The 392,943-nt window shown below is 41.2% G+C and carries 336 protein-coding genes, 4 tRNA genes and 1 pseudogene (1 of these 341 cut by a window edge); 116 read left to right on the top strand and 225 right to left on the bottom strand.

All coding sequences use genetic code 11. From position 1 onward, the window contains the following. Nucleotides 1-202, top strand: a 202-nt coding sequence (locus BUC20_RS34200) for a hypothetical protein (protein ID WP_234994545.1), incomplete at its 5' end; no start/stop codon positions are given. Nucleotides 203-310: 108 nt separating this feature from the next. Here BUC20_RS34200 and BUC20_RS18150 read toward each other — a convergent pair. From BUC20_RS18150 to BUC20_RS34305, 6 genes are all read right to left on the bottom strand, one after another. Then, nucleotides 311-2,368, bottom strand: a complete 2,058-nt coding sequence (locus BUC20_RS18150; RefSeq protein WP_073232456.1) for a glycoside hydrolase family 2 protein — start codon at nt 2,366-2,368, stop codon at nt 311-313. Nucleotides 2,369-2,372: 4 nt separating this feature from the next. After that, nucleotides 2,373-3,959 (bottom strand): discoidin domain-containing protein, encoded by a 1,587-nt coding sequence (locus BUC20_RS18145; RefSeq protein WP_084529019.1) that lies wholly within the window; start codon nt 3,957-3,959, stop codon nt 2,373-2,375. A 32-nt stretch (nt 3,960-3,991) separates the two neighbouring features. Then, the gene (locus tag BUC20_RS18140) at nt 3,992-5,443 is read right to left on the bottom strand and encodes a right-handed parallel beta-helix repeat-containing protein (RefSeq protein WP_143166837.1); all 1,452 of its coding nucleotides are present in this window, start codon (nt 5,441-5,443) and stop codon (nt 3,992-3,994) included. A gap of 134 nt (nt 5,444-5,577) precedes the next feature. After that, a complete protein-coding gene (locus tag BUC20_RS18135) occupies nt 5,578-7,323 on the bottom strand; it encodes a RagB/SusD family nutrient uptake outer membrane protein (RefSeq protein ID WP_200800973.1) in 1,746 nt (581 codons plus the stop codon). 11 nt (nt 7,324-7,334) lie between these two features. Continuing rightward, nucleotides 7,335-10,595 (bottom strand): SusC/RagA family TonB-linked outer membrane protein, encoded by a 3,261-nt coding sequence (locus BUC20_RS18130; protein ID WP_084529017.1) that lies wholly within the window; start codon nt 10,593-10,595, stop codon nt 7,335-7,337. Between the two features lie 29 nt (nt 10,596-10,624). After that, on the bottom strand, nt 10,625-10,756 hold the full coding sequence (locus BUC20_RS34305; RefSeq protein WP_262497427.1) for a hypothetical protein: 132 nt from the start codon (nt 10,754-10,756) through the stop codon (nt 10,625-10,627). A gap of 229 nt (nt 10,757-10,985) precedes the next feature. Here BUC20_RS34305 and BUC20_RS18125 point away from each other — a divergent pair, with 229 nt between their 5' ends. The 3 genes from BUC20_RS18125 to BUC20_RS18115 all read left to right on the top strand — a co-directional run bounded on the left by BUC20_RS18125 (nt 10,986) and on the right by BUC20_RS18115 (nt 17,693). Further along, nucleotides 10,986-15,026, top strand: coding sequence for a hybrid sensor histidine kinase/response regulator transcription factor (locus BUC20_RS18125; RefSeq protein WP_073232451.1), 4,041 nt, complete (start codon nt 10,986-10,988; stop codon nt 15,024-15,026). 128 nt (nt 15,027-15,154) lie between these two features. Continuing rightward, nucleotides 15,155-16,624 (top strand): alginate lyase family protein, encoded by a 1,470-nt coding sequence (locus BUC20_RS18120; protein ID WP_084529015.1) that lies wholly within the window; start codon nt 15,155-15,157, stop codon nt 16,622-16,624. 220 nt (nt 16,625-16,844) lie between these two features. Next, nucleotides 16,845-17,693, top strand: coding sequence for a DUF6266 family protein (locus BUC20_RS18115; RefSeq protein ID WP_073232449.1), 849 nt, complete (start codon nt 16,845-16,847; stop codon nt 17,691-17,693). 425 nt (nt 17,694-18,118) lie between these two features. Here the strand turns inward: BUC20_RS18115 and BUC20_RS18110 are convergent, their stop codons facing one another. The 23 genes from BUC20_RS18110 to BUC20_RS18000 form a co-directional block, all read right to left on the bottom strand. After that, nucleotides 18,119-18,646, bottom strand: a complete 528-nt coding sequence (locus BUC20_RS18110) for a ferritin (protein ID WP_073232448.1) — start codon at nt 18,644-18,646, stop codon at nt 18,119-18,121. A gap of 101 nt (nt 18,647-18,747) precedes the next feature. Then, complete coding sequence (locus tag BUC20_RS18105; RefSeq protein WP_073232447.1) at nt 18,748-19,113, bottom strand: hypothetical protein; 366 nt, start codon at nt 19,111-19,113, stop codon at nt 18,748-18,750. 92 nt (nt 19,114-19,205) lie between these two features. Then, nucleotides 19,206-21,368 (bottom strand): c-type cytochrome domain-containing protein, encoded by a 2,163-nt coding sequence (locus BUC20_RS18100; protein ID WP_073232446.1) that lies wholly within the window; start codon nt 21,366-21,368, stop codon nt 19,206-19,208. Between the two features lie 9 nt (nt 21,369-21,377). Then, nucleotides 21,378-22,403: an NHL repeat-containing protein gene (locus BUC20_RS18095; RefSeq protein WP_073232445.1), complete on the bottom strand. Its 1,026-nt coding sequence runs from the start codon at nt 22,401-22,403 to the stop codon at nt 21,378-21,380. An 8-nt stretch (nt 22,404-22,411) separates the two neighbouring features. Continuing rightward, a complete protein-coding gene (locus tag BUC20_RS18090) occupies nt 22,412-23,863 on the bottom strand; it encodes a DUF1501 domain-containing protein (protein WP_073232444.1) in 1,452 nt (483 codons plus the stop codon). A gap of 3 nt (nt 23,864-23,866) precedes the next feature. Further along, nucleotides 23,867-26,185 (bottom strand): PSD1 and planctomycete cytochrome C domain-containing protein, encoded by a 2,319-nt coding sequence (locus BUC20_RS18085; protein WP_073232443.1) that lies wholly within the window; start codon nt 26,183-26,185, stop codon nt 23,867-23,869. A 250-nt stretch (nt 26,186-26,435) separates the two neighbouring features. Further along, the gene (locus BUC20_RS18080; protein WP_073232442.1) at nt 26,436-27,335 is read right to left on the bottom strand and encodes a DUF1338 domain-containing protein; all 900 of its coding nucleotides are present in this window, start codon (nt 27,333-27,335) and stop codon (nt 26,436-26,438) included. A 3-nt stretch (nt 27,336-27,338) separates the two neighbouring features. Further along, a complete protein-coding gene (locus BUC20_RS18075) occupies nt 27,339-29,639 on the bottom strand; it encodes an aminotransferase class III-fold pyridoxal phosphate-dependent enzyme (protein WP_073232441.1) in 2,301 nt (766 codons plus the stop codon). After that, the gene (locus tag BUC20_RS18070; RefSeq protein WP_143166835.1) at nt 29,626-31,620 is read right to left on the bottom strand and encodes an MGH1-like glycoside hydrolase domain-containing protein; all 1,995 of its coding nucleotides are present in this window, start codon (nt 31,618-31,620) and stop codon (nt 29,626-29,628) included. Before BUC20_RS18070 ends, BUC20_RS18075 begins: the two co-directional genes overlap by 14 nt. Then, nucleotides 31,617-34,850 carry a glycoside hydrolase family 2 TIM barrel-domain containing protein gene (locus BUC20_RS18065; RefSeq protein WP_234994544.1) on the bottom strand — a complete coding sequence of 1,078 codons (3,234 nt, stop codon included), beginning with the start codon at nt 34,848-34,850 and terminating at the stop codon, nt 31,617-31,619. The genes BUC20_RS18070 and BUC20_RS18065 overlap by 4 nt, the downstream gene beginning before the upstream one ends. An 81-nt stretch (nt 34,851-34,931) precedes the next feature. Continuing rightward, nucleotides 34,932-36,452 carry a RagB/SusD family nutrient uptake outer membrane protein gene (locus BUC20_RS18060; RefSeq protein WP_073232440.1) on the bottom strand — a complete coding sequence of 507 codons (1,521 nt, stop codon included), beginning with the start codon at nt 36,450-36,452 and terminating at the stop codon, nt 34,932-34,934. Between the two features lie 20 nt (nt 36,453-36,472). Continuing rightward, a complete protein-coding gene (locus BUC20_RS18055) occupies nt 36,473-39,613 on the bottom strand; it encodes a SusC/RagA family TonB-linked outer membrane protein (RefSeq protein WP_084529011.1) in 3,141 nt (1,046 codons plus the stop codon). Between the two features lie 139 nt (nt 39,614-39,752). Next, on the bottom strand, nt 39,753-41,432 hold the full coding sequence (locus tag BUC20_RS18050; protein WP_073232439.1) for a tetratricopeptide repeat protein: 1,680 nt from the start codon (nt 41,430-41,432) through the stop codon (nt 39,753-39,755). 78 nt (nt 41,433-41,510) lie between these two features. Next, complete coding sequence (locus tag BUC20_RS18045) at nt 41,511-42,890, bottom strand: alpha-L-fucosidase (protein ID WP_073232438.1); 1,380 nt, start codon at nt 42,888-42,890, stop codon at nt 41,511-41,513. A gap of 459 nt (nt 42,891-43,349) precedes the next feature. Continuing rightward, nucleotides 43,350-44,960, bottom strand: coding sequence for a SusD/RagB family nutrient-binding outer membrane lipoprotein (locus BUC20_RS18040; protein WP_073232731.1), 1,611 nt, complete (start codon nt 44,958-44,960; stop codon nt 43,350-43,352). A gap of 54 nt (nt 44,961-45,014) precedes the next feature. Continuing rightward, a complete protein-coding gene (locus BUC20_RS18035) occupies nt 45,015-48,359 on the bottom strand; it encodes a SusC/RagA family TonB-linked outer membrane protein (protein ID WP_084529008.1) in 3,345 nt (1,114 codons plus the stop codon). A gap of 131 nt (nt 48,360-48,490) precedes the next feature. Beyond that, nucleotides 48,491-49,474, bottom strand: coding sequence for a FecR family protein (locus tag BUC20_RS18030; protein ID WP_073232437.1), 984 nt, complete (start codon nt 49,472-49,474; stop codon nt 48,491-48,493). A gap of 239 nt (nt 49,475-49,713) precedes the next feature. Further along, entirely contained in the window at nt 49,714-50,289 is a 576-nt protein-coding gene (locus BUC20_RS18025; RefSeq protein WP_073232436.1) for an RNA polymerase sigma factor, read from the bottom strand. A 150-nt stretch (nt 50,290-50,439) separates the two neighbouring features. Next, nucleotides 50,440-51,561 carry an efflux RND transporter periplasmic adaptor subunit gene (locus BUC20_RS18020; RefSeq protein ID WP_073232435.1) on the bottom strand — a complete coding sequence of 374 codons (1,122 nt, stop codon included), beginning with the start codon at nt 51,559-51,561 and terminating at the stop codon, nt 50,440-50,442. A gap of 50 nt (nt 51,562-51,611) precedes the next feature. Continuing rightward, nucleotides 51,612-54,785, bottom strand: a complete 3,174-nt coding sequence (locus BUC20_RS18015) for an efflux RND transporter permease subunit (protein ID WP_073232434.1) — start codon at nt 54,783-54,785, stop codon at nt 51,612-51,614. A gap of 6 nt (nt 54,786-54,791) precedes the next feature. Beyond that, nucleotides 54,792-56,180, bottom strand: coding sequence for a TolC family protein (locus BUC20_RS18010; protein WP_084529004.1), 1,389 nt, complete (start codon nt 56,178-56,180; stop codon nt 54,792-54,794). Between the two features lie 98 nt (nt 56,181-56,278). Beyond that, nucleotides 56,279-56,674 (bottom strand): hypothetical protein, encoded by a 396-nt coding sequence (locus tag BUC20_RS18005; RefSeq protein ID WP_073232432.1) that lies wholly within the window; start codon nt 56,672-56,674, stop codon nt 56,279-56,281. Nucleotides 56,675-56,714: 40 nt separating this feature from the next. Further along, nucleotides 56,715-57,167: a DsrE family protein gene (locus BUC20_RS18000; protein ID WP_073232431.1), complete on the bottom strand. Its 453-nt coding sequence runs from the start codon at nt 57,165-57,167 to the stop codon at nt 56,715-56,717. Nucleotides 57,168-57,287: 120 nt separating this feature from the next. Here BUC20_RS18000 and BUC20_RS17995 point away from each other — a divergent pair, with 120 nt between their 5' ends. After that, on the top strand, nt 57,288-57,875 hold the full coding sequence (locus tag BUC20_RS17995; RefSeq protein ID WP_073232430.1) for an NADPH-dependent FMN reductase: 588 nt from the start codon (nt 57,288-57,290) through the stop codon (nt 57,873-57,875). A gap of 71 nt (nt 57,876-57,946) precedes the next feature. On the opposite strand, the gene BUC20_RS17990 is transcribed toward BUC20_RS17995, so the two are convergent. Next, nucleotides 57,947-58,582, bottom strand: coding sequence for a hypothetical protein (locus tag BUC20_RS17990; RefSeq protein WP_143166834.1), 636 nt, complete (start codon nt 58,580-58,582; stop codon nt 57,947-57,949). A gap of 118 nt (nt 58,583-58,700) precedes the next feature. Here BUC20_RS17990 and BUC20_RS17985 point away from each other — a divergent pair, with 118 nt between their 5' ends. Next, nucleotides 58,701-59,576 (top strand): hypothetical protein, encoded by an 876-nt coding sequence (locus BUC20_RS17985; protein ID WP_159441125.1) that lies wholly within the window; start codon nt 58,701-58,703, stop codon nt 59,574-59,576. 65 nt (nt 59,577-59,641) lie between these two features. On the opposite strand, the gene BUC20_RS17980 is transcribed toward BUC20_RS17985, so the two are convergent. Next, nucleotides 59,642-60,166, bottom strand: coding sequence for a DinB family protein (locus tag BUC20_RS17980; RefSeq protein ID WP_073232729.1), 525 nt, complete (start codon nt 60,164-60,166; stop codon nt 59,642-59,644). A 94-nt stretch (nt 60,167-60,260) separates the two neighbouring features. Then, nucleotides 60,261-62,627: a TonB-dependent receptor gene (locus tag BUC20_RS17975; RefSeq protein WP_084529001.1), complete on the bottom strand. Its 2,367-nt coding sequence runs from the start codon at nt 62,625-62,627 to the stop codon at nt 60,261-60,263. Between the two features lie 185 nt (nt 62,628-62,812). Between BUC20_RS17975 and BUC20_RS17970 the strand changes: the two genes are divergently transcribed. The 3 genes from BUC20_RS17970 to BUC20_RS17960 all read left to right on the top strand — a co-directional run bounded on the left by BUC20_RS17970 (nt 62,813) and on the right by BUC20_RS17960 (nt 65,458). Beyond that, on the top strand, nt 62,813-63,925 hold the full coding sequence (locus BUC20_RS17970) for a sensor histidine kinase (RefSeq protein WP_200800972.1): 1,113 nt from the start codon (nt 62,813-62,815) through the stop codon (nt 63,923-63,925). A 4-nt stretch (nt 63,926-63,929) separates the two neighbouring features. Further along, nucleotides 63,930-64,631, top strand: coding sequence for a LytR/AlgR family response regulator transcription factor (locus tag BUC20_RS17965; RefSeq protein WP_073232427.1), 702 nt, complete (start codon nt 63,930-63,932; stop codon nt 64,629-64,631). Nucleotides 64,632-64,744: 113 nt separating this feature from the next. Continuing rightward, nucleotides 64,745-65,458 carry a hypothetical protein gene (locus tag BUC20_RS17960; RefSeq protein ID WP_073232426.1) on the top strand — a complete coding sequence of 238 codons (714 nt, stop codon included), beginning with the start codon at nt 64,745-64,747 and terminating at the stop codon, nt 65,456-65,458. Nucleotides 65,459-65,561: 103 nt separating this feature from the next. On the opposite strand, the gene BUC20_RS17955 is transcribed toward BUC20_RS17960, so the two are convergent. The 3 genes from BUC20_RS17955 to BUC20_RS17945 all read right to left on the bottom strand — a co-directional run bounded on the left by BUC20_RS17955 (nt 65,562) and on the right by BUC20_RS17945 (nt 71,542). Then, a complete protein-coding gene (locus BUC20_RS17955; protein ID WP_073232425.1) occupies nt 65,562-66,398 on the bottom strand; it encodes a hypothetical protein in 837 nt (278 codons plus the stop codon). 177 nt (nt 66,399-66,575) lie between these two features. Next, nucleotides 66,576-68,456, bottom strand: coding sequence for a RagB/SusD family nutrient uptake outer membrane protein (locus BUC20_RS17950; protein ID WP_073232424.1), 1,881 nt, complete (start codon nt 68,454-68,456; stop codon nt 66,576-66,578). Between the two features lie 17 nt (nt 68,457-68,473). Further along, entirely contained in the window at nt 68,474-71,542 is a 3,069-nt protein-coding gene (locus tag BUC20_RS17945; protein WP_073232726.1) for a SusC/RagA family TonB-linked outer membrane protein, read from the bottom strand. A 354-nt stretch (nt 71,543-71,896) separates the two neighbouring features. On the opposite strand from BUC20_RS17945, the gene BUC20_RS17940 reads away from it, so the two are divergent. After that, a complete protein-coding gene (locus BUC20_RS17940) occupies nt 71,897-72,745 on the top strand; it encodes a ThuA domain-containing protein (protein ID WP_073232423.1) in 849 nt (282 codons plus the stop codon). On the opposite strand, the gene BUC20_RS17935 is transcribed toward BUC20_RS17940, so the two are convergent. Both BUC20_RS17935 and BUC20_RS17930 read right to left on the bottom strand, forming a co-directional pair. Next, nucleotides 72,728-74,608 carry a 7TM diverse intracellular signaling domain-containing protein gene (locus BUC20_RS17935; protein ID WP_073232422.1) on the bottom strand — a complete coding sequence of 627 codons (1,881 nt, stop codon included), beginning with the start codon at nt 74,606-74,608 and terminating at the stop codon, nt 72,728-72,730. The two genes, BUC20_RS17940 and BUC20_RS17935, sit on opposite strands and share 18 nt — an antisense overlap. Nucleotides 74,609-74,854: 246 nt before the next feature. Continuing rightward, nucleotides 74,855-75,862, bottom strand: a complete 1,008-nt coding sequence (locus BUC20_RS17930; RefSeq protein WP_073232421.1) for an LLM class flavin-dependent oxidoreductase — start codon at nt 75,860-75,862, stop codon at nt 74,855-74,857. A gap of 382 nt (nt 75,863-76,244) precedes the next feature. On the opposite strand from BUC20_RS17930, the gene BUC20_RS17925 reads away from it, so the two are divergent. Then, complete coding sequence (locus tag BUC20_RS17925) at nt 76,245-79,304, top strand: SusC/RagA family TonB-linked outer membrane protein (RefSeq protein WP_234994543.1); 3,060 nt, start codon at nt 76,245-76,247, stop codon at nt 79,302-79,304. Between the two features lie 12 nt (nt 79,305-79,316). Beyond that, nucleotides 79,317-80,957, top strand: coding sequence for a RagB/SusD family nutrient uptake outer membrane protein (locus BUC20_RS17920; RefSeq protein WP_073232420.1), 1,641 nt, complete (start codon nt 79,317-79,319; stop codon nt 80,955-80,957). A gap of 73 nt (nt 80,958-81,030) precedes the next feature. Here the strand turns inward: BUC20_RS17920 and BUC20_RS17915 are convergent, their stop codons facing one another. The 7 genes from BUC20_RS17915 to BUC20_RS17885 all read right to left on the bottom strand — a co-directional run bounded on the left by BUC20_RS17915 (nt 81,031) and on the right by BUC20_RS17885 (nt 90,570). Then, entirely contained in the window at nt 81,031-82,068 is a 1,038-nt protein-coding gene (locus tag BUC20_RS17915; protein WP_073232419.1) for a LacI family DNA-binding transcriptional regulator, read from the bottom strand. 65 nt (nt 82,069-82,133) lie between these two features. After that, nucleotides 82,134-82,808 carry a phosphatase PAP2-related protein gene (locus tag BUC20_RS17910; RefSeq protein ID WP_073232418.1) on the bottom strand — a complete coding sequence of 225 codons (675 nt, stop codon included), beginning with the start codon at nt 82,806-82,808 and terminating at the stop codon, nt 82,134-82,136. 4 nt (nt 82,809-82,812) lie between these two features. Next, nucleotides 82,813-85,338 carry a DUF5686 family protein gene (locus BUC20_RS17905; protein ID WP_073232417.1) on the bottom strand — a complete coding sequence of 842 codons (2,526 nt, stop codon included), beginning with the start codon at nt 85,336-85,338 and terminating at the stop codon, nt 82,813-82,815. A gap of 108 nt (nt 85,339-85,446) precedes the next feature. Beyond that, a complete protein-coding gene (locus BUC20_RS17900) occupies nt 85,447-86,286 on the bottom strand; it encodes a DUF4249 domain-containing protein (RefSeq protein WP_073232416.1) in 840 nt (279 codons plus the stop codon). Between the two features lie 3 nt (nt 86,287-86,289). Continuing rightward, the gene (locus BUC20_RS17895) at nt 86,290-88,824 is read right to left on the bottom strand and encodes a TonB-dependent receptor (RefSeq protein ID WP_159441124.1); all 2,535 of its coding nucleotides are present in this window, start codon (nt 88,822-88,824) and stop codon (nt 86,290-86,292) included. 133 nt (nt 88,825-88,957) lie between these two features. Beyond that, nucleotides 88,958-89,953: a FecR family protein gene (locus tag BUC20_RS17890; protein WP_073232414.1), complete on the bottom strand. Its 996-nt coding sequence runs from the start codon at nt 89,951-89,953 to the stop codon at nt 88,958-88,960. A gap of 5 nt (nt 89,954-89,958) precedes the next feature. Then, nucleotides 89,959-90,570, bottom strand: coding sequence for an RNA polymerase sigma factor (locus tag BUC20_RS17885; RefSeq protein WP_073232413.1), 612 nt, complete (start codon nt 90,568-90,570; stop codon nt 89,959-89,961). 149 nt (nt 90,571-90,719) lie between these two features. Between BUC20_RS17885 and BUC20_RS17880 the strand changes: the two genes are divergently transcribed. From BUC20_RS17880 to BUC20_RS17870, 3 genes are read left to right on the top strand one after another with little or no spacing between them, the layout of a single operon-like run. Beyond that, nucleotides 90,720-91,214, top strand: coding sequence for a CHRD domain-containing protein (locus BUC20_RS17880; RefSeq protein ID WP_073232412.1), 495 nt, complete (start codon nt 90,720-90,722; stop codon nt 91,212-91,214). Between the two features lie 3 nt (nt 91,215-91,217). After that, nucleotides 91,218-91,649 (top strand): hypothetical protein, encoded by a 432-nt coding sequence (locus BUC20_RS17875; RefSeq protein ID WP_073232411.1) that lies wholly within the window; start codon nt 91,218-91,220, stop codon nt 91,647-91,649. 59 nt (nt 91,650-91,708) lie between these two features. Beyond that, nucleotides 91,709-91,948, top strand: a complete 240-nt coding sequence (locus BUC20_RS17870) for a hypothetical protein (protein ID WP_073232410.1) — start codon at nt 91,709-91,711, stop codon at nt 91,946-91,948. A gap of 73 nt (nt 91,949-92,021) precedes the next feature. On the opposite strand, the gene BUC20_RS17865 is transcribed toward BUC20_RS17870, so the two are convergent. Continuing rightward, on the bottom strand, nt 92,022-92,264 hold the full coding sequence (locus BUC20_RS17865) for a hypothetical protein (protein ID WP_073232409.1): 243 nt from the start codon (nt 92,262-92,264) through the stop codon (nt 92,022-92,024). A gap of 299 nt (nt 92,265-92,563) precedes the next feature. On the opposite strand from BUC20_RS17865, the gene BUC20_RS17860 reads away from it, so the two are divergent. From BUC20_RS17860 to BUC20_RS17850, 3 genes are all read left to right on the top strand, one after another. Beyond that, nucleotides 92,564-94,903, top strand: a complete 2,340-nt coding sequence (locus BUC20_RS17860) for a TonB-dependent receptor (RefSeq protein ID WP_234994542.1) — start codon at nt 92,564-92,566, stop codon at nt 94,901-94,903. A 15-nt stretch (nt 94,904-94,918) separates the two neighbouring features. Continuing rightward, nucleotides 94,919-96,148 carry a hypothetical protein gene (locus BUC20_RS17855; protein ID WP_073232408.1) on the top strand — a complete coding sequence of 410 codons (1,230 nt, stop codon included), beginning with the start codon at nt 94,919-94,921 and terminating at the stop codon, nt 96,146-96,148. A 61-nt stretch (nt 96,149-96,209) separates the two neighbouring features. Then, nucleotides 96,210-97,355 (top strand): PepSY-associated TM helix domain-containing protein, encoded by a 1,146-nt coding sequence (locus BUC20_RS17850; protein WP_073232407.1) that lies wholly within the window; start codon nt 96,210-96,212, stop codon nt 97,353-97,355. Between the two features lie 77 nt (nt 97,356-97,432). Here the strand turns inward: BUC20_RS17850 and BUC20_RS17845 are convergent, their stop codons facing one another. The 10 genes from BUC20_RS17845 to BUC20_RS17800 all read right to left on the bottom strand — a co-directional run bounded on the left by BUC20_RS17845 (nt 97,433) and on the right by BUC20_RS17800 (nt 104,394). Further along, nucleotides 97,433-98,344 carry a LysR family transcriptional regulator gene (locus BUC20_RS17845; RefSeq protein ID WP_073232406.1) on the bottom strand — a complete coding sequence of 304 codons (912 nt, stop codon included), beginning with the start codon at nt 98,342-98,344 and terminating at the stop codon, nt 97,433-97,435. A 57-nt stretch (nt 98,345-98,401) separates the two neighbouring features. Then, entirely contained in the window at nt 98,402-99,319 is a 918-nt protein-coding gene (locus tag BUC20_RS17840; RefSeq protein ID WP_073232405.1) for a molybdate ABC transporter substrate-binding protein, read from the bottom strand. 19 nt (nt 99,320-99,338) lie between these two features. Continuing rightward, the gene (locus tag BUC20_RS17835) at nt 99,339-99,812 is read right to left on the bottom strand and encodes a DsrE family protein (RefSeq protein WP_234994541.1); all 474 of its coding nucleotides are present in this window, start codon (nt 99,810-99,812) and stop codon (nt 99,339-99,341) included. Beyond that, complete coding sequence (locus BUC20_RS17830) at nt 99,802-100,851, bottom strand: c-type cytochrome (RefSeq protein WP_073232723.1); 1,050 nt, start codon at nt 100,849-100,851, stop codon at nt 99,802-99,804. The genes BUC20_RS17835 and BUC20_RS17830 overlap by 11 nt, the downstream gene beginning before the upstream one ends. Before the next feature lie 338 nt (nt 100,852-101,189). Then, a tRNA-Phe gene (locus tag BUC20_RS17825) sits at nt 101,190-101,262 on the bottom strand. 102 nt (nt 101,263-101,364) lie between these two features. Further along, a complete protein-coding gene (locus BUC20_RS17820) occupies nt 101,365-101,760 on the bottom strand; it encodes a YybH family protein (protein WP_073232403.1) in 396 nt (131 codons plus the stop codon). Between the two features lie 115 nt (nt 101,761-101,875). Further along, on the bottom strand, nt 101,876-102,454 hold the full coding sequence (locus tag BUC20_RS17815; RefSeq protein ID WP_073232402.1) for a Crp/Fnr family transcriptional regulator: 579 nt from the start codon (nt 102,452-102,454) through the stop codon (nt 101,876-101,878). Between the two features lie 19 nt (nt 102,455-102,473). After that, nucleotides 102,474-104,015, bottom strand: a complete 1,542-nt coding sequence (locus BUC20_RS17810) for a sulfatase (protein ID WP_200800971.1) — start codon at nt 104,013-104,015, stop codon at nt 102,474-102,476. A 167-nt stretch (nt 104,016-104,182) separates the two neighbouring features. After that, nucleotides 104,183-104,268 (bottom strand) — tRNA-Tyr (locus tag BUC20_RS17805). Nucleotides 104,269-104,321: 53 nt separating this feature from the next. Continuing rightward, a tRNA-Phe gene (locus BUC20_RS17800) sits at nt 104,322-104,394 on the bottom strand. A 175-nt stretch (nt 104,395-104,569) separates the two neighbouring features. Here BUC20_RS17800 and BUC20_RS17795 point away from each other — a divergent pair. From BUC20_RS17795 to BUC20_RS17785, 3 genes are read left to right on the top strand one after another with little or no spacing between them, the layout of a single operon-like run. Beyond that, nucleotides 104,570-105,865: a 4Fe-4S dicluster domain-containing protein gene (locus BUC20_RS17795; RefSeq protein ID WP_073232400.1), complete on the top strand. Its 1,296-nt coding sequence runs from the start codon at nt 104,570-104,572 to the stop codon at nt 105,863-105,865. 31 nt (nt 105,866-105,896) lie between these two features. Next, the gene (locus BUC20_RS17790) at nt 105,897-106,697 is read left to right on the top strand and encodes a (Fe-S)-binding protein (RefSeq protein WP_073232399.1); all 801 of its coding nucleotides are present in this window, start codon (nt 105,897-105,899) and stop codon (nt 106,695-106,697) included. Next, nucleotides 106,687-107,484 carry an MBL fold metallo-hydrolase gene (locus BUC20_RS17785; protein ID WP_073232398.1) on the top strand — a complete coding sequence of 266 codons (798 nt, stop codon included), beginning with the start codon at nt 106,687-106,689 and terminating at the stop codon, nt 107,482-107,484. The genes BUC20_RS17790 and BUC20_RS17785 overlap by 11 nt, the downstream gene beginning before the upstream one ends. Here BUC20_RS17785 and BUC20_RS17780 read toward each other — a convergent pair. Continuing rightward, nucleotides 107,450-107,932 carry a hypothetical protein gene (locus tag BUC20_RS17780; protein ID WP_073232397.1) on the bottom strand — a complete coding sequence of 161 codons (483 nt, stop codon included), beginning with the start codon at nt 107,930-107,932 and terminating at the stop codon, nt 107,450-107,452. The genes BUC20_RS17785 and BUC20_RS17780 overlap by 35 nt on opposite strands. A 51-nt stretch (nt 107,933-107,983) precedes the next feature. On the opposite strand from BUC20_RS17780, the gene BUC20_RS17775 reads away from it, so the two are divergent. Further along, nucleotides 107,984-108,463, top strand: coding sequence for an ABC transporter ATPase (locus tag BUC20_RS17775; RefSeq protein WP_073232396.1), 480 nt, complete (start codon nt 107,984-107,986; stop codon nt 108,461-108,463). A 17-nt stretch (nt 108,464-108,480) separates the two neighbouring features. Here the strand turns inward: BUC20_RS17775 and BUC20_RS17770 are convergent, their stop codons facing one another. From BUC20_RS17770 to BUC20_RS17715, 12 genes are all read right to left on the bottom strand, one after another. Next, a complete protein-coding gene (locus BUC20_RS17770; protein WP_073232395.1) occupies nt 108,481-109,338 on the bottom strand; it encodes a cyanophycinase in 858 nt (285 codons plus the stop codon). Between the two features lie 2 nt (nt 109,339-109,340). Beyond that, a complete protein-coding gene (locus BUC20_RS17765) occupies nt 109,341-110,366 on the bottom strand; it encodes an isoaspartyl peptidase/L-asparaginase family protein (RefSeq protein WP_084528993.1) in 1,026 nt (341 codons plus the stop codon). A gap of 21 nt (nt 110,367-110,387) precedes the next feature. Beyond that, on the bottom strand, nt 110,388-111,791 hold the full coding sequence (locus BUC20_RS17760; RefSeq protein ID WP_084529062.1) for a RagB/SusD family nutrient uptake outer membrane protein: 1,404 nt from the start codon (nt 111,789-111,791) through the stop codon (nt 110,388-110,390). Nucleotides 111,792-111,801: 10 nt separating this feature from the next. Continuing rightward, nucleotides 111,802-115,110 (bottom strand): SusC/RagA family TonB-linked outer membrane protein, encoded by a 3,309-nt coding sequence (locus tag BUC20_RS17755; protein WP_234994540.1) that lies wholly within the window; start codon nt 115,108-115,110, stop codon nt 111,802-111,804. Between the two features lie 48 nt (nt 115,111-115,158). Further along, a complete protein-coding gene (locus tag BUC20_RS17750) occupies nt 115,159-116,250 on the bottom strand; it encodes a FecR family protein (RefSeq protein WP_084528989.1) in 1,092 nt (363 codons plus the stop codon). A gap of 73 nt (nt 116,251-116,323) precedes the next feature. Then, complete coding sequence (locus BUC20_RS17745; RefSeq protein WP_073232392.1) at nt 116,324-116,875, bottom strand: RNA polymerase sigma factor; 552 nt, start codon at nt 116,873-116,875, stop codon at nt 116,324-116,326. Between the two features lie 40 nt (nt 116,876-116,915). Next, entirely contained in the window at nt 116,916-117,638 is a 723-nt protein-coding gene (mtgA, locus tag BUC20_RS17740) for a monofunctional biosynthetic peptidoglycan transglycosylase (protein ID WP_073232391.1), read from the bottom strand. Between the two features lie 113 nt (nt 117,639-117,751). Further along, nucleotides 117,752-118,195 carry a 50S ribosomal protein L9 gene (rplI, locus tag BUC20_RS17735; RefSeq protein WP_062550347.1) on the bottom strand — a complete coding sequence of 148 codons (444 nt, stop codon included), beginning with the start codon at nt 118,193-118,195 and terminating at the stop codon, nt 117,752-117,754. Between the two features lie 10 nt (nt 118,196-118,205). Further along, a complete protein-coding gene (gene rpsR, locus BUC20_RS17730; protein WP_008244392.1) occupies nt 118,206-118,469 on the bottom strand; it encodes a 30S ribosomal protein S18 in 264 nt (87 codons plus the stop codon). Beyond that, nucleotides 118,469-118,831: a 30S ribosomal protein S6 gene (gene rpsF / locus BUC20_RS17725; protein ID WP_062550348.1), complete on the bottom strand. Its 363-nt coding sequence runs from the start codon at nt 118,829-118,831 to the stop codon at nt 118,469-118,471. Before rpsF ends, rpsR begins: the two co-directional genes overlap by 1 nt. An 81-nt stretch (nt 118,832-118,912) precedes the next feature. After that, nucleotides 118,913-120,145, bottom strand: a complete 1,233-nt coding sequence (locus BUC20_RS17720) for an outer membrane beta-barrel protein (RefSeq protein WP_073232390.1) — start codon at nt 120,143-120,145, stop codon at nt 118,913-118,915. Nucleotides 120,146-120,179: 34 nt separating this feature from the next. Further along, nucleotides 120,180-121,427, bottom strand: a complete 1,248-nt coding sequence (locus BUC20_RS17715) for an outer membrane beta-barrel protein (RefSeq protein ID WP_073232389.1) — start codon at nt 121,425-121,427, stop codon at nt 120,180-120,182. Between the two features lie 141 nt (nt 121,428-121,568). Between BUC20_RS17715 and BUC20_RS17710 the strand changes: the two genes are divergently transcribed. Beyond that, nucleotides 121,569-123,389 (top strand): DNA polymerase III subunit gamma/tau, encoded by a 1,821-nt coding sequence (locus tag BUC20_RS17710; protein WP_073232388.1) that lies wholly within the window; start codon nt 121,569-121,571, stop codon nt 123,387-123,389. On the opposite strand, the gene BUC20_RS17705 is transcribed toward BUC20_RS17710, so the two are convergent. After that, a complete protein-coding gene (locus BUC20_RS17705) occupies nt 123,386-123,790 on the bottom strand; it encodes a hypothetical protein (protein WP_073232387.1) in 405 nt (134 codons plus the stop codon). The two genes, BUC20_RS17710 and BUC20_RS17705, sit on opposite strands and share 4 nt — an antisense overlap. Nucleotides 123,791-123,918: 128 nt before the next feature. Here BUC20_RS17705 and BUC20_RS17700 point away from each other — a divergent pair, with 128 nt between their 5' ends. Continuing rightward, a complete protein-coding gene (locus BUC20_RS17700; protein ID WP_073232386.1) occupies nt 123,919-125,154 on the top strand; it encodes an isocitrate dehydrogenase (NADP(+)) in 1,236 nt (411 codons plus the stop codon). Between the two features lie 47 nt (nt 125,155-125,201). On the opposite strand, the gene BUC20_RS17695 is transcribed toward BUC20_RS17700, so the two are convergent. After that, entirely contained in the window at nt 125,202-127,664 is a 2,463-nt protein-coding gene (locus BUC20_RS17695) for a DUF5686 and carboxypeptidase regulatory-like domain-containing protein (RefSeq protein WP_073232385.1), read from the bottom strand. Between the two features lie 952 nt (nt 127,665-128,616). Between BUC20_RS17695 and BUC20_RS17690 the strand changes: the two genes are divergently transcribed. Continuing rightward, on the top strand, nt 128,617-129,492 hold the full coding sequence (locus BUC20_RS17690) for a thiopeptide-type bacteriocin biosynthesis protein (RefSeq protein WP_073232384.1): 876 nt from the start codon (nt 128,617-128,619) through the stop codon (nt 129,490-129,492). After that, nucleotides 129,473-130,618, top strand: coding sequence for a lanthionine synthetase LanC family protein (locus tag BUC20_RS17685; protein ID WP_073232383.1), 1,146 nt, complete (start codon nt 129,473-129,475; stop codon nt 130,616-130,618). The genes BUC20_RS17690 and BUC20_RS17685 overlap by 20 nt, the downstream gene beginning before the upstream one ends. A 20-nt stretch (nt 130,619-130,638) precedes the next feature. Here BUC20_RS17685 and BUC20_RS17680 read toward each other — a convergent pair whose 3' ends face one another. Continuing rightward, on the bottom strand, nt 130,639-131,436 hold the full coding sequence (locus BUC20_RS17680) for a protein kinase domain-containing protein (RefSeq protein ID WP_159441123.1): 798 nt from the start codon (nt 131,434-131,436) through the stop codon (nt 130,639-130,641). 195 nt (nt 131,437-131,631) lie between these two features. On the opposite strand from BUC20_RS17680, the gene BUC20_RS17675 reads away from it, so the two are divergent. After that, nucleotides 131,632-133,809 (top strand): lantibiotic dehydratase family protein, encoded by a 2,178-nt coding sequence (locus BUC20_RS17675; RefSeq protein WP_073232381.1) that lies wholly within the window; start codon nt 131,632-131,634, stop codon nt 133,807-133,809. A gap of 60 nt (nt 133,810-133,869) precedes the next feature. On the opposite strand, the gene BUC20_RS33930 is transcribed toward BUC20_RS17675, so the two are convergent. After that, a complete protein-coding gene (locus BUC20_RS33930) occupies nt 133,870-134,043 on the bottom strand; it encodes a hypothetical protein (RefSeq protein ID WP_159441122.1) in 174 nt (57 codons plus the stop codon). A 296-nt stretch (nt 134,044-134,339) separates the two neighbouring features. Here BUC20_RS33930 and BUC20_RS17670 point away from each other — a divergent pair, with 296 nt between their 5' ends. The 5 genes and pseudogenes from BUC20_RS17670 to BUC20_RS17645 all read left to right on the top strand — a co-directional run bounded on the left by BUC20_RS17670 (nt 134,340) and on the right by BUC20_RS17645 (nt 142,719). Further along, nucleotides 134,340-135,872, top strand: a complete 1,533-nt coding sequence (locus tag BUC20_RS17670) for a hypothetical protein (protein ID WP_073232380.1) — start codon at nt 134,340-134,342, stop codon at nt 135,870-135,872. Continuing rightward, on the top strand, nt 135,872-136,816 hold the full coding sequence (locus BUC20_RS17665; protein ID WP_073232379.1) for a glycoside hydrolase family protein: 945 nt from the start codon (nt 135,872-135,874) through the stop codon (nt 136,814-136,816). The genes BUC20_RS17670 and BUC20_RS17665 overlap by 1 nt, the downstream gene beginning before the upstream one ends. A gap of 3 nt (nt 136,817-136,819) precedes the next feature. Next, nucleotides 136,820-139,108 (top strand): M60 family metallopeptidase, encoded by a 2,289-nt coding sequence (locus BUC20_RS17660; protein WP_073232378.1) that lies wholly within the window; start codon nt 136,820-136,822, stop codon nt 139,106-139,108. A gap of 348 nt (nt 139,109-139,456) precedes the next feature. Then, nucleotides 139,457-140,359: pseudogene (locus tag BUC20_RS33580) on the top strand (IS66 family transposase). Between the two features lie 281 nt (nt 140,360-140,640). Continuing rightward, nucleotides 140,641-142,719 carry a TonB-dependent receptor gene (locus BUC20_RS17645; RefSeq protein WP_073232375.1) on the top strand — a complete coding sequence of 693 codons (2,079 nt, stop codon included), beginning with the start codon at nt 140,641-140,643 and terminating at the stop codon, nt 142,717-142,719. A 38-nt stretch (nt 142,720-142,757) separates the two neighbouring features. On the opposite strand, the gene BUC20_RS17640 is transcribed toward BUC20_RS17645, so the two are convergent. Then, nucleotides 142,758-143,099, bottom strand: coding sequence for a single-stranded DNA-binding protein (locus BUC20_RS17640; RefSeq protein ID WP_073232374.1), 342 nt, complete (start codon nt 143,097-143,099; stop codon nt 142,758-142,760). 562 nt (nt 143,100-143,661) lie between these two features. Between BUC20_RS17640 and BUC20_RS17630 the strand changes: the two genes are divergently transcribed. Further along, on the top strand, nt 143,662-144,399 hold the full coding sequence (locus tag BUC20_RS17630) for a ThuA domain-containing protein (protein ID WP_073232372.1): 738 nt from the start codon (nt 143,662-143,664) through the stop codon (nt 144,397-144,399). Here BUC20_RS17630 and BUC20_RS17625 read toward each other — a convergent pair. The 3 genes from BUC20_RS17625 to BUC20_RS17615 all read right to left on the bottom strand — a co-directional run bounded on the left by BUC20_RS17625 (nt 144,394) and on the right by BUC20_RS17615 (nt 146,222). Beyond that, nucleotides 144,394-144,975 (bottom strand): HPP family protein, encoded by a 582-nt coding sequence (locus tag BUC20_RS17625; protein ID WP_073232371.1) that lies wholly within the window; start codon nt 144,973-144,975, stop codon nt 144,394-144,396. The genes BUC20_RS17630 and BUC20_RS17625 overlap by 6 nt on opposite strands. A 124-nt stretch (nt 144,976-145,099) precedes the next feature. After that, the gene (locus BUC20_RS17620; protein ID WP_073232370.1) at nt 145,100-145,750 is read right to left on the bottom strand and encodes an NAD(P)-dependent oxidoreductase; all 651 of its coding nucleotides are present in this window, start codon (nt 145,748-145,750) and stop codon (nt 145,100-145,102) included. Nucleotides 145,751-145,811: 61 nt separating this feature from the next. Continuing rightward, entirely contained in the window at nt 145,812-146,222 is a 411-nt protein-coding gene (locus BUC20_RS17615; protein WP_073232720.1) for an Rrf2 family transcriptional regulator, read from the bottom strand. Between the two features lie 112 nt (nt 146,223-146,334). On the opposite strand from BUC20_RS17615, the gene BUC20_RS17610 reads away from it, so the two are divergent. The 4 genes from BUC20_RS17610 to BUC20_RS17595 all read left to right on the top strand — a co-directional run bounded on the left by BUC20_RS17610 (nt 146,335) and on the right by BUC20_RS17595 (nt 151,188). Continuing rightward, the gene (locus tag BUC20_RS17610; protein WP_234994539.1) at nt 146,335-147,378 is read left to right on the top strand and encodes a hypothetical protein; all 1,044 of its coding nucleotides are present in this window, start codon (nt 146,335-146,337) and stop codon (nt 147,376-147,378) included. Continuing rightward, complete coding sequence (locus tag BUC20_RS17605) at nt 147,308-149,623, top strand: hypothetical protein (RefSeq protein ID WP_073232369.1); 2,316 nt, start codon at nt 147,308-147,310, stop codon at nt 149,621-149,623. Before BUC20_RS17610 ends, BUC20_RS17605 begins: the two co-directional genes overlap by 71 nt. Before the next feature lie 21 nt (nt 149,624-149,644). Further along, complete coding sequence (locus BUC20_RS17600; protein ID WP_073232368.1) at nt 149,645-150,277, top strand: MarR family winged helix-turn-helix transcriptional regulator; 633 nt, start codon at nt 149,645-149,647, stop codon at nt 150,275-150,277. 62 nt (nt 150,278-150,339) lie between these two features. Further along, a complete protein-coding gene (locus tag BUC20_RS17595) occupies nt 150,340-151,188 on the top strand; it encodes a bifunctional helix-turn-helix domain-containing protein/methylated-DNA--[protein]-cysteine S-methyltransferase (protein ID WP_073232367.1) in 849 nt (282 codons plus the stop codon). Here BUC20_RS17595 and BUC20_RS17590 read toward each other — a convergent pair. Further along, complete coding sequence (locus tag BUC20_RS17590; RefSeq protein WP_073232366.1) at nt 151,177-152,085, bottom strand: DNA-3-methyladenine glycosylase family protein; 909 nt, start codon at nt 152,083-152,085, stop codon at nt 151,177-151,179. The genes BUC20_RS17595 and BUC20_RS17590 overlap by 12 nt on opposite strands. 205 nt (nt 152,086-152,290) lie before the next feature. Here BUC20_RS17590 and BUC20_RS17585 point away from each other — a divergent pair, with 205 nt between their 5' ends. The 6 genes from BUC20_RS17585 to BUC20_RS17560 all read left to right on the top strand — a co-directional run bounded on the left by BUC20_RS17585 (nt 152,291) and on the right by BUC20_RS17560 (nt 163,286). After that, nucleotides 152,291-154,192, top strand: a complete 1,902-nt coding sequence (locus BUC20_RS17585; protein WP_073232365.1) for a 7TM diverse intracellular signaling domain-containing protein — start codon at nt 152,291-152,293, stop codon at nt 154,190-154,192. 314 nt (nt 154,193-154,506) lie between these two features. Beyond that, nucleotides 154,507-157,416, top strand: a complete 2,910-nt coding sequence (locus BUC20_RS17580; RefSeq protein WP_073232364.1) for a SusC/RagA family TonB-linked outer membrane protein — start codon at nt 154,507-154,509, stop codon at nt 157,414-157,416. Between the two features lie 12 nt (nt 157,417-157,428). Further along, the gene (locus BUC20_RS17575) at nt 157,429-158,850 is read left to right on the top strand and encodes a RagB/SusD family nutrient uptake outer membrane protein (RefSeq protein ID WP_073232363.1); all 1,422 of its coding nucleotides are present in this window, start codon (nt 157,429-157,431) and stop codon (nt 158,848-158,850) included. A gap of 52 nt (nt 158,851-158,902) precedes the next feature. After that, entirely contained in the window at nt 158,903-161,203 is a 2,301-nt protein-coding gene (locus BUC20_RS17570; RefSeq protein ID WP_143166833.1) for a glycoside hydrolase family 3 N-terminal domain-containing protein, read from the top strand. A gap of 20 nt (nt 161,204-161,223) precedes the next feature. Continuing rightward, nucleotides 161,224-162,684, top strand: coding sequence for a glycoside hydrolase family 30 protein (locus tag BUC20_RS17565; RefSeq protein WP_073232362.1), 1,461 nt, complete (start codon nt 161,224-161,226; stop codon nt 162,682-162,684). A 107-nt stretch (nt 162,685-162,791) separates the two neighbouring features. Next, a complete protein-coding gene (locus BUC20_RS17560) occupies nt 162,792-163,286 on the top strand; it encodes a transposase (RefSeq protein WP_234994538.1) in 495 nt (164 codons plus the stop codon). Between the two features lie 40 nt (nt 163,287-163,326). Here the strand turns inward: BUC20_RS17560 and BUC20_RS17555 are convergent, their stop codons facing one another. Further along, nucleotides 163,327-164,046 (bottom strand): polysaccharide lyase family 7 protein, encoded by a 720-nt coding sequence (locus BUC20_RS17555; protein ID WP_073232361.1) that lies wholly within the window; start codon nt 164,044-164,046, stop codon nt 163,327-163,329. A 378-nt stretch (nt 164,047-164,424) separates the two neighbouring features. On the opposite strand from BUC20_RS17555, the gene BUC20_RS17545 reads away from it, so the two are divergent. Further along, nucleotides 164,425-165,186 carry a M57 family metalloprotease gene (locus BUC20_RS17545; RefSeq protein WP_073232359.1) on the top strand — a complete coding sequence of 254 codons (762 nt, stop codon included), beginning with the start codon at nt 164,425-164,427 and terminating at the stop codon, nt 165,184-165,186. 102 nt (nt 165,187-165,288) lie between these two features. On the opposite strand, the gene BUC20_RS17540 is transcribed toward BUC20_RS17545, so the two are convergent. Both BUC20_RS17540 and panB read right to left on the bottom strand, forming a co-directional pair. Beyond that, nucleotides 165,289-165,975 (bottom strand): RluA family pseudouridine synthase, encoded by a 687-nt coding sequence (locus BUC20_RS17540; protein WP_073232358.1) that lies wholly within the window; start codon nt 165,973-165,975, stop codon nt 165,289-165,291. 28 nt (nt 165,976-166,003) lie between these two features. Then, a complete protein-coding gene (gene panB / locus BUC20_RS17535) occupies nt 166,004-166,819 on the bottom strand; it encodes a 3-methyl-2-oxobutanoate hydroxymethyltransferase (protein WP_073232357.1) in 816 nt (271 codons plus the stop codon). Nucleotides 166,820-167,116: 297 nt separating this feature from the next. On the opposite strand from panB, the gene carA reads away from it, so the two are divergent. From carA to BUC20_RS17515, 3 genes are all read left to right on the top strand, one after another. Further along, the gene (gene carA, locus BUC20_RS17525) at nt 167,117-168,229 is read left to right on the top strand and encodes a glutamine-hydrolyzing carbamoyl-phosphate synthase small subunit (protein WP_073232355.1); all 1,113 of its coding nucleotides are present in this window, start codon (nt 167,117-167,119) and stop codon (nt 168,227-168,229) included. Between the two features lie 99 nt (nt 168,230-168,328). Further along, nucleotides 168,329-169,099 (top strand): ABC transporter ATP-binding protein, encoded by a 771-nt coding sequence (locus tag BUC20_RS17520; RefSeq protein ID WP_073232354.1) that lies wholly within the window; start codon nt 168,329-168,331, stop codon nt 169,097-169,099. Between the two features lie 9 nt (nt 169,100-169,108). After that, the gene (locus BUC20_RS17515; RefSeq protein ID WP_073232353.1) at nt 169,109-170,200 is read left to right on the top strand and encodes an ABC transporter permease; all 1,092 of its coding nucleotides are present in this window, start codon (nt 169,109-169,111) and stop codon (nt 170,198-170,200) included. 138 nt (nt 170,201-170,338) lie between these two features. On the opposite strand, the gene BUC20_RS17510 is transcribed toward BUC20_RS17515, so the two are convergent. Next, complete coding sequence (locus tag BUC20_RS17510; RefSeq protein WP_073232352.1) at nt 170,339-171,670, bottom strand: trypsin-like serine protease; 1,332 nt, start codon at nt 171,668-171,670, stop codon at nt 170,339-170,341. A gap of 219 nt (nt 171,671-171,889) precedes the next feature. On the opposite strand from BUC20_RS17510, the gene aqpZ reads away from it, so the two are divergent. From aqpZ to BUC20_RS17495, 3 genes are all read left to right on the top strand, one after another. Then, on the top strand, nt 171,890-172,582 hold the full coding sequence (aqpZ, locus tag BUC20_RS17505) for an aquaporin Z (RefSeq protein ID WP_073232351.1): 693 nt from the start codon (nt 171,890-171,892) through the stop codon (nt 172,580-172,582). Nucleotides 172,583-172,734: 152 nt separating this feature from the next. Next, entirely contained in the window at nt 172,735-174,033 is a 1,299-nt protein-coding gene (eno, locus tag BUC20_RS17500) for a phosphopyruvate hydratase (protein ID WP_073232350.1), read from the top strand. 242 nt (nt 174,034-174,275) lie between these two features. Further along, on the top strand, nt 174,276-174,575 hold the full coding sequence (locus tag BUC20_RS17495; protein ID WP_073232349.1) for an FtsB family cell division protein: 300 nt from the start codon (nt 174,276-174,278) through the stop codon (nt 174,573-174,575). Here the strand turns inward: BUC20_RS17495 and BUC20_RS17490 are convergent. Both BUC20_RS17490 and BUC20_RS17485 read right to left on the bottom strand, forming a co-directional pair. Then, entirely contained in the window at nt 174,572-175,183 is a 612-nt protein-coding gene (locus tag BUC20_RS17490) for a trimeric intracellular cation channel family protein (protein ID WP_073232348.1), read from the bottom strand. The two genes, BUC20_RS17495 and BUC20_RS17490, sit on opposite strands and share 4 nt — an antisense overlap. A gap of 12 nt (nt 175,184-175,195) precedes the next feature. Continuing rightward, nucleotides 175,196-177,280 carry a hypothetical protein gene (locus tag BUC20_RS17485; RefSeq protein ID WP_073232347.1) on the bottom strand — a complete coding sequence of 695 codons (2,085 nt, stop codon included), beginning with the start codon at nt 177,278-177,280 and terminating at the stop codon, nt 175,196-175,198. 139 nt (nt 177,281-177,419) lie between these two features. On the opposite strand from BUC20_RS17485, the gene BUC20_RS17480 reads away from it, so the two are divergent. Beyond that, a complete protein-coding gene (locus BUC20_RS17480; protein WP_234994537.1) occupies nt 177,420-178,118 on the top strand; it encodes a L,D-transpeptidase family protein in 699 nt (232 codons plus the stop codon). Nucleotides 178,119-178,202: 84 nt separating this feature from the next. On the opposite strand, the gene fabG is transcribed toward BUC20_RS17480, so the two are convergent. The 9 genes from fabG to sucD all read right to left on the bottom strand — a co-directional run bounded on the left by fabG (nt 178,203) and on the right by sucD (nt 187,793). Next, the gene (fabG, locus tag BUC20_RS17475) at nt 178,203-178,946 is read right to left on the bottom strand and encodes a 3-oxoacyl-[acyl-carrier-protein] reductase (protein WP_073232345.1); all 744 of its coding nucleotides are present in this window, start codon (nt 178,944-178,946) and stop codon (nt 178,203-178,205) included. 55 nt (nt 178,947-179,001) lie between these two features. Then, nucleotides 179,002-180,054 (bottom strand): agmatine deiminase family protein, encoded by a 1,053-nt coding sequence (locus BUC20_RS17470; protein WP_073232344.1) that lies wholly within the window; start codon nt 180,052-180,054, stop codon nt 179,002-179,004. After that, complete coding sequence (locus BUC20_RS17465; RefSeq protein ID WP_073232343.1) at nt 180,038-180,913, bottom strand: carbon-nitrogen hydrolase; 876 nt, start codon at nt 180,911-180,913, stop codon at nt 180,038-180,040. Before BUC20_RS17465 ends, BUC20_RS17470 begins: the two co-directional genes overlap by 17 nt. Nucleotides 180,914-180,958: 45 nt before the next feature. Next, complete coding sequence (locus BUC20_RS17460) at nt 180,959-181,162, bottom strand: cysteine-rich CWC family protein (RefSeq protein ID WP_073232342.1); 204 nt, start codon at nt 181,160-181,162, stop codon at nt 180,959-180,961. A gap of 815 nt (nt 181,163-181,977) precedes the next feature. Beyond that, nucleotides 181,978-184,356 (bottom strand): ribonucleoside-diphosphate reductase subunit alpha, encoded by a 2,379-nt coding sequence (locus tag BUC20_RS17455; protein ID WP_073232341.1) that lies wholly within the window; start codon nt 184,354-184,356, stop codon nt 181,978-181,980. A 73-nt stretch (nt 184,357-184,429) separates the two neighbouring features. Further along, on the bottom strand, nt 184,430-185,404 hold the full coding sequence (locus tag BUC20_RS17450) for a ribonucleoside-diphosphate reductase small subunit (RefSeq protein ID WP_069382420.1): 975 nt from the start codon (nt 185,402-185,404) through the stop codon (nt 184,430-184,432). A gap of 385 nt (nt 185,405-185,789) precedes the next feature. After that, the gene (locus tag BUC20_RS17445; protein ID WP_073232340.1) at nt 185,790-186,188 is read right to left on the bottom strand and encodes a septal ring lytic transglycosylase RlpA family protein; all 399 of its coding nucleotides are present in this window, start codon (nt 186,186-186,188) and stop codon (nt 185,790-185,792) included. A 109-nt stretch (nt 186,189-186,297) separates the two neighbouring features. Beyond that, complete coding sequence (locus BUC20_RS17440; protein WP_200800977.1) at nt 186,298-186,777, bottom strand: methionine-R-sulfoxide reductase; 480 nt, start codon at nt 186,775-186,777, stop codon at nt 186,298-186,300. Between the two features lie 143 nt (nt 186,778-186,920). After that, entirely contained in the window at nt 186,921-187,793 is an 873-nt protein-coding gene (sucD, locus tag BUC20_RS17435) for a succinate--CoA ligase subunit alpha (protein WP_073232338.1), read from the bottom strand. Between the two features lie 198 nt (nt 187,794-187,991). Between sucD and BUC20_RS17430 the strand changes: the two genes are divergently transcribed. Further along, nucleotides 187,992-188,423: a hypothetical protein gene (locus tag BUC20_RS17430; RefSeq protein ID WP_073232337.1), complete on the top strand. Its 432-nt coding sequence runs from the start codon at nt 187,992-187,994 to the stop codon at nt 188,421-188,423. On the opposite strand, the gene BUC20_RS17425 is transcribed toward BUC20_RS17430, so the two are convergent. Further along, nucleotides 188,420-191,587 carry a lantibiotic dehydratase gene (locus BUC20_RS17425; RefSeq protein ID WP_073232336.1) on the bottom strand — a complete coding sequence of 1,056 codons (3,168 nt, stop codon included), beginning with the start codon at nt 191,585-191,587 and terminating at the stop codon, nt 188,420-188,422. The genes BUC20_RS17430 and BUC20_RS17425 overlap by 4 nt on opposite strands. 518 nt (nt 191,588-192,105) lie before the next feature. Here BUC20_RS17425 and BUC20_RS17420 point away from each other — a divergent pair. The 10 genes from BUC20_RS17420 to BUC20_RS17380 all read left to right on the top strand — a co-directional run bounded on the left by BUC20_RS17420 (nt 192,106) and on the right by BUC20_RS17380 (nt 204,424). Continuing rightward, nucleotides 192,106-193,212: a sensor histidine kinase gene (locus BUC20_RS17420; protein ID WP_073232335.1), complete on the top strand. Its 1,107-nt coding sequence runs from the start codon at nt 192,106-192,108 to the stop codon at nt 193,210-193,212. A gap of 2 nt (nt 193,213-193,214) precedes the next feature. Continuing rightward, nucleotides 193,215-193,988 (top strand): LytR/AlgR family response regulator transcription factor, encoded by a 774-nt coding sequence (locus BUC20_RS17415; RefSeq protein WP_073232334.1) that lies wholly within the window; start codon nt 193,215-193,217, stop codon nt 193,986-193,988. 99 nt (nt 193,989-194,087) lie between these two features. Continuing rightward, a complete protein-coding gene (locus tag BUC20_RS33925; RefSeq protein WP_159441121.1) occupies nt 194,088-194,240 on the top strand; it encodes a hypothetical protein in 153 nt (50 codons plus the stop codon). A gap of 51 nt (nt 194,241-194,291) precedes the next feature. Continuing rightward, nucleotides 194,292-194,681 carry a hypothetical protein gene (locus BUC20_RS17410; protein WP_073232333.1) on the top strand — a complete coding sequence of 130 codons (390 nt, stop codon included), beginning with the start codon at nt 194,292-194,294 and terminating at the stop codon, nt 194,679-194,681. A gap of 77 nt (nt 194,682-194,758) precedes the next feature. After that, nucleotides 194,759-195,352, top strand: coding sequence for an RNA polymerase sigma factor (locus BUC20_RS17405; protein WP_073232332.1), 594 nt, complete (start codon nt 194,759-194,761; stop codon nt 195,350-195,352). A gap of 51 nt (nt 195,353-195,403) precedes the next feature. Next, complete coding sequence (locus tag BUC20_RS17400) at nt 195,404-196,591, top strand: FecR family protein (RefSeq protein ID WP_073232331.1); 1,188 nt, start codon at nt 195,404-195,406, stop codon at nt 196,589-196,591. Nucleotides 196,592-196,850: 259 nt separating this feature from the next. After that, complete coding sequence (locus BUC20_RS17395) at nt 196,851-200,489, top strand: SusC/RagA family TonB-linked outer membrane protein (RefSeq protein WP_159441120.1); 3,639 nt, start codon at nt 196,851-196,853, stop codon at nt 200,487-200,489. Nucleotides 200,490-200,509: 20 nt separating this feature from the next. Further along, nucleotides 200,510-201,961, top strand: a complete 1,452-nt coding sequence (locus BUC20_RS17390; protein ID WP_073232329.1) for a RagB/SusD family nutrient uptake outer membrane protein — start codon at nt 200,510-200,512, stop codon at nt 201,959-201,961. A 154-nt stretch (nt 201,962-202,115) separates the two neighbouring features. Then, nucleotides 202,116-203,255, top strand: a complete 1,140-nt coding sequence (locus BUC20_RS17385) for a TlpA disulfide reductase family protein (protein WP_073232328.1) — start codon at nt 202,116-202,118, stop codon at nt 203,253-203,255. Nucleotides 203,256-203,269: 14 nt separating this feature from the next. Continuing rightward, nucleotides 203,270-204,424: a TlpA disulfide reductase family protein gene (locus BUC20_RS17380; protein ID WP_073232716.1), complete on the top strand. Its 1,155-nt coding sequence runs from the start codon at nt 203,270-203,272 to the stop codon at nt 204,422-204,424. 48 nt (nt 204,425-204,472) lie between these two features. On the opposite strand, the gene BUC20_RS17375 is transcribed toward BUC20_RS17380, so the two are convergent. From BUC20_RS17375 to truA, 12 genes are all read right to left on the bottom strand, one after another. Continuing rightward, nucleotides 204,473-207,208, bottom strand: a complete 2,736-nt coding sequence (locus tag BUC20_RS17375) for a DEAD/DEAH box helicase family protein (protein WP_084528983.1) — start codon at nt 207,206-207,208, stop codon at nt 204,473-204,475. 56 nt (nt 207,209-207,264) lie between these two features. Continuing rightward, the gene (locus BUC20_RS17370) at nt 207,265-207,855 is read right to left on the bottom strand and encodes a hypothetical protein (RefSeq protein WP_143166832.1); all 591 of its coding nucleotides are present in this window, start codon (nt 207,853-207,855) and stop codon (nt 207,265-207,267) included. An 18-nt stretch (nt 207,856-207,873) separates the two neighbouring features. After that, nucleotides 207,874-208,350, bottom strand: a complete 477-nt coding sequence (locus BUC20_RS17365) for a group II truncated hemoglobin (protein ID WP_073232326.1) — start codon at nt 208,348-208,350, stop codon at nt 207,874-207,876. A gap of 91 nt (nt 208,351-208,441) precedes the next feature. Next, nucleotides 208,442-208,912: a macro domain-containing protein gene (locus BUC20_RS17360; RefSeq protein ID WP_073232325.1), complete on the bottom strand. Its 471-nt coding sequence runs from the start codon at nt 208,910-208,912 to the stop codon at nt 208,442-208,444. Between the two features lie 3 nt (nt 208,913-208,915). Next, nucleotides 208,916-209,461 (bottom strand): RNA 2'-phosphotransferase, encoded by a 546-nt coding sequence (locus BUC20_RS17355; protein ID WP_073232324.1) that lies wholly within the window; start codon nt 209,459-209,461, stop codon nt 208,916-208,918. 28 nt (nt 209,462-209,489) lie between these two features. Beyond that, on the bottom strand, nt 209,490-210,434 hold the full coding sequence (locus BUC20_RS17350; RefSeq protein ID WP_073232323.1) for a hypothetical protein: 945 nt from the start codon (nt 210,432-210,434) through the stop codon (nt 209,490-209,492). A gap of 40 nt (nt 210,435-210,474) precedes the next feature. Then, nucleotides 210,475-211,155 carry a YiiX family permuted papain-like enzyme gene (locus tag BUC20_RS17345; RefSeq protein ID WP_073232322.1) on the bottom strand — a complete coding sequence of 227 codons (681 nt, stop codon included), beginning with the start codon at nt 211,153-211,155 and terminating at the stop codon, nt 210,475-210,477. 220 nt (nt 211,156-211,375) lie between these two features. Further along, complete coding sequence (locus BUC20_RS17340; protein ID WP_143166831.1) at nt 211,376-211,645, bottom strand: hypothetical protein; 270 nt, start codon at nt 211,643-211,645, stop codon at nt 211,376-211,378. Nucleotides 211,646-211,757: 112 nt separating this feature from the next. Next, entirely contained in the window at nt 211,758-212,180 is a 423-nt protein-coding gene (locus BUC20_RS17335; protein ID WP_200800970.1) for a GNAT family N-acetyltransferase, read from the bottom strand. A gap of 135 nt (nt 212,181-212,315) precedes the next feature. After that, nucleotides 212,316-213,458 (bottom strand): TlpA disulfide reductase family protein, encoded by a 1,143-nt coding sequence (locus tag BUC20_RS17330; protein ID WP_159441119.1) that lies wholly within the window; start codon nt 213,456-213,458, stop codon nt 212,316-212,318. A 123-nt stretch (nt 213,459-213,581) separates the two neighbouring features. Further along, nucleotides 213,582-215,354: an ABC transporter ATP-binding protein gene (locus tag BUC20_RS17325; protein ID WP_073232318.1), complete on the bottom strand. Its 1,773-nt coding sequence runs from the start codon at nt 215,352-215,354 to the stop codon at nt 213,582-213,584. A gap of 1 nt (nt 215,355) precedes the next feature. Then, on the bottom strand, nt 215,356-216,123 hold the full coding sequence (truA, locus tag BUC20_RS17320) for a tRNA pseudouridine(38-40) synthase TruA (RefSeq protein ID WP_234994536.1): 768 nt from the start codon (nt 216,121-216,123) through the stop codon (nt 215,356-215,358). An 84-nt stretch (nt 216,124-216,207) separates the two neighbouring features. On the opposite strand from truA, the gene BUC20_RS17315 reads away from it, so the two are divergent. Both BUC20_RS17315 and BUC20_RS17310 read left to right on the top strand, forming a co-directional pair. After that, nucleotides 216,208-216,666, top strand: coding sequence for a DUF4293 domain-containing protein (locus BUC20_RS17315; RefSeq protein ID WP_073232317.1), 459 nt, complete (start codon nt 216,208-216,210; stop codon nt 216,664-216,666). Between the two features lie 84 nt (nt 216,667-216,750). Next, nucleotides 216,751-218,631, top strand: a complete 1,881-nt coding sequence (locus tag BUC20_RS17310; protein ID WP_200800969.1) for a DEAD/DEAH box helicase — start codon at nt 216,751-216,753, stop codon at nt 218,629-218,631. Nucleotides 218,632-218,720: 89 nt separating this feature from the next. Here BUC20_RS17310 and BUC20_RS17305 read toward each other — a convergent pair whose 3' ends face one another. From BUC20_RS17305 to BUC20_RS17290, 4 genes are all read right to left on the bottom strand, one after another. Continuing rightward, the gene (locus BUC20_RS17305) at nt 218,721-219,044 is read right to left on the bottom strand and encodes a hypothetical protein (RefSeq protein WP_073232316.1); all 324 of its coding nucleotides are present in this window, start codon (nt 219,042-219,044) and stop codon (nt 218,721-218,723) included. Nucleotides 219,045-219,095: 51 nt separating this feature from the next. Continuing rightward, nucleotides 219,096-220,094 carry an NAD(P)H-dependent glycerol-3-phosphate dehydrogenase gene (locus BUC20_RS17300; RefSeq protein WP_073232315.1) on the bottom strand — a complete coding sequence of 333 codons (999 nt, stop codon included), beginning with the start codon at nt 220,092-220,094 and terminating at the stop codon, nt 219,096-219,098. Between the two features lie 73 nt (nt 220,095-220,167). Further along, nucleotides 220,168-221,514, bottom strand: coding sequence for an efflux RND transporter periplasmic adaptor subunit (locus BUC20_RS17295; RefSeq protein WP_073232314.1), 1,347 nt, complete (start codon nt 221,512-221,514; stop codon nt 220,168-220,170). A gap of 50 nt (nt 221,515-221,564) precedes the next feature. After that, nucleotides 221,565-223,013: a TolC family protein gene (locus BUC20_RS17290; protein ID WP_084528979.1), complete on the bottom strand. Its 1,449-nt coding sequence runs from the start codon at nt 223,011-223,013 to the stop codon at nt 221,565-221,567. A gap of 85 nt (nt 223,014-223,098) precedes the next feature. Between BUC20_RS17290 and BUC20_RS17285 the strand changes: the two genes are divergently transcribed. Then, nucleotides 223,099-223,716 carry a polysaccharide deacetylase family protein gene (locus tag BUC20_RS17285; protein WP_073232312.1) on the top strand — a complete coding sequence of 206 codons (618 nt, stop codon included), beginning with the start codon at nt 223,099-223,101 and terminating at the stop codon, nt 223,714-223,716. Nucleotides 223,717-224,008: 292 nt separating this feature from the next. After that, the gene (locus BUC20_RS17280) at nt 224,009-226,285 is read left to right on the top strand and encodes an aconitate hydratase (RefSeq protein WP_073232311.1); all 2,277 of its coding nucleotides are present in this window, start codon (nt 224,009-224,011) and stop codon (nt 226,283-226,285) included. A 90-nt stretch (nt 226,286-226,375) separates the two neighbouring features. On the opposite strand, the gene BUC20_RS17275 is transcribed toward BUC20_RS17280, so the two are convergent. Beyond that, the gene (locus BUC20_RS17275; protein WP_073232310.1) at nt 226,376-227,713 is read right to left on the bottom strand and encodes a GH1 family beta-glucosidase; all 1,338 of its coding nucleotides are present in this window, start codon (nt 227,711-227,713) and stop codon (nt 226,376-226,378) included. A gap of 37 nt (nt 227,714-227,750) precedes the next feature. After that, a complete protein-coding gene (locus BUC20_RS17270; protein WP_073232309.1) occupies nt 227,751-229,565 on the bottom strand; it encodes a MutS-related protein in 1,815 nt (604 codons plus the stop codon). A gap of 59 nt (nt 229,566-229,624) precedes the next feature. On the opposite strand from BUC20_RS17270, the gene rlmH reads away from it, so the two are divergent. Next, entirely contained in the window at nt 229,625-230,098 is a 474-nt protein-coding gene (gene rlmH, locus BUC20_RS17265; RefSeq protein ID WP_073232308.1) for a 23S rRNA (pseudouridine(1915)-N(3))-methyltransferase RlmH, read from the top strand. Nucleotides 230,099-230,158: 60 nt separating this feature from the next. Further along, nucleotides 230,159-230,287: a hypothetical protein gene (locus tag BUC20_RS34300; protein ID WP_262497426.1), complete on the top strand. Its 129-nt coding sequence runs from the start codon at nt 230,159-230,161 to the stop codon at nt 230,285-230,287. Nucleotides 230,288-230,343: 56 nt separating this feature from the next. Here BUC20_RS34300 and BUC20_RS17255 read toward each other — a convergent pair whose 3' ends face one another. Both BUC20_RS17255 and BUC20_RS17250 read right to left on the bottom strand, forming a co-directional pair. After that, complete coding sequence (locus tag BUC20_RS17255; RefSeq protein WP_073232306.1) at nt 230,344-230,883, bottom strand: DUF5606 family protein; 540 nt, start codon at nt 230,881-230,883, stop codon at nt 230,344-230,346. A 30-nt stretch (nt 230,884-230,913) separates the two neighbouring features. Continuing rightward, nucleotides 230,914-231,375: a peptidylprolyl isomerase gene (locus BUC20_RS17250; RefSeq protein ID WP_073232305.1), complete on the bottom strand. Its 462-nt coding sequence runs from the start codon at nt 231,373-231,375 to the stop codon at nt 230,914-230,916. A gap of 164 nt (nt 231,376-231,539) precedes the next feature. Here BUC20_RS17250 and BUC20_RS17245 point away from each other — a divergent pair, with 164 nt between their 5' ends. Further along, nucleotides 231,540-232,802: an asparagine synthetase B gene (locus BUC20_RS17245; protein ID WP_073232304.1), complete on the top strand. Its 1,263-nt coding sequence runs from the start codon at nt 231,540-231,542 to the stop codon at nt 232,800-232,802. On the opposite strand, the gene BUC20_RS17240 is transcribed toward BUC20_RS17245, so the two are convergent. From BUC20_RS17240 to lpxK, 3 genes are read right to left on the bottom strand one after another with little or no spacing between them, the layout of a single operon-like run. After that, nucleotides 232,799-234,841 (bottom strand): putative porin, encoded by a 2,043-nt coding sequence (locus tag BUC20_RS17240; RefSeq protein ID WP_073232303.1) that lies wholly within the window; start codon nt 234,839-234,841, stop codon nt 232,799-232,801. The two genes, BUC20_RS17245 and BUC20_RS17240, sit on opposite strands and share 4 nt — an antisense overlap. Then, a complete protein-coding gene (locus BUC20_RS17235) occupies nt 234,841-235,656 on the bottom strand; it encodes a purine-nucleoside phosphorylase (protein ID WP_073232302.1) in 816 nt (271 codons plus the stop codon). The genes BUC20_RS17240 and BUC20_RS17235 overlap by 1 nt, the downstream gene beginning before the upstream one ends. Continuing rightward, the gene (lpxK, locus tag BUC20_RS17230) at nt 235,628-236,689 is read right to left on the bottom strand and encodes a tetraacyldisaccharide 4'-kinase (RefSeq protein ID WP_073232301.1); all 1,062 of its coding nucleotides are present in this window, start codon (nt 236,687-236,689) and stop codon (nt 235,628-235,630) included. The genes BUC20_RS17235 and lpxK overlap by 29 nt, the downstream gene beginning before the upstream one ends. Before the next feature lie 112 nt (nt 236,690-236,801). On the opposite strand from lpxK, the gene pruA reads away from it, so the two are divergent. Beyond that, a complete protein-coding gene (pruA, locus tag BUC20_RS17225) occupies nt 236,802-238,436 on the top strand; it encodes an L-glutamate gamma-semialdehyde dehydrogenase (RefSeq protein WP_073232300.1) in 1,635 nt (544 codons plus the stop codon). Between the two features lie 118 nt (nt 238,437-238,554). Here the strand turns inward: pruA and can are convergent, their stop codons facing one another. The 3 genes from can to BUC20_RS17210 all read right to left on the bottom strand — a co-directional run bounded on the left by can (nt 238,555) and on the right by BUC20_RS17210 (nt 241,268). Further along, nucleotides 238,555-239,235 carry a carbonate dehydratase gene (gene can / locus BUC20_RS17220; protein WP_073232299.1) on the bottom strand — a complete coding sequence of 227 codons (681 nt, stop codon included), beginning with the start codon at nt 239,233-239,235 and terminating at the stop codon, nt 238,555-238,557. A 7-nt stretch (nt 239,236-239,242) separates the two neighbouring features. Continuing rightward, nucleotides 239,243-240,847, bottom strand: a complete 1,605-nt coding sequence (locus BUC20_RS17215; RefSeq protein WP_073232298.1) for a SulP family inorganic anion transporter — start codon at nt 240,845-240,847, stop codon at nt 239,243-239,245. A gap of 79 nt (nt 240,848-240,926) precedes the next feature. Continuing rightward, nucleotides 240,927-241,268, bottom strand: a complete 342-nt coding sequence (locus tag BUC20_RS17210; protein WP_073232297.1) for a hypothetical protein — start codon at nt 241,266-241,268, stop codon at nt 240,927-240,929. Between the two features lie 199 nt (nt 241,269-241,467). On the opposite strand from BUC20_RS17210, the gene BUC20_RS17200 reads away from it, so the two are divergent. From BUC20_RS17200 to BUC20_RS17170, 7 genes are all read left to right on the top strand, one after another. Continuing rightward, complete coding sequence (locus BUC20_RS17200; protein ID WP_073232295.1) at nt 241,468-242,706, top strand: porin; 1,239 nt, start codon at nt 241,468-241,470, stop codon at nt 242,704-242,706. A 283-nt stretch (nt 242,707-242,989) separates the two neighbouring features. Continuing rightward, nucleotides 242,990-244,531: an acyl-CoA carboxylase subunit beta gene (locus tag BUC20_RS17195; RefSeq protein ID WP_073232294.1), complete on the top strand. Its 1,542-nt coding sequence runs from the start codon at nt 242,990-242,992 to the stop codon at nt 244,529-244,531. Between the two features lie 5 nt (nt 244,532-244,536). Beyond that, nucleotides 244,537-245,700, top strand: coding sequence for an MFS transporter (locus tag BUC20_RS17190; RefSeq protein WP_084528977.1), 1,164 nt, complete (start codon nt 244,537-244,539; stop codon nt 245,698-245,700). 12 nt (nt 245,701-245,712) lie between these two features. Continuing rightward, nucleotides 245,713-246,132 (top strand): GNAT family N-acetyltransferase, encoded by a 420-nt coding sequence (locus tag BUC20_RS17185; RefSeq protein ID WP_073232293.1) that lies wholly within the window; start codon nt 245,713-245,715, stop codon nt 246,130-246,132. 82 nt (nt 246,133-246,214) lie between these two features. Next, the gene (locus tag BUC20_RS17180; protein WP_073232292.1) at nt 246,215-247,327 is read left to right on the top strand and encodes a M42 family metallopeptidase; all 1,113 of its coding nucleotides are present in this window, start codon (nt 246,215-246,217) and stop codon (nt 247,325-247,327) included. Nucleotides 247,328-247,447: 120 nt separating this feature from the next. Next, complete coding sequence (locus BUC20_RS17175; RefSeq protein WP_394334165.1) at nt 247,448-249,010, top strand: helicase HerA-like domain-containing protein; 1,563 nt, start codon at nt 247,448-247,450, stop codon at nt 249,008-249,010. Between the two features lie 89 nt (nt 249,011-249,099). Then, nucleotides 249,100-249,999 carry a nucleotidyltransferase family protein gene (locus BUC20_RS17170; protein WP_073232291.1) on the top strand — a complete coding sequence of 300 codons (900 nt, stop codon included), beginning with the start codon at nt 249,100-249,102 and terminating at the stop codon, nt 249,997-249,999. A gap of 151 nt (nt 250,000-250,150) precedes the next feature. On the opposite strand, the gene dnaK is transcribed toward BUC20_RS17170, so the two are convergent. Continuing rightward, the gene (gene dnaK / locus BUC20_RS17165; RefSeq protein WP_073232290.1) at nt 250,151-252,064 is read right to left on the bottom strand and encodes a molecular chaperone DnaK; all 1,914 of its coding nucleotides are present in this window, start codon (nt 252,062-252,064) and stop codon (nt 250,151-250,153) included. Between the two features lie 162 nt (nt 252,065-252,226). Next, entirely contained in the window at nt 252,227-253,444 is a 1,218-nt protein-coding gene (locus BUC20_RS17160) for a class I SAM-dependent methyltransferase (RefSeq protein WP_073232289.1), read from the bottom strand. A 112-nt stretch (nt 253,445-253,556) separates the two neighbouring features. Between BUC20_RS17160 and BUC20_RS17155 the strand changes: the two genes are divergently transcribed. Continuing rightward, nucleotides 253,557-254,108 carry a 2'-5' RNA ligase family protein gene (locus BUC20_RS17155; RefSeq protein WP_073232288.1) on the top strand — a complete coding sequence of 184 codons (552 nt, stop codon included), beginning with the start codon at nt 253,557-253,559 and terminating at the stop codon, nt 254,106-254,108. Between the two features lie 92 nt (nt 254,109-254,200). On the opposite strand, the gene rplQ is transcribed toward BUC20_RS17155, so the two are convergent. The 31 genes from rplQ to BUC20_RS17000 all read right to left on the bottom strand — a co-directional run bounded on the left by rplQ (nt 254,201) and on the right by BUC20_RS17000 (nt 270,567). Then, entirely contained in the window at nt 254,201-254,746 is a 546-nt protein-coding gene (gene rplQ / locus BUC20_RS17150) for a 50S ribosomal protein L17 (RefSeq protein WP_073232287.1), read from the bottom strand. Nucleotides 254,747-254,837: 91 nt separating this feature from the next. After that, nucleotides 254,838-255,830, bottom strand: a complete 993-nt coding sequence (locus BUC20_RS17145; RefSeq protein WP_062550419.1) for a DNA-directed RNA polymerase subunit alpha — start codon at nt 255,828-255,830, stop codon at nt 254,838-254,840. A 78-nt stretch (nt 255,831-255,908) separates the two neighbouring features. Further along, nucleotides 255,909-256,517 carry a 30S ribosomal protein S4 gene (rpsD, locus tag BUC20_RS17140; RefSeq protein ID WP_069379645.1) on the bottom strand — a complete coding sequence of 203 codons (609 nt, stop codon included), beginning with the start codon at nt 256,515-256,517 and terminating at the stop codon, nt 255,909-255,911. A 64-nt stretch (nt 256,518-256,581) separates the two neighbouring features. Beyond that, entirely contained in the window at nt 256,582-256,971 is a 390-nt protein-coding gene (gene rpsK / locus BUC20_RS17135; protein WP_041878538.1) for a 30S ribosomal protein S11, read from the bottom strand. A 21-nt stretch (nt 256,972-256,992) separates the two neighbouring features. Beyond that, nucleotides 256,993-257,370, bottom strand: coding sequence for a 30S ribosomal protein S13 (gene rpsM / locus BUC20_RS17130; RefSeq protein ID WP_062550421.1), 378 nt, complete (start codon nt 257,368-257,370; stop codon nt 256,993-256,995). 80 nt (nt 257,371-257,450) lie between these two features. Further along, complete coding sequence (gene rpmJ / locus BUC20_RS17125; protein WP_073232286.1) at nt 257,451-257,567, bottom strand: 50S ribosomal protein L36; 117 nt, start codon at nt 257,565-257,567, stop codon at nt 257,451-257,453. 1 nt (nt 257,568) lies between these two features. After that, nucleotides 257,569-257,787: a translation initiation factor IF-1 gene (gene infA, locus BUC20_RS17120; RefSeq protein WP_008244555.1), complete on the bottom strand. Its 219-nt coding sequence runs from the start codon at nt 257,785-257,787 to the stop codon at nt 257,569-257,571. A gap of 71 nt (nt 257,788-257,858) precedes the next feature. After that, on the bottom strand, nt 257,859-258,644 hold the full coding sequence (map, locus tag BUC20_RS17115; RefSeq protein ID WP_073232285.1) for a type I methionyl aminopeptidase: 786 nt from the start codon (nt 258,642-258,644) through the stop codon (nt 257,859-257,861). 8 nt (nt 258,645-258,652) lie between these two features. After that, nucleotides 258,653-259,987, bottom strand: coding sequence for a preprotein translocase subunit SecY (secY, locus tag BUC20_RS17110; protein WP_073232284.1), 1,335 nt, complete (start codon nt 259,985-259,987; stop codon nt 258,653-258,655). Nucleotides 259,988-259,990: 3 nt separating this feature from the next. Further along, nucleotides 259,991-260,437: a 50S ribosomal protein L15 gene (rplO, locus tag BUC20_RS17105; RefSeq protein WP_073232283.1), complete on the bottom strand. Its 447-nt coding sequence runs from the start codon at nt 260,435-260,437 to the stop codon at nt 259,991-259,993. Nucleotides 260,438-260,545: 108 nt separating this feature from the next. Further along, nucleotides 260,546-260,725, bottom strand: coding sequence for a 50S ribosomal protein L30 (gene rpmD / locus BUC20_RS17100; RefSeq protein WP_008244564.1), 180 nt, complete (start codon nt 260,723-260,725; stop codon nt 260,546-260,548). 4 nt (nt 260,726-260,729) lie between these two features. Then, nucleotides 260,730-261,248: a 30S ribosomal protein S5 gene (gene rpsE / locus BUC20_RS17095; RefSeq protein ID WP_008244566.1), complete on the bottom strand. Its 519-nt coding sequence runs from the start codon at nt 261,246-261,248 to the stop codon at nt 260,730-260,732. Nucleotides 261,249-261,266: 18 nt separating this feature from the next. Continuing rightward, nucleotides 261,267-261,620: a 50S ribosomal protein L18 gene (gene rplR / locus BUC20_RS17090; protein WP_073232282.1), complete on the bottom strand. Its 354-nt coding sequence runs from the start codon at nt 261,618-261,620 to the stop codon at nt 261,267-261,269. Nucleotides 261,621-261,625: 5 nt separating this feature from the next. After that, on the bottom strand, nt 261,626-262,183 hold the full coding sequence (gene rplF, locus BUC20_RS17085; protein WP_073232281.1) for a 50S ribosomal protein L6: 558 nt from the start codon (nt 262,181-262,183) through the stop codon (nt 261,626-261,628). A gap of 18 nt (nt 262,184-262,201) precedes the next feature. Next, a complete protein-coding gene (gene rpsH, locus BUC20_RS17080; RefSeq protein ID WP_069379639.1) occupies nt 262,202-262,600 on the bottom strand; it encodes a 30S ribosomal protein S8 in 399 nt (132 codons plus the stop codon). Nucleotides 262,601-262,713: 113 nt separating this feature from the next. Next, nucleotides 262,714-262,983, bottom strand: a complete 270-nt coding sequence (gene rpsN / locus BUC20_RS17075; RefSeq protein ID WP_055130472.1) for a 30S ribosomal protein S14 — start codon at nt 262,981-262,983, stop codon at nt 262,714-262,716. Further along, complete coding sequence (gene rplE / locus BUC20_RS17070) at nt 262,983-263,552, bottom strand: 50S ribosomal protein L5 (RefSeq protein ID WP_073232280.1); 570 nt, start codon at nt 263,550-263,552, stop codon at nt 262,983-262,985. Before rplE ends, rpsN begins: the two co-directional genes overlap by 1 nt. Next, nucleotides 263,552-263,890, bottom strand: a complete 339-nt coding sequence (rplX, locus tag BUC20_RS17065) for a 50S ribosomal protein L24 (RefSeq protein ID WP_069379637.1) — start codon at nt 263,888-263,890, stop codon at nt 263,552-263,554. Before rplX ends, rplE begins: the two co-directional genes overlap by 1 nt. Before the next feature lies 1 nt (nt 263,891). Next, a complete protein-coding gene (rplN, locus tag BUC20_RS17060; protein ID WP_062550431.1) occupies nt 263,892-264,260 on the bottom strand; it encodes a 50S ribosomal protein L14 in 369 nt (122 codons plus the stop codon). A 1-nt stretch (nt 264,261) separates the two neighbouring features. Continuing rightward, nucleotides 264,262-264,516: a 30S ribosomal protein S17 gene (rpsQ, locus tag BUC20_RS17055; RefSeq protein WP_037442595.1), complete on the bottom strand. Its 255-nt coding sequence runs from the start codon at nt 264,514-264,516 to the stop codon at nt 264,262-264,264. Between the two features lie 13 nt (nt 264,517-264,529). Further along, nucleotides 264,530-264,739, bottom strand: a complete 210-nt coding sequence (gene rpmC / locus BUC20_RS17050; protein ID WP_069379636.1) for a 50S ribosomal protein L29 — start codon at nt 264,737-264,739, stop codon at nt 264,530-264,532. A 75-nt stretch (nt 264,740-264,814) separates the two neighbouring features. Continuing rightward, entirely contained in the window at nt 264,815-265,237 is a 423-nt protein-coding gene (rplP, locus tag BUC20_RS17045) for a 50S ribosomal protein L16 (protein ID WP_048907441.1), read from the bottom strand. A gap of 38 nt (nt 265,238-265,275) precedes the next feature. Beyond that, nucleotides 265,276-266,124 (bottom strand): 30S ribosomal protein S3, encoded by an 849-nt coding sequence (rpsC, locus tag BUC20_RS17040; RefSeq protein ID WP_069379635.1) that lies wholly within the window; start codon nt 266,122-266,124, stop codon nt 265,276-265,278. 5 nt (nt 266,125-266,129) lie between these two features. Next, complete coding sequence (gene rplV, locus BUC20_RS17035; protein WP_055130479.1) at nt 266,130-266,492, bottom strand: 50S ribosomal protein L22; 363 nt, start codon at nt 266,490-266,492, stop codon at nt 266,130-266,132. Between the two features lie 7 nt (nt 266,493-266,499). After that, nucleotides 266,500-266,766 (bottom strand): 30S ribosomal protein S19, encoded by a 267-nt coding sequence (gene rpsS, locus BUC20_RS17030; RefSeq protein ID WP_069379634.1) that lies wholly within the window; start codon nt 266,764-266,766, stop codon nt 266,500-266,502. After that, nucleotides 266,766-267,590, bottom strand: a complete 825-nt coding sequence (gene rplB / locus BUC20_RS17025) for a 50S ribosomal protein L2 (protein ID WP_073232279.1) — start codon at nt 267,588-267,590, stop codon at nt 266,766-266,768. The genes rpsS and rplB overlap by 1 nt, the downstream gene beginning before the upstream one ends. Before the next feature lie 23 nt (nt 267,591-267,613). Beyond that, nucleotides 267,614-267,904: a 50S ribosomal protein L23 gene (rplW, locus tag BUC20_RS17020; protein ID WP_073232278.1), complete on the bottom strand. Its 291-nt coding sequence runs from the start codon at nt 267,902-267,904 to the stop codon at nt 267,614-267,616. 1 nt (nt 267,905) lies between these two features. Then, nucleotides 267,906-268,535, bottom strand: a complete 630-nt coding sequence (gene rplD / locus BUC20_RS17015) for a 50S ribosomal protein L4 (protein WP_073232277.1) — start codon at nt 268,533-268,535, stop codon at nt 267,906-267,908. Nucleotides 268,536-268,539: 4 nt separating this feature from the next. Next, nucleotides 268,540-269,157 (bottom strand): 50S ribosomal protein L3, encoded by a 618-nt coding sequence (gene rplC / locus BUC20_RS17010; RefSeq protein WP_073232276.1) that lies wholly within the window; start codon nt 269,155-269,157, stop codon nt 268,540-268,542. Nucleotides 269,158-269,338: 181 nt separating this feature from the next. Next, nucleotides 269,339-269,734 carry a DUF1634 domain-containing protein gene (locus BUC20_RS17005; RefSeq protein ID WP_073232275.1) on the bottom strand — a complete coding sequence of 132 codons (396 nt, stop codon included), beginning with the start codon at nt 269,732-269,734 and terminating at the stop codon, nt 269,339-269,341. Beyond that, nucleotides 269,731-270,567 (bottom strand): sulfite exporter TauE/SafE family protein, encoded by an 837-nt coding sequence (locus tag BUC20_RS17000; protein WP_073232274.1) that lies wholly within the window; start codon nt 270,565-270,567, stop codon nt 269,731-269,733. The genes BUC20_RS17005 and BUC20_RS17000 overlap by 4 nt, the downstream gene beginning before the upstream one ends. 154 nt (nt 270,568-270,721) lie before the next feature. On the opposite strand from BUC20_RS17000, the gene BUC20_RS16995 reads away from it, so the two are divergent. After that, nucleotides 270,722-271,330, top strand: coding sequence for a hypothetical protein (locus BUC20_RS16995; RefSeq protein ID WP_073232273.1), 609 nt, complete (start codon nt 270,722-270,724; stop codon nt 271,328-271,330). A gap of 74 nt (nt 271,331-271,404) precedes the next feature. On the opposite strand, the gene rpsJ is transcribed toward BUC20_RS16995, so the two are convergent. The 6 genes from rpsJ to BUC20_RS16965 all read right to left on the bottom strand — a co-directional run bounded on the left by rpsJ (nt 271,405) and on the right by BUC20_RS16965 (nt 276,710). After that, a complete protein-coding gene (gene rpsJ / locus BUC20_RS16990; protein ID WP_008244591.1) occupies nt 271,405-271,710 on the bottom strand; it encodes a 30S ribosomal protein S10 in 306 nt (101 codons plus the stop codon). Nucleotides 271,711-271,769: 59 nt separating this feature from the next. Then, complete coding sequence (gene fusA / locus BUC20_RS16985) at nt 271,770-273,884, bottom strand: elongation factor G (protein ID WP_073232272.1); 2,115 nt, start codon at nt 273,882-273,884, stop codon at nt 271,770-271,772. Nucleotides 273,885-273,901: 17 nt separating this feature from the next. Then, on the bottom strand, nt 273,902-274,369 hold the full coding sequence (gene rpsG / locus BUC20_RS16980) for a 30S ribosomal protein S7 (protein WP_008244596.1): 468 nt from the start codon (nt 274,367-274,369) through the stop codon (nt 273,902-273,904). Between the two features lie 16 nt (nt 274,370-274,385). Further along, nucleotides 274,386-274,799: a 30S ribosomal protein S12 gene (rpsL, locus tag BUC20_RS16975; protein WP_008244597.1), complete on the bottom strand. Its 414-nt coding sequence runs from the start codon at nt 274,797-274,799 to the stop codon at nt 274,386-274,388. 519 nt (nt 274,800-275,318) lie between these two features. Then, entirely contained in the window at nt 275,319-276,458 is a 1,140-nt protein-coding gene (locus BUC20_RS16970) for an acyloxyacyl hydrolase (RefSeq protein ID WP_084528973.1), read from the bottom strand. Nucleotides 276,459-276,488: 30 nt separating this feature from the next. Continuing rightward, nucleotides 276,489-276,710 (bottom strand): VF530 family protein, encoded by a 222-nt coding sequence (locus BUC20_RS16965; protein ID WP_073232270.1) that lies wholly within the window; start codon nt 276,708-276,710, stop codon nt 276,489-276,491. A 74-nt stretch (nt 276,711-276,784) separates the two neighbouring features. Between BUC20_RS16965 and BUC20_RS16960 the strand changes: the two genes are divergently transcribed. From BUC20_RS16960 to BUC20_RS16950, 3 genes are all read left to right on the top strand, one after another. Continuing rightward, a complete protein-coding gene (locus tag BUC20_RS16960) occupies nt 276,785-277,426 on the top strand; it encodes a hypothetical protein (RefSeq protein ID WP_073232269.1) in 642 nt (213 codons plus the stop codon). A gap of 85 nt (nt 277,427-277,511) precedes the next feature. Further along, the gene (locus tag BUC20_RS16955) at nt 277,512-278,642 is read left to right on the top strand and encodes a PQQ-dependent sugar dehydrogenase (protein WP_073232268.1); all 1,131 of its coding nucleotides are present in this window, start codon (nt 277,512-277,514) and stop codon (nt 278,640-278,642) included. Nucleotides 278,643-278,716: 74 nt separating this feature from the next. Then, nucleotides 278,717-279,985 (top strand): mechanosensitive ion channel family protein, encoded by a 1,269-nt coding sequence (locus tag BUC20_RS16950; protein ID WP_073232267.1) that lies wholly within the window; start codon nt 278,717-278,719, stop codon nt 279,983-279,985. A 57-nt stretch (nt 279,986-280,042) separates the two neighbouring features. Here BUC20_RS16950 and BUC20_RS16945 read toward each other — a convergent pair whose 3' ends face one another. The 3 genes from BUC20_RS16945 to BUC20_RS16935 form a co-directional block, all read right to left on the bottom strand. Then, entirely contained in the window at nt 280,043-281,998 is a 1,956-nt protein-coding gene (locus BUC20_RS16945) for a M1 family metallopeptidase (RefSeq protein WP_234994535.1), read from the bottom strand. A gap of 75 nt (nt 281,999-282,073) precedes the next feature. Beyond that, nucleotides 282,074-282,829, bottom strand: coding sequence for a hypothetical protein (locus tag BUC20_RS16940; RefSeq protein WP_143166829.1), 756 nt, complete (start codon nt 282,827-282,829; stop codon nt 282,074-282,076). Nucleotides 282,830-282,895: 66 nt separating this feature from the next. Beyond that, nucleotides 282,896-283,243 (bottom strand): arsenate reductase, encoded by a 348-nt coding sequence (locus BUC20_RS16935; protein ID WP_073232265.1) that lies wholly within the window; start codon nt 283,241-283,243, stop codon nt 282,896-282,898. Nucleotides 283,244-283,450: 207 nt separating this feature from the next. On the opposite strand from BUC20_RS16935, the gene BUC20_RS16930 reads away from it, so the two are divergent. The 3 genes from BUC20_RS16930 to BUC20_RS16920 are packed head-to-tail and all read left to right on the top strand — an operon-like array spanning nt 283,451 to nt 289,410. Further along, nucleotides 283,451-286,933, top strand: a complete 3,483-nt coding sequence (locus tag BUC20_RS16930; protein ID WP_073232264.1) for a response regulator — start codon at nt 283,451-283,453, stop codon at nt 286,931-286,933. A 1-nt stretch (nt 286,934) separates the two neighbouring features. Continuing rightward, complete coding sequence (locus BUC20_RS16925) at nt 286,935-287,759, top strand: CheR family methyltransferase (protein WP_073232263.1); 825 nt, start codon at nt 286,935-286,937, stop codon at nt 287,757-287,759. A gap of 49 nt (nt 287,760-287,808) precedes the next feature. Then, complete coding sequence (locus BUC20_RS16920; RefSeq protein WP_073232262.1) at nt 287,809-289,410, top strand: response regulator; 1,602 nt, start codon at nt 287,809-287,811, stop codon at nt 289,408-289,410. Here BUC20_RS16920 and pth read toward each other — a convergent pair. From pth to BUC20_RS34295, 6 genes are all read right to left on the bottom strand, one after another. Then, the gene (gene pth, locus BUC20_RS16915; protein WP_073232261.1) at nt 289,400-289,960 is read right to left on the bottom strand and encodes an aminoacyl-tRNA hydrolase; all 561 of its coding nucleotides are present in this window, start codon (nt 289,958-289,960) and stop codon (nt 289,400-289,402) included. The genes BUC20_RS16920 and pth overlap by 11 nt on opposite strands. A gap of 108 nt (nt 289,961-290,068) precedes the next feature. Further along, nucleotides 290,069-290,647, bottom strand: coding sequence for a 50S ribosomal protein L25/general stress protein Ctc (locus BUC20_RS16910; protein ID WP_073232260.1), 579 nt, complete (start codon nt 290,645-290,647; stop codon nt 290,069-290,071). A gap of 30 nt (nt 290,648-290,677) precedes the next feature. Beyond that, the gene (locus BUC20_RS16905; RefSeq protein WP_073232259.1) at nt 290,678-291,619 is read right to left on the bottom strand and encodes a ribose-phosphate pyrophosphokinase; all 942 of its coding nucleotides are present in this window, start codon (nt 291,617-291,619) and stop codon (nt 290,678-290,680) included. A 71-nt stretch (nt 291,620-291,690) separates the two neighbouring features. Continuing rightward, nucleotides 291,691-291,761 (bottom strand) — tRNA-Gln (locus BUC20_RS16900). A 305-nt stretch (nt 291,762-292,066) separates the two neighbouring features. Next, nucleotides 292,067-293,563 (bottom strand): serine hydrolase domain-containing protein, encoded by a 1,497-nt coding sequence (locus BUC20_RS16895; RefSeq protein ID WP_084528971.1) that lies wholly within the window; start codon nt 293,561-293,563, stop codon nt 292,067-292,069. Between the two features lie 3 nt (nt 293,564-293,566). Beyond that, nucleotides 293,567-293,689 carry a hypothetical protein gene (locus BUC20_RS34295; protein ID WP_262497422.1) on the bottom strand — a complete coding sequence of 41 codons (123 nt, stop codon included), beginning with the start codon at nt 293,687-293,689 and terminating at the stop codon, nt 293,567-293,569. A 243-nt stretch (nt 293,690-293,932) separates the two neighbouring features. Between BUC20_RS34295 and BUC20_RS16890 the strand changes: the two genes are divergently transcribed. Beyond that, the gene (locus BUC20_RS16890) at nt 293,933-296,962 is read left to right on the top strand and encodes a glycosyltransferase family 117 protein (protein WP_073232258.1); all 3,030 of its coding nucleotides are present in this window, start codon (nt 293,933-293,935) and stop codon (nt 296,960-296,962) included. Nucleotides 296,963-297,060: 98 nt separating this feature from the next. Here BUC20_RS16890 and BUC20_RS16885 read toward each other — a convergent pair whose 3' ends face one another. From BUC20_RS16885 to BUC20_RS16820, 14 genes are all read right to left on the bottom strand, one after another. Further along, nucleotides 297,061-298,251, bottom strand: coding sequence for a serine hydrolase domain-containing protein (locus BUC20_RS16885; protein ID WP_073232257.1), 1,191 nt, complete (start codon nt 298,249-298,251; stop codon nt 297,061-297,063). An 85-nt stretch (nt 298,252-298,336) separates the two neighbouring features. Further along, nucleotides 298,337-299,299, bottom strand: coding sequence for an acetyl-CoA carboxylase carboxyltransferase subunit alpha (locus tag BUC20_RS16880; protein ID WP_084528969.1), 963 nt, complete (start codon nt 299,297-299,299; stop codon nt 298,337-298,339). Nucleotides 299,300-299,327: 28 nt separating this feature from the next. After that, a complete protein-coding gene (locus tag BUC20_RS16875; protein ID WP_073232256.1) occupies nt 299,328-300,866 on the bottom strand; it encodes a S10 family peptidase in 1,539 nt (512 codons plus the stop codon). Between the two features lie 146 nt (nt 300,867-301,012). Then, entirely contained in the window at nt 301,013-302,356 is a 1,344-nt protein-coding gene (locus BUC20_RS16870) for an MFS transporter (protein ID WP_073232255.1), read from the bottom strand. 11 nt (nt 302,357-302,367) lie between these two features. Continuing rightward, on the bottom strand, nt 302,368-304,104 hold the full coding sequence (locus BUC20_RS16865) for an alpha-amylase family glycosyl hydrolase (RefSeq protein WP_073232254.1): 1,737 nt from the start codon (nt 304,102-304,104) through the stop codon (nt 302,368-302,370). Continuing rightward, nucleotides 304,101-306,416: a glycoside hydrolase family 65 protein gene (locus BUC20_RS16860; RefSeq protein ID WP_073232253.1), complete on the bottom strand. Its 2,316-nt coding sequence runs from the start codon at nt 306,414-306,416 to the stop codon at nt 304,101-304,103. Before BUC20_RS16860 ends, BUC20_RS16865 begins: the two co-directional genes overlap by 4 nt. Before the next feature lie 46 nt (nt 306,417-306,462). Then, nucleotides 306,463-307,146: a beta-phosphoglucomutase gene (gene pgmB / locus BUC20_RS16855; protein WP_073232252.1), complete on the bottom strand. Its 684-nt coding sequence runs from the start codon at nt 307,144-307,146 to the stop codon at nt 306,463-306,465. Continuing rightward, nucleotides 307,147-308,994, bottom strand: a complete 1,848-nt coding sequence (locus BUC20_RS16850) for a glycoside hydrolase family 13 protein (RefSeq protein WP_073232251.1) — start codon at nt 308,992-308,994, stop codon at nt 307,147-307,149. It lies immediately after the preceding gene. A 24-nt stretch (nt 308,995-309,018) separates the two neighbouring features. Continuing rightward, nucleotides 309,019-310,158, bottom strand: a complete 1,140-nt coding sequence (locus tag BUC20_RS16845) for a SusE domain-containing protein (protein WP_073232250.1) — start codon at nt 310,156-310,158, stop codon at nt 309,019-309,021. A 9-nt stretch (nt 310,159-310,167) separates the two neighbouring features. Further along, complete coding sequence (locus BUC20_RS16840) at nt 310,168-310,950, bottom strand: hypothetical protein (protein WP_073232249.1); 783 nt, start codon at nt 310,948-310,950, stop codon at nt 310,168-310,170. Between the two features lie 11 nt (nt 310,951-310,961). Then, nucleotides 310,962-311,477 (bottom strand): DUF5004 domain-containing protein, encoded by a 516-nt coding sequence (locus BUC20_RS16835; RefSeq protein ID WP_073232248.1) that lies wholly within the window; start codon nt 311,475-311,477, stop codon nt 310,962-310,964. Between the two features lie 12 nt (nt 311,478-311,489). Continuing rightward, nucleotides 311,490-312,905: a RagB/SusD family nutrient uptake outer membrane protein gene (locus BUC20_RS16830; RefSeq protein ID WP_073232247.1), complete on the bottom strand. Its 1,416-nt coding sequence runs from the start codon at nt 312,903-312,905 to the stop codon at nt 311,490-311,492. Between the two features lie 20 nt (nt 312,906-312,925). Continuing rightward, on the bottom strand, nt 312,926-316,042 hold the full coding sequence (locus BUC20_RS16825; protein WP_073232246.1) for a SusC/RagA family TonB-linked outer membrane protein: 3,117 nt from the start codon (nt 316,040-316,042) through the stop codon (nt 312,926-312,928). A 588-nt stretch (nt 316,043-316,630) separates the two neighbouring features. Continuing rightward, complete coding sequence (locus tag BUC20_RS16820) at nt 316,631-317,644, bottom strand: LacI family DNA-binding transcriptional regulator (RefSeq protein ID WP_073232245.1); 1,014 nt, start codon at nt 317,642-317,644, stop codon at nt 316,631-316,633. Nucleotides 317,645-317,828: 184 nt separating this feature from the next. On the opposite strand from BUC20_RS16820, the gene BUC20_RS16815 reads away from it, so the two are divergent. After that, on the top strand, nt 317,829-318,971 hold the full coding sequence (locus tag BUC20_RS16815; RefSeq protein WP_073232244.1) for a fatty acid desaturase family protein: 1,143 nt from the start codon (nt 317,829-317,831) through the stop codon (nt 318,969-318,971). Here the strand turns inward: BUC20_RS16815 and BUC20_RS16810 are convergent. From BUC20_RS16810 to BUC20_RS16800, 3 genes are all read right to left on the bottom strand, one after another. Further along, nucleotides 318,950-319,330 carry a hypothetical protein gene (locus BUC20_RS16810; protein WP_073232243.1) on the bottom strand — a complete coding sequence of 127 codons (381 nt, stop codon included), beginning with the start codon at nt 319,328-319,330 and terminating at the stop codon, nt 318,950-318,952. The genes BUC20_RS16815 and BUC20_RS16810 overlap by 22 nt on opposite strands. Before the next feature lie 57 nt (nt 319,331-319,387). Next, a complete protein-coding gene (locus BUC20_RS16805) occupies nt 319,388-320,074 on the bottom strand; it encodes a GDSL-type esterase/lipase family protein (RefSeq protein ID WP_073232242.1) in 687 nt (228 codons plus the stop codon). A gap of 73 nt (nt 320,075-320,147) precedes the next feature. Then, nucleotides 320,148-321,056: a glycerophosphodiester phosphodiesterase family protein gene (locus tag BUC20_RS16800; protein WP_073232241.1), complete on the bottom strand. Its 909-nt coding sequence runs from the start codon at nt 321,054-321,056 to the stop codon at nt 320,148-320,150. Between the two features lie 366 nt (nt 321,057-321,422). Between BUC20_RS16800 and BUC20_RS16795 the strand changes: the two genes are divergently transcribed. The 7 genes from BUC20_RS16795 (at nt 321,423) to xrtN (ending at nt 329,173) form a co-directional block, all read left to right on the top strand. After that, on the top strand, nt 321,423-322,187 hold the full coding sequence (locus tag BUC20_RS16795; protein WP_073232240.1) for a DeoR/GlpR family DNA-binding transcription regulator: 765 nt from the start codon (nt 321,423-321,425) through the stop codon (nt 322,185-322,187). A 74-nt stretch (nt 322,188-322,261) separates the two neighbouring features. Beyond that, nucleotides 322,262-322,903, top strand: coding sequence for a DUF47 domain-containing protein (locus tag BUC20_RS16790; protein WP_073232239.1), 642 nt, complete (start codon nt 322,262-322,264; stop codon nt 322,901-322,903). An 86-nt stretch (nt 322,904-322,989) separates the two neighbouring features. Then, nucleotides 322,990-323,610 (top strand): hypothetical protein, encoded by a 621-nt coding sequence (locus tag BUC20_RS16785; protein WP_073232238.1) that lies wholly within the window; start codon nt 322,990-322,992, stop codon nt 323,608-323,610. Next, nucleotides 323,607-323,909: a winged helix-turn-helix domain-containing protein gene (locus tag BUC20_RS16780; protein ID WP_143166828.1), complete on the top strand. Its 303-nt coding sequence runs from the start codon at nt 323,607-323,609 to the stop codon at nt 323,907-323,909. The genes BUC20_RS16785 and BUC20_RS16780 overlap by 4 nt, the downstream gene beginning before the upstream one ends. Before the next feature lie 51 nt (nt 323,910-323,960). Further along, on the top strand, nt 323,961-325,328 hold the full coding sequence (gene creD, locus BUC20_RS16775) for a cell envelope integrity protein CreD (protein WP_073232237.1): 1,368 nt from the start codon (nt 323,961-323,963) through the stop codon (nt 325,326-325,328). Between the two features lie 3 nt (nt 325,329-325,331). Next, nucleotides 325,332-327,848, top strand: a complete 2,517-nt coding sequence (locus tag BUC20_RS16770) for an XrtN system VIT domain-containing protein (RefSeq protein ID WP_073232236.1) — start codon at nt 325,332-325,334, stop codon at nt 327,846-327,848. Continuing rightward, on the top strand, nt 327,839-329,173 hold the full coding sequence (gene xrtN, locus BUC20_RS16765; protein ID WP_073232235.1) for an exosortase N: 1,335 nt from the start codon (nt 327,839-327,841) through the stop codon (nt 329,171-329,173). Before BUC20_RS16770 ends, xrtN begins: the two co-directional genes overlap by 10 nt. Here xrtN and BUC20_RS16760 read toward each other — a convergent pair. Both BUC20_RS16760 and BUC20_RS16755 read right to left on the bottom strand, forming a co-directional pair. Beyond that, nucleotides 329,144-330,589: a M28 family peptidase gene (locus BUC20_RS16760; protein ID WP_073232234.1), complete on the bottom strand. Its 1,446-nt coding sequence runs from the start codon at nt 330,587-330,589 to the stop codon at nt 329,144-329,146. The two genes, xrtN and BUC20_RS16760, sit on opposite strands and share 30 nt — an antisense overlap. A 153-nt stretch (nt 330,590-330,742) precedes the next feature. After that, nucleotides 330,743-331,714, bottom strand: coding sequence for a polyprenyl synthetase family protein (locus BUC20_RS16755; RefSeq protein ID WP_073232233.1), 972 nt, complete (start codon nt 331,712-331,714; stop codon nt 330,743-330,745). 72 nt (nt 331,715-331,786) lie between these two features. Here BUC20_RS16755 and BUC20_RS16750 point away from each other — a divergent pair, with 72 nt between their 5' ends. Further along, nucleotides 331,787-332,779: an alpha/beta hydrolase gene (locus tag BUC20_RS16750; RefSeq protein WP_073232232.1), complete on the top strand. Its 993-nt coding sequence runs from the start codon at nt 331,787-331,789 to the stop codon at nt 332,777-332,779. Here the strand turns inward: BUC20_RS16750 and BUC20_RS16745 are convergent. From BUC20_RS16745 to BUC20_RS16715, 7 genes are all read right to left on the bottom strand, one after another. Then, nucleotides 332,776-333,738 carry a YpdA family putative bacillithiol disulfide reductase gene (locus tag BUC20_RS16745; RefSeq protein WP_073232231.1) on the bottom strand — a complete coding sequence of 321 codons (963 nt, stop codon included), beginning with the start codon at nt 333,736-333,738 and terminating at the stop codon, nt 332,776-332,778. The genes BUC20_RS16750 and BUC20_RS16745 overlap by 4 nt on opposite strands. 16 nt (nt 333,739-333,754) lie before the next feature. Continuing rightward, nucleotides 333,755-335,170 carry an MBL fold metallo-hydrolase gene (locus BUC20_RS16740; protein ID WP_073232230.1) on the bottom strand — a complete coding sequence of 472 codons (1,416 nt, stop codon included), beginning with the start codon at nt 335,168-335,170 and terminating at the stop codon, nt 333,755-333,757. Between the two features lie 229 nt (nt 335,171-335,399). Continuing rightward, the gene (locus BUC20_RS16735) at nt 335,400-336,047 is read right to left on the bottom strand and encodes a formylglycine-generating enzyme family protein (protein ID WP_073232229.1); all 648 of its coding nucleotides are present in this window, start codon (nt 336,045-336,047) and stop codon (nt 335,400-335,402) included. Continuing rightward, a complete protein-coding gene (locus BUC20_RS16730; RefSeq protein ID WP_073232228.1) occupies nt 336,047-337,066 on the bottom strand; it encodes an asparaginase in 1,020 nt (339 codons plus the stop codon). Before BUC20_RS16730 ends, BUC20_RS16735 begins: the two co-directional genes overlap by 1 nt. A 3-nt stretch (nt 337,067-337,069) precedes the next feature. Further along, on the bottom strand, nt 337,070-337,837 hold the full coding sequence (locus BUC20_RS16725; RefSeq protein WP_073232227.1) for a TatD family hydrolase: 768 nt from the start codon (nt 337,835-337,837) through the stop codon (nt 337,070-337,072). A gap of 65 nt (nt 337,838-337,902) precedes the next feature. Next, the gene (locus tag BUC20_RS16720; RefSeq protein ID WP_073232226.1) at nt 337,903-338,937 is read right to left on the bottom strand and encodes an FKBP-type peptidyl-prolyl cis-trans isomerase; all 1,035 of its coding nucleotides are present in this window, start codon (nt 338,935-338,937) and stop codon (nt 337,903-337,905) included. A gap of 113 nt (nt 338,938-339,050) precedes the next feature. Further along, a complete protein-coding gene (locus BUC20_RS16715; protein ID WP_073232225.1) occupies nt 339,051-340,061 on the bottom strand; it encodes a DHH family phosphoesterase in 1,011 nt (336 codons plus the stop codon). A gap of 107 nt (nt 340,062-340,168) precedes the next feature. Here BUC20_RS16715 and BUC20_RS16710 point away from each other — a divergent pair, with 107 nt between their 5' ends. The 3 genes from BUC20_RS16710 to BUC20_RS16700 all read left to right on the top strand — a co-directional run bounded on the left by BUC20_RS16710 (nt 340,169) and on the right by BUC20_RS16700 (nt 341,665). Then, a complete protein-coding gene (locus BUC20_RS16710) occupies nt 340,169-340,588 on the top strand; it encodes a nucleoside-diphosphate kinase (protein ID WP_073232224.1) in 420 nt (139 codons plus the stop codon). Between the two features lie 119 nt (nt 340,589-340,707). Continuing rightward, entirely contained in the window at nt 340,708-341,433 is a 726-nt protein-coding gene (locus BUC20_RS16705) for a BamJ family beta-barrel-assembly machinery protein (protein WP_073232223.1), read from the top strand. A gap of 52 nt (nt 341,434-341,485) precedes the next feature. After that, nucleotides 341,486-341,665 (top strand): hypothetical protein, encoded by a 180-nt coding sequence (locus BUC20_RS16700; protein ID WP_073232222.1) that lies wholly within the window; start codon nt 341,486-341,488, stop codon nt 341,663-341,665. 4 nt (nt 341,666-341,669) lie between these two features. Here BUC20_RS16700 and BUC20_RS16695 read toward each other — a convergent pair whose 3' ends face one another. Then, the gene (locus tag BUC20_RS16695; RefSeq protein WP_073232221.1) at nt 341,670-341,960 is read right to left on the bottom strand and encodes a DciA family protein; all 291 of its coding nucleotides are present in this window, start codon (nt 341,958-341,960) and stop codon (nt 341,670-341,672) included. Further along, a complete protein-coding gene (gene recF / locus BUC20_RS16690) occupies nt 341,953-343,056 on the bottom strand; it encodes a DNA replication/repair protein RecF (RefSeq protein ID WP_073232220.1) in 1,104 nt (367 codons plus the stop codon). The genes BUC20_RS16695 and recF overlap by 8 nt, the downstream gene beginning before the upstream one ends. A gap of 204 nt (nt 343,057-343,260) precedes the next feature. On the opposite strand from recF, the gene BUC20_RS16685 reads away from it, so the two are divergent. From BUC20_RS16685 to ytxJ, 3 genes are all read left to right on the top strand, one after another. Continuing rightward, nucleotides 343,261-343,932: a tetratricopeptide repeat protein gene (locus tag BUC20_RS16685; RefSeq protein WP_073232219.1), complete on the top strand. Its 672-nt coding sequence runs from the start codon at nt 343,261-343,263 to the stop codon at nt 343,930-343,932. Nucleotides 343,933-344,008: 76 nt separating this feature from the next. Continuing rightward, nucleotides 344,009-344,500, top strand: coding sequence for a 6,7-dimethyl-8-ribityllumazine synthase (ribH, locus tag BUC20_RS16680; protein ID WP_073232218.1), 492 nt, complete (start codon nt 344,009-344,011; stop codon nt 344,498-344,500). 218 nt (nt 344,501-344,718) lie between these two features. Continuing rightward, nucleotides 344,719-345,051, top strand: coding sequence for a bacillithiol system redox-active protein YtxJ (gene ytxJ, locus BUC20_RS16675; RefSeq protein ID WP_073232217.1), 333 nt, complete (start codon nt 344,719-344,721; stop codon nt 345,049-345,051). On the opposite strand, the gene BUC20_RS16670 is transcribed toward ytxJ, so the two are convergent. Beyond that, nucleotides 345,041-345,445, bottom strand: coding sequence for an OsmC family protein (locus tag BUC20_RS16670; protein ID WP_073232706.1), 405 nt, complete (start codon nt 345,443-345,445; stop codon nt 345,041-345,043). The two genes, ytxJ and BUC20_RS16670, sit on opposite strands and share 11 nt — an antisense overlap. A gap of 123 nt (nt 345,446-345,568) precedes the next feature. On the opposite strand from BUC20_RS16670, the gene lipA reads away from it, so the two are divergent. From lipA to BUC20_RS16655, 3 genes are all read left to right on the top strand, one after another. Then, entirely contained in the window at nt 345,569-346,447 is an 879-nt protein-coding gene (gene lipA / locus BUC20_RS16665) for a lipoyl synthase (protein WP_069379571.1), read from the top strand. A 61-nt stretch (nt 346,448-346,508) separates the two neighbouring features. Further along, nucleotides 346,509-347,060 (top strand): RNA polymerase sigma factor, encoded by a 552-nt coding sequence (locus BUC20_RS16660; protein WP_073232216.1) that lies wholly within the window; start codon nt 346,509-346,511, stop codon nt 347,058-347,060. Between the two features lies 1 nt (nt 347,061). After that, nucleotides 347,062-347,943, top strand: coding sequence for an anti-sigma factor (locus BUC20_RS16655; RefSeq protein WP_073232215.1), 882 nt, complete (start codon nt 347,062-347,064; stop codon nt 347,941-347,943). Here the strand turns inward: BUC20_RS16655 and BUC20_RS16650 are convergent. The 4 genes from BUC20_RS16650 to BUC20_RS16635 all read right to left on the bottom strand — a co-directional run bounded on the left by BUC20_RS16650 (nt 347,940) and on the right by BUC20_RS16635 (nt 353,848). Next, nucleotides 347,940-348,887, bottom strand: a complete 948-nt coding sequence (locus BUC20_RS16650; protein ID WP_073232214.1) for an NAD(P)H-hydrate dehydratase — start codon at nt 348,885-348,887, stop codon at nt 347,940-347,942. The two genes, BUC20_RS16655 and BUC20_RS16650, sit on opposite strands and share 4 nt — an antisense overlap. A gap of 10 nt (nt 348,888-348,897) precedes the next feature. Further along, nucleotides 348,898-351,741 carry an excinuclease ABC subunit UvrA gene (gene uvrA, locus BUC20_RS16645; RefSeq protein WP_073232213.1) on the bottom strand — a complete coding sequence of 948 codons (2,844 nt, stop codon included), beginning with the start codon at nt 351,739-351,741 and terminating at the stop codon, nt 348,898-348,900. Between the two features lie 114 nt (nt 351,742-351,855). Then, on the bottom strand, nt 351,856-352,908 hold the full coding sequence (locus BUC20_RS16640; protein ID WP_073232212.1) for a 2Fe-2S iron-sulfur cluster-binding protein: 1,053 nt from the start codon (nt 352,906-352,908) through the stop codon (nt 351,856-351,858). An 85-nt stretch (nt 352,909-352,993) separates the two neighbouring features. Next, nucleotides 352,994-353,848 (bottom strand): lytic transglycosylase domain-containing protein, encoded by an 855-nt coding sequence (locus tag BUC20_RS16635; protein ID WP_073232211.1) that lies wholly within the window; start codon nt 353,846-353,848, stop codon nt 352,994-352,996. Between the two features lie 175 nt (nt 353,849-354,023). On the opposite strand from BUC20_RS16635, the gene BUC20_RS16630 reads away from it, so the two are divergent. Further along, nucleotides 354,024-355,577 carry a pseudouridine synthase gene (locus tag BUC20_RS16630; RefSeq protein WP_073232210.1) on the top strand — a complete coding sequence of 518 codons (1,554 nt, stop codon included), beginning with the start codon at nt 354,024-354,026 and terminating at the stop codon, nt 355,575-355,577. 318 nt (nt 355,578-355,895) lie between these two features. Next, nucleotides 355,896-356,966: a lactonase family protein gene (locus BUC20_RS16625; protein ID WP_234994534.1), complete on the top strand. Its 1,071-nt coding sequence runs from the start codon at nt 355,896-355,898 to the stop codon at nt 356,964-356,966. Between the two features lie 55 nt (nt 356,967-357,021). On the opposite strand, the gene bshA is transcribed toward BUC20_RS16625, so the two are convergent. From bshA to tilS, 3 genes are all read right to left on the bottom strand, one after another. Continuing rightward, nucleotides 357,022-358,167, bottom strand: coding sequence for an N-acetyl-alpha-D-glucosaminyl L-malate synthase BshA (bshA, locus tag BUC20_RS16620; protein WP_073232208.1), 1,146 nt, complete (start codon nt 358,165-358,167; stop codon nt 357,022-357,024). Nucleotides 358,168-358,239: 72 nt separating this feature from the next. After that, nucleotides 358,240-358,722: a hypothetical protein gene (locus BUC20_RS16615; protein WP_073232207.1), complete on the bottom strand. Its 483-nt coding sequence runs from the start codon at nt 358,720-358,722 to the stop codon at nt 358,240-358,242. A 66-nt stretch (nt 358,723-358,788) separates the two neighbouring features. Continuing rightward, nucleotides 358,789-360,162 carry a tRNA lysidine(34) synthetase TilS gene (tilS, locus tag BUC20_RS16610; RefSeq protein ID WP_073232206.1) on the bottom strand — a complete coding sequence of 458 codons (1,374 nt, stop codon included), beginning with the start codon at nt 360,160-360,162 and terminating at the stop codon, nt 358,789-358,791. Nucleotides 360,163-360,381: 219 nt separating this feature from the next. On the opposite strand from tilS, the gene BUC20_RS16605 reads away from it, so the two are divergent. Then, entirely contained in the window at nt 360,382-362,802 is a 2,421-nt protein-coding gene (locus BUC20_RS16605; RefSeq protein ID WP_234994533.1) for an OstA-like protein, read from the top strand. Here the strand turns inward: BUC20_RS16605 and BUC20_RS16600 are convergent. Beyond that, complete coding sequence (locus tag BUC20_RS16600; RefSeq protein WP_073232205.1) at nt 362,765-363,355, bottom strand: non-canonical purine NTP diphosphatase; 591 nt, start codon at nt 363,353-363,355, stop codon at nt 362,765-362,767. The genes BUC20_RS16605 and BUC20_RS16600 overlap by 38 nt on opposite strands. Continuing rightward, the gene (locus BUC20_RS16595) at nt 363,352-363,942 is read right to left on the bottom strand and encodes a hypothetical protein (RefSeq protein ID WP_073232204.1); all 591 of its coding nucleotides are present in this window, start codon (nt 363,940-363,942) and stop codon (nt 363,352-363,354) included. The genes BUC20_RS16600 and BUC20_RS16595 overlap by 4 nt, the downstream gene beginning before the upstream one ends. A 113-nt stretch (nt 363,943-364,055) precedes the next feature. Between BUC20_RS16595 and BUC20_RS16590 the strand changes: the two genes are divergently transcribed. The 3 genes from BUC20_RS16590 (at nt 364,056) to BUC20_RS16580 (ending at nt 367,041) form a co-directional block, all read left to right on the top strand. Then, complete coding sequence (locus BUC20_RS16590; RefSeq protein ID WP_073232203.1) at nt 364,056-364,646, top strand: hypothetical protein; 591 nt, start codon at nt 364,056-364,058, stop codon at nt 364,644-364,646. Nucleotides 364,647-364,709: 63 nt separating this feature from the next. Next, nucleotides 364,710-366,074 (top strand): peptidylprolyl isomerase, encoded by a 1,365-nt coding sequence (locus BUC20_RS16585; RefSeq protein WP_073232202.1) that lies wholly within the window; start codon nt 364,710-364,712, stop codon nt 366,072-366,074. 4 nt (nt 366,075-366,078) lie between these two features. Beyond that, on the top strand, nt 366,079-367,041 hold the full coding sequence (locus BUC20_RS16580; RefSeq protein ID WP_073232201.1) for an AAA family ATPase: 963 nt from the start codon (nt 366,079-366,081) through the stop codon (nt 367,039-367,041). Nucleotides 367,042-367,056: 15 nt separating this feature from the next. Here BUC20_RS16580 and BUC20_RS16575 read toward each other — a convergent pair whose 3' ends face one another. The 8 genes from BUC20_RS16575 to mutL form a co-directional block, all read right to left on the bottom strand. Beyond that, nucleotides 367,057-367,920, bottom strand: coding sequence for a hypothetical protein (locus BUC20_RS16575; protein WP_073232200.1), 864 nt, complete (start codon nt 367,918-367,920; stop codon nt 367,057-367,059). 253 nt (nt 367,921-368,173) lie between these two features. Beyond that, nucleotides 368,174-369,058: a glycerophosphodiester phosphodiesterase family protein gene (locus tag BUC20_RS16570; RefSeq protein WP_073232199.1), complete on the bottom strand. Its 885-nt coding sequence runs from the start codon at nt 369,056-369,058 to the stop codon at nt 368,174-368,176. Nucleotides 369,059-369,207: 149 nt separating this feature from the next. After that, on the bottom strand, nt 369,208-370,068 hold the full coding sequence (locus tag BUC20_RS16565; protein ID WP_073232198.1) for a nuclear transport factor 2 family protein: 861 nt from the start codon (nt 370,066-370,068) through the stop codon (nt 369,208-369,210). 115 nt (nt 370,069-370,183) lie between these two features. Further along, nucleotides 370,184-371,644: a cysteine--tRNA ligase gene (cysS, locus tag BUC20_RS16560; protein ID WP_073232197.1), complete on the bottom strand. Its 1,461-nt coding sequence runs from the start codon at nt 371,642-371,644 to the stop codon at nt 370,184-370,186. A gap of 18 nt (nt 371,645-371,662) precedes the next feature. Continuing rightward, nucleotides 371,663-372,775 carry an endonuclease/exonuclease/phosphatase family protein gene (locus BUC20_RS16555; protein WP_073232196.1) on the bottom strand — a complete coding sequence of 371 codons (1,113 nt, stop codon included), beginning with the start codon at nt 372,773-372,775 and terminating at the stop codon, nt 371,663-371,665. After that, nucleotides 372,775-373,635: a rhomboid family intramembrane serine protease gene (locus BUC20_RS16550; protein ID WP_073232195.1), complete on the bottom strand. Its 861-nt coding sequence runs from the start codon at nt 373,633-373,635 to the stop codon at nt 372,775-372,777. The genes BUC20_RS16555 and BUC20_RS16550 overlap by 1 nt, the downstream gene beginning before the upstream one ends. Then, nucleotides 373,628-374,368 (bottom strand): rhomboid family intramembrane serine protease, encoded by a 741-nt coding sequence (locus BUC20_RS16545; protein WP_073232194.1) that lies wholly within the window; start codon nt 374,366-374,368, stop codon nt 373,628-373,630. The genes BUC20_RS16550 and BUC20_RS16545 overlap by 8 nt, the downstream gene beginning before the upstream one ends. A 5-nt stretch (nt 374,369-374,373) precedes the next feature. Continuing rightward, complete coding sequence (gene mutL / locus BUC20_RS16540; RefSeq protein WP_073232193.1) at nt 374,374-376,245, bottom strand: DNA mismatch repair endonuclease MutL; 1,872 nt, start codon at nt 376,243-376,245, stop codon at nt 374,374-374,376. A gap of 376 nt (nt 376,246-376,621) precedes the next feature. Here mutL and BUC20_RS16530 point away from each other — a divergent pair, with 376 nt between their 5' ends. The 3 genes from BUC20_RS16530 to BUC20_RS16520 all read left to right on the top strand — a co-directional run bounded on the left by BUC20_RS16530 (nt 376,622) and on the right by BUC20_RS16520 (nt 380,763). Continuing rightward, entirely contained in the window at nt 376,622-378,256 is a 1,635-nt protein-coding gene (locus tag BUC20_RS16530) for an amidohydrolase (RefSeq protein ID WP_073232191.1), read from the top strand. Further along, nucleotides 378,243-380,060 (top strand): serine hydrolase domain-containing protein, encoded by a 1,818-nt coding sequence (locus BUC20_RS16525; protein WP_073232704.1) that lies wholly within the window; start codon nt 378,243-378,245, stop codon nt 380,058-380,060. Before BUC20_RS16530 ends, BUC20_RS16525 begins: the two co-directional genes overlap by 14 nt. Before the next feature lie 130 nt (nt 380,061-380,190). Further along, nucleotides 380,191-380,763 (top strand): DUF1579 domain-containing protein, encoded by a 573-nt coding sequence (locus BUC20_RS16520; protein ID WP_073232190.1) that lies wholly within the window; start codon nt 380,191-380,193, stop codon nt 380,761-380,763. Between the two features lie 80 nt (nt 380,764-380,843). Here the strand turns inward: BUC20_RS16520 and BUC20_RS16515 are convergent, their stop codons facing one another. Further along, a complete protein-coding gene (locus BUC20_RS16515; RefSeq protein WP_073232189.1) occupies nt 380,844-381,806 on the bottom strand; it encodes an isopenicillin N synthase family dioxygenase in 963 nt (320 codons plus the stop codon). A 248-nt stretch (nt 381,807-382,054) separates the two neighbouring features. On the opposite strand from BUC20_RS16515, the gene msrA reads away from it, so the two are divergent. Both msrA and BUC20_RS16505 read left to right on the top strand, forming a co-directional pair. Beyond that, complete coding sequence (msrA, locus tag BUC20_RS16510) at nt 382,055-382,663, top strand: peptide-methionine (S)-S-oxide reductase MsrA (protein ID WP_084528965.1); 609 nt, start codon at nt 382,055-382,057, stop codon at nt 382,661-382,663. Between the two features lie 158 nt (nt 382,664-382,821). After that, the gene (locus tag BUC20_RS16505) at nt 382,822-383,292 is read left to right on the top strand and encodes a copper resistance protein NlpE (protein WP_073232187.1); all 471 of its coding nucleotides are present in this window, start codon (nt 382,822-382,824) and stop codon (nt 383,290-383,292) included. Nucleotides 383,293-383,379: 87 nt separating this feature from the next. On the opposite strand, the gene BUC20_RS16500 is transcribed toward BUC20_RS16505, so the two are convergent. The 9 genes from BUC20_RS16500 to BUC20_RS16460 form a co-directional block, all read right to left on the bottom strand. Beyond that, nucleotides 383,380-384,081 carry an AIM24 family protein gene (locus BUC20_RS16500; RefSeq protein WP_073232186.1) on the bottom strand — a complete coding sequence of 234 codons (702 nt, stop codon included), beginning with the start codon at nt 384,079-384,081 and terminating at the stop codon, nt 383,380-383,382. A gap of 133 nt (nt 384,082-384,214) precedes the next feature. Then, nucleotides 384,215-384,697, bottom strand: a complete 483-nt coding sequence (locus BUC20_RS16495; RefSeq protein ID WP_073232185.1) for a hypothetical protein — start codon at nt 384,695-384,697, stop codon at nt 384,215-384,217. 6 nt (nt 384,698-384,703) lie between these two features. After that, complete coding sequence (locus BUC20_RS16490; protein WP_073232184.1) at nt 384,704-385,273, bottom strand: hypothetical protein; 570 nt, start codon at nt 385,271-385,273, stop codon at nt 384,704-384,706. An 11-nt stretch (nt 385,274-385,284) separates the two neighbouring features. After that, entirely contained in the window at nt 385,285-386,442 is a 1,158-nt protein-coding gene (locus BUC20_RS16485) for an immunity 26/phosphotriesterase HocA family protein (RefSeq protein ID WP_073232183.1), read from the bottom strand. 32 nt (nt 386,443-386,474) lie between these two features. After that, nucleotides 386,475-387,179 (bottom strand): hypothetical protein, encoded by a 705-nt coding sequence (locus tag BUC20_RS16480; protein ID WP_073232182.1) that lies wholly within the window; start codon nt 387,177-387,179, stop codon nt 386,475-386,477. Between the two features lie 39 nt (nt 387,180-387,218). Beyond that, entirely contained in the window at nt 387,219-387,824 is a 606-nt protein-coding gene (locus BUC20_RS16475) for a hypothetical protein (protein ID WP_073232181.1), read from the bottom strand. A gap of 24 nt (nt 387,825-387,848) precedes the next feature. Further along, entirely contained in the window at nt 387,849-388,097 is a 249-nt protein-coding gene (locus BUC20_RS16470; RefSeq protein WP_073232180.1) for a hypothetical protein, read from the bottom strand. 54 nt (nt 388,098-388,151) lie between these two features. Next, nucleotides 388,152-389,378: a S41 family peptidase gene (locus BUC20_RS16465; protein ID WP_073232179.1), complete on the bottom strand. Its 1,227-nt coding sequence runs from the start codon at nt 389,376-389,378 to the stop codon at nt 388,152-388,154. Between the two features lie 241 nt (nt 389,379-389,619). Continuing rightward, nucleotides 389,620-390,444, bottom strand: coding sequence for a DUF6266 family protein (locus BUC20_RS16460; RefSeq protein ID WP_073232178.1), 825 nt, complete (start codon nt 390,442-390,444; stop codon nt 389,620-389,622). Between the two features lie 191 nt (nt 390,445-390,635). On the opposite strand from BUC20_RS16460, the gene BUC20_RS16455 reads away from it, so the two are divergent. Continuing rightward, complete coding sequence (locus tag BUC20_RS16455) at nt 390,636-391,100, top strand: hypothetical protein (protein ID WP_073232177.1); 465 nt, start codon at nt 390,636-390,638, stop codon at nt 391,098-391,100. Between the two features lie 74 nt (nt 391,101-391,174). Here the strand turns inward: BUC20_RS16455 and BUC20_RS16450 are convergent, their stop codons facing one another. Both BUC20_RS16450 and BUC20_RS16445 read right to left on the bottom strand, forming a co-directional pair. Next, a complete protein-coding gene (locus tag BUC20_RS16450) occupies nt 391,175-392,464 on the bottom strand; it encodes an SGNH/GDSL hydrolase family protein (RefSeq protein ID WP_073232702.1) in 1,290 nt (429 codons plus the stop codon). A 23-nt stretch (nt 392,465-392,487) separates the two neighbouring features. Then, nucleotides 392,488-392,943: the 3' portion of an OmpP1/FadL family transporter gene (locus tag BUC20_RS16445; protein WP_073232703.1), read on the bottom strand. Its footprint extends 759 nt past the window's final position; only the last 456 of its 1,215 coding nucleotides appear in the window; its start codon lies off the right edge, out of view — the gene reads right to left on this strand; the stop codon is at nt 392,488-392,490.

The raw sequence follows: 392,943 nt of genomic DNA, 5'->3' as shown, positions 1-392,943 counted from the left end.
CGGAGTTTTTACTTCACTTGCGTTTACTGCTGAGATTCCTGCGAATGCTAAAAATGCTGCTGATAAAATGATCTTTTTCATATCTTATGTATTTCAGTTATTATTCTTGTTAATTACGATTAGGGTATGTTTAATAATGATGCCAAGGGGGCTAAACTTTGGCACACTACTGATAAACAGCATCTTACATAATCAGAGTTAATTTTAACTGTAGAGACATGCCACACTTTGCTGCTTAACGAAGCAGATAAAAAGAAAAGGCTGCATCATTTACACGATGCAGCCCTCTGAAAATTTTAAAATGATCTAACTATTGCAGGTTCCAGACACAGCTATCGCTGAGTTCTTTTCCTTTATGCTTCGTTTTAACTACGATGTTGTTGTTTCCTTTGCTCAATTGCACGTTTTCCCAAATCATGGTATTCACTTCGTTCTTCGTTTTTTTTCCAATCCGTTTTCCATTTACCCAAAGTTCCGCAGCAGGTACATTGCTAAAGACTTTCACTGAAGTCGCAGCTATAGTCCGGCTGGTATTTCTTCGCTCTGCGATATAGACCATCGGCTCCGGGTTCCAGTTGGCTTTATAAAAATAGAAGGCATCCTTTTTGACTTTCCTGTCGTAGGTTACCAATCCTTTATCATTGATCCCATTGGCATCTCCCTCTGTTCTGATGGCAGAGCCGAAATCAGCCAGCACCCAAATGAACTTGCCCCAGATGAAAGGACGTTTCTTCAATTCTTCCCAATGTTTCTCATGAAAGGCCGTTTGCCACTCTTCCGGATGAAAATCACTTCCTGCCTCAGCTTTGACCAATCCTTCTGTATGTTTGAATGGACTCCCTCCTGCTCCATATTCGCTGATAGAAATGGGTTTAGCAGGTAAGGCTTGATGGGTATCATCTGCCCATTTAGCCACCTGTTCAAATTTACCACCATACCAGCCAAAATATTGGTTCCAGCCCATCAGGTCAGTCAGGTCAATAAACGAGCTCGCTCCCAGGTTTGATGCTAAAGTGGTTAGACGGCTGGGATCTTCCTGTTTTGCCAGGGCATTTAGTTCCTTGATAAAGGGCTGCGGATCGTCAAAATTCAATTTCAACTCATTAAACAATCCCCAGAAACAGACCGAAGGATGGTTGTAATTCTGACGGATCAGCTCTTTCAGCAGCTGTTTGATATTTGTTTCCAGCTCCTGATCCTTCACATATCCTGTACCTGTATATCCACCCGGGCCCACAAAAGGAATCTCCGACCAAACTACAATTCCGTTTTGATCACAGAGCTCATAAAAAAGCTTGCTGTGAGGATAATGGGTTAATCGCGCTGCAGTTGCCCCCAGCTCTTTCATCAGTTCCATATCCCCCTTCTGATCCTCATCAGTTAAGGCTGATCCTTTTCCAGACACGTCCTCATGCCTGCCCGCACCATATAGATCCAGGTATTTCCCATTCAGAAAAAAGCCTTTATCCGGGTCCACACTAAAATAACGTAAACCCAGAGGCTGAGAGAGTTGGTCAACAACTTGTCCGTTTTGCAAAAGTTCTATCCGAACCTGATATAAATAAGGATCGGCTTTACCATTCCATAAATGTGGTTTCTGAACTTTTATCACCTGTTTTAATTCCTTGCTGTTTTCTGTGGCAACTGCATTGGCAATCGTGGAGATCACTTTTTTATCTCCATCCAGAAGAGTCGTTCTCAGGCTCAGGTTATTCGGGTCTGATAAGGATAATTTAGTCAGCACCTCTATTTCGGCCGAAGCTTCGGATACCTGTTTCTGCTTCAGGTAAACCCCTGGAGCCCCATAATCAAGTGGGCTGATACAGTTTTTATCCGTCAGGATCAGGGAAACAGGGCGATGAATGCCTCCATAAATATTAAAATCCCCATGTAAAGGCAGCACATCTAAACGGTAGGCATTGCTTACCTGAACCATCACCGTATTCTCTCCGGGTTTAACCGCATCGGTAATTTCTATGGCAAAGCCGGTGTACCCACCTTTATGTGAACCCACCGATTTGTTATTTACAAATACAGTGGCAACACTATTTGCTCCATCAAAATAGAGGAACAGCCGTTTCCCTGCCCATGCCGGGAGCACATTGAGTTTATTCTCATAAATCGCCGAGGTCCTGTTGTAATCGGGAACACCTTTCAGTACTTCCATTGCATTCCAGGTATGGGGCAGGTTAACGGTTTCTTTTTTTATGCCTTGTTCAAAGTTATAAGCAAAATAAAATTGCCAGTTCTTATTAAACGGAATGGTTTCCCTGCCGCCCGACGCATGATTAAAAGGTTTTGCTGTACTATCAGCCAGTTGAAATAAAAGGAAAAGAATGATGGCAATGATATTTTTTTGATAATGCATTATACTAATTTTTATAAAGTCCTATTTCGGCGAATTGCGCGAATTGCTCTCCATCCCAGCTTGATTTAGCCAGAATTTTGAAGTATCTGAATGTTAATGGGGCCGCAAAAGCAAAGTTTTGCGTGTACCCTAATTTTGGGATCACATAAGTAGCCTGTGGAACAAAAGTGATTCCATCTGTGCTATATAAAATATCCACATCTTTTATCGCCCGCCGGTCTGCATTAAGAATACTGAAACCATCAACTGTTTGCTGTTGCCCTAAATCTACCGTAATGAAATGCGGATAAGACGCTGCAGGCGCTACCGACCATTGGCTATGCCATCCGGTAGACCCGTTTTTATCGATCACATTGGCCGCAGGCGCAGTAGTCTGCTGAGAGCTGTAAGCGGCAATTGTCCATCCTGTTTTACTGATTTCATTTTTGGAACTGAAGTCCAGCACAGGCAGACCGTTCACAAACTTGTAAGCATAAATGGTTTCCTTAACCGTTCCATTTTCGGCCACCAGCTTTACTTTCATCTCATAAGGACTCGCATCTTTATACTTAAATTCTGATATCGGCATCTCGACATAAAAGCTGTCTGTGCCGATGGTTTTCGATTCCCAGGTGGTTGCGTTATAGTCTTTATTTGTACCTGTACCTTCATTGTTTACATTCGGGTCATTGTAATAAACTACGCTGTTAATTTTGGTATCACTCGTAAATTTACCAGAAACCACGATCGCGCTTTTGGCTTCAGAATAAGCCGCATAAATCTTGTTGATCGTAGAATTTACTGCAGCATAATAAGTTTTAGCATCATTATTAAAGATCTGATTTACGTTTAAGATCGCGCAATCTGTAGCGGTAAGGAAAGTTTTCGACTTGCCTAATGTTCCGTTTCCGGCCCACATCAATGCCATCCCCAGAGTCGCATTTTCGGATACCTTCTGACAATTATGCGGAAGGTTCAATCCATGTCCAAGCTCATGAACCATCCCCCCAAACCAAACACTGAAACGGTTTCCCTCAGTATCTGTTTTCCCAAGGTTCTTAATGTCCATACCTTCATAATCCAAAGCAAAGCACCATTTACCTAAACCATAGAATGGTCCGCCACTAGGCGTTCCATCGGGTTTAAAAGAATAACGGGGCAAAATAACCAGGGTATGGTCACTTGTTTTCTCCGTAGGATGTGCTGTGAAATAAGCATTGATCTCGGCCTGTACATTGCCTGCTCCACCGGAATATCCATAATCACTTTTTGGTTTTGTTCCCCTGATCGTAATGATCTTGACGCGGTTAATCCTGGCATCAGTAAAAAGTCCGAAAGTCTTTTCGCCATAACCATTGCGGTTCATCTCCTCTTTTACAAAATTTTGTGTCCAGAACATCAGTTCACTCAGACGCTTCTCGTAAGCAGGAAGAGTATCCAGATCATTGGGTACAAAATAAATTAAGTTCAGGTTACGGGCCTGCGGACTGGTATATACGGTGTCCGTGACCGGCTCTTCAACCGGAAGCGCTTCTCCCTCTACAGGGGATTTTTTACACGCAGCAAAGCAGGTTGCCACAAAAAGGCAAAAGATCAATAGTTTGGTTCTCATAGGGTTTTGTTTAGGTTTGATTGATTTATTTTTTATTCCTTAAGGTTCATTTTTTTCTCTGTTTCTTTTAAATAGTTCCATGGGAATTGATTCCCTTTTTTCTGAAGTATTGCTTTCCCTTCGGTTACATTCAACAACTTTTCCCTGCCCCGGATATTGCCTTTGAAAGTATTACCCATCCATTTTAAAGCCTGGTATTGTTGAGCGGATTTGTTAAAAATGCCAAGGGATTTTCCGGCATAATGAAAGGTGTTGTTTTCAAAAACCACGTTTTTAGGAACTCCGTGTTCTATATCTATTAATTCCATTTTCACAGAATCAGCAGAACGGTTGTAAAAATGATTGCCACTGATATAAGTAGAATCGGTAACGAGCGCAAAGTTGAAAAGACGCTTGCGATTATTGCCATCATTTACACTCAGGTTATTTCTGATGATGCTTCCGGTGGTCATTTTACTTTTATCATTGATCGCATCAGAGATTACGAGCATAAAGCCGCCTTCGTTATCATGACTGTAATTGTTTTGGATGATGGTATTGGTACAATTTCCATCGATATCGAAAGACTGACCATCATTGGACCAGTCCTGATTCTTTGTATAAGCCACCTCGTTATATTGAATCAGGGTATTGTCGCTACTATGTGGCCAGATGCCAACGGCATTGTCTTTGGCTCTTGTTCTGATGTAAAACAGCTTATTGTGTTCCACAAGCGAACCATCAAATGCTTTAACCACTATTCCGTCTCCACCGATATCTTCCAGTGTACAGCCCCTGATGATCAGGTTCCGGTTAGGAAACCAGTTTGTCCTGAAACCAAAAGTGCCATTACCCCGGATGCCGTTACGGTCTACCCGCAGCAGTTTACAGTTTTCAATCAGCAGGTTTTCAATATTGCTTGGTTTAGGACCCTGACAATCCCAAAAGATGCCATGCCCTTCATTACTTCCTTTTTTATTGTCTCCGTTAATGTCATGAATGTATAAATTGGATAGGCGGATATTGCTGATTGTTCCTATATCCTCTGCAAGAATGCGAACTCCTGTAGGTCCTGTTTTCTGTTGTTTCAGCAGGCTATCCTGATTTGATATATCGAAATATTCCAAAGCGATATTGCTGTTGTTTTTTAACAATACCGCATCTTTAAATTTCCCTTCTGCTGCAATTACCGGTAAAGCCCCTTTTCCATAAGCAGAAAAGAGGATTGACTGCGCTTTCGTTCCTGAACCCTGTGGAACCAATTGCCCTTTCCATACTCCTCCTCTTTTGAAAAAGATTCGGTCGCCCGGAACAAACTTTTGCCCATTGACTTTAGCCAGGGATTTCCAGGCCTGCTTTTCAGATTTACCTGAATAGGTGTCATTTCCATGTTCACTATCTATATAATATTTTACTACGGCTCCGGATATTTCTGCAGACAGCCTTAATGAACTGCCCAATACCATCAATAACAAGAAACAACCTATCAGATACTTCCTTTTCATATTTTCTTTTATTTGTTTATTCCTCCTAAACTTGTGCAGGCAGTAAAGAGATGAAACTGATTTCAAAAAGCACCTGCAAGGATCCTATAAATCCTGTTGCAGGTGCGTTTTAATAATTTGATCAACCCGCTAAATTAATTTGACCAACCTGGGTTCTGTACCAGGTTTGTATTCATCTGGATCTCCTTTTGCGGAATAGCCCAGTTATAAATCTGATCTCCCATATAAGAGTAATTGCTGGCATTAGATCCCCAGATCTGTTTCACTCCATTGCCACTTACAAAGACCTTATCTTTTAGTGATTTCCAACGCAACTCATCAAAATAATTGATTCCTTCATTAGGAAACTCTACCCTACGCTCATTTCTGATTCTTTCACGTAAAGAGGCCTGATCACCTACAAAAGCAGGAAGCGCCGCATTTACAGATTGAATTGGCGCAACGCCCCCTCTTGCTCTAACCAAATTTACCAGGTTTACTGCTTCCTGACTAAAGCCTTGTTCGTTAATCGCCTCTGCCCACATCAGCAGCACATCAGCATATCTGATAATCGGGAAGTCAATTGGCCCGTAACTACGGTCTATAATTTCCGAATTACCTTCATAAACAAATTTACGGTATAGATAGTAAAATAAACTTTGACTGTCAGAACGCAGGTCGGCCACAGTAGGACCGTCCGTTCTATAAGGCCAACGGGAAGTCACTGTTAAGTTGCTTGCTCCATTTACCCCATTATAAGTGGAGTACGGGGTGATTACATTGGCTGCCAGGCGTGGGTCTCTGTTTGCATAAGCAACCTTAATCCGCTCTTCATTACCCTTTGGCAGATACAAACTCATCTCGGCACCACGTTTTTGTGCAGCAGCGATCTCAATTTCAGTCAGGTTATTTCTAAGGAAAAAGACTTCCCTTTTTGCCGGGCTCATCGCAGAATAACCCGGAATAACAGCATCCCAGCTAAAGACCGATCCATCCGCATTGTCATAAAGGTCTACCAGATTTGGAGATACCAAATAGGTATTCCAGCAAGAACCAAAGGAAGAACGGGTTCCGCAATAGAACTGTGTGGTGGAACCAAGACCTGGCTGCCCCATATTCTGAATGGTAAAAATCATCTCATCACTCTGTTCATTTGCTTCTTTAAACAAGGTTCTGTAATCGCTGAACAAGCTGTAACCAGCTTCCTTTACTTTACTAAAATCAGCAATAGCCAATGCAAATTTCTTTTGATACAAGTAAGCCTTCCCTCTCAGCGCATAAGCCGCTCCTTTGGTCACATGCCCGTAATTAGCTGTCTTTTGTGCATTTTTCAATGGCAAAAGAGGTTCATTGATCGCATCGGTCAGATCGCTGATGACCTGTGCCCAGACTTCATCTTCTGTTGACCGTCCTTTAGTCGCTTCCTTATCCGTAATCGGCTCCAGGTAAATCGGAACACCTTTCCATAATTGATTCAGACGGGAATAAAAATAAGCACGTAAAAACTTACACTCTGCCATATACCTTGCTTTTTTATCAGCCGGAGTGGGTGAATTCGGAATGTTTAAGATGGCATCATTGGAGCGTTGTACCCCTTCATATAATCCCTTCCAGTTATCAGTGAACAATCCGTTCGAAGGCGTTAATGTCCCGCCCAACATGCCTTCCAGATCACGGGTCTGTCCGGTAAACCCGAACCGATCCATCTGATATAGATCCCTTCCTCCAACTACGGCGGCATTTAACGAGTGATATACCCCTACAACGCCCAGGTCTGTCAGATTTTCTGTTGTCCACATCGTTGATGAAGCCACTCCATCATAAGGTACTGTATCGAGCAAACCTTTCTTACACCCGGTAAATAGTACTGCTCCAAGTAAAATAATATATATCTTTTTCATGTGTATCTTGATTAAAACGTAAGGTTTAGACCCAGAGAATATTGTCTCATTGTTGGATAAGTGATGCCCGTGCCAATCTCAGGATCTAATCCCGGATAACTGGTGATGGTAAACAGGTTTTCACCCGACACATAGATCCTTGCTTTGCTAATGGCAACTTTTTTTGTCAGCTTCTCTGCAAAAGTATATCCCAGTTGAAAGGTCTTAAGTTTGACATAAGAGGCATTATACAGATAGAAATCACTTGCTACACTATTCTGAACATCTGCAGAATTTTTTAACCTCGGATATTTACCATTGATATTATTAGCCGGATCAGATGGATTTGCCGGGTTAAAATAGTAATGATCATCTGCAATCAGTGTACTCACCGCATTTCCTAAAGAAACAATGGAGCTGTTGTATCCTATCGCATTCCAGTAGTATTTCATACCGGCACTACCGGACCAAAGCATAAACATATCTATCCCTTTCCAGGAAGCACTGGCCTGAAGACCGAAATTGTATTTTGGAGTAGCTGTTGCTCCGGTAAATTGCCTGTCAAAGCTGTTACCGTAACTGCCATCACCATTATTATCTGCGTAAATAAGATCTCCGTAGTTAATCTTAGCAGGATCAACCGCATTACCAGGAAGGAATTTATATCCTGCCGCCAACATACTCTTTACCCAATCCAAATCTCCAGGTGTACGTATCATCCCATCTTTTGGTCCTCCATTAATATTCACAGATCCATCAGAATTGGTGTAACTGCCGGTACCTTTATATACGTTGTACAAATAATATTCTCTGATCGAATGGCCTTCAAGAATCATCTCGCGGTCACCAGAAGCAACTTGCCCGATGTTCGAACTGAAAACACGGTTTCCCTGAGCGTCTGTACCATATCCTTCATTCAGGGTTCCTCTGTATTTAGATACCCTGTTGTAGTTATACGAAAAATTAGCCGATGCAGAATATCTGAAATCCCCACTTGCACCGCGATACCCTAAAGTAAGCTCAATACCTCTGTTTAACATCGCTGCAATATTTCTCGTTGGGGGCGTTGCCTGACCTACTACCAGTGGGATTTCAGGAGCATAAAGGATATCAACGGTTTTTTTCTGATACCAGTCGAACTCAAAATTCACCGCACCTTTAAACAACGAGCCATCCAGGCCAAGATTCGCTATTGTGGTACTTTCCCATTGCAAATCAGCATTAGGCAACTTACTTCTCCACAAGCCTGAAGCCGGGGTCCCATTAAAAGAGCTGTTGACCTTACTATAGTTTGACATATAGTCATAATTCCCTTTGTCATCATCTTCATGCATTTTATTATTCCCGACTTTACCCCAGGAAGCACGTAATTTCAGGTTTTGAACTTTCTCAGAAATGTTCTTCATAAAACTTTCTTCAGAAATTCTCCATCCCGCAGAGAAAGAAGGAAACACGCCATATCTGTTTTCTTTTGCAAATTTAGAGGCGCCATCGTATCTCAATACTGCTTCTAATAAATAGCGTTGTTTATAAGCATAGTTAACACGCCCAAACCAGGAACGCATTGCACGATCATATTCCTTGCCCCCCATATTACTCATGGTGGTACCAGAACCAATTGTTGTAATATCCGGAGAAATCAAGCCCAATTTACTCGCTGATAAATCATAATAATTATAATAGTTCTGATTGTATCCAACTAAGGCCCCGAAGTCATGATCATCATTAATCACAGTACTGTATCTCAGGACATTATCGACGGTGAGTGTGTAATTTTTATCAAAGCCATAAGATGTACTCAGTTGTGCCGGAGCTGTTGCCGGAGATCTTAGTTCATTGGTTGCAAAATCCCACCTTTCAAGAGGAATGGAATGAGCGTTTCCTTCAAAAAAACGTGTTTGATAATTGAATTTTGTCTCCAGTTTTAACCCTTTAATGATGTCAAGAGTAGCATATAACGTAGTGTTGAACCTGGACTCTCTATCACTGCCACCTGTACTGTTCAAATAGCTGAGAATATTATTTGACGTTGATGATTCTTCTTTGGCAGATGGGAAGCCATATTTCCCGTCAAGGTATGGATATACCCCTGGAGTGGTCTGGCGCAAAAAGTTGAAGGCATTATCAGTATTTCCCATTCCCTTGGTTCTCATAGAAGCAAAGGTCTGAGTCCCAACCGTTAAAAACTTCGCTACTTTCGCTTCCACATTGGCCCTGAACTGATACCTGTTCACCTCCGTGTTTGCCATAGTACCAGGATTGCCCAGATAACCTGCCGACAATAAGAAACTGATGTTCTCTGCTCCTCCGTTTAAAGTAACATTATGATTTTGAAGCACCTTATTCTCGAAAATAACATCTGCCCAATCTGTATTCGGGAAGGCAATGCTATTCGGAACACCCAACGCGTTTACGCCGGAAGGATTCTGGTTTGCACTGGTCCATGCATCGATGGTACTCTGATTATATCCACCAGAATTTCCAAGGTTACGATATCCCTCATTAACCAGGTTCATATGTCTGACATAATCCGTTACAAAACCGGGCATATTACTAGGATTTGTTTTTGAAAAGATGCCACTATAGGTAACCACGGTTTTCTTTTTTGATCCTTTTTTGGTCGTAACCAGGATTACCCCATTGGCGGCAAGCGATCCGTAAATTGCAGCAGAAGCTGCATCTTTCAATACGGAAATACTTTCCACATCCTCCGGATTTACGGCATCCATCGTACCCTGAATACCGTCAACAATGACCAAAGCATCATTACTGTTCAGGGTTCCTGTACCGCGGATACGGATGGTTGCCCCATCAGATCCCGGTCTTCCTGACGACTGGCGTACAAATACACCTGGTGCCAGTCCGGCAAGGGCTGAAGATAAATTAGTGATCGGTCTGTTTTCCAGTGATTTTGAATCTATTGTCGCTACAGAACCAGTCAGGTTGACCTTCTTCTGTGTACCATAACCTACCACGACCACCTCTTCCAGGTGACTGGCATCTTCCTCCAGGGTCACTTCTACCTTCGGATTTCCGGCAACATTAACCTCCTGGGTCTTATATCCGATATTCTTAATGATCAGGATCTGGCTTGTTCCTTTTAAGGTTATTCTGAAACTTCCTTTGGCGTCAGTCATCGTGCCATTTCCGGTGACCCCCTTTTCAGTAATACCGGCGCCAGGGAGCGGTCCTCCTTTTTCTTTTACAGTGCCGCTTACTACGGTGCTTTGGGCACTCACAATATTTGGCAAAAGGCATATTACTATACCTATCATGGTTAATATTTTTTTCATAAAAACACGTTTATATTGGTTAGTACTGGTTATTTAGAATGTGCTGAAAGAGATAAGTTGTCTGGATTTCCATTCGCCTTAACTGATGGAGTCACATTCCGGGTGTGGTAACGCGTAGTCTTTCCGAAGTTCACTACTGCAGGGAAGTAAAGTTTAGTCATATGTTTTGGTTTAAGTTCGTTTTGCTTTGGGCGGCAAGAATTATTTGGCTAACCGTAAAGTTGAGTGCAATCCAAAAAATAAAGGGGTGAAAAACGATTGTAAATGGGGTGAAAATCCCTTCTTAAGTTGTAATTTTAGCAATCAAGGAAGGAATTTATTTACCCTTGGGGGGATATTTATTGTAGGGTTGTGATAAAGCGAGCGTTATTTTTAATTACAGGTATTCTGATGCAGCTGTGTGTCAGGGGACAAGAACTGAATTTCAATCACCTGAAGACTGAAAACGGGCTTTCCCAGAATTCTATATTTGCCATTGTACAGGATGGCCGCGGCTTTATGTGGTTTGGCTCCCGCTTTGGACTCAACCGATATGATGGCAGTCAGTTCAGGCTGTATAAAAGCAATGCCAATGAGCCCGGTAGTCTTTCTGATGATTACATTACCTCTTTATACAGCGATTCACGTAAGGTACTTTGGGTGGGAACCGCTAACGGGTTAAACAGGTTTAATCCTCAGAAGGATACTTTCGAAAGGATTTACCTTGATGGGAATAAATATAATAAACAATACGCTGCTGTCAATTCGATCTATGAAGACCGAAAAGGAAACCTCTGGGCTGCTGGCAGAACCGGTCTTTATTTACTGACCGATCTTCAGACCAATGCATTTACCTCTGCGGAAAAGCTTGGACTGAGTAAGGCCATTGCCCATACTGAAATCCTCAGCATTTATGAAGACCATCAGGGTTACTTATGGATTGGAACCAATAATGGCCTGACGCGTTTCCGGTTCAACCAGCGGGTTCAGGAGGTACAAACCTTCCGGCATATTGCTGCTCAGCCGGGGAGCCTGAGCGACAATTCCGTCACTGCCATTATCGAAGACCGGCAAAAGAACCTGTGGGTTGCCACTGAAAATGGGGGCATCAACCTTTTCCAGCCTTCCACAAATACCTTTTCCAGGTTTTCACATCAGGAAGGAATAGAAAATAGCCTTGCTCATAATGCCGTGCGTAAAATGATCATGAGCAAAAGTGGTGAACTGTATATTGGTACTCAGGAGGGTTTAAGTGTGTTTGATCCTTTAAAAAGGACCTTCCGCAACTATCAGCACCGGAAGGCAGACCAGCAAAGCTTAAATCAAAACTCTATTTACAGTCTTTATGAAGACCTCACTGGATCCATCTGGATCGGGACTTATTATGGTGGTGTTAATGTAACTTATGCGCACTCCACCAATTTTAAAACCCTACAATACAACGAAAAGCTGGCAGGAATCAGTCACAATGTAGTCAGTTCGATTATTGCAGATAAAACAGGAAACCTCTGGATAGGAACAGAAGGCGGTGGCCTGAATTATTATGATCAGCGGAAACGTAGCTTCAGGGCTTACAAACTCAAAGCTTCCGACCCCTCAAGTCTGGGTTCAGACCTGGTAAAAGTCGTTTACAAGGATAAAGCCGACCATATCTGGATAGGCACACATGGCGGAGGACTCAATGTTTTTGATCCCGTGACGCAAGGATTCAAACGTTTTCTGGCGACAGGAAATGATATTAAAACCACACGCTCGGAGATCGTGACCCTTCTGGAAGATGATCGCGGTGCCTTCTGGATCGGCAGTCAAAGCGGAATCCGCATCTTCTATAAAGATCAGCTCAACCTGAGTCCCTATCCTGAGATTCCTGCCATCCGCAGCATCAAAGACCGCAATATCAAAGTGCTGTTTGAAGATTCCAGAAAGAACATCTGGATCGCAGCGACTACTGGTCTGTACCTTTTACCTCCGGATCGCCTGAGTCTGAAGCTTTTCACCTTACCGAAAGGTAGCAACAGCGTAAATAACAACGCAAACTATATCAATTGTATAGAGGAAGATTCAGCAGGAAACATCTGGGTTGGCCTTTATTATGGCGGACTCAGTAAATACGATGTGAAGCGGAAAGCTTTCCATAAAATCTATACCACTAAAGATGGCCTGGCCAGTAACAATGTGGTAGGCATCCTGGAAGATCATAAAGCGCAGCTCTGGATCAGCACTTCCAATGGTTTGTCCAGATTTAATCCCAGAAACGAGGTTTTCCAAACTTATACTACCAGCGATGGCCTGGCCGGGGACGAATTCAACTACAATTCATTTTTTAAAGCCGCAAGCGGAGAAATGTTCTTTGGAGGATACAACGGACTGACCTATTTCTCTCCGCAAGACATAGAAAAGAATGATCAGCAGTCGAGAATCGCATTTACCGGATTAAAACTCTTTAACGACCAGATAAAGCTCAATGACGTTAACGGATTGTTGAAAAAAGACATCGGCTTCACAGAAAAGCTGGTTTTCCATTATGGACAGAACATTTTTAGCATTGAATTTGCCTTACTCAACTATATCAAATCAAACAAAAACAAATATGCCTATAAGCTGGAGGGATTGAACGGGGAATGGATTGAAAGCCGGACGCCCATGGCCAGCTATACCAATCTGCCTTCAGGATCGTATACCTTACTGGTAAAAGGGGCAAATAACGATGGCATCTGGAGTGAACCTATCCGGATGAAAATAGAAATCCTGCCTCCTTTCTGGAAAACATGGTGGGCCTATCTGCTTTATGCTGCATTACTGGGAGTCATTCTGTTTTTTGTCACCCGTTTTTTCTACCTCAGGGGATTGTTGTTAAAAGACGAAGAACTTCACCAGGTCAAACTGAACTTCTTCACCAATATCTCTCATGAAATCCGGACACACCTTACGCTGATCATGGCCCCCGTAGAAAAATTACTGGAAGGGCAACAACCAGGTTCTGTCGTCGGACAACAACTTAAAGGCGTAAAATCCAATGCCGACCGCCTGTTAAAACTGGTGAGTGAACTCATGGACTTCAGAAAGGCGGATACCAAGAACCTGAAGTTACGTGTATCAGCTCATGACCTCATCTCTTTTATACAGGAGATTTACATTTCTTTCGAAGCCCTATCACTTAAGAAACATATTCAGTTTTCTTTCGATTATGATCAGGAACCGCTGCAACTGTATTTTGATAGAGAACAACTGGAAAAAGTATTCTTCAACCTGCTTTCCAATGCCTTTAAATTTACCCCGGATCAGGGGCATATCGCGGTAACCGTTCAAACCAGGAAAGACCGGGTACTGATCAGCATCAGTGATACAGGAAGAGGGATTGCTCCTCAATATCTGGAGCAATTGTTTGTGAATTATTTCCAGGTAGAGGAACATAGCATTCAAAATACGGGTTATGGGATTGGATTGGCCCTTGCTAAAAATATTGTGGAGCTCCATAAAGGAGCGATTACGGTGAGCAGCCAGCCGAAAACGGCTCAGGAGGCAGGTTTTACCCGGTTTGAGCTCAGCTTGTTGCGCGGAAACGCTCATTTTTCTCCACGCCAATTATCAACACAGGCAGTGATACATCCTTCTAAAATCCAGCAGGAACTGCCTGAGCATACGGAAAACCCTGTAGTGATACCAGTCAGCCCGGCAGATGGGCTCCCGAAAAAACACAGCATCCTGATCGTAGAAGACAATGCAGAACTTCGCGGACTGATCCAGGGAATGCTGGAATCCGATTATGAGGTCCTGCTTTCTGAAAACGGACAACAGGGGTGGGATATCGCTACGATGGAAATCCCGGACCTCATCATCAGCGACGTTATGATGCCCGAAATGGATGGTTTTACGCTCTGTAATCAACTAAAAACCGATGAGCGGACCAATCACATCCCTGTAGTGCTTTTGACGGCCAAAAGCGACCAAATTGATCAGATCAGCGGATTGAGTCAGGGGGCAGATATTTACCTGACCAAACCTTTCAGTACAAAAATTCTGCAGCTTCAGGTACACAACCTGCTGGAAGCGCGGGAAAAGATGCGTAAGAAATACAGCAGATCGCTGGTCCTGGAACCCAACCAGGTCCTGGTGGATCCGGTAAATGAGCAATTTCTCTCCAGACTGATCGGGATCATCGAGAACCATATGGAGGATGAAAATCTTGGAGTAGATCTGCTGGCAGAAAAAATAGGAATGAGCCAATCGGTCCTGTATAAAAAGTTAAAAGCATTGACAGACCTTTCGGTAAATGATTTCTCTAAGTCTATCCGCTTAAAAAAAGCCGCTCAGCTGCTCCTGAAAAAGCAATATACAGTATACGAGATCGGTTATATGGTGGGCTTTTCCGATCGCAAATACTTCAGCAGGGAGTTTAAGAAGCAATTTGGAAAAACTCCTTCCGAGTATATTGAAGCAACTAATCCATAAATTTCAATCTTATTTTCAATACCATTTTACTGGATTTTACCCCTAAAATCATTGGGTTTTCACCCCTGTTATAATTTCTATCTTTTTAATTTTAAAGGAATTAATAACCAAAATATAAATCGTCTTCTATGAAAAGTACAACCCTTTGTCTCCTGGCACTAGGCATGTTAACCTATGCCTCCTGCAAAAAATCAGATCTTCAGCAAACCTCACAATTGAATACTGAGGAGGTCTCCCCTCCCGGGAATACGAATGACTATACCCCCAATTTAGTTATGAGTAAGCAAGGATTTCAGGATATTCTAAATGATATTGCGACAAATCCAACGGCTCAACAGCTGATCGCTAAAGAGATCACGATTCCGGCAAAAGAAGCATTAAATGCAACTCCACATCTGGTCACAAATGTATCGGCAGATAGCCAGGCTTCAAACAAAGTTAGTGGTGATGGTACCCGGATTTATAAAACTGCGATGCAATGGTTTTTATTTCGCAATACAGACAGTGCAATCGTGTATCGGGAAAAATCAAAAAATATCCTTTTGGTCTGGGCAAGTATAAATAAAGCAACAGATCATACGCCTAACGAGACGGCTTATATCGGGTTTTACGAGGGATACTCATTAATCAGAACATTTATTGATCAGGACAGCAGAGATAAAATAGACCAGTGGTTCAGAGACAGGTATAACTTTTTCAAAAAACTAACTCCCCGGTCAAACAACTGGGAAACGATCAGAGGCTGGCTGATGTTGAACAGTGCCTATGTATTGAATGATACAGACCTTATCACTAACAGTAAGAACGCAATTTATACCCACTTTGATAAAGACACTCGTGTAGATGGAGCAAGCGCAGATTTTCTGGGTAGGGATGCTTTTGCGTATCATGCTTACAACCTGCTGTTTGTAGGCAGAATTCTAAGAAATATCGATATTTATAGCGGTCGGGAGGAGGCCAAAAACATGATCTACAAAAGAGTAACAAACTGGAAAATGGATCCAAGAGGCAAGATCATAAGTGGCGCTAAAGCGATCGGTGGTACTATTGCAGATCAAATGAAGTTTTGGACACCATATATCATTGATCCGGCTAACAATGTACATCTTGAATTCGTTAATACAGAGTGGGCTCCGGACAAAACAAGAGCTGATTATAATAAACCTTACAACTCTGCAGGAAGTTACTATGTATTGGATCAAATGGCATATGTAATGAAAAATCAAATTAATGCGATCTATAACATCGTTAATCCAGGCAGAACAAAATACAACGGTGGTCTTACTTATTATCTAAATTCGTTTGGTTTTACAGCCGAAGGGCCTGAAAATACACAGACTTTCGTATATGAAGATTATGACTACCTGAAATTGGGGAAAGCGCTAAACGTTGGAAATTATACCATGCAGCAACTGTTGAGTCTGGGTATTCCGGACAATAGTATTTCGAGTATTGGTGTACCAGAAGGGCTTAAGATCACACTTTACGAAAATGACAATTACGGAGGAGCAAGCATTAGCCTTACCAGGCATACACCCGATCTCAGAGTTGCAAACTTCAATGACAAAACCTCTTCAATTAAAGTAGAAAAACTATAACCCTTTTAAATCCGTTCAGGATGCTGTCCATTTCTATTGACCATTATTTGGCTTTTGAAAGGAGGTTGATAGGTCCATGATTGGCCTGGTACCCCTTTCAACGATATTTCAGGAATCAAACGACCGTTTATTTCAGGAAAAAACATATGAACACGATCGGCAAAACATTTCGTAATGTAACTTGTTTTTAAATTTATTCAATCACTTAATTAAATTAAAAATGGGAACATTAATAAATGGGTTATTTGGCGGATTCCATGGCAGAGTCGGCAACCTGGTGGGTTATACTTTAAAAGGTAAATATGTCCTCCGCACAATTGGTAAAAGTAATAAACCACTTACCCCGGCAAGGAAAGCAAATTGCCAGGGGATGACGGTTGTAAATGAGATCCTGAAGCCTTCTTTACAGGCAATCAGAGTAGGATTCCGCCTGGCAGTGGCCGGAACGGACAAAAATGAATACAATGAGGCCGTTTCTTACAATAAGAAAAATGCCCTTCAGGGAGCATATCCGAACATCAGTCTGGACTATTCCAAAGTATTATTGAGTATGGGAAACCTTCCTGTGGCCCTGAATCCTTCGATCAGTCAGGCAGCGGAAAAGATCACCTTTAACTGGGAAGTAACGGACAGTTGGGCAAGCGAATACGCCAGTGATCGTGCGATGGTGGTGATTTATTTTCCAGATATACAAAAGGCCTTCCATCAGTTGATCGGGGCTAAAAGAATTGAAGGAAAAGATGTGGTTACCATCAGTTCAGAACATATAAATGAACGCATGGAAGCCTATATTTCCTTTGTTAAGGATGATGGAAGACGGATTTCGAACAGTGTACACGCAGGTTCTTTAAATGCTGTCAGCCCGGTGACCACGGAGGCAGAATCTGAAGGAGAAATTAAAAATCAAGAGGTGATCACTGTATTAGATTCCGTTTGCGAAACCGTTCAGAAAACTGAGACAAGGGATTCCAGTGGCTCCCTTTCCGGGCTTCACAAATACGAACATCCTGATGTGATAAATGACCCGAATAAGGATTCCAAAGAAAGGACTGCCAGGCCCGGATCATAAACTGCGGATATCTTTCCTGATTTAGAGGCGGAAAATATAAAACCGCCTTATGAAAATTTTCAAAACACTTATTGCAGGTGGTTTACTGGCATTGCTATGTTGTTTAATTTATGATCGGATGGTCCATCCGCCAGAGGAGCGGAAGACCCAATTAATCATGCATTACAATGCATGTATATCTATCCCTTATCAACACCATTCTTCGCAACTAGCCAAATGGACAATTCCGGCAACGTTTCCCTCTCAGAAACTTTTCACAACAGTTCTTTTTCTTCTTGTCCTTTTTCTCCTGCTTCGATTTTTTCTTTTCTTTTCCCTTCTTAGACATCGCACTACATTTTATCCGATACAAAAATAGCACATACTGATGGTTTTCCATCAATATGTGCTACAATAAAAAAGCTTTATCGGTTTAAATCAGCGGATTAACCCTCTGTGTAAACGATTTGGCCAACATTTTTATCGATCTGCCATCTTCCTGTTCCTTCTTCACCGATCACATCGAATAGTTCCAGCGCACGTCTGGCTTTGTATTCTTCCTCACGTTGTTCTTTGAAGAACCAGTTTAAGAACTCTAAGGTTACATAATCCTGTTCTTTATGGCAACGTGCAGCGATGTTTTTAATCGATTGGGTTACGCTGATCTCCTGGTCTAATGCTTCTTCAAACACCTCACGGAAAGAGTTATATTCAAGCTTGATATTGGTTACTTCAGGCGAAATAGCCATTCCCCCCATATCAAGAACATATTTATAAAATTTTAACTGATGAACTCGTTCTTCTTCAGCCTGCTTAAAGAAGTAATCAGCGGAGAAATCGTATCCATTGCGACCACACCATGATGCCATGGAAAGATAGATAGAGGAAGAAAGTGCTTCTTTTTTAATCTGTTGGTTTAAAAGAGTCTCAACATCTGTGGAGAGTAAACTTTTTACGCGAATGATATCTTTCATAATACTGTGATTTAATTCCTAATTACTAACACAAAAGTAAGGGCATAAATCAACAATATTGCATTTAAGTGCAATTCGGAAAGATTCTAAGTCTAATTAGATCAAACGACTAGGCGAAAAAGACGGTCTTGAATAATGTGGTTTAAGTCCAGCATCACAAAGGTTCCCTGAAGCAATTCTTTCAGCGCAATGATCTGGATTAAAGATAAAACATAACAATGATCACAAGCGCAAATGAAGATGATTTCCACATCAGCAGATTTATCGCTCGTCAACAGAATGTTTTCGATATCAATGTTGTAAACCGCTTTCTTTAATTTCAAAAGATTGCGGTAATCAAAACGGGCCAGCTTACCGGCAAAATCTATATACCAGCAGTTTTCACTGTCTGATTGATAAATTGAACCTTTTTTGGTACTAAATACCTCTTCAAAATGTATTGGAGATGCTATAGCTGTGTTCGTCATTGATTAAACCTGGTTGATATTGCAAAGGTTGTTATTATTTAGATTTATTCCAAATCAATTCCTAAAAAAGTTAAAAATCATTGGTTTTTATATTAATTTAAAAATATCTCATCTACAAACAACCATGCTGGTTCTCCTTTCCCGGGATGCCATTCCGGAAGTTTCTTCAGGTTTTTGGCAACAATCTTCAGGTAAGCAACAGGTTGTTTTTTAAACTTCGCTTCTATTTTCATCATTGCCCTTTCCGCTCCTTTTTTGGTGGCTTCCGGTTTTACCCTATCTAATAAACGAAGACTGTTTTTTTCCGAACCTCCCCAGACTTCTACTTCTACAGGAGGAAAAATATAGGTTGGTATCAGCCGCATCACATTTAAAACAACGGATTCCATCATTACCGGTTGTTTAAAAAACAGCAAAGCCTCCATGTTATTATTTCTAAAGCCTATCCATTTCCCGGAATTGATTTCGTTATCCCCCAACTGATCATCTGAAAGAATTTTTGAGGCCCCTGCACTATACTTTTGATCCGGAGGCAGTAGAAACAAGACGGTATCTGCATGGTAGCTATTTTTATAGAAATTAGCACTAAGCATTTCACTGCCATACCAACCTGCTTTGTATGCTTTTGCCTTTACCGTGGTATTTTCTTTAATCAGTAACTGTCCATCATACAACCGGGAGGCCAGACTATCTGGTTCCGTTCCATCTGTGGTATACCTGATTTGAACGTCCTTGATCGGGTGCTTCATTTGTAAAGCCAAGGAGGTTTTGAAAACAGAGGTCTCTGTTGTGATCCGGGGCTGATTTAATCTGATCGGGTGTTTGCCATCATCTTTAAAACCGGAAATGACAGTGATGCCGGGATTCGCTTTTTTCAATTGCTCCAGGTCAGTTCCGCTCAGTCCGGTATTCCATAAGGTCAGCTTTTTAAGACTCTTAATCTTATTCAGCTGCTTTACAAAGTCATAATTCAACCTTGTTCCGGACATAGACAGGGTATTCAGATATTTCAAAACCTGCAACTCTTTTAACCCCGAACCGGTGATACTGGTAAAATTAAGGTTCAGTTCTCTCAGATTTTCAAAGCGCGCAATTGTTTTCAATTCCTCATCACGTACCGGCAGTCCTTTCAGATCCAGGGAAACAATTTGTTTTTTTACTCCTTCCAGTTCTTTTACCGCCTCCGGCTTATATTCGTTTCTATTGTAAATGTTCACCGCCAAGGCCGGGGATTCCTTCGCCAATGCGTATACAATCCGGTAATTGTTATTCAGTTTTTTAACCGTGCTTTCATCAGCAGCACTGAATGCATACTTTTCTTCAGATGCTGCTGAAGGCGCAAGAAAGGTCGCAGCCAGCATCCTTAAAGAATCGCTCGGGGGTAAATCCACCACTTTTTTCTTCAACTCCGCATTCCCCTTGATCCACAAGCGCAAAAGCTCAATTTCGGCTTCGCTTAACTGGTCTTTTCCTTTAGGGGGCATGTGTTTCTTATCGTCCATGGGTAAATGAATCCGTTCCAGCAGCAAACTGATTTCAGGCTTTCCGGGCACAAACAACTTTCCGCTCTTCCCTCCTTTAAGCAAGGAGCTTACCTTATCCATCATCAGACTTCCTTTTGCCTTTTCCAGATTATGACAGCTCAGGCACTTTTGCGAAAAGACAGGTAAAATGACATCTTCAAACACCCGGGCTTCTGCAAGCGGAACTTTAGGCAAAACCTCCACTCCGGTAACAGATTCCAGCACAAAATTATCTCCATGTGTTAAGGATGCGCCATAATGACCCGCAAAAATGATACACAGCGTAGTTGTTATTGCTCCTATCCTCGCTATCCTGACCTTATACCAGGAAGTATTTCTACACCAATAAATGATTGAAGCTACAAACACAATGCTTACTCCTGTCCATTTATGCCATTGCAGCAGACTTCCCGAATATCCGGCCTCCTTCGATAGGAACAAGCCCATAATCACCGTCAGCGCCGAAAAAAGCGTTCCTGAAAGCAGCAGGCCGGAAGTAAAATTCTGATACAGCGGCTCCTTGATATAGGCTTCTTTAAACCGGAAAAACTCCAGTAGCATGGCCAGCATGAGGATAACAATCGGAAAATGCAAGACCATCGGATGCATCCTTCCAAAAGGCTGCAACCAATATGGAATCTCTAATTTATCCTCAAAAGCCAGTAAAAAGACAATGAAGACATTAGCTGCAAACAAAACATGCTCTGCAAAACCTTTAAAAGTGATCCTCATAAATAAAAATTAGACCCTTGTAAATTTATAAGGATAAACTTTACCCGAAGCCCATTGGGCAACATATAGGTTTTCATCATTGTCAACACAGACATCATGTGGGTTTAACAAAATCTTTTCTGCCTGTACCATGGGTTGCAATACCCCATCTTTATATACCGGTTCAGTTCCTCCCAGATTGGAAACCACCTTGTTATTTTTGTCTAAGATCGTCGTAAACCCACTGCCTTCTTTATTCAGGTCCGGTGAGCGCAACACCGCAGCGTAGAGGTAATCGTTTTTGATCACAGGTCTGCAAACGCAGGCTCCCGGCAACCGGATGATTTCCTGTAGGTTTCCCTGCATGTCAAAACGCTTAAAACAATTCCTTGTACGATCGGTAACCAACAAAGAAGGACTTTCCAGACGCTGGTCAATACATATTCCATGGGCATTGTCCAAATGTTTAGTTTCTGCTCCCCTGCCTCCAAAGTAGCTGAGCAGCTTACCATCAGCGCTGTAATGAAAAACGTACTGCAGGCCATAACCATCCGCAATAAAGAAGTCACCGTTATCAGCTATTGCCGTCTCCGTTGGCACAAACTCTTCCTTCTTTTTATACAGACCGGTCTCCATCGGACAATCAATCGTCATCAGGACCTTTCCGTCCAGCGTTGTTTTATAGACCTGATGCCTGTTTGTATCAGTGATGAAAAGATAGTCTTTACCGTTTTCTTTTGCAAGGCTCAGCCCATGTCCACCCGGAAATTCATGTCCCCAGGAGTTCAGCAGTTTACCCGACTTATTATAGATCAGAATATTATTCTTCGTCTCATTAGTGAGTAGAATAATCCTTCCTTTGGAGTCCTGAACCATCTCATGACAATCGTTTACAGGATTCTTTAAAGGATTTAACTGTCCCCATTTGACATCCAGTCTGTAACGCATATCGTTATGCCCATAAACAGGTCCCACTGGTTTTGCAAACAGGTCTTTTGCAATAAAAAAGCTCGCTGAAATCACAGCAGTATGTTTTATAAATGTTCTTCTTTCCATAAAGTATTTTAGATTAAGATGTCTTTAACCACCTTGCCGGCAACATCGGTTAGCCGATACCGGCGCCCGAGATGTTTAAAAGTCAGTTTCTCATGATTCAGCCCAAGCTGATGGAGAACCGTAGCCTGAAAATCATGTACATGTACCGGATTAGAAATCACGTTATAGCCAAACTCATCCGATTCCCCATAAACAATACCAGGCTTTACTCCTCCTCCGGCCATCCAGATACTGAAACAGCGGGGATGGTGGTCCCTTCCATAATTGTCTTTCGTCATCTTCCCCTGACTGTAATTGGTCCGGCCAAACTCACCGCCCCAGATCACCAGCGTTTCGTCCAGTAATCCCCTTTGTTTCAAATCGGTGATCAATGCAGCCGAAGCCTGATCCACATCCTTGGCCTGTCCGGCCATTTCCGAAGGAAGATTGCCGTGCTGGTCCCAGCCCTGATGGTACAACTGAACGAAGCGGACCCCATTTTCACTTAATTTCCTTGCCAGCAAACAATTGGCAGCAAAGGTGCCTGGCACCAGACAATCGGGACCATAAAGTTTAATGATATCATCGGGTTCTTTGCTCAGGTCAGTCACTTCAGGCACGGCAGTTTGCATCCGGTAAGCCATCTCATACTGCTGCACTTTTGCACTGATTTCCGGATCGCCGAATTCCTGAGAAGAAATGGCGTTTAGCTCAGACAATTTATCCAGCATCTTTCTTCTTTCAAATCTGTTGAGCCCTTCAGGATCTTTCAGGTAAAGGACCGGATCCTCACCACTGCTAAACTGCACCCCCTGATGCGTGGAATCCAAAAAGCCATTGGTCCAAAGTTTGGAATAGACCCCCTGCCCATTGCCTTTTCCCCTGGAAAGCAATACCGTGAAAGCAGGGAGGTTTTTATTTTCACTGCCCAGGCCATAACTCAGCCATGCGCCCATACTTGGCCTGTTGCCCTGCTGGGCACCGGTTTGAAAGAAGGTTAAGGCCGGATCATGGTTGATCGCCTCTGTATGCATCGATTTAATGATACAAATGTCGTCCACCACTTTTGCGGTGTAAGGAAACAGGTCGCTGACCCATGCTCTGGAATCGCCGTATTGTTTAAAATCATAGTAAGAGCCCACTAAGGGAAAGGAAGCCTGATTGGCCGTCATTCCGGTTAGTCGTTGTCCCGCACGGATAGAAGCAGGAAGTTCCTGCCCCATCATCTCCCTCAGCTTAGGCTTATAATCAAAAGATTCCAGCTGCGAAGGCGCCCCATTCTGAAAGAGGTAAATCACTCTTTTCGCTTTGGGCGCAAAATCAGGAATTCCCGGAGGAAGACTGCTTTCGTCCATACCACCCGTGAAAAGATCGGGAATAAGCAATGACCCTAAAGCCACACTGCCAAGGCCCAGACTCAGCTTCGATAAGAAACGGCGCCTGTTAAAGTTGAGACCATGTTCTAAAAAATCCTTTTCCATATATCAGGTTTTTGTAATCGTTTCTTCCAAATTGTAAATGGTGGTCATGACTGCCATCATTGCCGCCAGGCTACTTCTATTGATTTTATCCGGAATCGGGTACTCTCCTACAGCCAGTAGCTTTTCAGCCTTTGATTTTTGGGAAAAAACCTTTAGCTGGTCTGTATAATAGGAACTCAGGAGTTTGGTTTCTTTTTCATTCGGGTTCCTGCATACAATCAGGCGAAATGCTTTGACCACTTTCGCTTCCACAGCAGTATTTTCCTGTAATAATTTCGCCGCCAGTACGCGGGAGGCCTCCAGCACCGTCGGATCATTCAGCATCACCAATGCCTGTAGAGGTGTATTCGTGTTTAATCGCTTCACTTCGCACTGATCCCTGTTGCTGGCATCAAAAATGCTCATTGTTGGAGGAGGCACGGTACGTTTGATAAAAGTATACATACCCCTTCTGTATAGACTCTGACCATGATCCTGCTTGTAATTGGCCAGGATGCCGCGTCCGGAAGTGGCCGCCTCCCAAAGTCCTCCAGGTTGGTAAGGCTTTACACTCGGCCCTCCAATGGTTTTCACCAGCAAGCCGCTGCTTGCCAGTACCACATCTCTAACAGATTCTGCCGGAATGCGGTAACGCGGAGCTCTTGCGAGGAGAATATTTTCAGGATCTGTCCTTAATTTTTCTTCAGACACGACCGCCGACTGTCTATAGGTGGCAGAACTGACGATCTGCTTCACCAAACGCTTGATGTTCCAACCGTGGTTCATAAAATCTACCGCCAGCCAGTCCAGCAATTCCGGATGGGAAGGCAGCTCACCCTGCATCCCGAAATCTCCTGAGGTCTTTACAATCCCACGTCCAAAAAACTCCTGCCAAACCTGATTCACAAAAACCCTGGAAGTCAGTGGATTTTGTTTATCAAACAGCCATCTGGACAATCCAAGCCGGTTTTTGGCGTATTGACTTCCAAAAGGCAAAACCGATTTAGGTGTTCCAGCCTCTACTTCCGTACCATGGGCATCGTAGACTCCCCGGTTTAAGATATAGGTTTTCCTCAGGGTATCTCTGTCGCCCATTACCGAAACGATCAACCGGCTTGTGTCCTGTTTATTGACAAAGGACAATATCTTTTTAACATCTTCATTGCTGATTTCCATCAGCGGCTTCTTGGCATAAGTTTCCGGGCCGCCAACACTGGACTCCAGTCCGACTTCCTTTACGTTATTAAAAAAGGCAAACACCTGATAGTATTCTTTTTGAGAGAAAGGATCGTATTTATGATCATGGCAATGTGCACATTCTAAAGTAATGCCCAATAATGCCTTGCCAAAGGCATTCGTACGATCGGTCACATACTCTACCCGGTATTCTTCATCAATTACCCCGCCCTCTTCTGTGATTTTATGGTTGCGGTTAAAACCTGTTGCAAGTAGCTGCTCTTTAGTCGCATCCGGCATAAGATCTCCGGCAAGCTGCCAGGTAATGAACTGATCGTAAGGCATATTTTTATTGAAAGCATGAATCACCCAGTCTCTCCATGGCCATTGAGAACGATAATTATCATCCTGATAACCATGAGAATCCGCATAACGGGAAACATCCAGCCAGTGAAGTGCCATCTTTTCTCCATATGCAGGACTTTGCAACAGGGATTCCACAACTTTCGCATAAGCATTACTACTGCCATCAGCCAGGAATTTGTCCATGACAGCTATCTCTGGAGGTAAGCCGGTCAGGTCGAGGCTGAGTCTTTTCAACAGTCTTTCTTTATCCGCTTCGGGATTCGGCTTTACCCCTTTCTGTTCCAGCTTTGCCAGGATGAAATGATCGATTTCATTCTTTGCCCAGTCTTCGGTTTTAACTTTTGGAACAACCTGAGCTTTTGGTGGGTTAAAGGCCCAATGCCGTTCGTATTTCGCACCCTGTTTGATCCATTTCTCTATCATGGAAATTTCATAGGTGCTTAGTTTCAGATTGGAAGATTTAGGCGGCATCATCAGGGCAGAATCCGTTGAGGAAATGCGTAGGAAAAGCTCCGAGGCCTCCGGTTTAAATGGAACAAGTGCATGTGCAGAAGGATTCTCTTTCAATGCCTTATAAGCCTCTTCAGCAATATCCAGCCTTAGACCGGCTTCCCGTTTATTGGCATCCGGCCCATGACAGGCGAAACATTTATCCGACAGGATTGGTCTGACATGAAAATTATAACTGACCTGATCGGGTATCTGTTCTTCAGCAACCTGACTGCCCGACGAATTACAGGCCTGTATCGTATATACGATCACGCCGAACGCCAGCATTAAATAGAAAAGCCTGCGATACATACAAAGATTTATTTGGTTTCGTGTGTTGATCAATTTAATTCCCAACCCTATTCATAAAGTTAAAGGAAAGGAATAGCAGTTCAATAGACTATCCTACGAAAAGAATGGACTATCCTTTGTCAGGGCATTAAAATATCAAAAAAAGGAAGCAGCGTTTACGATTTGGAGACAGAACGTCTAAAGGTTCATAAACCTGAAGGTAGAAAAATTTGCACCCATTAAATCTATGATAGATTTAATGGGTGCAACACTATTTTTTACTCGTTTGAGAGATAAAAGTACTCTCAAATATTTTATCTGCATTTCCGGCTTCAAAGCCTTCTCTCCGGTGGGTATTGTTAATCTCCGAAGCGGGAAGACCTGCAAATTCCGTTAAGACTTTTCGCTCTGCAAACTCTACATAAGAACCGGCAATGACCTTCTTTTTGCCATCAGCAAAGCTGGCTTCTACCAATTCGGCTACGGTTGAGCTTTGTAACAATGCCCCATCGCTGCTTGTTTTGATTTCTCCACCGGCATCGTTCAGCTTGAACCCGTTTTTCAGTAAAAACTGATCAAATGACTCCAGGTTATTGTAGCCTTCTTTCAGGTTATGAATGCTGATCGTGAAATGGTTCAGGTAATAGCGGTTATAAATGGTCCATGCCGCATATTCACTTTCCGCCATCAGTTCTGTATAATCTTCTACTGTTGGTGTTTCCCAAAGCGGACTGTGCAGGAATTCGTCAACCGCAGCATCATCATTCAGGTCCAGTGCATCTACGGGATCGCTGGTAATGGCATCCGTATATTTATGAATCAAGGTCTGTGCCCGCTCAGAAAGCTGGCTTACGATCAGTTCACTAATGAAAATGCGGGGAAACTCAGGAGAAGGTGGCGCATACCACCAGGCATCCAGTTTCTTTTCTGAAAAATGATACGGACTTTTTTTCTCGTAACCATAGGCCAGGAACACTTTTTCCAAGGAGGCAATCCCCAAATGGGGAACACCTAAAGTCCGGAAGGCCACATGGTCGTTCTCTATTTCTTCAAAATTTTCGATAATTCCTTCAGCAATCATCGCATTGATGATTCCTGCAACATCAGGAACACGTTCTTTATATCGGGTTAAGAGTCCGTTCAGTACTCCGGTCAGCGTTTTATGCTTCATTATTTATTTAATTTTATACAATACCTCATCCAGATTAGCCACCAGATCATCCGCATTTTCTTTGGAGAATACCAAAGGCGGCTTGATTTTGATCACATTGTGTAAAGGGCCATCTGTGCTCAATAAAAACCCACGGTTCCTCATCTCTTCCACAATCAGGTCTATTTCAGGAACAGCAGGCTCCAGGGTCTTTTGATCCCTTACCAGCTCTACTCCAACAAAAAGACCATGCCCTCTCACTTCTCCGATCAGGGGATGATTTTCCATCAGTTTTGTAAGGCCTACCATCAGGTGATTCCCTGTTTCCAGGGCCTGTTGCTGCAGCTCTTCTTCCCTGATCACCTTCATCACCGCAATCCCCGTTTCCATAGAAACCGGGTTCCCCCCAAAAGTATTGAAATATTCCATTCCGTTGTTAAAAGAAGCAGCAATTTCTGCAGTAACCACCACCGCAGCCATAGGATGTCCGTTTCCGATAGGTTTACCCAGAACCACGATATCCGGCACTACATTTTGCAATTCAAATCCCCAGAAATGATCTCCGATCCTTCCAAAGCCAACCTGTACCTCATCGGCGATGCAAAGTCCGCCGGCAGCCCGTACATGCTGGTATACTTCTTTCAGATAGTCCGGTGGCAAAGGGATCTGGCCTCCTACGCCTAACAAGGTCTCACAGATGAAGGCAGCAACGCCTTTATCAGCCGTTTTAAGTGCCGCTATCAGACGTTCTACATCTGCGGCATACTTTGCCCCTGCCAGACCATCTCCGTAACGGTAGGTGCCACGATACAGATCCGGGTTCATCGCTTTATGGATATGCGCAGCCTGCCCGGCGCCACCTGGTCCGTCAAATTTATATGGGCTGAGCTCCATCGCCACTGTAGAAGTACCATGGTAAGCATGATCCAGTACAATCACATCTTTCTGACGGGTATAATGCCTGCTGATCCGGATCGCCAGGTCATTGGCTTCACTTCCTGAATTCGTGAAATAACATACGCTTAAAGGTGCCGGCAGGCTATCGGTAATCAGCTTTGCGTACTCCAGTAAACTATCATGCAGGTATCTCGTATTGGTGTTTAACTTTGCCGCCTGCTGCTGCATTGCCCGCACTACAGTAGGATGGCAATGTCCCACATGACTGACATTGTTGACACAGTCGATAAATGTATCTCCCTGATCATCGTACAGGTATTGAAATGCAGCTTTAACGATTTTCAGTGGTTTCTTATAGCTGATACTCAGGTTAGCTCCGATTCGCTCTTTTCGCAGTTTGAGCAGGATTTCCAGTGCTTCTTTTGCCGGACTTACTTTTGGAAAGCCACAGGCGAGGTTAAACTCATTCTGAGCATGTACCGGATTGATCTTCAACAACTGGAACAGCAATTTCCAGGCATCGTTTTCGGAAACAAAGTGATGTTCATTATCACCCTGTGCCCTCTTACTGGCCGACTGCGTGACGCTTAAACTTAACCTCGCCCCGATGAGGTAATAAAGAATGGACACTTCCTGTTCCGTAAGGTTGTATTCCTGGTGATAGGCTTTTAACACGGTTATTGCTGCCTGAAGGGGTTGTTCCTGACGGAACATCACATAAGTCAGGGTAATGGCAATGTTGTGTACCAGCTGTGTTTTGGCGATGTCCCCAAAGTCAATGAATCCGGTTATTTTATCCTGATCGGCCAGTACATTCAGGTCGTGGGCATCATTATGAACTACTGCCGTTCTCAGATGGTACATCAGTGGAACTACTTCCATTTCATATTGAAGGAGAAAGTAAGCCGCAATCCTTCTCTTTTCATGGTCCTGAATAAAGTGGAGGTTCTCTTTGGAAGCCAGTACATAGGCCAGGTCCCATTCGTTAAAACGGTATACTGCAGGATGATTAAAAGTTTTCAGTTCCTGGTCCATTTTTGCCAGGGTAATGCCAAGATCTGTTAACAACTCCGGAGTTAATACAGGAAGATCTGCAAGGAAAGTGCCTTTCAGAAAAGACAATATCCTGATGCAATACTGATGTCCGTTGATTTCAGTTTTAGTGATCAGCTGTCCTTCCAGGTTGGGTTTTAAGGTTTGTACTTTAGCTGCCAGCGGTGTAGCCGATAAAAACTGTAAAGCCTTTATCTGTGCATCCAGGTAATATTCATCATAAGGTGCAGGGTTTACTTTACAGATAAACTGTACTCCTTCTTTAGTATTCAGCAGGAAATTCTGTTCTTCATAACCAGCGATTTTCTTTACCTCAGCATCGAGCTTGTAAAACGTGTTCAGGGTGTCTTTAAGGTCTTTTTCAGAAAGTATCATGTGTATTCTCTTTTAGTATCATTAACAAGTGTGCTGCTGACCAGCTGAAATTTTTGGCATTTAACCCTTTGCCAGTCAGGGGATGGTAATTCTCACGGATGGCTCCCTGCCCCCGGAGGCCTTCTGCATTTTTCAATAGTTGATTAAAAAAGTAAGTTGCATCGTCCTTTTTGCCATACCGGAGCATACCGGAATACGCAAAATAGAACTGATCCAGCCATACCGGACCCCTCCAATAACCTTTTAGCGGATCAAAACGGGGATGATCAGCAGCCAGGGTGGCGAGGGGAACAGGCGTATCAAACTTATTTGTTTTTTTTATCATTTCCAGTACAGAATTCATTTGTTCCGGATCGGCCAGGCCACACCATAGTGGTAACCATCCTTCCGGTCCATCTACATCAACCCACTGCCCTTCTATGGTCTTATCATAATAAAACCCTTTCTCTTTTCTAAAGAAGGTCGTATTGATTTTTTGTTTTAAGGGGGCAAGCTGAATGTTCCATTCCTGGTTTGCCTGATGATTACCCATGGCCATGGCAATCTTTGCCAGATAGCCTTTTTCGGCATACAGGTAAGCATTCAGGTCTACAGATTCCTGGTTTAAAGACCATGCAGTTTCGTTGTTTTTCAATAACGCAGCTTTATCAAACCTGACCGCATTGTCCATTCCGCTTTCCCATGCTGCGGCAATCCGTGTCCCATCAGTTGCCCCAAACTCGCAAAGACCATTTTGATTGTGGTCCCTGTTTTTATACCACCAATGGTGGTACTTAACAAGCTTAGGGTACATGGTATTCAGAAAAGAAACATCTTTTGATTGCTCATAGATTTTCCATACCGCCCATGCCGCTAATGGTGGCTTGGTATCTCTCCAATTGTTTTCTTTTTTATCGGTATAAATGCAATCGGCTACCATGCCATGTTCATCCTGGTAATCAAACATGGCCAGCATGTTCTCTTTTGCCAAAGCCGGACTAAAATAACTCAGTCCTACGGCCTGTTTCCAGCTGTCCCAGCTCCAAAAGCCATAGAATCCCTGGTAATTCAGAGAAGGAAACAAGCCACCGTGTAAAAGATCTTTAGACTTACTTCTCCAATTGGTTAACAAGGTAACGATCGATTTCACCGCTAGTTTTTGCGCTTCGGGCTTGCTGACTGCTAAACCCGGAGCATTGAAATAATCGTTCAGGTATTGATCCCAGCGTCTTTGATTGGCGCGGAGTTCCTTATTGAAATTGAAAAGAACGGGTTTCTCCTGTTCTTTTTCTTCCAGAAAATAACTTTGGGTCTGACCAATAGTAAAATGGGCCTTTGGCTGGATGAGCACTTCTTCCAGCTTTGCCTGATAGCCATTTCCGGAAAGCTGAATATCCATTGTATGACTGCTGTGGAACTGCTGGATGAACCGATGGTCATTATCTTTAAACCCAATCCACACACCATTTGCTGTTTTTTGGAATTGAGCAGAGCTCAACAAGCTGCTTCCGGTCCAGGACAATTGGAATTTTCTTTTCTTTTTCCCCAGGTTATACACCCGGGTGTTGATCATTGCAGACCTGTTGGAAACAAAGATCAATTGCAAAGTTACCTTCAGGTCATTGATCAGCAATTCCTGCGTAAGCAGGCCAGGATAATAAGTGGAGCTGGCTTTAGCTTTGGAAAGCTCAATTTCTTTTCCGTTTTCCTTTAATTGAAGCCGGGAAATGGTATTCCCAAGCCATTCTCCTTTAAGATCCATCAGCAATGGGCCAATAAAAGCACCATTGTCCTTAGCCGAAGAAGGCAACGTATAGGCATGCCATGCACCCAGATCGGAGAATACATTGGTTTCAATTTTCTCCGGATCAAGCACTTCATAGCCCATACTCAGCGGATCCAGGAATTCTTCCCGTTTTGAACCGGCATGTTTAGTCTCATATATCGAGGCCAGGATTACAAAAACACATAAGCAGCAACTGCGTAAAAGAGAAATCATCATTTGAAAATATTGTTTCCATCGGCCGCATTAAAAACGGGACGGAAGGTAAAAGAATAAGTGTAATCGCGGTACGGCAGGCGGTATTGCGGATGTGCCTCGGCACCCCAGCTGTTATCGCCACCTACTCCTGTTTGTTTTGCATCAATATTCCACCAGATCAGGTCTTCGTTCGTCATGGAACCTCCATGCACATTGACCTTCGCATCTTTATCAAAATCCAGGTGCTTCATGTCAAAGTGTAATACTCCTGAACTGATTTCAGGGGCCCCTACCGCAGAAAGCCCGATCCCTGCCTTATTAGCTAAAGTCATCCACCTTACCCCGGTACGGTATCCACTTTCCTGTGCCCTTGGATAAGGATGAAAAAGTGCATCCGCAGGCATGCGGTAAAGGTCGATATGAGCCGCATAATTGCGGTCTGAGTAGTTGTCAAAAGGACCTCTTCCAAACCAGCTGACCTGATCATAGTCCGGATTTAAAATCAACCTCATCCCTATTCTTGGAATTTCAGGAAATTTCTGATCACTAGTTTTCAAATGATACCTGACATTGATGCTGCCATCTCCTTTAATCGTGTATTCGGTGAGGATGCTCAGTTTTAACTTTGGAAGCTCATGCACTGTTTTCAGCACATTTGTTTCTTTTGATAAGGATTTGTTTTCTATGCTGCGGAGTTCTACCCCATCAAAGGCCGTTTGCCAAACCTTGGCGCGGATCTGCATGCTGTTGCCAATATCATTATCTGTTGCTGCCCTCCAGAAATGAGGAACCAGTGCAGCTTTGATGAGCTCTTTCCCTAAGATCTGATAGCTTTCCAGCAGTCCTGTTTTCTTGTTAAAACCGATGTGAATGGTATCGGTATCAAACGTAATCACTGCTGTACTTTCTTTGGTTTTTAGTTTTGTTCTGTTGGCATACCACGCGGCTTGTGGAGTTTTTACAGGTAATAAAAACTGTTCTGTTGCGATTTTAAAACCAGCAGGAACTAAAGCAGCAGCCTTTTTAGTAAAGACCTCAAAGCTGACCAGGTATTCCCATCCTGCTTTTGGTTCGAACGAAGGTACGTTTAAACGGAATTCTTTTTCAGATTGCGGGTCAACAGAAAGACCATCTACTGTTCCTGAAGCAACCAGTGTCCCATTTCCTTTGATGAACCACTTGATCTGGTAACCCTCCAGCGTACTAAAATCAAACCTGTTTCTCAGCTTAAATACGTAATGCTGAAGATCTATGGCTTCGAAATTCACATTCTGATATACTTTCTGCAATTCGTAAGCCTGTGGATGCCAGGAACGGTCTGCTGCGACCAATCCATCCGCACAAAAACTGGTATCACTCGTTAGCCCTACGGTTCCCATATCCCGGCCATAGGCCCAGATGGCATTTCCTTTATCGTCCTTTTTGCTAAAGGTCTGATCAGAGAAATCCCAGATAAAACCACCCTGTAACTGGGGGTGTTTATAGATCAGGTCCCAGTCGTCCTTTAAGTTCCCTCCGCTATTGCCCATCATATGGGCATATTCACATTGGATGAGTGGACGCTTTCTCCATTCCTTCACATAGTTTTCCATCACTGTAATGGATTTATACATCGGACAGAAAATATCTGAATACCTTTCGTCTTTGGTGGCTTCATATTGTATCGGCCTTGAAGTATCTTTTGCCTTGAGCCAATCGTAACCCGCCATCAGATTTCCTCCGAAACCACTTTCATTTCCCAAAGACCAGGTGATGATACTGGTAAAATTCTTATCCCTTTCGTACATCCTGCTGATGCGGTCCAGATAAGCAGCTTTCCATTCCGGTTTATCAGACAGGGTTTTCAGGGGCGTGAAACTCATCCCATCACATTCTATATTGGCTTCATCCACCACATAAAGGCCATACTGATCACATAAAGAATACCACCTTTCGGTGTTGGGATAATGACTTGCCCTTACGGCATTGATGTTGAGCGCTTTCATCACTTTGATGTCTTCGATCATTCCTGCTTCTGTCACGATCTTTCCGTTTACAGGATCATGTTCATGGCGGTTCACCCCTTTGATCTTTATCGCTTTGCCATTGATCAGAAAAAGTCCGTTTTTAATTTCTACAGACCGAAAGCCGATATCGTGACGGATGATTTCTATAAGTTTCCCCTTCTGATCCAGATGGCTGATTTCCAGTATATACAAATTGGGGTGTTCCGCGTTCCAGGTTTTAACGCCTGGAAAATTGGCACTAAAGTTCAGAGTAGTGGCTATTCCTGAGCTAGTGGTTTGGCCGGAGACAGCACCAATATTTTTTTGTGCTTTATACAGATGTACATCAGGGGTTTCAGGATCAAAAACTTTCAGTTCTACCGTCCCTTTATCGGCTTTGCCCGCTGCTTTGTTAAAGGCAAGGTCCAGGTTAAGCTTTCCATTTTTATAAGATTCATCCAATGTTGCCTTCAAGGCAAAATCAGACAAGTGAAATTTTGGTCTGGCGATCAGAAACACACTTCTTTCGATTCCGCTGAGCTTCCACATGTCCTGCCCTTCGAGATAGGTGGCGTCACTAAAGCGGAATACCTGTAAAGAAATGGTGTTCTTCCCTTTTTTAAGCAATTGGGTAATGTCGAATTCGGTTGGTGTTTTGCTGTCCTTGCTAAAGCCGACATACTGTCCGTTGATCCAGAGGTAGTAGAAAGAGTTTACTGCGCCAAGATGAACAAAGACCTGCTTTCCATCCCAACCGGCATCGATCATAAACTCCCGCTGGTATTGCCCTACAGGATTATCTTGCTTAGGGACAAAGGGTGGGGTGGCCGGAATGGGATATTCGACATCGGTAAAGATAAATTTAGCATAACCCTGAGTTTGCCAGTGACCGGGAACTTTGATAGCACTCCAATCGCTTGTTTCTTCGGTATTTTTATAGAAAGAATCCGATCTTTCTGAAGGGTTATTGACGAGTTTAAACTTCCAGAGGCCATCCAAAGATTTCAGATAAGGACTGGATTGTTGGCTCATTGCCTGCTTGCCGGGATAAGGAATAAACCAGGCATGAGGCTTAACTGCATTTTGAGAAGGGATTAAGGGATTTTCCCAATCTACAGGAGACCGGGCAATCTTCGGGTCAGGATTTTTCAGGATTCCAACTTTAGAAACCTTCGCAGTTTTTACAGTAAGAGACTGTGCAGTCCCAGGACCGGCAAAGGCCATCATGAGCATCAGAGAAAAAAAACAGGGCTTGATCAGATTCATAGACATTAAGTAAAGAATCGTCATGCAGGAATAAACCCCGCATGACGAATGTGTTAGATAATCAGAGAGCGACCGATACCATTATTGTGCTGATGGGTTATTGGTACTTTCTTTAAAAGGAGTAGGATAAAAAGCCTGTTCAGGGCTGAACTTTCTGCCTGCGGCCTGCATTTTTTGACTGAGCATGCCCCACCTTCTGAGGTCATAAAAGCGGCTTCCCTCCAGGGTAAATTCCATAATACGCTCATGAACGATCTGGTCGAAGATCAAAGCTTTGCTGTTCAGGTTCACATCAGGCAAACCTGCCCTCCCCCTCACTTTATTGATCCAGGTTAGTGCATCTCCCGGTTTTTGCTGCTCATTTAAGACCTCAGCGTACATTAGCAACACATCAGCATACCTCATTAAAGGCACATTGATCGCATTTGCAAAACCAATACGGTCTGGTCCGGCAGGAATCCATTTTCTGAAAGCGATCGTTTTGGCATCCTTTCCAAAAACGGCATCATAGGTTTTTCCATAAACCCTCGGATTAGCTGTATCGTTAAAATAGGCATCGTTAAAATACATGGTTTGGTATACCCTGGCATCATAATTACCATTGGCTACTTCACCTTCTTTTAGCATTTCGGTCAACAGTCCGGGAGTACCATAGATCTCTCCATAGCCCCCCAGTTCTGAAGCCGCCACCCAATCACTTAAATAAGATTTGTATAAGGCACCACTGGTTTCATCTTCCGTTTGCTGTAATTCGAAAACAGATTCTGTACTGTTTTTTGTCGTTCCGTTAAACATGCCAAGGAAATTATCATCCAGTTTATACTCGTTAGACAGGATGACTTTGTTGAACCAGTTTCCAGCTTCAGCATAATAAGCTGTAGCATTACTCTGATCATCACCTACCCGATACAGGTTCACTTTCCCCAGGTATGCCTGTGCAGCGCCTCTGGTAATCCGTCCCAATTCTGTGGCCGGGCGTGCAGACCTTAACGGCAGATCAGGCTCTGCTTCCTGCAGGTCTTTAAGGATAAAACCATACACTTCTGCCCTTTCGGAAAAAGCTTTGGAAAGATCGGCATCAGAAGTTGGCACTTTGTCTCTTATAATGACCTTACTGAAGTTCGTTAACACTTTAAAGTGATAATATGCCCTCAGGAATTTTGCTTCCGCAAGGATCTGTTTTTTGCTGGCATCATCTATTGCAGCGGCACTCATTTTACTTACATTTTCCAACACCTGATTGGCGAAATTAATGCCCCGGTAATTCTCTCTCCAAAGAAGGTCGATGGCATAATTTCCGGAGGTAAAGTCAAAATTATAATGCTCTGTCCACCATGGATAATTATACGCATCGGCACCTGGAACCACATAATCTTCCCTATAAAACTCCCTTACGGAACGGGCTTCCACATAGTTGTCCCAGCTCACGAAACCTTCTACCTGGGAGTAAGCGGCAGACAATCCGGCTAACGCGCGGTCTTTATTGATCCAAAAGTTATCTACGGTAAGCTGATCCGGTACATTTTGTTCCAGTTCACTTTTCTTGCAACCCATTGCTGCCATTAACAGAAACAAGCCTATATATAGTTTATTCGTTTTCATTGTTCGTTTTGATAAGGTGATTAAAATGTCAACTGTAGTCCCATGAGCCATCTTTTGTTCTGAGGATACATCAATCGGTCTACCCCGTTGTTCAGGACATCAAAACTGCCCACTTCCGGATCCAGTCCGGAGTATTTACTGAAGGTGACCAGGTTTTGTCCGCTCACATATACCCTGAGTCTGGAAACTTTCAGTTTCCCGAGCACAGATTTAGGCAGGCTATATCCCAGCTGAACTAACTTCAAGCGCAGGTAAGATCCGCTTTCCAGGAAGCGTGTAGATTCACGTGTATTTTGGTTGGGATCTCCCAGGACTGCCCTTGGCATGTTTGTTCCTGTATTTTGAGGAGTCCATGCATTGAGGGTACTGGCCAGGAAGTTTCTTCCTGCTTCCATTCCTTCCAGTTCAAAACGGTCTCCGTTGTACAACTTGTTTCCTGCCACCCCCTGCCAGAATAAAGAAAGGTCGAAGTTTTTGTAGTTGGCAGCGAGATTCAGACTGTATTCGTATTTAGCAAATCCTGAGCCCTGGTAAGTCTTGTCTTTTTCATCGATCTTTCCATCACCATTGGTATCCCTGAACCTGATGTCCCCTGCTTTTGCTTTAGGCTGCAAGGCAGTACCCGCTGCATTTTTGTAATTGGAAGCTTCTGCATCGGATTGAAAAATACCATCCGCTTCATACAGGTAAAAAGCACCAATCTCTTTTCCTACCATTGTTTGTGTCGGAATATGGTCTGTTCCAAACCTTAAACCTGTACCGTATAAGATCTGGCCGTTATTGGCGAGCGATAAAACTTCGTTTTTCAGTAAGCTGAAAGCACCACCAATGTCAAACTGCCATTCGTTGTGATCGATGTGGTAGTTTGTTTCCAGTTCCAGCCCTTTATTGCTGATTTTCCCGACATTGACGATCGGATTGTTCACACCTGCTGATGGTGCGACCTCTTTAGTGATCAGAAGGCCATCTGTCGTATTGTTAAAATAGTTGATAGCACCCGTTAATTTGTTGTCAAACAAGCCAAAATCAAGTCCGATGTTTTTGGATTTGATGGTTTCCCATTGTAAATCCAGGTTTAAGAGGGTATAACTGGCAGAACCCGGCCATGGTGTTGCTCCGGAGCCCTGTACATAACCTCCCGACCAGCGGTTGCGGGTAGTGATGAGCGCCTGATGGTCATAATAGCCCAAAGCACCTTCATTTCCAAGCTCTCCATAACTGGCGCGAAGTTTTAAATTATTCAGCCATTTTACCTCATTAAGGAAAGATTCTTTATGGATGTTCCAGCCCAGTGATACGGAAGGAAAGACCCCATATCTGCGGTTTGCACCAAAAACAGAAGAACCGTCCCTTCTTACGGAAACCTGTAACATGTATTTGTTGTCGTAGGCATAGTTTAACCTTGCCAATGTGGACAGACGAACATATTTATTATTTGTGCCTTCGGCATTGAACGTACCTCCCAGACCAGCGGAAATGGTATTAAAGTCTGGGTTAGTGAATCCTCCGGGAACCACTGTTTCTTCGATCTCTCCGTTTACCACCGTTCTTACCGTCGTTTTTCCGTCTGCAGTAACGCTGATATACCGATTGGTTTTTTCCTGAGCGGTATATCCGGCAAGGAGCTTAATGCTGTGTTTATCGATATTCAGGTCGTAATTCAGCAAGTGTTCCATCAGGCGTTCCTTGTAAAGGGAATTTCTATTGTAGACCCTGGTATAGGAAACCAGAGGATCATTGGCATTGGCACGGTATGGAGGATTGAACGCATATTCATCCGTGCGTGCATTGATGTAATTCAGGTTGGCCGTATATTTTAAGCCTTTAATGATGTCCAGTCCGAAGCGGATGTTTCCGCCGAGGTAATTGGTTTTAGAATTGCCTTGCAGAAAATGATCTGCAGCGATCGGGTTTTGGAATTTCGGCAAGCCATTTTCTGTTAATCCGTAACCATACTTTTCTTTTTCATCCAGAACAGGAAGTAAAGGAGATTGGGAATAACTGTCTTTCTGATTGAACTTAGCTGCTTCTGATCTCGTTTCTGAATAAATGATATTACTTTCTACACTTAAGCGGCCTTTTTTAAAGTCATTTCTTGCCCTTAAGGATTTCTTATTGAATTCTGAACCGATGAAAGTACCACGATCGTCGGTCAGGTCACCACTTAAGGAATAGGTTAAATATTCGCCACCACCCTTCAGGCTGACATTGTAATTCTGCGAAATTCCTTTACGGTTGATCAGGTCCTGCCAATCGGTATTTGTGCCGGTATTTTTGGTCAGGTATGCAGGTAATGCCGGAGCTGTAGGCCCTGCATTGGTGTACATCATGGTATGCAGCTTTTTATAGCCTTCTGCATCCAGGAATTTATATTGTTCTGTTGGCCTTACGATGCTGTAGAAGGAAGAGAAATCAATTACCGGGGCACCTTGTTTTCCTTTTTTGGTCGTGATCAGGATTACCCCGTTGGCACTGTTAGAGCCATAGATTGATGCTGCGGCACCATCTTTAAGCACTTCTATCGAAGCGATATCTCCGTTACTCAGGTAATAAGGGTTTCCAGGCGTACCATCAATGATATATAAGGGCTGATGGGCACCGAAGGTTCCGATACCACGTAACCTGACATCCGAAGATTGTCCGGGGTTTCCTCCCGGGCTACTGATGGATAATCCGGCAACCCTACCCTGAAGGGCGTTGACCGGATTGCTGGCTGCCACCTGCTCCAGTTTTGTCCCGCTTACCGAACTTACGGCACTGGTCAGGTTGCTCCGTTGTGTGCTACCGTAACCGATCACCACGACTTCGTCGAGCCCTTTCATATCCATTAATAGTTTAACCTGGATGTCTTTGCCGGCAACTACCGTGATTTCCTGACTGATGTGGCCAACGGCCGAGAAAACCAGGATGTCTTTTTCTGATGCATTGATTCGGAATTTCCCTTCATGGTCTGAAGTCGTCCCTATAGTGCTTCCTTTAACTTTGATCGTGATCCCCGGAAGGGGCTGATCAATTTCGTTGAATACCTGCCCTTTTACGGTACTGGTCTGAGCAAAGGTACTGCTGCTGATCAGGGAGGAGAACACACAGACAGCGAACATGAGCCAGGCAAATTTATTGCTCCATAAATTGCTTATTGGCAATCGTAAATCTTTAATCATAATATTTGGTTTGAGTTGATTGATTCAATCAAACTTAATATCAGGATTGCCGGAAAAACGAATTAAAGACCCCTACTTCTGCTGAGGGGTTACCCCTACAAGACCTCTACATGAGCTCAAAAACCTTCTTTAAATCACACTAGAAGGACTTCAGGTAATCGTTGAGGTTATCATTGGGCTGCAGGCCAAAATGCTTTCTCAAACGGTACCTTGCCATTTCTGCAGACTTCACGGAGATGTTATTGAGGGTGGCGATCTCCTTAATGGAAAGGCTCAGCCTGATCTGGGCACAAAGCCTTCGCTCATTCTGACTGAGGTGAGGAAATTTCTGTTGCAGGTTGTAGAAAAAATCCTGGTACTGGGTTTCCACCTTAAGGTTGAAATCTTCCACATACTTCTCCAGGTTAATGTCGTACTTGAATTTATTGACCAGCTTATGTAACTGATGGGGGATTTCCGCAGCTGCGGTTTTATCCAGACCTCCAAGATCTTCAATGAATTTTACCACCAGGTCATTTCTGTGCGCAATGTATAAGGCATAGTTTTTCAGTTCAATATGGTTAAAATCCAGTCGTTCATGGAGGGCTTTTTTATCCAGAACAGTATGCTCAAGTACCTTTTCAATCTCTTGTTGCTTAAGGGCGGCCTGTTCGGCTTTTTTTCTTTGTCTGCTTCTGAGCTTACCATACAGCAGAAAACCGATCACAATCAGGAGTACCACAATGATGGCGAGGGCATTCCGTTGAAAAGATTTCAGGCTTTCTTTTACGGATAACGCTTCCATCTGTCTTTCTTTTTCCTGGGCTTCCCGTTTCAGGGTAAGCGTGAGCAAGGCATTTACTTTATTTTTAGACAGGAATTCTTCTCTGACTGCATTGTATTGGTTGATGTTCTCGTAGGCCTGTTTATAATCTCCGGTCCGTTGATAGAGCAGAGAGAAGACCTTATAATTGTCCAGCAGGTTTTCTTTTCTTGAATTGGAACTGCTTTGGTCAATAAAGGATCTTGCCTTTTTTAAGGCCGCCAATGCTTCTTCTTTTCTGCCGAGGTTGACGAGTGAGAAAGCCATCTGGTTGTTCAGCTCTGCCAGTGAAAGCAATTGTTTGGTAGAAAACTGAAGTGCCAGGTTAAAATAGACAATGGCCTGACTATAATTCTTATTGTTGTTGCTGGAAATGCCCAGGTTATTATAAGCTGCACTGATCAGGGCTCTTTTGTTGTGTTTCTGAGCCATCACCAGCGCCTGTTTGAAAAAGCCTTCTGCCTTTCCGAATTCGTTCTTGAGCTGGTAAATTAAGCCGATAGCATTGAGGGAGAGGCCGGTCTCATCAGGTTCCTGATGCGTTTTATAGTAATCATAGGCCATGGTATGGTATTTCAGGGAAAACTCCGCATTTTCCACATCATAATAGATCCATCCCAATAAAGTATAAGTAGCGGCCATTTTAGCCGGTTGGTTCAGGTTTTTATAGATTTCCAGGGCATCAAATGAATATTCAAGGGCAAGGTCATAGATGTCATTATAGAGATAACCTTCGGATAAGATTACCAGGGCATCAGCTTCCAACCCTTTATATTTGTTTTCATAAGCCAGAAGGTAGGCTTCATAAGCTGAAGCTATGGCCAGATTGGTAGAGTCCCTGTTCAGACTTTTTGCTCTTTTGTTGAGGGCAATGATCCTGGCTTTGATCCCGGTTTCGGTACTGCCTGGATTTAAGGATTGATCTGTCTGCTGCTTAGATTCGCAGCCAGTCAGAAACTGAATTATAAAGAAACAGAAGAATGCAAGAAGCCTTTTTTGGTTAGTATGGTTCATCATTGAGCTGGGAACAAACCAAATATAGCCTTTTCTACGGGTGTAAAAAAGGCTATATCTAAAGAATTTTGCCCTATTTGTTTATTCCAGAATCAATTCTATCACGGGGATTTCCACATTTGGTTTCTGTACAGGAAGGTTCAGGATTACATCCCCGTCTTTTGTAGTCTCGGTCGTATGGCTTCCCTCTTGTGTAGGAGAATAGAACTTAACCTCAGAACCATCGTTCAGGAGCTGAGCATATTTAAATTTACCTTTAAATCCTTCCAGGTGCAGCGATTTGAACGGCCATTGCATCAGGTGAATGTACAGTCTCTTTTTCTCTGCATTATAGGTAAGGAAGCAGTTCTGAGGCACTTTGAAAGTTTCCGGAGCTTGTGTACATCCGTAAATGGAACGGCTGTGTTGTTTCATCCATGCCCCCATGCCTTCCAGGCGCTGGTTAGCCCTTTCATCAAACTCCCCGCGTGCCGTAGGCCCAACGTTTAGCAAGAGGTTCCCCCCTTTGCTGACCGTTTCAATCAGCATGGCGATGAGCTGAGGTACACTTTTCCAGGAATTTTCATCCCTGTGGTATCCCCATGAGCCGGAAAAAGTCTGACAGGTTTCCCATGGCACTTTCTCTCCTTTAACGGTTAGCCATTCCCTTGGCATAAACTGTTCAGGGGTTTTGATGTCCCATCCCCAGTCTGTATCGTTCAGATCCAGACGGTCGTTGACAATGATATTGGGTTGTAATTTGCGGATCAGCTTTAACAGTCCTTCTGAATCCCATTCCTTATGCCCTTTTCCAGCGTATGAAAAATCGGTAAATAACATATCAATCGGTCCGTATTGGGTGAGCAATTCTGTGATCTGGTTTTTCATGTAAGCCTGGTATTTCTTCTGGTCTCTTCCTTTGTTGGCCGCATCGCGAGCCTCTTTACCCTGAGGGGTTGGGGGATGACTCGCATCGAGCTCAAAATCGGGATGGTGCCAGTCGATCAGCGAATAGTAAAATCCTACTTTAATGCCCTCTGCCCTGAAGGCCTCTACCATTGGTTTGATGAGGTCTCTTCCGGCTGGTGTTTTAGTTGCCTTATAATCTGAATATTTGGTATCCCACAAACTGAAACCTTCATGGTGTTTAGTCGTGATGACAAAATATTTCATTCCTGCTTCCTTTGCTTTTGCTGCCCATTGCTTTGGGTTGTACAAATCGGGATCAAACAGGTTGAAATATTTCTCATAATCTTTATCAGAAATGTGCTCATAGTATTTTACCCATTCATGACGGGCAGGGACAGCATACAGGCCCCAGTGGATAAACATCCCAAATCGGGCGTCTGTCCACCATTTCATTCGTTTTTCTTTCTGTTCTTTGGTTTCTTTTGCCCATGCCGGGCGCTCTTGTGCATTTACTTCTGCCAATTGGATCAGCAAGAGCAAAGCCAGTAACAGGCTAAGTCTTAAGGTTTTCATGTTCAGGTTTATTTGGTGGTTTAAACAAAGGACGCTGGATTTCCCTATAAAAGGTTTTATTTTTTTGTCAAAACGTTCAGCGTTTTTGACAATCAGGCAAAACACTGATTGTAAGAGGTTAAGTGCTGAAACAAGATTAAATCGGCAAAGACGATCTTATTTTAAAAATTCCAGAATCAGGCGGTAGAAAGCTTCATCATTTACAAAAACCGCCAAACCATAGTCAAAAACGAATATTTTATCATTTTACACGATCATTTGACCCTATCTGCCTCGTTTTCAAATTGTAATCTTAATTCAATAATTTAAAATCCCGTGTTCTAACATTAAATTTATTTTTACATTTGTCCTTGAGAGCGTTAATTTAAACGGGGGTAAGTCGGAGGACTTATTCCCGTTTTCCTTTTAACAAAAAAATCCCCGCCGAAGCAGGGATTTGAAATTGAGAGCGTACGGGAATTAGTTTTTATCCCACCATACACGGGAGGTTAAGACATCTCCGCCAGGAATAGAGGAGACTGCATCATTATAATTTTTGGTATTAGAGCCTGCTTCTAAAACAGGATAAGGGAAACGTCTTGGAATGGTTCCATTGGTTGCATTACCAGGATATACTACCGGAGTTAAAACCGGGAATCCCGTTCTTCTCCAGTTTGCCCATGATTCATAAAAATCGAGCTTAGAATTTGTCAGTGCCCAATACTGCGTATTGATCATCTCCAGTCCATTTGCGGCATTGTATGGATGTGCATCCACGTATGCATTAGCAACTGCCTCTGAAATGGCTGCTGCAGGATCATATTGTCCAAGATAAGTCATTGCTGCCTTTACCCCATTTCGGTAATGATCTGCGGCACTTCCGGCAATGCCAAAACGTTGTGCAGCATCTGCAAGCAACAATTCTGACTCGGCATAAGTCAATACAAAGGTTTTTCCATCTCTCCTTAGCAAAGCTGCACTTGGAGAAGAGTACTCGGGTAAACCGGTATAACCTGGTTCCAGCGTAATCCCTCTGTTTGGCACCTGGCTCAGGTCTTTACCATTAGGCATCCCTTTTTGAACTGCAGGATCGGCATTTGCTCCCGGATTCTGGTCTTTACTGCCTGCAGTCAGGTACAATTTAGTTACTGCAATCTTACCTAACCTTGGATCATCGGTACTTTTAAGAAAATTGATAAAAGTATTAGACCATTTCACATAATAATGTTCCTCTCCACCATCTCCCAATAACACCTGGCTGTTTCTGTTTGCCGTGATACGCCCACCAACAGGATCACCTGTTAAAAATGCATTGTCATCATTGCCCGTCATGGTATTGCCTATCACTTTCTCCACATAGCTTTTTGCCGTTGCCGGATCTACCTTAGACAAACGCATCGCCATTCTCAGCAACAAAGAATTTCCGAAACGTTTCCATTTCTGAATGTTCCCACCATAATACACGTCACCTGTAGCCACATCACCAGCAGGATCTAAAGCGGCAGTTGCTTCATATACTTCTTTCAATAAGCTCATATAAATGTCTTGCTGCTTATCATATTTCGGGTAATACTTTTGTTCATAATATCCCACACCGGCATCAGAGTAAGGAACATCACCATACAAGTCAGTAATCCGCTGAAAAATCATCGCTCTCATAATACGTGAGATCTGATGCAAATTCTTGTACTTAGGCTTATCCTTTGTGACCATCATCACATCTGTAATTGGTCTGACCTGTTCAGGATAAGCACCCACACCTCCCGTAGGCGTCCCATCGGGAAATCCCCAATAGGCGGCAGTATATCTGGCATCCAGTAAATACTTATCCCCAGCCCAGTAACCGATCACAGAGGAAAGACCCTGAATCATAGTAGCCGAATAGATTAAATTGGCTCTCCAGGTTTCATAACCTAAATCTACGCTTCCCGAATAACCCAATTGTGCACTGGTAAGGGTATAATTCGGATCAAAATTTTCGGGATTATAGGTAGACGGGTCAGTATTTATCTTTTCAAAGTTTTTTCTGCAGCCGGTCACTGTCAGCAGGCAGATTAAAACCAATATCGTTGATTTAATATTCTTTTTCATATCAATATTCTTTGCTTTGTAACTGTTAGGATGATTTAATAAATCACCATTCATTTAGAATTTCACACTCAGGTTAAGACCGAAAGTCCTCACAGGAGGAACGCCACCTAACTCTAATCCTTTTGCATTTATCGAATAGTCAGATTCCGGATCGATGTTATCTGTTTTCTTTTTCAGGTAAAAGAGGTTACGGCCAACGGCACTAAGTGTTGCTCCTTTAATGACGTTATTAAACAACTTGCCGGGAAAGGTATAGCCCAGCATTACCTGACGTAACTTGATGAAGTCTGAACTCTGAACAAGTGTACCAGATACATTAGATGTAGCTGTCTCATAGTACTTCGCTGCACCTTCTCCCAGTTCGTCCCGTCTTGCCAATGTTCCTTTATGTAAACCGAAGTTATAAGCGTATTGATCTGTTGCCGAGAAAATTTTACCACCAAACTTACTGTCAATCAGGAAGGATAGGTTTACTCCTTTATAGCTGAATTCGTTATTCCAACCTGCTACATATTTAGCATATGCTGAACCATACGCTTTCAGCAGCCCTCTTTGAGGGACACCGTCTTTAAGTACGACATTACCATTAGCATCATATTGATAATCAAAAGCCATCACCTGACCATATGGCAAGCCTACTATATTTTGAGTGAAGGCATCACCTGTACGTGAAGTTCCACCAGGAAGAATGGTTTGTCCCGGCGACAAAGAAACAACGGTATTGTTGTTCACAGACCCATTCAATGTAGTGGTCCAGCGGAAGTCTTTAGTCTGTACAGGAATACCTGAAATCAGGGCTTCTATACCTGTGTTTCTTAACTCCCCGATATTCAGAATTGCTCCTGCATATCCGGAAGCGATGGAAGCTGGTGCCTTTACAATTTCATCTTTAGATTTCTTGTTATACCAGGTCAGGTCCAGTGTTAAACGGTTGCTTAAGAAGCGAACTTCAGTACCGATTTCAAACTCAGAAGCAATCGAAGCTTTAAGTCCGGAGTTGGGAACATATCCATTGGCGATTACACCAAGTGGTTTTCCATTTAATGTTGCATTATTAAAATTATACGCAAGTTGTGTCTGGTAAGGATCTGTTGCCTGTCCTACCTGAGCAAAACCCGCACGAAGTTTACCAAAGCTTAGCCAGTCCTGTTTTAATACTTCAGAGAAGACAAATGAAGCATTTACCGATGGATACAACGCGTCCAGTTTGTTGTTTTTACCTGGTGTAGCTAAGGTAGAATACCAATCGTTACGAATGGAACTATTTAAATAGAGGAAATTTTTGTAGCTCAAATCTAAAGTAGCATAAAGGGAACTTACTACACTTTCCGAAGGAATATATTTAGGCGTTTCCTGTATTTTGGCATTTGAAATCACATATACATAAGGAACGGCGAAGTTATTCCCTGTCAGGGTAATGATTTCAGACTTCGTTCTTCTGTAACTTCCACCAATATTCGGGCTGATCGTAAAATCACTGACTTTAAAAGACTTGCCTAACAGCACATCGGTATTGATATCAGAAAATTTAGTAGAAGTTTCGATGATTGTTCCATTTGGACGGTAAGCTGTTCCTGAAGGAACCACACTGGTATATCGATCGTTATAAGCGTCTCGTCCGGCACGTCCCTGAATGAATGCTCCATTGTCGAAATTATAGCGCAGGCTTACAGAAGAAAGCAAGCGTTCTCTCTTGGTATTGTTAATGAATTTATTAGCTGCAAACCATGGATTGGTTGCAAATGAATTCCCTGAATAAGCAAACTCCTTTCCATCGTCGTCTACCGCTCTTTTTAGTACATTGACATCTAAACTAGTTGGTAATAAAGTGATATTATAGCTGGAATTCCCTGCTCCATCGCTTAAAAAAGGGCGGTTTTTTGCTTGTTCCAGAATGTAGTTTGCTCTGGCATCTACCGTAAAATTTTTACTGATATTGTAGTTTCCATTCAGGTTAAAAGATTGTCTGTTCAGGCCTGAATTAGGTGTAATTGCTTTATTTGTCAGGTTACTTGCAGAAAAGCGGACAGATCCTCCATCGAAGCTTTTATTTAAAGCCAGGGTATTGGTAGACGTGGAACCAGTACGGAAGAAATTCTCCATGTTATTTTTCTGGGCCACATAAGGGCGGGAAACCCCATCAAACTGAATCACATTGCTTCCGTCCAGTCTTTCTCCCCAGTTGCTCTGACCTGTTTGTCTGGCCTCCAACTGATTGGCTGGTTTTTTCCCATTAGCTCCCAGTCCGTAGGTATATTGCCAATCGGTCATATCCATTACTTTCTCCAGCACAAAATTGGAATTGAATTCGATCGAATTCCCTTTACCACTTTTGGTGGTGATTAGAATCACCCCTGCTTTACCACGGGAGCCATATAAGGCGGAAGCTGCTGCTCCTTTTAAAACGGAAACCGTTTCAATATCATCCGGGTTAAGGTTACCTATTGCATCTCCAAGATCCGGGGTATTGTCGTACTGACTTCCTGCCGGACTGGTGATCCTGTTTTCCATTGGGATTCCATTGACCACGTATAATGGCTGATTGGTTTGCGAAATACTGGAAACCCCCCGGATGATGACATTGGACGAAGCACCTACACCACCTGCAATAGAATTGACATTCAGACCAGCCACTTTACCTACCAGTGAGTTGATCACATTGTTTTCTCTGGCCTGCGTCAGTTCTTCTCCTTTTACTTCAGTAACGGAGTATCCCAGGGCTTTTTTCTCTTTTTTGATACCCAGTGCAGTAACGACAACTTCACTCAGGAGTTTTGAATCTTCATCCAATAATACACTTAATGCGGCAGGGCTGGTAATGGTCACTTGTTTAGTGATATACCCTAAATAGCTAACTTCCAGGACATCACCAATATTTGCATCAATCGAAAATTGTCCGCTGGAATTGGTACTTGCGCCAATCTGAGTTCCTTTGACCTTCACGCTGACTCCGATTAGCGGCTGTCCGGTTGCATCCCTTATGACCCCATTTATTTTTATGCGGTTGCTATTTGCAGCAGAAGACAGGCTAAGGTTAGGCATACTGGCTGCATTTTCTGCTACGCCGATATAGTTACCCACTAATTTGAATTCCAGCGAGGTTTTCTCGCGAAGGCTTTTTAAAACCTCCGAAAGTTGTTCGTTTTTAAAATTAAGGGTAAGATTAGGCAGGCGGCCCAATACCTGTTCGTCATATACAAAAGTAACGTTTGCCTGTTGTTCTATCTTTTTGAAGACTTGTTTGACGCTTGCTTTGACTACTTTAAAGCTCATTTCCTGAGCCTTGATGTGCTTAGCCATCAGGAGTGTCGAAAAACACACTTGTATGCCAATAATAATTGTAGAAATGCGCATGCATTTTCGGAATATAGGCAATGCTTTGCCGTAAAAATTCATCATATTTGTTTTGGTTTAATTTTTAAACTACAGCCTACTGTCTATGGGTCTCAAGCATGTATACAGTGGCTACCTTATTCCGGGGGCAGGTTCTGTTCCCGGTTTTTTCTTTCTTAGCTGCTAAGAAGGAAGATCTATCTGATGATTATGTTGTCATTGGCCATTTGGTATTTAAAATGTTTGGTAAAGCTTAGGATATCCATCGTCACAGCCAGGTTCTGATCTCCAAGGGTAATGGAGATTCTTTCGTCCAGCAATGCAGGGTTTTCAGTAATGATTTTCAGGTGATGCTTTTTCTCCAGGACAGAGAATACGTTTCTTAGTGTTTCCTGTTCAAATACCAGTTTGCTATTGCACCAGGCATTTACGGCAATTTCAGGGGCTACAGCTTTAATCAAATGATTTTTAATATTGCTAAGCACCACCTGTTCTTTGGGAAGCAACATCACGGCTGGCTTTTTCACCGCATCCTTCATGGTAATTCCCACTTTTCCGGTTACCACACTTACTTTTGTGGTCCCTTCTTTTTTGTAAGCTCTGACATCAAATGAAGTGCCCAGCACAACCACGTTCAGGCTATTGGTTTTTACGATAAAAGGGTGTTTATTTCTGTGTTTTACCTCGAAAAAGGCACGGCCTTCGATCAATTCTACCGTACGGTTTTTTTCGTCAAACTGCTTGGGATACTTAAATACAGATCCTGCATTGAGCCATACTTTTGAACTATCCGGTAAAGTGATTTCTATGATTTTATTGCCAGGAACGCTTACTAGTTTTTTTACAGCAGATTCAGACCGGGAGTTCATGAATTGCCAGCCAAAGAAAACAGCGGCCAAAACCGCAGCGGCAGCTGTTATTCTCATCAGCAGTCTTTTCATTGAAAAGCGGCGAACCGGATATTCGGCTTCTTCTTCTGTTTGAAGGAAACCTTTATCTTTCAGGTTATCAAAGATCCGTTGTTTAACCTGATCCTCTGTTTCCGGCCTTTTGGTAGGAACATTTTCTACCCAGCCATCCTCAATGGTATCGTACCATTGGTTCAGCAGTGCTTTTTCTTCATCACTGGCGTTTCCCTGAAGGTATTTCTGCGCCAATTTTTTGAGTTCGTTCCTATCCATCTGAATTTTTATAACCCTTTTTTCTCTTATAGAGTCAACTGGGAACAAAACACCCTTAGTCAAAATCAATAATTTTTTATTTTAATTCATCAATCCTGTTTTCAGGTTGATGAAGCCTAAACAGATGATGATCATGTTAAACGAAGATTCAAATGAAATACAGGGATATGGGTTGGAAAGATTTTCTGTTAGATCAGCAAACTTTTAAGGTGTCAGGCTGAGTAGAATCGGGTAATATTTTAACGGAATAAGTGGAACACGATCAGGAAGTTCAGTACATCACCAACGTTGGATCGGATGATGCGGAGTGCTTTGGTGAGGTGAGCTTCTGCCGTTTTCTGGGAGATGTTGAGTTGGGCAGCCACCTCGGCCAGCGACTGGTCCTGTAGCTTATTGTATTGAAATACAAGTCTGCATTTTTCAGGAAGTTTATTAGAGAGTTCTGTAATGATCTCCAGCAAAATTTTATGGTCAATTTCTATCTCCGAAGTCGCATTGGCTGTTAATAAGCCTACAATATTTTCCTGTTGACGGGAGCGTTTCTCTTTAGAGAGGTAGCGAAATACCGCATAACGCGTCATGGCTGCAAGGTAGGATGAAATGGATTGGATATTCAGGGTTTCCCTCTTTTTCCAAAGTACCAGAAATACGTCCTGAACAATTTCTTCGGCAGCATCCGTATCTTTTAAAAGTTTATGGGCGATGTAATAGAGTTTATCCCAATATTGGTTGTAGATTTCTGTAAAAGCTAATTCATCACCTTGCCTAAGCAGCAGGATGAGATCATCGTCCGGAGTTAAATGATTAGCGTTCACAAGTTTGGTTAGAAAGTTTGAAACGAAGCTAACATAAAAATAACAAAAAGTGTAATTTTAGATCTTATAAATAAAATTGCGGAAATGATCCTCAGAAATCTGAGGCATTCCCGCAATCTTTAATTCATTCGTAGCTGATCTTTAATCTGATTAGATCTTTTGACCGTCTTTCCACTCTTCAGTGCCCTTTTTCAGGATCTGATCTTCGATATGTAAGGCCCCGAACACCTCAATAAGTTCTCCTTTACGAATGCCGGGCATTACGGGGATCCTTTTAATGAGCTTCCCCTCCAGTTTCACAATGAACACTCCGGACTGTGCCTGTACCACACTAGTTGCAGGCAGCCAGAAAGTGGCTTCCGGACGGCGCATTTGCAGATTCACCTGTGCATATTCTCCTCCACCCAAAAGCAGGTCTTTATTGACCACATCAAATTCTGCAGTTACTGATCTTAGTTTCTGTTGCAGGAATTCTCCGTTTCTGGAAAGGAGCGCATGAAAGGTTTTGCCCGGCAATGCACTGACGGTAAAGGAAGCCTTTGTCTCTTTTGAGATCGACTGGCTGTGTTTTTCAGGGATGGCTATTGTTAACCTCAGGCGGTCGTTCTGTACAATGGAGAACATCGGCATGGTATTGTTCTCTCCGACAAGCGCCCCTACGGAGACATTTTTATCCATTACTGTTCCATCAAAAGGAGCCCTTATGCTCAGGTACTGTTGCAGTTGATCGGATACCAGGGTATTGGATTTTACTGCAGCATAAGCTGCGCTATCTCCTTTTAATTTACTCATTGCTTTATCCAGTTCTATTGCTGCAACCGCTCCGCTCTTCATTGCAGCCTTTTTTAGTCGCTCATAAGATTGTCTGCTGTAGCGGTAATCTTCATAAGATTTTTGCTCATCGGATCTTGCAGACTGGTAGCGCTGTGCCACTTCCGGAGCTTCCAGCAGCGCCAGTAATTGTCCTTTTTTCACTTTGCTTCCCCTGTCGACAAAGATCTTTTTTACAAAACCTTTGATCTTGGGATAAATCGTGACCTCTTCGTAGGGCCTCAGCTCTCCTGGCAGAGAAAGCTGATATACCGGTTGCTCCAGCATTGGTTTTACAAACTGTGGTTTTGGAAGCCCGGCCTTAACTTCTGTTTTCGTACCTGTTTGCTGATTTTGTTGTCCTGCTTCCTGCCTCGTCTTTGGCTGTTCTGAAGAACAGGCGACAAATGCCAGTGGGAGGAACATCAGCAAGGCATATTTATATTTTTCGATGCTTTTCATGAGTATATCGTTGTTTTTTTCTCGTGTTAACGGGGGTGATGCTTTCATTTTTATTTTATTGCCAGCAGGTTTTTATTCATTGGGTCATCAGGGTCCAGACTGAGGCTGTTCCTTGATTTATTCTTCATGATCAGCACGAAGAGTTGCGGTAAAACCAGGAGGGCAGTCAGCGTAGATAAGATCAATCCGCCAATTACCGCCTGCCCTAATGGGGCAATCTGTTCTCCCCCCTCTCCCATGCCTATGGCCATTGGAATCATTCCGGCAATCATCGCCATGGTGGTCATGATGATGGGGCGAAGACGGGAAGAGGCCGCAAGAATTGCCGCTTTTCTGACGGGAAATCCGTGTTTAAGGCGGTTTACTTCCGCCTGATTAATCATCAGTACCGCATTGGAAACGGATACACCCACCGACATAATGATTCCCATATAGGATTGCAGGTTCAGTGTGCTTCCCGAAATGATCAGCATGAGGAGACTTCCTCCGATCACTGCCGGAACAACAGAAAGGATGAGTCCGGACAACGCAAAAGACTGATAATAGGCAGTCAGCATCAGGAAGATCACAACAATCGCAACTGCAAGTCCGGTTTGTAAACCCGAAAGGGTTTCTTCCAGCAATTGCATCAGGCCTTCGGAGGAAACCACCATCCCTCTGGGAGGTTCACCAATTTCCTTCAATACTTTTTGAACTGCTGTGGAAGCGGCTCCCAGGTCTGCCTGATGAATATTGGCCAATACGGTCACGTATCGGTTTGGACCCTGGCGGTTTACCTGGGCGGGCAGCTTTACCATTTGAAGTGTCGCAACATCTTCCAGCACCGGTCTCGGCTGTCCGGACTTAAGCGGTAATGAACGGAGTTTATCCAGAGATTGCATGTCCGGTTCAGGAACCTGGACCTGGACCTGAAAAACAAGACCAGACTTTGGATCTACCCAAAGGTTTTTATTCGTAAAACGGGTAGAGGAGGTAGCCATGGTAAGCGCTTTGCTCACATCGCCCATCGTTAATCCGAACTGAGCGGCCTGTTCCCTATTCACATTGATTTGAACACTGGGATAGTTGAGCGGCTCTGCCAGGCGTACATCACGAAGAAAAGAGACCTTCTTTAATCCCGCCTCAATCTTCATTGCGAATTTCTCCGCACCTTTTAACTGTCCGGCAGCCACTTTGATCTGTACAGGATTCATTGCACCCTGACTCATAATTTTCTCCACCAGCTCCATCGGTTCAAAGCTGATCTTTAGCTCCGGCATCTGTTTCGCCACTTCTTTACGAACCTGATCTTTCAGGTTGGAGATGGGCTGATCAAACTTCTCCTGATCAATAGATAGCTGTAATACCGCTTCATGAGAAGCACTCGTAAAAAGGAAGATGGGATTTATCGCTGAAGCAGAGGGCTGCTGGCCGACATATGCAGAGCTGATTTTAACCGCTCCTTCCGGCATTTGTTTTTTAATGATATCGGTTAACTTTTCCAGGTAATCTTCCGTTTTTTCCAATCTGCTTCCTTCGGGTGCCAGCATCCGCATCTGAAGGTCTCCACTGTTGCTGGCCGGAAGGATATCTGTTCCAATCGTTAGCCCTGCTGCAAAGATCATCAGTAAGACCAGGATCGCATACAGGCCAATCACCCCCCCTATCTTTTGCTGACCCGCACGGATCAGGATCAGGTAACGTCTTTTGAATTTCTCAAACCTGGTCAGTTTCTTTCTGTGAAGGCTGATCTTATGGTGCCGGAAAAGTTCCGGTTTCATTAACCAGTTGGCCAGGATCGGCACAAAGGTTTGTGAGGCGATAAAAGAAGCGATCATGGCAAAAGCTACTGCCAGTGAGAGTGGCATAAACATATCCTTTGGAATTCCGGTCATCATAAAAGAAGGAATCAAGACAGCCAGGATACAGAACAAGATCAGAATTTTGGGGATAGAAATTTCCAATAATGCATCCAGAATTGCCCTTTGCTTCGGCTTTTCCATTTCAAAGTGCTGGTGGATATTTTCTATCGTTACTGTGGCCTCGTCTACAAGGATGCCTATGGCCAGGGCCAGTCCACTGAGGGTCATGACATTGATGGTCTGTCCAAACATATACAATAGAATTACCGCCGACAGAATCGCAATAGGGATAGTCAGCACCACAATCAATGCTCCCCTGGAATCTCCAAGAAAGAGAAATACCATCAGGCCAGTTAATACCGCTCCTAAAACACCTTCATGAATCAGGTTTTCCAATGATCTTTCTATGTATCCGGACTGGTCAAAAACGTATTTCACATCCACATCCTCAGGCAAGGCGGCCTTCAGCTTCGGAATCGAGGCTTTCAGGTTCTCTACTACTTTGAGTGTGGAAGCATCTGCTTTTTTGATCACCGGAAGGTAAACAGAGCGTTTTCCATTGATGATGGCATATCCGGTAGTGATATCTGCTGCATCTTCTACACTGGCGATGTCTTTCACAAAGACATTAGTCCCTGAGCCTCCTCTTATGGGAATGTTCAGGAACTCTTCCGGCCCATTGGCTATGGTGTTTACCGGACTCATCAGGTTCTCATCACCGATTCTGATGTTTCCTGCCGGAGCAGGGAAGTTATTTTTGACGATGGCCATGGTGACTTCTTCTGCAGATAAACCGTAGGAAAGCATCAGTTCCGGATTCACCTTTACCACTATTGTCCGTGCGTTTCCACCAAAGGGCCCCGGTGCAGTTACTCCTGGAATGGTCACAAACATCGGTCTGATTTTAGTCAGCGCCAGGGTTTGTAATTCCGTAATCGACCGCTGAGCGCTTTCAAATACCAGTTGCCCGATAGGAAGGGAACTCCCATCAAAACGAACTACCTGAGGAGGAACTGCGCCAGGAGGGAGAAAGCTCATTGCCCTGGACACCTGAGTGGCGACTTCACCAGAGGCCTGTGCCATATCGGTTCCTGGATAAAAAGTAAGCTTCATGAGGGTAAAGCCCTGCACGCTTTTAAAATCTATGCCCTTTACCCCACTCACAAAGATGAGGACTTTCTGAAACTCGTTCGCCATAAATCCATCCATATGGGCCGGGGTTAATCCGCCATAAGGCATGGCGATATAGATGACCGGCAACTCAACTTTCGGAAAGATATCTACATTGATGTTCCTGATCGCAGTAAACGAAAAGTAGGCAATTGCCAGTATGGCAACCATTATTGTTAAAGGTTTTTTTAATGCAAACCTGATCATATTCATAATTTCTTATTTTAAATTGTTGAACAGATAGCTGTAATCGCCGGAAAGCTCTGCCTTTGTATTCCATTGGCTCCACAGCTCCTGGTGAACTTCAATATTGCTTTTCTCTACCTGCTGCAGCAGTGCCTGAATCTGAAGCAGGTCTGTCAGATTGATCAGTCCGGCCTCATATCTCGACAAATAGAGGTCGTAGGCCTCTTCCGTCTTTCTCAGTGCTTCTTTTGTTTTCGCCACCTGCTTGAATTGCGCATTGATTCGGGAGGAAATGGATTGCAAAGCCGTATTCATCCGGAGTTTTTGGAGTTCATATTGAGACTGTGCCACATCAATCTGTTTCTGGGCGCGTTTCTTTTCCAGTGAACCCGTATACAGGCCGGTCAGGTTCCAGCTGATCCCCAGTCCGATGAGGTAATTGCGGGAAGAATTGTCAAAACCGGAAGCAAAGTTCCGGTGTACGCTACCATCCGGATTGATTCCTGTTCCGCGTGCAGAAATCCCGGCCAGCAAAGAGAGAGAGGGCAGTTGCTTTCTGGCCAATACCGTCTTTTGGGTCTGCTGATATCTGAATCTTTTATCCAGAACCTGCAGAAAGGGATGTGCGACAGAAACGGAATCAAGGCCTTCATCAGTTTGTCCAATCCCCATATAAGTCTGTAAAGGAAGTTTTAACGTTCCGCTCAGTGTGGGAATAAGTTCTCTCATATTGATCTGGCCCGCGGCATATTTACCCTGCCATTCTTCTTTCTGCGCCAGGGCCTGAAGGTAGGTGGAGGCGGCAAGGGCAGTATCCGCACCGGGTTTTAATCCGGCTTCGGCCAGGCTTGAGGAAAGCTCAAGGATTTCTTTTACGCGGAGCACATTTTTGTCTGCCCAGCTCAAGCCCGATTGGGTATAGAGGAGGTTCAGGTAGTTTCTCGTCATTTTAGTCCGGAGCGAAAGCAAGGTGGCCTCATAATTACTTTGGGCTTCCTGCACTTCATATCCCGCAGCTTCCTGCATTTTCTGTTGTTTACCAAACTGGCTGATCTTCCAGTCCAGCAGCACAGAGCCAAAAGTGTTCATCGTGCTGCTCGAAGCATCCGAATCTTTTGCAGCATTCCCGTTGACATTAAATACGCCGGGGATTGGAAAAAAAGCGCCATTGGTCCCCGCAAAGCTGCCATAGGAATTTTGCAACTGCAATTGAACCTGTGGAAGAGCGGCACTTTTCAGTTCCTTTTTCCGGTATTCAGACGCTTCAATTCTGGCCTGTTTTTCGGTTAATTCGGGATAGGATTTGGCCATTAATTCCCATAAGTGGGAAAGTGTATGTTCTTTATGCTCCTGCGGATAGGCACTGATGCTGTACAGCATGAGCAACATAGCCGTCAGATAAAGAGGTAATTTCTTCATCATCAAAAATTAAAATTGTGGAAATACGCAATTGGCATGTTGTTCTTCAGGAACGACATGAAATAGGGAAACAGCAGCGCTGTTTAATCAGAGAAGAGATGCTATATCAATAAAAGCCTGTTTTTGATAAACAGGGGAACCGGAGAGCCGGAAAGGTCCGGACCTGAGGGTACGGCTGAGTATTTATCTTTTTTAAAGAACAATACGGACAGCAGGAAATCCGGTAAAAGAAAAAACAGAACCAGGGCTGATGCCGACATCTGGGTCACATTCTGTTTAAAAAGAAGACTTTCGTCTGCGGAGCTGGATGCCACCGTGCAAATCTTACTTGCTTTGACACTGGTACTGGCAACGGGACTCACCTCCGCAAAAAAAGATTGAATTCCTTTTCTCACAGAACATGCAGAAAGAACAAAGCAGCCCATCAATACAAATAGCAGCAGGGAATTTAACCTGCCGGTATTTACGTTTCGTGTGGGATTTGATAATTTATACATGTCTTGCAAACATAGCCTTTTTTAAACGGACAAGAAAATTTTAAGGATGAACAACTGCCCAGCCTTGTTGCTGACGGATGATGATTTCTCCATTTCCACTAGGGACAAAGCTGATGAAGTCGACCAATTCAGATTTATCGATTTTTCTTTCTTTCAGGGTATTCTCGCATTGCGCCAGGAGCACTCCTTTGGACTGTAACAATTTTAAAGCAGCTTCGTAACTACTGTTCTTTTGGTACACGGCTACGCCATCACCAAAAACAATCAGCTCCAGTTCCAGTTTGCCTTTAAGGCGTGGATCTTCCAGAGCGTTTTTGATGTTGCGCAAACATCCATTGATCTTTTTCTCTTCTCCGCTGTTGAGCACATATAAGGCTTTATAGTGCTTCATTGTCGCTTTTGCGCCAGTAAAGACAGGCTTTTCCTGTGCCATTGCAGGGGTTAAATAGGCAGTCAGGCAGCAGATACAAAGGATAAACAATACATTTTTCATACAATCATATTAGGGTTAAATCAGTCATTGGCTGGCAATATATGTTTTTTAAGAGCGCTGATCAAAATCTAAAAAGAAAGAGATTTTATATCTTTGGCAGCATTAAAGGTCCATCAAAAAATGAAAACAGATCACATAAATATCCTTGCCATTTCCGGAAGCACCCGAAAAAGTTCTTCAAATATTAACCTGATCAAAGCCATAGGTTTGTTGACAACTGAAAGTTTTTCCATCCGTATTTTTGATGGCCTTACTGAACTGCCACACTTTAATCCGGACCTGGATTACGGTCAGGTTCCTGAAAATGAGAAAGTGGCAGACTTCAGAAAACAGCTCAGGGATGCGGATGCGATTTTAATCTGTAGCCCTGAATATGCCGTTGGAGTTCCCGGGACTTTAAAGAATGCCATTGACTGGACCGTTTCCACGATGGAGTTCTCTAAAAAACCTGTTGCTTTGATTACCGCATCTACGGCTGGCAGCAGGGCACATCAATCCTTACTAGGCACTTTACTGATTATTGAATCTAAAATCACTGAGCATACGCAGCTCTTGATTTCCGGGATTCAGGCAAAACTGAATTCGGATTTTCAAATTACAGATGGAGAGACTTTAAAACAGGTAAATCAATTGATTTCTTCCCTTAAGGCGATTGTTAAAGGAGAAATTCAGGAGTCTGAGCTCTTGCCTGCCCCTCTTCCAAACTAGTTTTTTATTTTACATTTTCTTGTATCGGGTATTTCTGGTCCTGTACTTTTTTTGGTTCTTCAGGGAGTTGATCAAGCTTTCAGCGGCCATTTACTATAATAGCTGAGGACTTTAAACTCGCCTTTTATTTTTCCGATTACAAGTCCAAACCAATAATCACCCCGCCCGTCTGGCCTTTCCCATTGCAGGTAATAATTGAATAGTGTAGTTCCGGGATCTGTTTCTGAAACCAGGGTTTTATAGTAATTACTGGCCTGGTCTGTCTGGAGGTTAATGGCAGAGACATCATCTCCCAGTTCGTAGCGCAATACCCGCCGTTGTTCTTTATCAAACAGTTCCTTTCCATTATATTTCAGAAACTCTTCTTTACTGATCAACCCATTTTTCCGATCAATTTCTTTGGTTCCCAATTCATCATTCATCCACATCAGTTGTGTTTGCATTGGAAAATGAATCCTATTCAGGAGCTCCTGTTTGTTGTTTTTTACGATTGCTGTTTTGAGTTTAATCAGGAAGATTTTGACTTCTTTGAGCTGGGCGGCTGTATCGGGTTGTTGTGCAATGGTATTTAGATTTTGAGCCTGAGTACCTGGATTTGGAGCAGTGGTATCCTGATGCTGAACCACATCAATAGAACCTCTCCCTCTGTTACAGGCCATGCCGAAACACAGGAGCAGCAGAATCAGGAAGAAATCAAATCTTTTCATTTTTACCAATTTACATAAAAGAGCGCAAATCATTTTGCTTAAAAGAACTCCGGCCAGAGAAGAATAGCGATATTCTAATAACTTTGGCACCATCATGATCAGTAAAACTATACCTTGTTTGTTTCTAATGTTAGTCCTGTTTACGGCCTGTAAAGATCGGCAAAAGGATAAACATCCGGATCTAAAATACTTTCCTGAGTTCAACGGCACATCAAAAAATGTTCATTTGGAGCAGCTTGGCACTGATGATGAAGACATTTGTCGGGTGTATCCTTCAAAAGATCAGAAAAGGCTCGTTGTGATCAGCAGACTGATCAATGAAGATCCGAAGAATTACCGTCTGCAGGTTTACGATACTTCATTAAAGCTCCTGAAAAAAATCGATGCCCCGGAACTGGATGGCTTATTCGGACAGGATGAGCTGGACAACATTTATGCAGGCAAGGGTTATTTTGAGCATGGCTCTTACCAATACCGTCCGATCATACAAATGAAGGTAACTGACCGACCTTCCAGGTCAGGAAACAATTCAGGGAATGAGTCAGGAAATGGGATAGAGATCGATAAAAAAACCTTTCTGGAAATGCCGGAAAGAGGAGATACCGTACTTAGTTTTCAGCGTAAAGACTATAGTGGGCTTTACTATTACATGAAGAAATCGGGGAAAGTATACCAGATTTTCTTTAAGGATTGTGCGTATTGTGAGAGTCAGTACAACAGGGATTTCTCTATCTCGGAATACAGGGCTGCAGACAATGGGACAGATCAGATCATCCGGCCTTATGATTTGCTGCCGAAAGGATGGTTTCAGGAGCATTCGATCTATTATTACCAAATCAAATTTGAGAAAGAAGAGCTCCGTTTTAAGATCAGCTATGCTGATGAAAGCCAGGCCAGTCTGCTGAAGAAGATTGATTTTGGAGGCAAGTCATTTCTTTTCTACAAAAAACCAGGACAGCAAAACAGAAAGTTGTACTTTTTTAAAACGGAGTAAACCCATAAGCATTCTTCATCAGATAGCTATGGGTTTATCTTGTTTATTTTGCGGTTTCTCGGGTGTTAGTCCCGCAGCCAAAAATAAGGCGGTTCGATTCCCAACGACCTCAGGTACACTGTTGCCTGTGCACGATGGTGAATCTCATTATCTATCCAGTATAAGATGAAGGAATAGATTGGCCCTTCATATTCACCGTAGGCCAGATCGATTTCGTGAAAACGGCTGGAAGGAATTTTAGGCCATCCGATCTCAATGGTTTCAGTGAGTTCGTCCCATAACAGTAGCATTTCGGCTTTCGTTGCAGGCTTCGCGCCATTGACATGATGAGGTAATGCGCCTACTTTATCCCAGTTGCCGGTCACGACACCTTTCATTCCTGCGGATGCCAATCCGATCATTTCCAGCACCATTTCTGAGAAAGGGCGCATGCCTCCAATGCTGTAATTAAAGAATTCTTTTTCCGGAAAAGCTTCAATTGCCCTTCGGGTGAGCCTACGGTGTCCCTGCCAGTGAACCAGCAGGTCTTCCGTGGCGATTACAAAGGGAGAGGAATAAATTTTCTGTACGTCTGCAATATGATTTTCCATGTTTTTAGGTTTTATAGGGTCTTGTATTTGTTTACCATACAAAGAAAACACGGAGCACTGACAACCCTATGGCAGCCCGTTTTAATAAAAAAAATTATTCATCAGGCAGGCGGTCTTTGTCGTCTTTTTTCCTGTTGAACCTATACACAATGGTTGCAGAAACCAATCGTCCAAACCTCCTGGATTCAGATTCAAGGTAATAAGTGTCGGTATTGGTCACCCTTTTATCGACCATTGAATCAAAAACATTGATCACTCCCAGGGTAAAAGACATCTTATCTTTGAAAAGGTCTTTGCTTACTGCAATATCGGCCCTGTATTGTGCCTTATTGATGGACTGAATATCCTGCTTCTTACCAATATAGTTTAAGCTGGATTCTATAGACAGGTTTTTGGGGAATTTCATCTTCGAACCAATTCTTGTAAACCAGGTTTGATCTTTAGCGCCATAATTTTTTCCATCATAAGCTCCTTGTTGCTTAAACTTATAGTAGTTAAAATCCCATGACAAGCGCCACCATCCAAATGGATTGTAACTACTGGAAAGCTCAAAACCATAACGGTCTTCAAAATCCAGGTTAACCGGAGTGCTCACAAAATACCCATCCGGTGTTTGTTCGATCACAAACTGGAAGTAATTGGTGGTATGTTTGTAATAGATGGAAGGATTGATGTTCAGTTTTCCCAGGCGTTTGATCATGGAGAATTCAAATGAATTGGTATAGGTAGGATCCAGATCCGGATTTCCGACAGTGAGGTTCCGGATATCAGAAAGCCCGGAGAAAGGGTTTAGTTGCCAGAACTGGGGTCTGTTGATCCTCCTGCTGTAGCTCAGCTGAAACTCCGCACTTTCGGGAAGTTTGTAAGTCAGGTGAACTGTTGGAAAAAGGTTCAGGTATTTCTTATCCTGATCAAAAGTCCCTGCGCGGTCTGATATTCCGATATGAGACAATTCGGCTCTTAATCCGAGGAGGTAACTAAACTTATTGATCTTGTTTCCGTATTGCATATAAGCGCTGTAGAGGTTTTCATCATACTTCAGCTTATTGTTATATTTTGCCAGTAAGACTTCATCTGCTTTTGCCCAGTAATCACTTCTGATGGCCCGCAGGTCTGTCCTGATTCCGGCTTCAAATCGGGAATCTTTAGAAAAAGCAGTTACAAAATCACTTTGGATATAGATGTCATCGCTGCTTTCAATATTTCTGGAAGTAAGCCGGGAGATCATTTTGGGAAGCGGAAAGTTCTTTGCCTGCGAGATGTCCTGGTTTTCATCGTCATTCCAAAAATCATATTGCAGGTTAGTGGTCCATTTCTGGTCTTTATTGTCAAAGGTTTTTACATAATTCAATTCCAGCTGATTGTATCGTTGTGGCTCCCTGTAGTTTTCGAAACGGGTAACCGCACTGTCGAGAGTATTGCCACCATTATAATAGGAGTATCCGAAATTGGTGGTATCTCTGTTGAATAAGGTGCTGTGGTAAAAACTACCAGTCAATGTGTTTTTAGGATTGATGTAATAATCCCCGCCAACGTAAATGTTATAGGTATCGTCGTTACGGCGTTGCTTGTTTTGCTGGTTTAAGATATTGGTCAGTCCGTTTTTTGTAGTCGTTTGAAAGCGCTTTTCTGAAGCATAAAAATCTCTGGACCGGCCACCAACGTTGGAAAACAGGTTGAATTTTTCCGTTTTATAGCTCAGATTCAGGTTACCATGGTAGTTGACAGGATCTCCAAGTCCGGCTTGTACCGAACCATTTAATCCACCTATTGTGTTTTTCTTAAGGATGATATTGATGATCCCTCCTCCTCCCTGCGCCTCATATCTGGCGGAAGGGTTGGTGATCACTTCGACCTTTTCAATATTACTTGCAGGGATCTGCTCCAAACCGTTATTGGCAGTAAGCATGGAAGGCTTCCCGTTAATGAGCACACGGACACTTCCGTTTCCTCTTAAGCTTACCCCACCATTGGCATCCACATTTACAGAAGGGACATTGTTTAAGATGTCATTTGCAGAACCTCCTTTGGAGATCAGGTCTTTTCCTACGTTAAACACTTTTTTATCCAGATTCAACTCTACGGTAGATTTTTCTCCAATCACGTTTACCGACTTTAACAGTTTAACATTTTCCTGTAAGCCGATGTTCCCGAGGTTGGTGTCTTCTTTGATTTGTTTGTTTTCCAGCAAGGTAGGTTTATAGGAGATGAATTCTATTTTCAGGTGATATTGTCCGGGGTTGGTGACTAAAGTAAATTCTCCTTTTTTGTCGGTCACTGTAGTTTTCAGAATCTTGTTGCCGGTAAGGGAGAGCAAGGTCACTCCTGCATACTCCAGGGGTTGTTGTGTGGTGTTGTCCAGGACCTTCCCGCTTACCTTTACTTCCGTTGCTTGTTGTCCAAGACTTGGTAAGCTGCAGAACATCAGAAAGATCAGGAATAATTTTTGGATAGTCTTCATCGTTTGATTGGATTTATTTTTTCGAAAGTGATCAATTAGGAGACACCAAAAACAGGTTAACGTTACACAGGACACAATAGGAGATCAACAAGTCAGATAGGACGACAAAGCGATTGTAGGGGTCAATTCTTCTTTTCCATCAGCATTTGTGACCCGTTCGTCGACAATAAGCCCGGATTTCTTTGATGAATACTATATTTGATATCAATATGTCACTATTTGAGAAAATTGTAAACTATAGTACGGTACATCGCGTACAAAGCCATATTCTTTTCTGGGTGATGGTTTTTTTGCTATCCCTTAGCAAGCCGGAAGGACATACCTCTGTTTCTGAAGAAATAAGGTACGAACTGATTACAGAGGCATTTGCGCTTTTTTTATCCATGATTTCTACTTATTTCGTTGCTTATCTGGTGATTCCAAAGCTGCTGAATGTAAAGAGTTATTATTTTCTGGTCTTTTATTTCCTGATCGGCAGCTACCTGATCTGTGTATTTTCAAGAACAGTAGTTATTTATGTCGTAGAGCCGCTGGTAAGAACGCCACCTTTTGCCCAGGAATCCTTTCTGGAAATACTCACAGATCTCCCCAAGCTTGCGGGTTCTTATTTTCTCCATGATTTCTCTACAGCATGGGTTTTTACCTTTCTAAAATTGCTCAAGGATCAATACCTGATTCAAAAGCGTGCACTTCAGCTGGAAAAAGAAAAGGCAGAAGCAGAGTTGAAAATTTTAAAGACGCAGCTGAATCCTCATTTTCTTTTTAATACCCTAAATAACATCTACTCCTTATCCCTCATGAATTCATCAGTGACCTCAAAGTCTATTGCGGGTTTATCTGAAATTCTGGATCATATACTTTATCGTTGCGATGGGACGTATGTTCCTTTATCAGCTGAGATTAGCCTTTTAAGAAACTACATTGAATTGGAAAAGCTAAGATACGACGACCGTCTGCAGGTAAACTTTCAGCAAACAACAGATGAAAATGCAGAAATAGCACCGCTGATTTTACTATCCCTGGTAGAGAATGCTTTTAAATATGGAGCGGGAGAAGATATTGGAAATCCAGTGATCAATATTGACCTGAAGCTTCAGAACAACCACTTTACATTTATGGTTTCCAATTCATTTATGCCAAGGGAGAACAAAAACAAACAAATTGGATTAAACAACATCAGGAAACAACTGGATCTAATCTATCCGGAAAATTATGAGCTGAATTTATCTCAACATGAAGAGACTTTTGTAGCTTTATTGATGATTAATCTGGGCCCTTCTTCAGTTATAAAAAATTAATTCCATGAAAGTAAAGTGTCTCCTGGTAGATGATGAACCTTTGGCCATACAACTGATCCAAAAACATATTGATCAGCTCGATTCTTTTGAGGTAGTAGGTACCTGCGGAAATGCAATTAAAGCGTTGGAAGTGTTAAGAGCAACACAGGTAGATTTGTTATTTCTGGACATTAAAATGCCCCAGATTTCGGGAATAGATTTCTTAAGGACTTTAAGAAACCCTCCTGCAGTGATCATTACCACAGCCTACCGGGAGTTTGCTATTGAGGGGTATGACCTGGACCTGATTGATTACCTCCTGAAACCCATTACTTTTGATCGGTTTTTTAAAGCAATTGAACGGTATTTAAGGTTGAATAACCAAAGCAGCCCTACCCTACTTCCCCCCACAGATCAGCAGTTTATGTACCTTAAATCGGGAGGCAAGTTTCATAAATTAAACATTGACGAAATCTTATATATTGAAAGCCTGAAAGACTATGTGGTTGCTCATTGTGTGGGCAATAAGGTGACTGCAAAGTACAAAATCAGCGACCTGGAAACCGAATTACAAGGAAAGGGATTTTTACGCATCCACCGGTCTTACCTGATCAATATGAAGAAAATGACTGCTTTTACAGCCTATGACATCGAAATCGGAAACACCGAAATTCCAATTGGGGCTAGTTATAAGGAGTATGTTTTTAAAGCTTTAAAGAATCCTTAACTTCAGGATAGGAAAATCAGACGCCTATGATATTGTTAAAAATTACACACAGAATAGAATTCCATGCCCCTTGCTAAGGCATTGTTTTTATTTTTGCGGTATAAATAATCAATATGTTCAGACAGGTTTTTACTTTCATAATTCTTTGCCTGGGTACTCCGATTTTTGCACAACATGCCCCTTACCCTGACAAACCCTCCACCCATGGAATGATGCTCATGGGTAATGAAACCATTTATGCTTCTCATTTACCTATGTTTCACAGTCCTCATGATTACCAGATCATATTGATACTGGACTTATCAGAAAAACACAAATTACAATATATAAATGATCGAAAAGCTCATCCGAAAGAGTCCGTATACACCCTGGAACCTGAAAATTTTGTCCTACCTGAAATGGTAAACCACACCAAACATTTCAAAGCCAGTATTTATAGGGGGCATTTTGAAAGAGGTGGAACAAAATTTATTGAACACATTCCGGTAAGGATTAAAAAGATCGTTTACTACCATCAGTTTCAAAGAGAAACGACTAAACCGAAGCAATTGCAATACCTGCTTTTCGGGAACAGAAAAGAGCAGTTTTTAGTTCATAAAATCAGTGCTAAACCAGATTTCGATGAAAACACCTCGGTAAAAGTTAAAGACCCCGCGATCCGCTCTCAATTACTCAAAAACAATTACATTTTGATTGAATTTTCTGAAAAAGATTTGCGAAAACCATACTCATGGAAGCAGGAAAGCGGAACATCAAAAGAAACAAAAAAGACAGTCAGGTTCCAAAACCACAAATTACTTTATCTGGAGTATAAGGATTTGGATTAAGTCTTCTGGGAAAGTTCTTTATAAAAATAGAAAGCTCCGGATCAACCGAAGCTTTCAGCCCCAAATGGGTCAAAGTATAACCTTAAAGAATTTTGAAAGCGTTTTAGTTTAAAGGCGCCGCTGTTGTGCTTAGTTTAACAACCGGCCATTTTCCGAGAACAGGGTAACTCACTCCCTTATTGTCGCCACGCTTGGTATCTTGTTCGAAATAATATAACGGCCAACCTTTGTAAGTCAGTTGCTTTTTGCCAAACACCATGATCTGCCCAACAAACTCTGCTTTAATAACTGAAGGAAGGCTTTTCACATCTGATTCATAAAGCGGCCAAAGGGCATTATTGCTAAAATCAGCTTTAGTATAGGTGTTTTTGTTGGCCTTGTCAGGAGTGAAAGCGTATAAAGTTCTTCCGTTTCCATCCGTAAAATATTGCGTGATTCCGGGTCCCTCCACAAGCGCTTCAGTGTACTGTTTCGTATTTGCACCAACTAGTTGGTTATTCACCAACATGATGGAATAATCAGTCTTTCCAACAAACCAGATTCCGCCAACTCCATCGCCATTGATGTCGCCGGTAGTGGCATCGTTTTTATAATAGTATAAAGGCCAGCCCTTATAAGTATTTTGAGGTTTTCCATCAGCGCGGGTGATGACACCCACATCAGCGGCATTGATACCGGCATTATCACTCAGCTCCGCAGAATAATAAACTGGCCACATTGCTTCGCAACCACCGGTACAACCAGAAGTTCCATTGGCATCCATGGCAAAGAAATAAAGTGTTTTTCCGGTATTATCGGTAAGGACAGCACCAAATTTAGCGCTCGTAGATAGCTGTAAACCTTTTTTATTAACGACTGGAGCATCGTCCTTTTTAGAGCAGGCAAAAAAAATGGTTAAAAGGCACAGGCCGATCAATAGTTTTGATTTTGAATGATTCATCGTAGGTAGGGTTTTAGGGGTTAATTAATAGTTCTATACTCCTATTACGAATGTTCCTTCTTAAACGTTGCCTGACCAAAAAATAAATATTTGCATGATGGTGATGGTTTCATCTATATCATTTCTAAAAAAAGAAAACGATCAGGCCTTAAAAAAGACCTGACCGTTTCTTGGTATTTACTCAATCTTGTCAAGTGCAGGAACATTGGATTCAAACCCACTGTATCCCTTATTCTGGTTCACACGACCATTGGCATTGAATCTTTGTACACTAGCCGGTACAGGCCAAAGCACATGATAAGGTGCAATTCTATACTTTACCCCCTGCAGGGTTGGCACCTCATTTTTATAAAAATCATTTTTCTCCATGATGCGGTCATAGAAAAAATTATTGTCGGAAAAGGTTGCCAGGGTATACGTTTTTCCATTGTAAGCAGGCTTTCCTGTTAAAGCAAAGATGTAAGCCATACGTGTCAGTTCTGTTTTTCTGGGCTCTTCCCAATACAATTCCCTCGCCCGTTCATCCAGAATTGTTCCTATGGTGATTTTGCTAATATCAGTGAGCAAGGTGGCGTTTGCACGTGCCCTTACCTTATTGATGTCGTCCATTGCAAGCCCAAGTTCTCCTTTCCAATAGTACGCTTCTGCCCTTAACAGATAGGTCTCCGCAACCCTGAAAACATACCAGTCTGTATTTGTACCACGAGGCGGGCTCCAATACGGATCATTGGCCAGAGCATTCGTAGAATTGATGAACACCTTATAATGTGGCCATCCAAACCAGTGACGAATCGTATCTAAAGCACCATTTTCAAAACGGGCAGCAACATTGCTGCTGTTATACTCCAATAAAGGTTTGCCATATAAATCCCTGTCGGCCTGAATCTTTGAAGTTTTTAATGCCGGATTATTATACACCAGGTCCGTCATGTTCATCCACATCCCTTTGGCATGCCTGTAATCGGTATTATCTGTCCAGATGTTTTTGGTGCTATATGGTGTTCCACGGTACCTGCCAATTCCACGTCCATACATTCTGGTTAACGGAATTTCTGCATTTGCCGCATCGGTCAGAGCAGTTGCTCCCGAAGGAGTTTTTACATTTGCAAAATGCCATGCCGGAACCGTATTCCGCATCAACTGAGAACCCAGGGCAACAAAACCTCCGGCTAAACTCTCTCTGTCGACCACCAGAAACAGGGTTTCTTTATTATTAGGCAAGGCTTTATTGTCCATCCGGTGTAAGTCCCATACTACATTTTTAGCCGCATCACTTGCAGTACTTCCAAATCGGCTGGTCATTAGGCCATATTTGCTTCCACTCAGGACATTACTTGCTGCTGCGATGGCATCGTCAAATTTCCCAAGGGCAAGGTTCACTTTGCTGAGCAAATGACTTACTGCGCCTTTGGTTACTTCACCTCTGTTGGCATTGTCTGACACATTAGCTTGCGCAAACTCCAGGTCTGCTTTCATTTTCTCGAGGATCACTTCTCTTTTGGTTGAGAAAAAGTCATCACGCGGCGCATCCAAATCCTTTAGCATCAGCGGAACATCTCCAAACTGATGTACAAGCCTGTAATAATGATAAGCGCGATAAAAATAAGCAGCACCTAAAATGCTGTTCTTCTCTGCCGGTGAACTGTACACAGGTCTGTCGATATTACTGATGATCGTATTTGCGTACCTGATCCCTTTGAACTCTTCTTCCCAGTACCAACCGATTTTATTGAAATCAGCACTATTCAGGTTGGCATCAGGTGTGATACGGGCAATCAGATCCTGTGCCGGAGTACTTTTGTCTGTGGTACCTTCTACTGCAACATCAGAGAAAATAGATTCGGTAAGCATGGGTGCTGAATCTCCGAAGTATTCCTGGCGGACATTTGCACCCAATGCATTCAATGCGCCCTTTAATGCGGCAACATTATTTAAAGAAGTTTCCGGAGAATATTGAGACAACTGCTCTGAATCCAGAAAGCTTTTCTTACACCCTCCAGCTGTAAGTAGTAAGACAGAGCTCACGAACAGGACGATTTTTGTATGTGTTGTTTTCATTTGATTTCTTGATTTTATTACAATGAAAGATTAAGACCGACTGTATAATATCTTGGTGTAGGACCATCATTTTCAGGATCCCAGTAATTCCAGTCGGGGCTATATACCGCAGCATTGTTCACGTTCATATATACTTTTGCTCCTTTAACCCTGATTTTTTCCAATATATTTTTTGGGATCGTATAAGCAAGTGCGATGGTATTCAGTCTGATAAAAGAGTTTTTTCTATACACGGCGAAACTCGTTCCGCTGAGGCCTGAGGCCAGTCTTGCATAATCATTAATTGGATTGGACGGGGTCCAATAAGGCGTTACATAAGAGTTCATACGGGAAAAACCTACGCTACCAGGTTGGTTTTTCGGCTGGTCATCTCTTTTATATTGCCCCCAATTAGCAACCAGCTGGAAGGAGAAATCAAAATTCTTATAAATGTTAAACTCATTTCTGATTGCCCAGTTAAAGCGTGGACTTTTATAGCCTAAAAACTGTTTATCCTTATCATCATAGCTATAATTTCCGTCCACATCCTGCAGTTTAAAATCACCGGGCTTAATTCCTTTATTGAACTTATTTGCTTCAGCAACTTCATTTTCCTGCCATACCCCCAGAATTTTATAATCCCAGATCACATCAATATCTTTTCCGATGAACCATCCGTTTCCGGGATCGTCTGCCGGGGTGGCCAGTTTGACAATCTTATTCCTGTTCATGAAAAAATTAAAGCTGGTATTCCAGGTAATGTTTCCCGTAGTAATATTTTTGGTATTCAGGTTCAGCTCTATTCCTTTGTTGTTTACCTGAGCCAGGTTGGAATACACATTCACATAACCACCAACAGAAGAAAGTGATGGCCTAACCAGCAAATCCGTTGTTTTCTTGCTGTAAACATCTACTGAACCGCTGATTCTTTCTTTGAGAACCGAGAAGTCCAGTCCGGCATTAAAAGAAGCGGTCTGTTCCCATTTCAGTTTTGGGTTAGACATTCTGCTGCCAATGACCACCGTATTGACCTCTGAAGCCGTTCCGCTTCCATCAACGTTCTGATATTTATCAATTACCAGCTGAGATAGCGCAGCATAAGGATCTACGGTATTGTTATCCGGATTGCGCAAATCTCTGTTACCGTTGATACCATAAGAGAAGCGTAATTTTCCATAGTTCAGCCAGGTCAGTGATTTGAGAAAAGACTCTTCGGTAAAGGTCCAGGCAAATGCTGCTGCAGGAAAAGTTGCTCTTTTGGATTGTACTCCAAAAACGGAGTATCCATCTCTACGGACCGATAAGGTCAGGTTGTAGCGCTGCATCAGGCTATAGCCTAATCTTGCCATCAAGGCATCCCCGGTATACACTTTATCTTCGCTATTTACTGAAGGCTTTACCCCACTCGCCACATTATGATATCCCAGAACATCTGCCGGGATCAGTCCCTGATTTCCTGCCTGTGTCCACCAGGTTTGGTATTTCTCCGCATTTGCCAGTAAGGTCACATCGAAGCTGTGGATATCTGCTACGGTTTTGTTCCACTTTAGCAAGTTATCCACCTGCCAGTTGTATCTGGTTTCCTGAGCGCGGGTAACGATGCCACCTGGAGTGGTCACATCTGGGTTTTTGGAGGAACTATGGTTAAAAAGACGAAAATTATCCAGTCCCGGGCTAAAGTTCAGCTGATAAGTAATTCCAAAAGGAAGTTTCACTTTGGCAAATAAACTCGCGAACAAGGTGGTTTGCTTATCCATCCTGCTGTTATAGGTCATGCTCAGGAATGGATTCCTTGCATTTGATCCATTATCATCCGTTGGGATTCTTCGCAAAGTACCATCAGCATTATATTGATCGCCATATGGAGAAAGGTTAACCAGTTGATTCCAGTTGGCTTCAATTGCACCTTCATCACGATCTGCAAACTGCAGGTTCATACCAACAGTCAGGAATTTAGCAGCCTGTCCTTCCAGATTTAAACGGGACCTGAATGTACTGAACTGTCCACCTTTGATCAGGTTTTCGTTCTTCTGGTAGCCAAGAGACATGTAATAACTAATTTCTTCTTTTTTTCCACCCATGCTCAAAGTATGATCCTGGCGTAATCCTTTTCTGAATACATCATTATACCAGTCGACCGTCTTATCGTTCAGGTAATTTGCTTTTTCATTGGCAAGAAGGCCAAGTCTGTTCAGCCAGAGATCCAAAGGATCTCCATTTTGACCGTTTAGCCATTGCGTTAGTGTTACTCCCTCAGGAAGTGCCCTTGGGTCATTGTATAAATAGTCAGGAGTTGCAGCTCCGCTACGTTTTGCATCACCACGCCAGTCCAGAAAAGCCTGACCTTCATAAATCTTCATATCCTGAGCCAGTTCTGCAATTCCGACATTGGTATTAAAGGTGATTGTTGGTTTCTCACTTCTTCCCTTTTTTGTGGTAATTGCCACCACACCTGTAGCGGCTTTTGCACCAAAGACTGCCAGAGAACTCGCATCTTTCAGCACATCAACGGCTTCGATATCATTGGGATTGATATCTGATAATTGCCCATTGTAAATGACCCCATCAAGAACAATTAATGGGGCTGTTCCCGCACTCAGTGTTGTTTTTCCCCTCACCAGAAGGTCACCGCCACCTTTCGCACTGCTGTTCAGCTTGACACTTAATCCTGCAATGTTTCCCCTTAAAATGTCAGAAACACTCTGAGGATTTTCGTTTTCCAGCTGTGTGGCTTTGATACTCGATATCGCTCCCGTCACATCTTTCTTATTCGCGGTTCCATAACCGACTACCACAATTTCTGAAAGTCCTTTTGATTCCTCAGCAAGCACTACGTTAAGCTGTGTACGGTTGTTGATGGGAACTTCCATACTGGTATAACCGATTGCAGAAAAAATCAATGTCCCATTTCCGGGAGCAGTAATGACATAGCCCCCATCCCCTCCTGAGGAAGTTCCACTTTTTGAATTTTTTAGCTTAATGGATACACCGGGAACCGGTACACCCTGTTTGTCCTGAATGACACCTTTTAGGGTACGGTCCTGAGCGAAGGACAGTACACAACTCATCAGTACAAAAACAATAAGAAGAGTAATTCTTTTTTTCATGTTTGTTTGGTTAGAATTTATAATTGGTTTGCTAAAACTATTTGAATTTAATTGCAATACCAAGAAAAACAAAACCATAAAACATTGATAAACAATTACTTACAATAAAAATAATACGGTTTAATTACAAGAGCAAATTGAGCTTTATCCCTGATTAAGATCAGATTAGCCACATTGGGATTTTCTCTCCGATACGGTTAAAAAGCATTGAAAATTTATTAAAAAAAAGAGAAGTTGAGACTAAAAAACCCATTTAAAATAGTCTAAAACATCGTTTTCAGAAAAAACGGGATGTACATTATATACCAAAAGATGATATATTTGGTTAAGAACTCCTAAAGACCAGATCAAACCATGAATTTATTCCTTAAAATGAACCATTGGCTATGGCTATGCCTGCTACTTTTTAGTCAGGGTGGACTGGCGCAAGGCTCAAAAATTAAAGTGATTGCTTTTTATACCGCGAAGAATGACCAGGCCCATATCAGCTATGTACGGGAAGCCAATGAATGGTTTCCCCTGATGGCGGCCGAACATCATTTCAGCTATGACACGACCTCCAACTGGGGCAATATGAACACCGCTTTTTTATCGAAGTATCAGGTGGTTCTGTTTCTGGATACCAGACCGGAAGATCCGCTTCAAAGAGCCGTTTTCCAGCAGTATATGGAGAACGGAGGGGCATGGATGGGTTTTCACTTCTCCGCATTTTCATTGACAGGCTCCAGCTTTCCTGACAATTGGAACTGGTACCACCATCAGTTCCTCGGTTCGGGTGCTTATGCCAGCAATACCTGGCGGCCAACATCAGCGGTATTAAAGGTGGAAAACCGGAAACATCCGGCAAGCCGGCAATTACCTGAACGCTTCAAATCTTCTCCTAACGAATGGTACCGTTGGGAAAATGACTTAAGAAAGAACCCTGATATCGACATTTTACTGGCAGTAGACAGCAGCAGTTTTCCCTTAGGGACCGGGCCTAAAGCTCATGAAATCTGGCATAGCGGTTATTATCCTGTTGCCTGGAGCAATAAAAAGTATAAGATGATCTATGTGAACATGGGGCATAATGATATTGATTATGAACACCATACGGATAAAGAACTGTCCTTTACTTTTGACAATCCCATTCAAAACAAATTCATCCTAAATGGGCTGTTATGGCTTGGAAGGCAAAAAAAGGAATCAGGATTCAAGCACTAGTTTACTCCATCCACCTTCGCCAGCATTCCGGAGTTCTTTTTTCCGTTCTTCCAGCATCTTTTGCATTTTGCTGTTGTAAGCCCAGCAGGTACTCTGTCGGATCAGCAGAATTTCTGACAATTTATGGGAAGAGATCTTTCCTTTAGTGGAATACACGAGGAAGAGCATATAAAAAGCTTTGTTAATCGGGATTCTGCTGTTCTGAAAAATGGTATTGGCAATAACAGACTCATCATATCCACATTTGGTACAGCGCCGGCTATAGGGAAGAAAACCTGAAAGGTGATGTACATTTGCACACTTCCGGCATTGATAACCATTTGCCCATTTCAGCTCCGATAAATACTTAAAGCAGGTTTCCCTATCCGGATAGATCTTGCTGAACTCCGCAAAATCCACTTCATCCGACATCACCCTTGCCCTGGTTACTTTTTCTATGTTCTGATGAAGTTCCTGATTGTCTTTTTCCAGCATGGCATTCATGATAGAAATCTCTTCATTTTGCTTTTCAATGATCGCTGCTTTATCCCTCACCTCTTTCGTCCTCATTTCTACCAGGGTACTCAATTCCTTGTTGAGGGTTTCCTGCAACCTTTCATTGATCTGAAGTTGTGTAATGATTCTTTTCTGGGCCTTATCCTTTTTCTTTCTTAGTGTGCGTATGCTCTCGCCAATGGCAAAAGAAACTAGGATCATTTCAATTACAAAACAAAAACTGAGACTATAATAGGTGATTGGCCCATAAGGAAGCCAGCTCACATTCAATAACAGCAGAATTTTTATGGCAAAACCGACCAGCAGGAAACTGTAGCCAATCACAAAGAACCTTGCCGGTTTATATTTATTTTTCAGGATATAAATCCCCGTCCCCCAGGCCACCAGCAAGGGAATCAGTTCAATCAGCTTATAGCTGAACAGGTGTTTATCAAAAAGACACCAGATGAAGAAAACTGTCCTTAAGACAATGACGCCTACAATCAAGGTATAAAGTCTCGGCGCTTTGGCTTTTACGTACAGAAAGTTAATCGTAAACATCAATCCGAAGATGCTGCTCAGAAACAGTGCAAAGCCAAAACCATATTCATTCCACCAGGGAGCATTGGGCCAGAGGTATTGAAATGCAATTCCATCGCTACTCATTTCATACAAGCCAATGCTAAGGTTGTACAACACATAATACAGGTATTGTTTTTGCCTTACCGCAAAGAACATCAGGAGATTGTAAAGGCTAAATACGATAACCATCCCATAGAACAATCCGAAAATAAGATACTCGTTGAGTGCATATTTGATAAACCAATGCACATCCCGGAGCACAATGATTGCACCTACGGATTGGGAAGATTTTAGCTTCACATAATAAGTCAGCGCTAAGTCTGAGCCATTATTCAGGTCGTAGGTAAAATTCTTATGTCCATATTCCCTTTTATCGAAGACATATTCTGTTCCAAAATAGCGGGCATGATACTGCCCCAATGTATCAGGGACAAATAAACTTACCTGATGAATAGACTGATCAAAGAATTCCAGAATCCAGTTCTTCGAAGAAGCTTTATGGTGTTTAATGCGGAAACGGTACCAGTAGGAAGAGCCGGTATGGTAATTTTTAGGGGTATAATTTTTATTCGGTTGAAACCTGGAACTGACCTCAGGTTTTAAAATGTCGGCAAATGTTAAGCGGTTGGTTTTATCCTCCAGGTATTGGATCTCTCCATAGGAGAAAATATGGTGTGGTACCTGGTCTTTAATCTCTACTACCTGCTGGGCTTTAGTCCCTGAGCTGAAGGAGCTCAGAAGGATCAGTGTAAACACAAGGCTTCTAGCCCAATGTTCAGGTAAAGGGGTATAATGCGGTTTAGTCATTTAAAGTTTCAGGCTTAAACGGGTATTTGGTTGCTGTAAATTTAAAGGAGTTTTTGAAACAAACAACAACAAAATCACTCAAAACACTGAATATCAAATTATTGATTCAAAAATAATACGCTTTAATCTCAAAACCAATACCTGTAAAAGCTGGGTTAAACACTGTTGAAAGGTGTAGCTTGAGGTAACCCGATACGCTTCAGCTACAACCAGCTTTAGTAGTTGATTGTAGCTGAATGTGCCATTTTACATGCCTTTAAATACTTCTGATAACAATTGATAAGAGCGTAAACGTGCCTGATGGTCAAAAATATGCGAAGTGGCCATCAATTCATCAACCTGAGTCTGATCGAGAAATTGCTGCAGGTCATTGCTCAGTGTTTCTTTATTTCCTGTAAAAGTACAGGCCAGCATTTGTCCCGCCTGCTCTTCTTCATAATCTGTCCAGATTCCATCCATTGTGTCTACTGGTGGTTGTAGCAGGGAGCGTTTTCCGGTTACAATCCCTCTGAATAGCTGATACAACGAAGTGGCCAGTTTATTGGCCTCTGCATCTGTATCTGCAGCAACCACATTTACACAAGCCAATACATAAGGCTCTTTTAAATGATCGGAAGGTTTAAAGTTTTGTCTGTAAATATTGATGGCCGTGAGAAACTGAGCCGGAGCAAAATGACTCGCAAAAGCATACGGAAGCCCCAATGCCGCTGCTAAACGCGCACTGTCTGTACTTGAGCCCAGGATCCAGATCGGAATGTCCAGTCCTTCGCCGGGAATTGCCCTGACACTGCTGTTCCTGTTCTCTTCAGAAAAATAGGCCTGTAGTTTAAGCACGTCCTGAGGGAAACTATTTGCAGCATTCATCCGCTCTCCCCTGATCGCCATGGCAGTGACCTGGTCTGTACCCGGCGCTCTTCCAAGTCCGAGGTCAATTCTTCCGGGGAACAAAGATTCCAATGTGCCAAACTGTTCAGCAATCACCAACGGGGAATGATTTGGGAGCATAATACCTCCCGAGCCTACCCGGATAGATTTAGTTCCGCCGGCAATATGTCCGATCACAACTGAAGTCGCAGAACTTGCTACACTGATCATGTTGTGGTGTTCTGCCAGCCAGTAACGGTGATATCCCCAGTCTTCGGCCTGTTGTGCCAGGTTCAGACTATTTCTAAAAGTATCAGCAGGAGTTTTTCCCTCGATCACAGTGGCGAGGTCTAGTACAGAAAAAGGAATCGCATTCAGTTGTTTCTTCATGTGAATAAAATAAAAATCAAAAGTACAATCAAAACCTGTTGCTTACTTAAGCCAAACAGCTGATATGACTTTCATTTTATATAGTTCTTACAAATTAGACATCAAACAAACAATTGAATATTTTGGTTATGATTTGGTTTTGTTAAAACGTTTTACTTAAATTTAAAAACCAAATATTGTCAAATAGTGAGGGCAACCAATATTAACCGCTAAAATCCAAACAAAAACAAGTTAAACTGCAGCATAAACTCCATCATCAGGATACATATTTATTCTTTAGTAAAACGTTTTATATCGCCACATATAAGCCTAAAAGCATAAATACCTACAGAACAACCATGCAATTAACCAAAATTCTCATAACCCAAAAAACCCAATGAAAATGAAAAAAAGAATCAAAGAATTAATTAAGCCAGGGCCTGCCTTTCTTGCAGGCAGTATCCTTCTGGGACTTGGATTAAATGTTTTTGAGCTGCAGGCCGCCACACTTGCCAAACAGTCCGTACCCTTACAGCTAAACCCAGGCGGGAAAGCAGAAATTCCCGTCAAAGGTACAGTCACTGATGAAAAGGGGCTGCCCTTACCCGGTGTCAGTGTAACAATCAAAGGCAGTAAAACAGTCGTTTCGACCAATAGTGCCGGACGCTTCGAGCTCAATGTCGCCACAGCTGATGCCGTTCTGGTATTTAGTTATATTGGTTATGTCAGTAAGGAAGTTACCGTAGCCAATCAAACCAACATCAGTATCCAGTTACAGCCCAGCAACAATACCCTGCAGGATGTAGAAATTGTGAGCATAGGTTATGGTACGATTTCTTCAAAAGAAGTGACTTCTGCTGTTGCCCATGTGGATGCTTCCCAGTTCAGGCAGGGTGGAGCGAGAAACCCTCTGGACCTCATTGTAGGTAAAGTAGCCGGTTTGCAGTTGTCCAGATCCGGTTCAAACCCCAACAGCGGGATTTCTGTACAGCTCAGGGGAGCCGGAACGATCAATGGCAGCTCAAGTCCGCTGTTTGTAATTGATGGAATCCCCGGAGGAAATCCAGATCTGCTTCAGCAGGATGACATTGCCTCCATCGACATTCTGAAAGATGGGTCCGGTGCCGCCATCTATGGAACCAGTGCCAATGCAGGTGTGATCATCATCACCACAAAAAAAGGGAAAGCAGGTCCTGCAACATTCAACTATGCCAGTTATTTCAGGAAAGACTACATGCAAAGAAGACCTGATTACCTTACCGCAGATGAATACAGGGAAAAAATCAGCTCCGGAGCACTCAAGCAAAAGGACTACGGATACAATACCGATTTTTATGATCAGCTGATCAATCATGATAACTTTTCCCAGAATCAAAACCTCAACCTTGCCGGAGGAACAGATAAAACCAGTTATAGGGCCAGTTTGAACTATAGAGATCTGGAAGGCATCAGCCGCGAAAATGGAAGGGAAGAATACTCACTTCGTCTGAACATTACACAAAAAGGGCTGAATGACAGGTTAACAGCACAGCTTAATCTGGCCACCAACTTCAATAAAGCCAATTTGCTGGGTGGCGGTGGCTGGGAAAGTGAATCTGCAAAAAATCCGACCCTTTCGAATTACAATCCGGATGGCAGCTATAGGTTTGACCTCACCAGTACCAATGAATTTGCGCGTCTGAAGCAGGAAACAAACATCCGGAAACAACAGACCAGTTCTGCGGATGGTAAAATAGACCTGGATATCATTGATGGGCTACAGGCTTCTATTTTTGGAGCCGTAACCAGAAACAGCTATAATGACAGTCAATACCGCTTAAAGGCCAGTGAAGAGTCAATGGAAAACAGTGATTTCCCGGGAGGCGGATATGGTTATAAATCCAGCTTTTTATCTCAGGATTTTGCCGTAGAACCCACCTTACAATACAAAAAGAAACTATTTGACCAGCATAACATTTCGGCTGTCGCCGGATATAGCTACCGTTATCATCTGGAAGAAGGTTTCTCCGCATCGAACAGAGGTTTTTTAAACGACCAGCAACACGAAGACAACCTGAATAGCGGCGCTCCGCTAAGCCCTAAAAATGCAAGCGTAGGCAGTTTTAAAAATGACAATACCTTAATTGCATTTTTTGGAAGGGTAAATTATGCCTTTAACAATAAATACCTTGCCCAGTTCATTCTTCGTCGCGAGGGTTCTTCAAAATTTGGTCAGAACAACAAATGGGCAACTTTCCCGGCTGTGTCTGTCGGATGGAATCTAACGGAAGAAAACTTCATGAAAAACCATCAGTTCATTAACTTTTTAAAACTGAGGGCCGGTTACGGGCTGACCGGAAATTCAGGAAGCCCCAATAACATCTCCAGGGTAACACTTGGAGGTGGAGGGAAATATCTTTTTCCTGATGGAAAGTATTATGAGACCTATGGACCCGACCGCAATCCAAACCCTAATTTAAAATGGGAAACCAAACGTGAGTTAAACATCGGAGTCGATTTCAAATTGTTTGGTGAACGCCTGACAGGCGCTATTGATGTATTCAAAAGAACAACAAAAGATCTGCTGGACACCTATACATCACCGCAACCACCATACATCCGCGACTTTTTATACACCAACGTAGGGACGATATCTTCCAAAGGAATTGAGATCGCACTGAGTTACAATGCCATTCGAAACAAAGACTTTACCTGGAACATCGATGTCACTGCAAGTACGTTAAGCAATAAACTGGACAGTTATTCAAATGATGTCTATAAAGTCAAATTTAAAACCTTCGGAACTATTGGTGGCGCAGGTGCCCTTGGCGATGCATATACCACTTACGAAGGGGGCAAAATCGGGGTCTTTTATGGAAAGCGGTTTGCTGGTTTTACTCCTGACGGAAAGTGGTTATTCTACAATAGAAATGGAGAGGCGGTTAGAAACGACCAGATCAATAACTCAAGAGATGACCTCAATGCTACTGACCTCGCTCCTATTGGAAATGCAGTGCCTAAATATTATGCCTCATGGAACAATAGCTTCACTTATAAAAACTTCGATCTGCGGATATTTCTAAGAGGAAAGTTCGATTTCGATATCCTGAATACCTCCGCCCTGAGTTATGGCAATAAAACCTGGTCAGGAAACCTGTTGAGAGATGCTTTCGGCAAATTCAATCAGATTGATGATACTTATATGTACACAGATTACTATATCGAAAAAGGGAGTTTCGTGAAGCTGGACGAAGTTACCCTGGGTTATACCTTCAAGTTTAAAACCAACTGGCTGCGTAAACTCAATGTATATGTTACCGGTCAGAACCTGGCCACCTTCACCAAATATTCAGGCAATGACCCTGACTACGTCTTAGACAATGGACTGGGAAATGAAATAAACGGACAACGTCTGGGGATTGACTCCAGGGGCCCTTACCCTAGTACAAGATCATTTCTGGTGGGATTAAATGTTGGATTTTAAAAATTTAAAAAGATGAAAAGTAAATCAATACTATACCTGGCACTCGTAGCCATGATGTTCTTTAGTGCTGCATGTACGAAGCTGGATGAGAATGCTTATGATCAAATACTGACCAATGATTTTTACAATAACAAAACAGAGGTCCTGTCTGCTGTACTTCGTCCCTATACCCATGCCAATGCCTGGATCACCCCTTCAGGACAAGATGGTTGGTGGAGGGCGTCAGAACTTTCCGCTGATCAGCTTGCCTGGCCAACCAAGGGGCGCCATGGAGAGGATAGCGGGAAATGGAAAAGACTGCATTACCACAGCTGGACGGTGGATGAATCCGGTCTGAACCGAGCCTGGGTACTCATGTACTGGGGAATGGGCTTATGTAATGACCCCATAGAAAATCTGGAAAAGAATGACATTTCAAAAATGGGCATTACTCAGGTAGAAAAAGATGCCTATATCGCAGAGCTTAAATTGCTCAGGGCCTTTCATTACCTTAAATTAATGGACCTTTTTGGTAATATTCCCATCGCGACAAAGGTAGGAGAACCAGCAAAACCACTCAGTACTCCAAGGGCAGAAGTCTTTAAATTTATCGAAAAGGAGATCCGGGAAAATGTAGACAAAGCGCCAAAGCTTTCCAAAGAAATGCTGGGCAGAATGAGTCAGGCCGGAGCCTATGCCATGTTAACAGAGCTTTACCTGAATGCAGAAGCCTGGACCGGAACCGCACGCTGGGATGATTGTATCGCTGCTGCAAACAAACTGATCAATGGAGAAGCGGGTGGTCAAAATGGAAAACTGGAACTTGATCCGAATATCTCCGACCAGTTCGGTACGGACAATGACAAATCCAAAGAGGTTATTTTCTCCATTGCCTACGACTATAATCAGGCCAGATTCGAAGCCTCATGGCCTTCAGAATTCTTCCATTTCAAACAAAGAGAGATTTATGGAGGGTCACGAAACGGTAACAATGGTGTGGTCGTAGTTCCTGGTGTTTATACCACATTCGAAAATTCCGATCTGCGGAAATCCAACTGGTTGCTTATCGGAAAGATGACCAAGTTTGTAGATGGGACGCCTGTGCTCGCCTCAGAGGAATACGATGGGCAACAACTGGAGTTTGTAGACAATATCCGTAAAAACAAAACCGGTTCAACCGTTTCCAATATGAGTGAAGGAGAGGAAAACAGCGGAGTCCGCTTCAATAAATATAAATTAGGGAATCAGTTTGCAGGACCTGGGGGGATTCCAGCCATTAATCCCAACTATAACAATACAGACTGGAATATTTACCGGCTGAGCTGGATCTATTTTGCAAAAGCAGAAGCCATTATGCGCAAAAACGGAGGATCAGCAAATGAAGAAGCTGTTCAGTTGATCAATGATTGCAAGAAAAGAGCCTATACTCCGGCAGAATGGACAACTCATGCCTATACGACCTCAACCCTTACATTGGAGGAGTTACTGGCAGAGCGCGGACGTGAGTTTATTTTCGAAGGTTTTAGAAGAGATGACCTCATCCGTTATAAAAAATTCAGTACCGCTTCCTGGTGGGATCATAATCCGTCATCAGCATCGCGGGAACTGTTTCCAATACCGCAGCAACAGCGCAACCTAAATACTAATTTATCGCAAAACCCAGGCTATAATTAATCCTGGCGAAGATAAAACCGGTTAAAGAACCATTAGAGGGCATACGAATACGTCCTTTAATGGTTCTTTAACTTTAATGGTTCATTACCTTTTTTAAAGTAGAACCACGTTCAATCAGATCTGAAGGGATCTGCAGTTTCATTTCCGCTATATCTGCATGATCATCATTACGGATTTGAGACAAGAGCATATCAATGGCCAGTTTGGCAATCTGATAGACAGGTTGTTGAATTGTGGTAATCCCAGGAGGATAAAGACTAAATATTTCACTCTCATCAAAACTGATCATGGCTAAATCTGAAGGGATATTCAGGCCCAGTTCTTTCACACTTCTCAATCCCATGATCCCCAGATAATTTGTGGTAAACAGGATGGCATCCATTTCCGGATGCGTTTCGATAAAGTTTTTGATTTCATTTATACCCTGTTCCTTATCCATCTGATAAGGAAGTTTCAGGATCAACTCCTTTTCTTCTTTCAGGCCATTCATTTTTAAAGCTGCTTTATAGCCCATCAGACGATCCTGTAATTGAATCAGGTCCAGATCTGAGGTCACAAAGCCAATCTTTTTATAACCGCCATCAATAAAGCAATTCACCGCTTTATTTACACTATTGTAATTGTCGACCAACACATGTGGGATATTTAATCCCGGGAAGTACCCATCCACGAGCACAACGGGTTTTCCCTGATCCATCAGCTTCTGAATGTCTTCTTCCAACCCTTTCAAAGGAGTGATGATATAACCATCCACCAATTGCTGTGTGAGCATCCTGATGACATCTTTTCCTTTACTGATGTTATTATCCGTACTGCAATAAAGAATCCGGTATCCCAGCTTCTCAGCTTCTTTTTCAATCACTTTGCTCATCTCACCGAAAAAAGGGCCCCCGATGTTCTCCACCACCAAACCAATCACCTTAGAAACCCCTGTTCGTAAACCGATAGCCATACGGTTCGGTTCGTATCCGATTTCCTTTGCCGTATCCAGGATTTTTTTAGTGATTTCTTTACTAATATGCCCTTTACCGTTCAGGACAAAGGAAACGGTGGTAATAGACGTATTGGTAAGTCTTGCGATATCTTTGATAGAGACTTTCTTATTTATCATCAGCGTGGATCATTTGTAGGGCTAAAAGTATAGACAATTTATTAAAAACATGGTTAAGCTACAATTTACTCAATGGAACGGGAGCCGGTTACCGTCTTAAAATTTGATAAGCTAAGCTGCATACCGGGAACTTTGATCAGGTACCAGAGGAGTGCTGTAAAGACAGGTGCGGCCAGGATATCTATGGTATAATGAACATGCTGAATCAGCAGCAAGATAGCCATTAGGAAAACCAGAACAAAACCCCTGAGTTTTCTTTGCGTATTGTGCTGACACAGTGCCAGCAGAAATAAAATAGAGGTATGGCCTGAAAAGAACAGGTCTTTGGTAATCATTTTGGTATGGTAAAAGAAAATAGACATCGGGTCCCACATCTCCACCAGTCCGGCCGGAGGATTCAAAGGAACAAGGCTGATCGTCACAATCCGGCAGACACATAGAAAAATATAGGCCCAAAGTACCATAAGAAAGGTCAATGGATTTTTGACCACATCCCTGATCAGCCATAAAATCCCACCGTAAAGTACGATAAAAATCACCAGTGAAACATCGTAGGAAGGGATCAGATTTAACAATTCATCATTTAGCATGAGGCCATCTCTCTGTTCGATCTCGGCAAAGAAAACCGGCAGAAAGAAAGCCAGAAGTCCCATCACACCAATCCCTAAAAGCAGCCTGCTTCTGAAGGCCACATTTGTCCAGGCCTCCCGCCAGCTCATTGCAGATATTTGATTTTTCATAAATTTAAAAGTCTACATTAATTTTTGCCCGAATCCCCCATTTGGTTACACCAGGGTTATTCAAATGCGTAAAACGCTTTACAAAATCTACCCTCAAAAATTTAAACACATTTGAAACACCGATACTTCCTTCTATATATGGTACTTTTCCTATTTCAAAAGACCGTGTATTAAGGTCTTTATCAACTGGAAAACGATAAAGTTGAGGATCATTTGCAGGATTATTTCCTGAGCTGATGCTCCCGGTCAACACCTTGAAAGAGATCACCTCTCTCCATTGCAGTTTTTTGATCAGGGGAACTTTGTTCAGAAAAAAACCATTGAAGGAATGCTGAAGGTTCAGGCTTGCATACCGGTCGCTCATGAACTCCATAAAATTCATCAGGTTGTAGGAAGTGAGCTGATAGGCATAGGTCTGGTTGGCCCGGTGGATGTTGAGCAAGGGATAAGGTACTTTTCCAAATACAGCGCCTGCTTCCAGTACCACATCAGAAAAACCAAACTGAGAGAGAAAGAAGCGCTTGGCCACATTGAAGGTCAGCGTTTGGTAGTTATAGTCTCCTCCTAAAAAGTCTTTGACACCGAGGCTTCCTCTTAAAGTAAAGACAGGATGCCCGTTATTGATCGGTCTTCTGAACCTTTTGCCCTGATAAAATTTTTCATTCGGTGCCCAGCGAAGCTCTGCAGAGAACTCTGAAGTTGTAAGTTCATGAATCGGCGCAGAAAGGATGGTCGTTTGGGGGAGAAACAACAATCCTCCTGCGGGATTCAAGACCTGATTTTTATACGTTAACCGAAATGAAATGCGCTGTTCTGTTTCATGCAGGTATTCTGCCAGCCACTTTCTGTTGTACAACCATTTATCATTTGCTCCTCTTTTAAAGGAAAGCAGGAAATTATCATCTTCCAGAAAGTTAAGTTCCTGACCGGGAATTTGCGTTTCAAAGCTATGCCTTAAGGTCAGTGATCTGACCGGAAACTGATAGATAGAACGGTCTGTCAAAGAGTAAATGGCACCCAGGCTATATTTCCATTTTTTATCTCTGGTACCATAAGCCGCATGTCCGTCAAAGAACCATTTTTTGCTAAACTCATCTGTGGTACGTGCTCCCACCCTAAACCTTGCCCCTTCTACCGGATTAAAGCTGAAAAAAGAATTAAATGGACCAACCTCTACCGGCCCTCTACCCACATAACCAGACAACAACAGTGATGCAATTGCCATTTTACGCTGGAAAGGTTTAGAACTTTTAAGGCTGTCGATATTGGTATAGGCCATCTGTTCAGTTGCTGACAGCTGCTCATATCTTGACTTTTTCCAAAAATCATCCGTCTGTTGTGTGATCTTCTTACCTGCAACTACTACATTGGTGCCTATTTTTTTCTGCAAGGCAGGCTCCCCAAACACGAAATCATTGATCATGATGGTCCTTTCTCCAAAGACGCTGGTTCCCTCTTTAAATATACCCAGATCCATACCCATGACACTTTTGGCCAAATGATAATGACCCGAAGCATCTTTCTTGTACTCCAGAGTAACCTGAAGGTCTTTCACCCAATTGAGGTTGATCTGATTATTTACAGATAAGGTAGCCTTTTGGACTGCATAATGTCCATCCAAACTGACATACAAATAGCCCATAAAGAGCACATCCTGTTTGTTTTTAGGGGAGATCATCACCTTCAGCTGCCATGGGGAAACGTCCTTAAGGGTATCCAGAATGAAATACTTATAAAACTGAGGTGCCATTTCGGCAATAGGACTTAGAAAACGTTGGTTTCCCATTCCAATATCATGGTCGTAGATATCTGCCCGTTGATAAACTTTCTCCAGGTATTCGTTAATCCCATCTTCGTCGATATACTGGTCTATCCTGGATTGCTTTTCTCCAAGGACTACTGTAGAATCTGCCGTCTGAGCTGAGTATTTGTACCGGCTTAATTTTTCCTGCATAAATACCGGGATGAGCCTTTTTCCAGGTCTGCTTAGAGAATCGGAGTTCTTCAGTAAGAAAGGAAGCTTTTTAAGCAATTTTGATTTTTTTGCTTTTTCACTACTGATGCTTAAAGACATATTCAGTTTTTCATACTGATCAAAGACCATTTCTTTATGAAACTTAGAACTGTTTTCCTCCTTGTGTTCCATTACTTTATGGATCAGGTCTACAGCAGGGTTATTTTTATTCCTGTATTTTGGTTGTTTTGTGGCCACCACGCTGACTTCGGATAATTCTTCCGATTGCGGGACCATACTGACATTGATTTCCTGTTCACCGGCAACAACCGACCGAACCTGCTTCTTATAGCCTACACCAGAGTAAATAACCTCCTTAACCCTGGAGTTTATACTGATCTGATACTTTCCTTCCGCATCACTCCGTGATTTTATGTGTGCATTTGGAAAGCCGATATTGATATGAGACAAGGGCAATCCGGTAGATTGATCAATGATCTTCCCTTTTATTTGAACAGATTGCGCGCGGACCCCGGAGATGATAAAAAAGAAAAATAGAGAAGTAAAATATTTCATATATGTGTTCGGTCTGCGGCAAAAAAAAGCGCACACGACCAGGTGTTTTCCTTTAAGACAACACGATGTTTAAAAAGTCTTAGAACAGAAATGAAATATTTTAAAATTTTAATGGTCCATCAGTTCTTTTACTGATTTTGTTTGCACTTCCACATCAATGGCATAAAAGAAACCATTCGCATTACCAGAGATATTGCCTTTGACATTTCCGGGAACAGAAGACAACAAGCCTTTCCAATCCGTTTCCTGAAACACGCTGTACAGGTAAACGCTATATGGCGGAGAAAGGGAAAACTTACAAATGACCAGCTTATCATTTATTCCCACATCTGTAATTCTCGCCTTTTGAATGAGCGGGTGCAGCGCATTTGGAGTTCCATAAACATGGGAATAACTATACTGGTAATTCTCTTTGAATTTTGCCGGATTCCAGGCTTTCCCTTGTGGCAAAATTAACCATTGCTGGGCATTTTGCGTTCCAAAGGTATGTTTTGGAATGGTCAGTCTGACCTGTCCTTCCTGCATCTTTTTCAAAGAGAGCGGAATATAATTTTCATCGATTGGAAATACCGGAAGCAGGCTATCCTGCGCAGTATATATTTTATTATTGTACTTGATGGTTAGCGTATAAGCGGAAAAGTACTTGTTATTATTCTCCATAACGGCAGTATAAACACCCGTTCCTTTAATCTCTTTAAAACTTACATCATGAGTACCATCATTTACACTCACTTCTGCATTACTGATTGGATTCAGGTTTACTGAGGCCGCTTCATCGTCAAATGATACCGGTTTGACCAGACGTATATATTGGTTTTTGCTAAAGGTATTGATTCCCCCCTCCACGATAAGGTCATATATTGGCGGTTGAAAGGGACTTTCCTTTTTTTTACATCCCATGAACAACAGGAGAATAACAGGTAACCATAAATTCGTTCTTAATTTCATTTGCTAAAATTTAAAGTTATAACTGAAGGCAAAGGTTCTCCCGGAAAAAATCTGTTCATCAAACTGTAAATCCTCAGGGTTATTCTGATTAATTCTATACACAAGCGGATTTTTCCTTCCATATACGTTATACAATCCGACATTAAAACTACTGATAAACTGTCTTTTTTTAATACTTCCGGTAGAGGGCTCCCATTTCAGGTTAAGGTCCAGTCGATGAAAATCAGGCATCCGCGCAGAATTACGTTCGCCATAGATGGGTACTTTCACATCCTTCTGCAAAAAATAGCCTATTGGAAAAGTGACCGGTCTTCCATTATTATAGGTAAAAAGGGAATGGACAGACAGCTGGTCGGAAATCCGGTAACCAAGGGCAAGCTTTGCCACATGGGGAATGTCATAATTTGCCGGATATCTTTTTCCCTGATTGATCTGGTCGATTGTCCGGAAAACTCTCGACCAGGTGTAGAAAAATGTTCCTTTAAAGCGACCAATGTCTTTCGAAAGCATAAACTCCAAACCATAGGCTTCCGAGGACCCCGGACGGAGCTGTGTTTCTACTGCAGGGTTTGAAATCAGTTGGGCATGATCAACCAACTCCAACTGATTGTTCATCTTTTTATAGTATCCACTCAAAGAGAGGATACCAAAAGGAAAACGGCCTTTGTATTCCATCGAAAACAAATCCGATTGCTGTGGTGCGAGATTGGGACTGGATGGAATCCAGCTCTCCAGCGATGAAAATGCCAGTTCATCATTCTGCAGGAGTTGCAGGTATTGATAATTTCTGTTGTAGTTGAGCTGCAGATAGCTGGATGGCCGCAACATATACTGGAAGGTAAAACGGGGTTCCAGTCTAAAAAACCTTTTATACCCTCCCCTTACATCTGTCTCAAAATCAACAGGTTCGTAGAATTCATCAATATTAAAGAGCCTGGGAGTAGAAATGTTCTGAAACATACTCATTCTCAACCCATAGGAAAGCCTTACTTTTTCGCCAATCAACCACCGGTGAGATGCATATATAGCCGATTCAGCGGCTCTGGCTCTGGGAATGCTGTTTTTTTCTTCTTTATTGATTTCTCCGGGTATAAAAAGATGAAGGATGCTGCTGAAACCAAATTGAAACTGACTTTGAGGTTTATGGTAAAAAATAAAATCACCCTTTACAGTCGCATCCTTAATTCCGGTGATCCACTTGTCCATCCCGGTCGGGGAATCCGCATTGATGTACAGTTCATTTTTATAATTGCTATATATCGCAGATAAGTTTAAGAATAACCTTGGCGTGAAGATGTGGTTCCAGCGTAAGGTAGCCGTTTGATTCCCCCAACGGTTAAAATATCCATTCTGTGACCTCACCTTGTCTCTTCCGATATAAGAAGAGAAAAAGAGCCGGTCCCGGGAATTGAACCGGTGATTGACCTTGAAGTTAAAATCATGATATGCAGGTTTCAAATCAAATAATTCCAGATCCCTGCGGAGCACATTGCTCAGACTCCTTCGGGCAGCAAAGAGGAATGATCCTTTTTCTTTCACCAAAGGTCCTTCCAATGAGACTCTGGCCGCCAATAAGCTGAGTCCTCCTTTGACATGGAAATTTTTATCGTCCCCATCAGCCATACGGGCATCAATTACAGAAGATAATCGTCCGCCGAAATTTGCAGGCATGGCATCTGTATAGGTCTGAACATTCTTTAACGCATCAGGATTAAAAACGGAGCTTAGTCCAAATAGATGTGATGGATTATACACAATAGCTTCATCCAGTAAGATCAGGTTCTGGTCTTTATTTCCTCCCCTGATAAACATCTGGCTACTTCCTTCTGTTAATGCAAGAATGCCGTTTTGCATTTGAAGTGCCTTAATCACATCTGCTTCTCCCCGATAATACGGCGCATTTCTCAACGTTTCCCAATCCAGCGCCTGTCCGGGATTTTTAGGCGCAATAGAATCCTTCGCTGACACTGCTTTTACGACAATCTCTTCAAGTTTATTGACCTGTTTCTGAAGCCGGATGATTTGAAGGTAGTTAGGGAATTGCAAAGAGAAATTCAGTCTTTGGGATACATACCCCACATGGCTAACCAGGATTTCATAATCACTCGTTGGAACAGTGAGGGAGTAAAATCCATAGTTATTGCTGTTTACCCCTTGTTTCAGGCTTTCAATATACATACTCGCCCCGATCAGATCTTCTCCGGTTTCGGCATCAACAATACGGCCGTTCAGCGTTGTTTTATTTTGCTCCATTGGCAGGATGATTACCTCTCTGAACAGAAATTTATAAGACAAACCTGTTTCAGCAAGCAGAAATTCAAGAATCAGAGAAAGGGGGGCATCAGAGAAAGAACGGTTGAACCTTTTCCCCTCCGGAATAATCGAAGGATCGAAAGACAAAGGCGTGGTATGGTCAGCATTCAGCAGGTTCAGTGCTTCTTCCAGTGTAACATTGGAGAAACGTACCGTCATTTTTTTTCTTAGAGGAATGTTCTGGGCTTTTACCATCCCCCCAGCCATTAAAACAAGAAAAACCATGGCCATCAATTTAATGACCATGGATCGCTGAATGCAAAATACCTTCATTCAGAAATGAGGGAAAAGAGAACTCATATTAATTATTCTTTAATACTAATGGTTAAAATGTATAGTCTAAAAATAGGCTCCGTATTTAATTAGATAAAACAAATGTACCATCTCTTTTCGTTACTTTCAACCTGAGTGTTTCCCCAATGGTATTCATGATCTCTTCCTCAGACTTATTTTTAAAGTAAGCGCTTAGTTTTCGTTCCTTTAAGGTAGAATCCTGAAAAACAATCTGCGTTCCAAACAATTCTTTCATGTCATCGGAAACTTCAGTCAGCAATGCTTGCTGATAATGTAAAGTTTTATCATGCCATGCCTTATAATTGAGGTCCTCATTTTTAACCGCGCTCATTTCCTTTGTCACCTTGTTAAAAGTCCCCCTGTCCTGGGCAGACAAAAGGATTTTTTTCGTTTCCTTGCCTTGTTCCAACGCAACTTTACCGGAATTAACCACTACGACTACCTGCTCAGGCTCCACTTTCAGGTTAAAACTTGTTCCAAGATCATTTACATAGAGTTCTCCCACCTTAATGGAAAAAGGACTTTTCTCATCATGAATCACGTTGAAATAGGCCTCTCCTTTTTCCAGTTCCACATTTCTGGAATTCAGAAACCCGCTCTTATGGTATGAAATCGTGGTATTTGCATTCATAAACACTTCAGTACCATCAGGCAACACTAATTTTTGATGCTCATTTCCGGTACGGACTGTCTCTTCTCCAATCCAGCCCCTCTGATTTGCCACAAACCATGCTCCTGAGATCAGGACCATTACGGCAGCAGCCCATTTCAGAAAGGGCAACCCCTTTTTCTTTTGAGGATGCAGGGAAACGATGCGGGTCTCTACAGGAATTGAAGGTTCAAATCGTTGCCATGCCTGTTCCGGATCGGTTTCCTTGTATACCATTAGCAGTTCGGAATGGTCAGCAATGTCAAGGATTTCCTGATAGCTGCGCAAATGATCAGGATTGGCTGCCTTCCAGCTTTCCAACTCCTGAAGATCGGTTGTTGAAATTTTCCCTTCCAACTCATCCATGATCAGATGGTAAGGGATGTGATTTGAGTTATTAATTTCTTCCATGATACTTATAAGACATTAATTAGGTGCAGAAGTCTTAATTCAACTGCGGATAAAAGAAAGAGAAAGAAAAACAAGACCTGTTCTTTCGATAATATTACCCGGATTTTTTCATATCCATTGGTCAGGTGACTTTTCACTGTTTTGACCGAAATATTCAGCGCATCGGCAATCTCCTGCTGTTTACACTTATCGAATTTGCTCATCATGATCACTTTCCTGCATTGTGGAGGCAGGCTCTCCAGGGCTTTTTCCAGCCTGATCAACTTATTTTCCAGTATTTGGGCAGCGTCGCTCTCCTCTTCATACTCCTCGTAACCAGACAGGAACCTCACCTCGTTTGCAGCCTTCCGGCTTTCCTTCTTGATGCTGTTTAAAGCCATATTGATGACGCACCTGGACAAATACGGTCCCAGCGACTGCTTGATGTTCAATTGTTCAGCGTCATTCCAAACCTTGAGAAAAACATCATTCACAATCTCTTCGGCCATTTCCTGCTGACGAACATACTGAAAGGCCAGAACGTATAATTTTTTATAATGCCCTTTGTAAAGTAGCTCAAAACACTGTTTATCCTTTCGGCAGATCCCTTCTATGAGCTCATTATCCTTATTGGTCATAAGTACTCCTTAAGTATATATATACATGATGACAACCTAAATCACTTTAAGTCCTACTCAAATTTCAATATTTTTTTAAAAAAATAAGCATTAAGACTTTTAAAAAGAAGGGATGTCTTACTAGAAAAACAAATCTAATTTTTATGTTAATGAAAACACGAATCAATCCAAAAGGAATTTCCTTCAGCAAACCAGTCATCCTGTTTAGTGCCATTTGCTGTATGCTGGTGATGTTCAGCTCCTGCAAGAAAAAATCACAGCGCCCTGGCGGGAAAACTACAGAAACACCCTATGACATCACATCTGTAGTGAATGCGGGTAGTACCGGGTCCGGTTCTGTGGCCACTGCCACCCTTTCAGCCACTTATTCCAAATCAAACAAAACGCTTAGATACAACCTTCGCTTTAGTGGCATCGAGCCAGGCAACATCAACCTTCATCTGGGTACGGCAACAGAGCTCGGTACTTTGCTGGCCAACCTGAAGAAAGAAGGTGAAAAATATACCAGCCCTCTGATCGGTACAGTTGTCTTAAATGAGATCGGAGAAAAGGCCGTGCTTGAAAACAAAGCATACATCAACATCATTTCCACAAGATTCCCTGCTGGTGAAATCCGTGGTCAACTCCTGATCAATAAAAAATAAACGATGAAAAGCACGTTTTTAACCTTCCTGACCATCGCGGTATTTCTCCTTAGTTCCTGCACCGAAAGGAAAAGAACAGAAAAAAGCAAGACCAGTATCGAGATCATAGATCCTAAACCAATCCGCTCTGAACTCGCAGAGCTGGCAGGTTATATCGGCCGGTACCCAAATGAAGTTGCCTTGCTGAAAAACGTAAAGCTACAACCCCGCCTACAGGAGTTATTAGGCAGTGATTATGATATGATGGTTAAATACTGGAATACGGAAACCCCAATAACCATTGAAAACAATATCATCTCTACTACAGGATGTGAACAGCACAATTGCGCCAATAATGACTTTACCTTAAGCATCGATCTGCCAAATGATCAGATCAGTGTTTACCACACCAGAAACGGAAAAGTCAAGAAGTATACGGAACAGCATAAAATGTAAACTATCCGGTAAAAATTAAAACAACCCCTTATCCTAAATAACAATTAAATTAAATCATTATGAAAAGCAATTCAAAAATCCAGTCCATTTTAAAAGGTTCAGTTCTTGCAGCCATCTTCTGTGCAGTAATGCCAATCGGCATGAGCGCAATGGCTCAAAATAAACCAAAACAAAATCCTGTTAAAAAAGACACCCTGAAAAAGGAGGTTCCTGCAAAAGAGACCAAATCTCCAGGTAAAGCAGATAAAGGGCAGAAACCTGCAGCACCGCTACCAGCAAAACCGGCGAAAAAGCACTAAACTGCTAATTCTTCTGATAAAAAAGGGCCTGATGAAATTTTTTCGTCAGGCCCTTTTTTATATACTTAAGTATTTATTTCATGGAATAAACATCGCCTATTTTCAAGGTATGGGGGATATCTTTAACGATAAAGCTGTAGTAATTCTGCTCTTCATCCAGTCCGCTCAGCAGGCTATACCCGCTCAACATGGGGCTTATGGCATAAACCCTGATCTCAGATGCAGATTTGGACATCCGTTCAGTGTGAAGACTCCTGATTGCTGTACAAGAGCCGAACAAAAGCGGTAACAGGATTAACGAATAGATTTTCTTCATATCGTTATGACAACAAGAATGGAAAAAAGTCTTAAGCCAGTGGAAATCCTCATGAACTTAAAATTTTAAACAACTGACTATCAATATCAAATAAAAAAAACCAACTCTTATTTAAAAAAAGTCTAAATAACATAGGGGGAATTGCCGACTTGTGATAATTATTAGGTAAAAAGGGCCATACAGTTCGCAGCTGTATGACCCAAGCCCTGAAAAGGGTTACTCTTAAATCGAAACATCTAAAAGTAATGCAAATTAAAAAAATCTTGCTAACGGGCATATTATGTGTCTGTATATTTTGTGTGCAAGGACAGAAACTAAACAAAAGCAGCATCAAAGGACAGGTATCCGACGAGCAGCAACAGCGCATCTCATTCGCGACCATCAGGCTTCTTCCTGGTAACAAGACGGTCGCCACAGACCAGCAAGGCAATTACCAGTTTCTTGATTTACCTTCCGGATCTTATACCATCCAGATTAGTGTTGTAGGTTTTAAAAAGGTAGAGCAGAAGATTGTACTTAAAGAATCTGAAGCACTTTCCTTAAGTTTTTCACTGAAAGGAAGCCAGAACGAGCTAAAAGACGTGGCGATCAGCGGGAAGACTAAAGCCACAAAGATTAAAGAATCCGGATATGCGGTCAATGTGATCGAGACGAAACAATATGCCAATACAAATTCCGATATCAATCAGGTATTGAGCCGAAGTACCGGGGTTAAAATCCGCGAACAAGGTGGACTGGGTTCGGACTACACCTTTTCCATCAATGGGCTTTCAGGTAACCATGTCAAATTCTTTATTGATGGAATTCCTCTGGAATCTTATGGAAGCGGAATGTCGTTTAATAACATTCCGATCAACATTGCAGAACGCATAGAAGTTTATAAAGGCGTGGTCCCTCCTTATCTTGGTTCGGATGCACTGGGTGGGGCAGTGAACATCGTCACGAATCGTGACCGTGGAAAATCCCTGGATGTAAGTTATAGTTACGGTTCCTTTAACACCCATCGTACCGCTGTTAGCGGAAGCTATACTTATCCAAAAAGCGGATTGAAGGTGAATGTAAACTCCTTTTATAACTATTCAGACAACAGTTATAAAATGAGAACTTATCCGAAGGCCAATGTATATTTGAAAATACCCACTCCCGACGGAACAGATTTTGAGACCCTGTCCTCGGCTAAGAGATTCCATAACGACTACCAGTCTTATATGGGGCAAGTTGAATTAGGCCTTGCTGATAAAAAATGGGCTGATATAGCGGTATTGGGCTTAACTTATAATAATGTAAAAAATGAGCGCCAAACCGGTGCGACTCAGGAAAAAGTATATGGGAATGTTGATGCCAACAGTCATAGTGTTATTCCGAGTTTTCGTTACCGCAAAAACAGAATTTTTGTTGACGGCTTGTCGGCCACAGTTTTTGCAAATATGTCAATTAGCAAAGAGGTCCGAACAGATACCAGCTCCTATTCATCTTATCAATGGAATGGAAAACCAAAAGAGTATTTCCCTACAAAGGGCGAGATGGGCGATAAATCGATCCTGCACTACAATAGTAACAATGCCCTTGTTCAGTTAAACCTGAATTATCAGCTTTCTGATCAGCACCTCTTCAATCTGAACTATAACCTAAACAGCACTACCCGCGAAGGCTATAATGAGATTGACCCCTACAATAAGACTTACAACAAAACCAATCGTGTAAGCAAAACGGTTGTAGGTTTAAATTATCAGCAGAACTTCTTTAACAACAAACTGACCAATTCATTTTTCGGTAAATACTTTGGATTTAGCGGCCGGCCAGACGCAAATAAGCCCACTGAAACAGCAGCATATTATGGATACGGACTGGCCTCTACTTACAAAATAACAGAAGAATTAGGGATCAAAGCATCTTATGAACATGCTTACAGACTTCCAGGTCTTGTTGAATTGTATGGAAATGGTCTGGATGTTTCCGGTAACCATGACCTTAAGCCAGAAAACAGTGACAATTACAACCTGGGTTTTTTCTTTGGTAAAACAATAGGAAAACACCGTTTTAGTGCTGACGGATCCGTGTTTTACAGAAATGCCAAAAATTACATCATTTCAAGGCCATATACCAATATTGATGGAGGAGCTTATTCCGAATCACAGAATGAGGGTGGGATAAAAATAAAAGGAGCTGATTTTGAACTGAAATACACTTATGGCGATTTATTATCAGCATTGGTAAACATGAGTTATTATGATGCTGTTGACCGTGAAAAGCTTGAAAAAGGAACAATCAGGGAAAAAATAAGTTATGGCAGCCGTACTCCGAACGAACCCTGGTTATATGGGAACACAGATGTAAGTCTGGGAAAAAACAATGTATTTGGGGTAAAAGGCAACCGTCTTCAGTTTAACTGGTACATGCAGTTTGTCAACGATTATTCTCTAAGCTGGTCCAAATTAGGGGATAAAACAACTAAAGATTATATCCCGGCTCAATGGATACAAAACATCGCGCTCACCTATTCCCTAAAGAACGGCCGCTACAATATTACCGGAGAGGCGCGTAACCTGACCGACCAAATTGCCTACGATGTGTTCAAACAACAGAAACCAGGAAGGGCATTCTTTATAAAACTGAGGTATAATATCCATTCATTTTAATAAATCAATATAAATATGTTTACTAAAACCAAAAACCGCAGCCTGCTCTTTGCAGCTGCATTGTTCACCGCTGCATCAATTACCGCTTGTAGTAAATCTAATGGAGGAGACAATGGTCCTTCGGCAGGCAACCCTGAATTTGCCTTACATTATAGTACTTCTAAAGGTTCATACCTGCTGCCAATTAATGATTTAATGTCGGGTGTAATTACACCTGTAGGGAAAGGAACTGATGTAACCAGTATTTTTACCTGGGGTGAGAACATCATCCAGAAAGGAAAATATTTCTATAACGTTGAGCCAAACAGTGGAAAATTCGGCAAGTACAGCTTTGAAAAAGGAGTTTTAGAGACTGTTAAAGAAATTCCATTTACGGCAATGTCTTATTTATACCTTGGATGGCATACCTGGACAGACGACAAAACCCTGATGATCGGTGGACGTGGCAATAGCGAATATGCAGTTATAAATGTGGATAACATGACCCTCGAAAAAAGCGGCGTATTTAATACTGGAAAAGAATTACCAAAGGATCATACTTTATCTATAAACTCCATTACTCCACAAGGTTCGAAGATCTTCCTTACCTTTATGGTAAGAAACGAAGTTACCAAACTTACTTACGATACAGCCTACACTGCATCCGTTGACTATCCATCTCTGAATAATTTTAAGATCACTGGAAAGGACACCCGTTCAGCTCCTCCAGGTGCTTTACGTAACGGATATTTCCACAAATTCAGCGATCAGGGGAATACCTATATACTGACTCATCCTATGCCAATGCTAGGCGGAAACAAACCCAATATGCCTACCGGATTTTACCGCGTTAAAGATGGCTCTACCATTTTAGATCCAGGATACTTTTTCAACGTCAGTGCCCTTAGCCAGGGTGACAATCAGCTTGGTGTCGAGTACCTTGGAAACGGAAAGGCCTTATTGATCAATGCCCGTGATGCCAAAAATGTAGTTAAAGAGAAAAATGACTGGTGGTATAAACCAATGTGGGAATACATTGTGGTTGATGTAAATACGCAACAAATTGTAAAAAAACTTGACTTTCCGGGCTTGTTGAATTCCCGTTCAGCGATCGTTAAAAATGGAAAAGCCTATATCGCTGTAAACGATGCTAAGGCAGATGCTATTTACATCTGGGAATATGATTCAAGTACCGATAAACTAACAAGAGGAGCAAAAGTTGAAGGTGGTGATGGAGACACGCCAGTGCTTTATAAGTTAAGATAATAACCACCAATAAATCACGGCAGAGCAACCCTTGATGTTGCTCTGCCGTTTATTTTAAAAGATGAAATCCAAACTATCCGCAATAAACGCATGGTTACACCTTTGGCTGGGATTAGCTTCAGGAATTGTAGTCGTTATTCTCAGTATCACCGGATGCGTCCTGGTGTTTGAACAGGAAATCAAAAGCCTTGCTTATCCATGGCTTCATGCCGAACGGCCAAAGGATGCTAAAATATTAGCACCTTCTGTATTACATCGTGCAGTTGAACAGGCACTACCAGGAAAACATGTAGAATCCGTGTGGTACCATGGAGAAAACCGGACTGCACATTTCACTGTCCATGAATCAGATTCAATGGTCTACGTAAACCCATATACTGCCGAAGTTATTGCTATGGTGGATCATGAAGATTTCTTTCATTTCATGGATGAGGGGCACCGGCACCTCTGGATTGAGGGCAAACTGGGCAGACAAATTGTAGGCTGGTCTACTTTCGTCTTCTTTTTATTACTGATCAGTGGGATGATTTTATGGTGGCCAAAAAAATGGACCAAATCCACCCGTGATCAAAGCTTTAAGATCAAATGGAAAGCACGCTTTAAGCGGGTAAATTATGACCTGCACAATGTATTGGGTTTCTATTCGCTGTTACTTGCCGTACTAATGGCAGTTACCGGCCTGGTGATGAGTTTCTCCTGGTTCGGAAAAGGTGTTTATTGGTTAACAGGCGGTGAAAATGGTTCAAGACCAAGAAGACAGAAAGTAGAAGTTTCCGGCCCTTCGGTGAATACTTCCTTACAAAATGCAGACTTGATCTATCATAAAGTGGTCAATGAAATCGCCATGTACAACAAAGACCAGGTGATTATACATTTTGCAGAAAAGCCGGATGAAGCCATCTATGCCTGTACCGACATGACCATGGGCTTCTGGAGGGACCTTAACTTTGACCCGCTAACTCTGGAGCTGCTGCCAAATTCAACAAAAAGGCTGGGAGACATGAAATTTCCTGATCAGGTGCGTAAGCTCAATTATGCGATACACGTAGGTGCTATCGGCGGACTGACCACCAAAATTCTATACTTTTTAGCCAGTTTGATCTGTGCAAGTTTACCTATTACCGGATTTTATATCTGGTGGGGTAAAAGAAAAAAAAGCAAGAGTAAAAATAAAGCCAGGCCTAAAGAAGCCCTGGCTACTGTATAAAAGACAAAGATATTCCACCTTGCCTTTCCTGAAGGCAAGGTGTTTGTTTAAGCTTTAAGATCCTTAAAAGGTCTATTTCAGCATGATTCCTTGAGTAAGTTATGCTGTTTACCGGCGAAGCGAATCAATAACTCTGCAAGATTTGAAGGCTGCCCATAAGGATGGACAATCTGCAAGGGCCGTTCAATATTAAAGCCCTCAATGTCGACGATACGCAATTCTCTGTTTTTTAATTCTCTAACAATGGCATGTACCGAAATGAAAGCCAGGCAGTCACTTTTAGCTAAATAACTTTTGATACCTTCAGTACTTCCAAGCTGCATTTCAATATTCAGATCATTAAGTTTGATCCCAAAAGGTTTCAGGTGATGTGCAATTACCTCGAGCGTTCCTGAACCTGGTTCCCGCATTAGCAAAGGGCAATTGCGCAGTTCCTCCATATTGATCCTTTCCTTTTTAAATTTGCTGAAATGATCCGGACAAACCAGAACAATCTGATCTTGCAGGTATGGCATATAATTGATCATAGGATTTTTCGAAATCCCCTCAATAAACCCGATTTCAATCTCTTTGTTGATCAAGATCTGCTCAATCTCCTCCGTGTTGCCACTGATCATACTGACACGTACACCTTTGAACTTCTGACGGAAATCTGCAAGCATGGCCGGAAGCAAATATTGAGCAATAGTTGTACTTGCTCCAATACGTAAGGCCCCTGTGTGTTTGCTTTTGCCCAGACTCATTTCAAATTCCAGTTCACGATGAATGGTCAGTAACTTTCCAGTGTAGCTGAGTAAAACTTCGCCTGCCGGTGTGAGTTTGATCTTGCTGTTCCCACTCCGTTCAAAAAGTGCGGTCTGATAACTTTCTTCCAGACCTTTAATGTGCTTGGTTACTGCAGGCTGGCTAATGTAAAGCTCCCCCGCAGCCTTGGTGAAATTGAGTCTTTTGGCAACTGCATAAAATACTTTGAGTCTGAAATCAAACATTTGTTGTTTTTTTTAAAGTTAGCAAAAGCCAGCACTATTTCTACCCTTATGGTATATTCACGGGGTGGTAAAGCCATATTTCCGATACACTTGTTTAGCTGTTTCACTAGCTAAAAAATCCATAAAATCACGCGCTGCCTGAGGATGTGGTGCTGCCTTCATTAAACCAGCCATGTATTGTGCCTCGATATTTTCGCTGGCTGGTATTTCAATCAATTCGACCGGATGTCCGATCATTTTCTGATAATGGGTTTCCGAATACCAGACCGGTGCGACGTCGCTCTTATTGTAAAGTATCCGCATAGGGCTTTGACGGTGGTGAATCTGGGTAAGGAAGGTGGTACTATCTTTAACTTTCTTTGTCATGACCTCATTTTTGAGCTTTTGACCACCCGCTTTTACATATGCTTCCTCAATGCGTTTACCTATTCCCTCCCATTCCGGATTGGGCATGCTGATGCGGATACCGGGCTCAGCAAGGTTTCTAAGACTGGTAACTCCTTTAGGATTACCTTTTCTAACCATTAGTGCTAACTTGTTTTTGGCATACAGTTGTGTACGTTCGAAGTATTCCTGCATTTGGTCGATCCTGTTTTTGCCTGCGGTATACACATCAGGCTTCAGCGTAATCCTCATATTACCAATTACAATACTTCCATGTATAATTTGCTTAGCCAGGATGCCCGGAGGCAATGTTTCGGCAAAAATACGCTGGTATTGAGGATATGATTTTTTGAAAGCAGCCAGCAGGTCATCAATACACATAAACTGGTTTCCGGCAAAGAAAACAACCAGCTGAGGATCATTGATGTCCCCATACAAATCCGGGATATTGTCAATTCCTGGTACAGTAAACTGAACCTCACTTTCAGGTGGTGTGTTCCAGGGCGGGTCAAAGCGGAACTCCTGTGCGACACTTGATTTTATAGTTATAATGGTAAATGCGAGGATCAGGTAATATCTGAATGGCTTCATAAGGTATGGTGTTTAATGATTATGGGTGAACAGTTGCCCAGCCCTGGTAATGTCGTATAACGATCTCGCCGTTTCCGGTTGGAACATAAGAAATGTATGGAAGCAGCTGATCTTTAGGAATGCCCCGTTCGCGGATCGTATTTTCGCACTGAGCCAGAATAACCCCCTTATTTTTCAAATCGGCTAGCTTTTCAAGGAAGTTTCCTGATTTTTGGAAAAGATTTACGCCATCACCAAAGGCAATGACTTCAACCGTAAGCTTACCTTTAAGTCTTGGATCCTCGAGAACATTTTTAATATTCCTGAGCGTGCTATTGATGTGCTTTTCATCCGCAGTATTGATGATGTAGAGCGCATTGTAATGTTCAAGCTCAGCTTTCGCCCCCGTAAAGGATTCGCGCTGTTGCGCCATAGTTCTGCTGAATGCGGTCAATGTAATGAACGTCATCAGGTAAATGATTTTTTTTATCATATATTTTTTGTTATTGTGCATTGGCAATAGGTTTAAACGGACCATACTTGTGCTGTGTTTCGGAAAACCGATCCTTGTAAGGGCCGAAGGGGAAATCAATTGGCTTTTTTGCCAGGTCTTTCCAGTCTGCTGACTGGTCTTTATGCGGCCGTGGCTGGCTGTTTACAAAAGCCGCCACATCCCAGGCTTCCTCATTGCTCAATGCCGGGTGTTCGTAAGAGGTGCCTAAAGGCATATTGTTCTTAACGAAGCCCGCAAAATTACTCAGCCGGTAAAGTCCTGCCCCATCATTGTAACTATCTGCCCCCCAAAGTGGAGGAAAAGTATATTCGGTCCCCTTTTCATTCAGCTGACCAGCTCCGTTTTCGCCATGACAGCTCTTACACAGGTTCTGGTACACCAGTCTTCCTTTTACAGGACTCGCCGCGCGATCCAGGTAGGGTAGTTTTTCCACCGCATTTTTTTCTGGTTTATGCCCTTTTTTAACATCCTTACCCAACCATTTCATATAGGCGATCATCGCCTCCATCTCCCGGCTTGCAGTGTCTAATTTCTTTCCGTTAAGGCTTCTTTCGAAACATCCATTGATACGGCTGGCAATGGATACGACTTTATTTGAACGGGCTTTAAACTGTGGGTAAGTGGATGCTACCGCTGAATAATTCAGGGCCCATATTTTAGTGCCGGCTTCACTATGACAATTCTGACAGTTCATCCCATTGGTTAGTCGTCTGATCTTCCCTTTAGGCCCAAAGTAGGCAGCCGTATGTACGATTAACTCACGGCCATATTTGATTTCTGCTCCCGGAGTGCCTGCAGGAAGTGTTAAGGAATCCGGTGCTACCCAACCGGCCTTTGCTGCCTCCCCTTTCTCAGGCTTTTTACCGGTGCGATGTTCTACATTAACTGATTCATCGGTTTCCGTATCAATGGCGTTGTTTTCTTTCAATAAAAAGATCATACAGAAGGTTGCACAGATGACAAACAACAGTGAAACACCTACCAATGATTTTGATAACTGGATCATCGCTCTTTGGGAGTTATCCTTAGCTCTATTCATATATCTGGTTAGTAAAAAACCAAAATTAAGTGCCTTAGCCCTGGTATTTTTATCAGAAAAGATGATGATCAATAACCAAAAGTTATCATTAGGGCTGATTTTAGGGGATCCCGAAACGTGAGGAATCAGGCTAAGTCCCTGGGGGAATGCAGGATGACCAGAAGGTATCCCGGATCATTTTGCATAAAACGCAAATTGGGTTATACAGTAAAAATGTGCAGAGGGTATTCCAAACCTGCTATTGGGAAAATGCAGGGGCCAACGGAGAACTCACCTAAAGAAAAGTTGAAAAAGCTTGTAAAACAAGAAAGCTCCAGATTTCTCTGAAGCTTTTGAAGTGGTGTGGGCCGGGATCGAACCGGCGACACAAGGATTTTCAGTCCTTTGCTCTACCGACTGAGCTACCGCACCGTTTTTAAATCTTGTCCCATTGTTTGGGATTGCAAATGTAGGGTCTTTTTTCTAAAAACAAAATCTTTTTTGAAAATAATTTAAAATAGAGATTTCATAAGGTTAATTTCCCAAAATTGCCGATCCGAAAGGATTGTCTATCAGCCACAACCAGATTCCAGCTTCATTTCTCTTTAAAATACAGGAGGTATGCCCATTCATCTCGATCAGATGACCATCACGAGTTTTTCCGCTCATTACCCATTTATCCAACCAAAAGGCAAGGTCATCAACCAGGGTAATATGTGCCACTGCTCCTACGATTAAAGGCTTCAGCAGACATAGGCTTTCCATCGCCATCCTGATGTCAGCAGGGGTTCTCATTTCTTTACCTGTACGGTCTATATACAACCCTTGAGCATCAAAGCATTTCACAGCTGCATTCACATCTCCATTTTTCAGGCAATCTCTAAAATATCCCACCGCAGAAGCTGGTGTTTTTCTATCAAATTTTTCCATTTCGTTATTCCTTTATTAGTGTTCTTTTCTTGAGGTCAATGAACATAGCCTTTCCTCCTGCAAACCAAGGCATAACTCTGGATCTAAAAAATGACAATTGTTAGTAAAATAACCCTTAGCTTCTGATCCGGCTTAAAGATTCAGGTTTCATCCCCAAATAAGAAGCCAGGTACTGAACAGGAATATGATGGATGAAATCAGGCTTTTCGGCAATCAGTTTAGCGTATCGTGCTTTTCCTTTTAATTTCCCAAAGCTCAGAATCCGCTCTTCTTTTTTCAGCAATGCCTGTTTGAGGTGTTTCATTCCGAACCTGATCCACCTTGGATCCTTTAAGGATAAAGCTTCAAAGGAAGGTTCCGCAATTTTACAAACCAGGCAATCCGTGATGCACTGAATATTTTCAAAAGAAGGTGCTCCTTTTAAGATGCTGTACATAGAAGCTGCAAACTCTCCTTTTCCCAGCAACTCAATGGTCACCTCCGTTCCGGCTTCTGAAAGGTAGAAGGTACGGGCATAACCATCCAGCAGAAGAAAGTAGTCGGCAGACTGGCCCCCTTCTTTCAGCAGAAAATCTCTTTTCCTTTTTTTATAGAAAACAAAATGTCTTTCAATCGTTGAGAACTCCTCCAAAGAGAACTCAAAATCATCTTTGAGGCATTCCAAAAGCAGTTCAATCATTATTTTATTTTGCATCAAAGATAGGTTCAGTTTTTCAATTCCCTGCCTGACCGGGCATGGCCACTGCTTTGCCACTCTGTTTAACGAGTGGCATCGGTGCATCCCAGGCTTTCAGTTGAATTCCCAGTTTTGTGGCCAGGGCCCGAACCTTTTCCGGATGGGCATCAGTCTGGTTCTTTTGCTCCCCAATATCGTCTTTCAGGTTATAAAGCTCTGTACTGCCATCACGCATGTTATAAATGAGCTTCCAGTCACCTTGTCTGATTGCGCTTTTATAATTAATCCCTGGTCCGTCCTGAGGCACCCATTTATTTGGGGTATGCCAGTACAAAGCACGTTGATCATCCTTAAACCCTGCGTTCTTCAAAACAGGAACAAAACTTCTGCCATCTGTTTCCTGCTGGGTTTTATAACTTTTCAGCCCAGCCATTTCCAGTATTGTTGGAAAGAAATCCTCTATGATCACATATTGACTGGCAACTGCTGAAGGTTTCACAACACCAGGCCATTTGACGATCATGGGTTCCCGGATCCCACCTTCGTTTACAGAACCTTTACCAGCCTTTAAAGGCAAGTTCTGAGTATGTGCAATTCCAGCCCGCGGTGGTACCAGACTTAAACCTCCATTGTCACTCATAAAGATAATAACCGTATTCTGCTCCGCTTTTTCAGCCTTCAGGTAATCCATGATGTCTCCAAGGCTTTTGTCCATCCCTTCTATTAAAGAGGCGTACTTTGCTTCTACAGGAGGCAATCCGGCATCAATATACTTTTGATAAAAACGCTCGTCGGCCTGAATGGGCGAATGAATGGCATAATGCGCCATATTCAGATAAAAAGGTTGTTTGTTCCTGATCGGAGCTTCCAGTGTTTTCAGTGCTTCGAGGGTTAGTGCCTCCGTCAGGAATGTTTCTGTTCCATAATATTCTTCCAGATCCGGCACAGATTGAAGGGTATTTTTACCCGGTTTATTGCCATAGAAGTCCTGTGCTAAATAACTTTGAGGATGTCCGGCAGCATGGCCGCCAATATTGACCATGAAACCAAGGTTATAAGGACTCGCACCCACAGTACCTATAGATGCCCAATGTGCTTTACCCACATGGATGGTAAAATATCCGGCATCTTTTAAGAGCTGGGGAAAAGGGGTGGCATAAATGGTATTGGGTACATCTGCTTTTGGACTCAGGCCGCTATAGTTCCATTTTGCCGGTAAAAACTGTTCATCGTCGTTGTCTGAGGATACATTGTTTTGGGGAGAGGTCCAGTTCGTAACTTTATGATGAGCTGCGTTCATTCCGGTAAGCATGCTGATCCTGCTCGGTGTACATACCGGAGTGGCATAAGCATTCGTAAATTTCATTCCTTCTTTTGCCAGGCGCTCCATATTCGGCGTATGGTAACGCTTATTTAGGGGTGTTGTTTCTGTCCAGAAAGGGACGGAAGTATCCTGCCAGCCCATATCATCCACAAGGAAAACAATAATGTTGGGCCTTTGTTGCTGTGCGTAGCTATCAAACGTAAAAATCAAGCTGATGAAAAGACTAAAAATAAGTCCCTTTGAGCTGTATTTCATAATCAGATTTCTTTATTTGGTAATTAAAAAAGGAAGATATGGAAAAAGCCAATAAGAAGAGCTGCAAATGAACTCAAAACAAGGTTTCAATCATTAGAAAACAAACAAATGCATGAAGGAGAGAGAAAGAATCCGAGAATAAAGAGAAGGGTTCTGTGGAATATTAATGGTGGGGGGAGAAGGATTCGAACCTTCGAAGTCTTGCGACAACAGAGTTACAGTCTGTCCCATTTGGCCACTCTGGTATCCCCCCATTTCCATAATTCTAAACAAGAAAGCCTCAGATTGCTCTGAAGCTTTTTGAAGTGGTGTGGGCCGGGATCGAACCGGCGACACAAGGATTTTCAGTCCTTTGCTCTACCGACTGAGCTACCGCACCATTTAAATCTTGTCCCCTCGTTTGGGATTGCAAATGTAGTGTCTTTTTTCAAAAAACAAATTAATTCTTTTTATTTTATTTAAAACCCGTCTAAATTTAAATTTTATGCATGCATAGTAATTTGTTTTACGGGATTTGTTTTAACTTAGCAACACTATAACAGATCTTCAGAAAAATGGTGTTACAAATCCTATTTATAGCAATTGCATTGGCGGGGGTCGCCTTGTTCAGTTATAACTTAAAGAAAGTTATCCGCAACATCCGTATTGGAAAGGCGGCAAACAGAACCGATCAACCGCAAAAAAGAATGATGACCATGGTCAAAGTTGCGCTTGGACAGACGAAAATGTTCTTTCGCCCTATCCCTGCCTTTCTGCATTTAATCGTTTATGCAGGCTTTGTGATCATCAATATTGAAGTATTGGAGATCATGATCGACGGTATTTTCGGTACCCACCGTGTTTTCGGCGGCATGGGCGCTTTGTATAATTTTCTGATTGCTTCTTTTGAAATCCTTGCACTGGGGGTATGGCTCGGTTGTGCCATCTTCCTGATAAGAAGAAACATCATCAAACTGAAAAGGTTTAGTGGGGTAGAGATGAAAGGCTGGCCTAAATCTGATGCCAATTATATCCTGATCACAGAGATCCTGTTGATGACGGCTTTCTTAGTCATGAATGCCGCAGATGCTAAATTACAGGCCATGGGTGCCGCACATTATACTACTGTAGGGTCTTTCCCGGTGAGTCAGTTCCTGATGAACCTTTTACCGAATACTGAAGGCGCATTGATTGCGATAGAAAGAGGATGCTGGTGGTTCCACATTGTCGGAATATTCGGCTTTTTAAACTACCTGCCTTACTCGAAACACTTCCACATCATGTTTGCTTTTCCAAACACCTATTTCTCCAATCTGGAGCCTAAAGGGGAATTCAGCAATATGCAAAGTGTAACCAACGAAGTAAAAGCAATGTTAGATCCTTCCTTTACGCCCCCTGAGGCTGAAGCCGGCAAATTCGGGGCTAAGGACGTGAACGACCTGACCTGGGTAAACCTGATGAACGCCTATACCTGCACAGAGTGTGGAAGGTGTACTTCTGTTTGTCCGGCAAACATCACGGGAAAACTACTTTCCCCGCGTAAGATCATGATGGATACCCGCGACAGGCTGGAGGAAGTAGGAAAAAATATTGATAAAACCGGAAACGGATTTGATGACGGAAAATCATTAATCGACAGCTATATCAGCAGAGAAGAAATATGGGCTTGTACCAGTTGTAATGCCTGTACACAAGCCTGTCCGATCAATATTGATCCTTTGGCCATCATTACCGAACTGAGAAGATATGCGGTGATGGAAGAGTCGCAGGCTCCGGCCAGCATCAATGCCATGCTGGGCAATATTGAAAACAATGGTGCCCCATGGAAATATTCTCCGGCAGACCGGTTGAACTGGGCCAAAGAAAGTTAATCAAAATATTAAATCTGATATTAGAGCTAAGATGAGCGAGCAACTAAATTTTGAAGTGCCAACAATGGCAGAACTGTTAGCCAAAGGCGAAGAACCTGAAATCCTGTTTTGGGTAGGTTGTGCCGGAAGTTATGATGAAAGGGCGCAGAAAACGACTCGTGATATCTGCAAGATCCTGCACCATGTAGGCATGAAATATGCCGTTCTTGGAACGGAAGAAAGCTGCACCGGAGATCCCGCAAAACGTGCCGGAAATGAATTCCTGTTCCAGATGCAGGCCATGACCAATATAGAAGTGCTCAACGCATATAACATCAAAAAGATCGTTACCGGATGTCCTCATTGTTTCAATACCATCAAAAATGAATATCCTGGTCTTGGCGGAACCTATGAAGTGATCCACCATACCCAACTGATTCAGGACCTGATTAATGACGGGAAGCTGAAAGCAGAGGGTGGAGAGAGTTTTAAAGGCAGAAAGATCACTTATCATGACCCTTGTTATTTAGGCCGTGGAAACGATGTCTATGAAGCTCCGCGTAAAGCGCTCGAAGCGCTGGATGCCCAACTCGTAGAGATGAAACGCTGCAAGTCTAACGGATTGTGCTGTGGTGCCGGTGGTGCCCAGATGTTTAAAGAGCCTGAAAAAGGGAACAAAGACATCAACATTGAAAGAATTGAAGAAGCATTGGAAACCCAGCCACAGGTGATTGCGGCTTCATGTCCTTTCTGTATGACCATGCTTCGCGATGGTGTGAAACTGAAAGATCAGGACAAAAACGTTCAGGTATTGGACATTGCAGAAATTACCGCAAGGGCAAATGGCTTGTAATGACCTCTATATCGCCTCTCTGAATTCGGGAAGTAACGGCAACTGCTACTATGTTGGTAACGACAGGGAAGCAGTGCTGATTGACGCTGGCATCTCCTGCAGGGAAACTGAAAAGAGAATGTCCAGACTGGGACTGAGCATGGATAAGGTAAAAGCCATTTTCATTTCTCATGAACATACCGACCATATCAAGGGGCTTTCTACTTTGTCTTCTAAATATAATTTACCGGTGTACATCACTCCTGGCACTTTGAGAGGCTGTAAGTTTAACCTGAGGTCTGATCTGATCCGGACGCTTTTCAGTCACCAGAGCATACTGATTGGAGACCTGAATGTCAGTAGCTTTCTGAAACTGCATGATGCAGCAGAACCTCATAGCTTTATGGTTTCCTGCGGAGCAACCAAAGTGGGTATCTTTACCGACCTTGGAGCCGTTTGTGAAGAGCTGACTGCTCATTTCCAGCAATGCCATGCCGCATTTCTGGAAACCAATTACGACGACGCCCTTTTAGAAAAGAGCGCCTATCCTTACTTTCTGAAAAAACGCATCAGCGGAGGAATGGGTCACTTGTCCAATAAGCAGTCGCTGGAGCTTTTTACAACCCATAAACCTTCGTTTATGAGCCACCTGTTGTTATCGCACCTTTCCAAAGACAACAATTGCCCGGATCTGGTCCAAAACTTATTTAAGGAACATGCCAATGGAACGGAGATCATTGTAGCCTCCAGGTATGTGGAAACAGAAGTTTACACTATTTTTGAGCCGATAGCTGTGCATTCATTTTAATCAGCCGCGCGGAAAGGTCCGACACATCCTGAGCGGCCATATTTTTCACAGGGATAGACATATAACAGGCCATGCTGTCGACATCCCCGCCTTTTTTATCATTATAAGTCTGAACGATCACATCTTCTCCTTTTGTATGCAGAAAGAGGTCGCCAACCTGATCAGCTCCGGTATACGCTAATTCTTTAAATTTAACGAGGTTAAAAGAAAAATACTCTACCTTTCCACTGGCAAAATAACGCTTATACCGGCAGAAGCCACTGTTGGTAACATTTAATTCATAGCGTGTCACTTCTTTTTCCTCCCTGCTGCTATCGTAATGTTCACACAGCTTTTTTTGCAGGTTAGCAAGCTCCTCATCCAGAATTACTTCGGCAGAAAAAGCCATCAATATAACGCATGACAATGCGCAAAGGCATATTCTTAAGTTTAATGTAAACTTTTCCATCACGTTCCTATTTTAGAAAAATCAATTTAAATAATTTACTAAATTTGAAGTATGACTTTTTCTCCACAATCAAAAGTTTGGGTATACCAAAGCAATCGTCCGTTTACTGACAGCGAAGTAGCGTCAATTCAGCAAAAGCTGAATGATTTTACAGCGCAATGGAAAGCACATGGCCATCAGCTGAATGCTAAAGCCGAAGTACTACATCATTTCTTCCTGGTATTTACGGTAGATGAAGCCACAGCCGGCGTGACCGGATGTTCTATCGATTCTTCTGTAAGGATCATCAAAGAAATCGAACAGGAATATAACGTAGATCTTTTCGACAGGTTCAATATGGCCTACAAAGTAGAGGGCAAAGTAGTGGTCACGAATAAAGAAGATTTTGAGACCCTGGTGAGCATTAAAAAGGTGGGGCCAAAGACGGTTGTATTTAACAACCTCGTTCAGACACTGGAAGAGTTCCAGACAAAATGGGAAGTTCCTTTTGAACAAAGCTGGCACAGCAAAGTGTTTGCACACCTGCTGTAACCCAGCTTAGCTATTCTTTATTTCGTATAAAAGGTATCTCCTTCTGTATACAGGCTGAACTGCAAACCTTCCATTTTAAGATGTTTTGATTTTGTGATCTTCAGTTTTTGGGGCTGGGCAATCCTCAGCACCTGACTTTCTCCGGCTACCCTGATCTTTTTCTGTTTCACGATGATGGCAGTCCCTTCGTCAATACCAATACAATCAAAACCCGGATGAGCAGCCAAAGCCGAGATCAGGCGGTTGTACCTGCTACGTTTTACAAAGTGCTGGTCGATGATCACAGAATCCAGTAGGCCAAGTCCTTCCTGAAATTCCACATTCCCAAAGCGTAACTGATCAAATGTTGCCTTATAGGCGGTATCTCCAAGCAATTGTTCTCCGGTAATCATATACTTACTCATCACTGCAGCTCCTGCACTCGTCCCCCCAATTGTTGACCCATTCTGATAAGCCCGATGAATGGCCTGATAGACCGGAGTATGGAGCACTACTTTCATAAAGCGGTTCTGATCACCTCCCGTAATATAAATCAGACGGGCATTACTTAAGGAATCCAGCCACTTCCGGTCGTTCACCTTTGTTTCGTCAAAATTCAGGCAGCTAATGTGATTTCGGGTAGCGACAGACAATTCCTTTTGAATCGCCGCAAAAGATTGCTCAGGAAAACCGCTGGACATGGGCAATACCACCACATAATCCTTTGAGCTCATATCAGCTGTTTTAATGAGTTCCTGAATCAATTCAGGGGATTTATCCCCTCCACCAATGATAAACAGACTACCTTTAGGAGCGTGCCGCTGCTGAGCTATGGCCAACAAAGAGGTCAGTACCAATGCATAAGTCAGCAAAGGTTTTATAAAAATGTATTTCATGTCTATTTGTAGATCAAAACCTCTATTTTACCATCTGCCGTCACCGTTCCCCGATACATTCCTTCTGTATTGAAAGGCATGGCTACATGACCTTCTTTGTCCATCGCAATTAAACCGCCATCTCCTCCCATTTTTCCGACCTTTGCCAATACCGCTTTTGAAGCATCTGCCACAGACATCTTTTTATACTCCATCATTGCAGAAATATCATGTGCCACCACATTACGGATATAAAACTCGCCCCATCCTGTGCAGGAGATTCCTGCGGTGGCGTTGTTGGCATAAGTTCCGGCACCAATGATGGGTGCATCTCCTACCCTTCCATATCTTTTATTTGTCATTCCTCCTGTGGAAGTTCCTGCGGCAAGGTTTCCTGATTTATCCAATGCAACTGCACCTACAGTTCCAAATTTATAATCCTTGTTGATCGTACCCAGTTTCATCGATTTTTTGTTTCCATGATCCAGTACTGTTTTTACAGAATCCTCCTGAATGGCCTTTTGCAAACCATCCCAGCGCTCTTTAGTGTAGAAGTAGGAAGGATCTACGATTTCCAGTTTTGCCTGCTTTGCAAAGGCTTCAGCACCTGGTCCTACCATCATCACATGTTCAGATTTTTCCATCACCGCCCTTGCTGCACTGATGGGGTTACGGATGACGGTTACTCCGGCCACAGATCCTGCAGATAAAGTCTTTCCATCCATTACGGCAGCATCCATCTCATTCCTTCCATCGTGGGTAAAAACGGCGCCTTTACCGGCATTAAACAAAGGAGAGTCCTCCATCACATGAATGGCCGCTTCAACTGCATCCATACTTGTTTTCCCGGATTTGATCACCTCATATCCGGACTGCAATGCCTTGGTTAAATCGGCAATATAGGCTGCTTCTTTTTCGGGAGTCATGTTCTTTTTCAGGATGGTTCCCGCACCGCCATGGATCACCATCACATATTTCTTTTGCCCGTAAACGGCCATACAGGTGAAGATCAATACGCAGAAAAGGGAATAGTTCAGTTTAAATTTCATGTGGTTCTTTTTATATGTTGTTTAATACAATGGGTTTTGTTTCACGTTTGAATTAGGGCGGATCTCCGCATTTGGTATAGGATAGGCATACTCTTTGTTTGCTGAAGTTAAAGTTACGGAACCTAAAGCATTTATTGCATCAGCAGGCTCCCTGGTTATTGGCAGTCCTTTTCTGCGCAAGTCGAAGAAACGGTGTCCTTCAAAAGCCAGCTCTTTGTACCTTTCCAATACAAGGGCATCCAGTAAGGAAGCCTGATCTGCAAAATTAACATCTGTATATCCGGTAATCCTGGTCGCCCTAAGCGCATTCAGATCTTTCGCTGCAAGAGGAAGGTTCTGTTTCTGTGCATAAGCTTCAGCCCTGATCAGGTACATTTCTCCTGTTCTGTATAACTTAACATCACAAAGATTTGTCCGTCCTGCATTTCCTTCAAGATACTTGTTGACACTATAATGTGAAGTCCCTGCTCCTCTGCTGTCATCAAATTTAATATAAGCACCATACCTCACATCATTACTGGTATTAAAGGAATTGATCAATTCAAATGCCGGGGCATACATTACGCCATCACTAGTATCAAAATAAAAATTCCCCAAACGGCTATCGCCGCTTACTCTTTTCAGTTTCCAGATCACTTCATCCTCCACCTTATCTTTCCAGATCAGCGGAAATTTATCCTTATCCGCCAAAGGTACTGCATCGATTACTTCAGCACTGTATTTCAAGGCATCATCCCAGTTCTTTTCATACAAAGCCACCCTTGCCTGCATGGCAGAAACCGCGATCAGCGTAATCCTCGTCCGGTTTTCAAATGAAGCAGGAATCAGGGTTTTAGCGGCCAGTAAATCCGTTTTTATTTTTTGTATGCTTTCTCCAAAACTTAACCTGGAGGGACGGGATACTTCAGAGACCTCCATATAAGGAATCCCCATTCCGTTGTTTTCATAACTGGAAGCAAAACTTCTAAGCAATTCAAAATGACAATAAGCCCTTAAAGCCAGCATTTCTCCTTTGTATTGTTTCTTCAAGACCTCTTCTGAGGGTTTACTTTTTACCTTATCAACACTATTCAAGGCACGGTTTACCATATCGATACTCGTATAATTACTTCCCCAGCCTGCGGTAATCGTACTGCCAGAGCCATCATATTGCCAACGGTACGTGGCCGCCCCACGACCTGTCCCGTTCTCTTTTGGAAGCGTACATTCATCAGAAGTAAGGGAAACATTGGTGATGCCATCAGTACCTAAAGAGGCATAAGCGCCGATTAATCCGCCATTGAGGTCTGCTACTGTATTAAAGGCCCTGCTGTCATCAAAACTATCTGAAGGAAGCAGGTCCAGCTCTTTACTGCAGGAGCTCAGGAACACTATGCCGCAGCACAATGTGTAAAAGAAAATTCTGTTGCTATAATATTTTAACATGATCATACGATTAGAAATTAACATTTAAACCAAAGGTGTAAGTCCTGGAACTTGGGTAATCGAACTTCGCCTCTCCGTCACTATCTTCAGGATCAAAACCTTTCCACTTCGTCCAGGTGAGCAGGTTACTTCCCTGAACAAATACGTTTACCCCACTGATAAACTTAGTGCGGCTGAGCAGTGATTTAGGAAGGGCATAGCTCAGATTCACGTTCCTCAAACGGAGGTAAGATGCGTTCTGGATGTCTTTGGAAGAAAAGCTTCGGGTGGTACTGTACCTTGGCAGAATGGCGTTGTCACCCTCCTTTTTCCAGCGGTCATTCAACATCCTGAGGGATTGTGCACTTGTTCCGAAAGTTGGATTTTCATTGTAATAATCTTCATTGTTATACCTGAACACGTTGTTGGCAAAACTAAACAGGGCCGACAAGCTAATGCCTTTATAGCTCAACGCAGTATTAAAGCCTCCTGTAAAAGGAGGATAGAGGCTGCCAAACTCTGCAACGCTCATCGTAGTTGCATTGTAATTTGAGCTGATGTTTCCATTCTGATCATAATACAAAGGATTTCCGTTTTTTGGATCTACCCCTGCCCATTTCGGTGCATAATGAGATCCATAAGCCAAGCCCTCTCTGACAATCTCAGAATCTCCCTGTTCAAAGCCTCCTGATCCTGCGAGCGATAAGATTTTGTTTTGATTATAAGCCAGGTTTAAGCCCACATTCCATTTCAGATCCTCTGTCCTGATGACATCCACACCCAGGGCAACTTCAATTCCGCGGTTCCTCATAGAACCTGCATTCAGGGCGAGCACACTCACTCCCGAGGTGAGTGATACCGGAAGGTCCAGAAACAGGTTTTCTGTTTTTTTATAATAAACATCTGTCACCAGATGAATTCTGTTGTCCAGCAGATCCAGGTCAAAGCCGATGTTTAAATCCTTAGCATACTCCCAATCGTAGTTTACACTTCCATAAGCCGAAGGGCGGATTCCACTTTCCCCTGCATAGGAAGTTGTCGAATAAGCCGAAAGGTATTTAAAGTTTTCAGGAAAAGGACTGGCAGTAGTACCGTAACTGGCTCGAAATTTCAGGCCGTTGATCAGTGTGGCGTCCGCCAGGAAATTTTCTTTTTTTACATCCCAGGCAATACCTACTGAATAGAATCCATGCCATCTATTTTTTGGAGGCAGGGTTGATGATCCGTCATATCGGTAACTCGCATTCAATGTATAACGATCGTTAAATGTATAACGTCCCAATGCAATATAAGAGATCAGCGCATTTCTTGTTCTTCCACCACTAAATTCAGGAATAAATGAATTTTCTGCCGATCCCGGAGTTCCTCCTGCCGGAGTTTCGGGCAAGCGGGCATCTATTCCAAAGGCTTTGTAACCAAAGCCCCGGCGGTGTTGTTTTGTCAGCTCATAAAGTCCGGTTACTTCGAAGCTATGTTTGTCCAGAGTCTTTAAATAAGTCAGCCCTGAGGTGGAAATCATAGAGAAATTACGTTGCAGGTTTTCGCCAAAGCTTCCTTTCTCTCCATTTTCCTGTTCTCCGGAATAAGAACCTGGTCTCACAAAATGCTCCTCGGTAGTTTCCCTGAAATCAATCCCAAACCTCGTCTTTGCCGTCAGGTCTGCTGTAATTTTATAGTTCAATGAACCACCCAGAATGGTCTTATACTGATTGTTTTTATTGGTTGTATTTAGTGAGCGTTCCAGAGCTTTACTACCTTCACGCTGGTCATAAATGTTATACTCATCACGATTACCCTTATGAATCAAAGTTCCGTCCGGAGCATATGGATACTCATAAGGTAAGGCATAATACACTGCAGACAATGGATTGTCACCGCTTGAGGATCCCTCACGCTCAATCATACTTGATTCTGAATATCCGAGATTGGTGTTGATACTTCCTGAAAGTTTTCCTGCGCTAAAATCCACATTGTTCCTCAATGAATAGCGCTCTAAGCCAGAACGTATGGCAATTCCATCCTGTTTATAGTAATTCAGGGAACTGTAAAAGCGAACATTTTCATTCCCTCCACTCGCATCTACCTGTTGTTCTGTAAATTTTCCCGTTCTGAAGAAGATGTCTTTCCAGTTGGCATTGATCTTTCCGATACTATCAAGGATTGCATCAGCCCTGAGTTTTTCCTGTGGCGTTTTTTTTGCATAAGCAGGATTATTTTTAGAAAATTCCCAGCCTGGACCAAGCTCGGCGCCTGTTTCAAGGCCAATTTCTTCCTCAAACTTTAAACGTTGAGTGGTATTCATCATGTTAAACTTCGGTGAAGTCAGTTTAGACAATCCATACTGGGATTTATAGTTGAACTGGACCTTCCCTGATTTCCCCTTTTTCGTGGTAATGACAATCACTCCATTTGCTCCTTTAGAGCCATATTGTGCTTTTGAAGTGGCATCTTTTAACACGGTCACACTTTCGAAATCCGAAGGATTCAGCGTCTGAAAATAAGCGTTTTCAACCGGGATTCCATCCAATACATATAAGGGTGTTGTATTTCCGCTGATGGTTCCTATCCCTCTCAGGATCACTCTTGAACTTGCTCCCGGCTGGCCGGAACCTGAAGAGACCTGTAAACCTGAAACCCGACCCTGCAACACCTGATCAAAGGTAGAAAGTGCCGTTTGGGCCATCTCTTTTCCGCTCACTACTGCAGAAGAACTTGCCGACTGCTGCCTGCTATAGTTCGTATATCCTGTTACCGTGACTTCCTGCAGGTTCTGGCTATCTGATTTCAATTCGATATTGAGTACCGTTCTTCCTGCTACATTAACAATTTGTCTGGCATAACCAATGAACGAAAACTCCAGGCTTGCATTCCCATCCGGCAATCTAATAGAATAAGTACCATTGGCATCGGTAATGGTTGCGATAGACAATCCGGTCACCTTGACTGAAACCCCTGGTAATGGGAGGCCGGTATCGTCTACGACCTTTCCGCTAATGACCACATCCTTCTTATCGCCCGCGGCCGTAAGCGGATAAACAACAACGAGATTGTGCTCCTTCAAAGCGTAAGTCAGCCGGCTACCTTTCAGAATCAACTGCATGGCCTCTTCCAGCGAGGCTTCCTTTAGGTCCAGCGCATTCCGTTCATTGGAAAGCGCATTGCTACTGTACACAAAGCGATAGTCTGTCTGCCGTTCAACCGCCTTTAACAAATCTTTAATGCTGCTTTCTTTGATTTTAATGCTAATCTTTTGCTGCGCAAAACCTGCAGCAGAAACCTGCATACACAGGAGCAGCAGCACAAAGCCTGTGATTTTCATACTCAGTAATACTCTTCTCATATTTGTTTAGTTTGGTGGTTTAGTTGATTTCGACTTGCCTGGTTAAGGCTATTTATGGATATAGATCTTGTCGCCCTTAATTTCAAACCGGAATGGATACGACAATTGTAAAGCTTCCAGTGTCTTCAAAATCGTTTCGTTCTCAAAGACTCCGGAATACCTGTAATTTCTCACTTCGTCTTCTCTGATCAGGATCTCAATGCCATACCAGTCCTGAAGTCTTTGGGCAATTACAGAAAGGGGCAGGTTATCAATATCCAGTCGTTTCCGCACCCATTGTACCTCTGGAGGTGCAACATCTTCTGGGCTATTTTTAAGTTCAGAAACCTGGTATTCAAGCCCAGGCTTTTCTTTTGTATTTTTTACCGGAGCATTCAGGCTAACCAGTTTCTGGTTCGGCTTCAGCACAACGAAATATCCGGGGTACTTTTTAGAGTTTATCCTGACCATACCCTGAATTAATGCAGTTTCAATCAAGGCAGAATCTGCATAGGCTTTCACATTGAATGTAGTCCCCAACACCTTGATGTCATTAAAGGTAGTATGAACGATGAAAGGATGAGCAGTATCGTGCTTTACATCAAAAAAGGCTGCTCCATTGAGCCACAGTTCTCTTTTTGAGGAATTAAAATCTTCCGGCAAACGGATGGAGCTTTCTCTTGCCAGGGTAATCACTGAGCCATCTTTCAGAATAATGGTTTTGCGCAACGCTTTCCCAGAGTGAAAAAAGGTCGATTTTACTTCATCGTCTTTGTTAACCCCCAAAAAAGAAGGTTTATAAAAGTATAGAAAAGCGATGCCAATCAGCATTGCAGCGGCGACACTGCTCAGGAAAAGGTATGACCTGGAATGTTTCGGTTTAAGCTCTTCTTTCCGGAAAATCGCAGACCGGAATGTTTCTGACTGCGTTAAACCCGATCTCAGTGCTTTCAGCTGTTCTATTCTGCTTCCTTGTTTCACATTCAGAATCATGACTATTTTTTCCGCCTCCGCGATGTCATTTTGTCTATGTGGATACCTGGCCATCCATTCCCTCCAATGCATTTGATTTTCCAGACTTGTCCCAAGACAATACTCCTGAAAGGACTCATTACAAATCAATTCTTCCACATTAAAATCTGCAGCGGGCATCTGTATCATAAGAAGGCTTTATCTTACAGACAGAGAAATGTGTTACTTTTCCTAAGAAAATTTAAACTTTATTTTAATCTTATTACTTAAGGAGTTTCCGGAGCGCCTTAATCGCATCATAAATGGTATTATAGGCCGTTTTGACGGTCTGACCAGTTCTTTCAGCAATTTGCTCATAACTTAATCCTTCAAAAAATTTAAGCTGGATCAATTCCATTTGCCGGGGACTGAGCTGCCGGATGGCAACTTTAAGTTTTTCCTTCAGGTCATCATCCTGCTGAATATTGATCAACACCTGTTCGTAGGAAAGCTCATTCCAGTCTTCTTCGGCGAGCATTTTACTTAAGGCAGCGTTGGTTTTATTGAGGTACGACAACTGGTCGAGCATGCAATGGCGAAGAGAAGTGAGGAGGTATGCCCTTACATTTTCCACAGGATGAAGGCGTTCCCGTTTATCCCAGATGTTTAAGAAAACCTGGTTTACGCAATCCTTAACAAGCTCATCATCGGCATTGATCTTTAAGCCGGAACGGATAAGCTGGAAATACTGACGGTTATACAGTTCAAATAGTGCCTGTTTATCCCCGAGGCGCATTTGTTCCCAATAATTGTGATCATCTTCGCCTAAGCCCATATTCAGGGGCTGAATATAGGGATTTTCGCAGAAAAAGAGATTAAAAATCCAGAGGCCCCAAGCGCTTCATGTTCTTCATGATCAGGTATTGTCGGTGACGGATATAAGGTGTTGCATTCTTTGGCGACCATCTTCTGGGATTGGGAAAACAGGAAGCAATCAGTGCAGCCTGAGCCCTGCTTAACTTTGTACAGGACTTCCCATAATAGGCTTGCGCCGCGGCTTCAGCGCCATAAATTCCATCTCCCATCTCAATGACGTTCAGATATACCTCCAGGATGCGCTCCTTACTCCAAAATATTTCGATCAGCAAAGTGAAATAAGCTTCAAACCCTTTACGTATCCAGGACCGCCCAGGCCATAGAAATACGTTTTTAGCCGTTTGCTGAGAAATGGTGCTTCCTCCTTTTATCTTTTTGCCCTTTTTATTAGTGGAAAAAGCTTTTTCTATCGCTTTCACATCAAAACCTATATGTGATAAGAAGAGCTGATCTTCGGCAGACACGGCGGCACGTTTCATGTTATCCGACATGTCTTCAAAGTCTACCCATTTCTTTTCCATTTTGGCCGGCTTACCATCTGTCGTACGTTCGATATTCCTCAGGATCATCAATAAGGTAATAGGTGGATTCACAAAACGATAAAACAAGACCCATAATACCGTTACCATCAAAAACCAAAGAAAGACTTTAGTGAGGATACCGGTGATTTTTTTTAATAAAGGGGACTTTGCTTTAGCGGGATTGCGTCGTTTTGTGGCCATTGCCCAAAGGTAAATAAGATTGAGGAAATTTCAGCTTGCCGGACTGGCAAAAAAAGCAATAAAAAAAGGGCTCTGATGAATCAGAACCCTTTTTTTATGTCATGTAGAAAAGATTACTCAGCTACAACTTCGAAAGGAACTTTAACTTTCACTTCTTTGTGTAAGTTTAAGTTGGCTACGTATTCACCAACAAATTTAGGTTCAGTTTCGAAAGTGATACGGCGACGGTCAACATCAAAACCTTGTTGTTTCAATGCATCAGAGATCATAATGGTATTTACAGCACCAAAAATCTTTCCTGTTTCACCAGCTTTAGCACCGATAGTTAACTTCACATCTACTAAACGTGCAGCGATACCGTCAGCATCTTTCTTAATTTTATCTTGTTTAAAAGCAGCTTGTTTTAAGTTTTCTGCTAATACTTTTTTCGCTGAAGGAGTAGCCAACTGACCAAATCCTTGTGGGATTAAGTAGTTACGACCGTATCCTGGCTTTACATTAACGATATCATCTTTTTCCCCTAGGGATTTGATATCCTGTTTTAAAATAATTTCCATTTTTCAGCTCCTATTTTAATTGGTCAGCAACGAAAGGTAACAAACCAATGTGACGTGAACGTTTTACCGCCTGAGCCACTTTGCGTTGGAATTTCAATGAAGTACCGGTTAGACGGCGAGGTAAAATTTTACCTTGATCATTGATGAACTTTAACAAAAAGTTTGCGTCTTTGTAATCAATATATTTAATACCATTCTTTTTGAAACGGCAATATTTTTTTCTGTTATCGTCCACTTTTGGAGCGGTAACATATTGTATTTGATCTTTAGCCATTATCCTGCAACCTCCTCTTTCTTAGGTTTTTTGTTAAAAGCACCACTGCGTTTCTTCTCATTATACGCAACCGCATGACGATCTAATCTAATGGTAAGGAAACGTAGAACACGCTCATCACGTTTTAGTTCTAATTCCAATTTACTTACTAATTCACCTGAAGATTTATACTCTGTAAGGTGGAAGAATCCGCTTGCTTTTTTCTCAATCGGATACGCTAATTTTCTCAAACCCCAATTGTCCTCTTGAACAATTTCGGCTCCGCTATCAGTGATGATTTTGCTGAATTTGGCTAATGCCTCTTTCGCAACCTCTTCTGATAACAACGGGGTTAGAACGATAACAGTTTCGTACTGATTCATTGTTATGATTAATTTATGTTTATTTACCGCACAAAATGCGGGGCTGCAAATGTAGCAATAAAATATTAAAAATCAAATGATTTAGCGTTTACCAAAGAGATAATTAATGCCAGCCCTGAACTTCGTTCTTTCCAGGCCATAATAAGCGTAATTAGTTAAGCTTGAGGGTAAAGAATAACCTATTGATAATTCCAGCCTTTTATTCAGAACCACACCGGCTGTTGCTTGAAAAGTGGCATAGAAAGATCTCAGATCCAATTTCACCTCTTCTCTTCTTCCCTCTGGAATTACATTTCTAACCAGAAGATAAGCCTTTTGATTGCTGTATTTCGAATAGGTCATTTCCGGTCCTGCTCCCATAAAAAACTTAAAATTCTCAGCGTTGTAAAAATTATAAATGATTTGCGGATTTATCGTCAGGGCAATCAGGTCAAATGAACTTCCGGCATCTTCGCTGGTCACTTCACTTTTACCAGATGCCAATGTCAGCTCGATCCTAAAAAGCAATCTTCTTATAGAAGGATTCGCAAAGAAATCAACACCCCCACTAATCATAGGATCAACAGACGTTTTTGATGTTGCTGTTTTTGAGGCAAGTTTATTTTTACCTTTAAACCTCGTATCTGACAGATTTATACCAGCTCCCACAAAGAATCTTAACTTTGGAGTTCCAGACTTCTCAACCTGTTGATTGTTGATCCGGGCGACTATTTTCAACAATTCAGCACTATTATACCCCAATCCCCGTAGCTTATACTCACTTGTTTCTGTCCATTGGTCATATTTTTTCAAAACCGGAATCAATTGACGCGCATATTCAACATTCGTGATGGCACTTCCGGGATTATTCGGGTTATTATAAAGATGCCTCAATAGTTCAGAGGGTTCCTGATCATCCCTGTCCAGAATATAATATCTTTTCTTTATGCGATCCCTATAGATATACAACGAGACTTTTGGACCAACCTGCAATACTTCAAGAAATACAGTATCTCTTCTTGAACTGCGATCGATCACATCAGAAAGTTTCCCCAGGTCTTCAGACCCCAGGCTGATGTTCACTAAAAATCGTTGATAAGCAACCAATCCATCAATGCCATAAGCGGCACAATTGGTTAAATTATAGGATTGAGGCTTAGCACTCAAATCTGATTTAAAAATAAAAGAATCCGAATTTGAAGAGCCCTCCTTATAATCAATATACCCTTTTAAAGTATCATTAGCATTTGTGATCAGGTATCCTTTGTGGAAATTAGACTGAGCAATGCTCATCATAGGAATGGCCAGAAAGAGTCCAACAAGAAATTGCTTCATATATATCATGTGATTTTAATGAGGGTGTCCGTATTTAATGTTTACCAAAGAGATAATTAATGCCTAACCTGAATCGTTGCTTATCTGCATTAAAATAAGTATAATTAGTGAGGGCCGTAGGCATGCTGTAACCAAGAGACAATTCGATCTTTTTATTTAACACCACTCCTGCGGTTACCGGAAAATTAAAATAGAAACTTTGCAAATCCAACATATGACTAGGCTCGTTCTCTTTAATCACTTCTGCTCCTGTAAAAAAATCGTTCACATGCCTGATGGCTTTTTGATTGCGGTAACTGGCAAAATTCAATCCGACACCAACACCAAAAAATGCTTTAAAAGCCTCCGCATTATAGAAATGATAAATGAGTTGTGGGGTAAGTACAGCTTCCATCTGATCAAAGGACTGTTTTCTTACCAGCGTGGAAGCTGAGTTACTGCCCATCATCAGGGCAAGTTCCATTCTGAAAACCATTTTGCGAATGGCAGGGTTAGCAAATACATCTACCCCTGCAGTGATTGTGGGCCCAAAAGAGAGTTTTGATTTTGCATCCGGTCCGGCCAGCTCATGCGCACCGGTAAAACCAAGGGTGCTTGCATTTACGCCAAGTCCGACAAAGAACCTCGATTTTGGGAACCTGGATTTCTCTGGCTCCTGATCATTAATATGCCCGACAAGCTTTAACAGATCGGCCTGGTCATAATTGAGCCGGCCCAAACGGCTTTCTATTGCAGGGGTCAGTTTATTATATTTTCTTAAGAGCATCAGTAACTGACGTGCATATCTTGCATTTGTCAGTACCGCCCCCGAGTTCCCCGACTTAAAATAAAGTAGTCTGATGAGCTCCTGCGGCTCTACCTCTCCTTTATCCAGAATAAAAAATCTTTTCTTAATGTCGTCTTCGTATGAAAATAAGGTCAGGTGTTGCCCTGATTGTAACACCTGAAGAAAAACAGTATCTCTTCTGGAGGTGGTATCAATAACTTGGGGAATAGCCGAAAGTGCTTCCGGACTTAAGCTGATGTTGACCTGGTGCCGTTGATAAGACACCATTTCATTGATTTGGTAACCTGCACAATTTTTAAGGTTATAAGTTTGCAGATTCCCATTTAATTCAGATTTAAAAATAACAGATACAGGATTGTTCTTTCCTTCTTTATAATCCAGATATCCTTTTAAAGTATCTTTTGAATTGGTCAGAACATATCCTTTATGGAAATTCAACTGGGCAGAACTCAACAATGGCAAGGCTAAAAGCAAGCCACAAAGAAAGCGTTTCATAAAAATTGTTTATATTTATGCACAAATCTAAACTAAATTATCAATTTAAGAAAAGTGAAAACCACTTAATTCCACAACTCTTCATTTTATTTTCCAACAAATCCCTCCAGCTCCATAAAAAATTTATAATTTCGTTGACGAATGGAGAATTTTATAGTATCAGCCCGTAAATATCGTCCTGCAACGTTTGAAACCGTTGTTGGCCAGCACCACATTACAGGGACACTAAAGAACGCCATTAAAAATAACCAGCTGGCCCAGGCTTTTTTGTTTTGTGGCCCTAGGGGTGTGGGTAAAACTACCTGTGCAAGAATCCTGGCGAAGACCATCAACTGTACCAGTCTGACCGCAGATCAGGAAGCTTGTGGAACCTGTGATTCCTGTGTTTCTTTTCAAACAGGTCATTCTTTTAATTTTCATGAATTAGATGCGGCATCGAACAACTCTGTTGACGACATCCGTAGTTTGATTGAGCAGGTCCGCATTCCGCCACAAGCAGGAAAATACAAGATTTATATTATTGATGAGGTGCACATGCTTTCCGCAAATGCATTTAATGCTTTTCTGAAAACGCTGGAAGAACCTCCATCTTATGCTATATTTATATTGGCAACTACGGAAAAACATAAAATCCTGCCAACGATTCTTTCCCGTTGTCAGATTTTTGATTTTAACCGGATTCAGGTAGATGACATTTCCAGTCACCTGAACAAGATTGCCATACGGGAAAACATCAATGTTGAAGCAGATGGCTTACACATCATTGCCCAAAAGGCCGATGGCGGATTAAGAGATGCGCTGTCGATGTTTGACCAGATCGTTAGTTATACCAATAAAAACCTGACCTATAAATCAGTAATTGATAACCTGAACATTCTGGATTATGATTACTATTTCAGGCTTACTCAATACCTGACCACTGCTGACGTGAGCAATGCCCTTGTTTTATTTGATGAGGTATTGAACAATGGTTTCGATGGAAACAACTTCATCAACGGACTGGCAAGTCACCTGAGAAACCTCCTGGTGGCCAAAGATCCGCAAACGACAAAGTTATTGGAGGTCAGTGAAAACATCAAGCAAAAGTACATCAGTCAGAGTCAGCAAACTCCGGTTTCCTTTGTACTGACGGCTTTAAACCTTGCCAATCAGTGCGACCTGATATATAAGAACAGCAAGAACCAGCGGCTCCAGGTGGAGCTGGCCCTGATCAAGATGTGCCATATTCCTTCGGTACTTCAACTCGCCCAGCAACCTAACCACACCTCCGCAACTGACCAAGATCAGATTAAAAAAAAAACTAATGTAAGTCCGCCGGCAGCTCAAAATCCAGCTCCGGTTGTTACTCCCTCTATATCAGCCGAAAAGGCTCCTATCGTACCAGAACCTGCTCCAAAGCCTGTTCCTGCACCTGCCGTAAGCGCTCCGGTGAAATCAGCAAGTCCTGCCCCTACTGCAAAGATTGCGTTAAATCAAAAGATCAACCTTAGCGGCAGCAATACCGGAACTTTCATTCCATCGTTAACAGACCTGAACCGAAATTCGGCAGGAGAAGACAGTGATGAGCCAAAATACATCAGTGGTGATGACAGGGAAATATTTACCCTCCCCCAGCTTCTGGTTTATTGGAACGAATATTCAGAAAGTGCAAAAACTTCAGGAAAGATCAATATCTACACCCTGATGTCGGGGGCAGATCCTCAACTGGAAGGAACAGAGACTATTATTGTAAAAGTGGAGCATAAGCTTCAGGAAAGCCTGTTACAGGAGGAGATGGTGGACCTGATGAACTTCTTAAGGCCAAGGCTTAAAAACTTTAATGTTTCGATCAGGACCATACAAATGGCAAGGGAAGTTGTAAACAGATTATACACCAGTACAGAGAAGTACCAGTATCTGGTAGACAAGAACCCTAAGCTGGATGAATTCCGCCGTAAGTTCAACTTAGACGTAAATCCTTAAAATTTCTTTCGGATGGCAGGGGCATCATTTATCGGATAGCCCTCTTCGTCCAGGTCCTCACGGTCGTCTTCTGCAGTTCGCCCAAGCAATTCATCTTCAGGATTCAGGGATACACTTTCACCATTGTCAATGTGCATTCCTGCTTCTTCCAGATTTTCGCCAATCTGTTCTGCATCATTGTACTCACTTCCATTATAAGGATTGGCTTCATCATAGGTAGAAATGCTATCTTCTCCATTGGGAGCTGAAGTATCGTAGGGTAAAGGATGATCGTACTCCTTTTCTGTGCCTTTCACATCAAATACAAAACTGTTTTTATCCTTATCGTAAGAAAGATTGTCAAAATCTTTAGTTTCCCCAAGGTCTGTGGGATGAAGTTTATCCTTTTTTTCGATACTCATAATGGTAAGTTTATATCATCATAACGTTATAAAATCTTTAATTGTTTTTGGATATTGTCAGAAAATGAGGCTATAAACTCAAAATTTATATCTTTGTTATTTCAACAATTAAAATTATATCCACTAATATGTCTGTACAAAAAATTAAAGTAACCCAACCCGTTGTAGAGTTAGATGGTGATGAAATGACCCGCATCATTTGGAAATTCATTAAAGATAAACTAATCCTTCCTTATTTGGAACTTGACATCAAATATTATGATTTAGGTGTAGAGTATCGTGATGAAACCAATGACCAGGTAACGATTGATGCAGCTGAGGCGATCAAGAAATATGGTGTAGGAATCAAATGCGCAACCATCACTCCTGATGAAGACCGTGTGAAGGAATTTAATTTGAAACAAATGTGGAAATCACCTAACGGAACCATCCGTAATATTTTAGATGGAACTGTTTTCCGTGAGCCGATTGTGATGAGCAATGTTCCGCGTTTAGTACCAAACTGGACTGCACCGATCTGTATCGGCCGTCATGCTTTTGGTGATCAATACCGTGCTACTGATTTGGTGACTAAAGGAAAAGGTAAATTAACCTTAACCTTCACTCCTGAAGATGGCAGCGAGGTTCAATCATTTGATGTATACAACTTCAAAGGTGATGGTGTTGCACTAGCCATGTATAATACTGACGAAAGTATCCGTGGTTTCGCTAATGCATGTTTTAACCAGGCATTGAGCAAAAAATGGCCTTTATACCTATCTACAAAAAATACCATTCTTAAAAAATACGACGGACGTTTCAAAGATATCTTCCAGGAGATCTATGAAAACGACTTCAAAGCAAGATTTGATGCAGCAGGAATTACTTATGAGCACCGTTTGATCGATGACATGGTTGCATCTGCATTAAAATGGAATGGTAACTTTGTATGGGCTTGTAAAAACTATGACGGAGATGTTCAGTCTGACACGGTAGCACAAGGATTTGGCTCATTAGGACTAATGACATCTGTGTTGATCACACCAGACGGAAAAACGATGGAAGCGGAAGCAGCACATGGTACCGTTACCCGTCACTACCGTGACCACCAGGCTGGAAAACCTACTTCGACTAACCCTATTGCTTCGATCTTCGCATGGACAAGAGGTTTAGAGTTCCGTGGTATTTTAGACAACAACCAGGAATTGGTTAAATTCTGTCAGGCTTTAGAGCAGGTTTGTATTGAAACTGTAGAAAGCGGAAAAATGACTAAAGATTTAGCGGTTTGTATCCATGGCAACAAAGTTGAGCATGGCAAACACTACTTATATACTGAAGAATTCTTAGCAGCTATTGATGAGAATCTACAAGCAAAATTAGCTTAGTCTTTTTTAAGACAAAAAACCTGTTGGCAGAGCCAACAGGTTTTTTATTATAATGCAGCTGATATTCTAAATCCGGTACTACTTCTGTTATTGTAATTAAAGTTCTTTACAAAATTCAATCTTAAGCCGAATCGCTGTACACCAATATAAGCCTCCGTATAATTCTTAATCACATCAGAGCGCAGGTAATTCACACCAATCACCTCTTCCAGCTTTAGTTTTTTAAACAAAGGGATCTTGCTTAAAAACAAACCTCCAAAATTGTGTTCAAAATGCGCTTCTAAAAACTGCTTTCCCGTGCTGAATTCATATGGGCTGAGCATCATAAAACCATCGGCAAACTGAGTATAGACAAAGATATCACTTCCGGCAAAATGCTTGAAATCCATATAATACATTTTGTTTCTGTTGAGGAATTTACCCCCAGCTACACTATACCTGAAAGCGCCAAGGATTCCCAGTTTCTTATTGGAGTCAAAGATACGGGCGCCTACATAATCAAAATCTACATCAGAGTTTAATACGCCTTTTATCCCTTTGCGGTAATCCAGCTGAAGCTTTGGATAAACAGAACCTTGTTTGACATTAAAATCAGGACGTTCGATATAGGTCTGTGCAAAAGCTATATTTAAAGATACTCCAATGGTCAGGGCTTTGTGTGCGTTAAAAGCAGCATCATTCCCCGCTGTAGGATAGGGATTATTGGCAGTAAACTCCTTATCAGGGAAGCGTCTTGTTGTTCTGAACGAAGTATTGACTAAAGGAGTTCTACTGGCATACTCCACATTACCTGAAAGGTATAATCCATTACTCAGCTCCCTTCCCGAAAAGACATTTACAAAATCCTTTTTATACAGTTTTAAGATATTCTCTTTCGAAAACAAAGTACTTATTGTATTAAAAAGCGGCGGTATCGCCATGTAATTGCTGTTAAAGTCAGCATAACTTGTTCCTCCGCTTAAGCCGATATAGCCATTGTGTTTCCGGTCGTAAACATACCCCAGGCTCGCATTTGCACTCAGCTTTTTATTTTCAAAACCATAACGTCCATTGACTTTTGCGATAAGTACAGTACTATCCTTCAGTGTCTTTCTATAGGTTAGTCCGGGACTATACACCCAACCTTCGATTGTATTATAGTTGAGACTAAAAAGCGGTCCACTGATGTTCCATACTTCCTTTTTCTTGGTATTCTGATGGGTATAACCCAATGTCAAAGCCTTAAAGAACTTAAATTTATTTGCTTTTCTATCAATAGAATCCTGGTACCGGTCGGAACTCCTCCACAATTTGAGACTGTCCTTTTTTACATAATCCCTGCTTTCTTCCGGAGTTAACAATATGGGGCGTATTCCTGCCCAATAGGCAGAATCTTTCTTATTGGCATCGGCATTTACCTTCAACACTCTGTTGGTAAAGAACTTTGGCGGAAAATTGGGTTCAATGTTATAGTTACTAAACACACCGGTATAGGTACCCATAAATTTGAAGCTAAAAATCCCACCGGAGTAATCGTAACGCTGACTGGCCAGCATCCATTTTCCATTTTTCACAGGAATAAACTGTTGTTTGATCCGGAGTGTATCAATCCCTTCGATCATAGAATTGTTGGTCAGCTCCAGATCAGCGCTATGAATCCTCCAGCTGTCGTCAATGATATAGATATAGCCGTTAAAGACCTGATCGTATTTACGTCTGGAGATGACCTGTATTTTATTGATCCAGTCATTGCCTTCCCTGAAAGTCCCGATGAACTTATAACGATAAAACAGCATGGCATTATCTGCAATTGGAGAAACGAAACCTACACGACTCAGGTCGCTGATCTCCACTGTATTCTTATAAAAACTGACCAAAAAATCGGTAGCCTGGTTAAAACTAAAACCATTGCTGTTCCCGCTCACCTTTGAAGAAATCATTTCTTCATTAATTTTGTTGGGCTGCTGGAAGTTAAACTTAGAAACGGATTCTGACAGAAAAAGTATCCCCCTTTTGCCAGAGTCGAGCCCCAGATCTTTTAATTGCCCCTGTACCTCCATACCCAGGAATTTTTTTGGCGCGTTTTTGAGTTTGGCCACCCCTTTGATATAAGTATCACAAGAATAAGATTCCACTTCTTTTAAATGCCCCTTACGTTTTTTGATCGCATTCCTGATGATTTCGTAAGCAGGATCTTCGGCATTGACTTTGATCACTACATCCTTTAACTGATAGGCTTCTGCTTCCATTGCGACAGACAAATCAGTATCCTTGCTGATCTCAACCTCCTTTATCAGCTGTTTATAACCTACCGCCCTGAATACCAAATTGTATTTTCCTTTTTCAAGCTTAAGTTGAAATTCTCCATTGGTATTTGCAGAAGTACCTTTACTTGTACCCTGAATATAGATACTGGCAAAGGGAAGTATATTCTTTTGAAGATCGGAAGTAACGCCTTTAAGGATAAATTGTTGAGAAAAGGCCATACTTGTGGAAAGCAGGCATAGTAACAGGAACAAGAGCTTCTTCATACATTTTATATTATGAAGTAAAGTTGAAATAATTAACGAACACAATTGCGCATCAAAAGGTTAAAAAAAGTTAAAAATAATTAGATCTTAATTTAGCAATAGTTAAAAAGACATTCAAGATATCATGCCCATTTTTAACACATATTTCCGCTACCTATTTAATGACAGGATAGTATTGCGCACCTTTACTTGGTTTAAACATACCGAGACTTTTTATTTGACCTTAAAATTTCAAACAGTCCTTTTGGAGCCATTATTGCTTGCGCATCATCTGGGAATAATAAAGAGCCTTGGGATACTGAAATAGTCTTCAAACAAATTAAACAGTTATGAAGATTAAATCGTTTGTAGGCACATCCGGGAATGCAGTACACATTCAAATACGGACCGAAATGAAGGCTATTTTACTAATGAAGTTTCCGAAAGAAAAAGCAAAATACGATTAGCATCGACCCAAGATGGCCACCTTTATCAGACTAAACTCATTCATCAAAACCGATTTACAGAGATGACTAGATCAACCATTTCTATTTGCAAATCAAGCAACGCAACAACACACTGCTGAACATATTTGACGGATGAAGGATCCTTGTTTGATCGAGCAAAAAAAGATGAAAATCACTCAAAAAAAATATTGTATCTACAAAAATCAATTTATACAGCTACGGCTTAATATTTAAAAATAAAAAGGTACATTAGTATCACCCAAATTAAAAAAACCGTTTTATGAGACATTAGTATAGAATAAGCATAATTGAATCTTATCACACCATAAAGAATATATTTCTGCAGCAATAGAAAGTATTCTTATCCACAGATCATAGTCAAAAGAAATAACGAATCACAAGAATAGTTTAGTGAAACGCACAAAAAAAACAAAACTTCAACAACAGTTCAAAATCATTTTTTTTTTATAAAAAACTAATTTGTACAAAAATCACAGCCCAATTTAATGCTTAAAACGAACAAAATTGAAATTCCTGAAAAATTCTTACTTGGTCAGGAATGGATATATATAAAAATCTATTCCGGGCAGATTACATTAGACAAATTTCTATGCACTGAGTTACTGGAAATGGTTTATGAAATATCACATAATAAATTAATTGATAAATTTTTCTTTATCAGGTATAAGGATCCAGAATACCATATTAGATTACGGTTTCATTTAACAGCTCAACAACATTTAAACAAGGTAATGGATAAAATTAATAGAATAATATCCAGCAAAGTGACAGACAAAGTATTTTGGAAGGTCGCTATTGAACCTTATGAGAGAGAAATGGATCGTTATGGACGCTATTCCATCAACCTCGTAGAACAAATTTTTCATAATGACAGCGTCAATTGCCTAGAAGTAATCAAAAATCAAAATTTCAACATCAGATGGCTTTTCTCAATAGAAATTTGCGATTTCTTCTTTAATAATTTCAACTTCAATATAGAACAAAAAATACTCTTCTGCAGAAAAACTATCGTAAGTTTTCAGGAAGACTACCAGCTTGATAAAAGCACAAAGATTGCGTTAGACATTAAATACCGTAAATATGAGAGCGATATCACTAAGGCCTTAACCTCCCCAGAATCTTTATTAATCGAAAATTATGCTAAAAATATTAAAGAACCTTGTTTCAAATTAAATGGCCTGATAGATTTTTATGACAAAGGCTCCAGGGCATCGATACTAGCATCTATTATTCACATGCATTTTAATCGGCTTTTGATCTCCGATCAGCGGATAAAGGAATTCATTATATACTATTTTATGGAGAAGGCATACTCATCAATTTCAGCGAGAAAAAAAATACATGAAAGACAAACCATCTAAGGATCCTCTTCTTACATCAAAGCTTGCGGCTCTAACAAAACGTCAATTAAATGACTACACCTTAAAAGGAGTCTTTAAATTTGGTCTACTGGGAGGCGATTCTGGGCTATGTATTCTTCTAAAAAATCTTAGGGCGGAGTTTGATGAAGAATTTTACATTGAAAATATGTATTCCTTAATCAATAAACACTTTAACTACATCAACAATTCAAAAGATATAAATTTTAGTTTCCATAATGGATTGTCAGGTTTCTACTGGCTCATCAGATACCTTCTCGACGAAGATGATAGCCTCAGTACCTATCTTGAAGAAATGAAAAGCCCCTTATTATGGGCCTTTGACAATTTCATAGATAACGGTAATTTTGACCTTCTTCATGGGGCAAATGGCATAATGGTGAGTGCCGTTGATCAAAAAAATCAGAAAAAATTCATTGATAACTATTATTGTTCATTAAAGAAACACGCTCAATATGACAAACATGGAGTACTATGGCCGCTGACCAACTCGAATGTTTACAACTTCGGAATTGCTCATGGTCTATCAGGGATATTACAGGTTCTATCAAAGTACAATAGTCCTGAACAAACACATATTAACGAATTAATTCTGGAAATCTCCCTTTCACTAATCAACAGAATGGAATATCGTCAAGAAAAAACATGGGTTCCATGCGCCATACCAGAGGGAAATGAAACTTGCTTTGATGAAGGCTTAGGATGGTGCTTTGGTCGTCTTAGTATAGCTTACCCATTGTTAAGAGTTGCTAAGAAGTTTAACAACAACAAAATATTTACAATTTCAGATAGAATAATCAAGGAAAGTCTAACAATGGAAACAACCTTTAAAAATGCAAAACATAAACTATGTCTATGTCACGGAATAACTTCATCTGCATACATGTATAAAAAAATATTTGATCTCACGGGAGATGAAATTTATCGCCAAAAATCCGTTCTCCTCTGCGAAGAAGTTCTCAAAGAACTTCTTAAAGAAGACCTGCTAGTCAGCGAATATGACACAAATTATTCTATATTATCAGGATTTCCAGGAGTATTTCTAGCGATAAAGAGCATTATAAAAAATGAAGTCTCCGATTGGGACAGCATTTTGCTTCTGGATTAAACTGAAAATAATAACCCAATTCAACTTCCTAATAATGTTCTCAATATGGGTAAAAACTTAGTAGGAACATATTCTTCTCTAAGAGAGAAACTTAAACGATCTGGTTTTATGAAAAAATCGTCAAAAGAGCGGCTAATACGTGTGGTATAAGGAAAGTTAAAAGTCAATATAAAATACAAAAGGATACCCATTGCCCACTCCTCATGATATTTTTTATATTCCGACCAGCAGGTAACCTCCTGATGCAAAAACTCAGGGCTGCAATAAATTGATCTATCAAGTTTTGGAACGAATATGTTTATATCTAAAATAACAGGTAAAATCTTACGATTAATGTATTTAAATCCAATATTATTCATACTCACATCCCGGTGAAGAACTCCCTTATTGTGTATCTTCTCAAAGCCAGAAATCAAGTTTCGAATGAAAGAATCCATATTCTGAGGCATATCCTGAAGGCAAGCAAAATTCTTTAGAAAATCTGTATCTTCTATAAATTCACAAATTGTCATTACCGAATCAAAGGCAAAACCACTTAAACTATGACTTGGTATGAAAACAAAATCATAGTGCTTCATAACGTATGGACTATTTATCCTGCATATTTTCTTCAGTTCTTCTGCTCCAAGTACATCAAAGTCAGATTTTACCTCTGAAATCTTGACAAATAAAAATCTATTCTTATATGGTATTTTATAGCATGATGAATTCACCCCCTCATAAAAGAGATACTCATCAACTAAATTCATTAACTTATGATCCATTTCCGTGTAGAAAAATCCAGTTGTTGAGATAAATTTCTTTACTTCAGACACCATACCTATCATTGTTATATCCACTCATTTCTTACAAGAACCAAAAAAATTAAATATTTATGCCTTTTTTCAAATTAAAAAAACAAGTTATCAAAAATCACCAACAAAACCATTAAAATCAGAAATTGACTTCGTTAAATTAATATATTTTTCTACTTTTATAAAACAATCTGATATTTTAATTGGCGCAATCAAAGAATGAGATATATTCCTTATAATAAATTTGTAATAAGAAGCCCAGCTCTTCCTCTGAATTTTTTAAAAAACATATATCAGTCCAATGAAGATGAAATATTAAGGTTTATAGAAACAGATTTTTTCAAAGAAGCGATATTTTTTGCTAGCCCACTTCTCTTTGATATACTCCAAAATAAGGATTTGCGAATCCTTTATTCAGATGAGAAATTTAGGCTAACAATAACAAAATACCTTATCAGGATGAGTATGAGAGCCGTTCCGTTTGGACAATTTGCCGGATGCTCCATGGGAATTTTGACTGAAAATGACCAGCTACAGCGGAATACTTTATCCCAATATACCTCTCACATTAGATTAGACATGATGGTCATCCATGCCGTCATAGATGATCTGCTAAAATCAACCAATATTGCAGAAAAAGGCTATTACTTTCTTAACCCAACCTTAACAACCGAACAATTTAAGATTAAATATTTTAAAATAAAAGCCAATCTGGAAGAGAACCACTTTGACAGTTCACTATTTAAAGCAGACAACAATCCCTATTTAGACGCATTGATCAAAAAGGTTGACAAACCTTTACAATTCAGTGAGCTTGTACAGAGTTTAATAGATCAGGGGATTCAAAAAAAAATAGCGAAAGGCTACGTCCAAGAGTTGTTAGAAAATAAAATCTTCATAAACGATTTATTCCCAACAGCCTCAGACCCCAATCCTTTAAGCACTATTTTAAAAAAAATAAAAGAGATTCTACCTGAAAAACATAAAAAAACAGTTTTTTTAAACCGCTTAAACGTCGAGTTACAAAACCTTAAGAACAACCGCGCAGGAACCAATCTGAATACATTGATTAAGATTGAAAACAGTCTAAAAAAAGAACTCGCTGAATTTGAGAATAAAGGATCGTATTTCCAGTGTGATCTCGAAATAAATATGGAAAGTGGAGAATTATCAAAAGAACATGTAAACCATATCTCATCGGCAATTTCAGTTCTTAGTAGGTTAAAACAAAACAACGACAACATCCTGGACCAATTTCGAGATAAGTTTAGGGAGAGATACGGAGATAGTGAAATTCAACTGCAACAAGCCTTAGACAGAGATATTGGCATCAGTTTTTTCGGTCATAGTAGCTTGGGACTGGAAAATGATGACTTACTTTCGGACATAATCATAAAACACAAAGGGTATTCGAGTGAAGGAGCAATAAATTCAGTTGATGGAACGAACCCCTTAATACTTAAGAAGTATCTAGAATACAAGCTAACAAACAAGACTGAAATAGAAATTAAAGACTGTGACTTCTCGGACTTCCCTTCTTTAAACGAAAACATATTAAAAAAACCATTCAGTGTCATTGCGGAAACAATAGATAGCGGCAACACTAAGGATTTCCAAATCTTATTAAAGGAAATTCATCTAGGAACATCTACCGCCTTAACAGGGAGATTTTCTCATTTAAACGACGATTTTAAAGCCCATATCAAACTAATAACAAAGGACGAAGACCTCACATATCAAGGTAAAATAACCGCAGAAATACTACATTTTCCAAATATTAAGATCTCTAATGTAGTCACCCGTGACACCTTTAGAGATCATGAAATAGCTATTATATCTAATCATTCCGAAAAAAAGAAAACTATATTATTATCTGACATATACGTTTCGGTTAAACATGGAAATATAATTTTACGTTCTAAAACACTGCAGAAAGAAATAATCCCGAAACTCTCTAACGCACACAATTCCCTATTACAGAATTCATTGCCCGTTTATACATTTTTATCACTTATAGAATATCAGAATCATCCGGTAAACCTTGAATTCCCTATCAAGCCTTTACTCAAACTATTCAAGCACGCCCCAAGATTTGTGTATAAAAACGTAGTCCTATCACCAGAAACATGGGTTATAGAAAGAGACGACATAAAACCGTTTAATATTGAGAGACTAAGTCAGAAACTTACAGAGATGAGCATTCCGAAATACATACTAATGAATACACGGGGAGATAATCTATTAATAAAGACTGACCACATAGACTCCCTCAAAATAGCATTACAACATCTCAAGAAATCCTCGCTTACAGTCAAGGAAAGCTTCCTTATTCAAGAATCATTTGAAACAAACAACTATGCGAATGAATTCATATTCACTTTAAAAACAAAAGAATAAAAAAAGCAATTTATGCGCTTAAATATAAATCAAAAAAAGGGCTAAAAGCCCTTTTTTTAGTTACGGTTTTGGTGTAATTTTAACTGTACACAAGTAACAAGCCGTATCAATTACAGTTACAGATGCCTTGGTCTCACTAGCGGTAATACCTCCCTTTACATTTTTCATTTCAGACGCCTTCATAGCATCAAATAATTCAGGCTTTAGCGATAATTTTTGAAAATTCTTTTTCATATAAAAATTGGTTTAGTTTTAAATTATTTCTAATATATAAATTAAAAATTACATTTTGAAAATAAAAAAAATAATTCTGCACTATAGTTATCAATAATACGCATTTAACCAACCAATAAATAAAATCAACAAGCTAACTTAAACAAACTGATATGAAAAACGTGTTTTAATCGACAATCAAATATAAAAATCACGGAAAATCTTCATTAAAAAAAAGACTTTACCTAATGTAAAATATTTCTTTATTTTTACAACAACGAATCAATTAATGGAAATTTGACTTTAAACATCACCAGATGAATCAGACAATATATTTAACTGCTCAGCCAGACAATATATATTTCCTATGGCAACTAGAATTACAACTAAGAAACCTTAACGACCTAGGAGTCGCAAAAAAAAACATAAATGTTCTTATAGCCTATGACCCTATTGTTGGCGAAAATGCGAATTTGGAAGAGTTTAGACGACAAAACGATCACCTTGCATGCATTTATACATACTCAGATACACGTTCTGAAAAAAAATACGCTTCATCTATCAGGCCCCACATTATTCATAAACATTTCTTAACAAATCCATCCTTGGAAAAGGAAGCCATATTTTATATAGATTCAGATGTCTTATTCAGCAGGATACCAGAGATTTACCACACACCAGACAACGACACATGCTATGTATCAGACACTAGAAGCTACCTTGACACAAAGTATATTAAGCATGTATCCTCTGAAATTTTGCTTCAAAGCATGGTTGATATTGTTGGAATCAAAGTTGCTACCTTATACGCCAATGACAACCATGTTGGAGGAGCACAATATTTATTGAGAAATTTACCTGCAATGTTTTGGGAAAAAGTTGAGAAGGATTCAGAAGCATTATTCAATCACATGTCAACTTTTAACGACGATCTTTGGGACAAAAATTATCAGAACACAAAAAGCTTCAAAAGTAACCATAGTGGTATACAAACATGGTGCGCGGATATGTGGTCTCTTCTTTGGAATCTCTATTATTTTCAAAAAAAAGTTGAAATACATACTGAGCTGAATTTTTCCTGGGCGAGTAATCCGATAGCGGATTGGAAAACAAACTCCATACTTCACTATACAGGGAATAAAGACAATTCAAAGGTTTTTAATAAAACGAAATACTTTCATAACATGCCATGGTATGATAGCCTTGATCATGTTTCATCGCAAAATTGTAGCTATCAAGTCGTTTTAGCAATAAAAAAAAGAAGAAAAGAGTTAGATTCAAAGAGAAAGAGATTAGGACAAACCAACATTATCCTAATAATAAATAAAAAATCAGAAAGGTTACTTGCTATACAAAGCAGTTATATTTTGAAAAATTATGACTGTCGAATAAAAGCCTGTTCAATTGAAACTGATGAAAATGGCAACGCTAAAATTTCAACATCGTTTTTAGAGACCTTAGAACAAAAGGAAATAGCAAGTTCCTATCTGATATATCGAGTAGAATACCTCCTCGAAAAACATACTCTACAACATATTCTAGAGGAAAACCAAAATAATCTGGAAGATAAAATCTGCTTTCAAACAACACATAATTATGAAATAGATTCAATTTTTGAGCAATATTTCCCTGAATTTTTGGACGATCAACTCCTAAAGCTAAATCTTGGGAAATTTGAAAAAGTCAATTGTGAGAGCCCCGAAATATTTATTGTTAAAAGAGACATCTTAAAGCAAGCACTGGCAGATTCGGGTCTGATATATCCAAAGTTTATAGAATCACTTCAAAGAGATGCACATGTCAGTACATTTTCCAATTCATTTAATCTATTCAAGTTCAAAAATAATTAATGAAATTAATCAAACACATAGACGTAAAACTTGGATTAGCAGACGGATTAGCAGGAAGTATACTTCTAAATTTTTTAATTAGCCATAACAATGGCTGTCTAAAATCAAGAGAAAGAGGTGAATCCCAATTGGATAAATTAACCGACCATATAGACTCAACTGAAGATATTTCTTTTGCCAATGGGTTGATGGGCATTGGATGGCTAATTGAATTCTGTGCCCAGAACAATTTGCTCTACATTAACAGTGACCAGATACTTGAGGATATTGAGGATATAATCTACAGACATACATTAACTAAAATTTACTGCAAGCAAATAGAAGTAGATAAATTTCTAGAATTAATAAATTATTACCAAATTAGAAGTCTAAGTAGAAATCAAAACGAAGTTTTTTACAGAAAAATGCCAATATTCAAGCTTTTAAACACACTTGTTAATAGGCTCTGCAAAGAAATTCTAATAGGGGAAACTCATTTTCAAAACCTTGAGAACAAGATTAGAATAATGCTTAAAATGAGCTATTTAAGAAGTACCTGTATGAGTGAAAGGCTTATGATGAATAACTTTTATCCAACAATGGAGCAAACATTATCTTTCTTCGAAGAGAATTGCGATGAAGTTGCCATTAAAGGTCAGATTTCTTTATCCCAATACTATGAGCTTGCAGTTTTACTTTCATTAACAATCAAACAATTTATAAATAGCAGCTGGAGAATGAGAATAGAAGAAATATGTGTTAATCTTGCGGCGAAATTTGTTCTCATCGGATTAAACACAATTCTTGAATCAGATGAAAATATATTTTTAAACCAAATTTATCGAATTCCCATACTCAGTGAGGAAATGCTCAATAATATCGCAAAAAGCAACCGGAGCTTATTCATTTGCATTCTGACAAACTATAGATTAAAACTAATAGGAAACCTAGCTCCTTCATCTTAAAACATGGCTTATATTAAGATCATAAAAACCATTGTTTGTATTCTATTTTTGTATTCGAATGCACTTCAAGCGCAACAACAAGAAAATCCAGCGACACTTAAAACGCTGGGAGATCTCCCTAAGCCAGATAGTTCATTTATGTTTTCAGCAGTATATATCATCAATGAACAGCCTAAAATATTAAGTACCTTCAGACCAAGTGCCAATACAAAGATGAAGCTTACCGCCATCGCTTCCTCCCATTTAGGTAAAGGAAAAATATTATTAATTGGATCCTCTGCATACTTTAGAAAACCGATGCTTAATGATCAAAACGTGACCAAAGGTATTGACAGTATCCTTTCTTGGGCCAGACCACTAAAAAAGCGCGCAGAACCACTGATAGGTGTATTCGATGACGATATGGAGGACTTCATTTCTCTCATAAAAAACAAATGCAATTACTACCGCATTGATAAGCACAAGATCTTAAAAAACACCTCTGTCATTTTCCTGACCCGGGATATCAAAAATCCTGAAATACTAAAAAACATAGAAGATTATATCAGAAATGGTGGAAATCTTGTATTTGGCTCTCCTTATGGAAAACTGAAATGGGGTGGAAAAGAATCCGAGGTCAAGCAATTAAACATAAATACACTATTTCTCAAATCGGGATTATCTAATAAAATAAATCCCTTGTTCAACGGGCGACTGACCGAAAAAAACCTAACAGCAGATACAATTCCTCCATATTTACATCCGCTAACATTACTACCCTGGCTGATCAGTAATGATCCGGATAGGGTTGACTATTATTTAACCCCTTATGTCATCCAACCAACCATCGATCTGATGTTTGAGAATAATGAAAGTAACTCTCATATCCTTGGATTGGTAAAAAAACACTTTAAGTATGCTGATAGCGTACTACTTCCCTCTAAAGAAAAACCTCTAAGGATTAGTAATAATGAACAAAAATGGGGGTACAGGTTTAAGGGGTTACTAGCGGAGAAGATTTATTTAAATAACCCAACTGCCAAAGCCGAAAACTATAAAAATTTTCCAGGTACAATACCAGCAGACAGAGTATTACGAACAAAAAATGAGCTCATCACCATTCCTGTCAGAGTCGGTTCCCAAGGACTTCCTGAACCTTATCCAGTTTACTTTCGTCCACATCGTACTGGCTTCTACATACCAGCCGGTGAACGCGTTCTGATTACCTTAGACGAATCATATATTACGCAATCGCTAAAGGCAAGAATTGGCGTACACCGTTATGACCTCTCGGAACTGGACTCTATCAATAGAGATGGTCATAAGCTTACTAGAACTTTTGAATTAAACAAAAAACAAACTGAAGTATATTCCCCTTACGGCGGATTACTATCGATTTGTATAGCGGATAACAGCAGTCTAAAAGAAATTAGTTTCACTCTGACGGGGGCGGTCAAAGCTCCGCGATTCGACCTCCATAAAACTACAAAAGAACAATGGAAAACAAGTATCCGTAACTACCCGGCCCCATGGGCAGAGCTGGCTACAGATAATGTCATTTTTACGGTCCCATCTGCTCACATCAGAACCATGGAAGACCCAGAAAAAATTCTGGAATTTTGGGACAAGGTGATGAATGCAAATGCAGATCTCGCTGCTATATCCCCAAAAAGAATTCACCCGGAAAGCATTATTGTGGACTCCGAAATTGCCTTTGGATATATGTTTACAACAAGAGAGGAAATAGTTATTCCGGATGATAAAAGCCTCCAACTCATGCTCGATGTCGACAGGCTAGAAAAAGAAGGATCATGGGGACATTTCCATGAGATTGGACACAGACATCAGTTTAAGGATTTAGACTTCTCAGGCCTAGAGGAAATTACCGTAAATCTATTTACACTGTTCACTTATGACCAGGTGTTAAATAAAAAGTTATTCAACAACGAAAAGTATCCCGACAAACAAAAATTCTCAGAAAATATGAGGCAATATCTGAACGGTACTCCTTCGTTCAAAAACTGGAAAAACGACCCTTTTCTCGGCTTATCAATGTATATCCAAATCGTTGATTTCTTTGGATGGGAGGCCATCAAAAAAGTCTATAGAAAATACAGGGCGCTGCCAAAAGTAGCCTATCCGAAATCAAATCAAGACAAGATAGACCTATGGTTTACCAGCATATGCGAAGCAACCAATTCCAACTTAACCGATTTTTTCGAGATTTGGCAAATACCCGTTTCCAAAACTGCAAAACATGAGGTCAAAAAATACAAGACCTGGATTCCCAAAGAAATAATAAAACATCAGTAACCCACCTAAGTTAACGATATCTTAATTATAGAAATAATATACTTTGTCTTCGTAATTACGCAAAAAATCTAAGCGCCAAATAGTTATCACCCCCACAACCATATAAGGTTGTAAAATATTTACAGAAACATTGTCAAACTACTCTTTTTTAGGATCCCCTGTCAATGGTCGTTGCAATTCATAAGCAATATTAACAACCCTACAAATCGCTGATATAAGAGATCCAACTAATTTTGGACTTTTTGTTCGATTTCGGCAGATCCAGTTAATAGAAAAACTTGCGTTTAATGTATCCACCCTATTCAGTACATATTGTGAAGCCGACCATCGAGATTTAGTTTTGCGTGCATGAATAATTTAGAAATCAAACGTGGTGCAATGTCTGCAATGATCGAGGACTGGTGCTTAAGTGACAAATCCAAAAAGCAATATTGTCTGGAGCATGGTCTGTTAGCATCCATACTTGTAGATAAGTACGTTGACTACCTTCCACTATATCGTCAAAAACAACGCTTTGCCCGGGAGAATATTCAAATCGCTTCCTCAACTATTGATGGCTGGACCAAAGAAGCGTTGGAGGAAACTGTACTGTTTGATTATAGTCCCACCCCTGGCCAGCTTGCACCGTTGTCTATTCCTGGAACCTTCAAGGGCTATCTTCAGACCGATGGCTATGTAGTCTTTGAAAAATATGGCCACAGTAAAGATATAACCCATCTTGCCTGCTCGGCGCATGCACGCAGGGAATTCGAGAAATCATTAGACAATGACAGGCCTAGAGCAGAGAAAGCGCTGACACTGATTCAAAAATCGTACCCGTAGGGAGAGTAGCTAGGGAACGTCAGTTGGATGTTGTATCAATCAAGGAACTTTGCCTTAAAGAATCTCTCCCAATAATCGATGAGATGGGAAAATGGTTCTTCCAGAAAATAAAATACCTTTTGCCGAAGATCCAGATCGGCAAGGCCATGGCTGATGCCTTATCTGCATAATGGTACACTGCAAATTGATAATAACTTCGTGGAAAATGCAATCCACCCTGCATGTCTGGGCAGAAAAAATCACCTGTCTGTGGGAAGCCACGAGGCAGCGCAAAGAGCAACTATGGTATACTCTTTCTTTGCAATCTGCAAAAAGCATGAAGTGAACCCATTTCAGTGGCTTAAATATACCCTAGAAAACATCATGTGTATAAATCACAAAAACATAAAGGACTTATACCCGCAAAACTTTAAGAATATAATCCGTTAATCATATATGTAGTTCGTGGGACGGATACGAGCATGTGGATAAAATCAGGTTTTCCTCTGTAAAAGAAATTGCTAATACAGGAAGGATAAACACAAGCTGATCATTTCAAACCAACTGTCCTCTAATCACTTACCCGTCTTCAACACGCTTCTGGGTGGCTATGGGGTACTCCATAGCCACCCAGAAGCAGTTTGCAATCAGTTCAAATATTGCTAAAATTAAAGACAAAATAGCCAGCCAAAGCCACATTTCTTTGGACATAAATTTTAGCTTTGCTAAAGATGAAAACACTTTTAAGCACCTCGTTATTGTTACTTTCGTTTTCCGCCTTTGCACAGCAGCGGCAGGATACGACAAAGCGCTTATCCGAGGTTCAGATCAGACCCTATTTTTCTACGCAACCCTTATTAAGAGCAACTGGCTCGGTAGGCCTGATCAGCCCCTCCGTACTGGAGCAACAACCTGGTGGATCTTTTGTCTCGGTGGTGAATACCCTTTCCGGACTCAGAATGGAAGAACGTTCTCCGGGAAGTTACCGTTTATCCATCAGAGGAAGTTTACTCCGCTCTCCGTTTGGTGTCCGGAATGTGAAAATCTATTTTGATGACTTCCCCTTAACAGATGCTGGAGGAAACAGTTACCTCAATGCCCTTGAACTTGCAGGAACCCATCAGATCCAGGTATTAAAAGGCCCGCAAGGAAGTATTTATGGGGCAAATTCAGGAGGGGTGGTTTTGATTCAGGCACAGGAAAACACCATCGACAGCACTGCGGTCAACCTAAAACTGGAAGGAGGAGCTTATGGTACCTTCCGGCAAAATTTAAGCCTTGGACAGCAATTCAAAAAATACAGCCTCAATATCACCCAGTCCTACCAACGTAGCGATGGATATCGGGACCATAGCGGCATGGATAGAAAATATGTTCAGGCCCTGCAAAAATATGATTACGCAAAAGACAGAAGCCTGAAGGCATTGCTCTTCTATTCTGACCTGCATTACAACACGCCAGGCGGATTAACTGAATCGCAATACAATGAACAACCCAAAGGATCCAGGCCCGCAGCAGGAGCACTTAAAAGTGCAATAGAACAAAAAGCCGGGATCTACAGTAAGACCCTGTTCGGTGGCATCTCTCATACCTGGCAAATCAACAACAGGCTCAAACATGTGGCCTCTCTCTTCTCTTCTTATACCGACTTCAAAAACCCTTTCATCACCAATTATGAAAAAAGGAAGGAATTCACTCTAGGTTTACGTACTTACCTGGAATATCAGAAAGAAACCGGCCAACTGCATTATAAATTCAACCTCGGACTGGAAAGCATGCAAACTGCTTCCGATATTGATAACTACGGCAATAATCAGGGTCAGCCCACAGCACTCAAAGCCGCTGACAAGCTAAAAGCAAGTTCCAATGTTGCTTTCGCCCAATTGACAATTGACCTGCATCAAAAATGGCTGTTCGAATTGTCTGCAAGTGCTAATTTCTATCAGTATATGTATAAAAGTAGTTTTCCCATATTGACTGATAAAAAGACCAACCGCTTCGACACTCAATTTATGCCAAGAATGGCATTGTCTTATGTCATCAATCCAGGCCTGTCCTTACGCAGTTCAGTTAGCAAAGGATATTCCCCGCCCACCATAAGTGAGGTAAGGGCATCGGACAATTTAATAAACACCAACCTGCAACCAGAATCAGGATGGAATTATGAAACCGGTATCCGTTATCAGGATGAACACATACAAATCGATCTTACTGCTTTCCACTACCGCCTCCAAAGTGCGATTGTCAGACGGCTCAACGCTGAAAACAATGAATATTTCATCAATGCCGGAGGAACAAAACAATTTGGGCTGGAAAGTTCCATCTCCTTTTGGCTCGTTCCCACTAACGCTTCAAAATTTATCCGGGGCTTAGAATTGCGCAATGCTTACACGCTGAGTCATTTTAAATTCAGCCATTACAGCGACAAAACCACAGATTACTCCGGTAACAGTTTAACAGGTGTTCCCAAAAACATGCTCATCAGTAGTGCTGACCTGCAATTCGCTGGCAATTGGTATTTATTTACCCAGCACAATTATACTTCTTCTCTCCCCTTAAACGACGCGAATACTGCTCATGCAAAAAAATACCACCTCATCCAGGCAAAGCTTGGCTGGAAATGGAATCCTACCAGCCAGACCTCATTCCCCATCTCCCTCTTCATAGGCGCAGACAACTTACTAAATGAGAAATACAGCCTTGGAAACGACCTTAATGCCGCAAATGACCGCTTTTACAATGCCGCAGCCACCAGGAACTTTTATGCAGGTTTAACTGTACAGTTTAAAAAAAGATCAAACAGGTACTGATGGCTATTCCCAGCTGAAGCCATCAGTACCAAATCTGTTTAACCCTCTGTTTTTTCCAGCAGTTCCAAATGACTCACAAAGATCTCTGTAGTAAAACGCTGCTCTCCTTTTTTATCGGTATAGCTTTGTGCATTTAAACTCCCTTCAATACTAATCCCTACCCCCTTTTTAATCAGTTGCTCTGCGAGCTCAGCTCTTTTATTCCAGAACACCAGGTTAAACCATTGGGTCTGGCATACTGCCTCCCCCGCACTATTTTTATAAAACTCATTAATCGCAAGGCTTACCCTTGCTACTTTTTTCTCATCAGAGAAGTTCACTACGATCGGATCTGTTCCTACAAGACCTGTTAAATACACCGTGTTTCTGAAATTTTTCATCTTTAAATTTTTTAAGTAATAAATTGTTTAACGAACAGCAACCACTCCGATTACTGACAAGACAAACCTCTGTATTTTAAAAACATCAAACCTTCTTTTAACCGTTTATAAGCGCTTATAAACGGTTAATTAAGAAATTTAATTAACTTAAACTTGTTTTACCTGTAATTTGGAACAAATGGAAAGATTTTGTTTAGACTGTGAGCTGCCTTTAAAGGGTCGATCCGATCAAAAGTTCTGCAACCAGCACTGCCGTAACAATTATAATAACGGCTGCAAAGGCAAGGACCAGGAGTCAGTAAAGACCATTAGTAAAATTCTCAAAAAGAACAGGAGGATCTTAAAAAGCTTAAATCCTGAAAAAAAAACCATCATCAGTAAGCAAGATCTGTTATTAAAGGGCTTCAGCTTCGACTATTTTACGCATATCTATAAAAACAAAGAGGGAAGTGTTTACCATTACTGTTACGAATACGGCTATCTTCTTTTAAAGAAGGGTGACTATTTGATCGTTGCAGAATATAAAGGATAAATGATATATTTATAATTTAAACCCTTCAACATGCTTAAATCATTCCAATTTGTCGCCATAACGATACTCTTGCTATTTGCTTTCAACAGCAGCTTTGCAAAAAAGAAGAAGATCCTGGTATTTTCTAAAACCTCAGGATTTCACCATACCTCTATTCCGGATGGAATTTTAGCCATTCAACGCCTGGCTATGGAAAATAAGTTTATTGCAGATACGACTACTGATGCCAATAAAATCAATACAGAAAATCTTAAACAGTACGCCGCAGTGGTATTCCTCAACACTACCGGAGATATTTTTAATGAACAACAGGAAAAAGCATTTGAGCAATACATCAGATCAGGAGGTGGTTTTGCAGGAGTTCATGCAGCCACAGATACAGAATTCGACTGGCCCTGGTTTGGAAAACTTGTAGGGGCTTATTTCGTAAAACATCCTGCACAGCAAATTGCAGAACTCAAAGTGCTCAACAGAAAAACTATTTCGACCAGACATTTACCAGAAATCTGGAAAAGGAAAGACGAATGGTATAATTTCAAAGACATTTCCACTGATTTGAAAGTACTGATCAGCATCGACGAGAGCAGCTATCAGGGAGGCAGCAATGGAAACAATCATCCTATGGCATGGTATCATGATTTTGATGGCGGAAGGTCATTTTACACCGGATTGGGCCATACCAATGAATCTTATACGGATCCGCTCTTCTTACAACACCTCCTTGGCGGGATTCAATATGCCATGGGAATAAAAAAAATGGAATTATAAAGGTTTATGAATTCTTCTTCTTTTAAAGATCGGTTTTGCAGGATATTTTCTATGACGCAGGTTATTAAAAACCAATGCGACCATAAATAAGATCAATACCCCGGTAAATACAGGAGAAAACACATAGAGGTACCCCATCGCTTTAATCTTTACTCCGCCCGTGACGGCGATTAAGGCTGTGGCACCGCCAGGCGGATGAAGTGTCTTCGTGATCTGCATTGCCACAATGGAAAGAGAAACCGCTAAAGCTCCGGCAAACCAAAGCTCATTTGGAAAAAGTTTCAGAATGGTCACCCCAATAATGGCAGAGATCACATGGCCCCCGATCAGGTTTCTTGGTTGCGCCAAAGGGCTGTTGATGATCCCATAGATCAATACCGAAGAAGCGCCAAAAGAACCGATCAGGAAAAGGTTATCGTTGGCAACGAGATACTGACTGTTCAGCAAGCCAATCAAACCAATGCCAACAAATGAACCGATAAAGGTTAAAATATGCTCCTTTGCATCAATTAATGTCTCCCGGTATAATACATACCTTGCTCTGCGGTAATGTTTTCTAATGATCTTTCCTGGCATCCGAATCTATATTCGCCGCAAAAGTAAGACAATATCTAGTGAAATGCTAGTCTTTATCTGAATTTTAAGACAAAGAAAAGGCTGTCCGAAAAATTAACCTTCAGACAGCCCGATCATTTCCTGCCTAGTAAGCTGCAGTGAATCTTTGTTTTGGATGTTTGTTATTTTCCAGTTCATCGGCAATTACAACTGCCAAATCCTGCACAGAAAGAATGCTTCTGCCTTCTTCATTGAAGACAGGGCTATTTGCACCCAAACGATACTGGCCGGTACGTCCGGTAGTGATACCAAGATGCATTTCAATAGCCGGGCTAAAGAAAGTCCATTCCAGTTCTTCTTCTTTTTTGATGGTATTCAGGTAATCTCTTGCAGCAGTAGCACCGGCTTTATAGTCAGCAGGGAAATCGGGTCCGTCTACCAATTGATTTCCATCAATCTCTAAACTTCCTGCACCACCAATTACGATCAGACGGTTTACATCTGAAGCCTTAACCGCTTTTTGAATCGCTTCGGAGCCAGCCACAAAATCCTGATAAAGGTTCGGATTGGTCCATCCTGCATTAAAAGCACTAACTACTGCATCCGAGCCTTCAATAGCAGCCTGAAGTGCTTCAGTATTTAATACATCTACTTCTTTCAGGACAAGCCCGGTATTACTTTGTTTTACTTTTGCTGCATCCCTTACAATTCCAGTCACCTGATGACCACGGTTTAACAGTTCTTCTAAAATATTTGCGCCTACAAACCCGCTTGCTCCAATTAATGATACTTTCATGTTTTCTATTTTTATGTTAACAATATTGTAATGTTATTTATTACAGTTATGGATAAAAAAATCAATCAAACTGATCGCTGAAATCAGCCAATGTTTTTTTAGACAATTCATTAATTAATACCCGTTCTGTATCGTCATACAATGCTTTTAAATGTTGACTTACCTGCTTGCCCACCGGACACTGTGGATTCGGCTCATTTTTAGATGTACCCAACAAATGATTTTGTCTTACTGCAGCGTAAACCTGATCTAAAGTAATCGTATTCGCTGGTTTAGCCAAAAAACTACCTCCATTTTTACCTTCCTTGCTTCCTACGAAACCATGATCTTTTAAGGTAATCAACTCCTTCCTGATCAGAACAGGATTGATGTTAACACTCCCTGCGATATAATCCGAGGACATCAATTCCCCTTTTCCTTTTTCAAGCAAAGTCAGGATGTGTAAAGAAATGGCAAATCTTGCATTGTTCATTCTGTAATTATTTTTATTACAGTACAAAGGTAAAGCAATAATTGTTATTTCCAAAAAATATTTAAGATTGCCGAAGAAGTTTAACTTTGTCTGATAATTGAGCTGCTTCAGAATGACGACACCCCCATTTTCTCTTTTACAACGCCTTTTATTTGGACTGATCATCCTCCTGGCCTTACCTTCCTGCAAAAGAGAAAGCAAGGCTGATGCTGCATTTTATTACTGGAAGCAAAAGCTCAACTTAAATAAAGCACAGCATCAATTGCTCGATGAAGTGGCACACGGTAAACTTTATCTCCGCTTTTTTGACATCAAATGGGATTCCTTTGCAGGAAAGGCACATCCTGAAGCCATCATTAGCTTTAAGGAAGCCGTTAAGACAGAGAAGATCATTCCTGTTATTTTCATTACCAATCAGACATTTGAAAAATTAAGTCCGGCAGGGATCGATAGTCTTGCCATGCAAAGCAATCAATTGTTGCAGCGCCTCGCAGCAGCACAAAAAATCAACTATCAACGCGTGCAATTTGATTGCGACTGGACCCTGGGCACAAAGGAAAAGTACTTCCAGTTTTTAAAATCATTTAAAGCCATCAGCAACAAGCAGCTTGAGGCCACCATCAGGCTGCACCAGGTAAAATATCAGCTCCGTACCGGAGTTCCTCCTGTAGACAAAGGAGTGCTCATGTTTTACAATATGGGTAAACTCTCGCCCAACCCTCAGGATCCGAACTCGATCTACAATCCTAAAGATGCAGCAACTTATATCAGCTATCTTCCGAAATACACCTTACCTTTGAACATTGCTTTACCCCTTTTCTCCTGGTCTATACATATCAGAGATGGCCAGATCATCCAGGTATATGGAAAAATCGGGAAGAAGGAGCTCCATAACCCAGAAAACTTTCAGCCTACAGCGCATAAAAACGTCTATAGAGCATTAAAAAGCTTTTTTACCGAAGGGATTTATGTGAAAACGGACGATCTTTTCAAACTGGAAGAAACAGACAAAGCATTATTAGAACAGGCCACCATACAATTGGCCGAACATTTGAATAAAGAAGAACAAAAAACCATCATCTATTATGAAATTGGCAACCTCGACCTTTCAACATTTAAAACAGCGGATTTCGAAGAAATTTCTGCTCATTTTTAGCCTTAGTACCCTCTCTGTAGGTGGAGTGGTCTGGGCCTGTGCAGATTACGGCTATAGCGATGACTATTCCAGCTTTAGTCCGGAAGCCTTTGTCGCTAAAGAATATACCCCGTTCTTTTATAGCGATTTTTCTACTTATTACACCAAAGATTACACTTACAGAGACGACAATACCAATACCCGTTACAATGACCAGATTGTAAAAGAATGGTACGATTACTTTGGACAGCAATTGAGCAAAACCGATTTGCAATACCTCTTGCTGAAAGCCAGTGCCAAAGGAATAGATTCTGTATATCAGAACTTCAAAGGCAAAATCAATGTCCTTCCCGACAGCATGCCGCAGTTAAAGAAACAGAAACTGGATAAAAAACTGGTCAATTCATTCTTTGAATACCTATCTCTGGCCAAATCTGCTGAAGAATTTTCCGCAAATTATCAGGAATACTATGGCTGGGACGAGAAACCAAATTACACTGCACCAAAATCAATGGAAGTGTCTTTACTGACCGCGTTTCAAAAAACTAAAGATACTTTCATCAAACAACGGTTATGGTTTCAACTGGTACGTTATTATTACTTTCTGGAAAGAAGTACAGGGGTAAAACCAATTAAAGATTCTCAACTGATGAAGGCTTTTGATACGTACAAAGATACTTTTCCAAAAAACATGATCTATTACAGAACACTTGGTTATGTTGCAGGAAGACATTATCTGGCAAAGGATTATGCCACATCCAACTACCTGTTCAGTCTTTGTTACGATTATGCAGCAGAAATGAAGATCCCTGCAAAATGGGCTTTTCATCCAAATGAAGAAACCGATTGGAAACAAACGTTGGCCATGGCTAAAACCAAAGAAGAGAAAATCACACTCTGGCATTTACTTGGGGTTTATTTCGATACAGAAAGGGCAATTCCTGAGATTGTAGCTTTAGATCCTAAATCGGAAAAACTGGACTTACTCCTGAGCAGGGTGGTCAATATTACCGAAAGCAGCCGCTCCGGTTATTGGGGAGGAAAAGAGGATTCTACAAAAACCTTAAGGAAAAATACAGCCCTGATAAGCGGCATCGCCTTGAAAAACAATACTTCCAAGCCTTATTTCTGGAACCTTGCAGCGGGGTATCTGAATTTCATGAGTAAAAACTATACTCAGGCTGCTAAATTTTATCAGGCAGCAAAAACACAACTTCCCAAAGACAATCAACTGATCATGGCCCAGTATAAAATTCTGGACTGGGGTTTATACATCAGACAACTGAAAAAGATTGATGCAAAGGCTGAAGCCAAAATGGTAGAGCCTTTAAACTGGTTTGCCAGACTTAAAGAAGGAAAAGACACGATCCCCGACCTCAGATTCTACCAATCCCTGAACCAGAGCCTGGAGGTGATTTCTGACCTTTATAAAAAACAAGGTGATCCTTTGAAGGCCAATATCTTTAGGAATTACCATGAGTTTTACAGCAACAATCAACAAATTGAAAGCTTAAAGGCGCTGATGCAAAAAAGCAATCAGACTGCATTTGAGAAAGCCATGCTGCAATACTATCCTTACAAGCTGGAAGATCTTTATTTTTTCCAGGCTACCACGCTCGTTTATCAGGAAAAACTGGATGAGGCAATTGCTCTTTTAGCTAAAACCAAGGAACAAAACGACGTGATGCTAGGCAATCCCTTTAACATGCGTCTGAATGATTGTCATGACTGCGACCACCAAATGGCACAATCCAAGAAATTCACTTCTATGAGTATGCTCAGGATGATGAAAAACTTAAAAGAGGAGATTGCTGCAGGCAAAAATGTATATAACAATGCCTATCTGCTGGCTAATGCTTATTACAACATTACCCACTATGGCAATGCAAGAACATTTTACGAATCAGAGCTGACAGAATCTTACAGCAGTTATGGCCTTGGCATTCCTGTTCCCTTCCGTCAGATGTTTCTTTCCAGCAAAATTGCAGAGAAATATTACCTTATTGCAAGAGAAGCGACGAAGAGTAAGGAACAAAAAGCAAGATGTACCTTCATGGCCAGTAAATGTGAACGCAATGAAAGTTATAACCGCTCTTATGAGTCTCCGGAAAACAAAAAAGCAAATTATTGGAACGTAAATACAGATGCCGTTTATTTCGGCAGGTACTTTGCCGTGCTGAGACAGCAATATGCAGATACCAGGTTCTATCAGGAAGCATTAAGTGAATGCGGATATTTTAAAAAATATGTCAGCAAAGTCAGATAACAGGTTTCAAAAACACCTTCCATGAAAGCAGTTGTAGAACTGATTACGGCATGGGCCGATTATGAGAGCAAAAACCCCGCTGCTTCGGCAGCGGAATTTTGCTCTTATTTTTTGCTGAACAGCAAAGGTATGGTAGAAGAACATCCTGAGGAAACCGAACATTCCGGTACGGAGGAGCAGCTGGCAGGCCTCGTCAACCAGCTTCACGCCATCCATGTCATCTATGCTAAAGCAGCCTTAAAAAAAATCCCGGGCATAGAACTGGAATGGTTTTATTTCATGAAAGAAATAGATCAGCGGAAAGAAGCAAGAAAATCGGATATTGTGAGCGCGGTATTCTTTGAACAATCAACCGGCATCGATATTTTAAACCGAATCAAAAAGGCGGGCTTAATTCTGGAAAGAAATGATCCTTTAGACAAAAGAGCGAGACTGATCAAGCTGAGTCCTAAAGGAGAAAAAACACTCTTCAGCCTTCAGGAGGTCCTATCCAGAGCAGATCAGCTGCTCTATAAGGACCTTGCAGGATCCAACAAAAAGATGCTGATCAACCTGCTGTCTGATACCGGCAAAAAGCATGCTACCCTGATTTCGGAAAACCGTCATAAGCACCTGGAAGAACTGACTACAGGACAGCATCAGGAAAACAAATAGCGCAAGTTTCGGGTTTCATCTCCTTCAGCTTAGCCGTAGTTTTGAATTGTAAATTTCGAAACATGGAAACATTAAATCAAATCGATTACCACAGAATTGAAAAGGCTATTGATTACTTAAAGGCCAACTTTAAGCAACAACCTTCTTTAGAAGAGGTCGCTGCTCATGTATACCTGAGCCCCTTTCATTTTCAACGCATGTTTAAAGAATGGGCCGGTGTTACCCCAAAGAAATTTCTTCAATACCTCAGTATAGAGTATGCCAAGGGGATTCTGAAAGAAAAGCAAAGCACCTTATTTGATGTTGCTTATGAAACCGGCTTATCCGGTACCAGCAGGCTTCATGACCTCTTTATTAAAATTGAAGGAATGACTCCCGGAGAGTTTAAGAACGGTGGGGAACAACTTCAGATCAATTATAGCTTTGCTGAAAGCCCTTTCGGCTCACTCATTGTGGCGGCGACAGCCAAAGGCATTTGTTATATGGCCTTTGCTGATGATCCGGACCTGGCCTTTCAGGAACTTCAACAGCTTTTCCCAAATGCAAAGTACCGTCAGGTACTGGACATGATGCAGCAAAATGCTTTATATATCTTCGGACAAGACTGGAGCAGGCTTCAGGAGGTGAAACTTCATTTGAAAGGCACTGATTTTCAGATCAAGGTCTGGGAAACCTTACTTAAAGTTCCTGTAGGAGGCTTATCAACTTATGCAGGTATTGCCGCTTCGATAGACAATCCCAAAGCCTCAAGAGCGGTAGGTTCTGCTGTAGGTGATAATCCTGTTGCTTTTTTAATCCCTTGTCACAGGGTGATTAAATCTACCGGTGAATTGGGGCAGTACCATTGGGGCAGTCCGCGCAAAACGGCAATGATCGGATGGGAAGCAGCACAGACAGATTTAACTGCCTGACCGTTTGGAAAGAGACCTCCAAAGGTAAAAGACTAGGTAACTCTCCCAGGAGGGATAGGCGGAAAAAAAGTTTAAGATTTCCTGATCCTGTTTTTTATCCGCGATAATCCCATGATTAACCAATGCATTCAACAATCCTGCGTCTCCGAAAGGGATGCAGGATCTTTCTTTCAGACATTTCATTAAGGTATAATTCGCAGTCCATACTCCTACTCCTTTGACGGCCGTAAGTGCTTTCTGGCGTGAGCTAAGGTCTGGCATCTGAAGCAGCCCTTCTTTACTCAGTGATTTGTCCGCAAAAGCCTGCGCTATCAGGATCAGGTAAAGGGCTTTACTTTTTGAAAATTGCATGGCCTGGAGTTCGGCTGCATCAGCCGCTGCCAATATGGATGCATCTGGAAACAAATGATAAACTTTCCCTTCAAATTCTATAGCTTGCCCATACCTTTCGACCAATCTTCTTTTTAGTTTGTAGGCAAAAGTAAGGTTGATCTGTTGTCCGGTGATGGCCCAGCAGATGGCTTCAAACATATCCGGAATTCCGACCAGGCGAAGACCATGGTAAGCATCAGCCATAAAAGACAACCGCGGGTCTTTTTTTAGCAAAGTATAAAAGGGACTAAGATCAAGCCGGGTATCAAACCAGTTTTCTACGTATACTTTTAACGACTCTTCTTCTTCAGCCTGCAACTCCCCCTGTAATATGGAGATCAGCAATTCCTCTCTGGAGGCTTTAATGTTTACCAGGATAACTGCTTCGTTCAACAACAAAGCTTTGGTTACACTGTCAGGACCTACGCAGAGCATGCAATCGTCAAAATCCCGGTCTAAAAACCATAAACATTCCCCAAAGTTAAAATCAGGGGATATTGGTATGCGAAGTATGCGATTGTCCATATCCAAAAATAGGCATTTGGGGAAGGAATTAAATCTGATTCTTGCTAAAACACCTATGCTTCAGCAATAATTCTTTTTGTGTCAACACAGCATTCCTGAAAGATTCTGATAGTTCGGGGATAAGATTTAGACATCCTGTTAGCGAAGAATAAAAATTCTTCCGACCTTTACAGACATCCTATATATTAGTTTCCCAGATAACCACATGTTTTCAAAGTTTTTATTGCTACCCAAAATAGTCATCCTTGCTATTTTTCTGTTCATCAGCAAACCTTCCGGAGCACAGGAAGTGGTAGAAATAAATGATCAGGTGGACCAGCATATCTTTTCTTTTAAACAGATTGAGATGCTCCATGACCCAGGGAACAAGCTCAGCTTTGAGCAGGTGCACAGTAAGACATACGATCAGAAGTTTGTGGCCAGTAACAGAAGTACCCCTCAAACTCTTAAACTAAACTCCCCCTATTGGTTCAGGATTAAAATCAAACATAACCCCAAAGCAGAAAAGTATTTTCTGCTGGAATTTTTTGATCAGACCCTCGATCATATTAGCGCCTATATCCCACAAAAAGATGGCAGTTATCAACTCAGGGAGTTCGGCGACCGCTTTAATTTTAACAACAGAAAACTTCAGCATAAGAATTTTGAATTTTATCTCCATAACCACAGTGATGAGGTACAGACTTATTATTTTAAAATCCAGTCCTCTCAGATTGGGGATGCCATCATCGTATTGCGCTCTGTAGATTGGTTCATCTCCTATGCGCTGGATGAATACTTTTATTTCGGCATTTTCTATGGAATGATCCTCGTGTTCAGTTTTTACAACCTGATCATGTTTATCGCCATGCGCCAAAAACAGTATCTCTATTATGTACTTTACAACCTCAGTGTTGGCTTTTTTGAAATGAGTACTGATGGGATTGCTTATCAGTATTTATGGCCGGAACATCCGATATGGAACCAGACGGCTTATGCCTTTGCGCTTTATGCAGTCAGCATTTTTGCATTGCTCTTTACAAGGGAGTTGTTATTTGTAAAATCAAAAGCCCCCAGACTCAATCAGCTCATTCTGGCGGTGATCGCTATCCGGACCATCTGGTTTTTATATTGTCTGGCTTTTAATCAGAACCTGTTCAACTATAAATTCATTGATGCCATTCCTTTGTCTGTCGCCTTCTTTACAGGGATATACATTTATAAACAAGGGTATCTTCCTGCCCGTTTCTTTGTATTGGGCTATAGCTTTCTTTTTGCGGGCTTCCTCCTTAAATTTTTAATCATGCTTGGTTTTGCTTCCTTGAATTTTGGGGCAATCAGTTATTACAGCCTGAGCTTTTGTTTTATCCTGGAAATGGTATTTCTTTCTTTTGCCATTGGGGATAAGGTGAGCATCCTTAAAAAGAAAAAAGAGAAAGTACAAAGACAGATGATCCGTCAGATGGCGGTAAATGCAAAATTAAAAGATACCTTAAATGAGGAACTGGAAGGTCAGGTTCAGGAGCGGACCAGGGAAGTATTCCATAAATCATTAATCATTGAAGCCAAGAACAGTGAATTAGAGGAAGCAAATGAACTGTTAAAACAACAGGCAGAAGAGATTACCCGGATGAACACCTTATTGGAACAAGACAATCAGGAACTCCAGACCAATGTAGAAAAAGTAACCCGCGACCGTGTCATGTCGGCCGACGTAGATTTCGAAGAATTCAGCAAAATCTATCCGGATAAAGAAAGTTGCAACTTATTCCTTTCTGAGCTCAAATGGAAAGACGGATATACCTGTAAAAAATGTAAAAACGACCACTACTATAATGGACATATCGCCTATAGCAGGAGGTGTAGCAAATGCAGTTACGAAGAATCCGTTACCACTTATACCATTTTCCACAATACCCGCATTCCCATCGTAAAGGCCTTTTATATGATCTTCCTGATCTTCTCTTCAAAGGGCAAAATCTCTTCTCATAAATTATCGGAAATCTTAGGAATCCGCCAAAGTACCTGCTGGACCTATGGTTCAAAAATCAAACAGGTTATGGAGGAGCGGAAATCCCAGCTTAAAAAAGCGAATAAAAATGGCTGGAGCTTGCTTGTTTTAGACTAAACAGCAAATAAAAGCGATTAAAAGCTCATTTTCCCGCAAGCTTTCTTAGCCATTAATATTTTTTTTACACGATAAAGACAAGGGGACTTAAGCGTATCAGGTCTATATCCGGCCTTTAGCCAATCACTGTCCCTAAGCACTGTATATCAGCACTTAGGGGAATTACAACCTAGGGTATCAAAGCGTATCAAAAAGTACACAACAATCTAATTATCAGTTGTTTACATAAAATAAATCCGCTCATTCACTAGGATTTAACATTAAAGGAACCTTAACTTTATCACATCAAATTCAATTAAACAAAAGCAAAAATTATGAGAAAAAAGTTTACTCTTTTCATCGTCTGTCTGCTCTGTGGAATCTCCATGAGTATGGCACAGGAGCTCAACGTAAAGGGAGAGGTAAGGGACCAGCAGGGCCTGCCACTTCCGGGTGTTTCTGTTAAAGTTAAAGGAAGCAGCAAAGGTGCAATGACCGGCACTAACGGAGCTTATTCCCTGAATGTCCCTGCTAATGCCACGCTTTCGTTTTCTTTTATTGGCTACAAAACCATCGAAGAAGCAGTAGGCAACAGAACCAACATTAACATTGCACTTTCAGAAGATAACAATCAGCTAAATGAAGTTGTGGTGATCGGTTACGGTACCACAACAAAGAAGGACATCACCACTGCGGTAACCACCATATCTTCAAAAGACCTGAAAAATCAGCCCATTACCAACCCTTTACAAGCCGTTCAGGGTAGAGCAGCAGGTGTGCAGGTAAGTTCTCAATCCGGAAAGCCGGGTGCAGAGATGGCCATCAGCATCCGTGGAAATACCTCGATTACCGCATCTAATGGTCCGCTATATGTAATTGATGGGGTTACCTCCAGAAACGCAGGTTTCTTAAATCCCAATGATATTGAATCCCTGACGATTTTGAAAGATGCCTCCGCAGCTGCGATTTATGGATCAAGCGGAGCCAATGGAGTTGTATTAATTACCACCAAAAAGGGAAAAGAAGGAAAAGTAAAAGTGGAGTTTAATGCTTTTACGGGTTTCTCTAATTTTTGGCGTAAAAAGGATGTCCTCAACTCTGAGCAGTACATCAGCCTGATGAAAGAACTGGGCTATACCACATTTGGAGGAAATTACAATACCGATTGGCAAAAGGAAACTTTTGGAACAGGCACTCAAAATCAATATCAGGTGTCTTTATCTGGTGGCGGTAAGGGTGGCCAATACTATCTGTCTACAGGGTATCAACAGGATAAAGGAGTAGTTGCTCCCGCAAAATTAGACCGTTATACCTTAAACTTTAACGGATCTCAGAAAGCAACATCATGGTTAAAATTCACAGGTTCGGCAGCATTAACCTCAAGAAAATCCATTGATGTGGCAGACAATGCCAGTGTTGCCCGCGGAGGGACCATTCTTTCTACCTTAACCACACCGTCCACGATAGGAATTATGAACCCCGACGGGACTTATACCTCCATTCCGAATACCGGAGGATGGGATAACCCGATTGCACTTGCTTTTGGTGCAGACAACAGTACCCGGAACTTCAGGTTCATTGGTGCATTTGGCGGTGAAATCAATTTCACTAAAGACCTGACTTTCAAGTCCACTATCAGTACTAACCTCAACAAGAATTATTACATGTATACCATCGATGCCTTTAAGACTACTTTCGGTCGGCAGGAAAGAGGTGTATACAGAAACAATAAAACCTGGGATAATGTATGGTTAAATGAGAATATCCTGAACTATAACAAGATCATTGGTAAGAGTGCATTTGGTGCTACTGCCGGTTATACCATCCAGGAGTCGGACTATAAATACATCGATTATGAAGAAAACAGGTATTTTGATGCGCAGACAGGAACCATTCCTCAGGCACCATCAGTCCTGAAAAAGATTCCTAAAAGAGCACAATGGGCTAAGCAATCTTATCTTGCAAGGGTTACCTACGCCTTCGACAGCAAATATTTATTGAGTGCGAACTTCAGAGCAGATGGTTCTTCCCGTTTTGGTCAGGACCGTCAGTTCGGGTACTTCCCATCAGCTTCCGCAGGATGGAGAATCTCTGGAGAAAACTTCCTGAAAGACAGCAAAACCATTAACGATTTAAAAATCAGAGGTAGCTGGGGTAAAGTTGGAAACGATGAAGGAATCGGAGATTATGTTTACCGTAAACTGTATGAAGAAAATGCACAGGGGAATCTGAATTTGGTTAACCTGGAAAACCACAGGCTTTCCTGGGAAGCCACTACCCAGAGCAATATTGGTATCGACCTGACCATGTTTAACAACCGGGTAACCTTTACGGCAGATGCCTATCTCAAAAAAACAGACGACCTGCTGATCAAAGTTCAGCTTGCCCCTACTTCCGGGCTTCCTGAACAAGCGTATAACGTAGGATCTATGGAAAATAAAGGACTGGAATTCTCTTTGTCTACTAAGAACTTCGACAGAAAGAACTTTACCTGGTCCACAGATCTGAACATCTCTTTCAACAAAAATAAAGTGACCAGCCTTGGAACGGCTACGTCTTCACTTGATTTTGGTGGTATTTACGAACGTGATGCCGCAGTAAGAGTAGAAGCGGGAAGATCATTGGGCAGTTTTTATGGTTATAAATTCACAGGTGTAGACCCGGCAACAGGAATGGCGACTTATGCAGATTTAAACAATAACGGTCAGCGGGATACCGGCGACAGAACATTTATCGGATCCGCACAACCTGATTTTACTTACGGAATTACCAATAACTTCAGCTATGGTAATTTTGGCCTGAACATCTTTTTCCAGGGTGTACAAGGCAACCAGCTGTTCAATGCCTCAAGGATTGACCTTGAGGGGATGAGAGATGCCAAAAACCAATCGGCAGATGTACTCAACCGCTGGACTCCACAAAATACAAATACCAATATTCCAAAAGCCTTAAAGGACAAGACTGACAACTCACTTACTTCCAGCAGATTTGTGGAAAATGCTTCTTACCTGCGTTTAAAATCCGCAACCCTCTCGTATAATTTCGGAGAAGCTTTTCTTGGCCGTTTAAAAATGAGTAAACTAACGGTCTTCGCGACAGGCTACAACCTGTTGACCTTTACCAAATACAAAGGTCTGGATCCTGAAGTGAGCCAATACGAAGCCAATGGCCCTCAAATGGGTGTCGATTATGGAACTTATCCACAAAGCAGAACCTTCCTGTTTGGTGTTAATGTTGGATTTTAAAAATAGCGCACAATGAAAATTAGATTATATTCAATAATAGCAGCAGCAACCCTTACCATAGGCGTTCAAAGCAGTTGCAAGAAAGATTTTTTAGATAAGAATCCTTTCAATCAGGTTACGGCCCCATTGACCACTTATGCACAGGCAGAAAAACTACTGGCAGGTGCATATGGTGGGATGTACAATGATGCCAATATCTGGGATTTCATGATCAATGGAGATGTAACCGCTGATAATTCTTATGCTGGCGGAGACAACCCCAGTATTTTCCAGATCAACGACTTCAATGCCATTGCAACCAACGAGATTGCAACCAGAGACTGGACAGGCTTGTATTCCAATATTAAAGATGCAAATGAGGTTTTAGAGAACATTCCAAAGCTCAATGATCCGGAAATTGATAAAAATAACCGAAGAAATCAGATGCTTGGAGAAGCATCTGGCTTAAGAGCTTATTTCTATTTCTATCTGGTTCGTTTATGGGGTCCTGTTCCCCTGGTGTTAAAATCTCCCGGAGGTCTGGAAGAAATGAAAGTAAAAAGATCAAGCGTAGAAGAAGTATATGCACAGATCATTAAAGACCTGGAATTTGCGCTTGCCAATGCGCCCGCAACGGCTCCAAATAAAGGCATCATCACTAAAGGAGTAGCCAATGCCTTACTTTCAAAGGTATATGCCTCGAAACCAAATCGGGATTGGGCAAAAGCCATTCAATATGCAGATGCGACCATTAACGGTGGTTACTCATTATTTGGCAGTTATGATGGCTTGTTTTCCGGGAAAAATGAAAACAACTCAGAATCGATCTGGGAAATGCAGTTTGATGGCGGTGGCGGTGCCAACGGACGTGGAAACTGGATGCCAGGGGTATTGGTTGGAACAGGATGGAAAAGGTTCTGTACACCTACAAACGATCTTGTTACCGCATTCGATGCCGAAGGTGATCTGATCCGCAAAAATTCAAGCATCTCTTTTAGAAATGTTTCTTCAGAAGGCTGGTCTGACATTTACTGGCCTAAAAGCAATTATCCTTACATCAATAAATACCGTATGGATGATAAAACCAATACTTACATCCTTCGCCTTGCGGATATTATTCTGGTAAAAGCAGAGGCCCTGAATGAAGCCAGTGCTTCGGGATGGTCACAGGCAAAAGTATTGGTAGATCAGATCCGAACAAGGGTAAATCTTGGAGGAACCCCGGCTACAGACCAGGCCAGTATGCGTCTGGCGATTGAAAAAGAACGCCGGCTGGAACTTGCCTTTGAGGGACAACGCTGGTTTGACTTAATGCGTGGAAACAGAGCGATTGAAGTGATGAATGCACAAAAAGATGGCAACGGTGCTTCCTTAAATTACAATGTAACGCCGGCCAAATTATTCCTGCCGATTCCTCAGAAGGAAATCGACAGAAACCCCGATATCCTTAAATAAAATTCAAGGGGGAGCACAGCATACCGGTGCTCCTCTTTTTTAAACACACAACATGAAATTGAAAAGAACCCTTTCTTTATTGCTCCTATCCGGCTGCTTAGGTACAGCCCTTGCACAAACCAATAACCAGGCGAAAGTAGAAAGCCTGCTGAAAAAGATGACCCTGGAGGAGAAAGTCGGACAAATGGCTCAGATCACCCTGGATGTCATTGGAAAAGGAAAAGGCCGTTTTGAAAGCGATGAGCCTTTTGGTTTGGATGAAAAAGAATTGCAAAGAGTCCTGGTAAAATACCATGTGGGCTCAGTATTGAATACTTCCAATAACAGGGCCAGGACTCCTCAGGTATGGTATAACATCATCAGTAAGATCCAGAATGTGGCGATGAAACAAACGCCCAATAAAATCCCGGTAATTTATGGGGTAGATGAGATCCATGGAGCGACCTACACGGTTGGAGCAACGATGTTTCCGCAGCAAATCGGACAGGCCGCAACTTTTAACCGTTCGCTGGTTAAAACCAGTGCTTCCATTACCGCTTATGAAACCCGTGCAAGTTCCATTCCATGGAATTTCGCCCCGCTACTCGATCTTGGTGCAGATCCCCGCTTCCCCCGTCAGTGGGAAAGCTTTGGAGAAGACCCTTATCTGATCAAAGAACTTGGCGTTGCTGCCGTTAAAGGTTATGAAGGAGAAGATGGCAGGGTTGCTCATCCGGAAAAAGTAGCCTCCTCAATCAAACACTTCCTGGGATATCAGGTATCAGTGTCAGGAAAAGACAGAACTCCTGCATTCATCTCCGATCAGGCCTTAAGAGAATATCATTTACCTCCATTTAAAGCAGCAATTGATGCAGGCGCAAAAACCATCATGATCAATTCAGGAATCATCAATGGCGTTCCGGTACATGCAAATTATCATATCCTTACGGAGCTTTTGAAAGAAGAACTGAATTTTAAAGGACTTGTAGTTACAGACTGGGGAGATATCGAAAATCTTTATAAAAGGGACCGCATTGCAAAAGACGACAAAGAAGCCATCATGATCGCCATCAATGCAGGAATCGATATGTCTATGATTGCCTATAACTATGAGACCTTCTGCGATAACCTGATTGCATTGGTCAAGGAAGGAAAAGTAAAAGAATCCCGTATTGATGATGCGGTAAGAAGGATATTATGGGTGAAATATGAATTAAACCTTTTTGAGAAACCAACCACCAATCCTAAAGATTATCCAAAATTCGGAAGTAAGGAATTTGAGCAGGCTGCCTATCAGACTGCGGCAGAATCGATCACGCTGTTAAAAAATACAGACCAGATTCTTCCACTGGCTAAAGGCACAAAAATACTGGTAACCGGACCAAATGCCAATTCGATGAGAACCTTAAACGGCGCATGGACCTATTCATGGCAGGGAGAAAAGGTAGAGGAATTTGCCGCGAAATACAATACCATTCTGGAAGCCTTACAACATAAAGCAGGAAAAGAAAATGTAAGTTTCCTGCCGGGAGTGAGTTATAAGATGGATGGCAAATACTACGACGAATATGCTGACAAAATGGAAGAAACCATTGCTGCTGCTAAAAATGCCGATGTGATCGTTTTATGTCTTGGCGAAAACTCCTATACCGAGTCGCCGGGAAATATGAACGACCTGTACCTGTCCGACCTGCAAACAGAACTGGCTCAAAGGCTAGCTGCAACAGATAAAAAAGTGATCCTGGTATTGAACGAAGGAAGGCCAAGAGTGATCAGCAAATTTGAAAAGAAAATGAATGCGATCGTCCAGACTTATCTTCCTGGTAATTTTGGTGGAGATGCACTTGCGGATGTTTTATATGGTGAGGTAAACCCTTCAGGAAAACTTCCATACACTTATCCACAGTTTCCTAACGCTTTGTTTACCTATTACCACAAACCTTCTGAATCTAAAGGAACTACAGAAGGCGTATACAACTACGATTCTGACTATAACCCACAATATGTTTTTGGTCATGGCTTAAGCTATACCACTTTCAAATATGATCAATTGAAACTCAGCAGCAACACGCTGAAAAAAGGAGAAAGCCTGACGATCACTGTAAATGTGAGCAATACAGGTAAAGTAGATGGAAAAGAAAGTGTCTTGTTATTCACTTCTGATCTGGTAGCGACTTTAATTACCCCGGATGTGAAACGACTGAGAGGGTTTGAAAAGATTGAACTGAAAGCCGGTGAAACAAAAACCGTCACTTTTAAAATCAATGCAGAAGATATTGGCTTCATCAATACGGAAAACAAACTGGTTACCGAAGCAGGAGAATTCACGCTTCAGATCGCAGATCAGAAATTAAACTTTAATTATATCCCTTAATTCAGCACCATAAAATCCTTATGAAATTACTTAATATAAGCGTACTGATTGCCCTTGCCCTGAGTTCATGCGCCACAAAAAAAGGTACAGACCAGAGTGCTGACAACAGTAAATCCGGAAAAGCAGTTCCTACTCAGGTAGAATTCTGGTTAACGAACGGTGATCAATCAGCGCTGCTGCAAAGGCAAAATGTTTCCATGTTCTTCAATACTGCCATGAAAACAGGGACTACAGTAGTGGTGGATGATACCAAAACTTTTCAAACGATTGACGGTTTTGGTTATACCTTAACCGGTGGCAGTGCCAGCCTGATCAACGGACTTCCTGCAGCAGAAAAAGCCAGCTTACTAAAAGAACTGTTCTCTGCAAAAGGCAATGGTATTGGCATCAGTTACCTGCGACTCAGTATCGGGGCCTCTGACTTAAGCGCAGAGACCTTCACCTATAATGAAATGCCGGCAGGACAAACCGATCCGGATTTGAAACAGTTTTCTATCGCTAAGGAAATGACAGATCTTGTACCTGTCCTGAAACAGATCATCGCCATTAATCCTAAGATTAAAATTATGGGTTCCCCATGGACCGCACCAACCTGGATGAAAGACAACCAGGCCTACCGTGGCGGAAGCTTAAAGCCGGAATATTATCAGGCTTATGCCAGGTACTTCGTCAAGTATATTGAGGCCATGAAGGTGCAAGGGATCGCCATAGATGCAATAACTATTCAAAATGAACCATTGCATCCGGGAAACAATCCAAGCATGTATATGACAGCGGGAGATCAGACCAATTTTATCAAAAATGCCCTGGGCCCTGTTTTTGAATCTGCGGGGATCAAAACTAAAATCATCATTTATGACCACAATGCCGACAGGCCTGACTATCCGATCACGGTACTGAATGATCCGGCAGCAAAGAAATATATTGATGGTTCGGCCTTCCACCTGTATGGGGGAAACATCTCTGCATTGTCTAAAGTTCAGGAAGCACATCCTGATAAGAACCTGTATTTTACAGAACAATGGGTAGGTGGGCCCGGGAATTTCGCTGAAGATTTAAAATGGCATGTATCAACCCTGGTGGTTGGGGCAACCCGCAACTGGAGCAAAACGGTATTGGAATGGAATTTAGCTGCAGATCCGCAGTATCGCCCCTTTACCCCTGATGGCGGATGTACCAGCTGCCTGGGAGCCATCACGATTGACGGCAAAGAGGTCAGCAGAAATGTGGCCTATTATGTGATCGGCCATGCTTCTAAATTTGTAAACGCAGGCTCAGTCCGCATTTCTTCTAACCAGCAAGATAACATTCAGAATGTCGCTTTTAAAACACCCGAAGGAAAGATCGTACTGATTGCAATGAACACAGGTGGAAGCCCTCAGACTTTCCATATCAAATATAATGGAATGGTAGTGACTACTTCCCTTCCGGCAGGTTCTGCCGGAACCTACACCTGGAAAAGCAATACCAGGTCCAATTAAGATTAAAATCATACCATTAAATGCCCCCAAAGAGAAATCTTTGGGGGCATTTTTGTTGCTGTTTTTCTGGCAAGGCTATTGCAGTATTTTCAGGAATTAATTCGTTAATGATGAAAAAAGTTTTATTCTTATTCGCAGGACTGACCGCAATGATGGCCGCCTGTACCAGTAACAACACGGAGAAGCACATAAAAGATACCAGCGGAATGATCGCCCTGGACACCACTTTTACCCCTGCTAACCCTGCGCCGGAAAACAGCAGCAATTGTTACCTGTATGCCGCTAAAAAGGACACGGCTTCACTGAAACTCCATATTAAAGGAGAAGAACTGACCGGAGAACTCAACTACAACATTTTCGAGAAAGATGTAAACAAGGGAACCATTGCCGGAGAAATGAAAGGTGATACGATCATTGCAGATTACACTTATGATTCCGAAGGGTTAAGGTCTGTCAGACAGGTTGTATTCCTGAAGAAAGAGGGAAAACTTTACGAAGGATATGGTGAAATGGAAGAACACAATGGAAAATTCTCCTTCGTCAACCGCGCAAAGCTAAAGTTCAACAACCACATTACCTTTAATCCGATAGCTTGCAAATAAAAAACAAGGGGTTTTCCCTGATTGGAAAAACCCCTTGTTTTTAAAGAACCCCGATTGGGCCATTCTTCCAGTACTTGATATTTTTCCAGCGTGTTTCTGAACGGTTTCCTTCAATATTATAGGTTCCGCATTTGAAATAATGGTTGGCCTGTCCACGGTCGTCGAAAGTGCCTACGTGCGCATTATCCAGATAGACGTAAATTTTACCATTATCAGCATCGTGTTGTACGTTTACATGTATCCATCGGCTGTATACATTGGTCATGAGTGTCTGACTGCCATAGCGTTTCAGCGTACCGTTATTTGCAGAAAATACTTTCATCATAAAAGAGGTTGCATTGGTAACTCCACCAAATACCTGCATCACATCTGTCCCTGTAGTTCCGGGAACAATGTATACATCTCCTTCAAACTGATGTTTCCCCAATAGGTAATCATTCTTCATTCTAAACTCAGACCTTGGCCCGGTGTTGCTGCTTGGTGTATGTGGACTATCATCCGGATAAATCCAAAAGGTATGTTGTCCGCCAGAATACGTATAACGATCGGACTGTGGTAGGTCGTGAGGGGTCTGGATGTTATAGGTATAGGCGGTCTGGGTCCAGCCCGTGGTCAGGGAGCTGATTCCTACCTCCTGGCCAGACATCTGCGTATTTGCAGAAACCTGATCCTGCTCACCTGCCGGGCTTTCATTCTTTTCACAGGACAACTGAAAAAAAGACAATACCACTGCTGCGGCCACTAATGGAATTAATTTCATAATCGTTTAATAAATTGGTTTACAATAGGTTAATTAACTAAAATTAAACAATCATCAACGAGATTAATTCAGTCATATATCCCTAATGATCAAGCAGATTGTCGGGAAATCCAGAAAATATCTCCTCGGGAAATAAATCCATTTTTGCCATTTTCAGTAGGAAAGAAAAAACAATTGAAAATCTTTGTTTAAATAAAACTACAGCAGAAAACAGAAGAGACACTTTATATTTCATCAGGAGAAAACCAAGGCTACTTAGTGTAACATACACATATACATTTTCAGTATTATTCAATAAAATATTTTATTTATAATAATTTTTATTAAACAGTTATTCTTATATTAGGGTATTACGATCTAACTAACCTCATCCCTATTATGATCAAAAATCTAAAAAACGTCGCTTACATTGCACTGGTTGCACTAGCGATCTCATCGTGCTCTAAAACCAAAGATGCACCTGCTGTTGAAGAACCAAAACAAGAGCAGTCAGACAAAGTGTTAAATTACATTAAAAGCCTTGGATTCCCGGCCAGCAGTATTGTTGACCTTGGAACGGAATACATGGTAGAGGAAGATATCAGTTTTCCTAAAGACATGGAAGTACCTGTTACAGATGGTACTCCAAAACTGGAGCAGTATTATACCGGTACATTGGTGAGCCCTGCAAATGCAGCTAACATTAAAGTGTTTGTAGATCCTTCCATGACCAGTATGAATGCAGAGATCACCAACGCAATTGCACAATGGAATGCTGTGGCAGGTTCTGCATTACACTTTACCCTGGTAGCCGGGGCTCCTTATGACATCAAGATCATCAATGCGAATCTCGGAAACGGAGTTTGTGGTGCAGGAACTTTCCCTACCGGAGGCAAAGCCGGTAACCTGATCAGAATTAATAAGGCTTATATTGCCGCAAATAGTTTTGCTCAGCGTGCAAGAACCATTTGCCATGAGTTTGGACATAACATCTCGTTCAGACACACCAACTGGGCAGCTCTGGGAGAAAGCCCTGCAGGTATCAATGTTCCAGGAGTACCGGGAACTGATGCTGCTTCAATCATGAATGGCGGACAATGTGGATCAGGTGCAACTGTATTGTCTGCAAAAGACAAAGCAGCAACTGCCGCATTGTACTAATCACCCCCATCCAATTAACTAATTAAATTATAAACGCTTTTAGATCGTAGTCCCATTCAGGATAGATGCTCTTAAAAAAGTATTTATCCTGAATTACGGTTCTTACATGTGCTCAAACTTCTCCCAAAAGCCATCTACAGGGAGCTTAGCGAAAATATTAACTGGCTCTTTCTTTACCGGATGGATAAATTGCAGACGACGGGCATGTAAACAAATACTTCCCTTCCTGCTCCCCCTCGGATAACCATACTTATTGTCTCCAACAATCGGGCAACCCAATGTAGAAAGCTGGACCCGGATCTGGTGTGACCTTCCGGTAAGCGGATCTACTTCTATCAGGTAATAACCATTCAGCTCTCCGATTAAACGGTAACTCAATTCTGAACGCTGGCTTCCCGGCACCTCCACATTATGCGGGGTAACGACATTTTTCTGTGGATTTTTAATCAGCCAGTGAACCAATGTGCCCGATGCTTTGGCGGGTTTATTTCTAACTACCGCCCAGTAGGTTTTCTTCACCTCCCGGTTTTTGAAAACGGCATTCATCCGCTCCAATGCTTTACTTGTTTTGGCAAATAAAATCACACCACTTACCGGTCTGTCCAGACGGTGAACCACCCCAAGGAAGGCACTGTTCGGTTTATTATAAGTCTTGGCCAGGTACTTTTTAACCATTTCGTCCAAAGGCTCGTCCCCTGTCTCATCTACCTGGACAATATCACCTGCCCGCTTACAGATAGCGATCAGGTGATTGTCTTCATACAATATATCTTTTGCTGTTATTGGCATCTTTATCGTTGGCGCAATGATGCGCTGGTTAGTATTGCTCTTTTTCGTTCGGGAAATCGCTTGATTTCACATCTTTAATATAAGACTGTGCTGCATTCAAAATGCCGTCATATAAGTTTACATACTGACGTAAAAAACGTGGCTTGAATCCTTTTGTTAATCCAATCATGTCATTTACTACCAATACTTGTCCGTCACAGTCCGGGCCTGCACCAATTCCAATTGTAGGGATGTCAAGGCTTTCCGAAACTTCTTTACCCAGTTTTGCCGGGATCTTTTCCAATACTACCGCAAAACACCCTGCTTCCTGTAAAGCTGCTGCATCGATTTTTAATTTGTCGGCTTCTGCTTCGTCTTTTGCCCTTACGGTATAAGTACCAAATTTATAAATAGACTGAGGAGTAAGGCCCAAATGTCCCATTACAGGAATTCCGGCAGTAATAATTCTTTGTACTGATTCCACGATTTCAGTTCCACCTTCCATCTTCACAGCATGTGCACCGGATTCTTTCATGATGCGGATTGCAGAGTTCAACGCTTCTTTAGAGTTTCCCTGGTAAGATCCGAAAGGAAGATCAACTACGACTAAAGCGCGGGAAGCTCCCCTTACTACCGATTGCGCATGATAGATCATTTGATCTAAAGTAATCGGCAAGGTCGTTTCATGTCCCGCCATAACATTGGAAGCGGAGTCTCCAACCAATAATACATCTAAGCCGGCATCATCAAGGATGGTCGCCATAGAATAGTCATAAGCAGTTAGCATCGCGATCTTTTCGCCACGTTGCTTCATTGCTTGCAAAATATGGGTAGTTATCCGTTTTACTTCTTTATTTACAGACATGTTTTTATATTTTAGTTTGGGCAAAATTAGTTTTTACATCCGAAATAAAGCGAGTTTTATTCTTTTTGTGACAGAATCCGGTATGCCTTCTCCCCCCTTCTTCCAGAATGGATTCTTAGGTCTCTTGCAGAATGTTAAAAAAAGTCTTGATTTAAATCATCAAAAACGTATCTTTGTATCCCGAAATGAAGGGGTTACTTAACAGCACATTTGTTAACTACAGAAGTGATATCAAAATCACACATAAACCATCATTTTTCTCTTTTTTCACCATAATTTCTCATTTTTATACACACAATGACTAACTACACCAAGTTACCTGCAATCTTGTTATTGGCTGATGGCACCGTTTACTACGGGAAAGCTGCGGGAAAAATCGGCACAACTACCGGAGAGATCTGTTTCAACACCGGAATGACAGGATATCAGGAAATTTTCACTGATCCTTCTTACTTCGGACAGATCATGGTCACCACCAATGCACATATTGGGAATTATGGAATCCATAGAGAAGAAATAGAATCTGACAGCATCAAAATCGCAGGTCTGGTTTGTAAAAATTACAACATCGGATTTAGCCGTAAAGAAGCTTCTGAATCTATTCAGGACTATTTTCAAAATGAAAACATTGTAGGGATTTCTGACATCGATACCCGTGCTTTGGTACGTCATATCAGACACAAAGGAGCAATGAATGCCATTATCTCTTCCGAAATCACGGATCTCGAAGAACTGAAAGCTAAATTAGCAGAAGTTCCTTCTATGGACGGACTGGAGTTGTCTTCTCAGGTATCTACTAAAGAAGCTTATTTCTACGGTTCTCCTGATGCAACGTATAAAATTGCAGCTTTAGACCTTGGAATCAAAAAGAACATTCTTCGCAATTTCGACGACAGAGACATTTATGTACAGGTATTTCCGGCTAAAACCAGCTTTGAAGAAATGGACAAATGGGGTGCTGACGGTTATTTTATCTCTAACGGCCCAGGCGATCCATCGGCAATGCCTTATGCAATCGAGACGGTTAAACAGGTATTAGCTGCAGATAAACCATTGTTCGGAATTTGCTTAGGTCATCAGTTACTGGCAGAAGCCAACAGTATTGGAACGATGAAAATGTTTAACGGACACAGAGGGTTAAACCATCCGGTAAAAAATATCATCAAAGATCACTGCGAAGTAACTTCTCAAAACCACGGTTTTGGTGTGGTTCCAGAGGAGGTAAGAAGTTCTGATAAAGTAGAAATCACCCACATTAACCTGAACGACCAGAGTATTGAAGGAATCAGGGTAAAAGGGAAAAAAGCATTTTCTGTACAATACCACCCGGAGTCTTCTCCAGGTCCACATGATTCACGTTACCTGTTTGATGATTTCATTGAGATGATCAAAGGCGAACTGGCCTGGTAATTAGGGATCAACCGGATTAAAACATCATTTTACCGACATATTCGAAGGTTTAGCAAGGATTAGGTTTTCTATTCTTCTAAACCTTCTTACATTTATACCATGGACAAAACCAATGCCATTATCAGTGTAAAGAACCTCGTTAAAAAGTACGAAGACTTTACCGCAGTACAAGGCATCAGCTTTGATGTATATCAAAACGAAATCTTCGGCCTCCTTGGCCCGAACGGAGCTGGAAAAACCACCACTTTGGAAATCATAGAAACCCTTAGAGAGAAAACCTCTGGCGAAATCACAGTAGACGGGTATTCTGTAGATAAAGAGGCCAGCAAAATCAAAAGAATCATTGGGGTACAGCTACAGGCTGCCGGATATTACCCCAACCTCAACCTGGTAGAACTGATGGAACTGTTCTCCGGACTTTACGGGGTAGACATCAAACCAATGGAAATGCTGGAAAAAGTAAACCTGCAGGACAAGGCAAAGGCAAAATATAAAGCCCTTTCCGGCGGACAAAAACAACGTTTCTCCATCGCTACTACCCTCATTAATTCCCCAAAGATCATTTTTCTGGACGAACCAACCACCGGACTTGATCCACAAGCCCGCCGTAACTTGTGGGACCTGATCATTGACATCAGAAATAACGGAACAACAGTAGTCCTCACCACCCATTATATGGATGAGGCAGAGCAGCTTTGCGATCGTGTTGCCTTTGTGGAACGCGGAGAGATCATCGCCCTGGACACACCTGACAATTTAATAGACCAGCTGATCAGCAGTGGTTTTGAGCGTAAAAAAGAAGTTAAAAAGGCCAATCTGGAAGATGTTTTCATCAACCTGACCGGAAAAGAATGGAGAGAAGACAATTAAAACAGATACATGAGCAAACCTTACAATCATACTAAAGCTACCCTGGCCCTTGCGAAAGCAAGTTTTCGTTCGATTATGCGTAGCCCCTCGGCAGTGGTATTTACCCTTGCCTTCCCTTTGGTCTTCATCCTGGTTTTCGGATTTCTTGGTGGCGGAGGAGTAAAAGTAGACCTGGCTATTGCTCCGGGATCAGACCTTGAAAATCCAATCATCAAAGCACTGGAAGAAATTTCAGTTGTCCACATCATTAAAGACAAGGATGCAGCAGATATCAAAACCGGACTGGAGAAAGGCCATATTGATGCCCTGATCGATGTACAAAAGAATCCTTCCGGAAAACCAGCCTACCTGGCTGATATTAAATACACTTCGGCTTCTATAGATAAAGGTAATATCCTGAAGTCAGTGGTTCATAACCTGATGTATACCTTGAATACAAAAGATGTGATGCCTACTGTGGCACAGCTCAATGAAAGTACAGTACAGGGCAGAATTTACCGCACCATAGATTTCATCTTACCCGGGCAATTGGGCTTCTCACTGTTAAGTACTGGCGTTTTTGGTACTGCTTTCGTGTTTTTCAATTTACGTCAGACCCTGGTGATCAAACGTTTCTTTGCCACTCCGGTCAGAAAATCAAGCATTGTCTTCGGTGAAGGAATCGCGAGAATAGGTTTTGCCTTACTGGGTGCAGTGTTCATTATCCTGCTTGGTCATTTCTTTTTCCATTTTACACTGATCAATGGCGCAATCACGGTCTTAAACATGCTGTTGCTCTCCATCATCGGACTGATCGTCTTTATGGGCTTTGGTTTTGTCGTTTCCGGAGTCGCTAAAAGCGAAAGTACCATTCCACCTATTTCCAATATCATCACTTTACCGCAGTTCCTGTTGTCGGGCACGTTTTTCTCTATAGACGCTTTTCCTACCTGGCTTCAGCCAATCAGCAGGGCATTACCATTGACTTATTTGAACGATGCCATGAGAAAAGTTGCCTTTGAAGGTGCAGGCTTATGGGATGTAAAACATCAGATCCTGATCATGGTGATCTGGGGGATCGGCATCTATGCCGTGGCGGTGAAGGTCTTTAAATGGGAATAAACACGCCTTAAAAAATTCTGGAATCGATTTCCATATACTGAACACAAAAAAACCTTTCATTTCTGAAAGGTTTTTGAATTTTAGAATCGAATTTTTCAATGACAGATTTAACTGTTTTCCAGTTTTTTTTTAAGCAGACTAATCTTGAAAATTGTTAAAATAATTGCTAAAAGCAAAACTTCCTGTTGCTAAGGATATGATTTTAACTCTATACTCCCCCTGTAGGCCATTCGTATAATTACCGCTGTTTATGCCATTAACCATCAAGCCATTATTCGGAGTTTTTTCTGTGATTACACCAAAAAGAACATCGGGACCTGAATAGTTGTGTTGATAGAGTTCAATTTTTACATCATCCCCTTGAAAATATGGCGCATGCCAACGAATATCTTCCTGGTACCCGTAATTAATTGTGTTAGTACCTGCCAGATTGTGGATCACGCCACAGGTGAATTGATTCGCATAAGCCTGTCCCTGGGAGTTTAACGCGTTTAGCGCTTGTGCGTCAGCATCAGCCTGACTGATGGTTGACTGAAACTCGGCCCGACCTATACTATAGAATACTTTATTTTGTTGTGGAATAAAATTTGACGGGCAATCATTTTTAGAAAAATAACCAGAAAGTCCTTTGCTAAAGTAAGTAACCGGTATTCCCGTTTTCTCTAAAATCCAGGGTGCAAAATATGAAATTCTGGCATAGCCTTTAGCTCCAATATTACAGTCCTCCCAACCATTTACAATACCTATTAAGACATGGTCTTTACCATCGGATCTTAAAGAAGTTGCTAAAGGGCCCCCACTATCACCAAAACAAGGTCCTTGTTGTTTACGATTGTCATATGGCTTGGTATAAAGGAGTTTTTGTTCAATACCAGACAGGGAAACACTTACACCGAATAGAACATTTGTTCTTGTGTCAGGATTGGGATAAGGATTGTCCTCGATTACTCCCCAGCCAGAAACATACCCACCAGTTGTGGTGGTAATGTCAATATTTCCGTCCGTTGCATAGGCTATTGAGGCTGTGCTTTCATTTAGTGTTAAAGGTGTTGAAAGGTGTATTAAAGCAATATCGTTAAGCCTTCCTGAAGTAGAATAATCACTGTGGATAATAATCTGATCTGCTGTCCGGTCTTGCCGGCTTGCCGGATAAAGCGTAACATCTGTTGTTCCCGAAACCACATTTACCTGAGATGCAGATAATCCATAAACGACATGGGCTGCCGTCACTATCCAGTCTTTGCTTAAAACGACTCCTCCACCAGAAGCATTTGGAATATTTATCCTTACCTGATGCGGAACTCTTGTAATACTAACAGGATCTCCGCCTATTATAGCCTCTTTTTTTTGTTTGATTTGGATTTTTTCATCTGCTTCACCAGCCTTTTTACAGGAGTAAATAAAAATGGTAGTCACAACTCCTACCAGCAATAACTTAAGAAATTGCTTAGCGTTAAATTTGTATTTCATAAAATAGTTTTTTGGTTTTCATAAATCTATACAGGAAATGTTGCCACACAATTAACTTCACGTTAAACAATTTCTTTTCCCGGATTTTATTGCAGATTTAACAAGACAGAATGGTCAATAAGAAATTAGGCAGTACACTCATTAGGAATATTGAATATTTGTTATTAACTTTTCATTCATAAACATCTATTGAACACTTATCGTAAATAACGTAGAAAAATGAAAAAACTAGTAGCAGAATTTATTGGAACATTTTGGTTGGTTCTTGGCGGTTGCGGAAGCGCCGTGCTGGCCTGTAATTATCCTGGAGCAGGAATCGGTTTTGCCGGAGTAGCCCTTGCATTCGGATTAACGGTAGTCACGATTGCCTACGCATTGGGACACATTTCAGGTGCGCACCTTAATCCGGCTGTTTCGATCGGCTTATGGATTGGCGGACGGTTCGATGGAAAAGAACTCATTCCTTATATCATATCGCAGGTACTGGGCGGAATTGCAGCAGCAGGCGTGCTTTATGTCATCGCAACAGGTAACGGAAGTTCCATTGGGGGTTTTGCAACAAACGGATATGGAGAACTCTCCCCGGGAAAATACAGCATGACCGCAGCTTTGGTAACCGAAGTAGTCATGACCTTTATCTTTCTGCTGATCATTTTAGGCGCTACTGATGAAAGAGCACCAAAAGGCTTTGCAGGTTTAGCCATCGGTTTAGGATTAACATTAATCCACCTGATCAGTATTCCGGTAACCAATACTTCTGTAAACCCTGCAAGAAGCACCAGCCAGGCGTTGTTTGTTGGCGGTGAAGCAGTAGGCCAGTTGTGGTTGTTCTGGGTTGCTCCTATCGCTGGTGCAATTTTAGCTGGATTGGTATATAAAGCAGTTTTTGCAGCTAAACCACAAACTACATAGATTTTAAAGCACTAAAACATAGGCTCATACCCACAAAAAAGTCGTAATTAAATTAATTACGACTTTTTTGTGTTTAATTTTTAACTTTGGATATCGCCGTAGTAATTGTAATATTTACACTAAGGCTGATTAACAAATAAAATCCGATAAAAATGAGTTTAATAATTGATGTTCACGCCAGACAAATCCTTGATTCAAGAGGAAACCCTACTATTGAAGTAGATGTAATGACAGAAAATGGTGTTCTTGGTCGTGCTGCTGTGCCTTCCGGCGCTTCAACAGGTATCCATGAGGCTGTAGAGCTTCGTGATAATGATAAATCTGTATACATGGGTAAAGGTGTCTTAAAGGCCGTTGCCAATGTAAATGATAAAATTGCAGATGAATTAAGAGGTATTGATGTATTTGAACAAAATGCAATCGATAGCTTACTGATCAAGCTTGACGGAACAGAAAATAAAGGAAACCTTGGTGCTAATGCGATATTAGGTGTTTCTTTAGCTGTTGCCAAAGCTGCAGCTCAGGAAAGCCGTCAGCCTTTATACCGTTATATCGGAGGTGTTAATGCAAACATCCTTCCTATCCCGATGATGAACATTGTAAACGGTGGTTCTCACTCTGATGCACCTATCGCTTTCCAGGAATTCATGATCATGCCGGTTGGTGCTTCTTCTTTCTCTGAAGCATTAAGATGGGGAACAGAAGTATTCCATAACCTGAAAGCTATTTTACATAGCAGAGGCCTTTCTACTGCAGTAGGTGATGAAGGTGGTTTTGCACCGAATTTTGAAGGTACAGAGGACGCTGTGGAAACAATCATTCAGGCGATTGAAAAAGCAGGTTACAAAGCAGGTGAGCAAATCTATATTGCATTTGATTGTGCTGCGTCTGAGTTCTACAAAGACGGTAAATACGATTATACTAAATTTGAAGGCGACAAAGGTGCGATCCGTACCAGCGAAGAACAAGCAGAATACCTTGCTCAATTGTCTGCAAAATATCCAATCATCTCTATTGAAGATGGTATGGGCGAAGATGACTGGGCTGGCTGGAAATTGTTAACTGAGAAAATCGGTGACCATGTTCAGTTGGTTGGTGATGATTTATTCGTAACTAATGTAAAACGTCTGCAAAGAGGTATTGATACCGATACTGCAAACTCTATTTTGGTAAAAGTAAACCAGATCGGTTCCCTGACAGAAACCATTAACGCAGTAAGTTTAGCACAAACTAACGGTTATACTTCTGTAATGAGTCATAGAAGTGGAGAAACTGAAGATACAACGATTGCAGATTTAGCAGTAGCTTTAAACTGTGGTCAGATCAAAACAGGTTCTGCTTCACGTTCTGACAGGATCGCAAAATACAACCAGTTGTTACGTATTGAAGAAGAATTAGGTTCTGCAGCACGTTTCATTGGTAAAGATTTCAAATTCTTGAAGAAAAAATAATATTGCTTAAAAAAGGAAAAGCGCTTTTCGTCCTCAAATCTTTTGAAGGAAAGATTTGCATGTCCTCAAAACACCTTTCCTTTTTTATGTTAATATGTGGAAAATACTGCATTGGAAAACATCCGGAGATTTAGAACCTTCGGATGTTTTTTTATACCACAAATTTTTAGAACCTTAAATCAACTGATTATCAGAGCTATTTCTTAGATTAGCTTATCAGGGTTTATTTATATCTTTGTACTATGGAACGTTTGCTGGAACTGATACGCAATAAATACTTTCTGTCTGTGGCAGCCTTCATCGTATGGATGTTGTTTTTTGATAAAAATGATATGCTCTCTCAATACGAATTCCGCTCTGAAGTGAACAAACTTCAGGAAGAAAAGGATTTCTATGAAAAAGAAACCGCTACCGTGAAAAAGGATTTGAACGAGCTGAATACCAATCTCAACACAGCAGAGAAGTTTGCACGTGAAAAGTATTTCATGAAAAAAGACAATGAAGATGTGTTTGTCATTGTTAAAGAAGCCCCAAAAGATTAATATCCGAATTTAGGAAGCGTCAGCTTATACTTTACCACTACTATCCTAAAGACAAAAATAAAAGCGATGACCGAGATATTGGCCACATCTTCTTTTATGTTGAAATGTTTGAGCGTGAAATAAAGAATTCCACCCAGGATACAGGCAGTCGCATATATTTCCTTCCTAAAGATCAAAGGGATCGTGTTTAAGAACGTATCTCTGATTACCCCACCAAAACAACCAGTAATTGTACCGAGTGCCACACAGATACCCGGACTAAGTCCGAACATAATCCCTTTCTGGATTCCCAGCATGGTAAACAAACCTAATCCTGCCGAGTCAAACAGAAACAGGGTGACTTTAAATTTTTTGATATGGGTTTTAAAAAAGATCGTAGCTAATGAGGTCAGCAGGATGAGCAAACAGTAATTGACATCGCGCATCCAGGCCACAGGGGTATCCCCGATGAGTAAATCCCTTACCGTACCGCCGCCTATGGAAGTCACAAATGCAATGATCAGCACTCCAAAAGGATCCAGTCTTCTTTGCATGGCAGCAAATGAGCCCGAGATCGAGAAGGCAACCGTCCCTAATGTTTCAATGGTTTGCATGGTGCTGATTTCCATATCCTGTGTAGATTAAATTTCGCCGTTTCTCTTTCTGAAAAACCACTCCAAGCTAAGCAATAAGATGATCACGGCAAATAGCCATTTGAAGTTTATCAGCTCCTCATACCTACGGTCTTCATAACTCAGCGTTTTGATCTCTTCATTTTTGGAAATATCGTTCAGAATGCTCAGGAGATTTTGTGGCATATACATCTTCCCGTTGCTCTGCACAGACATATTGTTCAGCAACTGATGATTGGCAATGGTCTGCTGATATTCCGCAATCATCGCATTCACATAAAAAGCACCTTGTGCAGTTTGCTTTTTACCCCCCAGACTGGTACTTGCGCTGAACGTATAGTTTCCCGCAGGAAGCATACCTGCATCCAGCTGATAAGCCGATTCTGTTCTGGAGAAAAGGAAATTGTACTGTTTTCCCTCTTCGTTTTTGATCTGGATATTTACATCCGGGGTATTTACTGCAACATAGCTGTCGTTATAGAGCACCGCATTGATCAGCACATTTTCATTCTCATCGAACGTATTTTTAGCAGGATAAGCCTTGAATTTTCTTTTATCATCTTTTACTGAAAGGTATTGAACCGTCTTTGAGATCAATGCATTGACCACAGAACTACTCAGCCCATCCTTACTTTCAGACAGCTTCCAGCGCCACAGCCCTTCCCCAATCAGGTAACCTGCTTTCCTGCCATTTTCATTGAGGAAAAACAATTGTGCAGCAGGTGTTTTAATTTTTCCGATTCTTTGATTCAGGGTGATTAACGCATTCCCGTTTATACTGATCTTTCCGAAAGGAGCCAGCAAAGGATCGAAATCATCGATATGTTTTGCAGATGAAGCATCCATGTCGAAAGTGGTAAAGTCGGCATTTAAATAGGGGAAAGCTTCCTGAATGGTACTGTTACTCCCATTAAAACCAACAGACTTTTGGATTTGGTTAAACCTGCTGATATCCGTTTGTGCACCAAGAACATACCATACCGGGATGTTTGCCTGCTGTAACTTGCCAAGAAATGCAGCACCATGGTTCTGAACATCGGGTAACTGATATAAAATGACCAGACCATAATCGTTCACATTTACACTGCTCAACTCCTCAGCCAATGCAACTTTTAAATCGTAATTTTTATTTCCGGTAATCGCCTGCTTTATCGTGGCAATGTCGGGATGAGCCGCCCCCGCAGCAATCAATACCTTCTGACGGGCATCGATTACTTCGATGAAAATACTTTGTGCGTTGTTCTTTTCTGAGACTTCATTTCCCAATGTGCTGAGCTGTACTGTATATTTTTGAAGCCCCATCTTTGAAGCCTTCAGCTTTACAGGTACCGTCTTTGCAAAAGCATTGCTGCCAATTTGCAGTTTAGTCTCCTGCAGGTTTTTTCCATTTTCAGAAACGGTCAGTTTTGTTTCCTCTCCTTTACTTTCAAAGGCCTCTATCTGCACTTCAATTGTAAATTCATTATTCAGGTAAACAAGATTATTATGATTCACATTAGCCACCATTAAATCCCTTTTCGGGATCGTATCTCCCAGGGCAATGGTATAGACAGGCGCCTTGAGCTTATTGAGGTCGTAAAGCGGGCTGCCGCCACGGTTAAAGATACCGTCTGAAGACAAAATAACAGCCCCGATATTGCGGTTTAAATATTCATCATTCAGGCGGTTAAACAAGGCCGATGCATTACTCAGCTTTCCTTTATTAGAAAAATCAAAGCCATCCTTTATGCTGTCACTGAAATTGTAGATTTTCAGCTCATATCGGGCAGACAGTTTATCTGCAAGGGTCTGAAGGTCTTTTTCATATTGCTTTTTATTGAAGCCTGCCGGTTGGATATGCCCCACCGATAAGGAATTATCCTGACCAATAATGATCAGGGGCTTTTCCAGGTTGTAACTTACCCTTTTCACTAAAGGGAAGAACAACAGCCCACAAATCAGGGCAATCAGCGCGGCCCTCAATACAGCAAGGCCAATCCGGAGCTTTCTGTCCAGATGAGGCGTTTTCCGATAGGATATATACGCGAACAGAAGCCCCAGCAAAAGACAGCTTGTTAAAGCCAGTATAGTATATAAATTGAAAGAATCGCCCATATGTATTTGGGTAAAGATGCTAAATTTTAAAAAAATAAGATTAATTTGTTTTCATAAAACGTCGCCTAATTTTTAAACCATGATACGCTCTGAAACAAACTACAAAAAAACCTTATTTCAGGTAATACTTTTTTTCATTATGACCAGTTCTGCAAGTGCACAATTAGCGTTTAAAAAGCAACAGCTTACTTTCCCAAGGGTGAGGGATGCGTACGACGACAGTTGGGTGAATTTACAGAACCAGTTGAAAACTGCGAAATTTGATGGCCCCTTTCAATTGTACCTGGCCGCCTACAAAACGGAAGGACTGCTGGAATTATGGGCAAAAAAGATAAAAGATAAAGAATACCGCCTGTTTAAAACCTATAAGTTTTGTGCACATTCCGGCACACTGGGACCTAAAGTACAGGAAGGGGATTACCAAACGCCTGAGGGCATATACTATATTAATGTATTCAATCCTATGAGCAATTTCCACCTTTCCCTGGGTGTAAACTATCCCAATGCAGTGGATAAAAAAAGAAGTGGGACTAAACGTACCGGTGGAGACATCTACATCCATGGAAATTGTGTGACCGTGGGCTGTATTCCACTTACAGACGAGAAAATTAAAGAGGTTTATGTATTAGCCGTGGAAGCGCAAAACAGCGGACAAACCAAAATCCCGGTTCATATCTTTCCATTTAAAATGAACAAAGAGAACCTGGATAAGTTTGTCGCTAAATTCCCTCAGCAAAAAGCTTTCTGGACCAGCCTACAGCCCGCTTACCATCTTTTTGAACAACACAAAACAATACCCCAGACCTTAGTAAAAGAAGGAAAATATACCTTCAAATAGTATACGGCAAATAAAAAAAGCGCAGAATCTGCGCTTTTTTTATTTATTTAAGATCCCTTATCAGGGTTCATCTATCCTATCTGACTACAACATTCCTCCGCAAACAGACAATACCTGTCCGGTTACATAAGCACTCATGTCTGAAGCTAAAAACACGCATACATTTGCCACATCTTCAGGTTCTCCTGCTCTTTTCAACGGGATGCCTTCTTCCCAGCCTTTAACTACTTTAGGATCCAGTACATCAGTCATTTCAGTACGAATAAATCCTGGAGCAACCACATTGGTACGGATATTACGGGATCCCAGTTCTTTAGCTAAAGATTTAGAGAAACCGATAATTCCTGCTTTTGAAGCCGCATAGTTCGCCTGACCGGCATTTCCCTGAACACCTACTACAGAACTCATATTAATGATCGACCCTTTACGTGCTTTCATCATTACTTTAGAAGCAGCTTTAGAGACGTTAAATACAGATTTAAGGTTCACATTGATCACCTCGTCCCAGTTCTCCTCGCTCATGCGCATCAACAAACCATCTTTAGTGATTCCTGCATTGTTCACTACAATATCTAAAGCGCCAAAATCAGCCACAATATCATTGATTAGTTGTTCTGCCTCATCAAATTTAGAAGCATCCGAACGGTATCCTTTAACCTGAGTACCGAAGCTTTGCAGCTCCTGCTCCAATGCCTGGCCTTTTTCTACCGAGGACAGGTAAGTAAAAGCAACGTTTGCACCCTGCTCCGCAAATTTCTCCGCAATCTTGCGGCCTATTCCTTTAGAAGCACCGGTGATTAATGCTGTTTTCCCTTCTAGTAATTTCATCGTAAATATGTTTGGTTATGAAAATATTTTGTTTCTGTTCTGTTGTTTGTATTGCCTAAATAGCTGGCTCCTGCTGACTCAGACAGTGGAAGCTGCCCAGTCCCCAGATGATATCCGTAGAGTCAATCCCCACCACCTTTCTATCCGGGAACACGTCCTGAATGATCTTCAGTGCTTTCTCATCATTCACATCCCTGAATGTAGGCACAATAACGGATGTATTGGCAATATAGAAATTAGCATAAGAAGCCGGTAAGCGGGTATCCTCATGGATCACCGGTGAAGGCATAGGAAGCTTGATAATGTTCAATGGCTTGCCATTTAACAAGCGCATCTCTTTCAAGGCCGCTAAGTTCTCCTGTAAGAGGATATAATTCTCATCCAGCGGATTACTCTCCACTACAGTTAAAACGGTATCCTCGTTTACAAAACGGGTAATATCGTCGATATGTCCGTCTGTATCATCTCCAACAATCCCGTCTCCCAGCCAAAGCACTTGCTCGGCGCCGTAAAACTCCAGCAAATATTGTTCGATCTGTTCCTTTGTCAGGTGTGGATTTCTGTTCTTGTTTAACAAACAAGCGGTAGTGGTCAGGATGGTTCCTGCTCCGTTAAATTCAACAGATCCACCTTCCATCACAATTTCAGGAAGGTACAGAGGATGGTTAAAATGTTTTGCAATTTTAGTAGGGATCACATCATCCAGATCAAATGGCGGATATTTCCCGCCCCAGGCATTGTAACCCCAGTCTACCACTGCTTTCTGATCCTGTGCCTCATTCAATAAAAACGCAGGTCCATGATCCCTGCACCAGGCATCATTGGTTGGGTTCAGGTAAAACTCAACCTGACTCAGATCCGCACCCACCTTTTCCAGCTCGGAAATGGCAAAAGCTTTGGTTTCTTCGTCATTAACATTGATTCTTACTTTTTCGCCCTCTGCTACAATTTTGATAAACTGGCAATATGGCGTATAAATGGTTTCTATTTTCCCCGGCCAGGATTCTTCCTTATGCGGCCAGCTTAACCATGTTGCTTCGTGTTTTACCCATTCCGCAGGAAAACGGTATCCTGCTTTTTTGGGGCTATCATTAAATAGATTCGTCATCTATATATCTTTTGGTGATTTGTGAATAACTGTCGATACGTCTGTCGCGTAAAAACGGCCAGTGCGTCCTGTAGCTGTCGGATTTTGACAGGTCCAGTTCTACTACTTTTAATTCCTCTTTACTATGGTCTGCCTGATACAATATTGTTCCAAAAGGATTAGATACAAATGATCCTCCCCAGAAAGCTACTCCTGCTTCTTCACCTACCCTGTTGATGCTCACTACCGGAACACCGTTTGCGATAGCATGAGAACGCTGAATGGTTTGCCATGCGTTATATTGTTCCACATTAGTCGCTTCATCCTGAGTCGTTGCCCAGCCAATAGCAGTTGGGTAAACCAGGAAGTCAGCTCCCATCAAAGCAGTCAAACGTGCTGCTTCCGGGTACCACTGATCCCAGCAGATCAGCACACCTATTTTAGCAAATTTGGTTTTAAATACTTTATAGCCCAAATCACCAGGGGTGAAATAGAACTTCTCATAAAAACCAGGATCATCCGGGATGTGCATCTTACGATATTTACCCAGGTAAGCTCCATCAGCATCCAACACAGCTGTGGTATTATGGTATAGGCCTTCTGCTCTTTTCTCAAATAAAGAAGCAACAATGACAACATTCAGTTCAGCAGCAACTTTCGACAACACATCGGTTGATGGGCCGGGAATAGCTTCTGCCAGTTTAAAGTTCTCATAATTCTCTTCATCGCAGAAATACAATGAAGTAAATAGTTCCTGCAAGCACACGACCTGTGCACCCATAGCAGCGATCTCTCTGATCTTAACGATCGCTTTATCTAAATTCTCTTGTTTATTACCGGTGCAACTCATCTGCACCAATCCAACCTGTACTTTAGCCATTCTATGAAATTTTGTGAGACAAAGTTAGCAGAAAATAATTTCTTTTCAGGAGGCTACCATCTCCTTATACTCCTCTTGCAGCTCAAACAAGCATTTTGCACACAGACAGCCATCATAAAGCTCACTGATATACTGTACTTCGTTAAGATTGAGCTGAACCACACTGCACTGACATTTGGTGTAGGAGTTGGCCTTACACTCTATTGGTGTACCGCAACGCTCGCAGGGAATGATTTCGTGTTTGGCCATTGTTTTACAAAGATACAAGATCCGGAAATAAGGTGGATAAGCGTTAATAAATATGACAAAGCATTTATTTTCAAGCATAAAGCATGTGGATAACTCTGTGGGGAACCTGTTTGCAACTTGTGAGCAAGCTGTTTGTAACCTGTTTATAAGCTGTGGGTAAGTCAGAATTGCTGTGGATAATCACAAAGGCTATTCTATTGGCCTGTTTTTAGCCCTTAATTTCTCCTCCGTTTTAATCCTGAAAACAACACCCGAAATTAACGCCCTTTAATCCACATTTCCATTTTAGTCAATAATTTTAAGATTTGGACCTATTTTTCCGGAAGATACATGCCTGTGGATTATCTCAAAAAAAAGTGGATAAAAGCCATAAACAACTTATTTACAGACAAAACCAATGTTGATAACTCTGTGGGTAACCTGTTCAGAACCTGTGAACAAGCTGTGAGTAGTATGTTTGTAAGCAGTGGATAACCCACCTTCAGTCTGTGGGGAATCTGTGAGCAACTTTTACCAGCTGTGGGTAACTGCTACTTTCAGGTGGAAAACATGTGAATAAACAAATCGCACCCTCCATATGATATGTGGATAACTCTGTGGAAAACCCCAATTACACTGTGGGGAACGGGTTAGTAACCTGTTGGAAACTGCTTAAAAAGCGTAGAGAAGAGTGGATAAAGAGCCTTTATAGGTGTAAAAAGCAGACACAACCTGTTTACAAGCTGTTCACAACTGCTTTTATAAATGTGGATAACTCAGATACAAAAAAGGGGCAAGATGAAATCTTACCCCTTATATATTGATGTTAGAAGGAATTAACCTGAGCAGCTGATACAGCCTTCTTCCATTGAACAAACCGGTCCGTCAGTGATTTCTTCCACTACCTGCTCGATATGCTCCGGAATTACCGGCTCCATGTTTTTACCAGCCTGGTTCTCTACAGTAAATTTAACTGCCTGAGAAGCCGCTTGTGTACGTAAGTAATACATACCTGTTTTCAATCCTTTTTTCCATGCATAAAAATGCATTGAAGTTAGTTTCGAAGTATTCGGCGCATTGATAAACAAATTCAGGGATTGCGACTGGCAGATATAAGCACCTCTGTCGGCAGCCATATCAATAATGCTACGCATTTTAATTTCCCAAACTGTTTTGTACAATTCTTTGATATAATCAGGGATCTCAGCAATGTCCTGGATAGAACCGTTCGCTAAAATGATTCTGTCTTTCATTGCAGGAGTCCATAACCCTAAAGCAACAAGATCTTTCAGCAGGTGTTTGTTCACCACGATAAACTCTCCGCTCAATACCCTTCTGGTATAGATGTTAGAAGTATATGGCTCAAAGCATTCATTATTACCTAAAATCTGTGAAGTAGAGGCAGTTGGCATCGGCGCAACTAAAAGCGAGTTATATACTCCGTCTTTTACCACTTTTTTACGCAGGTCTTCCCAATCCCAACGACCACTGCTTGGTTTCACATCCCAAAGGTCAAACTGGAATTTACCTTTCGATAAAGGAGATCCTTTAAACGTTTGGTAAGGACCATTCACTACCGCAAGGTCATGCGAAGCAGTCATTGCTGCAAAATAGATCGTTTCGAAGATCTCTTTATTCAGTTCACGTGCACCTTCACTTTCGAAAGGTAAACGCATTAAGATAAAAGCATCCGCCAATCCCTGTACACCCAAACCAATTGGTCTGTGACGCATGTTAGAGTTTTTAGCCTCTTCAACAGGGTAATAGTTATAATCGATGATTTTATTCAGGTTTAAAGTCGCCTGATAAGTCACATCATATAGTCTTTGGTGATCGAACTCACCATTGATCACGTATCTTGGCAAAGCCAGTGAAGCTAAGTTACATACTGCAACTTCATCCTTAGAGGTATACTCAATGATCTCCGTACAAAGGTTGGAACTTTTGATCGTTCCCAGGTTTTGCTGATTTGATTTGCTGTTGGCCGCATCTTTATACAACAAATAAGGCGTACCAGTCTCAATCTGTGAGTCCAGGATGGCGAACCATAATTCCTGAGCTTTGATCGTTTTACGGGCTCTTCCTTCTTTTTCGTAACGCTCGTATAAATCTTCGAATTCTTTACCGAAGCAATCTGCTAATCCCGGTGCTTCATGTGGACAGAATAAACTCCAGTCTGCATTTTCTTCCACACGTTTCATAAACAAGTCACAAACCCAAAGGGCATAGAATAAATCACGTGCACGAAGTTCTTCTTTACCGTGGTTTTTACGCAAGTCAAGGAAACTGAATACATCCGCATGCCAAGGCTCTAGGTAAATTGCAAAGGCACCTTTACGTTTACCTCCACCCTGATCTACATAACGTGCAGTATCATTGAATACTTTTAACATTGGAACGATACCGTTACTTGTTCCATTAGTACCACCAATATAAGAACCTGTAGCACGGATATTATGGATGCTTAATCCGATACCACCAGCACTTTGTGAGATCTTGGCCGTTTGTTTTAACGTGTCATAAATTCCTTCAATACTGTCATCCTGCATGGTCAATAAGAAACAGGAAGACATTTGAGGTTTTGGTGTAGCTGCATTAAACAAGGTTGGTGTAGCATGTGTAAACCAACGCTCACTCATCAGGTTGTAAGTTTTGATCACGCTGTCGATATCACCTTTGTGGATACCCACAGAAACCCTCATGAACAAATGCTGGGGACGTTCTACAATCTGTCCTTCAATTTTCAACAGGTATGATTTCTCCAGTGTTTTGAAACCGAAGTAATCAAAACCAAAATCTCTGTCGTAAATGATGGTACTGTCAAGGATATCCGCATTCTCTTTAATCACTTCCCATACATCATCAGCAATCAATGAAGCATTTTTATCCGTTTTAGAGTCTACATACAGATACAGCATTTCCATCGTTTTTGAGAACGATTTTGTCGTGTTTTTGTGCAAATTGGAAACCGCAATGCGGGATGCCAGCAAAGCATAATCAGGATGCTTTGTGGTCAAAGAAGCTGCAGTTTCTGCGGCAAGATTGTCGAGTTCTGAGGTAGTCACCCCATCATACAGACCTTCGATCACCTTTTTGGCCACATCGATCGGATCAACCAGCTCGACATTAAAGCCATAACATAACTTTTCGATACGAGCAGTGATCTTATCGAATCTTACCGCTTCTTTACGGCCATCTCTTTTTATTACAAACATATTTTTCAGGTATTTAAAGGTGCATATCGCTTTGTGATGAGCAAACCGGCATCGGCACCAAATTTCTAATTATTTAAAAGTCGTCATCTAAAGAGAAGGCTGCAGCTTTATCTTCTGTTGAAGTCAGCACGCCGCTCTTCTGGTAGTCACCTACTCTTTTCTCAAAGAAGTTGGTTTTTCCCTGAAGAGAGATCATCTCCATAAAATCAAACGGATTGGTCGCATTATATATTTTGGTGTAGCCCAATTCCTGTAACCACCTGTCGGCCACAAACTCAATGTACTGAGACATCAGTTTTGCATTCATTCCGATCAGTGCTACCGGCAGTGCATCCGTCACGAATTCTTTTTCGATTTCAACTGCATCACGGATGATGCCATGAACCTGTTCTTCACTCAGTTTATTCTTAAGCATACCATACAACAGACAGGCAAACTCACAGTGTGAGCCCTCATCTCTTGAGATGAGCTCATTGCTGAAGGTCAGACCCGGCATTAAACCACGTTTCTTTAACCAGAAGATGGAGCAGAAACTACCGCTGAAGAAGATTCCTTCTACCGCAGCAAAAGCCACTAAACGCTCTGCAAAGTTTCCGTTGTCAATCCAGCGCAATGCCCATTCTGCTTTCCTTTTTACACAAGGAACCGTTTCTATGGCATGAAATAACCTGTCTTTTTCATCAGGATCTTTGATATAGGTATCAATCAGTAAGGCATAAGTTTCAGAGTGGATATTCTCCATCATGATTTGAAAACCATAGAAGCAACGTGCTTCAGGAAGCTGAACTTCACTCATAAAGTTCACAGCAAGGTTTTCATTTACAATTCCGTCACTGGCAGAGAAGAAAGCTAAAATATGAGAAATAAAGTGTCTTTCACCATCATTAAGATTGTCCCAATGTTTCTGATCATCTGAAAGGTCGATTTCCTCTGCGGTCCAGAAACTTGCTTCACTCTTCTTATACATTTCCCAGATTTCAGGATATTTAATCGGCAAAAGAACAAAACGATCTTTGTTTTCTTTTAATAATACTTCTTCTTCTTGCATAAGCATCTTTTTATAAGGTAAATGTATAGGATAATTAAAAAGCCTTTAAAAATTCCAGCAGCCGTGCAATCCGTACTTAGTTTTAAAAAGATGAAAAGAAATCGAATCTTATAACAGCCTTAAGCAACTAAATATTAAACCTTTAACTAAAAATCTGGATGTGATTTATTAAAGAACTTTGTAATAACAAATATAAAGTCTGAGACCCTGATTCGTGTACATAAGTTGTTAACAAGCGGTCATATTTATCAACACGCTGAACAGAATTTGACATACCAGTTACCTTGAAAATTGGTATTTATTTCTTTTTTTCAATTCCAGTGCTTTGGCTGCAATGTTAATAAATATAGGGAAACTGACTATAGCCGCTTTAAAGTTAAAAAAGCTACTCTCTGTGAAGCTGGTAGCTGATCTCTACCTTTGAATGTCCCATCCTGTAGAAGCCCAGTTTTTTCGCTGCGCCTGAGGAAAGATCAATGATGTATTTTTTACTATGGGGACCACGGTCGTTCACCTTTACATCGACCGATTTGCCGTTTGACAGGTTGGTTACTTTTACGATAGTTCCGAAAGGTAATGACAAATGTGCAGCAGTCATTTTGTTTGCACGGTACCTCACCCCACTACTTGTTTTGCGTCCTTCAAATTTCCGGGCATAATAAGTAGCATATCCTGTTTTTGTACGAACAGTGGAGTCTGCTTCTGTCTCTTGCTTCCTGAAATTTTCCCGGGCGGAGATGCCCGCGAAAGACAACATAAAACATAAAAATAAACAATACTTCATATTTATAATTGTTGGTGAAAGGACAAACATAAGCAAAGTCCCCCCGGATAAACAAGAAATGCCCGACAAGTTATCATCGGGCATCATAGCAATATCATTATTAAACAAACTATTTCTTATCGGGCACAAAACTCATGGAGATGGAGTTCACACAGTTCCTTGTGTTTTTAGCGGTGAAGCCTTCCCCAATAAATACATGCCCCAGGTGAGCCTTGCAATTTGCACATACAATCTCGGTACGCATACCATCTGCATCAGCTATTCTCTCCACGGCTCCTTTGATCTCATCGTCAAAACTTGGCCACCCACATTCCGACTCAAATTTGGATTCAGAACGGTACAATGGCGCGTTGCAACGTCTACAGATATAGGTGCCCTTTTCTTTGTTATTCAACAGTTTTCCTGTGCCCGGATATTCTGTACCCTTACGTACGATTACATCCTCTTCTTCCTTGGTTAATTTATTCCACTCCATATTCCTGGTTGTTTTTTTTGAATCTTCTTTTTTCTCTTTCTGGGCGCAAGCCGTCAGGCTGGTTAAAATAAACAAACCTGCCAGTATAAATGTTTTGTTGATCAGGGTCTTCATATGCATCTCCTCTATTTTATACAATATACGGCTAAAGTCTTTTTATAGTTTTATCATACGGCCATAATTTGGTCATCCTTATCCCATAAAAAAAGCTCCGATGAAAATTCACCAGAGCTTTTGATTTATACAAGAAGATCTTCTTATTTCTTCAACAGTTCAGCCATTGCGTCACCGATTTCAGCAGGGCTTTCTACTACACGGATGCCACACTCAGCCATAATTTTCATTTTTGCAGCTGCAGTATCATCAGCACCACCAACGATCGCACCAGCATGGCCCATTCTACGTCCCGGAGGCGCAGTCTGACCAGCGATGAATCCTACAACCGGTTTAGTACCATGTTCTTTGATCCAAAGCGCAGCTTCAGCTTCCATACCACCACCGATTTCACCGATCATGATGATACCTTCAGTTTCAGGATCATTCATCAACAATTCAACCGCTTCTTTAGTAGTTGTTCCAATGATTGGATCACCACCGATACCGATAGCTGTAGTAATTCCTAAACCTGCTTTAACCACCTGATCAACGGCTTCGTAAGTTAAAGTACCTGATTTAGACACCACACCAACTGTACCTTTTTTGAAGATGAAACCTGGCATGATGCCAATTTTAGCCTCATCAGCAGTAATGATACCCGGGCAGTTAGGACCGATTAAACGGCAATCCCTGTCAGAAATATATTCTTTTACCTGAATCATATCCTTTGTAGGGATACCCTCAGTAATACAAACGATAACTTTGATTCCTGCTTCAGCAGCTTCCATAATGGCATCTGCAGCAAAAGCCGGAGGAACGAAAATGATAGATACATTGGCACCGGCTTTATCAACCGCATCTTTTACCGTATTAAATACGGGCCTGTCTAAATGAGTCTGGCCACCTTTGCCTGGCGTTACACCACCAACAACGTTAGTTCCGTAATCTATCATTTGAGAGGCATGATAAGTACCCTCATTTCCAGTAAAACCCTGAACAATAACTTTTGAATCCTTATTTACTAAAACACTCATGTATCTATTTTTTTTTGTGCAAATCTAAGCTAATTGAAATTGATTGTCAAATGCATTACCATTTTTATTACAATCGAATTTTATTTCTTTTTAAAGCACAACCAATCCATGTTCAGGCCGATATCGACCAGATTTAAGCAATTATTTTCGCATCGAAAGACAAATACTACTTTCTTTGCAAGAATTAAAACACATAAAATGAAGCCGCTTAAAATCTTTTTTAAAATCACCAAAACAGGAAACGGAAAATTTCTGGCCACTAAAAACGAAGTCAACAACCTGATCGTCGATGTGATCAATAAAAATCCAAGCCAGTCATCCGGTGCGTTAAGAGAGATCGCTATTAAGGAATTTAACAGCAATGCCGCAACACAGCAGGTGCTAAAAACAAATGAATACTTTTTTATCGATAAGATCACAGATATTGAGGTGGTCATGACCTACTTGCCACAAGAAAAAGTACTTTCAGAACAATTCTATACCCAATGGAGATATGTACAAATATCCGCACCATACCGTTTGATTCAATACCTGGATGAAACCAGAGTAGTGGTCTATAGCGAAAAAACAAAAGTAGTCCACACCATCAAATTAGACAAAACAGTAATGGTGATCGTAGATGAAGATTAAGTAGACAAGTTCAAGCTCATCATTTTCCTTCTTTGAATCCCTTGCTGAGACAAATAATACTTCTTCATCAACGTGTACAGTGTTAATTCATGCAACCTGGCCTCTGAAGGAAAAAAACGATTCATAAACATATGTATATAACTGGAAAGCAGATTAAAACCTGCTGCATCGGCTAAAAGATTGCCGCGATGCAGAGCCAGTATCGCTTCAATAAGTTCTTTTGTAGCCTCAGTTCTTTTAGCGAATTCAGCCGTAGCTTCTTCAATCTCATTCTCTATATCCTGCGCCGGATCCAGAAAGCTCCGGATGGATTTACTATGCGTTCTGAATTGTTCGTTCAAGGCCACAGCCATTTTTTTGTCGCCATTATGTTCCTTAAAAAAGTACTCCGATATTTTGTCAAAAAAATTGATTTTCTCTTCCAGTTTCAGGCCGAAATCGTTCATAAGCTCGTCCAGTCCTCTTGCAGCCAAAAGCCACCTGTACCTCTCCCCTACATCTCCCTCTATCATATTTAAAATTTCTGTGATCGCCACACTATCGTGGTAAAACAAAGCTTCAGAATTTTCAATATTCTGAGCTCCATATCGCTCCAGTTCTCTCACATAAGTGTCCAGCTGAATTCTATACAACCCATCTTCCTCCAGATCAATCTTAAACAATTCATAAAAGCCGGAAATGACCTGTCCAGCTTCATTTATTCTTGCAGGATTCGTTTTAAGCCGCAAACGGATATGATGATGCGGGTCGGTATACCTGATGAAGAACCATTCTTTAATCAATTCCTGATCAATTAATAACTTGAGATAAGGCCGGATCTTTTCTACCAGTGCCCTTTCAGTGGTTTTGGTTCCTCCATATACTTTAAAATAAGTCCATTCGCTGCCGGGGATAAAAGTCCGTTGAACTTTTGAAGGAATTGAGATGTTCGTTTCAGGGTATTTAAGCCCGCCCCTTTTATTGGAAAGTGGCAGCAGAATTTCATGCGCAATTCCTTTTTCCCCTTCTTTAATAAAACAGTTTTCCGGTTCGTAAAGAAATTCCGTCAGTTTAACCGCCCCCTTTTTATTTATTTGCTGGTAAACCAGTGTCCTTCCTAAATAATTATGCGTATCAATTAAAAGTTCATTGTCATGTTCTGTGATACAAACATATCTTGGTATTTTCAGTTTCTCCAAATGGGTACTCAGAGAGGAGATATCTTCCTCTATTTTTCCACTTAAATCATTAAAAGCAAATTTTTTGATCACCCAGGAAGCCTTTGAAATGATGATGTTTTTATAGACCACCCGGGGAAGGAATGGAGCATCACTCAGGTTATCCCAATCCCAGTAAATACTATGGTAAAGGTCATCCTGCTGCAGGTCGCAAAGAAAACGGTAAACAGGTAAACCGCCTGTATAATTATGAGCTGTTGATAACCTTGGGATCACAATTTTATTTAATCGTACAGATCTCAATATCACTTTTCCTTCCCTTACAGAAACCATGATGTCCTGAATTCTGATCTGATCTTTCAGCGGTTTAACAGACCGTCCTAAGAAGGGAATTTCATAGTTCCTGAATTCAGGTCTGATCAGGATATTTCCGATCCTTGACTCCGGCAAATGAACTAGCTCTGCATAAACTTTATTTTCATCATCCTGTTCATCTTGCGCAAGCGTTTCCTGTATCTTTTTATACAATACCTGATCCCCATGACAGAACCGGGCCAATATATTGGCGGCTGATGGTCCGGAACAGGTACTCAGCGAAAAGAGATAATTGCCGGCATCCAACTCTTCTGCCGAGGAAGCTACAATAGAACCAAAGGCAAATGAGCTGGCAGGAACATGCTCCTCCAATTCTTCCTGTGTTTCTAATTCCTCCAGGTCAGCTGCAAAGAGCTCCCCGACACCCGTTGTGCTTTCCATCGCTCTTTTAAAAACCTTATTCACCATGACTGTGGCTGCCGTCCAGGTGATTACTTTTGGCATTTTTTTTACCCCTGTAACGATCCCTTCAAGCAATGGCAGATGATCCGAATTTCCAAGACTGCCATACCCAATTCCAGACTCTCCATCCAGCGCCTGTAACAAGGGGATTTCACGTCCCTCGAACCGCTCATTAAATCTTCGCTTAAACTCGTCCAGTGTTTTGGCTTTCCCTCTGGTAGACAAACGGTACAATTCCGAAAGCTGGGAAGTGATTTGAGCTGCTGTTTCAGCATTCAGTTGATTTTTTTTATGTTCAAAAAACAGATCCGTCTGGATCAGGTCTTTTGACTGGCACGCACCAAAACAATCATTTATAATCTCATGAACCTGCTCAAATGCACTAATCCCACCTTCTTTTAACAAAAAGTTGATTTTCGTTAGGTAATCAAGAATCCCCGGAGCAACTTTAGCAGCAAGTTTTTCCACCAGGGTATCCATGTATATCCCCCCTGTTATAGTTGGTTCCAGCTCACTGATCAGAATCTGACTTTCTATCAGCTCATCCAGAAACGCCTCTACCTCCTCCTTTTCTACTGTCTTTGCTGCAACTAAAAGCAAATCCAGCAATTGTTCATAGCTCAGCTCTTTATCCGCAGCCTGGATCAGCAAATCCAGAAATTCATTCTTTCGCACGGATGCCAACGTATAATGTCTTTTTTTATCTTCTATTTTGTAAGCGATGTAGCGGTAGAATTCAGACACAGAATATAAACTTGTATTTATACTATAAGCTAACTTTCTCTTCAGTTCAGGAATCAGCTGCAAATGATTAATCAGCTCATTTACATAATTCATGTCCAGCCGCGACTCCTTCCTAAGAACCACATCCTGATAAGAAATCAGGGTCTGATCATTCACCATCCCCGTAGAACAGCCCGCAAATAAACCATAAGGCGTACAGCGGGTACTCATTCTGGATAAATACTTATAAAGCGTCAAAATTAATCTGGGACCCGCTTCCGCTTCTCCATTGATCACTTTACAAAACTCATAATACAGTTCAGGAGAGGCTGTGTAAATAGCTTCCATCAGTACCGGATTATCTTTGTAGGTATCCAAAAGTGTCTGTTCAAACACTTCGTTACTTCTATACACCAGTTCATTGATGTCAAAAAAGACATTGACTGGTAGTAACGGTCGTCTCAAGAGGTAATAATCTGCGTGTGCTAAAGAAAGCGTGCCCTGCATACAATAATATTATTTTATTCTTTTTATTTGGTTAAAATACAAAGAATCGGGGACTTACACTGCGATGCATCGCTTAATTTATATTTTATTCCCTTAAGAAATGCCGCATTTAACAAGCATGATTTCAATTCTGAAGTTCCAATGTCCGTCATACTTGTTTTTTGCAGCTCAGGGATGGTAGATGTCTTAATTAATATGTTTTGGGTAGTGTTTTCATTTTCATTTCGAAACAAAGTAGCAGCAAAAAGAAACGAGGGAGAAATTATTTAGATGAATGTCACCACTTTTTAGACGTTTTGCTAAATGGTATCGACCAATAAATTGAATGATGATTCCGGCAAATAAACCTTCATTCGTCTAAGAAAGACTGATATTTGTCGAAAAAACGATTTACTTTTCCTGAGAAATAATCCTGAAAAAGGTCGATATTCCCATTAAAAACTACCGAATTTGGAATTGAATGGCTAAAAATTTACCTTAGAAAGCAATTATATGCCCCTGTTGTCAAAATATTCCAGATGTCAAATATCATTAGCCAAATTACCGCAATTCTTCTTGGAACAAACAAAAACAAGACGGTCACCATTATTGCACATCTCATTTTTTGGATATGTATTTATCAGTGGTTCCTGTTCCAGGCACAATGGGTCACCGGAGATGGGCATGAGAAAGCATTCTATTTGATTGGACTTCAAAAATACTTAACCATTATATGCTGTTTTTATAGCATTTCCGCAGTTTTGCGTTTAAAAACCTCCAATCTGAAAATCGCTGTTTATATCATCATTATTCTTGCACTTACACTCTTTTCATACGGCACCACAGTCTACCTGGTGTACAATTATATCAATCAGGACCCGAGTATGCCTAGTTATTTCAGATTCTTTGTAAAGAATATTTCTCATTCGGGGATCTGGACATTCATTAGAGACAAGGATGTCTTGTATTTTCACTTCGAACAGTTGGGATTGGGCATATTTCCCCCGTTAATGATTAAAATTTTCAGAGTAGCTTTCCAATCAAAGCTTGACAAACTAAAGCTTGAAAAAGACAATCTGGAACTGGAGCTTAACTTTTTAAGGTCACAAATCAACCCTCATTTTTTATTTAATACACTAAACAGTGTCTATTCTCTGATAGAGGATAAGGATGAGGTGGCCGCATCAATTGTTTTTTCCTTATCCAACATGATGCGTTATGCCCTTTATGATTCCAACACCTCCGAAGTTGAAGTCAATAAAGAATTAAATTTTATTAAGAGTTATATAGACATTCAAAACATCAGGCATAGTAAGAGGCTAATAATAGAGATGGATTTTACAGATATGCAGGACTTCAGAATCCCTCCATTGCTATTGATCAATTTTGTAGAAAATGCTTTTAAACATGGAGTAGATAAGATTGCGAAAGATTCCTGGATCAGAATTAATGCGACAATTGAGCCTGAGAATAAATTTTGCTTCCAGATCAGTAATCTGAAACCGTTAAAAAACGGTCCAAAAAGTGTCGGTGGAATTGGCTTTTCCAATACAAAAAGAAGGCTGAATATTCTGTATCCTGAACGTCACCTCTTGGAAATTACGGAAGATGAACTAACTTACAACCTCCTTTTAAAAATCTGGTAAAAATGGAAAACAGCATTTCATGTATTATTATTGACGATGAACATCTGGGACAAGAACTAATCGAAAAATACGTAAATCGTATCCCTTCGTTAAATCTTTTAGCCAAATGTGGAAATGCCATTGAAGCACTGGATCTGGTATCCACACTGCGCCCAAATCTGATCTTCCTTGATGTAAACATGCCTGAAATGACAGGAATTGAGTTTATCAGAACATTTAGCACTTATAAACCGATTATTGTGTTAACAACTGCATATCCTGAATATGCTATTGATGCATATGATCTTGATGTATTGGACTTTATTTTAAAACCCATTACCTTCGACAGGTTTGTTAAAGCCATCAATAAGGTGAGAGAGAAGCTCGCTTATGGGAATTTCAGTACTCAATCCCAGGTTCCGGAAGTACAGATCAATGACCCGGAAAAAGCGACATCAAATGAAGCACAACTTAAAAACCGGCAAATTCTTTTTAAAGAAAACAAGAAATATGTGAATGTGTCTATTGATGAAATTCATTTTGTAGAAGGCATGAAAGATTATTTAAAAATTCATACTACCTCCAAAATGCTCATTACCCACATGACCATGACCAGGATTGAACAGCTCCTTCCCAGCACTGAGTTCCTGAGGGTAAACCGATCTTTTATAGTGAGAAAGCTCTCGGTAAAAGCCATCAAAGGAAATACAATAGAACTTACTATTAACAGAGAAGTGCCGATCGGTACCCGCTACAAAGAAGTGATTAAAGAGTTGCTTGACGGAGGAGCACTCTAACATTCGTCGATTAGTCGAAAGCAGAAATCAATTCGTCGAAATAAATCTCCGTTTAATATATCCTTTCGTTTATTTGGTTACACCTTAGAACAAAAGATCATGAAAAAATTAAACAAAACCACTAAAATTTTAAGCTTAAAAAAAGAAACTGTTTCCAACCTGACTTCACGTACCATCAAAACTGAAGAGGGTTCACATCTTACAACTACCAGACTTTGCTGGGAAACACAGACTAGCCAGGTAACCATCTAAAGTCATACAACAGACTACAAGAACTGACATAGACAAAAGATTAAGTAATTAATGGAGGGGACAAAATATTATACCTGCGGAATTATAGAAGATGAAGCTCTGGCCTACTCGCTATTAGAAAAGTATATTCTAAGATTGGGGCTAATAGAGATCAAATGGTCTGCACCTTCTGTAACCGAGGTCTTGGCTGAACCCCACGAAAAAGTTGATATTGTTTTCCTTGATCTGATCAATAGTCCATTACCAATTTATACCAAAATTGATAATGAGATCAATCAATATGGCAAGATCATCATTACTACCGCCCATAACGAAAAATATGTAAATACATTGGGGATCAACTACCTTCAATTATTAAACAAGCCTTTCACCTATAAGATTTTTGAAGAAGCCATTCATGACGTCATGACGCAGCTTCAATCTGTGAGCAAGATCGCATAAACCAAAAAATTATTTATTGGATAGTCCTGTAATTTTTTCTATTATTGACCCTTTAGGGGACAATTTTATAGAAGAAAATGCTAGAAGGGCTAGATGAAGAAGATATCAAACAACGCTGTGCACGTGGAGATAGAGCGGCTTATGCCCGCTTATACACCTTCTATTTTAAGCCGCTTTACCGCCACGTTTTTTTATTCCTTAAATCCAAAGAGGAAACCGAAGAAGTTGTTCAGGACGCCTTTGTTAAAATCTGGGAAAACAGAACGGCACTTCCCGAAGTCAAAAATCTTAAACCTTACCTGTACCGGGTTACCAAAAACTTATTACTGGATCACCTGAGAAGACTACAAACTCAAAATAAGGTGATCAGGATAGTCAGTCCGGAAACAGAACCCCTCGAAGACAGCACATCAAACCAGATCAACCACAAAGATTATATTGCCCTCTCCATGGAGGCCATTCAACACCTGACAGAAAAAAGAAGAAAAATATTCTTAATGCGTACACAGCAGGAACTTTCACTTGATGAGATTGCTCAGGAGCTGGGGATTTCCAAATCGGTAGTCAAAAAACAACTTTATGCTGCCATCACTTTTGTCAGGGAATACATGCACAAGCATGGCGGAATCTCTGCCGGAATACTGATTATGCTACTCGAAGCCCTATCTTAAATTATTTCATCTGCAGGGGGCTTTTTATAATTCCTATTCGTCATACTTGATATGGACAAAATCCAATTACCCATCTTTCTACAAAAGTATGCCAATAATGAGCATAGCGAAATTGAACATGAAGCCTTTATCAGATGGGCAAAAACCGCTGCTATCGACGAAATAGAAGATGCAATGACACTTTATCTCCAATACGAGAAACCAGATCAGTTCCGGGAACACCCATCTCCTGAATTTATCAACGGGCTGGAATACAGACTGGACAAACTGGACAGGAAACCAGGAAGCAAACTTTGGTACGCGATTGCCGCAATAGTAGCGATGATAGCAGTGTGCGTCTTTTTCTATACCAAACCAGAAGCGATACAACACCAGGTCACCCGTGTTAATGGCATCGACCTGCAGCCTGGAAAGCATCAGGCAGTACTTACTTTAGCCAATGGATCTAAAATCGATCTGGAAGATCTAAAAAAAGGCCTGTTTACCTCAGAGGAGGGGGTAATATTGGAAAAATCTGAAGATGGACAAATCAGCTATAAGACAAAACATAATTCTCTTTCCAATAAGCGGAGTCAACTCTTGTATAATACGATATCAACCCCTAAAGGAGGGCTATATCAACTCATTTTACCCGATGGAACCAAAGTCTGGTTAAATGCAGCTTCCTCTCTAAAGTATCCTGTTCAGTTCGCCACAAAGGAAAGAAGGGTAACCTTAACCGGTGAAGCTTACTTTGAAGTCAGCAAGCGTAAAAACCAGCCATTTATGGTGAGTTCAGACCAACAGGAAGTCAAAGTTCTGGGTACTCATTTTAACATTAACACCTATCCTGAATACCATAAAACAAGCACAACCCTGATTGAAGGCCGTGTCAGCATAACTGGCTTAGCCCATCCTACTGTTCAAAAAATACTGGATCCAGGGCAACAGGCCCAGCTTAAGGCACAGAAAATCACCATTTCTGAAGTCAATACAGAAAGTGTCATGGCCTGGAAAAGGAACCTCTTCAGCTTCAACGATGCCGACCTGAGAACAATTATGCTCGAATTTTCAAGATGGTATGATGTTCCGGTATTTTTTGAAGGAGAAATGCCTCAGCAGAAATTTACCGGAGAAATCTCCAGGAACATAAAGGCTTCTGAATTTCTTGAAATCTTAAGCAGCTTTAAAGTCAGGTTCAGAATTGAAGGTAATGACAACAATAAAGCACTATCCAGAATCATCGCATCGACCAAATAAGCACAAAAATTAACAGAACCTAAACCACCAAACCAACCAAAGATGAAAAGACGACTACGAAAGCCATGAGCACCATCGCGTTTTAAAAATCACGAAGCCGGAAAATGGGTCGAAGCACTTTCCGGCAAAGCCTGAGTAAAACGCAAAAACAATTGCTATAACCATTTCAGTATGAACTCAAACTAACGCAAAACTAATGAAAATTAATGCGATTACTACCGCTATGCCCCAAAATTGGGGATCATCCAAAATATTGCTGATGATGAAACTGATTACCTTTATGGTCTTTATAACCCTGATGCAGGCCAGTGCTGCAGGTTATGGACAAAGAATAAACCTGTCGGAGAAAAACACCCCCTTGAAAGAGGTACTCCAATCTATTAAAAAGCAGAGTGGATACCTGTTTTTTTACAATGCAGAAGACCTTAAAGCACGTAACCTCAGCATCAATATCAGGAATGCAACCCTAGAGGAAACCCTGACGGCTTGTTTTAAAGACCTGCCTTTCACCTATAAAATTGTGCAAAATACCGTAGTTCTGAATAAAAAAGAAAAATCACTTATAGACAGGTTATCCACATACTTTTCCACAATCGATGTGAAGGGTAGAATCACAGATGAGATGGGGAGGCCACTCGTGGGTGCCACCATAAGTATCGTCATAAGTGAGGGCGACAATGACAAAAAAACTGGTGACTATTCCCTCACTTTAAAAGGACGAAATGCTGCTGCAATCAGCGATAAAAACGGAGAATTTTTCATTAAAAACGTAGATGAGAAAGCCATCCTGCTTATTTCATTCCTAGGCTACAAGACTCAACCAGTGAAAGTTGCAAAAGAAATTGGCGTCATTAAAATGATTCCGGATGCAGGAAATCTACAGGAAGTAGCGGTAATGGTAAACACCGGATATCAGTCTATTGCCAGGGAGAGAAGTGCCGGAGCCATTGCCAAGCCGGATATGGATATCTTAAAAAACCGTTCTGGCTCAATGAGTGTAATTCAGCGTCTGGACGGACTCATTCCAGGATTAGTTATTAACAATTCCACAAGCCCTACCGGAAATCTTATCAACGGAAAGAGAAGCTCCTCCGTGATGATCAGAGGACTCACCACAATTAGTGATTTCACCAACCGGGATCCCCTGTTTGTAGTCAACGGTGTTCCGGTAACAGACATCAACACCATAAATCCCAATGATGTAGAAGACATTACCGTATTGAAAGACGCCACCTCTGCTTCTATCTGGGGCTCAAGAGCCGCTAATGGAGTGATTGTCATTGTGACAAAGAAAGGTTCCGGCAATGGAGAACTAAAAATCAATTATGATGGCTTCATCAATTTTCAGGGAAAGCCTGACCTTGATTATCTGAATATGATGAATAGTCAGGACTTCATCCAAAGTGCCAGAGAAATCTTCGATCCTGTTCTAAATCCCTGGACAACAGTCACAAAACCTATGGTAGGTAATGGAAAAGCGCCGGTGTCACCACATGAACTGATTCTTTATAACCAATCCCGAGGATTAATTAATTCGGATCAGGCAAATGAACAGCTCAACGCACTTGCAGCTCAATCTAATTTAACACAAATCAAAGAACTCTGGTATCGCAATTCTGCACTAATGAACCATAGCCTCTCCCTATCTGGCGGAGGCAGCAGGTACAGTTTTTATGGTTCTGGTGCCTACACAAAAACACAGAGCAATACTCAGGGGGCTAAAAATGACGATTATAGCCTCAACTTACGTCAGGACTTCAAATTCAATGACCGGATAAAGATGTACCTCATTACTGACCTGCGAAATAACCTGAGCAGCTCTAAAAATATGGTTAGTCCGGATGCCCGTTTTTTGCCATATGCCATGTTTCAGAATGCGGATGGCAGTAATGCAGACATGTCTTGGTTATATCGCATAGATGAACTGAGAACAACTTATGAAAACAAAAGTCTGATCAGTCTGAAGTATAACCCAATGGACGAGATCAATACCGGCAGCACGAAAAACAACCTTTTCAGAGGGAGAATAACCACCGGCCTCAGCGCCAGGTTATTCAATGGATTAAGGTACGAAGGCGTCTTTGGCATCAGCAGAGCCCAAAGTAAAACGGTCAGTTTTCTCGAGCAGGACAATTACAATGTACGTTCAGAGCTCAGTTCCTTTACCGTCGCAGCAGCTACCGCCAATGGTAAACCCAGCTATTACTTACCAGAATCGGGAGGCAGAAATTCGCTGACCAATGCCCTAAATCAGGATTGGACTTTTAGGAATCAACTGGTCTATGACCGTTCCTGGAAAGAAAAAACACACCAGATTACTTTCTTGCTTGGCCAGGAAGCACAAAAACAATTTTCAAATCAGATCAAAACGACCGTAAGAGGTTATAACGGCCAATTATTGTCTTATGCACTGATCGACTATGCCACCCTTGCGTTAAAAGGACTGTCAAACCCGGTCATGCCCAGCGGTTTGGGGAACAGCATCCTAACCAACGATTTATACAGTGAAAGCGAATCCGATGCGCGGTTCAGCTCTTATTACGCCAACGGAGGTTACACCTATGCGGGAAAATATACCGTCAACGCTGGTGCAAGAATAGATGAATCAAATCTCTTTGGGAAGGATAAATCAGCACAGAATAAACCAGTATGGAGTACCGGCCTGGCCTGGCAAATGGGAAAAGAGGACTTCATCACTGAACTTACCTGGTTAAATGCACTTGTTATCCGCAGCAGCTATGGGATTACAGGGAATACTCCTAATCCGGGAACCGCAGCATCAAAGGATATCCTGTCATCGGTCACCAACCCATTTTACCCGGGCGGTGTGGGACTCAGCCTCTCTACCCCTGCCAACAGAACCTTAACCTGGGAAACCACAAAAAACCTGAATCTTGGCCTGGACTTCAGCTTGCTCAATTACCGTTTAAAGGGAACCATAGATTTTTATAAGAAAAAAACAGAAAATCTGATCGGCTTTATGGACCTGAATCCTTTCACCGGATTCCCAAGCATTACCGGTAATGCCGGCGACATGAGTAACACCGGGCTTGACCTGAACCTTTCTTCGGTAAACCTGGTTAAGGGTGATTTTAAATGGAACACTTTACTGACCCTGAGTTTTAACAAAAATAAAATTACACGTTTAAACCTTTCAAGTCCGATTGTGCTTGGGAGTGATAAAATCAACAAACCTTACCTGGAGGGTTATTCCGCCTTTTCGGTATTTGCCTATGAATATGCAGGGCTGGACAATGCCGGAAATCCACAGATTAAACTGAATGATGGAACCATTACCAAAGCACTGAATGCTGCCAGGCCCGAAGATGTGAAATACATGGGGAGCTTTCAGCCTAAGTGGAGCGGAGGACTAAGCAATACCATCGGTTACCAAGCCTTTTCATTAACGATAAACACTGTATTTAACCTCGGTCATGTGATGCGGAGAGATGTCAATTCTTTATATGCCGGAAGAGCACTTTTTTCAGACTCAGAATTTGGCGGGAATGTCAATTCAGAATTTGTTAACCGATGGAAAAAACCAGGAGATGAAGCATTTACCAATATTCCAACATATATCACAGCCGGATCAGCAAGTTTAGCCGCAAGAGATGTCACTTACTACACCATGGCTGATGTGAATGTACTTGATGCGTCTTACCTCAAACTTCGTGATTTAACCCTGGCTTACAGCTTACCCAAGCATTTAATGGCTAAGCTAAAGGTAGATGCCATTAGTTTCAGGGCACAATTATCAAATGTAATGTTGTGGAAAGCAAACAAATATGGAATTGATCCGGAATTTCAAAATGCCCTGGGAGGATCCGTTGCCGGAGGGATAAGAACGGCACCTTTCAATCAGTACAGCATTACTTTAGGTGCACATATCAGTTTTTAACATCTCTTAAAATTTATAAAATGAAAACACCAACGATAAAAATATATGCCATCCTGCTATTGTTACTACCTACAGGGTTATATTCCTGCAAGAAAAGCTTTCTTGAAGTAGAGCCAAAAGGCAAGTTGACCGCAAAGAACACCACGGATTACAACCTGTTGTTGAACAGCCCTTTTTTCAATGCCAACGACATTGATGTCCAATTATTTCTGGGTGATGAACTCGTTTCTACCGAGCCTTATTTTAAGAACATGCTGACCCTGAAATCCAAAAGAGCCTTTCAATATGAGGATGTGATTTATGAACCTAACGAAGACGGATCTGAAATCAGAGTCTTAATGAAACAGCTGTACACCTACAACATTGTCATTAATGAGGTGATGAATGCTCAGGGAGGAACAGAGGAACAAAAACTGGCTTTAAAAGCAGAAGCGCTAACCAACAGGGCCTGGATTTACTTTATGCTGATCAGTTATTATGGAAAACCATACCTGGAAGCAACAGCAGCTACAGATCCCGGATTCCCGATCGTTACTGCTTCTGATGTCACCCTGAACAAATTCGAAAGGGCATCTGTAAAAGAAGTCTACGATTTCATCATTAATGACCTTCAGACTGCAATCCCTTCACTGCCCGTTTCAGCCGGCAACAGAACACGGATGTCGAAGTCCGGAGCAGAAGCACTCTTAGCAAAGGTCTATTTATTTATAGGGAAATACCAGGAAGGACTTGTCCAGATGGACAATGCGTTTTCCCATCTTCCAACTGCATATAAAGTAGAACTGTACGACTATAACCTCACACTGGCCGTCAATGGACCATGGGGATACAATCCTGCAACCAGCCCTTACGGCTTTTTGTTGGGCCCCGCCACAGTAACCGACAACCTGGAAGTGCTCTTCCCTAAACAGCTGACAAACAACTATTCCTTCCTTGCAAATGACCTGTTGCTGAATCCTCAGGCTGTTGGTCTGTACGGAGCAAAAGACCAGCGCTTAAAACTGCTGAGCAGTAATTACTACGGTGGTGCTCAAATTAAGGCAACAGGTGTCAGAAGAAGAATAGGCCCTGTATTGGTGCAATTGGGAATGAGTATGCCCGACATGTACCTCATCAGAGCAGAGCTGAAAGCCCGCACATCCGATATAACAGCGGCAAAAACAATCCTGGAAGCTTTCCTGAAAAACAGGATGCCGACGGCGGACGCAATCCTGAACATTACCGATCAGACCGCCATGATTAAGTTCATTATCGAAGAACGGATCAGGGAATTTGCGCTGCAAGGGCACCGCTGGTTTGATATGCGCAGGTTGTCTGTAGACCCTATTTTTACAGGAACAGCTTATTCGCATCAGGCATTGTCAGAAACAGGAGAAATAGTAGGTACTTTTCCATTGAGACCGGAGCGATTTGTGCTTCGCTTTCCTGCAAAGATCCTGAATGCCAACCCTGGAATGCCCGATAATCCTTAAATCATATCAACCCTATATATTAAGCAAAGAAGCCTTCTAAGGTGCTGTTCAATTTACACATCCGGGAGGGCTCTTTCTTTTCCTCCGTATTTAAGGGGGCCTTTTATCTGGTTCATTCGTCCTAAGTATATAAATCTAAACCCAATCTTAACAGATGAAGAAAATAATCCTCACAGGCCTGCTGGGCCTGTTGTTTACCGCCGCACTTTGGGCGCAAAAAAACAAAGAATACGTCATTACAGGCAAAATAGAAAACCAGGGCAATGCAAAGGTTCTACTTGGTTATCCAGACAAAAACAGTGCAAATGGCATGCACATCGATTCTGTTGCCGCGGTAGATGGAGTTTTTACCCTAAAAGGAACTATAGCCGAACCCACACTGGCCTACTTTTTTACCAAAGTAAAGTCAAAAAACATGAATATGCAGCAATTGATCCTCTCTCCCACCCGGATTCAGATCAGCGGAGATGCTAAAAATCTTGACCTGGCGAAGCTGAGTGATGATTTTTATAATGCCCCTTTTAACAAATACAAACAGTTGTCTGAAAAGCCTGATTTAGTTTCAGCACGTTTAGATCAGCTTTACCGCCAGGCTAAAAAAGCGAAAGATACTTTGTTAATGAAAAAGTATTCCGACAGCATTAAGGTTGCAGATGAACAAAAAGACCAGATCAGAAAGCAATTCATTGCTGCACATCCGAAAGCATGGATTACTCCCTATATCATGCAGGCCTACCTCGTCTCTACCCCCTTAGAAATCCTGGAGCCGATGTACCTGAAGCTGGACAAAAATATCCGGCAAACCGCATATGGAAAAGTAATCGCAGACAAGATTAGCGGATTAAAAGCGACCAAACCTGGTCAGCAAGCCATCAGTTTTATTAAGACCGACAAAGAAGGGAAAAGTATAGACCTTCAGAAATACAAAGGAAAATACGTGTTATTGGATTTCTGGGGAAGCTGGTGTGGCCCATGCCGGGCCAGTCATCCACATTTAAAGAAACTTTATCAACAATATAAGGATAAAGGCTTTGAAATCTTAGGGATTGCTTATGAAAACGGGTCTTCTCTCGCAGCACAAAAAAAGAGTTGGTTAAAAGCGATCGAAGAAGACGATCTCCCATGGGTACAATTGCTAAACAATGAAGGTGCAGATCAGCAGGACATTGTGAAGCTATATGGAATCAGTGCTTTCCCAACTAAAATCCTCCTGGACAAAGATGGAAAGATCCTGGCCCGTTATACCGGAGATGGAACTGATATCGATGGAAAATTAACAGAATTGATGAAATAACATAAACAATGATCATGAAAAGAATAAGCTATCTGATCGCCGGCATCAGCCTGTTGGCTTTTACCGCAAACGCACAAAATAACTTTTCCATAAATGGAAAGTTCAGCAACTTAAAAGAAGACATGAAAGTCTTTTTAAATTACAGACTGAACAGCAAGAGAATGATAGATTCTGCAATCACAAAAAATGGAGATTTCAGTTTCAAAGGACAGATTGGGAATGAGCCAATAAAGGCATCCATTGGCCTTAAGACGCTTACCTCAGATCCTTCGATTTCATTTATCGAGGCCATGTTGAGGAGAGACGAACAGGACTTCTTTCTGGACAAGGGAACGATCTTCATAACAGGGGCCTCAACAGCAAAAAAAGCACTGATTACAGGAGGGAAAACACAGTCAGAATATCTTGCACTTATTGCCTTATTAAAACCGGAAACCGACCTGGCAATCCCTTTGAGAGAAGAAATGATTCCCATACTCGTGAGAACCCAAGGAAAAGGAATGGACACCATTAAGCGTCTCCAGGAAATCCAGAAGCTGATGGGGCCATTGAGTGCAAAAGGAGAGGAGAAAGAAATCGCGTTTATCAAATCTCATCCGGACTCTTACGTCAGCTTTGACCTTGTGCAGCAAAGAGGCGGAATCATCAGACCAAAAACCTTTGAACCCCTGTTCAATAGCCTCAGTGCCCGGTTAAGGGGTACAGAAAATGGCAAGGCCATGGCAAAAAAACTGGATATAGTGAAGAAAACGGCCGTTGGCGTAAAAGCCATGGATTTCAGTCAGCCTGATGTAACCGGAAAAATGGTTTCTTTAAGTTCATTTAAGGGAAAATATGTGTTGCTGGACTTCTGGGCAAGCTGGTGTGGCCCTTGTCGCGCAGAGAATCCAAATGTTTTAAAGGCCTACAACCAGTTTAAAGATAAAAACTTCGATATCCTTGCTGTTTCGCTGGATGACAAAAAAGAAAACTGGTTAAAAGCGGTCAAAGATGATGCCTTGCCATGGACACAGGTAAGCGATTTGCTAGGTTGGAAAAACCAGGCTGCAGGATTTTACGCGATCACAGCAATCCCGCAAAATTTCCTGATTGATCCTAATGGGGTCATTATTGCCAGCAACCTCCGCGGGGAAGACCTTGCTAAAAAACTAGCTCAGTTGATCAAATAGCTATTGTGTTCTGTTTGGAGCAGGCAGAAATCTGCCTGTTCCAAACATTTACCTCCATTTATTCACCTGCTCCACCTTTTCGTCAAACTGAGCCGCCAAAGCGTTCACTCTTGACTTCAACAATAACCTCCGGCCTTCCATTGTACGCGTATAGATCAGATCGCAGGAGCCTACTGTTACTTCCCATAGGTTTCTAAAGTATAGGGCAAACTCTTTCTTTCTTCCAATCACCTCCGGAACAGAGTGGAAATCCTCCTGTTTCCTAAAAGACATAAAATTACTTTTTCTGACGATCACATATCTTGGATTATCTATGGGCCCTATGATTTCTACCAGGGCATTGATAAATGTAGATTTTTCGAAAGCAGTACCGCCTTCCAGATGGGAATATACTGCACCCAATTCATCCACAGAAGATTGTACCTGTAATTTTGCAGGATCAGTTTTAAATATCCCTGCATGAATCAGTGTTTTCAGTAAAACATCTCCAATCTCCTGAATGTCTTTAGAGATGTCTCTGTATTTAAGGTAGAGCTTAAATGTTTTAAAGGCAAGACTACCCAGTACAAAGAAGCCTACTGCAGCAAAGCCACCCAACACAAGGAAGAAATCATTCATCGACCTGATGTTTCTTCCTGCACGGAGCAGGTATCCCGGAAACTCAAAAAGAAAGCTGATGATGCTGAAGCCAAGCATGGAGATTAAATACCGCAGCGTCCTGTTCCAGTACATCTTACTGATTCCTTTAAACGGTCTTTTCTCAGCAAAGGGGATCTTGATTTCTTCCACCAGGTTTACCCCGGACTGCAAGGCCAGTCGCCAGCGCTCTTTCAGCGAATTTCTGTCCCCTGCAAAGCTAAAAGTCTCAGTATTCTTCGCTTCAATTTCTTTCTTCAGGTGAATGTTAAGGGGAATATTTAATCTTCCTGCTCCATTTTCTATCGCGGGTTCCTCTTTAAATGAAACCCCAACAAAACTCCTGAACCTTCTCTTTAACAAATCGAAATCATCTCCTCCATTGAAAGAAGTCGGGTCTATACAGACCAGGTGCCAGATATTTCCTGTTTTATCCTTATTGCCGTTTTGTGTTCTGATGGCACGTCCTCTCATTTGATTGGAGAGCACAAAAGAACCGATAAAACTTGCCAAGATTAAGGCATTGATTGCCGGGGCATCCCAGCCTTCTCCAAGCAATGATTTTGTTCCAATCAGCACTTCAATCTCCCCTTTTTGAAAGATCTGGGTAATGATATGGACCAGCTCATGACTTAATTGATCCGTCTGGTTGATTAAGATATAGTTCGCATCAAATGGAACGGGAGTGCAATTCACATTTCCTATCCCTGATTTCTTCGCCTTTTCTTCAAATGCAGGGTAAGCAGATTTCGGAATAATGACCATTGAGCCCGTCAACACTCCGATTTTCAATCCGGAGGAATTATCGCGCCTAAGTTTTTCAAAGATGGGAATGACTCCTATTTTATTAAGATCAACATTGTTTTCAGTCGATGTGAGATAAAACTCCTTCCTGATAAAATCAGAGAGGATGACCAGGCGTAATGCTGCTCCAAGACTACGATACTCGAAATCAACAATTTGTTTAATTCCATTTAACTTGCTGATACTGGAGGTCAAAAAACCTGTTACTTTTTTATTGTGTTTAAAATTGACCTGCCTTCTTTCCAGGGCTCCGGATCTTCTTAGCCTGTTCTCCAGGTTTTTGCGGTGTTCTTCAAATTCCTTAAAATGTTCTGGTTCTTTATAGAGGTAAAAGTCAAGCAGAACTTCGATCCAGCTATAATCAAAGGCAGGGACTTCCAATTGTTTCTCTCCAATCACTTCCAGGTGTGCCTCTGTAATTGCCAGCCCATTTGAATGTAGAAAAATCAAAGTCGCAGAGTAAAAGGAGATGTTACTATAAATCCATTCCAGATTTTCAGCCGGATTTAACCATGCCGGGTGCGCTGAAATGGCTCTGATTAAGGTTTCATCATTTTTTAACTCCCCAAAGAGTCTGGCTACGTTATTCCTGAAATCATTGATACTTTCATTTTCTTCCAATGTAGGAAGCGTAAAGAAAACATAATCCTGATGGGGGCACAGATCGCCTTCAATGATCAGTTCAGGGACTGCAATCTCTATATCTACAGGGCCGTTGAGTTCTAAGTAACGCTGCCATTCATTTGGTGTCACGTCGTAAGGTGGTGTAGCTGTTAAGCCCACGATTATAGGATCAAGTCCTTGCTTAACCTTTGTTAAGGTATACCACCATTCATTTTGCAAATGATGGGCTTCATCAACAACAATCGTTTTCACCTGCTGTGCTTTGAGCCCACTGATAATTTTGCCAAGGTTCTGATTAGCGTTCTTCTTAACAACTTCTTCTTCAGGTTCTTGTTCCTCCTCAGATTCCGCTTCCGCTTCTACTTCCAGCATCGGTTGGTAATTACAAGCCGCATGAAGTCCCTGATAAGTGACAATGGTTAAAAACTTCGGATTACGGATATCTTTCGAAATCCAGTCGGGAACGAGGTGTGTCTGAAGAAACAGCTCACAGAATCGCTGAATCCACTGATTTCTAATGGCAATAGTGGGAGCCAGAATTAAGGTTGGTTGATTTAACCTTAAAGCGACCTCCAGCCCCAACACAGTTTTACCTGAGCCTGGAGGTGCAATTACATGTAAATGTCTGTCCTGTAAATGATCGTCTAATCCATCAAGTACCTTTTGCTGGTACTTCCTCCAACTGTATTTAAATTTTGTTTCTTCAGGAAAATTGATCAAGGTGTATTTTTTGGTTTTATCATCTTTTTATGTATTCTTTATGCGGAAACATTTTTTCAGGGTTTTGCCAATAAGTCCTTCATTTGTTTCAGCATTTTTTCCTGCTGACCGATTAATTTTTTAAGCTCGTTTTTATTTGGCTGATTTTCCTTTTGATATTTTTCAATCATTGGCAGCGTCTTCGCAATTTTCAATGCATCATGGTTGTCATTTAGCTGAGCATTATGATGTGTAATAGTATCTAACAATGAATTCAATTCGGCCGTTCTGCTTTTATATGCTTTTTGGTGACTGGCAATTAACGATTGCATACTTTTCATCAACAAACTATCTTTGATTCCTTTTGCCCGTCTGTTCACAGCAGCATAATAATTTTCAGATTTATCAAGATAATTATAGAATGGTTTTATTGCTTCTAATGAATCAGATCTAAATCCGTTAAGATTTTCAGCCAGTGTTTTTAAAACAGAATCGCGTTTTAAAAGCTCCTGATAAAGCTCGTCTACCAAATCTCCTTTTGATCTTTTTAAACTGGAATAGTCATCCTGAAGTGCCTCTGGTGTTTGTGCTGGGTTGTTTTCCGTTTTAGGCGTACAGGATGCCACCATGATTAAAGAAATTAATAGGATATAGTTTATGTTTTTCATGAGGTGTTGTTTTTTTCCTTACTCTTCTGGTATATACGGTCCTCCGGTCTCTCCCCAACCCCATTTCGGCATAGGTTCCTCCAGGTTCATGGGGTTCTCAGTGAGAACGGAGTTGATCACTGCAATCCTTGTCCCCCATTCCAGATAGCCCACAAAGGCAGAACGAAATTCGGGATCACTTTTCAGGCCTGCTTCATCCGCACTTTGCAATAAAAGATGAACCCATCGCTGGCGTTTCTCTTCTGTCAGCATTTTGCCGATATGGTGTCCTACCATCTGGGCATGACTTCCTCCATCTTCAGTAGAATACAGCTTTGGCCCACCAAAAACTTCTGCCACAAAATGAGCAACATGACTGACATGTTCAGGCGACATATTTTCAAAGACCATACCTAGTAAATCATCTTTTAAAACCTTTTCATAAAACGTGCTGAATAACACTTCAAAGGTTTGCATATCACCCGCCCATTCATATAAAGTTGGGATATTTCTCATGGCTTTTATCAGTTAACTGTTGCGATTGTTATTACTTTGAAGATAACAACAAAAAAAGTTAAAACCCAAGAGATCAATCTACTTATATAAATTAAAAATCATAAACCGTTATTAATACATCTTTACTTGCAATTGCCGAAATCAGCAGTGGCTCCATCTCTTCCCATTTACCACCCGCAAGGCCACATCCAATCCTTGGCATATGTACTGTCGCGCTATTTTCGGCCGCAAATGCAGCTACTTTATCCAAACCGGCTAATACTGCATCATAACGAATGGGTGCATTTCCCTGTTCATCTTTATTGATTTTATGCTGTCCAATGATGTTCGCTATCCACATATCACTTTCCACCTGAACAAATTGAACTGCCCCCAGAGAAAAGTTTTCTTTTGATTTGTACCAGTTCCGATAGCTTTGCTCAGGTAACTTCCAGCGTCTGGAAATCGCCATAACAAAGCCTTTCCCCCAACCACCAATGTCATTACAGATGTGAACGATAATTTTGTTTCCCTCCGCTTTTGGATCGGTCGCATCTCCCTTCAGGTATACTATATCTTTCATTACTTAATCCTTTAAATATTTCGCAGGTACATGGTCGGTAAGCCATACCTCATTGTCTGATAAAAAAAACTCATAATTGTCCCGGTACATTTGCCCGGATAATACTTCAAATACAAATGGTTTTCCATGCCTTTGCCCGACATTGATTGCGGTTTCTTTATGCTGGCTCAAATGAACATGATGCCTGCTTTGCTTCTCCAGTCCTGAACTTTTAATCAGATCTACAAACTTTGTCCCTGTTCCATGATACAGGACCTCAGGCGGTTCCTGTGGGCTATATCCCAAATCTATTTTCACTGAATGTCCCTGATTTGCCCTGATCTTATCTTGCTGTTCATTAAAACCGAATCTTTTCTTGGCATTTGTATCGACGATATGCCTGAGCATTTCCAGATCTAGTTTTGGTTCTGTTTTTCTGAATTTTTGAATCAGTAAAGACACATCAGTCCAGCCATTTTCATCCAGTTCAATGCCAATTAACTCCGGATGGTGCCTTAACACATAACTGAGAAACTTACTGATTCTTTTATTTTCTTTTTCACTTGTCATATTTCAATAGTATGTATAATCGCCAGATTTACGAATATTGGTTCACATTATAAACAAGGGATTTTTCGGGGTCATAAAAAGCAAAGGTATTGTTACCATCCACTCCATATTCATACGACCAACAAGCGCCCAACGGGATCGTATTGACCAGATTTGCCGGAAATGCAAAATATTTCTCATTCACAATAAGCTCTTCACTTGCGGCAATAAAATCTGTAGTATTAAAAGCAGAAAACAGATTTTCAGCTCCCTGCCTCCTGGATTGTTTCAGCTTTTTAATCGCATAATTAAAAAACGTATAAATATAATAGGCACGGTCAAATGATTCGGATTGTTTAGTATAATGGGATGCAACTTGGTCTTCATACTCCTCTTCTGTCATACCTGTATTCAAATATTCAGTACCTGAACGTTCAAAATCCTCTTTAAGAAAGCGATAAAGATCAGGAATATCCGCATATCCTTTAAAGGATTTTAAATTCCCTTTAAAATCATATTTCCCATCTTTAAGTTCAAAAGCAGAATATCCTTCATTTAATCCGGCAGATTCTTCCGCCTGATCAAGCCAAAGTCCATTATAAGAGACCAAATGAAAAACATGCTTTTTATCGTTTTCTTTTCCTGAAAAATGCACTGAACATAAAGGATAGAAAAAACCCTCCAGTTTTTTATCCAGGAAGACATCTTCAAAATTGGGGTAAGGACTAAGTTCCAGGCTCTCTATTTTAAAAGGATGTTTTTCTATACTACAAGATTGTTTCCATGTATCGGTGGTCGGTTTCGTTCTGGACATATTACATTTAATACAAATTCGTTTTCCATCAATATTTGATAAAACCGTTGCTTCTTTGCCACAATCCTCACATGTTTCTTTTTTTATCCCATCTGCGCACAACCTGCAACTTCCATGGTTTTTCTGAAATGTAGCAGGGAGGATCAATGCCCCGCATTCTTTACAAGGTAATTTATCCATAATTTATCCTGTCCCGGAGGACTTTTCTTCTTAAACGTTCTTAATTTAATTTTACAGTCTCCAGTAACTCACTGTTGTAAATGCTTTCCGGAGAAATCACGGTTTCATTCATTGGAATTTTGCTGCCATACCGCTCTTTCATTTTCTCCTTTACCGCGACACTGCTCAAGTCAAAATCTTTTAGCTGCGCTAGCTTGCCCAGTTCAAGACCTGTAGCTTCTTTATATACTTTCCAAATGAGTTCAGAACAATAAATCCTGTCGTCTGTCCAGTCAAAATAAAGGTCGTAATGTTTCCCTTTAAAGCGGTCTCCAACTATTCTCATTTTATTTAACACAGAAGGGGTTAACACTTTTTCTGCATCTTTCAATCTTCTAATCGCAAAATGACCTTCTGCTCCACGGGCAATCCATTCCTTTAATGGGGTGAGCCGGACAGGCTCTATGGCCTCATAGACAAAATAATCAGCTCCATCTTTATATACAATTCCACAATGGCTGTATTTAGAATGTGTGGCCTGCTGAATGGCTTTACTTTGCCTGGACACAGAGGTTTGAAAGATGAGATCTCCATTTTTCATCTCTGCTATATCAGCTACTTTCTTTACATTATCAACAGCTTTATTCTTTTGATGTGGAGGACCAAAAACCTCATTCCTGATATAACTTCCCACAATAATCAACAGGATTAAAATTAGGATGGTACCGACTCGTCTTCTCATTTTATTTTCTAATTCTATAAAGAAACACAATTCTTCCCGTTTCAACCCATCAGCGAATTGACATTTTTTATTCAATTTATTAAGTAACGCATCTTACACCAACATTCTTATGCTGTAATTATTTAAGTTTATAACAGATAGACACTTCTTTGTGATTTGTATGATCAGAATGGTTACCGCAACCACCGGAAAGAAAAGCTTTAATGTCAATTTGAGGCGTTTAAACTGACTCCTTTAAAGCAATACCATTAAAGTTTTTAGCAGAGTTTTTATTCAATTTATCGTAAAAGACAACAGCCAGAACCCAGATCAGAAACAAGGCCGCCAGAATGACCATAAAATAAAAAGAAGGTCTTTCCACACCAGCATAAACATCATAAGCGGCATGAAATGCTGAAACAGCAATAAGTGAGTTTGTTTTCCGGCAGACCGCTGCCATTCCCCAGCTTCCCAGCAACAATATCCCAATTTTGAAGCGAAACCTAGCCAAACCTCCACCCCGGCTTTATAATAAGTATCCAATATCGATTTAAGGTGATTTGCTTTCTCTGTTTCAGGGGGGCTCCTTTTTTATCATTTGTTCGATTCGTCCTTCAAGGTATTTATATTTCCTTTCTCATCAGTACGATATGTCTTACAAAACCTGCTTTTTCATATGCCCTGATTGCCGGTTCATTGGTTTGATAGACTTCTAAGCGAAGCTCAGTAATTCCTTTTGAAGCAGACCACTCACTGAGTCGTTCAATTATTTTCTGGTTCAGCCCCATGCCACGGTATTTGGGATCAACATACATAAATCCTAAATACGCATATTGTGGATGTCTAAGATAAGGCTTTGATTTTTCGATCCTTGCATAACCCGAACCAACAACTTCTCCACCTAATTCCGCAACGAGAAGCTCTATCTCCGGGGAGCTGATCATTTTATCAATATCATAGTAAGTGATATCGCCATCCTTTAATGTAGGATCAAATGGTCTTTCGGCATTGATCACCCCCTGCTCAAAAGCAAGAAGTTTGTCCATATCATTAAAGGTAGCGCAGCGTATCATTAAATCGTTCATTATCATCAATTCTTCAATATCCCGGGAAACAGTTAACCAAATGTATTAAAATAGTTTCTTGCATTAATGCCGTTTACCTGTCAAAGTCCAGTAAACCTACTTGACGTTTTCCTGTAAGAACCCTTCTAATTCATCAGGCTTAATATTCTTCTTCAGAATACGCCCTTCACCATCTAAGAGATAATTTGTTGGAAAAGCCAAAATCGATAATTTAGCTGCTTCTGCCCCATTCATATCCCAGTATTGTGGCCATAAAATCTTATGTTTTTTGATGCCAGCTATCCAATCCTTTTTATGTTTCTCCTGGTCTGTTGAAATCCCTATTATTTCAAAACCTTTTCCCTTATACCGTGCATAAAGTTCATTCAGGTGAGGAAATTGACTGATGCAAGGATGGCAGGAGCTATACCAGAAATCCACCAAGGTATATTTCTTTTTCAGGAAAGAAGTAACATCTAGCTGATTTCCCAGAATATCCCGGAAATCCCTGCTGGGAAATTTCTTTCCTTTAGCAAGAACACCTGCTGTTTCTAATCTTTTTGAAAAAGCTTTACCAGTATAGTTATTTTTCAAACCATTAGAAAAATTAGAGAATATCGCGTCAAAAACAGGCTCATATCCAAAGCTGCTCAGGCGAAGTAACTTCCAGAATGCATAATAAGATTGAGGATTTCCCTTTACATATTCCAATAGATTTTCGTCACTTTTATCATAAATCATCTGCATCTCCTTTTGCAGTTCCGCTGCAATAGCCACAGGGATTTTACGATTATATTTGATCATTAAACTATCATACTTCTTCATATATTTTTCGTCCATCAGACGAATTTCTTTGGTGAAAGAGAGATATCCACTTGCATATTCACGCATCGCAATGTTACCTACTTTTGGTGTACTCCCGTCTGCATGGACATCAACATCAATCGACTGAACACCAGGTTCAATGATAAAAAGCCTCGAAGAGTAGCCGCCTCTATTATATTCAATGCTCACTCCTACCGGATATGGAATATCCCCTTTTATAAAGAATTTTTTATTGACCACCTTAGCACTAACTAAAACAGCTGTCCTTGCGGCATAAAAACCTGTATCCGCAATCAGGCTCAGTTTTACTGTTCCTGTATCTGCATTGATCGTCCCTTCCAATTCAAATGGAATCAATTTAAGTCCCTGAGCATGTAGCTTTACCCCTTGCAGGAAGAGCATCGTGAAAATAAAATAAAAAAATCTCTTATTCAATAGCGTCATTTAATCAAGATTAATAAAAAATGAAAGTAAAAAGAAAACAGGAGGAATTTCTTTATATAACATTATTTAACACATTCAGATAAAAATAAATGCAATTAAATTCTGAATTTTCACTTAAGCAGAGACAATTCCACCGGAATTGAATTGAAGATCGTATAGTCTTTTGTAATAGCCGTCAAGCTTTAACAGCTCCTGGTGAGTGCCCATTTCTTTAATCTCTCCCTTATCCAGCACCAGGATTTTATCTGCTTTCTGGATGGTCGACAAGCGGTGCGCAATGACGATGGAAGTCCGGCCTTTCATCAGGTTTTCTATGGCCCGTTGGATCAGCATTTCTGTTTCCGTATCTACAGAAGAAGTCGCCTCATCCAATACCAGAATCGATGGATTATAGACCAATGCCCTGATAAAAGAAATCAGCTGTGCCTGTCCGGCAGAAAGTGTTGCTCCACGTTCCATCACATTATATTGGTAGCCACCTGGTAACCTTTCAATAAAATCATGTGCACCAACTTTTTTCGCTGCATCCACCACTTCTTCCATGGTAATGTCCGGATTATTTAAGGTGACATTATTAAAGATTGTATCTGAAAACAGAAAGACATCCTGTAGCACCGTAGCAATGTTACGTCTTAAATAGTCCAGCTGGTAATCCTGAATTTTAATCCCATCCACCCTGATCTCCCCTTTCTGGATCTCATAAAACCTGTTCAGAATATTAATTGTTGAGGATTTTCCGGCTCCGGTGGCCCCTACCAGCGCAATCGTTTTTCCAGCCTGCACTTCAAAAGAAATATCCTTCAGCACATAATTCTCGTCGTTGTAAGCAAACCAGACTTTGTCAAATGAAATCGAGCCGGCCATCTTTTCAGGCGCAAGTACTCCTTTATCTTCTGTCACCTCATCGGTATCTAAAACCTTAAACACCCGCTCAGCACCTACCATCCCCATCTGGAGGGTATTGAATTTATCCGCAAGCTCCCGGATTGGGCGGAAAAGCATTCCAATATATAAGATAAACTCTGCAATTGTTCCCGGAGTCACATCCAAAGGTTTTGCAAGGATACTTCTTGAACCGTACCATACCAGTAAGCCTAAAGACATGGCAGAAATGATCTCTACTACCGGAAAGAATATGGAGTAATACCAATTGGAACGGATATTTGCATCTCTGTAACGTGCATTGATCTTTATAAATTTCTTATACTCCTGTTGTTCCCTCGCAAAATATTGAATAATGGAAACTCCCGAGATGTGTTCCTGCAGATAAGTATTGAGATTTGAAACCTCTGTTCTGATTTCCTGGAATGCAGATTTGATTGCTTTCTGAAAAACCGAAGTAGCGAGGATCAGTAAGGGCATCGGCAACAAAACTACGATCGTCAATGCCCAATCCCGGTAAATCATTACTCCAATGATCACGATCACCATCAGGATATCACCAATGATGACAATCAAACCCTCAGAAAAGATCTCGGCTATTGTTTCCAGATCCGAAACAGTACGGGTAATCAACTGTCCGATGGGCGTATTGTCGAAATATTTTAACCTGAGCTTAGTGATATGATTAAAAACATTAATCCTCAGATCCCTGATGGCAGATTGACCAAGAGTATTGGTGAGAAGTGTGTGGCTAAACTGAATTCCCGCCTGTACCACCAATAAAATCAGCATCACGATGGTCATTTGCAATAAACCTCCATGCTGATCTTTCATGATGTAATTGTCCAGGGTATACTGGATCAGAAAAGGTCTTACCGGGGCAATTAAAGCCAGTAATATCGTCAGTACGATTGCCCAGACAAAGATGCTGCGGTAAGGTTTCACATATTGAAAAACTCTTCTCAACAGGCCAACATTCAACGCATCACCAGTTATTTTAGACATATCAATAGGTTACAAAGGGATAAACAACATTCACTAAGTATAATCCACATGCCGGAACGGATTGCCCTGCATTACTGCGATTCTTACTTTCAATAATTTCTCTGAGCTGTACTAAGTTAATTTCTTTTTTTCCAATTCTGACCAGGGTACCTACAATGGCGCGCACCATGTTCCTCAGAAAACGGTCCGCACGAATGGTAAATTGCAAACCTTCTTCTTTTACTTCAAAATAAGCCTCTATAACCTTACAGTTATTGGTAAAGGTTTGGGTGTTGGACTTACTGAAACAGGAAAAGTCGGTGTATTCCAGAATGATTTTAGCTGCTTCATTCATGGCTTCCACATCAAGTTCACCTTTAAACAACCAGGAGCGCTCCAATTTAAAAGGATCTTTATGAAAATGAAGGTGGTAATGGTAAGCTCTTTCTGTAGCATCAAAGCGTGCATGAGCTTCAGCTGCAACCGGAAAAACACGTTTTACCGCAATCTGATAAGGCAGCAGGGAATTGATTCCGCCAATAGAACGCTCTACATTAACTGGCTTTTCCGTAGAAATTTCCAGGTCAAAATGCGCAAAGAATTGCGTGGCATGAACCCCCGCATCCGTCCGGCCGCAACCCAAAGTAACGACAGGCTGACGAAAATAAACGGACAATGCCTTATCCAGACATTCCTGCACAGTCATGGCATTTGGCTGTGTTTGCCAGCCATGATAATCTGTGCCATTGTAAGACAATTCAATAAAATATCGCTGTATGTTCGGTTTCAATAGGACAAATTTAATCTTTTGGATCAAGATATTGATTGGTTAGTAGGGGCCTTTTAATATATTTGTTGAAATTATTGAACTGATATGATACAAAGAGTACAATCTATCTGGCTTCTGTTAGCAGGCCTGACCATATTACTTTTAATGTTTATCCCGATTGTAAGCAGCCAGTCTAATGGCTCAGAATATTGGATTGTGGCAACTGGTTTATACCAGAAAACAAACGGATTGGTTGCAAAAACTGATTATTTCAAACCGTTATTTCTGAATACAGTATGTGTAACCATGCTCTGTATCGCCACTATATTTACTTTTAAAAACAGGACCGGACAGAAGCGTCTGATTATTGTAGCGATCCTGGCGATGCTTTTACTGGGCTTCTGGATCTTCTATTACGCCCAGAACCTTCCAGGAGGAATTGCTGCTGTTAAACCGGGTATCGGTGCTTTTTTACCGGTTGCAGGCATCTTATTTTGTGCTTTGGCTATCCGCGGAATCCGTAAAGACGAGCAGTTATTAAGGTCGGCAGATCGGCTCAGATAATTAATCGTCTCATTTTTATTTAGTTACGCATCTGTGAAATGCCAAATATTAAGCGTACCTTTGCGGCTTAATTAATATAAATACATGATAAACCCATTTAGTAAATTGGGGATAAGTGATGACGTTGTTAATGCCGTAAAGGATTTAGGTTTCGAAAATCCAACACCTATTCAGGAGCAAAGTATTCCTGTGCTGTTAGAGGGCAATAACGATTTTGTTGGTTTGGCCCAAACAGGAACAGGAAAGACAGCCGCATTCGGTTTACCTCTGTTAGAATTAATCGACTTTAAAAGCAACAAGCCTCAGGCATTAATTTTGTGCCCTACAAGAGAGCTTTGCTTACAGATTACGAGCGACATCAAGAATTTCTCAAAAAACATCTCTGGTGCTAATGTCGTTGCCGTTTACGGTGGCGCAAACATTATGCAACAATTGCGTGAAATTAGAAACGGTGTACAAATTGTTGTGGCTACACCGGGCCGTATGTTGGACATTATTGGCAGAAAAGCTATAGATTTCTCAAGTGTGAAATTTGTAGTCTTGGACGAGGCTGATGAGATGTTGAACATGGGTTTCCAGGAAGACATTAACGACATCTTGTCGACTACTCCTGACGACAAAAAAACATGGTTATTCTCCGCTACTATGCCTCCTGAGGTTAGAAGGATAGCTAAAAATTACATGGACTCTCCGGTAGAGTTAACCATGGGTACCAAAAACACAGGTAACGTAAATATTGAGCATGAGTACTATATCGTACGTGCCAGAGATAAATACGCTGCTTTAAAACGTATCGTAGATTTTAACCCTGAAATCTTTGCCGTAGTATTCTGTAAAACCAAAATGGATACACAGGATGTTGCTGAGCACTTGATCAAAGATGGTTATAATGCGGATGCTTTGCACGGAGATTTATCTCAACAACAACGTGATAAAGTAATGCAGCGTTTCCGTGACCGTAACATGCAGTTGTTAATTGCTACTGATGTTGCAGCACGTGGTATTGACGTAAACAACGTAACTCACGTTGTGAATTATTCACTACCTGACGAAATTGAAAGTTATACCCACCGTAGTGGTCGTACCGGCCGTGCGGGTAAAACAGGTATTTCTATCTGTATCGTTAACTCTAAAGAACTTGGCAAAATCCGTCAGATTGAAAGAATCATTGGTAAACAATTTACCAAAGCTTCTTTACCTACAGGTTTTGACGTTTGTGAGAAACAATTGTTTGCTTTGGTTCACAAGGTTCACAATGTAGAAGTTAACGAAGCACAAATTGAGCAATACATCCCTCGTATTATGGATGAGTTTGCTGAATTGAGCAAAGAAGAAGTGATCAAACGTTTTGCATCTTTAGAGTTTAACCGCTTTTTAGAGTATTACAAAAACGCTCCTGATCTTAATTCTTCGGCTGATGATCGCGGTGAAAGAGGAGAACGTGGTGAGCGCGGTGAAAGAGGCCCTAGAGGTAGTGATGGTTACACCCGTTTGTTTATCAACTTAGGTTCGGTAGATGACTTTACAAGAGGTGACTTATTATCTTTTGTATGTAACAACGGTAAAATCAGTGGAAAAAGCATTGGCAAAATCGACTTAAAAGGTGTGTATTCATTCTTTGAAGTAGAAGATGCAACTGTAGATTCTTTATTCAATAATTTCAAAGGTGTTGAATTCAACAACCGTGGGGTTAGAATTGAGAAAACTGCTGATGGTGACGGCGGTGGTCGTAGTCGTGGTGGATTCGGTGGCGGTGGTGGCAGACGCGAAGGCGGAAGCTATGGCGGCGGAAGAAGCGGTGGCGGTGACAGAAGAAGCAGCGGTGGTGGCGGCAGACGCGAAGGCGGAAGCGGCGGTGGTGGTTTCAGAGATTTCTCTGGAAGAAGCCGTGAAGATCGTGGTGGAAATGCTGGCGGAAGACGTGAAGGCGGTGCCGGAAGTGGAGATAGAAGACGTAGATCTTAATCATTACCCAACTATAAAAAAGGTCGGCTCCGTTATGGAAGCCGACCTTTTTAGTTTAGCGTCATGGAATCTCTGATCCCGACAGGCTATTAATCTTTCTTTGCAGGACGGGTTTTGATCTGAGATTCTTTCAAATAAATCTTCGCTCCTTTTTTATTGATATAATATTTTTTGTTTTTACCGTTGATGTACACATCGGAACCATCAGGAGCCATTTTGCCTTTATAAGTCTGATCTGCCACTTTAGCGGTTCCCTTCACTGCTACTTCCGCAGTTTTGTTGCCTACCTTAGTCGCAGTCTTGCTAATTACCTGGCCAACACTTTCTTTCTTTTTCTCCTGAGCGTTAGAGGTTAAGGCTAATGTACTAAGGAATGCAAGGGCTAAACCCCCAAATAGATATTTTCTTTTCATGGTCGTATGTTTTTATTCAATAACAACTACCAGTAAAATTTGTTTGACCAATTAATTCAACTGCTCCGTCAGCAAACGCATCTCAATATGCGGAGAATGTTTTTCATATAAAATCGCATATACAGCCCTGCTGATTGGCATATCCACTTTATATTTTTTATTGATGTGGTGCATGCATTTTACGGCGTAGTAACCTTCTGCTACCATATTCATTTCTAATTGTGCAGATTTCACCGTATATCCTTTGCCTACCATATTTCCGAAGGTGCGGTTCCTGCTGAACTGCGAATAGGCAGTAACCAACAGATCTCCTAAATAAGCAGATTCTTTGATGTCTCTGGAAATCGGATGTACCGCATCCACAAAACGTTTGATTTCACGGATCGCATTGGAGATCAATACCGCCTGAAAATTATCACCATACCCTACCCCATGACAAATGCCACTGGCCACAGCATATATATTTTTCAATACCGCAGCATACTCTGTTCCGAAAATATCGTCAGAAACATTGGTCTTGATATACCTTGTGCTCAGTAAATTTGCAAAAGTACCGGCTAGTTCTAAATTCAGTGAGGCAATAGTGAGGTAAGACAATTTTTCCAAAGCCACTTCTTCCGCATGACAAGGCCCGCTGATCACAACAATATCTTCCAGAGGAACTTCATACTTCTGGTTCAGAAACTCGCCTATGATCTGGTTTTCATCAGGAACAATCCCTTTAATCGCAGAGATGATTTTCTTGCCCTTTAACATCGCCGGGGTAACATCCTTTAAGGTTTCCTTTAAGAAGGCCGCAGGGACATTTAAAATCACGTATTGAGCCTGCTCAACAATGGCTACGATATCGCTGGAAATATGTGATTCAGGAATCCTGATCTCCACAGAGCTCAGGTAATTCGGATTGTGCTTATATTTTTGCAGATGAGTGATCGCTTCTGCATTACGCATCCACCAAAAGATCTCTTTTGCAGTCGTATTATCTGAAAGCATTTTTACAATAGCAGTAGCCCAACTACCCCCACCAATCATTGCAACTTTAGGTATCATACAGTATAAATAAAAAACCCCGGTTATTGTTTTAACCGGGGCAATTTACTCATTTAAAAATGATTGATAAAGTTTACTTTTTACCAGGATTGACAAACAATTGATCCTTAGTTGTTTTCTCTACTTTCATTCCGTCTTTCAGTTTGTTCTGAATCGCCGAGTATGGACCAGACACCACTTCTTGTCCGGCTTTAAGTCCGGTTTTAATGATGATGAACTGATCGTTTTGAATTCCTGTTGTTACTTCTACCTGTTTAACCGTACCTGCATTGAACACATAGACATATTGTTTCACTGTTTTATCAGCTAATTTTGTTTTCTGTTTATCAGCATTCTCATCGTTCCCCGCAGTTTTAGCATCTTTATTTTTGTCGCTGGTAAATACCGACTGAATTGGAATGGCTAATCCTTGTACAGATTCACTTTCGATATCTACAGTGGCAGACAAGCCTGGTCTGAACGGAGAAGGAAGGTCTTTTGCACCACCTTTAACCCCTTGATAAGAATCTGCAATAATTCTCACTTTCACTACGAAGTTCGTTACCTGATCTACAGAGGTCGTTACTGAACCGATGTCTTTTGAAGAGCTTGCAATTTCAGTAACCACACCTTTGAATTTTTTGTCTGCAAAAGCATCCACTTCGATCCTCGCGCTATCACCAACATTTACCCTGTTGATGTCGTTCTCGTTTACATCTACGTTTACTTCCATGGTAGTCAGGTTGGAAATCCTCATGATCTCTGTTCCTGCCATCTGTGCTGTACCCAGGATACGGTCACCAAGCTCTACAGATAATTTAGAGATTACGCCATCTACCGGTGCATAAATCGTTGCCTTAGCAAGGTTGGCATTTGCCTCCTGCACATTGGCACCAAATTGCTCCAGCTGGAACTTAGCAGCTACATAATCTTCTTTAGATTTAGCAACATTGGTTTTTGCAGTCAGGAAAGCAGCTTTTGCCGCATCAAATTCTGATGCTGAGATCACTTTTTTACCGAACAATTCTACATTACGTTTGTACGTTGCCTCTGCATTCACGAAGTTACCCTCGCTTTGTTTCATCATTTGTAAGGAAGAAGCCACTCCTGCTTTCTGAGAGCTATAAGAAGCTACCGCCCTGTCATAACCCGACTTTAATACATCAGGACGAACTTTAATGAGCAACTGGCCTTTTTTAACCACATCACCTTCTTTCACCAAAAGTTCTGTCACCTCTCCGGAAACCTCAGAGCTTAATTTTACTTCTGTTTCCGGTTGTACTTTCCCACTGGCAGTAACCGTTTCTATTACTTTTTTGTCTGCAGCTTTATCAATGGTCACTTTTTCAATTTGTTCACCACCAATAAGGCCCGTAAGCTTTGCTACAACCAGTAAAGCAATGACTACGCCTAATGTTATTAATATGGGTTTTAGTTTCATTTGTTTGTTGTTGTTTATTTATTTTATATCAAATCTAGCCTTATAATGCTTTAGAAGATGATTTGCTTGCCCAGGTAATAGTCAATAACTTTTGCCCTGAAGAGTAAATCATATTTAGCCTGAATCATATCGACTTCGGCTTTATTCATATTGGATTGAGAGGTACTGAAATCTAAAGAGTTGACCAATCCTACGGCATAACGCTGTTCGATTACATTGAATGCGTCTTTTTGAGCCTGGAAAGTATTAGTTGTCGATTGATAACGACTTTCAGCAGCCTTTAAATCGGCAACCGCCTGATAGATTACTTTATTCAAATTGTTTTTAGCCAATTGCTCGTCGGTAAGACTGCGTAAATAATTGATCTTTGCTTTTCTCACACCAGATCTGGCCGTAAAACCATTAAAAATAGGAATCTGAAGTGATAAACCCACAGACTGACCAAAGTTATCATTGATCTGGTCTTTAAACCGGTAGCTTTCTGTAAGCGGGAGGTCGAAAGGTGCCAATACAGCAGCATTTGAGCCTTCAACTCTTCCTATTTCTCTAAGTATCTTCTGGGTACCAGTCTGGAATTTTCTTCCGCTGGAGTAATTAGAGCTTAAACCAGCCCCAAGAGACAGCGTTGGATAATAAGCACCTCTGGCAACATCAATTCCTTTTTTTGCAGCTTCGGTACGCAAAGCGGCTAATTTAATATCCGGAAAAAGCTCAGTAGCTGCATTGTAAACATCTGCTGCATTCTCATTTACCGAAGGCTTGTTAAAACTAGACAATAGCGGAGCCTGTACTTCATACTCTGTAGAAGATGGAATATCCATCAATTGAGCAAGGGTAAGGTAAGAAATGGTTAACGTATTCTGCGCATTTGTTACGTTCAGATCAGCAGTAGCCAATTGGGATTTTGCCTGCGAAAGATCGGCAAGTGTTTTGTTCCCTACATCCAGCAATTGTTGCTCACGGGCCAGTGTTTGCTTGGCTACAGATTGTTGCTGTTTAGAAGCTGCCAAAAGATCTCTGTTATATAAAATCTGAAGATAAGAAGTCACCACCTGTAAAATCAGGTCGTTTTTTACTTTATCTGTATTGGTTTTATCAGCATCTAACAACAGCTTGTTCTGCTTGATCTGGTTGAGTTTTTGAAAACCCTGAAAAAGACCTACATCACCAGATATTCCACCGTTAAATGAGGAGAACTGTGAACTGTTAAATGAGTTGGTAGATGGATCGACACTACGTCCAAAATTGATGTTGTAACGGCCGTTACCACTTAACGTTGGCAGCAAGGCATATTTGGACTGTCTTAAATTTTCTTCAGACAAACTCTCGCTTAATTTCGATTGTTTCACCTGAAGGTTATTATTTAGAGTTTTATCAATAGCATCCTGAATAGTAATGATTTCCTGTGCCGCGGAGTTCTGCACAAAACCTGTAATCAATGCTAATGACAAAACTAAGCTGAGCTTGGGTAACGCATTAAAACTGGTAAACTTTCTCATAATTTTAATTTCACAATAATAATATAAACAACTAACTGATTTTGTAAATTTTCAGGTACAACAAAGTATTTTATTACTTTTGGACATGTACCTGGTTAAATCTCCGCTTTTACTGAAATGGTATTACCCATCTCTCATCTGGAACAAAACCCGAGCTCAAAGAGTCATTTATTTAACCTTTGACGACGGACCCATACCGGATGTTACAGACTTTGTACTAAAAACTTTAAAAAGCTTTAATGCGAAAGCCACCTTTTTTTGCATTGGTGATAATATACAAAAGCATCCCGATATATTCGGCAGGCTTAAGTCTGACGGACACCGGATCGGAAACCATACTTTTAATCACTTAAAAGGCTGGAAAACGGAAGATCAGGTCTACCTTCAAAATTTCCGGCAATGCCAGGAACTGACCAATACCAATTTGTTTCGTCCGCCTTACGGCAGAATAAAAAAATCGCAGATTTCCAAGCTGCGCAGGGAATTCCCCGACCTCCGGATCATTATGTGGGATGTGCTTAGCGGTGATTTTGACCTCAAACTCTCCCCACAAAAGTGCTATGACCAGGTGGTTAAACATGCCGAAAACGGTTCGATCATCGTGTTTCACGACAGCCTGAAAGCTTTCGACAGGCTAAAATATACTTTACCGAGGGCTTTACAATATTTCAGCGAACAAGGTTTCCGATTCGAAACCCTTTAATGTTCAGTGCAGAATTAAGCGAAGCTCAGGCCAAGAATAAAAAACCTAAATAACCAGCTATTTATCAATGATTTACAACTGATCAATCTTTTGCAACTGTTCATAAACGAACAGCAATGTTCGCAAACGACCAGTGTTATTCTTTTTATTCAGTTTGCAGATCCTCTGCTTATATTATTTAGAATATTTATAAATAATATAATGATCTACAGATGATGTCCTCCGCCTGTTTTTTTTCGTAAATTCGCTACAAATAATTAAGAATAACTTACCCTTTTAACACATATTATCAATGGCTTTTGATATAGAAATGATCAAAAAGGTGTATGCAAACTTTGGCCCCCGTGTAGAGGCGGCCCGTAAATTAGTAGGCAGACCTTTAACACTTTCAGAAAAAATTCTTTACACCCACCTTTGGGATGGAAATACAAGCACTTCTTATGTAAGAGGTACTGATTACGTAGATTTTGCTCCTGACCGTGTGGCCATGCAAGATGCAACTGCACAAATGGCTTTATTGCAATTCATGCAGGCTGGAAGACCTCAGGTAGCTGTTCCTTCAACGGTTCATTGTGATCACCTGATCACTGCAAAATATGGTGCTGAGATTGATTTACCGGCAGCAAATACAGAGAGTAAAGAAGTTTTTGACTTCCTTGCCTCAGTTTCAAACAAATATGGTATTGGATTCTGGAAACCAGGTGCAGGTATCATTCACCAGGTAGTATTGGAGAACTATGCTTTCCCGGGTGGTATGATGATCGGTACTGACTCCCACACTGTAAACGCAGGTGGTTTGGGTATGGTTGCCATCGGAGTAGGTGGTGCTGATGCCTGTGATGTAATGGCAGGTTTACCATGGGAGCTTAAATTTCCTAAACTGATCGGTATCAAATTAACCGGAAAACTAAACGGATGGACTTCTGCTAAAGATGTGATCCTTAAAGTTGCTGGCATCCTGACCGTAAAAGGCGGTACTGGTGCAATCGTAGAATATTTTGGTGAAGGTGCCAGCAGCATGAGCTGTACCGGTAAAGGAACCATTTGTAATATGGGTGCTGAAATTGGCGCAACTACTTCAACCTTCGGTTATGATGAGAGCATGGAACGTTATCTACGTGCAACCAACAGAGCTGATGTAGCTGATGCTGCAAACGCAATTAAAGAACACTTAACAGGTGATGCAGAAGTATATGCAGAACCGGAAAAATATTTTGATCAGATCATAGAAATTGATCTTTCAGATCTTGAGCCTTATCTGAACGGCCCTTTCACTCCGGATTTGGCTACGCCAATCTCTAAAATGAAAGAAGTTGCCGCAGCAAACGGATGGCCAATGAAAATTGATGTTGGATTGATCGGTTCATGTACCAACTCTTCTTACGAAGACATCTCCCGTGCGGTAAGTATCGCAAAACAGGTTTCTGATAAAGGCTTAACGGCTAAATCTGAATATTGTATCAACCCGGGATCTGAGCAGATCCGTTTCACAATTCAACGTGATGGTTTCTTAGATGTATTCGAGAAGATCGGTGCTAAAGTATTCACAAATGCCTGCGGACCATGTATCGGTATGTGGGACAGGGTTGGTGCTGAAAAACAAGAGAAAAACACCATCGTTCACTCTTTCAACAGAAACTTCGCGAAGCGTGCTGATGGAAACCCGAACACTTTTGCTTTTGTAGGTTCTCCTGAACTGGTAACTGCATTGGCTATCGCTGGTGACCTTAGCTTTAACCCGCTTACAGATACCTTAACAAATGCGAATGGCGAACAGGTAAAACTGGACGAACCAACAGGATTCGAATTGCCTCCAAGAGGTTTTGATGTGGATGATGCAGGATATCAGGAACCAGCTGCTGATGGTACTGGTGTACAGGTATTGGTATCTCCTACTTCACACCGTCTGCAATTGCTTGATCCGTTTAAACCTTGGGAAGGTACAGACCTTAAAGGCTTAAAATTATTGATCAAAGCAAAAGGAAAATGTACAACGGATCACATCTCTATGGCTGGTCCATGGTTGAAATTCCGTGGTCACCTGGACAACATCTCTAACAATATGTTGATTGGTGCAGTAAACTATTTCAATGAGAAAACAGACAACGTTAAGAATGAACTGACAGGCGAATATGGACCTGTTCCAGCAACTCAACGTGCTTATAAAGCTCAGGGAATCGGTTCTATTGTTGTTGGTGATGAAAACTATGGTGAAGGATCAAGTCGCGAGCATGCTGCGATGGAGCCCCGTCACTTAGGTGTACGCGCGGTATTGGTGAAATCTTTCGCCCGTATCCACGAAACCAACCTGAAAAAACAAGGAATGCTTGGATTAACATTCGTAGACAAAGATGACTACGAGAAAATCCAGGAAGACGATACAATTGACATCATTGGTTTAACAACTTTCAGCCCTGATGTTCCATTGACACTGGTATTAAACCATATCGATGGTACTAAAGAAGAGATCTCTGTTAACCATAGCTACAATGCGCAGCAAATCGAATGGTTCAAAGCAGGGGGTGCACTAAACATCATCCGCAGAGAAGCAGCAGCGAAAAACGCATAGTTGAAGCGAAAAATATAGAAATGTAAAAAGCTGTTCCAGATGGGACAGCTTTTTTTATGCCTTTAAAAACAGCTGTGAATTCACAAACAGTTATGAATTGAGAAACTCCTGCCACCAGTAACCCGAGTCTTTTATCGTACGTTTTTGGGTCTTAAAATCGTTATGTACCAGACCAAAACGGGCGTTAAATCCTTCAGCCCATTCAAAGTTATCCATCAGCGTCCAGGCCATATATCCGGTAATGTTCAATCCTTCATTTTTTGCTTTTAATAGCGCGGCCAGGTATTCCTGAAAATAAGCAATCCTTTCCTTGTCATGCACCTTGCCCTCTGTAAGTTTATCATGATAAGCAGCGCCATTCTCTGTAATCATTAAACTTTTGATCTTTGGATAGGCGGCAAACTGTTTGATCACATTGTAAAAGCTCTTTCCATTGATCTCCCAGCCCATTGTAGTGTGCGGAACTTTCCTGTTTTTGGCTTTCACTTCCCAAGCCTGGATCACCGGGATAAAGGCATTGTACTTAATCGTAAGCGGAAAATAGTTCTGAATGCCGATAAAATCAAAATCAAAGGTGAGGCGCTCCGTATGACGCCAGGTCGAATGCTGGATAGAAAATTTCTCCATGACCTCCCAATCTGTTCCCGGGTAGCCCATGCCTAAAGCCGGCTCTATAAACAACCGGTTCATCAGACAATCCACCCTTTGGGCCGCCAAAAGATCAGATTCACTTTGTGTATAAGGAATGATTTCTGAACAGGAATAGCTGGTCCCAATGTTAGCCTGGCTCACTTCTGCCCTTAAGATCCTGCCCCCATCTGCCTGTGCAATTGCAGCATGATGTACTGCCGAAAAGAAATTTGTTAAACCCGTATTTCCGGGAGCATGAATGCCCAGCATATATCCAAGGGAAGTAAAGCCAAAAGGTTCATTCAGGACGATCCAGTTTTTTACTTTATCACCGTAGGTTTTGGCGCAAATTGAAACAAAAGCATTAAACGCAGAATTGATGCCGAAGGCAGTCCAGCCTCCCTCCGCTTCCAATGCTTCAGGAAGATCCCAATGGTATAGGGTAATATAGGGAACCAGTCCGTTCTCCAGACATTCGTCAATCACCTGATGGTAAAAACGGATACCTTCTTCATTTACCATTCCCTCACCGTAAGGCATAATCCTTGGCCATGAAATAGAGAAACGGAAGACCGAAAAGCCAAGCAGCCGGACTAAAGCAATGTCTTCTTTATACTTATGATAAAAATCGCAGGCAATGGTGGGATGATGCCCCTTTTTGATCTTTCCGGATCTGTTCGCGTACGTATCCCAGATGGATGGACCTTTCCCGTAAAGGTCTGCTGCCCCCTCTATCTGGGCTGCAGCGGTAGCCACTCCCCAGGAAAAATCATGCCCAAAATCTGATGCTTTAATCATATCTGTTGTATATAACAGCCAAGATGGGAATAAGGTGTTAATTTAACGTTAAGCCAATCTCCTTTAAAAGTAAAGCTGCGTTAAACGTAGTACAGGGGCCATGTTTAAGTTTATAATCGAAATTCATTTCCCCTTCATTGATCTGAATATCAAAATGATAGTTCCTTACCTGTTCCGGATAATCCCCAATCATTTCCGACAACTGCAGGTCATGCGTAGCAAATAAGGCTGGGGTCCGCTGATCAATCAGTTTCTCGATAAAGACTTTTGAGCCAAGATACTTGTCGCGGCTATTGGTTCCCCTCAGCATCTCATCAATCAGTACCAGAGAATTAGCCGAGATCTTAATCGCATCCAGGATCATCTTTAACCGGTTAAGCTCCGCTTTAAAGGTGGAAGTCTGGTCGTTCAGTGAGTCTTTGATTCTCATATAAGAAAGGACCTTGAAGATAGACACGGACATTTCTTCCGCACAGACAGGGGCACCGCTAAAAGCAAGTACCATATTGATCCCTATTGTTCGCAGAAAAGTGCTTTTTCCGGCCATATTAGAGCCTGTTACAATATCTACTGTCGGTTGTGGGTTTAAACTAAAATCGTTCAGTACACGTGCTCCCTGAGGAATCAGCGGATGTCCGAGTGCTGATGTTTTCAAATGAAAATGATCTGCGATGGAAGGCATATTCCATTCAGGTTGGTTATAGGTCAAAGTAGCAAGAGCGATCAGCTCTTCAAATTCGCCGATCCGTTCCAGTCCTGACAGTACTTCATTTGCATATTTCCCATGCCAGTCGGCAAGGTTTACAGAACATTTAAGGTCCCACAGCAAAAACAGGTTCAGGAAAGCACTCAGGATGATGTTTAGTCGTGCATCAAAGGCCTGTATAATTTTGGAAAGCTGTCTGATCTGACTGCTTACCGGAACACTTGCCTGCTGACCAGGGAATAAGTTTTTAATATAAGGACTGTTCCATTTCACTTCTTCCGTCCATTTTATAGTGCCGGAGAACGCATTTAAAAGATTGGAGCTACCCGTAAAACCATAATACACCTGATTAATGTTTTTAAGATTGAAAAAGGTGAGCCCCATATTGAAGACTGCCACAAGGCTGAAGATCTGCCAGCTCACACCACCTAAGATGATCCCCAGGGCCAATAAGCCCAGCATCAGAAATGGGACAACCTTTAAGTATATCTTCAAAAAGCGCTTGTTCGTAAACAGCAACTGCTCCGGCAATTGATATTTCAGCTTATTCTGAATGATCTTCAGTTGCTCTGGTTTATGATTTTGCAGTTCTGCACGGAAATGAAAAGTCTGATCAATATAAGAATGGAGTTCCTGAACCGCTTCCTGTCTGTCTAAAATGATCTTTTTATCGTTCGGCCGACTAAAATTAGCGGCTAGCAAGTCCATTCCTTTCTGCGTATTGCAACGGTTTGTAAATGCATATAAAGAGCCTGCACCAAAGATATCGAGATCTGAAGAATAAGGGTGTTGTTCGTCCTGATAAACATCGCCATTACGGTAACCATTTTTTCCGAAAAGCACCTGATCTTCTTCATTCTGATAAACCCATAAGAGTTGTCCGGCATAAGTCAGCTCCTCCTGAACGGCACTTTGCTTTTTCACCAGGACCATAAACAACAATAAAGGTACAAGCAGCAGACCTGTCAGTATCGGATTAAAGCCAATATTGATGATCAGTGCAATGATCAGTATCTCTGCTATAAACAACCCTAAACGGGAAAAAGAGATCTTATTCAATTTCTTTTTAAGGTCTGTTATACGGTTTTCCTGTGTTTTAATGTTATTTTGGTAGTCGCTTAAAATACTATCTTTTGTTTTTACCATTATCTTTGGATCTGCTCTAAAGGGGTAAATATAGGGATTAGAAAAATAAGATACACTTCATGAAAATTACATTGCTCGTTGTTGGAAAAACGGAAGATAAATACCTGATTGAGGGGATTGATAAATATCTGAAAAGGCTGAAGCATTATATCGGGTTTAACCTTGTGGTGATTCCTGATGTAAAGAATACTAAAAACCTGACTGAAGCGCAACAGAAAACAAAAGAAGCAGAACTGATCTTAAAGCAGGTGAGCAATCTGGATACCGTGATCCTGCTGGATGAGAAGGGAAAAAAATACACTTCCATCTTATTCTCCAATTACCTGAACAAACAGATGATCGGCAGTGTTCAGCACCTGATATTTATCATCGGAGGTCCCTATGGCTTTGATGAATCGGTATACCAAAGGGCCAATGGCAGCATGTCTTTATCTGACATGACCTTCTCTCATCAAATGGTGCGGTTGTTTTTTGTAGAGCAGCTTTACCGGGCTTTCAGCATTTTAAAGGGGGAGCCTTATCACCACGAATAGAATCTATTGAATTTGTGGAAAACCACCACATTCATCATCATTATTAAAAAAGGAGTTATTATGCAATTGCCAAGTGATTTTAAAAGAGACTACAGATTTAAAAGCGACAAGAAACGGGATCGCCTGAGTTATATTATTGCGATCATCATCTCTGTAATTGCTTTCGTTCTGATCTGGTTTTTTCTCTAAATAAAAAGCCGGATCTGTAGAGATCCGGCTTTTATATGCTTATAACAGAGTTTATTCTAAACTCCTTTTTTGCTGGTCATATTCGCTTTCTTAGCCGGCTGAGCAGTTTTGCTTGGCGCTTTTGCATTAGCTGGTTTTGGAGTTGCTTTAGGCTTCTTCTCTACCTTATCCTCTGCTTTAACCCCATCCTGGTCTACCGCTTCTTTAGGAGCCTCTTCACTGAAAAGTGGAAGGTCTTTCAATAAATGGTACCATGAAACGATTTTCTTCATGTCCGAAGTATATACTTTCTCCTGATCATGACCCGGAGCAACTTCTAAGAAGAAAGCTTTCAAATCTTTTACATCAGCTTTTGCATCAGGAACGTTTCCTTTAGCCGCAACGATATTGGCCAAAACATCCAATAGCTTCAAATCGTCATCTTCGCCATATACGGTAATATCTTCTAATGACGCAAGTTTAGTTGTAGTGATGTTAGCTACAATTTTAACCTTTTGAGCATCCAGGCTTTCTAAAACGTATCCGCCTTTATTTTGCCCTACAAGCTTAAATAGACCTGGTCTTCCAGATACTGCAACGATTCCTCTTAAATTCATATAAATTGTCTTTTTTTGAGAAGTAAGAAACTAGTCTTCTATTACTTCTATCCCTATAATCTTATCTCCTTGTTTGATATCGTCAACAATATCAACATTTTCTATTACTTTTCCGAAACAAGTGTGATTTCTGTCTAAGTGAGCAGTATTGTCTCTGCTGTGGCATACAAAGAATTGTGAACCACCAGTATTTCTGCCGGCATGTGCCATCGACAATACCCCACGATCGTGGAATTGGTTTTCACCAGTCAATTCGCAATCAATTTTGTATCCCGGACCACCAGTACCAGCCAAATGTGCTTTAGCAGGATCTTTTGAGTTCGGGCATCCACCCTGAATAACGAAGTTAGGAATTACCCTGTGAAAAGTAACACCATCATAATATCCTTCGGAAGCTAATTTTTTAAAGTTGGCAACGGTATTTGGCGCATCCTGATCATAGAACTGAACGGTCATATTGCCTTTATCTGTTTTTATTATTGCTTTGCTCATGATAATTTTTTGTAAATGCCAAATTTAGTAAATTGAAATGATTACTGAATGGTAATTAATAGTAAAAAAGCCACACATACTGATTATCGTCTATAAACGTTTATTCTGTACAATAATTTTATTATAGGTTCAAAAAAATTACATTCGCATATACCCGATTAATTATGGCCCTTAAAAGAGTTTATCTCCTGTTTTTTCTATTGACCTTTAGTATTGGTTTAAAAGCTTCTTCCATCCTGATTTTCATGGATGAAGATCAAAAGAACCACTTAAAAGCATATGGCATTGCCTACTGGAGCATCAGGCAGAAAGCAGATGTCAGCTGGTTACTGAACTACCGGGGTGGCAGTTTTTTAATCGGGTACAACCAGGGCATAGAGGCAGAATGTAAAACGAGGGGCGTTTCTTATCAGGTATTGGCTGATGGAAAGGTAACGGCCATTTTAAATGAGATCAGCGATCCGGAAGTGAACATGGAAGTGGTCAAGCTGGAGAAATCACCCAAAATAGCCGTATACTCCCCAAAAAGTAAACTCCCTTGGGATGATGCTGTAACGATGGTGCTCACTTATGCCGAAATTCCTTACGATGTGGTTTATGATGATGAGGTTTTGAAAGATAAACTTTCCGGTTACGACTGGCTGCACCTGCACCATGAGGATTTCACCGGGCAATACGGCCGTTTCTGGAGTGCTTTCCGAAATGCGACCTGGTACCGTGAGGATGTCAAAAATCAGGAAGCCACGGCAAAGAGAAATGGCTTCAGTAAAGTTTCTGAGATGAAGCTTTCTGTAGCAAAAAGGATTAAAGAATTCTGTGCAGGTGGCGGATTTTTATTTGCCATGTGTTCCGGAACAGATAGTTTTGACATCGCTCTGAGTGCCGATGGTGTCGACATTTGTGAAAGTATGTTTGATGGGGACAGTGCCGATCCGCAGGCACAGGCAAAACTGAATTTCAATAAAACCTTTGCTTTCAAAGATTTCAGACTGGATGTCAATCCCAATAACTACGAATTTTCGGATATTGATGTGACCCAGACCAGGTCATTGAACCAAAGCAATGATTACTTCACCCTGTTTGATTTCTCCGCAAAATGGGACCTGGTACCGACAATGCTGACCCAAAACCATGAGAAAGTCATCAAGGGTTTTATGGGGCAAACCACAGCTTTTAAGAAAGCATTGGTAAAACCAAGCATTACCGTTTTAGGAGAAAACAAAGGCGCAGAAGAAGTGCGTTACCTGAATGGGGAAATCGGAAAAGGACAGTTTACTTTTTATGGTGGCCATGATCCGGAAGATTACCAGCATGCGGTAGGTGATCCTCCAACAGATCTCAACCTGCATCCCAACTCTCCCGGTTACCGTCTGATCCTGAATAATGTGTTATTTCCTGCGGCCAAAAAGAAACCGCAGAAAACCTAATCGTAGAAGCTCCAGCTCACACCAAACTTAAACAATACCCGGTCCATCATAGGATAACGGTTCACAGAATAGTATCCTTTAGATAGTAATCCCTGGTTGGCATAATCTGTTTTCACGAACAAATTGGCTTTCCTGAGGCTTGCTTTTACCCATACATCCAGGATAGGATAAGAGTCGAACGTTCTTCCTTCCCCTACATAGAACTGTCCTGCAGGAGCAGAATAAGAGTAGTTTTTATAAGGAGTATTGTACCGGATGTCAAAACCTATATTTGTTTTTAGGGATTTAAAGAAAGTATGATCCAGATAAAGGCTGGCAAAAGCATACACTTCAGGGGTCCTTAAAACACCAGGATTATCTGTTTTCTGATACACCAGATAACTGTCGAGGTTAAACTTTCCGAAATTCAGCTTTTTGCCCAGGGTAATTTTTAAAAGGTTGATGCTACCCAATTGTGCCGGAACAATATTGTTTGCATTAGTTGCATTTCCTAATGAATCAGGGACGGTTAATGAACCGGATGCAGCTCTGAAATACAGATAATCATTGATCAGATAGTATTCCGCTGCAGCTTCAAACTTCAACCTATCATGGTAATACTTAAAAGAAAGGTTGATCGTCTTGGTTCTGTTAAAAGATTGATTCCAATTATAATGATTTCCAAAATATCGGTTATAGACCTCTTCAGGAGATTTGTTCTGGAAATACCCGCCAAGTATAACCCGGCCAATTGACTTACTCAACAGCACATTACTTTTCGCCTCATACAGAAAATCGCCTGCATTTCTTCCCTGGAAAATCTGTTGTACATCAACATTCAGGTCAATCCGGCTACTGAAACGGTAACCTGCTGAGCCCAGTAAGGTAAGGTTCTGGAAGGTCGACTTATAGTCATAATAAGTATTCTTTTTATCTGAATAATATACCCCCTGACTATATTTATAAAAATCATGTCTGATCCCTGCATCCAGCTTCAACTCATTCTTAATGATTGAATTACCCTTTGCACGCAAAAAAAAACTATACATAAACTCATTCTGTACATTGGAGTAGCGCGTGCTATCATAAGTAAATGCCACATCGGCTTCTCCTCTCGGTATTGCCGTTCCATCGTCCGCTGAAGCTTTATGAAAGGTATAGGAGTTTTGGTTGTATTTAAAAGTATAGGCAATTTTATTTGTGGGCAGGATCTTATCACTGATTTCCTGGGCTAAAGTGTCAATACGTCCCACAAAATAGGTCTGTTTGATCATGAAGGTATTAGCCCTGTAGATATGACCTGCATCCCCCAGTCTGACACTCTCCGACATGTGGTCCAGACCTAAGGTCTTTGAGTTGCTGTTATAGATATTATAGTTGACTACAGCGCCATTTTCCCGGGCCTTCAGGGTATTGAAAATAGCATTTACAAATAAATTGTACCTTTTATTAGGACTCTCATACCAATTAAAAAGATCCGCATTTAAGTGATCTCCGCGTTGCCTGATATAATATCCGTTTGCGCCGATCCTGTTGAAATTGGCACCGATGTTCCAGTTTGGTTTGATGTTCTGCGAATGGGTTACTTTAAACACCGCTTCGGTTTCCCCGGCAGAGGCAAAATAAAGGTTGGTATAAGGGGTCCTTGCTTTATAATACTTGATGTCGTCATGTCCGATGGCATAAAAATCCAGGGAGTGAAATCCAGCCTCAAAACCAATGGTCTTTAAGGGCTCAAAGAGCATGGGCATCGCTGCCAGTCCAAGGTTACCTATTCCAACGGTAGGTCTTCTGGGTTGCGCAATGACACTAAAATTCTGAAAACCATTTAAGCTGGTATCCAGCGCTAAAGTCTGAATGCTGTCTTTGGTAAGTTTCAGTGTGGTATAACGAATAAAACGGGAAGTAAAAATAACAGAGTCTAATCCTGATTCTTCTTTCTTTCTTAAAGAGTCCAGTAATTTATTGTCGTTCACCTTGGTCTTTAAATCCTGAGCAAACAAAGCCCCGGTACTTAAAAGGAGAAAGCAAAAAAGAAATAAGGCAATGTTTTTATACATTATAAAGTAGAGATTAATTGGCTCAGTATTTTTGTCATTCTTGGTTCAGCAATGCTTGCTGTTTCAATAATCTCTTCCAGGCTTACCGGTTTCAACACTTCTGTAAAACCTTCATCAGTTAATACCGAGATGGCAAAAACAGGGATGCTCATGTGGTTGGCCACAATAACTTCCGGAACAGTGCTCATACCTACGGCATCACCACCAATGATTCTCAGATAGTTGTATTCTGCTTTTGTTTCCAGATTTGGTCCGGTTACGGCAATGTACACACCCTGGTGACAGGTAATGTCATTTTCCTTAGCAATTTCCAATGCTTTTTTCACCAAAGACCGTTGGTAAGGCTGGCTCATATCCGGAAAACGCGGTCCCATATCCGAGTCATTTCTTCCACGTAGCGGACTTTCCGGCTGAAGGTTGATGTGATCATTGATCACCATCAGGTCGCCTTTTTTAAAATCTTTATTCAGGGAACCCGCAGCATTGGACACAAACAGGTGGGCAATTCCCAGTGCTTTCATCACACGGATCGGAAAGGTAATCTGCTGCATGCTATATCCTTCGTAGTAATGTAGCCTTCCCTGCATGGCCACCACACGTTTTCCGTTCAGTGTGCCAAATATGAGTTTACCGGAATGAAACTCCAGTGTAGAAATCGGAAAATTGGGAATATTGGAGTACATCAGCTGATGTGCAACTTCTATTTCGCTAACCAGTCCGCCAAGGCCTGTTCCTAAAACAATACCAATCTCGGGTTTGAAATCTTCTGTTTTACGCTTTAAATATTCAACGGTTTCGTGTACGGTTTGAAACATAATCTAAAATCTTTTGATCAAATGTAGTTTTATCTTTTGCTCTTATCTCTATTTGAACAGGTAAATAAAACAGGGGTAAATTTAACAGTAATTCTTTGAAAGTATCATCTAATAAACGTTGCGCATCCTTTTCTGTTGTGATGATGATTTTTTCTTCCGAAGGATCGCTTTCAAAAGCCTGAATCAGGTTTTTAATATCCTGTATTTTGAAGTGGTAATGGTCCGGATAGTCGTGGTGCCTGATCGCTCCGGTATATTGTTTTAAATAAGATAAGAGTGGTTTTGGGTTTGCTATTCCCGTCAGCAGAAAAATGCTGCTCTGCTCCGAAATGGAAGAACAGGAACGCCTTTCGCCACTAATCAAAGGAACGAGGTCCTGATATACCAGACTGGAAAATGCAGCCTGATCTTTCCAGGGCTGATCAAATTTACCCAGACATTTCGCTTCCTGTTCCGGCTGAATGGTTTCAGGACTCTTCGTGATGAGGATAGTTTGTGCCCTTTTATATCCAGAAAAAATTTCCCTCAGGTTTCCTGCAGGTAAGAGAAACTGTGGATGAAGTAATTTTTCAAATTCAAACAAGAGAATCCGGAAGCCAGGATTGATGGCACGGTGCTGATAGGCATCATCCAGAATGACCAGATCATGCTTTGCTTCCAGAAGCCCTACCCCTTTCACACGGTCTTCACAAACGGCAACGGTAACCTGTGGAAACTTTCTGTAAAACTGCATGGGTTCATCGCCGATGGTTTCGGCTGTTGCGCGCTCATCTGCCAGGATAAAACCTTTAGTCTTGCGACCATACCCCCTGCTCAGAATCGCAATCCGGAGTTCCGGAAAAAGACGAACAAGATACTCTGTCACAGGACTTTTACCAGAGCCTCCCACCACCAGGTTTCCGACACAAATAACAGGTATATCAAATGCCACAGATCGAAAAATCCGGGCATCATATAGCTTATTTCTCACAAAAACCACGATCCCATAAAGGATGGAAAAAGGAAATAACAGTAACCGTAGGTATTTAATCATGCTCTGCCTCAAAAATAGGAATTATAGCGCGCATTGTATGAAGTTAATACATATTCCGGGCTACCGGGCAACAAAATAAAAGGCTATCTTTGTACAAACAATATTTTATATCATGCTTAAAGGATTTTTTAACGTACCAACTCCGATCAATGAGCCGATTTTAGGCTATGCTCCCGGAAGTAAAGAACGTGAACTTTTGAAGGCTGCAATAGCCGATGCCCGCTCTAAAAAAATTGACATCCCAATGTACATTGACGGGAAGGAAGTGCATACAGAAAATAAAGGAAAAGCAACTCCTCCACACGACCATCAGCATGTTCTTGCTGAGTACAGTAAAGGGAATAAAGACCATGTAAAACAAGCTATTGATGCCGCTTTGGCCGCAAAAGCAAACTGGGAAAATCTGGCATGGGAACATCGTGCAGCGATCTTCTTAAAAGCAGCTGATCTTATTGCAGGACCATACCGTTATAAACTGAATGCAGCAACCATGTTGGGACAGTCAAAAAATGCCTATCAGGCAGAGATTGATTCGGCATGTGAACTGATCGACTTCCTTCGTTTTAACGTAAGTTATATGTCGGAAATCTATAAACAACAACCTCCCGTTTCTCCAAAAGGATCATGGAACAGGGTGGAACAACGTCCGTTAGAAGGATTTGTATTCGCCTTAACTCCGTTTAACTTTACTGCAATCGCAGGAAACCTGCCAACATCCGCAGCGATGATGGGTAATGTGGTAGTTTGGAAACCGGCAAATACGCAAATCTATTCTGCAAATGTGCTGATGCAAATCTTCAGAGAAGCAGGATTACCTGATGGTGTAATCAACCTGGTATATGTTTCAGGTCCTGAAGCAGGTGAAGTGATCTTCAATCACCCTGATTTTGCAGGTATCCACTTTACAGGATCTACAGGCGTATTCCAGGACATCTGGAAAACCATTGGAAATAACATTCATAAATTTAAAACTTACCCACGCATCGTTGGGGAAACAGGTGGTAAAGATTTTATCCTTGTTCATGGTTCAGCAGAAGCAGAATCTTCCAGCACAGCGATCATCCGTGGTGCATTTGAATACCAGGGACAGAAATGTTCTGCAGCTTCACGTGTCTATGTAGCAAAAAGCATCTGGCCGAAGGTCAAAGAATTTATGCTTCGCGACTTAGCGACCTTCAAAATGGGCGGAACTGAAGATTTTGGTAATTTCATCAATGCAGTGATCGATGGCAACTCTTTCGATAAACTGGCAAAATACATTGACGAAGCTAAAAACGACAAATCTGTAGAAATCATTGCTGGTGGAAACTACGACAAATCCAAAGGTTACTTCATCGAGCCTACGGTATTGGTGGTAGAAGATCCGAAATATGTGACCATGTGTGAAGAATTGTTTGGTCCGGTATTGACTTTACATGTGTATGATGATAAAGACTTTGATCAGATCTTAGATGTGGTAGACAGTACTTCTATCTATGCCTTAACAGGTGCAGTGATTGCTCAGGATCGTTATGCGATTGAAAAAGCAACACACCGTTTGAGAAATGCAGCAGGTAACTTCTATATCAATGATAAATGTACAGGTGCTGTTGTGGGTCAGCAACCATTTGGCGGTGCCAGAGGTTCAGGTACGAATGATAAAGCAGGATCAATGATCAACCTTTTACGTTGGGTTTCTCCACGTACGATCAAAGAAACGTTCGATCCACCAAAAGATTACCGTTACCCGTTCTTGTCTAACGACTAGAATTTTAAATCATAAAAAAAGGAGGACTCTTTACAGGATCCTCCTTTTTTATTTAAAATATTGCCATCCCCCATTGTAAGCGTGGTGGCAAGGGCCGGATAACCCGGCCCTTTTAATGTTATTTAGTTTTCTCTAAACCTTCAATACGGAATACAGATTTCATATGACTGTTGTTATCACAGGTAACACCCAGGTCAGAAATCAAGCCATTCGCCAGGCTATATGCCCATCCATGCAAGCTTAATTTTTTACCATTTGCCCATCTGTTCTGAACAATAGATGTTTTAGTCAGGTTAAACACCCCTTCTATCACGTTCAATTCTACCAGTCTTTCTGCTCTTTTTTTATGATCAGAGATCATATCAAGCTCATGATAGTGCAATCTATAGGTATCTTTAATGTTTCTCAACCAGTTGTCGATGATGCCATATTGTTTATTACCCATCGCAGCTTCTACGCCACCACAACCATAATGACCACATACAATCACGTGTTCTACCTCCAATACATTAACTGCATAATCCAGTACACTTAACATGTTCATATCAGTATGCACCACCACATTGGCAATGTTACGGTGAACAAAAATATCACCAGGAGCAGTATTCGTGATCTGGTTTGCAGGAACCCGGCTGTCAGAACAACCAATCCATAAGATCGGTGGCTTTTGTCCGGCAGATAAGCGATCAAAATATTGAGGATCTTCCGCTAAGGTGGCAGCCACCCAGTCTTTGTTCCCTTGTAATAATCCTTCGTATGTAATTTGTTTCGTCTCTGGTGTCTCTAATTTTGCGCACATAATAATTCTAATTATTAATTTCTTCTATAATTTTACTGTCCAACTTTGGAACAATATATTGTGTTTTAATGTTCTCTAAACTTACTATAATCCCCTTAGTATAAGCGTTATGCTTATAATTAAAAATGGTTTCTAACACATCGGGATCGATATATCTGGAATTTGTTCCGTCAATGATCACGTTTGTTTCTTTAGGGATTTTAGTCAGCATCACCTGAATGGCGGCTTTATTTAAAAATGAGACCTCTTCGGCAAGTTTTATCCGTAGGTTCTTCTTGTTGCCTTCTTCCTGAATTTTGTAAAAGAATGGGTTCCGCATATTGGTACGCAACAGGTAGAAGATGGAGAATAACATCCCTATGGCCACACCTTTTAACAAGTCGGTCAGTAACACGGCGATGATCGTGATTACAAACGGTATGAACTGATCCCAACCTTTATGGAACATATGTTTGAATAATGCGATACGTGTTAATTTATAACCTGTTACCAATAGAATCGCTGCCAGACAGGCCAGAGGAATCATATTGATGATGCCTGGAATAAATAATAAGGACAAAAGTAACCATCCCCCATGAAAAATCGCGGACATTTTAGTTCTTCCTCCTGCATTCACGTTGGCAGAACTCCTTACAATCACTGAGGTCATTGGCAAACCACCCAGCATACCACTTACCATATTTCCGGCACCTTGTGCCATCAGCTCTCTGTTGGTTGGTGATACCCTTTTAATCGGGTCAATTTTATCTACCGCCTCGATACTTAACAAAGTCTCCAGACTGGCTACTACTGCAATTGTTGCAGCAACTACCCATACTTTCGAATCTGTAATCTTCGAGAAATCCGGAGCAGTAAACAGGGCCGTAAATTCTGACCATCCGCTAACTACCGGAATTTCTACCATTTGTTTTGCCTGTAGGGCATATCCTGAGTTCTGGAATGCAATCGTTAAGACAATACCAAGTACCACTACCAATAATGGTGCAGGGACAACAGCCAGCTTCTTGAACTTAGGCCAAAAGAGTAGAACCGCAATAGACAACCCACTGATCACAATTGCTGCTAAGCTAAAATGACTAAAGGCATGTCCGATTGCAGAGAAGGTATTTTCATTGTCTTTCTGGAAGAAGCTTTCATCACCAAAAAAATCTGAATCTATACCTAAAGCATGAGGAAGTTGTTTCAGGATCAGCGTTAAACCAATGGCTGCCAACATCCCTTCAATCACACTTGAAGGAAAATAATTACCTATTGTTCCCCCTTTTAATAAACCAAGGATCAGCTGCATTGCTCCGGCAAGCACAACGGCCAGTAAAAAGGTCTGGTATCCCCCTAACTGAGCTATTGCTCCTAAAACTATGGCCGTTAAACCTGCGGCCGGACCACTGACACTTAATTGAGATCCACTTAGTGTGGATACCACAATTCCTCCCACAATACCGGTGATCAAACCGGCAAATAATGGTGCACCTGAGGCTAAAGCAATACCCAAACATAAGGGTAGGGCCACCAGGAACACGACAATACTCGAAGGTAAATCGTGTTTTAAATTCTTTTTTAATATATACTTTTTCACTTCCAATCTTGAGAAGATTGAGTTACCATTCTGCATAAAACTACGTTTTAATTCTAATAAACTAATTCAAAAAAATGCATAGCTATCCCATTAAAGGTTAGTTATACGGATAAAATTAGCATCTGTTAGGAGGCGGAGTGGGTACGGAGGGATGGAAGGGATCGACATGCCGCTTAAAGTGATCGATATAGCTATTGCTGATACCGAAGTGACTAAGTATGGCCATAAAACTTACGGCATAATGAACGTCGATCATTTTAGAATCGCAAAGGTTCACTTTTACTTTACCACTTTCACCATCAGCACTGTGCTCTACTTCGATCTGCATGATCACAGAGTTGATGCTATCTTTATGGAAATTGCTAAAAAACACTGGAGCACCGGAAATCACCATCTTTACGCAAAAGATGCCCAAAAAGGTAATGATGATTAAAAGACGGTACTTCCTTAGGAACATGCTGATCTATTATTTTTTCTTCAACCCTTCAAAAATAGCTCCAAAACACTCTTTTTTCCAAATTGTCATGTAATAAAAATGTAATTTAGTGATCATTGTCACAAAAAAACAAGCACAGATTTCTAAAATCGCCTTGCTTTTCATCGAAAAACGAAGCATTAACTGTAATTTAGGCAGCTCAAAACACTGCTTATCATTCATGAGAAAATTATTACTATTAATGGCCATTTTAAGCCCTTTTTCGCTGTTGGCCCAAAGCAATAACGCTCCCTCTTCTTATGACCCGCATGAAATCGCCATCACCGGGTACCTTCAAACTCAATACCAGCGTGCACAATCGGGAGGAATCAGTTCTTTTTCCGGAGGAGACTTCGCAAAAAACTCTAAAGACCGTTTTATGATCCGCAGGGGAAGGTTAAAGATCGACAGGGCCGATAAATATTCAAGTATTGTCTTTCAGATCGATGCCACACAGAATGGAGTTCAGCTCATGGATGCTTTTATTCAGCTGCATCAGCCAAACTCCAAGCAGCTGATGTTCACCGCCGGCCTTTTCAACCGCCCTTTTGGTTACTCCATAGTGTACTCCTCAGGATACAGGGATTTTCCGGAGCGTGCCCGGGTATTTCAAACCTTAATGCCCAGGGAACGTGACCTTGGTGCGATGATTAGCTTCAGACCTGACAACAAGGCATTTCATTTCCTGACAGCCGAAGTCGCCGTAATTAATGGCAGCGGACACAGCGCCAGGGATTATGATTCCAAAAAAGACATCGTAGGAAATCTTGGTTTTAAATTCGACAGCCTTGCAAATGGTAAACTACACCTTGGTTTCGGAGGCTCTTTTTATAAAGGATATGTGCGCAGTAATACAGATACACTAATGAGAAGCAATGGAAATGGCTTTATCAAAGATGGCAGTACCAGTTATACCGATTCTTACGCCAAACGTGATTATTATGGTGCCAACCTGCAATTACAATATGACAATCCCTTAGGAAGCACCTCATTTAAGGCAGAGTATATCGGAGGTAAGCAACCAGGAGTTGCCGGTTCTTCGAAATTGGCAGGTCCACTGGCCAGTCAGAGTTTCTCTGCACAACCGGAAACCAACCTTTACCTGCGTGAGTTTTCCGGCTATTATCTATGGTTCAGCCACCGGATCGCAAAAACAAAACTTACTGCATTGGCTGCTTATGATGTATACGATCCCAACAATGAGGTGAATGAAAGTGAAATCGGAGCAGCAAACAACAACACCACTTCAGGAGACATTAAATTCAGCACGCTGGGCTATGGTATGTCTTATCTGATCAATGGTCGCTTAAAGCTCACACTTTACAATGAACATGTGGTAAATGACAAAACGCAACTGCCACAGTACCTGGACGACATTAAGGATGATGTATTTACTGCCCGCTTGCAATATCGCTGGTAATCATCATTTCCTAAATTATTGCTGGGTTACAATAGCTTCCCGGGTGTATCCATCAGGTATAAAACTCAGCATACAACTGATTAGATCAGCATAAATATAAGCCAATGAAACAATCATCAACGTACGAGTTACAAACCGCACAATGAACATGCTGATGATTGCTTTTTAACCTTTAAACGCCAAATATATTCCAATGAAACCATCATGATCTTACAGATCACTTAACGAAATGAAGATTAAGATCATGATAGCTTCATAACCACTAAAAAACAAATATATTCTAATGAAAACCAAAATAGAGTTACTTCAGGATAAAGTTAAACAAGCTCAAACCGGTGGTGGGGCAGTAAGAATCGAAAGTCAGCATAAAAAAGGAAAACTCACCGCAAGGGAAAGAATTCATTTCCTGATGGATGAAAACTCTTTCGAAGAGATTGGAATGATGGTCACCCACAGAAGCACCGATTTCGGGATGGAAAGGGAAAAATATTTAGGAGATGGTGTAGTTACCGGATATGGAAACATCAATGGCCGTTTGGTGTATGTGTTTTCTCAGGATTTTACCGTTTTCGGAGGTTCATTATCAGAAACTCATGCCGAGAAAATCTGCAAGATTATGGACATGGCCATGAAAAATGGTGCTCCTGTTATTGGATTAAATGACAGTGGTGGTGCCAGGATTCAGGAGGGCGTGGTTTCTCTTGGAGGTTATGCCGATATCTTTTACAGGAACGTACAGGCATCGGGAGTTGTCCCTCAATTGTCAGCCATCATGGGCCCTTGTGCCGGTGGTGCGGTATACTCGCCTGCAATTACTGATTTCATATTAATGGTGGAAAACACTTCTTATATGTTCGTAACCGGCCCTAATGTGGTCAAAACGGTAACGCACGAAGAAGTTACTTCGGAAGAGCTCGGTGGGGCATCCACACATGCCACCAAATCAGGAGTCACGCATTTTGCCTGTGCCAATGAACTGGATGCCATCAACCACGTGAAAAGATTACTGAGCTATATGCCTCAGAACTGCGAAGAAACACCATTATCTTTACCCTATACCCCTTCTGAAGAAAGTCGCCCGGGATTGAATACCCTGATGCCTGTAAACGCCAACCAGCCTTACGACATCAGAACGGTCATCGCTGAAGTGATGGATGCCGACAGTTTCCTGGAAGTACACCGGGAATATGCGGAAAATATTGTAGTCGGATTTTCCCGTCTGGCGGGCAGAAGCATAGGCATTGTGGCCAATCAGCCTGCCTACCTAGCTGGGGTATTAGACAACCATGCTTCCACTAAAGCAGCACGTTTTGTTCGTTTCTGTGATTGTTTCAACATTCCGTTGCTTGTGTTTGAAGATGTTCCGGGATTCCTTCCGGGAACGGATCAGGAATGGAACGGCATTATCAACAATGGTGCAAAACTATTGTATGCTTTCAGTGAAGCCACAGTGCCACGCATTACGGTCATCACCAGAAAAGCATATGGTGGTGCATACGATGTGATGAACTCTAAACACATTGGTGCAGACATGAACTATGCCTGGCCTAGTGCTGAGATTGCCGTAATGGGTGCCAAAGGAGCTGCTGAGATCATCTTCAAAAAAGAGATCAGCACTGCCGAAAACCCGGAAGAGAAATGGCTGGAAAAAGAGAAATTATACTCTGATACCTTTGCCAATCCATATCGTGCAGCAGAACGCGGCTTTGTGGATGAGGTCATTGAGCCATCTCAAACGAGAAGTAAATTGATCAAAGCATTTAAAATGCTGGAAAATAAAGTTGTGAACCGTCCCCGCAGAAAACACGGGAACATCCCATTATAAAATAAATGAAGCTGAGTCGTACAGACGTATTATTGATGGCCTTTTGCACAGGTCTTATTGTAGCTAATATCTATTATTGCCAGCCGCTGGTGATCCTTGTTGCTGAAGAATTCAAGCTCACGGAAAGTCATGCCGGAAAGATCACTTACCTTACCCAGGCCGGTTATGCCCTGGGTTTGTTTTTAGTGGTCCCACTTGGTGATATGTTTGAACGCCGCAAACAGATTTTAATGATTACCGGAGTGGCAGTGGCTTCTTTGCTACTTGCTGCGCTCTCCCACTCTTTCCTGCTGCTGCAAATTGCCAGTGTATTGATTGGGGCAAGCTCTATTGTGCCTCAGCTGATTTTACCTATGGCCGCCAACCTGAGTTCAGACGAAAAACGCGGAGAAACGATTGGCATCATTATGAGCGGTTTGCTGGTCGGTATTCTTGCATCCAGATCAATCAGCGGCAGTGTTGGCTTTTTATGGGGCTGGAGAACCATGTATTTTATCGCCGCCGGCATCTGCTCTTTGTTAATGATCTTAATGGCCAAACGTTTTCCATTGAGCATGCCCTCTTTTAAGGGCACTTATCAGGAACTGATGTCGTCCATGTGGCATTATGTGAAAACCCAACCGGTATTGCGGGAGGCTTCCATCATCAACTTCCTCGCTTTCGCGATATTGAGTGCCTTCTGGACCACCATGGTTTTATTCCTGGCCAATCCTCCCTTCAGCTTTCAGACCCTGCAAATAGGCTTGTTTGGAATTGCCGGGGCTGCAGGTGCTTTAGCAGCTCCCCTGGTAGGTAAACTGAGCAGTGGAAAGAACCCGCGTAAAAATCTGCTTACGGGTTTGATTTTACAGTTGCTGAGTATTGCGGCTTTTTACTTTACCGGAGCACATCTGTACCTCTTCATTGCCGGAATCATCCTGATCGATATTGGCCAGCAGGCGATCCATGTGACCAATCAAACCCGGATTTATGCCTTGCTTCCTGAAGCACGCAACCGATTGAACACGATATTTATGTCGGTGAGTTTTGTGGGTGCCTCAGTTGGATCTGCATTGGGCTTATGGTTATGGGACAAAGGACAATGGCCTTTATTTTGTATGGGAACCACTGCGGTGATCCTGCTGAACATCTGCATCTATAAATTTTATAGCGGAAAACTAAAAACCTAATCTCGCTGGCCGATGGAAAAAATCCAGATCGAACAAATCAGACCTGACCTTACCTGGCGCATCAGACATGAGGCCATGTATCCTGATGAACCCTATGATGCGATAAAACTGGAAAATGATCCCGATGGAATTCATTTCGCCTTATTTGCCGGCGATCAGCTTTATTCCGTGATCTCCCTGTTTTCTGAAGGCAGCGTATACCAGTTCCGTAAATTCGCCACCCTTCCTATTGCTCAGGGAAAAGGATATGGCAGCCACTTACTCCGGTATGTGATCGAATATGTGCGCAGTATCGGAGGCACAAAGCTATGGTGCAATGCCAGGGCATCTGTCTCTCCTTTTTATGTGAAGTTCGGATTCTCCGAAACGGAAGAACGCTTCCATAAAATGGGACTGGAGTTTGTCATCATGCAGTTAGAACTGAATAATTAACTTGTGGCTTAAGCCCTAGTTTATATATTTGTTCAGCTTAAGTATAAATCCGCTTAACACACGTTTTAAAGAAAACATTATAATGGCAAAAAAGAAAGACGATAAACAGAAACATGTTTCTGTAGTTACTAAGAAATCACTCCAATTTTTTGAAGAATATATCAATAACCCATCTCCTACCGGTTTCGAATATCCTGGTCAGAAGTTATGGCTGGACTATTTAAAACCTTATATCGATGAAAGCTTTATCGATAACTATGGTACCGCTGTGGGTGTCATCAATCCCAAAGCAGAGTATAGGGTAGTCATCGAGGCACATGCCGATGAGATCTCCTGGTTTGTAAATTACATTACACCTGAAGGTTTGATCTATGTGATCAGAAATGGTGGTTCAGATCACCAGATTGCCCCTTCTAAACGCGTCAACATCCATACCGATAAAGGCATGGTGAAAGCAGTTTTCGGATGGCCTGCCATTCACACCAGAAACGGCGAGAAAGAAGAGGCCCCTGCCTTAAAAAACATCTTCCTTGACTGTGGATGTACCAGCAAAGAAGAAGTAGAAAATCTGGGTATCCATGTAGGTTGTGTGATCACTTATGAAGATGAATTCATGGTGTTAAACGACCGTTACTATGTGGGACGTGCTTTAGACAACAGAGCCGGTGGTTTTATGATTGCTGAAGTAGCGCGTTTACTTAAAGAAAACAAACAAAAACTTCCTTTCGGTTTATACATCGTAAACTCAGTACAGGAAGAAATCGGTTTACGTGGTGCAGAAATGATCGCAGACCGCATTAAGCCTCATGTAGCGATCGTAACAGACGTTACCCATGACACCACTACCCCAATGATCAACAAGATCACACAGGGTGATCTTGCATGTGGAAAAGGGCCCGTGGTTTCCTATGCTCCTGCAGTGCAAACCAACCTGAACAGATTATTGATCGAAACTGCTGAAAAGAACGACATTCCTTTCCAGCGCCAGGCTTCATCAAGGTCTACAGGTACAGATACGGATGCTTTTGCTTATTCTAATGGCGGTGTTCCTTCGGCATTGATCTCTTTACCATTGCGCTATATGCACACTACGGTAGAAATGATCCATAAAGAAGATGTAGACAATGTGATCAGCTTGATTTATCACTCTTTACTGAACATCAAAAAAGACCACGATTTCAAATATTCTAAATAAAAAACCTGTATTCAGGTATTGATAAAAGCGTGTCTGGCAAAAGCCATTCACGCTTTTATTTTTAATTCCCTATTTTTAGGAAAGCATCGTGATCAATTTTTAAGATAAGGATCATGATCAATGAAACAACTATACCTTCCTATGAGTGAACAAACCCAACAGTTTATAGAAAAAGTTAAAGCAGCATACCAGCCTAAAGGCTCCTATATTTATCTGGGTGCAGGAATTTTAGATGGTGAAGTTCTGGCAGAAGCAGAGGTAAACCTCTATTTACACATGATGAACCGGCATGGACTTGTTGCCGGCGCAACCGGAACAGGAAAAACCAGAACCCTTCAGTTGCTTGCCGAGCAGCTTTCAGACGCGGGTGTCCCTGTATTCATGCTCGATGTAAAAGGAGATCTTTCCGGTTTATATCAGGCCGGAGAAAGCAATCCTAAAATTGAAGAGCGGGCAACGCAGCTGAACAAACCCTTTACCCCTTCAGGCTATCCGATAGAGCCCTATTCTCTTTCCGGGAAACTAGGGGCGCAGATGAGGGCAACTATCCTTGAGTTTGGCCCCACCCTGCTGGCAAAGATCCTGGACTTAAATGATACCCAGACCGGAGTACTGGCTGTCATCTTTAAATATGCGGACGACAGTAAACTGCCATTAATTGACCTGAACGATCTTAAAAAACTGGTATCCTATCTTTCAGACGGGCCCGGAAAAGAAGAAATAAAAAGTGATTACGGCTCGATCTCCCCTGCTACCTCGGGAACCATTCTCAGAAAGATCATTACGATTGAACAACAAGGCCTGGGTGCCATGTTCGGGGAACGTTCTTTTGATATTGAAGACCTGTTCGCCAGGACTGACGGCAAAGGAACCATTTCCTTGCTGAACATCTCGGATGTTCAGAATCAACCGAAGTTATATTCCACTTATTTATTGAGCCTGCTGGCTGAACTGTATTATAATTTACCTGAAGTAGGAGACCTCGACAAACCGAAGCTGGTCTTCTTCTTTGATGAAGCTCATTTACTGTTTAAAGACTCCTCCAAGGCTTTTATGGAGCAGATTGAAACGATCATCAGGCTCATCAGATCTAAGGGCATAGGCGTCTTCTTTTGCACGCAATCGCCTACGGATGTTCCGGAGAGTGTGCTTTCCCAATTGGGGAACCGGATTCAGCATGCTTTAAGGGTATTTACACCTAATGATGCCGATGCTTTAAAGAAAACGGTAAACACCTACCCCACTTCTACTTTTTATAAGATTGATAAGGTACTCACCTCTTTAGGAACCGGTCAGGCATTGATCACAGTTTTAAATGATAAGGGAATCCCAACGGAGGTAACCGCGACCATGCTGACCCCACCGAAGTCGGTAATGGGCCCCATGAATGCCTCAGATTATGGAAAATTAGTCCAGTCCAGCCCCATGAACCAAAAATATCAGGAAAGCATTGATCCGGAAAGTGCCTATGAAATCCTGACCAAAAGAATCAATGACAACCAGGCAGCAGCAGCACCGGAAGAAGAAACAACCGTTAAAAAAGAAGGAAAAAGTATTATTGAGCAGGTAATGGGTGCCACCATTACAAGACAGATTGGCAAGGAAATTGTACGTGGGCTGTTCGGAATGTTAACCGGCAAAAAAACGCGCAGTAGCGGAGGAAAAGGAATCTTTGGTTTTTAAACAGAAGTTTTTCTCCCTATTAGTGGTTAAATTGCAAATAAACCCCTTTTTTTTACCTTGATTATAAACTTAATAATTATTTTAGTCCCATGAAACCAACCTTATTAATACTAGCAGCTGGGATGGCGAGTCGCTACGGCAGCATGAAACAAATTGACGGATTCGGCCCGAACAACGAAACCATTATTGATTACTCTATATATGATGCGATTAAAGCCGGCTTCGGTAAGGTTGTCTTTATTATAAAAGAAGAATATTTAGAAGATTTCAAAGCAATTTTCGAACCCAAACTAAAAGGGAAAATCGAGACTGCTTATGTATTCCAAAACTTTGACATCAAACAATTTGGTGTAGATATCGAAATTGAAAGGGCAAAACCATGGGGCACTGCTCATGCCATCCTTTCTGGCAGAACAGCTATTAATGAGCCTTTCTGTGTGATCAACGCAGATGATTTTTACGGCTTGGATGCTTACCAGAAAATGGTGAACTTCCTGACCACTGAAGTGAGCGACAGCAATTACTCGATGATCGGATATGAGATTGGCAAAACCTTGTCAGACTATGGCTCTGTATCAAGGGGTGTTTGTAAAGTAAACGAGAATGGTGTACTGGAAGATATCAATGAGCGCACAAAGGTTCTTAGAAACGGTGACGCGATTGTTTTCGAAGAGGACGACAAACAATACCCATTGACACAAGATACGCGCGTATCGATGAATTTCTGGGGTTTTACGCCAGCAGTTTTCCAGATCACAGAAGAGCTGTTCAGAGATTTTGCTGTACAGAACAAAGAAAACCCTAAAGCAGAGTTTTTCATTCCATTGGTAGCAGAATACCTGGTAAAATCAAGAAAAGCAGATTTCAAAGTAGTCCCTACGGACAGCAAGTGGTTCGGAGTAACTTATAAAGAAGATAAACCAATCGTTAAAGCCAGCATTGATCAATTGATCAAAGACGGTGCTTATCCTGATAACCTTTGGAACTAATCTCAAAACAAGCTTAACAAAAAGAGGAGATTCACTAAGTGAATCCCCTCTTTTTATTTAATGAGTCTGATCATTATCCTAAAAAAAGGATGCCAAACAAAAAGGGTGCGCTGAACAAACAGCACACCCTTTTTTATGATCGTATGAACGACTATTTTTTATCGTCTTTTACTTCTTCAAAATCTACATCGGTAACATCGTCACCACCTGCAGGCTGACCTTCTTGTTGAGCTCCGGCAGCGCCTTCTGGTTGTGCACCATCTTGTCCTGCTTTGTACATCTCTTCAGAAGCTGCATTCCATGCATTCTGTAATTCTTCCTGAGCAGCATCGATATCAGCAAAGTTTCTTGCAGCATGCGCATCTTTCAGTTTTTTCAAACCTTCTTCGATAGGCGCTTTTTTATCTGCAGAGATTTTCTCACCAAATTCTTTCAATTGTTTCTCAGTAGAGAAGATTAAAGCATCAGCGCTGTTGATTTTTTCAGCTTCTTCTTTAGCTGCTTTATCAGCATCAGCATTTTGCTCTGCTTCTTCTTTCATCCTTTTGATCTCTTCGTCAGTTAAGCCAGAAGAAGCTTCAATACGGATTTTTTGCTCTTTACCAGTAGCTTTATCTTTAGCACTTACATGTAAGATACCGTTTGCATCAATATCAAATGCTACTTCTACCTGAGGCACTCCACGTGGAGCCGGTGGAATACCATCTAGGATGAAACGACCAATCGTACGGTTTTGAGCTGCCATAGGACGCTCTCCCTGTAGGATATGGATTTCTACTGAAGGCTGGTTATCCGCTGCTGTAGAGAAAGTTTCTGCTTTTTTAGAAGGGATAGTCGTGTTTGCTTCAATTAATTTAGTCATTACACCACCCATAGTCTCAATACCTAATGAAAGAGGGGTAACATCTAATAACAATACATCTTTAACTTCACCTGTTAATACACCACCTTGAATTGCAGCACCGATTGCTACCACCTCATCAGGGTTCACACCTTTAGAAGGCTCTTTACCGAAGAAAGCTTTAACCGCATCCTGAATTGCAGGGATACGTGTAGAACCACCAACTAAGATGATTTCATCGATATCAGATGTTTTTAAACCTGCATTTTTCAATGCTGATTTACAAGGATCAATTGTACGTTTGATCAGATCAGCTGCCAATTGCTCAAATTTAGCACGGCTTAAAGTTCTAACCAAGTGTTTAGGACCTGTTGCATCAGCAGTGATGTAAGGAAGGTTGATCTCTGTAGAAGTAGTGCTTGAAAGCTCAATTTTAGCTTTCTCAGCAGCTTCTTTCAAACGTTGTAATGCCATTGGATCCTGGTGAAGGTCCATGCCATATTCAATTTTGAATTCACCTGCTAACCATTCGATAATGATATGGTCAAAGTCATCACCACCTAAGTGTGTATCACCATCAGTAGATTTTACTTCAAATACACCATCACCTAATTCTAATACAGAAACGTCATGAGTACCACCACCACAGTCAAACACAACAATTTTCATGTCTTTATGTGCTTTATCCAAACCGTAAGCTAAAGCAGCTGCAGTTGGCTCGTTGATGATACGTTTCACTGTTAAACCAGCGATTTCACCAGCTTCTTTAGTTGCCTGACGTTGTGCATCATTAAAGTAAGCAGGAACAGTAATAACTGCTTCAGTTACCTCATGACCCAAAAAGTCTTCAGCTGTTTTTTTCATTTTCTGCAAGATCATTGCAGAAAGCTCTTGTGGAGTATATTTACGGTCGTCAATTTCTACACGTGGTGTATTGTTGTCGCCTTTAACTACTTTATAAGGTACACGACCAGCTTCTTTAGTTACCTCAGCAAAGCTGCTGCCCATAAAGCGTTTGATCGAAGAAATTGTTTTTGTTGGGTTAGTAATCGCCTGGCGTTTTGCCGGCTCACCTACTTTGCGTTCTCCATTTTCTGCAAAAGCAACAATGGATGGCGTAGTACGTTTACCCTCACTGTTGGCTATAACTACAGGTTCGTTACCTTCCATTACGGCTACGCAAGAGTTTGTTGTTCCTAAGTCTATACCAATAATTTTTGACATGCTATTTATCTCTGTTTATGTTATGAAATCTTTTTATTTACATCTGTTTAACAAGCAATGTGCCAATCGGATTTTGGCAGAAAATCTTCGGGATATCTAATCATTAAAGAATTTTATGTCCGAAAGCTGTTACAAAAGTGTGACAGGATGACAGAATTTTACTTAAACTTGTTTATCCAGACCTAAAAGTCGTTCTAAATGATGGTAGCCAATTCCGAAATAAGCCTTCGATTCTGCGATCTTTTGTCTGATCTCCGCTTTTCTGGCCTCCTGACCTTTGGCAGTAGCATCTGTGCCAGAGGTTTTAATCCCTACTACCAATACATTTTTAGGGGTATGTGCATCTGAAATGAATTCAAAGACCTTGGTTTTATAACCGAAATATTCCAGTACCAAAGCTCTTATTCCGTCCGTCACCATTTCTGCCTGACGCTCCATAAAGATCCCGTATTTTGTTAAAAAGGAAAGTTCGTTTTTGGCTTTGTTCTTTTCCATCTCTCTTCTGATCTGTTTATGGCAGCAGGGCGCCACCACAATCAGTCCGGCATTCGCCTTGATTCCTTTATAGATTGCATCATCGGTAGCCGTATCGCAGGCATGTAAGGCAATCAGTAAATCAATGGAATCCACAGCATAATTTTCAATCGTTCCGGGAACAAAGTTAAGCTGATCAAATCCGGAGTTTCCGGCAATCCCATTACATAAGGTAACCAGGTCTTCGCGAAACTCCACCCCTGTTACTTTGGTATCCAGTTTCAATACATTGTGCAGGTAGTCATATAAAGCAAAGGTAAGGTAGCCTTTTCCTGAGCCCATATCGACCACATTGTTGATTTTACCGGCAGGTAATTCTTTAATCAGTGAACTCAGGATCTCTACATACTGATTGATCTGACGGTATTTATCCTGGGCATTTTTAAAGACATTACCTTCGGCATCACTGATCTTCAACTCTTGCAGATAAGTCTTTCCTGTAGGCTGAATGATGCGTTTCTTTTCCTTATTATGAGTCAGTGTTGGCTGGACAGCAGTCTTCACCAGGTTTTCCCTCACAGAGATAAGCTGCTTCTTACCATGTTCTAAGATCACTTCTTTTAAAGTGGTAAACAGGGTGCAAACTTTGAAATCATTGCTGATGAAATGACCGATCAGACTGATGCCTTCAGGAATAGGAAAGTTCTTGATGATGTCCCTTGTTTTGTGACGGTAAGTAAAAGAAAGCATATCTGTTCTTTTGATCTTTACCCTGCGGGCATAAACATTTTTTAGCTCCTTTTCATTTCCCTGATAATTACCAAGGGAAATCTTTAGAAAGGTATTCGATGAAATACTTTCAGCAATCTGCTGCTGGAACTGCTGTAAATGGAGTTGATTGGACATGAAATTGGATTACCTTGCAAAGGTAACCTTTTGAAAAGGAAATTTAAGCGCCTGGTTCAGACAGAAAATAAACAGGCCTTGTAATTACTAATATTTTTAGTAAATTAGCAATATGGAAGATTTATACTTTATAGCCATCCTTCCGCCAGCCGGATTAAGCGAAAGGATTGATGAGATCAGGAAAGAAGTTTCTCTTGACCATGGGGTGTTCAGTGCATTGAAGCCTCCGGTACACCTCACGCTTGTACCTCCTTTTAAACTCAGACCGGCCAATGAACAACAGCTCATCCAAAAGCTGAAATCCCTTTGCCATTTTGAGCCCTTCATTCAGAAGCTGGAAGATTTTGATGGCTTCCCGGAACATACTGTTTTTATCAGGGCCTTAAAAAATACAGGTATCTCGGCACTTTATAAGAACCTGAAGGCTGGAATGAAGCCATATGTTGAAGGTTCCAAAAACCCATTCAATCCGCACCTCACGATCGCCTACCGGGATGCTAAAGAAGCCTACCCACAAATCATGGAACAATATCAAAACAGGAGATTCAGAGAAGAGTTTCTGGCGGATCATTTCACGCTGTTAAAGCATGATGGAAAACGCTGGAACCTGCATAGTGAGTATTATGCTCAACCTTCAATAACGCAATTGGAAATGGGCTTATAAAAACCTCCTCCCTCTACCCTCCGAAAAACCATAAAAAACAAAAAACCCTGTCCGAATCGGACAGGGTTTCCTTATGTTGATGAGGGAATAAATTATTCGCCTTTATCTTCAGATTTAGCTTCAGCTGCAGGTGCTTCTGGTGCTGCTTCTTCAGTAGCCGGAGCTTCTTCTGCAACAACTTCAGCTTTCTCGGCTTTAGGTGCATCAGCTTTTTTAGCTTTGGTTCTACCACGACGTGTAGTTTTCTTCTCAGCAGATTCAGCTTCTTTACCGTAAACTTCATTGTAATCAACCAATTCAATTAAAGCCATCTCCGCGTTATCACCAAGACGGTTGTTTAATTTAATGATCCTTGTGTAACCACCCGGACGGTTAGCAATTTTAGCTGCAACATCACGGAACAATTCAGTAACAGTTTCTTTATCTTGTAAGTAACCGAAAACGATACGACGAGAGTGAGTAGTATCAGTTTTAGATTTTGTCAAAAGAGGCTCAACATACATACGTAAAGCTTTTGCTTTAGCTAAAGTAGTTGAAATTCTTTTGTGTTTAATTAACGATGAAGCCATGTTAGCCAACATCGCCTTACGATGTGAATCTGTTCTTCCTAAGTGGTTTACTTTTTTACCGTGTCTCATTTTTGATTTTATTCAGTGTATACCGTCTCTTTGATGTTTATCTGAGGGAATTATACACTATTAACAATATTGTTATTTAATGTTTGGTTGGTTACTCTTCGTCTAATTTAAATTTCGATAAGTTCATACCGAAAGATAAGCTTTTAGATTTCACCAATTCCTGGATCTCTGTCAATGATTTTTTACCGAAGTTTCTGAATTTTAACATGTCAGCAACATCATAAGAAACCAGGTCAGCTAAAGTACGGATATCGGCTGCTTTTAAGCAGTTTAATGCACGTACAGAAAGATCTAAATCAACCAGTTCAGTTTTAAGGATCTTACGCATATGCAGAATTTCCTCATCCACTTCTTTAGTTTCTTCTTTAGCTTGAGATTCCAATACTAAATTCTCATCAGAGAACAACATAAAGTGCTGGATTAAAATTTTCGCAGCTTCTTTTAGTGCTTCTTCAGGGTGGATTGAACCATCTGTAGAGATATCTAATATTAATTTTTCATAATCTGTCTTTTGTTCAACACGATAATTTTCAATCGAGTATTTTACATTTTTCATTGGGGTAAAGATCGAATCGATCGCGATTACACCAACTACAGCATCATTGATTTTATTTTCTTCGGCTGGAACATAACCGCGTCCTTTATTGATAGTTAATTCTACCTCTAAAGTCACTGTTTTTTCCATGTTACAAATAACGAAATCAGGGTTAAGAACCTCGAAGTTGTTAGAGAATTTTGTAATATCTCCAGCAGTAAACTGATCTTGACCGTTTACTAAAATGAAAACTTTTTCAGAATCACCAGAATCACCAACTTTTTTAAAACGCACTTGTTTTAAGTTAAGGATGATTTCCGTCAAATCTTCTACAACACCTTTCATTGTAGAAAACTCGTGAGATACGCCAGAAAAACGAATACTTGTAATGGCATAACCTTCTAATGAAGAAAGTAAAATTCTTCTTAGGGCGTTACCAATTGTTACACCGAAACCGGGCTCTAAAGGACGAAATTCAAATATACCATCGAAATCTGTTGATTTCTGCATGATTACCTTATCGGGTTTCTGAAATGCTAAAATTGCCATTTATAATGTTTTTAGATCGTTATTAAAATTATGTAATGAAATAAAGTGAATTGCCCAGAAGGCAATTCACTAAATATATTACTTAGAGTATAACTCTACTATAAGGTTCTCTTTGATATTTTCTGGGATCTCGTCACGGTTAGGATAAGTTAAGAACTTACCTGTCAATTCACTTGCATTCCAGTCTAACCAATTGAATTTATTGATTACTCTGCCTGCTACTGAATTTGTAATCGCTTCTAAAGTCTTAGACTTTTCGCGAACTGCAACAACATCACCAGCTTTTAATTGATATGAAGGGATATTTACTACTTCACCGTTAACTGTTACGTGTTTATGGCTAACTAACTGACGGGCAGCTGAACGTGTTGTAGCAATACCTAATCTGTATACTGTGTTATCTAAACGAGCTTCTAATAATTGCAATAAGTTGTCACCAGTGATACCTTCACGTGAAGATGCTTTTGTGAACAAATTACGGAACTGACGTTCTAATACACCATAAGTATATTTAACTTTCTGTTTTTCCATTAACTGTACTGCGTACTCGGATTGTTTTCCTCTTCTTTTGGAAGCACCGTGCTGTCCAGGAGGATAATTTTTTCTATCTAAAACCTTATCAGGGCCGAAAATTGGCTCTCTGAATTTACGGGCTATTTTGGACTTTGGTCCTGTATATCTTGCCATTGCTTTTTGTTTTAAAGTATCATACAGCCTTAAACTGCAGACTCTTAGCTTTAAAAGTTAATTATTAAACTCTTCTCTTCTTAGGAGGACGACATCCGTTGTGCGGAAGCGGTGTGATATCTTTGATAGAGGTTACTTCGATACCTGAGATTTGCAATGTTCTAATTGCAGACTCACGACCTGAACCTGGACCTTTAACAAAAACTTCTACTTTACGCAGACCTAAATCAAATGCTACTTTACCGCAATCTGATGCAGCCTGACCTGCTGCATAAGGAGTGTTCTTTTTAGAACCCTTGAATCCCATTTTACCTGCAGAAGACCATGAAATAGTTTGACCGTTGTTATTTGTTAAAGTAACAATGATATTGTTAAAAGTAGCATTGATGTGCGCCTGACCAACAGGCTCAATAACAACAATACGCTTTTTGGTAACTTTTTTACTCTTAGCCATAATTCTTATTCAGTACTAATTTTATTTAGTAGCTTTTTTCTTGTTAGCAACTGTTTTTCTCTTGCCTTTACGTGTACGAGAGTTGTTCTTAGTACGTTGTCCACGTACCGGCAAACCTTTTCTGTGACGTAATCCACGGTAACAACCGATATCCATTAAACGTTTAATGTTCAACTGAACTTCTGAACGTAAAGCACCTTCTACTTTTACGCCGTCGTTGATGATGGTACGGATCGCTGATAACTCATCATCAGACCAGTCCTGTACTTTCTTGTTAAAATCGATACCTGCTTCCGTTAAAATACGTTGAGCAGTTGATCTTCCTACTCCGAAGATGTAAGTAAGACCAATTTCGCCTCTTTTGTTTCTTGGTAAATCAATACCTGATATCCTTGCCATATTTGTACTAATGTTTGATTAACTGAATGAACGAGATTGAGTATCTTGTACATTCAATCTACATCAAATTCAATAATTTCTTAACCTTGACGTTGCTTGTATTTTGGATTTTTCTTGTTAATCACGAAAAGTTTACCTTTACGACGAATAATCTTGCAATCAGCGCTACGTTTTTTAATTGATGACCTAACTTTCATTTTATTTATATCTATAAGTAATCCTGCCCTTTGATAAATCGTAAGGCGACATCTCTAATTTGACTTTGTCTCCAGGAAGAATCTTGATGTAGTGCATCCTCATCTTACCTGAAATATGAGCAATTATCTCATGACCATTCTCTAGTTCCACACGGAACATGGCATTGGATAATGCTTCCCTTATTACACCGTCTTGCTCAATTGAGGCTTGTTTAGCCATATAATATTGATTTTTACTTAATTAGCTGTTACTAAACAGGGTTGCAAAATTAAATAAAAAAATTTAATTATTTACTTTTTTTTATTTAAAACTTCTTCAATTACTGAAAAGGTCGATAAAACGTCTGCATTCCCCTTTTTAACTGCCACTGTATGCTCAAAATGAGCAGATGGCCTATTGTCCTTACTGGTTACTGTCCAGCCGTCTGACCAGAACTTAACACCAGCTGTACCTGCATTGATCATTGGCTCAATAGCGATCACCATTCCTTCTTCCAGTTTAATTCCACTCCCTCGTTTACCATAATTTGGTACTTCAGGTTTTTCATGTAACTGAACTCCGACACCGTGACCCACTAATTCTTTCACCACACCAAATCCATTCGCCTCCGCATGCGCCTGTACAGCATAGCCTACGTCTCCGACCCTTGAACCTACAACGGCCTTCTCAATCGCAAGTCTTAAGCACTCTTTTGTCACCTCAACCAGTTTCTGTTTCTCCGCATCAATTTCCCCAATGGAGAAGGTATAGGCGGAGTCACCGAAATATTTGTTTAGAATGACCCCACAGTCGACAGAGATTAAATCTCCCTCCTGTATCACATACTCACCGGGAAAGCCATGAACAACCTGCTCATTAGGCGAAATACACAGTGAATACGGGAAGCCGTTATAGTTTAAAAAAGCAGGGATTGCTCCATGGTCTTTGATAAACGTTTCAGCCAGGTCATTCAGTTTTTTTGTTGTGATGCCCGGACCAATTACTTTAGCTACTTCAGCTAAGGTTTTAGATACGAGTAAAGAACTCTCTCTGATTAACTCGATCTCCTCCGGAGATTTGTAATAGATCTTAGACATGCAATTATTTAGATCACTGCATTGCTACCGCTTGCTGCAGCAGGAATTCCTGTGCGGCCGGTAACTCTGCCTGTTTTCATTAAACCATCGTAATGACGCATTAACAGATAACTTTCGATTTGTTGCAAGGTATCCAGTACTACACCTACCAGGATCAACAGGGAAGTTCCACCATAGAAGTGGGCAAATTCCGACTTGATACCGAATTTAACCGCTATAGAAGGAAGGATTGCGATGATGGCAAGGAAGACAGCACCCGGGAAGGTGATCTTCGAAATAACATCATCTATGAAGCTTGAGGTAGAAAGACCCGGTTTGATACCAGGAATGAAACCACCATTCTTCTTCATGTCATCCGACATCTGAGTAGGGTTAACAGTAATTGCAGTATAAAAGAATGTAAATGCAATAATTAAAAAGCCAAATGTTAAGCTATACGCTAATGAAGTATAGTCACTGAACTGAACCAACCAGGTATTTTGCAGGGATGGGAAGAACTGAGGAATAAACCCTGGAATAAACATCAATGCCTGAGCAAAGATGATCGGCATTACACCGGCAGCATTCACCTTTAGAGGGATGTACTGTCTTACTCCACCAAACTGTCTGTTACCAACAATTCTCTTTGCATACTGAACAGGCACTTTACGTACACCCTGAACAATCATGATGGTAAACATCACCACTGCAAATAAAGCTACAATTTCCACGACAAGGGCTATTAAGCCTGCGCCAACAAATCTTGAAGTAACCTCCTGGTATAAAGCGATTGGTAATCTGGCAATAATACCAACCATGATGATCAGTGAAATACCATTTCCAATACCTTTATCGGTGATTTTCTCACCTAACCACATCACAAACAATGTTCCTGCTGCCAACACAAATGTTGCCATTACATAGAACAAAGCATGATCAATAACGATTGCTTCTGCTGGAACCTGTGTTTTAACATAACCAACAGCCTGAACAGCTGTGATGGCTACCGTCAGGTAACGCGTAATTTGATTTAGTTTCTTCCTGCCACTTTCACCCTCCTTTTGCATTTTCTGGAAGGAAGGAACAGCAATACCTAATAGCTGAACTACAATTGAGGCAGAAATATAAGGCATAACACCCAAGGCAAGGATAGATACCCGTGAAAACGAACCTCCGGCAAACATATCCAAGAGACCCAAAAGTCCAGACTTCTCATTATTGCCTAAAAGAGTTGCATCAACACCTGGAAGAACCACGTGGGATACAAACCTATAAACCAAAAGAATCATGAGCGTAAATACAATACGCTCTTTCAATTCTTGAATTTTCCAAATATTACTTAAAGTAGTAAACAGCTTCTTCATTAATTACAATTTTTCGATTGAGCCTCCAACAGCCTCAATAGCTTTTTGTGCGGTTGCAGAAAAAGCATGTGCTTTAACTTCTAACTTAGTTTTAACTTCACCACGACCAAGAATTTTAACAAGGTCATTTTTATGAGCTAAACCGTGATCCTGCAATGTAGCAAAATCAATTGTAGTTAAGCTAAATTTCTCTGCTAATCCTTGTAATACGTCTAAGTTAACGCTTACATATTCAACGCGGTTAATAGGTTTGAAACCTACCTTAGGTACACGACGTTGCAATGGCATTTGTCCACCCTCAAAACCAATTTTGGTTTTGTGACCTGAACGTGATCCAGCACCTTTGTGTCCACGTGTAGATGTACCACCGCGTCCGGAACCGGTACCACGACCAATTCTCTTGTTGTTTTTTGTTGAACCTGCTGCAGGTTTAAGATTACTTAAGTTCATTTTTTGAAACTTGTGCTGCCCTTCGCTTTCACTAATCAGGGCAACGGTTAAACATATTTAAAGGTTGCAAATGTAATTATATAAACCACATTTACAACCTTTAAAAATTTATATACTCTCTATAGCAACTAAGTGATTCACTTTTCTCACCATTCCGATGATGGCAGCGTTAGCTTCCACTTCTACACTTTGGTTCATTTTAGTTAAACCTAATGCTTTCATCGTTCTTTTTTGGCGTTCGCTTCTATCGATAATGCTTTTTATCTGGGTTATTTTGATCTTAGCCATAATATTATCCGTTAAAAACTTTATTTAAATCGACACCACGTTGCTGAGCGACAGTATAAGCATCGCGCATTTTAGTTAAAGCATCAACAGTTGCTTTTACCACGTTGTGAGGATTTGATGAACCTTTAGACTTTGCAAGTACGTTATGTACTCCTGCACTCTCTAATACAGCACGCATTGCACCACCAGCAATAACACCTGTACCTACTGCTGCTGGTTTGATTAATACAAAACCACCAGAGAATTTACCGATTTGCTCATGAGGAACAGTACCGTTTAACAGAGGAACTTTTACCAAGTTCTTTTTCGCATCATCGATACCTTTAGCGATGGCTTCAGTTACCTCTTTTGCTTTACCTAATCCGTAACCTACGATTCCGTTTTCATCTCCGACAACCACGATGGCTGAGAAGCTGAAAGTACGTCCACCTTTGGTTACTTTGGCAACACGTTGTATGCTAACTAAACGATCTTTTAATTCGATCTCGCTAGTCTTAACTCTTTTTATATTGATAGTTGACATTGTTATCCTATTTTCAGATTAAAATACTAAACCAGCTTCGCGAGCACCTTCTGCCAACGATTTAACACGTCCATGGTACAAATAGCCATTTCTATCGAAAACTACTTCTTTCACACCAGCTGCAAGTGCTTTTTCAGCTACTAGTTTACCTACTGCTACTGATTGCTCAGATTTGTTTCCAGTTCCAGAAAAGTCTTTTGATAAAGACGAAGCTGATACAATTGTATTACCGGTTACGTCGTTAATGATTTGAGCATAAATTCCTTTATTGCTTCTATATACCGATAGACGTGGACGGCTTTCAGAACCTGTTAATCTTTTTCTGATTCCTTTTTTTATACGATCTCTACGAGATAATTTTTTTCCTGCCATTTTGATTATTTTTTAGAAGCTGATTTACCTGCTTTTCTTCTTAACACTTCACCTACAAACTTGATACCTTTACCTTTATATGGCTCAGGAGTACGTAACGAGCGGATTTTCGCTGCTACTTGTCCGATCAATTGTTTGTCAATACTTTCTAAAATGATTTTAGGAGTTTGACCTTTTTCAGATGTTGTTGTTACTTTAATTTCTTCCGGCAATTGGAATACATAGTGGTGAGAATAACCCAGAACTAAGTCTAATGTGTTTCCTGTGTTTGTAGCACGGTAACCAACACCTACTAATTCCTGAGAAATTTTGTATCCTTCTGTTACACCAATAACCATATTGTTTAACAATGAACGGTATAATCCGTGCAATGCTTTGTGTCTTTTCTGCTCTGAGGGACGGGTTACGGTTAGTACACCGTCTTCCTGACTTACAGTGATATCAGAATCAACTGCTTGAGTCAATTCTCCTTTAGGGCCTTTTACAGTTACTACGTTATCTTTAGCTACTGTAATCGTTACACCTGCAGGTACATTAATTGGGGCTTTTCCTATTCTTGACATTTTGCTATCCTCCTTTAATTAATAAACGTGACACAAAACCTCGCCACCAATGTTTAGTTTGGCTGCTTCTTTATCTGTCATTACACCTTTAGATGTAGACAAGATGGCGATACCTAAACCGTTTAATACTCTTGGCATATTTTCTACGCCGGCATATTGCCTTAAACCTGGTTTGCTGATACGGGTCAATGTACGGATTGCAGGGATTTTAGTGATCGCATTGTATTTCAAAGCGATTTTGATTGTTCCTTGAGCCGTAGTGTCCTCAAACTTGTAATTAGCAATGTAACCTTTGTCAAAAAGAACTTTAGTGATTTCTTTTTTAAGGTTTGATGCAGGAATTTCTACAATTCTGTGATTTGCCTTGATGGCATTTCTTACTCTTGTAAGATAATCTGCTATTGGATCTGTATTCATTTTTATATAATTGTGACGGTGGTTTCCTTCCTATCGTATTCGGGACGACCTGCCATCGGTTAATGTTTTTGTTCTCTGCCTTGGGAAAATCCCTTAGCATAAAGAAAGCTGTTTTACCAGCTTGCTTTTCTTACTCCAGGGATTTTACCTGCTAAAGCCATATCACGGAACAATACCCTTGATATACCGAAAGTACGCATGTAACCACGAGGACGTCCAGTTAATTTACAACGGTTGTGTAAACGTACTGCAGATGAGTTTTTTGGTAACTTATCTAATCCTTCATAATCACCGGCAGCTTTAAGTTCTGCACGTTTATCAGCATATTTAGCTACCAGTTTCTGGCGCTTAATTTCGCGAGCTTTTACACCTTCTTTTGCCATTATGAATTTGTGTTATTTTGGTTTTTAAATGGTAATCCAAATTGTTTTAGTAATTCCAATGCTTCAACATCAGTAGTAGCGCTGGTTACAAAGGTAATGTCCATACCTAAAATCTTGCTGATTTTGTCGATGTTGATCTCAGGGAAGATGATTTGCTCAGTAACTCCTAATGTGTAGTTACCTTTTCCATCAAATCCTTTATCATTGATACCTTTGAAATCACGGATACGAGGTAAAGCTACGGAAATTAAACGATCTAAGAACTCATACATGTTGTTGTCACGCAAAGTTACACGTACACCAACCGGCATACCTTTACGTAATTTAAAGTTTGAGATATCTTTTTTAGATTTTGCTCCAACTGCTTGCTGACCTGCGATGGTAGTCATCTCTAAAATAGAGCTGTCCATAATCTTTTTGTCAGTTACAGAGAAACGACCAACACCCTGGTTGATAGAGATTTTCTCTAACTTAGGAACCTGCATTACGCTTTTGTAATTGAACTTATCTTTAAGTGCCGTTACAATTTCCTCTTTATATTTACTTTTTAATCTTGGTACGTAAGTCATTATTTGATCTCCTCTCCTGATTTTTTACTAACCCTAACTAATTTCCCATCAGCATTAAGCTTTCTGCCAACGCGAGTAGTTGCACCTGTTTTAGGATCAACTAATGCTACGTTAGAAATATGAAGAGCAGCTTCTTTTTTAATGATACCTCCGTTTGGAGTAGCAGCATTAGGTTTTGTATGTTTTGATACAAGGTTAACACCTTCTACAAGGATTCTGCTTTTTGAAATTAATACAGAAAGCACTGTACCTTGTTGGCCTTTTGAATCGCCAGCGATTACCTTAACTAAATCTCCTTTACGGATTTTTATCTTTGGTGTAGTTACTTTATTTTTCATTTTATAATACCTCCGGTGCTAATGATACAATTTTCATGAATTGTTTTTCACGCAGTTCTCTTGCTACCGGGCCGAAAATACGTGTACCACGCGGCTCATCTTGTGCATTTAATAATACTGCTGCATTGTCGTCGAAACGAATGTAAGAACCATCTTTACGTCTGATTTCTTTTCTTGTTCTTACAACCACTGCTTTAGAAACGGTTCCTTTTTTGATGTTTCCGGAAGGCAATGCACTTTTAACGGTAACAACGATTTTGTCACCAATAGAAGCATATCTTTTTCCAGTACCACCAAGTACACGGATAACCAATACTTCTTTTGCGCCGCTATTGTCGGCTACGTTTAATCTTGATTCCTGTTGTACCATGTTATTTAGCCCTTTCTAAAATTTCAACTAATCTCCAGTTCTTGTTTTTACTCAGCGGACGAGTCTCCATGATCAGTACTGTATCACCAATACCGCAATCGTTTTTCTCGTCATGAGCCATAAATTTGGTAGTTTTCTTAACAAACTTACCATAGATCGGGTGTTTCACTTTACGTTCTACCGCTACAACAACAGACTTATCCATTTTGTTGCTTACTACCAACCCGGTTCTTGTTTTTCTTAATTGTCTTTCCATTTCGACTCTAAAGTTATTTAGTTTCAGTAGCAGACTGAGCTTTACGCTTAGTCACTTCAGTGTTTAATCGGGCAATATCCCTTCTTACCTTTTTGATACGGGTAGGATTCTCTATAGCCGAAATTGTATGTGCAAATCTTAACTTTACTAAGTTTTCAGTTTCTTCTGCAATCCTGGCTACTAGTTCTTCTTGTGAAAGCCCTGTGATTTCTGAGTTCTTCATTTTATTAATTTTTATGCCTTGGGTCTAGCGGTTATAATAACAAGTTACTTACAACATTCAACCCAAGAGCTTTTTTTATGCTTCTACGTAATCTCTACGTACTACAAATTTTGTTTGGATCGGCAATTTTTGGGCCGCTAATCTCATTGCTTCTTTAGCAACTTCTAAAGGAACACCTTCGGCTTCAAAAATAATACGTCCGGGTCTAACAACAGCAACCCAGTATTCTGGAGCACCCTTACCTTTACCCATACGTACCTCAGCTGGTTTCTTAGTTACCGGTTTGTCCGGGAATATTCTAATCCACACCTGGCCTTCACGTTTCATGAAACGAGTTACCGCAATACGGGCTGCCTCTATCTGACGACTTGTGATCCAAGTCGACTCTAAAGACTTGATCCCGAAGGATCCGAATGATAATTCAGCACCACGAGTTGCTAAACCTTTCATTCTGCCTTTTTGCATCTTTCTGAACTTCGTTCTTTTTGGCTGTAACATCTTATTCTAATATTATCGTTAAACGATCTGTTAACTAATTATTTACGAGGACCTCTGTTAGGAGTATTTCCGCCTCTATTATCTCTTCCTGCACCAGGACCGCCTTGACCTGGACCTCTTCCGCCACGACCTTTATTGTCGTTTCTTCTGTCGCCACCGCCACGGTTATCTCTGTCTCTTCCACCACCGAAAGCACCTTCTGGTCTGCCACCTTTACCTGGAGCATTGCTCACTGCACCGATGTTAGGAGAAAGGTCACGTTTACCGTAAACTTCACCTTTACAGATCCATACTTTAACACCTATTTTACCATAAGTAGTTAAAGCTTCTGCTAAAGCATAGTCAATGTCAGCACGGAAAGTATGCAAAGGAATTCTTCCTTCTTTATACTGTTCGCTACGAGCCATCTCAGCACCACCTAAACGACCAGAGGTCATAATTTTGATACCTTCAGCACCCATACGCATTGTTGATGCGATAGTAGATTTCATTGCTCTACGGAATGAGATCCTTGCTTCTAATTGTTTTGCAACACCTTCTGCAACTAATTGTGCATCAAGCTCAGGACGTTTGATCTCAAAAATGTTGATTTGAATTTCCTTTTTAGTCAATTTCTTCAACTCTTCTTTGATCTTATCCACCTCAGCTCCTGCTTTACCGATCACAATACCCGGACGAGCTGTGTGGATAGTTACCGTGATACGTTTTAACGTACGCTCGATTACCACTTTAGCTACACCGCCTTTTGCGATACGTGCAGAAAGGTATTTTCTTATTTTTTCGTCCTCAACTAATTTATCAGCATAGTTGTTGCCACCGAACCAGTTAGAATCCCAACCTTTGATGATCCCTAACCTGTTTCCTATTGGATGTGCTTTTTGTCCCATTTCTGTTAATTAGTTTGAGTTTCAACGTTTTTACTATCTACTACCAAAGTTACATGGTTTGAACGCTTACGGATTCTGTAACCACGTCCTTGAGGTGCTGGTCTAAGTCTTTTTAATTGACGACCACCGCCTACCATTATCGTTTTCACGTATAACTGGTTTTCTTCAGGGCGAGAACCTTCATTTTTAGTTTCCCAGTTTTTGATCGCTGACAATAATAGTTTCTCAACTCTTATTGCTGCATCTTTATTGGTAAACTTTAAAATATGTAAAGCTTTCTCAACACGCTCACCTCTGATAAGATCTACAACCAAACGCATTTTACGTGGTGAGGTTGGACAATTGTTTAATTTCGCTACTGCTTCCATCTCTTAATTATTTTTTCTTTTCAGAGTGACCCCTAAATGTTCTGGTTGGAGCAAACTCTCCCAGCTTGTGACCAACCATGTTTTCTGTTACGTATACCGGTATAAATTTATTACCGTTATGCACTGCAAATGTATGACCCACAAAATCTGGTGAAATCATTGATCTGCGAGACCAAGTTTTAATTACAGACCTTTTGCCTGAATCATTCATAGATACTACTTTCTTCTCTACGTTATGGTCAATATAAGGTCCTTTTTTTATCGAACGAGCCATTATTTCTTCCTTTTCTCTATGATGAAACGATTTGAGTATTTTTTAAGTGAACGGGTTTTGAAGCCTTTAGCATACATACCGTTTCTTGAGCGAGGCTGACCTCCAGATGAGCGACCCTCACCACCACCCATTGGGTGATCGACTGGGTTCATCGCTACCGGACGTGTTCTAGGACGACGTCCTAACCAACGTTTACGACCTGCTTTACCTAATACTTCATTTGCATGATCCGAGTTAGAAACTGCACCGATAGTTGCTAAACAAGTAACTAAGATAGATCTTACTTCACCTGATGGCATTTTAACAGTTGCATACTTTCCGTCACGTGCTGCCAATTGAGCATAAGCACCAGCACTACGTGCCATTTGTGCTCCACGTCCTGGTTGGATTTCAATGTTATGTACGATTGAACCCAATGGAATGTTAGCTAATTTCAATGTATTTCCTACTTCTGGAGTAGCTGTATCACCCGAAACTACTGTTTGTCCTACTTGCAATCCTTCCGGTGCAATAATGTAACGCTTCTCACCATCTACGTAATGCAATAATGCAATACGAGCAGTACGGTTTGGATCGTACTCAACAGTAGCTACTGTTGCAGGAATATCAAACTTATCACGTTTAAAGTCAATTAAACGGTAAGATTTTTTGTGACCACCACCCATGTAGCGCATAGTCATCTTTCCTGTATTGTTACGTCCTCCCGATTTTTTAGAAGATACAACCAATGATTTTTCGGGCTTGGTTGCTGTAATCTCCGTAAAGCTGGCACCTACTCTAAAGCGGGTTCCCGGAGTGACTGGTTTAAATTTTCTTAAGCCCATAGTTATAAATTATTCAATTCTTATTAAATATTCGCGTAATAATCAATTGTCTCGCCTGCTGCCAGTGTAACAATCGCTTTCTTGTATTTTGGGCTACGACCCGTAACTAAACCACCTTTAGTGTTTCTGGACTTCATTTTACCATTAACAATCATGGTATTGATTGCTAAGATGTTCACGTTGTACATTTTCTCTATGGCTTGCTTAATCTGCAATTTATTTGCTTTGTGTTCTACTCTAAAAGTAAAGCGGTTAGACTTTTCTGTTAATGCAGAAGCTTTTTCTGTTAATATTGGTTTCCTTAAAAATTCCATATTACTTGGCAAATGCCTCCTCCAATGTTTTAAGAGAATCAGCCGTTAACAAAAGCTTGCCACAGTTTAATACATCATATGTATTCAACTGATCTGCAGTAATCACTTTCGCTTTCTGGATGTTTCTGCTTGATAAATAGATATTGTTATTTTGTGAAGGTAAAACCAACAATGTCTTTTCGCCAGCTAAGTTTAAAGCGCTAACTAAATTGATGTAGTTTTTAGTTTTGATTGAATCAAAAGCAAAGTCTTCTAAAACAACAACGTTGTTATCCTGAGCTTTGTAAGTCAATGCTGATCTACGAGCCAGTTGCTTTAATTTTTTATTCAATTTGAAACTATAATCACGTGGCTGAGGACCAAACACGCGACCACCACCATTGAACAATGGAGATTTAATACTTCCGGCACGAGCACCACCAGTACCTTTTTGTTTGTATAGTTTACGGGTTGAACCAGCAATTTCGTTACGTTGTTTAGACTTGTGAGTACCTTGACGTTGATTAGCCAAATACTGTTTAACATCTAAATAGATTGCGTGGTCAACAGGCGTAATGCCAAATACTGACTCAGGAAGTTGCACCTTGGCACCTGTCTCTTTTCCTGAAATGTTTAATACTTTAACTTCCATCTGCTTACTTATCTAAGATTACGTAAGAACCCTTAGCTCCTGGAATGGAACCACTAACTACAACAAGGTTTTGATCAGCATAAACTTTCAAAACCTGTAAGTTCTGAATTTTTACTCTGTCACCACCCATTCTACCCGCCATACGCATACCTTTAAATACACGTGCAGGATAAGATGCAGCACCTAATGAACCTGGCGCACGCATTCTGTTATGCTGTCCGTGAGTTTGTCCACCAACACCGGCGAAACCATGACGTTTTACAACACCCTGGAAACCTTTACCTTTAGAAGTACCTACAACATCCACAAAATCACCTTCGTTGAAAATGCTTACCGTTACCGTATCACCTAAGTTCAACGATTCTTCAAACGGTTCAAATTCAACCAATTTACGTTTTGGGGTTGTGTTTGCTTTCGCAAAGTGGCCTTTAAGAGGCTGGGTAGTGTTCTTTTCTTTGGCTTCGTCGAAACCTAACTGAACTGAAACGTAACCGTCTTTCTCTTCGGTCTTTACCTGTGTTACTACACAAGGCCCAGCTTCGATCACCGTACATGGAATGTTTCTTCCATCGGCGTCGAAAATGCTGGTCATTCCTACTTTTTTTCCAATAATACCTGACATTTTCTTTTTTTAAATTAACACCCATCGAAGCAGTAGGGCTTCGTTCAAGGTGGATACAATTCCCGTTAAGGGAGGGCAAAAATACGAAAGAAATCTTAATTTTCAAATAGTTAGCTAATTATTTTTTCAAATAAGCGCTATTTTTTTTCGCGGAGGGGAATCCGCTGAGATAAGTAACTTTTTAACCAACTAACTTGTCGCTCAGGCTGTACATGATTATTGATAAAACGAACAAACCGATCAAAACGTATAAATAATCACGCTCAATCAGGAAACTAAATATCGAAAAAACCACCCTTGCAACCGGGGTAAAAATCAGCAGCAAAGTACCGAACTGAATGATTGCTTTGGCATTCAGCTCTTTCAATCCGACAAGAATGGCATGAATAGAAGAGAATCCTGATTTATTCGGGTTAAAATTGCGGTAATCGATCAGTGAGGCATGGTCAGAAAACAGGTAAAGCAAGCCTCCGATCATCACCACAGACATGGAAGCAACCACCCCTACCCGCAACAAAGTACCCAGGATGACCTGGATATCACGGTCTGCAAAGAAATTTTTCTTTTCCGAACTCATAACTTGCCTGATAAACCATTATAAATCATTTGCAAGGCGAGGAAAGTCACCACTACTGCAAACACTATTTTCAACTTATCTGTCTTCGTTCTCACCAGGATCTTCGATCCTAAAGTAGCACCGGAAAGCACTCCAATAGTAACCGGCATGGCAATTCCTGGATCTATTTGTCCGCGGTGAAGGTATACGATCGCACTTGCAGCAGCCGTTACCCCCATCATGAAATTACTCGTTGTGGTAGACACTTTAAAAGGGATCCGCATGATGTTGTCCATTGCAATCACCTTTAAAGCTCCTGAACCGATACCCAGCAAACCCGAAATGATGCCTGCAAAGAACATCATGATGAAACCACCGAATACCCGGTGAACGGCATATTTCTTCATTCCCTCTTCCGTAGGATAAGTCCCGTTCAGTTTAAAAAACACGGCCAGTTTTCCGGAAGTATCATTGTCTGAGCGGTCTACCTTCTTCACCACCATCATTGCGGCGGAGAATAAGAGGATCAAACCGAAGATGACCGCAATATAGCTTGGATCCAGATAGACGGTCACCACTGCGCCTATAACCGCACTGATCGTGGTGGCTACCTCCAGGAACATTCCAATTCTGATATTGGTAATTCCCTCTTTCACATAAGCAGCGGCAGAACCTGAAGAGGTCGCAATCACAGATACAATAGAAGCGCCAATGGCATAATGAATGTCTACTCCAAGAACCAACGTAAGCAGTGGAATAATGATCACCCCGCCCCCTAAACCAGTCAGCGAACCGACCAATCCAGCTAAAAAAGCACCTGCTAAAACTATAATTGTAAATAGTAATACCGACATTGCTGCAAATATACTATCTATAGCCTGAACACAATAAAATTACAATATGAATGTTAAATTAAATATCATGCCGCCATCATGAGCCTGCAAACACCACAAAATTCAGATCAATTACCATTAAAACACAAAACATCCTATTAAAAAACAGTACTTTATGAAAAAACTGATATTCGCAATCATAGCCGTTCTTCTATTAAATGTAAATGCACAAGCACAAATTCCGGCAGACAGTGCAAAAGCTGCTCCTGGTCTTCGGGGCCAATACGAATTCATGTTGTCAAAATCCAAAACCATTAATGGTTATAAGTTAATCAACCCGGCCAGGCTTGCCGGCCTTTGGAAAAGTGTAGCAGATTCACTCAATACCAGTCGCAAACAACTGAGCAATGTAAAACTGAAACTTGCTGAACAGGAAAAAGCCATTTCTACATTAAAAGGGCAAATTTCCGGAACAGAAAGTTCTTTGGCGACCTCCAATGCTAAATTAAATGAAATCAGCTTTCTGGGTATTTCTTTTACCAAGAGCAATTATAATGTAATTGTCTGGACGTTGATCCTGGTACTGGCAGCAGCCTTAGCCTTTGTGATCTTCAGGTCGGCCAAACACATTCATGAAGCCAAATACAGAAGTTCATTGTATGAAGAGATCTCTCAGGAATACCAGAGCTATAAAACAAAGGCCAATGATAAAGAGAAAAAACTAGCGAGAGAGTTACAGGACGAGCGCAATAAACTTGACGAATTAAAAAACAGGGGCAGATAAGCCCTTGTTTTATTACCACAAAAAAAAGCCTTCCTGAAACTCAGGAAGGCTTTTTTTGTTAACCGTCTATATAGTTAAACTTTGATTTCAACTTCAACACCGCTAGGTAATTCAAGTTTCATTAAAGCGTCAACTGTTTTAGAGTTAGAGCTATAAATGTCTAACAAACGTTTGTAAGCACATAATTGAAACTGCTCACGTGCTTTTTTGTTCACGTGTGGTGAACGTAAAACAGTGAAGATTTTCTTTTCTGTAGGCAATGGAATTGGACCACTCACTACTGCACCCGTAGGTTTAACAGTCTTAACGATTTTCTCAGCAGATTTATCTACTAAGTTGTAATCGTAAGATTTTAATTTGATTCTGATTCTTTGGCTCATCTTATTTATGTATTAAGGCTGCCGGTTAGAGCTATTAATAACCGGCTGCCGATTTTTTATTATTCTGCGGATTTAATTCTGCCTTTTGATTTGGCAACTACTTCATCCTGAACGTTTCTTGGTGCTGGTTCGTAGTGATCAAACTCCATAGTTGAAGTTGCACGACCAGAAGTAATGGTACGTAACTGAGTTACATAACCAAACATTTCAGAAAGAGGTACAGTTGCTTTAATTACCTGAGCACCATTACGGGTGTCCATACCTAAAAGCTGACCACGACGACGGTTCATGTCACCGATTACATCACCCATGTTTTCTTCAGGGGTTAAGATCTCGATTTTCATGATTGGCTCCATCAATACTGGGCTACATTTAGGCAATGCCTCACGGTAAGCCATTTTAGCAGCAAGTTCGAATGACAAAGCATCTGAATCGACTGCGTGGAATGAACCATCAATTAAGCGAACTTTCATGTCTGGAAGTGGATATCCAGCCAATACTCCGTTAGCCATCGATGCTGCAAATCCTTTCTCTACAGAAGGGATAAACTCACGAGGGATTGAACCACCAGTAATTTCGTTTACAAATTGTAATCCACCTTTTTCAAAGTCCGCATCGATTGGAGAAATCACAACCTGGATATCCGCGAATTTACCACGACCACCTGATTGTTTTTTGTAAGTCTCACGATGTTGAACAGATCCGTGAATTGCCTCTTTATAAGCAACTTGTGGAGCTCCTTGATTCACCTCTACTTTAAACTCACGTCTTAAGCGGTCAATCAGGATATCTAAGTGAAGCTCACCCATACCAGAGATTACAGTCTGACCAGTTTCCTCGTCAGTTTGAACTCTGAATGTAGGATCTTCTTCAGCTAATTTAGATAAACCAATACCTAATTTATCGATATCAGCCTGAGTTTTAGGCTCAATAGCTAAACCAATAACCGGCTCTGGGAAATCCATAGATTCCAGAATGATCGGGTGTTTCTCATCACAAAGTGTATCACCTGTTTTGATATCTTTAAATCCTACTACCGCAGCAATATCACCAGCACCTACATTAGGGATTGGGTTTTGCTTGTTAGCATGCATCTGGAAGATACGGGAGATACGCTCTTTGTTCTCAGAACGTGCGTTATAAACGTAAGAACCAGCATCTAAGTTACCTGAGTAAACACGGATAAAGCACAAACGACCTACGAAAGGATCGGTTGCAATTTTAAACGCTAAAGCTGCAAATGGCTCTTTAACATCTGGTTGACGGGTTACTTCTTCACCTGTGTTCGGGTTGATACCAGTGATACCATCCACATCCATTGGCGAAGGCAATAATTCCATTACCAGATCCAACATAGTCTGAACACCTTTGTTTTTGAAAGATGAACCACAAACCATAGGAACGATTTTAGCATCTAAAGTTGCTTTACGCAATGCATCAAGAATCTCACGCTCAGTGATTGAGTTAGGATCATCAAAGAATTTCTCCATTAATGACTCATCATAATCAGCAACAGCTTCTAATAAGTTCTCTCTCCATTCCGCAACTTCGTCAACCATATCAGCAGGGATTGGCACTTCAGTAAAGGTCATCCCTTTATCATGCTCATTCCAAACGATACCACGGTTATTGATTAAATCAACAACACCAGTAAAGCTATCTTCTGCACCAATTGGTAACTGTAAAGGAACTGCATGGCTACCCAGCATATCTCTTACCTGTTTAACAACTTTTAAGAAGTCAGCTCCTGAACGGTCCATTTTGTTAACGAAACCAATACGTGGAACTGCATAGTTGTTAGCTAAACGCCAGTTAGTTTCAGATTGAGGCTCAACACCATCAACTGCTGAAAATAAGAATACCAATCCATCCAAAACACGAAGTGAACGGTTTACCTCTACGGTAAAATCCACGTGACCCGGAGTATCGATAACGTTTACCTGATATTTTTCACCACGGTAAGGCCAGAAAACTGTTGTAGCAGCAGAGGTGATGGTTATCCCACGTTCCGCTTCCTGTACCATCCAGTCCATCGTAGACGCACCTTCGTGTACCTCACCAATTTTGTGATTTACTCCGGCGTAATAAAGGATACGCTCAGTTGTTGTGGTTTTACCCGCATCAATGTGAGCCGCGATTCCGATATTTCTTGTAAATTTTAAATCTCTTGACATTTTATGATTCTGTATAATTAGAAACGGAAATGAGAGAACGCTTTGTTAGCCTCAGCCATTTTATGCGTATCTTCTTTTTTCTTCACTGCTGCACCTTCACCTTTAGCTGCTGAAACGATTTCACCTGCTAATTTCTCTTTCATTGTTTTTTCTCCACGTTTACGAGCGTAAGAAATTAACCATTTCATGCCTAAAGCAATCTTACGGTCAGGTCTTACCTCTGTAGGTACCTGGAAGTTTGCACCACCTACACGACGAGATTTAACCTCTACAGCAGGCATTACATTTGTTAAAGCACGTTTCCATACTTCTAATCCGTTCTCACCAGCTTTTTTCTCAGCTAGTTCTACAGCATCATAAAAAATATCATATGCAATGGATTTTTTTCCATCATACATCATATTGTTTACGAACCTTGTCACCTGAACATCGTTAAATTTTGGATCAGGAAGGATAATTCTCTTTTTTGGTTTTGACTTTCTCATTTGTTTTTCCTCCTAATTATTTCTTTTTACCTTTTGTTGGTGCCGCAGCTACTTGTCCTGGCTTAGGACGTTTAGTACCATATTTTGAACGACGTTGGTTACGACCAGCAACTCCTGAAGTATCTAATGCTCCACGGATGATGTGATAACGTACACCTGGCAAATCTTTAACACGACCACCACGGATCAATACAATGGAGTGCTCCTGTAAATTGTGACCTTCACCTGGAATATAGGCATTCACCTCTTTACCATTGGTTAAACGTACACGGGCAACTTTACGCATTGCTGAGTTTGGTTTTTTAGGGGTAGTGGTATATACACGTGTACATACACCTCTTCGCTGTGGACAGCTGTCCAACGCTGGAGACTTACTCTTGAACTCCAGTGCTACTCTACCTTTTCTAACTAATTGTTGAATGGTTGGCATTGTTCTTTTTTTGTTTTCTATTAATATTTAAAAACTTTACCCCTATAATAAGGGACTGCAAAGGTAAGACAATACATTTTATAAATCAAGGGGTTAACATAAAAATAATTCACTGGAACACAAGCGCCCGGCAAGCGGGGATCAACCGTATAGACTCCGGGGTTGGAAGGTAGTTGAGAGGGAGTTGGAAGGTAATTGAGAGGTAGTTGAAAGGTTAAATAGCCTTCCAAGAACTACTCGGCTACCTCTCAATTACCTTCCAACCCCGGAGCGTCCCCGGAGCGTATACAGACAGTGTACACACCAATCAGGAAAATCATAAAAAAACCTAAAAATAAATTTTGCTTCGGAACAGGTGTTAATACGGTTTCACCCATACACGCTCTAAGCTCGGTCTATACTCGGTCTATACTCGGTGCACACTCGGTCAGAAGCGCATTAAAGGCGGGTAAGCAACGGGTAAACATTGTGGATAAAACGATGCTCCCTGCAAGCAGTCAAAACGTTAATATTAAGCTATTATGGAGTTAACATAATTCCAAAGCCTAAATAATCAGCTTCTGTTTTATGGATATAAACTTTAGATTGAACAGCGGCCCAGTTCAACACATAATATTTGAGCCCTGCCGTCCAATAGGTTTTCACGTTATTTCCTGATGGAGAAAAATGATTATAGTGCAGATAATAGCCGTACTTGGTCATGATGGCCAGCCGGTCCATCCAGATGTCAGGACCTACAGCAAGGCCAACCCGCCAGCGATCCAGTGAGGTGGCCAAAGACTCATAAGTCTGATCATTATATTCATAAATGGAATGATAATACACTGCATCAAGTCCGGAACTAAGACCCAAAAGTTCATTTAAGCGATAATTATAACCGGCATACAAGCCAGTTTTGTACAATCCCTCTTTACTTCTAAAAATACCCCTGCGACCAATATTTACACCAAAATCAAACTTATGCTTTGCATATTCCTCCCCCCCCTTCCACTCAAGGCTATCTGGTTTAGCTTGTCCGGAGGAATGCAAAGATTTGAGCAAGCCCAGACTGACACTGCTGACATTGATGCCATGATTAGGTGTACGGATTGCTCCATTAGAAAAGTGCAGCATATCAACACCTGCTGAAAGCTTCATAGAGGGGCTGATTTTGGTAGCAACTTTTAAGGCCATCCGGGAAGCAAAATTAAGATGGCTGCCAATTAATTGATTTTGATTTGTAAAATAGGTCTGCCCTAAATAACCTATCCCCAAACCCGGAGCTGCCCATAATTCCCCATACCTGTTTTTTAACAGGGTGAAATTTAAGGCCGCCAAAAGTGCATATGTATTTCCAAACAATCCAGACCTGGGATCCGAAACCAACATGACATCCCCCATGTTCTTATAATTAAACACAAGGTCAATACTGTTGAGGTTCAACATCCTCATCCAGGGACGTGGATTTACATTCTTATTGATGTGATAAGTAAACTCTCCGCCAAAGACATTTCCCCGAAGCTTGTTTTCGGCAGTAAAAAGTGCTAAAGAAACCTGTGGTGAAAATTCAAAGCTGTTCCCCTGACCCGACTTTTGTCGTCCATAAACATCATTCGCCAACATTAAAGCGCTAAATACTAATACGGCGAAATAATAACGAACACCCCCCATGTAGTTCATTTCATGACATATATAAAGAAAATTATCCTATTAATGAAATGTATTGAGATAAAGTTTTTCCACTTTTTTCCTTGCCCAATCTGTTTTACGCAAAAATTTCAAACTGGACTTAAGGCTGGGATTATTCTGAAAGCAGTCAATCCGGACCAATAGTCCTAATTCCGGCCATCCATAATGCCATACCAGTTGTTTAACAATAAACTCCAGTGTTTTACCATGTAATGGATTATTTGGTTGTTCTGCTCCCGTCATGCCACAAAATTAAAAAGAATTTCCGGCTCTAATGACTAAATTTGTTGTATTCAATTTTATTTAATCCATAAAAGATGCAATTCAAATTAGGAGATTTTGTTCGTTTTGTAGACGAAAACATAGAAGGGTACATTACCAGAATTATAGATAAAGACACCATAGGCGTAACCGATTCCAATGATTTTGAAATCCCCGTGCAGGCCACTAAGGTTACGCTTGTTCATGGCGAGATTCCTGACAACGACATCGTTTCGAACCGTCCGGCAGTAGTTGTACCAGAAGCACAATTCATTAAAGAAGGAATTTATCTTGGACTGATCACCGATCAGCACAGCAGTTCAGTTGCACATTTCCACCTCGTGAATGAGAGCTCATTTCAATTACTGGCCAGTCTGACCACAGAAAAAGGAGATCATTACAAAGGTGAATTTGCTGCTATTGTCCCAGCACATTCCACAAAAAAAATCTACTCTGCCCAGCTTGGTGACATTCAGATCTGGCCAAAGTTCAAACTGGAAATCTTATTTCATACTCCGGCAGATGTGGAACCTAAAGATGCCATCATCTATCACGAACGCATCAAAGGAAAAGACCTTTCTGTGGCCAAAGAAGAAATCGCCCTGCTCAAACAAAAAGGCTGGTTGATCCGGCTGGATGCTGCCGAAGCCCTGATTGATGCAGATAAGCTTAAAGAAAGCTTCTTTAAAGCAAGATAACGCAAAAAACAAAACGCTTAAAAACTAAGAATCAAACAATTACCAACCCAGACGGGTTATCATTCCAGATCAAAAAATCAAAGCAATGAAAAGACTATCCCCTATTCTCGCAATTCTTTTTTGCATTCCATTAATGGCCGTCACCTGTAACCGCCCTATGGAAAAAGCCGATGAGCCAAGGCTCAAGGACATTAAGCTACCTGAAGGCTTCAAAATAGCCGTTTATGCTAAAGTAGACAATGCCCGCTCTATGGCGCTTGGCACCAATGGAACCGTATTTGTTGGCAACAGGGATGGTGATAAAGTATATGCTTTGGTAGATGCAGATAAAGATGGAATAGCGGAAAAGACATATGTCATTGCACAGGGATTAAAAGATATGCCCAATGGGATTGCGTTTAAAGATGGTAGTTTATATGTAGCTGAGGTCAGCAAAATCTGGCGTTTTGACAAGATAGAAGAACAACTGGCTAATCCACCAAAACCAGTATTGTTATACGACAAGCTTCCTAAAGACACCCATCATGGCTGGAAATACCTGGGCTTCGGACCAGATGGCAAATTGTACTTTCCAATCGGTGCACCCTGCAACATTTGCGACAATACAGATAAAGACAAAAGATATGCTTCCATCCTCCGGATGAATCCTGATGCCTCAGGTCTGGAGGTGTTTGCCAATGGGGTAAGAAATTCTGTTGGATTCGACTGGAACCCGCTTACTAAGGAATTATGGTTTACCGACAATGGAAGAGACATGCTTGGGGAAGACATTCCCGGAGATGAGCTAAACCGCGCCGATAAACCGGGCATGCATTTTGGCTATCCTTTTGTCCATGCCGGAGACATCTTAGACCCGGAATTCGGGAAAGGAAAAGACCCTAAAAATTTTACTGTGCCTCAAAGAAAGCTTGATGCTCATGTAGCCGCATTAGGGATGAAATTCTATACCGGAGATATGTTTCCAAAAACTTATAAAAATCAGATTTTAATCCCGGAACACGGATCATGGAACCGCAAAGCTCCATCAGGTTACCGTCTGATGCTTGTTAAACTCGATGGCAATAAAGTATTGAGTTATGAACCTTTTGCCACAGGTTGGTTAAAAGGAGGAAAAGCATGGGGAAGACCTGTAGATATCCTTCAGCTGCCAGACGGTTCTATCCTGGTATCGGATGATTTTGCCAACCTGGTGTACAGAATCACGTATGAAGGTTAATATTTTTTAGAGCAGAATATTGTCTTTCCAATTATTTTTTTGTAATCTGTTGCAATCGTTTAAAATGATCATAAATGAGCGCAACAGATTACGAATTTGATTTCATTAATATTGGCAAAAAAACACATGACCTTCTTATAAAATGGGGAGTTTCAGATAGCATTGCCGACTATATCAACCTTCTTGCACTATCATTGGTGCTCGCGATTGCAGTTTATTTGCTGCACTATGTCCTCAGACGTTTGTTAAGGATCACCTTAATCCGGATTACAAAACGCACAAAGGTTGACTTCTTCCATCATTTACTGGAAAACCGCTTTTCTCATTTTGTAGCATTAACCACAGCTGTGGTATTGGTAAAGAATTCCATCCCGGTAGTTTTTTATTCTTTCCCCAGTCTGATTGCCCCCTTAAATAAACTTACAGAGGTTTATCTTGTGATCATCATCATCTGGCTGATCATTTCCCTGATCCGTTCGGGAGCTGATTCTTTAAGAAAAAAGTCGGCTTTCAAATCGAAACCCATAGAAAGCTATATGCAGGTGATCAGAATCATCCTGTTTTTTATAGGTGCCGTGGTCATCTTCTCTAACCTTACCGGAAAATCTCCACTGACCTTCTTTACCGCTATGGGGGCCATTTCCGCAGTATTGTTATTGATGTTCAAAGACACCATCATGGGATTTGTAGCCAGCATACAGGTGAGCACAAATGATACGGTACGGATCGGTGATTGGATTACGATGGCAAAATATGGGGCTGACGGCGATGTCGTGGAGATTAACCTCACCACTGTTAAAGTGCAGAATTTCGACAAAACCATCACCACCATCCCCACCTACTCGCTCATCTCGGACTCTTTCCAAAACTGGCGTGGCATGACACAGTCCGGAGGAAGAAGGATAAAAAGAGCCATTTTCATCCGGCAATCGACCATCAGGTTTCTGACCTATGAGGAAGTAGAGCAATTCAGAAGAATTCAGTCCTTAACCTCCTATATTGACCACCGGCAAAAGGACATTGACAAACATAATGAACGTATCGGTGCCGACAAAAGCCTTTTAATCAATGGCAGAAACCTGACCAATGCAGGATTATACCGGAAGTACATAGACAATTACATTTCCAACCATACCGGCTTACATAAAAAGATGACCATGATGGTCAGACAACTTGCCCCAACCGCAAATGGTTTACCATTGGAAATCTATGCGTTTACAGGGACCACAAAATGGGTTGATTATGAGTACATCATGGCCGATATATTTGACCACCTGCTGGCTTCTGCAACTTATTTTGATTTGCAGGTTCATGAAATGGATATATTAGCACCTGTCCAATAAAAAATCCCCTTGTGAAACAAGATTCACAAGGGGATTTTTTATTGGACAAGGGCGATACTACTTTGTCCAGCTATTATTTTCAGAATTGCTGTCGGGCAGCACCTTTTCCGGATCCAGGGTTACTGAAACCACTTCCTCGGTGGTTGGGTAATGAACTGTCCAGCTCTTATTCCGCATCCAGATGTCTACCGGAAGCTTAATGACCTCTGACTTTCCGCTTTTGGTTTTTACCTCTAAAATAACCGGCATCGGCATTTTTTCCAGATTGGCAACCACAATATCATAACCTGTTCTTACCCCATCTTTTGCCAGTTCTTTTACCTCAGAAATACCCTGATCTGTTTTCCAGTTTTCCATAAACCAACCCCTCCAGAACCAGGAAAGATCCTCACCTGCTCCATTCTCCATCGAACGGAAAAAGTCAAAAGGACTTGGATGTTTATAAGCCCAGTTCTCTATATATTTTTTAAAGGCATAATCAAAACGATCCGCACCTAAAACATGATTTCTCAGCACATTCAGACCCCATGACGGTTTATAATAAAGGTTAACCCCAATGTTAGCTTCCTTCATGGCATCAGGACTTAACATCACATATTCTAAAGCATCATTGCTTAAGTATTTAGCAACCCCTTGCATATTTTCCGGTTTTGCCTGATACTCTCCATTGTTAAATGCCGCTTTAGACAAGCCATTGATAAAGGTATTAAAGCCTTCGTCCATCCAGCCAAATTTACGTTCGTTGCTTCCTACGATCATTGGAAACCAGGTATGACCAAATTCATGATCAATCACACCCCAGGCGCTTGCATTTTTCGCTTTCCATCCACAAAAAACGATCCCCGGATATTCCATCCCACCTACATTGCTGGCTACATTCACCGCCATCGGGTATGGGTATTCAAACCATTTTTTTGAATAATATTCAATAGAAGATTTCACATACTCCACTCCCCTGCCGTATCCGTCTTTACCATTGCTCTCCACAGGATGTGCGGAAACCGCCAGCGATTTCTTTCCACTTGGCAGGTTAATCCTCGCTGCATCCAAAACAAATGCTTTGGAAGAGGCCCAGGCTACATCACGTGTGTTTTTGATCTTAAATTTCCAGGTTAAGGTTCCTTTTGCAGGGCGGGATTTAGGATCGGTCACTTCCGACTCAGACCGGATGGCAATTGTTTTATCACTTAATTTCGCTGCATTCCAACGGGTCAATTGCTCCGCGGTCAATACTTCCTGCGGGTTTAGCAGTTCACCAGAACCCATCACGATGTGATTGGCTGGCGCAGTGACAGAGAAATCTACATCTCCAAATTCACAATAGAATTCACCCGCACCCCAATAAGGTAAAGTATTCCAGCCCAGAATATCATCATAAACACTCATTCTTGGAAACCATTGTGCAATGGCGAAAATCTCTCCGTTTTTAGTAGCCAGATGTCCCATACGGTCCGAACCGTTAATAGGAATAACAAATGAAAAATTCATTTTTATGGTGATCACATCTCCATTTGGAGCTAAAGGCTCATCCAGACGGATCTGCATCCTGGTATCTTCTGTCAGTGAGCTGAATTTTACCGGCTTCGCCTTTTGAGAAACACTTAAGCCTTCTATTTTATAACCACCCTCAACCTTTTCACCTCTTGCTCCATATCTGCTCCCGGCAGCAATCAGTGAATTTCCTCGTGAAGAAGCTGAAAAAAGATTCTGGTCTAACTGAAGCCACAAGAAAGGCAATTTATCAGGACTGTTATTTTTGTAGGTGATCGTTACTGATCCGGTCACAGTATTTTTTACTTCGTCAAGATTTGCCGTGATGTGATAGTCGGCACGGTTCTGCCAGTACTTAGGGCCGGGATAGCCATTGGCTGAGCGGTATTCATTACCGTTTTGTGTGTAAAACAAAGGATTGAATGCGGCATGAGGATCATAGTTCCCAGCTGGCTGTTGTGCCATGGAACTAAAACCAAATGCGCATAACAAGGCCAATAGTAAGAAAGGCTTATTCATCATGTTTATTTGTTGGTTTTTAGATTCGAACTAAAGATATAAAATGAAATTTTATACCTGACCATTGTAACGGTTTTATTAGTTCGCCTTCAATTTAGGCATAGGATAAACCTTACGCTGGTCTGCCGGAAGTTTAAGCCATCGATGATAACACTGAACGATATAATAGGTGTAGTTAAAAGGACGCTCGCTCTTGATCAAAGGCTCTGATGGCCGGTAAATGGCCATAAAATCTATCAATTCCTGCCCCTGAAGCTTTACCAGTTTGGTGATGGTTTCCTTGTTAAAATTTTCTCTGATCTCGGTTTCGTAGACATCCCGTTCTTCGAGCATTCTCTCTTTCTCCCTTTCCCTCTTCATTTTACCATAGCCCAGGTTAAACAGCATTCCTCCAGCCCTATCGTTATTTCCCTTACCTCTTAATCCGTCCGCACCGAATCTCTTCGTTTCCTTTGCATTAGGATCCCGGTACAATACAGAAGGGTTCACTTTAGCACTCAAAATTTCCACTTCCTTTAAAAGCTTTGAATTCGGGGGCAGGAAAATTGTCTTCGGCTTCAGGTCAATCAGAAAAAGCGTATCCGTATGGTAACCTACATAAGAAAACTCCAGCAAGTCACCAATCTTTGCAGGAAGGGTAAACTGACCAGCCGCCTTCGTTCTTGAAAGCTCTTTGCTACTCAGGTTCCGGACCACCACATTCTGAATAGGAAAAGTTTTATTATCGTAGTCATACACATTTCCGGATACAGAAGATTGTGCCCTGACAAAAACAGGGGTAAGACACATGAACAAGATGAATGAGATGAACAACCTGAATAAATACTTAGCCATATTCAAATGTAACGCTGTTTTTACCTGCTGATTATATTTTAACAAAATTTAACACCCTAATGGCAATTACTTTAAAGTCTTTTGATAAGCTTCTTCTTCAAAACTGATGAGTACTGCTTTTCCATTAAGCTCCACAACTGGTCTTTTAATCGCACTGGTGTATTTCAAGAGCAGCTGAACGGCAGATTCCTGATCAACAACAAGAGCTTGTTCTCCGGGACTCAACTTTTTCCAGGTGGTTCCTTTTTTGTTCAGGACCTTCTCCCAGCCAAATGTTGCACACCATTCATTTAGTTTTTCGGCAGTGATTCCGCTCTTCTTGAAATCGTGGAACGTTGGATTAAATCCATTATCTGCTAACCAGGTTCTGGCTTTCTTTACTGTATTGCAATTTGGTATTCCGTATATTATCATATCAGCAAAAATAAAATTTATTATCATTAATATTGTTGTTGATTTTATCTGTCTCTGTGGGGGCGACTTGAAATTTCAAAAGATGATGCCAAAAACCGGATTCAGTTATAGAATTGTACTGAATTTCAATGTTTTTTTTTGCAGAATTTTAATTTCAAAACGAACTAAGATTCTAGATGAGCTCTTAACATTTAATTGTTTACAAATATGTTTAAGCTAACTTTTAAACAGCAGGTATTAACAGGATTTACTGTTTCCTTGTTGTTTGTACTCGTATCTGCCGTTACTTCTTACCTCAGTGTGGAGAAACTTAATGAAGATACGAAGTGGCAAAGCCACACTTATGAGGTCATCGATCAGATTAAAAATGTGGAAACACAAGTTCTGAATTCAGAAAGTTCTTTACGGGGATTTATTTTATCTCAGAAAAGTGCTTACCTCAAGCCTTATAATAAAAATGCACCAATGATCCTGGAGACGGTTCAGGGCTTAAAAAAACTGATCAGCGACAACCCGGAGCAAATCACACAAGCAGACTCCCTTGATTCATACTCCCATAAGAAAGTAGCAGAAATGCAGGAGGTGATACGTATATACGATAATAAAGGGCAGGCTGCGGCCACAGATAGGGTACTAAACGGAGGTGGACAAGCTTATAAAGATCAGATGCTCCTGATCAGTAAAAAAATGATTGAGACCGAATTTCGTCTACTGGCGGAAAGAAAATCTGCGATTGTCAGTAGTAGTGAGCGAAGTACCTGGATCATTTTACTCAGTTCTTTAATTATATTCGGACTGATCCTTTTTCTATTTACTTACATCAGAAAAACATTTGATCAGCAAAAACTGACGGAAGCCCAAATCAGAGAGTCCAATCTGCAGCTGGAAAAAGTATCCGCTGAAAACGAGCAAAAAAACTGGTTACTATCCGGCAGTACAACCGTTAATGATGCCATGCGCGGAGAGCAGGAAATTGAAGAGTTGTCGGTCAATATCATTACAAGGATCAGTAATTACATCAATGCACCGGTTGGCGCTTTCTTTTTAGTGAACCGTTCTAAAAAGACTTTCAAATTTACCGGAGGATACGCTTATCAGTCTAAAAAGGGAGAAATCAACCAATATCATTTCGGAGAAGGACTTGTTGGCCAGGTGGCATCAGAGAAACAGGTAAAATTATTCAATAATGTTCCTTTAGATTACCTGAAAATTAGTTCGGGACTGGGGAGCACTTTACCAAAATGTATTTATCTCGTCCCTATCATATTTGAAGATGAAAGCCTTGCAGTAATCGAATTAGGCATGATGGAGGCTCCTGACGAAAAAACGGTATTGTTCCTGAACAGCATCAGCGAGAGTGTTGGAGTGGCCGTAAACAGTGCGGTAGCGAGGGTAAAACTAAGGGCATTATTTGAGCAAACCCAACAGCAGGCTGAAGAGCTGGAAAGCCAGCAGGAAGAACTCAGAACCACAAACGAAGAGCTGATGTATAAAACAGATCAGCTTCAATCCTCGGAAGAAGAACTCCGGGTACAACAGGAAGAGCTACGTCAGACCAATGCAGAACTTGAAGAAAAAGCACAACAGCTGGAAGAACGTAACATCTCCATTAACCAGGCAAGAGAAGCCATCAGCCTGAAAGCAGAAGAACTGGAAATTTCCAGTAAGTACAAATCTGAATTCCTGGCCAATATGAGTCATGAGTTAAGAACCCCATTGAACAGTATCCTGATCCTGGCAAGAATCCTGAAAGAAAACAGACCTGAAAACTTGAATGACGATCAGCTTAAATATGCTGGTGTGATCCACAATGCAGGAAATGATTTACTGACGCTGATCAATGACATCCTGGACTTATCGAAAATTGAATCCGGAAAGGTAGACCTGACAATTGAAAACGTAAAACCGGAATCCATCAAACATGGTATGGAATCTTTGTTTACAGAACTGGCAAGAAGTAAGAAAATCCAATTCAAAACAATTATTGAACAACCTCTTCCGGAAAGTATCCTGACGGATCAGGCCAGACTGGAGCAGATTGTTAAAAACTTACTTTCCAATGCCTTCAAATTCACTCCTGAATATGGTCATATTACACTTACGATCAGCAAACCACCAAAAGATACCCGGTTTTATGCTGACCGCTTAAAAAATACAGCAGAAGAAATCATTGCCATCACCGTTATAGATTCCGGTATTGGCATTCCGGAAGAAAAGCAGAAACTGATCTTCGAAGCCTTCCAGCAGGCAGACGGCTCTACGAGCAGAAAATTTGGTGGAACAGGATTAGGTTTATCGATTAGTAAAGAGCTGGCCTACATCCTTGGTGGAGAAATTCAGGTAAGCAGTAAGCCTAATGAGGGAAGTATCTTTACCTTGTTTGTCCCAAGAAATAATTCCTTCCAGCTGCCGGAACAAATCATTCCAAATAAAATAGAGGAAGCGATCATCATTCCATTTATTCCGGAGGTGGTAAACCATCCGGTTAAATCATCTGATGAACCACAGACCTTACTGATTATTGAAGATGATGTGGTTTTTGCAGATGTCCTGAATGACTATGCACTTGAAAAAGGCTTTAACCCCATCCTTGCGCACAGTGGTGACACTGGTTTGGAAATGGCATTCTCTCAGCTTCCCGATGCCATCGTGCTGGACATTATGTTGCCGGTAATGGATGGATGGACCATTCTTAAAAAGTTAAAAGCTGATCCGCGGACAAAACATATCCCTGTACACATGATGTCTGCAGGAAATGAAAAGGCGAGTAAAGCTAAAAAAGAGGGAGCAATAGGCTTCCTGAAAAAGCCAGTAGAAAAAGAACAGCTCGATGAAGCTTTTAAATTACTCAGCGCTGCCTACCTGAAATACAATTTCAAAAGTGTTCTGGTTATTGAAGACCAGGAGCTGCAGAGCAGGGAATTGACCCAGCAGCTGACAGAAAAGGGAGTGGATGTAAAACAGGCTTTCACAGGAAAAGAAGCACTGGACCTCTTAACTGAGCAGGTTTTCGACTGCATTATCCTGGACTTGAAACTTCCTGATATTTCCGGATTTGATTTACTGGATCAGATCAAATCTCAGGAGCTCCATGCCCATATTCCAGTGATCATCAATACGGCAATGGAGCTGGACCAGGAGAAAATGGCCCACATCATGAAGTATACAGATGCAATGGTCCTGAAATCGAATAAATCCAATGACCGGTTAATCGACGAGGTAAGTTTGTTTATCAATAAGCTGAAACAAGATGGGCCGGCCATACCGGCAAAACCGGGTGGCAGTAAAGGTAAAAGCGTTTCCACGATGGAAAAAGTGCTGAAAGACAAAACCATTTTAATCACTGATGATGACATGCGGAACATCTTCGCCCTTTCCAGTGCGCTACAGCTTTACGACCTCAAAATCGTCATTGCCAATAATGGCAGGGAAGCGCTGGAGAAACTGGAAGAATCTGAACAGATAGATCTTGTCCTGATGGACATTATGATGCCTGAAATGGACGGCTATGAAGCCATGAAGGCCATCAGACTGGAAAAGCGTTTCGCAAAATTACCCATCATTGCTTTAACTGCTAAAGCCATGAAAAATGATCGTGAAAAATGTATCGAAGCCGGAGCAAATGATTATATTTCTAAACCGGTTGATATGGATAAATTATTGTCAATGTTAAGAGTCTGGTTAAGTTAATATGCATAAGGAGGAGGATTACATCAGCTATGATCAATTGTCAGAATTAATTGATTTCATAAAAAACATTCATGGCTTTGATTTCAGTGACTACTCTGCCGCTTCCCTGAAAAGAAGGGTTACCCGGATTATGCAATTACAAAAGTTAAGTTTATTTGACTTACGTACCCTGCTGACAAATGACCATGATTACTTCGAATCGTTTTTGATTGAGGTGACGGTTAACGTTACAGAAATGTTCCGGGATCCTACATTTTACAGGTCGGTAAAGGAAAATATCATCCCCTATCTTCGCTCCTACCAAAGGATAAAAGTATGGAATGCCGGTTGTTCAACCGGGGAAGAGTTGTATTCCTATGCCATCATGTTTGCCGAACAGGAACTCTATGACAGGAGCTTCTTTTATGGGACTGATATCAATAACGATGTACTGGATTTCGCAAAAGACGGGATCTATGACCTGCAGAAAATGAAGCTGTATTCCGAAAACTATCAGAAGACAGGAACCATGCATACGCTTTCCGATTTTTATACAGCCCGGTACGAAGCAGCCTCCATCAACCGTTCTTTAAAAAAGAACCTGTTGTTCTCCGCACATAACCTGGCCTCAGATGGGGTGTTTAACGAATTTCAGGTCATCTCCTGCCGTAACGTATTGATCTATTTTAATACTGATCTGCAAAAAAGAGTCATTGAATTATTCTACAATAGTTTAGCTAATTTTGGGTTCCTCTGTTTAGGGGCCAAAGAAACATTAAGAAGTACAGAAACCGGCCGTTTCAAAGTCATTGATAAGAAAAACAATATTTACCAAAAAATAGCATAAGGGGTCCAATAAAATCATCCCCAAAAACACTACCTCATACCAGAGACCTATGGAAAAGATTAACATCTTAATCGTTGATGACAGACCAGAAAACATCATTGCCCTTGAAGCCTTGCTTCAACGGGATGACATCAATATTATCACTACCACTAATCCCAATGAAGCACTGAGAATATCCTGGGAAATGGATATCGCCATCGCCCTGGTCGATGTACAAATGCCGGAAATGGATGGTTTTGAACTGGTAGAGATTTTAAAAAGCAATCCCAGAACCAAAGGGATACTCATCATATTTGTAACCGCAATTTCCAAGGAAACAAAGTATGCCGTAAAAGGATTGAATACTGGTGCAGTAGATTACCTGTACAAACCACTCGACCCTTATGTCACTTCTGCTAAGGTAGACTCCTTCATTCAACTGGTCAGAAATGAAAGGGAGATCAAAAAGAAAAACCTGGAACTGGAAGCTTACCAGAAAGAGCTGATCAAAGCAAAGGAACAGGCAGAGCAAGGGAAACGGATTAAAGAAAATTTCCTGGCGAACATGAGCCATGAAATCCGCACCCCGATCAACGGAATTATCGGACTGGCGAATTTGCTGGGAAGAACTAACCTGACACCAGAACAGAAGGAGATGATCAACCTGCTGGAGATTTCCTCGGATTCCCTGTTAGGAGTAATCAATGACATTCTGGACCTGTCAAAAATAGAGTCCGGTAAATTTAAAATTAACCGTTCCGAAACAGATATTGTAAAAATCTGCAATTCTGTGGTAAACCTGCTACGCATTCGTGCAATAGAAAAAGAACTGGACCTGATCACCGAGTTTGATGCAGAGCTACCAAAATTGGTATTGGCAGATTCACTTCGCCTGAACCAGATTCTGATGAACCTGATTGGCAACGCCATTAAGTTTACGATCCAGGGAAGTGTTACCCTGAAAACAGAGATCATCGACAGAAAAGGAAATAACCTGCAGATTAAATTTTCCGTAATTGATACGGGTATCGGCATTGCCAGAGACAATATTGATAAGATCTTTGAAACCTTTGAACAGGCGGATGAGCAAACTACGGTAAAGTTTGGAGGTACAGGCCTGGGTTTGTCTATTGTTAAAAATCTGGCTAAGTTAAAAGGAGGAGTCCTTGAAGTCATCAGCGAAGAAGGTGTTGGCAGTACTTTCTGTTTCACCAACTGGTATGAAGTGTTAAAAGATACTGTAGTGGTAAAAAAAACCAATAAACCTTATTTAGGTCCCTTCAAAGGGTTAAGGGTTCTGGTTGCAGAAGACAATCCCATCAACAAATTTCTGATCATTAAAATACTGAAGGACTGGGAAATTCAACCGGATGTGGTAGAAAATGGCAAAGAAGCGTTGGACAGGCTCAAAGAATCAGACTATGACCTGATCCTGATGGATACCTTTATGCCGGTAATGAACGGACTGGATGCCATTAAACTCATCCGTGAAGGCTTTATCAGGGGCAAGGAAGGCATCCCGATCATCACCTTCTCCGCGGCCGTCCTGGAAACAGATAAACAAACCGCAATTGATGCCGGGGCAAATGATGTGGTGAGTAAACCTTTTGAATTAGAGATCTTACACGAGAAAATAACGAAATATTCCGGAATGGGAGATGCTACTTATTAAAAGCAGTCATGGTAAGCGCCGGACCAATGGTTACAAAGCTTTTAATCAGGTCCACGCTTTTATCAATCAAAGCAGGAAGCTCTGGTAACTCGTCTTTATCAAAAGGACCGAGGACATAATCCGCTTGTCTGCCTTTGGCAAAGTTATCACTGATGCCGAAACGCAAACGCGGATAGTTTTGTCCGCCGCAAAGGCCTTCAATGCTTTTCAGACCATTATGCCCGGCACTGCTGCCCTGCATTTTCAACCTCAGTTTACCCAGGGGTAAAGCCAGGTCATCTACAATGACCAAGACATTCTCCAATGGAATTCTCAACTCCTGCATATAGTAATTGACCGATTTACCACTCAGGTTCATATAGGTGGTTGGCTTAATCACATGCAGCTTTTTCCCTTTAAAGGACACCTCGGAATAATAAGCCAGACGGACATTGGAAAATGAGCCGCCAAGTTCTTTCACCAATTCATCGGCGATCATAAAACCGATGTTATGTCGTGTATCCATATACTCAGGACCGATATTCCCTAAACCAACAATTAGATATTTCATGTATTGCAAATATAATAGTAATCTTTAATTCATGCCCGTCAAATATTGATTTCACAAAAAAAGCAGCACCGTTACCAGTACTGCTTTTTTTGAATAAGCTAAAAGAAATTATTTCTTGTTAGCTTCGTTTTCTGCTTGTTTTAAAGCTCTTGACATTCCTACAGATACGATGGTATCTTCAGGAGTGTTTGTGATCACGTAGTCAGCTTTTGCAAGGTCACGTACGCGGAACAAGTTTCCAACTTCTAATTTCGCAATGCTCACTTCAACTGTTTGAGGCATATCTTTAGGGAATGCTCTAACACGAAGTTTACGTAATTTCTGTACTAATTTACCACCCATTTTAACACCTGGAGAAGTACCGGTTAATTTAACAGGGATTTCCATCAAGATTTCTTTGTCATCAAATAACTGAAGAAAATCTACGTGTAATAAAAGGTCAGTAAGTGGGTGAAATTGTAATTCTTTAATGATTGCTTTAGTTTTAGTACCATTAATGTCAATTTCAACAAAGTTTGCTTCCGGAGTGTAAATAGCATCCTTCAATTCGGTTGTAATTACAGCAAAGTGTTTTTGCTCTTTACCACCATACAATACTGCAGGAACTTTACCTTCATAGCGAAGCTCCTTAGCATCGCGTTTCCCTACGTTCTCTCTTGGAGAACCGCTAATTGCGATTGTTTTCATTTTTTATTGATTATATATGTATTAAAAATATTAAACTTTAAAAAGGTCACTGATCGAACCGTGTTCATTTACATTGGCAATTGCTTTTGCAAATAACTCAGCCGTACTCAATACCCTGATTTTATCACTCGGACGTTTCAGAGGGATGGTATCTGTAACGATCAGTTCCGCCAGCATGGAGTTCTCAATCGTTTCATAAGCATTTCCTGACAATACCGGATGCGTACAAACCGCACGTACACTCTTCGCCCCTTTTTCCATAATCAGCGCTGCTGCTTTGGATAAAGTTCCTGCGGTGTCGCAAATGTCGTCAATTAAAACGATATCCTGACCAACCACATCTCCAATGATCGACATAGACTCAATTTCATTGGCACGTTTACGTCTCTTATCACAAATCACCACCTCTGCATTAAAGAACTTCGCAAAAGTACGTGCCCGGTAAGAACCGCCCATATCCGGAGAAGCAATGGTTAGATTCTCCAGGCCTAAGCTTTTGATATAAGGAACGAAAATCACCGAACCATCTAAGTGGTCTACCGGGATATCGAAGAATCCTTGTATCTGAGCAGCATGAAGGTCCATCGTCATGATCCTGTGAATACCTGCAGACTTTAATAAGTTCGCTACCAGTTTTGCTCCGATGGCTACACGTGGTTTATCTTTCCTGTCTTGTCTGGCTAAACCATAATAAGGAACAACAGCAGTAATGTAATGAGCAGATGCGCGTTTTGCGGCATCAATCATTAACAAAAGCTCCATTAAGTTGTCGTTAGGCTGGTAAGTAGAGTTGATTAGGAAGACATCACAACCACGTACTGTTTCATCGTAAGAAGGTTGGAATTCACCGTCGCTAAACCGGTTTAAAGTGACATCGCCTAGTGGCTTGCCGTAGCTCTCGGCAATTTTGATTGCTAATTCTTTTGTACCGGTTCCGGCAAAAAGCTTAACTGGGTTAAACTGCAATGGCATGATTAAAGGTGTATCAATGCGGGTTAAAAAAAATCGGATTGTGAGTAAAACCACAATCCGAATATGTTTTGTTGCCCGACCAGGATTCGAACCTAGACAAACGGTACCAAAAACCGTTGTACTACCTTTATACTATCGGGCAATCTTTCCTTTTAAAGCGTGATAGGCTTGCTTTGTAAGGGAATGCAAATGTACGCACATTTTTGATTTTTGCAAGGGCTGACCTAAAAAAAATTAAAATAATTTAAGCGCTTCGCTTTTACGGAGAAATAAATTATTTAAAATCAGGAAGTTGCCAATGATCTTTTTTTTAACTTTTTTTTCAAAAAAAATAGAGCAAAGGGTGTGTTGCCTTTCAGCCCCCCTTTTCAAGACCTCTTACCCGTAACAATTTCATAATGGGGAACGTTTACCCTGTCATGAAAAAGAAGATGGAAAGGTTTCCAGTTATTTTCGAATTCCATTGCCAATATTCTGCCCATATTGCGTCATTTCTAATTTTACCGAACCATCGTCTTGTCTTATAAATTTCATTACTCCGTCAGTGCCACCTTGTCTTATAGCTTGAAAGGTGTTGTTTCCAGTTGGAAAAAAACGCATATCCCAACTTATTTTATCTGTATTATATACTAAATGTTTGTTTAAATAACTTATTACATGTTTTTCAGTTGGTTTTTCTGAGTCAACGTATTCGCCAACAAATTTTTTAATTTCTTCTTCCGGTAAACTTATTTTTTTACTGAATTCGTTCGAAGAAGGCTTATTGTCCAAAATTTCGAGAATAGATTGATAAGGGTATACTCCGTTGTTAAAGTTATTTAAAACAATTACTGTTCTGTCATTCTTAGAATTGTAGTGGGTAAAGGTGATATAGCCATCCCAGCTACCTGTATGGCCGTAGCTTATATTATCGTTGTTTTTTCGCACTTCAAATCCAAAACCGTACCTAACAATTTTCTTATTACTGGTTTCACTAAAATTCATCACTTCATTAAATTCTTCTTTACTTAATAAAGTGTTATTTTTCAACGCATTTATCCATTTGTAAACATCTTCGACTGTCGAGTTGACTTTTGCACCCCCAACAATTCCATCCATATAATAACTGGTCATATCTCCGATTTTTGCATCATCTTCGGTTGCTTTTTCAAATTTATTTTTAACCCAATAGTAGCCATAGGCGTAGTTTTTTATGCTTTTAGGATTAACTCTTCTAGCGTAGATAAACGTTCTGTTCATATTTAAAGGCTTAAATATGTTTTCAGATAGGTAGGCATCAATTTTTTGTTTCGATACCCTTTCTATTATAGTTGCTAAAAAAACATAATTTGTATTACGGTATTGATGCTTTGACCCTGGCAAAAATTCTAAAGTGTCTTTTCCCTGTGCGTAATAATTTATGACATCCTGGTTTGTTGCAATTTTATCATTCTTCCAATCTTGTCTAAACTTCCCTAAAAATTCAGGTACTCCACTTGTATGCCTTAATAAATCATAGATTTTTACCCCTTTAAAGTTTGACAACTCTGGAATATAAAGGGTAATATCGTCTGTGTAGTTTATCTTATTGTCTCTATGTAATATAGCGACACCAACACCAATAAACTGTTTGCTGCAAGATGCCAATTCAAAAATGGTATTGGTATTATTTCTCTCTTTTGTCAGCTCGTTACTGTAGCCTTTTCCATTTTTATAAATTACTTTCCCTTTATCAGCAATTAGAACACTTCCATTAAACTGATTTTGTTCTGCAAGCACATTGAATAATGAATCTAATCTTTCTGCTGGTTTGCTTTTCTGCCCAAAAGAGAAGATCGATGTAATCAGCAGTATAGCTGATAGAATTAGATTTTTATAGTTCATCTTTTTGTAAATAGTTTGGTTTAATCGCTTGTTATTTAAGTTTAAAGACTCCTGAACCTCAGGAACGGTGCAGTTTTCCATTTTTCAAAGTGCCTTTAGCATCTCCATTTCGCCTTCTATGGTTAATATGATTACTCCGTTCAGCATACTACGAACTTCTTCGTACTCAAATCTACGAATGTATTCGTATAATAAAAGTTGTTTCACATTTTTTAAACAAAAAAATGAAGTAGAGCACCTGTTGTCTTTCAAACTTCCTCTTCAAGACTGCTGACTACTTACAAAGTATCCCCTCCCCAAGGGTAACATATAAGTGATATAGTAATAAGGAGGCCCTCCTCCTTCGTTAAATTTGTTAAACTGTCCATTACTTTGTACGTTTATCAATCTTATTCTTTATTTTCGGCTGCATTTTATTAGCGCGACTTTAATAACTATTCAATACAAGAAATGAATTATTCAAAAATCAACAACCTTACCGGCTGGCTTTGTTTTCTGATCGCTACAGTAACGTATATTCTGACATTAGAACCTTCAGTAAGCTTCTGGGATTGCGGTGAGTTTATCGCTTCTGCGTTAAAAATGCAGGTAGTCCACCAACCGGGAGCTCCCCTGTTCTTAATGATACAGCGCTTCTTCTCACTGCTGGCTTTTGGTGATGTCACTAAAGTAGCCTACTTCATGAACGTTGGTTCTGCTATTGCCAGTGCAGCGACTATTTTATTCTTATTCTGGACCATTACCGCATTGGCGAAAAAAGTGCTGGTAAAAGAAAATGAAGAAGTAACTAAAGCAAACCTGATCTCTATCATGGGTGCAGGTATCGTAGGTGCATTGGCCTATACCTTCTCTGATAGCTTCTGGTTTTCAGCAGTAGAATCTGAGGTATATGCACTTTCTTCCCTGTTCACTGCGATTGTATTCTGGGGAATATTAAAATGGGAAGCCGTTGCAAACGAGCCGCGCGCAGACCGCTGGTTGTTATTCATCGCTTATATCATGGGTCTATCCATCGGTATTCACTTACTGAACTTATTGACCATTCCGGCAATTGCCTTTGTATATTATTTCAAGAAAACTAAAAACCCAACCACTGCCGGTACCATCAAAGCAGGGATTGTAGGGATCCTGATCCTTGCCGTAATCCAATATGGAATCATTCAATACCTGGTTTCATTTGGTGCCTATTTTGACTTGTTCTTCGTGAATACGCTGGGTATGGGCTTTGGGACCGGAGTGATTTTCTTCGCCATTCTGCTGGTTGGCGGATTGACCTGGGGAATCAGATATTCCATTAAACACCAGAAAAAAATACTTAACCTGGCTTTATTGTCTACTGTACTGATCATTTTTGGTTACGGCTCCTTCGCGATGATCATCATCCGTGCAAAAGCAAACCCGAACCTGAACAACAGTTCTCCGGACAATGCCTTCTCCTTCCTGGGATACCTGAACAGAGAACAATATGGAGACAGACCTTTATTATTTGGTCCGAACTACAATTCCCAGGGTGTAAATGTGGTAGAAGGTAAAACACTATATAGAAAAGGTGCAGAAAAATATGAAGTAACCGGCAAAAAAACGGAGTACGAATATGACAGAATCACCCCTTTCCCCCGTATGTACAGCGATGACCCGGGTCATGTTGCCTACTATAAAGATATGATGGGCTTTAGTGATGATCATTTTCCATCGCTGATTGACAATATCGGATTCTTAATGTCGTACCAGGTCGGACAGATGTACATGAGATATTTCATGTGGAACTTTGTTGGCCGCCAAAATGACGACCAGGGACAGGGAAGTATCTATGAGGGTCAATGGCTAAGTGGGATCAAACCTATCGACGCCCTGATGCTTGGAGATCAGAAAAACCTGCCACCAACAATTACAGATAGCAATGCCTATAACCGCTTTTTCTTCCTTCCTCTAATTATGGGATTGTTAGGTGCCATATGGCATTTCAAAAGGAATCAGAAAGACGCCGGAATTGTTGGCCTTTTATTCTTCTTTACCGGTCTTGCAATTGTATTGTACCTGAACCAGAAACCAATGGAGCCAAGGGAACGTGATTATGCGTATGCAGGATCATTTTATGCCTTTGCCATCTGGGTGGGCTTTGGTGTGCTTGCACTGAGAGAATGGATCTTTAAAAAGATGACACCAGCCACCGGAGGAATCTTAGCTACGGTAGCAGGTTTATTCGCTGCTCCGGTGATTATGGCTGCTCAGGGCTGGGATGACCATGACCGTTCGACCAAAATGGTTGCCCATGATATTGCAGTGGATTACCTGCAGTCATGCGCTCCGAACGCAATCCTCTTTACTTATGGAGATAACGATACCTACCCGCTATGGTATGCACAGGAAGTGGAAAATATCAGACCTGACATCCGTTTAGTGAACCTGAGTTTATTTGATACCGACTGGTATATCAATGGAATGAAACGCAAGCAAAATGAATCTGCGCCTCTTCCCATTTCCATGAAAGAATCTCAGTATGTTCAGGGAGAAAGAGATGTGATGTACTATCAGGATAAAGATATCGCAGGTAATGTAGAACTGAAAACCATTTTGGAACTCCTGCTTTCTGAAAACAGTGAAGATAAAGTTCCATTGAATGACGGAAGAAAAGTAAACTTTATTCCAACAAAGAATTTTAAACTATCGATCAATAAAGCTGATGCCATCAAAAACGGAGCAGCTCCGGCAGCAGACTCTGCAAGGATTGCCCCTGCTTTAGAATGGACTTTCAATAAAGGCTATGTGACCAAAGGAACATTAGCCATGTTTGACATCCTGGTACATAACGACTGGAAAAGACCTATTTATTTCGCCAGCACTGTTCCTTCTGATCAGTACAATGGATTAGATAAATACCTATACAACGAAGGTCTGGCGTTACGCCTGATGCCTTACAAACCAGATACTGCTGCCGCTAAAAATGAGCAGCTGAACATTGCTCCTTTATACAACAATGTGATGAACAAGTTTGTATGGGGAAATGTTAAAAATGCAAGATACCTGGATACACAATCAGGTGATGACATTTCGATCTTCACGAATGTGTTCAATAACACCATCTCCGGATTACTGAAAGAAGGTAAAACAGAAGATGCTAAAAAAGTAGTGAACCGTTATTTCGAAGTGATGCCGGAGAAATTCTATGGCATGCGTTCTATGATGGGTGCTTATTTTATGGCAGAAAACCTATACCTGCTGAATGATTCCAAAAGAGCAAATGCACTGATTGAAAAATCGGCAGTTTATATTGATAAAGAACTGACTTACCTTGCTGATGTATCTCAAAGTAAGAAGAAATTTGTAGGCGGACAAAATGTTCAGCTGGGCATGTCCTTCCTGAACCAGATGGCCAGGACCGCAGCAGAGTATAAACAAACGAAACTCAGCAAAGAACTGAATGATACGTTTGCGAGGTTAGAATCAAGATTCTCGGCTTTCTTCCCTCCACAACAATAAGATTTAAGCCCATAAAAAAGAGCATCCTTTCTAAAGGATGCTCTTTTTTATGGGCTGTTTTTCGTTGCTTTTTATAAGCAGCCTACTTATAATGGTTTTTATCTGGGATAAGTAAAAGGCAATCCTGATAAATAACGGCTGACCTTACGGTATGGGTAATCTCCGGCACCACGAAGCGCCAGCTGAACGATAATGGTATTGGTTAAGGGGTCAACATATAAACGTTGTCCACGCATCCCTTCTGCAGCGAAATCGCCGTTATCTCCTTCCAATGGAACCCACCACAAATAATTCTGCCTGGTTTTCTGCCATCCTTTGGTCGTAATGGAAGTATCGGCACTCCCTTGAACTGTGTGCCTTACCCATTCTTCCGGGATCACCTGATGATCTTTATATGCACCTTTAAGAAGATACAATCTTCCAATCTTAGCCAGATCTATCGCTGTGGCCTGAAAGCGGCTTGCGGTATTGGCCAATCCATCTTTGTGATCCAGGCCCCAGCTTGCCGGATATTCTGTTCCGATTCTGGTCCAGACTTTATCCTGAAAATAAGCCGCCGTCTTTTTCCCTGTCGCATTTTCCAATGCCCAGCTGAGTAAAAGGACATCAATACTCTTATACTTCCAGATCTTTCCCGGAGGATGTTCTGCCCGGAGCTTTAACAACTCCTTCTTCATATCCTGGGTATAATAGTATTTAGCCTCATCAGATAAAAAGGCAGCAACCAATCCACCATCAATACCACTGAATTCCAGCCCTGACTTCATCTCCATCAGATTCCTTAAAGTCAGCTGATCAAATACAGGATTACTTTTCAATTCCGGAACATAGCGCAGCAGCGGATCATCCAGGCTTTTGATCTTTCCTTCCTCAATCGCCTGCCCCAGCATAATGGATACCATCGACTTGGCGACAGAAAACAGTGTGGTCAAAGTAGTATCGCTATAACCGGGAGCAAACTTCTGGTAAATCACGGTGTCGTTCCTGATTACCATAAAAAGATTGGTCTTCCCTTCTTCCAGATAGGCCTTCAGGGACATTTCTTTTTTGTCGCGGTCAAAGACACGAATGGAATCCAGATCCTCCCTCATCCTTTCTGCTTTTACAAAATGAAAAGGAGTATCCGCAGCACGCACTATAGACTGTGGGTATAATTTATAGGTTTCTGCATCCGGACTCTGGTAGCGTAACACCCGCATCAGTTCCGGCCGCCGGATGAAGAGGATACAAAGAACCAGGACAAAAATGGAAATGATCAGGGCAAGGCCGTATCCGATTTTCTTTATCATAGCGCAACGGTTTTAAGGAGGATATAAAAAAAGAAAAGGCCGCAGTGTTGAGTTGCAGCCTTTCTTTTTATTCTTTTATTATCATTTATTCGTTTACCACACCCATTGCACAGAATTTATCAATTCTCTTAGTGATCATGGCATCCGTTTTCAATTTTTTAAGTTCTTTCAGGTCTTTTAAGATCTGTTCTTTCACTGTTTCAGCCATGGCCTCAGGATTCTGATGTGCACCTCCCAGTGGCTCTTTAATGATGCCATCGATCAGTTCATTTTTGTACATATCATCAGAAGTCAGTTTCAGACATTCTGCTGCTCTTTCTTTATAATCCCAGCTGCGCCATAAAATAGAGGAGCAGGATTCCGGAGAAATTACAGAATACCAGGTATGTTCCAACATATATACACGATCACCGATTCCAATTCCCAATGCTCCACCTGAAGCTCCTTCACCTACTACAAAACATAGGATCGGTACTTTAAGTACAGACATCTCCAACAGGTTACGTGCAATTGCTTCCCCCTGTCCGCGCTCTTCTGCTTCCAGTCCGGGATAAGCACCCATCGTATCAATAAAAGAAATAACAGGCTTATTGAACTTCTCGGCAAGACGCATTAAGCGCAATGCTTTTCTATACCCTTCAGGATTGGCCATCCCAAAATTACGGTACTGACGTTCTTTCGTATTTTTACCTTTCTGGTGTCCGATGACCATTACCGTCTGACCAGCAATAGTTGCAAAACCTCCAATAATAGCTTTGTCGTCTTTTACAGTCCTGTCGCCATGCATTTCTATGAAATCATCGCAGATCATGCTGATGTAATCCAGGGTTTGTGGCCTTTCCGGATGACGTGACATCTGAACCTTCTGCCAACCGGTAAGGTGGCTGTAAAGTGTTAACTGGGTCTCAGCCAGCTTCTCTTCCAGTTCAGCTAGTGTAGCAGACATATCTACTTTGGTTTTATCGGCAACCTGTTTAACCTTTTCAATTTGCTGCGCCAATTCAGCTAAAGGTTTTTCGAAATCAAATGATGTTTTTATCTGTTCCATAAGTGGGCTGTAAAAATAGACATTTTATTTAAAACTTCGCAGGCACCCCGGGTTTAGGTAAAGATTTTAATATAAATTCACGGATATGGCGGTTTCCTTTAGAAAGGTCATCCTTCCTTAAATACATCATATGACCGCTTTCATAGCCTTCAAAGCTCAATCTGTCTTTTAATTTTCCTCCCGGATCTAATTGCCACATGCTATATTTTGCATTAAAATAATCGCATGCCCCATCAAAATATCCCGATTGAACCATCACATTTAAGTATGGATTTTGTGCCATCGCCTGTCGCAGGTTCTCTCCGGTCCTGTCATTACTGTTGTCCCATGGCCTTACCGAGCCAAACATATTGTACTTCAGATCGGTTTTATAATTCAGTTCATTTCTAAGGTACATATTGATCGCAGGGGTAAATGAATGCAACCAGGAAGTCAGCTCGGCATTGTAATCAGGTCGTTCTCCCCCATCATTTTTATCGATCCCTTTGTACCTGGAATCCAAACGTCCAACGGTAAAGCCTTTGTCGCGCAGCAGCTCTTTCCAGAAAAAGTTAGTGGAAACATCCAGGTTATATTGCAGGATCACCTTTTCTGAAATTCCGGAATAACGTGCCATCTTAGCCGCAATATCTTTCTTCTTTTGCTCCGTCAGGAAATTGCCCTTTGCCATTGCCGGTAAAAGTTCATTGATGGTGAAATCTTCCACTTCCGGTAAAAAGGCAGCCAATGTTTTAGATTGCAAATCTGAGGGAAGGACCTTATGATACCAGGCAGTAGCCGCAAAATAAGGCAAGCGTAAAGCCGCTTCAACTGGCCCGCTTCTTTCGATTCCAAGTTCTGTTGGCGAGACCAGAATCACTCCATTCAGGTACATCCATTGGGAGTTCTGAAGTTCCAGCGCCAGCCCGGAAACGCGGGTCGTTCCATAGCTTTCCCCGATCAGGAATTTTGGAGAGGCCCAGCGGTTGCTTCTGGTGACGAAAGTATTGATCCATTCTGCCAGGTATTTGATATCGGCATTGACACCAAAAAACTTACTTCCCGGAACATCTTTACTTGTTGGCCTGGAGTAGCCTGTATTTACAGGATCTATATAAATTATATCAGCGACATCAAGAATAGAGGTCGGGTTTTCTTTGTATCCGTAAGGTTGTACCGGATAACCTTCATCATCAATCTTTAAAACTACAGGTCCGGTATAAGCGATGTGCATCCATACAGAAGCTGAGCCCGGTCCTCCGTTAAATGAGATCACCAAGGGTCTGCTATCCCGGTTTTGAACATCTGAACGCTCATAATAAGTATAAAAAAGACCTGCAATGGCTTTTCCGTCCTCATCCCATACCGGCAGGGTGCCCGCAGTCGCTTTATAAGCTATGCGCTGCCCGTTAATCGTGGCCTGATGCTGGGTGATGACTGAACTTTCGGGAACGATGGTCCTGGAAGGGCTTACCTGCTGTTCGTTCTTTGCAGGGCTTTCTGATTTAGCTGGTGGTGCTTTTTGCGCATAAGAAAGACCGAAACAGCCCATACAGGCCAATGCAAGGGTAAATACTTTTGTTCTCATTATTGGTTTAGGTTGGTTTATGGATATAAATATCAAACTAAACACAATGAATGCATCCTATGCTTTAAAATTGTTACTCTTTTTAGCTGACAGACAAGGTTTTTCCTCTTTTATTCGCTTTCAGGGAAGTCAATCAATCAATCTGGTTACAATTCTTTTTTATTCCGGATGTACAAAACGGAAACCGCACCAAGGAGCATAAATACCCCAGCCATGACAATCGCATAAATGGCCTTACCATCATAGAATTTTTCTACGATCATGCCACCAAAGAAACCGTTGACAATTTGTGGCATGGTGATAAAGAAATTAAAAATCCCCATATATACCCCCATTTTACGGGCAGGGATCGAGCTGGATAGAATTGCATAGGGCATCGACAGGATACTTCCCCAGGCCAGTCCAATACCAATCATGGAAAAGATCAGGTATTGTGGATTGCTGATGAAGTAAATAGACAATAAACCTATCCCACCTGCTGTTAAAGAGAAGGCATGTGCGATTTTCTTGCTCGTTATCCGGGCAATTGAGGGCAAGAGCAAAGCATATATTGCAGATACCCCATTATAAACACCAAATAAAATACCTACCCAGTTCCCGGCATCTGCAAATCTCACAGAGGAAGTATCACCCGGTGCAACTTTATAAATGTGCTGTGCAATCGCCGGTGTGGTAAAAACCCACATAGAGAACAGGGCAAACCAGGAGAAAAACTGAACTAAGCCCAATTGTTTCATCGTTAAAGGCATCTTTGAAAAATCAGTAAAAATGGACATGATCCCTTTGTTTTCCGTTTCCAAAGATTCGCCATGGTAACGTTCCATCTCTTCAGGTGGATATTCTTTTGTAGTGACCACGGTCCATAATATGGTCAGTACCAATACCGCAGCACCTACATAAAAAGAATAGATGACATTGTTTGGAATCTGTCCCTGGCCAGCCACTTTCGAAACCCCTGCATATTCAGATAACAGGTAAGGTAGCCAGGAACCGGCGATGGCCCCCGCACCAATCAGAAAGGTCTGCATGGAAAAACCAAAGCTCCTCTGCTCCTCCGGCAGCTTATCAGCCACCAATGCACGGAAAGGTTCCATGGCCACGTTAATAGAGGCATCCATGATCATGAGCATCCCTGCACCTATAATGATTGGTGGTAAAAGACTGGCCATAGCTGCCGAATTGGGCATCAGGATTAAAGCAAGCGCTGTCAATACTGCCCCAATCAGGAAATAAGGTCTTCTTCTTCCGAACCGGTTCCAGGTCTTATCACTGTAATAACCGATAATTGGTTGAACGATCATCCCTGTAAGAGGAGCTGCCAGCCAAAAAAGAGAGAGGTGTTCTACATCTGCCCCATAGGTTTGCAAAATCCTGGATGCATTTCCGTTCTGTAAGGCAAACCCAAACTGAATGCCAAAGAAACCGGCACTCAGGTTAAATATTTGTAACGATGATAGTCTTGGTTTACTTACAGCAATTTTCTTTTCCATCGGGCAATTAATTAAAATTCTATGATTTGTGCCGTTCCCGGCAATACCTTTAATGAGACAGACTGAGCAGTATGGTCAATCCTGGTTCCGTTTAATAAATCTACAGCTTGTGTGATAACTTTTCCTTTTAACAGGTTTTCGGGAAGGTTCAGGTCCTGAGTCACCGACTGGCTCCGGTCAAAATTAGCCACAATCAGCAAACGCTGATTTTCTGTATGCCGGATAAAAGCATAAGCTCGTTCCGTAGCTAAAGGAACTTCCACCAGATCTCCTTTCAGTACGGCTTCTGAAGTCCCTGAAATTTTCATCAATTGTTTATAGAAAGCTCTCAATTGTTGTTGTTCCTTATTGAGAAGGCCACCATCAAAAGCACCTTTATTCATCCATTTCTGATGTTCAGGCACACCCCAATAGTCGAAGATCGTGGTCCGGTTGTCCTCACCACCGAATCCTTCAGTTCCTTTTCCGGGCTCCCCAACTTCCTGGCCGAAATAAATCATCACCGGACCGGCAGATAAAGTCGCAGAAACCACCATTGCCGGAATGGCATAAGCAGCATTACCGGCAAATCCAGCGGAAGCAATTCTTTCCTCATCATGGTTTTCCAGAAAGCGCAGCATTTTGTCGCCAAAACCAGCACTTTCTACCTGCCAGACTTTACTAATGTCTTTGACACTAGCTCCGGGTTCGTTTCTGATCAGCTTTTTTAAGCCGTCATACAATCCTACTTTATCATATAAGTAGTCAAACTGCCCCGTATACAGATATTCTTTATACACTGCCGGATTATAGGCTTCCCCAATAAAAATCAGGTCAGGATATTGTTTTTTAACTTCCGGAATCACCCATACCCAAAAATCTACCGGCACCATTTCGGCCATATCGCAACGAAATCCATCTACTCCTTTGCCGGCCCAATAGACCAAAATGTCACGCATTTTTGTCCATACTCCCGGAATAGGGTCAAAATATTTCTTTTCTCCCTCTCCGTAATCTACGCCGTAGTTCAGTTTTACAGTTTCATACCAATCGTTGTTTGAGGGGCTTTGAGAAAACACATTATTTCCGGTTGCCTTAGCTGGGTTTTCCTCAAACTGGCGATCTTTTAGCGGGGTCAGCAGATTCTGCTGTTCTTCATTGGCCGGAACAACAAAAGGTTTGCCCGGAACATAATAGTAATCATTTGCAGGGCTAAAACTTTTATTCACATCATCACGGGCACCAAAATCCTCCACTCCTGCTGGTTTCGCCAGAGAATGGTAATGACGGGCCACATGGTTCGGCACAAAATCAATGAGCACTTTAAGCCCTTTTTGGTGTGTGCGGGAGATGAGGGCTTCAAACTCCCCCATACGGTTTTTTACATCTACTGCCAGATCAGGATCTACATCATAATAGTCCCTGATGGCATAAGGCGATCCGGCACGTCCTTTCACCACATCAGCATCATCGGGTTTAATCCCGAAGGCGCTGTAATCCGTCAGACTGGCATGGGCAATTACACCGGTATACCAGACATGGGTAACACTCAATTCCTTCAGGCCATCCAACGCTTTAAAACTAATGTCTTCAAACTTTCCGCTTCCGTTTTGTGCGATTGTACCATAAGGAATGTTGTTGCCTTGCTGATTGCCGAATAACCGGGGCAACATTTGATAAATAATGGGTTTGCTTTGTGCCATACTCATATCTGAAGATCCTATATACATCAATATGATCAAAGTAATATTTCTGAAACTTACACTCATGCCAGTGCTCCTTTATAGGAGATCACCTTTTCTCCATGAGGAACCGGATAAACCTGATTAAAGATCACAATCTGTAATTCCTGATCAGAATTGTTCAGGATACTGATCTCAGTGGCCGTAATTCTAACCTTTAACTGTACTCCTCTAAAACCAATGCTGAAAGAAAAAGCATTCCAGTTCTCAGGTAAAAACGGCTGAAAGTTTAATTGTCCGTTACGTACACGCATTCCGGCAAAACCTTCAACCACACTCATCCAGGTACCAGCCATAGAGGTGATGTGTAAACCATCTTCGGTATCGTTGTTATAATCGTCAAGATCCAGACGGGCTGTGCGGAGGTAAAACTCATAGGCTTTCTCTTCGTCATTCAGCTTTGCTGCTAAGATGCTGTGAACGCATGGCGATAATGAGCTTTCATGAACCGTTCTGCTTTCATAGAAATTAAAATTCCGGCGCAGGGTTTCTAAATCAAATTCATCTTCAAAGAAGTACATGCCCTGCAATACATCTGCCTGTTTGATAAAGCAGGAGCGTAAAATCCTGTCCCAGCTCCATTTCTGGTTTAAGGGGCGTTCTGATGCCGGAAGGTCTTTTACCAGGACTTGTTCCTTATCCAAAAATCCATCCTGTTGCAGGAAAACATCAGATTTCTGATCATAAGGATAATACATTTGTTCGGCAACTGATGTCCAGTCCTGGAATTCCGTTGTTTCCTGAAGTCCGGTCTTCCGGATGATTTCCAGGTATTGTTCCGGAGCTTGTTCTTTTACTTTCGCTGCCGCAGTAATGGTATATTTCAGACACCAGGCTGCCAGTTTATTGGTATACCAGTTGTTGTTGATGTTATTTTCATATTCATTTGGTCCGGTTACACCAAGCATGACAAACTTGTTCTTATCGGCACTCCAGTTTACCCTTTGTTTCCAGAAACGGGCAATACCGATCAGCACTTCCAGTCCGTATTTTGCCAGATAGCTTTCATCACCTGTATACCTGATGTAGTTGAAAATGGCAAAGGCAATTGCGCCGTTTCTATGGATCTCTTCAAAAGTGATTTCCCATTCATTATGGCATTCTTCGCCATTCATGGTCACCATTGGATAAAGGGCCGCGCCATCTTTAAATCCAAGTTTCGCTGCATTTTCTATGGCTTTACCGAGTTGTTTATAGCGATAAACCAATAGGTTTTTAGCCACCTCCTGAGGAGCAACAGACAGGTAAAAAGGAATACAATAGGCTTCGGTATCCCAGTAGGTAGAACCTCCGTACTTTTCACCGGTAAAACCTTTAGGTCCGATATTTAAACGGGCATCTTTTCCGGTATAGGTTTGATTGAGCTGAAAAATATTAAAACGGATGGCTTGTTGTGCGGCGATGTCACCTTCAATGACAATATCTCCTTCTTCCCATTTTTTCGCCCATGCTTCGGCCTGTTCTTTCAACAATTGTGAGAAACCTTTTTCTGATGCCATGCCGATCCTCTGCTTCGCTTCAGCTAACAATTGCTGTTTATCGTAATTCTGAGAAGACAGGTTTGCAGCAATTTTATAAAGGTCAACAGATTCACCTTGCTTTAATAGCAGGCTAGCCTCTTGCCCAAGGTATTTATCTTTAGAAACAGCGTTTAAAGTCTGTTTTTCTCCGTTTTTTAAGAGTGTTGTCCGGCTAACAGTACATACATCAAACTCTGTTTTCTTAGTGCGTAATACGAGGTAATCGGTATTTTGATCCTGCTCCTGGGTTACGAGATCCCAGAATTTCTCGTCATAATTGGAATCCTGGTTTTTCACATCTCCATCCAGGAAGGAAGTCAGCTTAACCTCTCCATCAAAATTGATGGCTGAAAGACGGTAATGCAGAGCAGCGACTTCGTCGTCTGCGATACTGCAAAAACGAACGGCTTCTACTTCGATGATCTTTCCGCTCTTCAGTTCAGCCCTGAAACTACGGCTCAGCGTTCCCTCTTTCATGTTTAGGACACGCTTAAATTCTGTTACCTTACAAGTATTCAGGTCCAGCGTTTCTTCTCCAATCTGAATATGGATTCCAATCCAGTTGGTTGCATTGAGTACTTTGGCAAAATACTCAGGATAGCCATTTTTCCACCATCCAACACGTGTTTTGTCCGGATAGTATACACCGGCAACATAATTGCCCTGTAAGGTTTCTCCGGAATAGCTTTCTTCAAAATTGGCACGTTGCCCCATCCGCCCATTACCAATACTGAATAAACTCTCCGATATTTTATTCAAATGAGGATCAAAACCTTCCTCAATAATGTTCCACTCGTCTGCTTTTATGTAATTCTTCATCTTATATTCTGCTCTGATATTCCGGGGGTGATTAAACCGGAATACGTTATCTTTTATCTGTATTCAGACCTTTCAGTCTTTCAATTTCTGTTACTGTAATTTCCGAGAGGTTTTTAATGACCAGATCTGACCCCGGCAGGTTTTCTATTGTTCCTATCCCTACGACTTTCATTCCGGCCGAAATTGCTGCCTGTACTCCGGCAGCGGCATCTTCAAATACCACGCAATCTTCCTGCCTGGCATGCAGCAATTCCGCAGCCTTTAAGAAAACCTCGGGGTCTGGTTTAGAAGTCGTCACAGAGTTTCCGTCTACAATTGCATCAAAGAAATGGGTCAGCCCGGTACGCTCCAAAATGAGGGAAGAGTTCTTACTGGCAGAGCCCAATGCAATTTTTGTTTCCTTTAGTTTAAGCTCCCTCAAAAGCTGCAGCGAACCAGGTAAAAGTTCTGCCTCCGTCATTTTACTGATCATGGCTACATACCATTCATTTTTTCTGGCAGCCAGTAGGTCTTTTTCTTCGGCAGATTTCTCTACTCCTCCCCATTGGAGAATCATATCTAATGAACGCATCCGGTTTACTCCTTTCAACTGCTCATTCTGATGTTCAGTAAAGTCAAAACCCATTGAATTGGCCAGTTGTTTCCAGGCCTTATAATGATAAACTGCAGTGTCTACCAACACGCCATCCAGGTCAAATATGCAGGCGATATGTCTTTCGATTTGTTGCATTTAGTTTAGTTCAAGTACCAATGTGGTCTTTGCAGGCACAGCAATGGTTTTTAATGTATTCAATTGTTCTTTTGTAATGATGTTTATCGCAGTTGTCGCTCCGGATATGCGCTCCTCAAATCTTGAGGTTTCCAGGTTTTTGGCCTGATCATCCCCATTGACGATAACCATTACCGTTTTCCCACCTTCCGGCAGGTATCTGAAATAAGTATATACTCCATTTTCAGGTACGTATTGCATCATTTTGCCGCTTTGTAATGCGGGACTGTTTTTTCTGTAATTCGCAAGGGTACGGAAGTAGTTCCAGGCTTCATTTTCCTGTGCAGTACGTCCTGCCGCAGTAAACTTATCGGATTTGTCGCCGACCCATCCGCCAGGGAAATCTGAACGGACCAGACCATCAGGGTTGGAGTAATTCTTCATCAGAATTTCTGTTCCATAATAGACCTGAGGAATGCCGCGAAGGGTAAGTAACAATGCCATACCGGATTTGTATTTATTCAGGTCTTCGTTTACCATGGAATAAAATCTGCTCATGTCATGGTTGTCCAGAAAGATCACATTGCGGTCCGCATTCTGGTAAAGGAAATCCTGGGCAACGGTAGTGTACAACCTGAAGACACCATCTGTCCAGCCTGACTTTCCGTTTAATGCTTCGTAAATGGCGTTTTTCATCACCGCATCAGTAACCCCCGGCAGTTCGGTATCAAAGCCCCTGCTTACGGTGTTTCCTCCGGTAAAGTAGGCCTGTGCCGCAGCAGAGTTCACCAATGTCTCTCCAAAGATGGATAGTGAAGGAAATTCTGCCTTTACTTTACCGGCCCAGTCTTTCATATATTCCGGATCATTGTAGGGATAAGTATCAAGCCTTAATCCATCGATGCCGGCATATTCGATCCACCAGATGTGGTTCTGGGTAATGTAATTCTGCACTAAAGGGTTTCTTTGGTTAAAATCCGGCATTGTAGGGACAAACCAACCATCCAGCATTTTCTTTTGATCTGTTTTTGAAGCATGAGGATCCATGACTGGTTCATCACGATAACTGGTCTGCGTATAGGCCGGCCATTCGTTGACCCAGCTTTTCATTGGCATGTCTTTGAAGAACCAATGCCCTGTTCCCATATGGTTGTGCACAATGTCTTTCACTATCTTCATCCCTTTCTCATGGATTTTATCCACAAGGGTTTTATACAATGCTAAAGTGCCATACCTGGGATCAATTTTATAATGATCTGTTGCTGCATAGCCATGATAAGAAGCTGATGCCATATCATTTTCAATTTCAGGCGTCATCCAAATGGCAGTTATACCGAGGTCTTTCAGGTAATCCAGCTTATTGATCAAGCCCTGCAAATCGCCACCATGGCGATAATACATGGAATCCCGGTTCAACTTTGTTTCCTTCATTCCCTTTACGACATCATTCTTTGGGTCTCCGTTAGAGAAACGATCGGGCATGAGCAGGTAAATCAGGTCTTTACCTGTTACTGCCTGAATCCTGTCTGTTTTTTTATTTTTTTCTTTTAATTCATAAGCATATTCAAACCCTTTCTTCCCATTGAGAAAAAATCCAATGGTCATTTTACCAGCTTTGGCTGCTGCAGAGATTTCGAGATCCGCAAACAGGTAGTTTGGATTCTCCACCTTCTGAACTTCCAGCAGCTTTACTCCGGGATAATTAATCCTGACTTCATATTTCGCAATCTGATCTCCATGAATCAGGAGCTGAAGTTTAGGGTTATGCATCCCCACCCACCAGTTCATGGGTTCAATGCGGTCTAACCTGGATTGGGCGAAAACAGCATTGGAAAAAAGTAAGAAGAGTATAAATGACAATCGTCTCATGCTTTAAAAATTAGGAAGGAATATTTAGTTCTTTACTACAGTATATTTTTTGTTCAACTCATCGAGGGTAACAGTATAAGTACCGGCTTCTGGTATGTTGATGTCATCTCCACCAAGATCGCTTCCACCCGGACTTCCGCCATAACTCGGATCCCAGCTTCCTTTTTTAGGAATAAACTTAAAACCTCCCTTTTTTAATGATAATGTAATCGTCCATTTTCCATCCCCCACAGCAGTCATTTCAGGAATTAGTGCGTTATTGGCCTCATTAATCCAGTCTGCAGGCGTGGCACTGCCAATAAGGTACATCGTCGGTTTTGTTCCACGCTTGATCACCAGGTCATTGGAGTAGTCAGCAAACTTCTTAAAAGCACCTGAACTCGCTTCCACATTCCACTTTAAACTATCCAGACGGAACTGATCAGTTAATCCCGCCGTTTTCATTGCCAGATCAAGATCTTTATAAGTAATAGAAAAAGTGCTGTCTGCTCCATTATTAGCAGCAATAAACTCCATTAAAGGTGTGTTAAAATCACCACTGTTCTTAATGAACTTCACTTTATAAGTAACATTGCTTCCAGCCTTGGTGGGAAAGGATTTTTGCCATTTGAACTTCAGCAATTCAGCAGAAGAAACAGGTTCTATCGACACCACATCAAATGTAGATGCCGGTGCATAGAGTGCAAACTTTGAGGTTCCATCCCCAAAACGGGTGATGGAAAGGTTAAATGTTTCTGTTGCACGCAGGCTTACACTTCCATTCTTTGCAAGGACCGTCCAGATCAGCTCTGTTTTTATTCCTTCAGCAATACCTTTTGCTTTCAGGGCTTCATCCAAAGCTTTCTCCGTAATGCTCAATTTGTTCGCCAATCCCTTATTATCGGAAGGAATTTCCAGTAAAGGAGCATCAAGCGATCCGGTTTTAAGTGCTGCGATCCAGGTATAAGTTGCCGGGGTATTTACACCAGGTAATGCCGCCGACCATTCTATCAGTACCTGTTGATCCGGTGTGGCAGAATTAAGTGCCAGCATCGCATTCATTTCAGGACTTTTCAGGATAAAGCTCCCGAGGGCCTCCCCTTTTATCGTATTGTCGAATTCGTTTTGTTTACAACCGGCAATTGCAATTACAGCAATGATGACCAGGCTTAGTATTTTCTTCATGATTGCGTGTTATTTAAGGTCCAGAAATACAACTTCCGCTTCTTCGGTGGTATAAGAAACCGTTACCCCATTTACATCTTTTACAGTCCCTGTAAAGCTGTACACCACCTTATTTACCACCTGACCGTCTGGAATAGTAAACAAAATTTCAGGTAAGAAGGTATAACCGGAAGAACCGTCTTTTTGCTTAACAAGAGGAAGGTTTTTCTTTTCCTGTCCGACAAGATTACCGGCAGCATCCAATAGTTTGATATTGACCCCAGTTGCAGAAAAGCGTTGATTATTGGCTGTAGAAGCATAACGCTGATCCAGGTATAAACTCAGTGCATCGTACTGACTTGTACGTAAAGGAAAATGTCTCAATAGTGTAGGTACAAACATAATTGGAGAGAACTTTGTCGGACTGAAATCCTCAGATTGGATACCACCATCTTTTGTTTTTACCAAAAAGCTAAAAGGTTTATCGATCAGTTCCGATGCTCCTTTATTATAAAGAGTAGTGCCTATAAAGACAAATTTCCATTTATCGCCGGTCACTTTAGTGAACTTCGCAATGTCGGGAGAACTGGTCCATAGCGTATTTGTAATGGCATCTCCAGCTCCGAAAGCCCAGATATAAGGCTCTTTTCCAGCCAATGATGATCCTGCAAGATCAATCTCCACCACCACTTCATCTTCCGGAGTAAATACCCCGGGCGTTACGGTATATTTTATTTGTGCTTTCTGCGCCTCCGCAGTAATGCCAATCAAACAGAAAAAGGCAATCAGCGATAATTTGTAAATTCTTTTCATTTTATGACTGTTTAATTGGCTTTTTTGAAATAGTAATTATTAGATAACACGAGCGTTTTCTTACCATCGCTGCCTACCTGATATTTTTTAACACTCAGCAATAACTCGCCCTGGTCCAACAATCCATATTTACCAAGACTGATCTGATCAGTCGTCGTGCCATTGGTCAGTGTCATAGTTTGAGGAGTATCGTAATTATCTACAGTCCAGTTACCCTGAGTTGTCTTAAGAAACTTTGGAGAATTGCCGAAAGAGATGTTAAACGTTGCCGGCTTATTGTCTTCAGTGGTATTGAGGGTTAGTTTAGTTTCACGATAAGGATAAAGTCCGGTGAGGTCAACTGCAGTGAAGGGGAACAGTTTGTCTTTGGCGTATTCATCTACCTGGATTACCGAATTCAGGGTCCAGTTTCCCTTCATCGCATTGACTACCTTACGCGGCTCACCGATGTCTTTTAACTGATCTTTTTTACATGCCGCAGCAGATAAAACCACCAGCAGGAAAATGATATATTTTAATTTTTTCATATCTGTATATTTTTAATTACATCCACCCTCAGGGTTTTTAACGAATAAAGGATTCAGATTAAACTCAGAACCAGGGAACTGAAGTATCATCCCGTTACAATTCCATACTACCCCACGACTGAAAGAAGCTTCTCCTTTTGCACCGATTCTCTTGATCTGCTGCGCGCGGTCACCTTCACCAATCATTTCCTTCTCACGTTGAACACGTACCTGATCTCTCAATAGCGCAGCACTGGCATTTGCGGGTAAAAGTACTGCTGAAGTACCATAAGCACGGGATTTAATGTCATTCAGATCGGCGAGACCTACGGTTAGATTTTGTCCGGTTTCTGCTGCAGATTCTGCCCTGATCAGTTTCATTTCTGTAAAATGGATCAGGGTAGTTGTAAAGTTTTGTACATCAAATTTCTTGAGTAACTTAAAATCCGCGGATATTCCTTTAACATACCAGGCAATGCCACGCTTATCCGTTACATCAGAAGTATTTGCCGTATAAAAACTGTTCATCAGTTTCATCTCCGGATTGTTACCTTCTGATTTGTAAAGAGCTCGGTAACTGTCGGACCGACCCGATAATCCCTTCTCATTCACAATTTCAAAAATCGATTCTTTTGAACCGGCTACAGAAAAGCGATCGGCATAATCCAGCTCTGTAAAGCCAATCTGTGCATAATTCTGGTTCCTGACACTCAAACCATTAACCAGTACATCATTTGCATAGTTGTAAGCTTCAGTGAATTTATTCATCTGAAAATAAACGCGTGCTAATAAAGCTTTGGCTGCCCATTTTGTAGGATAATTTCCATTCTGAGAAGGTAGTTTGGCTTCTGCATCTTTAAGATCCAGAATCACCTGATCATAGACTTGTTTCACAGTAGATCTGGCGACTGCACTTTCTGTACTTACCGTTAGTTGTAAGACAATACCCGGATGACTATTATCAGAATTCGTGTTATACGGTTGTGCAAATAATTTCACGAGATCAAAATGCCCTAGTGCCCTCGCAAATTTGGCTTGTCCTTCGGCATTGTCCTTAAAAGCTGCAGAAACAATTCCAATGTTATCCAATACCTGATTGGAACGCTGAATGGCAAAATAAGGTTCTTTATGAAAGGCCTTGGTATCATCGTTGAAAACGCTGGTATTGCGGTTATAGACCTCACCTTTGGTAGAGCCAAGCTGAGCACCAAAAAATTCGTCCCCCAACAAATCATTAAACTGTTGGTTCCTTCCACTGTTCCACTTTTGTGAACCAATAACGGTATACACAGAGTTTAATAAGGATTTTACGTTTTCTTCTGAAGCAAAGACCGCTTCTTTCTCAATTCCTCCCAATGCATCTAATTCCAGTGCTTTGTCACAGCCCTGAAAACCCAACACCGTTGTGGCAGTCAGAAAGCTGAATATATATCGGTTTAATGTTTTCATCTCTGGTTGTTCTTAAAAATTTAAAAATTAAGGTTTACGCCTAATATGAATGATTTTTGCTGCGGCGGAGTAAGGTAAGTGACATTGGCACTCAGGTTACGATCTGTCGCATTCTCATAATCACGGGCAACCTCCGGATCTCCACCTGGATATTTGGTGAAGGTCAACAGATTTACCCCTGTTACATAAAATTTCACGTTACTCAGTTTTAACTTTCTCATCGCTTCCGCAGGAAGGGTATAAGCAATTGTTGCCTGTTTAAGTTTGATGTAAGATCCATCATACAGGAACATATTGGAATTGAACAGGGATTGAGAGGTCACTCCCGGGTATCCATTGGCTGTATTATAATAGGAACGTGGATATTTAGCAATATCTCCCGGTTTACGCCAGCGGTCAAAGAAATCTTCTCTCACTACCCAGTTTTGAGTAGAAGCACCCTGGAACTGGAACTTCGCTGAGTTATCCCATAAATCCTGCCCTTTCACAAAGGTGAATAAAGTAGAAAACTCAAAGCCTTTATAGTTAAAAGTGTTGGTTAAGCCTCCGGAAAAATCAGGAGTTACTTTACCAGCTGCAACACGGTTATCAGGACTATAGGTCTTGGTTTGATTGCCATCTCTATCCAACCAGATCGGATTTCCATCGGCAGGGTCAACTCCCACATAACGTACCAGATAGTTTGTTCCTATAGGGAAACCTACAATTACACGGGTGTCGTTTGTACCACCCTGAATGGCCTCTGAAGGCAAACCTCCAACATCAAGAATTTTGTTGTTATTGGTCGCAATGTTGAAATTTGTGGTCCAGCTGAAATCCTTGGTCACAATATTTTTTGAGTTGATGCCCAGTTCAAAACCCTGGTTTCTGATCTTACCGAGATTTCTGTACTGGCTATCATACCCAACATGGTCAGGTAAAAAAACACTCAGCAAGGCATCTGTGGTTTTCTTATTATAATAAGAGATCTCACCTGTAATCCTGTTGTCTAAGAATCCATATTCCAGTGCAAGATCAATACTACGGATGTCCTCCCATTTCAGGTCAGGATTGGCAAGTTGCGAAGGATAAATTACAGGTTCGCCTGCATAGGTACCCCCATCAACTTTATAATAAGAGCGCCAATTATCAGAAGGGATATTCGCATTTCCGGTAATTCCGTAACCAGCACGAAGTTTCAACAGAGAAATCCAGTTTAAAGATTTCACAAAATCTTCCTGACTGGCAATCCATGCCCCCGAGATGGCAGGGAAAAAGCCATACTTATTGTTCGGACCGAAACGGGAAGAACCGTCCGTACGTGCCAATGCCTGAATGACAAATTTGTCATTATAGGTATAGTTTAACCTGGCAAACACAGAACCAAATGCCCAACGTCCATCCGGCGCTATTAAGCCACCATTATCATTCACATAAAATTTACCGGCAAGATCCAGCAGTTCCGGGTTTTTATGGAATACCCCTGTTGCATTTTCGCCAAACAATTCAATTCTTGCATATTGTTTCGTTACTGACCTTTGATATTCAACACCTGCCAATGCAGTAAACTTATGTTTATCGGTAAACTTGAAGTTGTAAGTAGCCGTTGCGTTGGTGTTGTAATTGGTTACCCATACCGGAAAACGAAGTGATTGTCCATTTACAGGTTTTGCCCCATCAATCAGGTATTTACTTTGAAAACGGTCTTCCTGTGTATCGTTATAATCTAATGAACCTCCAATACGAATCGTCAAATCCTTGATGGGTGTATAATTCAGGTAAACATTGGAAATCCAACGGGTATCGAGTGTTCTCCAATCGGTATTTTCCTGAGACCTTACCGGATTCGCTCCGTTGAAGAAATAAGGATTTCCTTCATTGGTGGCCGGATCTTTATAAACCGGGTAAATAGGCAAGGCCGAAGACATGGCATCTCCAATTCCTCCTGCCCAGCCTGCCAAGATACGTTTGTTATCACCTTGTGCCCAGCTGGAAGATAAATTCACACTTAGTTTATCACTGAAAGTATAATCAAGATTACCTCTGGTACTTAACCTTTTATAGGTATTTCCTACAATATAAGAAGGGTTATCGCTCCATGCTCCGCTTAAAAATGTTTTATATTTCTTCCCACCACCACTTACAGAAAGGCTATAATCCTGAGAAACGGCCTCTCTTGTGGTTAAGTCCCACCAGTCTGTATCTGTTTTTCGTGCCTCTTCCCAGGTAATCGGAGTTGGCAAAGGAGCCAGACCGGTATTGCCATCATTTTCCCATGCTTCCTGGCGAAGTTGTAGCCATTGCTCACTATTGGTATAATGTGGTCTGTTAGACGCACCTGACAATCCAACCTTTGAAGAGAAACTAAACTTTGGAGCGCCTGATTTACCACGTTTAGTCGTGATCAGGATGACCCCGTTTGCTCCCCTGGATCCGTAGATACCCGCAGCACCGGCATCTTTCAGGATATCAACAGATTCGATATCATTTGGATTTAAGGTAGCCAATGGGTTTTGATTAAAACCTGAACGGACTCTGCCATCCCCATTTGCTCCTGCACCTGAAAAAATATCTGAGGTCATTGGAATTCCGTCAATTACATATAATGGCTCACCACCACCAGAAATTGATCCGATTCCGCGGATTCTGATTTGTGCAGAAGATCCTGCGATTCCCGATCCTGTAGTCACCTGTACACCCGCAGCCCTACCGGCCAGAGCTGATTCAAATGAAGGTGCAGGAGTAGAAGCAATCTGATCACCGGTAACTTTTGCAATTGAACCCGTGATCTCTCTTCTGGTTTGCTTACCATAACCTACAACAATTACCTCATTAAGGCTTTCTGCACTGGGTTTTAAATTGAAATTAACATTGGTGTTTCCTTTGATGCTGACCTCCTGACTGTGAGATTGATAGCCGATATAGCTAACAGTCACTGTTACAGTCCCATTACTCAGTCCGCCGAGTGTATACGCACCATCTCCTGTAGTAGTGGTACTCTTCTGGAGATTTTTGATCTGAACAGATGCTCCTGGCAAAGGTTGTCCGGTCTCATCAAGTACCTTTCCGGTTAAGGAACTGGTTTGCGCATTTGCCGTCAATGTGATCAGGGCTAACCACACCAAAAGACTATGCTTCATCAGGTAAAATACTTTCATATTTGGGCTCTTTTTTAATGTAAATATTTGGTTAATGTTAAGTGTATGTAACACTTATGGTAAATTTACACGCCCACCTCAGAAATCAAAATTTTATATTATATTTTTTTTTCACACCATATTTTATACTTAAAAATCTCCAAAACGTGCTTATAAATTTGCAGGTTCATTTTTCACAAAATCGAGAAAACAAACTTTTACATACTGTGTATCAACTAATTATAAATCATTTTTTAATTTATTAGTGTATTTTTTACACTTACCATATTTTCCTCAGTTTACTGGGAACGATACCGGGAACGTTCCCGAGATTATCCACACATTTCTTTCCATCGCTTTTAAATTTCATCTTGAATTCTGCGTGAAATCGGAAAATCCAGATTATTTTTTTCAAAAAAACGCTGATTTAAACGCTAAAAATATGCTGCTTTTTACGGCTTGAATTTTAAAAAAAAATAAAGTTTTAAATCCGAAAATACAGGGGATTTTTGAAGCTTGAAAATGGAGAAAAACCGCAGCAGAATTCTGTATATATTCCTCTATTTTCCGCAGATTGAAAATCATAAAAAGAAGGATAAAAAGCTAAGCTTAATTCCGTTCTGTAGATCTTCTTTTGATCAGTTTGGAATTCAGTATAATTTTCTCACTTGGATTGATCTCTTCAGGCCGTTCCAACATCTTAAACAACAGGTTTGCCGCCTGTATTCCTATCTCTGTTGCAGGTTGCGTAATGGTAGTCAGAGAAGGATTTAATAAAGGAGCAATCTCCAGACTGGAAAAACCAATAACTAAAAGGTCCTCAGGGATGGATATCTTAAGGTCATAGCAGGCGTAGTAGGTCGCAAATGCAAGTCTCTCTACGGAAGTAAATACTCCATCAGGCCTCACATCCAGCAACATACGCTTCAGGATCGTTTCATTCTTTTTATAGCTATTCGTACAATCTACCACTAAACGGTCGTCAAAAGGAATATTGTATTTTGCCAGGGCATCGATATAGCCCTGCATTCTGAACTTTCCAATTGACAGATTTTTATTAATTACCAGGTATGCAATCTGTTTACAGCCTTGTTTGATCAGGTGCTGGGTAGCAGCAAAGCTACTGTCGTAATCGTTTGTGATTACCCTGGGTGTAACGATATCTTCATAAACACGGTCAAAGAAGACCAGGGGAAGCCGTTTCTGGCTCAGTTCATTCAAATAAGTATGGTCATTTGCTTCTCCTGATACGGACATAATGATCCCATCTGCCCGTCCGTTATGAAGGTGTCTTATAAAAGAAACCTCTTTCTCATAATCATCCTCCGTAGCATAGATCAGAATATGATATCCCTTATCCCTTGCCACCCTTTCAATTCCGTGAATGGCCTGTGAGAAAAAGTTATTTGCCAGTTCCGGAACAATTACCGCGATGGTTTTACTTTTCTGTTCCCTGAGGTTACTGGCATAGTGATTCGGTTGATAATTTAATTCCTTAGCCTTTGCCAGTATCTTTTCTTTGGTCTCCTTACTGATGTCACTATTGTCTCTAAAAGCCCTGGATACCGTTGAAGTGGATAAATTCAGTGCCTTAGCTAATTGCTTGATATTTACGCTCTCCATCTATTTTTCAATAATGATTGATATGGAACCATTAATTCCGGTAAATATAGATGAAAATCTAAACCGCTGGTATTTTCGTAACTAAATAATAATATAAGAAAGCAGTAGGTACCTGTTTAATTATGGTACATTAGCCAAAATTACACGGGGAGAAAGCGATTCATTTTTAGGGGAAAACAAGTTTATGACAAAAAAGGTCAGGTTTACGAATGCCAATAAGTCTACATTTTATACTACAGTACGGAAGCGGGTTGATGCCTACTTCATTGAAAACAAGATTTCAACACATGCCAATTCTGCCATGTGGTTCAAGGTTTTTTTCTTTATCAGTGGATTAACCGGTATTTATCTCCTGCTTCTGCTCGGCAATCTGAGTCTGCCAATTATGCTTTTACTGGCCATTCTTCTTGGGATGTTTGGGGCTTTTGTTGGCTTTAATGTGTGTCATGATGCCATTCACAAAGCTTTATCGCCAAATCCGACGGTCAACAAAATATTCAGTTTTGTGTTCAACCTGATTGGCGCCAGTCCTTATGTCTGGAACATTTGCCATAATATAGTACACCATACCTATACCAATATAGCCGGACACGATGAAGACATCGATGTTGCCCCCGGTCTGATTCGCTTCTCTACGGCTGAAACAGTCAACAGGGTACAGCAATATCAGCACTTCTATGCTTTCGCATTATACAGTCTGGCGATGCTATCATGGGTATTCAGAAAGGATTATAAGAAGTTCTTTCAGAAAAAAATCGGAGAACACGTATTGAGTCACCCCAGAATTGAATATTTTAACCTCTTCTTTTATAAAGCAATCTATTACTTCCTCTTTATCGGCCTTCCACTCCTGGTGATGAATGTAACCTGGTGGCAGTTTATCATTGGCTTTCTGGTGATGCAATTTGCACAAGGCTTAGTACTTGGTCTGGTATTTCAGCTCGCACATGTGGTAGAAGCAACGGAATTTCCCTTTCCAAATCAGGAAGGTAATATTGAAGAAGCCTGGGCAGCCCACCAGCTTCAGACAACCGCTAATTTTGCTGTAGAAAGTCAATTGGCCGCATTCTTATGTGGTGGCTTAAACAGACAGGTGGAACACCACCTTTTTCCAAAGATATGTCATATTCATTACCCTGCAATTGGGTTGATCGTTAAACAAACCGCAGCAGAATTTGATTTGCCGTACAATGAATGTACTACCTTTTGGGATGCCTTAAGATCTCATTACAGAATGCTTAGGAAACTGGGAAAGGAAACGTATAAAGAAAACAGATATGTCAACAGAGAGGTAGAGTTAGTCGTTTATAGCGCCCCATTATCCTGATGCAACTCTTTTTTTCGCTGAATGAGTTCCTTATAGAAATTGATTAAGGTATTGAATTCCTTAAGAAGCGTATCACATTTCATCAACCGGTAAAACTCGTCATCTGTGAGGTCCTTCTTCATCTTCAGGGCTACTTTTAAGCGGATCACGATATCTGCCAGTCTGCAGGACTCTGCAGAATGAAACTCGTAGACAGCAATGGTATCCACCAGGTTTTCATAGGGTAATTTATCCAGCTCAGACTTAATCCGTTTAAATTCTTTTTGCAAAAAAGTACCTTTCAGGCAAGGATCCCTTCCCAATATTCCATCGTTCAGATTCCCGATTAAACGCGCCAAAATTACCAATTGATTTTCCATTAAAAGAGCCCTATATGATGATCTGATGTCATGAACGTTATAAATATTCTGCTAATCCTATCTTAAATAATTGCCTTCTTTAAGTATTTTTGCCCATTCCTGGTAACCGGCATCATTAAGATGCAGCCCATCGTAAGTCAGGCTTTCTTTAAGTCTGTTTTCTGTATCGGTAAAATGAGGATACAAATCGATCACAGTAACCCTTTTCTGTACCAGCTTTTTTAGCTCCTTATTTAGCCAGGTGATGTGCTCGTCCTTGCCCCGATGTTTATTAGTGGTATTCATGGTATTGTTAACCGGTAAAAGTGTAGAGAAGTAAATTTGAGATTTTGAACCCGTCAGAATACGTTGAATCATTCTTTTATAGTTCCGGAGAATAATACTGTCAGGAATGCCTTTGGAAATGTCATTGATCCCAATAAGGATAAATATCTTTTTAGGATTTGCAGCAATGATTTCTGATAGACGATCCAGAACACCAAAAGTAATATCGCCAGATATCCCTCTGTTTTTTGCGATCGGCAAATCCAGCAAAGCAGCCCAGTTGGTTCCAGCTGTAATGCTGTTCCCCAGAAAGATAAAGTCTTTCTTTGAGATCGGATCGGTTTTGAATTGCTCCAATCTTTCTGAATACTTTTTCGCTCTGGAAGTGCTGTCCCATTTTACGGTTTGGGCATTTAAACCAAGAGGCGTTAAAAGAAAGATCAGGCAACCCCCTATCAGGTAGTAGCATGCTTTTTTCATATAGAACTAAACTACGGTTTTACCTGATCTTTCTATCACCCCGATACGAGAAACTCGTTAACAAATATGTTACTTAATGAACGAGCAGATCGGGGTAATCGGAGATGATGCCATCCACATTCAATGCTTTCAGTTCAGCAATTTCTTTAGCTGTATTCACGGTCCATGGAATAACTTTAATCTGTTGATCATGGCATTTTTTAACCAGGTCTGCATTCACCATCTGATAAACCGGACTAAGAATGAAAGGCTTAAATCCCAGATCAGCTATGTTCTCTTCAAAGCTCTTCTTATTGGCCACCAGATAAGAGGTTTTCATCTGAGGGTATTTCTTATTTAATATCTGTAAAGTTCTTCTATCAAAAGATTGAATGACCACAAATGGACTAATCCCTTTTTTCTCTATCACTTCCATCAGCAATTTCACGAAAGTTTCCGGATCAGGATTCAGGATACCATCACCTTCCGGGCTACATTTCGTCTCTATATTATAAAAAACCTGCTTTTTGCCGGTTTGTTTCAGGTACTGTTGTACCGAATCAATCAACTCAGCCAGACGGGGAATATAGCTTTTCATCTTCCGTTGCTGTGGAAAAGCCTCATAATACTTCGAGCCTAGATCAAACTGCTTCAAGCGGGCGTAGTTCATTTGAAAAACCACATACTTCTTGGCCTCCCCTTTCGGGATTTCCCGACCTTCAGTATCCAACATGAATGCTGGGCTCAGGTAGTCATCATGGGTCACTACAACTTCCAGGTCTTTAGTAATATGCGTATCCATTTCCAATGTAGTTACCCCCAGGTCTATCGCATGATGCATAGCAGGGATGGTATTTTCGGGCATTAATCCCCGGCCACCCCGATGGCCCTCTGTACTGAATGAAGGAAATTGTGCAGTAGTCATGATACGGGATTGTTGCATGGTCTTACACGAAGATAAGCCTATTGCAACCATACAAAAGAGGAATGTGGTGTTTTTCATTAGTCTATAATTGTTTTTTTCGGTTATGAAGCGGTCATGATCCTGGTATACAATCGTGATGTGAACTGTAAGATCATGATGGTTTCATTGTCATGTTTTGATGATTTGCTCAGCGCTAAAATGGAGTTGAGTATTGTTCCATTTGTACTGGCTTAGCAAAGGTCCCGGTTTCCCTATTAAGGCTATATTATAGATATGTTAACTTAAAAAGGTTAAAAACTCCTTCAATTTACAGGAAAGATAAAATAAAGCATCACTAAGTTCAGGAATCTGGCATAAAAAACAAATGGAATAATTTATTTTTAACTTAAGTTTGTTGCATCTTTAATTTCAAACCAGGTACCGGAACCACAATCAAGACCTTCGATGATCAATATAGCAGAAAGACACCAATACATTCTTAATAAAATTCAGACTGACGGATCAGTAGATGTTCAGGCTTTATGTAAAGAGCTGGATGTCTCTTCAGTTACGATCAGAAAGGACCTGAAACTGCTGGAAGATAAAAACCTTTTGTTCAGAACCCATGGCGGTGCTACATTGAACAACCCCTATACTGTAGACAAGCCTGTAAATGAAAAAGAACAGCTCCAATCTACTGAAAAAATGAAGATCGGAGCCCTTGCTGCGGATTTGGTAGAAGACAATGATTCCATTATCATTGCTTCAGGTACAACAGTTCTGGCACTGGCCAGGTGCATCAAACCCAAGGGGAACCTTACCGTCATTACTTCTGCTTTGAATGTGGCATTGGAACTCGTTCACCATGCCAATATTGAAGTTATTCAGTTAGGCGGTTTACTTAGAAAAAGCTCTTCTTCCGTAACAGGTCCTTATTCGGACAATATTCTGGGCAATGTTTTTTGCAGCAAACTCTTTCTGGGAGTAGATGGAATAGACCTTGAATTCGGGTTAACTACTACAAATGCTTTTGAGGCGCACCTCAACCGTCAGATGATCGATTCTTCACAAAAAATAATCGTTCTTGCCGATTCTACTAAATTCGGAAAGCGGGGTTTTGGAAAGATCTGTGGAATAGATGAAGTAGACCATATCATTACAGATAGCGGCATTTCTCCTCAAACAGTGAAAAATCTGGAGAGCATGGGTATAAAGGTTTCCATCATCTGATGGCCATCATATAGCAAAAACTTCATCCTGGGTTAATATTACGTTTGATATTTTTGAGTTATATCATCCCAAATATGAACAGCTTTTTCAAAGTCTTTAGCCCTAAGGATAAAAAATTCCAGCCATTATTCGAAGAATGTGGTGGAAACCTTGTCAGTATATCGGAAACCCTGCTGCTTACTTTGAGTACGACTGATATAGAAAAAAGAAAAATACACATCAAGGAAATTGAGCGCATGGAGCATACCGGAGAGCTCATCAGGACAAAAGTTTTTCTGAAACTGAGTAAAAGTCTCATCACCCCGTTCAGCCGCGAAGACATTCATTCCCTGATCAGCTCCCTTTACGATATTGCCGATTATATGCATACCGCAGCCATTAACATTGATTTATACCATGTGGTGGACCTCAACAAGCCAATGATTAAAATGGCGCAATTGCTGATCGAGATGTGTAAGGATTTGGAAATCGCTCTCAAAGAACTTAAGAGCTTTAAGAATACAGGTCTTATCAGTGATGTTTGCCTGAGGATTTACAAAGGCGAAAGTAAGGCCGACTCCCTTTGTAATCGCGCATTGGCAGGTCTGTTTGAATCAGAAACCAATGCCATTGAACTGATCAAACAAAAAGAAATTCTTCAAACACTGGAAATGGCTACAGATAAATGTGATGATGTTGCTAACGTCCTGGAAAGCATCCTGGTGAAAAATACTTAATACGATCCCCCCTTTTTTATTGAATTTGCAATCCCCTATTGCAAGTTCAATTTTTAATACTTTACTTTGTACTACAAAGTACTTTTATGGAAGACAAAGAAATTTATACCGAACTCAATTCTATCAGGAACCTGATGGAACGTTCAGCCAAATTCATATCCCTAAGCGGACTATCTGGAATAATGGCTGGAGTTTACGCACTAATTGGTGCAGGTTATGCTTATTATCTTGTTTACGGTCCATATGGTGGTCTCCAATACAGAGATTATTACATCAGCGACCAGAAGGTACTTTGGAAGTTGTTTTTCATTGCACTAACCGTATTGGTCTTTTCCTTAGGGACAGGAATTTTACTGACGCTTAAAAAGGCGGCTAAGAAGAATCAGAATGTATGGAACCCGACCAGCAAAAAATTAATGGTCAATATGGCCATCCCTTTGGTCACCGGAGGAATATTCATTCTCATCTTAATTGCAAGAGGCTATTATGGAGTAGTTGCACCGGTCAGCTTAATATTTTACGGCTTGTCGCTGGTCGCTGCAAGTCATTATACTTTTGAGGATGTAAAATGGTTGGGTCTTCTGGACATTGTTCTTGGCTTATTTGCGACTTTATTTCCCGGATATGGCATTGTTTTCTGGTCAATAGGTTTTGGAGTACTACACATCGTTTACGGTTCTATCATGCATTTTAAATACGACAGGTGAGATCAGCACTAGAACATTTCGATAAAGCCTTTGAGAACAGGGTTCGCCTGCAGATCATGAGCATTCTGGTTGCCAATGAGAATTACGACTTTAATTCCCTGAAGGAATTACTGGAGGTAACGGATGGTAACCTGGCTTCTCATTTGAAAGCCCTGGAGAAAGAAGAATACATCAATATATATAAATCATTTCTGGGCAGAAAGCCCAATACCAGCTATGCAGCCTCAGAAAAAGGAAGAACTGCCTTTCTAAAACACCTGGAAGCCCTTGAAAATTTAATCAAACAACAGAAACGTTAATTTTTTTTACCCATATACTTTGAAACACAAAGTACTTTTAAACATCAAACCATGGAACCATTTCAATTACCCCCGCAAAAATCAATCTTCACACAACTGCAGGAATCTGTAGGTGCTAAACTCTTCTTAATCGGAATGCTTACTCTATTGCTGCTTCTGCCTTCCTCCTGGATCCAGATGCTCATTACAGAACGCCAGCAACGTCAGGATGAAGCCATCACAGAGATTGCAGAAAAATGGTCGGGCACACAACTGATCGAAAGCCCGGTAATGCAATTGCCTTATAAAACGTTTGTTAAGGTCACAGACGCTGCAGGGAAAACCACACTAAAGGAAGAAATCTCCGTGATTTACATCCTGCCAGAAGACCTCAACATTCAAACCCAGGTAAAACCAGAGATTCTGCACCGCGGTATTTTTGATGCCGTTGTGTACAATACTAAACTAAAAATCCAGGGTCATTTCAGTGAACTGGAACTTAAAAAATCAGGAATTAATCCTGACCTCATCATATGGGATAAAATAAAAGTAATTGCCGGACTAAGTGATTTTAAAGGGTTAAAAAACAACCCTGTCATAAAGCTTGGGGACCTGGCCTATACCGCAGAACCCGATTTCTCCCCGGAAAACCTGTTCAACAATAGCCTGGCGGTACAGGCCAACCTCAGTACCGGAAAAACGACCGCCATCAGCTTCAATTACGACATTGACCTTCGCGGAAGCGGGGAATTAAATTTCCTGCACCTTGGTAAAAATACTGCTGTAAACGTTACCGGCGACTGGAACAATCCGAGTTTTACAGGAAACTACCTGCCAGAAACTCGGTCCATTACCGATAAACAATTTACCGGCAACTGGAAAATGTCTAATTTCAACAGGCCTTTCCCACAACAATGGATAGGTAAAAATGATGCCTTGAGCGAACAGAATAAAGCCAAAGCAACCTTCGGTATAAAATTTTTGCTCCCGGTAGATCAGTACCAGAAAACCATGCGCTCGGCTAAATACTCCGTTTTAATTATTTTATTAAGTTTCATTTCTCTTTTCTTCATTGAACTACTTAATAAAATCAAAGTGAACCTCCTTCAATATGTATTGATCGGCGCAGCAATGATTATTTACTATAGCCTCTTATTATCTTTTACAGAACAGGTGGGCTTTACTTTAGCCTACTTAATTGCCTCGGTTGCCACCGTTATTCTGGTAAGCACTTTTATAGGGACATTTTTAAGAAACAGGAAAGCCGCAATTGTATTTGCCATTATCCTCAGCATATTTTATAGTTTCATATATGTGATCATTCAATTGCAGGATATGGCCCTTCTTTTCGGAAGTATAGGTCTGTTTATCACCGTTGCCTGTCTGATGTATTTCTCCGTTAAAATCAACTGGAATAAAAATCAACCGGCGATTGCTTAGCTCATGAAAAGATTAAAAGTCATTCTTTTAGAAGACAAATTCCGCTTAAGCGGAATTGTCTCTATTCTTATTTCAGCAACAGCATTTGTGATCTCCGGTTATCTTAATCCGGAAACCGCATTCTTTTTCTTCATCATCAGTTATGGCATTTCCGCGATCTTTTTAATCGCGGTTATGACCAAGGCCTTTGCAACTCACAGATGGAAAATGTCCGGAGGAAAAATGGAATATACAGCCCTGCTGCTTGTTCTTTGGTTTATTAGTGCCTATTCACTGAATAAATCGATCAATGTATTCAACAATTCCAGCACCTGGCTTTCGGTATATATTTGCCTGGCTTCTCTGTCAGTTATCCTCTGCACCTTACAGGAAATACTCAACCTCTTCTTTAGGCATGTTCTCGCGTTTTTCCTTGCTACCTCAACAATACTGTTCATTTACCTGGCTCTTTATCTGATTCCATTGTATCCCATCAGTATTATTGCAGTGATTATATTTGGCCTGTCGGTGCATACTTTTATTCCACTTTTTCTTTCTATTGTTGCTCTGGCTTTTCTTGTCAGGTTTTATAAACGAACTCCTGCCTTGAAGTATAGTATTTCAGCCGGATTTTTTATTCCTGTCCTAATTACAATCTGGTTCACCTCCGAATGGAGTCAACTGAATAAAAGTGTACAACTGGCTCAAAATCGCAATTCCTTAAATAAAAGCCTACTTCCCGAATGGACAGAAATTGCTGCTCATCTCCATAAATCGCCCATAACAGAAAAGTACCTTAAAGCAGATCTCATATATACAACCCCACTGGACGGAGCTCGCTGGTTTTCAGGAAACTTCCCCACTTCCTTTGCGGAACCTAAAAAACATGACCCTCTCGTCATGATTGCAAGTCTGTGGTCAGGAGAACCTAAACTCATGCTACCAGACCGGATTAAAGTGCTCAAATGCATTTATGATTCAAGACATCTTGCAGAAGAAAGACTTTGGTCTGGCGATGATCTGGAAACACAAAGCGTAACCAGCAACATCAAAGTGTATCCGGAATACCGCATGGCATATACAGAGAAAACATTGAGTATCCGCAACAATAGCCAAAGGAAATGGAGGACAGATCAGGAGGCTATATATACTTTTCACCTTCCAGAAGGATCTGTTGTCAGCTCACTTTCTTTATGGATCAATGGCAGAGAAGAAAAAGCACGTCTGACGACGAAAAGCAAGGCTGATTCTGCTTATAAAACCATTGTAGGAGTAGAAGTACGTGATCCCTCGGTCGTCCACTGGCAGGAAGGCAATACGGTAAGTGTCCGCGTTTTTCCATGTACTACAGAAGAAAACAGAAAATTTAAGATCGGCATCACCAGCCCTCTTAAAAAGGAGAATGATCAGCTCATTTATGAAAACACATGGTTTGAAGGCCCAACTGCAAAAAACGCAACAGAAAGTGTTCAATTGGATTTCTCCAGTCCTCCAAAACAACTTGATACAGATCTGAAGCTTCAGGAAAACGGTAAATATCTGGCAGACCGCCACTACAAAAACAAATGGACATTAAGCCTCAGTAAAACTGAACTAACCAGCCAGGCCTTTTCATTTGGAGGGAATAGTTATCAGTTAAAAGAAGCCAGGTCAATTTCTATGCCCTTCAAACCAACGTCCATTTACCTGGATCTTAATCATTCCTGGTCTGAACAGGAACTAAAAATGCTATGGCCACATATCAGCAAGCAGAACGTTTATGTATTTAAGGAAAAACTAATAAAGGTAACCGCTGAAAATCTAAGTGCTGTTTACAGTGATTTTGATGATTTGAATTTCAGCCTCTTTCCATTCTATGAAATCGCAGATCCTGAGAACGCACTTGTCATTAGTAAAAGTACTGGCAATGAGCCCAGCCTGAAAGATCTGGAAAATAGTAAATTCCAGGAAAGGCTCAGTAGCTTCTTTGCTAAAGCAAAACCCTCTCATCTGTATCAATTAGGCAAAGAAAGTAGCCCCTACCTAAAAACGTTAAAGGAATTCAGGGTCTTCGACTATAATGAAGGGGACATTGATCAACTCATCAGCCAGCTCGACAAGCATCAGTTTAAAACCTTTCATGAACAGGATGATATACTGGTGATTCCCAATGCGGACATGAAAGTGGAAAAGAGGGAAGGACACATAAAGAGTAATGCTCCTGATCATCTGCTGCGCTTATTTGCTTACAATGACATTCTTAAAAAAGTAGGTGCTACCTATTTCGAAAAAAGGGAAGTACAGGACGACTTACTTACCGCAGCACACCAGGCTTTCATTGTGTCTCCGGTGTCCAGCATGATCGTTCTGGAAAGTCAGAAGGATTACGACCGCTTCGGGATGAAAGAGAGCAAGAACAGCTTAAAAAACGCTTCTATTCAATCTTCCGGTGCCGCTCCGGAGCCACATGAATGGATACTCATCATCTTATGCGCAACCATCATCACCTACTTCAGTTATCAGTCCGGACATTTTAACAGATTTAAACTATTATGGAAATAGCAGGATTAAGAAAGCCAATTACCAGCCTTTTACCATTCATGATGTGTCTGTGTTATGCCGCCATCTCCCTGAGATTACTCTCAGGATACCTCGTCTGGGACATCAGCTTATATATCGGATTAGCTATTATTCCATATGTCTGTCGGATAAAGGCTGGAAGTCTGACTTTACGCTTTCTGATTCCTGCTTTACTTTTCACCGTACTTGCCTTTTTTATTCCGGCAAAATCCACCTTATTTTTCAGCCTCGTATTCACCATATTGTTGCTATTTGAAAGTTTCATGGGAAAGATCAGTCTGAACTTTTTCTTTGTTCTGACCTTACTTTCCCCACTTTTCAAATTCTTTAGTGACACGCTCAGCTTCCCCCTACGGTTATGGTTAAGCAATACTGTTGCTGAAACCATAACCATGGCAGGGATGCCTGCCTTATCGAGCGGGAACGTCATTACGATCGATGGTTACGAATTTTACATTGATCAGGCTTGTGCGGGATTAAACATGCTCAACATCTCTTTACTGATCAGCCTTTTCATACTCAGCTATCACCAGAAGAAAAATGGGCGTACACTTTCTTTCCTGAGTCTTCTGGTGATGTTGACATTAACCTTTCTCTTCAATATTGTTTCTAACTTTTTCAGAATTATGATCATTGTTATTTTCAAGATCATGCCTGGAACGATCATGCACGACCTTGTTGGGATATGCGGCCTGATCGTGTATGTTATTTTACCATTAATTGCACTTAGCAGTCCTTTTGTAAAACGCTTTGGTAAAATACAACAGGAAGAAAAAAACCATATTCAGGAAAAAAAACGTTTGTTAAAACAGCCTTTTTTGCACTTTATACTCCTGGGCTGCATCATTTTTCTTTCCGTTAATCCGGACAAAAAGCCCCCTTCTGATCTAAGTAAGCATAACATCTCACTAAAAGGGTATCAGAAAACCAATCTTGAAAACAATGTATTGAAGTTTGAGAATAAAGATGCATTAATCTACCTGAAACCGACTACTTTCTACGCTCCGGAACACAATCCAATGATTTGCTGGACTGGTAGTGGCTATGAGTTTCAACTGATAAAAAAAGAAATCATAAGCGGTACTGAGATCTATACCGGCACTCTGGTAAAAGGAAAAGACAAGATTTATAGCTCCTGGTGGTTCGACAACGGGAAGATGAAAACCATTAACCAGTTCCAGTGGAGATGGAATGGAGCCAAAGGAAATCAGCGTTTTTACCTTGTCAACGTAAACACCACAAAAAAGGAGGACCTTAAAAGGATTACAGCCGCACTTTTACCAACGCCATTCGCCCGCAATCTTTAACGGAACTTCCAGTTCATTTTCCTGAAGGAATACTTTCAACGCCTCTTCTGTCTGTTTAACAACGGGAATTGTTGGCGTATTGGCCAGTGCATAGGCCAGCATGGCACTATAACGAACCGTATTTTTTAAACCTTGTTCATCTACCAATTTAAACACATCCCCATCAGAATGATAATAGGGTCCTGAATTGTTCGGTAATTTACCTCCTGCCCCACCACCTGTTGGTACGCCTTGTAACAAGAATGGCTGATGGTCACTATGTAGTCCGGCACCGGAATAAAACACATTCTTAAACCCGGTATCCAGTTTGCTGATCTGTCCACCCCATTCTGTAAATAAAGTTTTCATTTCTTTTCTGCTGGTAGAAAACCCTTTTGGATCATTAGTCATGTCGTAATTGAGCATAAACCGCAACTGATCAAGTGTATTTTCTTTTTTGGCAGCTTCAACATAGGCTTTCGATCCCAGCAGCCCCTGTTCTTCACCCATAAACAGAATAAATTCCAAAGTACGATCTGTGCTCAGGTTCAATTTTTTAAAGGTACGTGCCATATCCATAATGGCAAAAGAACCGATTCCATTATCTATCGCACCGGTGGCGAGGTCCCAGCTATCCAAATGCCCTCCGACAACAATTTTTTCCTCCGGATGTATCTGTCCTTTTATCGTAGCAATCACATTCCGGGCTTTAATCATTCCCGAAAAATTGGTCATATTTAAACTTGCAAACTGTTTTTTTGTCTTTAAAGCTTCTTTTAAACGCATTCCATTTTCCAGCCCGATGCAAACTGCAGGAATTGGAATCAACTTTCCGGTTACAGAGGCGGTTCCCGTAAGCAGCACTCCATTTTTAACTCCATTGATGATGATAATTCCGGTCGCTCCGTATTTGGTAGCAATAGCTGCCTTTTCTGAGCGGTGCAATGAGGGCGTATTTGCCGGAGATCCTGGTAAAACACCCAGATAAACGAGTGCAATTTTTCCTTTTACCATTCCTCCGTCCTTCTGATAGTCTTCTTCCAGACCATTTCCAAGGTCAACCATTTCAGCAATAATATTTGCCTTTACCGGAGAGTGTGCCAGGGTTACTGAACTGATTTTTTTCAAAGCTTTCTCATCATCTCCTATTTTCGTTTCATTGGTCAGTCGGCTCCAGCTTTCCACTTCAAAAGGCTGATATTTTACGTCATAACCATATGATTTCAACAGGTTAAAAGCATATTCTTCCGCTTTAGCACCATTGGCTGATCCGGTTAGCCGGTGGCCGATGCTTTCTGTGGCAAACTTCAGGTTTCCATAAGCATTGGAATTGGCTTGTACGTCCTTGCTGATTTTCTCAAAAACAGGAGCAAAGTTGTCTTGCGACTGTGCAGAAAGAGCCATACCACAGATGAGCAAACTAAAGAAAGCTTTCATAATGATGATTTTTTTGATGAAAATAAGAATTTTGACAGCGCTGTCCTACAATCCATCCTTTTTGTTCTGCAACAAATCTATTGCGAAGCAGGAATTCTATGCTGATAAAGCTCCATCAAATATTCAGAAATACAATTTATGGGACTACGAATGCTATTTCTTGCGTTCTGTGGTGTACCGAACCAGTTGTTCCAGTCCTGTTCTTGCTTCTCCGGGTTCAAAACTGTGAAGAATATCAAAAGCTTCCTGTTGATACTGCACCATTTTCTCATTTGCGTAGCGAACACCTTCTTTAGCATTCACAAAATCAATGATCTCCTGTATTTTTGCCGGTTCATCCTGATGATTTTTCACCAGATTGATCATTCTCTTTTTCTCCGCTTTATCAGATCGGTTTAGCGCGTAAATCAAAGGAAGGGTCACTTTCTTTTCTTTAATATCTATACCCAAAGGTTTTCCAACATCATCCGTCCCGAAATCAAAAGTATCGTCTTTGATCTGGAAGGCAATGCCTACCTTTTCTCCGAACAACCTCATTTTCTCTATCGTCTCTTCGTCAGCACCGGCTGAGGCAGCACCACAGGCACAACAGGAAGCAATCAGGGAAGCCGTTTTCTGACGGATCACATCGAAGTAAAGTTCTTCGCTGATGTCCATCTTCCTTACCTTCTCTATTTGCAGGAGTTCCCCTTCGCTCATTTGTTTTACCGCTTCAGAAACGATTTGCAACAAGCGGAACTCTCCGTTATTCACAGAAAGTAATAACCCTTTGGCCAATAAGTAATCACCTACTAAAACAGCGATCTTATTTTTCCATAAAGCATTGATAGAAAAGAAGCCTCTTCTTTCATAGGCGTTATCAACCACATCATCATGTACAAGGGTTGCTGTATGTAAAAGTTCGACTAAGGCTGCACCTCTATGGGTAGATTCAATGATCCCGCCACAAAGTTTTGCAGCAAAGAACACAAACATCGGACGAATCTGCTTACCCTTTCTTTTAACAATGTAGTGGGTAATTCTATCGAGCAATGGTGCATCACTATGCATCGAAGCCTTGAATTTTTCTTCAAAGGCAGCAATGTCGGCGGCTATGGGGAGTTTTATCTGATTTATTCCTGGCATTCAGGTAAAAAAATATGTGTGCAAACATAAATTAAATATCTTTAAAAGCGTACTTTTAGTAAAAAGTTTAAAGTGAAAATAACATTTAAAGTACTTATCGCCGTTATTTTGGTGACTACCGTGGTATATTTCATGGGTCCAAAGCCGAGGCACCCCGAATATAAGACAGAGATTCCTCCTGTTCCGGACCTAAATCAACTGGAAGATTATGTGAAAAAGATAGAATCTCAACATAAAGTAAAACCCGGTAATGAAGCCGAAATCGTCTGGGCAGACTCCACTTTAAAAAATCAATCGGAATATGCGGTTGTTTATTTACACGGTTACTCCGCTTCCAAAGAAGAAGGAAATCCGGTCCACCTTCATTTAGCCAAAGAGATCAAAGCCAACTTATACCTTGCCCGGCTCGCAGACCACGGCGTTGATACCACATCGGCCATGGAATATTTCACTGCCGACCGCCTTTGGGAAAGTGCTAAACAGGCAATGGAGATTGGAAAAAGACTCGGCAAGAAAATTATCCTTGTAGGGACTTCAACCGGAGGAACACTCGCCTTAAAGCTTGCCGCAACTTATCCTGATCAGATCAACAGCCTGATTCTTATTTCACCGAATATTGAAATCAATGACAAAATGGCTTTTATGCTGAATGCACCCTGGGGATTACAAATCGCACGTTTGGCAATGGGAGGTAAGGAAAGAGTTATTGCTGGAGAATCGGCCACCTACGAAAAATACTGGTATACCCGATATCGCCTCGAATCTACAGTACAACTTCAGGAATTGGTAGAAACGAGTATGAATAAGCAGACTTTTGAGAAAGTGAAACAACCTGTTTTGTTACTGTACTACTATAAAAACGAAAAGGAACAGGATCCTACAGTAAAAGTATCTGCTGAGCTCAGTATGTTCGAAGAACTGGGTACTCCAAAAGATTTGAAAGTTAAAACTGCGATCCCTAATGGCGCGAGTCATGTACTGGGTTCCCACATTACGTCAAAAGACGTTCCGGCTGTAGAAAAAGCTATAGACAGCTTTACACATACTGTTTTAAAGATTAACTAGGCTCCGGCAGCAATATGAGCAAAAATTTGCTCCGCATGCACCCTGCTGTTTTCTATAAACCATTTATGGGTATCCATCCCACCACAAACTACCCCTGCCAGGTATAAGCCTGGCAGATTGCTTTCCATTGTTTCAGGATCATAGAAAGGCTGAGTCCCATCGCCCATTTCCACACCTAACTTTTTCAGCATTCCGAAATCAGGCTGATAACCCGTCATCGCAATCACAAAATCATTCGCAATGACCTGCTCTCCTTCCGGAGTTTTTATCTTTACCTCATCAGTAGTGATAGACAATACTTCGGAATTAAAATGAGCAGTAATTTCTCCTTCTTTAATCCGGTTTTCAATATCGGGCCTTACCCAATATTTCACATAGGAGCCGATCTCTCCCCGCCGAATCACCAGCGTTACTTTTGCACCTTTGCGGTAAGTCTCCAAGGCAGCATCAATGGCGGAATTATTTGCCCCGATGACCACTACATTCTGGAAAGCATACAGGTGCGGGTCCTTATAATAATGTGTTACTTTAGGAAGCGTTTCCCCGGGAATATCCATCAATAAAGGAATATCATAGAAACCGGTAGCAATGATGACTTTTTTTGCGGTATAACTCCTTTTAGAAGTACTTATTTCAAATACCCCATCATCTCCTTTTTTAACCCGCTCTACCCGCTCAAACAAATGAATGTTTAAAGAGAATTTTTCAGCTACTCTCCTGTAATATTCTACAGCTTCATTTCTATTTGGCTTAGGGTTGATACTGACAAAAGGGACATCTCCGATTTCAAGACGTTGGGAAGTCGAGAAGAAAGTCATAAACACCGGATAGTTATATAAGCTGTTCACCAGTGCGCCTTTCTCAACAATGACATAACTCAGTCCAGCCTTTTTAGCTTCAATAGCACAAGCCATACCTATTGGGCCGGCACCGATAATCAGTACATCGTAATCTTCCATTAATTTTTAAGTTCTTTTAAGCCTTCATTGCTTTTGACGGACAGGCAAAATCAGTACGTTTCAGTCCTGTAGATTTGATGGCTCCATAACCACCTGCAACATCGATCACATTTTCTACTCCACGTGCTTTTAGAATAGAAGCCGCAATCATAGAACGGTAGCCACCTGCACAATGAATGTAGTAAGTCTCTTTATGGTCAATCTCGTTCGTCCAGTCGTTGATATAATCCAGAGGGCGGGTTAAGGTTTGCTCCAGGTGTTCAGATTCATATTCACCAGGCTTTCTGACATCAAGCGCCTGAACATTTTCATTGTTGTTCAATACCTGCTCAAATTCCAAAGCAGAAATAGAAACGATAGTATCCAGATCTTTACCTGCTGATTGCCACATAACGATACCATCTGACAAGAAACCGATGGTATTATCATAACCTACCCTTGCCAATCGGGTAATCGCTTCTTCTTCTTTCCCCGGTTCACATACCAATAGCAAAGGTTGTTTTAAATCGGTAATTAAAGCCCCTACCCAGGGCGCAAATTGTCCGTTAAGGCCAATGTTTACCGAAGAAGGAATAAAGCCTTTAGCAAAGGTCTGTGGATCTCTTGTGTCCAGAATCAATGCTCCTGTAAGGTTGGCCATTGCTTCAAATTCATCCGGCGACAAAGGTGTCAGCCCTTTTTCATAAACGTCATCGAAACTCTCGTAACCATGTTTGTTCATGGCTGCATTCTTGGCAAAATATTGTGGAGGAGGCAAAATACCTTCCGTTACTTCTTTTATAAACTGCTCTCTTGTACTTGCTTTAAGCGCATAATTCACTTCCTTTTGGTGCCCAAGTGTATCAAAAGTCTCTTTACTCATATTTTTTCCACAGGCAGATCCAGCACCATGAGCCGGATAAACCAGCACCTCATCAGGGAGAACCAGGATTTTATTTTGTAAAGAATCATATAGGGTTGCCGCCATATCTTCCATGGTCAGCTCTCCTTTTTGTGCAAGATCAGGCCGTCCTACATCTCCGATAAAAAGCGTATCCCCTGTGAAAATACAATGAGCTTTACCATCCTTATCCGTTAACAGATAGGTAGTAGATTCGGGTGTGTGTCCCGGTGTATGCAAAGTCGTAATGGTCAGTTCGCCAATTTTAAACTGTTCTCCATCCGCTGCAATGAGTGATTTGAAGGTCGTTTGAGCAGTAGGACCATAAACAATTTCTGCACCTGATTTTTCAGCAAGGTCTACATGTCCCGACACGAAATCTGCATGAAAATGAGTTTCAAAAATATACTTTATCGTTGCATTGTCTTTTTGTGCACGCTTCAGGTAAGGTGCGATTTCGCGCAAAGGATCAATGATCGCTGCTTCACCGTTACTTTCTATGTAATATGCCGCTTCTGCTAAACAACCTGTATATATCTGCTCTATCTTCATTCCTGTCTTTATGTATTGAAACACAAAATTAAGGTTATAATTGAAGTACAGCAAATATTCGGTTTTTAATTACTTTCCAAGGATAAGACGAAATACTTAATTTCAGTATTTTTTGCTGGTATCCCCGTGGTAAGGCCTCACTTACCTTTTATCAAATGAACTCGCGCTACTAAACAACCTTCGGATAATTTCAGTTCCTGGCTATGAACTGCGTAAAATAATGATCAACTTATAAAGATCTGGCGAGCCTGAATCCAAGGTCATCGATTTTAAACGAAACCGGATGACTCCTTCTGCGGTTAGTTGCCAGACATCCCCGTTCCTGATCGCACCATCCTCCACCCCTAAAGATGCGGTAGGAACCATAAACTTCTTCGTCATAGATATCTGAACACCATTCCCAAACGTTTCCCAGCATGTCATACAAGCCCCAGCCATTGGGTGATTTTGTCCCTACTTCATGAGTTCCATTTTGTGAATTTCCTTTATACCAGGCAATCTCCTCAAGTTCGCCATACCTGGCACCTGATGTTCCTGCTTTACAGGCATATTCCCATTCTCCTTCCAAAGGAAGGCGATATCCATTTGCTTTCAGATCGCATACCACATTTCCGGCAGAACCGTTCAAGGAATAACATTCCTTTAATCCGGATTTTCGGGACATCAGATTACAAAAATCAACAGCTTCTGTCCAGCTGACCTGCTCAACGGGGTGCTTATCCCCCTTAAAAAATGATGGCGCTTTGTTGGTTATGGAAAAATACAGTTCCTGTGTTACCGGAAACCTGGCCATTAGAAAAGGGTCTATTTTCAATTCCCATTCCCGTTTGATCCTGTCATCCCGTAATACAATTTCTCCTGCAGGAATGGCAATCATTACGACGCGGTTAGCTCACCTCTTAAAGACCGCTCCATTAAAACAGCAACTTCTTCATTCGGTAATCCCTGGCCCATCAGGTACATCAGCTTGGTAATCGTAGCTTCAAAAGTAGTATCAAAACCACTGATCACCCCCATTTGCTGAAGCTTTTTACTCGTTTCATATTTACCAAGTTCCACAGAACCTCTTTTACACTGAGTGATGTCTATGATCAGCTTGCCATTATGAATGGCATCTTCCAGACTGGAAATGAACCATTCTGCTGTAGTTGTATTCCCCGAGCCAAATGTTTCCAGGACAATGGCATCTACACCGGACTTGGTAATCGCATGTACTGCCTGAGGGGAAATTCCCGGATATAGTTTCAATACACCAATATTGGAATTGAAGCTGGTATGTACTTTAAGGGCTTCAGTAGGTTGTTTGGCAATATAATTTTTGAAGAACGACAGGTGTACCCCTGCCTCCGCCAGAATCGGATAATTTGGGGAGCGGAAAGCCTCAAATTTCTCAGAATTGTATTTTATAGATCTGTTGCCACGAAACAACTGATAATCAAAATAGATACACACTTCGGGAACCATTGCTTTTCCCTGTTTCTTTGTTGCAGCAATTTCCAGCGCAGTGATCAGGTTCTCTTTTGCATCAGTTCTGATTTCCCCAATTGGCAACTGAGATCCGGTAAGGATGACTGGCTTAGAGAGATTTTCCAACATAAAGCTCAATGCAGATGCAGTAAAGGACATGGTATCCGATCCGTGCAATACTACAAACCCGTCAAATTCCTCATATTTATCCTGAATTAACTTCGCCAGTTGTTCCCAAATCAGTGGATCCATATTGGAAGAATCCAGAATAGGATCAAAAGAATGGACAGAAAGGTCATAATTTAACCGTGCCAGCTCGGGTACATTTTGTTGAATCTGTTTGAAGTTGAAAGGAATTAGAACACCGGTTTTAGGGTCGTTTACCATCCCTATGGTTCCACCGGTGTAGATGATCAGTATTTTGGTCATTGATTAAATGTTAAAAATGCTCATGGAATTCGCTGTGGTTACTTCAGCAATCTCCTCTATATTGGTCTGGTAAATATCTGCTAATTTCTCCGCAATATGAACAAGATAACTGCTCTCATTTGGTTTTCCACGGAAAGGAACCGGAGCCAGATAAGGAGAATCTGTTTCTAAAACCAGATTTGCCAATGGAATATCTTTCAGAACCTCGTCTAATCCTGCTTTTTTATAGGTCACTACCCCACCAATCCCCAGATAAAAACCAAGGTCTATCGCTTTTCTGGCTTGTTCCAGATTACCTGTGAAGCAGTGCAGAATCCCCCTTAATTTATCGTCTTTTTCTTTTTCCAGAATTTCAAAAATCTCATCAAATGCTTCTCTGCAATGAATGACAATTGGGAGGTTAAGGTCCTTTGCCCATTTAATCTGTTCAGAAAAGGCAATCTGCTGAATCTCCAGCGTTGTTTTATCCCAATGAAGATCAATTCCTATCTCGCCGATAGCGTAGATCTCCCGGTCTACAATACTTTCACAGATCTCATCCAATACCAACTCATAGTCTTCTTTTACATCACAGGGATGCAGACCAGCCATAGCGAAACAATGACCAGGGTATTTTTTGACCATGGCATCAATCTTCGCAATAGAAGCTACATCAACATTAGGCAGGAAGAGACGTTCAACTTTATGATCCAGGCATCGCTGCATTAACAGATCAAGTTTTTCAGGGTCAGTCTCGTAATATAGGTGGGTATGGGTGTCCGTAAGAAGCATGGACAAAGTTAATAAAAAAAGCCTGTCCGGAATATCCGGACAGGCTTTTCTATTTTCTTATTTTCTTAGTGTTTGTGACCTTCGTGTCCTGCAGCCGCTGGCGCTTTAGTAGCCGGAACTGGTACCACAGTAGCACCTGCTACACCTGCCGGAGCAGCTTTAGGTTTTTTAATATCAGATAACTCCACTTCAAATACCAATGGAGAGAAAGGACTGATACCACCTTGTTGCATACCACCTTCGCCATAAGCAAGGTTTGAAGGAATGATCAAAGTCATTTTACCACCTTTACCGATCAATTGTAAACCTTCATCAAATCCTGGGATTGCACGGCCTAAAGTGATCGCACGTGGACCATAAGTAGCCATAGGATTATGTTTACCTGATTCTTTAGCTATTTTCGCATCGCTGGTATCAAACACATTGTCTTTACCGTCAGATTTTTTAGTAGTTAATTTACCAGTATAGTTTACCATCATTGTATCACCTAAAACAGGTTTCTCTGCGTTACCTGGCTTGGTAATGATGTATTGTAATCCTGATGCAGTAGTGGTGGTTTTAAGGTTGTTATCAGCAATGTATTTTTTGATTTTTCCTGCTTCAGCACCTTTCAATCGATCAACGTTTGCTTTGTAATCTTTTTCAAAGAAATCTCTTGCTTTTTTCTGGAAAGTAGTATCCGCTTCACCTTTAGCTTTTTGCAAAACTTTTTCTACTTTGATGGTAAATACCATGTATTTATCTTTTGAATTCGGTGCTTTTGGTTGACCCGAATATTTAGCAACGGTATCTAAATCTAATTTGAATGTTGCACTATCACCTTCTCCAAATAAAGTCAATACATCGTTCATGTCACCAGCAAATTTTTTCGCCTGAACAGGAAACACCTGAGGCGCTTCTAAATCCCATGAATTTGTAATTACAGAATCTTTTTCAGTTTTCTGGATATAATTCAATTTAACGATATCACCTTCTTTGATTTTATCTTTACCACCATCTTTGTGGATAGTGTACATCAGGCCTCCCGGACCTTTTTTGTATTGGTTACAAGCAGCTAATCCAAGTGTTGCTGCGAAAAGAATTACTAGACCTTTCTTCATGTGGTTTTTAAATTATTTTTTTTCGTTTTTTAGTTTATTTGTTCTCCAACGGTACTCAAGAGAGCTTCGCTGTTTTCGTTTTTTTTTCTTCTTATTTAAAAGAACGATGCCTCTTACTGTAATAACTGCGTTTTATAATCTTCTAATAACGCTTTAAATTCCAGAACGGTATCAGCCAGGTTTTTATCAGAATATCCACCTGCAGCATTCCTGTGGCCTCCTCCGTTAAAATATTTCTTGCAAATTTCATTGGCAGGAAAATCTCCGGTGGAGCGCAAAGATAATTTAACTTTATCAGTTCTTTCAATAATAAATGCAGCTAGTTTTATCCCATTTACAGATAATGCATAATTTACAATTCCTTCCGTATCACCAGTTTGAATATTAAATTCTTTTAGCTCTTCTTTAGTTACTGTAATGATCGCTGTACGGTAATCGCGGAGGATTTCCAGCTTATTACTCAGACAATGTCCGAGAAAACGCAAACGGTTTTCTGTTGCATTATCATAGACCAGCTGATGAATTCTCCAGTGTTCAGCACCGCAATCGATCAGGTCTGCTGCAATCCGGTAGACGGTAGAATCCGCAGAAGGAAAGCGGAAAGATCCTGAATCGGTCATGATTCCTGTGTATAAACAGGTCGCAATGTCTTTATTCATGAATTCCCCTTCTTTCAGCTCATTTACAATAAAATCATAAACCAGTTGTGCTGCTGCACAGGCACTGATGCTCCAATGACGGTAATCATCAAAATCCTCAGGATCAAGGTGATGGTCGATCATAATCTTATAGGCATCTGCTGCCCTCACCAATTCGCCAAGTTCATTGATCCTGCTCAGGGTATTGAAATCCAGGCAGAAAATCATAGAAGCTTCTTCTACCAATCTGGCTGATAATTCCTGTTGCTCCGTGTAGATGATCACGTCGGAGTTATTGGGAAGCCAATGTAAAAAGTAAGGGTAATCCGTAGGTGTAATCACCTTTACATGGTGCCCCTTTTGGATCAGATAAGCATATAAGCCCAGAGATGAGCCCATCGCATCACCATCAGGTTTATGATGGGTGGTAATTACAATTTTCTGCGGCGTAGCCAGCAATGATTTTATTTCAGAAACAGATAGCATAATTTTCGTTGCAAAGCTAATGATTAAATGATTAATTGGAGCGTATTATATTTGAAGCTTTAATATTAACAGTATAAAATGTAATTTTGCAAAAAAATTGAAATAAGATGAGTACAAACAGAACATTTACCATGATTAAACCGGATGCTGTTGCAAACGGACATATCGGTGCAATAATCAACGACATTACTGCAGCTGGTTTTAAAATCATTGCATTAAAATATACTAAACTAACTGACGAAACTGCTGGTCAGTTCTATGCAGTTCACAAAGAACGTCCTTTCTATGCTGATTTAGTGAGCTTTATGTCTTCAGGACCTATCGTTGCTGCGATCTTAGAAAAAGACAATGCAATTGAAGACTTCAGAAAATTAATCGGAGCAACCAACCCTGCTGATGCAGCAGAAGGTACCATCCGTGCTAAATATGCAAAATCTATTGATGCGAATGCTGTTCATGGTTCTGATTCAGACGAAAATGCACAGATTGAAGGAGATTTCTTCTTTACTGCTGCTGAGCGTTTCTAGTATTCCCTCAACATCAAATTTAACCTTTCGCGTTAAAAAAATAAGCACCTCCAACAAGGTGCTTATTTTTTTAACTATACTTTGTACCTTTCCAACCAAATTAAAAACCATTGAAACTGATGAAAAGAATTTTTATCACCTTATTACTTCCGTTTTGCACACTGATCACATTCGCTCAGGCAAAAAAGAAGGCGCCTGCCGCTAAAAAAGCAACGACTCAAAAAGCAGGAGCCAAGCCTACTTTCAGGAACAGCCTTGACTCTGCCAGTTATGCCTTTGGTGCAAACATGTCCAGCAGTATGAAAAATGATGGACTTGGCAGTTTAAACTACGACCTGCTCTTAAAAGGATTAAAAGATGGTTTTGAAGGAAGACCATTACTCATCACTAAAGAACAATCACAGGCACCGATCAGCAACTTGTTTAATGGTCTGAGCAAAAAGAAATTTGCAGTCAACATTACCGAAGGCAAGACCTTTCTGGAAAACAATAAAAAACAAGCAGGTGTCCAGGTAACTCCTTCCGGATTGCAATACATCGTACTTAAAGCAGGAGATGGGATCAAACCTAAAGTAACAGATACTGTTCTTGCCCATTATAAAGGCACTTTGTTAAACGGCAAACAATTCGACAGTTCTTACGACAGAAATGAGCCACTATCCCTTCCTTTAAACAGAGTAATTGCCGGGTGGACAGAGGGAATGCAACTGATGTCTACAGGATCGAAATATAAATTCTTCATCCCCTATCAACTTGCTTATGGAGAACGTGGCGCCGGACAGGACATCCCGCCTTACAGCACATTGATCTTTGAAGTAGAACTGCTTAAAGTAAACGGCAAATAAGGCTAAAAAAACCATAGGGAGATTTTTTTGTTAATCTATAAAGCAAAAACTTATGATGACAAAAAGATATTTCCCCCTGGCAATTATTGCGTTACTATCAACCACCCTTGCAAGTTGTGAACTTGTTCAGGGCATATTCAAAGCCGGCGTTTGGACCGGTGTTATTGTGGTCGTATTGGTATTGGCCCTGATCATCTGGCTGATTAGCCGGATCTTTGGTGGCCGAAGCTAAAATCTTAAAGAAATACGATTTCTGTGATTACTTCAGAACCGGCACGCTCATTTAATTTTTCAATGATCCCGGTTCTGACCATCATCAGTTCATTCTTAATCACCGACGACTCAATCCTTACAAACAGTTTCTTCTGGGTGATGTAAATCTGTGTCGTACGGTTCCCGATCGCCACCCCCATCAGTTCGGGCCAAAGCGCAATGATGGAAGTCTCATCAAACTTGCCTTTGAGTTTATATACATTGAGCAGCTTTCCAATGCCTTCTTTTAAAGTGATGTCGTTAGGTTTACGCATGATTTACTGCTCCGTTATTTACTTCAAATAAGGTGACCGCGACATCTATTTTATTAAACACTGCCATCACCCGTTCTCTTCCTGTGTCGGTAATAAAAATCTGTCCGAAGTCATGATGGGACACCATTTCCATCAGTTTATGCATTCTGCTATCGTCCAGTTTATCGAAAATATCATCCAGCAACAGCAAAGGCTTAAAACCTTTAAACTTCTGAAGATAAGCATATTGAGCCAATTTTAAAGCAATTAAAAAAGATTTTTGCTGCCCCTGTGAACCAAATTTTTTCAAAGGCATTCCGGTAATGGTAAAAATCAGGTCGTCTTTATGGATACCGGTAGTTGTCCGTTCCAGCACCTTATCTTTCTCTATGCTCTGCCCCAGCAACTGAATAAAAGGGGTATCACTCAATTGAGACTGGTAAAACAAACTCACTTCTTCCTTATCATCGGTTAAAAACTGGTAATATTTATCAAACAAAGGGATAAAGTCCTTCATAAACTGCTCGCGCTTGGCAAAAAGCTTATTTCCCGACTGAACCAGTTGCTCATTGTAAATTTCCAGTAAAGTGGGATCATAACTCCGGGTAACCGCAATCTGTTTCAGCAAAGCATTCCGGTTTAGAAGATGCCTGTTGTACAAAATCAATTCGTCCAGGTAATGTGCATCCGTCTGCGAAACCACATTGTCCATGAAACGACGGCGCTCTTCACTCCCATCCATGATGATATTGGTATCATAGGGAGAGATCATCACCAAAGGGAACAAACCAATATGGCTGGCCAGTTTATCGTACTCTTTCTTATTCCGCTTGAATTGTTTCTTTTGATTTCTCTTTACACCACAGGTGATTTTTTCATTTTTCTCCTTGCGCTCAAAATCCCCCTGGATCAGAAAGAGATCTTCGGAAGTTTTGATCTGCTGACTGTCAATAGGATTAAAGTATCCTTTGCACAGGCACAGGTAATGTATGGCATCCAGTAAATTCGTTTTTCCTGCACCATTATTGCCTACAAACGCATTTACAGTTTTTGAAAAACTGAGACTCGCGTCGGCATAATTCTTAAAATTGAGGAGTGTAATGTTTTTTAACCACATATGATATATACAACAAAGTTACCGTTTATTTCTCTTCTCTTATTCCGTAATATTTCAGTTATTTAATCTCTCTTTACTAGATTATTAACGATCAGGTAGTTCTGTTTCCCGAAAGCCTTCAATAAAGTTTAATAAATCCGCTAAAAGGGGTTGATACTTTGATGTAAAAATGTATTTTTGCAATCCTTAATTTTTTTAAATAAAATGTCTACAACAGAAAAAGAAGTAAGTCACCCGGTAAAGAAGGGTTCCTTTTTAGAAGAAAACTCAAAAAGCCTTTTGTTCATTGCAGGCGCTGTAGTGTTATTAATTGGAGTTTACCTTTGGTACCAAAACGTATATTTAAAAAACAGAGCATTAGAAGCATCTGCAAAAATGTACAAATCAGAACAATATGTGGGTGGAGTAGATTCACTTGCCAGCAAAGCAATCAACGGCACTGCAGGTTACCCTGGTTTAGAGAAAATTGCGGAAGAGTACGACAATACCAAATCGGCAAACTTAGCCAACCTTTATTTAGGTGGTATCTATTTGCGTAAAGGCGAATTCAAAAAAGCAACTGAAGCTTTAGGTAAATATTCAGAAACAGGAAGCCCTGTTGCAGATCCATTAGCCTTAGGTTTATTAGGTGATGCTTATAGCGAACTAAAAGACTTTAAACAAGCTGCAACCTATTACAAGAAAGCAGCTGATAAATCAAGCAATAAATTTACTTCTCCTTTGTTCCTTAAAAAACTGGGATTGGTTTATGAACACCTTAAAGATTTCAAATCTGCAGAAGATGCTTACACGAAAATCAAAACTCAATATCCTGAAAGCCAGGAAGCCGCTATGGTAGATGAATTCATCGCCCGCGCTTCAGCTCAGGCAAAATAGTTGAGCAAAAAATATTATGACAAAGGTTAGCCATTACGGCTAGCCTTTTTTTGTACCCTTTACTTATATTTGCAGTATGGCAACACAACTTAAAAACCTCTCTGACTTTTCCCATACCACCATCCCTAACGGAAGCGCTTTTAAAATCGCTATCGCCGTTGCAGAATGGAATGCAGAAATCACAGGCAGCCTGTATAATGGCGCTTTACAAACCTTACTCGACAATGGGGTATTGGCAGAAAATATTGTTTCTATCGCTGTACCAGGTACCTTCGAGCTGACTTCTGCTGCTGATATTCTCCTGCAAAAACACAAAAACCTGGATGCAGTAATCTGCCTGGGCTGTGTAATTCAGGGAGAAACCAGACATTTCGACTTCATCTGCGATGCTGTAGCCCAGGGCGTAACTCAGGTAAGTGTAAAACACAGCAAACCTGTAATCTTCGGCGTACTGACCACAAATGATCAGCAACAGGCAATTGATCGTGCAGGCGGAAAACATGGCAATAAAGGCGATGAGGCTGGAATTACAGCGCTAAAAATGGCCGAGCTATTCGCTACAATTTAGCAAAGCTTTGTTTCTTCGTATTAAAATCTGTAAATTAGTAGAGGAAATTTATAAAAAAAATTAACGCGATGAAAAAAACAGCCATTTTATTGCTTGGCGTATTCTTCACCATAGCGCTTTTGGAAGCCTGCTCAAACCGTCTTTGTCCGGCATACAGCTCTTATCCCGAAAGCAGGAGAAGAAGATAAGCAAAAACATACATTTTAGGAGATTATTTGATGCAGTGGAAATATATAACTGATTTGGCACAAATCGGTGACATACAAAAAGAAACAGGGTTTAGCTTAATCTTTAAGCACAGCACCCGTTGTTCAGTGAGCATGATGGCAAAAAGACGCTTTGAAATGGACTGGGAAGCAATTCCTGAAGACACTTCTCTATACTTTTTAGATTTAATCAGCTATCGTGCGATTTCCGCACAAATAGCTGAGACTTTTCAGGTACACCACGAATCGCCACAAATCTTATTGATTAAAGATGGTGAATGTGTCCTTGATGCTTCACATAGTGACATTTCCGCAGAGGAAGTCGCCGAAGTGATTAATAATTAAAAGAAACTGTTTGCTTAAGATCAGGATGTAAGCTCAAAGCTACCGGACAGGTATGTGCCGATCTTTCGATGATCTTTTTATCCTTATCAGAATACGCATTCGAAGGGAATTGGAAGTTGACCACAATTTCCGAAACCCTTCTGGGATTTTCAGCCATGATCTTTGTGATCTCACAGGTTGCGCCATCGATACTAAATCCATGTTCATTTGCTGCGATTCCTACAATAGTCAGCATACAGTTCCCCAGTGAGGTAGCCAGCAGGTCAGTCGGCGAGAATGCTTCTCCCTTTCCCTTATTGTCTATCGGAGCATCAGTAATGATTTCATTTCCCGAACGTTCATGAACGGAAGTGGTTCTTAAACCACCATTATAAGTTATTTTTGACGTTGCCATTGTTTCAGTTTTAGAATACAAGATTAGCATATTTTTTCAAAGCAGGCAATTCAATTGAGAACATTACATCCCACAAACACTTCATTTTTATAACTATTCAAACCTATTGCTTAACTTTGCATCATGATCGCACTTCCGGTTGTTTCCGCAAACCCAGTACAACGTAAACCAGATTGGCTTAGAGTTAAGCTTCCTGTAGGTAAAGAATATGCACAAGTACGTAGTCTTGTAGATACTCATAAATTGCATACCATTTGCGAAAGTGGCAATTGCCCGAATATGGGCGAATGCTGGGGCGCTGGTACTGCAACTTTCATGATCCTTGGAAATATCTGTACCCGTTCCTGCTCTTTCTGTGCAGTAGCGACAGGCAGACCTTTGGCCGTGGACACAGATGAGCCAAACCGGGTTGCCAATTCGGTAAAGTTAATGCAGGTAAAACATTGCGTCATCACATCTGTTGACAGAGATGACCTGAAAGATGGTGGTTCTATCATCTGGGCAGAGACTTTACAGGCGATCAGAAGAGAAAGTCCGGAAACTACACTGGAAACCCTTATTCCCGACTTTAGAGGGATCTGGGATAACCTGTACCGCGTACTGGAAGAAAGACCAGAGGTGATGTCACACAATATCGAAACGGTAAGACGTTTAACCAAACAGGTCCGCATCCAGGCAAAATACGACCGAAGTTTAGAATGCCTTAAACGCATCTCCGACTTTGGCTTAAGAACAAAAACAGGTATCATGCTTGGATTAGGAGAAACTGAAGAAGATGTATACGAAGCAATGGATGATCTTGTTGCAAATGGCGTACACATCCTTACTTTAGGCCAGTATTTACAACCTACCCGTAACCACCACCCTGTACTGGACTGGATCCACCCTGATCAGTTCGCTAAATACAAAGAAGTGGGAATGGCAAAAGGATTTAAGTATGTAGAAAGCGGCCCATTGGTACGTTCATCTTACCATGCCGAAAAGCACCTGTTCGATCTGTAATCTTAAAAAGATCAAACAAATTCTGTTTTTTCCTGTTGTTCTTTCTGTATATTAGCAAAACTTGACAGCAGCAAAAAAGATATCACTCTCTGAAGACGAATTGATCCGGTCCTTAAAAAACCGGGAAACAATTGCCGTTAAAGCATTGTATGATATGTACTCAGGAGCATTGTTTGGTGTCATCTCCCGAATCATTCCGCAAACTGAAGTTGCGGAAGATATATTACAAGAAACTTTCCTGAAAATCTGGAATTCTGCTGAGACTTACGACAGCAGTAAAGGTCGTTTATTTACCTGGATGATGAATATCGCCAGGAATTTATCCATTGACAAACTTCGTTCAAAGGATTTTAAAAACGCCAATAAAAACCAGGACATAGAAAATAACGTAGATTTCATTGACACTCAAAAAGAGGTCACATTTAATGCAGATACTATCGGGATAAAAGACATGGTCACGTCACTTAAACCAGAGTTCAATCTGCTGTTAGATATGGTGTATTTTAAAGGATATACCCACGTGGAAGCTGCAGAGGAATTGGACTTGCCACTAGGCACGGTGAAAACCCGTATCCGGATGGCGATTATGGAACTAAGAAAGCATTTTAATTAAGGTGGAAGAGGGAAAAGCATATATAGAATCAGGCATACTTGAACTTTATGTTCTTGGCGAGTTAAACGCGCAGGAACAACATGAAGTGGAAGCAATGGCAGCAAAATATCCTGAAGTAAAACAGGAAATTTCTGCAATTGAGCTTGCTATGGAAAAATATGCAATTCAACATGCCGTTCAGCCTTCTGTCAGCCTCGAAAACAAAATATTAGCAAGAATCGGAGCAACAGAAAACAAAGAAAACACTTCCTCGGTTGCAAGCCCTGACCAGCAAATTACCAGTCCGGTATCCGAAACTAAAATCCTGCCTTTATATCCTGAAGGCTATGAATCAAAACTAAAAACCCTTCGGATTGCACTGCTGGCCTGCGCAGTGCTCCTGATCATCAGTGGAATTGCCCTTTATTCTGCACATACAGAATTAGGTACTGCCAAACAACAAATCATTGCCCTCAATCAGGATAAGGAAAAATTCGCCAATACGGTGAACTACATGAAAGAAACCAATCAGGAATTACAGACCATTGCCGATATGCCAATGGATCCGGATTGGAAAATAGTGAAACTTGCAGGTACCAAAATGGCCCCTAAAGCTAAAATGATGGTGTACTGGCATACTTCCGGACGACATGTAATGGTGGACAATTCAAAAATGGGCCTTCCTGCAAATGACCAGACGCATCAATACCAGCTTTGGGCCTTAGTGAATGGAAAACCAGTAGATCTTGGCGTCTTTGATGTGAAAACCGATACCACGCATATCCTTCTTAAAATGAAAGAAATCGGATCTGCTCAGGCCTTTGCCGTAACTTTGGAAAAACGTGGAGGTGTACCAAGCCCAACGATGGACCAGATGATCGTTATGGGTGCTGTATCGATCTAATCTTCTGGCTTAAAATCTATAAATCTTTTTACAGTCTTTGGAATCTCTTCTGCAACCTGTGATGCAGAAACGTTGAAACGATGCACTGCCAGCGCGTCCCCTGCCTTTCCATGAAAGAAACAGGCCAGAATTGCTGCTGCCTTGGCACTATATCCCTGCGCCACATATGCGGCAACCAAGCCCGTCAGCACATCCCCCATGCCACCCTGAGCCATTGCCGGGTTACCTGTCTGGTTGATCATCACATCTCCCTGCTGGTCTATAATAAATGTAAATTGGTTTTTCAGCACAATCACAGCCCCCAGTTTCTTTGCTTCCATTCTGGCCGTCTGTAAACGCTCCCACCAGTTTTTATGCTTTCCAAACAGGCCATCGAATTCTTTTAAGTGAGGCGTAAGGATGGAATCCTTTGGCAAATGATACAGCAAGTCCTGATGTTCGCCCAGAAGCCCTAAAGCATCCGCATCAGCAATGATTGGCCGCTTCAACCCAAATAGTCCCTCCAGCACCGCCATACCGTCTAATAACTTCCCGATTCCGGGACCTATCGCAACCGAATTATACTTCTTTAAGGATTTCATTTTTATGAGTTGCTTTCTCTCCAGGAACATCACCTCAGGTAAGGTCGAGTTCAAGGCCGTTAAGCCGCTCTCAGGAATAGAAAGTGTGGTTAAGCCTGCCCCACCGTAGAGGCAGCCTTTTGCAGACAGCATGGCAGCTCCCATTGTCCGGACTTCCCCGGCAATGATCAGCGCATGTCCATACGTTCCTTTATGCGAGAAGGGCATTCTATGCTTCAGCAATCCCCTGATATCTTCTTCTTCTATTAATTTATAAGGAGAAGCCGATGCTTCTGCACTTTGTTTATTTAATCCCCGATCTACCACCTGTAATTTACTCGATGGATCTGTATCGGGCAGAAAAGTATTCAGGAAGACTGACATAACTTCAGATTTATAAGCCCATTTCTTTCTTCAAAAATTTACCGGTTAAACTGATTGGGTTTTGTACTAATCCTTCAGGGGTTCCTTCAAATATGATTCTACCGCCACCTGCGCCTCCTTCTTCGCCTAAATCGATGACCCAATCCGCTACTTTTACGACATCAAGGTTGTGCTCAATCACCAACACTGTATTCCCTTTCTCTACCAATTCGTTCAGCACACCTAACAAGACATTTATATCCTCAAAATGCAGGCCAGTTGTAGGTTCATCCAGAATATAAAATGTTTTTCCAGTATCTTTTTTAGACAATTCCGTAGCGAGCTTAACCCGCTGAGCCTCACCACCTGAAAGGGTCGTCGAAGACTGACCTAAAGTAATATAACCCAAACCTACATCTTTCAAGGTCTTGATCTTGCGGTAAATCAACGGCATGTTCTCAAAGAAATCACAGGCATCTTCAATACTCATGTCCAGTACATCACTAATAGACTTACCCCGGTAACGGACTTCCAGGGTTTCCCTGTTGTACCTTTTTCCACCACACTCTTCACATGGCACCTGAACGTCCGGAAGGAAGTTCATTTCTATGACTTTCATTCCTCCCCCCTGACAGGTTTCGCATCTTCCTCCCTTTACATTGAAGGAGAAACGACCAGGTTTATAGCCCCTGATCTTTGCTTCCGGTAATTGCACAAACAGATTCCTGATGTCAGAAAACACCCCCGTATAAGTAGAAGGGTTAGACCTTGGCGTACGTCCGATCGGCGCCTGGTCAATCTCAATAACTTTATCTATTTCTTTAATTCCGTTGATCTTTTCATAAGGCAGAGGATGTTTCTTCGCCCTGAAGAAATGATGGTTTAAGATCGGATATAAGGTTTCTGTAATCAAACTTGATTTTCCGCTTCCGGAAACACCTGTTACTGCAATAAACTTCCCGAGAGGAAAATCTACAGACACATCTTTTAAGTTATGCCCGCTCGCTTTAATGATGGATAGTTTATGTCCTGTTCCTTTTCTGCGCTTTTTAGGCACTTCAATTCCTTTTTTACCATTCAGGTAAGCCGCAGTCAGGGTATCAGACTTTAAAATCTCCGCAGGTGTGCCCTGAGCAACAATCTGCCCTCCCCGGACTCCCGCTGCCGGTCCCACATCAATCACATGATCTGCTTCCAGAATCATGTCTTTATCGTGTTCTACCACCAATACCGTATTTCCAAGGTCGCGCAGGTTTTTAAGCGCACCGATCAGACGCTCATTGTCGCGCTGATGTAAACCAATACTTGGCTCATCGAGGATGTACATCACATTCATCAGCTGTGAACCAATTTGTGTTGCCAGACGGATCCTTTGCGCCTCTCCACCAGACAAAGTCCGGGCGGTACGGTCCAGCGACAGGTAATTTAAACCTACATCCGTCAGGAAACCTAATCTGGCCCTGATCTCTTTAAGAATCTCTTTGGCTATCGTATTTTGTCTTTCACTTAAACGGCTTTCCACATCAACATACCAGTTTTTAAGGCTGTTGATGTCCATTTCTGCCAGCTCAAAGATGTTCTTTCCGTCAATTTTAAAATGAAGGCTTTCTTTCTTTAACCTTGCCCCATTACAAACCGGACAGGTTTTCAGCTTGCGGAAAGTCTCCATATCATCTATTGCCCCTTCGCCTTTCTTCTCCTGCTGCTCTTCCAGTAATTTGATGATGCCATCGAAGGTAATCTGATAGTTCTGAACATTCCATTTGTTGTATTCCACAGCCACACTTAACAATTCATGTGAGCCATTAAGAATGATACTGATGTGTTCTTCAGTTAGTTTTTCCAGTGGGGTAGACAAAGAAAAGTTGTATTTTTTTGCTACTGCCTTTAATACCTGGAACACCCAGATGTCGCGGTATTCACCTAAAGGAGCCAATCCTCCATTCATGATGCTCAGTTTCGGATTCGGCATCACCGATTCCTTATCAATCACGAAGATATACCCCAGACCATCACAATTTTCACATGCCCCATAAGGAGAGTTGAAAGAAAAACTGTTTGGTTGTGGTTCATCATAGGAGATTCCCGTAGTCGGGCACATCAGAAAACGGCTGAAATGAGAGACATTATTCTCCTTATCACTGATTTTAATGATTCCTTTCCCTAATCGCATCGCAGTTTGAAGGGAATCCTGCAAACGTTTCTGATCCTTTTTATCGATAATGAGTCTGTCGACCACAATTTCAATGTCATGAATCTTGTAACGGTCTACCTGCATCTTCGGACTGATGTCCTGAATTTCACCATCAATGCGGACTTTTACATAGCCCTGTTTCCGGATCTGCTCAAACAATTCCCTGTAATGCCCTTTACGGCCCTTTACTACCGGCGCAAGGATGTTAACCGGCATATCTTCAAACTTGTTGTAGATGTTACCAAGAATCTGATCCTCACTCATACGTTCCATCTTTTCTCCGGTATTATAGGAGAAAGCATCCGCCGCACGGGCATATAATAAACGCATGAAATCGTAGATTTCCGTAATGGTACCTACAGTAGATCTTGGATTCTTACTTGTGGTTTTCTGCTCAATGGCAATTACCGGACTCAATCCGGATACTTTATCCACATCCGGACGCTCCATCCCCCCCATAAACTGACGGGAATACGCACTGAAGGTTTCCATATACCTCCGCTGCCCCTCTGCATAAATGGTATCAAAGGCCAGGGAGGACTTTCCACTGCCACTCAGGCCGGTAATGACTACCAGCTTATTCCGTGGAAAGGAAATGTCTATATTTTTAAGGTTATGTACCCTGGCACCATATACTTCTACATCCTTCTGCTCGCCCAGGTCAACGGTATTTTTGCTCATATTTATATTAAAACAATACTGATATCTATATATTTAGGATAACAAACTTTCAGCCACAAAAATGCTAAAAATTTTATCAAAAGAAAAGTTTACGCAGGACAGACCTCAGATTGTTTACCAAACCAGCGTTGTGCCATTTTCAGTAGGGTGACCGGTACAAACCAGCACTCTTCCTGCTGCGATTTCATCATCCATTAAAACTTCATTATAATCCATTTCCACATTTCCTTTGGTACAATTGGCAGTGCAGGTGCTGCAGATGCCAGCATGACAGCTATATGGCAGGTCAATTTTCTGTTCCAGGGCCGCATCAAGGATGCTCTGGTAGTAAGGCACATCAATTTCATGTACTTTCCCTTTGTAATTCAGAATCACGGAATAAGTATTGGTATCCCTTGCTTTCTTTTCCGTCATGTCATCTTCATCAGCTTCATCTTCCGGAAGTACAAATGTTTCTCTTTTGATTTGAGTCCTGTCGAAACCAAGGTTTAACAAAGTGATCCTGCAGACATCCATATAATCTACAGGTCCGCAAGTATAAAGTAACACATCCTGCTTTTCAAACTCCATATTTTCCGCTACAATGCGTTCAATCAACTGTCCGTTCAAACGGGCCATCAACAGATTTTTCGACTGACTAAACAGATAGATTAGTTTAAAACGATCCGGATATTGCGCTTGTAAAGCATTGAGTTCGGTATAAAACAGGGTACCTTCTGCAGATCTGTTGCTATAGGCCAGGATGATCTTTGTATACCGCTCCCTGATCAGTGCTGTCTTCAAGATAGAAAACAAGGGTGTGATCCCTACTCCGGCAGCAAAAAGAAAAACTGTTCTCTTGATTTGTTGCTCCGGAAGATAGCTAAACTGTCCATTGGGTTCCAATGCAGTTAACACATCCCCCACCGCAGTTTTGTGGTGCAACAATCGGGAAATCGCTCCGTTTTCTACCCGCTTAATACCAATAGATAGAGGTTCGTCGACATCCGGAGAGCTGCATAAAGAATAAGACCTCCTCAGTTCTTTTCCCTTTTCTTCAAACACAAGGGTGAGAAACTGCCCGGCAAGGTAATCCGGTTTCGGCCCTTCCAGTGGCTCAAAGCTGATGATCAAGGTCTCCCCCGGACCATAAGTCATCGTGGTAATCTGCAGTTTTAACAATCCCATATCGGGTAAAATAGTAAAATTCCAAGAAAAACAAAAAGCCGGAATAAATTCCGGCTTCCCCCATTTGTGTGTCTTTTATCTTTTACTATTCCGCGTTTGCGGTCTTTTCTGCGTTAATCGCAGCCTTCTCAGCATTGTAGGCTAGTAAAGCTCTTGGCGCCTTATACCCATACCGACCAGGAAATTCCAGAATCTGTTTCATGGAAATCAATTTGTAAACATAACCAGCCGTTTCGCGGTTTAGCTTCATCTTGAAATAATTGTCCTGTTTTTGTCTGTTGATCTGCCTTTGCATATGGCCATCACCTACATTGTAGGCTGCTGCAACCAATGTCCAGCTTTCAAAAATACCGTAAAGCTCCTTGATGTATTTTGCCGCTGCAATTGTCGACTTACGTAAGTTGTTACGCTCGTCTACATTTGAGTTGACTTTCAAACCAAAACTACGTGCTGTACCTGGCATAAATTGCCAAATACCGGTAGCACCTTTAGGTGATACGCCTGCCTTTAATCCTGACTCAACTAAAGGGATGTATTTAAAATCCTCTGGAATGCCATAAGCGGCGAGGATTGGCTCTATTACAGGAAACCATTCAGCTGCTTTATTGTGCAAGCGATTGGTCTGTAATTTACTGTGACTGAATGCAGCAAGAACTTTTTTCATTTTACGTTCCACTCTGGCATCGCCCAGTGGAAGTGTCTCTTCTGCAAAATTTAACCGCGCCATTACAGTTACAGGCGCTGTTGTTTTTAGTGTTAATGTATCTGTATTCTTTGTTGTTTTTTCTTCTTTTAAAAGACTTTCTGCTGCTTGGGGCATGTTGTAAGCAAACACTTTTGCCATAACCAGTAATGCAATTATTACCGTACATGTTATTATGTGTTTCTTTATCATTTTCCTCCTTTTTTTGGTTAATAATTTTAAAACGTTTGCAAACATACGGTATATTATGTTAATTATCAACCTTTTACAAAAACTGCACTGAAAATCAGGGTTTAAACACCCATAGGCAATGATTTTTTACAACTTGTACAAATCCTGAAAAATCCGCTATAAATTGACCGATTTTTACTAAATTTGCAGCCGCATAAATTATGCGGTTATATAGCGTATCATGATCAAAGACAACAACAGGAACAGTCGGGATGACAAGTCCAAACCGGGAAACAGAAGTACAACAGGCAAAAGTCGTAGTGGAACAGATAGTTCTTACAAAGGCAAAGGCAAGTTTGACGACAAAGAGGGGAAGGATAGTAAGTTTGGTGGCCCGAGAGATTTTAAACCAAGAGAAGGCGATAGAAAAGACTTCAAACCAAGAGAGGGAGATAAAAAAGACTTTAAGCCAAGAGAAGGCGGTTCAAGAGATTATAAACCAAGAGAAGGTGGATCGAGGGACTACAAGTCTAAAGAGGGTGGTTCAAGAGACTATAAGCCTAGAGAAGGTGGATCCAGAGATTACAAACCGAGAGAAGGAGATTCAAGAAGCTTCAAACCAAGGGGAGAAAATGAGTCGAGAGACTTTAAACCAAGAGAAGGTGGATCAAGGGATTACAAACCGAGAGAAGGTGGATCGAGAGATTTCAAACCAAGAGAAGGCGGTTCAAGGGATTTCAAACCGAGAGAAGGTGGATCGAGAGATTTCAAATCAAGAGAAGGCGGTTCAAAAGATTACAAACCCCGTCCTCATAGTGCAGGAAGTTCAAGAGACGTTCCTCCTACAGATAAAACCCGCAGTTATATAAAGAAAGACAATTTCGGAAGTGGTGATCAGCCTTTCAGAAAATTCGATGATAAAAAAGGGTCAGCATCCAGAAGTACGGACAGCAGACCATTCAGAAAAAGAGAAGACGAGAATTCAAAACCAGGCTTTAAGGCACGCGGAGAACGCACTGAACGCGACGATAGCAATACCGTTATGCGTGGCAGAAAAGCTCCGATCCCTAAGGATGATGGATTGATCCGTCTGAACCGTTACATTGCCAATTCAGGCATTTGCTCACGTCGTAAGGCTGATGAGCTGATCGCAGCAGGTGTCGTGTCTGTAAATGGAGAAGCAGTTTCGGAACTGGGCCATAAAATTGACCCTGCGAAAGACGAAATCCGTTATAACGGAGAATTGTTGAAACGCGAAAAGAAAGTTTACGTTTTATTGAACAAACCAAAAGATTACATCACCACTACCGATGATCCTCAGGAACGTCGTACCGTGATGCAATTGGTAGATAAAGCCAGTAGGGAACGCATTTACCCGGTAGGAAGATTAGACCGTAATACTACAGGTCTTTTGTTGATGACCAATGATGGCGACCTTGCGGATAAACTGTCGCACCCTAAAAACGGAATCACTAAGATCTATCATGTAGAATTGAGCAGAAGCTTAAGCCAGGGTGATTTAAACAAAATCCAGTTCGGTCTTGAACTGGAAGATGGAATCATCAAACCAGATAATGTATCTTATGTAACCGGAGGTAGTAAACGTGAAGTTGGTATCCAGATCCATAGTGGTAAAAATAGAATCGTAAGAAGAATATTTGAACACCTGGGTTATGATGTTGTAAAACTTGACCGCGTTGTTTATGGTAACCTGACCAAAAAAGACCTTCCACGCGGAAGATGGCGCTATTTAGAAGAACATGAATTGATCCAGATTAAACACCTGATCAAATAAAAAAATACCTGAAGAACCGGTTACCTCAAACGTAACCGGTTCTTTTATTTACGGCTTGTTTAGCCCACTTCCCAATATCGGCTAAGCAACAGGAAGGCCTGCTTTACTGCCCTCCTTTCCCTCAGTGCAACACCTTGCCTTCCCTGAGTTCAGCCCCTTATCCTTCCCGGCTTTAACACCTCAATTTCTTCAAAATCAGGCTAAACTCTCAACAATCTGAACATATTTCCTATAATTTCAAGTTTAATATGATATTATTGTCAAATAATAAATATTCAGATGAGAGCACTTTTATTTTTTCCAGTAATACTTCTAGCCATGCAAAGCTATGCACAACAAACAGATTACAACCTGATCATTGGAACCTATACAAATACCGGGAAAAGTGAAGGAATCTATGTTTATGACTTCAATACCAATACCGCTGCTTTCAAAGCAAAAAGCGTTACTAAAAATGTAGAAAACCCAAGTTACCTGGCCCTGGGAGCAGACCATAAAACCATATATGCGGTTAACGAAACCGGAGCAAGCAGTGCCGTTAGTGCTTTTCGTTTTGACGCCCCATCCGGCAAACTCACTTTCTTAAACAAACAGGCAACCGGTGCCGATCCATGTTATGTAATTGCCGATCAGAAGAACGTCATTACGGCCAATTATTCCGGAGGAAACATTTCCGTGTTCGGCATTAAAAAAGACGGTGCACTATCTGCCCTAAAACTACTGAGTCAACATACCGGCAAAAGCATTGTTAAACCTCAGCAGGACCGGCCACATGTCCACATGGCACAGTTTACTCCGGACGGCAAATACATTGTGGTAAACGATCTGGGTATGGACAAGATCTTTTTATACAAATACAGTCCCAACCTAAACGAGAAAGTATTACAAATACAACATAGCATTGAAGTAACGCCCGGAATGGGGCCCAGACACCTTGTATTTAGCAAGGATGGTAAATATGCATACCTGGTTGGAGAAATCAACGCAGGGATCACCGTATTCAGTTACAGCGATGGGAATTTAAACGAAATTCAGCAAACGAAACTCACCGAAGACGGATTTACCGGACAAAATGGTGCTGCAGACATCCACCTTTCACCTGATGGGAAATTTTTATATGCCAGCAACAGGGGTTCAGAAAACAAGATCACCATTTTCGCCATCGAAAAAGGAGGTTTACTGAGCATCAGAGGGTATGCAAGTACAATGGGTAAAGGTCCAAGAAATTTCGTCATTGATCCAAGTGGCAAATACCTGCTTGTAGGGCATCAATACACCAATGATGTGGTTATTTTTGAACGGAACCTGGAAACAGGTGCCTTAACAGATACCGGTAAAAGGATTGAAGTTGGCGCTCCGGTATGCCTGGTATTTGCCCCGGTAAAATAAACGGTTTCAAAACCAATGGAAAAGCCCTTTGAACAATTCAAAGGGCTTTTCTATTTTAAACTGCTTTCAGTTTATGTGCTTCTTCTATTACCTGATTGTAATAATCTATGTATATCGGCAGGATCTTCTTCAGGTCGAAATCCTGGGCTCTGATAAAGGCATTCTCTTTAAATCGCTGTAACACCTCGTCGTTCTCCAGAATCTGAATTCCCTTAGCCGCCATATCTTCCACATCACCAACATTGCTCATGAAGCCACAGAAGCCGTCAATGTTCAACTCTGGTAAACCACCCGCATTGGAAGTGATGGCTGGAACTTTGCAGGCCATTGCTTCTAAGGCAGCCAGCCCAAAGCTTTCCGACTCCGAAGGCATCAGGAACAAATCAGAGACCGAAAGGATCTCTTCTATTGCATCTTGCTTACCTAAGAAACGTACATTTTCACAAATTCCCAGTTCACGGCACAATTGCTCATTGTAAGCACGTTCCGGACCATCTCCTACCATTAATAATTTAGAAGGGATCTTTTGCTGTATCTTCTCAAAGGTCCTGATCACATCACTGGTGCGCTTCACCTTCCGGAAGTTAGAGGTATGGATCAGAATTCTCTCATTATTAGGGGCGATTGCTTTCTTGAAATGATCTTTGGGTTTCAGGCTGAACCTGTTGAAATCAATAAAGTTGGGAATCACTTTGATCTCATTGCTGATCTCAAAATGCTTCTCGGTATCTTCTTTAAGGTTCTGTGAAACGGTCGTCACCCCATCAGATTTATTGATGGAAAAAGTAACCACAGGTTTATAGGTTGGATCCTTACCCACCAGCGTGATGTCCGTTCCATGCAAGGTGGTTACAAATGGGATATATATGCCATAGGTTTCCAGAATCTGCTTCGCCATAAACGCAGCAGAAGCATGTGGAATCGCATAATGTACATGTAAGATATCCAGTTTTTCAAAACGAACCACATCCACCAGCTTACTCGCCAGTGCAGATTCATATGGCGCATAATCAAATAAAGGATAATCCCTTACAGATACTTCGTGATAGAATAAGTTGGCAGAGAAAAAGTCGAGGCGGGCAGGCTGACTATAAGTTATAAAATGTACCTGGTGACCTTCATCAGCAAGTGCTTTACCTAATTCAGTAGCAACTACTCCACTACCTCCAAAAGTTGGGTAACAAACGATACCTATTTTCATTCTAGCGAATTTGTTTTACAGATGCAAAGTACAATACTTAAACTGAGCTTTGTGTTAAACAATTGCAATTATTTACGATTTCATCTGGTCCTTGATCACAAGGTACATCTCATTGGGGCGTTGTGTTCCGATAAAGTACTCAAAACCATCACGATCGGTTAAAACTACCGCATCTTTCCCTGAAGAATAAAAGCGGACACTTCCCTTGCGGTGCAGGTTATATACCGGATTATTGAACAAATAATTGCTATATGTATCTTTTCTAACGCTTTTTATCGTGCTGAGATTGATCTCTACTTTTCTGGCAGACCATAAACCATCGATCATAATCTTCTTATCATCGATGATCGTCTTATACTGAATCAGGAAAAGCAAAATAATAGAAACCCCTATAATTCCGAAACCGACCACAAGAAACAGGTCCTGGGTATTGTCACGGTCGCGCTCATAGACATAAGCAGCAAAACAAAATGCAGCCATAACCAACCGAATACATATTCTGATGTAATCGCGGCCTATATATTGTTTCTCCAAAAATGCGTATCGGTTCCCCATCTATATAATTTTCAATAAAGTTACTTGTTTTTTCCTTTGCTTAGTAAAACATCGGGTTCAAGATTGTTAAGAATTTGTAATATGTAGATTTCTAAAAGTCAATATTGTTACATTTTTCGTTCCAGGACCTAGTTTATAACGGTTGTCGGCCCTCAATCCGACCACCCAGATAATTTCTCCGTTGCCGTTGACCAGAACCGGAATGTCATCTTTTCGTGTCACCGGAATCTTCTCATCAATAAAAAGGTCACTCAGCTTTTTAAAGCTGCTCATCCCAATCGGCTTAAACTTGTCGCCGGTTTGTTTGCTTCTTAATACTAACGGATAAATCAGCTTTTCCGCATCCAGGTAAGCCTCAAAAGGATCATTTTTAAATCCATAATCTCTATCAAAGATAGATTTAGTTACGTTGAGCATGTTCAATTCCCCCTCAGGAAGCAAAGTGCCCCCCTCTTTCGCATGAATGAGCAGGTGTTGCCGGGCTACTGCATCTTTATCTTTCAATACCTTCAAAATCAGGTCTTCCCGGTCTAAAGTCAGCTGATGAGAAGAACTAAAGAAGGAAATACCGCTTTGTTTATCCAGGGCCTGCAATACATCTGCTACAAGATGTTCTGAAAAACCATAAGGTTTCAGCACTTCAAAAAGCAATAACTTTTGAGGAGATAAACCTTTAACTTCCGCTATAGAAAGGTAAATTCCATCTTGTTTCTGAATCAACAGGTTTCTGCTTAAATCTGCAACCACCTTCTGCAGGACCAGTTCTGTATCCGCAAAACGCTGAATATTATGTTGAAAGGTCACCTCCAGGTTTCCATTGATTTCTTTCAGCTGAGGCAAGACCTTTAACCTGATTTTATTGCGTGCGTAATTGGTGCTCAGGTTAGAGCTATCCTCCACATAGTCGAGTTTTTCCCCTTCCATCAGTTCATTGATTTCTGTTCTTGACAAGAATAACAATGGCCTGATTAAATGCCCTCTTTTTGGAAGAATCCCATGCAATCCGGCGATCCCGGTACCACGGGTCAGGTTGAGCAATACTGTTTCAATGGCATCATCCTGATGTTGGGCCAGGGCGATACATGCATAACCTTCTTTACTTCTGATCTCTTCAAACCATTGGTACCTCAAATCTCTTGCTGCCATCTGTATCGACACCTTATGGGCAGTCGCGTATGCTTTTGTCTCAAAATGTGTCACATAAAAGGGAACATCAAGCGTTGCCGCCAGCATTTTCACAAAATGCTCATCCCGGATGGATTCCTCTCCTCTTAAATTAAAGTTACAGTGGGCTATACCAAAATTGTATCCGGAGAGTTTAAATAGATGGACCATTAGAACGGAGTCCCTACCCCCACTTACTGCCAGAAGAATCTTATCATTCGCTGTGAAGAGGGCATTTTGGCCGATGTAATCTTTAAAATTCTGAAGAGGTAACATCTTTCAAAAATATTTAATTTAAACCATAAAGGGGATGTCTTAGAAAAAAACAGTAATTTATATCATCATGATATCCTTATAAAAAGAAACAACTGTACTTATGATCGTTTCATAACCAATAAAAAACAATCATATACATGAAAATGGTACACAAAAAACTAACTTTGTAAAGTGCAAAAAATACGTTTTTTTCTTATTTTAATTCTACTCCCGTTTTCATTGCTTGCGCAACAGAAGACAAAGATTTTACTGATCAGTTCCTCCGCAGGTACGGTAACAAAAACTGCCAGTGGCCCGGTTTCCTATCTGAGGAATCCTGTCTTTAAACAAGACAATGCCACACTTGCCTGTGACAGTGCTGTGTTCTATGAAGCAAAAAACATGTTTGATGCTTATAATCGTGTACACATCAACCAGGCAGATACCATAAACATCTACTCCGACAAGCTTAATTATGATGGGAATACTAAAAATGCCCATTTAACCGGCAACGTCAAACTCATTGACAAAGATAATGTACTGACCACTAACATCCTGGACTACAATCTGGGAAGTAAAGTCGGCACCTATGTAACCGGAGGTAAGATTGTCAATAAAGACGTCACCCTGACCAGTAAAAACGGTTACTACTTCTCCAATAGCCGCGACGCTTATTTCCGTTATGATGTGGTGGTGGTTACTCCGGAATCGACCATCAAATCAGATACCTTAAGGTACAATACCCTCACCAACTGGACTTATTTCTATGGCCCTACCAATATTAAGGGTAAGGACGACAACCTTTATACCGAGAACGGAGCGTATAATACCAAAACACAATATGCTTACTTCGGAAAGAAGAACCTGTATACCCAGGCTTCCAAATCCTTAAAAGGAGACAGTTTATATTATGATGGCATCGCAGGATATGGTAAAGCAGTAAGAAATATTGTTTTTAAAGATACCACCGATAAAACGGTCATGTACGGACAGCTGGCATATTATTACAAGATCGACCAGCGTACCATCGTCACTAAAAATCCTTACATAGGAATGGGGACCTCGGACTCAGTGATGGTTGGTAAAAAGCTTCAGCCCGATAGTCTGTGGATGGGCGCCGATACACTGGAAACCCAGATGGTCCTTTTAAAAACATTGAAGCTCATCTCTTCGCCTGTCCTTAAAAAGGACAATGAAATGGGCGAAGATGAAAAGGAAGAACCGAAAGTAGGAGATAAAAAAGCAATTGCTACAACTGGTCAGGACCCCAAAAAAGCAAAAAAAGGAGACAAAAACACAACCACTCCAAAAACCGGAGAGAAACCGGTGGCAATTACTGACTCCACAAAAATTAAAATTCCGGGAGCAACAGACAGCCTGAAAAAAGACAGCATTCCGATAAAAAAAGACAATATCCCAATTAAGAAAAAAGAAGTCCCCATTAACAAAAAGACCATAAAAAAGGGAGTCACCGACAGCACCATTCTCACCGTCCTGCAAGCAGCCGAAGTGATCCAGCCTACTGTGCCAAAGGACTCTGTAAAGATCGCAAAAGCAGATCCCAAAAAGCCAAAGTCCACAGATGCTAAGAAAGGCGATGCAAAGAAAGGAACCGATCCAAAAAAAGGAGCCGGAGGCAAAACACCTGTAACCAAACCTGGAGTAAAACCTGCAGTAAAGGATACCCTTCCATTCAATCCTGCCGACACCATCAGAACCAGGGCAATCAGGGCGTATCACCATGTCCGCGTATTTAAATCAAATATGCAGGCAAGGGCAGATTCCTTGTTTTATACCAGCTCCGACTCTACGCTTCGCTGGTATGGAAGTCCTATACTATGGGCTGAGGGCTCTCAGCAAACGGGAGATACCATTTACCTGAAACTGAAAAACAAGCAGCTGAACACCTCGCAGGTACTGAGTAGTGGCTTTATGGTAAATGTAAATGCAGATTCGGCCAGGTTCAACCAGATCAAAGGAAAGCTCATTACCGGTTTCTTCATAGATGGAAAACTAAACCGGATGTTTGTGGATGGAAATGCAGAAAGTATTTACTTCAACAAAGAAAAAGACAGCATTTATACGGAGATGAACCAAACAGTGAGTGCAAGGATAAAAATCCTCTTTAAGGACAAGGAGATTAAAGACATCATCACCATTAAAGATACCGAAGGGGCCAGAACGCCAATAAAGGAACTCAAAGAAGATGTGTTCTTAACCGGATTTATCTGGAAGCCGGAACTTAGGCCACTGTCTAAAAAAGAAGTGATCAATGGAAAGCCTAAGCCTAAACCAGGAGCTAAAAAGGGGCCGGGACCGAAAGGGCCAAAGTTACCTGTCAAAAAGGACACGGATGATCCGAAAGGATTACCGAAAGACACCCTTGGAAAAGAAACCGGAAAAGCTACTACGTTAAAACCAACTACGGTGAAATCGGGTACAATAAATCCCGGTACAGCTAAGTCAGGAACAGCCAAACAGGATAGTGTATCTGCGGCTCCGTTAAAAACAGATTCAGCGAAAACTACCCCGGTCAAAACTATTCCGGTTAAAACCGACACGACAAAAACCCTTAAAATAAAAGCGGACACCACAAAAGGCCTTCCGCTTAAAACAGATCCGGTTAAAGCGCCGGTTGTTGTTCCTTTAAAAAAGCAATAAGCTTGTGCATCGCAATTGCCCGGTGACTGATCTTATTCTTCTGAGCCATGTCCATCTGTGCAAAACTCTGTTCATAACCTTCAGGCACAAAAATCGGATCATACCCAAAGCCCTGATCACCGATCGGGCTTTCCCTGATATAGCCATTAATTACCCCTTCAAAAAGATGGTTCTTTTTTCCCTGAATCAACGAGATCACCGTTTTAAAACGCGCTTTTCTGTTGCTTTGCCCTTCCATTTTCTGAAGAACAAGTTTGAGGTTAATTTCATCGTCTTTTACACCTGAATACCTGGCAGAATAAATCCCCGGTTCGTTATTCAAAGCTTCAATCTCCAGTCCGCTGTCATCTGCAAAGCAATCCAGCTGGTAATTTTCCACTACATAGCTGCTTTTTAAAGTAGCATTCTCCTCAAAAGTATCCCCCGTTTCCGGGATATCTACGTTACAACCTATATCGGAAAGATTCAGTACAGTGTATTCGTTCAGCAAAAGTTTGCCGACTTCTTCTGTTTTATGTTTATTGTTGGTGGCAAAAACCAGTTCTTGTTTCATAATCCTAATTGCTTAAGGCTAGCCCATAATACTTTTTTTCCGGTCGGATCTTCCTCCAGTGCTTTCAGCTCAGAGGAGAAAATAAGCCGCACATTTTCCTCCATCACGATGCTGTTCTGAGGATACGCCTTCATTTTCAGCTGCTCAGGGCTAACGCCAAAAACAAAGACCAGTACACTTGAAAAATGCTGCTGCAACTGCGCATAGCTTGTTCCGTTATAATTCGCATAGTTCAGCAGCGCAAAATCATTGGCACTAAGGTTTACAGATTTGACAATCTTGCGCAATAATTCCCTTCCTTTTTCGTCGCTCACTTCATGCTCCCGGTCATTTACCAGGATGAGAATATTTCGGCTGTTCTTCCCAAGGAATTTAAAGGAAGGCACTTCCAGTGGCTGTTCCACAACAGCAGGAACCTCTAAGATCACAGCCGGAATTACGACATCCTGAACCACCTCCATAACCGGCTGTACTTCAGGAACGATCACCTCTTCAGTTGACAAAATCTCCTCCCCTTTAATCAAATAAATATCATCTGTAAAAAATAAACGTAAAGCGTCTCCGTTAGTTGTAAGTTGGCTGGCCATTAATGCTGATTTTATTGGAAATCTTTTTTCTGTTAAAATTAGTTAAATATCTTATTATAGCGCCTTTATTTGTTACTTTTATGCCTTAAAATATATTATAGTATATATCTTTCGTGAGAAAAACTTATTGCATTATTATCTTCAGTCTGACCTTTGCAAGCGCATTTGCACAAAATGTAGCGAGTATCAATGGGAAGCCTGTGGGCAGCAAAGAATTTATGTGGGTCTATCAGAAAAACCACTATGGGGCTGGAAATGCAGCATTTAAAGAGCTGGAAGATTATTTAAACCTTTACCTGAATTTCAAACTTAAAGTACTCGATGCAATAGAGATGGGCTTTGACAAGGATACAGCCTACCTTACAGAAATAAAGAACTACGAGGCGGCTTTACGTTCCAGAAAGAAGATCTCCAACTCAAAAGCAACGTATTCCATGATCATGAATGAGTATAGAAATGCAGTGCTGATGTTTAATATTTCAGAAATCAAAGTTTGGGACAAGTCGCAAAGTGATGAAAACCAGCTCCGCGATTTTTACGAAAAGAACAAGGGCTTTTATAAAGAAAGTTCTTTTGAGGATGTGAAAGGAAAGGTCATCACCGATTACCAGGAAGTACTGGAAAAAGAATGGGTGGATACTTTAAGAAAAAAATACCCGGTAAAGATATACCAGGAGGAATTAAGAAAACTGGCAAAATTATAAATATACTGCCTGAAGATTATTAATATTAAATTTGCAAAAAGAATATAATTGAACGTACATAGAATGAAGAAATTTTTAGCGATTGCAGGCGGATTAATCTGTTTGTTTTTGAATGCACAAGCACAACCAGCGAAGAAAAATATAGATAAAGTGGTTGCAGTATTAGGGAATAATATCATTTTGTTATCCGATCTGAACCAGCAATATGCACAATACCTGAATTCTGGAAATCCAGGTGATGAAAAGGTAAAATGTTATATTTTGCAACAGATGCTTGCTCAGAAACTATTGAAACAACAGGCAGAGATCGACTCCATCACTGTGGAAGAAGCTCAGGTAGACGAAGAAGTAGACAAAAGGATGCGTATGCAGATTCAGCGCGCCGGCGGACAAGAACGTCTGGAGCAATTCTTAAACCGTTCTGTATTACAATACAAGGACGAGATCAGACCAGATCTGAAAGAGCAACTGATCTCCAACAAGATGCAGGCACACATCACTCAGGATGTCAGCATCACTCCTTTAGAGGTTAAAAAATATTTCGATTCTTACAAGAAAGACAGTCTGCCGGATATCCCTACAGAGTTTGAGGTTGGAGAGATTGTGCTTCACCCGAAACTGACAAAAGCAGAGAAACAAAAATTCTATGATAAAATTGATGCCTTAAGACTTAGGGTAAAAAGCGGTGAAGACTTTGCCTTCCTTGCAAAATCTTATTCTGAAGATCCGGGATCAGCGCCTGATGGTGGTGATTTAGGCTTCTTTGACCGTACGAGAATGGTAAAGGAATTTACGGCATGGGCTTTTAAACTGAAAGCCGGTGAAATTTCTCCGGTGTTCGAATCAGAGCATGGTTTCCACATCCTGCAAGTAATTGAACGTCGTGGAGAGCAGGTTCAGGCCCGTCACATTCTGATCCGCCCTCAGACTACCCCACAAAGTTTAGAGCGTGTAAAACTTCAGGCAGACAGTCTTTATACCAATATCAAGACCAACAAAATCACTTTTTCTACAGCAGCATCTTTATATTCTGACAACAAAGAATCTCAATACAATGGTGGTATGATCCTTTATGCAGATAACGTAACTGCAAGGACTACCTTTATCCCTGCTGACAAGCTTGATCCTAAAGTATTCCTGGTAGTAGATACCATGAAAGTTGGGGAGATCTCTAAACCGGTACTTTTCACAGGACAAGACGGAAAAGAAGGCTATAAACTCCTTTACCTTAAATCTAAAATCCCACCTCACAAAGGAAACCTGGAGCAGGATTATGCGAAATTCAAAGAAAGAGCACAACAAGGTAAAGTTGACCGTATCCTGAGCGAATGGTTTGAGAAAAGAAGAGAAAATACCTACATCAGAATTGACGAAGATTACGACAAATGTGATGAGCTAAAAATCTGGACTAAAACTGCTAAAAAATAAGTCTATGCAGTTTGATAACGATATAAAAGCCGTCGACGCATTACATCAATCGTACAAGGATATTAAGGCCGAGATCGGCAAAGTGGTCATTGGACAGGATGAGGTTGTAAAATCTGTTTTAATATCCATTTTCAGTAATGGCCATTGTTTACTGGTTGGTGTTCCCGGCCTGGCAAAGACCTTACTTGTTCAAACTGTAGCCAATGTACTGGACCTTAATTTTAACAGGATCCAGTTTACCCCTGATCTGATGCCCAGTGATATCATTGGTGCCGAAATCTTGGGGGAAGACAGAAATTTCAAGTTCATTCCCGGACCGGTATTTTCAAATATCATTCTTGCAGATGAGATCAACAGAACGCCACCAAAAACACAGGCAGCACTGTTGGAAGCCATGCAGGAAAAAGCAGTAACCGCAGCCGGACAAAGACATATCTTACCCAATCCGTTCTTCGTATTGGCCACACAAAACCCAATTGAACAGGAAGGTACTTACCCCCTTCCTGAAGCACAGTTAGACCGTTTCATGTTCAATGTACATCTGGGCTATCCTTCCTTTGAAGAGGAGCTTACGATTGTTAAAAACACCACCAGTAACCAGGACATTCAGCTGAAAAAGATCATCAACGCACAGCAGATTCAATATTTCCAGAAACTGGTAAGGAACATTCCGATTGCAGATAATGTAGTGGAATATGCAGTAAAACTGGCCACTAAAACCCGTCCGCATACCCCATTAGCTACAGAAGACATCAACAAATACATCAGCTGGGGAGCAGGCCCAAGGGCTTCACAATTCCTGGTGATCGGAGCAAAATGCCATGCCGCAATATCAGGCAAGTATTCTCCTGACATTGAAGATGTACAGGCCGTTGCAGAAGCCATCTTACGCCACCGTATCGTACGAAATTACCGTGCAGAAGCAGAAGGTTTATCCATCGAACAAATCATTAAAAACTTATATTAATTGATTCAGACAGACTCAGACTGAAATGTCTTTGTCTGTCTGACCCGATATCTGCCCCGATATTTCCACCTGCTTCAATAACTGTCTTTTTGTATAATACCTGTAAATGAAGAACTCCACTAAAGGGACCAGCAATATGGCGATAAACAGGTAAAGCGCCCCCTTAAACAAGCCGTCCATTTGTTTCGAAACAATGCCATCAACTTCTTCAGTAAGCTTTAATTTTATTGACTTTTCAATATCCCGGGGATCCAGGGCATTAAGCGTTTTGACAATGGTATTAAAATCTTCATAAGAAAGGCTCTTCAGATCTACATGGCCTCTGCCGGCAGCTAAAAGCATTCCATATAAACCCGCCGAATAAATATCGTCCTGATATTTGGCCGTCAGATAATTACTGAGTTTATTCTTGCCATTATCGATCAATTGAAGTCCGGTATTTTTCGAGGCCATATACTTGTTGATGTCGGCACTCAACAGCTTACTCCCCTGCTGCATACCCCCTGCCCCATCCTGTATCTTCTTTATGAATTTATTCCGTTCTTCAGGGGAATTAAAAATTTGCTTAACCCCTTGTTCATAAATTTCCGATACGATCCTTGGTTCCTCTTTTTTGATGATTTTTCTGGCAGATGAAATGATGGCAAAATGAGCAAAGAAATAAACAAATGCAATCATGCTTGCCAGGATGTACAGCTTTACACCCCAGTTGTAATATTTTGGTTCCCTGGTATACACTTTCTTCTTCCAAAGGATCACATTATAGATAATGCCAAGTATAAAACCAATCGAGATAAACAAAATCATGGAAAGAATAATGGTTCCCAAATGTGGCAGTACATTACCTTTGACTATTCCCCACCAATTTATATTTTCCATAAATTTTATTAGTTTATTAAAAATCCGGTATCGTTCTGATACCAAATATATAATTATTAACCATCATTTTATTGTTAAGGAAATTTAACGCGGATAGTTATCGGTCAACCGCCTGTAGCCGATCAAAGGATGATGTTACACCTGAAGGACAAACACCCATCAGGCTAGCTTACTGATCAAAATAGCCCTGAAATGAAATGCCCCAAAAAGCCAGAGGCTGATTGGGACATGTCGTAGGTTAATACCAGAAATTCTACTGTTCCAGCAATTCTGCTTTAAATAAGTTCGGATAATCAGTAACGATCCCATCCACACCAAGGCCAATGAGGTATTTCATCTGTTTAGTCGAATTGATCGTCCATGGAATGATCTTAATTCCTGCAGCATGACAACGGTCTACCAGGCCTTTTCCTACCAATACAGAATACGGACTGTATACCGTAGGATTGAAACCCAGCTCCTGAATATTGTTCTCAAAATCTTCCTTTTCATCAATCAGCAAGGCCGTTTTGATTTTAGGATAATGTTCATGCAGGTATTGAAGGGTACGGACGTCAAAAGACTGAATCGTCACCCGCTTTTCTATTTTTCTCGCTTTTACAATTGCCATGATCAGATCTACAAACTCTGCAGGCTCTGGTTGAAACTCATTGTCTCCTTTAGGAATCGTCTTTGTTTCTATGCTGTAATTCGGTTTTGGCAACCTGTTTTCTTTCACATAGTTTTCCACAGAATCTATCGTTTCTTCCAGCAAAGGTTTATAAACTTTAAACTTCTGCTGACCAGGAAACCTGTTATGCACTTTACTTCCCACATCATATTTCTTCACCTGCTCATAATCCATTTTATAGATATTGTGCTTTTTCTGATCTTTCAGGCTGATTTCCTTTCCATCAGGCTTCAGGCTGATCTCTGAATTGAAATAGGGTTCCTGAGAAAGGACTACCTGTTTATCCTTAGAGATCACGGCATTCATAATTAAGGTATTTACGCCCAGTTCCAGCGCTTTAATCATCCCGGGAATGGTGTTCTCAGGCATGATCCCCCTGGCTCCTCTCTGCCCTTGTAAATCGAATTTCTGAGCCTGGCTCTGGAAGGCCAGCATCATGGCTGCAAGGAATAATATATTTTTCTTCATTAAGTTTGTTATTTACCAGAATAACGCCAATAAGGACCATTCCTTATCTCTGTACAGGCGATCCTGGCCGGGGTTAAAAATTATATCAAAAAAAAGGTTTCTTAAATCAAATCTTTAAGAAACCTTTTTAACAAGTTATTTTCTTTTGATTAACGTTCAGCAGGCGCAAATGCCTGTACAATCAGGTTCCAGTTATGGTCTGCCTGACGCTCATAGATAAAAACATAGTTGAAACTTTCTCTCAGATCAGCTTTATAATCGACAGTTGCGACACCATAAGTATAGGCAAGATCACCGCCATCAGCTTTGCTTACCTTAGTCGTTTTTAAGCTCATGTTCTTTACCATTCCATTAAAGAAAACCAAAGCCTTATCTTTTCCGATGATCGGCTCATATCCTGGGAACAACACCCTTGCATCCGGATTCAGGAAACCTGCAAAAGCAGCAATTCCATAAGATTTCAACATGGTATTCAGCGTTTTTTCTGTGGTTGCAATGATGTCAGCTCCGGCAGCCTTTTGTTTATCGTTGGCGAACTTAGGCTTATAAAAATCCTTAGGCTCAATGAAGGAAGGCTCCACCTTATTTAAAGGTTTGTTATGAGTTACGCCCAAATCCAGGGCCAGTTCCCATCTGGTATCTTTCGCTTTCCATACAGAAAGGTATTGTCCATAAGTTTTGGTATCCCCATCTGCAACGAAAGGTCCTGTGGTAAAACCCCAGTCGCCACTTCTGGCTACTTTCGCATAAACAGGCTCCCAGCTCAGGTTTTTATCCTCAGGCTGACTGGCATAAAAAGTTTTTGCATTTACAGGATTCGGTCTGAAGACCAAAGCATCATTTGCCGAATATTTAATAAAAGCTGTTTTCGCGCCATGTTTAGCCAGGTCTTCCGCAAATTCTTTTTCTGCTTTAACCAATGATTTAGTGCTTCCGTCTGATTTTTGTGCATAAGCACCAAGTGTCATAGAAACAGCTATAACCGTATATAAAAATTTATTCATCATCATTTAGGTATAGTTTGGGTACTAATATAATTGTTGTGGAGGTATTGGTTTTCAAAAGTAATTAACAATTACACATTGTCGGGCTTTGTAACCATTACACATTGATTTATGATCATTATTAAGCTTTGTTCCAGGTTGTGCCTTCTTTACTGTCCTTCAACTGGATGCCCATACTTTGGAGTCCCAGACGGATTTTATCAGACGTGGCATAGTCCTTATTCTCTTTAGCGGTTTTTCTCAGGTCAATCACCATATCCAGCACTGAATTCAGCTCTATATTCGAACTGTCTTCATCCTTCAGGCCAAAGATGTCAAACACGAAATCCTTCATCAGCTTTTTCAGCTGATCCAGTTCCTCGGCAGAAATGCTTCCTTTGCCATCATATACCGTATTAATGATACGAACCGCCTCGAACAACTCCGCAATTACAACCGGGCTGTTGAAATCGTCATTCATTGCTTTCACACAGTTGTCCATGATCGGGCCAATCTGGAAATCACTGCTTGCCGAAGGGCTTAATTTATCCATTAAACTGATCGCATTCATCAATCTTCTGAATCCTTTTTCCGAAGCATCCAATGCTTCATTAGAAAAGTCCAGCGTACTGCGGTAATGCGCCTGAAGCATAAAGAACTTCACCGTCATCGGGCTAAAGCCTTTTGCCAGCAATACATGCTCCCCTTTGAACAACTGCTCCGGAAGGAAACCGTTGCCTAAGGTCTTAGACATCCTTGTTCCATTTACCGTCAGCATATTGGTGTGCATCCAGTATTTGGCAGGTTGTTTATGATTACAAGCCTCAGACTGTGCAATTTCATTCGTATGGTGTGTGGCGGCAAGGTCCATTCCTCCTCCGTGAATATCAAACTCTTCGCCAAGATATTTTGCACTCATTGCAGAACATTCTATATGCCATCCCGGGAAACCTTCTCCCCATGGAGAAGCCCAGCGCATGATCGTTTCCGGCTTTGCTTTGATCCAAAGCGCAAAATCCAGGCGTCCGCGTTTTTCATCCTGACCACCCAATTCCCTGGTATTGGCCAGCATGTCTTCCATATTTCTATTGGTAAGAATGGTATAATTATATTCTTTACTATATTTTTCTACGTCAAAATAAACCGTTCCATTCTTTTCATAAGCATATCCGTTGCTGATGATCTCTTTGATCATTTCGATCTGTTCGATGATATGGCCTGTAGCAGTTGGCTCGATGCTTGGCGGCAAGGTATTGAACATTCTCAATACATCATGAAATCCGAGGGTGTACTTCTGTACAATTTCCATTGGCTCCAACTGCTCCAGCTTTGCTCTTTTTGCAAATTTATCATCCCCTTCATCGCGGTCGCCTTCCAAATGTCCGGCATCCGTAATGTTACGCACATAACGCACTTTATACCCACTGTACTTTAAATACCTGAATATCAAATCGAAAGAGATGAACGTACGACAATTCCCCAAATGAACGTCACTGTAAACAGTAGGACCACAAACGTACATACCTACATGAGGTGCGTTTAATGGTTCAAAAATTTCTTTTTTACGCGTAAGGGTATTGTAGAGCTGTAGACCTGTATCCATTTTGCAAAGGTAAAAATTTTAGGGGTTTAATATCAAATCACTGCGAACAGGAAAGTGGTCTGACAATTTAGCCGGGATCACCAGGTGGTTCATCACCTTAATGTCTTTAGTGGCCGCAATATAGTCGATCTGGAAATTAGGGAATTTGCCGTTATAAGTACGCCCTAATCCCGTTCCTTGTTCCTGAAAAGTGTTGTTTAATGATTTCGTTAATTGCGTCACTGCATAAGACGCGGGGGTATCGTTAAAGTCGCCTGCAATCAGAAAAGAACTCTGGCATTTCTCCATATGCGCCTTCATGATGTCGACCTGTTCACTTCGTTTCAGGAAAGCATTCCTGAGCAAGGTCAGGATGCGCTTGGAAGGCTTAATTTCCGCATCCATCTTTGTCTTTACTTTATCAATGTAGCTATAATCCTGCTTATCAAAAGAGATCGATTGCAGATGCAGGTTATAGACTCTTAATTTCTTTTTATTTACTTCTACATCAATAAAAATAGAAGCATTGCCTCCGAAGTTCTCTCCGAAAACAATTGTTCCTTTATTTTTGATCGGATACCTGGAAAAGATGGCCAGTCCTGTGGCTTCGTAATTGTTCTCGCTGGAAGGAACGAAATAAAAGTAATTCGTATTCAGGATTCTTTTCAGGCTGTCTGTAATGTCAAAAGAGCCTTTTCTTCGGGTAAAATACTCCTGAAAACAGATCACATCCGGATTTTCCTTTCCGATCAGTTCCAGCATCTGCTGTTTAACAGACTCTATATTCTCCTGTCCGTAAGGTTTGAAGCTATGCACATTGTAAGTCATCATGCGCAGGGCTTTGGGGTCAGACTTAGGGCCTTTTCCGGATTCCCCTGAGATGCCCATTGTAGCCGTAAGTGCCTGCCATCCGACTAAAATCAGAACCACAGTTGCTCCTGCAAAGATCCATCGTTTACGGATGCACCACCACAGCACCATAAACATATTCAGGAATAAGATGAAGGGATAAGCTAAACCGAAAAAGGCAATCAATTGATATTTTCTTGGATCGAACCTTCCAGCCATAAAGCCCAGCAGTAGCGTAACTGCCAGAATAAGGGCGAGGACACGAACCAGTTTATCAAAAAATGTCGGTTTTGATTTCTTCATTAATGTTTACTTGCCTTAAATAAAGTTTCTTTTTCTTCCCTGCTTAACTTATCATATCCCGATTTAGAGATCTTATCTAAAATGGCATCTATCTCCTGTTGGTTGACTGAACTTGTCTGATTACGGGAAGATCTCATCTCTTCGTTTCTCACCACTTTTAATTTAGGTTTCCGTTTAAACAGGTTGCTCCAGTCTTTACCATTTTGCAACAGTTTAATATAGGCAAATCCCATCAGGGCACCTCCCAGATGCGAAAAACTTCCTCCTGCATTTGTAGAAGAAATACCGATCAGGTCCAGGGCAATATAACCCATCGCCAGGTATTTCAGCTTCACATCACCAAGAAAAAGCAGACGAATCGCATAATCGGGAACTAAAGTAGCTGTAGCCACAATCACCGCCATGACCGAGGCAGAAGAACCAATGATCGTTGCCTGGGAAAGACTACCTGCAAAAACCGGAAAAATATTATAGGCCAGCGCATACACTAAAGCCCCTGCAATACCACCTGCCAGGTATACAAAATGAAATTGTCTTGGTTTCAGGAAATCAAGAAAGATTTTCCCCATCCAGAACAGCCAGAGCATATTGAACAGCAGGTGCAGCAGCCCTTCATGAAAGAACTGATAAGTGATCACGGTATAGAACCTTGTCGGCAGTTTATCTATTGCTGCCGGAAAACCTGCATACTCCCTTACCAGGGTTGAAAAATCAACCGATCCGGTTCCTGACAAAAAGAACGGAATTCCTAACAATGCCAGCACCAGAAAGAGGAGCACATTGATTCCGATATAAAAAAACGAGGGATTTCCTGATTGGAATACCTTGTACTTCAGGTCTTCAAAAAGATTCTTATTCATAATACTTATAAAATCTGTCGTTATCCTTGTCTTTCCATAATTTCACCAATATAAAGCCTAATAATGCACCGCCAAGGTGGGCATAATGGGCTACAGAATCTCCCGGAACACGGGCAACGCCTAAAGAAAGCTCTACCAGAATATATACCGGAATAATATACTTCGCTTTCACGGGAACAGGAATGAACATAATGTACATTTCTGTATTCGGGTATAACATCCCAAAAGCCACCAGCAATCCAAAGATCGCTCCGGAAGCACCTACCATCGGGAATCCATAAATTCCGATCAGGGTATTTCTGGCCTCATCTGAGATTCCGGGAATCTTTACCTGTGCCATATTTGCGGCAAGGTCTACAGTAATCGGGTTATTCACAATATGTCCCGTGATCTGATAGACCTCGTAAGCCTGAACGCCCATTTGTAGCGCCACAGCTCCAAGGCCCGTGATCAGGTAGAAATTGATAAATCTTTTTGTTCCCCAGCGGTTTTCAATCACTCCCCCAAACATGAATAACGCAAACATGTTGAAAAGAATGTGCATAAAGTCGCCATGCATGAACATATAACTGATCAGCTGCCATACCCGGAAAAACTGGGAGTCAAAGTAAAATGCGCCCAATAAATAATCCAGGTCGACCCCTGTATTTTTCATGACGTATTTGGCAGCAAAGAAGAGCACATTAATAATGAGCAGGTTTTTAACTACCGGTGGAATATGAATGTTATTCATGTTGTCTATTTATCAAATTTCTTATCCAGTTCTGTCAGGCCAATGGTTTGAATCACCGGCTTTCCACTAATGCTAAAGTTAGGTGTTTGGCAGGCAAAAAGTTGCTCAATGAGCGTATTCATTTCCTGTTGTCCTAAGGCTGTTCCGCTCTTAATGGCACTATTTCTGGCCATACTCTTGGCCAATGCATCTCTTCTATCCAGTTTCAGTTCCTGCTGAGAGTTTTTAAACCCTTCGATCAGGTGTTCAAACAATTGTGTTTCATGCACATTATTGCTCCCCAGGTCTACCGGAATCCCTTCAATGATTAACGTATTTTTACCGAACTCTCTTACTTCAAAGCCTAAACTTTTAATGTCTTCCAGTAAACTCTTCGCCAGCTCATAGTCGTTCGGACTTAAAGTGACCGTTTGCGGGAAGAGACTTTGCTGAGAAGCACCTTTCCGGTCTTCCAGGTTTTTGCTGAAACGTTCATAGAGAATCCGCTCATGTGCAGCCTGCTGGTCAATCAGCATCAATCCCGATTTAATCTGGGAAATGATGTAACGGTTATGCAACTGCATCAGTTGTTTTTGTATCGGCTCCAGAGAATCATCCGGCAAGGGTGTTGTTCCCGGTAAGTCTATTGCAGTTTGTTCTGCCTGGGTATGGTTTGCAATCTCGTATAAAGAACCCCAGTTTTTGGTACTTGGCTTAACCGCACTTTCAGTACTTCGGGAAAATTCAGAATTTCTGGAAAATACAGTTGGCTCTTTACTTTCGGTCGATTTGAATGGATTAAAATCCGGGTTAAAGCTGATGCTCGGCGGTACAATTTCCTCCGGCGCTTTATGGGTGATCATTCCGCTGAATCCTGTTTCCTGATCAAAATCTATCGTCGGACTGATGTTAAACCTGCCGATGGACCTTTTTACCGCCGAATGGAGGATCGCATAGATCGATTTTTCGTCCAGGTATTTGATCTCTGTTTTTGTCGGATGCACGTTCACATCGATCTTTGCAGGGTCAATGTCAATAAATAACACATACAAAGGGAAGTGATCATCAGGCAATAAATCTTCATACGCTTTATTCACCGCATGGTTCAGGTAAGTATCCCTGATGTAACGGTTGTTGACAAAGAAAAACTGTTCCCCCCTGGTTTTCTTGGCAAATTCTGGTTTCCCAATAAATCCTTTCAGGTTGATGATGCTCGTTTCTTCCTCTACAGGAATTAGTCGCTGGTTATAGTTATTTCCAAATAAATGGATAATCCGTTGTTTTAAACCCGATGCCGGCAGGCGGAAAATCTCTACCCCATCATGGTGCAGGCTAAAAGAAATCGCAGGATTGGCCAATGAAACCCGTTGAAACTCTTCCAGAACATGGCGCATTTCTGCAGGGTTACTTTTCAGGAAGTTTCTTCTTGCCGGGGTATTGTAAAAAAGATTTTTGATGCTGATGCTCGTTCCTTCTGCAGTAGCCACAGGCTCCTGATTCTGGAATACCGAACCTTCAATCTGGACCATTGTTCCAAGCTCATCTTCATGCCTGCGGGTCTTCATTTCTATCTGGGAAATTGCAGCAATAGAAGCCATAGCTTCTCCTCTGAAACCCATGGTACGGATTGCAAACAGGTCTTCCGCTTTGCGTACTTTAGAAGTAGCGTGACGTTCAAAGCACATACGCGCGTCTGTAACGCTCATTCCACAGCCATTGTCAATCACCTGGATCAGCGCTTTGCCGCCATCTTTTAAAATTAGCTGTATCTTGTTTGCACCTGCATCTATCGCATTCTCCAAAAGCTCCTTCACGGCTGATGCCGGGCGTTGCACCACCTCTCCGGCCGCGATCTGATTGGCAACACTATCCGGTAAAAGTTGTATTATATCTGACATTTATTTCTCGCTGGTAAAGGTGGCTAATTTAAGGAAAATAAGCCTCAATCCTTGTTTTTCCTTTGTATATAATTTGTCTTTTTCATTAGAATATATTTGTTTTTCAGCGGTTATGAAGCGATCATCAGCATATTAGCAACTGTTTTTAAGCGGTATGCCTGATGATGGTTTCATTGCCACCAGGCCTCTGCTACTACTTTTATCATCCAAAAAAGCAGGAATTCTCCTGAATTTTCAGATCAGACTGCCTTTCGCGTTTTCATTGTTCCTTTTTCTATCTTTAACTCATGAAACCAGCATAACCTTCCGGATCGCACAACACTGCGACATCAGGATCGTGATCGTTTCATAACCGAAAAAAAACAAATATATACTGATGAAAAATCTCTTAGCAAGCCTGGCCATCGGGAGCCTGCTTTTCAGTAGCTGCAACGCTCAGAAAGCCGATTTAATTGTCTATAACGGTAAGATTTATACCGTAAATGAGAAATTTGACACTGCAGAAGCCTTCGCCGTTAAAGATGGCAAAATCATTGGCGTCGGCACCAGTGCTGAGATCAAAAAGCAATTTAGTTCAAGCGAAGAAATAGATGCCGGCGGAAAAAGCGTTTACCCTGGTTTTATCGATGCTCATGCTCATTTTTTCGGTTATGGACAAAGCCTGCAAACTGCCGACCTAAGGGGTACCGACAGCTGGGAAGAAGTTACTCAGCGACTAACTGAATTCGCAAAAACCCATCCCGAAGGATGGCTGATTGGCAGAGGCTGGGACCAGAACGACTGGGCAAACAAGCAATTTCCGGATAAAGAACAACTGGACCGCCTCTTTCCCGACCGTCCGGTATTGCTGACCAGGATAGATGGTCATGCGGCAATCGCCAATCAAAAAGCGCTAACCACCGCCGGAATCACAAAGAGTTATACACTTACCGGTGGAGAAATTGTGGAGAACAACGGAAAGCTGACCGGATTACTCATCGACAATGCCGTAGACCTGGTCAACAGCAAAATCCCTCCTTCAACCAAGTCACAAGCAGAAAAAATATTATTAGATGCACAGGAAAAATGTTTCGCCGCCGGGCTCACCACCATTGATGATTGCGGTGTAGATGCCAGCTTAGTCGGCCTGGTAGAAAAGCTCCACACCTCAAAAAGCTTAAAAATGCGTTTATACCTTATGCTGTCCGATAGTGAACCCAATTACAATTACCTGTTTAGCCGCGGGGCGATTAAAACCGACCGGCTGAATGTGCGTGCGTTTAAAGTGTATGCCGACGGTGCTTTAGGTTCCCGCGGTGCCTGTCTGCTACATCCTTACCATGACATGCCGGACAAAACAGGATTTATGCTCAGCAATCCCAAACATTTCGAGGAGGTAGCAGAAAAGATTGCCAAACACAATTTCCAGATGTGCACTCATGCCATCGGGGACTCTGCCAACCGCAGTATTCTGAAAATCTACAACAAGGTCCTTGGTGGTAAAAACGACAAACGCTGGAGAATAGAGCATGCACAAGTCGTAGCTCCTGAAGATTTCGGATTATTCGGCAGCGCCAATGTCGTTCCTTCCGTTCAACCAACCCATGCTACCTCAGACATGTATTGGGCCGGCGACCGTTTAGGCAAGGAACGTTTAAAAGGTGCTTATGCCTACAAACAATTGATGCAACAAAATGGTTGGTTACCTTTGGGTACAGATTTTCCGGTAGAAGACATCAACCCAATTTTCACATTTTATGCAGCAACGGTGAGAAAAGATGCAAAAAACTTCCCGACAGGAGGTTTCCAGATGGAAAATGCGCTGAGCAGGGAAGAAGCCCTCAGAGGGATGACCATCTGGGCCGCCAAAGCTAATTTTGAAGAAAAAGAAAAAGGAAGTTTAGAAAAGGGAAAATTTGCAGATTTCATCATCCTTGACCAGGACCTGATGAGCACCGACCCTTCAAAAATATTAAACACACAAGTATTAAAAACCTATGTTAACGGAGAAAAAGTATATGAGAAAAAATAACCTTGCAGGGATCATCACCATCAGTTTCATTGCCTTATTTACGTTTAGCGCCTGCGCGCAAGATCACCAGCAAAACCAACAACGGCTATCTCTTCTCCAAACCATCAGCAGCAATACCATCCTGCTGAACAACCAGGAAAACACCATTCCTTTGCTCGACCTCGACAAAAAGAATATTGCTTCGGTAAGCCTTGGCTTCAGCTTTCACACCGCATTCGACAGCCTGCTGAACAAGTACACAAAAGTGAGCAGCTTCTCCTCCGATCAATATTTAAGCTCAACCACCTTAAACGATCTGGAAGACGACCTTAAATACTTTAATCTCGTGATTGTTTCCCTACCTGTTTCAGCGGTAAATGACCCAAGGAACATGGGTTTCATCAACAGCCTCGCAAAAAGTAAAAAGATCATCATCTCCTTATTTGGGGAAACCGGAAGCCTCCTTGCCTTTGACGGACTTACCGCTCCGTTAATCTGGGCCAACCAAAACAATGAAGAAGCCGCCATCACCATCCCTCAAATGATTTTCGGAGGAATAGGCCTGAGCAAAAAACTAACCGCCAATTACTCTCCTAAATACCTGAGCGGATCAGGCGCAGTCACCACTCCTACCCGTTTAAAATACACCCTACCGGAAGATGCAGCAGTAAATTCCGATAACCTGAAGGAAATTGACAACATTGCCAACGAAGCCATCCGCGCTCAGGCAGCTCCGGGAATCGTTGTTTTGGTAGCTAAAGATGGAAAGGTGATCTTCAACAAAGCTTACGGCAACCATACGTACAACAATGGGCTTACTGAAAAAGTAACGGACATTTTTGACCTGGCTTCTTTAACCAAAACTACCGCCACCACCCCTACAGTGATGCGCCTGTATGAAGAGCATCAGCTAAACCTGGACACCAATATCGGTGCTTACATTCCTAAAGCAAGGCTATCGCCAATGAACAACATTAAAGTTCGCGAGGTCATGTTACACCAGGCAGGCTTCATTCCCTACATTCCTTTCCATAACTCTGTAAAGACAGGGGATTACAGCAGGGATTCAAGCGCCGCTTACCCCACCAAAGTTGCCGATTTCTATTATATCAAAAAGGGATTTTTTAAGGATTTCATGTGGCCAAAGATGCTACAATCCCCCATCCAAACCCGCGGAAAATATGTATACAGCGATATCAGTATGTACGTGATGAAAGAAATTTCTGAGCGCCTGAGCGGTATCCCTCTGGACACTTATGTATGGGAGAATTTCTACAAACCACTGGGTATGCAAACCGCAGGGTTCCTGCCCCGCAACCGCTTTACAAAGGATCAGATCGTTCCTACAGAACAGGATACCTACTTCAGGAAGACCCTGCTGGAAGGCTATGTTCATGATCAGGGTGCTGCACTGGCAGGAGGTGTTTCCGGACATGCCGGTTTATTTGCCAGTGCAAATGATGTGGCCATCATCTATCAGATGTTACTCAACAAAGGTACATATGGAGGCGCGCGTTACTTCCAGGCGCAAACGGTGGACATGTTTACACAAAAACAATCTGACATCAGCAGAAGAGGTTTAGGTTTTGACCGATGGGATCCCGATGCAAGCAAAAAATACCCTTCAGAACTGGCTTCTCCACAAACTTATGGACATACCGGATATACCGGAACCTGTGTATGGGTAGACCCGGCAAAAGGACTTGTTTATGTGTTTTTATCCAACAGGGTAAACCCTTCGGTATCAGAAAAACTAGGCAACATGAAGATCCGCCCAAGAATTCAGGACGCCATTTACAGAGCCATAGAAAAGGGGAATAATTAAACGAAGGCCTTAGCCTATTGTGCATCAAATTGTGTAACAAATTGTGTAACAAAAATGATAACATTTATTTTGATACCGTCTAAATTAGCGGTAAATTAGTTAGGACCATACAAAACCAAATACTAATGAAATGAAAAAGTTAACATTAACTGTTGTGGCAATGCTGATGCTTGTCATAACCAGCCGGGTTCAGGCACAGGACGACGCCATGATGAAAGCATGGCAAGCCTACATGACCCCTGGCGATGTACACAAAATGATGGCTAAGGACAATGGGAAATGGGATGCAGATGTAACCATGTGGATGGTACCCGGAGCACCTCCGGAGAAAAGTAAGGCCAGCTCAGAAAATTCAATGATTATGGGTGGCCGTTACCAACAATGTCTTTTTAAAGGAACAATGATGGGAATGCCTTTTGAAGGGATGAGTATCATGGGCTATGACAACGCAAAAAAAGCTTTCGTCAGCACCTGGGTAGACAACATGGGTACTGGAATCATGCGCATGGAAGGCAGCTGGGATGACGCTTCTAAATCAATCAACTTTACAGGAACCTGCGTAGACCCGGTAACAGGGAAAGACTCCAACATTCGTCAGGTGATGAAATTTGTGGACGCCAATAACCAGGTATTGGAAATGTACTGCACCATGGATGGCAAAGAAACAAAAAACATGGAGATCAAATATTCAAGAAAAAAATAGACCCGGATTCTGCCATTGAATTTCAACAAAAAAGGTCTTTAGTAAAAACTAAAGACCTTTTTTATAGGATTATAAATCGCTTATTTCTTTAAACCGATTTCTCTTAAACGTTCATCAAGGTACTCTCCTGCAGTCATATCTTCATATGCTTTAGGATGCGCCTCATCAATCGTAGATTCCAGACTGGTTAAATCCATATCAGAACGTGGATGTAAGAAGAAAGGAACAGAGAAACGGGAAGTTTTCATCAATTCACGGGGTGGATTCACCACTCTATGTGTTGTAGAACGCAACTTGTTGTTTGTTAAACGTTGCAGCATATCTCCAACATTCACTACGATATCGGTATGACCAGCTTTAATTGGCAACCATTCGTTACTGCGGGTAAGGACTTCTAATCCATCCGCACTTGCGCCAATCAGTAAAGTGATCAGGTTAATATCTTCATGGGCACCTGCACGCACTGCATCATCAGGTAAAGCATCCGGATTCTCGATCGGGAAATAATGAATTCCTCTTAAGATGGAATTACCGTTATGCACATGTTTATCAAAATAATCAATTGGCAAAGACAGATAAGTAGCAATGGCACGCAAAAGGTGTTTCCCATTGTTTTCTAAAGCCTGATAGATTTCCCTTGTCACTTCATTAAATTCCGGAAGTTCTTCCAACACCTCATTATCAGGATATTCAGCTTTGATCGGATCACCGTCTGTCACCTCCTGACCAATCTGCCAGAATTCTTTAAGGTCTGCTGTTTTAGCACCTTTAGCCGTTTCTTTTCCAGGACTGGTGTACCCACGTTGTCCGGCAAGTTCTGCTTTTTCGTATTTCTTTTTTTGTTCAGGGTTCAATCCGAAAACTGCCTGAATGTTTTTATAAAGCTTATCAATTAATTCCTGACTTACACCATGATTAGTGATGGTTACAAAACCAGAATCATTGAAGGCCCTGCCCAATTCGTCAGAGAACTTTTTACGCTGTGCCTCATCGCCATCGATGTAAGAGCCCAGGTCTAAACTTGGAATATAAGGTGTTGACATATTGATTTATTTATAGGTATTAACAGCATAAATTTAAGAAAGAATTGTTAATAAACCTTAAATACTAATACTTATCTTGCGTAACATTCTGCAAATAACTACTTTAAGTTATGCACATTTTTCCAGACAAAAAACCAAATTATCAGTCAAATGTAATTTAGGTTACGAAGGGTATGATAGAAAAACTATAAAGCCTACTCTTACGTAATTATATTTTGAAAAGTGTTTTTCAACTTGTCTTTACCATTATGAAGTACCTATCAATTATGATCTTAGTTCTCTTCTCAGCTTTATCAGCAACGGATGCTGATGCACAATCCAAAAAATTACAGAAAGCCACCTTTGGCATGGGCTGTTTCTGGTGTTCAGAAGCACTTTTCCAGCGGCTGGAGGGGGTAACCAGTGTCAGGTCTGGTTTTGAGGGTGGCGATGTCGCCAATCCTTCTTACGAAGAGGTATGTACCGGAACAACCGGACATGCAGAGGTGATTGAGGTGACTTATGATCCGCTTAAAATAAAGTATGACGAGCTTTTGGAGGTTTTCTGGAAAAGTCATGATCCAACCACCTTAAACCGTCAGGGTGCCGATGTAGGTACGCAATACCGTTCTGTTGTTTTTTACCATAGCGAAGAGCAGAAACAAATTGCAGAAAAATATAAAAAAGAGCTGAATGATACCAAAGCTTTTGGCAAACCAGTGGTTACCGCCATCAATAAGGCAGCACCATTTTATGTCGCAGACAGCTATCACCAGGATTATTTCAACAAAAACGGAAATCAGCCTTATTGCAGAATGGTGATTCTTCCAAAGCTGGAAAAGCTGGAAAAAGTCTTTAAAGCAAAGCTGAAACATTAAAACAACATACATTAACAATGAAAGCGGTTTGGATGACAAAATTCAAACCGCTTTTTTGTAAAACAAAACTTTCCTCAAACCGTTAGAACTAAAGCGTACAACTGTTCTGGGACTTTTATAACAGAAGGTTGTCATCAATATACACAAACCCATTACCCATGAAAAAACAAATTTTAACTCTCGCCGCAGCATCTGTATTATTATGGAGCTGCACCAATGAAACAAAAAAGACAACAATTGCAGACAGCACCGCAAAGACAGAAAAAGTAGACAGCACTGTAAAAACAGACAATCTGCCAATCGGCGATAATGCGCAGACTTCACTGGACTGGAACGGCACTTATAAAGGAATTCTTCCCTGTGCAGATTGCGAAGGAATCCAGACAGAACTTACCCTTAACCAGGACATGACCTTTGTCCTGAAAAGGAACTATATGGGCCGGGACACAAAATTCCCTGAAGATAAAGGCACATTTAAATGGGATAGCAGCGGTTCCAAAGTTGAACTCATTGGATTGAAAGAACAACCAAACATTTATTTTGTTGGAGAAAACAAACTGATTCAACTGGATATGGAAGGAAAAGAAATCACCGGGGCATTGGCAGACAAATACATTTTAAAGAAATAGGATCAATATGACAAGGGCCCCGTAAAACATCAATGTCTTACAGGGCCCTTCTTATTTAAGGTTTTGAATAATTCCGTTTTTACCTGCTTAAGATTTAGCAGCGTATTTCACTTCTTCATAAGGTTGTACCAATACCCATCCTTCACCCACAAATTCCAGTTGGAAAGACTCCCCACTACCACGTCCGATAAATGAACCGAAAGTCAGGTTTGTTTTAATTTTTGGGGTCAGGTTTTCAGACCATGCTACAGTGGCATTAGGATCTGTAAATACAGGCTGACCAGGAGTCACTTTTAATAAAATAGGCTCACCATGGGTCGTGATCGCAATATAACCTGAACCAGAAAGTTTCACCTGAAACAAACCTCCGGACATCATACCAGCCACACTTTTAAGCATTTTGATTTCGTTTTGGATGCTTTCTTCCAGGGCTAAAACATCATTACCATTCACAAAGATGGCTTCATTTTTCAGTTTAATGATCTTCACCTTTTTGCCTTCATCAGCCAGGTATAATTTACCCGTTCCGGTAGCATACATTAGTGAAGTCCCTTCTCCGGAAATTGCCTTCTTAAGTAAGCCTCCGAGTCCTTTGCTCATCATGCCTTCTCTTTTGAAATCAATATTACCTATATAAGCAACCATAGAGCCCGCTTTGGCCATTATCTTTTGATTCTTGAGATTTACCTCCAGTAAAGCCGGCTTTTCCAGTTCAAAGAAATCATTTTCATTCGGATCTTCAGCCGCTTCCAGAATAAATTCATTCAGCGTATATTCTCTTTTATTCATGTAAATTTTATTTATCTAAATCAATAAGTTGCATGAATATAGAAACTTAAAAGTTCATACTATTAAAAACTGCGTAAAAACGTAGGTTAAATTCACGTCAGCAGACAGCAATTATCTTTAGTATAGATTTTACTTATTTGGACGCAAGCCACTGAAACCGCGGCAAAAAACCTTTCATTAACTTATTCATATACTGGTTGGTTGAAGTTCTCAAAGTAGTTGTCATGTAATCAAAAATCGATTGAGCAGTTTCTTTTTCGATTTCAATTCGACCGATACCAATGTATGAATCCATTCCATACGTACCTGCTTCCAGATAATCCAATAAATACTTTTCCCAATCGCGTCTCAGGAGCTCTTGAGCATAAATGTGAATGTTTAAATAAATACTAAATGTTGCTTTGGAAGTTTTCGCGGTTTCTACAAAAAGGTCACGAACTAACTCAATACTAATTTTGTCAATCTGTGGAATCAAAAACTGGCAAAGTGCCATTCTAAACTCATAATTAGGATCTTGAAACTCATGCCCAAATTTCCCATTCCAATCATAACGGATTTTGCTAAAGTCAGTAGGCTTATAGTTGTTCGCAAAAATTTGCAATTCTTTATCAGTCATTTTCTTTCATGTAAACTGAAATGTGAAATAATTCCTCCCACAATGCCTGCATTGAAATGAAGCTACCTCTCTGAAACTTTCAGGATTACCAGATTCCCTGAAGTTATACCCTCCGCTTTTCTCTTTTATTTGTTTCTCCCAATAAATTACATTTTCGGTCATTCTATAAAGCTCTGCCTTATCTGTTGGATGTCCGGTAAACATAGTAATGTCGTTACAGCACAAAGGCCTGTCCACATATTGCATAAATAAGGGTACATCTGGTGTTTTTTGATATTTTTCTATCAAAATTTGCCTCATTGACTCTTGTTCTTCGATGCTCAGGCTTGAGGTTGCCAGATAATTTGTAATTGTCCTGATGTAGTCAAAATCACATGAATGTGTAAGTTTTTTTGTCAAAAGGCAATCCGTACAAACCGCATAAATGTCATCATCTATTTCTCCGTTTTCCAAATGAAGCTTGCCTTGATATCGATATAGATCAACCGCTGTTTGATCACAAACATGGCATTCGTCATAGTAATCATCTAATTTTTCCAGTGCATGATCTGCGATGAGTTCAAAAAGCTGTCCCATAATTATGTAGCTTACGATAACATTTTCAGGTTCCCCTCATAATCTTTATCAGCATCCAGACCAAAAAAAGAGAATATTTCCCGTTTAATTTCTATGTTCGCAGGATTTCTCAAATCACATTTGATGTCAAAGTAATCGCTATTCCAAAATGGAAGATTTGATTTTTCAGCAATACACTCCTTAAGGTATGTGGTATCAAAGCTAAAGCCAATCCCTTCGTTCCGATATGGATTTTCGATACCGCCACAAACGTCCTCATCCTCCTGGATCAGGTATTTATTAAATTCCGATTGAGCTGCTTCTTTGTAAATAAACCCGTATTGCAGGTAAATCGACTGATCACCGTGTGAGATACTTTTACTGTAGGAGATGAGCATATCATATTCTTCGGCTCTGAGGGCCTGGTGTCCAATGATCCTCTTCTCTCCATAATAAAAATGATTGTCCATCATTGCCGTTGAGGGCAATGCCAATGTTTGCGAAAGCTCATCCAGATCAACTTCATCCGTATGGCTAATTTTATGATATACCTTGACCAATAATGCTTTTCCCATCAAATTAGTCAGGCCATAATTCTTACCTTCCTTCAGCTTGTCTTTTTTTACCCTTTGAGCGATATCGATCAATATCCTTCCAAACCCCCAGGCTCTTCTACCTACTTTAAAGGTAAAAAAATCACCTTCTTTATATTGGCAGTGCTTACGTTCTGCGGTTTTGAAAGCATGAATCTCTTTCAGGTCGTCTTCTGTACTTTCAGCAACCCATTGCCGCAGCCATGACCTTAAATCATCCAGGCCTTTCCCTTCTCCTAAATTTTCCGAATAATATTCAGTTTGTGTCGTGTAGCTGGCAATAGTAAGGTAACCATCTCCCGAAAACCGGAAATAGATCCCCAATGGGCTAAAAGATTGCGTTGCCGTAAAGTTCAGTTTTTTTGGTTTTCCCTTCACTGTTTTTGGCAGCAGAATAGTCCTGTTCTCTGCAGTTTTTTCGTTCAGTTCCTGCTCAAAATAAGAGTTCCCGCTAACAGATATTTTCTTACGGATCGTATCTCCATCAAAATAGAGGTACATCTCATTAAGCGCTACCAGCTCCCAGTTTTTTTCAACCGGAATAAGCCCCAGATATTCCCTTTGTTCATTACTTAGTTCGAATTGTATTTCTTTCATAAATTATTTGCATCTGTCCAAAACCCTCTATGCTACTTTACCAAATCACGGCCTGTTAACTGTGCTTTCCATTGAACCGCAACTTCCTCTACATAGTCAGTAAAAGTCTCCACAGCATGAATAGTATGGAATGTATATTCAGGTTGTTTTTCCATAAAATCGACATTCGTAAAACAGTGGTCATGTGAGAATATCACTACTTTTTTAGTATTTATATCATACATGGTCATCCCTCCGTTTGCTTCTTCAACAAACGTCAGAAAACCTGAATAATCAATTTGTTCAAAGCCGCCCTCCTCACAAAGCATACTATAGTATTCATCCCAGCCACCAATCCCTTTGAAACATGCTGAACCGATAAACATAAAGTCCTGATTGTTACCAAGCCAGACTTCAGGTTGATTGAAGGATTCCTGAATGCCACCGATATTACACAGCATCAATTCATGCTCAGGGATTAATTCATTAGAAATATTCTCAGATTTTTCTACCTTATTTAACCAGCCACAAACCAGGTTATCCTTATTGTTCCATGCGAACAGCAAGTATTCCACCTCATCAATTTCAAGGGAGGTGGTTCTGGCTTTCTGGACTATTGAAGTCAGCACAGGAAAGGTTTCCTTAAATTCATCACTTAACCTAAGGTTGCTTGTCTCTTTAAAGACAACACTTGCATCCGGTTTAAAAAACCAGCTTTTTGCTTCCTTAAATGCTTTAAAATCGTTGTTCTCCTGCATAATGATTCTGATACGATGATCTTTTATACCCCCAACAATTTACCTTAACATCTTGTTTTTTGTAATTTCAATACTTTTTATTGAATTCACTGGAGCAATTTTAACAGATGGGTTGCCTTTGGAGAGGTAGAAATAATACACACTATTTGATCCAATCACCGCAATCTCTTCGGACTCTCCGGTATTATAGTTCAGTTTGTAATTATAACTCAGCTCATTGTTCTTTATTTTTTTAGAAACACCTATACCTTCGCCTAGTCCGATTCCAAGAAAGAGCGCCAGTAAAGCGAAAGAAAGAATTTTTACCGAGCCCATTAAAAAATGATTTTTCAACTCCTTGTCCGACAATTCTTCTTCTGTTTCCCTTAACTCAAACGCCTCTTCCACCCATTTTTTATGTCGACGTTTATACAACATCTTCGGTAAATAAAAATGAAATATAAACATCAAGACCGTCCCTCCAAGCAGTATTGGATTTGAGGTCAGTGTAGCTATGGGGCTAATTAATACATCCATAATTGAGGAATACTTCAGAATATTGATGCCCATCTGAAGAAAGAATACACTCTCCTTGATTATTCCCAATACAACCAGAAGCAGGTATCCCAAAGGGAGTAAATTTTGTATTTTTTCTACGGATTTCATTCTAAACAGGATCAGGTGAAACAACTAATTTCCTTTACGCGATTTTATTTCCGAATTAACCTGGCTAAGACCAATTATACCCGGAATAAGTGAAATTAAACCCGCAGGAATAACGGTGATCAGCACAAAGTTCCGGCTTTTAAAAACGAGGTAAAGAAGAATTGAAAATGCAATTACCATTACAATTCCCAAACCAATTGTAGCTCCTTGCAGCGTTTTTTTCTTTTTGTATAGCTCGTCTAATGTCAATTCAGATAGTTGATTCTTTTTCATAACGATTGGTTTATTCAGGCTCTTTTAGTTCTTATTCCTTTTAGCAGTTTCCGATCATTTGTTGATCAGTTTTAATGCTTTTTCAAGACTTTCATCTTTTTTTACTGTCGTCTGTTTCACGTAATTTCCCGGCACATACGCTTCTCTTGGTGTTCCATTAACATGAAACAGTCTGGCCGTCGACAACCGGTAACCAAAGCTTTGATGCTTAAAGGAGAAACCACTCATTTCTCCGGCAAGACGCTCCATTTCTGTTCCGACAATTTCCGCCCGTTGCATTCCTTCAAAGCCAATGGCGAGTCCTTCACCCATACTGCCTGTCCAGCGGCCAACCAAAACGACAACCGGTTTGATATACTGTTTACCTCTTGGATTTACATATTCCACCCAGCTTCTTTCCACTAAAGGATTGTTGCCGTATTTTTCTTTTTCCAAATGCCTTTGATAAGGTTTAGTTTCGGAAATGAACCTGCTCATGATTCCGCGGGCCACATAAGAATTCCCCCCATCCACGGTATTTCTCAGATCCAGAATTAAAGCCCTCGTGTCTGCTAAGCTATCCAACGATTTGTCAAATTCTGCAACCAGGTTATTGTTGCCCAAAGAATTATTGATGCTGATGATCCCTATTCCGTCCCTGCTTTCAACGGTCAATAACCTACTGTCCTTGTTTTTATAGCTGATTTTATCCAGGTCAAGATTAATGGTCTTTTGGTTGATCAATCGTAGGGTCAAAATTCTCGGTTGGTTATACCTTCCCGCTAAAAGTTTATTGGCAATCCATTCCCTCACTCTCGGTGATTTTTTGTTACTGCAATGTGTTGGAAATTCTTCGATAGCCTGATCAAAATCAACTCCGTTGACCTTTTTAATTTCGGCACCAAGTATATGATGTTCCAGCGCCTGTATTTGGGTTTGCCATACATCTGTGATGACAACCTTTTCGTTTTGAAAGCTGACATAAACTGGTGAAAAGAGACGGAATGAGGATTTTCTGTTGGTGTTTAAAATCAGGTGGCTATCATAAAACTCATCTAACAGGTATTCAAAAAAGAGTACCGTTTCTTCCTCAGTTTGTAGCTTTTCAATTTGCTTTGTGTAATAGGTCCTGATACAGTTCAAATCAACATTTTTCTCTTCCAGATAAACATATCTGTTTGATAGATCAGCCAGAATTTCGTTCAGATCTTCCTTGATTTTGGATTGATCCAATGGATTTTTCTGTCCATTTGCATACAAGAAGTTCAACAGCAACACCAGGATCAGAATCGGTTTATTCATTTAATTATTCTATCAGTCTTAAATTACGTTCTGATACCCAAATATTTCATGGATCACCGGTTAAGTCTCGTCTTGTTTTTCTACTTCAACCGAATCTTATACACGATAATTTATATTAGACAATCATTAACGATAAAATTAAAAAAAATACTGACAATACCGGCCTCAACAATATCGTTCTACGTTCTAGAATATAGAAGGATAACATTTTAAACAAATTCTAACTCTTCACCTGATTCCTTTAACCAGGTTTCCCGGGGAGGTGTTCCAATTTATTCTTCAGCACCTCATACTCCTTTTCCAGGGTTCGGAAAGCTTTGCTATCGACTGGATTCCCCCTGTTGCCCTGCATTTGCCCTAAATAATCAGCTTCAACAATAGAGAAACGCTGTTTTACTTCAGCATATTTCCTTTTCTCGCTGATCTGTTCCTCCGTTTCCGCTTCTCCATTCAGGTTACCTAAATACACACTGTCTGAAATTTCCTTGCCATCTGCGGCTCTGAAACAGATATAAGCTTCTATTGGCTCTTCCAGGAATCCATCGTGATCCAATTCAATAAAACAGGTTCCTGTATCTCTCCTGCTGGCATTAATGCGTGAAGTAGCTGTTCTCTTCAAAGGATGATAAAGCAAAATCATGACAATATCATCATAACGTCCCTTCGTGTTCCAACTGATCTGCACTCCTTTTTCTCTTTTTTCGAGTTTCAGGTCTGTAGCACCTGCTAAAGTACCATGACTCAGCTCCACTTTACTATAATCTACAGAAAGGTTAGGGTATTGCCCCTTTAAAGCCTTCTTTTTAATATAAGAAGTAGCCAGGTTATGCGCGTTTTTAACCGTTCCCCGGGCTTCCAGGTCAAAACTGACACTGATAAATTCTCTGATGGACGACACCATCTGCATCGTTACCGACATCTCCCGGCGATTGGCCTGCTGATTGATGCTTGGTTTACCCGGATCGCCTATCGTACGACAGATATGCTGTCCGTTTAGCATGTAAAAACCCAGGTTGTTTATTTTTCCGTTTAAGGACCCTAATGGTCCATTTGCTACTTTTGCCATATTTAATGTATTAATCATAAGGTGTAACATAAACCGGGAAGCCTGTTTTAAGATTAACAGCGACAGGAATTGGGAGACAGGCTGAAAATTAACATAAAGATTCAGCTCAAAAGACCGCGACCAAGAGCAAGACTGTAAATAAACAAGCTATTAGAAATAAATTGCAATCTTCGCAAGATATTTCAAACAAAATGAAACTATATCTGGAACATCGCCTATCAAGGTTAAAAATCTTAACTGCTATTTCATTTTTATTGATTTATGCATCCGGAGATAAATTCGGAATAATAATGGGTCTAATGCTACTCATATACCCCTTTTTATTAATTGACGGAGCAGGTAATATATTTAATTTAGACCTTCAACCCCTAGGAGTGATGTTTATAGACGCCTTTTTCATTTTTGCAACCTATTGGTCCGTATACTACCTCATCAGATCTGGAATCAAGGGCATAAATTCAGCCGTTAACAATAATTTTTGCATTCTGGATATTCTCATTCTTACAATTGATCCCATAAAAGTGCTGGTAACATCTTCAAATGCTATTTTTTCATTACTTACCATTATCATTTTCGGAGGTTTGGCAATTGCAACCATTGTTATAAGTTTAGGAAAACCTAAATTAAAAAAGCTTACAAACAAAAATGGGATTTGAAGCAAAAGTTCAAATCCCATTTCGGTATAGTCAGATAAAAGACAACTCATCTTTTTATCTGAATTAATATAAGATTAAGGGAACTTCACCCCTCTGTATTTCGTCACATCCACAATCGGGATCGAAGAACCATATTTTGAATTGATAGATCTGATAAATTCATTAGCTACGATGGAATAACCAAGCGGAGTCAGGTGAATGCCATCTAAAGAGAAGATATTACCAGTGATAAAAGCAGCACTTACCCTGATTCCATTTACATCTTTACCTGCACCATATTCTTTTAATAGTGCATAAGCATCCACTAAAGCCAAACCTTTGGCCGCAGCTACAGATTTGATCGTTGCATTGTAAGCGTTGGTATAATCGGCAACAATAGCCGCTTCATCTTTGTCTAATACCCATCTACTATCTACCGGATTTAAAGGATGTAAACCATAAGGAATTCCACCTGTAGGCACTCCCAATAACCCTGCGGAAAGAAAAGGAAGTACGAAATAATCCTGAGCTGTTGCCGGTCTGGTTGCTCCCGCACCTGTTTTGATATAAATATCTTTTACTGTTGGTGCTGACACCTGTACTGCAGCAAGCAATGAAGCTAAAGTAACCGTATTGAAGTAAGGCGTGCTCAATACATCAGGAATGGTAGCTACCACACCTTTAGCCTCTTTTTCCGTCAGTTTATTCACAGCAATATTGTATAAACCGCTAAACATTGCTTTTGGTGTCGGCTGATCATTAGGATTTGCACCTCCTGAACTTGCATAGCCCAGGATGTCGTTATTTCCTAACCACATACTAAAGAAGGTATAAGGTTTAGCCGTTACGAACTCCAGATATGGGGTGGTATTTCCTGGAGCATCAGTTGGCAACATCCTTTCATAGAAACCATTCAGATTACCGTATACACCTGCGGTAATGTGTGCTAGTTTAATCCCCGGAACGCCATAATTGTTAAGGTCTCCGGTATACTTTGTGAAAAGTGTTACCGCACCTGATCCCGGCCTTACCGCCAAACGGTCTTTTTGCTCAGCAAGCTGAGGCAAACCCTTTGCGTCAAATCCTTTCAACACCAAATGGCCTGAACCATCGGCTTCGCTATCTTTAAAAAACGGAGTAGCAAAAGCGCCGCCACCAACAGCTTTCATCTGTTCGGCAATCATTAGAGGATAAGAGTTCTGTTGTCCTTCAAGAAACAGTCCACCGTCTGCATATCCCGAAGTCAGTGAATTCCCTACGGCAATATATCTCGAAAAGTCTGCACTGCCTTTAGTTGGCGTGATGTCTTTGAGCTCTGGTTTGCAGGAAGCCATTCCAAGAATAGCAACCGCAAGAATACTTTTATATATAAAATTTGATTTCATTGTATTTTTTCTGAAAAGGTTAACTACCATTTATAAGAGAAGGAGATCCCCGGGATGTACGCAGCTGTTTTAAACTCACCGCTCAGGCCTGTTTCAATATTTGTTTCATTTCTGGCTTTCACATTTTCATATAAGAAAGACAAATCAATCAGGAACCTTTCAGATGCTTTAAATCCTAGACCTGCACTTAACAAAAGACGGTCAGCATCCGGAACTTCCGGTGTTACATATCCTTTTCCTACCGGAGTCATGGCATAAGCAATACCTGCACGAAGTGCCAATCTGTTGGTCGTCTGATTTTGGATCCCTACACGGAAGGCCGCAGCATCATGGTAATTTCTTGGTGATTTGGTATCAGGAATCCTGGCATTGTTGTCGTAATCGAAAGCCAGTTCTTTATATTTATTCCAGTGTACCCAGTTCACATCCACCGCAATAGTGGTTTTGTCTGAAGGATAGAAACCCAAACCAATGGAAGT

The sequence above is a fragment of the Pedobacter caeni genome, from assembly GCF_900129215.1.
Classification (GTDB): Bacteria; Bacteroidota; Bacteroidia; order Sphingobacteriales; family Sphingobacteriaceae; genus Pedobacter; species Pedobacter caeni.
The sequence above is the reverse complement of the archived record's forward strand: the minus strand, read 5'-3'. Positions and strand labels throughout refer to the sequence as shown.

Coding starts and splice junctions, on each gene's coding strand:
- BUC20_RS16880 (WP_084528969.1), bottom strand. CDS start 299,299: ATGGAACAGATAAAAACATCATTTGATTTCGAAAAACCTTTAGCTGAA.
- BUC20_RS18080 (WP_073232442.1), bottom strand. CDS start 27,335: ATGAAGCATAAAACGCTGACCGGAGTACTGAACGGACTCTTAACCCGA.
- BUC20_RS17850 (WP_073232407.1), top strand. CDS start 96,210: ATGAAATCCAAACTATCCGCAATAAACGCATGGTTACACCTTTGGCTG.
- BUC20_RS16710 (WP_073232224.1), top strand. CDS start 340,169: ATGAGTACAAACAGAACATTTACCATGATTAAACCGGATGCTGTTGCA.
- BUC20_RS18055 (WP_084529011.1), bottom strand. CDS start 39,613: ATGATTAAAGATTTACGATTGCCAATAAGCAATTTATGGAGCAATAAA.
- BUC20_RS16580 (WP_073232201.1), top strand. CDS start 366,079: ATGCAGTTTGATAACGATATAAAAGCCGTCGACGCATTACATCAATCG.
- rpsE (WP_008244566.1), bottom strand. CDS start 261,248: ATGTCAACTATCAATATAAAAAGAGTTAAGACTAGCGAGATCGAATTA.
- BUC20_RS17575 (WP_073232363.1), top strand. CDS start 157,429: ATGAAAATTAGATTATATTCAATAATAGCAGCAGCAACCCTTACCATA.
- BUC20_RS16735 (WP_073232229.1), bottom strand. CDS start 336,047: ATGATTGCCATTCCTGCAGGAGAAATTGTATTACGGGATGACAGGATC.
- BUC20_RS17880 (WP_073232412.1), top strand. CDS start 90,720: ATGAAAACACGAATCAATCCAAAAGGAATTTCCTTCAGCAAACCAGTC.
- BUC20_RS16625 (WP_234994534.1), top strand. CDS start 355,896: ATGCAAAGCTATGCACAACAAACAGATTACAACCTGATCATTGGAACC.
- rplW (WP_073232278.1), bottom strand. CDS start 267,904: ATGGAATTTTTAAGGAAACCAATATTAACAGAAAAAGCTTCTGCATTA.
- BUC20_RS18145 (WP_084529019.1), bottom strand. CDS start 3,959: ATGAGAACCAAACTATTGATCTTTTGCCTTTTTGTGGCAACCTGCTTT.
- mutL (WP_073232193.1), bottom strand. CDS start 376,245: ATGTCAGATATAATACAACTTTTACCGGATAGTGTTGCCAATCAGATC.
- BUC20_RS16640 (WP_073232212.1), bottom strand. CDS start 352,908: ATGGGATTGTTAAAACTGCAGATTACCACGATGACTTATGGTCCGGGG.
- BUC20_RS17300 (WP_073232315.1), bottom strand. CDS start 220,094: ATGATACCTAAAGTTGCAATGATTGGTGGGGGTAGTTGGGCTACTGCT.
- BUC20_RS16920 (WP_073232262.1), top strand. CDS start 287,809: ATGGAAAAGATTAACATCTTAATCGTTGATGACAGACCAGAAAACATC.
- cysS (WP_073232197.1), bottom strand. CDS start 371,644: ATGGATACAGGTCTACAGCTCTACAATACCCTTACGCGTAAAAAAGAA.
- BUC20_RS16910 (WP_073232260.1), bottom strand. CDS start 290,647: ATGAAAACAATCGCAATTAGCGGTTCTCCAAGAGAGAACGTAGGGAAA.
- BUC20_RS17280 (WP_073232311.1), top strand. CDS start 224,009: ATGGCTTTTGATATAGAAATGATCAAAAAGGTGTATGCAAACTTTGGC.
- rpsD (WP_069379645.1), bottom strand. CDS start 256,517: ATGGCAAGATATACAGGACCAAAGTCCAAAATAGCCCGTAAATTCAGA.
- BUC20_RS17270 (WP_073232309.1), bottom strand. CDS start 229,565: ATGGTAAAAACAAAAGATAGTATTTTAAGCGACTACCAAAATAACATT.
- BUC20_RS16995 (WP_073232273.1), top strand. CDS start 270,722: ATGAAAAAACTGATATTCGCAATCATAGCCGTTCTTCTATTAAATGTA.
- BUC20_RS16965 (WP_073232270.1), bottom strand. CDS start 276,710: ATGACGGGAGCAGAACAACCAAATAATCCATTACATGGTAAAACACTG.
- BUC20_RS16530 (WP_073232191.1), top strand. CDS start 376,622: ATGAAAAATCTCTTAGCAAGCCTGGCCATCGGGAGCCTGCTTTTCAGT.
- BUC20_RS17145 (WP_062550419.1), bottom strand. CDS start 255,830: ATGGCAATTTTAGCATTTCAGAAACCCGATAAGGTAATCATGCAGAAA.
- BUC20_RS17990 (WP_143166834.1), bottom strand. CDS start 58,582: ATGAAAAGATTTGATTTCTTCCTGATTCTGCTGCTCCTGTGTTTCGGC.
- BUC20_RS16810 (WP_073232243.1), bottom strand. CDS start 319,330: ATGGAAAATCAATTGGTAATTTTGGCGCGTTTAATCGGGAATCTGAAC.
- BUC20_RS18085 (WP_073232443.1), bottom strand. CDS start 26,185: ATGTATCGCAGGCTTTTCTATTTAATGCTGGCGTTCGGCGTGATCGTA.
- BUC20_RS17570 (WP_143166833.1), top strand. CDS start 158,903: ATGAAATTGAAAAGAACCCTTTCTTTATTGCTCCTATCCGGCTGCTTA.
- BUC20_RS16830 (WP_073232247.1), bottom strand. CDS start 312,905: ATGAAAACATTAAACCGATATATATTCAGCTTTCTGACTGCCACAACG.
- panB (WP_073232357.1), bottom strand. CDS start 166,819: ATGTCTGTAAATAAAGAAGTAAAACGGATAACTACCCATATTTTGCAA.
- BUC20_RS16840 (WP_073232249.1), bottom strand. CDS start 310,950: ATGAAAAGAATTTACAAATTATCGCTGATTGCCTTTTTCTGTTTGATT.
- BUC20_RS17245 (WP_073232304.1), top strand. CDS start 231,540: ATGGCCCTTAAAAGAGTTTATCTCCTGTTTTTTCTATTGACCTTTAGT.
- BUC20_RS17170 (WP_073232291.1), top strand. CDS start 249,100: ATGAAACCAACCTTATTAATACTAGCAGCTGGGATGGCGAGTCGCTAC.
- BUC20_RS17495 (WP_073232349.1), top strand. CDS start 174,276: ATGGAACGTTTGCTGGAACTGATACGCAATAAATACTTTCTGTCTGTG.
- BUC20_RS16465 (WP_073232179.1), bottom strand. CDS start 389,378: ATGAATAAACCGATTCTGATCCTGGTGTTGCTGTTGAACTTCTTGTAT.
- BUC20_RS16835 (WP_073232248.1), bottom strand. CDS start 311,477: ATGAAAAAATTAAAATATATCATTTTCCTGCTGGTGGTTTTATCTGCT.
- BUC20_RS16960 (WP_073232269.1), top strand. CDS start 276,785: ATGCAATTCAAATTAGGAGATTTTGTTCGTTTTGTAGACGAAAACATA.
- BUC20_RS16570 (WP_073232199.1), bottom strand. CDS start 369,058: ATGAAGAAAAATATATTATTCCTTGCAGCCATGATGCTGGCCTTCCAG.
- BUC20_RS16760 (WP_073232234.1), bottom strand. CDS start 330,589: ATGAAAGCTTTCTTTAGTTTGCTCATCTGTGGTATGGCTCTTTCTGCA.
- BUC20_RS17855 (WP_073232408.1), top strand. CDS start 94,919: ATGTTTACTAAAACCAAAAACCGCAGCCTGCTCTTTGCAGCTGCATTG.
- BUC20_RS16940 (WP_143166829.1), bottom strand. CDS start 282,829: ATGGCTAAGTATTTATTCAGGTTGTTCATCTCATTCATCTTGTTCATG.
- BUC20_RS17750 (WP_084528989.1), bottom strand. CDS start 116,250: ATGATACAGATGCCCGCTGCAGATTTTAATGTGGAAGAATTGATTTGT.
- BUC20_RS17560 (WP_234994538.1), top strand. CDS start 162,792: ATGATGAAAAAAGTTTTATTCTTATTCGCAGGACTGACCGCAATGATG.
- BUC20_RS17595 (WP_073232367.1), top strand. CDS start 150,340: ATGGAAACATTAAATCAAATCGATTACCACAGAATTGAAAAGGCTATT.
- BUC20_RS17325 (WP_073232318.1), bottom strand. CDS start 215,354: ATGTCTAAAATAACTGGTGATGCGTTGAATGTTGGCCTGTTGAGAAGA.
- BUC20_RS18125 (WP_073232451.1), top strand. CDS start 10,986: ATGCAGCTGTGTGTCAGGGGACAAGAACTGAATTTCAATCACCTGAAG.
- BUC20_RS17925 (WP_234994543.1), top strand. CDS start 76,245: ATGAAAAAAAGAATCAAAGAATTAATTAAGCCAGGGCCTGCCTTTCTT.
- BUC20_RS17765 (WP_084528993.1), bottom strand. CDS start 110,366: ATGAAATTTAAACTGAACTATTCCCTTTTCTGCGTATTGATCTTCACC.
- rplC (WP_073232276.1), bottom strand. CDS start 269,157: ATGTCAGGTATTATTGGAAAAAAAGTAGGAATGACCAGCATTTTCGAC.
- BUC20_RS16925 (WP_073232263.1), top strand. CDS start 286,935: ATGCATAAGGAGGAGGATTACATCAGCTATGATCAATTGTCAGAATTA.
- BUC20_RS17720 (WP_073232390.1), bottom strand. CDS start 120,145: ATGAAGCAATTTCTTGTTGGACTCTTTCTGGCCATTCCTATGATGAGC.
- BUC20_RS34305 (WP_262497427.1), bottom strand. CDS start 10,756: ATGACTAAACTTTACTTCCCTGCAGTAGTGAACTTCGGAAAGACTACG.
- rpsF (WP_062550348.1), bottom strand. CDS start 118,831: ATGAATCAGTACGAAACTGTTATCGTTCTAACCCCGTTGTTATCAGAA.
- BUC20_RS18030 (WP_073232437.1), bottom strand. CDS start 49,474: ATGGATAGGAACGAACTCAAAAAATTGGCGCAGAAATACCTTCAGGGA.
- rplD (WP_073232277.1), bottom strand. CDS start 268,535: ATGGAAGTTAAAGTATTAAACATTTCAGGAAAAGAGACAGGTGCCAAG.
- recF (WP_073232220.1), bottom strand. CDS start 343,056: ATGTGGTTAAAAAACATTACACTCCTCAATTTTAAGAATTATGCCGAC.
- BUC20_RS17710 (WP_073232388.1), top strand. CDS start 121,569: ATGGAGAATTTTATAGTATCAGCCCGTAAATATCGTCCTGCAACGTTT.
- BUC20_RS16455 (WP_073232177.1), top strand. CDS start 390,636: ATGAAACTATATCTGGAACATCGCCTATCAAGGTTAAAAATCTTAACT.
- rplI (WP_062550347.1), bottom strand. CDS start 118,195: ATGGAAATTATTTTAAAACAGGATATCAAATCCCTAGGGGAAAAAGAT.
- infA (WP_008244555.1), bottom strand. CDS start 257,787: ATGGCTAAACAAGCCTCAATTGAGCAAGACGGTGTAATAAGGGAAGCA.
- rplX (WP_069379637.1), bottom strand. CDS start 263,890: ATGAAAAATAAAGTAACTACACCAAAGATAAAAATCCGTAAAGGAGAT.
- BUC20_RS17405 (WP_073232332.1), top strand. CDS start 194,759: ATGCTAGAAGGGCTAGATGAAGAAGATATCAAACAACGCTGTGCACGT.
- BUC20_RS17920 (WP_073232420.1), top strand. CDS start 79,317: ATGAAAAGTAAATCAATACTATACCTGGCACTCGTAGCCATGATGTTC.
- BUC20_RS16720 (WP_073232226.1), bottom strand. CDS start 338,937: ATGAAGAAAGGTCTAGTAATTCTTTTCGCAGCAACACTTGGATTAGCT.
- mtgA (WP_073232391.1), bottom strand. CDS start 117,638: ATGGCCACAAAACGACGCAATCCCGCTAAAGCAAAGTCCCCTTTATTA.
- BUC20_RS16460 (WP_073232178.1), bottom strand. CDS start 390,444: ATGGCAAAAGTAGCAAATGGACCATTAGGGTCCTTAAACGGAAAAATA.
- BUC20_RS17465 (WP_073232343.1), bottom strand. CDS start 180,913: ATGGCTAAAGTACAGGTTGGATTGGTGCAGATGAGTTGCACCGGTAAT.
- rpsQ (WP_037442595.1), bottom strand. CDS start 264,516: ATGGAAAGACAATTAAGAAAAACAAGAACCGGGTTGGTAGTAAGCAAC.
- fabG (WP_073232345.1), bottom strand. CDS start 178,946: ATGAAATTACTAGAAGGGAAAACAGCATTAATCACCGGTGCTTCTAAA.
- BUC20_RS17665 (WP_073232379.1), top strand. CDS start 135,872: ATGAAATTAATCAAACACATAGACGTAAAACTTGGATTAGCAGACGGA.
- BUC20_RS17455 (WP_073232341.1), bottom strand. CDS start 184,356: ATGTTTGTAATAAAAAGAGATGGCCGTAAAGAAGCGGTAAGATTCGAT.
- BUC20_RS18065 (WP_234994544.1), bottom strand. CDS start 34,850: ATGAATCTGATCAAGCCCTGTTTTTTTTCTCTGATGCTCATGATGGCC.
- pth (WP_073232261.1), bottom strand. CDS start 289,960: ATGAAATATCTAATTGTTGGTTTAGGGAATATCGGTCCTGAGTATATG.
- BUC20_RS16820 (WP_073232245.1), bottom strand. CDS start 317,644: ATGGAGAGCGTAAATATCAAGCAATTAGCTAAGGCACTGAATTTATCC.
- BUC20_RS17440 (WP_200800977.1), bottom strand. CDS start 186,777: ATGAAGACCCTGATCAACAAAACATTTATACTGGCAGGTTTGTTTATT.
- BUC20_RS17705 (WP_073232387.1), bottom strand. CDS start 123,790: ATGAGTATCGAAAAAAAGGATAAACTTCATCCCACAGACCTTGGGGAA.
- rplQ (WP_073232287.1), bottom strand. CDS start 254,746: ATGAGACACGGTAAAAAAGTAAACCACTTAGGAAGAACAGATTCACAT.
- BUC20_RS17950 (WP_073232424.1), bottom strand. CDS start 68,456: ATGAAAACAACACATACAAAAATCGTCCTGTTCGTGAGCTCTGTCTTA.
- rpsK (WP_041878538.1), bottom strand. CDS start 256,971: ATGGCTAAGAGTAAAAAAGTTACCAAAAAGCGTATTGTTGTTATTGAG.
- BUC20_RS16845 (WP_073232250.1), bottom strand. CDS start 310,158: ATGAAGAAAATACTAAGCCTGGTCATCATTGCTGTAATTGCAATTGCC.
- BUC20_RS17545 (WP_073232359.1), top strand. CDS start 164,425: ATGATCAAAAATCTAAAAAACGTCGCTTACATTGCACTGGTTGCACTA.
- BUC20_RS17615 (WP_073232720.1), bottom strand. CDS start 146,222: ATGAACAATGCAAGATTTGCCATTTCTTTACACATCCTGACTTTGCTT.
- BUC20_RS16875 (WP_073232256.1), bottom strand. CDS start 300,866: ATGAGAACAAAAGTATTTACCCTTGCATTGGCCTGTATGGGCTGTTTC.
- BUC20_RS16790 (WP_073232239.1), top strand. CDS start 322,262: ATGAACAGCTTTTTCAAAGTCTTTAGCCCTAAGGATAAAAAATTCCAG.
- BUC20_RS17690 (WP_073232384.1), top strand. CDS start 128,617: ATGCTTAAAACGAACAAAATTGAAATTCCTGAAAAATTCTTACTTGGT.
- BUC20_RS16890 (WP_073232258.1), top strand. CDS start 293,933: ATGAATTATTCAAAAATCAACAACCTTACCGGCTGGCTTTGTTTTCTG.
- BUC20_RS17790 (WP_073232399.1), top strand. CDS start 105,897: ATGAGCGAGCAACTAAATTTTGAAGTGCCAACAATGGCAGAACTGTTA.
- sucD (WP_073232338.1), bottom strand. CDS start 187,793: ATGAGTGTTTTAGTAAATAAGGATTCAAAAGTTATTGTTCAGGGTTTT.
- rpsJ (WP_008244591.1), bottom strand. CDS start 271,710: ATGAGCCAAAGAATCAGAATCAAATTAAAATCTTACGATTACAACTTA.
- BUC20_RS17970 (WP_200800972.1), top strand. CDS start 62,813: ATGAATACTATATTTGATATCAATATGTCACTATTTGAGAAAATTGTA.
- BUC20_RS17715 (WP_073232389.1), bottom strand. CDS start 121,427: ATGAAACGCTTTCTTTGTGGCTTGCTTTTAGCCTTGCCATTGTTGAGT.
- msrA (WP_084528965.1), top strand. CDS start 382,055: ATGAAGTACCTATCAATTATGATCTTAGTTCTCTTCTCAGCTTTATCA.
- fusA (WP_073232272.1), bottom strand. CDS start 273,884: ATGTCAAGAGATTTAAAATTTACAAGAAATATCGGAATCGCGGCTCAC.
- BUC20_RS17400 (WP_073232331.1), top strand. CDS start 195,404: ATGGACAAAATCCAATTACCCATCTTTCTACAAAAGTATGCCAATAAT.
- BUC20_RS17745 (WP_073232392.1), bottom strand. CDS start 116,875: ATGGGCTTAGGCGAAGATGATCACAATTATTGGGAACAAATGCGCCTC.
- lpxK (WP_073232301.1), bottom strand. CDS start 236,689: ATGATTAAATACCTACGGTTACTGTTATTTCCTTTTTCCATCCTTTAT.
- BUC20_RS18005 (WP_073232432.1), bottom strand. CDS start 56,674: ATGTATAAATTATCAAATCCCACACGAAACGTAAATACCGGCAGGTTA.
- BUC20_RS17955 (WP_073232425.1), bottom strand. CDS start 66,398: ATGAATCATTCAAAATCAAAACTATTGATCGGCCTGTGCCTTTTAACC.
- BUC20_RS18045 (WP_073232438.1), bottom strand. CDS start 42,890: ATGAAAACCTTAAGACTTAGCCTGTTACTGGCTTTGCTCTTGCTGATC.
- eno (WP_073232350.1), top strand. CDS start 172,735: ATGAGTTTAATAATTGATGTTCACGCCAGACAAATCCTTGATTCAAGA.
- BUC20_RS16630 (WP_073232210.1), top strand. CDS start 354,024: ATGATCAAAGACAACAACAGGAACAGTCGGGATGACAAGTCCAAACCG.
- BUC20_RS18070 (WP_143166835.1), bottom strand. CDS start 31,620: ATGATGATTTCTCTTTTACGCAGTTGCTGCTTATGTGTTTTTGTAATC.
- BUC20_RS17685 (WP_073232383.1), top strand. CDS start 129,473: ATGAAAGACAAACCATCTAAGGATCCTCTTCTTACATCAAAGCTTGCG.
- BUC20_RS16545 (WP_073232194.1), bottom strand. CDS start 374,368: ATGAATAACATTCATATTCCACCGGTAGTTAAAAACCTGCTCATTATT.
- BUC20_RS16480 (WP_073232182.1), bottom strand. CDS start 387,179: ATGCAGGAGAACAACGATTTTAAAGCATTTAAGGAAGCAAAAAGCTGG.
- BUC20_RS16600 (WP_073232205.1), bottom strand. CDS start 363,355: ATGAAACAAGAACTGGTTTTTGCCACCAACAATAAACATAAAACAGAA.
- BUC20_RS17695 (WP_073232385.1), bottom strand. CDS start 127,664: ATGAAGAAGCTCTTGTTCCTGTTACTATGCCTGCTTTCCACAAGTATG.
- BUC20_RS17450 (WP_069382420.1), bottom strand. CDS start 185,404: ATGCAAGAAGAAGAAGTATTATTAAAAGAAAACAAAGATCGTTTTGTT.
- BUC20_RS16565 (WP_073232198.1), bottom strand. CDS start 370,068: ATGATGATGAATAAATTTTTATATACGGTTATAGCTGTTTCTATGACA.
- BUC20_RS16825 (WP_073232246.1), bottom strand. CDS start 316,042: ATGAAAGTATTTTACCTGATGAAGCATAGTCTTTTGGTGTGGTTAGCC.
- BUC20_RS16715 (WP_073232225.1), bottom strand. CDS start 340,061: ATGCTATCTGTTTCTGAAATAAAATCATTGCTGGCTACGCCGCAGAAA.
- BUC20_RS18135 (WP_200800973.1), bottom strand. CDS start 7,323: ATGAAAAAGATATATATTATTTTACTTGGAGCAGTACTATTTACCGGG.
- rpmC (WP_069379636.1), bottom strand. CDS start 264,739: ATGAAGAACTCAGAAATCACAGGGCTTTCACAAGAAGAACTAGTAGCC.
- BUC20_RS17490 (WP_073232348.1), bottom strand. CDS start 175,183: ATGGAAATCAGCACCATGCAAACCATTGAAACATTAGGGACGGTTGCC.
- BUC20_RS17945 (WP_073232726.1), bottom strand. CDS start 71,542: ATGAAAAAAAGAATTACTCTTCTTATTGTTTTTGTACTGATGAGTTGT.
- BUC20_RS17285 (WP_073232312.1), top strand. CDS start 223,099: ATGTACCTGGTTAAATCTCCGCTTTTACTGAAATGGTATTACCCATCT.
- BUC20_RS18035 (WP_084529008.1), bottom strand. CDS start 48,359: ATGATGAATTTTTACGGCAAAGCATTGCCTATATTCCGAAAATGCATG.
- BUC20_RS17510 (WP_073232352.1), bottom strand. CDS start 171,670: ATGAAATACAAATTTAACGCTAAGCAATTTCTTAAGTTATTGCTGGTA.
- BUC20_RS17865 (WP_073232409.1), bottom strand. CDS start 92,264: ATGAAGAAAATCTATTCGTTAATCCTGTTACCGCTTTTGTTCGGCTCT.
- rplF (WP_073232281.1), bottom strand. CDS start 262,183: ATGTCAAGAATAGGAAAAGCCCCAATTAATGTACCTGCAGGTGTAACG.
- BUC20_RS18020 (WP_073232435.1), bottom strand. CDS start 51,561: ATGAAAAGCATCGAAAAATATAAATATGCCTTGCTGATGTTCCTCCCA.
- BUC20_RS17645 (WP_073232375.1), top strand. CDS start 140,641: ATGAAAACACTTTTAAGCACCTCGTTATTGTTACTTTCGTTTTCCGCC.
- BUC20_RS16615 (WP_073232207.1), bottom strand. CDS start 358,722: ATGGGGAACCGATACGCATTTTTGGAGAAACAATATATAGGCCGCGAT.
- BUC20_RS17415 (WP_073232334.1), top strand. CDS start 193,215: ATGGAAAACAGCATTTCATGTATTATTATTGACGATGAACATCTGGGA.
- secY (WP_073232284.1), bottom strand. CDS start 259,987: ATGAAGAAGCTGTTTACTACTTTAAGTAATATTTGGAAAATTCAAGAA.
- BUC20_RS17755 (WP_234994540.1), bottom strand. CDS start 115,110: ATGAGAAGAGTATTACTGAGTATGAAAATCACAGGCTTTGTGCTGCTG.
- BUC20_RS16795 (WP_073232240.1), top strand. CDS start 321,423: ATGATCAATATAGCAGAAAGACACCAATACATTCTTAATAAAATTCAG.
- BUC20_RS17700 (WP_073232386.1), top strand. CDS start 123,919: ATGTCTGTACAAAAAATTAAAGTAACCCAACCCGTTGTAGAGTTAGAT.
- BUC20_RS17900 (WP_073232416.1), bottom strand. CDS start 86,286: ATGAAATTAAGAACGAATTTATGGTTACCTGTTATTCTCCTGTTGTTC.
- BUC20_RS17360 (WP_073232325.1), bottom strand. CDS start 208,912: ATGAAAGATATAGTATACCTGAAGGGAGATGCGACCGATCCAAAAGCG.
- BUC20_RS17180 (WP_073232292.1), top strand. CDS start 246,215: ATGGCAAAAAAGAAAGACGATAAACAGAAACATGTTTCTGTAGTTACT.
- BUC20_RS17395 (WP_159441120.1), top strand. CDS start 196,851: ATGATGAAACTGATTACCTTTATGGTCTTTATAACCCTGATGCAGGCC.
- rplR (WP_073232282.1), bottom strand. CDS start 261,620: ATGGCAGGAAAAAAATTATCTCGTAGAGATCGTATAAAAAAAGGAATC.
- BUC20_RS17830 (WP_073232723.1), bottom strand. CDS start 100,851: ATGAATAGAGCTAAGGATAACTCCCAAAGAGCGATGATCCAGTTATCA.
- BUC20_RS17965 (WP_073232427.1), top strand. CDS start 63,930: ATGAAAGTAAAGTGTCTCCTGGTAGATGATGAACCTTTGGCCATACAA.
- BUC20_RS16585 (WP_073232202.1), top strand. CDS start 364,710: ATGAAGAAATTTTTAGCGATTGCAGGCGGATTAATCTGTTTGTTTTTG.
- BUC20_RS17155 (WP_073232288.1), top strand. CDS start 253,557: ATGGAAGATTTATACTTTATAGCCATCCTTCCGCCAGCCGGATTAAGC.
- BUC20_RS17365 (WP_073232326.1), bottom strand. CDS start 208,350: ATGAGAAATATCCCAACTTTATATGAATGGGCGGGTGATATGCAAACC.
- BUC20_RS17915 (WP_073232419.1), bottom strand. CDS start 82,068: ATGATAAATAAGAAAGTCTCTATCAAAGATATCGCAAGACTTACCAAT.
- ribH (WP_073232218.1), top strand. CDS start 344,009: ATGGCAACACAACTTAAAAACCTCTCTGACTTTTCCCATACCACCATC.
- BUC20_RS16650 (WP_073232214.1), bottom strand. CDS start 348,887: ATGTCAGTCTTCCTGAATACTTTTCTGCCCGATACAGATCCATCGAGT.
- BUC20_RS17975 (WP_084529001.1), bottom strand. CDS start 62,627: ATGAAGACTATCCAAAAATTATTCCTGATCTTTCTGATGTTCTGCAGC.
- rpsC (WP_069379635.1), bottom strand. CDS start 266,124: ATGGGACAAAAAGCACATCCAATAGGAAACAGGTTAGGGATCATCAAA.
- BUC20_RS16555 (WP_073232196.1), bottom strand. CDS start 372,775: ATGAAGAAATCAAAACCGACATTTTTTGATAAACTGGTTCGTGTCCTC.
- BUC20_RS16970 (WP_084528973.1), bottom strand. CDS start 276,458: ATGAACTACATGGGGGGTGTTCGTTATTATTTCGCCGTATTAGTATTT.
- rplE (WP_073232280.1), bottom strand. CDS start 263,552: ATGACTTACGTACCAAGATTAAAAAGTAAATATAAAGAGGAAATTGTA.
- BUC20_RS16685 (WP_073232219.1), top strand. CDS start 343,261: ATGTCTACAACAGAAAAAGAAGTAAGTCACCCGGTAAAGAAGGGTTCC.
- BUC20_RS17215 (WP_073232298.1), bottom strand. CDS start 240,847: ATGCAGAATGGTAACTCAATCTTCTCAAGATTGGAAGTGAAAAAGTAT.
- BUC20_RS17430 (WP_073232337.1), top strand. CDS start 187,992: ATGAAGCCGCTTAAAATCTTTTTTAAAATCACCAAAACAGGAAACGGA.
- BUC20_RS16730 (WP_073232228.1), bottom strand. CDS start 337,066: ATGACCAAAATACTGATCATCTACACCGGTGGAACCATAGGGATGGTA.
- BUC20_RS16520 (WP_073232190.1), top strand. CDS start 380,191: ATGAAAAAGTTAACATTAACTGTTGTGGCAATGCTGATGCTTGTCATA.
- BUC20_RS17620 (WP_073232370.1), bottom strand. CDS start 145,750: ATGAAAGTATCATTAATTGGAGCAAGCGGGTTTGTAGGCGCAAATATT.
- BUC20_RS18015 (WP_073232434.1), bottom strand. CDS start 54,785: ATGAATATGATCAGGTTTGCATTAAAAAAACCTTTAACAATAATGGTT.
- pruA (WP_073232300.1), top strand. CDS start 236,802: ATGCTTAAAGGATTTTTTAACGTACCAACTCCGATCAATGAGCCGATT.
- BUC20_RS18105 (WP_073232447.1), bottom strand. CDS start 19,113: ATGACGAACACAGCTATAGCATCTCCAATACATTTTGAAGAGGTATTT.
- BUC20_RS16755 (WP_073232233.1), bottom strand. CDS start 331,714: ATGCCAGGAATAAATCAGATAAAACTCCCCATAGCCGCCGACATTGCT.
- BUC20_RS17175 (WP_394334165.1), top strand. CDS start 247,448: ATGAAACAACTATACCTTCCTATGAGTGAACAAACCCAACAGTTTATA.
- uvrA (WP_073232213.1), bottom strand. CDS start 351,741: ATGAGCAAAAATACCGTTGACCTGGGCGAGCAGAAGGATGTAGAAGTA.
- BUC20_RS16895 (WP_084528971.1), bottom strand. CDS start 293,563: ATGGAAAACTGCACCGTTCCTGAGGTTCAGGAGTCTTTAAACTTAAAT.
- BUC20_RS17795 (WP_073232400.1), top strand. CDS start 104,570: ATGGTGTTACAAATCCTATTTATAGCAATTGCATTGGCGGGGGTCGCC.
- BUC20_RS17240 (WP_073232303.1), bottom strand. CDS start 234,841: ATGTATAAAAACATTGCCTTATTTCTTTTTTGCTTTCTCCTTTTAAGT.
- BUC20_RS18095 (WP_073232445.1), bottom strand. CDS start 22,403: ATGGAAAGAAGAACATTTATAAAACATACTGCTGTGATTTCAGCGAGC.
- BUC20_RS16475 (WP_073232181.1), bottom strand. CDS start 387,824: ATGAAATCCGTAGAAAAAATACAAAATTTACTCCCTTTGGGATACCTG.
- BUC20_RS17590 (WP_073232366.1), bottom strand. CDS start 152,085: ATGGACAATCGCATACTTCGCATACCAATATCCCCTGATTTTAACTTT.
- BUC20_RS17780 (WP_073232397.1), bottom strand. CDS start 107,932: ATGGAAAAGTTTACATTAAACTTAAGAATATGCCTTTGCGCATTGTCA.
- BUC20_RS17210 (WP_073232297.1), bottom strand. CDS start 241,268: ATGTTCCTAAGGAAGTACCGTCTTTTAATCATCATTACCTTTTTGGGC.
- BUC20_RS17670 (WP_073232380.1), top strand. CDS start 134,340: ATGAATCAGACAATATATTTAACTGCTCAGCCAGACAATATATATTTC.
- BUC20_RS16575 (WP_073232200.1), bottom strand. CDS start 367,920: ATGGAAAATATAAATTGGTGGGGAATAGTCAAAGGTAATGTACTGCCA.
- BUC20_RS17370 (WP_143166832.1), bottom strand. CDS start 207,855: ATGAAAAACATAAACTATATCCTATTAATTTCTTTAATCATGGTGGCA.
- BUC20_RS17640 (WP_073232374.1), bottom strand. CDS start 143,099: ATGAAAAATTTCAGAAACACGGTGTATTTAACAGGTCTTGTAGGAACA.
- BUC20_RS18090 (WP_073232444.1), bottom strand. CDS start 23,863: ATGGAAAAGGATTTTTTAGAACATGGTCTCAACTTTAACAGGCGCCGT.
- BUC20_RS17305 (WP_073232316.1), bottom strand. CDS start 219,044: ATGAAAAGAAAATATCTATTTGGGGGTTTAGCCCTTGCATTCCTTAGT.
- BUC20_RS17445 (WP_073232340.1), bottom strand. CDS start 186,188: ATGAAGTATTGTTTATTTTTATGTTTTATGTTGTCTTTCGCGGGCATC.
- BUC20_RS18075 (WP_073232441.1), bottom strand. CDS start 29,639: ATGATACTTTCTGAAAAAGACCTTAAAGACACCCTGAACACGTTTTAC.
- BUC20_RS17470 (WP_073232344.1), bottom strand. CDS start 180,054: ATGACGAATCTATTTAATGATAGCCCCAAAAAAGCAGGATACCGTTTT.
- BUC20_RS17840 (WP_073232405.1), bottom strand. CDS start 99,319: ATGAAGCCATTCAGATATTACCTGATCCTCGCATTTACCATTATAACT.
- BUC20_RS17355 (WP_073232324.1), bottom strand. CDS start 209,461: ATGACAAGTGAAAAAGAAAATAAAAGAATCAGTAAGTTTCTCAGTTAT.
- BUC20_RS17335 (WP_200800970.1), bottom strand. CDS start 212,180: ATGGACAAACTTCTTGCTTTTGAGCAGGGGGTGATCAATGCCGAAAGA.
- rpmD (WP_008244564.1), bottom strand. CDS start 260,725: ATGGCTAAGATCAAAATAACCCAGATAAAAAGCATTATCGATAGAAGC.
- BUC20_RS18130 (WP_084529017.1), bottom strand. CDS start 10,595: ATGAAAAAAATATTAACCATGATAGGTATAGTAATATGCCTTTTGCCA.
- rplB (WP_073232279.1), bottom strand. CDS start 267,590: ATGGGCTTAAGAAAATTTAAACCAGTCACTCCGGGAACCCGCTTTAGA.
- rpsM (WP_062550421.1), bottom strand. CDS start 257,370: ATGGCAAGGATATCAGGTATTGATTTACCAAGAAACAAAAGAGGCGAA.
- BUC20_RS17275 (WP_073232310.1), bottom strand. CDS start 227,713: ATGATTAAAGCATCAGATTTTGGGCATGATTTTTCCTGGGGAGTGGCT.
- BUC20_RS16805 (WP_073232242.1), bottom strand. CDS start 320,074: ATGAAAAAAGCATGCTACTACCTGATAGGGGGTTGCCTGATCTTTCTT.
- BUC20_RS17520 (WP_073232354.1), top strand. CDS start 168,329: ATGGACAAAACCAATGCCATTATCAGTGTAAAGAACCTCGTTAAAAAG.
- BUC20_RS17910 (WP_073232418.1), bottom strand. CDS start 82,808: ATGAAAAATCAAATATCTGCAATGAGCTGGCGGGAGGCCTGGACAAAT.
- BUC20_RS17785 (WP_073232398.1), top strand. CDS start 106,687: ATGGCTTGTAATGACCTCTATATCGCCTCTCTGAATTCGGGAAGTAAC.
- BUC20_RS16860 (WP_073232253.1), bottom strand. CDS start 306,416: ATGAAGAATTACATAAAAGCAGACGAGTGGAACATTATTGAGGAAGGT.
- BUC20_RS18115 (WP_073232449.1), top strand. CDS start 16,845: ATGGGAACATTAATAAATGGGTTATTTGGCGGATTCCATGGCAGAGTC.
- rpsR (WP_008244392.1), bottom strand. CDS start 118,469: ATGGCTAAAGATCAAATACAATATGTTACCGCTCCAAAAGTGGACGAT.
- BUC20_RS17000 (WP_073232274.1), bottom strand. CDS start 270,567: ATGTCGGTATTACTATTTACAATTATAGTTTTAGCAGGTGCTTTTTTA.
- BUC20_RS17580 (WP_073232364.1), top strand. CDS start 154,507: ATGAGAAAAAAGTTTACTCTTTTCATCGTCTGTCTGCTCTGTGGAATC.
- BUC20_RS17875 (WP_073232411.1), top strand. CDS start 91,218: ATGAAAAGCACGTTTTTAACCTTCCTGACCATCGCGGTATTTCTCCTT.
- BUC20_RS17250 (WP_073232305.1), bottom strand. CDS start 231,375: ATGAGCAAAGCAATAATAAAAACAGATAAAGGCAATATGACCGTTCAG.
- BUC20_RS17565 (WP_073232362.1), top strand. CDS start 161,224: ATGAAATTACTTAATATAAGCGTACTGATTGCCCTTGCCCTGAGTTCA.
- BUC20_RS17195 (WP_073232294.1), top strand. CDS start 242,990: ATGAAAACCAAAATAGAGTTACTTCAGGATAAAGTTAAACAAGCTCAA.
- BUC20_RS17870 (WP_073232410.1), top strand. CDS start 91,709: ATGAAAAGCAATTCAAAAATCCAGTCCATTTTAAAAGGTTCAGTTCTT.
- BUC20_RS18150 (WP_073232456.1), bottom strand. CDS start 2,368: ATGCATTATCAAAAAAATATCATTGCCATCATTCTTTTCCTTTTATTT.
- BUC20_RS17380 (WP_073232716.1), top strand. CDS start 203,270: ATGAAAAGAATAAGCTATCTGATCGCCGGCATCAGCCTGTTGGCTTTT.
- BUC20_RS33925 (WP_159441121.1), top strand. CDS start 194,088: ATGAAAAAATTAAACAAAACCACTAAAATTTTAAGCTTAAAAAAAGAA.
- BUC20_RS17680 (WP_159441123.1), bottom strand. CDS start 131,436: ATGGTGTCTGAAGTAAAGAAATTTATCTCAACAACTGGATTTTTCTAC.
- BUC20_RS17425 (WP_073232336.1), bottom strand. CDS start 191,587: ATGCAGGGCACGCTTTCTTTAGCACACGCAGATTATTACCTCTTGAGA.
- BUC20_RS18110 (WP_073232448.1), bottom strand. CDS start 18,646: ATGAAAGATATCATTCGCGTAAAAAGTTTACTCTCCACAGATGTTGAG.
- BUC20_RS16470 (WP_073232180.1), bottom strand. CDS start 388,097: ATGAAAAAGAATCAACTATCTGAATTGACATTAGACGAGCTATACAAA.
- BUC20_RS17995 (WP_073232430.1), top strand. CDS start 57,288: ATGAAAACAGATCACATAAATATCCTTGCCATTTCCGGAAGCACCCGA.
- rplV (WP_055130479.1), bottom strand. CDS start 266,492: ATGGAAGCAGTAGCGAAATTAAACAATTGTCCAACCTCACCACGTAAA.
- rplN (WP_062550431.1), bottom strand. CDS start 264,260: ATGGTACAACAGGAATCAAGATTAAACGTAGCCGACAATAGCGGCGCA.
- BUC20_RS17775 (WP_073232396.1), top strand. CDS start 107,984: ATGACTTTTTCTCCACAATCAAAAGTTTGGGTATACCAAAGCAATCGT.
- BUC20_RS17555 (WP_073232361.1), bottom strand. CDS start 164,046: ATGAAATTAATTCCATTAGTGGCCGCAGCAGTGGTATTGTCTTTTTTT.
- BUC20_RS16740 (WP_073232230.1), bottom strand. CDS start 335,170: ATGAAGATAGAGCAGATATATACAGGTTGTTTAGCAGAAGCGGCATAT.
- BUC20_RS18100 (WP_073232446.1), bottom strand. CDS start 21,368: ATGAGGATCACTTTTAAAGGTTTTGCAGAGCATGTTTTGTTTGCAGCT.
- BUC20_RS17345 (WP_073232322.1), bottom strand. CDS start 211,155: ATGAGAAGACGAGTCGGTACCATCCTAATTTTAATCCTGTTGATTATT.
- rpsS (WP_069379634.1), bottom strand. CDS start 266,766: ATGGCTCGTTCGATAAAAAAAGGACCTTATATTGACCATAACGTAGAG.
- rplO (WP_073232283.1), bottom strand. CDS start 260,437: ATGAACTTAAGTAATCTTAAACCTGCAGCAGGTTCAACAAAAAACAAC.
- map (WP_073232285.1), bottom strand. CDS start 258,644: ATGTCTAAGATCTATTACAAATCTCCGGAGGAGATCGAGTTAATCAGA.
- BUC20_RS17885 (WP_073232413.1), bottom strand. CDS start 90,570: ATGACCAATAAGGATAATGAGCTCATAGAAGGGATCTGCCGAAAGGAT.
- BUC20_RS17625 (WP_073232371.1), bottom strand. CDS start 144,975: ATGCCAGGAAAGATCATTAGAAAACATTACCGCAGAGCAAGGTATGTA.
- rpsN (WP_055130472.1), bottom strand. CDS start 262,983: ATGGCAAAAGAAGGTGTAAAAGCTCGCGAAATTAAGCGCCAGAAACTG.
- BUC20_RS18120 (WP_084529015.1), top strand. CDS start 15,155: ATGAAAAGTACAACCCTTTGTCTCCTGGCACTAGGCATGTTAACCTAT.
- BUC20_RS17960 (WP_073232426.1), top strand. CDS start 64,745: ATGTTCAGACAGGTTTTTACTTTCATAATTCTTTGCCTGGGTACTCCG.
- rpsG (WP_008244596.1), bottom strand. CDS start 274,369: ATGAGAAAGTCAAAACCAAAAAAGAGAATTATCCTTCCTGATCCAAAA.
- BUC20_RS16745 (WP_073232231.1), bottom strand. CDS start 333,738: ATGGAAGATTACGATGTACTGATTATCGGTGCCGGCCCAATAGGTATG.
- BUC20_RS17515 (WP_073232353.1), top strand. CDS start 169,109: ATGAGCAAACCTTACAATCATACTAAAGCTACCCTGGCCCTTGCGAAA.
- BUC20_RS16905 (WP_073232259.1), bottom strand. CDS start 291,619: ATGCCATTGCAGTTTAACCCAGTTAAGCTTTTTGCCGGAACCGGTACA.
- BUC20_RS16525 (WP_073232704.1), top strand. CDS start 378,243: ATGAGAAAAAATAACCTTGCAGGGATCATCACCATCAGTTTCATTGCC.
- BUC20_RS17605 (WP_073232369.1), top strand. CDS start 147,308: ATGAAATTGGCAACCTCGACCTTTCAACATTTAAAACAGCGGATTTCG.
- BUC20_RS17480 (WP_234994537.1), top strand. CDS start 177,420: ATGACCAGTTCTGCAAGTGCACAATTAGCGTTTAAAAAGCAACAGCTT.
- BUC20_RS17185 (WP_073232293.1), top strand. CDS start 245,713: ATGGAAAAAATCCAGATCGAACAAATCAGACCTGACCTTACCTGGCGC.
- BUC20_RS17540 (WP_073232358.1), bottom strand. CDS start 165,975: ATGCCAATAACAGCAAAAGATATATTGTATGAAGACAATCACCTGATC.
- BUC20_RS16695 (WP_073232221.1), bottom strand. CDS start 341,960: ATGCGTAAACCTAACGACATCACTTTAAAAGAAGGCATTGGAAAGCTG.
- BUC20_RS17895 (WP_159441124.1), bottom strand. CDS start 88,824: ATGGTTTTTCTTGTTTTAATGGCTGGGGGGATGGTAAAAGCCCAGAAC.
- BUC20_RS18040 (WP_073232731.1), bottom strand. CDS start 44,960: ATGAAAAAGAATATTAAATCAACGATATTGGTTTTAATCTGCCTGCTG.
- BUC20_RS17410 (WP_073232333.1), top strand. CDS start 194,292: ATGGAGGGGACAAAATATTATACCTGCGGAATTATAGAAGATGAAGCT.
- rlmH (WP_073232308.1), top strand. CDS start 229,625: ATGAAAATTACATTGCTCGTTGTTGGAAAAACGGAAGATAAATACCTG.
- aqpZ (WP_073232351.1), top strand. CDS start 171,890: ATGAAAAAACTAGTAGCAGAATTTATTGGAACATTTTGGTTGGTTCTT.
- BUC20_RS17610 (WP_234994539.1), top strand. CDS start 146,335: ATGACGACACCCCCATTTTCTCTTTTACAACGCCTTTTATTTGGACTG.
- BUC20_RS16485 (WP_073232183.1), bottom strand. CDS start 386,442: ATGAAAGAAATACAATTCGAACTAAGTAATGAACAAAGGGAATATCTG.
- BUC20_RS17390 (WP_073232329.1), top strand. CDS start 200,510: ATGAAAACACCAACGATAAAAATATATGCCATCCTGCTATTGTTACTA.
- dnaK (WP_073232290.1), bottom strand. CDS start 252,064: ATGTCAAAAATTATTGGTATAGACTTAGGAACAACAAACTCTTGCGTA.
- rpsH (WP_069379639.1), bottom strand. CDS start 262,600: ATGAATACAGATCCAATAGCAGATTATCTTACAAGAGTAAGAAATGCC.
- BUC20_RS17770 (WP_073232395.1), bottom strand. CDS start 109,338: ATGAAATACATTTTTATAAAACCTTTGCTGACTTATGCATTGGTACTG.
- BUC20_RS17845 (WP_073232406.1), bottom strand. CDS start 98,344: ATGTTTGATTTCAGACTCAAAGTATTTTATGCAGTTGCCAAAAGACTC.
- carA (WP_073232355.1), top strand. CDS start 167,117: ATGACTAACTACACCAAGTTACCTGCAATCTTGTTATTGGCTGATGGC.
- BUC20_RS18140 (WP_143166837.1), bottom strand. CDS start 5,443: ATGAAAAGGAAGTATCTGATAGGTTGTTTCTTGTTATTGATGGTATTG.
- BUC20_RS16670 (WP_073232706.1), bottom strand. CDS start 345,445: ATGGCAACGTCAAAAATAACTTATAATGGTGGTTTAAGAACCACTTCC.
- BUC20_RS33930 (WP_159441122.1), bottom strand. CDS start 134,043: ATGAAAAAGAATTTTCAAAAATTATCGCTAAAGCCTGAATTATTTGAT.
- BUC20_RS17385 (WP_073232328.1), top strand. CDS start 202,116: ATGAAGAAAATAATCCTCACAGGCCTGCTGGGCCTGTTGTTTACCGCC.
- BUC20_RS16705 (WP_073232223.1), top strand. CDS start 340,708: ATGAAAAGAATTTTTATCACCTTATTACTTCCGTTTTGCACACTGATC.
- BUC20_RS18050 (WP_073232439.1), bottom strand. CDS start 41,432: ATGATGAACCATACTAACCAAAAAAGGCTTCTTGCATTCTTCTGTTTC.
- BUC20_RS17200 (WP_073232295.1), top strand. CDS start 241,468: ATGAGAAAATTATTACTATTAATGGCCATTTTAAGCCCTTTTTCGCTG.
- BUC20_RS16785 (WP_073232238.1), top strand. CDS start 322,990: ATGGAAGACAAAGAAATTTATACCGAACTCAATTCTATCAGGAACCTG.
- BUC20_RS16595 (WP_073232204.1), bottom strand. CDS start 363,942: ATGGCCAGCCAACTTACAACTAACGGAGACGCTTTACGTTTATTTTTT.
- creD (WP_073232237.1), top strand. CDS start 323,961: ATGGAACCATTTCAATTACCCCCGCAAAAATCAATCTTCACACAACTG.
- BUC20_RS16495 (WP_073232185.1), bottom strand. CDS start 384,697: ATGACTGATAAAGAATTGCAAATTTTTGCGAACAACTATAAGCCTACT.
- tilS (WP_073232206.1), bottom strand. CDS start 360,162: ATGTTACCTCTTCAGAATTTTAAAGATTACATCGGCCAAAATGCCCTC.
- BUC20_RS17930 (WP_073232421.1), bottom strand. CDS start 75,862: ATGAAGAAACAACTGAATGCGATTCCTTTTTCTGTACTAGACCTCGCC.
- xrtN (WP_073232235.1), top strand. CDS start 327,839: ATGGAAATAGCAGGATTAAGAAAGCCAATTACCAGCCTTTTACCATTC.
- BUC20_RS18010 (WP_084529004.1), bottom strand. CDS start 56,180: ATGATGAAGAAATTACCTCTTTATCTGACGGCTATGTTGCTCATGCTG.
- BUC20_RS17675 (WP_073232381.1), top strand. CDS start 131,632: ATGAGATATATTCCTTATAATAAATTTGTAATAAGAAGCCCAGCTCTT.
- BUC20_RS16935 (WP_073232265.1), bottom strand. CDS start 283,243: ATGATAATATACGGAATACCAAATTGCAATACAGTAAAGAAAGCCAGA.
- BUC20_RS17905 (WP_073232417.1), bottom strand. CDS start 85,338: ATGAAATATTTTACTTCTCTATTTTTCTTTTTTATCATCTCCGGGGTC.
- BUC20_RS16515 (WP_073232189.1), bottom strand. CDS start 381,806: ATGTCAACACCTTATATTCCAAGTTTAGACCTGGGCTCTTACATCGAT.
- BUC20_RS17890 (WP_073232414.1), bottom strand. CDS start 89,953: ATGGAAGAAATTAATAACTCAAATCACATCCCTTACCATCTGATCATG.
- BUC20_RS16635 (WP_073232211.1), bottom strand. CDS start 353,848: ATGTTTGCAAACGTTTTAAAATTATTAACCAAAAAAAGGAGGAAAATG.
- BUC20_RS34300 (WP_262497426.1), top strand. CDS start 230,159: ATGCAATTGCCAAGTGATTTTAAAAGAGACTACAGATTTAAAAGCGAC.
- BUC20_RS17255 (WP_073232306.1), bottom strand. CDS start 230,883: ATGAATTTAAGAGGAATCGTTGCAGTATCTGGAAGACCAGGTCTATTT.
- BUC20_RS16700 (WP_073232222.1), top strand. CDS start 341,486: ATGATGACAAAAAGATATTTCCCCCTGGCAATTATTGCGTTACTATCA.
- BUC20_RS16930 (WP_073232264.1), top strand. CDS start 283,451: ATGTTTAAGCTAACTTTTAAACAGCAGGTATTAACAGGATTTACTGTT.
- BUC20_RS17810 (WP_200800971.1), bottom strand. CDS start 104,015: ATGAAATACAGCTCAAAGGGACTTATTTTTAGTCTTTTCATCAGCTTG.
- BUC20_RS17940 (WP_073232423.1), top strand. CDS start 71,897: ATGAATTTATTCCTTAAAATGAACCATTGGCTATGGCTATGCCTGCTA.
- BUC20_RS17310 (WP_200800969.1), top strand. CDS start 216,751: ATGATAAACCCATTTAGTAAATTGGGGATAAGTGATGACGTTGTTAAT.
- BUC20_RS17660 (WP_073232378.1), top strand. CDS start 136,820: ATGGCTTATATTAAGATCATAAAAACCATTGTTTGTATTCTATTTTTG.
- BUC20_RS17760 (WP_084529062.1), bottom strand. CDS start 111,791: ATGTTAAAATATTATAGCAACAGAATTTTCTTTTACACATTGTGCTGC.
- BUC20_RS16815 (WP_073232244.1), top strand. CDS start 317,829: ATGACAAAAAAGGTCAGGTTTACGAATGCCAATAAGTCTACATTTTAT.
- BUC20_RS18000 (WP_073232431.1), bottom strand. CDS start 57,167: ATGAAAAATGTATTGTTTATCCTTTGTATCTGCTGCCTGACTGCCTAT.
- BUC20_RS16800 (WP_073232241.1), bottom strand. CDS start 321,056: ATGAAAAACACCACATTCCTCTTTTGTATGGTTGCAATAGGCTTATCT.
- BUC20_RS16500 (WP_073232186.1), bottom strand. CDS start 384,081: ATGAATAAAAGAGAATATACGCTGAATGAATTTATTCTGGAAGCGGCT.
- BUC20_RS17600 (WP_073232368.1), top strand. CDS start 149,645: ATGAAAGCAGTTGTAGAACTGATTACGGCATGGGCCGATTATGAGAGC.
- BUC20_RS17420 (WP_073232335.1), top strand. CDS start 192,106: ATGTCAAATATCATTAGCCAAATTACCGCAATTCTTCTTGGAACAAAC.
- BUC20_RS16490 (WP_073232184.1), bottom strand. CDS start 385,273: ATGGGACAGCTTTTTGAACTCATCGCAGATCATGCACTGGAAAAATTA.
- BUC20_RS17290 (WP_084528979.1), bottom strand. CDS start 223,013: ATGAGAAAGTTTACCAGTTTTAATGCGTTACCCAAGCTCAGCTTAGTT.
- BUC20_RS17485 (WP_073232347.1), bottom strand. CDS start 177,280: ATGGGCGATTCTTTCAATTTATATACTATACTGGCTTTAACAAGCTGT.
- BUC20_RS17630 (WP_073232372.1), top strand. CDS start 143,662: ATGCTTAAATCATTCCAATTTGTCGCCATAACGATACTCTTGCTATTT.
- bshA (WP_073232208.1), bottom strand. CDS start 358,167: ATGAAAATAGGTATCGTTTGTTACCCAACTTTTGGAGGTAGTGGAGTA.
- BUC20_RS16955 (WP_073232268.1), top strand. CDS start 277,512: ATGAAAAGACTATCCCCTATTCTCGCAATTCTTTTTTGCATTCCATTA.
- BUC20_RS17160 (WP_073232289.1), bottom strand. CDS start 253,444: ATGTCCAATCAACTCCATTTACAGCAGTTCCAGCAGCAGATTGCTGAA.
- lipA (WP_069379571.1), top strand. CDS start 345,569: ATGATCGCACTTCCGGTTGTTTCCGCAAACCCAGTACAACGTAAACCA.
- BUC20_RS17005 (WP_073232275.1), bottom strand. CDS start 269,734: ATGAGTTCGGAAAAGAAAAATTTCTTTGCAGACCGTGATATCCAGGTC.
- rpmJ (WP_073232286.1), bottom strand. CDS start 257,567: ATGAAAGTTAGGTCATCAATTAAAAAACGTAGCGCTGATTGCAAGATT.
- BUC20_RS17235 (WP_073232302.1), bottom strand. CDS start 235,656: ATGTTTCAAACCGTACACGAAACCGTTGAATATTTAAAGCGTAAAACA.
- BUC20_RS17460 (WP_073232342.1), bottom strand. CDS start 181,162: ATGGCCAAACACGAAATCATTCCCTGCGAGCGTTGCGGTACACCAATA.
- BUC20_RS17820 (WP_073232403.1), bottom strand. CDS start 101,760: ATGGAAAAATTTGATAGAAAAACACCAGCTTCTGCGGTGGGATATTTT.
- BUC20_RS16870 (WP_073232255.1), bottom strand. CDS start 302,356: ATGGAAAAGAAAATTGCTGTAAGTAAACCAAGACTATCATCGTTACAA.
- BUC20_RS17295 (WP_073232314.1), bottom strand. CDS start 221,514: ATGAAACTAAAACCCATATTAATAACATTAGGCGTAGTCATTGCTTTA.
- BUC20_RS16950 (WP_073232267.1), top strand. CDS start 278,717: ATGAGCGCAACAGATTACGAATTTGATTTCATTAATATTGGCAAAAAA.
- BUC20_RS17835 (WP_234994541.1), bottom strand. CDS start 99,812: ATGCACAATAACAAAAAATATATGATAAAAAAAATCATTTACCTGATG.
- BUC20_RS16725 (WP_073232227.1), bottom strand. CDS start 337,837: ATGCTTCTTACGGACACCCATACCCACCTATATTACGAGACTGACCCT.
- BUC20_RS17190 (WP_084528977.1), top strand. CDS start 244,537: ATGAAGCTGAGTCGTACAGACGTATTATTGATGGCCTTTTGCACAGGT.
- BUC20_RS16945 (WP_234994535.1), bottom strand. CDS start 281,998: ATGATGAATAAGCCTTTCTTACTATTGGCCTTGTTATGCGCATTTGGT.
- BUC20_RS16450 (WP_073232702.1), bottom strand. CDS start 392,464: ATGAAATCAAATTTTATATATAAAAGTATTCTTGCGGTTGCTATTCTT.
- BUC20_RS16550 (WP_073232195.1), bottom strand. CDS start 373,635: ATGAATAAGAATCTTTTTGAAGACCTGAAGTACAAGGTATTCCAATCA.
- BUC20_RS17585 (WP_073232365.1), top strand. CDS start 152,291: ATGTTTTCAAAGTTTTTATTGCTACCCAAAATAGTCATCCTTGCTATT.
- BUC20_RS16865 (WP_073232254.1), bottom strand. CDS start 304,104: ATGAGTGTAAGTTTCAGAAATATTACTTTGATCATATTGATGTATATA.
- rplP (WP_048907441.1), bottom strand. CDS start 265,237: ATGTTACAGCCAAAAAGAACGAAGTTCAGAAAGATGCAAAAAGGCAGA.
- ytxJ (WP_073232217.1), top strand. CDS start 344,719: ATGCAGTGGAAATATATAACTGATTTGGCACAAATCGGTGACATACAA.
- BUC20_RS18060 (WP_073232440.1), bottom strand. CDS start 36,452: ATGAAAACGAATAAACTATATATAGGCTTGTTTCTGTTAATGGCAGCA.
- BUC20_RS16850 (WP_073232251.1), bottom strand. CDS start 308,994: ATGAGACGATTGTCATTTATACTCTTCTTACTTTTTTCCAATGCTGTT.
- pgmB (WP_073232252.1), bottom strand. CDS start 307,146: ATGCAACAAATCGAAAGACATATCGCCTGCATATTTGACCTGGATGGC.
- BUC20_RS17935 (WP_073232422.1), bottom strand. CDS start 74,608: ATGACTAAACCGCATTATACCCCTTTACCTGAACATTGGGCTAGAAGC.
- BUC20_RS16885 (WP_073232257.1), bottom strand. CDS start 298,251: ATGATAAAGAAAATCGGATACGGCCTTGCCCTGATCATTTCCATTTTT.
- BUC20_RS16505 (WP_073232187.1), top strand. CDS start 382,822: ATGAAAAAACAAATTTTAACTCTCGCCGCAGCATCTGTATTATTATGG.
- BUC20_RS17315 (WP_073232317.1), top strand. CDS start 216,208: ATGATACAAAGAGTACAATCTATCTGGCTTCTGTTAGCAGGCCTGACC.
- BUC20_RS17980 (WP_073232729.1), bottom strand. CDS start 60,166: ATGGAAAATCATATTGCAGACGTACAGAAAATTTATTCCTCTCCCTTT.
- can (WP_073232299.1), bottom strand. CDS start 239,235: ATGTGCGCAAAATTAGAGACACCAGAGACGAAACAAATTACATACGAA.
- rpsL (WP_008244597.1), bottom strand. CDS start 274,799: ATGCCAACCATTCAACAATTAGTTAGAAAAGGTAGAGTAGCACTGGAG.
- BUC20_RS17350 (WP_073232323.1), bottom strand. CDS start 210,434: ATGGATAAATTACCTTGTAAAGAATGCGGGGCATTGATCCTCCCTGCT.
- BUC20_RS16770 (WP_073232236.1), top strand. CDS start 325,332: ATGAAAAGATTAAAAGTCATTCTTTTAGAAGACAAATTCCGCTTAAGC.
- BUC20_RS17815 (WP_073232402.1), bottom strand. CDS start 102,454: ATGCAAAATAAAATAATGATTGAACTGCTTTTGGAATGCCTCAAAGAT.